The organism is Micromonospora ureilytica, from assembly GCF_015751765.1.
GTDB lineage: Bacteria > Actinomycetota > Actinomycetes > Mycobacteriales > Micromonosporaceae > Micromonospora > Micromonospora ureilytica.
In genome coordinates, this window is the sequence record NZ_JADOTX010000001.1 from 974,557 (window position 1) to 1,435,929 (window position 461,373).

The window sequence follows — 461,373 nt, forward strand, 5'->3', positions numbered from 1 at the left end:
GCGGCAAGGCGCTCCCGGCCCGTCGGCAGGCCTTCCATGGTGGCGCGCACGGAAGCGAGAAGATCCCGCCCGTTCTCCCGAACCACCTCTTGGCCGAGGTCGGGCTTCGTCGGGAAGTGGTGATAGAAGCTGCCCTGCCCGACACCGGAGTCGGCCATTACCTGCTTCGGGCTCGTCGTCGAGTATCCGTGATGCCAGAAGAGCTTCTTGGCCGAGTCGATGATCAGCCGCCTGTTGTCCATGACACAAGACTAGCAACCTCCATACCTGGAGGTAGGGTTGCCGCCATACCTAGAGGTATGTATGGTTCTTCTCGACCGACGTTCACCGAAGGGAGCACCACCATGACCGCCACACCGTTCGTTCCCGTCGTGCAGTACAAGACCGAGGACCTCGACGGGTTCCAGATGTTCTACCGAGAGGCCGGCCCGGCCGATGGCCCGGTCGTCCTGCTCCTGCACGGCTTCCCGACCTCCTCCCACATGTTCCGCAACCTGATCCCGTTCCTCGCGGATCGGTTCCGCGTGATCGCCCCGGACCTGCCCGGCTACGGAAACAGCGCCGCACCCGATCGCGCCGAGTTCTCCTACACCTTCGACAACGCGGCGAAGTACGTGCAGAAGCTGCTGACGAAGCTCGGAGTGACCAGGTACGCCGTCAACGTCTTCGACTACGGCGCACCAACCGCCTGGCGCCTCGCCCTCGCGAACCCCGACGCGATCACGGCGCTCATCGTGCAGAACGGCAACGCCTACGACGAGGGCCTGGACAACGACTTCTGGGTGCCGATCAAGCGCTACTGGGCCGACAGCAGCCCGGAGAACCGGGATGCCCTCCGCGGCCTGGTCACCCTGGACGCCACGAAGTTCCAGTACACCGACGGGATGGCCCACGCCTCGCGCATCGCACCCGACAACTGGATCGTCGACCAGGCCCTGCTCGACCGACCCGGCAACGACGAGATCCAGCTCGACTACTTCCTCGACTACGGCACGAACCCAGCGCTCTACCCGCCGGTGCAGGAGTGGCTGCGCAAGACGCAGCCGCCCACCCTCATCGTGTGGGGCGCGAATGATGTGATCTTCCCTGCCGAGGGCGCGCACCCCTACAAGCGAGACCTGCAGGACATCGAATTCCACCTCTTCGACAGCGGGCACTTCCTGCTCGAGGACCGCGCCGACGAGGTCTTCCCGCTCATCCACGACTTCCTGACCCGCAAGCTCGGCTGACCAAGCTGGTCGTGGCCCGGTCGCGGTGTCCGGACTGGCCTTCGGTTACCGCGTGTTCAAGGAGCGGCCGAGGACGTCGGGCGAACGCGGCAAGGGCCTCGGCCGCGATCGAGGTGTCAGCCTGGTCGGCCCGGCCAGAGCAGCAAGAGGGCTCGTGGCTGAGTGCGTCGTGTCGTTCATGCGGCCACGCTCCAACGTTCACATCAGTGTCAATGCATACGCGATCGTCGTGCCCGGATCACAGCTGCGCGCGACACATGCACGTGTGGTCATCTCGCTATTAGACGATGCTTGGTGAAAACGATTACCGTTCCGGATCTCAGGAATGGAGTGGTTTCGTGAAGCATGGACAACGCACGATCATCGCAGCGGCGACCGCCGCCGCGCTCGTTCTTCTTGGCGGTTGTGGCTCGGGAGACGACGCCGCCGAGGGCGGCAGCAACGCCTCGTCCGGCGCCGGGCTCGCCGTGGTCGCCACCACCCCCGAGGTGGCCGACTTCGTCCGCACCGTTGGCGGCAGCGACGTCACCGTCACCCAGATCATCAAGCCGAACGTCGACCCGCACGACTACGAGCCCACCCCGGCCGACATCCAGGCGATCGGAAAGGCCGCCATCGTCGTCAAGAACGGTGTCGGCCTCGAGGAGTGGCTCGACCAGACCATCGAGTCGGCCGGCTTCAAGGGCACCGTCGTCGACTCCAGCCAGGGTGTCACCCTGCGCGAGGGTGGCCACGAGGAGGGCGAGGAAGGCCACGAGGAGGGCGAGGAAGGCCACGAGGAGGGCGAGGAGGCGCACGAGGGCGAGGAGCACGACCCGCACATCTGGCACAACCCGCTGAACGCCAAGACGATGGTCGCCAACATCGAGAAGGGCCTCGCTGCGGCCGACCCCGCGCACGCCACGGCCTTCGCCGAAAATCTGAAGAACTACACGGCCGAACTCGACAAGCTCGACGCCGACAACGAGGCCGCCTTCGCCCGGATCCCTGCCGATCAGCGCAAGCTCGTGACCAACCACGACGCCTTCGGCTACTACGTCGACCGGTACAAGCTGCAGTTCGTCGGCTCGGTCATCCCCAGCCTCGACACCTCCGCCGAGCTGAGCGCGAAGCAGCTCAACGAGCTGGTCGCGAAGATCAAGGCGACGGGTACGAAGGCCATCTTCGCGGAGACGTCGCTGCCGCCCAAGAGCGCCGAGGCGATCGCGAACCAGGCCGGCGTCAAGGTCATCGGCGGTGAGGACGCCCTCTACGGCGACAGCATCGGCGCCGAGGGCACGCCCCAGGGCACCTACCTCGGTGCTGAGCGGCACAACACCCAGGTCATCGTCTCGGCTCTGGGCGGCTGACATGGGCGATGTCGCGGTGGCCGACGCCGCCCTTCGCTATGCCGAGGTGAGCGTCGGCTACCACGGCACGCCCGTGCTCACCGATGTCAACCTCGACCTGGTCCCCGGGCAGCGCCTGGCCCTGATCGGGCCCAACGGCGCCGGCAAGTCCACGTTGATCAAGTCGATCCTCGGCCTGGTGCCGGTCCTCGCCGGCACGTCCACCGTGCTCGGGCGCACGCCGGCCCAGGCCCGGGCCCGCACAGGATATGTTCCGCAGACCGACTCCCTCGACGCCGACTTCCCGGTGACCGCTGGCCAGGTCGTCATGATGGGCCGCTACCGACGCATCGGCTGGTGGCGTCCCACCCGCAACGACGACCGACGGCGCGTCCACGAGGCGCTCGACCGCCTCGGCCTCGCCGACCACGCGAAGACACACTTCGGCGTGCTCTCCGGTGGCCAACGCCAGCGGGTGCTGCTCGCCCGCGCCATCGCCGCCGAGCCACGGCTGCTGCTGCTCGACGAGCCGTTCAACGGTGTCGACGCGGTGAGCCAGGAAGCCATCCTGTCCGTCCTGCGCGAACTCAGCGCGGCCGGGACCACCCTGGTGCTGAGCACCCACGACCTGACGGTCGCGCATGAGCTCGCCGACACGGTCTGCGTGCTCAACGGCCGGCAGTGGGCGGTCGGCCCGCCCGATGAGACGTTGACCGCCGATACGCTGCGCCGCGCGTACGGCGGACACGCCATCGAGTTGAGAGACGGCCGGACAGTGCTGGTGGAGCCGTGATCGAGCCGTTCACCGTACCGTTCATGGGGCGCGCCCTGGCCGAACTCGCGCTGCTCGCCCTCATCTGCGGACCGGTGAGTGTCTTCGTCTTCGCCCGCCGCCTGTCGTTCGTCTCCGACGCGTTGACGCACACCGTGTTTCCCGGCGTCGTCATCGGGTTCCTGGCCGGTGGAATCGAGGGCATCGTCGTCGGGGCGCTGGTCGCCGGCGTCGTGACCGCAGTGGTGCTGACCCTGCTCAGCCGAGGCGGGGCGCTGTCCGACGACGCGTCCACCGCCGTGGTGCTCACCGCCATGTTCTCGATCGGCGTGGTGCTCGTGTCGCGGCGCTCCTCGTACACCTCGGATCTGACGTCGTTCCTCTTCGGGCGCATCCTGACGGTGACGCCGCGCCAGATCGCGGAGACCGCCGTGCTGGCGGTCGTCATCCTCGGCCTGCTGCTGATCAGCGCCCGCGCCCTGATCTTCCGGACCCTCGACCCGGCCGGAGCGGCCGCCGCCGGCTTCCGGATCGCCTGGCTCGATCTGCTGCTCAACATCATCGTCGCGCTCGTCGTCGTCGCCGCGGTACGCGCCGTTGGCACCATCCTCGTGGTGGCGCTGCTCATCGTGCCGGCCGCGACTGCCCGCATGCTCACCACACGCCTGCCGCTGATGGCGATGATCGGCACCGGCCTCATCCTCGTCGCCGCATACGGCGGCCTGCTGGCCAGCTGGACCGCATCGGTCGACTACGGCATCTCGCTGACCTCGGCCTCCGCCGTCGTCCTGCTGCTCGTGCTCGCCTACCTGCTGCTGCTCCCACTGGGCGCGCTGCGCTCGAGGCGCAACCACGGGCGGATCGTCTCCGACGCAAGGAGGTCCCCGCATGAACTGGTGGGATGACGCGCTGCACCGGGCCACGGCCGAGGTGCTGCTCGCCGGCGCGCTCGCCGGACTCGTCGGCGTTCACGTCGTGCTCCGCCGGCTGTCCTTCTTCACCATGGCACTGACCCACGCCACGTTCCCCGGGGTGGTGGCCGCCGCCATCATCGGCGTCAACATCGTCGTCGGAGGCGTGGTCGCGGGCGCGATCGTCGCGCTGGGCGTCGCCGCGCTCAGCCGCCACCGAAGCCAGAACACGGCCGCGGCGACCGGCGTCATGCTCTCCGGCGGCTTCGCGCTCGGCGCCGGGCTCGTCGCCACCCAGAACGGCTTCAGCCGAGACCTGACATCGTTCCTCGTCGGATCGATCCTCACCGTCAGCCCGCAGGACCTCGTGACCACCGCGGTCGCGCTCGTCGTCGTCGCGGCCGTCCTGCTGGCCTGCGCCCGTCCACTGCGCTACACCGGCTTCGACCGGATCGGCGCGCAGGCGGCCGGCTTCGCCACCGGAGTCTGGGACGTCGTGCTGCTGCTCGCCATCCAGGTGGCGGTCGTGACGATCGTCCCCGCCATCGGCACGATCCTCGCCCTCGCTCTCATCGTCGCGCCGGCAGCGGCGGCGCGCCAGTGGTCGCACCGGCTGAGCATCATCACCGCCCTGGCCGTCACGTTCGGTGCCCTCAGCGGGCTCGGCGGCCTCTACGCGTCGAGCCGCTGGGACGTCGCCGCCGGCGCGAGCATCACCCTGACCGCCACCGCGATCCTGGCACTGTCGACAGTGCTGTCCCGCCTGATCAGATCTCGGTCCACGGCAGCCGCCCGCCTGCGCGCGTCCCCCGCATGAGCGCCGCACACCTCGACGAGACGGGGCGCGCACTGGACCGCGCAGTCGTCGTGCTGCGCGCCATGGCGTACGAGCACCGGATACAAATCCTGGTCGACAGCAGCCAGGTCCGGCGCGGCAAACCGGGCCCCGAGTGCTATCTGCGCGCCGCGCATCTTCTCAACACCACCGCAGCGAGTTGCCTGGTGATCGAGGACAGTCCCGCTGGCATCGAAGCAGCCCGGGTTGCCGGCATGACGCGCGCACTCGTGGGGCTGAGACCCCGGCATCACCGGAGTGTGCGGCCGACGAACTCGTCTGTGGCGGCGTCGATGGACAATCCGGTGCCGTGATCAGCTCCCAGAAGCGGTGGTCGCGGGCTGGCCCGCCCAGGCGGTCAGTGCGTTGGTGCGTTCGCGCGCCGGCTGGTCGTCGCGGCTGAGCCAGGCAATGTGGCCGTCGGGGCGAACGAGAATCTCGGTGACACCGGCCAGGGCCGGGTGCGCTCCGGCCGAGGCTGCCCCGAGGACGACGCGGTCGGCCCATCTGGCCACCTCACCCGTCGCCGGGCCGGCGCCGGTCAACGTGAGCAGCGCGAACGAGCCGCCGCGCAGTAGCTCGTAGACGCTGGTGTGCGAGGTCAGCGCGATGTCCGGCATGCGAGCGCCGATCAGTGGTTCCGCAGACGTGCCGTACCGGGTGTCGAGTGCCGACACCGCGTCGGCGATTCGCCGGTTGACGACGTCGATGCCGAGCAGATCGTCGATCAACGCGCGCAGAGCGGTCGCCGGCGATGTGTACTGTCCGACGAGCGTCAGTTCGAGCAGCAACGTCTGCACCTCGGTGTTGGCGGTGACGGCCGCACCGACCGGATGCCGCTCATCGTGGTACGTGTCGAGCAGTCCGTCCGGTGCCCACCCGTGCACTGCCGCGGCCAGCTTCCAGCCGAGGTTCGCCGCGTCCTGCAGCCCGGTGTTGAGACCTTGCCCGGCCGCCGGGAAATGGATGTGCGCGGCGTCGCCGGCCACCAGGACCCGGCCGGCCCGGTATCGCGCGGCGAGTCGGGTGGCGTTGCCGAACCGGGACAGCCAGCGGGGCTCGGCGACCCCGAAATCCGTTCCGCAGGACCGCAGCAGCGAGGCCCGGAACTCGTCGAGCGTCACCGGAATTGACGACGGCTCGCGCATCCGTTGCGGGTCGACGGCCACGAAGCGGGTCGTCCCGTCGCCGAGCGGGACGGCCAGCACCCCACCTGATTCGGCCCGGCCCAGGGCGGAGGAGTCGACGACGGCGAAGTCGCCGAGCATCCCGGTAAGGGTTTCATCGGTTCCGGGAAACTCGATCCCGGCTGCTTCCCGGACCACGCTGCGGCCGCCGTCGCAGCCGACGGCATACTTGGCGCGCAGCACGGTGCCGCCGACTGTGACGGCGACACCGCCGGTGTCCTGGGAAACCCCGGTTACCGCTGAACCACGCGAGATCGGCACGCCCAAGCTGAGCACCCACTCGGTCAGCAGCCGCTCGGTCTGCGCCTGGGCGAGGAACAGCGTGAACCCGTGCCGGCTGTCCAGCGCGGCGAAGTTCAGCCGTGTCGGCAGTCCCGCGAAATGCCATCCCGGCACGCGCTTGCCTTGCGACAGGAATGCGGCGGCCAGCCCGCGCTGGTCCAGCACCTCGACGCTACGCGGGTGCAAAGTGAGCGCCCGTGAATGGCGCTGTGGCGCATCGCGCCGCTCCACCACCCGGACGCGGACCCCGGCCAGCGCCAGTTCTCCAGCGAGCATCAGCCCGGTCGGGCCCGCTCCCACCACGATCACATCGGCATCCATCCGACAACCCCATCCCCACAATTAGTGAACGTCGTTCACGTGAACGCTGTTTACTATAGTGCTGACCATGGGCTCCGAGGCAACCCCCGAACCGAGATCAGGTCCGACCCGCGGTCGGCCACCCAGGCTCGACCGTGATCGCACCGTCGACGAGGCGCTGCGCCTGCTGGACGAGGGCGGACTGGAGGCGCTGACCATGCGCCGACTCGCCGATGCGCTGAACGCGCAGGCCGGAGCCCTCTACCGGTACTTCGCCACCAAACAGGACCTGCTCACCGCGATGGCCGACCGGATGCTCACCGGATGCGCAGACGTCGCCGACAGCCCGGACTGGGCGCAGACCGTCACGACTCTCGCCCACCAGCTGCGCGCCTCCCTGCTCTCCCACCGCGACGGCGCCCGCGTCTACGCCGGCACCCGTTCCACCGGGCCGAACACCCTCAGGTTCGCCGAGACCGCCGTCGCCGCGCTCATCAAGGCGGACTTCGCGCCCGACGACGCCGCACGCGCGATGTTCTCGATCGTGCACTTCACCATCGGGCACACCCTTGAGGAACAAGCGGCCGCCAGCGACCCGGCCGACTTCGCCCACCTGCGCAGGGCCCTGGATCCCGGGACCTATCCCGCGTTGACGGCCGCCGGCACGGCGCTGACCGATCCCAGCTTCGCCACCCACTTCGAATTCGGGCTCACGGCCCTGATCGGCGGCCTACGCGTCGGGCTCCGAAAATAGGCCGCGAACTCCTGGCCTGGGCGTGAGCGTGGTCGGCCGAGGCCGAGGTGACGGACCTTCCGGCAGGCTGCGGCTGACTCGGTGTGTCGTCATCGGCGGCTGGCCGCTGCGGCGACCTGATCCACGTCGACGTCAAACAACTCGACGGTCAGCACCATCGAGAGCGCGGCCCGACCCTGATTCACGCCCGACGCCCTGCCCCGGGCCCACCCGTAGCTGGGACACCAGGGCCACCGTGCCGCCTCAGCGATGTTCGCGGAGGCGGCACGGTGGCCGATAGTCGAGCGCGACGCCTACTCCTTCACGCCGATGTTGTCGATCGGGGGAGCGCTGAGCAGCCGTCGGACGGGCCACACAGTGGTTGCCAACGCCAGCAGTGTCGTGCCGCCGAGCACCGCCACCCAACCGAGCGGCGGGACGTACGGGATCGGGCTGCCGGTCAGTCCGTTGACGATCGCGCTCAGGGTCAGCGCCGCGATCGTCGCACCGATCAGCACCGCGGTGCCGAGCAGCCCGGCCTGTTCGGCCTGGACCATCCTCCGAATCTGACGGCGGGTGACCCCGACCAGTTGTAGCAACGCCAACTCGCGTCGGCGGGCCAGCGCGGCCATCACCATCGTGGTGGCCGCCGCCAGCGCCGCATACCCCACCATCACGCCGATCAGCAGCCGGTTCAGCCAGGCGCCGATCGCCAGATCGGTGCTGATCAGGCGCGTACGGGTGGCCGCGTCGAGAACCTGGGTGCCCGGTCGCCCAGCCGACCAGGTGGCCAACGCCGTGTCGGCCTCCGAACCGGCGCTGACCAGGACCTCGTCGTCGGTATCCCCGGCCGTGTGCCCGGCGACCGTGTCGGCGGCCAGCGTGACGTCGCCGAAGCCGAGGCCACGGCCGTAGATCGCGATGACGTCCAACGTGACAGGGGTGCCGTCGCCCAGCCAGAGTTCCGCCCGATCGCCGACGTCCCAGCCGGAAGTGGACGCCTGCATCGTAGACAGGGCGACAGTGCCCGCGCGCAGGTCGGCCAGGTTGCCCTCGCGCACGGCGAGGTCCATCGTCGACGTGATGCCCGCCGTGTCGACCGACTGCGCGCTGACCGGCTCGATTCCGCCGAGCGCCCGCACCAGCACCTGCGTTCGGTGCACACCGGTGGCCGCCCGCACCCCGGCCAACTCGCGGATCTCCCGCGCCGCGCCCGCCGGCAGCCCACCCGGAGCGACAAGCACCCGCTGGGCGAGGGTTCCCGCACTGCTCTGCGTGGTGGTCTGCCGTTCCAGGTTGGTCTGCAGGAACCAGACCGAGCCGCCGAACCCCACGGACAGCACGAGGGCGGTCAGGACGGTCGCCATGCCCTGCGCGTTGGCCCGCAGATTGGCCGCGGCCAGGTAGCCGCTGACCCGCCACATCCGCGGCAACAACGGTGTGAGCAGGCGTGCCGCGTACGCGTTGATCCTCGGTGCGAGCAGCGCCACCGCGATGACGAACAGGTACAGCATGCCGACCGCGCCGGCCAGTGCCCCGGTCGACCCGGCCGCACCGAGCGTGAACGCCCCGGAGGTGCCGGCAGCCGCCAGCGTCAGCACACCGGCGATCAGCCGCACCCGGCCGCTACGCCGAGGCTCGACAGCGATCTCGCCGAGCGCCTCGATCGGCTTGATCCCGGTGACCCGGCGTGCGGCGACCAACGCGGCGAGCACCGCCACGAGGACCGCCGTACCGACCGCGGCCGGCACCGCGAACAGGCCGTCGGCCATCGGGAAGCTGGCCGGCACGAACCCCCGCCCGACCAGCTCGCCGTGCACCCAGCGGGCCGCCAGTAGGCCGGCCGGGCCGCCGATCGCAGAGCCGATCAGGGCGAGCAGCGCGGCCTCGGCGACCAGCATGCGGCGCACCTGCCCCGGCGTGGCCGCGACCGCGCGTAGTAACGCCAGGTCACGCCGACGGTGCCGGACGGACAGCCCGATGGTGCCGGCCACCACGAAGACGATCAGCAGGACGACGTACCCCCCGAAAGCCGATCCGGCCTCGATCAGCAAGGTCTGGGCGGCCTGGTCCTCCGACTGCTCGACGTTGCCACGGTCTTTCCCGGCGTACGTCGTGGCGCCGGCCGCCGACGCGATCTCGCGTACCGCGCCGAGGTCGGCGCCGGGCAGCATCCGCACGCCTATCGCATCCACCCGGCCCGGGTGGGAGGACAACCGGGCGGCCTGCGCGTCGGTGAAGAACACCGCAGTCGAACCGGTCTCGGCGGTTCCGCTGACCCGGTACGACCGGCTGACCCCGCCGACGACCAGGTCGATGCGGTCGCCGGGTGCCACGCCGAACCGGGTGTCGACAAGCACCTCGTCGTCGGCCCGTGGCGCGGCACCCGCGGCGATGGGACGACCGGTGAAGGCGTACGTGTCCCAGCCGTGTCCCACGCCAGCGGGTGAACCGATCAGGACTCCTTCGTCGCCGGTGACAGCCGCGACGCCCGGCACCTGGCGGATCTGCTCCACCAGGGCCGCGTCCACAGTGCCGCCCTCGGGCAGCGCGACGGTGCTCGTGGTGGTGTCGCCGCCGAACTCTTTGAACGTGTGGCTGATCGTGCGGTTGGCGACGACCACGTCGGCCGCGGCCCAGAGCCGTGGCTCCGTGCGGAAACGCAGCCCGGACTCGACGAGGGTGCCCATCGCTACCAGGATCAGCACGCCGGCGATCAGGGCCAGCAGGGTGGCGGCGGCGGGGCCGGCGCGGTGCCGCAGCAGGCGGGCGGCGAGCCCGATCATCGGAGGACCCGCCGATCCAACGACGCCAGGTGCTCGGCGATACCGGTGGCTCCGAGCTGCGGAAGGTCGGCGACGATCGCACCGTCGGCCAACACGAGCACGCGGTCGGCGTACGACGCGGCGATCGGATCGTGGGTCACCATCACCACGGTCAGCCCGTGTTCGTCCACGACCGCGCGAAGCAGCGTCAGCACCTCCGCCGCGGTCCGCGAGTCGAGGGCGCCGGTGGGCTCGTCTGAGAAGATCACCTCGGGGCGGGTGGCCAGCGCCCGGGCGATCGCCACCCGCTGCTGCTGGCCGCCGGACAACGCTGCCGGCCGGTGGTGCAGTCGGTCGGTGAGGCCGACCCGCTCGACCACCTGGGTCAGCCAGGCCCGGTCCGGACGGACGCCGGCCAGGCGCAGGGGCAGCACGATGTTCTCCTCGACGGTGAGCGCGCCGATCAGGTTGAACGCCTGGAAGACGAACCCGATCCGGGTACGACGCAGCTCGGTCAGGCGGGTCTCGGACAGCCCCGACAGGTCGGTGCCTCCGATGACCACCCGACCGGAGGTGGGCCGGTCGAGACCGGCCGCGGTCTGCAGCAGCGTGCTCTTGCCGGAGCCCGAGGGCCCCATCACCGCGGTGAAGGTGCCCCGGTCGAACCCCGCATCGATGGCCGCAAGCGCAGTCACCTGGTTACGGCCGGCGCCGTACACCCGGGTGAGGTGTTCGACGCGTACCGCCGGTTCGATGGTCTGTCCCGGATAATCCGGCATTCTGGTGGCCTCTCTCCGTGTCATCGGCAAGAACTGCGCGCACCAGAAACGCTATTGACGTGGGAGAACGGCGACCATCCCGCGGGCTGCCAGGTCCGGGTACAGCAGGCGCTACCGTCGATCGCCGTTGAGGTAGCGCAGCACCGCGGTGACCCGGCGGTCGGCCTGGTCGTCCGGTGGAAGCTGAAGCTTCGAGAAGATGCTGCGGATGTGCTTGTGCACCGCTCCGTCGGTGACGAACAGCCGTTCGGCGATCGCGCTGTTGCCAAGCCCTTCGGCCATCAGCCCCAGCACCTCACGCTCACGCGGCGACAGCTCGCTCAGCGCCGTGTCCGTCCGGCGGTTGCGGGCGAGCAACTGCGCCACCACCTCCGGGTCGATCACGCTGCCGCCGTCCGCCACGCGGTGCAGCGCGGCGAGAAACTCCTCGACCCGGCCCACCCGCTCCTTCAACAGATACCCGAGCCCGGCGGCGCCGACCGAGAACAGGTCGGTGGCGAACGCCTGCTCCACGTACGCCGACAGGACCAGTACCGCGAGGCCGGGGCGGCGCCGCCGGGCCTCCACCGCGGCCACGATGCCCTCGTCGGTGTGGGTCGGCGGCATCCGTACGTCCACGATCGCGACGTCCGGCGCATGGTTGTCGACGGCGACCAGGAACTCGCCCGGAGTACCGGCCGTGGCGACCACGTCCAGATCCTCCGCCCGCAGCAGCAGAGCCAACCCCTCACGCAGCAGCGGGTCGTCCTCGGCGATCACGATCCGCATGGCAGCTCCACGTCCATTCTCGTCGGCCCTCCCGGAGGGCTCGTCAGTGTCATCCGGCCGTCGTACGCGTCGACACGCCGGCGGATACCGGTGAGCCCAGAGCCACGTGTCTCGTCCGCGTCGCCGTGCCCGTCGTCCTCAATGGACACCAGTAGCCGGCCGCGCTCGCGGCGCACCGCCACGTCCACCTGGCTCGCGCCGCTGTGCCGGACGACGTTGGTCAGCGCCTCGGCCACCACGAAGTACGCGGTGGCCTCGACCGAGGCCGCGCACCGCACCGCCACGTCCACCTCGAGTCGGCAGGGCACCACGCAGCTGCCGGCCAGGCCCGCCAGCGCGCCGGCGAGACCCCGGTCGTCCAGCACGGGCGGCAGGATCCCGCGCACCACCGTACGCAGCTCGCCGAGCGCCTGTTCCGCAGCGTCCTGTGCCTGCCCGAGGATCTCGTCGGCGCGGTCCGGATTGCGGCGCACGGCCCGCCGCGCGGCACCCAGCAACACGTTGACGGCGACCAACCGGTTCTGGGTGCCGTCGTGCAGCGACCGCTCGATCCGGCGCAGTTCGACAGCGTGGGCGTCCAGCGCCGCAGCGCGGGTGGCGGTCAGCTCGGCCACCCGCAGCGACAGGTCGACACCCGGCGGCGGAGGCAGCAGCAACCGGCCCGGCCATGCCTGGAGACGGGCCAGGACCGGGCTGAACCAGATCGCGGCGGCCAGCCAGCCCACCCCGAGCAACCCGACCGCGAGTGCCTCGGACAATCCGTCGACGCGCCACCAGATGATCCCCGGTGCGCCGGCGTCGGCAGGGATCAGCCGGTAATACAGCGGGAACGTGACGTACTGCACGGCAGAGAGTGGCAGCACGAGGCCGAGCAGCCCGGTCACCAGGCCGATGAACGAGTACAGCGCGACCCAGCCGAGCTCCCGGCGTACGAAGGGATCGCGCGTCGCCGTCCGCAACCCGGCCGGCACCGGCCCCGGCGTGGGGATCGGCGCGCCCCAGCGGGACAGCCGGGCACGCTCGCGGTCGGCTACCGAGCGCACCGCCCGCAACGCACCGGGCGCCGCCAGCAGCCCCACCCCGGCCAGGCAGGTCACCGCCACGGTCGCCGCCCAGAGCAGCGCGCCCAGCGCCAGCGTGGCGGTGCCCAGCCCTCCGACGAGGTGCTCCAAAGCGTCGACCACGGCGCGAACCCGGCCCCGCACGTACGCCATCGACCCACCTCCCCCGCCAACATAGGCCACCGTCGGCCCCGTCCGGCAACGCCCGGCGCGGAAGGTACAGCCTGCTGTACCACTGTCGTCGAGCTGGCGGGATCGTCCCCGCCGCACCGCCCGCCTAGCGTTGACGGAGTCGAGGAACGTTCGCCGAAGGAGGTAGTCATGACCGATCCGTACCGCATCGCCGAGGCCACGGTCGACGCACCGAAGAAGCCGGGCGGCGGCCTGCTACGCCCGCTGCTGTGGCTGGTGCTCTTCGTCAGCGCCGCGGCCAACGTGGTGCTGTCGACCGCGGCGGACAACCAGTGGATCAGCTCGGCCTTCGGCCTGGTGGCGGTGCTCAGCGCGGTCGCGCTGATCGTCCACCACCGCCGTAACCGCGCGCGAGAGTCGTAGGGACACGAACTCACCCCCGTCGCGCTCGATCACCCTCGCGGGGCCGGCGCCACGAGCGCCGGCCCCGCTGTGGTCGACCTGCTCAGGCGCGGTAGAAGGAGCACTGGAAGGCCATGTCGTCCACCCGCACGGCACCGCTGCCACCGAGCAGGGAGACCCGGACGAACACCTGGCTCGGACCGTTCGCGTAGCTGGCCACGTCATGCCGCCGCCAGACGGTGTCGGTGATCCGGACGGTGCGCAGCGCGAGGTAGGTCCAGCTCGCCGGATCGATCACCTCGACGTTGAGCACGGCCGGCCCGCTGACCGCCCGGACGAAGAACCCGCCGCCGCAGGTGGTGGAGTGCCCGGCGGTACGTGGCCCCACGGTGAGCAGCTTGCCCACCCCGGACCAGCCACCTGTCGAGGTCGTGAGAATGGCGTTGTTCCAACCGGACCGGGCCGTTCCGGTACCCAGCTCGTAGGCTCCGCTTCCGGCCCCGGAGCGGTGGAACTCCCACACCGCTGCCGGATTCCCCTCGAACCCGTCGGTGTGCGTCCAGAGGTCCGCCTGGGCGGGGCCGACGGCCACGGTCAGGGCCACCGCCGTCGCCGTGACGGCCGCGGCGGTGAGGCGTGCGGCTCTGGTGAATGCGGTTCTCATCCCTGTCTCCTTCGCTCGTCGCCGCTCGTCACGGCGCGCCGTAGATGACGACCTGGTACGCGTTGATCGCCTCACCCACCGGCTGATGCCAGGTGCGCGGCGTGGAGTTGCACTGGCTGCCGTTCCGATTGGCGTGCGAGTTCAGCCCGTACGCCGTGTTGGTGGCGAAGAGCGGCCCACCGCTGTCGCCGCCGAGGGTGCAGATGTTGGTCTCGACCATCTGGCGTACGGTGCCGCCCGTGCCATTGACCGTCACGTTGGTCCTGAGCACGGAGCCGCACCTGAACCCGGTGGTCCTGCCCGAGTTGCAGACCGACAGCCCGCTCACGGCCGTCGCCCAACCGTGGATGCTGCGGCTCGTGTTGTTCCACAGGTTGATGGTGCCGGTCGCCCAGACCGACGAACCGTTCATCCAGATGAGGCCGTAGTCGTTCTCCGGATAGTTGCTCTCCAGCGACGGTCCGACGTCCTGGCCGTTGGGCAGTGTCCAGTGCGGGTAGCCCTGCGTGCAGTGGCCGGCCGTGATGATGTAGTTGAAGGTGTAGTCGGTGGCGGTGAAGCCGACCGAGCAGCCGCCCAACGAGTCCCCGCTGGAGATCCCGACGTTCGGCTGGATCTGGCCGGCGCTGGTCTCGAAACGGACCGCCGCGCCGAACTTGCGCGCCGCCGAGCTTTGCACGGCGTTCTTCGCCCCCGACGCCGGCAGGCTCACCACCACCTGGTTGGTCTTCGGGTCCACCCCCCAGGTCGTGTTGGGTTCACTCGGCGTGGCCTCCAACGCCCGCTGGATTTTCTGGAGTTGCCGTTCGCCGCGAGCGACGAGGCGGGCCTTCGCGCCAGTGGCGGTCACCTTCGCGGCAGCCGCGGCGTCGGTGACCGTGACGACGAGGCTGCCGTCGGACAGGTACGCGCCGCCCGAGCTGGCACCCAGCTCGGTGGTCAACCGGTTGCCGAGTCGCACATTGGCGTTCTCGGCACTGATCAGCTTCTCGGCGGCATCGCGGCTGATGCCCCGCTGCTCGGCGATCGCCTCGGCCATGTCCGCCGCCCCGTCCGCCTGGGCCCTTCCGGCGACGCCGCCGGCGGGAGCCAGGGCTGCCCGGCCATCGGTGCGGGCCGGATCCGCCGCGCCTCCGGGCCGGGCCGGTTGATCGACGGGCCCAGCCGCTGCGGCCGCCGGGACGAAGGCCACCGACGCCACGACGGCGAGTGCCATTGCGAGCAGGGACCTGCGGCTTGGTCTTGTCGTACGCGGGTGGCTGACAACACGTTCTGACATTCACCGCTCCGATCACGAGGGGACTGGTCGGCCAGGTCAGGAACCGGACGGCCCGGACCAGACGGCAATCCTCGCAATCGGGAGGGGGCCGCGAGTGAGATGTTGGACGCGGCTGGACACGGCTGGACACCTGGCTCCGGAGGCGCTGGGCGATCCAGGGGGCAGTCACATCGGGGCTGAGGTCGGTAGGGTGCCGGCCATCCCTTGATGTCGTCCTCGGCATGCCCCACGTGAGATCCAACGATTCGAAGGAAGGTCGGCATGAGCAGCCCACGCGAGACTTTCCTCCGACTGGTGAACGGTGTCTGCGACGGTCCGTACGAAGACTTGGCCGACCTGTACGCCGAACAAACCCACGTCACGCATCCGTTCCATCCGCTCAACCCGCCGCCGCTGCGTAGCCGCAGCGAACTGCACGAGCACTTCACCGCGTCGCCTCCGGTTGCCCGGACGCTGAACCGTAAGCCGGTCGACGTGCGGATTCATGAGACCGCGGACCCGGAGGTGATTGTCGCCGAGTTTGCCTATCAGGGGCGGGTCGCCGAGACCGGTGAGGCATTCACGGTGCCCTGCGTCTTCGTGATGCGTATCCGCGATGGGCTCATCATTGAGTCCCGGGACTACGTCGACCACGTCGCCAGCGCGCGGGCCTGGGGTCAACTCGACAGCCTCTTGACAGCACTCCGTCCGCAGGAAAGCACCACCATCGAGGGCGCAGCCCGACCCTGATTCACGCCCGGCGCCTGCGCACCCTGCCTGCGGCTCCACGTTCCCGCAGGTCAGGGGCGGTGCGGCGGCCTCAGTGAATTCCTTCGCTGAGGCCGGGAGCATTCCGACACCCACGGGTGGGGCTCGTCGTCAGATGAAGGGCCGGTCACTATCTGGTCGGAGTCGGGACGCGTCGGATCCGGTCTCCGGTCCAGGCCGCTTCGAGGATCGCGGTCAGGCTGGCGGTGTCGGTCGGGCCTGGATGGTTCTGGATCAAGCGGGTGACGCCACTGGCCATCTCCGCGAAGCGCGGGAGGTCGGCGCGTGCCACGCCGATGTCCGCCAAGGTGCGGGGGATGCCGATGTCGGTAAGGAGCCCGTCGAGCCAGGCGAGGAACGTGTCTGCGGCCTCGGCATCCGAGGCGTCGGCCACGTCGAGCCCGCACACCTTGGCGAGGATGGCCAACCGGTCGCTGATGGCATCCCTGGCCGCGTCCAGGGCGTAGGGCAGTAGCAGCCCGACGCCCAGGCCGTGCGGTGTGTGCGTGGCTGCGCCGATGGGGTACTGGAGAGCGTGCGGGGCCGCATTGCCCGCGTGGGAAAACGCGAGCCCGGCGAGCATGGACCCATAGGACATGTCCGCCCGCGCAATCGTGTCGCCTCCGTCCCTGACAGCACGACGCAAGCTACGGGCGATCCGCTCCGCGGCCAGGAGCGCGTAGTGGTCGGTGATCGGGTTGCGGCCGAGGAACACCTGCTCCACCGGGTCGCGCGGTCCGTGGGCCCGGGGTCGCGCGGTGTAGCTCTCCACAGCGTGACATAACGCGTCGATGCCGGAGTGGGCGGTGACGGTCGGAGGGCAGGTGTAGGTGAGTTCGGGGTCGACGATGGCGAAGTCGGGCACGATGTGGACGCTGGAAACCCCCACCTTCAGCTCGCGGTCCGGGTCGGTCAGCACCGAGACGGGTGTGAGTTCGGAGCCGGTGCCTGACGTCGTCGGGACCGCGACGAGAGGAATCGTCGGCCCCGGCACCTTCGACTCGCCGTAGTAGTCGCGCGGCGTCCCACCGTGGCGCCGGATGACGCCGACGATTTTGGCGAGGTCGATCACCGTGCCACCCCCGATGGCGAGGATCACGTTGGCGTCCACCTCGGCGGCGACCGAGACGGCCAGGGCGACATCGGTGAGTGGCACGTCGGGAGTCGCGTCGGAGAACACCGCGACGACCTCGACCTTTTCCCGTACGGCGGCAACGATGTCGGCCACGCCCGGCTGCCCCAGAAGAACCTGGTCGGTCACGATGAGGACTCGGGAGCCACTCTCGGCCACCACTCGTGGGATGTTCTGCGCGACCCCTTCGCCCACGATCAGCTGGCGTGGTCCGCGGACGGTCTCAAGCATGTCAGTGCCTCTCCGGAACGTCGGCGGCGATGTGCTGGGCGGACGTCCAGGTCACCTGCGAGACCGGGACGGCGTCGGCAGGGTTGGCGGCCCGGGTGGCGCGGGCGCGCGCGGCGGGCGCCCGGCGCAGCAGGCCGGTCACGGTAGGTCGATCGCCACGTAGGTGAGGTCGAGGTACTCAAGGATGCCCTCGTGCGACCCCTCCTTGCCGATCCCGGACTGCTTCACGCCTCCGAACGGAGCTGACGGGTCCGATATCAAACCACGGTTGATGCCGAGCATCCCGGTATCCAGCCCCTCGGCGAACCGGAGCGCCCGCTGGAGGTCACGGGTGAAGACGTATCCGGCCAGGCCGTGCTCGGTGTCATTGGCCTTCGCCATCACCTCGTCGTCGGACGTGAACGAGATGATCGGCGCCACCGGGCCGAAGATCTCCGCCTCCAGCATCCGTGCGTCGTCGGGCACGTCGACGATGACAGTGGGCGGGTAGAAGTGGCCCGGCCCATCCGGACGCTCGCCGCCCACCACGACCCGGGCGCCGCGATCGACCGCGTCGGCGACGAGCTCGTCGATCTTGGCGACCGAGGCCTCGTCGATCAGCGCTCCGACGTTCACGCCGTCGTCGAGACCATGGCCCACCGACAGTGCGCCCATCCGCTCGGCGAAGCGTGCCGTGAACTCCTCGCGCACCGGCTCCTCGACGTAGATCCGGTTGGCCGCGATGCAGGACTCGCCGATGTTGCGCATCTTGGCCACCATGGCACCGTCGAGCGCGACGTCCAGGTCAGCGTCGGCACACACGATCAAGGCCGCGTTGCCGCCCAGTTCCATGGAGGTGCGCAGCACGTTGTCCGCGGCCTGTCGTAGCAGCACGCGCCCGACCTCGGTCGACCCGGTGAACGAGAGCTTGCGGGTCCTACCGTCGGCCAGCAGCGCGGAGACCACCTTCCCGGAACGCTTGGTGGTCACCACGTTGACGACGCCCGGGGGAACGCCGACCTCCTCCATGATGCGGGCCAGCAACAGCATGGTGAGTGGCGTCTGGCCTGCCGGCTTGGTGATCGTCGTGCAGCCCGCGGCCAGTGCAGGAGCGATCTTGCGGGCACCCATGGCCAACGGAAAGTTCCAGGGCGTCACGAAGACGCACGGTCCGACCGGCTTCGGCACGGTGAGGATGCGATATCCACCTGCGGGAGCGATGCTGAAGCGACCCTCGACGCGCACCGCCTCCTCGGCGAACCAACGGAAGAACTCGGCGCCGTACGCCACTTCCCCCCGAGCCTCGGCGAGCGGCTTGCCCATCTCGAGCGTTATCAGCCGGGCGATGTCCTCGGATCGCTCGGTAAGCGCCCGGTACGTCGCGGTCAACAACTCCGACCGTTTCCGCGGCGGGGTCGCCGCCCACTCCGCCATTGCCCTGTTCGCCGCGTCCAGAGCGGCGAGCCCGTCAGCGGCGTCGGCGTCCGCCACCTCGGCGATGGTCTTGCCGGTGGCCGGGTCCTCGACGGCGAAGGTGGCTCCGCTCGCGGCGTCGCGCCAGGCGTCGCCGATCCGGAGTCGCCGGTGCTCGGGGGCCAGGACGTTCATCGGGTCACTCATTGCGTCGCCTCCTGTGATCTTCCTGGTGATGTCCGGCGTGCCTCAGCGATCGCGCCATGCGTGTCGACGGACGGGTCACCCGGCGCGGTTATCGCCCAGCCTCGGACAGCGACAGCCCGGTGCCCGCATCGAACAGGTGCGCACGGTCCAGGTCGACAGTGACAAGCAGCCGTTCGCCCGGCGTACCGGTGACTGTGGGTCGTGCCTTGACCTTGAGGATCTCCGTTCCCACTCGGACGTCGACCACCGTGCGGTCACCCAGCGGCTCAAGTCCGTAGAGTTCCCCCGACAACGACGCGTCCCCACGCTGCTCGACCGACAGGTCCTCCGCGCGCAGGCCCAGCAGCAACGCACGACCGTCCTCGGCCGTGGTCCAGCGGGGCCGCGGCAGCGTCCAGCCCTCCGCACCCACCAGACGATCGCCCTCGGCGCGGCAGGCGAGCAGGCTGATCGGCGGGCTCCCGACGAAGCCGGCGACCCACTGGTTGGCGGGACGCTCGTACACCTCGGTCGGCGTTCCGACCTGTTGCACCTTCCCCTCCTTGAGGACCGCGACCTGGTCGGCCATGGACAGGGCCTCGACCTGGTCGTTGGTCACGTAGACGAAGGTTGCTCCGAGGCTCCGGTGGATGCGGGTGAGCTCGGTGCGCATCTCGACGCGGAGCTTGAGGTCGAGGTTCGTCAGCGGCTCGTCCATGAGAAACGCGCGTGGACGACGGACCAGCGCCCGGGCCAGGGCGACACGCTGCATCTCACCGCCCGACAACTGCGCGGGACGACGCTGCAGCAGACGTTCGATGTGCAGCAGGCTCGACATCTGCTCGACGGCAGCGGCGATCTCGCTCGAAGAACAGTGGCGTGCCCGCAGCGGCGAAGCGATGTTGTCGTACACCGTGTGTCGCGGGTAGAGGGCGTAGCTCTGGAAGACCATGGCCAGGTCGCGCGCGGCCGGGGTGTCAGCTGTCGCGTCCCTCCCGTCCAGATGCACCGACCCGGCGTCAAGCTTGTCAAGGCCGGCGATCGCTCGCAGGGTCGTCGTCTTGCCTGCCCCGGAGGGCCCGAGCACGACGAAGAACGAGCCGTCCGGCACGTCCAGCGTCACCCCGTCCAGGGCCTGAACCTTGCCGAAGGACTTGCACAGCCCACGCACTGCCACGGTTCCCATCAGGCCACCAGCTCTTCCGTGCTCACGTCGTAGACCGCCGGGGTCGCGCCGGTGTGCCGTAGCCCGACCTTTGCGTCAGTGGCGAAGCGGACAGTCGGTGGCATCCGAACCCGTACGTCGCGCTGGCCGCTGTGGTCAACCACGTAGATGATTTCGTCCCCCAGCCACTCCGCCGAGACCACGCGGGCCGGTACCGAACGATCCGCGCCTGGTTCGGTGACTTCCAGCGCCTCCGGCCGGACGCCTGCGACCAGGCTGCGGTCGCGCGGCAGGCCCGGCGGTGGCGTGAGGACCAGTCCGCCCTGACCGCGCAGCTTCCCGTCGGCCACCTCCACCTCGATCAGGTTCATCGGCGGGGAGCCGATGAACGCTGCGCAGAAGAGACTCGCCGGACGGTCGTAGACCTCCAGCGGCGTGCCGATCTGCTCGACGCGGCCCTTGTTGAGGATGGCGATCCTGTGGCCGAGCGACATCGCCTCGACCTGGTCGTGGGTGACGTAGACCATCGTCGCCCCCAGCTCTCCCTGCAGGTGCTTGATCTCCGTGCGCATGTCCGCCCTCAGCTCCGCGTCCAGATTGGTGAGAGGCTCGTCCATGAGGAATGCGCGCGGTCGTCGCACCAGGGCGCGAGCAAGCGCGACGCGCTGCTGCTCCCCGCCGGACAGCTGGCGCGGTCGCCGGTCCAGGAGCGGACCGAGTCGCATCAGCCGGGCGGCCTCCTCGACCCGCTCGTGCACCTCCGGCTTGGGCAGACCCTCGGCCCGCAGCGGGAACGCCAGGTTGTCGCGGGTCTTCAGATGCGGGTAGAGAGCGTAGAACTGGAACACCATGGCGATGTCGCGTTCGGCGGGCGGCAGGTCGTTGACCAGCGTGTCGCCGATGCGGATGTCGCCAGTCGTCTGCCTCTCCAGGCCGGCTATGGCCCGTAGCGTGGTCGTCTTGCCGCAGCCCGAAGGGCCGAGCATCACGAACAACTCGCCGTCGCCGATGGACAGGTCCACGTGATCAACCGCGACCGTCCCGTCCGGGTAGCGCTTGTGCAGGGCTGTCACCTCGATGCCCGCCATCAGCGTCGCACCGCCCCGAGCGTCACACCGGCGACGAGGTGCTTGCGTACCAGGTAGGCGAAGACGAGCACCGGTAGGGCGAACACCACGGAGGCGGCGGCCACGAGACCCCAGTCCACTGTCGTACCGCCGATGAGGCCGGCGATGGCGGGTGGTGCCGTCCGCACGTTGTCACTGGAGGTAAGGAAGATGGCGAACACGAACTCGTTCCACGAGAAGATGAGTGCGAAGACCGCCGTCGCGGCGATACCGGGCACGAGCAGGGGAAGGGTGAATTTCCAGAACGCCTGCAAACGGGTGTAGCCGTCGAGCATGGCGGCGTCCTCATACTCGGAGGGCACCTCGTCGACGAACCCCTTCATCATCCAGATCGTGAACGGGACGTTGAACGCGGCGTAGATGAGAATCAGCCCGAGCTTGGAGTCGATGAGTCCGACTTGGCGGTACATGAGGAAGATCGGGACCACGACCACCACGGGCGGCATGAAGCGGGTGGACAGGATGAAGAACAGTTGGTCCTTCCTGGCCTTCACCGCGAAGCGTGAGTAGGCCCAGGCCGCCGGGACCCCCAGCACGGTGGCCAGCACCGTGGAGACCCCGGCGACCACGACGGAGTTGAGGAACGCGACGGACAGGGCCGAGCGACCGCCGTCGGGGGAGACGAACACGTCCTTGTAATGGTCCAGAGTGACAGTGAAGCCGAAGAACTCGGCCGGGATGGCGTAGACGTCGCGGTTCTCCTTGATGGACGTCTCGATCATCCACAGCACCGGGAAGAGCATCACGACGGCCAGCACGGTCAGCAGCGCGACCTCCAGCACCGAGCGGCCCCGGCCGCCAAGGCGGCGCGTGGGGGGCGTGTGATCCGGGGCAGGACCCGTGGACACGGCCTCGTCGACGGAGACGGCCATCAGCCCTCCTTGAGCTTGTTCAAGTAGCGCAGGTAGAACTGCGTGAGCACGATGACGACGAGGACCATGAGAATCCCGTACGCCGAGGCGGTTCCGGTGTTGAAGCCCAGGAACGCGACCTTGTAGACGTGGAACGACAAGGTCTCGGTGGAGACACCCGGACCACCGCTGGTGAGGATGTAGACGAGGTCGAACAGGCGGAAGGCCTCGATGGCCCTGAACAACACGGCGATGAGGAGCAGCGGCCACACCAGCGGAAGGGTGATGTTGCGGAACCGGAACCACTCGGACGCCCGGTCGATCGAGGCGGCCTCGTACAGGTACTTCGGAACCGCGGTAAGGCCCGCGAGTGCGATGAGCATGATGAACGGCGTCCATTGCCAGGTGTCGACCACGATCAGGGAAACCAGTGCCGTTCGCTGCCGGGTGAGCCACTCCACCTGCCCCAGGCCGAGCGAGCCGAGCATGCTGTTGATCACGCCGAACTGCGCGTCGAGCATGAATCGCCAGAACAGCCCGACCACTACCGGCGACAGCATCATCGGAACCAGGAACAGAGTGGTCAGCAGTCCTCGCCCGTGTGTGCGCCGCGAGATCAGGTAGGCGATGGCGAAGCCGAGCACGGTCTGCAGGCCGACCGCGCCGATCACGTAGATCAACGTCGTCAGGGCCCTCTGGTGGACCTGCGCCGACGTCAGGATGGCGGTGTAGTTGCCGAACCAGAGGAAATGGGCGGGCCCCCCGCGGGTGGCCGAGTAGTCGGTGAAAGACAGGTACAACGCCCACAGCAACGGGAACACCGACATCGCGAGCAACAGCAGCAGCGCGGGGGAGATGAAGGCGACGGCGAGACCGCGGTCGCTCAGCCCGCGGGACCGGCCCCGGGCAGGCGGCGTCGCGGACGCCACCTGCCCGGGGTCGTCGGTCGTCAGAGGGGCGGGGTCACTCACAGTCCGCCGCCGCCCTTGCGGCCGCTGGAGTCGAGTACGCTCTGCTGCTCCTTGGCGATGTCGTCGAGCGCATCCTTCGGCTTCTTCGCGCCGTTGAGAGCCGCGTTCACGTTGGTGTTCTCAATGTTGACGAGGCGCGCGTACTCGGGCACGTTCCACATGTCCCGCATCCGTGGAACCGAGTCGGTGTAGACCTGGTTGAACGGCCCGGCATTGAGGAACTCGGGCGACTCCAGGGCGTCCGTACGCGATGGCACGCCACCTGCCGCGGCCCACTTCTTCTGGACATCAGCCCGCTCGAACCACTCCATGAAGTTCAGGGCCTCGGCCTGGTTCGCCGTGGAGGAGTAGGCCGACACGTGCATCCCCATACCGCCGAGGGGGACCAGGTTCGTCTTCTGGCTCGGCAGGGTGGCGAAACCCAGCTTGTCGAGAATCTGCTCCCGCGTGGTGCCGAGCGTTGACTCCTTCGGATCAAGCAGGCCGCCGCTGGCGGCGATCCAGTTGAACGCGATGCATGCCTTGCCCTGCGCGACCGCCGCGTTCACCTCGTCGATGAACCAGTTGCCGGAGCCCTTGGCGGTCAGCGGCTTCATCTTGTTGACCAGGACGTCCATCGCTTCCTGGCCCGCTGCGTCGTTGAGGACGCCATCGATCTTGCGGGTCTTGGAGTCCCAGAGGTTGCCGCCGTAGACGCCGTTGACCGTGTTGTAGGTGACGGCCGCGGCGTCGGAGCCATTGGCCTGGTGGAAAGCCAGCCCGCTGACGCCAGGGTTGTCCGCCTGGCACTTCTCGGCGGCTGAGATCATCTCGTCCCAGGTCTGCGGTGGCTTGTCGCCGATCAGGTCCTTGCGGTAGATCATCGTCCAGGTGTCGCCGAGCAGCGGCAGTCCGTACAGGCTGGCGTTCTCGTCGCGCTTGCCGGTCTCCGCCTGGGGGTACTGGCCGTAGGCCGCCAGGAGGTACGGGTTGTAGGCCGTGACGTCGATGTTCTTCTTGACGAAGTCGGTGATGTCGAGGATGTTGCCGTTCGTCACGGCCTCGCCGATGTGTTGCGAGTCCAGGATCGCGATGTCGAAGTCGGTCTTGTGCGCGGCGAACTGGGTGAACATCGCGTCGTGCCAGTTCGCGTTCGGCACGGTGTTGACCTTGATGGTCGCGTTCGGCCGTTCCTTCTTGTACTCCGCGTTCGCGAAGGCTTCGAGTGCTTTGGCGGGCGGCCACTCGAACCAGATGAAGCTGAGGGTCAGCGGGTCCTTGGTGAGCTCCGGGATGGTCGCCGGCGCCTTGGGGGCGCTCGCCTTCGCGTCGTCGTCCTTGCCATCGCCGCAAGCCGTCGCGGTCGTGGCCACCAGCAGCATGGCCGCCGTCGCCAGCTGAACCCTTCGACCGGGAGCGGACATTCGTCCTGTTCGCTTTGGATACCGCATCTTCTTGCCTGCCTTCTGGGTTGGGGACTTCTAGAGCCTCGCTATGTGCTTCGCCGAGCAGTTGCTGGGTCGTTCAGGTGCGGTGCCGGGCAGTCGCGGGGCCGAACCGCGGACCGGTGTCACGAGATCGAAGTAGAGCGATGGCGGGCGGTCCCGCGATGGTGCAGGATGACGAGCATCCGGCACTTTTCCTATACGATCGAGTAGGGGCGTCAGCATCCCGCAGCGTTGTGACTGATGTCAACAGGTTCCCGAAGACGCAAGAAAGGACCTCACGTCACGATGGACGAGGAAGCGATGACCGCACCGGGCCGCAGGGCCGTGACGGGTGGAATGCCGCCGGGAAGATCTGGCGGCCGGCTTGCCGACGAGGTGTACGACACCCTGCTCGGACAGCTGATGTCGCTACGGATCGAGCCTGGGTCCCGCGTCACGATCGACGTCCTGGCACGAGAGCTCGGGGTCTCGCAGACGCCGATCCGAGACGCTCTGAACCGCATGGAGGCCGAGGGCCTGGTCGTGCGGGTGCCCCATGCTGGCTACCGCATTCCGCCGCAAATCACCCGTCATCGATTCGAGGACATGCTCGAGATCCGCCTGCTCCTCGAGCCGGCGGCGGCACGCAGATCCGCCGAACGCGCGTCCTCCGCGCAGGTGGCCGGTCTGCGACGAATGCTGGAGGAGATGGCGGAACTGGAGGGGGGCAACGGGCCCACGGCCTATGGCGCCTTCGGGCTACGCGACGCCGCTTTTCACGATCTCGTCGCCCTGAGCGCGGAGAACCAGGTCATCCGTGAAGCGCTCGCTCGCCTGCACAGCCACGTGCACCTCTTCCGGCTTCACCACGACACCCAGGTCACCCACCTGGCCATGGCCGAGCACGAGGAAGTGGTGGCCGCGATCGCCGCGCGTGACTCCGATGCCGCCGCCTACGCGATGCGTCGGCACATCCTGCGATCCGGCGAGCGTTTCCGACGATTGTTCGACGAGGTCAAGGGCGCGGACGGAATGGCGGTAGAGGCTTGACGGGCGGGCTGGGCCGAGGAATGCTAACAATCGATCGGATCGGATTGGATCGACCCCACCCGCCCCCAGACGCGAGGAGAAGCAGGTGCCCAGAGCGCTGCTCCTGACCGGCGACGCCGCCGAGGAGCTCGACACCATGTATCCCTACTATCGCGTGCAGGAGGGCGGCTGGGACGTCGACGTCTCGTCACGGACGCTGCGTGACGTGCAACTGGTCATCCACGAGTTCGACCCCAACTCCGACGCCTACGTGGAGAAGAACGGCCGGAAGCTGCCGGTCGACGTGCCCTGGGCCGAGGTCGACGTCGAGCGCTATGACGCCCTCATCATCCCCGGGGGACGTGCCCCCGAGTGGATCCGGGTGGACGCCGACGTCAGGCGCATCACCGAGCACTTCTTCGCGCGCAACCTCCCCATCGCGCTGGTGTGCCACGGCGCGCAGGTGCCAGCGGTGTACGGGCTGCTGAAGGGTCGAAAGACTGCCTGCTTCCCGCCCATCACCGGTGACATGGAGAACGCGGGCGCGACAGTCATCGACGCTCCCGACGTCGTGGACGGCAACCTCGTCTCCTGCCGGGGATGGCCCGACATGCCGCAGTTCGGCAGGGCGATGATGGAGCTCTTCTCGAAGTCCGTCAACTCCGCATCGGCATGAGCACAGCTGACCTGCCCCGGTGACGACACTTCGGACCGTCGCAGTCGACGGCTCCCCGGTCCACGTCCTGGAGAGCGGCGCCGGGCGCGCGGTGCTGATGCTGCACGGCTCCGGACCCGGCACTACCGGGTCCGGAGCCTGGGCGACGACGGCGCAGGCGCTGGGCACGTCCTGGCACGTGGTGGCGCCTGACCAGGCGGGGTTCGGCCGTACACCTGTCCCGGCGGGCTCCAGGGGCGGGCTTCGGCTGTGGACGGAGCAGGCCGCGGGCCTGATGGATGCCCTCGGTATCGAGCACTACGCCGTGGTGGGTCACTCCATGGGCGGTGCGGTGGCGCTGGCGTTGGCGGCCGCGCGCCCCCAGCAGGTCACCAGTGTCGTGGCGGTCTCGACGATGGGCACCCCCGGGGCGCCGCTGTCCGCCGACCTCGACGCAATCTGGGCCGCCCCCGCCGGTCCGCTCGGGGCACGAGACATGCTGAGTCGCCTCGTCCTCGACCAGGCGCTCGTAACCGATTCGGCCGTCGAGGCCCGTGCAGCTGCGATGCGAGCGGGGGCGGGGGCATTCGCGTCGTTGTTCCCTCCACCCAGGGCGCGATGGGTCGACGATCTCACCCTCTCGGCGCGAACGCTGGCAACGGTCCGCGCGCCGGTGCTGCTCGTTCACGGCGCCGACGACCGAGTGACCCCGCTCGGGACGGCAGCTCAGCCCCTGCTCGAACACCTGGCCGATGTCCGTCTGCACGTGCTCGGCCGATGCGGGCACGTGCCGGCGATCGAGCACCCGCACGAGTTCAGGCAACTGCTGTCGTGCTTCCTCCGCGGGGACCGAAGTCACTAATAGGCGGGTCGCCGAAAGATTTGGAGAATTTCTCTGGTTGGCGGCAACCTGCGGGCCGTGGATCGCATGTACCCGGATGTAAGCGACGATCGCCACGATCCATAGGGGCCCGGAAATGTCTGCACGTCACCTCCTGCTGCTGCCCGCTGTCGCCGTCCTGATCGGACTGTCGGCCTGCGACTCCGCGGCGCCAGCTGGTCCCAGTCCAACCGCATCTGCTCCGACGTCGGCTGCTGCGGCCACCGGTACCCCCGGTGCGTCGCCCGCTGTGGACACCACGGCAACCGGGGTTGTCGAGTGTCCCTCGGTGACGACCCTCCAGACGCTGGTTCAGCTGCCGAAGGGCATGTCTCTCACGAACGTGAAGTGTGTCAAGGGCTGGGCGGCGGCCGATCCGCAGGGCCCGACCGCCGGTGACGGCGTCTACCTGTTCCGCCACGTGGACAGCACGGGCTGGAAGTACTACGACCAGGGCAGCGGATGGGACTGCAAGGATCTCGGCCTCACCGAGCCGGCGCCGTTCTGCATCTCGGATCCGGTGACGACGACCACGTCGGCGAACAGCGCGGTCACGAGTGCGAAGTGCCCCTCGGCGAAGACTCTCGAGACCCTTGTCGAGCTTCCGAAGGGCTGGACGTTCGGCGCTGTCCAGTGCGTCAAGGACTGGGCGGGAGCCGATCCGCAGGGCGCGAAGGCAGGTGACGGCGTCTACCTGTTCCACTTCGTGACCGGCACGGGCTGGAAGTACTACGGCGACGGCAGCGGGTATGACTGCAAGGACCTCGGCCTCACCGAGCCGGCGCCGTTCTGCATCTCCTGACCGGGGTGACCGCGGTCGCTTGCTGTGGCGCACACCAGTTAAGGTGTGCGCCACAGTCACCCGGCCGCATCGACGCCGCCGCTGCCTGAAGGACTTTGGGGTACGTGGGGGGACGAGCGGGGCATGGCGGACTCCATAGACGATCTTTTCTGTGAGTTCGTTCGGACCCGCTCGCCGGCGTTGCTACGGACGGCGTACCTGCTGACCGGCGACCGGCACCTCGCCGAGGACCTGGTGCAGGATGCGCTGGCCCGCACGCATCGGGGTCGGCGCCGGCTGGATGATCCCGGGCACTTCGAGGCGTACACCCGCACGGCCATGTACCACCAGCACGTGAGCTGGTGGCGGCGCCGCAAGGTAGCCGAGTCCCTGCCCGGCGAACTGGCAGACGTGGTCCAGCCCGGCAGCGACCATGCTCGCCGCACCGATCTCAAGCTTGCCCTGCACCAGGCCCTCGCCCAACTCACCCAGCGGCAACGGGCCGTACTGGTGGCACGGTTCTTCGAGGACCGCAGCGAGGCCGAGGCCGCGGATCTGTTGCACTGCTCGGTTGGCACGATCAAGAGTCAGACCAGCAAGGCGCTGGCTCGCATGCGGGAGATAGCGCCCGAGCTGCTCTCGGCCGTGATGGAGGAGGCCTGATGACCGACGACCTCGGGCCCCTGCGTCAGGCCATGTCCGATCTGAGCGAGCACGGCGGCACCGCGGACATGTACGAGCGCGCCCTGCGCAGGTCGCGGCAGTCGCAGCGGCGGGTAGCGGTCACCACCGGCGCCGCGGCCGCAGCGGTGGTGTTCGCCGTCGGCGGTACGGTCGCCTTCGCCACCCGCCAGCGGCCCGACCCTCCGACGCCACCCGCATCCGCCCCCACCAGTGCGGGACCCCAGAACCCCAACTGTCCCTCGACGCAGACCCTCGGGACCCTGGTCGAGCTGCCGGCGGGCTGGTCCTTTGCTTCCAGGGAAGTGGAGTGCGTCGAGACGTGGGCGGCGGCCGACGTGCAGCGTCCGGACGCCAACGCCGTCATCTACCTGTTCCATTACACGGCCGGCACGGGCTGGCGATTCCAGGACCAGGGCACCGGATGGGACTGCAAGGACCTCGGCCTGACCGAGCCGGCGTCCTTCTGCACCTCCTGACCGCCTGAAGTAGTCCGTGCCGAGCCACTGCTGCCCGCTGTGGGCCGCGCTCCATGGCGATCATCGACACCTCCCGCTACGATCCGATATCGACGAGTCACCGAGCGTCGATGTGTGCTGTCCGCGAGCCCTGGACGCTGGCAATCCGGCGCCGCTACGAACGTGGTGCCGGCCTGAGGATCACGCCGTCTCGACGAAGGGAATCCGGATGACGGAGAGCGCGCAGACCACCGATCGTCGATCCGTTCCGCCCGCGCGGGCGTACCCGTTCAGCGTGCCCGACCGCCTCGTCGTCGATCCGACCTATGGCGAACTGCGCGAGAACGAGCCGATGACCCGGGTCCAGCTCCCCTACGGCGAGGAGGCGTGGCTCGCCACCCGGTACGAGGACGTCCGTACGGTCCTCGGCGACGTGCGGTTCGGCCGCGCCCCGGCCGTTCAGCGCGACGAGCCCAGGCTCACCCCGCGCCAGCAGTACAGCGGCATGCTCACCATGGACCCGCCCGATCACACTCGATTGCGACGGTTGGTGGCGAAGGCGTTCACGGCACGTCGGGTGGAGGCGCTGCGACCCCGAACCCAGGAGATCGCCGACACGCTGGTCGACAACATGGTCCGGCTCGGTCCTCCGGCCGACCTGGTGGAGCATGTCGCCACGCCGCTGCCGATCCAGGTGATCTGCGAGCTGCTCGGGGTTCCGTACGCCGACCGTGACCGCTTCCACATCTGGTCCGAGGCGATCGTCTCGACCACCTCCCTGCCCCTGGAAACGATCCAGGAGTACCTGAACAGTCTCTGGGGCTACATCGGTGATCTGGTCGCCGAGCGCCGCCGCGAGCCGGGGATCGACGACCTGCTCGGCGCGTTGGTGCGGGCCCGCGACGAGAATCAGGATCGGCTCAGCGAGACCGAGCTGGTGGAGCTGGCCGGCGGGCTGCTCGCGGCCGGCCACGAGACCACGGTGACCCAGATTCCCAACTTCGTCTACGTCCTGCTGCACAATCCGGACCAGCTCGCTCGGCTGCGGGCCGACCCGTCGCTGGTGCCGGCCGCGGTCGAGGAACTGTTGCGGTACGTGCCGCTCGGCGTCGGCTCCTCCTTCGCCAGGTACGCCAAGGAGGACGTCGAGGTCGGCGGGGTGCTGGTCCGGGCAGGTGAGCCGGTTCTCGGTTCACTGTCGTCGGCGAATCGGGACGCTACGGTCTTCGCCGACCCGGACCGGCTGGATCTCAACCGCGAGCAGAACCCGCACCTGGGCTTCGGGCACGGCGTACACCACTGCGTCGGCGCGCAGCTGGCCCGCATGGAGTTGCAGGTCGCCGTCGCCACCCTCGTGACTCGCCTACCCGGATTGCGGCTCGCCGTACCGGAAGCCGAGCTGGAGTGGAAGCGGGGCATGTTGGTGCGGGGCCTGCTCGGCATGCCGGTGGCCTGGTGAGTACCGCGTGGCGGATCGGGGTGGACTCGCGCCGCTGCATCGGCGCGAGCATCTGCGCCGGCACCGCGCCCGAGCACTTCCGCCTGGTCGGCAGCCTGTCCGCGCCGCTGGCCGACGTCGTCGCCCCGGCCGAGGTCATCCTCGACGCCGCCGACTCGTGCCCGGTGGAGGCGATCACTGTCCGCGACGCCACCGATGACCGGCTGATCGCGCCGCAGGATTGACCCGAGATCGAGCCCGGCTCCGACGAATTGTCGTGTCCGTCTGTTCAGCCGCGTGCCCCTGGGTGAGGATTTTCCAGATGACCCGAGGCGCGACGCCGAGGTCGCCGATGGCCAAGACCGAGGCGGCCCGCTCGACCGGCCCCGGGTCAACTCGCCTCAGGCGAGAGGTGCCACCCCACCGCAGGCACCGATCGTGCGGGCGGCTGCGGCCTGGACCTGCGGGGACGGATCGGACATCGCCGCGGTCGCCGTGGCCAGCAGCGCCGGCACGATCTGCCGGCAGCCGAGCACGGCCCGGACGTAGAGGGCGCTCTGCAGCCGCTCGTCCTCCCAGATCCCGTCCTCGTCGCCATCGTCGAGCGCTTGGGCCAGAGCCGCGTCCACGTCGAAGTCTGGCTCGGGCAGGTCCCTGCCCGTGATGCTGCCCGCCTCGGCCACCGCGGCCAGGAAGTTGAGCAATTCGGCACGCAAACCGGGATCGGACACTCGCGGGTCGGCGAGCAGCGCGGCCACATCGAGGGCGGCCGCCGGGGTCGCGGTCCACGGCGTTCCCTGGTGGATGATCGCCGACCACAGATGCTTGAGCGCCCTCGCGTGGGCCGCCGGGTCGTCGTCGGCGAGCGCCGCCAGGTGGCCGGGGGTGTCCACGGCGAGGCCGTAGGCATGCAGCAGAGCGGCGTAATCGGTCAAGCCTGGAAAATTCCCGGTCGGCACCGACGCGAGCCCCACGGAGCTGTCCTCGGTCGGCAGTTCGGGTGCGACCACCGGCGACGCGGGTGTCCGTGCTTCGTCGCGCCGAGGCAGCCGGTCAGGCTCAGGCGGGGAAGAGAGCAGCGCCGGCAGGGCGGCAAACACGAGGGGAAGGCCGCCCAGCTCGCTGATCCCGACCCATGCGATGTCGTCATGCTCCTCAGGTGCACGATTGGTGGGAGAGCCGACCCACTCGCTGATGTGCCAGACACCTACGTGGACGGCGCTCTCGCCACTGCCAGCATGCAGGTCACCCAACCGTGACGAGGACTCCGCCACAATGTGAACCCCAAGCTCCTCGTGCATCTCCCGCGCGAGAGCCTGTAGTTCGGACTCACCCGCCTCGACGTGCCCCCCGGGCAGATCCCAGAGATCTGGGTATGCGTGGCGGGTCGGGCTGCGGTGCACCAGTAGGACCGCGCCGTGCTCCACGAGTGCGCCGCAGACGACGACATGCATGGCGGGATTAGAGCACAGGGATAGGACAGCTCGAGCCGACTGGGCGGGCCGCCGACGGTACGCGGACAATGGGCGGATGAAGCGAGAGGTACGCCTGATGCGGTTGACCGGGACACGCGCCAACGGTGCGGTCGCGACGGGTGCGGCGGCTACCGGCGCGCGGGCTGCGGGGGCTACCTCGGTCGGCGCCCTCGCCGTGGGGGCGCTGGCCGTCGGGGCCGTTGCCGTCGGGGCGCTGGTGATCGGGCGGCTGGCGATCCGCCGGGCGGTCGTGCGGGAGCTGCGCGTCGGCCGGTTGGAGATCGGTGAGCTGGTGGTGCACAGCCGACCACCTGCTGACGGATAGCCCACTCCGGCGGCCACCGATCGCTGAAGGCCAGCGGGTTTGGTGCCATGTCCTCCAGCAAGGTGAAACCTGAGCGATTTTCCCCTTCTGTCCGAGACTTCCGCTGCGCGTCAGTACGGTGAGGTTTGGGCGATCAGGCGGGTCATCGCGGCACCGGAGCCCGGCCGCTGACGGTGCGTGCGCCGCTCGGCGGTGCTTCCGACGGTTTGCGGCTCCGGCGGGGTCGCGTTGGCGCCACGCACATCTGCCCGCGTTCGGAAACCACTGACCAACGAGGGGGAAGAGACATGCTCGGTATCTCGCTACGTCGGCCGAAGACCATCGCCGCAACGCTCGCCGCCGCAACGCTGGTGACGGTGCTCGGCTCAGCCGCCCCAGGCGTGTCCGCGGACGGCGGTGCGCGACCGACCCCTGACGAGGGGCATCGCACCAAGCCGACCATCGTCCTGGTGCATGGCGCCTGGGCCGACGGTTCGAGCTGGAGTGGGGAGGTCCGCAGACTCCAGGCACGCGGTTTCGAGGTCCAGGTTGCGCCGCAACCCAACCGGGGGCCGACGATCGACAGCGGCTACCTGAAGGACTTCCTGTCCACCATCGAAGGTCCGGTCGTGCTCGCGGCCCACTCGTACGGCGGCTTCGTGGCAAGCGACGCCGCGACCGGCAACAAGAACGTCAAGGCGCTCGTGTTCGTCGACGCCTTCGCCCCGGACAAGGGGGAGACGGTGGAAGAACTCACCGCCGGCTCCGGCTCGGTGCTGGAGCCGGCCCTGACCGACCCCACGAGCGTGTTCAAGCTCGTGCCGTTCCCGGGCGCCCCGGAAGGTGCGGTCGACGCGTACGTCCTGCCGAAGGTGTTCATCCCCGGCTTCGCCAACGGTCTGCCCCGGCGGCAGGCGGAGGTGCTCGCCGTATCCCAGGTCGCACTGGCCACGAACGCCCTGGCGGTGCCGGCCACCGAGCCGGCGTGGAAGACGATCCCGGTTTGGGCGGTGATCGGCACCGAGGACCGGGTCATCCCGCCGGCCAGCCAGGAGGAGATGATGAAGCGGGCGGGCGCCGACATCACCCGGATCGACGCCGGTCACCTGGGCCTTATCTCGCATCCCGGCGAGGTCACCGAGGTCATCCTGGAAGCAGCCCGGACGACCGCCTGAAAGGGCTCGCTGACAGCGGCAGCAACCGGAACGGGCCGGCCGTGGCATCGCGGTGAGCGATGCCACGGCCGGTTGTCGTGTCAGTTGGTCGCCTTGGCGGCGGCCTCGATCTGGTTGGTGACCGCACCCGCGTCCGTGACCATGGACAGGTGGGGGGCGTTGATCTCGACGGTGTGTGCCTTGGCCCGCTTGGACATGGCGATCTGCTGAGCGGCGGGGATGACGGCGTCCTGCTTGCCGATCACGGACCAGGAGGGAATGGTGCGCCAGGCCGGCGGGCCGGCCTCCTCGACCAGGGCGCTGTAGGCCAGGGGGCGTTGCCGGGCTGCGAGTACCGCGACGTCCTTGGCGGGGATGCTCTTGTCGGCGAACGCCTTGCCGAAGACCGACGGCTTGACGTAGAGGTTGGGGTAGTGCGGGTCGCCGCCGGGGATCGCGACCTGGTCGAAGACGGTGGACGCTTCGGCGGCGAAGACCGAGCCCGGCACGGCCGAGGTCAGCGAGTAGACGGTGTCGTGCTGGTCCGGGATGTACGCGTCGACGTACACCAGGGCCTTGACCTGCTTGTCACCCAGGGCGGCGTTCGTGATGACCATGCCGCCGTAGGAGTGACCGACGAGGACGACCGGTCCGGTGATGGTGTCCAGGTACGCGCGCAGACTCGCGGCGTCGTTGGCCACGCCCGACAGCAGGTTCGGCGGTGTGACCACCCGGTAGCCGTCATGCTGGAGTTTGGCCGCCACCTTGTCCCAGCTGGACCCGTCAGCCCACGCGCCGTGCACGAGCACGACTGTCGGCTTGACCGATGCGGGGCGCGAATGCTGGGCCGTCGAGGCCTGCGCGGTGCCGATACCGGCACCAACCAGGGTCAGGGCGCCGATGGCTACGCCTACGGAAATGAGGCGCCGCCGGAAGGACAATTTCACGGTGTTTGTGTTTCCTTTCACTTCTGCAGAAAGTCGAGCAGGGCGGCGTTGACCTGATCGCTGTGGGTCCAGGCAATGGCGTGCGGACCGCCCTCGATAACGAGCAATCGCGTGTCCCCGATGAAGGCGGACAGTCGCTGGCCGGTCACCCCGATGGGTAGGACCCGGTCCTGGTCGCCCTGGATCACGAGTACCGGTACGTCAACCTTGGCCAGGTCGTCCCGGAAGTCGGTGAGCCAGGTCGGGATACAGGCCACCGCGGCGACGGGAGATCCGGCCACGGCCACGTTCAGACTGGCCTGGAACGCCTCGTCGCTGACCAGCGAGCCGCCGTAGACGTCGAGGTTGTAGAAGTTCTCCAGGAACTGCTTGAGCCACGCGTTCCGGTCCGCCCGCGCCGCCTGGATGAACCCATCGAACAACGACTGCGGTGCGCCTTCGGGGTTGTCGTCAGTGCGCAGGAGGAACGGCGGGATCGGCGACATCAGCACGGCCTTCGCGACCCGCTCGGTGCCGTAACGACCCAGGTACCGGGCAACGTCGCCGGTTCCCATCGAGTGACCCACGAGGATGGCGTCGCGTACGTCCAGGTCCGTGAGCAGCACGTTCACATCGCTGGCGAACGTGTCGTAGTCGTATCCACTGGCGGGCTGGCTGGAATTGCCCCAACCCCGCCGGTCATACGTGATGACCCGGTATCCGGCTGCGAGCAGTGCGGAGACCTGCTTTTCCCAGGCTTGCCCGCTCAGCGGATAGCCGTGACTGAGTACCACTGGCGTACCGGTGCCGTGATCCTCGTAATAGATCTCGATCGGGTTGGCTCCCTCTGAGCCAACTGTGACACGGGGCATGCGCACTCCTTGGGCTTGCGTTCCGCGCTGGGAACCTTGCCAAAGATATGGTTGTGGAGCGTTTCGTGAATCACCCGAATCACGTAGTCCCCGTGTGTGGCGACCGACTCGACGGACAACGAGATATGGGGGATGCGGGGGACCGGGGCACACCGCAGGCTGGGCCGAAAAGCGAAGCCGCTGCCCTTCCATCTCTAGGATGTCAATCGTGACGACGCCCGACCGCAGGCTCCCGGACGCGCCGCAGTCCCACTGCGAGTTCAAGGTCTTTGGCGGTCTTGGCTGCCGGCGGGACGGCTCGGACGTCGATCTCGGCCCGGTACGCCAGCGGATCATCCTGGCCAAGCTCCTCGCCGCCGGGGGTGACGCGGTCAGCCTCGACAACATCATCGACAGCCTGTGGGACGAACGACCGCCGGCCAGCGCCGCCAACCAGATCCACAGGCACGTCGGCAACCTCCGGCGGATTCTCGAACCGGACCTGGACGTCCGCGAAACCGGTCGATACCTCCTACCGGCCGGTACGGGTTATCGGCTACTCCTCGCGACCGAGGCCTCCGATCTGGCCATGTATCGCGAGTTGGTCCGGCGGGCCCGTGAGGCGCTCACCGGCGGGGACGTCGTGGCCGGCGTGCGGGCGTACCTCACCGCTCTGGAACTTGGCCGCAGCCCCGCGTTCACCGACCTTCCGACAAGCGCGTCGAGTTCGCCGGAGTTCGTCGCCATCGAACGGGAACGCATCGCGGTGGCGCTCGCGGCCAGCGAGGCAGCGATCGATCACGGCATGGCCGGCGCCGTGTTGACCCCACTCCTGAGCGTTGCCGCCGCGGCGCCGCTGGACGAGGCGCTACAGGCGTGCCTGATGCGCGCGTACGTGGCCACCGGTCACCGGGCGGAAGGGGTACGCGTCTTCGAACGGAGCCGTCAACGTCTGGCCGAGGACCTGGGGGTGGACCCGGGGCCGGAACTGCGCGAGGCGTATCGGGAACTGCTCGCCAGCGGCTGGACCCTGCAGGAGGAACTGCACCCGCCGGAGGCTCCCCGGCCCGCACAGCTGCCGCCGCAGGTCGCGGGCTTCGTCCGCCGAAACGACGTGGCCAACGTGCTCGACGACCAACTGTCCGGCGCATTCAACGACGCCACCATCGTGATCACCGTGCTCGGCGGCATGGGTGGCATCGGCAAGACCGCGCTCGCCGTGCACTGGGCCCACCAGATCGCCACCGAGTTTCCCGATGGCCAACTGTTCCTGAGCCTGAGGGGCCTCGATCCGGACGGACGCGTCATGTCGTCGGAGGAGGCCCTCGCCACGTTGCTCGCGTCCCTGGGCGAGCCGGCGGTCTCGTCACCGCAGGAGAACGTCGACGCGCAGGCAGCTCGTTACCGCAGTCGCCTTTTCGGTCGACGACTCCTGATTCTCCTGGACAACGCGCACGACTCCGATCAGGTCCGCCCGCTGCTGCCAGCCTCCCGGGGCTGCCTGGTCATCGTGACGAGCCGCAACCGGATGACGAGCCTGGTCACCCGGGAGGGCGCACGTTACCTGCAGGTCGATCGGCTGACCGGGGCCGAGTCCCGCCAGCTTCTGATCAACCGCCTCGGTGTTCGTCGCGTCACCACGAACCCGGACGCGTTGGACAAGGTCATCGCGCTCTGCGCCGGGCTGCCGCTCGCACTGGCGATCGTCGCGGCCCGCGTGGCCCTCAATCCGGCCCTGCCACTGAGCGCGGTCCTCAGCGACGTCTCGGCGCCGTCCGCCAGACTCGACGCGTTGTCCAGCGCGGACTCGTCCGACGACGTCCGGTCGGTGTTCTCGTGGTCGTATCGCGCCCTCGGCCCGTCAACGGCGCAGGTGTTTCGCGCCCTTGCCGTCCATTCGGGTCCAGGGATCTCGCTGGAGTCGGTGGCCAGTGTCGCCGGAGTCGGTCGCGCACAGGCGCGCGAACTGCTCATGGAATTGGTGACCGCGAATCTGCTAAACGAGTCGCAGCCAGGACGATACGTTCTGCACGACCTGTTGCGGGCCTACGCGGGTGAGCTTCTCGACGAGGATCAAGAGCGACCGGAGTACGAGCGGCGTCTCATCCTGCACTACCTGCACTCGGCCCGTGCCGCGTACGCGAGGCACCACCGGCAGCCGGTCGGCACCGTCAGCGAACCGCCGTCGGATGTGACGCCTGAATCGTTCGACAGCGTGCCACAGGCTGCCGCCTGGTACGCACGGGAACGGTCCGCCTTGTGGGCGACGATCGATCTGGCCCTCGCACACAGCCTCGGGCGCGACGCGGCGGCCATGGTCCTCGCCGCCTCAGCACCGGGCAGCAACTCCATACCCGCGGGTCGAACGCAGACGGTACTCGCGATCCTCGATCTGGTCAGCGTGCTCGGCGAGCCGCTGATGGAGGCCGAACTTCTTCGTACCATCGGCGAGGTCTCCGCGCCGCTGCCACCGGCCGACGAATATCTACGTCGAGCCCTGTCCATCTTCGAAGGCGCCGGAGAACTCGCCGGACAAGCCGACGTCCTGCGAAACCTTGCCGTGCTGTCGTTGTCGCGTGGCGACCACGACGCCGCAAACGGCTACGGTGAACGCTCCGTTGGTCTGGCCCGGCAGACGGGGCGCCAGGAGCTGCTCGCCGTCTCGCTGCTGACGTTCACGAGAGCGCTCCTGGGATCCGATCGGTTCGAGGCCGGCACACGGTTCGCGGACGAAGGGCTGGCCATCGCAGTGGCGGAGCACCTGGATCACTTGAAGATCTATTACGCACAGCTCATTGCGGAGTCCTCCTGGAAACTCGGCCGGCTCGAACGAGCGGCGGAGGTGTCGGAGTGGGGATTGACGGAGGGCGTCTGTGAGTCGAACGGCCCCCGGTGTGCCGTCGCGGCGATCCTCGCGCGGGCCGCATTCGATCTGGGCGACCTGGCGCACGCGGAACGGGGGTGCCAGCAGTTCGAGAACCTGATCGCCGACAACGGCTTCCGGGAACTCATCGAGTTCTCCGGCATGGAGGAGGCCGAGACATACCGGACCATGGTCGCGTATGTGCGGGCCCGGCTGAGCTTGATGGGCGGCGCGTCCTGAGCGGGTAGGGCGAGCACTCAGTCTGCACTCGTCGTGCACAGCGGTGCGTTCGGATGGTCGTCGAGACCCCGAACCCTCGCCCGAGGAGCACCATGCACTGCGCTGTAGCCGAGCCTCCCCGAATCCTTCCCCGTGCGGTGTTGACCCCACGACAGGAACAGATCGCCCTGCTGGTGGCGGCAGGCTCCACAAACGTAGAGGTCGCGACGCACCTGGTCATCAGCACCCATACCGTCAAACATCACCTACGCGGGGTGTTCCACCGGCTGGGCGTCGCATCTCGCCGCGAACTACGCAGCAGGCTGGCCTGCCACGACACGACCAACCACCTCGCCCAGAGCTGCTGCCTGACCAGCCAGGAGCGGGACATCGCACGTCTGGTCTCGAACGGCGCCTCCAACCGCGAGGTGGCGGCACAACTGTTCATCAGCCCCAGCACCGTGGACTACCACCTACGCAAGATTTTCCGCAAGCTCGACATCACCTCGCGCAGAGAACTGGCGCGACGAGACGCACGTGTCGCGCCTCGACCGGACAGCGCATCGTCGGCCGCGAGGTCTGGGCCTGGTCGGTCTGTCGGCCTCAGTATTTTGGATTTGAGCACTCACAACCAACGGGTACGAGCCCGCCAGGGGTGAAGTTCTGCGAGGACGACGACGCGCAGCCCGTCGCGTTCGGACTGCGCGTCATGTTCGTCGACGTCAACTGTTGATCAAGCCGGTGATGGCGGCGTTCGTCCCGCCCCTCTCCGCCCGGTCCGCAGCCTTGCGAGCCTCTTCCGGTGTAGCTCCTCCTGCGGTTGCGCGCAGGTACGCCTCCTGGCGCCGCTGCTGGATCTGCTTCTTTCGCCGGTCCTTGAGCCTGCTCCAAATGGTCATGACAAGATCCTTTCCGAATTGAGGCGGCGGCAAACCGCGAGGAGAAGCGCCCTTACGAGCCGGCTGGCCGACCCTCCAGCAGACGGTGGGGCATTCGGGAGTGGTCGTGCTGGCCTACGCTTCGACCGCGGACAAGCTCGCCGGGTGGGGTCAGGAGCCCGGGGTCCCAAGCAGTGAAGGGTGAGAGCGCAGCGGCACACCGCCCTCATCCACCAGGCGCGCCACAGGCACCTGCCTTCCAGTGCTTCATGAAGGGGAACACCGTGAACGACGACGTCACCCAGTACATCAACAAGACGCAGCCGTGGCAGATCGACGTATGCGAAAAACTGCGTGCGATGATCGACGAAACTGTTCCAGGTGTCGAGGAGCGGCTTCAGTACGGCAAACCGCACTACCTCAAGAACGGCCACTACGCCGCCGTCATCGCGGTAGCCAAGTCCAAGGTCTCGTTCATGATCTTCAACGCAACGGACCTCCCCGAGGTCAAGGGATTCCTGCGGTCGATGGGAAACGGTGAACGCAAGACCGTCGACATCACGGAGGGGCAGGACGTCGACTACGGCACCCTCTCCAGTTTCCTGGGCAAGACCACGGCGGCCCTGTAGGCGCAGCGCGAGAACGAACCTCACCACGCGGCGCTGGAGCGGAAACTGTCCGCTGCCTCGGCCAGGAGGGTCTCGACCTCCGCACCGTTGCTGGCGCCGCCTGTTGCTTCACAGTGGACGATCAGGCTGTGGGCCAGGGCCAGGTTGAACCCGCGCTCGCGCAGGATGTCAGCGGACTCCAGGGCCAGCCGCGCCGCGCCCGCCCGGTCGTCGGCCCGGGCGGCGATCGCCGCGAGGACGCCGAGCGCCATCCCCTCGAAGCCCCGGTAACCGGCCTCGCGGGCCAACTCCAGCGCCTGTGTGGCCCGGGCGCCAGCCAGATCGAGCTCGCACCGGCGCAGGTGGCCGTGGGCCAGACCGACGAGTGCCTCCGCGTAGGGCTGCGCGGAGGTCGCCGCGAGGGACAACCGCAGGGCCCGCAGGCCGCTCACCGCGATCTGGCGGGCGACGGTCGCGTCGCCTTGGAAGAGGCGTACGACCGCGAGGTATCCGGACGCGGCGGCCCGCCCCTCCACGTCGCCGAGCTGCTCGTAGAGGTCGACCGCGCAAATCGAATTGATTCGATATAGCATCGCGGCAGGGCAGTCTTACTCCGCATGGGCGTACGGCGCGGAGTGCTCACCCACCACCGGGCGGACCGGGCAGCCGGCGGTGGCCACCGATTCGGGCGCGGCTGGGTTGACGCCGGCTCGGCGTCACCTGCGGCGTGCTGGTCCAGAGGCGAGCGCGGTGCTCCGTTCGTCGGCCGTGCAGCGACCTTCGCTTCCGTGTCTCTCATCGGCAATGGACCAGACGAACACCGAGGAGAAAGCACAGATGAACGACGTACCCGCTCGACCGAAACGCCGAACCAGGGGTGCCGCGAGGCTGCTTCTGGGTGGGGCCTGCGCCCTGGCGATCACCGTGTCCTCGATGGCTCTGGCGACGTTCGCCCGCGCTGATCTCAGCGGACCGCCCGGGACCACCCTGAAAGCCGCCGCCGAGCGTAGCGGCCGGTACTTCGGCGCCGCCATGGGAGGGGACCGTCTCAGCGACTCGGGCTTCCTGACCATCGCGAACCGCGAGTTCGACATGATGACGGCCGTCAACGAGATGAAACCCGACGCGACCCAGCCCAACCCCGGCCAGTTCGACTTCCGTCGCGGTGATGCTATCTACAACTGGGCCACCCAGCGCGGCATGCGGTTCCGTGGTCACACCCTGGCCTGGCACGCGCAGCAGCCGAGGTTCTGGGGGAGTCTCAGTGGCAGCGCCCTGCGGACCGCGATGATCGACCACATCAACGGTGTGATGGCCCACTACAAGGGCAAGCTCTACGCCTGGGACGTGGTGAACGAGGCATTCGCCGAGAACGGCAGCCGGCGGTCGTCGAACCTGCAGTCCACCGGGAACGACTGGATCGAGGTGGCGTTCCGGACCGCGCGCGCCGCCGACCCGAGCGTGAAGCTGTGCTACAACGACTACAACATCGAGAACTGGACGTACGCCAAGACGCAGGGCGTCTACAACATGATCAGGGACTTCAAGGCCCGCGGCGTCCCGGTCGACTGTGTTGGCCTACAGACCCACTTCACCGGTGGCAGCTCGCTGCCGGGCAACTTCCAGCAGACGCTGTCCAGCTTCGCCGCCCTCGGGGTTGACGTGGCGTTGACCGAGGCCGACGTCACGAACGCCTCGACCAGCCAGTACCAGGGCCTGACCCAGGCATGCATGAACGTCCCCCGATGCGTCGGCATCACGACGTGGGGCATTCGGGACAGCGACTCCTGGCGCGGCAACGAGAACCCGCTGCTCTTCGACCGCAACAGCAACCCCAAGGCGGCGTACACCGCTGTCCTCAACGCTCTCAACGCCGCCTCCACCACCGTGCCGGGAACGACCCCGCCGACCACCGATCCACCGACCACGCCGCCGACCACCGATCCACCGACCACGCCGCCGACCACCGATCCACCGACCACGCCGCCCGGGGCCTGCACCGCGACGTACCGCATGGTCAACAGCTGGAACGGTGGCTTCCAGGGCGAGGTCACCGTGGCCAACAACGGCTCCGCCACCCTCAGCGGCTGGACCGTACGGCTGACACTGGCCGGTGGGCAGGCCATCGCCAACGTCTGGAACGGCATCAACACCGGCACCAGCGGCACGGTCAGCGTGAGTAACGCCGAATACAACAAATCTCTCGGCGCGAACGCCTCCACCACCTTCGGCTTCCTGGCCAACGGCAGCAGCAACGCCGCGCCCGGCGGCCTCTCCTGCACCAGCCCCTGACCGGCCACACGTACCGGCCCTCCGCGTCAGGACGCTGACCGGGCCCGGAGCCACCGGCTCCGGGCCCGGTGCCCGTCGTGGTCGGTCGAACCCTGTTCACGACTGTCGACCGGCTGCTGGCCGACCGATGCCAACCCCCTCGCACGCCCCTGTGCTGGGGGGACCAGCCCTCATGAAGGATGACCATGCGCAAACTTCTCGCGGCGTTCAGCGCCGCCCTGATCCTCGGCGCCGCAGTCGGCAGCGTCCCGGCCGGCGCGTCGGGGGCCTCCCCGTCCTCGTGCCCCCGTGGCCTGCTCTTCTGCGAGGACTTCGAGCGACTGCCTCCCGGGGGGCCCAGCACGTTGAAATGGGGCGTCGACACCCGCCACGGCACGCTCACCGTCGAACGTGCCCGCCGTGGCAACCAGGTGCTGCATATCCACACGGTTGACAACGGACGCGCCTTCCTGCGCGTCGACGACTTCGCCGCGCCGGGCAACCGCTTCTACGGCCGGATGCGTCTACGCGTCGATGCCTTCCCCACGGCCCCGGACTGGGCGCACTTCACGCTTGTGGAAGCGACAGGCACCGGCAGCACGGAGGTCGTCCGTCCGGTCGGTGGCCAGTACGCGCCCACGGTCCCCGGAACCTTCTGGGGGATCGGCGCCGACGGAGGTCCGACCGGCGACTGGACCAACTGGCGGGAGTCCGCCCCGGTCGTCGAGGACACCTGGCAGTGCTTCGAGTGGAAGATCGACGCGGCGGACAACCGCGTCGCCGTGTGGATCGACGGCGTGGCGAACCCGGAGCTGACCGCCTCCACGAGCGACCACGGTGGCAACGATGTTCCGTTCGTCCTGCCGACGGTCGACACGGTGAAGATCGGCTGGCAGCTTTACCAGGGCGGCACGACACCTGGCGAGTTCGACCTCTGGATCGACGACATCGCCCTTTCGAGTAAGCGGCTCGGCTGCTGACCTGGAACCCCGGGTGGCTCGGGGGCTCTCGGCACATGTCGTCGTGATGTCGGCCCCGACCGGCGTCTCTGCCGGGGTGCGGTTTGTTACCGCACCCCGGCACCGACCCGCGCTCACTGAGGAACGATGCTCCGGCTCATTTGTCGAACCGGATTTCGACACGTCGATTGCTGGATCTGCCCTTCGGGTTGTCCTTGCCGTCCACGGTGTTCGGCGCGACGGGTCGGCTCTCTCCGAAGCCGTTGATCTCGTAGGTGATCCCGCTGTCGGCGAGTGCTGCGCTCAGCGCGTCGCGCACCGCCTGGGCCCGTCGGCGGGACAGCGTCAGGTTCTGCGCGTCGTCACCGACCGAGTCGGTGTGCCCGTCGATCTGAACCTTGCCCTTGGCCTGGGTACGCAGCCGTTCGGCTATCTCGGCCAGCCGGGCACGGGCAGCCGGGGACAGATCGGCCCTACCGAAGGCGAAGAGCACATCCGCCGCGAGTGTCAGCTCGATCCGCCTGCTGGACTCGGCCTGCAGGCTGGCGCCGTCGGGGTCCCCGGTGAGCAGGAAGATGTCCTGCACCGGCCCCTGGATGTCCACGATAGGCGCGCTCACCTGCTCGCCGGAGGCGACCTGTGGTCCAGGCACGATGGTGGTCGATGGCGCTGGCGTCGGTATCGGCGCGGACCAGGCTACCGCCGGTTCGCTGACCAGTAGGCAGATGGCCAGCGTGACGGCCAGCGCTGTCCGCCGGCTAGGCGAGCGGTACATTCTCGAAGACCGGTACGCGGGGGATGACCACATCAACGGCGGTGACGTCATCAGGTGGGGCTCCGAACATGGCGTACAGGTCGACCGACTGGCCGGCCTGGACGAACACCGAGGCGAGGCCCGACGAGGCGAGATACTCCACCTGGCTGGGCTTCGCGTCCTGGTCCCCGCTCCGGGCGACCAGGTGTCGCTTTCGGTTCTTCCGGTCGATCAACGTCACGCCCGAGAAGGCCAGGGCGATCGTGTCACCTTGGAATGCGCTCGCGATCTGCCAACGGTCCCGGTTGTCGGTGGCATCCGTGCGGGTCAGGCGGACGTTGACGGTGACAAAACCCTGGTCGCGTCGGAGTGGGTACAGCTCGACCCTGACCAGGAAGAGCTTGCCGCTGTCGCTGATCTGAATGTCTTGGCTTCCGATCGGCGCCCCGAGTTTCTCGGGCGTGCCCGCCGTGGCGCCAACTGTCTCTTTCAACTCCTTGCTGCCGCCTCCGGGGTCGGGCGATCTGTCGAGGCTGCCGCACGCCGTGAGGGCCATTGTCACCGCGATCGCGAGTGAACCGGCGGTGATCGTGATGCGTGAACCCACGATTTTCTCCGTTACTGGTAGCGGTCTGTCGAGCACTTCGCACCGCCTGGCGGCCACAGTCCACTTCGATAGATCGGTCATCGGTTCCGGGTCAGAGCGGCTGGCCGGCCGCCCAGCGGAGACCGACCGACAGATTGTCGGCGGGACGGCTTGCAACTCGCCCGCAGAATGCTTGCAGTGGACCGTTCACCACAGGGCGCGCGGCGGGTCCACCAGCCGGGCGGTGTCGCCGTACAGCCACGGGTCGTGTTCCCCCGCGGTGATGAAGTCTGCGGGATAGCCGGCGGTGAAGTCGGTGGCTGCGGTGAGCCGGGTGATCGCCTCCTCGGGCAGCCGCACGGCGGTCGAGCCGAGGCTTTCGGCGAGTTGGTTCGCACTCGTTGCGGCGACGATGGGGTGGATGGCGCCTGAGCGGGCGAGGATCCAGGCGACTGCTACCTGCGCCGGGGTGGCGTTCAGTTCGACGGCGACGTCCTGAACTGTGCTGACGATCGTTTGCTCGCGAGGGCTGAGCGGGCGGGTCGCCAGGCCGGCCAGGGCCCCTTGTGCCATCGGGCGCCAAGCCGCGACGGAGAGGCCGAGGGCGTGTGCCATCGGCAGTAGTTCCCGCTCGATGTCGCGGTCCAACAGGTTGTAGGGCACCTGGATGCCGGCGAACGGGGTCCAGCCGCGCCAGTCGCTGAGTGTGTTGGCTCGGGCGACGAGCCAGGCCGGGGCGTTGGAGAATCCGGTGTAGAGGATCTTGCCGGCGTGCACGGCGTCGTCGAGGGCGCGCATGGTCTCCTCGATGGGCGTGTGACGGTCCCAGACCTGCACCCAGTACAGGTCGATGTGGTCGGTGCGCAGCCGTCGTAGGCTCGTCTCGAGAGACAGCCGCAGGTTCTTGCGGTGGTTGCCGGACGCGTTGGGGTCGGCGGGGTCCCGTGTCGCCGTGTACTTGGTGGCCAGGACGAAGCGATCGCGTTGGCCTGTCAGCAGGGCGCCCACGACCTCTTCGCTTTCCTCGTACGCCAGGGCGGTGTCGATGACGTTGCCCCCGGCGTCGGCGTAGGTGCCGAGCATGCGCTGGTACTCGTCGGGATCGCCCGGTCCCCAGCGGGCGGTGAAAGACGTGGCGCCCAGGAACAGCTCCGATACTCGGAGTCCGGTGGGGCCTAACCTTCGGTATCGCATGACATGCTCCTCCTCGTCGCGGGTGTGTGTGGTTCAGACAGTGGCGATGGCGAGGCAGGGAGCGGCGGCGCCGATGAGTGCCAACACGGCCGGGCCGAGCGCACCCCTGGCATCCTTCACGCGCAGGTGGGCCAGGACGGCACCGGCGAAGAAGAGCACGACGCCGATTCCGGCCGCGAGGCCGAGCGGGCGGTAGGCGATGCCGGCGAGCAGGCCCAACGCTCCCGCGATCTTGGGCAGGGCCAGGACCGGGATCAGCGTCGGCTTCACTCCGACACGGGTCAGGGTGGCGACCACGTCTGGATCGCGGACCAGGATGCCGCGCGCGGAGAAGGTGAGGACAGCTGCCGTGACGATCGCTGCGACGGCGTACGCGATGGACATCATTCCTCCTCGGATGCCGAGGGGTGGATCTCCCCGGACTCAGGTAAAGTACAACGTGCATTGTAAAAAGTAAAACGAGCGTTGCACTTTTGATGGAGGTTGGCGATGACCAGCAGAGATTCCGGCAGGGAGCAGCCGCGCGGCGGAGGCAGCGGCAAGCGGGAGGCGATCCTCGCTGGTGCGCTCAGCGTCTTCGCCCGCGACGGGTACGCGGGTGCGAGCATCGACGCGATCTCCGCCGAGGCGGGCGTCTCCACCCGCACCATCTACAACCACTTCACCGACAAGGCGGGCCTCTTCCAGCAGGTGCTGGAGCACAGCTCGACAAGCGCCGCCGAGGCGCAGATCAGGATCATCGATCGGCATCTGCGCAAGGTCACCGATCTCGAGGCCGACCTGGTCGACTTCGGCCGCGCCTGGGTCACCCCAATGCCCACGCACGCCGACCATTTCAGGCTGGTCCAGCGGCTGGGGGCCGAGTCCGGGTCCGCAGTGGAGACCGCGACCAGCACCTGGCGGCAAGCCGGACCGGTACGCGTCCGCGCGGAACTCTCCGCCCGCCTCGGCGAGCTGGCCAGCCAGAGAGTCCTGATCGTCGATGATCCTGACCGCGCGGCCCTGCACCTCATGCTGCTCGTGTCGGCCGGGTTACCCACACAGCCCGGTGCGGCGCCCACTCCGCACGAGATCACCGAGGCGGTCACTGCGGGCGTCCGCGCCTTTCTGCACGGCTACGGCACCTGACGGCTCGTTTCAAGGTTCGATGGTTCGGTTTTCAGGCGGTGCGGTGGGTTCGGGCGAGGGCCAGTCCGCCGAGGAGAGTGGCGAGCAGGCCGAGGACCAGGGCCGCGTAGCCGCCGACGATGCCGTTGCCGGTGCCGGGTCCTCCGTCGGCGGTGACCACTACCAGCACGCCGACGAGCACACCGGTCACTCCCGCGATCAGGGCCACGGCCGATCTGCGCCTCCTGCTGCGGCTGGTGGGGTGGCCCAGCGCCAGTCCGCCGATGATCGCGCCGGCCAGCGCCACCACGACCGCCGCGGTGGCCAGGATGCGGTCGCCGGTCAGGGTGGACGCGTCGACGGTGGACGCGGCGAGCAGGTCGCTGATGGGCATGAGGTGCTCCTTCGTCTGGCCCGAACTAGCTGTCGCCTGATCCTGTCCGGTGGTTCGCCGCCTGGCGTCGTGCCGTCGTGGTCATGTCATGCTGCTGCGGTCGTGGGCACCGGCTACTGCGGATGCGGGCGCGAGCCGGGAAGGTACTGCGTACGCGGTAGGGGCGGGTCCTTCGCTCGCACGACTCGCCCCGGGCGGGTGTCCGGTTAGGGTGCGCGCATGAGCAGCGCACGGATCGGTGTCCGGGACTGGCTGATAGCGGCCGGGGTAGCGGCGATCCTGCTGATCAGCGGGCTGTCTGGGGAGCGCCCCGCCGCCGGCCTTGATCCGCTCGGCGTCGTCCTGCTGGGCGCCGGCGGTCTGGCGCTGGTCGCGCGGCGGCGGGCTCCGGTCGTTGTCCTGGTCGTGGCCGGGGTGTGCGCGGCGGGCTATCAGGCGGCCGGGTTTGACGTGTTCGCGGTCGCGTATCTGGTCGCGGTCTACGCGGCGGTGCGGGCCGGGCACCGGACCGTGACCGTGGTGACGAGCGTGCTCATGCTGGCCGCCCTCCCGGTGGCGGCGATGACCTCGGGTCTCCCCGCGGGGGAGGCGTTCGCGCAGGCCAGGGGTGTCCTTGAGCTGGCCTGGCTGATCGCCGCGGGTGCGGCGGGCGAGGCACTGCGCCAAGCCGAGCGACGCGCGGACGAGGCCGAACGCACCCGCGAGGAGATCGCGCTGCGCCGCGCCGACGAAGAACGGCTACACATCGCGCGGGAGCTGCACGACACGCTCACCCACCAGATCTCGGTGATCAAAGTGCAGGCCGAAGCCGTCGTGCACCTGGCCCAGAAGCGGGGCGAATCGGTGCCGGACGCGCTGCTGGCGATCCGGGACGCCGGTCGTGAGGCGTCCCGGGAACTACGCGCGACCCTGGAAGCGCTGCGCGAGGACGGCAGCACCGCGTCGTACGGGCTCGACCAGATCTCGGACCTGGTGCAGCGGGCGCGGACGACCGGTCTGGCCGCGTCATTGACGATCGAGGGCCGCCGCAGCGGTGTCCCGGTCACCGTGGACCGGACTGCGTACCGGATCGTGCAGGAGTCACTGACCAACATCACCCGGCACGCCGCAGCCGTCACCGCGTCGGTCCGTGTCGAGTATCGCCCCGACGCGGTCGTCGTCCAGGTCGATGACGACGGCACGGCCACGGCGGAGTCCGGGCTGGTGCCCGGGGTCGGGCTGCTCGGGATGCGGGAGCGGGTGACCGCTCTGGGCGGACGGCTCCGCGCCGGAGCGCGCAGCGAGGGCGGCTTCAGGGTGCACGCCGAACTACCCGTGGAACGGGCGTCGTGATCCGGGTCCTGCTGGTCGACGACCAGCCGCTCATCCGCAGCGGGTTCCGCGCCCTGCTCGACGCCGAGGACGACATCACTGTGGTGGCCGAGGCCGCCGACGGCCGTGAGGGGGTGGCGCTGGCCAGGCAGCACCTGCCCGACGTCGCACTCGTCGACGTCCAGATGCCCATCCTCGACGGCATCGAGGTGACCCGCCGGATCGCGGCGGACCCGGCCCTGGCCGCGGTCCACGTCGTCATCCTGACCAACTACGGCCTGGACGAATATGTCTTCAACGCCCTGCGGGCCGGCGCGGCCGGCTTCCTCGTCAAGGACATCCTGCCGGAAGACTTCCTGCCCGCCGTCCGCGTCGCCGCACGCGGCGACGCCCTGCTTGCACCATCGATCACCCGCAAACTGATCGATCGGTACGTCACCCAGCCGCCACCCTCCAACAACGCTGCGCTGGCACACCTGACCACCCGCGAACGCGAAGCCGTCGCCCTGGCCGCGCACGGAATGTCCAACGACGAGATCGCGGGACGGATGGGAATCAGCCCGGTGACCGCCAAGACCCACCTCAACCGCGCCATGACCAAAATGCACGCCCGCGACCGCGCCCAACTTGTGGTGCTCGCCTACGAGTCCGGCCTGGTGATTCCCCGCGGACGCCTCAATTCAGAAGCTTCTCCGTGAGGTCCATCAACCGCTCGGCGTCGCGGGGGTCGAGGGTCGGGAAACTGGGCGGAAGTCGCTTCTCCCGGTCGACGGCGGTCACCGGCGCGGCTGGCGGCGCGTCCAGGAACTGGTGAATCGGCGCTACCGCGTCTGCGACGGGTCGGGCTGCCACCGCCGCCACCGCCAGTAGCCCGCGGACCACCAGCGGGAGCGGGCTGCGGTCGCCGCTCTTGGTGAATCCGGGGTGGTAGAGCACGTATCGGGCGCGGCTGCCGGACCGTTGGGCGAAGCCCACGCCGAGCAGATCGTTGGCTCGACCGGCCTGCAGCTGTGCGGCGATGGCTGAGTAGCCCGACGCCAGCTGCGGGTCGGCCCAGTGCACCTTGCCTTTGGTGACCCCGACACCTGCGACGTTCACGATCACCGGTGCGACAGCCCGGTCCAGGGCCGGCCGCAGGCCGAAGCTGAGCAGATATCGACTGAGGTAGTAGAGCGCGAATGTGCGCTCCATGCCCTCGACTGTCACGATGCGACGCGGCGCCACAGCGTTGGCGAACAGCGCCAGCGCGTCCACGGCCTCGTACTCGCTGAGGATGTGCTCGATGACCTGCCGCGTCTCGGCCACGCTGGACAGGTCGACGCGAAGGAAGGCGATCGAGCCTCCGGCCAGCGCCTCGCCGCGTTCACGGCTGCGGCCGAGCACCAGGACGCGGTCGCCGCGTTCGGCCCGCCCCAGGGCCAACGCGCGTCCCATCCCGTTCGTGCCGCCACTGATTACCACGACGCCCATGCCGACCCCCATTATCGTTGCTCATTGACGTGCTGATTCTGGGCAGCCGACCGGCGGAGGCGAAAGAAGGCATTTTCATGTCCACAAGTAACATCGGTGTGAGTGCCTCACTGCACGACCATCGCCTGCCGATGCCCGTTCCGGTGGGGGAGTACGAGCGTTGTCCGGTCACCGACGTGCTGCGCCAGGTGAGCGACAAATGGACGCTGTTGCTGCTCACCCTGCTCGGCCGGCGTCCGTACCGGTTCAACGAGTTGCATCGGGCCGTGGAGGGCATCAGCCCGCGCATGCTCAGCCGAACGTTGCGCACGCTGGAGAGCGACGGCCTGGTCGATCGTGAGGTGTTTCCGACGTTGCCGCCGAGCGTCGAGTACCGGCTGACGCCGCTCGGCGTCAGCCTTCTAGAACCGCTCTCCGCGCTGGCCGACTGGGCGGTCGACCACCACGCCGAGATCGCCGCGGTACGACAGCGACCTAGCTGAGGCGCCGCGCCCGACACGCTCATCTGCCGCCGAAGCAGATGGAAGCGGTATTGGCCGATCTCGCGCCGGTCTACCGCCGCCGCGAACTGTTGCGCGCGCCCGCGAGCTCGTTCCCGTCCAGCCTCGCCCGAATCTCGGCGAGTGTGCGCAGTGCGCGGGCCTCGACGAGCCGGTACCCGGCCCGGTGAGCGAGGTCGATGGCGAGCGTGGCTCGGGCCCGGGCTTCGTCGAGGTCGTCGAGGTTCAGCAGCGCCGCGGCCGAGCCCCGTAACGCATCGGCTTCACACCAACGGAAGCTGGTCGAGCGCGCGATCTGCAGGGCTCGGTCGTGGTGGTCCGCGGCTTCGGCGGGCAGGCTCAACCGCAGGCAGACGTCCCCGAGCGCGTTGAGTGTCCACGCCTCGGTACCGCGGTCACTGATCTTCCTGGTCAGCTCGACTGCCGACCGGGCGTCGTCGAGGGTCTGCTCCGAAGGACCTGTCTGGCAGTGCAGCAGCGCGCGGCCGGACAGCGCGGTCGCTTCGCCGTAGTGATACCCGAGTTCACGGTTCGCGGCCAGCGCCCGGGCGTAGAACTCCTCGGCCGTGTCGGGGTTGCCGAGGTCTCGGTGCACGTTCCCGAGATCCACGAGCAGGACGGCGACGCTGAAACGGGCGCCCTGTTGTTCCCCCAGTTCCAGAGCCCGGCCGAAGTGCTCGAGCGCTTGGTCCAGCAGGCCCAACTGCCAATAGGCGAAGCCGAGATTCGCCAGTGGCATGGCGATCCCGGCGGTTTTCCCCGACTTATGTTGAAGGTCCAGTGATTCCAGCCCGCAGTCGATCGACGCGTGGGGGTTGCCGAGGCGCTGGTGGACCGCGCTGAGATTGTTCAGCACGGCGGCGCGGCCTTCGTGCCAGCCGTCGGACGTGTTCCGCCGTAGTGCACTGTCGAGATGGTCTTTCGCTTCTGCGTAGCGGCCCATGTTGACGTAGGCGAGCGCGATGCTCTGGTGCATGGCAGCTTGCGCCCGTTCGTCGCCCTCGCCGTGCGCGGCTTCCAGCGCCATCGAGGCCACGTTCACCCATTCCGCGCGGTGACCGCGCTGGTGGAAGTAGGCCCGGAGGGCGTCGGCGATGTGCCACGCCAGCGGTCGTGGGCCTCGCGCTGCTGCCTGGCCGACCGCGGCGGCAAGGGTCGGCCACTCGGCGTCGAGCCAGGCGAGCGCGCTGCTGTTGTCCGGGAAGCCGATGTCGTTCTCCACCTTCCTCGGTAGCCGGAGGAAGTGAGGGATGAGCTGCCTGCCCGCCGCGTCGGCTGTACGCAGGTAATGGTCCAAGACCAGTCCGCGGGCGTGTTCGCGCTCGACGGCCGTGTCTTCGACCAGCGCCCGGTCGACCGCATACCGTCGGAGCAGATCGTGCAACCGGAAGCGCCCACGTGTGTATTGCTCGACCAGGTGTGCCGCGGCCAACGCCCTCATCAGTCGGTCAGTCCGAGCCGGCGGTAGCCCGGCGGCCACGCTCGCCGGCAGCGCGGTGAATGTCGGTCCGGGCAGCAGTCCGAGGCGACGGAAGAGCAGCCGATGCTCCGCTGGAAGCGCTCTGTAGGACGAGGCGAAGGCCCTCGTGACGGCACTCTCCTCGGCACCGTCCACGGTGAACCCGGCCAACCGGTCACCATCGGAGAGTTCCTGCACCAGCCCGGTGATCTCCGAATTCGGGACGGCGAGGATGTTGGCCACCGCGATCCGCAGTGCGAGCGGCAGGTGACCGCAGAGATCCGCCAGTTTCCCGGCTGCGGCTGCTTCGGTGGCGACCTGGTCGACGCCGAGCGCGGCCTCCAGCAGCCGGCGTGAGTCTGCGACGGTGAGCACGGACAGCGACAGTGTTTGCGCGCCGGTGCGGGCGATCAGGTCCCCGAGCCGCTGCCTACTGGTGAGGATGACCGTGCCCGCCGACGGGATCAGCGCGTTCACCTGGGCCGCGTCGCGCACGTTGTCCAGCACCAACAGGACGCGTTCGCCGGCCAGCAGCGAGCGGAACAGAGCCGCCCGGCCCGCCACATCCGCCGGGATCAGCCGGGGATCGACACCGAGGCCGCTGAGCAGCTGGAGGAGTCCGGCGGACTCGCTGAGCGGGTCGTGCTCGGCGTCGAAGCCACGGAGGTCGAGGTAGAGCTGCCCACCCGGGAACCTCTCCCGGTGGCGGTGGGCCCAGTGGAGGGCGAGGGCGGTCTTGCCGACGCCGGCGGTGCCACTGATGACCCAGATCTTCGTGCCCGACGTGGACTCCAGTCCGGCGTCGAGCCGGGCGAGTTCTTCTGCGCGTCCAGCAAATCCGTGGGCGTCGTGGGGCAACTGCGCCGGCCGTACCGGCTCGGGTGGTGATGTGTCCATGGGTCTCGCGGCCGGATCCAGAGCCGGGTCCGCGCGCAGAATCGCGGACTCCAACCACACCAGTTCCGGTGCCGGATCGAGGCCGAGGTCACCGGCCAGTCGCGTACGCAGGGTGCGATAGACGTTGAGCGCGGCGGCGGTGCGGCCATCGCGGTGCAGCGCCAGCATGAGTTGGCCCACGAGCCGCTGCCGCAGCGGGTGGTCGGTCACGAGCCTGGTCAGCTCGGCGAGCAGCCGCCGGCCCTCGCCCAGCCGCAGTTGGGCGTCCAGGCGGTCTTCCAGCGCGGTCCATCGAGCTTCATCGAGGTGACCGCACAGGCGTTCCGCGACTTCCGTGGACGCCACACCCGCGAGGGCCTCGCCGTGCCAGAGCGCCAGCGCCTGGTCGAACAGCTCGACCGCGCGCTCGTCATCCGACGAGCCGGCCTTGAGGACCAGGTCCGTGAACCGATGCGCGTCGACCATGAGCGGATCCACGTGTACGACGTAGCCGGCTCCCCGGCCGACGATTGCGGGCCCGTCGCCGGCCTGCCGAAGTGCCGTGCGTAGACGGGATACGAGTGTCTGGATCGAGGCTCGTGCGGACGCCGGCACATCCTCGCCCCAGACGAGATCGACCAACCGGTCCAGCGGCACCATTCGGTTGGGCTCCAGCAGCAACACCGCGAGCACCAGGCGCTGCTTGCGCGAACCGAGGTCGACCCGTTTCCCGCCCGCCCATGCCTCGACGGTGCCCAGGATCCGGAATTCCACCACCGCAACCCCCCGATTGTCCGCCGTTCACCATTATGCCGCAATCGATCAGTCACGGTCGATTCGCGGGCCGAGACGGGCGAGTGCAGGACTTTTGCAAGCGCGTCACGTGACGGTGGCCGGACCCGCCAAGCACCAGACAGGAGTCGATACGTGCGAAAGATCCTCAGCGTGGTCGTGACCGCTCTGTCGGTCGTCATGTCCGCAGCGACCGTCGTGCATGCCGACGACGGACCCGTGACCCGCGTGACGCTGACCAGCGCGAACAGTTTTCACTCGCGGGTCGAGGAGCGTCTGTTGAGCAGGACGGTCACCCTCGCGGCCGGGGAATCCCGGCATGTGCGTGGACGCCTCCAGGCGACCAGCAGCGTCCCGCAGATCGTGTCGATGAACAACACCCTGAAGTGTGTGAACCCAGCCGGCGCAGTCGTCGGCACCACATCGACGTCCTCGCGGAACCACGAAGGCTCGGACACCACCTATTACGCCAGGCCCGGGCACCTGCCGATCTACGCCGACCTGCTCTTCACCGCGCCATCGGCGGGCACCTACACCTGCGGCATGTACGGGTACACGGCCTCCACCTCGCTCGACGGCTACTACCTGACCGCCGTCGCGACTGACACGTGGCTGGAGGTGAGCAACACCAACCAGGTGGGTGCGCGGTGGTGGCAGAATCCGGCCTGCAGCAGCACCGGCACGTCGAGCACCTGCACCTATGTCGGCGCCGGCACGTCCACGGCCTGGGTGTTCTACAACGACGGCACCCCCGTGCACAAGTGGACCGCCGCCGCCGGCGCGACCTCGGTGCAGGCTCTGGCCAACCTGGAGCTGACCACCTGCTACACGGGCACCGCGTCATGCAAGAGCGCCATCGACGCGTACGAGCAGCCACGCGGAACGAACGCGGTGGTCGACGTGCGTTTCGAGTTCATCCAACTCGATCCGACCTCCCACACGTGCCGGACCACGAGCACCGCGACCTCGCGCAAGACGATCCGCGACGACGCCCACCACTACGTCGCGAACTTCGCCCTCACGGGCGTGCCGATCGATCCGACCTGCGGAACCCGGACCTTCATCATGCGGATCTTCGTGAAGCACGTCTCCGGCAACCCGATCAAGATCGACGGGGTACAGAGCACGACCTCGTTGACGAACGGCATCGCCATGAACATCTTCTGACCACGACTCGGCTCCGCATGGAGGCTGCAAGCGCCTTGCAAGCGCGTGACGCGACGGTATTTACGTTCGCTTATTCGTTCGGATCATCAACCAGGGAGCCTCATGCGTAGACGTACCGTGCTCGTCAGTTGCGTACTCGTAGCCGTAGTGGGAACCTCGTCAGCCGCTCAGGCAGACTCGCCCACACCCGAGAGCGAAAATCTCACCACCGTCGGCTTCGCCGCGGGCATCGACTCCGAGGCGGTGAATCGGCAGTTCCACCGTCTCAAGGCGATGGCGGCCACCTACCCGGAGGGTTCGGGGAGCACGTACTTCGACGAGGCCACCGGGCAACTGGTCGTCAGATACGTGGAGAACCAGGAAGGTGCCCGGTGGCGGGCAACTGGCAGGTCGTTGCGCGCCCTCGCCGGTGACGTGCCGATCCGGTACGAGGCGACCGCCATCTCCTTGGCTCGCCTGGAGGAGGCGACCAAGAGCTTGAACGACTCCCGCACCTGGGCAGGGGAGTTGGCCGGGATGGTGCATCAGGTACGTCTCGACGAACTCGCCGACCAGATCGTCATCGAGGCTGCCGGTGAGGCGGAGGAGCTTGCCACGGCGGCGATCCGGGCCACCGGAATCAAGCCCCGCGTCATCGTTTCGCAGGCCGGCCCGGCACCGCAGAGCCGCCGATCGGATACGGCACCGTTCTACGGCGGTCTCGCAATCTGGGCGGGCAGCACCGGCAGCCCGTCCACGGCGGACGCGTCCTGCACGACCGGATTCCGGATGACTCGCGGCGGAACCAACAGCAACTGGGTGACCACCGCAGGGCACTGCGGCACCAACGGAGACGAGTTCTGGCACCCGGGTGGCTGGGCGGTCCGCATCAGCTCGGACTACGAGAGTCTGGGCACGGACATTGCGATGCTCGCACCTCTCGGTGACAGGTACTTCAGCCGCTACTCGTGGTTCGGCGAAAGGAACACCTCGACCGCGAATCCGGTTTCCGGGAAGAACACCGGCTGGCCTGCTGTCGGCTCGGCGGTCTACGTCTCCGGGGCAAACGGTGGGCTGGTCTACGGCCGGGTGACGTCCATCAACGGCAGCTGCGGCGGTGAACGAATGGTCGTCGTCGACACCGACACCGGTCATGCCCAGGACGGCGCCACCCTGGGCGGTGACTCCGGAGCCCCGGTGACCCGGTGGAACACCGCCACCTCGGCCACCAATGATCTGGCGGCGGTGGGCAGCCATAGCTGCGGCAACTCCGTCAACGCGTCGTGGTTCGTGCCGATCCACCGCGTCGAGGCGGCGACCGACGCCGTCGTGGTGGTCGGCGGCAACTGACAGCACCCGGCACGCGGGCGACCACAGGCCGCTCGCGTGCCGGATGCCTGCCGAAGCGACGTGGACACGCTCACGTCGGGACACTGGGCGCGCCCAGGGTTCCGTCATGCGTCGGGAACCCAACTGCCGTGGAAACCGAGCGGCACCCGTGCCGGCAGGTGGACCCGGGCGACCGGCTTGCCGGTGAAGTCCTGCGCGGCCAGGATCACCAGGTCGGAGGCATTGCGCTCCGGATTGTGCACGTAGGCCATCGCGTAACCGTCGTCCTCGGCGATCGAGGGATCCGAGGCTTCCGCTGGGACGAACACGGCCTCGCTGGCGGCGGCGTGCCGGGGGAAGCGGTGTACCTCTGACGTGCCGCGCTTCAGGTCGTGCTTGATCAGCGCATTGGTGAACGTCCGGTCGGGTGGGACGCCGTCGACGGTCTCGTAGGCCTGGAACATCTCGGCGGCGGCCGCCGAATATCCGTACCGGTGCCGCCGGGACACCAGCGCGTCGTTCACCCGGGGGTACTCCTGCGGGCGGTCGTCCAGCCGGCTCGTGCGGACCCGGCCGCGCGTCAGGTCGATCGTCCAGCGGTCCAGCGACGGGCTGCCGACGGATCCCGGACCGCCGGTGCCCCGACCAGCCGCGTAGAACGGAGCCGGGAACGTGGTGAGGTCCACCACCACCGACCCGCCGTCGTCATAGGCGTTGAGGGTGTGGGAGTAGAGGATCCGCGGCACCTCGAACCAGCGGGCCGCTCCGCCCGCCCGGGGCAGCACCCCGACCCGGGCCGGGTGCTGGTCGTTCCAGATGTACGGCACCGGATGCCCCGCCGCTGCCGCCTCCGGGTCGAACGTGACCGGGACGTCGAAGAGGACGACGTACCGCTTGGTCAACGCGAAGTCGTGCATCATCGGGCTGCCGGCCAATGGGACCTGCGTCGTCCGGACGATCCGGCCAGCCGGGTCCACGACGAGATGGCGGACGTGGTCCCACATCGGGCTGTAGGTGACGGCGTGCAACTCGCCGGCCTCGACGTCGAGCTTGGTGTGCGCGGTGAAGGCGCCGCTGAACGTTCCGTTGAAGTCGTACGGGCCGACGGTGTTCAGCTCGCCGTCGAGTTCGTACGGCATGGGTCCGCTCTCCAGCAGTGTCAGGATCCGGCCGTTGTGCGCGATGACGTGGGTGTTGCAGGCGTAGTCCCCCTCCGGCACCGGCCCGGGGTACGGCTCGCCCAGCTTCTCGGCCACCGCGGCCGACCGGACCCAGCGGTTGCGGTACCACTCGGCGCGCCCGTCCCGAAGTCGAACTCCGTGCACCATTCCCTCACCGCGCATCCAGGCATGGGCCTGCGGGTCCTCCAACCCGAGCACGTTGGGGCCGATCCGCAGATAGCGCCCGACCAACTCCCTGGGGATGCGGCCGGTGACCGGCAGGTCGAACGCTGTCACCTCCTTCCGGACCGGGGCGAACGCGCCCTCGAGGAACGGGTACCTGCCGAGCCGACCGTCCGAAGCGGCTAGCGTCGTCTCACCGCGTCCGCCGGCCAGTGACAGTCCGCCGAAACCGGCGGCGGCGACACCTCCTGCCATCGCCGAACGCAGCACCTGTCGTCGACTGAAACTGGTCATGTCTGGACTCCCTGTCCTGATTGGTGTGCACCTGTCGGTTCGTCGGCGAACACGATCGACGGCCTGGACGCCAGCGCCCGGGCGATCGCGACGCGCTGGTGTTGACCGCCGGACGGTTCGGTGGGCCGTCGGTCCGCCTAGCCAGCGAGCCCGACCTGGTCGAGGAGGGCGAGACGCCGCTTGCGATTGACCTTCCTGCCGGCGGGCCTGTGTCCATCCGATCGGTCTGTGCGGCGGGTCACCCAAGCCTCGGCGCGTGGGGCCGAACGCGACACCTCCCCAGGCAGGGCGGACTTGCCAGACCAAAGCAGGGTATGAACGCCCGACCAAAGAGGGTGAGGAGGAACGCTGCCAGTTCGTTAGGGTGCGATGACATGACAGCTCCCGGAGCCGCACATCCGATGCGACCGCGTCGCCGTTGGCATGCGCTCATCTATGCCTCCGCCCCGGGTTCGGGGAGGCGTCCAGGGGTGATCAGCCGCCAGGGCGTGGTCGACGTCGGTCTCGTCGTTGTCGCGGTCGGGTTCGGCCTGTTCATCCTGGTCCCGACCATCGATATGCACAGTCGCGTCGCCCTGGTCCTCGATCTCGCGCTCGGTACGGCTGCGTGTGGGGCGCTGGCGGGCCGCAAGAGATTCCCCGTGGCGGTCGCGGCGTTTGCCGTCGCCGCGTCAGCCGTGTCCGCGTTTGCCGCCGGTGCCTCGCTGGTCGCCCTGTTCACCGCGGCGATCCGGGTTCGCACTCCCGTGATCGCCGCACTGACCGCGGCGGAGCTGATCGCGACGTTCTGCTTTCCGTTGGTGTATCCCGAGCCGGCGGGCTTCAGCTACCGCACGCAGATCATCATGGGCAGCTTGATGAACCTGGCCGTGGCGGGCTGGGGCCTGATGGTCCGTGCCCAGCGCAACTACCTTCGGGCGGTCCTGGACCATGCACACGATCTCGAGGTCGGCCAGGAACTCCTTGCGGCGACCACCCGGGACCAGGAACGTCGCCGGATAGCCCGGGAGATGCACGACGCGCTCGCCCACCGCCTGTCCCTTTTGAGCGTCCACGCCGGTGCGCTTGAGTTCCGCTCCGACCTGTCGCCGGAGCAGACCCGCACCATGGCCGCTGTCATCCGGCAAACCAGCCACGACGCGCTGGCTGACCTCCAGGATGTGATCGGAATCCTGCGCGACGGATCGACCAGCGCGGGAAGTCTGCTTGAGCCCCGGGTCGGGCTGGACGACCTGCCCGCGCTTATCGACGAATCCCGGCTGAGCGGCACGGAGGTGAACGTGGACCAGTGCGTCGACCAGGCCAGCGGCAGCGCATCGAGGAATGCCGCCGCCGCGGCGACCGCCTACCGCATCGTCCAGGAGAGCCTCACCAACGCGCGCAAGCACGCACCCGGTTCGCCTGTTCGGATCGTGGTCCGATCCCAGGAGGCGGGGGAAATCGCCGTGACAGTCAGCACCTTCCTCGACCGACGGCCCGGCCCGACGTCGATCATCCCCGGCAGTGGGACAGGGTTGAGTGGGCTCAGCGAGCGAGTGTCCCTTCTGGGCGGCACCTTCAGTTCCGGAAGGGCCGCTAATCAGTTCGTCGTCACCGCGAGGCTCCCATGGGGGACCTAGAAGAGACGACACGCGTTGCCCTGGTCGACGACGACGCGCTGGTACGGATGGGATTGAGGGCGATGCTCGACGGAGTCCAAGGGATCCATGTGGTCGCAGAAGCAACAGACGGCGCCGACGTGCCGGCCATCGTCGACGCACACCATCCCCAGGTCGTCCTGATGGACCTGCGGATGAAGAAGATCGACGGAATCACCGCGACGCAGCGACTCCACGACCGCGGAGACGGCCCCGCGGTGATCGTCCTGACCACGTTCGACGACCATGACCTGGTCGTCAGAGCGATCCGGGCAGGAGCCGTCGGCTTCCTCCTCAAACATGCCCCACCGGAGGACATCGTCCGCGCCATCCGGTCAGCACGCCAAGGGGACAGCGTTCTGTCGCCGGAGATCGCCCGACGGCTCATCACGATGGTCGCCAACAGCACCAGCCACGACATCGACCGACTGGCGGCACGAGAACGCCTCCACCATCTCAGCGCTCGTGAGATCCAGGTCGCCACGGCCGTCGCCGACGGCAAGTCAAACGCCGAAATCGCGGCGGCCCTCACCCTCACTGTCGCGACCGTCAAGGGTTACATCAGTGCCATCCTCAGCAAGACCGCATCCAACAATCGGGTCCAACTAGCCCTGATCGTCCAGGCGGCAGATCTCTAACACAGCAGCGTCAGCGTCGCGAGGCCGGAACGAGGCCGCACCGCCGGTCCACACGGCGAGGAACGTCTCCTGCACCACGTCGTCGATGAGGTCATCGTCGGCAGCGGTGGCACAGGCGCAGCCACGGCGGGTGCCGGCGGTAGAACGCCTCGAACGCGTTCCGATCGCCGCCTGCGATCAGGGCCAGGAGTTCGGCGCCGGCCTGGTGACGGCCGCCAACCCTGGTCGAGTCAGGGCTTCTCGGAGCCGGTCAAGTCACCCAGTTCGCTGAGGAGCGTCGCGTCAGTGTCCTCCTCGACAGGCTCACCGGGGTCGAACTGCGCGAAGGTCGGTGCGGCCGCCAGTCGGCCCAAAATCGCCGAACGACTCGCTGCGAGGTCGGTGGTGAGCGACGCCCGTAGCACCGCCTCGGTCGCCGCCGCGATCACCTCCGAGGCTCGCAGGCTCGCGGTGAGGATTCCCTGACAGTCGGCACCCCGAAACACGCTGGTGTGGCCCCCCTGCCATTCCAGCGGATGGCCGACCACCATCAGGTCTACCGGCAGCTCCAGAAGACTGCGGATGCTGGCCCGGTACTGGCGACCGGAGCCGTAGTAGACCGGGAGTTTCCGGGCGGATCCCGTACCCTGCACGCTGTCGCCGACGATCAGCAGTCGTCGGATCGGTTCGTAGAAACAGACGCTGCCGGCAGTGTGCCCCGGCGTCTCGACCACGTCGAGGGTGACGTCCCCCCGGCTGATTCGGTCACCCCCGGACACCGGCACGTCGGGTGCGAAACCGGCGAGGTCGATGTCGTGCGGGGAGAAGTAGGAACGCGCACCACTGACCTCGCGGATCGCCGGGATGCCGCCCGTGTGGTCACGATGGCCGTGTGTGCTGCACACCGCGGTCACGTCCCGGACGCCTCTGCCGAGCAGGGTGAGCGCCGGGCTCAGTGCCGCCGGCATGTAGTCGGACATCCCGCTGTCCACGAGGAGCACGCCCCCTGCTCCCGCGTCGATTGCCACCATCGTCACCATGCCGGTGTGGCTCTGGGGTTTGGGACAACGGGCCAGGACCACACCTGGCGCGATCGGGATCGCCGCTTCAGACTCAGACACTGTTTCGTTTCTCGTCGAGTGGCAGGCCCCAGCCACGTGCCAGGGCGGCGAACTCCTCGTGAAACTGCGGGAAGGTCTTGTCGACGCAGGACGGTTCGTCAAACTCGATTGCCGGCGTCCGAAGGCCCGTCACGCTCATGCTCATCGCGATGCGGTGATCTGAGCGGGTCCGCACCAGCGCTCCAGTCGGGATTCCCGGGTCGACTTCGAGCCAGTCAGGACCTGAGCGGGTGGACACGCCGCAGGCGGTGAGCGCGGTGGTGATCGCGTCGATGCGATCCGACTCCTTCAGCCGGCAGTTCGCCACATCGGTGATCCGGGTCGGCGCATCGGCGAACGGCGCGATGGCCGCCAGGGTCATCATGGTGTCGCTGATGTCGCGCATGGCGACCGTGCCTGGTGAACGCAGTCGGGTCGGGCCGGTGACGGTGACGCTGTTGTCACCGACCTCCACCCGGCAACCCATCGTCGGTAGAACCTCCGTGGCGAACCGGAGATCGCCCTGGCTCGACAGTCGGCCGAGACCCGGCACCGTCACCGTGTTTCCCGTGACGGCGGCAGCGGCGAAGAAGTACGACGCCGTCGACGCATCCGGCTCGATCTGATACTCCTGAGCCTGGTAGGTGCCCGGCGGGACAGTGATCGTGGAATCCTGCCAACTGGACTCGACCCCGAACTGCCGCATCATCGTCAACGTGAGATGGACGTACGGCGCCGAGACGGGGTTGGGTGCCCGCACCGTGAGGCCGTGTCGCATCGCCGGTGCCGACAGGCACAGTGCCGAGAGGTACTGACTGGAGGCGCCCGCATCCACCTCGACGGCTCCGCCGGCGACGCGTGAGCCGTGCACGACCCACGGCAGGCCGCCCCCGACCGCAGCGTCGACCCGAACATCGAGGCCCCGCATCGCCGTCAACAATGACCCCATTGGGCGGGCCCGCATCTGCGCGCTGGCATCGATCACATATCGCCCCGAACCCAACGCTGCCAGGGCCGGCACGAACCTCGCCGCAGTGCCCGAATCGTGGCACCACACCGTCGCCTCCGTGGCGGGCGGGCCGGCCGGATCACCTGTCACGCTCCACACGTCGGGCTCGCGGATCACCGGGAACCCGAGGCTGCGCAGACCCTCCGCGAAAGCAACGGTGTCGGCCGCGACCAGAGGGGCCACCAGGCGGGTCGTCCCCTCGGCCAGAGCCGCGATGACCAACGCTCTGGCCATGACCGACTTAGAACCGGGAACACGCGCAACTACCGTACGGGGTGCAGAAGTCATGCAAGCCTCTCGTGGCTAGCCGGCCGGGCATCACCAGACTAATCAGACGTGTCAGTGCGTCAGCCCCCGCCCGATGGTGTGGCGTCGGCGATACTGTGGGCGTGGAGTACGTGTCCAGAGTGCCGCGGCCGCCGCTGGACGGGCTGATCGACGACCTTTACTACCTGGAGGGTGCGCCGCCGTACTCCCGGCTGACGCTGCCGCCGCCGTCGGCGTTGCTCATCGTCAACCTCGGGGCGCCGTTCCGCATCCGCGCCGGCGCCGACATCGAGGCGGCCGAGTACGCCGACGGCTGCGTGGTCACCATGCCCACCCGCGCATGGGAGTTCGGCTATCCACTCCGAACCCGGTCCGTCGGCGTGCACTTCAAGCCGTGGGGGCTGGCGCCGTTCCTGCCGATGCCGGCGGCCGAACTACGTGACCGGCCGGTGACGTTAGAGCACATCTGGGGCCGGCCCGCCACCGCTGAGCTGCGGGATCGGCTGGCCACGGCGGCCGGGCCGTCCGAAATGCTGACGCTGCTCGAGGAGGAGTTGATGCGACGGCTGTGCGAGACCCCCAGTCTGGGACTGGTCCGGCATACGAGCAGCGTCATCGTGGCGACCAGGGGGGTGGTGGCGATCGGCGACGTGACGGCGGCAGCCGGTGTCAGCAGCACTCACCTGGCGCAGCGGTTCAAGGAGCTCGTCGGCGTCACGCCCAAGCGGCTGGCCCGCACCTACCGCTTCGCCGCCACAGTGCTCTCGATCGACCCCGCCGGACCGATCGACTGGAGCGACCTCGCCGCTGGGGCAGGCTATTTCGACCAGGCGCACTTCGGCCACGAGTTCCGGGCGTTCACCGGGCTCACACCGACCCGATATGTCGAGGTCCGGCGGCGGTTCCTGCGCGAACATCCCGGCCACGTGCTGGACAGTTGGCCGCTGCCGGCCGATTGATTTCGTACAAGAGCGACAGCCCACGGGACTCTAATCTGAGGGCATCCCCCAAGCAGAGGAGCGCCAGTGGGCAAGGTGGTCATGTACGGCTCGGTGTCGGTGGACGGCTTCGTCGCGGACGAGAACGACCAGCCCGGACCACTGTTCGACTGGTTGCTCGGCGGTGACGTCCCGTTGGACGAGAGCGGCGCGTTGAAGGTGTCGCAGTCCTCCTACGACTACACCCGGCCGTACTGGGACCAGATCGGAGTCACGATCGCCGGCCGCCACGTCTTCGACATGACGGACGGCTGGGACGGGAAACCCCCGGGCGGGGTCGACCACGTGGTCGTCGTGACGCACCGGCCGAAGCCCGAGGGCTGGGACCCCGAGGCGCCGTTTCACTTCGTCGACGGCGTCCAGGCAGCCATGGCCAAGGCGCAGGAGCTCGCGGGTGACCGCGTCGTCGAGGTCGCCGCCGGCGACGTCGGTGGCCAGGTGCTTGCCGCGGGCCTGGTCGACGAGGTGCGCATGGACGTCGTACCCGTCGTGTTCGGGTCCGGCAAGCGGTACTTCGGATCCGTCCACGCGCAGCACCTGTTGGAGGATCCGGACGTGGTGATTCAGGGCAATCGGGTGCTTCACCTGCGCTATCGGGTACGCCGTCGAACGATCTGAGCGGGTCCGCGAAGAAGTCATGCGGTCAGTCGAGGCCGGTGCGGCCCTCGGCCCAATATGCCTTGCCCATGACCTGCCGGGGTTTCCGCTTCCACCCACGACTGTCGCGCCGCACGGCATGCACAGTCGCCGCGTCGCCGGTGACGATGAGGGTGTACGGCGCCTGGATGGCCGCTGCGCGGCCGTGCTGGAGAAGCTCGACCCGGTCGGCGTCCTTCGCGACGACCGCCACTCGTTCGCTGATCCCCAGTTGGGCGAGTACGTCCGTGAGCGCAATGGGATCGCGTGCCTCGAAGACATACGACGTCTCGGCGGGAATGGTGAGCAGTGCGCGGGCGAGCGCCACGCTGGTCTCGTCCCCGACGAAGAGCACGGGACCGGCGGCCTTGCGCAGGTCGATCGAGCGCCGCGGCCCGAAGACCTCACTGGTCTGGCCTTCCGTCGCCCGCTCGAACCACTGCGCCGCCGGACCGTTTCCGTGCGTGTACACGACCAGCTCCGTCACACCGTCGGTGGCGTCCCACATCGTCGGTGTGTAGGTGCGCAGGCTCATCGAGCCGCGCCGCGGCCGGAGCTGGAGTTTCGCCCCGGGCACCCAGGTCGCCTTGCGGAATGCCTCGGCCGACAGCGTCATCCGAATGAACTCGGGGGAGAGGTGGCTGAGGCCGGTGACGTGGGCGCTGTCCAGCATCGCGCCACTGGCGACGTCGGCCAGGCGTTCGGCGAGTCCGGTCATTGTTCCTCACTTCAAGCTCTGTTGTTGGGCGGCAGGGTGTGCGAACTGGGGGGATATGGTGAGCGCATGCCGGAAAGTCGCCAGGTCGAGCTTGACCCGGTCGTGGGGCGGGGTTGGTACGACGGCGAGGCGCAGATCATGCACCGGCACAGTCAGGGCCAACTCGTCTATCCCACCGCAGGGGTGCTCGCGGTGACTACGGGACGTGGGACATGGGTGGCTGCGGCGAACGGGGTGGCGTGGACGCCGGCCGGCTTCGATCATGCCCATCGGGCGCCGGCACGTACCGAGGTTGTGGCGCTGATGATCCCGAGCGAGCTGTGCACCAGTCTGCCGGATCATCCTGCGGTGCTTGGCGTCTCGGGTTTGTTGCGGGAGGCGATGCTCGCTCTGGTCGCCGAGCGCACGATGCGCCCGCAGGCACGGGACCGCCTGCTGGGAGTCGTGGTCGACGAGCTGACGGATGCTCCGGAGCAGTCGCTCTACCTTCCGGAACCGCGCGACGGCCGGCTCCGCACGGTCACCGAGCTGCTCCGGTCGGACCTGGCCGACGCGCGCACCCTGACGGAGCTCGGCCGCGAGGCCGGGGCCAGCGCCCGCACACTCAGCCGGTTGTTCCGCGCGGAACTCGGCATGAGCTTCCACCAGTGGCGTACCCAGCTTCGTATCCAGCACGCGCTGGTCTTCCTGTGGCAGGGCCGTTCCGTGACGCAGACCGCCACGCTGTGCGGCTGGTCCAACCCGAGTAGTTTCGTCGACGCGTTCTCCGCCATCGTCGGGCAGACCCCCGGCCGCTACCAGGCGCCGCAGCCTCAGTCGGCCGATCAACCCGTCACCGCCAGGTAATCCTTCAACGCCAGGTCCTCGACCAGTTCCCCGAAGTCCGTGAACCCGCCCGGCCCTTCCTCGGTCTCCTCGTCGTTGAGCTTCCGTGCGGCTGCCTGGCTCCGCAGCACGTAGTCGCGCACCTCCTGCTCGTAGCGGATCGCGCCCGCGGCGAGATCGTTCGCCGCCGAGGCGAGTTCACCAGCCAGGACATACGCGCAGGTCATCGCGATTGACGTGCCCTGGCCGGTGGTCAGCGAGACCGCATATCCGGCGTCGCCGACCAGCGTTACCCGACCATGGGTCCAGCGCTCCATGACGACCTGACTGCGAGAGTCGAAGTGGAAGCTCGAGGCGTCCCGCATGAGCTCCACGATCTGCGGCACCACCCAGCCCATTCCCTTCACCCGATCAGTCAACAGCTGCTTTTGCGATGAGGCATCTCGAAAGTCGTACTCGATCGGTTCGTCGCTCTGAAACCCGAGGTAGGCTCTCGCCTCCTCGTCCCTGCCCAACCCGATGATTCCGGCGCCGACGTTCTCGTCGATGTGGAACGTCTGCCAGCGGTCCAGGCCGGTGAAGTTCGGGATGGTCATCACCGCCACGTAACCACCCAGGTAACGCAAGAACTGCTGTTCTGGGCCAAAGGCCAGCCGACGCACCCCGGAGTGCATGCCGTCTGCGCCGACCACGAAATCGAACCGGGCCGGAGCGGCGCTCTCGAAGGTCACCTCGACGCCAAGCTCATCCTGGCGCAGGGCGGTGATTCGGTCACCGAAGACGTATCGAACGTGCTCGCCGGCCGCCGCGTGTAGCACGCCAACAAGATCATCCCGCAGGATCTCGACGTCGGGAGCGTCGAACCGGCCACCCGTCAGCGTGCGTTCCGTGGTCTGGAAGATCTCCTCTCCGGTCCTGTCGACCACTGACATCCCACGCAGCCTCGTGCTCCGCTCGCGGATCTCATCCAGAATGCCCATGCCTTCCGCGACCCGGAGCGCCGGGCCTCGCACGTCCAACGCCTGCCCACCCGGGCGCAACCCCGCCGAGACCTCGACCACTGTCACCTGGAAACCCAGACGGTTCAGCCAGTACGCCACCGTCAGCCCCGCCACACTCGCGCCAGAGACAAGGATCCGCCGCCCACTTGCATCGCTCATGTGCCGACCGTACGAACACCGCAGGCCCGGACCCCACCGGCAAACGCCCAACCTCTACCGAAAACTCGCCACGCGAGTGATGTTCCGCTCCGCCACGTAACTCGAACGTCAGCAGCGTCCGTCGGATCAACTCGCCGGGCAATCCCCGGTCCTGACGACTGGTCGCTGTGCCCCGCTTCCCGAGCGGGGCTCCGCTCACGCCTCCACGATGCGGAGCATGCCGCCGACGCCGAGGACGCTGTCGAGGCTGCGCAGTTCCGCCACGGCCTGCCTCATGGCGCCTTCCTCGGCACGGTGCGTGATGAAAACGACGCGCGCCTTCGAGGCGCGGTCCTCCTGGGTGATGGAGCGGATGGACACCTGGTGGCGGCCCAACACACCCGACACCTCGGACAGGACGCCCGGCGCGTCGGTGACCTCCAACTTGAGGTAGTGGGGGTGCGCCAGCCGTTCGGTGGGTCGCAGCACTGCGGAGCTGCCGAGCGGCACCCTGCGGTGGGTGCCGCGTCGCAGGTGGTCCGCGGCGGTGACCAGGTCGCCGAGCAGGGCGGACGCGGAGGGCAGCCGCCCCGCTCCGTGACCGTAGAACATCTGGTCGCCGGCCGCGCAACCCTTGAGGAACACCGCGTTGTACGTGTGGCGGACGTTGGCGAGGGGGTGGCTCTTGTCCACCAGGGCCGGGAAGACCTGGACCCCGATCTCGCGCTCGCCGGAGCCGGCCGCCCCGAAGACCTCGGCCTTGGCGATCGACTTGATCACGTAGCCGAAACGCGCCGCGATGTCGAAGTCGTCGCGTTCGAGCTTGTCGATCCCCTCGCGCTCGACGTCGTCGACGGCGATCGCGCGTTTGAAGGCGAGCGAGGCGAGGATGGCCAGCTTGGACGCGGAGTCCGCGCCCGTCACGTCGTTGGTGGGGTCGGGCTCGGCGTAGCCCTCCTCCTGTGCTTGGCGCAGGGCCTCGGAGTAGCCGAGCCCCTCTTCGGACATGCGCGTCAGCATGTAGTTGGACGTGCCGTTGACGATGCCGAGGACGCTGGTGATGTCCTCGCCGAGGAACGATTCCCGGAGCACGCGCAGGATCGGCACGGACGCGACGGCGGCAGTCTCGAAGAAGAGGTCGACGCCGCTGGCGTCGGCCGCCTCGTACAGCTCCGGGCCGTGTTTGGCGATCAGTTCCTTGTTGGCGGTGACGACCGACTTGCCGGCGCGGAGCGCGGCGAGCACGTACGCGTGGGCGGGCTCGATGCCGCTCATCACCTCGACCACCACGTCGATGTCGTCGGCGTCGGTGATCGCCCGCACGTCGTCGGTGATGAGCGGGGCCAGCAGGCCCGAGCGCTTCTTCCCCGCGTCCCGTACGGCGATGCGCTTGAGTGTCAGATCGATACCGCTGATCTCCTGGATATCGGGGGCCCGGTCCAAGAGGAATTCGGCAAAAGCCGCTCCGACGTTGCCGCAACCGAGCATGCCCACGTTCACGGGACGATCCATGGCGGGAGCATATACACCCGCATCGTTCGGCCAACGACGCTCGGCTGCGTCGTCTTGGATGCTGAAACCGTCCTGAAAGAGAAAATTTCCCGCGCGGCTGCTCGACGGCTGCCGAGGGTCGGTCGGGGTTGCCGAAATCATCTTAGTCATTAAGATAATCGCATGGGCGTATCGACTGACTTCTCCGTGGCAATCGCGGGTGCCGGCCTCTCCGGCCTCTGCCTCGCCCAGTACCTGATGCGCGCCGGCATCGACGTGCACGTCTACGAGCGGGATCCGGGCCCCTTCGTCCGGCGGCAGGGCTACCGGATCATTCTCGACCGGTACGGGCTGGAGGCGCTGCGCGAGAGCCTGCCCCGCTCGCTGTACAACCTGGCGCTGGCCACCGGCGACGAGCCCGGCGGGCACCTGCGCTTCACCGACAGCCGGCTGCGGGACGCATTCACCATCACCTTCAAGGACGAGCCACACGCGACCCGTCAGGTCGACCGGCTGACCCTGCGGTCGATCCTGCAGTCCGGGCTGGACGGGCGCGTCCACTACGGCAAGGACGCCGTCGCGGTGGACAGCGGCGACCCGGCACGGCCGCGGCTGCTGTTCTCCGACGGCGGGGCCGCCGCGGCAAGCGTCGTCGTGGGCGCGGACGGCGTCGGCTCGGCGCTGCGCGCGCAGCTCATGCCGGACGCCGACCCGGCGAACACCCCGATGGCGGGCATCTACGGTCGGTCGCCCCTCCTGCGGAACGGCGAGAGTGTCATCCCGGACGCGCTGCGTACCAGCGGGGTCCTGGCCATCGCCGACCGGCCGGGCCGCGCCTTCTTCTTCACCTCCATGCGGTTCGGCGAGAGCCCGCGGGAGGCGTTCACGCGCCTGGCCCCGGGCAGCTACGCGCCCACCGGCGACGACTACGTCATGTGGGGACTGCTGCTCCGGCAGGAGGAGGTGCCCATCGGCGTCCGGGGCGACCTGCTGGCGCTGTGGAGACTGGCATCCGGGATGAGCATGGACTTCCACCCGGTCATCCGGCGGCTGGTCGGCACGGCCGAGTTGGACGCCACGGTGCTCAACCTCTTCGCCACCGGCCGGCGCCCGCGCCGGTGGGCGGTACCCCGGGCCACGATGATGGGCGACGCCGTACACGTCATGCCGCCGTTCGGCGCTCACGGCGGCAACACCGCGCTCCGCGACGCCGCAGTGCTCGGCCACCGGCTGGTCGAGGCCCGGGCCGGCGGCACGTCGGTGGAGGAGGCGATCGCCGGCTACCAGGACGAGATGGTGCCCTACGCCTTCCGCGCCGTCGACACCGCCGCCGGGCTGATGCGCCGCCTCACCGGGAGTGCGGCCGCACCGCACTGGGTGCTGACCCGCGTGTTACCTCGACTGCACCGGGTGACCGTGCCGGAGGCATGATTGCGGGCATGTCCGACGAGCCGGCCCGTGCGTCCGCGATCGCCGACCTCATGCGCGCCGGGCGGGAGACGTCGCGGCTGTCAGTGGTGTTCCGGTACGCCATCGCGGAGCGGCTGGGCCTCACCGTGAGCGACCTGGAGTGCCTGGACTACCTGGCGGACGTCGGCTCCGCCACCGCGGGGCAGGTCGCCGAGCGGACCAACCTCACCACCGGGGCGGTGACCAGCATGCTCCGCCGGCTCCAGCAGGCGGGCTACGTGACGGCCGAGCGCGATCCGGCGGACCGGCGGCGGGTGATCGTCACCCTGCGGCCGGAGCGGGTCGCCGAGTTGAGGCGACCGTACGAGCGGTTCGCCGAGCGGGCGGGGCGGCTCATCGAGGGCTACCGCGTCGAGGAGGTCATGCTGCTGGTCCGGCACTTTGACCGCATGCAGGCGATGTACCTCGCCGAGTTGGACCACCTCCGCGGCGGCGACGCCGCGCCACGGTCTGCCTGAGGGCCCACTGCCGGCCCCCGGGCGGGGAACTGTCCTGTCAGGTCCAGTTCCCCGCGCGGATCGTCAGGAAGCGGACCTCTGCACCGCCGTGGCCGGGTTGCCGTCCATCGCCGCGGTCAGCTGCGGGACGAGCTTCTCCAGCAGGAACGGCAGGCTCAGCGGGGTGATGAACGAGGTCGCGGCGCCGACCAGTTCCTCGTTCTCCAGGTAGATGTCGCGACCCTCGGTCTTGACCTTGAGCTTGCTGTAGAGCGGGTCGGCCTGGACCTTCGCCTTGTCGGTGTCGTAGCTGTCGACCAGCCAGATCAGCACACCGGTGTCGAGCATGTCGGTGCGCTCCCGGCTCAGGTTCGCGCCGAACTCCTTGCCGGTCACCTCGGCCAGTCCGGCCGGCAACGTGAAGCCCAGGTCGGTGAGGAACCGGCCGCGCGAGTCCTGCGGGCCGTACACGTAGTAGCCCTCGTAGGTGGTGGCCATCAGGCCGGTCGCGCCGGCGAAGGTCGGGTTCGCCGTGCGTACCGCCGCGAACTTGGCCTCGACATCCGTGACGACCTTGTCCGCCTGAGACTTGCGGCCGACGGCGGTGCCGACCGTACGGGTCACATCCTGCCAGGACACCCCATAGTCGACGGAGTCCTTCGGCTGTGCCACCGTCGGTGCGATCTTCGCCAGCTTCGAGTAGTCCTCGCTCGTCAGCCCCGAGTAGACGCCGAGGATGAGGTCGGGCCGCAGGGCGGCCACCTTCTCGAACTGGATGCCATCGGTGTTGGTGAGCACCTGCGGCTTGGCCCCGCCGCCCAGCGCGGCCTCGGCCCAGGGCCAGATGGCGCCCGGCTTCTCGCCGAACCACTCGGTGGTTGCCACCGGCACGACGCCCAGCGACAGCAGAGCGTCCTGCTCGACCAGGCCGACCACGGCGATCCGCTTGGGCTCGGCCGGGATGGTGGCGGTGCCGAACTTGTGCTCGATCGAGACCGGGAAGGCGTTGGAGGTGGCGGCACTGGATGACGGGGCCGACGGCTCCGACCCACCACCGCAGGCCGCGAGGAGAAGCAGGAGCGCGGTCGAAGCGACAGTCGCGCCCCGGCGGATTGAGGGAAGCCGCACGGCTGTTCCTTTCTGCCAACGAGGCCCCAGGGTGGTGACCTCGAACGGGAGTGTAGGTTAGCCTCACCTAATTGAGTAATGCGAACGGGTGGACGGATGGAGCACGTGTTGACCCCAGGCACCGGCACCCGCCCGGAGCCCGGGACCGTTTCACCCCAGAAGGTGCCGCGCGAGTCGTTGTCGCGCACCGGTCGCCGCTGGACCGGCCTCGTCGTCGGCATCGTCGCCCTCGCCGCCGCGGTGGCGCTGAGCATCGCGGTCGGCAGCCGCTCGCTCGGCCTCGGCACGGTCTGGCAGGTGCTCTGGCACGACGACGGCTCCGCCGCCTCGGAGATCGTGCACCAGCTACGGGTGCCCCGCACGATCCTCGGGTTCGGCGTGGGCGCGGCGTTGGGTCTGGCCGGCACGGTGATGCAGGCGCTCACCCGCAACCCGCTGGCCGAACCCGGGTTGCTCGGGGTCAGCCTGGGCGCGTCCACCGGCGTGGTGCTCGCCATCGCGCTGCTCGGAGTGACAAGTGCGAACGGGTACGTCTGGTTCGCCATCGCCGGCGCCGGGCTCACCTCGGCGGCCGTCTTCGCACTCGGCGGCGCCGGCCGGGCGCCCACCCCGGAACGGCAGGTGCTTGCCGGGGTGTCCCTCACCTCGGTGCTCGGCGCCGGAATCTGGGCGATCCTGGTGACCCATCGGGAGGCGTTCGACAGGTACCGGCACTGGGACGTCGGATCGCTCGCCGACCGGGAGTCCAGCACGATCACGCAGTTGGCGCCCTTTCTGGTGGTCGGTGTCCTGCTCGCGCTGCTACTGGGCCGCCAACTCAACGCGCTGAGCATGGGCGACGACACGGCGACCTCGGTCGGCGCACACCCGGGGCGGATCCGGGTGCTGGGCATGATCACGATCACGCTGTTGTGCGGCGCGGCCACCGCCGCCTGCGGGCCGATCTGGTTCGTCGGCCTGGCCGTCCCCTACGCGGCCCGGATGTTCACCGGCTCGGACCACCGCTGGATCCTGGCCTACTCGCTGGTCCTCGGACCCACCCTGCTGCTCGTCTCGGACGTGCTCGGGCGGGTCCTGGTGGCCCCGGCCGAGTTGCCGGTCGGGGTGGTCACCGCGTTCCTGGGCGCACCACTGTTCATCGCGCTGTGCCGCCGACGCCGGTTGAGCACCCTGTGAGCGGGCCGGTTCTCCAGCTACGTCCGTCCGGACGGACCACCCGGCTGGTGATCCGCAGCCGCGGTGGTCGGCTCTCGCTGCGGGTGCACCTGCGGTCGCTGATCGCCGGCGCCGCGCTGCTGCTCACGGCGCTGGGCGTCGCGGTGGTCAACCTCTCCAGCGGCGACTTCCCGATCCCCGTGCCCGACGTGCTCCGCAGCCTCGTCGGCCAGGGCGACCCGGGCACCGACTTCATCGTGCACGAGCTGCGGCTGCCCCGCGTGCTGATCACGCTGCTGGTCGGTACGGCGCTGGGCGCGAGCGGGACGATCTTCCAGGGGTTGACCCGCAACCCACTGGGCAGCCCCGACTTCGTCGGCCTGACGGTGGGCGCGGCAACCGGCGCGCTGATCGTCCTGCTGCTGTTCAACGGCGGGGGCTTCCAGGTCGCGGCCGGTGCGATCGTCGGCTGCCTGGCCACCTCGGTCGCCATCTACCTGCTCGCGTTCCGCCGTGGGGTGCAGCCGTTCCGGCTGGTGCTGATGGGCGTCGGAGTGTCCGCGCTCCTCGACTCGTTCAACTCGTACCTGATCTACCGCAGCCGACTCGACGAGGCGATCGCCGCCCAGGTCTGGTTGATCGGCAGCGTCAACGGCCCCGGCTGGACCGAGGTGACGCTCGTCGCCGTCGCCGTCGCGGTGCTGCTGCCGGTCGCGCTCTACCACGGCCGGCACCTCGACATGTTGGCCCTGGGCGACGAGCCCGCGATGCTGCACGGCGTACCCGTCGAACGCAGCAGGGTGGTGCTCGCGCTGGCCGGCGTCGGACTCGCGGCCGGTGCCACCGCCGCGGCCGGGCCGATCGCGTTCGTCGCTCTCGCCGCGCCACCGTTGGCCGCCCGGCTGACCCGGTCGCCGAACGCCGGGATCCTGCCGGCCGCGTTGATGGGCGCCGCCCTGTTGACGGCCAGTGACTGGGTGGCGCAGCGCATCCTGCCGGACGATGACGTCCCGGTCGGTCTCGTCACCGCCGCCCTGGGCGGCATCTACCTGACCTGGTTGCTCTTCCACGAGCGACGTAACCGCGGACAAGGAGCACAGTGATGACCGAGTCGCGGCTGCGGGCCGACGCGCTGACCCTGGCGTACGACAAGAGGGTGGTCGTCCGGGACCTCGACGTCCAGATCACCGACGGTTCGTTCACCGTCATCGTCGGGCCCAACGCCTGCGGCAAGTCGACGTTGCTGCGGTCACTGGCCCGGGTGCTGAAGCCGCAGTCCGGCGCCGTCTACCTCGACGGCCAGACCATCGCGTCGCAGCCGTCCAAGCAGGTGGCCCGACAGCTCGGCATGCTGCCGCAGTCGTCGGTCGCACCCGGCGGGATCGTGGTCGAGGAGCTGGTCGCCCGGGGCCGCTTCGCCCACCAGCGTGTGCTGCGGCAGTGGTCGCCGGAGGACGAGGCGGCGGTCGCCGACGCGATGCGCCAGACCGAGGTGACCGAGCTGGCCGACCGGTTCGTCGACGAACTCTCCGGTGGCCAGCGTCAGCGGGTCTGGCTGGCGATGGCGCTGGCCCAGCAGACGCCGATCCTGCTGCTCGACGAACCGACCACGTTCCTCGACCTGTCGCACCAGTTCGAGGTCCTGGACCTCTGCGCCGACCTGCACGAGCAGGGCCGGACTGTCGTCGCCGTCCTGCACGACCTCAACCATGCCTGCCGGTACGCCACCGAGCTGATCGTGATGCGGGAGGGCCGGGTCCTCGCTCAGGGTCCGCCCGCCGAGGTGATGACGGCCGAGCTGGTGGAGACGGTCTTCGGGATGCCCTGCCGGGTGATGACCGACCCGGAGACGGACACACCGATGGTGGTCCCGGCCGGGCGGCAGCGGCGTCGACTGGCCCGCGCCGGCGTCGTCGCGGCGCCTGTCGACCGGGTTCCCGCGTGACCGGCGGACGCAGACTGCTCACCGACACGCTCGGCAGGCAGCGGCGGCTCATCTCGCTGAGCACGCTTCTGATCACCGGCCACCAGGCCGGCGAGGCCGCCGTGCCGTTCCTGATCGGTGTGATCATCGACCGGGCCGTGGACGGCGGCGTCGGCAGCCTGGCCCTCTGGCTGGGTGTGCTGGCCGCCGTCTACGTCGGCCTGAGCTACAGCTACCGCTACGGCGAGCGTACCGGTGAACGTGCCGCCGAACAGGCGGCGCACGACCTGCGGCTACGGGTGACCGGGCGGGTGTTGCACGAGCGCGGCGGCGCGGAGGCCGACCGGCTACCCGGCGCCCTGGTGTCGATCGCGACGAGCGACGCGGCCCGGGTCGGGGCCGTCGCCATCGCTGTCGTCTCCGGCGTGGCCGCCGTCGTCGGCCTGATCCTCGCGGCGGTCCTGCTGCTGTCCATCTCCCTTCCACTCGGGCTTGTGGTGCTCCTGGGCACCCCGCCGCTGCTGCTGCTCACCCGCCTGTTCGGCAAACCGCTGGAGGAGCGCAGCGAAACGGAGCAGGAGCACAGCGCGCACGCCTCCGGCATCGCCGCCGACCTCGTGATCGGCCTTCGCGTGGTCAAGGGCCTGCGGGCCGAGACGGCGGCGGTTGAGAGGTACGCGCAGCGCAGTCGCAGCGCGCTCGCCGCGACCGTACGAGCAGCGCGCGCCGAGGCCGCGTACCAGGGACTGGTGCTCACGCTCAGCGGGGCGTTCCTGGCGGTCATCGCGGTCATCGGCGGGGTCCTCGCACTCCACGGCCAGATCACCGTCGGTCAGCTCATCTCCTCGCTCGGCCTGGCGCAGTTCCTGGTCGGTCCGATGTCCACGTTCGGCTGGGTGGGCGCCGACCTCGCTCAGGGCCGCGCGTCCGCCCGCCGCGTCGCCGCCGTCCTGGACACCCCCGTCGCGGTGCCCGACGGCACGGCGAACCCGGTCACGCCGGCCCGGGGTGGGCTCGCGCTGCGCGGGGTGGACAGCCCGCCCCTGCGCGGAATCGACCTGGAGATCGCCCCCGGCGAGCTTGTCGGAATCGTGGCCACCGACCCGGCCGAGGCGGCCGAGTTCGTGCGGCTGCTCGGGCGGGTGCGTGATCCGGTCGCCGGGGTGATCGAGCTGGATGGCATACCGCTCGCCGACCTCGCACCGAACGACCTGCGGGCCGTGGTGCTGGCCGTCGAACATCAAACCGACCTGTTCGACGACACCGTCCGAGCGGCCGTCTCGCTCGCCGGACGGGCCCTCCCGGCACGCGTCGACGCAGCGGTGACCGCGGCAGACGCCGACGAGGTGGCCCGCGGCCTCCCGGATGGACTGGACACGGTGCTGGACGATCGGGCCCGTTCGCTCTCCGGCGGCCAGCGGCAGCGCATCGCGCTCGCCCGGGCACTGGCCGGCGAACCGCCGGTGCTGGTCGTGCACGACCCGACCACAGCTGTCGACGCGGCGACCGAGTCCCGCATCGCCGGGCGACTGCGCGCGATGCGGGACGGACGTACCACGATCCTGATCACCGCCAGCCCGGCGCTGCTCGCGGTGACCGACCGGGTGATCGTCGTACACGACGGCACCGTCCGCACCGACGGCGCGCACGGCGACCTGGTCGCCGAGGACGACACCTACCGGGAGACCGTGCTCGCATGACCACCGACTCGACGACGTTGCTGCCGATCGCGACCGGACGTCGCACCCTGGCGCAGTTGCGGACGCTTGTGCGCCCGCACCGGTCCCGGCTGGCCGGGGCACTCGCCCTGCTGGTCGCCGGCACCGCGGCCGGGCTGGTAGGCCCGCCGCTGCTCGGGCGCATCGTCGACCTGGCCACCGGCGGCGGCAGCACCGGTGACGTGGTCCTCGCCGGCGCGGGGCTGGTGGCCGCCGCGGTCGTCGAGGCGGTGTTGGCCGGGTTCGGTGTCGCCCTGCTCGCGCAGGTCGGCGAGGGTGTGCTGGCCCGACTACGGGAACGGTTCGTCTCCTCGGCGCTGCACCTTCCGCTGGAACAGGTCGAGCGAGCCGGGACCGGTGACCTCACCTCCCGGGTGACCAACGACGTCGCCGTGATCGCCGAGGCGGCCCGCAGCGCGGTCCCCGAGTTCACCCGCGCCCTGCTGACCATCGTGCTCACCCTGGCCGGGATGGCCGTGCTCGACTGGCGTTTCCTCGTTGCGGCGCTGATCGCGGTGCCCGTGCAGGCGCACACCGTGCGCTGGTACGCCCGCCGCGCCGTCCCGCTCTACGCCCGGCAGCGGGTCGCCGTCGCCACGCAACAGCACCACCTGCTCGCGACGATCGACGGCGCGTCGACCATCCGCGCGTTCCGGATCGCCGACGAGCACCGGGAGCGGGTCGCCACGAGGTCCCAGCAGGCGGTGGACCTGCTGCTGCGGGGCGTCGCGTTGCAGACCCGGTTCTACGCCCGGCTGCACGTCGCCGAGTTCCTCGGGCTCGCCGCCGTCCTCGGCACCGGCTTCTTCCTCGTCCGCGGGGATTCGGTGAGCATCGGCACGGCGACCGCGGCGGCGCTGTACTTCCACGGCCTGTTCGGCCCGATCAACGTCGCTCTCGCCCTGGTCGACGATGCCCAGGCCGCCGCCTCGGGGCTGGATCGGCTGGTCGGGGTCGCCGACCTGACCCCGCCCGTACGGCAGCGGGCCAGCGCCGGCGACGGCCCGGACGCGGTGGTGGTAGGTGGGCTGGACTTCGCCTACCGCCCGGACCGGCCGGTGCTGCACGCCGTCGATCTGACGATCGCCCGCGGCGAGCGGGTCGCCCTGGTCGGCGGCAGCGGCGCCGGTAAGACAACTCTGGCCAAGGTGATCGCCGGCGTGCACCAGCCGACCCGCGGGAACGTCGCGGTCCCGGCCGGCGAGGTCGCACTGATCACCCAGGAGGTGCACGTCTTCGCCGGACCCCTCGTCGACGACCTGCGACTGGCCCGTCCGGACGCCACGGACGACGAGGTGAGCGCCGCGCTGGACCGGGTGCAGGCGCTGGGGTGGGTGCGGCAACTGCCCGACGGCCTGCACACCGAGGTCGGTGCGGGCGGGCACGTCCTCACCGCGGCGCAGGCCCAGCAGTTGGCGTTCGCCCGGCTCATCCTGGCCGATCCGCCGGTGGCGATCCTGGACGAGGCCACCGCGGAGGCCGGGAGCGCCGGAGCGCGCCTGCTCGAACGGGTGGCCGACGCCGCGCTGGCGGGGCGTACCGCGCTGATCGTGGCGCACCGACTCACCCAGGCGGTGGCCGCGGACCGGGTCGTGGTGATGGAGGCCGGCCGAATCGTCGAGGCGGGCACCCACAGCGACCTGATCGAGCGGGACGGCCCGTACTCCACGCTGTGGCGGGCCTGGTCGGACCAGCGCGCTCGGCACTGAGCGCACTGGTCCGGGCCGCCGGTCAGCGGTCGGCGTCGATCAGGCTCTGCGGACGCATGTCGGTCCAGTTCGCGTTGACGTAGTCGACGCAGTCCTGCCGACCGGCCGGGCCGTGCACGGCCCGCCAGCCCGCCGGCACCTCGGCGAAGACCGGCCACAGGCTGTGCTGGTTCTCGCCGTTGACCAGCACCAGGAACGTGCCATCGGCGTTGTCGAACGGGTTCGTGCTCATCGGATACTCCTCGTGCGGGTGTGCGTTACCAGGGTTTGCAGGGCGTCGAACCAGAGGTGGGCGAGATCGTCCACCGATCCCTCGGGGAACACGCCGTCCGGCCAGCTCCAGGTGGCAACCAGTTGTGGTCCGGTCGCGCGGTCCTCGGTCTGGGCGTTCAGCACCAGTTCGTACGTCTCGGGCATGGCGTCGTCGGCGCCGTTCTCGGCGGCCTCCGCCTCGGGGGCGAACTCCCAGTCGGCGGCCTCCGGGAAGTCGAACCGTCCCATGTAATTGAACTGGATCGGCGGATGCGGCAACGCGGCCAGGGTGGGGGCGGTCACCGGGTTGAGGTAGCGGAGCATGCCGTAGCCCATGCCGTTGTCCGGCAACTGGGCCAGGTCCTCGCGGACCCGCGCCACTGCCTCGGCCACCGCCGCACCGCCGACCGACACATCGATCCCTGCGGTGTCCAGGCAGACCGGGAAGATGTTGGTGAACCAGCCGACGGTGCCGGACAGATCCGCCCCGTCCACCAGGTGCTCCTCCCGTCCGTGGCCCTCCAGCGCGACGAGCACCGCGTCGCCTTCGTCGCCCTGCGCGGCCCGCCACCGGGTGACTGCCACACCCAACGCGCCCAACAGGACGTCGTTGACACCGGCGCCGAGCCCCGCCGGAACGCGGGTGAGCAGGGCCTCGCTGACGTCGGTGGGCAGGGTCAGTGTGATGTCGCGCAGGGTGCCGGCCACGTCGACCGCGGCATCGAGCGGGCGGCGTACCGGCAACGGGTCGCCCCGCCGCACGATCTGCGCCCACCTCGGCAGTTCCGCCACCCGTGCCGGATCCAACGCCCGCTCGGCCAGGCCGGTCGCCCAGCGGCGGAACGACGTGCCTGTCGCTGCGGTCAGCGGTGCACGACCGGCGACCGCGTCCCTCCAGGCCGCGCCGATCTCGGGCAGCAGCACCCGCCACGAGACACCATCCACGACCAGGTGGTGGACCAGCAGCAGCAGGCGGCCCGGCCGGTGCGGGCCGGCGTCCAGCCAGGCGGCCCGGATCATCGCCCCGCTGTCCGGGTCGAGTCCGGCCTGCGCGACGGTCGCCTGCTCGACGACCGCGTCCCACAGGCCACGATCGTCGAGGCCGCTCACGTCGACGCGTACGGTCCAGTCGGCGGCCCGCGACGAGCCCGGCGGCGGCACGGTCACCGACCAGTCGCCGGTGCGGTCCAGCCGGGCCCGCAGCAGGTCGTGCCGGTCGGCGACGGCCTGCAACGCGGCCAGCAACGGCTCCCAACCGAGGCCCGCCGGGACCTGCACGACAGCGGACTGGTTGAACCCGTCGATCGGGCCGTCCACCTCCCGCAGCCACCGCATGACCGGGGTCAGCGGGAACGACCCGACCCCGTCGTCGACCCGGCCACCGGTCCGGTCGAGCACTGTCGCGACCACTGCCAGCCCGGCCACCGTACGCTCCGCGAAGACCTGCCGAGGGGTGAGCCGCAGGCCGGCCGCACGGGCCCGACCGACGAGCTGCATCGCGACGATGCTGTCGCCGCCCAACGTGAAGAAGTCCGCCTCGACATCCACCGAGGGCAGACCCAGCACGGCCGCGACCACCTCGCCCAGGACCCGTTCCCGCTCCGTACGGGGTGCCCGGCCGGCACCCGTCGCGCCGAGGTCGGGCGCGGGCAGCACGGCTCGGTTCAGCTTGCCGTTGGCCAGGGTGGGCAACCGGTCGAGGCGGACCAGGGCGGACGGCACCATGTAGTCGGGTAGTTCGACGGCGACCGCGGCACGCAACGCGGCCAGGTCGAGGCCGTCGGCACCGACCACGTAGCCGGCCAGGAGGCGTACGCCGGGGCGGTCCTCCCGGGCGATCACCACGGCCTCGGTGACGCCGGGCTGCGCGGCGAGCACCGACTCGATCTCGCCCAGCTCCACCCGGAAGCCGCGGATCTTCACCTGTTCGTCGACCCGGCCGAGGTACTCCACCCGGCCGTCCTCGGTCCACCGCACCAGGTCACCGGTGCGGTACATCCGCTCGCCCGCCGCGCCGTACGGGTCGGCGAGGAAACGCTCCGCGGTCTGGTCCGGCCGGCCCAGATAACCACGCGCCAGGCCGGCGCCGCCGACGTACAGCTCGCCGGCCACACCGGTCGGGGTGTGCCGCAGGGCGCGGTCCAGCACGTACGCGCGGGCGCCCGCGACGGCCCGGCCGATCACGGGGGTGGCGGTGTCGCCGATCCGGGCGGCGAGAGCGTCAACTGTCGCCTCGGTCGGACCGTACAGGTTGAACGCCTCGGTGCCGGGCAGCCCGCCCAGGCGCTGCCAGAGCGCGGGCGGCACCGCCTCGCCGCCGACACCGACCACGGCGAGGGGGCAGCGCCCGTCGCGGATCAGGCCGGCGTCGGCGAGTTGCGCGAAGTGCGAGGGGGTCAGCTCGATGAAGTCGATCCCCTCGGCCCGGATCAGCTCGGCCAGCTGCTCCGGGTCGCGTTGCAGTTCCTCGCTGACGATGTGCAGGGCATGCCCGTCGAGCAGCCACAGTTGCGGTTGCCAGGAGGCGTCGAACGCGAACGACCAGGCGTGCCCGACCCGCAGGTGACGGCGGCCGGTGGCGGCGCGGGCGGGCAGGTGCAGCTGCGCGCGGTGGCTCCGGAACAGGTTGACCAGGTTGCGATGGGTGACCACCACGCCCTTCGGGCGTCCGGTGGAGCCGGAGGTGTAGATGACGTACGCCGGGTGCTGGGGGAGGGCCGGACGTACCCGCTCGCCGTCGGTCAGGTCGTGGCCGGCGAGGGTGTCCAACGCCGGGTCGTCGACCAGGACGCGGTCGAGCCCGTCCGCGGTGACACCGACCCCGGAGGCGGTGACCAGCAGGGCGGGCCGCGCGTCGGCGAGCATCGCGGTGACCCGGGCCGGTGGGTAGGCCGGGTCCAGCGGCAGGTAGGCGGCACCGCACTTGAGCACCGCGAGGATCGCGGTGATCGCGTCGGCGGTGCGCGGCAGGGCCAGTCCGACCACGTCCTCGGCGCCGACTCCACGGGCGGCCAGCAGCCGGGCCAGCCGGTTGGCGCGACCGTTGAGTTCGGCGAACGTCAGGCGAACCGTGCCGCAGACGACTGCGGGCGCGTCCGGCGACTCGGCCACCTGCCGTTCGAACAGGACCGCCACGGTCGGGTCGTCGCCGTCGGCGGGCGGTGGTGGGTTCCAGCCGGTGCGGTCCTCGTCCGACACCAGGTCGAGGCGGCCCACCGCGCGGTCCGGATCGGTGGTGAACGCGGTCAGGACGGCGGTGAGCGCGCCGACCAGGCGTCGGGCGACCGGCGGGGCGAACAGGTCGGGACGGAACTCCAGGCCCACCCGCAGCCGCTGCCCCGGGTCGACGACCCAGGTGAGCGGATAGTGGGTGGCGTCCCGCCCACCCGCGTCGACGGCGGCGAGCAGGCTCTCCGGCCCGTCGCCGGTCCGCTCCGGGTAGTTCTCGACGATCAGCAGCGTGTCGAACAGCTCCCCGACCCCGGCCAGGCGTTGGATGTCGGCCAGCCCGAGGTACTGGTGATCGAGCAGCGCCGACTGCTCGTCCTGGAGCCGGGCCAGCAGCCCCGCCACCGGTTCGGCCGGGTCGATGCGCACCCGCACCGGCACGGTGTTGATGAACAGCCCGATCATCGACTCCACGCCTGGCAACTGCGCCGGTCGTCCGGAGACGGTCGCGCCGAAGATCACGTCGTCACGGCCGGTGAGCCGGCCCAGCACGATGCTCCAGGCGGCCTGGACCAGCGTGTTCAGCGTCAGCCCCCGGGAACGGGCCAGGCTGGTCAGGCGCGCGGTCACGGCCTCGGCCAGCTCCTGCTCGACAAGCTCGGGCACCGCCGGTTCCCGTTGCGGGTCGGCCGGGGCGAGCCGGGTGGCGTCGGCGACTCCGTCCAGTGCGGCACGCCACGCCTGCTCGGCGGCGGACCGGTCCTGCCCGACCAGCCAGGCGAGGAAGTCGCGGTACGGCGCCGGGGCGGTGCCGCCGTCGGCGCCCTCGTACAACTCGGAGAGCTGGTCCATCAGCGGCCCTCGGGACCAGCCGTCGAGCAGCATGTGCTGGTGGGTGAGGACCAGCCGGTACGCGTCACCGGTGCGTACCAGCATCATCCGCAGCAGCGGGGCGACCGCCGGATCGAATCGGCGGCCCTCCTCGGCGAGGCAGCGTTGCCAAGCCTCCTCCTGCCGTGCGGCCTCCAGATCGGACAGATCCGCCTCGGCCCAGGGCAGCGTGACACCACGGTTCACCACGGCGACCGGTCGGCCGGAGTCGAGCTGGTGAAACGACGTCCGCAGGTTGGCGTGCCTCTGCAACAGCGCCTGCCCGGCGGCGCGCAGCCGGGCCGGGTCGACGCTGCCGGGCAGGTCGAAGACCATCTGCACGGTGTAGAGGTCGAGGCCGTCGGCGTCGAACGCGGCGTGGAAGAGCAGCCCGGTCTGCAGCGGTGAGAGCGGCAGCACCTCGGCCACGTCCAGGCCCCGCCCAGCAATCTCGGCGATCTCGGCGTCGGTGAGCGTGACCAGCGCACCGCTGCCGCTGGTCACGGTGAACGCCGACCCGGCGGCGGCGGCCAACGCGGCAGGCGTACGCAGTTGGAACACCTGCCGCAGGGTCAGCGACAGACCGGCGGCGCGGGCCCGGCCGACCAACTGGATCGAGATGATGCTGTCGCCGCCGAGGCTGAAGAAGTCGTCCTCGACACCCACAGTGGGCACCGCCAGCACCTGTGCGAACAGGTCGACGAGCACCTGTTCACGCGGGTTGCGCGCGGCCGTGCCGGTGCCCGCAGCGGCGAAGTCGGGCGCGGGGAGGGCGGCCCGGTCCAGTTTGCCGTTGACCGAGACCGGCAACGCGTCGAGGACGACGAACGCGGACGGCACCATGTGCTCGGGCAGCAGCGCCGCGAGCCGGGCCCGCAACAGGGCCTCGTCCAGGTCGCCGGCCACGGTGAGGTACGCGACCAGGTGTGCGACACCCGGCCGGTCCTCGCGCAGCAGCACCACTGCCGAATCCACGTCGGGCTGTCCGGTGAGCGCGGCCTCGATCTCGCCCAGTTCGACGCGCAGCCCACGGATCTTCACCTGGCCGTCGCCGCGACCGAGGAACTCGAGCACCCCGGGCGCGCTCCAGCGCACCTGGTCGCCGGTGCGATACATGCGCGCGCCGGCCGGACCGTACGGGTCGGCGACGAACCGGCCGGCGGTCAGGTCGGGCCGGCCCCGGTAGCCGCGGGCCAACTGCACACCGGCGAGGTAGAGCTCTCCCGGCACCCCCACCGGCACCTGGCGCAGCCCGGCGTCGAGGACTGTCACCCGGGTGTTCCACACCGGCGCGCCGATCGGGACCGTGCCCGTGCCGGTGCCACGCTCGGCGGGCCACGCCGTCACGTCCACCGACGCCTCGGTCGGGCCGTACAGGTTGTGCAGGGCGGCGCCGGGCAGCAGTTCCCGGCACCGATCGGCGAGGACGCTGGGCAGCGCCTCGCCGCTGCACAGGACGCGGCGCACAGCTGTGCAACCGGCCGCGCGGGGCTCGGCGAGGAACGCGGCGAGCATCGACGGCACGAAGTGCACGGTGCTGACCCGTTCCCGTTGGATCAGTTCGGCGAGGTAGACCGGGTCGCGGTGGCCGTCCGGTCGCGCGAGGACGAGGGTGGCGCCGGTGATCAGCGGCCAGAAGAACTCCCAGACCGAGACGTCGAAGCCGGCCGGTGTCTTCTGCAGCACCCGGTCGCCCACCGTGAGGCCGTACTCGTGCTGCATCCAGCGCAGCCGGTTGACGATGCCGGCGTGCTCGATCTCGACACCCTTGGGCACGCCGGTGGAGCCGGAGGTGTAGATGACGTACGCCGGATGCCGGGGACCGGGCGGGGTGAGCCGCACCTCCGGGTCGTCCAGCGGTCCGTCGAGCACGATGGGCGCGTCCGCGTGCGGCAGCCCGGCGACGCGCGACGCGGTGACGCCGACGGTGAGTACCGCGGCGGGCCGCGCGTCGGCGAGCATCGTCGCCAGTCGCGCGTCCGGGTGGTCGAGGTCGAGCGGCAGGTACGCGGCGCCGGCCCGCCCGGCCGCGAGGATCGCCACGACCAGCTCGACCGAACGCGGAAGGGCCAGCGCGACAACGGTCTCCGGTCCGGCGCCGACGGAGGCGAGCACCCGGGCCAGCCGCTCGGTGCGCGCGTCCAGTTCGCGGTAGGTCATCTCGACACCGTCCGGGTCGACGAGCGCCACCGCGTCGGGGGTCGCCGCGACCTGCGCGGCCACCAACTCCGGCAGGGTCGCCTCGGGCAGTTCCCGGATCTCGCCGGTCCCGGCGGCGAGGATCGCCGCGCGCCCGGCCCGGTCGAGCAGGCCGACCCGACCGACCGGGGCGTCCAGCCCGCTGACGAGTTCGTCCACGACTGTGACCAGCGCCGTGGCGAGCCGGCTGGCGTACGCGGAGTCGAACAGATCGGGCCGGTACTCGACGGCGAGGTGCAGGGTCGGGCCGGGCTCGGCGATCAGCGTGAGCGGATAGTGGGTGGCGTCGTGCCCGTCGGTGCCGGTGACCGGCAACCCGTCGTCGTCGGCGTCGCCGTCCGGGTAGTTCTCGAAGACCAGCAGCGTGTCGAACAACTCGCCGTGCCCGGCGATGCGCTGGATGTCGCTGAGGCTGAGGTACTGGTGTTCCATCAGCGCGGACTGCTCGTCCTGGAGGCGGTCGAGCAGCGCGTGGGCGGGCTCGGCCCTGTCGATGCGGACCCGCACCGGCACGGTGTTGATGAACAGCCCGATCATCGACTCGACGCCTGGCAGCTGCGGGGGCCGCCCGGAGACGGTGGCGCCGAAGACCACGTCGTCGCGGCCGGTGAGCCGGGCCAGCAACAGCGCCCACGCGGCCTGCACGATGGTGTTCACGGTGAGACCACGGGCGCGGGCGCTCGCGGTCAACGCCGCCGTCCGGTCCTCGGGCAACTCCACCTCGGCCACTTCGGGAGCCAGCGCGGCACGACGCCCGTCGACGGGCGCGACACGGGTGGGCTCGGCCAGGCCGCCGAGCGCGGCGGCCCAGGCGTCCTCGGCGGTCCGCCGATCCTGCCCGGCCAGCCAGGCGAGGTAGTCCCGGAACGGCCGGCCGGTCACCGGCGCGGTGTCGCCGTCGCGGTACAGGGCGGACAGCTCGGCCAGCAGTGGTCCTCGGGACCAGCCGTCGAGCAGTAGGTGGTGGTGGGTGAGCACGAGCCGGTGGGAGTCCGGGCCGGTACGCGCCAGGGCGAGGCGCAGCAACGGCGCGACTGTCGGATCGAAGCGGCGGCCCTGCTCGGCGAGGAGCCGCTGCCAAGCGTCCTCCCTCGCGTCGCCGTCTAACTCGGACAGGTCGACAGCGGTCCACGGCACGGTGACGGTGGCCGGGACGACGCTGACCGCCGTGCCGGACGTGAGGTGGTGGAACGAGGCGCGCAGGCTGGCCTGCCGGTCGAGCAGGGCCTGACCGGCGGCGCGCAGGCGGGTGGCGTCGATCGGCCCGGTCAGGTCGACCACCATGCGGACGGTGTAGACGTCCGGGCCGGCGTCGTCGAGCAGGCTGTGGAACAGCAGGCCGGTCTGCAACGGCGAGAGCGGCAGCACCTCGCGTACGTCGACGCCGAGGCCGGCCAGTTCACGCCTGTCGGTCTCGGTGAGGGTGACCAGGGACAGGCTCGACGGAACCGCGTCGGCGCCGGTCACGGTGCCGGCGACGGCCACCAGCCGGGCCGGGGTGCGGTGGTGGAACACCTGGCGTGGGGTGATCACCAGGCCGGCGACCCGGGCCCGGCCGACCAGCTGCATCGACATGATGCTGTCCCCGCCGAGGGCGAAGAAGTCATCGTCGATGCCGACCGTGGGCACCTCCAGGACCTCGGCGAACACGTCGCAGAGCAGCTTCTCGCGGGGAGTGCGTGGTGTGCGGCCGCCGCCGTCGGCGGTGAACTCCGGGGCCGGCAGGGCGGCCCGATCCAGCTTGCCGTTGACCGACACCGGCAGCGCGTCCAGGGCGACGAACGCGCCGGGGACCATGTAGTCGGGCAGCGTGGCCGCGACGCCCGCCCGCAGCCGGCCGAGGTCGGTGCCGCCGACGACGTACGCGACGATCCGTTTGACGCCACCGTCGGTACGCAGCACCACGGCGGCCTGCCGGACGCCCTCCTGGCGGGCGACGACAGCCTCGATCTCGCCGAGTTCCACCCGGAACCCGCGGATCTTGACCTGGTGGTCGACGCGACCGACGAACTCCAACGCCCCGTCCGGGGACCAGCGCACCAGGTCGCCGGTGCGGTACATCCGGGCGCCGGGCGCGGCGAACGGGTCCGGCAGGAAACGCTCGGCGGTCAGACCAGGTCGGTTGTGGTAGCCACGGGCCAGGCCGAGGCCGCCCAGGTACAGCTCACCGACGATCCCGGGCGGGACCGGGTTCAGGCCGCTGTCCAGCACGTACGCCAACTGCCCGGGATCGGGGTAGCCGATCGGCACGGTGCCGGTGGAGACCGGCGCGCACTCCCACAGGGTCGCGTTGACGCTTGCCTCGGTGGGCCCGTACGCGTTGAACATGCGCCGGCCGGCGGCGAACCGCTCGGCCAGCCGGGCGGGCACCTCCTCGGTACCGACAAGCATGGACACCCCGAGCGGCAGTCGGCAGTCGGCGGGCAGCGCGCTGAGCACCGACGGCGGCAGAGCCAACTGGGTGACCTCGTGCTTGGTGAGGTAGTCGACGAGCGGCGCGCCGGGAACGCGCAGTTCGGCCGGGACCACCACGAGCGCGCCGCCGGACAGCAGCGCCTGGCACAGCTCCCAGTAGGCGAGGTCGAAGCTGGGCGACGCGAAGAGCAGCACCCGACTGGCCTGCGTGACACCGAGCCGGCGCTGCTGGGTGGCGAGCAGCTTCGCGACGCCCTCGTGGGTGACGACGACGCCCTTGGGCTGGCCTGTCGAACCGGACGTGTAGATGACGTACGCGGCGTCCGAGACGGCGGGCTCGACAAGCGTCACGTCCGGCCCGGACGCGGCCACGTCCACCACGGGAACGTCGTCGGGCAGCGCGTCGGTCAGCTCGGCGCGGGTGATGACGCAGGCCGGCGCGGCGTCCTCCACCATGTAGCGCAGCCGATCGGCCGGGTAGTCCAGGTCGAGCGCGAGGTAGGCGGCGCCGCAGCGCAGTACGCCGACAAGCGCGGTGACCAGGTCGACCGAGCGGGGGAGTGCCACCGCGACGACCTGGCCGGGGCCGACCCCACGGGCGGCCAGCGCCCGGGCCAGCCGGTCCGACCGGACGGCCAACTCGGCGTAGCTGATCTGCTCGTCCTCGCAGATCACGGCGATGTTCTCCGGATACGCCGCGAGCATGTCGGCGAACCGCCGGGGGAAGGTGGTGGCGACGATGCCGTCCGTGCTGCCGTTCCACTCGGTGAGGACGACAGCGCGCTCAGCCGGGTCGAGGATGTCGATCCGGCCGACCGGGGCGCCCGGGTCGGCGGCCATCGTGCTGACGATGCGGATCAGCCGGTCGAGGATGGCGCGGGCGGCGTCGGCGTCGAACACGTCGGCGCGGTGCCGGATCTCCAGATTGATCCGGGGGCCCGGCTCGGCGACCAGCACCAGCGGATAGTGGGTGGCGTCCTCGTCCTGCGCCTCGGTGACCCGCAGTCCGGGCACCGGCTCGGCGGCGTCCGGATCGTCGGGGTAGCTCTCGAAGACGGTGAGCGTGTCGAACAGCTCGCCGTGCCCGGCCAGCCGTTGGATGTCGGCCAGCCCGAGGTACTGGTGTTCCATCAGCGCGGCCTGCTCGTCCTGCAGGCGTACGAGCAGGGCGTCGGCGGGCTCGGCCGGATCGATGCGGACCCGCACCGGCACGGTGTTGATGAACAGCCCGATCATCGACTCGACACCTGGCAACTGCGGTGGCCGCCCGGAGACGGTGGCGCCGAAGACCACGTCGTCGCGACCGGTGAGCCGGGCCAGCAGCAGACCCCAGGCCGCCTGCACCACAGTGTTGACCGTGACGCCGAGGGTACGCGCGAGATCGGTGAGCCGGCCGCTCAGCTCGGCTGGCAGCGCGGTCTCCACCGAGCCGGGGACGACCGGCTCGGGCCTGGTGCCGGCGGGTGCCATCCGGGTCGGTTCGTCCAGCCCGGCGAGCGCGTGCCGCCAGGCAGCGGTAGCCGCGTCCCGGTCCCAGCGGGCCAGCCACGCCAGGTACGCCTTGTACGGGGTGACCGGCGGCAACGAGCCGGGCTTGGCGTACAGGTCGAGCAGTTCCCGCACGAGCAGCGGCGCGGACCAGCCGTCGAGCAGGATGTGGTGGTGCGTGATGGTGAGGCGGTGCGCCGCGTTCCCGAGTCGGGTCAGGGTCATCCGCAGCAACGGCGGCCGGGCCATGTCGAAGCGTTGTTGCTGGTCGGCGGCGCCGAGTCGGTCGAGTTCGGCGTCGCGTTCGGCCTCGGACAGGCCGCTGAGGTCGTGCTCGGCCCAGGGCAGGCGTGCCCGGGTGGGGATCGCGGCGACAGTGGTGCCCTTGGCCGTACGCCGGAACCCGGCCCGCAGGTTGGCGTGCCGGTCGAGCAGCGCCTGCCCGGCGTCGCGAAGCCGGACGCTGTCCAGCGGCCCGGTCAGGTCCAGCGCTGTCGACACGGTGTAGACGTCAGGGGCGTCGGTGTCGTAGAGCGCGTGGAAGAGCAGCCCTTCCTGCAACGGCGACAGTGGCAGGACGTCCTCGAGCCCGGTCTTCTTGGTCACTGCGTCTCCCACTCGGACTCGAGGTCGGCGAATTCGGCCTCAAGGCTGTCGATGTCGGCCTGGCTCAACTCGACCAGGCTCAGGTCGGACGGGGTGTAACCCCCGGATCCCGGATCGGCGGCGAGCGCCCGTAGCGCCGCCTGCCAGCGGCCGGCCAGGTCGCGGACCTGCTCCTCGGTGAGCAGGTCCCGCGGCCAGGTGAAGGTCGCGGCGAGCCGTGGCCCGTCGGCGTGGTCCTCGGTGGTCGCGTTGATCTCCAGCGGGTAGTCGGCGGGCATGCCGTCGTCGGCGCCGCCGCCCCAGCCCTCCCCGGCCGGTTCCCACGGCCCCTCGTCGGCGTTCCCGGCGGCGAACCGGCCGAGGTAGTTGAAGCTGATCAGGGGCTTGTCGTATCCGGCGAGCACGGTGGCCGTCTCGGGGTTGAGGTACCGCAGCAGGCCGTAGCCGACGCCGTTGTCCGGTGCCGCCCGCAACCGCTCCTTGATCGTCTTCAGGGCGTCACCGGGGTGCTCCGTGCCGAGGTCCAGTCGTACCGGGTACTCGCTGGTGAACCAGCCGACCGTGCGGGACAGGTCGGCGCCGGCCACCAGGTGCTCCTCGCGGCCGTGCCCTTCGAGCATGACCAGCCAGCCGGCGCCGCCGGCCCAGTCGCGTAGCGCCAACGCGAGCCCGGTCAGCAGCACGTCGCCGACGCCGGCGTGGAAGCCGGTGGGCACCGTGGTGAGCAGCGGCTGGGTCTCCTCCGGTGGCAGTTCGATGGTGATCTCGTCGCAGGTGCCGGTGCGGTCGCGGGTCCGGTCGAGGGGTCGGCTGCCCAGCGGGGCGCGCGGCCCGGCCAGAACCTCGGCCCAGTACGGCAGTTGCGCCACGGTCTTCGCGTCGCGGGAGAGGCCGTCGAGTTCCCGGGCCCAGCGGCGGAACGAGGTGCCGGTGGGCGGGAGGGTGATCGGGGTTGCCGCCTGCCGGGCCGCCCAGGCGGCAACGAGGTCGGGCAGCAGGACCCGCCAGGACACTCCGTCCACGGCGTAGTGGTGCACGACGAGCAGCACGTGCCCGGGTTCGAGCAGCACCGCCTGGAGCATGACGCCGCGGGCGGGGTCGAGCCGGTCGCGGGCAGCGGCGGCGATCGCGGGCAGGTCCTTTTCGTCGTACGAGGCCACCCGCACGACGTCGACAGGCGCGCCGGGCTCGGGGATTCGCACAGCGTCCTCGGTCACCCGGGCGCGCAGCAGGTCGTGGCGATCCACAAGCGCCTGTAGCACCTCGGCCAGCCCGGCCGCGGTGAGCCCGGCCGGGGCGTGCAGCAGCATCGACTGGCTGTATCCGGTGGTCGGGCCATCCACCTCGGCGAGCCAGCGCATCACCGGGGTGAGCGGCGCGCTCCCGTACGCCTCGCGTGGGTCCTCGGTCACCGCGACCTCGACGGTGGCGGCCTGGGCGAGGCCGGCCGGGGTCTTGTGCCGGAACACGTCCCGTGGGCTGATGCCGAGGCCGGCCGCACGGGCGCGGCTGACCAGTTGGATCGAGACGATGCTGTCCCCACCCATTGCGAAGAAGTCGTCGTCGATGCCGACCGACGGCAGGCCCAGCACCTCGGCGAACAGGTCACACAGGTGTTGTTCGCGGTTGTTGCGGGCGGCCGTGCCGCCGACCAGTTGGGAGAAGTCCGGGGTGGGCAGCGCGGCTACGTCGAGTTTGCCGGCGATGGTGCGGGGCAGCGCGTCGACCTGGACGAACGCCGACGGGATCATGTAGTCGGGCAGCGTGGCCCGCAGCCGGTCGGTGTCGACCGGTCCGCCGACCACGTAGGCGACGAGTCGGCCGTCGCGGACCACCACGGCGGCTTGGCCGAGGGCGGCCTCGATCTCGCCCACCTCGATCCGGTAGCCGCGGACCTTTACCTGCCCGTCGGCGCGGCCGGCGAACTCCAGCACCCCGTCCCGGTCGAACCGGGCGAGGTCTCCGGTGCGGTACATGCGCGCGCCGGCGGGACCGAACGGGTCGGCCACGAACCGCTCGGCGGTGAGCCCGGCCCGGTTCAGGTAGCCGTGTGCCAACCCGGCCCCGGCGACGTACACCTCGCCGAGCACCCCCGGCGCCACCGGCTGCAATCCGGCGTCGAGCAGATAGGTCCGCACGTTGGCCAACCGGTACGCCGACCGGTCCGGACCGTGCCATCCGTAGGCGTCCACCGATGCCTCGGTCGGCCCGTACAGGTCGTGACAGGTCAACCCGGGTGTGGCACAGACCCGCTGCCACAACTGCCCGTCGATGGCCTCACCACCGACGAGCAGCACGCTCAGACCGGCGTCCAACACACCTGCCGGAATCAACTCCCGCAGATAGGTGGGCGTCACGTCCAACACGTCGACGTGGTGGCGGCGGACGTAGCCGACCAGGGCGGCGTCGTCGCGGTACTCGTCGTCGTCCAGGACGTGCAGGGTGTGCCCGTCGAGCAGCCAGATCAGCGGTTCCCACGACCCGTCGAACGTGAACGACGCGACGTGCGCCACCCGTCGCCGCGGCCCGGCCATCAGCCGCTCACGATGCGAGCCGAACAGGTTCACGATCCCCCGGTGGGGCACCACCACACCCTTTGGCCGCCCCGTCGACCCCGACGTGAAAATCACATATGCGGGGTCGTCCGCCCGAGGGCGGGTGGTGCCGCCGATCGGACCCTCGAAGACTGTGGGGTCGTCTAGCAGCAGGCGGGCGGTGCCGGGCGGTAGGGACGTGTCGCCGGTGGTGAGCACAAGCGTCGGCGCGGCGTCGTCGAGCATCGCGGCGATCCGGTCGGTCGGCTGGTACGCGTCGAGCGGCAGGTACACCGCACCCGCCTTGAGCACGCCCAGGATCGCCGGAACGGTGAGCGGGCGGGGGACCGCGAGCGCGACCAGGTGCCCTCGGCCCACGTCGCGTCCGGCCAGCACCCCGGCCAGCCGGGACGACCACCCGTCCAGCTCGGCGAACGTCCAGGACCGGCCACCGGAGACCAGCGCCACGGCCGTGGGCGTGGTTGATACCTGTGTCTCGAAGAGGTCCACGATGGACCCCGGCGGGATGGTCGCGCTGACGTCCGCGTCGAAGAGCCGATCCCGTTCGTCAGGGCTCAGGACGTCGATTCGGCTGACCACCGCCGACGGGTCGGCGGCGACAGTGGCGAGGACCCGCTGCAACCGCTCGACCAGGGTGTGGGCGGTCGTGCGGTCGTACCGGTCGGTGGCGAATTCGAGGCTTCCCTCGATGCCGCCGTCCGGGGCGTCGGCGAAGTCGAAGGAGAGGTCGAACATCGCCGTACGGTGTCCGACGGGTTCGGGCCGTCCGGTCAGCTCGCCGAGCGTCCAGGTGTCACCCCCGCCGGGCAGGTAGGAGACCATCGTCTGGAACAGGGGGTGCCGGCTCAGGGACCGGACCGGGTTCAGTGCTTCGACCAGGTGCTCGAACGGTACGTCCTGCCTGTCGAACGCGGCGAGGTCGGTCTCCCGTACCCGGGCCAGCAGTTCCTGGAACGACGGGTTACCCGAGGTGTCGGTGCGGAGCACGAGTGTGTTCACGAAGAAGCCGACGAGGTCGTCCAGTGCGGCGTCCGGGCGGCCCGCCACCGGCGCGCCCAGCGGCACGTCAGTACCTGCGCCCAACCGCGACAGCAGGACCGCCACCGCCGCCTGCACCACCATGAAGAGGCTGGTGCCTGTCGATCGGGCCAGGTGGCGGAGGTCGCGGGCCACCGCGTCGGGCAGGACGAAGTCGACGAGGTCGCCGCGGTGGCTGGCCTCGGCGGGGCGGGGCCGGTCGGCCGGCAGGTCCACCTCGTCGGGCAGCCCGGCCAGGGCCTCCCGCCACGCTCGCACCTGTTCGGTCAGGTCCGCGGACTGCTCGCGCTGCCAGAGGGCGAAGTCGGCGTACTGCACGGGGAGCGGTCGGAACGCCGGGGCGCGTCCGGCGCGGCGCGCCTCGTACGCCGCGGTGAGGTCGGCGCGCAACGGTTCGTCGGACCACTCGTCGCCGGCGATGTGGTGCAACAGCAGGAGCAACACGTGCTCGTCCGGTGCCACCCGGAACACGTCGACCCGCAGCGGCGGCTCCCGATCGAGCGCGAACGCGTGCTCGGCGGCGGCGTCGACGTCGCCGCCCTCGTGGAACGCGACAGGGACGGCGTCCGGTTGGAGGATGTGTTGGTAGGGGGCCCCGTCGACGTCCGGGAAGATGGTGCGGAGGGTTTCGTGTCGGGCCACCACGTCGCCGACGGCGGCGATCAACGCGTCGGTGTCGAGACGGCCCCGCAGTCGCCAGGCGATCGGGATGTTGTACGTCGGGTTCGGTCCTTCGAGGCGGTAGAGGAACCACAGCCGTTGTTGGGCGTACGACAGCGGCACCCGGTGCGGGCGCGGCCGTGCCACCAGCGGTGCTCGACTCGATCCGACCAGCCTCGGCAGCAGAGCCGCCACTGTCGGTGCGTCGAACACCGCTCGGACCGGCAGTTCCACGCCCATGACGGCCCGCACCCGGCCGGCGAGGCGCATCACCAGCAGCGAGTGACCGCCCAACGCGAAGAAGTCGTCGTGGATGCCGACCGACGGCAGGCCCAGCACCTCGGCGAACAGGTCGCACAGGTGTTGCTCGCGGCTGTTGCGGGCGGCCGTGCCGCCGACCAGTTGGGAGAAGTCCGGGGTGGGCAGCGCGGCTACGTCGAGTTTGCCGGCGATGGTCCGGGGCAACGCGTCGACCTGGACGAACGCCGACGGGATCATGTAGTCGGGCAGCGTGGCCCGCAAGCGGTCCAGGTCGACCCCGCCGACCACGTAGGCGACGAGTCGGCCGTCGCGGACGACGACTGCGGCTTGGCCGAGGGCGGCCTCGATCTCGCCCACCTCGATCCGGTAGCCGCGGACCTTGACCTGTCCGTCGGCGCGGCCGGCGAACTCCAGCACCCCGTCCCGGTCGAACCGGGCCAGGTCCCCGGTGCGGTACATGCGCGCGCCGGCGGGGCCGAACGGGTCGGCCACGAACCGTTCTGCGGTGAGCCCGGCCCGGTTCAGGTAGCCGTGCGCCAACCCGGCCCCGGCGACATACACCTCGCCGAGCACCCCCGGCGCCACCGGCTGCAATCCGGCGTCGAGCAGATAGGTCCGCACGTTGGCCAACCGGTACGCCGACCGGTCCGGACCCTCCCACCCGTAGGCGTCCACCGATGCCTCGGTCGGCCCGTACAGGTCGTGACAGGTCAACCCCGGTGTGGCAGAGACCCGTTGCCACAACTGCCCGTCGATGGCCTCACCACCGACGAGCAGCACACTCAGACCCGCGTCCAACACACCTGCCGGCACCAACTCCCGCAGATAGGTGGGCGTCACGTCCAGCACATCGATGTGCTGTTCACTCAACCGCGACACGAGAACACCCGGATCGCGGTACTCGTCATCATCGAAAACGTGCAGGGTGTGTCCGTCGAGCAGCCAGATCAGCGGTTCCCACGACCCGTCGAACGTGAACGACGCGACGTGCGCCACCCGTCGCCGCGGACCGGCCATCAGCCGCTCACGATGCGAGCCGAACAGGTTCACGATCCCCCGGTGGGGCACCACCACACCCTTCGGCCGCCCCGTCGACCCCGACGTGAAAATCACATACGCCGCGTCGTCCGCCGACGGCGCACCCACGAACGGCGTCGCCTCCGGTACCGCCGAACCCACCACCAGTCGAGGGCCCGACCAGGGCACGTCGGTGTCCCCGGTGGTGACCAGGATCGCCGGCTGGGCGTCGTCGAGCATCGCAGTGATCCGGTCGGTCGGCTGGTACGCGTCGAGCGGCAGGTACGCCGCACCCGCCTTGAGCACGCCGAGGATCGCCGGGACGGTGAGCGGGCGGGACGTGGCCAGCGCGACGAGGCCGCCCGCGTACGCGGCGAGCGCACCGGCGAGCCGCGACGACCAGTGGTCCAGCTCGGCGAACGTCCAGGCGCGTCCGCCGGAGACCAGGGCCACCGCGTCGGGCCTGGCGGCCGCCTGCGCGACGAACAGGTCCACGATGGAGTTCGTGGGGATCGGCGTGGCGGCCTCCACGGCCAGCAGCCGCGAACGCTCGGCCGGGGCGAGCACGTCGATCCTGCTCACCACCGCCGCCGGGTCGGCGGCGACCGTGGCGAGGACCCGCTGCAACCGCTCGACCAGGGTCCGGGCGGAGGAACTGTCGTACCTGTCGGTCGCGTACTCCAGTTCGGCACGTATGCCGCCGCGGGTCTCGAAGAAGTCGAATGACAGATCGAACATCGCGACGTGCTGGCGCACCCGCTCGGTCTCGACGCGCAGCGACCCGAGGTGCCAGGCGCCGTCGGCCTCGCCGAGGTAGGAGACCATCGTCTGGAACAGGGGGTGCCTGCTCAGGGACCGGACCGGGTTCAGCGCTTCGACCAGGTGCTCGAACGGCACGTCCTGCCTGTCGAACGCGGCGAGGTCGGTCTCCCGTACCCGGGCCAGCAGTTCTTGGAACGACGGGTTACCCGATGTGTCGGTGCGGAGCACGAGTGTGTTCACGAAGAAGCCGACGAGGCCGTCCAGTGCGGCGTCCGGGCGGCCCGCCACGGGCGCGCCCAGCGGCACGTCAGTACCCGCGCCCAACCGCGACAGCAGCACCGCCACCGCCGCCTGCACCACCATGAACATGGAGGTGCCGGTCGACCGGGCCAGCGCACGCAGCCGTTCGGTCACCTCGGCGGGCAGCGTGAAGTCGACAACGTCGCCGCGGTGGCTGGCCTCGGCGGGGCGGGGCCGGTCGGCCGGCAGGTCCACCTCGTCGGGCAGCCCGGCCAGCGCCTCCCGCCATCCGTCGACCTGCGCGGTGAGCGCGCTCGACTCCTCGCGCTGCCACAGCGCGAAGTCGGCGTACTGCACGGGCAGGGGCGGGAACGCCGGCGCCAGTCCGGCGCAGCGGGCCGTGTAGGCGGCCACGATGTCCCGGCGCAGCGGCACGTCCGACCATTCGTCGCCGGCGATGTGATGCAACAGCAGAAGCAGCACATGCTCGTCCGGTGCGATCCGGAAGAGCCAGGCGCGCAGTGGCGGCTCGTGGTCGAGACGGAATCCGTACGCCCCGATCTCCGCGAGCCGTTCGGGGAGGTCCGCCTCGGCGATGTCCGCCACCGGCACCGCGACCGATTCGGCGGGCAGGACGCATTGGTACGGCTCACCGCCGTCCTGGTCGCCGAAGATGGTGCGGAGGGTTTCGTGTCGGGCCACCACGTCGCCGACGGCGGCGATCAACGCGTCGGTGTCGAGACGGCCACGCAGTCGCCACGCGATCGGGATGTTGTACGTCGGGTTCGGTCCTTCGAGGCGGTAGAGGAACCACAACCGTTGTTGGGCGTACGACAGCGGCACCCGGTCCGGGCGCGGCCGTGCCACCAGCGGCGCTCGACTCGATCCGACCAGCCTCGGCAGCAGACCCGCCACTGTCGGTGCGTCGAACACCGCTCGGACCGGCAACTCCACACCCATGACGGCCCGCACCCGACCGGCGAGGCGCATCACCGACAACGAGTGACCGCCCAACGCGAAGAAGTCGTCGTCGATGCCCACCGACGGCACGCCCAGCACCTCGGCGAACAGGTCGCACAGGTGTTGCTCACGGGTGTTGCGGGCGGTGCGACCCACGCTTGACCCGGCGAAGTCCGGAGCCGGCAACGCGGCCACGTCAAGCTTCCCGGCCACCGTCCGGGGCAGTGCGTCCATCTCGACGAACGCCGACGGGATCATGTAATCCGGCAACGTCTCCCGCAGCCGGTCGGTGTCGACCGGCCCGCCCACCACGTACGCGACGAGTCGGCCGTCGCGGAGCACCACGGCGGCCTGGCCGAGGGCGGCCTCGATCTCGCCCACCTCGATCCGGTAACCGCGGATCTTTACCTGTCCGTCGGCGCGGCCGGCGAACTCCAACACCCCGTCCCGGTCGAACCGGGCCAGGTCCCCGGTGCGGTACATCCGCGCACCCGCCGGACCGAAGGGGTCGGCCACGAACCGCTCCGCCGTCAGCCCGGCCCGGTTCAGGTACCCGTGCGCCAACCCGGCCCCGGCGACGTACACCTCGCCGAGCACCCCCGGCGCCACCGGCCGCAACCCGCCGTCGAGGACGTACGTGCGCACGTTCGCCAGTCGATACGCCGACCGGTCCGGACCCTCCCACCCGTAGGCGTCCACCGATGCCTCGGTCGGCCCGTACAGGTCATGACAGGTCAGCCCCGGAGTGGCCGACACCCGCTGCCACAGCTGCCCGTCGATCGCCTCACCACCGACCAGCAACACACTCAGACCCGCGTCCAACACACCCGCCGGAACCAACTCCCGCAGAAACGTGGGCGTCACGTCCAGCACGTCGATCCGCTGCTCACGCAGCTGGCCGACCAGCGCGGCGGCGTCGTGGTAGACGTCGGAGTCGATGACGTGCAGGGTGTGTCCGTCGAGCAGCCAGATCAGCGGTTCCCACGACCCGTCGAACGTGAACGACGCGACGTGCGCCACCCGTCGCCGCGGACCGGCCATCAGCCGCTCACGATGCGAGCCGAACAGGTTCACGATCCCCCGGTGGGGCACCACCACACCCTTCGGCCGCCCCGTCGACCCCGACGTGAAAATCACGTACGCCGCGTCGTCCGCCGACGGCGCACCCACGAACGGCGTCGCCTCCGGTACCGCCGAACCCACCACCAGCCGAGGGCCGGTCCACTGCGGGGCCGGGTCGTCGCCGGCCGCTACCACCAGCACCGCCGGGGCCGCGTCGTCGAGCATCGCCGTGATCCGGGCTGTCGGCTGGTTCAGGTCGATCGGCAGGTAGGCCGCCCCGCTGTCGAGCACGCCGAACACCGCCGGCACGGTGAGCGCCCGTGGCAGCGCGAGCGCGACCCGGTCGGTTCGCGTGACGCCGTGCTCGCGCAACGCCCCGGCCAGTCCGGCAGCCCAGCGCTCCACGTCGGCGAAGGTCCACTCGCGTCCGTCCGCGACGAGAGCGACAGCTGTGGGCGTCCGGGTCGCCTGCTCGTGGAACAGCGCGCTGACCGTGGTGTCGGGCACCGGCCTGGCGGTGTCGTTCCAGCCCCGCAGGACGCGGTCCCGTTCCGCCGAGGTCAGCACGTCGACCGCGGCTAGGGGCGCGTCCGGGGCGTCGCAGATCCGGGTCAGCACCAGGGTCAGCCGGTCCAGCAGCGTCCCGGCGGCGTCCCGGCCGATCAGGTCGGCGCGGTACTCCAGGTCGAGGTGCAGCCGGTGGCCGGGACGCGCGGTCAGTGTCAGGGGATAGTGCGCGCAGTCGCGGACGTCCGCGCCGGTGACGCGTACGCCGTCGACCGGCTCCGGTAGCGACTCGCCCAGCGGGTAGTTCTCGAAGACCGTCAGGGTGTCGAACAGCTCGCCGTGCCCGGCCAGCCGCTGGATCTCGGCCAACCCGAGGTGCTGGTGCTCCATCAGCCGCACCTGCCCGTCCTGCAGGCGGCGCAGCACTGTCGCCACCGGCGCGGCCGGATCCAGGGTGATGCGTACCGGAATGGTGTTGATGAACAGACCGATCATGGTGTCGGCACCGGGGAGGTCCGGCGGACGACCGGCGACTGTCGCGCCGACCACCACGTCGTCGCGTCCGGTCAGCGCCCCGGCCACGACCCCCCAGGCACCCTGGACGATGGTGTTCATGGTGAGCCCACGGGCACGACCGAGTGCGGTGAGCCGCGCGGTCAGTTCGACCGAGAGGTCACGCACGAGGCGTTCCGGCACCACCGCCTCGGCCGGGGGACGCCCGGCGAGCACTGTCGGCCCGTCCAGCCCGGCCAGTGCCTCGCGCCACGCGGCCTCGGCCGCCGGACGGTCCTGAGCGGCGGTCCAGGCGAGGTAGTCGCGGAAGTCGGCGGGCTCCGGCAACAGGTCGCCCCGGTACAGGGCGATCAGCTCGTCCAGCAACAGCGGCACCGACCAACCGTCGAGCAGCAGGTGGTGGTGGGTGATCACGAGCCGGTGCCGGTGCGGACCGAGGCGGACCAGTGTCATCCGCAGCAGTGGCGCGGTCGCCGGGTCGAGCCGGGTCGCGAGGTCCGTGTCGAGGAATCCGGGGAGTTCGTCCTCGGCCAGGGTCAGGGCGGACCAGGGCAGTGGCACGTGCCGCGGCACCACGGCCACGGACTGCCCGTTCTTCCGGCGGCGGAAGGCCACCCGCAGGTTGGGCCGACGGTCGAGCACTGACTGCCCGGCGGCCCGCAGCCGCTCGGCGTCCAGTGGCCCGTCCAGGGCGACTGTCAACTGCCCGGTGTAGACGTCCGGGCCGTCCGCGGCGAGATGCGCGTGGAACAGCAGCCCCTCCTGCAGCGGGGTCAGCGACAGGATGTCGGCGATCCCGGAGGCCTGCCCGGGAGTGGCGGTCGCGGTCACGAAAGCTCCCATTCGGCCTCGAACTCGTCGATCTCGTCCTGGCTGAGCGTCAGCGTCAGGTCGGACGGGGTGAGCCCGCCGGCGGCCGGGCCGCGGGCATGCACGACGAGCGCCTCCAGCGCGGCGAACCAGGCCGCGGCGAGGTCGGCGACCGCCGCGTCGTCCAGCAGGTCACGCGGGTACGCCCAGGTCACACCCAACTCCGGGCCGGCCGTGGTGTCCTGCACGTACGCGTTGATCTCCAACGTGTACGGCGCGACAGGCATGCCGAGGTCGAACCCGCCGGCCAGGATGCCGTGCCCCGCCACCGGCGTCCAGCTCTCGCCGTCGCCGGACGAGGCGGTGAACCGACCGAGGTAGTTGAAGCTGACCTGCGGCGCGGGGCGGCCGGCCAGCTCAGGCTCGGTATCCGGATTGAGGTAGCGCAGCATCCCGTACCCGATGCCGTGGTCCGGGATGGCCCGCAGCTGCTCCTTGAGCCGCTTCAGCGCGATGCCGGCGCTCGGTCCACCGGCCAGCGCGTCGGCGACATCGATGTCACCGGGGTCGAGGCGGACCGGGAAGACTGTGGTGAACCAGCCGAGCCCCGGAGTGAGGTCGGCGTTCGCGACGACCTGCTCCTCCCGGCCGTGCCCCTCCAACGCGATGAGCACCGAGCGCTCGGTGCCCTTCCCGTGTCGGGTCCGCCAGTCGATCATCGCCAGAGCGAGCGCGGTGAGCAGCACGTCATTGATGCCGGCGTGGAAGGCTGCGGCAACCGTGGTGATCACCGGTTCGGTGGTCGCGGCGGGCAGCCGTACGGTGTGCCGGGCGACAGTGGCGAGGTCGTCCACCGGCCGCAGCGGGCGCCGCGTCAACGCCGGGTCCGCGCCGGTCAGGATGCGCTGCCACAGCGCCAGTTCCGCTGTGCGTTCCGGGCGCCGGGCCGCCTCGGTGAGTTCCGTGGCCCACCGCCGGAAGGACGTGCCGGTGCGTTCCAGGACCGGGGTACGACCAGCCAACCGCCGCTCCCAGGCGGTGGCGAGGTCGGCCGGCAGGATCCGCCACGAGACGCCGTCCACGATGCTGTGGTGGATGACCAGCAACAGCCGGCCCGGCGCGGAGTCCCCCCTGTCGAACCAGACGGCCTGGGCCAGCACACCCCGCTCGGGGTCGAGCCGGCCGGCGGCGGCCTGCTCCTCGACCTCGATCACCGCTGCGGGTTCGGCCCGCCGCAGCCACGACCGGCCGGTGCCGCGCGGCGCGACGTGCAGCCGGCCCGGTGCCGTGGGGGTGGCGCGGACGAACCGCGAGCGCAGCAGGTCGTGCCTGTCGGTGAGCGCGTTCAGCACGGCGGCCAGGTCAGCCTCGGTGGCTCCCGCCGGGGTCGCGAGCACGATCGACTGGCTGAACGCGTCGATCGGGCCGCCGGTCTCGTCGAGCCACCGCAGGATCGGCGTGAACGGAATGTCGCCCACACCGTCGTCGGGCTGGTCCTGGGTGCCGGCGTCGAGGTCGGTGACGACCTCGGCCAACGCGGCCACCGTCCGAAGCTCGAACACCTGGCGTGAGGTGCAGACCAGCCCCGTCGCGCGGGCGCGCAGCACGAACTGGATGGAGACGATGCTGTCCCCGCCCAGGCTGAAGAAATCGTCCTCGATGCCGACGCCGGGGACGCCCAGGACGTCCGCGTACAGCTCGCAGAGCACCCTCTCCCGTGGCGTGCGGGGGGCGGTGCCGGTGGCCTGGGCGGCGTAGTCCGGTGCTGGCAACGCGGCCCGGTCGAGCTTGCCGCTGGTCAGCACCGGCAGTCGGTCCAGCAGCACGAAGCCGGTCGGCACCATGTAGCTGGGCAGCCAGGACTCGGCGTGCAGGCGCAGCGCCTTCACCAGCGCCGTCGGATCGGCGACCGCGGTCAGGGTGTTGGCGTGCGCGACCACGCCACCGCGACGGTAGGCGTGGCGGGGCTCGGCGCCGCGTTGGAAGACGACGTCCAGATCCCCGCTGATCGAGGAGCCGTCCCAGGTCACCACGGCGCGGTAGCCGAATGCGTCGGCCAGCGCGTGGAAGTCCTCGACGGACGGGGCGAATTTTCCACCCAGGCGGGCGTTCGGCACACCTGTGATCCGCAGCCGCTGCGGGCCGACCGCCAGCTGGTCCCGGACGTCGTCCAAGCGCCCGGTCCAGGCGTACGTCGCCTCGGCTGTGGGCGCGGGCGTGGGCGCGGTGGTCAGCACGACGTCGTAGCGGTAGCGGCTCAGCTCGTTGTCGTAGCCGCCCCGCTTGACCCACACCTCGGCGCCCCGGATCGATCCGCTCGGCAGCGCGGCGAAGTAGTCCGGGTCGAGCAGTAGCTCGCGTTCGGCTCGGACCGCCGCCTCGACCGCGGCGTCCAACTCGGCGGGGGCGACGCCACGGCTGGCCTGGATCGCCTCGTGCAGCATCCGGTGCAGGCGCAGGTTACGGACGTCCCCGACGAAGATCACACCGCCGGGGGCGAGTCGCTCGGCTGCGGCACGCAGCACGCCGGTCAGGTAGTCGGCGCTCGGGAAGTACTGCACCACCGAGTTGATGACGACAGTGTCGAACCAGCCGGTCGGCACCCCGGTCAGGTCGTGGGCCGGTTGGGCGCGAAGCGTGACCCGTTCGTCGAGCCCCGGGATCGTCGTCACTGCGGCACGCAACGTGTCGATGGCCTGCTCGGAGAGGTCCAGCCCCCAGTAGCTCTCACACTCCGGGGCCAGTCGCGACAGCAGCAACCCGCTGCCGACGCCGATCTCCAGGACGCGTCGGGGCCGCAGCGACCGGATCCGGTCGACTGTGGTGTCCCGCCACTCGCGCATCTGCTCCAACCCAATGGGCGAGCCGTCGAAGCTGCTGTTCCATCCGGTGAAGTTCTCGTCGAAGCGCTCGACCCGGCCGGCCTGGTAGAGCAGTTCGTGCAACTCCTTCCACTCGGCGACCTGACTGTCGGCCCGGTCCTCCGGTGCGTCGTCCTCGCTCGGTACGACGTAGGCGGCCAGCCGCACGTCACCCGGGCGGTCCTCGCGGGCCAGCACGGTGACCTGGCCGACGTTCGGGTGGCGGGCCAGCACCGACTCGATCTCGCCCAGCTCGATGCGGTATCCACGCACCTTCACCTGGTCGTCGACCCGCCCGAGGAAGTCCAGCCGTCCGTCGGCACGCCAGGTCGCCACGTCGCCGGTGCGGTACATCCGTCGGCCGGGTGGCCCGTACGGGTCGGCGAGGAACCGCTCGGCGGTCAGGTCCGGCCGGTTGACGTAGCAGCGGGCCAGGCCCGGACCGGCGAGGTAGAGCTCGCCGGGCACACCGGGCTCGACCGGCCGCAGCGCGTCGTCGAGCACGTAGGCGTCGGTGCCCGGGTCGGGACGTCCGATCGGGACGGAGGAGCCGTCGATCCGCTCCGGGTCACACTCGCCAAGCGTGGAGTTGACGGTGGCCTCCGTCGGGCCGTACGCGTTGAACATGCGGCGGCCTCGCGCCCAGCGGGCGACCAGTTCCGGCGACACCCGTTCGGTGCCGGCCAACAGGATGCCCGGTGGCAGTTCACACTCCGGGGGCAGCGCGGCCAGCAGCGCCGGTGGCAGGATCATGAAGTTGACCCGGTGCCGGATCGCGTACTCGGTGAGCGCCGGTCCGGCGACGCGGCGGTCGGCGGGGACGATGACCAGCCGCCCACCGGAGAGCAGGGCCAGGCAGAGATCCCAGAACGCCACGTCGAAGCTCGGCGAGGCGAAGTGCAGGACCCGGACGTCGGGGGTGAGCCCGAACCGCTCGAACTGGGTGGAGAGCAGCTTGGCCACGCCGGTGTGGGTGAGCAGCACCCCCTTGGGCCGGCCGGTCGAGCCCGAGGTGTAGATGACGTAGGCGGCGTGGTCGACCCGCAGGCCGGGGCGTTCGGGGTCGTCGGTCGACGCGTTCGCCAGTTCAGCCGCCACTTCTGGGGTATCGAGCAGCAGCCGGGGCACACCATCGACCCGGGGGAGCCGGTCGGCCACCTCGGAGGTGGTGACCAGGCAGACCGGCCGCGCGTCGCCGACCAGGTAGGCGAGCCGCTCGGCCGGGTCGGCCGGGTCCAGCGGAAGGTAGGCGCCGCCGGCCTTCAGCACGGCCAGCTCCGCCACGATCATGTCGACCGAGCGCGGCACGGCGAGCCCGGCCACCCGATCCGGGCCCAGCCCTCGGGCGACGAGCAGGTGCGCCAGCCGGTTGGCCCTGGCGTCCAGCTCGGCGTAACTGACCTCGATGTCCTCGAAAACGACAGCTACCGCGTCGGGGTTGCGTCGAGCCATCGTCGCGAAGGCGTCCGGGAGTGTGGTCGGCGCGACGGTCAGCGGGCCGCCAGTGGAGTGTGACTCCCGGTCCGCCACGGTGCCGCCGGTGCTGCCACCGATGATCTGCATACAGTCGCTCCTGAGGGCCGGGGCGGTTGAAGTCAGTAAGGCAAGCCTGCCCTAAATGTGTGGATCCGGGGCGCGACGGATCCGGGGCCCGGCCCATCGGCGCGAACCCCGGAGGCCCGAACGAATCAGCGCCCGCGCGTCACGGGTGGCTGGTGAGATAGCCGCCCATGGTGCGGAAGTACTCCGCCGCGGTCAGCTCCGTGCCGTCGTCCAAGCGGACCCGCTCGATCGCGAGACCGCGGCTCTTGCCGCGGCGGGCCTCGGCGCCAGCCACGATGACGACGGCGTCACCCTCGCGGATGAAGATGCGACCAGGCGTACCGCCGTAGTTGCCCTGCGAGACGGACGCGGCGGTGATGCGCAGTCGCTGTCCCTTGTGGAACGCGTACGCGTTCGGGTACGGGTCGGACTGCGCCCGGACCAGCCGGTCCAGCTCCTCCGCCGACCAGGTCCAGTCGATGCGGTTGTCCTCGTCGGACCGCTTGTGGAAGAAGCTGGCCTTCGAACGGTCCTGCGGCGTCCAATCGGTCTTGCCGGAGGCGATCAGCGCGAGACCGTCGACGGTGATCGGCCCGAACAGCTCCAGCGTCTTGTGGAAGAGGTCGGTAGTGGTGTCGCGTGGGCCGACCGGGACCGACCGCTGCAACACGACGTTTCCGGCATCCAGCTCGGCATCCATCATGTGCGCGGTCACCCCGACCTCCTTCTCGCCGTTGATCAGAGCCCAGATCAACGGCGAGAAGCCCGCGTACGCGGGAAGTAACGAGTCGTGCACGTTGAGCGTGCCCCGGCGGGGCAACTCGAAGATCTGCGGTGGGATCCAGGTACGCCAGTTGGTCGCCACGATGACGTCCGGATCGGCCTTCTCCAGCGGGACCAGCAGGTCGTCGTCGGGTCGGTCACGGACCTCGACCGGAACGCCGTGGGCCGCCGCGAGGTCGGCGACCGAGTCGCTCCAGATCCGCTCGTACGCGTGGTCACTCGGCGGATGCGTGACCACGAGAGCGACCTCGTGCTCCGAGTCCAGCAGCGCTTGCAGGGTGCGATGCCCCCACGTCTGGTACCCGAACATGACTACCCGCACGGTTCCTCCTGGCCCATCCAACTCAGCAAAAGTTAGGTTAGTCTAACCTAGCTTCGCGCCGTCCCTGGGGGCGGCTCGTTCACGTGCAGGGTGTCGACCCGCTCGACCTGACGATGAGGACTGCCGATGTCACAGGCCGCTCCGTACGGCGCAATTCCGGTCATCGACCTGCTGGGAATCGGCTTCGGTCCGTCCAATCTGGCCTTGGCGGTCGCTGTTCACGAGCACAACCGCGGCGGCGCGACGGACCCGGTGACCGCCGTGTTCCTGGAGCGCCAAGCCCGTTTCGGCTGGCACCGCGGCATGCTTCTGTCGGACGCGACAATGCAGGTGTCCTTCCTCAAGGACCTGGTCACGCTGCGTAACCCCACCAGTGAGTTCAGCTTCCTGTGCTACCTGCAGGACCAGGGACGACTCATCGACTTCGTCAACCACAAGAGCTTCTTCCCGCTGCGCGTCGAGTTCCACGACTACCTCGAGTGGGCCGCGGCCAAGGTCGGCGACATGGTGCACTACGGCCAGGAAGTCACAAAGGTCGTCCCGGTGCTCCGCGACGGCGTCGTCGAGGCGTTCGACGTGCTGGTCTGCCACAGCGGCGGCGCCACCTCGTACCGCGCCCGCAATCTCGTCATCGCGACCGGGCTGCAACCGCAGACCCCGGCCGGCGTGGAGATCTCCGACCAGATCTGGCACAGCCGCGACCTCCTGACCAACATCGACCGGCTCGACGGCACCGACCCGTCCCGGGTCGTCGTGGTGGGCGCCGGCCAGAGTGCCGCCGAGGTCACCGCGTTCCTGCACGAGCGGTTCCCCAACACCGAGGTCTGCGGCGTGTTCTCCCGCTACGGCTACAGCCCGGCCGACGACAGCTCGTTCGCCAACCGCATCTTCGACCCGGCCGCCGTGGACGATTACTTCACCGCGCCGTCCGAGGTCAAGACGATGCTGATGAACTACCACCGCAACACGAACTACGCGGTCGTCGACGCCGACCTCATCGAGGACCTCTATCGACGCTCCTACCAGGAGAAGGTAAACGGCGTCCAGCGGCTGCGCCTGCTCAACATGTCCCGCCTGACCGGAGCCCGGCAACACGACGGCAGGGTGGCGGTGAGCGTCGAGACGTTGACCACCGGCGAGGTGTCGGTCCTCGACGCCGACGTGCTGATCTGCGCCACCGGCTACCAGCCGGTCGATCCGTTCCCGCTGCTCGACGACGCCGCCCGGTACTACCACCGGGACGAATTCGGCCGGGCCGTGGTGCAACGCGACTACCGCATCCGCGCGGACGCGTCCGTGTTGGCCAACGTCTACCTGCAGGGAGGCACCGAACACTCCCACGGCATCACTGCCTCCCTGCTGTCCAACGCTGCCGTACGCGCCGGCGAGATTCTCGGCTCCATCGTCGGCCACCTCGGCGACGCGCGCCCGATGGCCAACCGCGTCGCGGTGAGCGCGGGCGTTCCGGACTGACGGCCCAGTCCCCGTCGATCGCCCGGCAACTGCGCCGGCCGACGTGGCGTCGCTGCTATTCGGCGTCAGTGACGATGACGACGTTGGCCATGTCGACGACCGGCCGGTAGCCGAGGGCGGCGTAGATCTTGTTCGAGGTCGGGTTGGCCTGGTCGGTGAACAGGCAGACCCGCGCAGCCTCGGCCTGGATTCGCCGGGAAACCTCGGCGACCGCGTTGCTCGCCCAACCACGCCCGCGCTGGGCCGGCGGCGTGTACACCGGGCCCACGCGGGCCACCCCGAACGCCGGTGGGTTGGCGCCGGTGAGGTGCACCGGCTCGCCGGTCTCGTCGACCCAGAACCACAGCCGTCCGGTGTGGAGTCGGCGCAGCATCTCCGCGTGGTCGGGCACTTCGTGCGCGCTGGCACCGCGCGGGCGGCCCGCCTGTTCGTCGGCGTCGCCCATGAACGCGGCGAACCACTCCGTGACCAGTCCCACGTCGTCCTCGCTCGCGGCCACCAGGCCGCCAGGGACAGGTGGCGGCCAGGCCAGCTCGCCGAGCTCGTGCAGTCGTGTGTGCTGGGTGACCTGGACTCGACCCCCGCCGAGCCGGGTCAGCTCGGCGGCGCACAGCTCAACGGCGGGCAGGGCCCCGTTGACCGCGAGGACCTCCTCCCCGCGCTCATGCAACGCGTGGGCCAGCGCAACGGCCGCCTCGTCGGGCATGGGCAGCAGGAAGGGCGGGTAGGGGGCATACGGCGCCGAGCGCATCCCCGCGCCGACCACGGCGCCCGAGTCGTCGCTGACCACCAGCCACCAGTTGCGGTCGGGCTGCGAGATTCCCTCGGACCGCTGCGACAACACCCGGTGCGCGATGGTGGTCACCACAGTGCTGACGACCGGATCGGCGCCCAGGTAGTCACCCGCAGCGGCCAGGAACTCTTCCGGATCGGTGTAGAACCGCAGCCGCAGTCCGGCCATCGGGACAATGCTCATCTGCGTACGCTAGCCACCGTCGACCACGTCGACACCCGAATTGTGCACGGCCGAGAACCTGCGGAACCCTGAGCCAGCCGGCGCGCGCGGCCGCGCGGAGACGCGCCGGGCCCGGCCTTCACCATCGTCCTGAGGCTCGGGTACGAGACCTCGACGCCGTTGAAGGCCGGGCGCCGTCGTACGTCAGCGGCCCTGCAGGCGCTTCACGTTGTCGCCGAAGGTCCATCCCTTCGACCCGTCCCAGTTCGCCGACCAGGTCATCAGGCCCTTGAGGCCGGGCACAGAGTTCCAGGCCTGCGTGACCAACGACGTCGACAGGTAGCCGCCGCCCGCCCCGATCTGCGCCGGCAGGCCCGGGACCTGCCTGTCGTACGGCACGCGGATGGTGGTGCCCTGGATGGTGAGGCCGTTGTTCAGGCACTGCGTCTGCACCGTGAAGCCCTGCACGGTGCCCGCCGGGTACGAGTCGCCGGCGCAGCCGTACATGCTGCCGTTGTAGTACTGCATGTTCAGCCACCAGAGCCGGCCGTTGTCCACGTACTTCTTGATGATCGGCAGGTACGAGCCCCAGATCGAGCCGTAGACCACGCTGCCGCCGGTGACGTAGGCCGTCTCCGGGGCCATGGTCAGGCCGAAGTTCGACGGCATCCGGGCCAATACACCGTCGATGATCCGGATCAGGTTGGCCTGCGACGTGGACAGGGTGTTGATGTTGCCGCTGCCGGTCAGGCCGGTCTCGATGTCGATGTCGATGCCGTCGAAGTGGTAGGCCGTCAGGATCGGCACGATCGTCGCGATGAACCGGTCGGCGACCGCGGCGGAACTCAGGTCGATGCCCGCGGCGGCCCCGCCGATCGACATCAGGATGGTGGCGCCGGCCGCTTTGGCCTGGCACATCTCGGCCGGGGTCGCCACCTTCACGCCAGCGTCCATGCCGTTCTCCCAGAGGACGGTGCCGTCCGAGCGGATCACCGGGAACGCCGCGTTGATCACGTTGTAGCCGTGCTGGGTGAGCCGGCTGTCGGTGATCGGGATCCAGCCGAGGCCGGGGTGCACGCCGTTGGAGGCGCCGTCCCAGTTCTCCCAGTAGCCCTGCAACACCTTGCCGGTGGGCCGCGACTTCACCGCGCAGGCCCCACCCGTCGGCGGTGGCGTGGTGGGGGGAGGTGTGGTCGGTGGCGGCGTGGTGGGCGGCGGGGTCGTCGGTGGTGGGGTGGTGGGCGGCGGAGTGCTTCCCGAGCACGCGCCCAGGTCACGCCACAGCGACGGGGTCGCGGCGGGGTTCCAGCCGGCGCCGGGGTGCGCGGTGTGGGTGACCAGTGCCTGGTACTGCCTGCCGCTGTAGGTGACCTGGGCGCCCGCCTGGTAGGTGGGGCCCTCGGACCAGCCCGGGGCGGTGCAGGCGACCATCGGGGCGGCATTGGCCGAGGACACGGCCGCCATGCTGCTGGGGACGAAGGCGACGGCGGCCGCGACGGTCATCGCCGCCCCGGCTACCACTGCGAAAATCCGACGGCTTCTCATTGCTCACTCCCCAGGCTTCGGCGACCCGCGACCTCCACATATTGACGTTCGTGAAGTCTAATATCAAGGGTTGTTTACAGATCCCGGGAAGTTGGGGGTGCCGAGGCCGGGGCGCCTCCCTGGGTCTTCCGAACTGGAGCGTGGGCCTCGTCTATCTGGTGCCGCACCTCATGAACCGACGCAGTGCATCGAGTGTCGCCGAGGCGAGCACGTCGGGGTTCGCGGGGTCGGTCAGATCGTGAGCCACGTCCGGTAGCACGATTCGGCCGGGCCCGCTGGTGTGCGCCCGCTCCAGCGCTGCCGCCAGCTCCGTGGTCGTGTGGCACGGGACCTGCTGGTCGATGGTTCCGCAGGTGAGCAGGGCAGGGATCCGAGGCGGTAGCTGGTGTGCGACCGAGGCGGGGTTGATGGCGTCGATGGTTTCCACGTACCGCCGACTGGGACCGGCAAGGGCCCGGAAGAGTTCGGCGAGCGCGGGCGGCATGGCGCTGGTGTCGGGCGGGCGGTGCGCCCGGAGATCGGCAACGGCCTGGTCGACGGCGCGGCCGATGGTGAGTTGCTCCTGCCGGCTCAGCTGGCCTGCGGCGACGGCGGCGGCGAGCTGGTCGTGCAGTTGCTGGGCGAGCACGTCGAGGAACCGTCTCGCCAGGGGTTGCAACAATCCGACTCCGGCCGCGCGGGGTGCGGCGGTGACGGCGACCCGCAGTGCCGTCAGTGCGCCTTCGCTGTGACCGATCAGGCGTACCGCTCGCCGGTTGACCTCGGGCTGGCCGGCGAGTAGCCGGTACGCGGCATCGGCTTGGCGGACGAAGGCGGGGTAGTCGAGCGTCTCGGGCCGTCCGGCGTAGGCGCCCAGCCCGGTCCGGCCCGTGCCGTACTTGTCGAAGCGCAGGCTGACGACTCCGTCACCCGCCAGCGCCCCGGCGAGTTTGGCCAGGGTGTGCGGGGTGAGCGCGGGCGGCTGGTCGCCGTTGCGGTCGGTGGGGCCGCTGCCGGGCAGCAACAACACGGCGGGCATCTTCTGCCCCGGGCGGTGGGCGGGGATGTGCAGGGTGCCGTACGTGATGGTCCCGTCCACGGTGAAGGTGATCTCACGGTCCGCGGCCGGCGTGGCTGGCCTGGCCTGCGCGGCGGTGGCGGGAAGGGACCCTGCGGCGATGCTGCCGACCATGACGGTACCGACCGCGACTCTGCGTGCGATCCGGCGGGCGGTCCGCGGCATCCCGCCGATCGAGATCATCGAGGGACCGCCTGCTCGATCAGGGCGACCGTGGCGGCCGGGTCGGCGACCTCCACGACCAGGCGGGCGTAGTGCTCGTCCGCGAGTTCGATGACGACGGCGCGGGCACCGTCACGAATGTTCCAGAAGATGCGTTCACCGTCCTGGTGGAAGGTGCCGGCCGTGATCACACCGGGCAGGCTCGTTCCCGGTGCGCGCAGGCCCTTGGGTTCGGCGGCGATGCCCGGGTCGGCGGTGGCGCCGCGGACGTTGGCCAACGGGATCACCATGCGGCTCTTGAGCGACCACAACCTGTCCATACCTTCGATCTGCACGACGAGGTCGTCGCCATCGATGAGGACATTGGCCATGAACACGGTCCTTTCGTCAGCCCGGCGGCACCGGCTGCGGGGCATGGTGGGGCACCGGCGCGAGCAGCGCCGGGCGGGCTGGTCGGTGAGCGGGGGGCTACCAAGGGTCGGCCGATGCCGGAGCGGCACGGATCCGCAGCCGCTCGCCCAGCAACGCGTCCAACGCAGTCGAGCGAGGGTCGTCGGCGGGGGTCGCCGACGCCCGCTGCAGGGCCTGATCAAGCGCCTGCCACGCCTTGGCCACGAGGGTGGCTACCTCGACGTCGTTGGGGGCGCGCTCGACAGCGGCCAGCAACAGCAGATCGAGCGCGGAGCCGTCGGCGACTGCCGCGCCGGCGGCGAGCTGCTCGGTCAGCGACGGTAGCCGGTGCTCGAGGTGCCACCGCAGGGCGGCGAGATACAGACCTCGCTTGCTGCCGAAGGTCTTGTACAGACTGTTGCGGTGCACGCCCAGCTGCTGGACGAGGTCGTCGACGGACACCCCGTCGTAGGCCCGGCCGGCGAACAGCTCCGCTGCCGCGGCCGTCACAGCCTGTTCGTCGAAACCCCTCGGGCGTCCCATGTCGAGAACCCTAAATTATTTGGGAACGACCAGTCAAGAACAATCGTTCCTAATCTGCGCGCGTGCTCCGGCGCTGGAACGAGGAGGGTGAGATCGTCGCGCCGGATGGCGTCGACTGACCTGGGCAATCGGGCGACGTACGCTCGGGCGATGAGCAAGCTGTCCGTCGAGTCGGCGTCGGCCGTCCCGGTCTATCGCCAGATCGTCGAGCAGATCCGGTTCCTGGTCGAGAGCGGCGGGCTGCGGCCGGGCGAGCGCCTACCACCGGTCCGGCAGCTGGCAGAAAACCTCGGCGTCAACCGGAACACCGTGGTGAAGGCGTACGCCACGTTGCGCGAGATGGGGATGATCGAAACCCGCGGCGCGTCCGGGACGGTGATCGCCACGCCGCCGGTCGCCGTGCAGCAGGCGCCGGCGTTGCGGGACGCCGTGCTGGCGGCGGTGCGCGGCGGGATGTCCCCGGAGCAGGTGCGCGACGCTGCGTACGCGATCGCCCGCCAGGGCGCGAGCGGGGTGCGGGCGGTGTTCGTGGAGTGCAACGAGGAACGCGCGCAGGCGTTCTCGAAGGAGCTGTCCGTCCGGCTGCGCATCGACGTGCGGCCGGGGCTGCTCACCGAACTGGACACCAGCACGAACGACGTGGGCCTGGTCATCACCACGTTCTTCCACCTGGCGGAGGTCCGTCGGTGGGCGCGGACCAGGCAACGCGACATCGAGACGGCCGCCATCGTGGTGGCCCCGCACATCCGCACGCTGATGAAGGTCGCCGAGTTGCCCGCCGGCGCCCGGGTCGGCGTCCGCTACTCCACCGAGCACCAGAGCGCGCAGGTCCGCGACTGGCTGGCCACCGCCGGAAGCGCGGAAGTCGTGCTCATCGCGTCCGCCGCGCCGGTCCCCGCGGACCTGGCGGTGCTGGTCGTGCCGAGTGAGGATCCGCGGCTCGGCGAGGGCGCGGGTCCGGGCACCGAGGTGGTCGAGTTCGGCAACGTCCTCGACGAGGGGTCGATCCGCATGGTCGCGACGGTTGTCGATGAGATTCGGTTCAGGCGGTGGGTTTGACCTAGGACGAGAACGGTCAAGGGGTGTTTGGCATAGGCCAAGATGCACTCTTGAAGGAGCCGCTCATGTCGACTACCGACGTCCTGGAGAGAAGCGAGACGCGCCGCTCGATCACACCGGGCTGGCCGGAGATCGTGGTCGGCCTGGTCGTGCTGGTGGCCGTCGCGTTCGGCTTTCCGGCGCTGCTCAAGGCCACCGGGGTCGCCGAGCACCTCTCATCGCTGGCTTCCGGTCTGATCCTCGCCGCGCTGTCCGGTGTGGCCGGACTCATCGCCTTCTTCGCCGCCAACCAGGTGCGCATCCATGACTGGTCCGCTTTCGGCGTACGCCGTACCTCCGTACGGTGGCTGCTGATCGGCGTCGCCGGCGGAATCGTCGCGGCGATCGTGTGGCGGCTGGTGGCCGGAATCGTCCTCGTCCTGGTCGGACCGACTGAGAACATTCAGGAGCCGTATCGCGACGCGGCCCAGGGCAGCGTGTTCCTCATCGTGCTGTCCATTCTGTTCCTGGCCGTGCTCACCCCGCTCGGCGAGGAGTTCCTGTTCCGCGGTGTCATCACCACAGCGTTGCTGCGTTACGGCGCACTGATCGGCGTCATCGGCAGCACGTTGATCTTCGCCTTGGCCCACTGGAACCTCGCGATCTCCATCATCGCGCTTGTCGTCGGCCTGATCGCCGCCGAGCTGCGTCGGCGCAGCGGTTCGGTGTGGCCCGGCTTTGTCGTCCACCTGGTCAACAACCTGATCGGCCAACTGATCATCGTGGTGTGGCTGTGAAGCTGACTGCGAAGGGCCGGGGATTGTTCAAGAACGACTACGAGTTGAGCGCCGACGGGAAGCCGCTGACCTCCTGGGACGCGAACAGCCTGCGCAGCGGCGGATCGTTCTCGCTCGACGGCCGGACCTACGAGGTGAAGGCCAACATGCTGGCCACCCAGTGGGAGCTGACCGACGAGACCGGGATGCCGGTCGCGGTTACGGAACGCGTAGGGCGTAAGAACTGGACGATCACCTCGGGTGGACGAACGTACGCCTTCGAGCGCGCCTCGATCTTCCGGCTGGAGGAACGGCTCATCGTCGACGGCAGAGCGGCCGGTTCCATCCGCCGCAAATACCTGCACAGCGATGTCTCCCATGCCGACCTGCCGGGGCTGCCGGCGCCGATCCAGGTGTTCGCGTTCATGGTGTCGTTGAGCGGGTGGGACCTCGCCGCCGACGCCGGGTAGGGCGCAGAGTGCGGGTTTGCTTCAGTGAAGAAGATCGCCCGGTTAACCGGCCTGCCGGTTGGCCGGGCGAGACGGATCGCGTAGCGGCCGACCGTACCGGGTGTTGCCCCGGGGGCGGCCGGCATTGAGCGCTTGCCTTCGGTGACCGAGGCGAGGTTGTTGGTTTCGAGGGGTACCTCGTTCTTGCGCTGCTTTGTCCTCTGCGTGTCTGCCGGCTCGGCGAGGGCAACGTTCTCGACGCGGCAGTAGCCCTGCGCACCCACCGTCTCCGCGCGATGCCTGCTGGGCGCTTGACGGTAGGGACCGCGCCGATATAATTCATCAAACCGGGATGTCACCAGATGAGGAAAGCCCTTCGTTCGGCACGAGCACACCCGTCGAGCCGGCCCGCCGTTCGAGCAGCGTGGAGGCTACGTGTCCACTATAGATTCGCCGCTGGCGGCCGGGAGGCATGATTTGCCCGCGCACGGCACCGGTTGGGTCGACGACGTCCTGCTGGCCGGGCCGGGCAGCGAAACCTGCCTCGTCCTCGGCGCACCGATCACCAGGGCGCAGCTGCGCGCCGAGGTGACCTCCCGGCAGGCCCGGCTCACCGACGCCGGCCTGCGCCCGGGCGGCGCGATTGCGCTGCGACTGCCCTCCTCGCTGGCATACGTGGCCAACCTTCTCGCCGCCTGGCGGATCGGCGCCCAGGTGACGCTGCTGGACCACAGACTGTCACGCGGCGAGGTGGAGCGGGCGCTCGAGCGCGTCGGCGCGCAGTTCCTCGTGCAACCCGCCGCGGCGGTGGTCGCTCCGCTGCGCGGCTTCGTCACAGTCGACGAGACTGTCGTCGCACTCCCGGCCGGGCGGCCGGCGCCGACATCGCACGCGCTCATCCAGCTGAGTTCCGGGTCCACCGGCCCGTCGAAGGTCATCGGCCGCACCGTCGACGACCTCGTCGCCGAGATCGAGCGCTACACACGCATCGACGGGGTGCCCCGGCCCGGCGAGCGGCTCGTGCTGCTCGCGTCGATGGCGCACGTGCTCGGCCTGGTCGGCGGCCTGCTCTACGCGCTGCACGCCCATGTCAGGCTCACGCTGCCCGAGCGGATGACCGTGGGCGGGGTGCTGGGCGCCATCACTGCGGAATCGACGCCGACCACCGTGATCGGTGTTCCGGTCCACCTCGAGATGCTGATGGCCGGCCGCCCCGACGGGCCGCTGTCGCAGTTCGTGCGGATGACCACGGCGGGCGAGCTGGTCCGGCCCGGGGTCCGGGAGCGTTTCGCGACCTGCTACGACACCGTGCTGGCCAACATGTACGGGATGACCGAGGTCGGCGTCATCGCCACCGACCTGTTCGGCGCACACCGGCCCGGGGTCCGCCCGGCGCCCGGGATCGACGTACGGGTCGTCGACGGTGAGCTTCAGGTGCGCCGGCCCGTCACACCGTACGTGGGGCTCGTCGACGAGAGCCGCTGGTCCGACGGCTGGCTGCGCACGCGTGACGCTGCCTCGCTCGACCCCGTGACGGGCCTGGTCACGATCCGCGGTCGCCTCGACTCGCAGGTCTCCATCGGGGGCCTCAAGGTCGACCTGACCGAGGTCGAACAAGCCATCCTCGACCTGCCCGGCGTCACCGAGGTGGTGGTGACGTTCGACGGCGGTGCCATCGAGGCCTACACGGCGGTGGAGAAGCCGTGGACCGGGCCGGAGCTCGACGCCGCGCTGGAGGACGTGCTGGCCCCGTACAAGCGACCGCTGCGGTGGCAACTCCTGGAGCGTCTGCCGCGTACGTCCAGCGGCAAGGTGGTGCGTGACGTGGCGGTGCTGCGCCGTGCGTCGGCCGGGCCGACGCCGTCATGATGCCCCTGCGCCTGACGCGTGCGGCGCGGCTGCCGACCGGCCCCGGCCGTCATGGCGCGGTCGCCTCCCGGGGGTCGGTGATCAGCCGGATGCCGTCGGCAGCGCCGTCGTGGAGCAGCCTGTCCTGCCCGGCCACCGCCAGCACCAGGCCGCCGGAGAGCACACCGCAGGCCACACCGGCCGTGCTGCCGGGCACGGGGCGTAACGGCAGTGAGCCCAGCGGGTCCGGCCAGACGGGCGGCAGCACCAGCGGCTGCCGTAGACCGCCGCCGCGCAGGCCGGTGCCGCGTGCCTTGCCGATGGCCTCCTTCTGCGTCCACAGCCACAGGAACGCGCTGGTGTGCAGCGCCGCCGGCCGGTCGGTCAGCCAGTCGGCGTCGGCCGCCGTCATCCAGCGCCGGGCCAACGCCTCACCCGGCAGGGCGCGTTCGCGCTCGATGTCCACACCGACCTCCGTGACCGCAGACACGGCCACCGCGACCACGCCACGTCCGTGGCTGATGCTCGCGTGCAACTCTCGCGCCGCGCCGGTGAGCCTCGGCCGGCCGGTCTGGTCCCGTGCCACGGCGACCTCGCCTGCCGGCACGCCGAGCACGTCGGCGGCGGTGTCGACCAGATATCCCGACGCCCGATCCCTGGGGTCGCCGGTGACCCTCGCAATCCGCACCACGACCCATTCCATGGGAGGAGTCAAGCAATGTCAGATGAGGTTCGCCAGTCCATCATTGATGCGCTGGCCCAGATGAACTACGACGTCGACGACGTCAACGGGACCACGGTGCTCGGCCCCGCCGGGCTCGACCTGGAGTCGCTGGCCGTCGCCGAACTCGCCGTCCGGGTGGAGGACACCTTCGGAGTCAAGTTCACTGATGAGGAGTTGGAGAAGCTGGCCGACCTGACGCTCGATCGGTTCGCCGCCGAGGTGGCCGGGCGTGCGGAGCCGGCGTTGAGCGCACCTGCCGCGCCGGCTGCTACGGCGGAGTGACGGTGGGCGGCAGCGATCGCCGCGACGAGATCCTGTCGATCCTCGCCGCCGTGGGTTACCGGACAGTCGACGCCTCGCGCGAGCGCATCGACTCGCTGGAGCTCGCCCGGCTGGTCCACGAGCTTGAGCGGCGCTACGGCATCGACCTGGACCTGGACGACGACGAGTTGGCGGCCATGTCCACGGTGTCCGGTGCGGCGGAGCTCCTCGGCCGCCTTACCCTGACGGCGGCGGAGCCCGAGTGACCTGCTCACCTGTTCTGGTCACCGGGCTGGGCCTGCTGACGGCCCATGGCCGTGGCCCCGCGCGGCTGCTGGCGGCGGTGTTGGCCGGGGAGCCCGCGTTCAGCGAGGTTCGCCGCTTCGACCCCGGTCGCAGCCGGGTGCGGGCGGCGGCGACGCTGGCCGACGCGGGCGACCTGACCGCCGAATTGGTCGCCGTGGTGGCGGATGCCTGCGACGACGCCGGGTTGGCGCACCGTCGAGCGGAGTGCCAGTTGTTCTTCGCCACCGGCACGGGCACCACAGTGGTCCGTTCCGGCGGGCAGGGCAACGGGCCGGCCGAGCTGGCGGCCGCCGTGGCTCGGCGGTCGGGGCTTTCCGGCGTCGCGCGGGTCTACACGTCGGCATGCGTGGCGGGCAGCACGGCGCTGGCCGAGGCCGCCTCGATGATTGCCCGGGGCCGCTGCGAACGCGCCGTGGTCGCCGGGGGCTTCCTCGTCGACGCCGACCACCAGGCCCTGTTCGACGCTGGCCGGGCGCTGGCCGACGACGGCGCAGTGCGGCCGTTCAGTAAGGACCGGCGGGGGATGCTGCTGGGCGACGGGATCGTCGCCGTGGTGCTGGAGTCGGCGGCCGGCACCCGGGGTCGGGGCGATCGGGTGCGGTCCCGGCTGGCCGGCTGGGCCCGGGCTGGCGACGCGTACCACGTCTGCCAGCCCGACCCGGGCGGCGCAGGGTTGGCGTCGGCCATCCGGGCCGGCCTGGCCCGGGCCGGGGTGACGCCGGCGGAGCTGGCCTACGTCAACGCCAACGGCACCGGCACGATGCGCGCCGATGCCGCCGAGAGCAGCGCGCTGCGCACCGGCCTCGGTGCCGTGGCGGGGTCGGTCGCGGTGAGCTCGACCAAGTCCGTTCACGGGCACGCCCTGGAGGCGTCCGGTCTGCTGGAGTTCGCGGTCACCGCACTGGCCCTCGACGCGGGACAGTTGCCGGTCAACGCCGGTTTCCGGGCGGCGGATCCGCAATGCCCGGTACAGGTGGTCCGCGAGCCCAGCCCGATGGTGGGCCGGTACGCCCTGAGCTGCAACCTCGCCTTCGGCGGTGCGAACACCGCGCTGGTGCTGGGGGCGGTGTGACCGGCCTCGACACCGACCGCGGTGCGCTTCACGAGCTGGCCCGCGCGGCGTGGCCCGAGCCCGGCGACGCTGGCCCACCGCCGCCGATCCGCGGCTTTGTCGCCTCGCCGTTCGCCCCGCTCGTCGCGGCCGTCGCCGGTCGCTGCCTGCACCGGCGCACCGGAGTCGGGCCCACCGGGCAGACCGCTGTCGTGCTGGTCAGCGCGTACGCCGACCAGGCGACGGCGGCGGCGGTCGTCGCGGAGGTGGACGGTGGCCGCCGGGTGTCGCCGATGTACTTCTTCCAATCCGTGCCGAACTCGATCCTCGGCCACGTCGCCACCGAATGGGCGTTGACCGGACCGGTCGTGTGCCTCAGCCCGGCCGGCGATCCACACGGCGAGGGCCGGGCGGTGGCCGAGGGCCTGTTCGCCGATGGAGACGCGGCCGAGGCGCTGGTGATCATCGTCGAGCACGGCGCCGACCCGGCCAAGCCCTCCGGCGCTACCGCCGTGCTGCTGAGGCCGGACAACCAGACGACCAGGCCGCCGACCGGCGGCGGACAGGGCGGTTGACATGACCGGATCGACCAGAGTCTCGGCCACCATCACCGGCATCGGGCTGGTGACACCCGTCGGTCGGGGCGTGGCGGACTTCTTCGGGGCGATCTGCACCGGACGCTCCGGGCTGGTGCGCCCACCCGACGGGCACGGCGCGGCCGGTGCCACGGAGGCGGTCGGGATCGCCCCGGACATCGACCCCACCACCGTGCTGCCGCGCAACGAGGTGCTGGGCGCCGACCGATTCCTGATCATGGCGTTGGCCGCCGCCGACGACGCGATGCGGGACGCCGCGCTGGAGGTCGGCCGCGATGTCGACCCGCTGCGGATCGCCGTTGTCGTCTCCAGCGGAGCGGGCGGCCTCACCACCTATGAGGCGCAGGCCAAGGCCCGGGAGGAGCGCGGCCGTACCGCAGTGAGCGCGTACCTCTACCCAGGCTTCCTCCCCAACATGGCGGCCGCCCGTATCGCCATCAGGTACGGCATTCAGGGCTACAGCTCCTGCATCGCCACCGCCTGCGCGGCCGGCGCCCACGCGGTGGCGGAGGCGCTGCGGCTCATCCGGGCCGGCGACGCGGACGTGGTCGTGTGCGGCGGTGCCGAGTCACCACTCGGGCCGACCGGCACCGCCGGTTTCGCCAATGCCCGGGCGCTGGCCACCGGCTGGTCCGACCCGACGCAGGCGAGCCGCCCGTTCGACCGACGACGCAACGGCTTCGTGCTCGGCGAGGGTGCCGGGATCATGGTCGTCGAGCGCGCCGGACACGCGGACGCGCGGGGGGTGGCCGGCTATGCCGACATCATCGGGTGGGGAGCCACCACCGACGCCTTCCACCCCACGTCGCCGCGGGCGGACGGCGCCGGCGCCGCGCAGAGCATGCGTCGGGCGGTCGCCGACGCCGGCGTCGAGGCTACCGACGTCGGTTACATCAACGCCCATGGCACGAGCACCAAGCGGGGCGACGTGGCCGAGACCCGGGCCGTCCACACCGCATTCGGTACGCACGCCCCCGCAGTCAGCTCCACCAAGGGCGTGACCGGCCACCTGCTGGGTGGCGCCGGAGCCGTGGAAGCGGCAGCCACTGCCCTGACGATGACCTACGGGCTGCTGCCGCCGACCCACAACCTCGACGAGCCGGACCCGGCCTGCGACCTCGACCACGTGCGGGGTCACGCGCGCCCGGCTCGGCCCCGCGCGGCCCTGTCCAACTCCTTCGCGTTCGGCGGACACAACGTCAGCCTGATGTTCGGCCCGCCGTCCACTGCGCGGGCCCGGGAGGCGGAGGCGGCGCCGGTGGTCACCACAACGGATCAACGATGAGAGGAGCGCGATGACAACGACGGAATTCACGCTGACCGACGCGGAACGGGCCGCGCTGCCCACCGACGAAGACGTGCGGTCGTACGCGGAGCGGGGCTGGTACCTGAGCCAGAAGCTCCTCACCGACGACGAGGTCGACACGCTCGTCGAGGCCAGCGAACGGTTCTACGCGGGTCACCGCGCCCGGCGGCTGCCCAGCCGGCCGGCGAAGCTGGCCTACTGGGAGCCGGAGCACGGCGACGTGCAGCGGCACAACGACTACGTGCACTACGAGAGCGACGAGATCGCCGCGATCCTGCGTAAGCCGATCATCGGCGCGGTCGCGGCTCGGCTGGCGGAAGCGGCCGAGATCCGGGTGTTCCAGAGCACGCTCATCCTCAAGCCGCCGAGCCCTGGCGAGCCGAGCAACATCGTGCCCTGGCACTTCGACCGCCACTACTGGCAGACCTGCACCTCCGAGCGGATGCTCACCGCCTTCATCCCGATGCACGAGTGCACCGAGGAGATGGGCACCATCACGATGGTCGACGGCAGCCACGCCTGGAAGGAGATCGGCGGAGACGACAAGACGACGAGGCACTTCGCCGAGCGGAATCGTTCCGAGCTGGAGGACCTGCTCGTCCGCAACGCGGAGTTCAACGGCGCGCAGGTGAACAAGATCCCCATGCACATCCCCAAGGGGCACATGAGCTTCCACCACTGCCGCACGTACCACGGCAGTGGGGCCAACCGCAGCCCGCGCCCCCGGCGCGCCATCTCGTTGCACCTGCAGGACGGCGACAACCGGTACCGGCAATTCCACCGCTCGGACGGTGACCTCGTCGTCTACAACCACGATTCCCTGGTGCGCCGTGACGAGGCGGGTCTGGCCGACTACAGCGATCCGCAGTTCTGCCCGGTGCTGTGGCAGTCCCAAACCGCCTCGGACGAGACGGCATGACGATCGGCACGCCCCGGCTCGCGGCGGTTGCGCGGGACCGGGGCGACGGCCGGCGCGACCCGTTGCTGTGGCCGGAGGAGTGCCTGTTCGCGGTGGCCCTCACGCTCGTCGCCGGGCTGGCCGTGGCCACCGGCGCGTTCTCGTGGGCGCTGGGTGGCGCGTTGGCCGTGGTGGTCGCCGGGCTCCTGGCCGCGTTCACGCTGTCGCGCCGCCGACGTACACAGTCGTTGGGGTCGGCGGCGCTCGACGGGCCGGCGCGGTCGGGCGGCCCGGCGAGGTTGGCCAGGCTCGTCGGCGGGGCGGCCAGGACGGGGGTGCCGTTCCTGGCCTGCGTGGTGATCTACACGAGCCTGCGCACCATCACCCCGCAGCTCGACTTTCCGCTTGTCGATCCGGCGTTGATCGAGTTCGACCGGGCCGTCTTCGGCGGTGACGTCAGCCGTTGGGTCAACGACACCCTCGGCTCACCCGCACTGACGCTGTTCATGGTGATCTGTTACCTGAGCTACGGCGTGTCCCAGGGGGCGTACGCCCTGACCACGTACCTGCGGGGCCGGGTGAGGGAGTATCACGACTTCGCACTCGCGATATCCATCACCGCGGTCGTCGGCTACTCCGGCTACGTGCTGGTGCCGGGGGTCGGTCCGCACATCTACCAGACCGACACGTACGCCGACCCGCTCCCTGGCCAGGAGGGGTCGATCGGCGGCGCGCTGGACGCCATCACCGCGGTCCAAGGCCCGGCGCGGGACCTCTTTCCCAGCCTGCACACCGCAATGACTGTGGTGTTGATGGTGTACCTGTGGCGCGACGCCCGTCGGTTGTTCTGGTGGTATCTGCCGGTCGGCCTGGGACTGCTGCTGTCCACGCTGTACCTGCGTAAGCACTACGCCGTCGACCTGCTGGCCGGGATAGCGCTCGCGGCACTGGCGGTGGTGGTGTCCGGGCGGGTCAACCGCTGGTGGTACCGGCCTCGGGTCGACGGCCCGGCCGAAGCAGCTCGGTCATTCGCGCCGTCAGCGTCGCGATGACCTGCGGATGGTCGAGAAGGAAGTGCCCGGCATCGGCAACGGTCAGGTCGAAGCGGTCGGCCGTCTCCTGCTGCCAGGTCAGCGAGCCCGCGGCGTCGGCCATCCGGTCGTGGCGGCCCACGACGGCGGCGATCGGGCATGGCAACGCCGGCCGGGGCGGGCGGGCGTAGGTCTCTGCCAGCCGCAGGTCGGTGCGCAGCACGGGCAGGGCGAGCCGCATCAGCGCCGGTTCGGCGAGGACTTCGGCCGGGGTGCCGCCGAGGCGCCGCAACGACTCGATGAGCCGGTCGTCGTCCAGCATGTGCAGGGGGCGGTGCGCGAGACCGGCGGCGGGTCCGTTGCGTCCCGCGACGATCAGCAGCGCCGGGCCCGGGACGGTGCGTGGCAGCGTCGCCGCCACCTCGTACGCCAGGAGGGCGCCGAAGCTGTGCCCGACCAGCGCGTAGGGACCGGACACGCGACCGTGCAGCGTTTCGCACGCCGTGGCCACCAGCTGGGGCCAGTCGTCGATCGCCGGCTCCTGTCGGCGGGTGCCGTGCCCGGGCAGGTCCACCGGCTCGACAGTCACTCCGGCCGGAAGCCATCGCCTCCACCTGGTGAAATGCGAGGCCGACCCGCCGGCGGCCGGGAAGCCGAACACGGTCAGGGACGGCAGCCCGGCGGGGCCCTTGTGCAGGGCGCCATCCCCAGCCGAGGCGTGATCTATCAGCATTGACATCTCGCTTCTCGTCCGATGTACTTCAACATACAGGGAAATCATCAGGCGGGGAATCGCCGTTGCAGTTCGCCAGACGGATGAGCGTGGGGGGTGCCGTGGGGATGCGCCGCGACCGTCGCTCGGCCTCCCGGGTGGGCGGGACCGACATCGCCGTTGTGGGCGTCGGTTGCCGGTTCCCCGGCGACGTGGACGACCTCGACTCGCTCTGGCGCGTTCTGCAGGAGGGGCGCGACGTCACCGGTCGGGTCCCGGCCGGGCGGCCCGGCGCCGCCTCGCTCGACACGGTCGGCGTCGGCGGATTCCTGCCCGACATCGACAGGTTCGACGCCGAGTTCTTCGGCGTCTCGCCACGTGAAGCCCGCGAGATAGACCCGCAACAGCGTCTCCTCCTGACGCTCGCCTGGCAGGCCATGGAGCACAGCGGCGTGCCGCTGACGACCTGGTCCGGCAGCAACACCGGGGTCTACTTCGGCATTCTGGCGATGGACTACGCGGTCCTGCACGCCCGCACCCTCGGCGTCGACCAGGTTGGCGCGCACTACGCCAGCGGCAAGGAGTTCAGCTTCGGCTCCGGGCGGGTGTCGTACACGTTCGGCCTGAACGGGCCGTGCATGACCCTGACCGCCGCCTGCGCGTCCTCGCTGTTGGCGGTGCACCTCGCCGCCCGCGCCCTGGTGGCCGGCGACTGTGACACCGCGCTGGCCGGCGGGGTGAACCTGATGGTCGGGCCGGAGCTCACCCTCTACATGCGACAGATTCAGGCCCTGTCGCCGCAGGGGCTCTGCCGACCATTCGACGCGGCGGCCGACGGCGTGGTGCGCGGCGAGGGCGGCGCCGTGGTCGTCCTCAAGCGGTACGCGGACGCGGTCGCCGACGGCGACCAGATCTGGGGTGTGATCAAGGGAAGCGCGACGAACCACGACGGCCGCAGCGCCGGCCTGACCGCGCCCAGTGCCGTCGCCCAGGAGCAGTTGCTGCGCAACGCGCTCCGCGATGCCGGCGTGGCGCCCGCGGAGGTCGGCTACGTCGAGGCCCACAGCACCGGCACACCGCTGGGCGACCCGATCGAGCTCAGCGCGCTGGCGGCGGTCTTCGGCCCGGAGCGTCCACCGGAGCGCCCGCTGCTCATCGGCTCGCACAAGGCCAACTTCGGCCACCTCGACTCCGCCGCCGGCATCCTCGGGTTGCTCAAGGGCCTCCTGGTCGCGCGCACTGGCATGGTGCCGCCGCAGATCAAGCTGGTCCAGCAGACGCCCCGGTTCGGCTGGTCCGGCTCCGGCCTGGCCGTCCCCACCACCCGTACGGCGCTGCCCCATGCCCCCCAACACCTGACCGGCGTCAGCGCGTTCGGCCTGTCCGGCAGCAACGTCCACGTCGTGCTCGCCGCGCCCGACCAGGACCGGCCGACGCCGGCGCCGGAGCCCGTCCGGTGGCCGGTTCTGGTGTTGTCCGGTCCCACCGAAGCGGCCCTGGCGGACCAGGTCACGCGGCACGCGGAGCTGCTCGACGACAGTTCGGTGGCCGAGCCCGACCAGCTCGGCGACCTGCTGTTCAGCGCTGGCGCCCGGCGCAGCCACCACACGCACCGGCTCGCGGTGACCGGCGCGACGGCCGCGGACCTGCGCGCCACGTTGGCCCGGCGCCAGGACGGCGAGGCGTCCCCCAAGACGGTCGCCGCGGAGCTGCTCCACGACGGGCCGGCGTACGTGGTGCACGTGTTCTCCGGCCAAGGCTCGCAATACCCGGGCATGGGGCTCGACCTCTACCGAGCCGACCCGACCATGCGCGCCACGCTTGACGAGTGCGATGCGCTGATGCGGCGGATCGCCCGGTGGTCGCTCCTGGAGGAGCTGGGCCGCCGCACCGGCAGCCGGCTGGCCGATACCCGGTTCGCTCAGCCGGCGATCTTCGCGCTCCAGGTCGGGCTGTCCCGGCTCTGGGCGCGGTGGGGTGTCCCGCCGGATTCGGTCGTCGGTCACAGCATGGGCGAGGTCGCCGCGGCCTGCGCCGCCGGCGCGTTGCCGCTGGAGGACGCGCTGCGCGTCATCGTGCTACGCGGTGAGCTGCTGCAGCAGGCCGCCGGCAGCGGGCGGATGGCAGCCATCGCGCTGTCCGCCGACGAGGTCACCGCAGCCACCGAACGGCACGCCGACGAGGTCGTGATCGCGGCTGTCAACGGGCCGCGCTCGGTAGTGGTCGCCGGCCCGGCGGCCGCCCTGGACCGGCTGCTCGCCGAGCTGACCGCCGCCGGGGTACGGTGCGTGCCGCTGGCCGGTGACTACGCGTTTCACAGCCCGGCGGTTGCGGCGTACGGCGACGAGCTGGAGCGCCAGCTCGACGGTCTGACACCGGCCAAGCCGCAGGTGCCGATCCTGTCCAGCGTGGACCCGGCCGCCGGCGCGCCCGTGCCCGACCCGGCCTACTGGGGCCGCAACGTGCGCGAACCCGTGCTGTTCTGGTCGGCGGTCGACCGGCTGCTGGCCCGGCGTCCGGCGGTCTTCCTGGAGCTGGGCCCGCACCCGGTGCTGACCGGGCCACTGAGCGCCGCACTCGCGGCCCGCTCCCGTCCGGGCGCCGCGGTCGGCACGCTGACCCGGGGCCGGCCGCCGGCGGAGAGCATGACGCGCGCCCTCGCTGAGGCGTACGCGGCCGGTGTCGCGGTCGACTGGGCGGCTGTGCACGGCGAGGGCCGGCGGTACGTGCCGCTGCCGCCGGTGCGGCTGGCCGGCGAAAAGTACTGGCTACCAAGCCCGCCGATCCAGAACGGGGCATCCGTCGCCCAGGCGTCACCGGATGCGGTGCGGGTGGGCTCCCAGGGGCCCGCCGACCCCGGGCCTGGTGCCCGTGGGCTGGCCGGCCTGACGCTCGGCGAGCTGCGGGCCGAGGTGCGCCTCATCGCGCCGGACGGCACCGTCGTGCAGACGCTGGCCGGGGTCGGTGCGCCCGTGGCTGCCACGCGCAACGGCGGCGGCAACGGTAGCGGCAACGGTAGCCGGGACAGCAGAGCCGTCGGCGACGGGCACGTCGCCGCCGCGGACGCCAACCGCACGGGTGCGACAAGCGGCGAAGCCGGTGGCGGTGTCGGCAACGGCGGCCGTGCGGCCACCAACGGAAACCGCCCCCGCGCTGGCACGCCGTCGGAGCGGGAACGGATCGCCGCCCTGGTCAACGACGCGGCCGCCGAGGCCCTGGGGCACGAGCCCGGCCGGCGCCTGGCGCGCGGGCGTGGGTTCTTCGAGCTGGGCATGGACTCGCTCGCCCTGGTCGCTCTCGTCAGCCGGCTCGAACGCGACCTGGGGGCGGTCCTCGGCGCCGCCGTCGGCATCGAGCACCCGACCATCGACGCCCTCACCGACCATCTCCTCGCCGAGGTGCTCCCGGCTGCGCCGCCGCTCCAGCCTGGACCGCCGCTTCGGCCCGAGTCACCGCCGACCCGCGATGCGGTCGTCGCGCCGGCGGCTGGAGCACTCGTCGCCCTCGCCACGTCGGGGACGCCTGGTCCGACCGTGGCCGTCGCACGTGGATCGGCCGAGCCGGTGGCCATCGTGGGCATCGGTTGCCGACTGCCGCAGGCCGACGGCCCCGAGCAGTTCTGGCAGCTGCTCTCCGACGGCGTCGACGCCACCGGCGACGTGCCGGCGGACCGGTGGGACGCCGAGGCGCTGCTCGGCGCCGGGCCCGGGGCACCCGGCACGGTGGTCACCCGTCGCGGCGGCTTCCTGGACCGGATCGACCTGTTCGACAACGCGTTCTTCCGAATCTCGGCCCGCGAGGCCCGCGCCATGGACCCGCAACAGCGCCTCTTCCTGGAGGTGGCGTGGGAGGCACTCGAGGACGCGGGGATCACGCTGGAGCACCGGCGCGCCGCCCGCGTCGGCGTGTTCGTCGGCATGAACACCACCGACTATCAGCAACTGCTCACCCGGCGCGCCCGGGACGTCGACCTCTACTACGGCACGGGCAACTCCTTCAGCGGAACGGCCGGCCGGCTGTCGTACTTCCTGGACGTACGCGGCCCGAGCCTGGCGATCGACACGGCGTGCTCGTCCTCGCTGGTCGCGGTGCACCTGGCCGTGCAGAGCCTGCGCGCCGGCGAGGCCGACGTCGCGCTCGCCGGCGGCGTCAACGTGATGGTCGGGCCCACCGTCCACCTGGCCATGTCGGCCGCGGGCGCGCTGTCGCCCGACGGTCGCTGCAAGACCTTTGACGCCGGCGCCGACGGTTACGGGCGCGGTGAGGGTGCCGGCGTGGTGGTGCTCAAGCCGCTCGCCCGGGCCGAGCGCGACGGCGACCGGATCTACGCCGTGATACGCGGCAGCGCGGTCAACCACAACGGCGCCAGCGGCGGCCTGACCGTGCCCGGTGGCGAGGCTCAGGAGGAGCTGATCCGGTCGGCGCTTGCCGTGGGCGGCGTCGCCGCGTCGGACGTGGACTACCTGGAGGCGCACGGCACCGGCACGGTGCTCGGCGACGCCGTGGAGGTGCGGGCGATCGCCCGCGCGCTCGGCGGTGGCCGCCAGCCGGACCGGCCGCTGCTGGTCGGGTCCGTGAAGACGAACATCGGCCACCTGGAGGCGGCCGCCGGCATCGCCGGGCTGATCAAGACCGCGTTGGCGCTGCGGCACGGTGAGCTGCCCGCGCACCTGCACGTCTCCCAGCCCACGAACCAGGTGGACTGGGCGCGGCTGCCGGTCCGGATCACCACGTCGACGACGCCGTGGCCGGCCACCGGCGGGCGACCCCGGGTCGCCGGGGTGAGCGCGTTCGGGTTCACCGGGACCAACGCCCACGTGGTTCTCAGCGGGCCGTCGGCCCCGGCGTCGTCGTCGGCGAACGGTGCCGGGCGTCCGACGCCGGGTGTCGGCCCGGCGTCGAGGGCCGGCGCGATCATCTCCGGCCGGGCCCACCTACTGGTGCTGTCGGCCGCCGGGGGCGGCGCCCTGGCCGCCGCGCGGGACGGCTTCGCTCGAGCGCTGTCCGCGCCGGCCGACGCCGACATCGGCGACATCTGCTACGCCGCGGCGGCCCGCCGCGCTCACCTGGAGCACCGGTTGGCGGTGGTCGGCCACGGGGCCGCCGAACTCGTCGCGGGGCTGTCCGGTGGCCCGACCGCGCACCAGGGCGTGGCCCCGGGCGACGCCGCGCGCCTGATGATCGTGTATGGCGACCGGGTGGCCGTGGACTGGCGTGCTCTGGAGCGGGACGAGCCGGCATTCCGCGGCGCGTTGGACGCGCTCGACGACGGCGGTGTGGTGCGCGCGGCGCTGGCCGCCAACGGCGCGGAGCGGGGCGAGCCCGTCGCCGTGCTGGCGATCCAACTCGCTCTCGCTGCCGTCTGGGAGGCGTACGGGCTGCGGCCCGACGCGGTTGCCGGCCGCGGCGTCGGCGAGTTGGCGGCAGCCTGCGCGGCTGGTGCGCTGGACCAGGCGCAGGCGATCCGAGCGACGCTCGGCGGCGCGACGGTCACCGTGGCGCCGCCAGTGGACAGTCCGGCGGCGCCTGTGTTGTGGCTGGCCTCGGTGGGCGGGCCGCTGTCCGGTCCGCACCCGCTGACGGCGCGGACACCGGTGTTCGATTGGGATGCGCTGTCCGCGTCACTCGCGGCGGCGGGGGAGTACGAGCTGCTCGCGATCGCCGGTGGGCCGGACGCTGCGGCCGTCACCGCGAAGCGGCAGCCGGGCCTCGCTGCCGTCGGGGTGGACCTGAACCGCCCCGAGGGATTTCTGGACGCCGTCGCCGGGCTGCACGTGCGCGGGGTCGGCATCCACTGGGAGACGCTGTTCGGCCGCCGCCCGTACCGGGCGGTGCTGCCGCGCTACCCGTGGCAGCGTCGCCGGCACTGGGCGGACGCGCCGGGCCAGGCGGCGTCGCCGGCACCCGCCGGGACACCTGCGGCCGTGGTGCGGACCGCATCCGTGACCACTGCCCCGGCCGCCACCACCGCTGCGGCTGTCCCCGCTGTGTCGGCCGTCGCTGTCTCGGCTGTCACTGTGTCGGCTGTCGCGCGCGAGGCTGTCGAGGTCACATCCGGCGGTCCCGTCGGCGCGGTCCTGCCCGACGACGTCCGGGGCCGCTGTGCGGCGCGGATGTTCACCGTCCGGTGGCGCCACGTCTCGCCGCCCGCCGCAGACCCGGTCGGGAGGTGGCTCGTCGTCCCGCTCACGGGCGCGTCCGTCGAGGCGGGTCGCCGGGTGGCCGACGCTCTGCTGCTCGGTGGTGCCGAGGTGACCTGGCAGCCATCGTCCGCCGGCTCCGACCGCGACCGGGTCGCCGGCGCGTCGGCCGCCGCCGTGCCTGAGGCCGACGCGCCGTGGGACAAGGTTCCGCCGGACCACGGGATCGTGCTGGTCGCGGCAGCGGTACCCGGCAGCGTGCCGGGCGACGTCCTGGCCGCGCGTGTGTTGCGGGCGGCCCGTCAGCTGCGCACCGGGCTGGACGTGGCACCCGGGCGGCTGCGCGTCGTCACCGCCGGGGCGCACCAGCCGACCGGCTCCGGGGAGGTCGACCCGGCGCAGGCGGCGGTGTGGGCCGCCGGGCGGGTGCTCGCGATGGAGGCGGCGCCCGGGTGGGGCGGTCTGGTCGACATCGACCCGCACGCACTCGGCACCGCCCCGGGCCAGGCAGGTGCCGTGCCGGGCCAGGCAGGTGCCGAACCCGGCTGGGCCGCCGGCGACGCGGCCGAACTGGCCGGGGCCCTGACGGCGCCGCGTGCGCCCGGCATTGAGCCGGCCGAGGACGAGCTGTGCCTGCGCGACGGCACCTGGTACGCCCCCCGGCTGTCCTCGGCGGACCCGCTGCCCGCCGCGCTACCCGAGATCGACTGCGACCCGGACGCCTGGTATCTGGTGACCGACGCGTTGCACCCCGCCAGCCGGCCGTTCGTCGACGTGCTCGTGCGCCGTGGCCTGCGCCGGCTGATCGTCGGAGAGACCGCGCCAGCCGACACCGCGCCAGCCGACACCGCGCCAGCCGACACCGCGCCAGCCGACACCGCGTCGCTCGACGCCGTGCCCTCCCACGATGCCCGGCTCGGCGAGCTGGCGGCGGCCGGCGTGGCGGTACGACGAATCGACCTCACGGCGGCAGACCTCACGGCGGCAGACCTCACCGCCGAACTGACGCCGGACGCGTTGGGCGCCCCGCTCGGTGGCGTGCTGCTGATCGGCTTGCCCGTGCCGGCGGCCCCGCTGGACACCGTCGACGCGGCTGCGGTGTCGGCGGCCATGCGCTGGGCTGACCTCGTACACCGGCTGGACCTGGCGACCCGCGAACTCGCGCCGCGGCTGTTCTGCGTGACCGGGGCGGCGGCCGCGATCTGGGGGGCCACCGGGATGGCCGCGCGGGCCGCGGCCGAGGGCGCGGTCGACGCGGTGACCGCCGCCCGGGAGCGGGCTGGCCAGCCCGTCCAGGTGGTCCGGTTCATGCCCGGCGACGACCCCGCCCAGCTGTCCCGCCGGGACCGGATGGTGATGGTCGACAGTGGTCTGCGGCCGCTGGCCGGGGCGGACGTCGGCGAGGCCTTCGAGGTCGCTCTCCGGGCGGGCCTGACCCAGGTCACGGTCGCGGACGTCGACGGTCCGCGGTACGCGCGGGTGTGCCGAGAGCGGGCCTACCGCGCGTTCCTGGCCGAGGTCGGCACCGGATCTCCGGTGACCGGCGACCGAGCGGAGGAGGCCGCACCGACTGTCGCGCCGCTGGCCGCCGTCGTGCTGGCGCTGCCGACCGAGCAACGCGTCGAGCACCTGTTGGAAACGGTGCTCGACGCGGTGGCCGAGGTGCTGGGCGAGACGTCCGGGGTGGATGTCATGGCCAACCAGGGCTTCTTCGATCTCGGCATGGATTCGGTGATGTCGCTGAGCCTGCGCGGATGGCTCGAGCGGGCGCTGGGGGTCGCCCTGCCGGCGACGCTGACCTTCGAGTTCCCCAACGCGGCGGCGCTCACCGATCACCTCCTGACGCTGCTCGACCCGACGGCCGCTCCGGTTGGTGGCCCGCCGCCCACCACGGCCCCGGGCGTGCTGGACGGGGCCGGCGACGACCTGGCGGCGATGCCCGAGGACGAGCTGATCGCGCGGTTGTCGGCCGCGATAGCGGAGGGAGGCTGAGATGTCGACGCAGACTTCGCGTACCCCGGACAGCCGACGGCTGATGGTCGAGGCGCTGCGCACCATCGAGGACCTGCGCGGCCGTCTGGCCAGCAGCCGTGACGGGTGGCTGGACGAGCCGATCGCCATCGTCGGGATGGCCTGCCGGTTTCCCGGCGGCGCGCAGTCGCCGGAGGAGTTCTGGACGCTGCTGCGCAACGGGGTGGACACCACCTCGGAGTTCCCGCAGGAGCGCGCCGACGCCCAGTCCTACCACCACCCGGACCCGGAGGAGCCGGGCAAGGCGTACACGATTCGGGGAGCCTTCCTCGACCAGGTCGACCGGTTCGAGCCGGAGGCGTTCGGCATCTCCCCGCGCGAGGCGCTGGGCATGGACCCGCAGCACCGCATCGCGCTGGAGATCTGTTGGGAAGGGTTGGAGCGGGCCGGCTACGCCCCCGACCGGCTCGACGGTTCGCGCACCGGCGTCTACTTCGGGCTGAGCACGACCGACTACGTACGCGGTCGGCAGGCCGTCGGCGACATCAACGACGTGGATTTCTACCAGCTCACCGGCGAGCCCAGCTTCCTGGCCGGTCGCATCTCGTACCTGCTCGGGTTGCGGGGGCCGAGCAAGGTCGTCGACACGTCCTGCTCGTCGTCGCTCGTCGCCCTGCACGAGGCGTGCCAGGCGCTGCGGCTGAGGGAGTGCGATCTGGCGCTGGCGGGCGGGGTGAACCTGCTGCTGTCGCCGTACGGCTTCGTGATGATGAGCAAGTTCCGCGGTCTGTCCGCCGACGGGCGGTGCAAGACCTTCGACGCGTCGGCCGACGGATACGCCCGCGGGGAGGGCGCCGGCGTCGTGGTGCTCAAGCGGCTGTCCGCCGCGCAGGCGGACAACGACCCGATCATTGCCGTCATCCGCGGCTCGGCGATCAACCACGACGGTCGCTCCAGCGGCCTCACCGTGCCGAACCCCGTCGCGCAGCAGGACGTGATCGGGGCGGCCATGGCCCAGGCCGGCGTCGGGCCGGACGGGGTGGACTACGTCGAGGCGCACGGAACGGGCACCTCCCTCGGCGACCCCATCGAGCTGCGCTCGCTGGAAGCCGTCATCGGCCGGCACCGTCGGTCGGACGACCCGCTGCTGGTGGGCTCGGTCAAGACGAACATCGGGCACCTGGAGCCGGCCGCCGGCATCGCCGGCCTGTTCAAGGTCGTCCTGGCGATGTCGCACGGGGAGATCCCACCGCACCTGCACCTGACCCAGCCGAACCCGAATCTGGACTGGTCGGGTCTGCACGTGCGGGTTCCCGTGGCGTGCACGCCGTGGCCGGAGCGGGGTCACCCGCGCACCGGCGGGGTGAGCAGCTTCGGAGCCAGTGGAACCAACGCGCACGTCGTGGTCGCCGCGCCGCCGGCCGGCGACGCCCGCACCGGCTCGCACCTGTCGCACGGGCTGTTCCTGGCCTCCGCACGTACCGAGGAGGCACTGCGCGAGCTGGCCGACCGGCACGCGCGGTGGCTGCGTGGTCCCCAGGCGCCGTCCCTCGGCGATGCCTGTTACACCACACACGTCGGCCGCGCGGTGCAGGCCCACGGCCTCGCGGCCACCGCGGCGGACACCGAGGAACTCGCGGACGTGCTGTCGGCGTACGCCCAGGGACGCCACCCGCGCGGGCTGACCGTCGCCGCGTTGCCGCGGCGCCGTGAGCGCAAGGTCGCCTGGCTGTTCACCGGCCAGGGCGCGCAGTACCCGGGCATGGCCCGCGGGCTGCTCGGGAACGCCGCCTTCCGCGCCGCGTTCGAGGAAGCCGCAGCCCTCTTCGATCCCGAGTTGCTGCGCCCGGTGGCGGACGTGCTGTGGGCCGACGGCCCGACGCCGCTCGACGACACCCGGTACACGCAGCCGGCGCTGTTCGCGGTGGAGTACGCGCTAGCTCAGATGTGGCTCTCCTGGGGCATGCGGCCGGCCGCGGTGGCCGGCCACAGCGTCGGTGAGCTGGTCGCCGCCTGCGTCGCCGGCGTGCTGGACCTGCCCGCCGCCGCGACGCTGGTGGCCGCGCGGTCGCGACTGATGGCCGAGCTGCCGCCGGGCGGCGCGATGGCCGCCGCGAGTTGCGCCGAGGAGGTCGCCGTCGCGGCGATCGACGGGTACGCGGACACGGTCGCCCTCGCGGCGGTCAACGGGCCGGCCGACGTCACGATCTCGGGGGCCACAGCACATGTGGACGCCGTCCTGGAACGGCTGGCCGCCGACGGCGTACGCACCCGGCGGTTGGCCGTGTCGCACGCGTTCCACTCGCCGCTGATCCGGCCCATGCTGGAGCCGTTCCGGGCGGTGTTGGCCGGGCTGTCCTTCCGGCCGCCGCGCATCCCGTTGGCGTCCAACGTCACCGGTCGGCTGTGGGGCGACGACGAGGTCGGCCCGGACTACTGGCTGCGGCACGCGGCCGGCGCGGTCCGCTTCCGCGAGGGGGTGCGCGCGTTGCACGACGCGGGCGCACGCACCTTCGTGGAGCTCGGGCCCGCCCCGGTGCTGACGACCCTGGCGACGCGCTCCCTCGCGGGCGAGGCGGACTGCGCGTTCGTGCCGACCCTGCGGCGGGGCGGTGCGGACCTGCGGGACGTGCTCAGCGCGGTCGGCACCGTCAGCCTGCGGGGTTCCCGGCCGGACTGGCGGGCCTTCCACGAGGGCGAGGACGTGCGCGCGGTACCGCTGCCGACGACGCCGTGGCGCGGGGCGCACTACTGGTTCCGCGAGGTCGGGCGGGCGGCCGCGCCGGTGTCTGCGGCGTCGCCGAATGTCGGCGAGGAGACCGGGGCCGCCGTCGTGACCGGCGAGGTCCCGGGCGTCGGCCGCCGCCTGTCGGGGCCGGTGCCGGCGTACGAGGTGACACCCGAGGCGTTGCCCGGTGAGCTCAGTCTGGGTGTGGTGTTGGACCTGGCTGCCCGCGCCGCCGCGGACTGCCTGGGTGGCGTGTGGCGTTGCGTCGAGGGTCTGACCGCCCACGCCGCGGTTCCGACCGGCGACCGGGGCCAGTTGCGGCTCACCGTCACGGCGCAGGACGACGGTTCGGCCGCCTGGGAGCTGACCGGGGCCACGGCCGCACGGGAGGCGTTGGCCGCCCCGTGGATCCGCTACGCCAGCGGGCTGCTGCGTCGCCGGTGGCCGGCGGATCGTCAGTACCCGGACGTTGACGCGACGACTGCGGCGTCCATGACGGAGGTTCCCGTGCCGGACGGCGCGGGCTGGCACGAGGTGCTCGAGGCCGCCGGCGTCGCGGTGACGGCGGCGGGCGGGGCGGCACCGCCGGGTCCGGCGCACCTGTCGACGGTGGCCGGCTGTGGCGCGCTTGGCCTAGCGCGCGTGGATGGCACCGCTGTCGGAAGTGGCACGGTGCCACCGGGCGGCGTACGGGCGGTGCGGGTCCGCGCCGGGTCCGTCCGGCTGGTCGACGACGCGGTGACCGGCTCCGTCGACCTGCTCGACGGATCGGGCGTCCAGATCGGATACGCGCAGGACGTGACAGTGGCGCCGGTGCCGGCTGCGACGCCGTGGGAGGAACCGGCCGACCTGCTCTACGACCAGACCTGGGTGCCGCTGACCGGGCCGTCCCCGCAGCCCACGGCCGACCTGGCCGGACGGAGCTACCTGCTGGTGGCCGACCCGGCGGGCCAGGATGCCGCGCTGACGACCCGGCTGACCGCGCTGCTGCGGCAGCAGGGCGCCGTGGTGACCGTGGCGGCGCCGCCGGTGGTGGGGGAGGGGCCGGACTGCCGGCCCGACTCCGACGGCGTACGGGACCTGGTGACCACCTGGTCCACCGGCCCCGGCCGGCCCTGGCTCGCGGTGGTCATGACCGGGCTCGACGCACCGGCGTCCGCCCACTGCGACGCCTGGAGCCTGGAGGAGTACGCCGGGCGCGCCGACCTGATGACACTTGCCCTTCTCCGCGAGCTGCTCGACCACTCGGAGTGCGCGGACGCCCGGCTCACAGTGGTCACCCGGGCGGCGATGCGAGTGCCGACGACACCGGCCACCGACACCACCGACCGGGCCGCTGGCAGCTCGGACGCCGCAGCTCCGGTCGCCGGCACGTTGTGGGGCCTGGGCCGGGTGCTGGCACTGGAACACCCCGACCGGTGGGGCGGCGCGATCGACCTCGACCCGGACCGGCCGACCGGTGAGGAGCACCAGCTGCTCGCCGCGCTGACCACGGGCGGGCTGACCACGGACGGGTCGCCCGGCGGGGAGGACGGATACGAGGATCAGCAGGCGCTGCGCGCCGACCGCCGGTACGCGCTGCGCCTGGTGCCCGCACCGCTGCCGCCCGAGGCTCTGCGCCGTCGGCCGCCGGTCCACGGCGACGCCACGTACCTGATCACCGGGGCTTTCGGTGGGATCGGCCTGACCGTCGCGGAGTGGCTGGCCCGCGCCGGCGCCGGCCGTCTGGTGCTGCTCGCCCGCACGCCGCTGCCGGAGCGGGACGGTTGGGCCGACTCGACCGGCGAGGCGGCGCGGCGGGTGTCCGCGGTGCGGCGACTGGAGCAGCTGGGCGCGGCGGTCGACGTGGTGGCCGCGGACGTCGTCGACGAGGCGGCGATGACCGCCGTGTTCGCCGCGTTGGATGCGGCTCCTCTGCCGCTGCGCGGGGTCGTCCACGCCGCCGGGGTGTCCGAGCCCGAGTTCGCCCGCGAGGCCACCGGCGCGGCGTACCGGCGGGTTTGGCGGCCCAAGGTGATCGGCGGCTGGCTGCTGCACCGGCTCACCCGCGGCGCGGAGCTGGACTTCTTCGTCGGGTTCTCGTCGATCGCCGCGACCTGGGGTTCGCAGCACCTGGCCAGCTATGCGGCCGGCAATGCGTTCCTCGACGCGCTGGCCGGGCACCGCAACGCGGCCGGCCTGCCGGCTCTGTCCGTCGCGTGGGGCCCATGGGACCTGCCCTCCGCGCTGTTCGGCGACGAGGTCATGGCGTTCCTGCGGGCCACCGGGCTGCGGCCGCTGCCGGCCGAACAGAGCATGCGGCTGCTCACTGCGCTCGCGGCTGGCGACGCCCCGCAGCGGGTGGTCTGCGCGGTGGACTGGTCGGTGTTCAAGCCGGTCATGCAGGCCCGCACGGAGCGGCCGATGCTGCGCGGGATCACCGTCGACGAGACGGCGACTGACGACTCCGGAGCGGCGCCCCTGTTGGCCGGCCTGCGCGCCGAGCGCGACCCGCGCCGGGTGCGCGCGACGCTCGGCTCGTACGCGGTCGAGCTGGCGACGGACGTCCTGGGCGCCGGTGCGGGCGCCCTCGACGAGGAGAGCGACGTGCTGGCCAGCGGCATGGACTCGCTGATGGTCATGGACGCGGTCCGGCGCTGCCGGCGCGACCTCGGCCTGACCGTGCGGGCCGGTGACCTGCTCACGCTGGCCACCCCGGCGCAGTGGGCCGACCTGTTCGCCGGGCTGCTGGCCGACCGGCTCGGTGACCCGGCCGCCGACGCCGTCGGTGAGCCCGCCGACGATCAGGCCGGCGACGATCCAGCGGGTGACCTGGCCAGCGACCCGGCGTGGATCGCGGGTGACGTCACCCTCGCGCCGGATGTCCGGGTGATCGGCGCGGCGCCGGCCCGGGTACGCGACCCCCGGCACGTCCTGCTGACCGGTGCCACCGGCTTCGTCGGCGGCTATCTGCTGCACACCCTGCTCGAGTCGACCGCGGCTCACGTGTCGTGCCTGGTCCGGTGCGCCGACGAGGCGGTCGGGCTGCGGCGGGTGCTGGACAACATGGAGCGCTACCTTCCCCGGCCAGCCATGGCAGCCGACCGGATCACCGTGCTGCCGGGTGACCTGGGGCAGCCCAGGCTGGGCCTGTCTGCGGACCGGTACGACGAACTCGCCGAGCAGCTGGACGGGATCTACCACTGTGGCGCCCGGGTGCACTTCGGCTACAGCTACCAGCAGCTCCGGCCGGACAACATCGCGGGCACGGCGGAGATTCTGCGGCTGGCCGCGCGAGGCCGCCCGACCGCTGTGCACCACGTCTCCACGTACGGCATCTGGGGCCTGCCGGCCCCCGGCCGGGATGTCGTCGGTGAGGACGACGACATCGCCACGGCCGGCCGGCTGGTGACCGGCTACGTGCAGACCAAGTGGGCGGCGGAGCGGCTGGTCGAGTTGGCCCGCGCACGCGGGGTCCCGGTCGACATCTACCGACCCGGTCGGGTGCTCGGCGACTCCCGTACCGGCGCCAGCCTGACCACCCACTTCACGACGCGGGTGATGAAGGGCTGCGTGCAGCTGGGGATGGCGCCGGACATCGACATCAAGGTGGAGATGACGCCTGTCGACTACGTGGCGAGCGCGCTTGTGCACATTTCCCGGCATGGCCCGGCCCTCGGAGGCACGTACCACCTGGTGAGCCCGCACAAGCTGCTGTTCGCGGACGTGGTGCGCGCGCTGCGCCGGCACGGCTTCGGGGTCGAGGTCGTGCCGGTAGAGGAGTGGTGGCAGGCGCTCAAGGCGTCCTATGCCGTCGGCACGAACGAGCTGCACCCCGTCATGCCGGTGGTGGAGGAGTTCGTGGTCGGTGGCGAGGAGGCCGTCCACTACGCCGTCGACAACACCGAGGAACAGCTGCGCGGCACCGACGTCCGATGCCCGCCGTTGGACGACGACCTGCTCGACACCTACCTGCGCTGGATGGTGCGGACCGGCTACCTGCCCGCGCCCAGAGCGGCCGATAAAGGAGCTCGAACGACATGACTGATCATCCGCGGAGCACGCCGGATTACGACGTGGCGATCATCGGGTCCGGCCTGTCCGGCACGATGCTGGCCGCGTGCCTGGCCCGCAACGGCGCGAAGGTGCTGATCGTCGACGGCGCAACCCATCCCCGTTTCGCCATCGGCGAGTCGACCATCCCGGCCACGTCGATGATGATGCGGCTGGTCAGCGAGCGGTACGGGGTTCCCGAGATCAAGTGGCTGTCCACCTTCGAGGGCGTCCAATCGAAGATCAACACCACGTCGGGTGTCAAGCGCAACTTCGGGTTCGTCTACCACCGGCCCGGGGAGCGCCAGGACCCGCGCGAGACGCACATGTTCCCGATCCCGAAGGTCACCCACACCGAGAGCCACTTCTACCGCCAGGACATCGACAACTGGATGCTCACGGTAGCGGCGAAGTACGGCACCACGGTCCGCCAGCAGGTGCGGATCACCGGTGTGGAGGTGGATGACGACGGGGTGACGCTCGCGCACACCGGCGGGCACTTCCGGGCCAAGTTCGTGGTGGACGCCAGCGGCTACCGCTCGGTCCTGGCCGAGCAGTTCGGCCTACGGGAGGAACCGTCCCGGTTCCGACACCAGTCGCGATCGCTGTTCACCCACATGGTCGGTATCCGCCCGTACGACGAGATCGCCCCCAAGTCCCGCTACGGGCATCCCAGTCCATGGCACGACGGCACGCTGCACCACCTGTTCCCCGGCGGCTGGATGTGGGTCATCCCGTTCGACAACCACCTACGGGGCACCAACGACCTGTGCAGTGTCGGCCTGCAGCTCGACCCGCGGGTGCACCCGGTGCCGGACTGCTCCCCGGAGGAGGAGTTCCGTCGCTTCATCGCGCGGTTCCCGGACATCGAACCGCAGTTCGCCGAGGCTCGGTCGGTACGCGACTGGACGCGTACCGGCCGGCTGCAGTATTCGTCGCGGCAGACGGTCGGCTACCGGTGGTGCCTCACCTCGCACGCGGCCGGGTTCCTGGACCCACTGTTCTCCCGGGGGCTGTCGAACTCCCTGGAGACGATGCACGCGCTTGTGCACCGCCTGCTGTCCGCGATCGCCGACGACGACTTCTCGGTCGAGCGGTTCGAGTACATGCAGGAGTTCGAGCAGGGTCTGCTGGACTTCAACGACGACCTGGTCGCCAACGCCTACACGTCGTTCGGCGACTGGCGGCTGTGGGACGCCTGGTTCCGCATCTGGTCGCTCGGGCAGTTCATCGCCACCTTCGAGGTGAACCGGGCGTACGCCCGGTTCCTCGACACCCGCGACCCGGCGGTGCTGGCCCCGCTGGAGCGGCCGTGGTGGCGGGGTCGGGTCATTCCGCAGGACTCGCCGTACGGGGCGGTGATGGAACTGCTGCAGCAGGTCAACGACATGACCCGCGCGGTGCAGGAGGGCCGGGCGGAGTCCGGGGCGACCGCCGAGGAGCTGCTCCGGCTGTTGCGCGAGGCGGACTTCGTGCCACCCGCGTGGGGGCTGGCGGACCCGAACAACCAGTGGACCGACGCCAGCTTCCTCGAAATCGGTCGGACCCTGCGCTGGGCTCGCAAGACGGCACCGAAAGCCGTCGGCGACCTCACCTACGACGGTCTCACCCTGTTCATGAAGAAGCGCTTCTCGCGCGGCGAGTTCGCCGTCGGCGAAGAGCTCAAGCACCTTCTCGCGCGCTGGCCCGTGATCGGTAAGCGGCTACGCGTTCCGACGCCGAAGTGAAGCCGATGAATAAGGAGCCCATGATGGAAGGTGCGGCCGCGCACAACGGGTCGTTCGACGTGGTGGTGATCGGCTCCGGGCTGGCAGGCTCCACCCTGGCGGCGTGCCTGGCCCGCAACGGCGCGCGCACGCTCGTGCTGGACGCCGGCACACACCCGCGATTCGCCGTCGGCGAGTCGACCATCCCGTACACCTCCATGGCGATGCGCCTGATCAGCGAGCGGTACGGGGTGCCGGAGATCAAGTACCTGAGCACCTTCGAGTCGGTGTACGCGCACATCAACACGACAGGCGGGGTGAAGCGGAACTTCGGCTTCGTCTATCAGCGGCCGGGCGAGCAACAGCGGCCCGAAGAATCCAACATGTTCCAGATTCCGAAGATCCTGAACACCGAGAATCACTTCTTCCGGCAGGACATCGACAACTTCATGCTCACCGTCGCGGCGAAGCACGGCGCCGTGATCCGGCAGCAGGTGCGTGTCGCGAACGTGCAGGTCGACGACGACGGTGTGACGCTCGACGTCGGCCCCGGCGCGCCGGTTCGGGCCCGCTACGTGGTGGACGCCAGCGGTTTCCGCTCGGCGCTGGCCGAGCAGTTCGATCTGCGTGAGGAGCCGACCCGGCTGGAACACCACTCGCGGTCGCTGTTCACCCACATGGTCGGCGTGCGGCCGTACGACGACTTCGCCCCGCGAAGCGAGTACGGCAATCCGACCCGGTGGCACGAGGGCACGCTGCACCACATCTTCGAGGGCGGTTGGATGTGGGTGATCCCGTTCGACAACCACCCCCGGTCCACCAACGACCTGTGCAGCGTCGGTGTGCAGTTCGACCCGCGGACGCACCCGGTGCCGGACTGCTCGCCGGAGGAGGAGTTCCGCCGGTTCCTCGAGCGGTTCCCGGGCATCGCCCAGCAGTTCACGAACGCCACGCCGGTGCGCGAGTGGGTGCGTACCGGCCGCCTGCAGTACTCGCCGAAGAAGACGGTCGGCTATCGCTGGTGTCTGATGTCGCACGCCGCGGGCTTCGTCGACGCGCTGTTCTCCCGCGGCCTGTCCAACACCATGGAGATCATCAACGCGTTGACCCAGCGGCTGCTGGACGCGCTGAAGGACGACGACTTCGCCGTCGAGCGGTTCGAGTACGTGCAGGAGCTCGAACAGGGCCAGCTCGACTTCAACGACGATCTGGTCAACAACGCGTACATCGCGTTCCGGGACTGGGACCTGTGGGACGCCTGGTTCCGGGTCTGGGCGCTGACCCAGATCCTCTCCACGTTCGAGATCAGCAGGGGCTACTCGCTCTACTCCAAGACCCGTGATCCGGCCGTGTTGCGGCGGATGGAACGGCCGTGGTGGCGGGTGGACCTGCGCGAGTTCGACAGGTCCAAGGTCGACGACCCGGACCACGCCGCGGTGCTCGAGTTCCTGGCCGACGTCAGCCGGATGATGCGCGCCGTCGACGCGGGGCAGGCCCAGCCCAAGGACGTCGCCAACCAGATCCGCGACCGGCTCGCACGCGCGCCGTTCGTGCCGCCGGCGTTCGGGCTGGCCGACCCGTCCGTCCGGATCACTGGCGCCTCCGCCGCCAAGGTGCTCGGCACCCTGCGCTGGGCAAAGCGGGACGCGCCGCCGGCGATCGGCGAGCTCACCTACGAGGGCCTGACCCTCTTCATGCGCAAGCGCTTCGCCCGGGGCGAGTTCGAGCCGGTCGAGGAGATCAAGCAGAAGCTCGCCGGCTGGCCCGTGCTCGGCTCCCGGCTGCGCGTTCCCGAGCCGAAGTAAACCGAGAAAATTGGAGTGCACGGTGAGTGAATTGATAGAGGCCGAGAAGGTCACGTACGACGTCGCGATTCTCGGAGCGGGGTTCGCCGGCTCGATGCTCGGCGCGATCCTGGCGCGCAACGGCGCGAAGGTGTTGCTGGTCGACGCCAAGGCGCACCCGAAGTTCGCCATCGGCGAGTCCACCATCCCCAACATGCTGGTGTCGTTGCGCACCATGTCCGAGCGCTACAAGGTGCCGGAGCTGATGACCCTGGCGACGCTGACCGCCTGCCAGAAGATCATCTCGCCCTGGCACGGCAAGAAGGACCACTTCGCCTTCCTGAACCACCAGGAGGGCAAGCAGCAGGATCCGAAGCAGGTCACCATGTTCAACTTCCCGAGCCTGCTGCACGAGACGCCGCACATGTACCGGCAGGACACCGACGCGTACCTGTTCCACGCGGCGATCAAGTACGGGTGCACGGCGCGGGTGAACTTCACGATCGCCGACGTCGACTTCGACGACTCCGGTGTGACTGTCAGCTCCACCCGGGGCGAGCAGTTCCGCAGCCGGTACGTGGTGGACGCCAGTGGTTACCGTTCGCCGCTGGCCGAGAAGTTCGCCCTGCGTGAGGACCCGTGCCGCTACAAGCACCACTCGCGCGCCATCTGGAACCACATGATCGACCTCAAGACCACCGACGAGGTGTTCAAGCGCACCGGCGCGGACAAGCCTCCGGTGCCGTTCTACGAGGGCACCGTGCACCACCTGTTCCCGCGGGGCTGGTCGTGGGTGATCGCGTTCAACAACCACAAGGACTCCAAGAACCCGCTGTGCAGCGTCGGCCTGACGATGGACCCACGTATGTACCCGAAGACGCCCGGCATGTCGCCGGAGGAGGACTTCTGGAAGCACATGCAGCGGTTCCCGGGCATGGCCGCGCAGTTCGAGGGCGCCCGGCCGATGCGGGAGTGGGTGGGCACCGACCGGGTGCAGTACTCGTCCAAGACCACCGTCGGCGACCGCTGGGTGCTGCTGGCCCACGCCGCGGCGTTCATCGACCCGCTGTTCTCCCGCGGCCTGTCCAACACCTGCGAGGCGGTCAACGTGCTGGCCTGGCGGATCCTGCGGGCGGTCGGCGACGACGACTTCTCGGCCGACCGGTTCGAAGGGGTGAACACCCGCCAGCAGGCGCTGTTCGACGGCAACGACAAGTTGGTGAACGCCGCATACGCCTCGTTCGAGAACTACGGGCTGTGGACGGCCGTCTTCCGGATCTGGGCGTGGGGCTCGAACGCCGGCACCTTCCGGGCCCACGAGGCGTACCGCCGCTGGCGCTCCACCGGCGACGAGCGGCATCTGAACGAGCTGGAGGAGGTGAAGAACCCCGGCCTGCACTGGTCCGACCACGAGGGCTATGGCGAGCTGTTTGAGGACATGGTCAAGCAGTGCGGTGACTTCGAGGCGGGGACGATCACCGGCGAGCAGGCGACGGACGCCCTCTACGACCACCTCAACCGCGCGCCCTTCGTGCCGGACCACTGGGGCTGGAAGGACCGCAACCTGCGGTTCATCAACCCGACCCCAGTCAAGATCGCCCGAACCATGCTGTGGGCCGCGACCAAGGCGCCGCCGGACGTGCGACGGCTGATGCTCGGCTTCCTCCGCGAGGCCGGCAAGGAGCAGCTGCTGGGCCGGAAGATCTTCTAGGAGAGCGAATGACTACCACCGAACCCGGTGCCACGGTGTCGTACGACGTCGTGATCCTGGGCAACCATCTGGCGACTGGCCTGCTCGCCACGGTGCTGGCCAAGCAGGACCTGCGGGTCCTGCTCGTCGGCTCGCCCGACGACACGGTGTTGCCGTCGGGCGACAGCACCGTGCCGTACACGACAGCTGTGCTGCACCTCCTGGCCGAGCGGTTCGACGTGCCGGAGATCGCCTCCTTCGCCCACTTCGAGGACCTACCGGAGCAGGTACGCAGGAACAGCGGGATCAAGAAGAGCCTCGCGTTCCTGCACCACACCGCGGGCCGTGGGCACGATCCGGCGCACGCCGTGCAGTTCCACGTGCCGGGGGAGCACAGCGAGTGGCACCTCTACCGGCCGGTCGTCGACGAGTACGCCCGGGAGTTGGCCGTCAGCTACGGCGCGTCGGTCCTACCGGACCGGGCGTCCGCCACCGAGGTTCGGCTGGCGTCCGACGCCGTACACCTGACCTTCGGTGGTGGGCAGACGGCGACCGCGCGGTTCGTGGTGGACGCGTGCGGAGCGGACTCACCCCTGCGGGCGGTGACCGGCGACGGCGATCCGGGCACGCTGACGTTGCGGTCCCGGATGATGCACGCCTACCTGCGCGACGTCCGGAAGTTCGAGGAGTGCAGCCGGCTCACCGACTACCACCGGGCGACCGCCTGGTCGCGGGGGACAGTGCATCACCTCTTCGACGGCGGCTGGATCCAGGTGGTGGACTTCCGCAACCACCACGACGCGGTCAACGACCTGTGCAGCGTCACAGTGGGGCTGGACCCCGACCGGTTCGACGACCTGCCGGCCGGCCCGGAGGAGGCGTTCCGGGCGCTGGTCGCGCGGTTCCCGAGCCTGGCGGAGCAGTTCGCGTCCGCCGCGGTGCAGGGTGACTGGACCACCTCACCCAGCTGGCAGCGTCGGGCGGCGGTGACCCACGGGCCGCGGTGGTTCGCGATGGAGCGGTCGGCATGCCGCACGGACGAGTTCCTGTCCCGCGACGTGACGATGACGGCGGAGGTGGTCCACGCGCTCGGCGCGGCGCTGCCGCGCGCGGTGCGCGACGAGCAGGCGGCGGGCGCCGCGTTGGCCGAGGTGGCGGCCTTCCAGGACGCCCTGATCGAGTTCAACGACCAGATGCTGGCCGCGGCGCGTACGGCCTGCGGCAGCTTCGCGCTGTGGAACGCGTACAGCCGGGTCTGGCTGCTCTGGCAGATCCTGGCCCACCTGTCGCTGAAGCGGGCGACAAACGATGCCGTCGCGGCCGGGACGTGGGATCCGGTCGAGCAGTTCGCCGACGGCGGGCTGTGGTTCCGCACCCCGGACGGCCTGCGCCAGATGTTGGACTGGTTCTTCGGGGTGTTCGCCCGGGTACGCGACGGTGGGCTGGGGCAGACCGAGGCGGCTGACATGATCTTCCGGGAGCTGCGCCGGGCGCGGTTCGTGCCGCCGCTGTACCGCTTCGGCGACCCGGACGCGCGGTACTACCACTTCACCAAGGCCCGTCGCCTCCTGATGGTGGCGTGGGTCATGACGGTGGCGCCCGCGGACTTCAAGCGGCTGCTGACCAAGGACAACGTGACCGGCCGGCGAGATGACGCGCCGGTGCCGACCCCCGCTCGGGGGCCGGTCCCGGCCGGCGACGGGCGGGTGGAAACCAACGGTGACGGGCGCGCGGACGGCTCGGCCGCCGGCGCGCCCGGCGTCACTCAGCCAGGTCGGCGGTGAGGTAGTGCTGGATCGTGCGACCCATCAGCCGGGCCAGATCGTCGCGGTCGTGCCGGGACAGCTCGGTGCCGTCGATCAGGTAGCGGCACAGGGCCAGGCCAATCACCTGGGAGGCGGCGAGCGCGGCCCGCAGTTCGTGCCGGTCGGGGCTGACGCCCTCGGCCAACGTGCCGAAGAACGTCCGCACGAACTCGTCGCGCATGAGACCCGCGATCTCGTCGCTGGTCAGCGAGGCGGACAGCCGGGCCCGGTACGTGATCGTCGTGCGGGGGCTGTCCCAATGGGTGAGCAGGGCGGTCGCGGTGGCCCGGCCCAACCGGCGGCGGCTGCCGCTGAGCAGATGCTCGGCCAGTTCCACGGGGTTGCCCTCGACCTGCACCGCCTGGCGCAGGAGCTGCTCCTTGGAGCCGTAGTAATGCCGCACGAGCCGCGGGTCGACGCCCACGCGTCGGGCGACACTGCGGATGCTGACCCCGGTCAGGCCGCATTCGGAGATCTCCCGACGGGTGACGTCGAGGATCGCCTGCCGGATGCCGGTCCCACCGTCGAAGCCCTGTTGCGTCGTCAAGGAAACCTCTTACGAGTTCTCGTGCACCCGCGCGCACAGCCCGATGAAGTGCCTAAGTCTAGACCTTTGAGGATATGTCAGTACCGACCCAGTTGCTCCTGCAACCCGGTCGTTTTACCGCGCCGGCTATCCGTACGGCCGAGGGGGCACCGTGGACTTCGCCTGGACGCCTGAACAGCGGGCCGCGTACGACGAGCTACGCGCGAGCGTCGAGCAGACGTTCGCGCCCACCGCCGACGCCGGTCGGCTGCACGACCGCGATGTCTGGCGGCAACTCGGCCAGTTGGGGCTGCTCGGCCTCTGCATTCCCGCAGAGTACGGCGGCGGTGGGCTGGGCGCCTTGGACACCGCGCTGCGTGTCGAGGCGTTCGGTCGGGGGTGCGCGGACACCGGTCTGGTGTTCGCCGCCGGCGCACACCAGTTCGCGTGCGCGGTGCCGGTCGCGGGATTCGGCACGCCGGAGCTGAAGAAGGGACTCCTCCCACGGATCTGCTCCGGTGAGGTGGTGGCCGGCAACGCGATGACCGAGGCGGGCGCCGGTTCCGACGTGTCGCGGCTCGCCGTGACCGCGACGGCGACGGCGGACGGCTACCTGCTCAACGGCGAGAAGACGTTCGTCACCAACGGGCCGGTGGCCGACGTACTGGTGACCTACGCGACCACCGATCCGGCGGCCGGCCACCTCGGTGTCACAGCGTTCGTGCTGGACCGCGACACGCCTGGCCTGACGGTCGGCGCGCCGCTGGACAAGATGGGGCTCGTGTCGGCGCCGGCCGGGCGGGTGTCCTTCGAGGACTGCCCGGTGCCGGCGCACCGGGTGCTCGGCGAGCCGGGCCAGGGCGCCGCCATCTTCCAGCACTCGATGCGGTGGGAACGCGCCTGCCTGTTCGCGGGCTACGTCGGCCTGCTGGACCGCCTGGTGGAGCGCTGCGTCGGCCACGCGACCTCGCGCCGACAGTTCGGCCGGCGTATCGGCGACTTCCAGGCGGTGGCGAACCGGATCGTGGAGATGAAGCTGCGCACGGAGTCGGCGCGGCTGCTGCTCTATCGCTGCTGCTGGGAGATGGACAACAACGCCGGATCGGAGCTCAACGTGGCGCTGTCCAAGCTGGCCGTCTCCGAGGCGGCCGTCGCCGGCGCACTGGATGCGGTGCGCCTGTTCGGCGGCCTTGGATACCTGCGCGAGGCCGGCATCGAGACAGTTCTTCGCGACGCCGTGCCCAGCACCATCTTCTCCGGTACGTCCGACGTGCAACGGCTGTTGATCGCCCACGAGCTGGGCCTGTGAGGGCTGCGGCCTTGAGGAGGAAGGAGGTGCCGACCGTGCGGGACGTGGACCAGTCCGACGCCCCGGGTGGAGCGGGAATCCACGGCTACGTGGCCGCGTGGGCCCGGCGTACCCCTGACGCACCGGCCGTGACAGCGGAGGGTGAGCAGCTCACGTACGCGGAGTTGGCGGCGGCCGCCCGGCGTCTGGCGGCGGGGCTGGCCCGCGCAGGTGTGTCAGTGGGCGACCGGGTGGTGCTGTGGTCCGACAAGCGGCCCGCCGCGGTGGCCGTCATGCAGGCGGCGCTGTCGCTCGGCGCGCCGTACGTCCCGGTGTCCGCCGCGAACCCACCCGCCCGGGTGTGGCGCATCGCGGCCGACTGCGCGGCGACAGTGGTCGTCGCCGACGCGCCGGCCGCGGAACGGGTCGCGAGGGGGGGCGGTGTCCCTGGCGGGCCGCCGTTGGTGACGCTCGACGAGCTGGAGCGGCTGGGTGCCGACAGCGACCCGCCGCCAGTGCACCTACCCGACCTGGACGATCCCGCGTACATCCTCTACACCTCCGGGTCGACGGGGGCCCCGAAGGGCGTCAGCCTGAGCCACCGCAACGCGACAGCGTTCGTCGAGTGGGCCGGCGACCTGCTCGCGGTGTCGTCGCGGGATCGGCTGGCCAACCACGCCCCGTTCAACTTCGACCTGTCGGTGTTCGACCTCTACGCGGCGTTCCGGGCGGGCGCGTCGGTGCACCTGGTCCCCGCCGAACTGGCGTACGCGCCGGTGCAGTTGGCGCGGTTCGTCCGCGAGGCGGGCATCACCATCTGGTATTCGGTGCCGTCCGCGCTGACCCTGATGATCCGGGACGGCGGGTTGCTGGATGGTCCGCCGCCACCGGCCCTGCGGGCCTGCGTCTTCGCCGGCGAGGTGATGCCGATCCGGTACGTGCACGACCTCCGTGCCGCCTGGCCGGCAGTGCGACTGCTGAACTGGTACGGGCCCACCGAGACCAACGTGTGCGCCTCCTACGAGGTGACCGACGCCGATGCGGGGCGCGACCGCCCGCTGCCCATCGGCCGATCGGCAAGCGGCGCGGTCTTGCACCTGGACCCGCCGACCTCGAATGGCACGGGCGGTGACAGCGTCGGCGACCACCCGGAGGGCGAGATCGTGGTCGACGGGCCCACTGTCATGCTCGGCTACTGGGGCCGAGAGCCGCAGCGCGGACCGTACCGGACCGGCGATCTCGGCCGGCTGGCATCCGACGGTTGTCTGGAGTACCTGGGCCGCCATGACGACATGGCCAAGGTCCGCGGCAACCGGGTGGAGCCCGGGGAGATCGAGGCTGTCCTCGCCGCCCATCCGGACGTCGCGGCGGCGGCGGTGGTCGTCGCCGGCGCGGGGCTCGCCGCGCGGCTGCACGCGGTCGTGGTGCCGGCCGGCGACCGCAGACCCGGCCTGCTGGAGATCAAGCGCTGGTGCGCCGGGCAGCTGCCGACCTACATGATCGTCGACTCAGTTCAGGCGGCCACGAGCCTGCCGCTCACCCCGAACGGAAAGACCGATCGAGCCGCGCTGCTGGCGGCGATCGAAGGAGGTGGACCATTACTGGCACCGAACTAGTCAACGTAGAGCCAGGTGCGTTCCTGGCGATCATGGGCTCGCTGGCCAGCGGCGTCAGCGTGGTGACCGCACTGGACGCGTCTGGGCGGCCGCACGGCCTGACCTCGTCGTCGGTGTGCAGCGTCTCCAAGGACCCACCGCTGCTGCTGTTCTGCGTGCGGCAGGTGAGTGCGACCTTGGACGCCATCCGGGAGACCGGCGGATTCGCCGTCAACTTCCTCGATGCCGACGGCCACGAGATTTCCGAACTGTTCGCCAGCTACAACGACGACAAGTTCGCGAGCGTGGCGTGGCGTCCCGGCGACGTCGCCGGCATGCCCCGCCTGGAACCCACCGTCGCCTTCACCGAATGCGCGCTACATGACGTGATCGCCGCTGGTGATCACGTCATCGTGCTCGGCCGCCTCGTCGGCGGTGCGACGGTGCCGGACCGATTCCCGCTGGGTTATTGGCGCGGAACATATGTCCGGGTCTCTCCCCCCCAATACCGACGAGAGGAGCGCAACGGGCATCGCCCCAGCGATCCTTCCCAGTCATTCCATCTCGAGTAGGGAAACAGAGTGGACAAGAACCAACCAGCGACCCACAGCACCGCCTGGACTTGGACCGCGGCCCTGGTCGCTGTGTTCATGGTCGCGATCGACACCCTCGTCGTCACGACGACGCTACCGGTCATTCGCACCGAACTCGGTGCGACTCTTGAAGATCTTGAATGGATCGTCAACGCCTACACGCTCACCTTCGCCGTCTTCCTGCTGACCGGCGCCGCGCTCGGCGACCGATTCGGCCGGCGGAAGGTCTTCACCATCGCGCTTGTGGTCTTCACCCTCGCGTCCGGGCTGGCGGGCCTCGCCGAGGACATCAACTACCTGATCGCGGCACGCGCGGTGCAGGGCCTGGGTGCCGCTGTCATCCTCCCGCTGACCCTCACCCTGTTGGCCAGCGTGGTGCCGGCACGCCAGCGCGGCCACGCGTTCGGGCTGTGGGGCGCGATGGTGGGTCTCGGTATCGCCCTCGGGCCGGTCATCGGCGGCGCCGTGACCGAAGCCTGGTCCTGGCAGTGGATCTTCTGGGTCAACGTGCCCATCGGCCTGTTGCTGTTGCCGGTGATGGCGCGCGTCCGTGAGAGCCGCGGCGGCTACGGCAAACTGGATCCGCTGGGCGTCGTCCTGATCACCGCTGGCATGCTCGGCATCGTGTCCAGCCTCGTGCGGGGCAACTCCGCCGGCTGGGGCAGTGCCTCCGTGCTGGCCGGATTCATCGTCGGCGGTCTTCTCGTGCTGGTGTTCGTCTTCTGGCAGTCGCGGGCGCAGACGCCGATGGTGCCGCTGCGGTTGTTCCGCAGCCGAGGCTTCAGCCTCACCATGGTGGCGACGATCCTCATGCCGTTCGGCGTCTTCGGCGCCGTCTTCCTCGGCACCCAGTTCCTCCAGAGCGTCCTTGGCTACTCGCCGCTGGAGGCCGGCCTTCGCACGCTGCCGTGGACTGCCATGCCGATGATCGCGGCGCCGATCTCCGGCATCCTGACCGACAAGATCGGCGGCAAGCCGCTGGTGATCCTGGGCCTGACGATGCAGGCGATCGGCGTGGGCTGGATCGGTGCGGTCGCCGACGATCTGACGTACTCGAAGCTCGTCGTGCCGTTCGTGATCACCGGGCTCGGGCTGGGCATCTTCCTCGCGCCGATCGGTCGGTTGGCCTTCGGGTTCGCGCCCGCCGAGTTGGAGGGTGTCGCCTCCGGTGTGTCCAACGCCATCCGGCAGACCGGCACCGTACTGGGTGTGTCCGTCGGCGGCGCGATCCTCGGCGTCCACGGCGGCTACGAGTCCACGGCCACGTTCGTCGAAGGTCTGCAGAACGCGCACCTGGTGGCCGCCATCGCACTCGGCGCCGGCGCGGTGATCGCGCTGTTCATTCCACACCTGCGGACGCAGGGTCACGGCCACGCGGTTGACGACGAGGAGGAGAGCGTCCCGGCGGGCGCCGCGGCCTGAGCGGTCCACCGGTTCGGTTCGAGGCCCCGACCGCACGGTCGGGGCCTCGAACGCGCCCGACACGGGTGTTGCCCGCGAAGGAATTGTCCAATGAGTGAGTGGTAGGACCCGGTTCGGTGCTGCCGGCAGCTGGTGTCAGATTGGCGGCAGGCTCTGCGACGGGGGGCGCCAGCCGTCACCGCGGGAGGCCCGGGCGCCGGCTCGGCGTCTGGGCCGCGAGGTCGCTGACGCCGTCGTGCGACATTCGTTGCCGGCCGGGCGGCTCATCGCGTTGTCCCACGTCAACCGGGTTGTTCCGGTGCCGTCGAGCACCAGCGGATTGCCGCGCCCGTATTTGTGTCCGACACCCTCAGGCCGACACGTCATGCCCGACCCGACCTATTCGGGGCGCGACGGTCCGCATCCTGAGGACCTTGCCGCGCCATGGCGTACCCATTTAGGGGGGGACAGGAGGCTGCCCGACAGGATAACATCCATCGATGAACTGGCGGTACGCTAATGGGGGATGGGGCCACCAGGGATATGAAAGCATCAGCTCTAGCGGCTACGGATGTCCAGATACTCTTCTACGAGCCCGAAGGCCTGTTGTTGACGGCGGGACTATTGCCGGCAGACGTAGGTGGGCGTGAGTATCGCGTAATGTTTCAACTAAGTTACTTGGGTAGTGGGGGGATTACAGCGCACGTTGGCTTCCAGCAGTGCGATGGCACTGACAAGACGGCACCAGAGTTCGTCACGGTTGAATTGCTGGGGGCAGCACGGAATCGTATGCCCATCATTTGGACCGCCTCGGCGTCGGTGCGCGCGGAGCAGGTGAACTGTCGGCTCATCATTTGGGGGGAGCCCGACGGTGAGGACCTGTTGCGTGGCGAGTTGATCGCCGAGGTGTCGGGTCGACTGCCGGTGCTGACGGCCAGTTGCCAGGCATCGGTGACGCAGGCGGAGCTGCCTACTCGGGAACGGGTGGCCTAGACGGCTGGCGGCCCTCCGTCGGACGGCGGGGGGCCATCAGCCCTCGTAAGCGAGCGGCATAGCAGTCCCTTCGCGGGTCGGTGGCTCGGTCGACCGCCCGGGTGCGCGGTCACGCCTGCGGTGATGAGCTGGCGCCCTGCCACGGACGCAGCCGGGGGATCCACGCCGGCACCGCGGCACGGTAGGTGTCGTAGGTCGAGCCGTACCGCCGACGCAGGCCGGGCTCCTCGTAGAAGCGCACGAACGCGGCCTGGATGAGGGCGATGGCCAACGCGTACCACAGCAGCGCGCCCTGACCGAACAACAGCGCCTGGCCGAGGATGGCCGTCACCACCGCGACGTACATCGGGTTGCGGACGTATCGGTACGGCCCGCCGATCACCAGGTGCTCGGTCGGTGCCACCGGGGCCGGAGTGCCCAGGCCCTCCACGACGAACCGCACGAACGACTGGAGAAGAAAGGCCACCGCGGCAACCAGCATCAGTACGCCGAGGACTCGAACCGGCTGGTAGAAGGCGAACGGTGTCGCGATCTCCCAGTCGGAAATCCACCACGGGCCGAGGCCGGCGACCACGCCCGGCGCGGCGCAAAAGAAGACAAGACTCCCGACAACCGCCCGTGTTCGTAGCACTGCGCCATGCTACGGCTCGTGCGGGGCACCGTGTCAAGGCATCGTTACGTACTGTTGTTGTTGCCGCGCCGCAGAACCTGCCTAATTCCGCACGTAGGAAGGCGATACTATGGCGTTTGCCCCCATACGATGAATAGGGCACGCGATGAACTGGGAAAGGTGAACTTGTGGGCGCGGAGGTGTCCCCGAACGGTGCTCCACGACGGCGGACGGGGCGACGCGTCGGGCCGACGGTGAGCCATCAGCTCATCCTCGAGATCGCTCGTGGCCAGTTCGCCGAGCGGGGCTACGAGGGCACCACTGTGCGCACCATCGCCCAGGAGGCGGGGGTCGACAGCGCGCTCGTGCACCACTTCTTCCTCACCAAGGAGGGCCTGTTCGAGGCGGCGGTACGTGGCGCCCTGCAGCCGCCGGATCTGGTGGAGCGGGCGATGAAGGGCCCGCGCGGCCAGGTCGGCCGGCGCACCGTCGAGCTGTTCTTCAGCCACTGGGACGAGCCCGGCTCGGCGGCGCGGCTCGGCGGCATCCTGCGATCGATGACGGCCAACGACATGGCGGCGGACGCCGTCCGCAACTTCCTCGGCGACCAGGTGATCCTCCCACTGGCCCAGGCGCTGGGCCACTCCCAGCCTGAGCTGCGCGCCGCCATGGTGGGCTCGCACCTGATCGGTCTCGCCACCACCCGGTACGTCTACCGCGTGCCGGCGATCGCAGAGCTCACCGCCGCCGGGCTGGCCGCGGGCACGGGCAAGGCCATCCAGACCTACCTCACCGGCGTCCTGGCCTGATTCGTCCGCACTCAGCGGGCGTCGCCGTCGTCGCGCCAATGGCCGACGTCGATCCTTCCTCGACATCCCCTTGACGAACCCACATTGGCTCCTAGAATTCATCGGGTAGGGATGTCATCAGAGGGGGAAGCGCCGACGGCGTCTCGGCCTCCTGGATGACGACCCACAGGGGAGATCGTGTCCGGCAACCTGGGAGGGGTTTGTGCCGACAGACCAACGCGACGAGATACTCGGCCAACTGATGGTGTACGTCCGCCACGAGCTGCTCGGTGACCAGGGCGAGGCGGTCAGCGGAGTCGATCTGCGTCCCGACTCGCCACTGCTGGAGTGGGGCGTCCTGAACTCGCTGAACACGGCTCGGCTCATCGCGTACGTCCGGGCGGAGCTCGACGTCGACGTGCCGCCCTCGCACATCACGGGACGGCACTTCCGCAGTCTCGACACCATCACCGACCTGATCCTGTCGTTGCCCCGCGCCTGACAGGCATGCCGAGGAGGCGCCATGAACACCAAGCCAGCAGAGTGGGACATCGGCATCATCGGGGGCGGGCCCGGCGGGTCCACAGCCGCCGCCTACCTGGCCAAGGCGGGGCTGTCCGTCGTGGTCTTCGAAAGCGCACACTTCCCCCGCGAACACGTGGGCGAATCATTGGTCCCGGCCACCACGCCGGTGCTGTTGGAGACCGGGGCGATGGCCGCCGTCGAGGCAGCCGGCTTCCCGCGCAAGTTCGGCGCGGCGTGGACGTCGGCCGAGACACGGCCGGTGAGCCACCTCGGCTTCTCCAACCTCACCCACGACTTCCGGCTCGCCGAGGTCATGTTCAACGAGCGGGATCAGGCCGGCGTCGACCGGGATTACACCTTCCACGTCGACCGGGGCAAGTTCGACCAGATCCTGCTGGAGAACGCGGCGAGTCTCGGCGCGCAGGTGCACCAGGGTGTACGGGTCAACCGCGTCGACTTCGACGGCGAGCACCCCGTCATGCACACCCGGTCCGCCGACGGGAACCGCGAGGTGCCGGTGCGGATGGTGATCGACGCCAGTGGCCGGAACACCACGCTGGGCAGTCAGCTCAAGGTGAAGGTGGCCGACTCGGTCTTCAACCAGTATGCGATCCACACCTGGTTCGACGGCTTCGACCGGCAGGCGCTGTCGGCGGAGCAGTCGAAGTCGGACTTCATCTTCATCCACTTCCTGCCACTGACCGACACCTGGGTGTGGCAGATCCCCATCACCGACACGGTCACCTCGATCGGCGTGGTCACTCAGAAGCGCCGGTTCGCCGACGCGGCCCGGGAGGATCTCGAGGCCTTCTTCTGGGAGTGCGTGGGCAGCCGCCCAGAGCTCGAGGCGGCCCTGCGGAGCGCGGAGCAGGTGCGGCCCTTCAAGTCCGAGGGCGACTACAGCTACGCGATGAAGCAGATCTGCGGGGACAACTTCGTCATGGTCGGCGACGCCGCCCGCTTCGTGGATCCCATCTTCTCCACCGGTGTCAGCATCGCCCTCAACAGCGCCCGGCTGGCCTGTCAGGACATCATCGCCGCCGCCGAGGCGGGCGACTTCAAGCGCGAGCGGTTCAAAACGTACGAGATGCTGCTGCGGCGCGGCGTGCGCAACTGGTACGAGTTCATCTCGGTCTACTACCGGCTCAACATCCTGTTCACCGCGTTCGTCCAGGACCCGCGGTATCGCCTCGACGTGCTGAAAATGTTGCAGGGCAACATGTATGACGAGGCCGAGCCCAAGGCGCTCGTCGAGATGCGGAACGTCATCCGGGCCGTTGAGCAGGACCCCGAGCATCTCTGGCATCCGTATCTCGGTGAGCTGTCGGCTCCGACCGCGGCTCCCATCTTCTGATCACAAGGGGGCCGTGCGGCCCCGGTAGGGGGACATCAGTGAGCGTGGGCAGCAGTGTGTTCAGTGACCTGGCCGTGCACCACGTCGAGTTTCACGTGACCGACGCCGTCTGGGCGGCCCGCGAGCTCGCCGGACAGTACGGCTTCGCCGTCGTCGGCTCGCGCCAGGCCGAGGACCACCTGTCGGTGGCGCTGCGGCAGGGTTCGACAATTCTCGTGGTCACCGAGGGGCTCACCGACGGGCACCCGGCGAGCCTGTACGTGCAGCAGCACGGCGATGGCGTCGCCGACCTGGCGCTGCGTACCGCGGACGCGAGGGCCGCGTTCGAGGTCGCGGTGTCCCGGGGCGCGCGGGCGGTGATCGAACCGGCCGCCCGCGACGGGTTCGTCACGGCTACCGTCGGCGGCTTCGGCGACGTGACGCACACGTTCGTCCAGCCGCCCGAGGGGTCGGCCGGTCCGGTGCTGCCCGGCCTGACCCCCGGCCTGCCCGACGGGCAGGTGCCGGAGGCAGGTCCGGCGCCGGGGCTGGGCGTGGTCGACCACCTCGCCGTCTGCCTGGAGTCGGGCACGCTTGATCCGACGGTGGATTTCTACCGCACGGTGCTGGATTTCGATGTGACCTTCGTGGAGCACATCCTGGTCGGCAAGCAGGCGATGTTCTCCAAGGTGGTGCAGAGCCCGTCCCGGTTGGTCACGCTGACGCTCATCGAGCCGGACGCGTCCGCCGCCGCTGGGCAGATCGACGACTTCCTCAAGGGACACGGTGGTCCCGGCGTGCAGCACCTGGCGCTGTGCTCCACCGACATCGTGTCCGCGATCTCGGCGTTGACCGATCGCGGCGTGGAGTTCCTGCGGACGCCGGACACCTACTACGACCGGCTCGGCCAGCGACTCGACCTCGCCCGGTACGACGTGGGCCAGCTGCAGTCCCGCAACATCCTCGTCGACGAGGACCACGACGGGCAGCTGTTCCAGATCTTCGCCAGGTCCACGCATCCGCGTCGGACGTTCTTCTTCGAGGTCATCGAGCGGCTGGGCGCGCGAACCTTCGGCAGCGGAAACATCCGGGCGCTCTACGAGGCGGTCGAGGCGGAGCGGACCCAGACCCACGACGTCCTGTGACCACCACCGCGGATCAGGGAACCGACCTGGCCGCCCTGCTCAGCCTCGACGACGTGGCACTGGCGGCGCGGCGGGTGCTGGCCGAGCCGGTCTGGGACTACGTCGCCGGCGGCAGCGGCACGGAGTCGACGTTGCGGGACAACCGGGACGCGTTCGACCGGGTCCACCTGGTCCCGCGGGTGCTGGTGGGGGCGGCGACGTACGACCTCGGCACGGAGCTGCTGGGCACGCCGATGGGGTTGCCCGTCGGGGTGGCCCCGATGGCCTACCAGCGGCTCCTGCATCCGGACGGCGAGGTGGCGCTCGCCGAGGCCGCCCGGGACGAGGGCGCGGTGTTCGTGGCCAGCATGCTCAGCAGCGAGCCGGTCGAGCGGATCGCCGCCACCGGCGCGGCGGTCTGGTTGCAGCTCTACTGGCTGCGCGACCGCAGGGTGATCGCGGACCTGGTTACCCGTGCCGAGGACGCTGGCTGTCGAGCTCTCATGCTGACTGTCGACGTGCCGAGGATGGGCCGCCGGCTGCGGGACATGCGGTCCGGGTTCACGCTGCCGGGCGACGTCGTGGCCGCCAACCTGCCGCCGGAGGTCCGCGCGCCCGCACACGAGAGCGGTGCCAACAGTTCGGCGCTGATGGTGCACACCGGTCTCGCGTTCGACCCGAAGCTGTCCTGGCGGGACCTGGACTGGCTGCGTGGACGGACGCGTCTGCCGATCGTCGTGAAGGGCATTCTGCACCCGGACGACGCGGTGCGGGCGGTGGACCGGGGAGTGGACGCGGTCGTGGTGTCCAACCATGGTGGCCGCCAGCTCGACGGCGTGGTGCCCAGCATCGCGGCGCTGGAGCCGGTGGTCGCGGCCGTGGACGGCCGGTGCGCGGTGCTGTTGGACAGCGGCGTCCGTGGCGGCGTGGACGTGGCGCGGGCACTGGCCCTCGGCGCCTCCGCGGTGCTGGTGGGCCGGCCCGCCCTCTGGGGGCTGGCGGTGGGTGGCCGGGCCGGCGCCCGCCGGGTGCTGTCGTTGCTACGGGCCGAGTTGGAGGATGCGATGGCCATGATGGGCTGTGCCGATCTGCGGGCGCTGGGCCACGGTGCCACAGTGCCCGTCGGCGGGTCGGTGCCGACGATGCGGGGTCGAGCGTCCGATGACGCCCCGGCGCGGTCGGCTGGATGGTCCCCGTGACCGGCGGGTCGGGGACGACCGCTGTCGGCGCTCGCGCGCCGATCGCGCTCGCCGACCTGCACGATTCGCTGGCCGACCCGGTGCTCGACTCGATGACCTTCCTCAACGAGATCGCCGGTCGCTTCCCGGACGCGGTGTCGTTCGCGGCCGGTCGGCCGTACGAGGAGTTCTTCGAGGTGGAGGCGGTGCACCGGTATCTGCGCCGCTACTGCGACCACCTGCGCGACGAGCACGGGTTGAGCGAGGGTCAGGTCAATCGCACCCTGTTGCAGTACGGGCGGACGAAGGGCATCGTGCACCATCTGGTGGCCACCAACCTGTCGGTCGACGAAGGGATCGATGTCGACCCGGAGGCCATCGTGGTGACCGTGGGCGCGCAGGAGGCGATGTTCCTCGTGTTGCGGGCGTTGCGGAGCGACCCGCGCGACGTGCTGCTGGCGGTCTCGCCCAACTACGTGGGGATTCGCGGCGCCGCGTCGCTCGTCGACATGACCACGCTGCCGGTGCGGGACGGCTCGCGGGGCATCGACCTGGTCGATCTCGCCCGGGTGGTGCGCTCCGCCCGGGCGGCGGGCCAGCGTCCCCGCGCGCTGTACCTGGTGCCCGACTTCGCCAACCCGGCCGGGGCGAGCCTGGACCGGGACACCCGGTTGGCGCTGTTGCGCGCGGCCTCCGAGCACGACCTGCTGATCCTGGAGGACAACCCGTACGGGCTGTTCCACGCGGGCGGCGACCGCCCGGCCACCCTGAAGGCCATGGACGACGAGGGTCGCGTCGTCTATCTCGGCTCGTTCGCCAAGACCGGGATGCCCGGCGCCCGGGTGGGTTATGTGGTCGCCGACCAGCCGGTGGCCGGGCCTGCGGGCATCGGCCTGCTGGCGGACGAGCTATCCAAGATCAAGAGTATGGTGACAGTCAACACCTCACCGCTGGCGCAGGCGGTCATCGCCGGCAAGTTGCTGGAGCACGGGTGCAGTCTGGTGCGCGCCAACGAGCGCGAGGCCGGGGCGTACCGGCGCAATCTGCGGCACGTGCTGGACGGCCTGGCCGCGCGTTTCCCGAAGACCGGCCCGGAGGGTGACCGGGTGTCCTGGAACACGCCGGCCGGCGGCTTCTTCGTCGTGGTGACGGTGCCGTTCGTGGTCGACGACGCGCTGTTGGAGCGCTCCGCCCGCGACTTCGGTGTGTTGTGGACGCCGATGCATCACTTCTACGCCGACGAGGGCGGGAGTCACCAGCTCCGACTGTCGGTCAGTCTGCTGCAGCCCCCGCAGATCGAGCAGGGGCTCGATCGATTGGCGGCCCTGATCAGGGAGATGAGGCCGGTATGAGCGCCCCCGTCATGCCGTTGGCCGGCGGGCAGGTAGCGATCCTGCTCGTCCAGCTCGCGGCCCTGCTCCTGCTGGGCCTGAGCCTGGGCCGGTTGGCGGCGCGGTTCGGGTTGCCCCCGATCGTCGGTGAGCTGATGGCCGGCGTGCTGCTCGGGCCGTCGCTGCTCGGCCACGCCGCTCCGGCGATCCATGACTGGCTGTTCCCCGCCGACGCGGCGCAGATGCACCTGCTGGACGCCGTCGCCCAGGTCGGCGTGCTGCTGCTGGTGGGGGTGGCCGGCATCGAGCTGGACACCCGGACCATCCGCCGACGCGGCACGTCGGCCCTCCGGATCAGCGTCGGCGGTCTGCTCATCCCGATCGGGTTCGGGATCCTGATCGGTTACCTGGCCCCGGCCGTCCTGGTGCCGGACACCACCGAACGCCCGGTGTTCGCGCTGTTCCTCGCCGTCGCCATGTGCGTGACGGCGATCCCCGTGATCGCCAAGACGCTGGCGGACATGAAGCTCATCCACCGCGACGTCGGCCAGCTGATCATGACCTCCGGCATGGTCGACGACGCCGTGGGCTGGTTCCTGCTGTCGATCGTGTCGGCCATGGCGACCGTCGGCGTGCGCGTCGGCCAGGTCGCGCTGTCGCTGCTGCTGCTGGTGGCGTTCGTGGTCGCCGCCATCTTCGTCGGCCGGCCGCTGGTGCGCGGCGCCATACGGCTGGCCGGCCGGTCCGCCGAGACGGGACCCACAATCGTCACAGCCGTGGTGATCGTTCTCGTCGGCGCGGCGATCACCCAGTCGATGCACATGGAGGCGGTGTTCGGCGCGTTCACCGCCGGCATCCTCATCGGGCAGGCGGTCCGGGAGCGACGGGCGGTGCTGGCCCCGTTGCGGACCATCGTGCTCACCGTGCTGGCACCGATCTTCCTGGCCTCCGCCGGCCTGCGGATGGACCTCGGCGTGCTGCTCGACGGCGACGTCGCGCTGGCCGCCGTCGTGGTGCTCGCGGCGGCGATCCTCGGCAAGTTCGCCGGCGCCTACCTCGGTGCGCGATCCAGTCGGCTCGGCCACTGGGAGTCCATGGCCGTCGGCGCCGGCATGAACGCCCGCGGCGTGGTCGAGATCGTCGTCGCGATGGTGGGGTTGCGGCTCGGCGTCCTGGACATCGCCACCTTCACGATCATCGCGCTCGTCGCGATCGTCACGTCGATGATGGCGCCGCCACTGCTGCGCATGGCCATGTCCCGGGTGGCGCACAGCGCCGACGAACTCCTTCGGAAAGCCGACCACGAGGAACAGTGGTCGACCGGGCCCGTCGTACGGCCGGCGGAGACCGGCGCCCCGCCAGCGGCGTAGCCGATCATCCGACGCCGGCGGGGCCGATGCTGTCGGCCCCGTCGGCGTCGTGCACCGCGAGGATGGCCTCGGCCGCGTTCGCGGGCCCGTCGGTGGCCGCGTACCAGCGCTGGACCCGCTGGGCCGCCTCGCGGTAGGACGGGTCGGCCAGCATCTCCGTGACGAGCGCGGCCAGCCGCGCGCCCACGTGCCTCGGCGCCAGCAGGCGCGCCGCGCCGATCCGCTCCAGCAGCGCGAGGTTCAGATCCTGCTCCGGTTGGAGCGGAAAGCCGAGCACCGGAGTGCCACCGGCCATCGCGGTCTGCACGCTGCCCTGCCCGCCGGCGGTGACCGCCAGGTCCACCGCCGGCATGATCAGATGGCTGGGCAGCACGCCGCCCACCATGACCCTGTCGTCGGCCATGTCGTGCAGGTCGTGATGGGTGCCGGCGACCAGCACGCGCACCGGCAACGCGGCGATGGTCGTCACGACCCGCCGCACGAATCCGACCTCCGTCGAGTTGACCGCCACGTAGACGACCGGGCCGGGCTCGGCGAGGAAACGGGCGACCCGGTCCGGCAGAGGCAGGTCCAGCCGGGCGTAGAGCGGCCCGACGCAGCGCAGCCGCGTCCCCGCGCGGTAGCCGGACCGGCCGTTCGGCCGCCAGTCGGCCACCTCCGTGGCGGGCACGCCCAGCACCTCCGGCACCTCCGGTATGAGGGCCAGGTCGCCGAGGACCAGCGAGGCGAGGCTGGGCACGGGCGGAACGCCCAACTCGGCGGCCAGTCGGTTGAACCCACCGCAGTAGAAGCCGACCCGGGGTGGCAGGGCGTTCGACAGCCGGCGCAGCAGGCGCGCCGGCAGCAGGCCGAAGTGGGCTTGGCTCGGGGCCGGCAGCAGTCCGCGCTCGAACACCGGCGGCACCCAGCTGCCGGCGTGCTCGGTGACCAGCGCGGCGCCAGCCAGCCTGGTGGACAGCAGGGTGGTCAGGGTGAAACCGGTGACCACCGTACGAATGTCGTGCCGGCGGAAGTACTCGGTCTCGGCGGCGACGTACTCGCGCATCTCCCGATCGGTGTACATGCTCTGCCCGACGTACCCCATGCCGATCTCGTCGCGGATGAACCTGGCGCACCTCTCCGGCGTCATCCGTGGGCCGACGATGTCGTACGGCACGCCGACGTCGCGGAGAACGTGCTCGTAGGTGCCGCCGTGCGTGGCGATTCTGGCGGCCACTCCGCGCTGGCGTAGCGCGCGGTAGATCTCCAACATGCGTGAGGTGGCGGACAGGAAGCCGCAGTGCGGCATGAGGCAGATCATGCGGTCGTCGCTTCCGAGAGCGGCCCGGCCTCCGGCGGGGCGCCGGCGCCGCGGGCGACCGCCCGTACCTCGTCCAGCACCCTGGCGACCGGCACGTCCGCGCGCTGGGCGACGGCCAGGGCGTCGTCGTACTCCGGCTGCACGCTGACCAGACGGTCACCCAGGTAACCGCGCTTGACCCGCACGGCCGCGTCGCCGTACGGCATGGCTATCTGGTCGCGGCGCAGCCGGCGACGCTGCACGGTGGACACCCGAACGCCGAGCGTGCCGGTGTAGGTGAACACCAGCCGGCAGACCAGGTCGAGCTGCGCCGGCGCGGTCAGCACGCTGAGCAGTTGCCCCGGTCGACCCTTTCGCATCAGGACGGGAGTGCACCAGGCGTCCGCCGCGCCGACCGCCCGCAACTGCTCCAGCAGGTCTGGCCAGACCCGCGGGTCCACATCGTCGATGGTGGTGTCGACCCGGTGCAGCGGCTCGCCCAGCCATGGTGTGCCGTCGGCGTCGCGGTCGGCGGACGTGCCCACGAGCACCCGCAGGATGTTGGGATGGCCGGGCGGGTCCTTGGTGCCGGCGCCGACGCCGACCGAATGGGGCACCAACGCCGGTGGGGGCCCCCAGCTGGTGGCGATGGTGGCGAGCAGGGCCGCGCCCGACGGCGTGCACAGCTCCATCGCGGCCGGATGGGCGGCGATCGGGGCGCCGGCGCCGCTGAGGATCTCCAGGACGGCGGGCACGGGCACCGGCATCGGGCCGTGCCCGGTGCGGACCGTGCCGGAGCCCACCGCGACCGGACCGACCACCCGGGCGGGCGCGTCGAGCAGGCCCAGATCAGCCAGCGCGAGGGCGCAACCGACCAGGTCGACCACCGCGTCGAGGGCACCGACCTCGTGGAAGTGAATGTCCGCCAGCGGCACGCCGTGGACTCGCGCCTCGGCCCGCGCCAGCGTGTTGAAGGCGGAAACCGCGAACGCGTGCACCGCCGGCGGGAGGGCGGCGCGGGTGATGATCGCGGTCACCGCCGCCAGGTCGCGGTGGGTGCCGGAGTCGGGTGCCGTGACGATCAGCCGAGCAGCGCGCAGGCCGTGCCGGCGTACGGCTTCCAGCTCCAGTGCGACCGGCTCGACCGCGAGTCGCGCCACGCCCTGCCGCACGGCGGCCAGGCTCGCGCCCGCGTCGAGCAGCGCGGCCAGCAGCATGTCGCCGGCGGCGCCGTTGCTGGGGTCGACCCACAGGGCGGCCGGTCCGGTCGCCGCGCCCGCCTCCGCCGCCTCGGCCGGCTCGGCCGTCGTGAGCAGCTCAGTCATTTCGCGGCCGCGCAGCTCGACATGCGGCGGGCGATCCGGGCGGCGGCGACGCCGGCGCCGAAGCCGTTGTCCACATTGACCGTCAACACGCCCGGCGCACACGAGTTCAGTGTGGCCAGCCACGCGGTCAGACCGTCCAGGTGCCAGCCGTAGCCGACGCTGGTGGGCACCGCGATCAGCGGGCTGCCGATCAGTCCGCCGAGGACGGACGGCAGTGCGGCCTCCATCCCGGCGATCGCCACGACGACGTCGGCGCGGGCGATGCGGTCACGCTCGGCCAGTAGTCGGTGCAGGCCGGCCACACCCACGTCCACCACGAGGTCCGGTCTGGCGCCGAAGACGGCCACAGTGGCCGCGCACTCGCGGGCTACCGGTAGGTCGCTCGTGCCGCCGCAGGCGATGGCGACCGTGCCCACGGGCGTCCGGGCGGGGCCGACCACCGCGACCCGGCACACGGGGTCCACCACATCGGCGCCGAACTCGTCGGCGCAGCGGGCCATGGCCTCGTCGCTGAGCCGGGTGGCGAGGATCGGCGTGTCGGGGTGGGCGACGCGCAACGCGCGCATCGCGCCGGTCACCTGCTCGGGGGTTTTGCCCGCGCCGTAAACCACCTCGGGGTCGCCGGTGCGCGACAGACGGTCCACGTCCATCCGTGCGAATCCTAGGTCGATGAATTCCGGTGCGGACACCTCACGCTCCTTCCAGTACTGTCGAACTGTGAGACCTGATGATTGGGCCTGCGGGGCGGCGGATCAGCTCGTCGCGGAATTCACACGATACGGCAAAACGCTCGTGGCATTCTCCGGTGGCGTGGACTCCAGCGTCGCCCTCGCGGCGGCGGTGCGGGCTCTGGACCCGGCCGATGTCGCGGCGGTGACGGCGGTCTCGGCCGCGGTTCCCGCCGCTGAGGTGGCCGCGGCCCGCGACTTCTGCGCCGGGCTCGGCGTGGCGCACCACGTGCTCGGCACCCGCGAGATGGAGGTCGAGGGCTACCGCGAGAACGGCCCGCGCCGGTGCTACTTCTGCAAGAGCACGCTCATCGACGCGGTGCGTGAGCTGGCCGACCGGCTCGGCTTCCAGACCGTGGTGACCGGCACGAACGCCTCGGACGTGGTGGCCGGCTTCCGACCCGGGATCGCGGCCGCCGCCGAGCGTGCCGCCCGTACACCGTTGGCCGACCTGGCGATGGACAAGCCGACGGTGCGCGCGGTGGCCCGGCTCTGGGGGCTGGACACGGCCGCCAAGCCGGCCGCCGCGTGCCTGGCCAGCCGCATCGCGTACGGCGTGGCCATCTCGCCGGCCCGGCTGGCCCGGGTGGAGTTGGCCGAGTCGGCCGCGCGCCGCCTGCTGGACCCGCACGGGGTGGTCGACCTGCGGGTCCGTGACCTGGGCGACGGCGTGCGCCTGGAGGTCGACGCGCCCGCCGTGGAGCGGGCCCGAGGCGACCAGCGACTCGTGGCGGCCATCCGCGCGGCCGGGTTCCCCGACGAGCCGATCACCGTCGAGGCGTTCCGCTCCGGATCGATGAACGAGCTGCTCCACGACCCGGACCACTGGCGCTGAGCGACGGCGCGGTTTTTTCGCGCATCGGTGGGCTGACGCGAGGCTCGATTGACGCTATCCTCGGCTGGTGAATTACAACCCGGGCGACCAACCCGTCACGCCGAACTGGTCTCTCGACGGTGCGCACGTGCTCCTCACCGGGGTGACCGGGTTCCTGGGGCAGGCATCGCTGGAGCGGCTGCTCGCCGACCACCCCAACACCCGGGTGACGGTGCTGGTGCGCGGTCGGGGCGCGACATCGGGCGCCGACCGTGTCGCCGGGTTGACGCGCAAGCCGGTGTTCCGCACGCTGCGCCGCCGCATTGGCGGGCCGGCGCTCGCGGAGCTGCTGGCCGAGCGCGTCACGGTCATCGAGGGCGACCTCACCGACGCCGTGCCGGCGCTGCCCGAGGACCTGACCACTGTCATCCACTGTGCGTCCACGGTGTCCTTCGACCCGCCGATCGACGACGCGTTCCAGGTCAACGTCGGCGGTCTGGTCAACCTCTACGACGCGATCGTCGCGCTGCCACGGCGTCCGCACGTGCTGCACGTCTCCACGGCCTACGTCGCCGGCGCCCGCAAGGGTGTCGTGGCGGAGGCGCCACTTGACCATGACGTCGACTGGGACGCCGAGCTCACCGCCGCGCTGGCCGCCCGCGCCGAGGTGGAGCGCGCCTCCCGCCGTCCGGAGGCACTGCGCACGCTGTTGGCCGAGGCCCGCGCCGAGCACGGCAAGGCCGGCCCGCAGGCGACGGCGCGGGCCGCGGAGGAGGCGCGGCGCCGACGGGTGACCGAGCGGCTTGTCGACTACGGCAGACTGCGGGCGCACAGCGTCGGCTGGCCGGATGTCTACACGTTCACCAAGGCGCTGGGGGAGCGGGTCGCCGAGCAGTACGCCCGCGACGAAGGGCTGCGCGTCTCCGTCGTGCGCCCGGCGATCGTGCAGAGCGCCCTGCGTCACCCGTTCCCCGGCTGGTTCGACTCCTTCAAGATGGTGGATCCGATCATCCTGTCGTACGGGCGCGGCACGCTGCCGGACTTCCCGGGCCTGCCCGACGCGGTGGTGGACATCGTCCCCATCGACCTGGTCACCAACGCTCTCCTCGCGGTCGCGGCCGTCGAGCCGGAACCCGGCACGCCGGTCTACTACCACGTCGGCACCGGCGCGCGGAATCCGCTCACCCAACGCCAGCTGGACGAGAACATCCGCAACTACTTCCGCCGTCATCCGCTGCCCGAGGCGGGTCGGGGCCACATCGCGGTGCCGACCTGGCGGTTTCCCGGTGCCAGCCAGATCGAGCGGAGACTGCGCGCCGGTGAGCGCGCCGTCTCGTTCGCCGAACGGGCGCTGCTGCGGCTACCGGCCTCGCCGCGCACGCGGGACTGGATGACGAAGGTGCACAAGGAGACCAAGCGGATCGAGTCGCTGCGCCGGCTGTCCACCCTCTACGGCGTCTACACCGAGGTAGAGGCCATCTATACCGACGGCAACGTGCTGGCGCTGCACCGCCGATTGCCCGATGAGGTGGTCAGCCGGGGCAGCTTCGACGCCGCCGAGGTGGACTGGCCGCACTACCTACAGGAGGTGCACTGCCCGAGCATCACCGCGCTGTTGAGGCAGTCGGTGACCCGGCGTCCCCGCTCCAACAGGCGCGGGCAGCTGCCGGAGGGCCGCGACACCGTGGCGGTCTTCGACCTGGAGGGCACGGTGGTGGCGTCCAACCTCATCGAGGCTTTCCTGTGGGCCCGCCTGGCCGACCGGCCGAAGGGCACCTGGGCCAGGGAACTCGCCGCGCTCGCCGGCGCCGCGCCGCGCTATCTGCGCGCCGAGCAGCGCAGCCGCGGCGAGTTCATCCGAACCTTCATGCGACGGTACGCCGGCGCCTCGGAGGATGCCCTGCGTGAACTGATCAGGGACCGGCTGGGTGACGCGCTGCTGCGGCGGTCGCTGCCGGAGGCGATCCGGCAGGTTCGCGCGCATCGTGCGGCCGGCCACCGCACGATCCTGATCACCGGCACCGCGGACATCCTCATCGAATCGCTGCGGCCGCTGTTCGACGACGTGGTCGCGAGCCGGCTGCACGTGCGCGACGGCGTGCTGACCGGCTTCCTGGCCGCTCCACCACTTGTGGGCGAGGCCCGACTGGCCTGGCTCCGCCAGCACGCCGAGGACATCGGCGCCGACCTGAGCAGCTCGTACGCGTACGGCGACAGCTTCTCCGACCGATCACTTCTTGAGGGGGTGGGCAATCCGGTGGCCGTCAACCCCGATCCCAAGCTGTTCCGGCACGCCAAGCGCCACAACTGGCGCATCGAGGAGTGGGGTGGTCACACGGTCGGTCCGGTCGAGACGATGGTGGAGCTGACCACGTCGGCTGCCGGCCCCGGCGCGCGGGGAGCGGCCCGATGATGCCGGCCCTGGAATACCGCCAGTCCACCCCCCGCTTCCTCGCCGCCCGTGGCGCCAGCTCCACCCGGCTCGGCGGTCGGATGTCCGGCGTGCTGGCCAGCAACGTGGCGCCGCTTCGTCTGGTGCACCGCGCCGAGCCCAGCCTGCCCGCCGGCGAGTGGGTTCGGCTGCGGCCGTTGCTGTCCGGCATCTGCGGCTCGGACGTCAGCCTGTTGACGGGCCGCTCGTCGCCATACTTCGGCGCTGTCGTGTCGATGCCGTTCGTGCCCGGGCACGAGGTGGTCGCGGAGACCCTGGACGACCTGCCCGGCCTGGCCAAGGGCAGCCGCGTGGTGGTCGACCCGGTGCTGTCCTGCGCGGTGCGTGGCGGCACGCCCTGCCGCTGGTGCGTCGCGGGGCAGCACAGCCGGTGCGACCGGGTGACCGCCGGTCGCGTCTCCGCCGGCCTGCAGACCGGCTACTGCACCGACACCGGCGGCGGCTGGGGTCGACAGATGGTCGCCCACGCCGCCCAGTTGCACCAGGTGCCGGACACGTTGGACGACCGCCGGGCGGTGCTCGTCGAGCCGCTGGCCTGCGCGGTGCATTCGGTCCGCCGGGCGAACGTGCCGGCGGGCGCGGCCGTGTTGATCGTCGGCGCCGGCACGGTGGGACTGCTGACCCTGCTGGCGTTGCGCGCCCTGACCAAGGCCGGCCCCATCTACGTGGTCGCCAAGCACGCGCACCAGCACGCCCGGGCCCGCGAGCTCGGGGCGACCGAGGTGTTCCAGCCGTCCCGCGCTGCCCGTGCGGTGCGCCGCGCCTGCGGTGGCACGCTGGAGCAGCCCATGATCGGCGGTGACTTCCTGCTCGGCGGTGCGGATGTGGCGTTCGAGTGCACAGGCGCCGGGTCCGGTCTGGACATGGCGCTGCGGCTGGTCCGCGCCGGCGGCACGGTGCTGCTGTCCGGGATGCCCTCCGGCGGCGTGGACCTGACACCGGTGTGGTTCCGGGAGTTGAACCTCGTCGGGTCGTACGCCTCCAGCGGCAGCGCGACGAGCCCGGCCGCCGGGCCCGAGACCGATGAGCAGGGGACCGCCGAGCCCGCTGGTGGCGCGTTCGCCGAGGCCATGGCGCTGGCCGCCGAGGCTCCTCTGGACGGCTACGTCGACGCGATCTACCCGCTGTCGCGCTGGCGGGAGGCGCTCGGTCACGCCGCCAAGGCTGGGCAGTTGGGCGCCGTCAAGGTCGCCTTCGACCCCAGCCGGAACTGATCCAGCAATCCGACGCACAAGCACGAGCCGGAACGACGAGAGGACATTTCATGAGCAGACCTGGCTTCGTGCTCGAGGTCGATGAGCGTACGCCGCCGCTGCTCGTACACCAGGGGGAGGGTTTCCTCCTCGAGCGGTTCCCGCTCGGCACGCGGGTGGTGTACCCGCCGGACTCACTGCCGCCCGTCGCCAACGTCGACGCCGCCATCCAACGCGCGCTGATGCAGCCGGTGGATTCTCCGCCGCTGCCCGACCTGCTGCGCTCCGGGATGCGACTGACGATCGTCTTCGACGACATCTCGCTCCCGTTGCCGCAGATGCGCCCGCCGGACATCCGGCAGCGGGTGATCGAGCACGTGCTGGAGCTCGCCGCCGAGGCAGGCGTGGACGACGTCGAGCTGATCGCGGCGAACTCGTTGCACCGCCGGATGACGCCGGCCGAGCTGAAGCGGATCGTCGGGGAGCGGGTGTTCCGGGCGTTCTTCCCCAAGCACCTGCGTAACCACGATGCCGAGGACCCGGATGGGCTGGTCCACCTGGGCACCACAGCGCACGGCGAGGACGTGGAGATCAACCGGCGGGCCGCCGAGAGCGACCTGATTGTGTACGCCAACATCAACCTCACCGCGATGAGCGGCGGCAGCAAGTCGGTCACCGTGGGGCTCGGCTCCTACCGGAGCCTGCGCCACCACCACAACGTCCACACGCTGCGCCACTCGCGCTCCTTCAACGACCCGCCGAATTCGGCCATGCACCACTCGTACGACCGGATGGCCGAGGTGCTGGGCGAGGCTGTCAAGGTCTTCACGATCGAGACCACGCTGAACCTGGACTCCTTCCCCAACCACGTCGGCTTCCTCAACCGCCGGGAGTGGGAGTGGGGGATCGGCGACCAGCTCTCCTATCTGGCGGCCAAGCGGGCCAACGACCTGGCGCCGCCCAAGCTGCGTCGGCGTCTCTGGCAGAGCAACGACGCGCCGTACGGGGTGACAGGTGTCAACGCCGGCCGGCCGGACTCGGTGCACCCGCTCACCCTCGCCAACGTGCACCGCCAGCAGCTCACCGAGGTGCAGGGCCAGAGTGACATCGGCGTGTGGGGTCTGCCCTTCATCTGCCCGTACAACGTCAACTCGATCATGAACCCGATCCTGGTGATGTCGCTGGGCCTGGGCTATTTCTTCAACCTCTACCGCAATCAGCCGATCGTGCGGCGCGGCGGGGTGGGCATCTTCTACCACCCGATGCCGAAGGAGTTCCACCCCGTGCACCACCCCAGCTACATCGACTTCTTCGAGGAGGTCCTGCCGCAGACCACCGACCCGGCGGCGATCGAGGCGAAGTACGAGCAGCAGTTCGCCACCGACCCGTGGTACACCCACCTGTACCGGACCAGCTACGCCTACCACGGCGTGCACCCGTTCTACATGTGGTACTGGGGGGCCCACGCGATGGAGCACCTCGGTGACGTGATCTTCGTCGGCGCCGACCGTAAGACGGCGGCGGTGATGGGCTTCCGGGCGGCCTCCTCGCTCGCCGACGCGCTGGAGATGGCGCGTGACACCGTCGGGTCGAGCCCGAGCATCACCTACCTGCACGCCCCGCCGGTGACGCTGGCGGACGTCCGATGACGGGGGAGGCGACGTGCGCCTGATCGACGAGGTGAGGCTGCTGCGCGGCCGTCGCGACTGGCGTGGCCGGGCTACCACGCCTCGCTCCGCCGAGCCGTACGAGATCCGCCGGGAGCGCTCCGAGTTCCCGACTGACTGGGCCCGGACGCGGGCGGCGAGGGCGGTCCGCTTCGGCCTGCAGCGGGGGGTGCTCAAGTCGGTGGCCTGGACCCAGACCCACCCGGTCGTGCGCGGCACGGAGTACCTCGACGGGTTGCAGGGTCCGGCCGTCTTCGTCTCCAACCACGCGAGTCACCTGGATACGCCGCTGATCCTCGGCTCGGTGCCCCGTCGGTTCGCGCGGCGGCTGGCCGTCGGTGCGGCCGCCGACTACTTCTTCGACGCACGCTGGCGCGCCGTCGTGACGTCGCTGGTGTTCAACGCCTTCCCGATCGAGCGGCAGGGCGATCAGCGGCTGCGCAGCCGCGCCACCAAGCTGCTCGCCGACGGGTGGAGCCTGCTGCTCTTCCCGGAGGGCAGCAGGTCCGCCGACGGCTGGATGACCGGGATGCGGCTGGGCGCGGCCCATCTGTGCTGCACGCACGGGGTGCCGGCGGTGCCGGTCGCGCTGCGCGGCACGTTCGGTGCCATGCCGCGCGGACGGAACTGGCCGATGCCTGGGCGCCGCACCGTCGTGGTTCGCTACGGCCGGCCACTGTGGCCGCGCGAAGGCGAGGGGGCACGGGCGTTCCACGAGCGGATGTCGGCTGCTGTCGGCCGGCTGTGGGTGGAGGAGGAGGTCGGCTGGTACCGCTCTCTGCGTACCCCGCCGGCGGTTGCGGTAGCCTCCACCGCCGGGCCGCAGGCCGCCGATTGGCGGCGGATGTGGGAGTCGACGCGTCCGCTGCCGGCGGCCGACGGCCGGCCGGCCCGGCGGATCTGGCCGACCAGTCGGTCGTGACCGGCAGGCGCTACGCCCGCTCGCGCGGGAGATCGACGCCTTGCTGGGCTGTGCTGGCGACACCGCCGGTCGGGATCCGGTAGGCGCCGAAGAAGACCGCCAGCCCCACCACGACGGTGAACGCCAGCAAGGCGTTCTCCGCGACGCTGTCGACGATCGGCAACGCCTCCGCGTGGGCCAGGTGGAACAGCAGATGTGGCGTGTTCGCGACGACCGCTGCGGCCGCTGCGGCGAGGCACAACTCCCGCACCGGCCGCACGGCCGCCCACCCGAGGACCACCGCCAACGCCAGGTATGCGTAGCCCAGATCGGACAGCAGGTGCCCGTTGTACGGGCCGCCGGCGGCCACCCACCCCGCGCCGAACGGGAACCAGTCGAAGAACCACAGTGGTGCCACGGACGCTGGCACGCCGAGGGCGAGCATCTGGGCGGCCAGTACCGCCGAGCCGATTCGAACCCACCGCATTGGACGTTTCCTGTGCGCATCTGCTTCGTGTGTCGGCATCTTGCCTCTGTTCTGAGGTTCGTTGACACCCTTCAACCCGGGCATCTATGGTTCGACCACTCCTCGCTTAATGAATTACTAGCACAGAGTCGCTCACGGGAAGGCTGAGACGTTGCGATCGTACGGGTCCTACATCGCAGGTCAGGACGTTCCGGCGGACAAGTGGGTGCATTGCCTGCGCGCCTCGGCCGTGCTCGACGACATGCTGCCGCAGCTCTCCCTGAAGCGTGACCTGGACCGCGGCCGGCGCCACGACGGCGACGAGCACGCGAGCGTGCTGGCCCGATGCGCGGTGGCCGACGACACAGTTGTGGAGCGGGCCATCCAGGCCGCTGCGGCGGCTGCCCCGGCCTGGGGCGCGACGCCGCTCGAGGTGCGGCTCCGGGTGGTGCACCGGCTCCACGAGGAACTGCGCCGGCGCCACGACGAGGTGGTGGAGGTCCTCGTTCAGGAGGGCCACCCACGCGCGCTCGCCGAGTGGGAGCTGGCCGGCTGCCTGCACGGCACCAGTCCCGAGACCGTTGGTCTCTGCGCCGAGCAGATGCACCGGGAGTACGAGGACCCGCACCGACGCCTGCTGGTGGTGCGCAAGCCGGACGGCGTGGTCGCGCTGAGTCCGCCGCAGAACGCGGCGGCGGTCAATTCACTGCTCGGGGTACCCGCGCTCGCGGCTGGCAACGCGCTCGTCGTCAAGGCGCCACGCGGAAGCCCGTACGGCGTGATGTTCGTGCTCCGAGAGATCGTGGCACCGATCCTCGACGAGGTCGGCGCCCCACCCGGCACCCTGAACATCGTCTGTGGCCCGCCCAAGAGGATCCTCGACCAGTTCTTGGCCAGCCCGCTCGTCAACGACATCTTCTACTTCGGCAGCAGCGAGCTCGGCATCCCGCTCGGTGAGGAGGCGGTGCGCCGGGGCAAGAAGCCGATTCTGGAGTTGGCCGGCAACGACGGCTGCGTGGTGTGGCACGACGCCGACCTCGACCGCGCCGCCGAGGCGCTCACCGAGAGCTTCTTCGGATCCGGGCAGATCTGCATGGTGCCCAACTACGTGGTGGCCCATCCGGACATCGCCGACCGCCTCCTGGCCCGCCTGATCAGCCACGCCCGCAAGATCCGCCCCGGCTATCCCGAGGACCCCGACGTCCTGCTGTCGCCGGTCCTCAAGAGCGACCAGTTCGCTCGGTACGTCGAGCAGGCCACCGAGTGCGGCGCCGAGGTGCTCGCCGGCGGTAACCGGATGGAGCTGGACGGCTCGATATCGTCCACCGGGCTGTTCGTCGAGCCGACCATTCTGCGGGTCGACGGCCTGGCCCGCGCCCGGACGGTGTGGGCGGTGGCCCGGGAGACCTTCTTTCCGCTACTGCCGGTCGTGGTGCCCGAGACGGATCGCGGCGACGGCCTGCTCGACGACGTGATCGATTTCCTCAACGCCAACGAGTACAGCCTGCGCAACTCCGTCTGGGCCGGCGACGAGTCGACGGTGGACCAGTTCGTCGCCCGGGTGCACAACGGCGGCCTCCTCAAGATCAACGATTCGCACATCGGCTTCGTGCCGTACCTGTCCACCCACGGTGGTGCCGGATTGACCGGCGGACCTCTGGGCGAGAGCAACTATCCGATGCTGCGCACGTCGCATCTGCAGGGCATCAGCATCGGCCGTGACGTCCAACCCCGGCGGGCGGCGCTCGCCTCCCCGCTACGTGCCGAGCGGGAGGGTCTGGCCGCATGAGCTTTCTCGATACCGAGCGGGACACCTGCGAGGTGCTGCTCCCGGGCCTGCTCAAGAAGCTCGGCGAGTTTCCGCTGATGGAGCTGGAACGCCGGGGCGGCCCGGGCATCGGGCTCTTCCGCGAGGCCGGTGGCCCCGGCCTGGTGGTTCCCAAGACGTACCACGGGCTCGGCGCCTCCGCGCTTCAGGCGGTGCGGGTCACCCGCGCCATGGCCGCGCAGGCGCCGTCGCTTGCGGTGGCCACCACGATGCACCAGTTCTCGGTGGCCGGCCTGGTGGCCCTGGCCCGGGCGAACGTGGGGTTCGAATGGATGCTGCTGGAGGCGGTCGCGACCGACCGCCGGCTGGTGGCGTCCGGCTTCGCCGAAGGCCATGCCGGCCGCGGCATCCTGACTCCCACCATGACCGCCCGACGGGACGGCGCCAACTGGCGGGTCACCGGCGCGAAGCGCCCGTGCAGCCTTTCCGCCTCGATGGACCTGTTGACCGCGAGCGTTGCCGTGCCCACCGAGGACGGCGGCACCAGACTCGGCGTGGTGCTCATCCCGGCGGGGTCGCCGGGCATCACGATCGAGCCATTCTGGGCGTCGTCGGTGCTCACCGGCGCCGAGTCCGACGCGGTGCTGCTCGACGACGTGGAGGTGCATCCGGACCTGTTCGTCTACCCGGAGATCGCGCTCGACGGCCAGCTCGACGACCTGCAGACGGTCGGGTTCGTGTGGTTTCAACTCCTGGTGACCGCGTGTTACCTGGGGGTGGCATCGGCGTTGGTGGAGCGCGCGATCACGCGCGGCCGGGGGCCGGCCACCGACCGGGCGGACGTGGCGACCGCCGTGCAGGGCGCCGCGATCATGCTGGACGGCGCGGCACGGAGCCTCGACGACGGCGACGGCGGCAACGACGCGCTCGGCCGAGCCCTGGTGGTGCGGTTCGCCGCCGCCAACGCGATCGCCACCGCGGTACGAGGTGCTGTGGATCTGCTCGGGGGGATGGCCTTCATCTCCTCGCCCGACGTGGCCTATCTCGCCGCTGCGTCGCACGCGGTCGCCTTCCACCCACCGTCACGCGCGAGCGTCGCCAACGAGCTGACGAACTGGCTCGCCGGCCAGCCGCTCGTGCTGAGCTAGGGGGAGCGGTGACCACCAGCAGGCTAGAGGCGGATTCGCAGGTACGGGACAAGGTACGGGACAACTACCGCCGGTACCTGTCCCGGGGCCGCGCGAAGCTCGGCGACATGTTCGGTGGGCACGTCGAGGTCGGTTCCGAGGGCGCCTGGGTCCACACCTCGGACGGTGGCCGCTTCCTCAACGCCGGTGGCTACGGCGTGTTCCTCCACGGTGCCCGGCACCCGGCCGTGGTCGCCGCGGTCATCGCGCAGATTCAGAGCCACCCGATAGCGACCCGCCTGCTGCTGGAGCCGTCGGTGGGCGACGCCGCGGCGGCGCTCGTAGCGGTGGCGCCACCCGGCCTGACCCGGGTGCACTTCGCGGGCTCCGGCGCGGAGGCCGTGGAGGCGGCCATCAAGATGGCCCGCGCCCATGGCCGGCGCAGACTCGTCTCGGCCGTCGGCGGCTACCACGGTAAGACCATGGGCGCCCTGTCCGTCACCGGGCAGAATCTCTACCAGCAACCCTTCCGCCCGCTGTTGCCGGACGTCACGCACGTGCCGTACGGCGACGCCGAGGCGTTGGGTGCGGCGCTGGCCGGCGGGCCGCCGGCCTGCGTGATCCTGGAGCCGGTGCAGGGCGAGGGCGGAGTGGTGATTCCCCCGCCCGGTTACCTGCGCGAAGCGTCCCGGCTGTGCCGGCAGCACGGCGCATTCCTGGTGCTCGACGAGATCCTCACCGGCGTCGGCCGACTCGGTCACTGGTGGGGCGCCGACCGGGAGGACGTCAGACCGGATGTGCTGCTGGCCGGGAAGAGCCTGTCCGGCGGCATCGTGCCGGTCTCCGCCGTGATCGCCACGGCCGACGCGTTCCAGGCCTTCGACAAGGACCCGTTCCTGCACACGTCGACATTCTCCGGCGCGCCGATCGCGATGGCGGCCACCCGAGCGGCGATCGCCGCCGTCACGAACGAAGGATTGGTCGACCGGGCGGCGAAGCTCGGCGCCGAGCTGTTGAGCCGCCTGCAGGCGGTGGCCGCCCCCTACCCGCACCTGGTCCGCGAGGTACGCGGGGTCGGGCTGCTGATCGGCGTGGAGTTCGCCGGCCCGGGGCTGGCCGGCGAGGCGATCCTCGAACTCCTCAGTGCTCGGGTGATCGTGAACCATTCGATGATCGCCAGCACCGTGCTGCGCCTGACCCCACCCGCGGTGTTGTCCGGCGACGAGGTCGCCCTCCTGGTCGAGGCGTTCGACAGCGCGCTGCGCACGCTCGGCCAGCGCTATCCGACAGCACACCGGCTGGGGGTCCACTGACATGCGACGGGTCGAGATTCAGGCTTTTCTGCCCAGCGGCGACGGCGGTACGGTCTTCGACCAACTTGTCGACTTCGAACGCTATCCGCATCTGGTCGACGTGGTTAAGACGGTCACCGTGCAGAAGCCGACCGACGCGCGGCGGATCGTCAGCTCGTGGGAGGTCCTGTTCCGCAACGGAATCCTCGCCTGGACCGAGGCCGACGAACTGGACCGCGATCGTCTCTCCATCGAGTTCGCGCAGATCGACGGCGACTTCGACGAGTTCTCCGGCGCCTGGACGCTGCGCCAGGCCCCGGACGGCGTGGCGATCACGTTCGTGGCGAATTTCGACTTCGGCGTGCCCAGCCTCGCCAGCATCATCGACCCGGTCGCCGAGCGGGTGCTCACCGAGACGATCCACCACGTCCTTCGTGGGTTGTTCCCGGCGGTCGACATCCCGGACGGCGTCCTGGTGACCGTGCCGACCGGCGTCAGCGGGAAGGATTGAGCATGGATCAGCAGAACACGTTCGACACGCCGACGATCGCACGACTGCATCGTGCGGAGTACCTCGCCGGGCTTGCGCTGGCCAGCGGACTGTTGCTCGCACACTGGGACGAGGTCCGTTGGCTCCCGGCCATCGGGCTGTTCCTCTACATCGACCTGATCGGCTACATCCCCGGGGCCATCGCCTACCGGCGCAGCCCCGACGGGCAGATTCCGAAGGCGTACTACGTTCTCTACAACAGCATGCACAGCCTGCTCAGCGCCGGGCTGGTGGTGGCGCTGTGGGCCTGGTTGGTCGGCCCCGAGTGGGCGCTGTTGGCCGTGCCGATCCACCTGTTCGGTGACCGCTCGCTCTTCGGCAACCAGCTCAAGCCGTTCGGTGTGCCGTTCGAGCCCAAGCGTCTGCCGGCCTTCGATGCGCTGCTGCGTGAGGTCGCCGGCCGCCCGTGGGCGGGGCCGGCCGGGCGAGCCGACGACTCGCCATCCGGCGGCCCGACTGTCACTGCCACGTCCACGCCGAGACCCACCTCGGTGGTCTGATGAGCTGGCCGGGCTCCGCGGCGAGCGGTTGGCAGCGCGACGACCCACGAGCCGCCCGACAACCCGCGCTGTCCGGCGACGACGAGGCGACCGTCGCGATCGTCGGTGGCGGGCTGGCTGGGCTGGCGCTGGCGTACCAGCTGACGAACCACCTGCCCGGGAGCGACATCCTGGTCCTGGAGGCCACCGAGGTCGGTTCCGGAGCCAGCGGGCACAGCACGGGCATCGTCGGCCCCGGGGTCGGCGGCCCGATCACCACACTGGTCAAGCGGTACGGGGCCGACCGCGCCCGGACCATGTTCGGCGCCACGCTCGACGGGATCGCCGCGCTGCGGCGGCTGGCCCGGGCACTGCCCGACGGCTGCGAGCTGACCGATGGCTTCCAACTGGTGGCCGCGTCGGCACCGGCGCACAGCGGCTCGCTTCGGCGGCAGGCGCAGATCCTGCGCGAGCTTGGCTTCGACGCCTCTTATCTGGGCCACGACGGCACCGCCGAACGGCTGGGCACCGCCCGCTACCACGGCGCGTTGTGCTATCCCGACATCGCGCTGATCAACCCCTGGCTGCTGGTCCAGTCACTCAGGGCGGCTCTGCTCGCGGCCGGGGTGCGCATCGCCGAGAACACGCCGGTCACCGGCCTCACCGGCGGTGACCCGGTCACATTGACCGCCGGTGGGCACCGGGTACGCGCCCGGCGGGTGGCCCTGACCACTGACGGCTTCACCACCGGGCTGGGGCTGTTCACCCGGAACGTCGCGGTGATCCGTACCCATGTGCTGCGCACCGCATCGGTGCCGCCGCACCTGCTCGCGGAGAGCGGTTGGGACGGTCGCGGCGCCGCCATCGACAGCCGTTCGTTCTTCAACTACCTACGGCTGACCGCGCGCGGCCAGTTGCTGTTCGGCGGTGGTCCCGCCCTGCTGGAGCCTCGCGTCGACGAGCGCGGCGTAGCCGCGGTGCGGGCCCGGCTGGTACGCGAACTCGCCGCGACCTTCCCGGCGCTGGCGGACGTGCCGGTGACCGACTTCTGGTCCGGGGTCACGGCATCCACCTTCGACCGACTGCCCATCGTCGGCCCGGTGCCGGGCCAGGCGGGCGTGTGGTTCGCGGGCGCGTGGTGTGGGCACGGCCTGGCCCTCTCCGCGTTGACTGCCGAGCTGCTCGCTCCCCGGCTGGCCGGGGTTGTCGGTGGCGTGGGCCCGGCGCCGATGCCGGACCTGCCCTGGATGCGCAGCACCGCGAGCCTCATGCCGACGGGCCGGATCGGCAACCTGTTGTTGGCCGGGTACCTGCGCGGGCTGGACGCGGTGGACAGGCTCGCCCCTGCCCGCCGGTCGGCACGGTCGACCCCACCCGCCCTCGCGGCTCCCGCCGAGCCGACACCGGTCGCGCCGGCGGCCCAATTGCCGGCGGCCGCGGCGACGGAGCTGCCGACGGCCCCGGCGACCGGTGCGGCGGTGGCCGGGAGCCGCCCGGTGGAACAGCAGGTCGACATCGTGATCGTCGGGGCCAGGGTGGCCGGCTCGGCGCTGGCGGCTCGGCTCGCCGCGGCCGGCCTGTCGGTGGCGCTCTTCGACCGCGGTGACCTGCCGACACCGACCCTGTCCACGCACATCCTGCACGGCACCGAGGACCTGCGGATCGAGGGCGTGTACGACACCGTCGTCGCGCTCGGCGTACCGCCGCTGCACGACGTGCGGGTTCGACTGGACGACGTGGAGCTGCACTTCCGCCATCCCGACAACCCAGGGTTGTGTCCGCGGCGGGAGGTTCTCGATCAGGTCCTGCTGGACCGGGCGTCCGCCGCCGGCGCCAAGACGTCCACCGGCACCGCCGTGGTCGGTCTGCGGCGCGGTTCCGACGGCACGGTGAGCGGCGTGACCGTGCAGCACGCCGACGGATCGGTCCGGGATGTGTCGGCACAGCTGGTGATCGGCGCGGACGGCCGCAACTCGTCGGTGGCCCGCTGGGTGGGCGCCCGGCAGTACCTCACCACGCGCAGCGAACGGGCTCTGCTCTGGCGGTACTTCACAGGCGTCCGGATCCCGCCGGCACTGCTGTGGCACCGCATCGGGGTGCACATCGTCTCGATCCTGCCGACCGGGCCCGAGGACTTCGTGCTCATCGCGCAACCTCCGGAGCATCTGCAGGGCGAGCTGGCCGGCCGTGACGTGGCCGGGTTCCTGCGTCACGTCGAGTCGGTCAGCCCGGCGGTGGCCGAGCTGGCCGCTGCCGCCCGGCCGGTCGGGAGCCTCAACCGCGTCGTGCGCTACCCCTGCTTCTTCCGGCAGCCGTTCGGGCCGGGCTGGGTTCTGGTGGGCGACGCGGGGCACGCCAAGGACGCGACCCTGGGCCACGGGATCAACGACGCGCTGCGTAGCGCCCGCGGACTCGCGGCAGTGCTCACGGCGCACTGGGGACAGCCGGCGGCGCTGTCGTCGGGACTGGCCCGGTGGGCCCGCGACCGGGACAAGACCGAGCTGGCGAACTACTGGTACGGCCAGGACATCGGCCGGGGCGGTGCGGTCACCACGATGGAGCGCGCGATCCTCGCCGGAATCCAGCGCGACTCCCGGGCGGTGGGCCGGCTCGACGACGTGATGGGCGACCGGCTCGACGCCGACCGGCTGCTCACCCTGCCCCGGCTGGTGGGTGCCGTCGCCCACCGGGTGACCAGCGGAGAACCCGCCTCGGTCGTCGGACGCGAGGCCGTCGACCTTGTCCAGCTCGCGTGGGCGCGCCGGCGCGCGGCGACTCGCCACGCTCCGTCCGCTCCCTGATGAGGTGGAGGTCGCTGCTGTGGAACCAATGAGCGCCCTGGCCGTCCTGCGTCGGCACGCGCAGCATTCCAGCGCCGCGCTGGCGTTGAACAAGGACACGCGGCACTTCACAGTGCCCGGCCTCGACGGGTTCATCGCGTACCGGCCGGCCGGCCGGCGTCACGCCGTGCAGCTGGGCAGTGTCTACGCGGACCCGGACGACTGTAAGCGGCTGCTCGGCGCTTTCCATGGCTGGGCCCAGCAGGAGGGCCGGCGGCTCTGCGCGATACAGCTGACCCCGGACGACATCGACCTGTACGCCGAGTTCGGTTACCGGCTCAGTCAACTTGGCGCCGCGTACTCGATCGACCTGGATGGTTTCCGCCTGAGCGGGCGGAAGTTCGAGAAGGTCCGCAACAAGTTGGCCCGCTCCCGACGCGCCGGAGTCACAGTCGTGGAGGCCGGCCGGGACGTGCCGTACGACGCGCGGCTCGCCGCGAAACTCGACGCGATGGATGCCCGTTGGCTGGCCGACAAGGGCCGGCACGTCAAGCAGATCGAGTTCCTGGTTGGTGAGCGCAGCCGCCACGACGATCGGGTGCGGCGGCTGTTCCTTGCGTTGTCCGACGGTGAGCCGGTGGCGTATGTGTCATATTCTCCGGCGTTCGGCCGGGAAGGCGGATGGCTGTACGACATCACCCGCCGTGAGCCCGACGCGCCGCCGGGTGCGGTTGACCTGGCATTCGTCGTCGCGTTGCAGCGCTTCCAGGAGGAGAGCGTGCGGTGGTTGCACCTGGGCCTCACACCCTTCCGGGAGTTGTCGGCCCTGCATCAGCCGGTCTCCGGCAGCCACCGGGGCACCGAGCGCCTGATCAGGTTCATCGCCGAGCACGGGGACTGGATCTACCCGGCCCGCAGCCAGGCCGAGTTCAAGGAGAAGTGGCAGCCGAGGGTGACGCCCGAGTACGTCGGTTTCTATCCGAACGTGTCACTGCGGACGGTGTGGCGGTTGCTGCGGCTGACCCGGGCGGTGTGACAGCTCAGGGCCGGTCGCGGGCCGGCGGGGTGTGGTGAATGTGGCAGGGAAACACCCCAATTGCAGCGTTATGCCGGGTAATGTCCTGATAGTCCAGCTTTGGTGGATCAATCCAGGCGCTGAGGCGGACCAGGCAGTGCCGAAGACCTGCATCCCACCCGGCGGAGAACACACATGTCCAAGATCATCATTTTGACCGACTACCGCGACACCTTCTACTCCACCGCTCGGACGCAGCACGGCCTGTGCACGATGGACGTTGCCCGCGTAGTCCGGTCGTTCGACGATGCTGGACTTCGTCCGCAGGTCATGCGATACGCGGATCTGGACCTGAGTGCCGACCTGCACGGCGTCCCCGTGCTCTATACCTCGTCAGAGGACCGCGGTCTGCAGTACAAGAGCTGGATCGAAGATCTCGTCCTGGCGATGGAGGCTGCCGGCGCCCGCACCATCCCCAGCTTCCGGTTCCTGCGCGCCCACCACAACAAAGTCATGATGGAAGCCCTGCGGACGCAGTTGTTTCCCAAGGAAGCGGCGCGGCTGCACACCTACAGCTTTGGCACGTACGAGGAACTGGAGGCCGCCGACCTGGTCGGCTCGTGGCCGAAGGTGATAAAGCCGGCCTCCGGTGCCGGGTCAACCGGAGTTGCCAGCGCTATGAATCGCGGCGAACTGTTGAGAGCCGCTCGCGGGCTCAGCTGGTCGGGGAGCCTGGACGAGGCAGCTCGTGAGTATGGCCGCCGCCTGCTGCGACGTCGCCGTCACCATCCACGATCTCTGCACCGCCAGAAGTTCGTCGTTCAGGACCTGATACCCGGAATGGCCGGTGACTTCAAGGTGCTACGAATGGGCAGCCGCTACTACACCCTGTACCGCCGCAACCGCCCCGGCGACTTCAGGGCCAGCGGCAGCGGAGACTTCAACTTCCACGACACAGCCGGCGTCGACCAGGAGGCGCTGCTCGACTACGCCGAATACGTGTCCGACAGACTCGCCACCCCTCTCGCATCACTTGACATCGGATTCGACGGCACCGACTTTCACCTGTTCGAGTTTCAGTGCCTCCATTTCGGTACCGTCACGGCCGAGAAGTCGACGCACTACTACGCCCGGAGTCATGGGACGTGGCAGCGAGTGCCGGAGGATTGCGACATCGAAGCTGTCTTCTGTCAAGCCATCGTCGACTACCTGCGTGCCTGACGCGCCCCCGGAGATAGAACCGGTCGCTCCGCACACCGAAACTGCATGAAGCGGTACCGCGACGTGATCTGCTCTGTACTGGGACCAGTCCGAGGAGGTCAGGGGCGATGGCGGACCAGAATGAGTATGACGTGGTGGTTCTGGGCGCGGGCCCGGTCGGTCAGACAGTGGCCGACCGGAGCCGAGCCGCAGGCCTCACGGTCGCGTTGGTGGAGCGGGAACTGGTGGGCGGTGAATGCTCCTACTGGGCGTGCATACCGAGCAAGGCGATGCTTCGGCCGGTAGCCGCTCTCGGTGATGCCCAGCGGGTGGACGGCGCCCGGCAGGCGGTGACCGGGCAGTTGGATCCAGCCGGCGTCTTCGGTCGACGCGACCACTACACGACCGACTGGAACGACAGCACCCAGGCAGCGTGGGTCGCCGGCATCGGCGCCGACCTCATTCGCGGTCACGGGCGGCTGGAAGGGCCCCGCCGGGTCGCGGTGGAGACACCTGACAACCAGATCGTGGTGCTGGACGCCCGGCAGGCGGTCGTCCTCTGCACCGGCAGCCGAGCGTTGCTGCCGGACATTCCCGGTATCGCCGAGGCTCGGCCCTGGACCAACCGGTCGGCCACCGACAGCCACACGGTGCCGCGTCGCCTGGCCGTGGTCGGCGGCGGAGCGGTCGGCGTGGAGATGGCCACCGCCTGGAGAAGCCTGGGCGCCGACGTCACGTTGATCAGCCGAACCCCGTCGCTGCTGCCGATGATGGAGCCATTCGTCGGCCCGATGGTCGAAAAAGGGCTCAAGGACGCCGGAATCGATGTTCGTAACGGGGTGTCGGTGAGCGAGATGCGTCGACCGGACGACGACGACCCGGTGACCGTACGCATGGACGACGGCTCGACGGTCACCGCCGACGAGGTTCTGGTCGCAATCGGTCGGCAGCCGCTCACCGACGACATCGGACTGGAGACTGTCGGTCTGCTTCCTGGCTCGTGGTTGGACGTGGACGACTCGTGCACGGTCCGCGAGATCGACGGCGACTGGCTGTACGCGATCGGCGATGTCAACCGCCGCGCGCTGCTCACCCATGAGGGCAAGTACCAGGCCCGCGTCGTCGGCAACGTGATCTCCGCCCGGGCCGCGGAGCGCCCGTTGGACACCAACGCGTGGGGGCCGCATCAGGCCACCGCCGACAGGTATGCCGTACCCCAGGTCATTTTCACCGGGCCGGAGGTGGGATCGGTGGGATTGACGGCGGAGCAGGCCGAACGCTCCGGCCGCCGCATCCGTGTGGTGGACGTCGACATGGCTCGGGTGCCAGGGGCCCTGCTCTGGGCCGACGGGTACGAGGGCCAGGCCCGTATGGTCGTCGATCTGGACGGCGAATACCTGCTCGGCGTGACGTTCGTCGGCCCCGGTATCGCCGAACTGTTGCACTCGGCCACGGTGGCGGTCGCCGCCCGGGTCCCGATCGAACGGCTGTGGCACGCGGTTCCCTCGTTCCCGACGATCAGCGAGGTGTGGCTGCGACTGCTCGAGGCTTATCGGGGCTGAGGCCTGGGTCGGTGCCAAGCCGGTCAACGCGAAGGGTCAACGGTTTGTCCCGGCCGGGCGGGGTACACCGCCGCGAGTGGCGCGGGGGCTGGGCTCACCCGGTTTGGCCACCGAAGGTGCTTCGGAGGGGCCGATGTCGGGTGCGTCAGCGCGGTCGAGCGGGCCGCCGATGTCCGATGACGTGGTGGAGCTGCGGGTGCACGGGGCCGCCAGTGCAAGCGCCGCTCAGGTCCTGGACGTGGCAGAGGTCGAGCAGGTAGCCGGCGACCGCAGCGGGGGATTCTACCGACCCCGCCGCCAATGTCCGTGCGGCAGCGGCGAACGGGTGACGCTGGAGGCGTACCGCTGGGGTGACCTGCCCTCCGGAACCGTGGTCCGCACACTGTCGCTGGTGTTCCTGCTGCCGTTCATGCTGGCCAACCTGGCGATCTGGATGCGACCGGCGAACCGTGGCTCCGATGCCACAGTCAGATCCCTGTGCCGGCTGCTGGCGCTCACTCTCACCGCGCTGTACGTGCTGGCCTTCGCCGGCGTCACGCTGGACCTGGTCGCGTGGAAGTGCATGGGTTCGTCACACTGCCTGGCCGGGCGCATCTGGTTGTCCTGGTTGGGTGGGCAACCGGTGGGCCTGCGCCTGGCGGTGCTCGCTGTGGTTCCGGCCGCCGCCATCGGCCTGCTCTGGCGGGCCAGTGCGCGACCAGGGAAGGTGTTCGACGCGTTCCGCGCTCCGGCGGACGAGGTCTCCGGGCATCGACTCAGCGAGATTGGTCAGTGGGACGCTGGGCCACTTGTGGGTCGGCTGCGCTCCATTCACGTCGCGGCGGCGTTCGCGACACTGGACGTCGTTCTGCTCGCCGCCCGAGCCGCGACCGGCGCCTCGGCCAGCACGATCGCGCTGGCCGTGATCACCGGGACGGTGCTGGCCACCTGCGTGATCCTGCTCTGCCTGCCCCCGGTGATCGACCGGGCCGCCCTGGATCAGCGACTGGACCGAATCACCCGCACGGTGCGGACGGTCGCCGTCGTCCTGACCATCGTGGTGACGGCCCACGTCCTGGCCAGCCCAGCGCCGTGGCACGAGGGGAGCGGCCTACCCGGTTATGGCGCAATCCTCACCTCGCTGTTCGTCGCCCAGACGACCCTGCTGATCGCCCTCGGAGCTGTGCTGCTCCGGGCCCGGGACCGGCGGCGGGGTGCCGTCCCACTGCTCGGGCTGGGCGCGTTGGTGATCGCGGCCAGCGCGGTCAGTCTGGCGGTGGCGGTGTCCGCCGAGTTGGTCTACCGGGTGGCGGATCTTTTGGACCGCGACGCACCGACCGGAGAGGGCCTGGCCTCCGGTCTGCCGCCGGCGCTGACCTGGGCGATCTTCGGCTTCTTCCGGGCAGTGCTGTTCACGCTTGTGGTGGCGGTTCCGGTCATCCTGATCTCCCGACGCCGCCGTCGCCGTGCTGCGGCGGCGATTGTCGCCTGCGACTACCCGGATCGCCCGCCCGGAGCAGCGACCCGACTGCGGCAGGTGCGCAATGCGATAGCCAGGGCTCGCTTCACGGAAAGACTCATCCCATTGGCCGTGGTTTACGCCTGCCTGGCCGGGATCGGCACGGCCACCACCACCGTCGGTCTGCTGGATCTGCTCCCGAGCGAATCCGTGCAGCGGTACGCACGGCTGCCCGGTGACCTGATCACCTTCTCCATCGCGTTCGGGAGCTGGGGGATCGCCGCGATCATCCTCGGCCTGGCCGTCGGCGGAATCTTCGCCTACCGGACAGTCGAATTCAGGCGCCACGTTGGTGTGCTGTGGGACCTGGGGACGTTCTGGCCCCGGGCCGCCCACCCGTTCGCGCCACCCTGCTACGCCGAACGAGCCGTGCCGGAGCTGACCCGACGAATCACGTACCTGGTCGGACGCGGCAACCCCGTGCTGCTCACCGCCCACAGCCACGGTTCGGTCCTGGCCGCCGCGACAATGCTCCAGTTGCCGCCCCAGGTCAGCAGCCGAGTCGCTCTCCTGACCCATGGGTCACCACTTCGTCGACTCTACGCGCGACTGTTCCCCGCCTTCGTCGACGACGAGGTGCTGCACGAGATCGGCGCGAGAGTCGGGTGGCGGTGGGTGAACCTGTGGCGCGACACCGATTCGATGGGCGGCTGGATATTCTCCGCCCACCGCACCGGCGGGCCGGTCACCGTCGGCCGGCCGGCGGCAACTGTGGACCGCCGGCTACGAGATCCCGCCGATGTGGTGGCGCCACCTGGCGACAGCGTGCCGCCACCGATCCAGGGACACCGGCCCTGCGGATCGGACCGGCGGTACGCCGAAACGGCCCGCGAGTTGATCGAGCGCCTTCGCCAGCCGATGGACTCGGGACCGCCTCCGGGCGACCCGTCGACCGGGCGATGACACGGTTCACAGGGTAGTGAATCCCTTCCGCCAGGAGGGATAGGTCGGGATCCAGCCGAGCTGTGTGCGGGCGTGGTGGTTGCTCGCTCCCCGCGCCCAGCCATGCCGCTCGCCCCCGGTCACCGCTGGCGCCGGCACACCGGCCGCCGCGCAGAACGCGGGCACCCACTGCGACGCGGCGGCGGGCTCGTCGTCGCAGACGTTGACGACGCCGGCAGGCCACTCCAGAGCGGCGAGCGCGGCGGCGACGGCGTCGTCGATGTGCAGCAGGCTACTCACGTCCGCGTCGGCGGGGACTTTGCCGGCGGCGGCGAACTGGGCCATCATGCCGTCGCGGGCGTACCAGGTGTCCGGGCCGTAGAGGGTGCCGTACCTCAGCACGACCCACTCGGGCGCCTCCTGGACGGCGGATTCGAGCGCGGCGGCACCACCCACGCTCGTCTGGCGCGGCTCTGCGGCGCCGAGGTCGAGCGGGGTCTGTTCGGTGGCGGGTTCGTCGCCCGGCTCGTACGCCCAGGCGATGCTCTGTGCCACGATCCGGCGTACCCCGGCGGCGAGCGCCGCGTCGACCAGGTTGCGGGTCCCGGTCCGACGCAGCCGCGAATTGGCGGCGAAGTCGCCGGTGCTCAGGTTGGTGAGCTGGTGCATCACCACGTCGGGCCGGGCGTCGCGCACGGCGGCCGCCACGGCGTCGCGGTCGAGCACGTCGACGGCGACCGGGCCGTTGCGGGCCAACCCGATGACCTCATGCCCCTGGGCGGTCAGGAGTGGCTCGAGCCGGCGGCCAATGACGCCTGTCGAACCGGCGAGAACGATACGCATGACTGTGCTTCTCCGTCAGTTCGGCCGGGGTGAGCGGCGGTCCCTACGCTGTTCGAGTTCCTCGGGGCTCACCAGCACCAGCATTTCCCGGTCGGGTGCACACACCATGACGACCAGGAATGTGGTCACCCGATCGGGCAGGTTGTTGGCGGCCTGGTAGTGGATGACGTCGCCGCCGGGCTCCCAGAACGCCTCACCGGCCTTGATCACCCGTTCGGGCTCGCCCTCCAGCTCGAAGATCATCTCGCCCTCGAGGAGGTAGCCGAAGACCGGGCCGGAGTGCCGGTGCGGTGGCGTGCCCGGATCGCCCGGGGGTAGTTCGATCGTCGCTGTCATCACGTGCGAGCCCTCCGGCAGTTCCGGCGGCGTGGCCGTGCCCAGCAGCACGATCTCGTTGTTTCCGATCTTCATGGTCTGCATGAATCGAACGTATCCCCGACCGGACCAACGGGATGGACCAGTTAGCGTCCGGCCTGATGGACCAGTTGGCAGAGCCCGGACAGTGCCTCCGTCCAGGCATGAGCCGGTGGCGCCGCGTACCCGAGGACCAGGGCCGCCGCCTGCCGCTCGTCGACCGGATCGTGCCAGTAGCCGTTACCGTGCAGGCCGATCAGCCGAAGCCCCTGGCGGCGTCCGGCCTGGATCAGCCGGCGCTCCTCCGCCACGGACGCCAACGGCAGCAGCGCGTGCATGCCGGCCGCGATGCCCTCCAGTGGGGTCGCCGTCACCTCGGCCAGGCGGTCGGCCAGCTCGGTCCGCCGACGCCGGTAGGTCAGGCGCATGCGGCGGATGTGCCTGTCGTAGTCGCCGTGCGTGAGCAGGTCGGCCATGGCGAGCTGGTCGATCGCGGAGACTGCCGCGCCGGCCTCCATGATCGTCGTGGTCAGGTCACGACGCAGTGCCTCGGGTACGACGAACCACCCCAGGCGTACGCCCGGCGCCAGCGACTTGCTCGTGCTGCCGGCGTACACGATCCGCTCTGGCGCCAGCGCCTGCATCGCGCCCACCGGCCGCTGGTCGTAGCGGAACTCGCCGTCGTAGTCGTCCTCGATCAGGAACGCGTCCTGCTCCCGCGCCCAGGCGATGAACCGGTAGCGGTGGCCCGGGGCGAGAACCACTCCGCTCGGATGCTGGTGCGCCGGGGTGAGCAGCGCGGCCTGACCCGCCGCGTCGTCCGGGTTGGCCCCGCCCGCGCCGACCCTGAGCGGGGTGACCGCCAGGCCCGCGGCACGCAGCACCACGCGGTGCTGGGCCAAGCCGGGGTTCTCGGTGGCGATGGCACGTACGCCGCGCCGGTGCAGCGTCCGCGCCAGCAGGGAGAGCCCCTGGGTGAAGCCCGCCGTGATCACCACCGCGTTCGGGTCGCAGCGCACTCCACGAGTGCGCGCGAGATAACCGGCCACCGCCGTCCGCAACCCGGGCAGCCCTGTCGGCTCGGGGTAATCCAACGTGCCACGCGAAGCCGTTGCCAGCGCCCGACGGACACTGTCGGCCCACGCGGTTCGAGGGAACGAACCGAGATCGGGAATCCCCGGCCGCAACTCGATCACCGGCCCGGCCGGGAGCGACGGCCGCGGTTGCCCGCGCGAGCCGGGCGGATCGTGGAGCACGTCCGCGACCCGGGTGCCCGAGCCGGGTGCCGCCACCAGCCACCCTTCGGCCACCAGCTGCGCGTACGCCTGCACCACCGTGCCCCGGGCCAGGCCCAGGTCGGCGGCCAGGCTCCGGCTGCCAGGTAGGCGAGACCCGGCCCGCAGCCGGCCGGTCCGAATGCTCTCCCGTAACGCGCTCTCCAGCGAGCGACCCGGGAAACCCGCACTCCGGTCGAGCTCCAGATGCAGGTCGAGCGACTTCGTCACTCGGCAACGATCCCATCCGTGCGAGCAGCGCCGGCAGGTTCGGCTGTCTCGCAGGGCAATATGAGCAGTTAGCGCCCTATTGAGAAGTCTCGGAGAGGTAGAACCGACAGTGACATCACACATCCCCGCCACACCGCAGGCGGCCTCGACGGACGGACGGGGCACCGCACTGACCGCGCTGATCCGGATCGCCCTGGCCGTCCTCTTCCTCGACGAACTCGTTGTCGGGTTCTGGAACCAGGTCTTCCCCGTGAGCTTCTACAACAACTTTCCGACAGTCACCCTGACCCCGCCGCTCAGCGAGCACTACGCGCGAGACTTCGGCGGAGCTACCCTCGGCCTGGCCGTCGTCCTCGGCATAGCGCTCGTCGCCCCCCGAGCCGTATTCGTCATCCCCGCGGCGGCGGGATTCTCCACCTTCGCCATACCGCACTTCTTCTTCCACCTGACCCACCTCCACCACGCCACCCCTGGCGAGGCGGTGTTCCTCACGACCGCCAATGCCGTCGTCGCACTGCTCGGCCTCCTCGTCATCGCGCTGACGCTCATCCGAGACTCCAGACGCCGCCGCCAGGGCGGCGCCGCCAACGGATGACCGGCGGGCAGCAGAGCCGTGCAGTCGTGGTGGCCAGCCAGACCACCGCCGCGACCACGAGGCACCCTCGCGCGGGCTGCGTGCGGCCGATCCGGGCCGTTCGGCGGTCGCGGGGCTCGCCTAGACTCCGCCGGGTGATCGTGCGGAGGGCCGGTGAGGCAGACGTGGCGACGCTCGCGGAGCTACGCGGCGTTGACGGGCACAAGCTCAGCGCGTACGCCGACTGGGTGGCCGCCCACGCGGAGACGCACCTGCCGTTCGTCGCGGAGGTGGACGGGCACGTGGTCGGCGCGGCCTGGCTCCACGTCGCGCAACGAGTGCCCAGTAGCGAGTCGCTGGACCGGTGGTACGGCGACATCCAGTCGGTCAAGGTCCGAGAGGAGTACCGCAACCGCGGTATCGGCGGTGCGCTGATGGCCGCGATCCTGGCCGAGGCCCGCGTGCGGGGGCTGCTGCACGTGACCGTCCACTCCGGCCGCCGCGCGGTCGACTTCTATCTACGCAACGGCTTCAGACACCACCGCCAGATCCTGCTCTGGGAGCCGACCGCCTCCTGACAGTTGGCGGCGACGGCTCGGGCTCCGTCTGGCGGCCGACCGCGGCGCTACCGCTTGGAGCGGCCTATTCCGATGCTGGTCGACGGCGGATGACCAACAGGGCGATGTCGTCGTTGGGGTGCTGCTCCGCGGTGGTGGCCATGATGTGGTCACACAACGCCTCGGCTGGCCCGGACCGCACGGCGTTGGCGAGGCGTTCGATCCCGGTGTCGATCAGTTCGCTGCGGCGTTCGACAAGCCCGTCGGTGTAGAAGACGAGCGCCGCACCCGGCGGTAGGTCCAGGACGGTGGTGCGGCGAGTGGCCAATGGTCGGCCCACACCGAGTGGCCGGTCCACCGTCAGGTTGACCAGCTGGGTGGGATGGCCGGGGACAGCCAGCAGCGGTGGCAGATGGCCGGCGGAGGAAAGGTACACAGTCGTGCGGTCAGGTGCGATGAGGGCGTAGACGGCGGTGGTGAGGGTGCCCGCTTCGAAGTGGTGGATCTTGCGGTCGAGGGAGGTCAGCGCCTGGGCGGGATCGTCGGAATCGAGGGCGTAGGCGCGTAGCGCGCTGCGGATGCGTCCCATGACGACGGCGGACGGCAGCCCGTGGCCGGAGACGTCGCCGATGACGGCGCCGAGCCAGCCCGACGGCAACGTGAACACGTCGTACCAGTCGCCGCCGATGCCCAGGTCGTGGCCGGGTATGTACCGGGCGGCCAGGTCAAGGCCGGGGATGTCGGGTAGCCGGCCCGGTAGCAGGCTGTGTTGCAGGGCCAGCGCTGCCTGGCGGTCGAGGACCTGCGCTCGGGCCTGGCCTGCGAGGCTGGCACGATCGGCGACGAGCTGCAGCAGCTGCACGTCGTCGGGACCGAACCGCCGCAGGGCCAGGGAGCCGACGTGTAGTACGCCGACGAGGTTGCCGTTGGCGAGCATGGGCACGCCCAACAGGGCACGTATACCCGTGGCGATCAGGACGGGATTGACGACGTCGTCGGGCGTGACGTTGTGGATCGTGACCGGCGCGCGTGTCGCCGCCACCCGCCCGGCGAACCCGCGACCGATCCGGATGCGGAAACCGCGGCGTACCTCCTCCTCCAGGCCCTTGGCCGCGGTCGCGACGAGCTCGCCGGTGTGTTCGTCCAGCAGCAGGATGGTGGCGGTATCGACCTTGAGCAGGTCCCGGACCCGTTCCAGTAGCTCGTCGAGCAACTCGGCGACGTTCAGCCCCGACAGGGCGGCATCGGTGATCGCCCCGATGCGACGCAGCCGCTCCTCGTTCGTCACCACCTCGGAATCGGCCACGCAGGAAGCCTAGACGCCGGCACGCCGCAGACAGCACGCCGGGAACGTGCGGTTACCCGAAAATCCCGACCTGCCCTGGCTAATCTGGAGCCGACGCGCCCCAGGTCGCGAAGCTCTACGTCGACCGGCTCGCGATCTGGCGGTTGTGGGCCGACGACGTACGCGGCGAGCCGGTCCCGGTCGGGCACTTCATCCCGGGGGAGGCCGCCGACGGAACCACCCGCGGCCGGCCTGAGCCATGAACGTACCTCAGCTCAGGTCGTACACCAGAGAGGGAGAGCAATGCCAATCACGCGTATCGCGATCCGCGCGGGTAAGCCCGAGACATACAAGAAGGCGCTCCTCGACCAGATCTACGAGGCCATGCGGGAAACCGTCCAGATCAAGGACGGCGACCGTTTCATGACCATCACGGAGCACGACGAGAGCGCTTTCGCCCACGGCGACTTCCTCGGTATCCAGCGGTCGGACGACCTGGTGCAGATCCAGGTCTTCTGGACATCGGGCAAGTCCGCCGAGGCCAAGCTGGCGATGTATCGGGCGATCGTCGAGCGACTCGGCCGCGAACCGGGTGTGCGTCCCGAGGACGTGCTGATCTCAGTGGTCGAGACCGGCGCGGAGAACTGGTCCTTTGGTAATGGGGAAGCCCAACTCGCCAAGTAGGCGAGCGGACCCGGCGTGACGCCGAGCCCGCCCGTCTCAGATGTTTCGGATCTCGCTCCGCAGCCGGTAGACCTGCACGTCCTCGAACAGGTTGGGCACGGAGCCGGCGGTGATCATTGTGCGAGGGCGGCGAGCCGGAATTGCTGGTTGGTTTGTCCGTGGCAGTCGTAGAGCTGGATCTGGGCTCCGTTGGCGGTGCTCCAGGCGTCCAGGCATCGTCCGGACTGGACGTTGCTGATGGTGCCGTTGGCGTTGACGTTCCATTGTTGGTTGGTTTGGGTGTGGCAGGTGTAGATCTGTACTGCGGCGCCGTTGGCGGTGCCTGCTGCGTCGAGGCACATGGTGCCGTACACCTGTAGTTGTTTGTTCGAGGTGTAGGTCCATGCCTGGTTCGTTTGTTTGTTGCAGCCGTAGAGCTGTACCCGGGTGCCGTTGTTACGTGAGGCGTTGGGTACGTCGACGCACCGGCTCGACTGGGTGCCGACGATCTCGCTGGCGGAGCCGGGCGGGACGGTCGGCGTTGGGGTGGGGGTCGGCGGATCGGTGGGGGGTGGCGTCGAGGTGGGCGGCGTCGTGCGGTCCAGGCCGAAGAACTGGATGGCGACGCGCGCCATGCCGCTGGACGGCAGGCTGTGCCCTGCGCCCTGGATGGCGTACGCCTCGACCTGGGTGCCGAAGCGGCGGCGGTTCCAGTTGGGCTGCGGGGTGTCGGTGGACGTCGGAGTCTGGCTCAGCCCGTGCACGTTGGTCCACTGCTCGACCGACTCCTGCAGTAGCGAGTAGGGCACGAGGGTGTCGTTGGTGCCGTGCCAGAGCTGGATCGGCGGGCGCGGGCCGGTGTAGCCGGGGTACGCCGCTCGGACCATGTCGCCCCATTGCTGTGGGGTCCGGTTCATGCTGCCGTTGGTGCACGATCCGCCGGGTGGGTAGGCGGCCGCGTTCGCGAAGCAGTTGAAGGGCACGCCCATGAACGACGCGCCCGCTTTGAACAGGTCGGGGTAGACCGCGAGCATGTGCTGGGTCATCATTCCGCCAGAGGAACTGCCGGTGGCGTAGACCCGGTTGATGTCACCGGCGTGCTGCTGCCGGGCGTAGTTCACCATCGATTCGATGGAGACCGGGTCGCTGCCACCACCACGGCGCTTGGACGCGTCCGACCAGGTGTCGAAGCACTTGCCGAAGCCAGCCTCCTGCATGGCGCTCGGGTAGATGACGATGAAGCCGTACTGGTTCGCCAGCGAGGCGAACTCGCTGCCCGAGTAGAAGCCCGGGCCGGAGCCGCCGCAGCCGTGCATGGCGACCACGATGGCCGGGTTGGCCGGACGGACGTCGGGCACATAGATGTGCATCCGCATCCCGCCCGGGTTGCTGCCGAAGTTGGTCACCTCGGTCAACGAGGCCGCAGAGGCCGGTCTCGTCAGACCGGGTATCACCAGTGCCAGGCCAGCCGCCGCGAGGAACACGGCGAAGCCGACCAGCAGCCGTCGATGAGGTTTCACGCGCTTCACTCCCTTGACGCTTGATTGGACACGGTGAGTCGCGCCAGCCGGGTCAGGGGAGGCGGCACATCACCGTGGTTGGACGCGACGCGCCGGACCGGCCTCACCGTCAACCTGTCCTTGGTGAAGTCGGCCGAGGCAGGTTCATGCCGGTCGGCTCGCCAGGTGACCTCCGCCCGGGGAGGTCGATCAGCTGCCCGCTGGCTTTGCTAGCTCCCGCAACGCCAGACGCATTACAAAAATTGTCTCCCTGGTCGGCAAAACTGTCAATCGACGTATCGACATGGACGCGGCGGGGTGGGCGGAAATCAGCTCCGGATGACGGGGTGCGGACGAACCTGGCCGGGCACCTGCCACAATCGGATCTACTAAGCGGTCTTCCCCGATCTGCGCCGGAGCGTCGTGTGGTCAGCCCGTTCAACATCGACGAGATCTTCCCGGACAGCGCAGACGGCTCCACCCAACTGCCCCGTAGACAGTCAGGCAGCTCGCCCCAAGGCTTGGCCGTGACGCTGCTGGCCGACTACACAATTCAAGGCCGCACCTGGCTACCCTCCGCCGCTCTCGTGGCGCTGCTCGCCGAATCGGGCGTCAACACGGCCGGGGCGCGGACCGCCATCAGCCGCCTGGCTCGCCGCGGAGTGCTTGAGATCAGCCGGCAGGGACGGCACAGCTTCTACCGCTTGACCCAGCCCGCCGCCGACAACCTCGCACGGGGTGCACGTCGGATCGCAGCCTTCGTCGGGCAGGCCGAGTCGTGGGACGGCTGGTGGACACTGGTCGCCTTCTCCCTACCGCAGGAGGCAAGCGCCGAGCGACGCGCCCTCCGCGGACAGCTTCGATGGCTCGGGTACGCGCCCCTGTACGACGGACTGTGGCTATCACCGCACAATCTCGGCCGCACGCCCAGAGCTAAGCTCTCCGCGATCGCGCTCGGCGCCACGACGGTGTTCCGCGCACGGCACGTGGAGATCGAGGCGGTCACCAATCGGGTACCGATCGACGCCTGGGACACCGCCGCGGTCGTTCGCCAGTACGACTCCTTCATCCGACGCTGGGATGCCCTGTTGCCGGGTGTTCAGTCGGGAGACGTCACGGCGGTGGCGGCGGTACGGGCGCGTACCGAGGTGATGGATGCCTACCGGCGCTTCCCCATTGTGGATCCGCTGCTGCCGATCGAGCTGATGCCTGCGGGATGGCCCAGGAGGGACGCGCGAGCGGTGTTCGTCGCGGTGTACGACGGGCTCGCCGAACCCGCGGAGGAGCACGTGCGTGCTGTCGCTCACCGGTACGCCACCGGGCCGCAACCCGACATCCGGGCACACCGCGTCGACCAGCTTGGCGACCTCTGGGCCGATTGCGGCAACCCCCACCGTGCTGCGGCGTTGGAGGAGATGAATCAATAGGTGATGCTGGCGGGCTCGGCGTGGTGCCGAGCCCGCCCCGTTTGCAGTCTGGCCTGTTCAAGTGTGGTGGGTCTGGCCCTGCGGGTGGTGGATCTGCACACCTTCGAACAGGTTTTGAGTGGGTGTCGGTCGTGGTTATCGTGCGAGGGCGGCGAGCCGGAATTGCTGGTTGGTTTGTCCGTGGCAGTCGTAGAGCTGGATCTGGGCTCCGTTGGCGGTGCTCCAGGCGTCCAGGCATCGTCCGGACTGGACGTTGCTGATGGTGCCGTTGGCGTTGACGTTCCATTGTTGGTTGGTTTGGGTGTGGCAGGTGTAGATCTGTACTGCGGCGCCGTTGGCGGTGCCTGCTGCGTCGAGGCACATGGTGTCGTACACCTGTAGTTGTTTGTTCGAGGTGTAGGTCCATGCCTGGTTCGTTTGTTTGTTGCAGCCGTAGAGCTGTACCCGGGTGCCGTTGTTACGTGAGGCGTTGGGTACGTCGACGCACCGGCTCGACTGGGTGCCGACGATCTCGCTGGCGGAGCCGGGCGGGACGGTCGGCGGATCGGTGGGGGTCGGCGGGTCGGTGGGGGTCGGCGGGTCGGTCGGGGTCGAGGGCAGCAACGGGCAGGTGCTGCGGTAGGTGACGACGCCACTGGAGTCCAGCAGCGGGCAGAGGAACTGGCTGTACCGGGCGTCGTTGTCGATGAACATCTTGACGAACGGCAGCATGGTCCGGACCATCACCGGGTTCGACCGTCCGACCATGAAGCCATGATCCGCGCCGGCGACCTCCAGGTAGACGCTCTCCGTCGTGGTCGGGAGGCTGTTGTAGAGGCCGGTGGCGTAGGACGGGGTGACCACCGTGTCCGCCTGTCCGGCGAAGATCATGGTGGGCACCCGGTCATTGGCCAGGTTCGACGACGGCGAGTACGGCGCGATGCCGACCACAGCCTTCAACGACGAGCGCCGGGTGGCTGCGCTCAGCGCGCCACCGCCGCCCATGGAGTGACCGGCGACCGCCAACCGGTTGGGGTCGACCCGGTCGCGAACCGGGCTCTGCTGTGTGAGGTAGTCCAGTGCGGCGAGCAACTGGGTGCCTCGGGCCGTGTCGAAGTCGTTGCGGCTGTTGGTCTCGATACCGATCACGACGAAGCCGTGGGAGGCCAGCCACGGTCCCATCCAGGCCAGCTCGGCGGAGAACAACGCGGTGTAGCCCGGCGAGATCGCGATGGCCCCGAAGGTGCCCTGGCTGGTGTCGGTCGGGTAGTAGATCCTGCCGCCGTTGAAGCCGTACCCGGTCGGGACGCTTACCGACGTGTTGGCGAAGGGCCCGTTCACGGCGGTGACGCTGGTCCGGGTGGGGTCCGGGCCGCGCTGGTACGGGTTGTCGGCGGCCGACGCCGAACCGGTCGCCACGGTGATGGTCAACAACCCGACTGCGGCGGCGATCCCGGCCGCGGCGAGCTTGAACAGCCGTCCCCGAAAGCGGGGGGACACCCGGTCAGCCTGGGTGTTCCCCGAGGGCGGGGGGTGGTATCCGTGTCCTCGCACTGGTGGTACCTCCTGGTGGTGGGTGGGTGCGGGGCGGGCGGGCTCGGTGTCGTGCCGAGCCTGCCCGCCCCGGCGATGTCCGGTCGTCAGCGTTGCAGGGTCAGCAGACCCGGCCGGTACGGCAGCAGGCCGTAGTCGCCGCCGGAGCTGGGGGAGCGCCCCTGGTAGAGCAGTTGCAGGTTGCAGGCGTCAACGGTCATGGTCTGATCGGCATTGCTGCGCAGCAGCTCGCCGTGGCTGATGTCGTTGGTCCAGGTGACACCACTGTTGGCCTTGCCGGCGAAGGGGTTGCTCTCGGACGTCGCTTGCGGAGTCCACGTACCACCCAGGCTGGTGGCCGTGAACGAGCGGAAGTAGCGTCCCTGCGAGCCGATCGCCTCGACGATCATGAGGTACTTGTTCAGACCCTGGAGCTTGTAGACCTGAACGGCCTCGAATAGGTTGTTCGTCGAGTCGGTCATGATCGTCGTGTAGTTCGACCCGAAGCTGCCCGGGAAGTTCCCGATGGGCATGCTGGCCCGGTAGATCCTGCCGTTGTCGCCGGCGAAGAACAGGTACATGTTCTGGTCGTCACCGATGAGTGCCTGGTCGATCGGGCCGGTGCTGGAGTTGGAGATGCTTCCGGTGAACAGCGTCTGCGCCGACGACCACCCGTTCGGGTTGGTCGGGTCACTGGAGGTCCGGTACGAGAAGGCCGTGCCGCCCCACTGGTAGGCCAGCACCCAGATGTTGCGCGGCGCGAAGTAGAACAGCGACGGTGCGACTGTCGCGTTGTTCATCGCGTTCTGGCTGGCCGAGCCCATCTGCGAGTAGTTGCTGAAGAGGCCGAAGTTCATCGAGCCCCACGTGGTGCCCGTGTCGTGGGTGGTGGCGTAGACCAACTGCTGGCCGTTGTACGGCGCGACGGTGAAGTCCTTCAGCGACACCCACCCGGACCTCGGCTGCGCCAGCGCGCCCGTCGACGACCAGCGGTACGACGAGGGAAGATCACACGTGCCGCCGGTCGGCGGCGGCGTCGTCGGCGTCGGTGTCGGGGTCTGGGTGGGGCCGCCGACGGAGGCGATTCGGAACTGCTGGTTGGTTTGTCCGTGGCAGTCGTAGAGCTGGACCTGGGCTCCGTTGGCGGTGCTCCAGGCGTCCAGGCATCGTCCAGACTGGACGTTGCTGATGGTGCCGCTGGAGTTGACGTTCCATTGTTGGTTGGTCTGGCTGTGGCAGCTGTAGATCTGCACCGCCGCACCGTTGCCGGTCCCGGCGGCGTCGAGGCACATGTTCCCGTACACCTGTAGCTGTTTGTTCGAGGTGTAGGTCCACGCCTGGTTGGTCTGCTTGTTGCAGTCGTAGAGCTGCACCCGCGTGCCGTTGCTGGTCGAGGCGTTGGGTACGTCGACGCACCGGCCGGACTGCGTGCCGACGATCTCACCGGCGGAGCCGGGCGGGTCGGTGGGCGGGGTGGTGGGCGGGTCGGTGGGTGGGTCGGTGGGCGGGTTGGTGGGGCCCGCGCTGTTCAGCGCCTCCAGGGTGGAGGTGTAGGCGGCCTTCTTGGTGCCGTTGCAGTCGAAGAGCAGCGGAGTGCCGCTGGAGCGCCACGAGTCGCAGTCGCGCACCCCCCACACGGTGAGGCCGTTGCAGCGAGCCACGGCCAGGCAGTCGTTGACCACACTGCGGTAGGTGTTTGCCTGCGTCGTTCCGGAGCCCTCGATGTCCAACTCGGTGATCTGCACGTCCACCCCGAGGGCGGCGAAGCTGGACAGCGTGGTGCGGTAGTTGCTGTTGTACGGCGAGTTGGCGTTGAAGTGCGACTGGAACCCGACGCAGTCGATCGGTACCCCACGGGACTTGAAGTCGCGCACCATGTTGTACACGGCCTGGGTCTTGGCCCAGGTCCAGTTGTCGGTGTTGTAGTCGTTGTAGCAGAGCTTCGCGTTCGGGTCCGCCGCGTCGGCGGCGCGGAACGCCGCCTCGATCCAGTCGTTGCCGGTGCGCTGCAGGTTCGAGTTGCGACGGGCGCCGCTGTTGCCGTCGTCGAACGCCTCGTTCACCACGTCCCACGAGTAGATTTTGCCCCGGTAGTAGGTGGCCACTCGGGTGACGTGGTTCAGCATCGCGTTGCGCAGCGCGGTGCCCTCCATGCTCTGCATCCAGCCCGGCTGCTGCGAGTACCACGCCAGGGTGTGGCCCCGGACCTTCCAACCCCGGGAGATGGCGTGGTTCACGATCCGGTCCGCGTTGCTGAAGGTGAAGTTGTTCTGCTGCGGCTCGGTCGCGTCGATCTTCATTTCGTTCTCGGGAGTGATGCTGTTGAACTCGCGGTTCAGGATCGTCGTGTAGGCGCTGTCGTTGAGCTTGTTGGCGGCGACGGCGGCACCGAAGTACCGGCCGGACTGGGCCGCGGCGGCGCCGAGGGTCGTCTCGGCGGCCTGGGCGAGGTTGGGCAGCAACGACACGGCCAAGGCCAGAATTATCGCGGCTGTTCCGGAAAATGTGAGCGCTCGCAGTCGGGTGCGCCCGATGGGACGGGTCCGGGAGACCATGCTGATCCTCCAGTGGTGGGGTAGGAAATTCCTGTCGCTGTTCGGTGGGGCGGCCCCGCTCGGGTGGCGGCGGCCACGATGCTGAGTCCGTCCGAGAGCGGGCCGGAACTCAGGTCAGGCGTCCGTCCGGGAGCGAATCCTTGGGCTGTTTGACCAGCGGGTGGAGGGTTGCGATGAGTGGGGCCGGCCGCCCGCCGTGAAGCCGCTGCGGGCGCTGGTCTCGCTAGGTGGTGGACGTGATCACCTGGTGGGTGGGTGGGCCTGACGGTCGCGTGAGGCGCCTCCGGTCTTGAAGGATCTTGTTAACGTTCACAGCGATCGATGGCTCTCAGGCTGGCAGAAGATTCCAGAGTTTTCAACCGGTAGTTTCGGGCTTGTTACGGATCAAGGGCGGTAGGGCTCGAGTCAGGGTCGGCGCCAGGGATCGGGGCGTTGAGGCTGCCGCGCCTCGCTCTCCTGGGGGAGTGGAGGGCACCCAGGGAGGGAGGCGTCATGGTGCTGGCGTGGCGAGGATGCTGGTATGCCAGCTTGCACAGGTCGTCGCTGGGCGTACGGCGCCTTCGCTTGGTTGATCTTCTTTGTGGTGTCCCACGTGATCCTGGTGTTCTTTCCCGGAGACGATCCGACCGGTGATGGACCCTGGGACATGAGGGCCTACGTCATCTTCAACGTTGTGCTCATCTCGATGTCGGCCATCGGAGCAGCCGTCGTTCTCGCCACAGTCCGCCCGCGGGCTCGACACCTTCCCCGGTGGTTACTCCTGACGCCACTGTTGTCTGGCAGCATGCTGCTCGTCGTCCGGGGTGTTCCAGGAATGGTGGAGAACCTCCTGATGGTCACAGGTGTCCGTCGCGGCGGCTTCGTGGGAGCAGCGGACATCTCCACGGGCGAGTTCTGGGCCGGCATCGGAATCAACACCTACTTCTTCGCCGGAGCGGTGTTGCTGGTTGGGACGACCGTTTCCTACGGCTGCCGATCAGCGGGAAGCGCACCGAGGACATCAACGGACCCGCCGCGCTGAGGCGGACCGCTACAGTGCCGCCTCGTCGTCGCGGTCGCACAGCAGCACCACCTTGAACTCTGGCTGGCCGAACGGGCTCTCCCAGTGATGAACGGCCTGCGCCAGGATCTGGAACGGCGTGTGTCGATCCCCGGCACTGCTCGGCAACAACCGGGTCGCGTTCGGTGACACCGCCGCCAGTCGGGCAGCTTTGTCCACAACGGCTAGACGATCACGCGGTGGCCGCACCTCGTCCACCCGGCCCCACCAGCAACATCTCAAACGGCGGCGGCCGTACTAGGGTAGGGGTAACTCCCAACCCGACTGGGGAGGTAGCAGGATCGAGCAAGATCCAGAAACCGTGGAAGCTCATTTCCATGACCACGCAGAAGATCTCCCGGTTCCATCGGGCCGCCCTGGCCCTTGTCCTTCCCGTCGCCGTGATAGCGGCAGTCGCCGGGTGTGATGACTCGGCGGCGCCGAAGGCCGCGCCTGCGGCCAGTTCGGTAGCCGCGCTTCCCTCGACCTCGACAAGCGCGGCCGGCCCGGCAAGTGCGGCCCCCGCAGCGGGCCTGCATATGATCGCCAACAACGGGCATCAGCTTGCCTTCCACGTCACGCCCGGAAGTTCTCCCACCATCGTGCTGGACGCCGGCGGTGGCGAGGACTCCTCGTACTGGGATGCCCTGGTGCCGCAGCTGTCGCAGGCCACCGGATCGCAGATCATCACGTACGACCGGGCCGGTCTGGGCGCCAGCGAGGAGGTGAAGGGCCCATGGGACCCCAAGGCCGCCGCCTCCGACCTGCAGGCCGGTCTGCGTGAACTCGGCGTCACGAAGAACGTGGTCCTCGCGGGCCACTCGCAGGCAGGAGAGGTGGCCCACTACTTCGTCCTCGCGAACCCCGGCGTTGTCTCCGGGGCGGTGCTCATCGATGCCAACGTGCCGCAATTCTTCACCGACACCCAGACCCAACGCCTCGTCGCGCTAACCGCGCCGCAGATCGAAGAGCTCAAGAAGGCGCCGTCGACGAAGGCGAACCGCCAGCTCATCGCCACGGCCGACAACTTCGGTCCCACGCACGAGGCGTACCACAAGGTCTCCTGGCCCGACGGCGTTCGCGTCATCTATATCGTGTCGGACAAGACGCCCTTCGATGGGTCTCCGCAGGACGCTCAGGCCTGGCGCGACGCGGCAGCGGCGTTCACCAAGGCGGGGCCCGACCGCACACTCGTCATCGCCGAGGGAAGCTCGCACGACGTTCCCCAGGACAAGCCCGCCCTGGTGCTCAAGGAAATCGAACAGATGACCGCCACCGTCAAGTAGAGGCCATCGGGCCGACGGCTGACAGGACCGGCGAGCCTGGTTGACCGGCGCTGCCCCGGCGTGCTCGGTCAACCAGTCTGCGGATCGATGCGAGCCTCCGTGGACCACGGACGGACACCATGGTCGCTGGATCCCACGCGACGTGGGGGGACACCGACCGTGGGGAAATGCGGATCACCGGCCAACATGAATCACCAGCCCGGCGCTCGGCACGATGCGCAATGATGGAGTGAGATGACCGATGACAGCGGAGCCGCCCTGTCCGGCGGCTCCTCGCCCTCGCGGGAGGGCTCCGGGCCGGGTCGCGTCGCTCGCAGCGGTCCGATTCCGCGCTCCGCGCTGGCCCAGCGGATGAGCCTGCTGGGCTGGTCGCTGGTGCTGCTGCCGGGCACGGTCCTAGGTGCCGTGCTGGCCACACTCTGGATCACCTCGATATCGATCGCCGCGCTTGGCGTCGGAATCCCACTGACCCTACTCGCGACCGTACTGGTGCGCTGGTTTGCCGACCTGCATCGCCAGTGGGCCGCCGACCGGCTCGGCGAACCGGTGCCTGCCCGGCCCTATCAGCCGACGCCGGACGCCGGGTGGCCGGTGCGGCTCTGGACGATCCTGCGCGACCCGACGACGTGGCGGGACTGGATCTGGTTGGTGGTCAACTCGATCACCATTTGGTTGAGTTGCGGACTGTCGCTGCTGTTCTTCCTCTTCGGAGTCGTATACCTGACCTATCCGCTCATCTATCAGCTGACGCCTTCTCAGGTGTTCCGCACTCCGATGGGGGAGGGCTTCCGGCTGCACAGCGTCGCGCAGTCGTTCTGGCTGGTACCGCTCGGTCCGGTTTTCCTTCTGCTCTGGTACGTCACTGCGGTGCGCCTCGCGAACCTCAACGCTCGGGTGATCCGCGCTCTGCTCGGCCCCACCGAACAGGCGCGCCTGCGGGCCCGCGTCCAACAGTTGGCGACCTCGCGAGCTGAGACCGTCGACACCCAGGCCGGTGAACTGCGCCGAATCGAACGCGACCTGCACGACGGCGCGCAGGCCCGGCTGGTGTCGCTGGGTATGAGCCTGGGCTTGGCCGAACAGTTACTGCCCAACGATCCGCAGGCCGTCCAGCAGTTGCTGGCCGAGGCCCGCGAGTCGACCTCCCGCGCCCTCACCGAGCTGCGCGACCTGGTACGGGGCATCCATCCGCCGGTACTGGCCGACCGTGGCCTGGACGGCGCACTCAAGGCCTTGGCCCTGGTCAATCCGATCCCGACCACGGTGGTGACCCGCCTACCCGGACGGCTGCCGGCCCCGATCGAATCCGCGGCCTACTTCGCCGTCGCCGAGGCCTTGTCGAACGCCATCAAGCACGCCCAGGCCCAGCAGATCCGGATCACCGTGGAGTTCGCACCCCACCGGGGCGGCGCTGCCGGGGAACTGACGATGCTGGTGTCCGACGACGGCCGTGGAGGTGCGTCGATCGATTCCGGCACGGGCCTGCGTGGCATCGTCCGTCGCCTGGCGGCCTTCGACGGCACGCTGACCGTTGACAGCCCGCCGGGCGGACCTACCGAGGTGAGGATGTCGCTGCCGTGCGTGTCGTGATAGCCGAGGACCTCGCCCTGCTCCGCGAGGGCCTGATCAGGATCCTGCGGGCCAATTCATTCGAGGTAGTGGAAGCCGTTGACAACGGCCCCGCGCTGATCCGGTCGCTGACGACGCACCGCCCCGACGTCGCCATCGTCGACGTGCGGTTGCCGCCGACCTTCACCGACGAGGGGTTGCGTTCCGCGATCGAGGCCCGCCGCCAGATTCCAGGGCTGCCCATCATGGTGCTGTCGCAGTATGTCGAGCAGATCTACGCCAGGGAGCTGATGTCAGATCGCGCGGGCGCGGTGGGCTACCTGTTGAAGGACCGGGTTACGGACGTCGACCAGTTCGTCGCCAGTGTCCGGCAGGTCGCTACCGGCAGCACCGTTATGGACCCCGACGTGGTGAGTGCGCTACTCACCCACCGCTCCACCGACCCCAAGCTCCTGGAGCTGAGCCCACGCGAGCATGAGGTCCTCACCCTGATGGCCGAGGGCCGCTCGAACGCTGCGATCGCCGCCCGGATGTTCGTCACCGAGAAAACCGTCAGCAACCACAGCAACAGCATCTTCACCAAGCTCGGTCTCAAACCCTCCGAGGACGACAACCGCCGCATCCTGGCGGTACTCGCCTACCTGGAAGGCTGAGTCCTTGGCCTCCTCCCCACCATGAGTGCGACCGAGAACTGCCGAGCAACCAGGGCCGGTGGGGCGACGACGAAGAACTGGGCACCCCGAATCTGATCACGGATGAGGAACGCCACGGGCGGCGTCATGTACGGGCCGACCGCAGCGAACGCCTCCATCCGCACGATGAGGCGGGGACATTCGACGACCTAACCTCCTAGGACGCTCTACGGGTTGTGCCTCAACCGACCGTGGCACCCGCGCGACCGCCACCGCTGACGCTCCTGGCAGGTAAAACGTGACGCTGGGCAGGCGGCCGGACACGTACTGGAAGGCCGCGTCCCGCCGACACGGGTGGCTGAAAATTCGCGTCGAATTGCGGTAACCAAATCGGTTGGCCAACCCGTCAGGTCAGTGATGGATCGCCACTGCGGGCGGTCGGCCGAGGGGAGTACGGGACATGGGCGACGTCCGTGGGCGTTTCAGGGACGATCTGGCCCGACACCCCGCCCCGCCGTTGGGTGACCTGGTGCAGCAGGCGGTGGTGCAGGGGCGCCGATTGCGCCGCCAGCGCCGCCTGGCGCAGTTCGGCGCCGGCGGATCGGCGTTGGCGATGCTGCTCGTGGTCGGCCTGATCGCCGGGCCGCTCGGCTTCGGTGCGGATGATGCCGGTCAGCCCGGCGGGATGACCGTCGGTGTGCCGGGTGGGCCGGTCGACACCGCCACGCCATCCCCGACTGACTCCCCAGGTGGCGAGCCGAGCGGGTTCGAGGAGGGCGCCGGCGCGGAGCAGGGAGGAGCGCCGCCCCATCGGTTCGTGCCGCCGACTCCCTCGACCACTGTGATCGACACCGTGCGGATAGGGGCGGGGCCGGACGGTGAGTTGCTGACCACCACACCGCAGGGAGCCCTGGAACTGCTGACCCGGCTTCTACCCAAGGGGGGAACCAGCGGTTATGCGAGCCTGGCGAGCAGCGGGGCGGGCCCCGGCATGCCGTACGTCCAGGTCTACCTGGATCGAGGCGACGGACCGGGGATGCTGCGGCTCGTCATCTACCAGGACAACCTCCGCGGCGGCCCGGCCCCGGGGACGGTGGAACTGACCGAAGTGCCCGACAACTGCGTCCAGAACAAGATGGTCACCGTGCACCACGGTGGCGGCCTCAGGGTCGATCTGATGATCTCCACCTGTCTGACCTGGGAGGGCAAGGGGACCTCGCCGGCACTGCCCGTCCTCTCCGTCAAAGAGGCGATCGAGATTGCCGCCAACCCGATCTGGGGGACGAAACTGCCGGCCGAGTTCGTCATCAACGGTGCCAAGAGGTTCTCGACGCTGACCCGGTCGAATGGCTGACGAAGACTTCGTGGAGTTCGCGCAGGCGGCCGCCGGCCGCCTGCGCGACGCCGCGTTCCTGATGTGCCGCGACTGGCATCTCGCCCAGGACCTCACCCAGACGACGCTCGCCAAGGTGTACGCCAACTGGCGGCGGGTCCGCCGGGCCGACGACCCCCACGCGTACGCCCGCAAGATACTGCTGCGCTGCATGATCGACCAGCAGCGGCGCCGCTCCAGCCGCGAGTTGGCAATGTCGGCGCCGCCGGATCGGGGCGAGGAACATCCGGCCGAGCTGCGCATGACGTTGCTGGACGCGGTCGCCACCCTGCCGTTGCGGGAGAGAGCGATCATCGTCCTGCGCTACTGGGACGACCTGAGCGTGGAGGCGACCGCCGAGGTTGTGGGTGTCTCCACCGCGGTCGTCAAGAGCCAGAGCATGCGTTCCCTCAGTCGTCTGCGCGAGTTGCTCGGCGAGTCCCGTTCCGAGTTGTTCGCCGAGGAACGCCATTGACCGGTCCCGTCCACGGCCGGGGTGCGGCGGATCTCGGCGGTGTCGGGCCGTCGGCCGGCGATCGCCGCGCCCGTAGTGCGGTGACGAGGAACGTGCCACCACGCATCGTCGCCTTGAACGCGACCCGCGGTGGCGCATATCTGCGTTGGGGAGGTTTTCCGTGTCCGCATCGAGCAGCAAGACGTGCCGAGGCCGGGTTCGCGGCAGAGGCCGAGGCGCGGTCGTTGTCGTGCCGGCTGTCCTGTGGGCGTTGGTGATGATGGCCGCGGGGTGTCATCGGTCAGAGGCCGGCGTCGGCCCCGATGAGCGACGCACCGCGAACGCGGAACGGGGCGATCCGAGCGTGCTGCTGGTTGCGGGCGATCTGGGTTCGGACTGGCGTGAGGACGACGCTCGAACCGGTATGCCGGCCTGGCCGTGGGAGCAGGGCAACTGTCCCAACTATCGGAGCGGCGACTACCCGGCCAAGTCGCATCGGCGCGCTGCCGTGGAGCGCTACTACCGGCCGTTCGACGGCTCGTCGCCGGCCCACCACGTCGTGGAGACGTACGAACCCGGGTGGGCCGAGCGGAATGTCGATGACGTCCGTCGGGTCCTACTGCGGTGCGCGAGCTACCTGGTCCTCGGATCGCAGGTCTCGTTCGACGTCGTCGATCCCCATTATCTGAACGGCGCCGGCATGCTCATCCGAGGTCGCATCGAGCATGCCGACATTCCGAACACCGTCACGTACTTCGTGATGCTGAGACGAGGCGAGACGGTCTCGACTGTCAGCCTGCCCGACTCGGGCAGCCAGGCTGCGGTGGACCTGATCGCGGCGAAGGCGGTGGCCCGTCTTGGCTGAGCGGGAAGGTCGGCAGCTGTCGCGCCGCTGGGTCGTCTCGGCGGCCACCGTATCTCTCGCCGGCGTCGCGACGGCCGCCTTCGGTGCCACGCGCGGTGGCCACGGCGACGGAGCCGGCCCATCGCGGAGTTCTTCCCCGGTCAGTCCGATTCCCACGACGCCGGCCATCGACCGCGTCGCCCAGGCGAGAACGCGCATCACTGCGTACGTGGAGCGGTACGGCGGCCATCTGGCGGTCGCGGCAGTGGATCGACAGGGAACGGCTGCGGTGACTGTCGGGGCCAAACGGTTCGAGACCGCCAGCATCGTCAAGGTCAACATCCTCGCGGCCCTTCTGCTGCGCCAGAATCCGCCGGGCAAGGCCCTGAGTTCTGACATCCGACGGATGGCCGAAGCCATGATCGTGTCCAGCGACAATGATGCGGCGGTGTCCCTGTGGCAGAGGATCGGGGGCTCGCGTGGCCTCGCCGCCGCGAACCGCGCACTCGGTCTGCGGGAGACCAAGCCGAACAAGCACTGGGGACTCACCACGACCACGGCTGCCGATCAGCTCCGTCTGCTGACCGCGATGACATCGCCGACGGGACCACTGACCCCACCGGATCGAACGTTCGTCATGGGCCTCATGAACAAGGTGGTCCCCGAGCAACGATGGGGGGTCACCGCCGCACGGGAGCCGGGCAATCGTTCGATCTACGTCAAGAACGGCTGGGACACCGTCGACGTCGACGACGGCCGTTGGCTGGTCAACAGCATCGGACGGATCGTCGAGGCGCGTCATGACTGGCTGATCGCCGTGCTCTCCGACCATCACGTGAGCCAGAAAGAAGGCATCCGCGTCGTCGAGAAGACCGCCACGTACGTGCTCAAGGAGATGCGCGTCGCCACTGCCGGCGACGGTCCTGCACAGGGGTAGGGCCGGCGTCCGGGTGGGACGCGTCGGAACGCTACGGACCGTGCGAGAGCACCTACGCCGGTGGCGGCGCTGTCGACTCCCGGATCCGCAGTGATGGGCTGATGACGATGCGGTGGGTGGGCAGGTCAGGGTCGGCGAGCCGGTCGGCGACGAGACGCACGGCGGCCCGTCCGATCGAACGTCGCGGCGGTCGCACCGCGGTCAGCGGTGGGCTGAAGAGCCCGGCGACCTCGTCGTCGTACGCCACGATGGAGAGGTCGCCGGGAACGGACAGGTGCCGCTCCTCGCAGTGCTGCACCAGCGCGATCGCCTCCGCGTCGGCGTGCACCAGCAGCGCCGTCGTCCCGGTCGCCTGGCACTGGTCGAGGACGTCGTTGAGCACCGTGTCTCGCTCAGGTGACCGTGCGTCGGGTGCCACGGCCACCACTGTCGCGTCCGGGTCGAGGCCGCACTCGGTCGTGGCGTCGAGCCATCCTCGCCGTACGTGCTGGCTGGTGGGGCTGTTGGCGTCGAGCACCAAGCCGACCTTGCGGTGTCCGAGTGAGGTGAGGTGGCGTACCGCCATGGCGGCGCCGAGCGCGTGGTCGGTGACTACCGACTCCATGACAGCGTGGTGGCTGCCGACCGTCGCGGTGCGTTCCAGCAGGACGACCGGGATGCCGGCCTGGTCGAGCCACTCGATGGTGCGCTCGGCGGTCGGTGTGTCCATGCTCGGCGCGATGATCAGCGCGTCGACGCCCATCCGCTCCACCAGCCGGGCCAGTTGCGGCTGGTCGTCCTCGGTGTCGTAGGAGGAGCCGCGCAGAACCACACGCATGTCAAGCTCGCGGGCGGCGCTCTCGACGCCCCGAGCCACGTCCGGCCAGTAGTAGTCCAGGGAGGGCACGAGCATGCCGAGGGCGCGCCCGGCCAGCGGGGCCCGGTCTGCGGCGGGTGTCTCGTCGGCTGCGGGGCCGTCGTCGGGCAGGATCAGGGCGACGCCGCCGTGGACCCGGCGAACCAGGCCTTCGGCGGCGAGTTCCGCGATGTCGCGCCGGATGGTGACCGGCGCGGCGCCGAGCACGTGGGACAGGTCGGAGACGCGCATCGAGCCGTCGCGTTGCAGGGCGGTCAGCAGTTGCTGGCGGCGGGTGACCTGAAGCGGCCCGCGGGAGGACTCCGCCGCGGCGACGACAGGACTGTCCTTGGTCATGGGGGACCTCCGAGGAACGCTTCGTGCGGCGAAAGCTCTTGCAGTGCGATGCGGTCGGCGCGGGTCATGGCTCCTCGGACGGATAGACCGTCTGTGAGCGAATCTGATCGTATCAGAGCGCTTATGGCGGCGGCATCGTGCGTTGTTCTGATCGGATGTGCTCACATCGGTTTGGGAGGGGCATTGACTTGCTCGGTTGTGAGCGTTTTACTTCGGAAACCCAGTGGATGCCTGCGCGTCACATTCATGGGCAACGCCCCGCTCGCCACCTTCCACGGAGACGGATCGATGCGACAGGACCTCGGATGACGTTCGGGGCGACCGGCCGGATGGCGCCGGGGACGGGCTCGGACGCCGCTGCCGGCGCGACCTGGAACCGGGATGACTGGCTGACCCTCGCCGACCGGATGCTCGCTGCCGTCCGTCCGTTCGCGTCGCCCGGGCACGCCCTCGTCACCCTTCCCGGCCCGGCGGGCGGTTACGGCCGGGCCATCGATGGCCTGGAAGGCTTCGCTCGCACCTTCCTGCTGGCCGGTTTCCGCATCGCGGGTGCCCGGGGCGTAGGCGTGGACGAGCTCGTGGACCGGTACGCGGCCGGTGTCGCCGCCGGGACCGATCCGCGCTCTCCGGACCGCTGGGTGCGCTTGGACGAGCATCCCCAGGCGAAGGTGGAGGCAGCCTCCATCGCGCTGGTCCTGGACCTGACCCGTCCGTGGATCTGGGATCGGCTGCCGTCCGTGGTGCGCGAGCGGGTGGTGGACTATCTGCGCCCGGCGGTCGGCGACGACACGTACCCACGGATCAACTGGGTCTGGTTCCGGCTGGTCGTGCAGACGTTCCTGCGTTCGGTGGGCGGGCCGCACTCGCTCGACGAGATGAACGAGGACCTGACCACCCACGACGGCTTCGCCCGCGGGGGCGGCTGGATGTCCGACGGGCCGGAGCGCGCCTACGACCACTATGTGGGCTGGGCCCTGCACGTGTACCCGACGCTGTGGTCCCGGATGGCCGGCGCCGCCGACCTGGCCGAGCAGCGCCGCGAACGGGACCTGGCCGGTCTCGACCGCTTCCTGAGCGACGCGGTCGCGCTCGTGGGCGCCGACGGATCACCGTTGATCCAGGGACGAAGCCTGATCTACCGCTTCGCCGCGGCGGCGCCGTTCTGGGTCGGCGCGGTCGCCGGCGTGCCCTCGGTCAGCCTCGGCCAGTTGCGCGGTGCGGCCACCCGCATCGTGCGCCACTTCGTCGCCAACGACGCCTTCGACGAGCGCGGTCTACTCACCCTCGGCTGGCACGGGCCGTGGCCGAGACTGGCGCAGTCGTACTCCGGGCCGGCCTCGCCGTACTGGGCCAGCAAGGGCCTGCTCGGCATCGCGCTACCCGCCGACCATCCGGTGTGGATGACGCCCGAGGAGCCGCTGCCGGTGCAGGAGCGGGACACGGTGCGGGCGATTCACGCGCCGGGCTGGCTGGTCTCGGGCACCCGCGCCGACGGCATCGTCCGCGTCGTCAACCACGGCACCGACCACGCCGTCGAGGGTGCCACCGTGTCGGACTCCCCGCTCTACGCCCGTCTGGGTTACTCCACCGCGACCAGCCCCGTCCTGGACGACAGCGGCTGGGCCAACCCGCTCGACCAGTCCGTCACTCTCGTCGACGACGCGGGTCGGGTCACCCACCGCGCCGGCATGCGCCTGCTGACCGTGCGCGTCGACACCGACGGCGTGGGTGTGGCCGGGTCCCGTGCGCTCGCCCACTGGGTCGACCCGGACCCGGGTCAGCGCGATCACGGCGGCGGCCGCGTGGGCCAGTCCCGACCGGCCGGACACCTCACCGTGTACTCGCTGGTCCGCGGCCCCTGGGAGCTCCGTCTGACCCGCGTCGACAGCCTCGTCGCAGGTGTCGAGGCCGCTGCGCTGCGGCTACGGATCGGCGGCTGGGCCGTTGCCGGAGATGCGACGGCCACCGTCGGCGCCACTGTGACGACGGTGGCCGGGGGTGGCCTCACCAGCTGGCTCGAAAGCGTGCACGGCGGCGGAACGGCCGGCGCCACCGCCGTTCCGCACGGCGGGCCCCTGGCCGGAGGGCTGGTCGTGCCCTGGCTGGACTACCCCGTCCGGCCGGGCACATGGACCGCCACGTTCAGCGAACTGTCCACAGTGCCGGTGGCAACGGGCGGGCGGGCAGGCCAGGCCGTCATCGACGAGGACGTCCGCGGCCTCCACCTCGCGGTCGACTGGCCCGACGGGGTCAGCACGTCGACCCGTCTGGAAACGGAGCATGCCAGGCCCACCCAGGTGTCCTGGTAGCAGTGCGGGCCCGTCCGGGCCCCTGAGTTAAGGAGAAAGGGATGAAGCGTGCGATACCGGCCGTCATCAGCGCTGCGACGGCCCTGACGCTTGTTCTCGCCGGCTGCGGGGGTGGAGACGAGCCAGTCGACCCCAACGCCCCTGTGACGATCACCCTGGCCGGCTGGAGCCTGGCGTCCACGCCGGAGTTCAAGACGCTCGCCGACGGCTTCAAGGCGACCCACCCGAACGTGACGGTGGAGCTCAAGGAGTACGCCCCGGGCAACGACTACGACACCCAGATGATCACGGACCTGGCCGCCGGCACCGCCCCTGACGTCTACGTCATGAAGAACCTCAAGAACTTCTACACGTACCAGAGCGGTGGTCAGCTGCTCGACGTCTCCGACGCCGCCTCCGGTCTCGGCTCGGCCCCGGGGCTCGCGTCGTACCAGGTGGACGGCAAGGCGTACGCGGTGCCGTACCGGCAGGATTCGTGGGTGTTGTTCTACAACAAGGACCTGTTCGCCAAGGCGAAGGTGACGCCGCCGGACGGCAGCTGGACCTGGGACGACTACACCGACGCGGCGAAGCGACTGCACACCGGGCTGAAGGGGGCCGGCTCGAACGCGACAGGCGCCTACCAGCACACCTTCCAGTCGACAGTGCAGGGATTCGCGCTCGCCCAGACCCCCAACGCGGACCTGCTCTCCGGGGACTTCGGCTTCCTGAAGCCGTACTACGAGCGGTCACTGGACCTGCAGGCGGCCGGCGCGCAGCCGACCTTCGGCACGGCGAAGACCAACAAGCTCACCTACCAGGCGCAGTTCGGCAAGCAGCAGTCGGCGATGCTGCTGATGGGCACCTGGTACGTGGCCACGCTGCTCAACCAGCGAACGAGCGGTGACGCCGACAAGTTCCAGTGGGGTATCGCCCCGGCGCCGCAGTTCGACAAGTCCACCACCGGCACCTCCGCCACGCCTGTCACCTTCGGTGACCCGACCGGCCTGGGGATCAACCCGAAGATCAGCAAGTCCAAGACCGCCGCGGCCAAGGACTTCCTCAAGTACGCGGCCGGCCCGGAGGCCGGCAAGGCGCTTGCCGGGATCGGCATCACCCCGGCCCAGGTCACCGACGCGGTCACCACGTCGCTGTTCGGGCTGGACGGCGTACCGCAGGACGAGCTGTCGAAGTTCGCCTACTCGAAGCACACCATCAAGCCGGAGAACCCGGTGTCGAAGCACACCGCCGGCCTGCAGAACCTCCTCAACGAGACGCACTCGGCGATCCTCTCCGACAGCAAGGGCGTCGACGAGGAGCTGAGCAAGGCGCAGACCCGCGCCAAGAACGAAGTCCTCAACCAGTGAGCTGATGGCGGGCCCGGCGCGCCTGAGCCGCACGCCGGTCCCGCCGCCATGCTGAACGCTTCCGGAGACTCCCTATGGCAACATTGCCGCGCACGAGACCCAGGAACCGGCGGCTGGTGTCGCGCAACACGGTCGCCGGCTGGTCGTTCATCCTTCCCAACTTCCTCGGCTTCGCCCTGCTCACCCTGCTACCCGTCGTCGTGCTGTTCTACGTGGCGTTCACCAACTGGAACGTCTTCGGGGTGGCCGAGTGGACCGGCACCGCGAACTTCCGGCGGATGTGGGACGACTCGAGCTTCTGGACCGCACTGCGCAACACCGTCTACTACGCCGTCTTCCACATCCCGCTGACCCTCGCGGCGGCACTCGGGCTGGCGCTGCTGCTCAACCGAAAACTGCGCGGCGTACGGTTCTTCCGCACCATCGCCTTCTTCCCCTACATCACCTCGATCGTGGCGATCGCCGTCGTCTGGAACCAGCTGTTCAGCCCGGAGTACGGCCCGATCAACGCTCTCCTCGGTGCCGTCGGGGTGGACAATCCGCCGGGCTGGACCGCGTCGGCGACCTGGTCGATGCCGGCGGTCATCATCGTCGGCACCTGGCGGTACATGGGCTACTACATGCTGCTGTTCCTGGCCGGCCTGCAGACCATCCCGGCCCAGCTCTACGAGGCGGCCGAGACCGACGGCGCCTCACCGTGGCAGCGGTTCGTGCACGTGACCCTGCCCGGGTTGCGAACCACGACCTTCTTCGTCACGGTGCTGCTCACCATCGAAAGCTTCAAGGTCTTCGACCTCATCCTCGTGATGACCGGCGGTGGACCGGGCCAGTCGACACTTGTGCTCTCGCAGTACATCTACCAGAAGGGCTTCGAGGAGAACCAGTTCGGCTACGCCTCGGCGGTCTCCATCGTCCTGTTCGGCATCTGCTTCGGCATCACGGTCATCCAGTTCATGGTCAACAAGCGGAGGAACAGCTGATGACCGCGACCGACCTCTCCCTGCCCACCGCGGCCGTCGCCGCGCCCGGCAACCGCGGAACGTCCGCCCGACGTGTCAGGTCCCGGGCCTGGCGGCTCCTCGGGTACGCCGCTCTCGTGCTCGCGGCGGCCGGGCTGCTGCTGCCGTTCTTCTGGATGGTGGTGGCGTCGTTGAAGACGAACAACGACGTCTTCACCATCCCGATCACCTGGCTCCCCGATCCGGTGGTGTGGCGAAACTACGTCGACATCTGGCAGCGCTCGGACATGACGACGTGGCTGTGGAACACCCTGCTGCTGTCGGTGATCGTCACCTTCCTGCAGGTGCTCACCGGCAGCTTCGCGGCCTACGGCTTCGCCCGCGTCCGCTTCCCCGGCCGCAACCTGCTCTTCCTGGCGTACGTCGGGACGATCGCGGTGCCCTGGCAGTCGTACATGATCCCGCAGTTCATCCTCATGTCGAAGCTGCACCTGTCGAACACGCTGTGGTCGATCGTCGCGATCCAGGCGTTCGGCGCGATCGGCGTGTTCCTGATGAAGCAGTTCTACGAGACGATCCCCGAGGAACTCAGCGAAGCGGCGCGGGTCGACGGGCTCAGCGAGTACGGCATCTACCGACGGATCATTCTGCCGCTGTCCCGGCCGGCGCTCGCCAGTCTGGCCCTGCTGATGTTCACGACCACCTGGAACGACTACCTCGGCCCGCTCGTCTACCTGCGCAGTCCGGAACTGCGCACCGTCCAGTTGGGGCTGAACACCTTCATCTCCCAGTACAACGCCGAGTATGCGCTGATCATGACGGGTTCGGTGCTGTCCGTGCTGCCCGTCGCTGTCATCTTCCTGCTCGGCCAGCGCTACTTCATCGAGGGCGTTGCCTCGACCGGACTGAAGGGTTGAGGCCCATGCGTTCGCGCCACCACACCATCACCGCCGTCTTCGACGGGTTCTACGTCGCGCTCGTCACCAACCTGCTGCTGGTGCTCGGTTGCCTGCCACTGGTGACGCTCGCGTTCACCACCGACGCGGCGCGCTCCTGGCCGCTCTACGCGCTGACCGCACCGCTCTGCGCGCCCGGGCTCTGTGCGGCCTTCGCCGTCATGTCCGCCTACTCGGCCGGCGACACCGGCGGCGTCCTGCGCACCTACGGCCGCGCCTGGCGAGCCACCGCCCGGCCAGCGATGCTCTGGACGGCAGCGGCCATGACCGCCCTGGTGGTGCTCGCCGTCGACGCCCGCGCCGCATGGGGCCACCGGGTCGGAGCACTCGCCCTGCCGGTGCTGGCGACCCTGATCGTCCTCACCGTCGCGACCACGCTGCTCGGGTTGGTGACCCTCGCCGACCAACCCACCGCGCGGTTGCGTGAGCTGGCCCGTACCTGCGTGTATCTGGCGGTGCGCCGGTGGTACCTCACCGCCGTGTCCCTGCTCGTGCTCGTGCTGCTCGTCCAGCTCCTGGCGGCCCGCCCCGCGATCGCGCTCGGCCTCGCCGCCGCGCCGTTGCTCTACGTCGTCTGGGCCAACAGCCGCTTCACAGTGCGCGCCGCCCTCGACCCACCGACGGCCGCACCCCAGCGCACCTGACCACCACGTCCCGGCCACCGAGCCGGGACGCCGATGACACACCTGCCCGGCACCGGACCGGACCCACGAGGGAGAACAGCATCCATGACGGCGACCGACGTCCGTCCCAGCTCCGACGCAGAGGCCACGGCGGCCGCGGTGGCCGCCGCGATACGTACCGTCGACGCGAACATCGCCACCTTCGGCGACCGGTACCCCGCGGACACCACCGACGCCAACCGCTACCCGCTGCGACCACCGACCGCCGGCCAACCCGAGGGCGGCAACGTCGGCTGGACCACGAGCTTCTGGCCCGGTCAGCTCTGGTTGGCGCACGACCTGACCGGTGACGACCGCCACCTGCGGGCAGCACTGTCCCATGTGGGCAGCTTCGCGGATCGGGTGGACAGCGGCATCGACCTGGACACCCACGACCTCGGATTCCTCTACACCCTCTCCTGCGTCACCCCGGCCCGCCGTACCGGCGATCCGCGGGCCCGAGGCGCGGCTCTCGCCGCCGCAGACCACCTGATGACGCGCGTCCTCGAACCCGCCGGCATCATCCAGGCCTGGGGCGACCTGAACGACCCCCGCCAACGGGGCCGCACCATCATCGACAGCCTCATGAACACGCCGCTGCTCTTCTGGGCCAGCCAGACCACCGGCGACGACCGCTACGCCGCCGCGGCCCGCCGGCACACCGAGCAACTGCGCCAGCACATCCTGCGCCCGGACGGCACCACCTTCCACACCTTCTACTGGGATCCGGGCAGCGGTGTGCCACTGCGTGGCGAGACCGAACAGGGCCACGCCGACAACTCCTGCTGGGCCCGCGGACAGGCCTGGGGCATCTACGGTTTCAGCCTCAACCACCGGCACATCGGCGACCCCGCGCTGCTCGCCGCCGCGAAGACCTGCGCCGACCGTTTCCTCGCCCACCTGCCCGAGGACCACGTCGCGTACTGGGACCTGGAGTTCGGCGACGGCAGCGGCCAGGAGCGGGACAGCTCGGCCGCGGCCATCGCCGTCTGCGGCCTGCACGAACTCGCCGACAGCCTCACCGACCCGGCCAGCGCCGATCGGTACCGGACAGCCGCCGCCGAGATCCTGCGCTCGCTCATCGAGCGCTACTCCACCGGCGGCCATTCGGCCTCGAACGCGCTGCTCCTGCACGGCGTCTACGACAAACCCAAGGACGTCGGCGTCGACGAGGGAACCCTGTGGGGCGACTACTTCTACCTGGAAGCCCTCACCCGTGCCACGATCTCTGGCTGGACCAGCCCCTGGTAACAGCCAGGACCGACCCGCACCGCCCCGCATCCTCCGAAAGGTGACCATGGACTACCGCTACCACTGCGCCATTCCCGCCGCCGACGGCCGGAACACGCTGCCCTTCAACCCCTGCCGACTGCTGGACTTCACCCTGCTGCGGCTCTCGGCCGGCGAGTCCTGGACCGGCGTGTCCGGTGACCGGGAGATCCTGGCCGTCATCCTCGGCGGCACCGCCAACTTCACCGTCGCCGATCACCATTTCCCGCAGGTCGGCCAGCGTCCGGACGTCTTCTCCGGCAAGCCGCACTCCGTCTACATCCCGGCCGGCTCCTCGGTGACCGTCGAGGCCGTGACCGCCGTGGAGATAGCGCTACCGAGCGCGCCCAGCGACCTGGCCACCGACCCCTATGTCATCGCGCCGGAGCAGGTCGCGACCGGCAACTGGGGAGCGGCCAACTTCGGCCGCACCTACCACCAGATCCTCACCGAGGTCGCCCAACCGGAGCTGCCCGCCCGCCGGCTCATCGTCGGGGAGACCTACACGCCCTCGGGCAACTGGAGCACCTACCCGCCGCACCGGCACAAGGTCGATGACCTGCCCGCCGAGGCCGCACACGAGGAGATGTACTACTACCGCGTCAACCCGGCGGACGGGTTCGGCATCAGCCGGGTCTACACCGACGAGGGGTACGAGGAGAACGTCACCATCCGCGATCATGTGATGCAGATGATGCCCGAGGGGTACCACACGGTGGTCAGCGCACCCGGCTACACCACCTACTTCCTGTGGTTCCTGGCCGGTACACAACGTACCCAGGGCGCCCGCGAGGACGCCGACCTCGCCTGGGTGGGCCAGACCGTGCCGACCCTGCGCAGCCTGGGCCTCTAGGGCCTGTGTCAAAGCCCCGGACTCCGCCTCGGCTCGACCGAGGACCTCGACACAGGCCCTAGCGCAGCGACCCCGGTCGGGTAACCCGGTGGGAGGTGGCCCGTCGCGGCGGGCGCTTCCTACGGGCCGACCGGCGTCGTCGGCGTCGCGGTCCTCGCCTCAGTTGTCCTCGACGAACAGGTTGGCGTACCGGGCAAGGTAGAGCGGCCAGCCTTCGTCGTGGGCGACGCCGTCGCGGACCGCGGGCCAGCCGGGGCCGTGCCGGTCGAGGTTGCGGTGCTCCAACTCGACCCGAGTGCGCTCCGGGGTTTCGGCGATGAAGGTGACCTCGACCTCGCTGGTGTTGGCCAGGTCGCTCTCGACCTGCCAGGTCGGGCTGATGTCCCAGCTGAACACGACGCGTTTCGGGGGTTCGTAGGCCAGCACCCGGGCCCACCGGCACTCTTCGCCGTCGGCGCTGCGATCGTAGATGTGGCCGCCGACCTTCGGTTCGAAGACGGTCTCGGCGGTCCCGGCGCTGAGCAGGGTGTGCTCGCGCGGTTTGAAGTCGCCGAACCGTTCGGTGAACACGGTGAAGGCTCGCTCGATGGGTGCCTGCACGATGACGTGCCGGCGCACGACGACCTCGGCGGTTTCGGTCATGACTCCTCCTCGGTGGGTCTTTCGGCCGCGTCCTGAAAGCCTGTGAGGGCGCGGTTCCAGTACGTGTCGAGCTGGTCTCGAAGGGCGGCGACACCTGCCGGGTTGAGCCGGTAGACCCTGCGGGTGCCGGCGGCGCGGTCGGTGACGAGGCCGGCGTCTTTGAGCACTCTGAGGTGTTGGGAAACCGCTGGCCTGCTGATCGGCAGGACTTCGGCGAGTTCGCCGACGGCGCGGGGTCGTTCGGCCAGGCACGCGATGATGGCGCGCCTCGTGGGATCGCCGAGCGCGTCCCACCCATCATCAGCTTGGTAAGTCCCCACGAACGGTAAGCTACTACTTACCAAAGGCGGGGTCAACGTGCCCTGACCCGGCGCCCGTCATTGTCGCCGGCAAAGAATTCCGATCTTGTGCCCATCCGTCTGTGGGTCGGCCTCGAATGCCTCATGACAGCAGCAATCGAGTACAAGCATCTGAGGAGTTCGTATGAAGCGGCGCCTGTTTGCCACCGTCGGCGTGATCGCCGTGCTGGCCCTGTCCGCCTGCGGCGGTACCGACAGCGAGGACACCGCCAGCGGCATGCCGAGCACGTCCGCCAGCGCACCGATGGCCTCGGCCTCGCCGTCGATGATGATGTCGGGTCAGTTCGGCCCGGGATGTGCGGCCGTGCCGACCGATCCGTCCAACCCAGGAAGTTTCGACGCGATGACGAAGGTGCCGGTGGCCACCGCCGCGTCCGGCAATCCGCTGCTGTCGACGCTGGTGACGGCGGTGAAGAAGGCCAACCTGGTGGACTCGCTCAACGGCGCGCAGGGCGTGACGGTGTTCGCGCCGACCAACGACGCGTTTGCCAAGCTTCCGAAGGCGGACCTGGACAAGGTCCTGGCCGACGACGCCATGCTGAAGAAGATCCTGACCTACCACGTGGTGACGACCCAGTTGTCCCCGGACACCCTGGCCGGCACCCACAAGACGTTGCAGGGTGACGACGTCACGGTGACCGGCGGTGGTACCTCGTTCACCGTCAACGGCAGCTCCATGGTGGTCTGTGGGAACGTCTCGACGGCCAACGCCACCGTGTACATCGTTGACAGCGTCCTGATGCCCAAGAGCTGATGGTGTCCACCACCAACGAGCCCCGGCCGGCGACTCGCCGGCCGGGGCCGTCCCGGAGCGCGACCGCCGCCCGCGGCCTCCTCGTCGGCGTGCTGACCGCCGGGGTTGCCCTCGGCGTGGCGCATCTCGTCGCGGCGCTTGTCGATCCGGCCGCCGGCCCGGTGCTGGCAGTCGGTAGTGTCGCCGTCGACCTGGCGCCGCAACCGGTCAAGGCCTTCGCCATCCGCACCTTCGGCGCCAGCGACAAGATCGCCCTCCTCGCCGGCGTCTACGCCCTGCTGGCCCTGAGCGCGGTGGTGCTCGGCGCGCTAGCGATACGACGACGCCGCTACGGTCTCGCCGGCCTCGCGGTGTTCGCTGCTGTCGGTGTCGCCGCCGTCCTGTCCCGCCCGACCGCGACGCCGGTGGACGTCCTGCCGGTACTGGCGGGTGTCGGTGTGGGGATCGCCGCGATGCTGCTGTTGGTACGCGCGGCTCGGACGGTCACGGCCACGGAGTCGAGCCGGTCTCGGCTTCTCAACCGCCGCCAGTTCCTGGTCACGGCGGCGGGGACAGCGCTCGCCGCCGGCGCCACGGCAACCATCGGCCAGACTGTCGGTCGCCGCAGCGCGGTAGGCGCCCGTTCCCGCGCCGGCGTCCGCATACCGCCGCCGGCGCAACCCGCGCCGCCGCTACCCGGTGGCGTCACCGCCGGCGTGGACGGGGTCTCGCCGTTTCTCACAGCCAACCGGGACTTCTACCGGGTCGACACCGCCCTCACCGTCCCGCAGGTCGACGTGAAAACCTGGCGGCTGACCCTGGACGGAGCGGTTGACCGGCCCCGCACCTGGACATTCGACGACCTCCTCGCCCGCGGCGTGGTGGAGCGCGACATCACCCTCAACTGCGTCTCCAACGAGGTCGGCGGTCCCTACATCGGCACCGCCCGCTGGACAGGGGTCCCGCTGGCGCCGCTGCTACGCGAGGCGGGCATCCGCGCCGGGCAGAACCAGCTCGTCAGCCGTTCCGTGGAGGGCATGACCATCGGCACCCCGCTGGACGCGATCCTCGACGGCCGCGACGCGCTCCTGGCCGTGGCCATGAACGGCGAACCCCTGCCCCTGGAACACGGCTTCCCCGTTCGCATGCTCGTCCCCGGCCTCTACGGCTACGTCGGCGCCTGCAAGTGGCTCACCTCCCTGCAGGTGAGCACCTTCGACGCGTTCGATCCCTACTGGGTGCAGCGTGGGTGGGCCGCTGACGCACCGGTCAAGACCGCGTCCCGCATCGACACCCCGAAACCCTTCGCCCAACGGCGCGCCGGCCCTGTCATGATCGCCGGTGTCGCCTGGGCGCAACGTCGCGGGATCACCGCCGCCGAGGTGCAGATCGACGATGGGCCGTGGCGGCCGGCCCGCCTCGCCGATGGGCCCTCACCGGACCTGTGGCGGCAGTGGACCTACCGCTGGGACGCCACCCCCGGCAGCCACACCCTGCGCGTACGGGCCACCGACGCCACCGGCGCCACCCAGAACGGCCAACGCGCAGCGCCCTTCCCCGACGGCGCGACCGGCTGGCACAGCACCACAGTCACCATCACCTGACCTGCTGTGGTCCGACGGGTCACCGTCTGGGCCGAAAAAAAATCCGGGCCGGGACCAATCCGCTGGCCGGGAGGCGACGAATCCCTCACGACAACAGCTGAGCATCAACGCCGTACCCAGGCGGAGACGGAGATTCGTTGTGAAATTGTCCCGAGCCCTGCTTGCCGTGCCCGCGGCCGCGCTGATCCTCGCGTTCCCGGGCGTCGCCCACGCCGACGAGAGCGTGCAGGTCCAGTTGCAGGACCTCAACGAGACCGGCGCGACAGGCACCGCGACGTTGACCGCGACGAGCGGCGGTGACCTCAAGGTCATGATCCGGTCGAAGGGCATGACGCCGAACTCGCCGCACGCCCAGCACGTGCACGGCGCGGCCAACGGTATGGACTTCCACTGCCCGGACAAGTCCGCCGACGCGAACGGCAACGGTTACGTCAGCACCGAAGAGGGCCTCAAGATGTACGGGGACATCTTCATCTCGTTGACCACCACCGGAGACACCACAAAGGCCAGCGGCCTGGCGGTGGACCGGATGCCGACGGCCGACGCGAAGGGCAACCTCAGTTACGAGCGCACCATCCCCGCCGCTGACCTGCCCAAGGGCACGATCGAGCACCTGAAGGACCTGCACCTCGTGCAGCACGGCATCGACGCCAACAAGAACGGCAAGTACGACATGGAAGCGCTCGGGGAGTCGACGTTCGCCAAGTCCGTCGGCGTCAACGACATCCCCGCCGAGGCCACCGACCCCGCGACGTGCGGCATGGTCAGCGGCGCGGCCGCCGGCTCCGTACCCGCAGGGGGTGTCGCCACCGGCGACGGCAGCACCTCCGGCGGATCGCCGATGATGATGTACGCCGTGGGTGGCCTCGCGCTGCTCGGCGCAGCCGGTGCGGTCGTCGCGCGCCGCCGGCTCGCCGGCGAGCGCTGAGCCGGAGGCAGTCGTGCTGGACACCGGCGACGCACCAGTGCCGGCCGACCGTCGCCGGGGGCGCCACGCGCTCCCGGCGGCGGCCGGCATCCTCACCGTGACGGCGGCCCTGACGATCGGTCTCGCCGTCGCCGGTCGCGGGGGAGACCCACCCCGACCCGACGCGTCCGCTGCGGCATCGGCCGCGAACGCGTCTGCTGTCCCGGCGACCGGGCCGGGCGAATTGACCTCGGGACCGCTGATGGCCGGCTCGCCGCCGACGCGGGTGTCGATCCCGTCGCTGAAGGCCACCGCCGCGATCGTCGCCCTCGGCCTAGAGGCGGACGGTGCGATGCAGGTTCCGGACAGCGCCACCGACGTGGGCTGGTTCACCAAGGCGCCGACGCCCGGCGCTCTCGGCCCGGCCGTGCTCGCCGGGCACGTCAACTGGAAGGGCCGCCGCGGGACGTTCTTCGACCTGGGCACGCTGCCCGTCGGCGCCGGGATCACCGTCGACCGGCAGGACGGCAGCACCGCGATGTTCACCGTCAGCAAGGTCGAGCAGTATCCCAAGGACCGCTTTCCCACAGCTGAGGTGTACGGGGCGACCGACCACGCGGCGCTACGCCTGATCACCTGCGGCGGCGAGTTCGACGACACCACCCAGCACTACCGCGACAATGTCATCGTCTACGCGCGCCTTGCCCACGCTCATCCCGCCTGAGCACCGAGTACACCGCGGCACACCGAACCGTCGCCAGCACAGGAGAGGACAGGCCGAGAATGAGCGGTGACCCGGAACAGGCACGGCGGTTGCGTTCGGTGCCGCCGGACACGGCGACCCCACCGAACGCCGACGAGTTGCTGCCGCGAGTGGCGCGCGGTGACGAGGCGGCGTTCGCCACGCTGTACGACGCCATGGCGGGCAGGGTCCTCGGGCTGGCCCGGCGGGTCGTACGCGATCCGGCGCAGGCGGAGGAGGTGACGCAGGAGGTGATGGTCGAGGTGTGGCGCACCGCCGGCCGCTTCGACGCCGGCCGCGGCTCCGCCTCGGCGTGGATCCTCACCATGGCGCACCGCCGCGCCGTGGACCGGGTGCGCTCCGAACAGGCCCACACCAACCGGGTCCTGCAGGTCGCCGCGACCGAGCAACACGTTCCCTACGACGAGGTGGTCGAGGATGTCACCGCCCGCCTGGAGCGGGAACAGGTCCGCCGGTGCCTGGACCGGTTGACCCCGGTGCAGCGAGAGTCGGTGACCCTGGCCTACTACGGCGGTCACACCTACCGAGAGGTCGCCGAAAAGTTGCAGACACCGCTGCCGACGGTGAAGACGCGGATGCGCGACGGATTGATCCGGATGCGCGACTGCCTGGGCATCGAAATGGGGGGACGGGCATGAGTGCCGATGTGCACACCCTCGCTGGCGCCTACGTCCTGGACGCGGTTGACGACGTCGAGAGGGCCGCGTTCGAGCGGCACCTGGCCGAGTGCGAGCCGTGTCGCGACGAGGTGGCCGAGTTGCGGGAGACCGTCGCGCGGCTCGCCGACGAGACCGACGTCGAGGCGACCCCGGCGGCGTTGCGGGAGCGGACCCTCGCCCAGGTGGCCCGGACTCCCCAGTTGCGCGTCAGCGCTGCGGGCGCCGGTGGCGGACGGCGGGCAGGCAGGTGGCGACAGCTCACCGTGGCTGCCGCCGCGGCCGTGCTCCTGGCCGGCGGCGCGAGCGCGGTGACCTGGACCGTCAGCAACGATCGGATCAGCGACGAGCAGGCCAGCAGCGCTCAGGCTCGGCAGATCGCCGCCGTTCTGGACGCCCCGGACGCCCGGGTGTTCGAGCGGCCGTTGCAGCCCGGCGGCGCCGCCACAGTGGTGGTCTCCCGTGACCGCGATCGCGGTGTGGTGCTGCTGCGCGACCTGCCCGCGCCCGGTGCCGGGCGGATCTACGAGCTCTGGCTCATCCGTGGCAGCGAGCCCCGCAAGGTGGGACAGCTCGCCGAGGGGGACCGGGCGTCGACCATGGTCATCGGCCCGGTCGCCGACGCGGGCACGTTCGGGGTGTCCAACGAGCCCGTCGGTGGCTCCGTCACCCCCACTCAGATCCTGGGTACCGTCAAGCTGAGCTGAGCACAGCCGGGCCGGCACACCCGCGGCCGGCCCGGTCCGTCACCTCCACCCATCCGGACGGCGGACCGCTCCGAATCACTCACATGGATGACGAGTTGCTCGCCGGCCGGTACCGCAGGCTCCTGCTGATGGGGGACACCGCGACCCCGGGACGCGTCTGGCTGGCCCGCGACGAGGTGCTCGACCGGCACGTCGCGCTCAGGCAGATCGCCCTGCCGGGGTGGGTGAGCGACGCCGAGCGGTCCCGGCTACGGGACAGAACGCTCGGGGAGGTACGCGGCCTGGCCGGCCTGGATCATTCGGGCGTGGTCGGGGTGTGGGACGTGCTGAGCACCAACGGATACCTGTGGCTCGTCATGGAGCACGTACCCTCCCGGTCCCTGTCCGAAGTGGTTGCCACCGACGGTCCGCTGGCACCGGCCGAGGTGGCGCGGGTCGGGCTGCACCTGATTGCCGCACTGAGTGCCGCCCACGCGGTGGGAGTGATGCATCGGGAGGTCCGGCCGCACAACGTACTGCTCGCCGACGATGGGCGGGTCATGCTGGGCGGATTCGGTCTGTCGATCTTCGACGCCCGGGATCCGGCGACCGTCACGACGGCGACCCTGTCGGCGATCCAGTACGTCGCACCGGAGTGTGCACGCGACGGGAGGTCCACCCCCGCCACCGACCTGTGGGCCCTCGGCGCGACGCTCTACCTGGCCGCGGAGGGCCGCCCGCCGTGGGATCGGCCCTCGACCCTGGCCATGCTTGCCGCCCTGGCCACCGAGGCGCCGGACCGGATGACCGTCCGGCCGCTCGAACCCGTGATCACCGGGCTCCTGCTGCGCAACCCCCGCCAACGGCTGACCGCCCAGGAGGCCCGCGACCAGTTGGAGCAGATGGCCGCGGCGACCATACCCATCCAGCCCGTGCCGACGCCCCGTGCGCGCCGCTGGCGGGCTGTGCGCGCCACGTCCCGCCGTCGGCCGCGGACCGTGCCGCCGACGGCCCCGATCGCCGCGGACGCGGCCAACACCATGGTCATTCCGGTTCTGGCGCCAACCGCCCGCGATCGGACGACCGGCTGGGTGTTCGCCGGCGCCGTGACGGGCCTGCTGGCGGTCGTGGTCGTCGTCGGCACGGCAACCGGCGCCGTCATCGGCGGCCTGCGCGGCCAGGACAGCCCTCCGGCGGCCGAACCGGGCGGCGCGGCGGCCGGCGCGGTGGAGTCGACGGCGGCGACGCCGGCCCACCCTTGCCTGGACGATGCCGCCTCCGGTACGGCCGAGCCGCTGCATGAGCCCGGTGTGCGGCCGCCGTACGCCCTACCGAACGGGTGGGCGTGGCACCAGGACCCCGCCGGCTTTCTGGTGGCGGTGCCCGACGGATGGACCCGGCACACCGAGGGCGCACTGGTGTGCTTCCGCGACCCCGCCGAGGTGCGGGCCATCGCCGTCGACCCCGCCGCCACAGCCTCCTCCGTACCGTCGCAGCGGTGGGAGGCCGCGGAGCGCGACGCGCTGAACACCGGGGCGCTGGCCGGCTACCAGAAGGTCAGCATCGGGCCGGTCATCCGCCCGGGCGGCGCCGCGGAGTGGGAGTACACCTGCGACCAGGCCGGCGGTGAGCGGCTGCACGTCCGCCGGCTGTTGGTCAACGAGGACAAGATCCGCGCTTACAGCCTGTCCTGGATCACCCAGGACAGCCAGTGGAACGAGACCGAGACTTTCCAACGACTAGCCCTGGCAAGCTTCCGCCGAGACTGACGCTCTCCCGTTCAGATCGCGTCACCAGGCCCAGGTGCCGGGGCTGGTGTTGGTTACCAGAACGCCGATGCCGTAGTCGCTGATAATCACGGCGGCGTAGCGGTCTTTGTCGTACACGTTGAGCTTGTACTGCTCGCCCTTTTCCGACCATTGCCAGTAGTCGTTCTTGCCGGACTGCGGCGAGAAGGACTGCAACTGCGACATGGTGGCGGGCGCCAAGCCGTCGACGTCCAGGCTCTCGGACCTGCTGCCGCCGGTCCAGGTGACGTTTCCGGTCAGTGTCTCGCTGGAAATGTTGACAACAAAGAAGTCGAACGACCCGCCGCCTGGCATGGAGCCTTTGTCCGCACCCTCAGATTCTTTCAAGGTCTCAATCCCCCGACTCGGACCCGGCGTCGACCGGCCGGGATGAGGTCAGAATAAGGCGGCAAAAGTGTCCTCGGGGCGAAATCGGATGCGCCGCAGGGCCGCTGGCCGTCAGCGGTTGTTTGCCATCTTCGCCGCCCATCACCAAGTGGGATGGCACCCTGGGCACGTGGACTGGGCAGGGAGCCCGGGGAAGCTGGCGTCGGGATTACGGTGAGCGGCCTCTGATGCGTACCGCGTTGATCGTAGTAGCCACGCTGGCGGCGGCGGTGGTCGTGGACCTGATCTCCGGCGTGCTGGTCCGCCGCGTAGCCCGTGGCCGTTACCAGTGGCTACTGGAGCCGATGCGGCGCGCCTGCCGCCGCCCGGCGGCGGCGGTCCTGCTGGTCGGGGCGCTGAACTACGCGCTGCCGTTGAGACCGACCGGATGGCAGGGTCATCTGCGGCACGCGGTCCTGGTGGCCCTGGTCGTGTCCGGGGCATGGTTGGTGATCAAGGCGTTGCACGTCGCCGAGGCTGTCGCGTTCAGCCGACTGCGGGATGACGCGGTCGCCAGTCGGCGGGTCCGGCGGGCTCGCACCCAGATCCGCCCCGTGCGGCGGCTCACCGTCGCCGTGGTCACGATCGTCGCCATCGGCCTGATCCTGATCACCTTCCGGCCGGTACGCCTCTTCGGCGTCTCCGTGTTGACGTCGGCGGGAGTGGTCGGCGCGTTGATCGGCCTGTCCGCCCGTACCGCGCTCGGCAACGCGTTCGCCGGTGTCCAAGTCGCCTTCGCCGACGGTCTGCATGTCGGCGACGTGCTGGTGGTCGACGGCGAATGGGGCCGGGTCGAGGAGGTGAAGCTGACAAACGTGGTGATCCGGCTCTGGGACGAGCGGATGCTCATCCTGCCGACCACGTACTTCACCGAGCGGCCGTTTCAGAACTGGACCCGGAACGAGTCCCGGGTCGTCGGTAAAGTCCAGATTCATGTCGACCACACCGCCGACCTGGACGACCTGCGCCGGGAGGCACGCCGGATAGTCGAGTCCTCGCCGCTGTGGGATCGCGACCAGTGGGTGCTCCAGATGGTCGACTCCACCCCGCAGACGGTGGTCATCGAGGTGCAGGCCTCGGCCGCCGACGGCGCCAGCGCCTGGGACCTGCGCTGCGACCTGCGCGAGGGGCTGGTGGGGTACCTGCGCGACCACCATCCCCAGTGGCTGCCCCGCACCCGCGGTCAGTATCAGCCCTGAACCGGCGGGTCCGTTGGGAGTCCAGCGGGTTCTCGCCAGGATATTCACGACCTGATCCGGTAATCGCTTCGGGTATTCCCTACATGATCCGTTCGAACTGGAACGCTGATCAAGTGGAGCAGCATTCGGGACGGCCGGCGCGGGGACGACTGCTGTCGGTCAGGCGTGCCCTGTGGTCGTTAGCCGTCGGTGTCGTCGCAGGGGCCGCCACCGCGCTGATCGGTGCGCCGGAGTTGACGCCGCTGGTGATCTGGACGTTCGCGGCGGGGGCGATCCTCGTCTGGGTGTGGCGGGCCTGCTGGTCGGCGAGCCCAAGGCGTACCGAGCAGCTTGCCGAGGCGGAGCAGCAATCCAGTTCCACCGATGCGGCGATCCTGATCGCGTCCGCCATCAGCCTCGCCGCCGTGGCCGAGGCGCTCGTCCGCGCCTCGAACCAGCAGGACATGGTGGCTGTCACGCTGGTGATCCTCAGCGTCGTCGCGGTGGTCCTGGCGTGGGCGCTGGTGAATACGGTCTTCGCGTTCAAGTACGCCCGGCTGTACTACCGCGACGATGGCGGCATCGACTTCAAGCGGGAAGAGCCGCCGGCGTACTCCGACTTCGCGTACATAGCCTTCACGGTCGGCATGTCCTACGCCCCGGGCGAGAACGAACCGACAAGCAACCGCGTGCGCCGGGTCGCGCTCGGGCACGCGCTGCTCTCCTACACCTTCGGAACTGGCATTCTGGCCGTCGCCGTCAACCTGGTCACCAACCTGGGCCAATCGTGACCCCGCCGAGGATGCAGTGGCGTGACGTGGCCAGCTGCTATGCCACCACCAACGGCAGACGTCGGTCAGCCCTGCGGCTGCTGCCCCTGCGGCCCTGCTAGCCGCGTCGTGACCTGCCTCAGCGGCCGATTGCTGTGGACTGTCTTCTTCATCCGTTGCCACGCCGCTCGGGCCGGAGACCCGCCCAGCGCGGTGCCGAGACCCTCCACAGCGCCGCCAGCCGCCGTCCCTTTGTTCTGGGCCAGTTGCTGGGTGGTCTGCCCGAGCTGCTGCGTCGCCTGTCCGAGTTGTTGACCGAGCTGCTGGGTGGCCTGCTGCAGCGTCTGCGACAGCGGCCCATTGGGTCCCAGCGCTTCCTGCGCTGTCTGCCCGACCTGGTTCACCGCCGTGTCCACCGTCTTCACCAACGACTCGATGATCTGAGGGTTGCGCTCGATTGTGCGGAGGGCGCTGTCGAGAATGCCCCGGAGCTCGTCGAGTCGCACCTCGAGCATCGCCTCTGCCTCGACGCCCCTGATGTCGATCTTCACCGTGCCCAGATGCGCCTGTACGCCCACGTCGAGCTGGAGCAGGCTGCCCAGCCGGGCTCGCAGGGAAACAGAGGCGTCCAGATTGTCGACCTCGACATTGATCTGTTCGACCTTGATCTGCGGAATCTGGAGGACGACGTCCGGGTCCGACATCGTCTTGCTGCTGTGCCCGCCAGCCGGCTGAGGAAGACCGCGCTCACCACTCTTCGGGACGACAGGGCGTCCGCCGGGCTTGGCACCGGTTGGCCCGCCAGCTGCACCGCCGTTCTGGCCCCGGCGGGCGGATTCCGCGCCTTCCTCGGCGTCGCGCTGCTGATCAACCTGCTCACGCGGTTGCGCGGGCGACTCCCGTGCGCCCGGGTCCCGGCTCTCCGGTTCGGTCATACCGCACTCCTCGGGCCTCGCCTGGCCCATCCTGGTGATCAGCCTGAGCGCCACCGCGGCGACTGTTGGTGTGGCCTAGGTGCCGATCCGGCGGGGCTGGAGCTGTCCGGACCCGGGCCCGGTCAACTGCCAGAACTCCTGCGGCAACTGGTCGACAAAGTCCCCGTACTCCTTCGCGCTGGCAGCCTCACGCAGGGTATCCAGCACGGCCCGCGCTCCGTCGGTGGCCGTCTGGCGATCCACCCCTGCCCGGGACTGCACTCGTTCGAGGAATTCGGTGTACCCGAACCGTTCCGGATCTTCGGTGGGCCTGGATACCAAGCTCCGTAGCTCCTCGGGGAGCTGGGAGGCAAGGTCCCTTGCCTGGCCACCAGTGATCCGTTCTGCCATGGTCTCGAGCGTGGCGCGGGTGATCGGTTCCGCTTGCCCCGGCGGAACCTTGGGTCGCGCTGCCACAGACTGAATGAACTCGCTGTAGTTCACCTCGGGTCCCCTCTCGAACCGGATTGCGGCGGGTACCCGCCCCGACCGGGGTGAAACGGCGGTTCGCCCGCCCTCACGGTGGCGGGGGACGGCGGTGGGTGATCCGTCGGGTCACCCGCAGCTGGTACAGGCCGGCGCTGGTGATCGCGTAGAAGATGGGCAGGAGAACGAAAATGACCAGGCCGATCAAGGGGGCCACCAGGTAGCCGACTATCCCCGCGAGGATGTAAAGGGCGACTCCGGCGATGGCCCGGACCCGCTCCACGGCAAAGAAGTCGTCCTTGGCCTGGTCCTTCAGCAGATCGGGGTTCCGGGCCAGGTAATGGTAAAACGCCAGCCACGTCACGCACAGCAACGCGCCGATCGCTGCGTAGAAGGCGATGGCCACACGCTGGTCCGTGTTGTTGTGTTCCTGCAGCGCGTGCGAGACGACGCTTGTCGGAAACGGCAGCAGCGCCGTGCTGAACAGCACGAACAGGTTCATCCAGTGCAGGCCGCGATCGACCTGCTGAATGCGGTTGAACGCCGCCTTGTGGTTGAGCCAGACGACGGCCACATAGGAGTAGGACGCGAGATACGCGACGTACGAGGGCCACTGGTTGAGTAGGCCAGACAGAATGCGGCCGGGAGGAACGTCCGGCACCCGGAGGTCCAGGACCAGCAACGTGATGATGATGGCGAAGATGGCGTCGCTGAACGCCACGGCGCGGCTGGTGTCCGACCGGGTGCCCAACTCTGCGTCTGGCGGGCTCACCGACTGCGCCTACCCAGGGTCGTGCGTGGCAAACAGCCGAGCACCCCGGTTGCGATTGCTTGACGCCCTGCGGACCGTCGCCTCAGGACAGAAGTGGGAGAGCCGCCGACACGGGCTCAGGACCGGCCTGATGCTCCCGGCCCTGAGCCCCCAGCGGTCAGGCCGTCGCCATCTGGCGGACGTCCTCGCCCTGGGCGAACACCTCGACCATCTTCGCGCAGAAGGCCGGAAGGTCGCTGGGACTGCGGCTGGTGACAAGGCCGTTGTCGACCTGCACCTGTTGGTCCACCCAGTTCCCGCCGGCGTTGCGGATGTCGGTGCGCAGACTGGGGAACGACGTGAGGGTCCGGCCATTGACCATGCCGGTCTCGACGAGAGACCACGGGCCGTGGCAGATCGCCGCCACCGGCTTCTGTTGCTGGAAGAACGCCCGCACGAAGTCCATCGCCTGCGGGTTCATCCGGAGCCGGTCGGGGTTGACCGTCCCGCCCGGCAGCAACAGGGCGTCGTAGTCGGCCGCGTCGACGTCGTTCACGGTCCGGTCGACTCGATAGTGATTGGCAGGGTTGATGTCCTGGTTCATCGACTGGATCTCGCCGGATTGCAACGAGATCAGGTGGACCTCAGCGCCCGCCTGCTCCGCGGCGGCTCGGGACTGCGTGTATTCCACGTCCTCCACTCCGTCGGCGGCGAGGCAAGCGACTCGCTTGCCGGTCAGTGGCTGCTGGCTCTGCGCCATTTCTGTGGCCTCCCCTTCGTGGCGCCGCCAAGTTGGCGGCGCGTCGCTAGATCGCGGTCGCCTTCCCGGTGGGGGAACCGGGAAACTGGGCAGCGCAGCCCGACCGAGGGCGGACAATCCGGGAAACCGCCGGCTGCACACCGACTGCCTGCGGGGAGAGAGCCGCGCTACGCGCGTGTGCAGCCCAGCGCGGCGGGTAACCCAGACCACCTACCGTTAACCGGAGAGGTCGACATGACCCTGCCTGCCGACGCCATCGAGCTACCGTCCGGCCAGACCATGCCCCTACTCGGTCAGGGCACCTGGTATCTCGGCGAGCGCCCCGCGCGGCGACGAGACGAGATGACCGCCCTGCGCACGGGGCTCGACCTGGGCATGACGATGATCGACACTGCCGAGATGTACGGTGACGGCGCCTCCGAGGAACTCGTCGGCGAGGCGATCGTCGGACGACGCGCCGACGTCTTTCTTGTCGACAAGGTGCTGCCGTCCAACGCCAGCCGACGGGGAACCGTAGAGGCTTGCCGCCGCAGCCTGCAACGACTCGGCGTCGACCACATCGACCTCTACCTGCTGCACTGGCGCGGCACGCATCCACTCGCGGAGACGATCGAGGCGTTCGCCGAACTCATCGACGCCGGTGACATCGGACAGTGGGGCGTGAGCAACTTCGATCTTGGGGACATGACTGACCTTCTTGAGGCCGGCGGAAGCGCCTGCGCGACCAATCAGATCCTGTACAACCTCACCCGCCGCGGTCCCGAGTACGACCTCCTACCGTGGCTACGTGAACACCGGATCCCGGTGATGGCGTACTCGCCGATCGAGCAGGGTCGACTGCTCGGCCACCCCCAGGTCGCGGAGGCCGCCGCCCGGCACGAGGCCACGCCCGCTCAGGTCGCGCTGGCCTGGCTGCTACGGCAGCAGATGGTCGCGGCCATCCCCCGATCGTCCAAGCCAGAACACACCCGGGAGAACGCCGAAGCGCGCGACGTGCAGCTGACCGAGGAGGACGTGGCGGCACTCGACACGGCGTTCCCGCCACCGACCGGCCCGCAACCGCTGGAAATGCTGTAGGGCCTGCGACAGTTTCGGCGGGAGCCACCCGACCAGCGGAAGCTCACTCACTGCCAGAATCGCCCCGGCGCCGTCGCCCTTTATGAAAGGGTTTGCACAGAAGGTTGCCAATTATCGACGGCACCCACACGAGCAGATGACGCGACAGGGGCGGACATGAGGTGGCTGATCGGGGGAGCGGTCGTGGTTGCCGGCGGGATGGTCGCGCGGCGCCTGCTCGGCAAGACTGACCAGGGTGACGGCCACTGGCAACGGGGCCAGACGACTCGGCGCCGGCCGCGGTGGCACGTGGCGACGGTGAACCGACCAGCCGACGCCGTCGCTCCCGGCGGACAGCTCCCCGAGCCGCTGGCGGGCCTTGGCGACGCCGTCGAGGTCCAGCTCCGGCCCGCCCCCGGCGATCGGGGGACAGAGATCGCGGTACGGCTGCGCGATGGTTCCCGACTGCCTGTTGCCGCCGCTGCTCGACGAGCCACCGGCCGAGATCCGGAGCAAGCGATCCGGGCTGCCCTGCGAGAGTCGAAGCAGCTCATCGAGACCGCCGAGGTCCTCCACCCCGACTATCCACCCACCACTGAGCCGACTCCGATGAACAAACCACTGCGGATGGCCACCCAAGAGGGCCGGCGGGAGGGACGACTGTGAAGGCGCTGGTCTGGGAGGGAGCCAACGAGCTCGCGGTGCGGCAGGTTCCGGACCCGCAACTCCGCAACGAACAGGACATCATTGTCCGCGTCCGTCGGACGGTGACCTGTGGTTCGGACCTGCACCTGCTCGGCGGGTACATCCCGTTCATGGAACGTGGCGATGTCCTCGGGCACGAGTTCCTTGGCGACGTCGTCGAGGTCGGTCCGCAGGTACGCAACCACAAGGTAGGCGACCGGGTCGTCGTCTGTTCGTTCGTCTCCTGCGGCAAGTGCTGGTACTGCCAGCAAAAACAGTTCTCGCTGTGCGACAACGGAAACACGAACCCGATGATCACCGAGAACGTCTGGGGCGCGGCGCCCGGCGGCTGCTACGGCTACTCTCACGCACTCGGCGGCTTCGCCGGCAGCCACGCCGAATACATCCGCGTTCCCTACGCCGACCAGGGCGCCTTCACCGTCCCGGACGAGGTGAGCGACGAACGCGCCCTGTTCGCCTCCGACGCCGCGCCGACCGGCTGGATGGGCGCCGACCTCGCCGGGGTCAAACCGGGCGATGTCGTGGCGGTCTGGGGCGCTGGTGGGGTAGGGCAGATGGCGGCCCGCGCCGCCGTGCTGCTCGGTGCCGATCGGGTGATCGTGATCGACCGACTCGACAACCGGCTCCAGATGGCCCAGACGCATCTCGGCGTCGAGACGCTGAACTACGAACAGCAGGACGTCAGCGGCGAGTTGCTGGAACGTAGTGGCGGTCGAGGCCCGGACGTGTGCATCGAGGCGGTCGGCATGGAATCGCACAGCAGCGGTCCGCAATTCCTGTACGACCAGGTCAAGCAGCAGCTTCGCATCGAGTCCGACCGTCCGATCGCTGCCCGGGAGGCGATCTACAACTGCCGCAAGGGCGGCAGTGTGTTCATCTTGGGCGTGTTCGCCGGCCTGGTGGACAAGTTCCCGCTCGGAGCAGTGATGAACAAGGGGCTGACTCTGCGCGGCGCACAGCAGCACGGACAGCGCTACATTCCCATGCTGCTGGAGCGGATGGCCCGCGGCGAGTTGGTCACCGAACATCTCGCGACGCACACCATGTCACTGGACGAAGCGCCGCGCGGCTACGAGATGTTCAAGCAGAAAATCGACGGCTGCGTTCGGGCGGTCTTCCAGCCCACCAGCTGACCACGGTCACCGCGCGTTCTTCTCGTCCCGCCAGCCGCCGGGTTCGGGATGGTAGCCGTAGGCGGCAGCCCGGACGGTCTCCTCGTTCTCCAGCCCGGAGCCGATCGCGCCGCCCACGGTGGCCAGCGAGCTGGTGATCCAGGCGAGCGTCAGATAGTCGGTGAAGCTGACCGGTCGCTGCAGGGTCTGTTCAAGCACCGATGTGTCGATCAGCAGTGCTCCGACGAGCACCGTTCCCACGAACAGCACCACGTAGGACACCGCCGTGGCCAGCGTGAGGGTGAGGACCGTACCCAGGTTGAACAGCCGAGCCAGCTCAGCCGGCGTGTCATGGTCTGGTTCCTCCCATAGGTCATGCGCGACGATCAACCAGGCCACCAACGCGGTCAGCCCGAGCAGCATGATCACGGCGAGCCGGAGTCCGCCGAGCGCATCGCCCATCTGCCAGATGGTGTCCGTGGTGAGCGCGAACGCGGCCGTGCCGAACGCACCGACCAGCAGCTTGGACAGACCCAGCAGGGCGCGCCCCGGGCGGTTGGCTCGGACCATGCCGGTCAACAGCCGTACCCGGCCGATCAGCCCCGAGGCGACGTAGCGCCGCTCACCGGGGTCGGCCTCGCCGACCTCTCGCTGGACGGCGGGCATCCGGCTTGCCATCTCGGCTGATGCCCGCTCGATCGGCGGCACCCGCTGGTCGGAAGCGTCGGTCAGCAGTCGGCTCACCAGATCCGGCACGGCCGCACGGGCTGCTCGCAGCTGGTGCAGTCCCAATGCGGGCAGCGACACCATCGCGACTTGGCGCCGGGCGGAGGTCTGCGCGACCAACGGCACCCGCTCGGCGTGCAGGGGCAGGTCGGTCAGGCAGATCGCGATGTCCCACTTGTCGCTCATGCGCCGTCGAGCGACATCGTCGAGCAGCGCCTCAACGCCGCCGTCGCGGCGCGGCGCCACCTCACCCCAGCCTTCCCGAACGGTCCACCGCACATCCGCGCTCACCTGCTCAGCGAGCCGGCCGGCCAGCTCGGTGGTGAGCCGCGCGGCCACCCGGGCGGGGTGGTCCGGTGGGGTCGCCACGAGTCCGACGACGATCTCCGGGAGGTGCTGCCCACTGTGCGACACCGGTGCTCCTCTAGCCGGGCTCGATGCGTCCGTCGTGCTTCCTCGTGACGAATCCGCTCACTGCTGAGCCATGGCCTTGCTGGTGTCCACATCCTCGCAGACCGATCCGACCCTCAAGGCCGGTTTGTGCCGCGGGCCGAGTGCTACCGGAAGAACACTCCGGCCCAGGACGCGAACGCCCTGAGCCGAAGTAGTGCTGCAGCTGTCAGTCCTGCCGATCAGGTGACGTTGATGTCGCTGCACCACATGTAGGTCTGGTCCAGGTGCGACGCCCTCCAGAGCACGAACAGGATGTGGTTTCCGCTGCGGGACGGGAGCGAGACGTTGAACGAGATGTTCTGCGCCGGCGCGTAGCGCCCGGTCGTCGTGATCAGGTCGAGGTTCCCCCACCCGAGCTTCTGGGTGGCTGGGTTGAACCCCTGCTTGGTCACGTAGACCTGGAAGTAGTCAGCGCCGTGGCTGGCCTGGTCGTACAGCTGGACCGTGAGGTTGCGGCTGACGGTGGTGGTCTTCCACGCCCCGGGCTGGTTCACGCTGTCGTTCCTGGACAGGGCGTTGCTGCACAGTTGACCGTCCGGGGTGCGAGCCTGGTACTGGCCGCCGAGGCCGTCCCGCAGCTGGCTCATCCAGTTCCACATGGTGTCGGGGTTGGCCTGGAAGGCCCGCCAACACATGGGGTCCTGCTGCTGCATGGCTGGGTTCATGTGCTGGTTGCCCCAGGCCTTCCAGCACTGGTAGGCGCGACTCATCGGGTTGATGATCGTGCCGTGCGCCTGGGCTGCCCCGGTGAAGGGCAGCATGCCGGCCACGATGGCGAACACCATGACGAACGCTTGCAGGGACCGACGGACGGGTGATCGGGATCGTCCGCCGGATCGATCGGACTTGAGTGAACGCACTGTTCATCCTCCGCTCTTCGAGACTACAGATCAGTTTGGGAACGCTCCCAAACCAACTGTTGCATCTATCAGCTTAAATATCAACGTTTATCGATCTATGCTATCTATGGTCGGATGTGGATCGAGCTGACCGGGGTGTCCGCAGCCGCCCGGTTCGGATCCGGGTATGGGTACGGGTAACGACCACACCACCGGCCGCCGGGCATGGTCAGAGGCCGGCTGCGGCGTCGTACCGGCGGCGCTGGTCGGCCATCTCCGACTGGGTCAGCGCCTCCTTGAGCGCCAGTTCCGCGTACTTGGGCGGGAGCATCTGCCGCACCCGGTCGGTGAACATGACCTCCTCGGTCGCCTCGACCACCTGGATGCCCGGAGGCTCGGTGGACATGTCCATGATCACGGGACCGGCCAGTTTGACCGCCACGTCCCAGGGGCGCTTCTGTTCGGCGACCCCGCAGAGGTGGAAGCCGTAGACCGTCTGCACGTCGGCGAGCACGGTGGCCTCGCTCGGCTCGTAGCCGTAGACCTGGACCCCGCAGATCACTGCCGGCTTCTCCGTGGTGGCCGCCTGCTGCGCACCGTGTCCGGCGTGGTTGTGCTGCCCCGGGTCCGCCTGTTCGAGGGTGGTGCGCATCCGGGCCGTAATCTGCGTTCGCAGGTCCTCCGGCTTCGCCTCCGGGTCGGCCCGATTGACCAGTACGAGCGCGCCGGCCGACACCACCAGGAGGATCACCGCCACCCACACGAAACGGTTTCGGTGCCACCCCGCGAGACTCTCTCGGGAAATCATTATTGCTTCTCACCTCGTCGCCGGTTCTGGTGCTGGCAGGCCGAATCGGACGCCCCGGCGGGTCAGGCGTCGAGCGCGTCAGCCGTTGGGGGACACGTGCCGGGGATCACCGACGGCGGGCGAGGATGACTGCCCGGCAAGGCACCCGTCGTCGTAGAGATGGCCCGGCGATCCGGCAGGCGAGCGTCCGCCAAGGCGGCGCGCTGCCGGCGCTGCGATGCTCCCGTGCTGGCCGTTCCCAGCGCGGTTGCCCCCGCGCTGCGGCGATATCAGCCATTCCAACACGTCTGGGCCGGCTCTGGCAACATCGACGCGTATCAGCGTGGATTTGACCCGGCCACCCGCGCCTTCGTCGCGCACCAGTGCTCATCGCCGCACCGTCGCCGGTCTTCCCCGAGTGGATCCGCAGCGAGCGCAACCGGGATCGGATATGGTCCGTGGCACCCGATTTGCCGCTTCTAAGGGGAAACATGAGTCGCTTGCCAGGTGTGAACCCGGCCGAGGCCCCGGCGCCGGTCCGCGAGGCGCTGCAGGCCGCGCTTCCCCTGAGCTTCTTCCGCGTCATGGCCCACGCCGAGACGGCGTTTCCGGACTGGATGCGCTGGGGCGGCACGCTGCTCAAGGACCTGGCCCTCGACCCACTGCTGCGGGAAATCGCGATCCTGCGAGTCGCCCAGTTGAGCGACATCAAATATGAGTGGGTTCAGCACGAGCCCATCGCCCGCTCCGTCGGCGCCACGGACGAGATGATCCACGCGCTCGGGCGTAACGAGATCGGGGACGACTGTTTCACGTCAGACCAGCGGATCGTCCTGCGTTTCACCACCGATGTCGTCCGCGACGTCCGCCCGCCCGACGACACCACCGCCGCACTGACCGGGCTGCTCCCCCCGCGCGAGGTGGTCGAACTCCTGATGGTGATCGGGCAGTACATGATGATCGCCCGGGTCGCCGCGGTAGCGGACCTGGACGTCGACGAGCCCATGGGCGCCGGCGTCTACGGTGCGCGACCCTGACTAATGTCATGAGTACCTGTGCGCCCCGCATCGAAGGTCGTGACTAAGCGCACTGGAGCCCGCCGCGTCCTGTGGATGAGACTCGATTCGACGCCGGAACAAGAGCCGGCCGAGTTCGAGGGGCGGCGGGACGGTGGACGAACGTTACGACAGCTACTGCGCCGCGGACCGGCTGTTCTACGACTCGCTCGGCAGCGCCGTCGCGCAGCCCGTCTTCCCGGCCGCCGAGCGGCCGATGCCGACCGGCTGGCGTCGCGAGCCGCTCGACGACTGGCTGATCTACGCGCCCGACGGCGGCTCACTGCCCCAGCAGGGCTGGAAGATTCATGTGTCGGCGGGTCTGGAGAACGCCGAGCGGGTGCTGGACGCGGTCTGGAACTACTGCGTCCCCCGCGGCCTGTCCTTCAAGTTTCTGCGCGGGCCGCGTACGCTGCTGCTCCGTAACTCCAAGTACGCCACCCGGGCCGCCAGCGGCAAGTTCATCACTGTCTATCCCCGCGACGACGCGGAGCTGGAGCTGGCCTGCAAGGAACTCGACGAACTGCTCACCGGCGAGCCCGGGCCGTACATCCTCAGTGATCTCCGCTACGGCGGCGGCCCGATCTACGTGCGCTACGGCGGCTTCGCCGCCCGCTACTGCCACTCGCCCGACGGCCAGGTGGTGCCGGCGATCGAGGACGACTCCGGCACGCTGGTGCCGGACCGCCGTGAGCCCGTCTTCCACGTACCGTCCTGGGTCACAGTGCCCGACTTCCTCGGCCCGCACCTGGCCGCCCGAAGCGACACCAGCACCGACCAGGTGCCGTACCGGATCGAGCGGGTCATCCACTTTTCGAACGGCGGCGGGCTGTACGTGGGCAGAGACCTGCGCACCGACACCGCTGTGGTGCTGAAGGAGGCCCGACCGCACGCCGGCCTGGACGCCGACGGCACCGACGCCGTCGCCCGGCTGGCCCGCGAGGCGCAGGCCCTGCGGCAACTCGCCGACCTGCCGCAGGTGCCTCGGGTGCACGACGAGTTCGCACTCGGCGAACACCGGTTCCTCGCGCTCGAGTTCATCGAGGGCCGACCGCTGAACAAGGTGCTGGTCGACAGGTACCCGCTGATCGACGCCGACGCGACGGACGGCGACCGGGCGGCGTACGCCAGGTGGGCCCGTCAGATCTACGAGCAGGTCGAATCCGTCGTGGCGGCGATCCACGAGCGCGGTCTGGTCTACGGGGACCTGCACCTGTTCAACATCATGATCCGGCCGGACGACCGGGTCGCCCTTGTCGACTTCGAGGTGGCCGCCCCGATCGCCGGGCACCGCCGACCCGGGCTGCGCAACCAGGGCTTCGCGGCACCGAGGGACCGGACCGGCCCGGCGGTCGACAGGTACGCCCTGGCGTGCCTGCGATTGGCGCTGTTCCTGCCACTGACCCAGCTGGTCCGACTCGCCCCGGCGAAGGTGACTCACCTCGCCGACATCATCGCCGCGAACTTCCCGGTGCCGAGGTCCTTCCTCGATCCGGCGGTCGAGGAGATCACCGGTGCCCCGCGGGTCACCGTCGACCCAGCAGAGGCTCCTGGCGCGGATGACTGGCGCACCATGCGGGAGCGGCTGACGACGGCGATCGTGGCCAGCGCCACCCCGGAACGCGACGACCGGCTGTTCCCCGGCGACATCGAGCAGTTCCGCAGCGGCGGCCTCAACCTCGCCCACGGGGCGGCGGGAGTGCTGTACGCGCTCGACAAGAGCGATGCCGGGCGGTGGCCCGAGCACGAAGACTGGCTGGTGCGGCGTGCGACAACGCCCCCGTCCGGCACCCGCTGCGGCTTCTACGACGGGCTGCACGGTGTCGCCTACGCGCTCGAGCACCTCGGACGCCGGCAGGATGCGCTGGACGTTCTCGACATCTGCCTGCGCGAACCCCTGGACGGGCTCGACCACAGCCTGGCGAGCGGACTGTCCGGGATCGCGCTCAACCTGGCCGAGATGGCCGCGCGTACCGGGGAGGCATCGTTGCGCGACGCCGCGTGGCGGGCCGCCGAGCAGGTGATCGGCCAGTTGGCCGACGACCCGGGCCCGGACATCAGCGGCGGACGCAATCCGTACGCCGGGTTGCTGCGCGGCCGGACCGGACCGGCGCTGATGCTGTTGCGCCTCTACGAGCTCGGCGGCGACGACGAGCTGTTGGAGCACGCCGCCACGGCGTTGCGTCAGGACCTGCGCCGGTGTGTGGTGCGCCCGGACGGCGCCCTGGAGGTCAATGAGGGCTGGCGCACCATGCCCTACCTGGCGCACGGCAGTGTGGGTATCGGCCTGGTCCTCGACCAGTACCTGCGTCACCGGGCCGACGACCGGTTCGCCGAGGCGAGCGCGGGGGTTCGCCGAGCGGCCCGCTCACCGTTCTACGCCCAGTCCGGGCTCTTCGCCGGCCGGGCCGGCATCATCGCCTACCTCGCCGCCTCGACCGACGACGCCGACCGCCGCGAACTCCGCGCCCAACTGGATCGGCTGGCCTGGCACGCGCTGCCGTACCGGGACGGGACCGCATTCCCCGGCGAGCAGCTGCTGCGGCTCTCCATGGACTTCGGCACCGGCACCGCCGGCGTGCTGTACGCGCTGGCCAGCGCGCAGCACGACCAGCCGCCGGCGCTGCCCTTTCTCGCGCCCCTGCCGGGCGCGACCAGACTCCCTCGCGACAGCGGGGGCGACCCGATCGGCGAACGGATGGAAGGGAGGTGAACGACATGGCACTTCTGGACCTCCAGGGCCTGGAGATGGCTCCGGCCGACCGCACCGGTGGCGGTAGCCGGGCGAGCCTGCTGCTCTGCGGCGACAGCTCGCTCTCCGTCACGACCTGCAACTGATCCACGCACACGTGGGGCCCTGGGTGGGTAGACGTGCCCACCCAGGGCAACCGCGTACCAACGGGAGGACCGATGCCGACGTTCGCCGTGGGGGACAGGCTGCTGCGGCAGACGGTCCTGGCGGGCGGCGGCTGGACCGCCGCACTCGCGGCGGTCGCGCTGCTCGGCGCGGCCGCTGAACTGTTGCTACCCGCGGCCCTCGGCCGCGCCGTCGACGCCGCCCTCGCCGGCGGCTCCGGCTGGTGGGCGGTGTCCGCCTGCGCGCTGGTCGTCGTCCTCATCGGCGTCGACACCCTGACGGATTTGGCCAGCGGCTTCGGTGCGGCGCGCGCCACCGCCGGGCTGCGTCGGCGCCTACTGCGTCACCTGTTCGCCTTGGACGTCCGCGCCACCCGCCGGCACCCGGTGGGTGATCTCGTCGGCCGGATGGTCGGCCAGGCCGCCGACGCCGGCCAGGCCGGCAACGCAGTGGTCCTGGCCATCGTGGCGGTGCTTCCGCCGCTCGGCAGCGTCGTCGCGCTCGCCATCATCGAACCGGTCCTCGGGATGACCCTGCTCGCCGGTCTCGGCCTGCTCGCCGTCCTCATGCGCGCCTTCGTGGCCGACGCCTCGACCGCGACCGCCGGGTACCAACGGGTGCTCGGCACCATCGCCGGCCGGCTGCTGGAGTCGCTGACCGGAGCCCGGACCATCGCCGCCGCCGGCACCACCCAGCGCGAGGAGGACCGGGTGCTGGCGGCCCTGCCGGAGCTGGACCGGCACGGTCGGCGCGCCTGGGAACTGCTGGCCCGGGCGAGTGCGCGCACCTCGGCCGTGGCGCCACTGCTGAACCTGAGCGTCATCGCGGTCGGCGGGTACGCCCTGACCACGGGCTGGCTCACGCCGGGCGAACTGGTCGCCGCGGTCCGGTACGCGGCCATGGGCGCCGGGCTCGGTGCAGTGCTCGCCACCCTGAACCACCTGGTCCGCAGCCGCGCGGGAGCACACCGGGTCGCCGAGTTGCTGACCCAGCCCGCCACGCCGGCCGGCGATCGGCCCCTTCCACCCGGCGGCGGCGCCCTGCGACTGCGCGGGGTGTGCGTACACGCCGACGACGGCCGGCCCATCCTGGACGGCGTCGACCTGGACGTGCCGGCCGGCGCCACAGTGGCCATCGTCGGAGCGTCCGGCGCCGGCAAGTCGACCCTGGCTGCCGTGGCGGGTCGGCTGTACGACCCCGACGGCGGTGAGGTGCGACTCGACGGCGTGCCGCTGCGGGACCTCGACGCGGCGGTGCTGCGCCGAGCCGTCGGCTACGCCTTCGACCAGCCGGTGCTGATCGGCGCGACAGTCCACGACGCGATCGGCTTGGCGCTGCCGGTCGACGCGGCGGCGCCGCCGGCCGATCGGAGCCCGGCCACGCCGGCGGTCCTCCGGGCGAGCCGGATGGCGGCGGTCGCCGACGTGATCGATCGTCTGCCCGGCGGCTACCGCACCCCGCTGGTGGACACACCGCTGTCCGGGGGCGAGACCCAACGCCTCGGCCTGGCCCGCGCGTTCGCCGCCGAGCGGCTGCTCATCCTGGACGACGCGACGTCCAGCCTCGACACCGCTACCGAACACCGGATCACCGAGGCGGTGGTCGGGCGGGCCGGGGAGCGTACCCGCCTGGTGGTCACCCACCGGACCGCGGCGGCCGCGGCGGCCGACCTCGTCGCCTGGCTGGACGGCGGTCGACTGCGCGGCCTGGCGCCGCACCGGCAACTCTGGGCCGACCCGGACTACCGTGCCGTCTTCCAGCCGGCCGGCGGTGGGTCGTGAGCCGACCCGGCGTACGCCTGGTGACCTGGCGGGCGCTGCGGGCCCGCCGGCGAGAGCTCGCCGCGCTCGGGGGCTGGTCGCTTGTCGAGTCGCTGCCCGCGCTGCTCTCCGGTTACCTGGTCGCCCGCGCCGTCGACGAGGGTTTCCTGGCCGGACGTCCTGTCAACGGCCTGGCCTGGTTGGGGGTCCTCGCCGTGGCCGTGCTGCTCGGCGCGGCGGCCACCGGTCGGACGTACCGGAGCCTCGGCGCCGTGGTCGAGCCGTTCCGCGACGAGGTGGCCGCTCAGGTGGTCCGGGGTGCGCTGCGCGACGCCACCCGGGCGGGCGGCCGCCCGGACAGCGCCGCCGTGACCCGGCTGACCCACCAGATGGAGATCGTCCGCGACACCTTCGCCGGTCTGCTGATGGTGACTCGCGGGTTCCTCTTCTCCGCCGGCGCGGCCCTGCTCGGCCTGCTCGCCCTGGCACCGGTGGTGGCGGCGCTGGCCGCCGCGCCGCTGGTCGCCGGCCTGGTCGTGTTTCTCGCCGCGCTGCCGGCGATGGTCACGCACCAGCGCGCGTACGTCCGTGCCGGTGAGCGGCTCGGCCAGTCCGCGGCGGCCGCGCTGGCCGGTCACCGCGACGTGCTGGCCTGCGGGGCCCAGACACGCGTGACGACCGACGTGGCCCGCTGGGTGTCGGCGCAGGCCACCGCCGAACGCATGCTCGCGCGGATGGCGGCGATCCGCAGCCTCAGCCTCGGCATCGGCGGCTGGCTGCCACTGCTGGTGCTGATGGTGACCGCCCCGTGGCTGGTCGAGCGTGGTCTCACCGCCGGCGCGGTGCTGGGCGCGCTGATCTACGTCTCCACTGGGCTGCAACCCGCCCTGCACACCCTGGTGCAGGGCCTCGGCGGCGGCGGGCTCCGCTACGCGGTCACCCTGGAGAACATCCTGCGCACCTATCCGGTGTCCGACGACAAGCGCCCGTCGGCCCCCGCCGCCCGGTCACCCCACTGCCGGCCGCCCACCGGTCCTGCCGGCTGCTCGCCAGCCGTCGAGGTCCGGGGACTGACCTTCGGCTACGGCCCGCGCGCCCGGCCCATCCTGCAGAACTTCTCGCTGACACTGGCCGACCGGGACCATCTCGCCGTGGTCGGCCCGAGCGGTGCGGGCAAGTCCACACTGGCCGCCCTGCTGGCCGGTCTGGTGCCGCCGCAGGCAGGCACGGTCCACCTGGCCGGCGCGACGGTCGCCGCGGTCGAACCGGCCGAACTCGCCCGGATGCGAGTGCTGGTGCCCCAGGAGGCGTACGTCTTCACCGGAAGTCTCGCCGACAACCTCCGCTACCTCCGGCCGGACGCTGACGATCACACGCTGGAGGTCGCCCTCGACGCGCTCGGCGCGCGTCCCCTGGCTACCCGCCTGGGCGGCCTGGGCGCGTCGGTCGCGCCGGCCCTGCTCTCCGCCGGCGAGCGGCAGCTCATCGCGGCGGTCCGGGCCTGGCTGGCACCCGCCCCGCTGGTGGTCCTCGACGAGGCGACCTGTCACCTGGACCCCGCGCTGGAAGCGACGGTCGAAGCCGCCTTCGCCCGGCGGCCCGGCAGCCTCGTGGTGATCGCACACCGGATCAGTTCCGCGCTACGCGCCGATCGGGTGCTGGTCCTCGACGGCGACGAACCCGTGGTGGGGACGCACGAACAGCTGTTGATCCGCTCGGCCACCTACCGGGTGCTCGTCGGCTGCTGGGACGAGTCCGTGCCGCCGCACGTGGCGTCGGCGCGGCAGGGCTGAACCCGGCGTCGGTCAGATCCAGCCCGCCTCGCCTGCCATCCGCACGGCCTCCACCCGGGTACGCGCGCCCACCTTGCGCGCGATGCGACCGAGATGGTTGCGGACGGTGCCACGGGTGAGCCCGAGCGACACCGCCACCTCCGCCACCGGCGCCCCCGCGGCCGTCAGCCGCAACACCTCCGTCTCGCGGCTGGTCAGTGGGCCGTCCGAGCGCAGCGCCGCGACGACGAGATCCGCGTCGAGCACGGGCTCCCGGCGGGCGAGCCGGCGGATCCCGTCGATGACCCGCTGGGGGCCGGCGTCGCTGCGCAGGATGCCGACCGCCCTGGTCGGGCAGAGTAGGCCGCGCAGCCGCCGGGCCCGATGCGGGTGGGCCAGCACCAGGACGGGGCACAGGCCGAGGCGGCCGGGATCGACTCCCTCGACGAAATCGAGGTCGGCCACCATCACGTCGGGGCGCTGGGCGCGAACGGCCGCGGAGACCGCGTCGCCGCGATCCACCTCCGCCACGACACGGATGTCATCCTCGGCGGCGAGGACGAACGACAGCGCGCCCAACACCAGGGCACCGTCCAGGGCGAGCAGGGTACGGATCACGATGAACCTTCCCGCACTCCGATAGCGATCACTCAACGTCAACATTCAAACACGCATCCTGCGGGTCCGCACGGTGACGAGGGGCGGGTCCGGACATCTCCGACCGGACCCGCCCCAACGACTACAGCCAGCCGTTACGCCGCGCGCGCGACACCGCCTCCAACCGGTTGCGAGCCCCGGTCTTGCGCAGAATCACCGACAGGTGATTGCGCACCGTCCCGTGTGCCAGGTAGAGGCGGACGGCGATCTCCTTCAGCGGCAGACCCTCGGCCGCCATCCGCAGCACGTCCATCTCCCGAGGCGTCAACGGCATCTCCGGGGGACTCAGCACCGCGACCGCCGCAGCCGGGTCGATCGCTCGCTCCCCGGCCGCGAGCGCGCGGATCGCCCGCACCAACTCGGCCAGCGAGCTGTCCTTCCCGACCAGACCGCGCGCACCGGCCGCCAGCGCCGCCTCCACCAGCGCCGGACTCCACCGAGGGCTCATCGCCAGCACGGCGGCGTGCGGCGCCTCGACGTCGATGCGGGCGACCACCTCGACCGGGTCGGGCAGCTCCGGTGTCAGCGCCAGCACCACCACCTGCGGTCGGCACCGCCGGACCACAGTCAACAGCTCGCCGACACCCTCGACGTCGGCGACCACCTCCATGTCCTCCTCGCGTGACAGCGCGGCGCAGAGCGCCCCGCGGAGCAAACCCATGTCCTCGGCGATGACAACGTGGATCACCACGTTTTCTCCGATCTCCGGTACGCGTCACGACGGCCACCGATCCCGGAACGTCCACGGGTTGGTCCGGGCGGTCGTGCGCTACAGACGGGTGGGCATCGGCCCGCGGCACCGCCACGGCGGACGGGCGCGGGCACTGATCGACCGACCAGCGGGTGGAGCGGGCCGCGCGGGCCAGCCACCGGGTCGGTCGACCCGCCTCAGCCGGGGCGGGCGATCGCAGACGGAGTTCGGCTCTCGACCAGAAGCGGCACGAGATCGCAGGGCTGCCCGGCACCGAAATGCGCCTGCCGGTCGAGCGGCCGGAGCAGCCCCGACCCGGGCGTCGATCCGTTATCGACGCCAGCGGCATCCTGGTCGGCGGGCGTGACGGGCTGACCAGGGAACACAGCCCCCGCGTCCAGCGGTCCCGGGTGTGCGGCGAGGCGCCCCGTCGGGGCCGTGGCACGCGCGGGGCCGACGACGGACAGCGGCGGTGGCGCGGCCGGGGTCTGCGGCACTGCGGCGCGTACGGGGGCCAGTGCCGGTTCCGCAGGTGATGTCGGAACTGTCGGTGGAGGAGTCGGGTCGGTCACCGGCCCGGCCGCCGGCCCGAGCACTGGGGGCACGGGCAGTGGAGGTGTCGCCGCCGGAACGGTCACCGGGCCGAGAACGGGTGGCAGAACGGCATCGGCGACACGGAGGAGCGCCACGAGGACGGGCCGAATCGGCACTGTGCTCACGATGTCGACGACGTACGGCAGTGGGGCGGTGATCAGGCCCATCACGGTTGAACCGGCCGGCGCGTGCAGCGCGGGCGGATTGGGGGCGGCGGTGGCTGGCTTTCGCGGTGGATCAGTGGCCGGCCGCGACAGGTCGACACGGTGTGCCGAACGATGAGCCGCGCGAGCTACGGAAGCCGGCCGAAGCCCTTCGCGCTCTGCCGCACCGGCTGGAACGGACGCGTCGGCCCGGGGCAGCGGTGGGTTGACGGGCGACGACGCAGCGGTCAACCGTCGAGGCTCCGTCGAGGGTGCCCTCTCGCGGGGGGCGACGACGCCACCGATGGGCTCCGCCAGCGGGGCACGGAGCTTGTCGCGGCGGCGGTCGCCGGCACCCGCGGCTCTTTGGCGGTCGTGGCTGGGGCGGTCGGCAACCGTGAGCCGTGCGACCGGCTCGATCAGGCCGCCGATCTCGCGATGAAGCGCCGCATCGGACCCGCCGCGCACGCCGTCGGCGGCGGCCGGCCCCTGAAACAGGGCGGCCACGACGAAACCGGCCCCGACGGCGGCCGCGATCAGCACCAGCCGCCGGGCGAGCCCGCGCAGCCGGCCGGCCACAAATGGCGCGGATCGGCCCGGCGCGGACGTCGGCACGGTTTCGATGGCGGGACTTCGCACGCGGGTACGACCCCTTCCCTCTGGATAGCTGACCCATAGTAGCGATGCGCTCACGTAGTCGCATCCTGTGCTGTGTGCGCTCGGCAGCAGCGTGCGGTCAGGTGTTCTGCCCAGAGAGGCTGAAACATCGGCTTTCGGGTGACTCTTGGGGCGGTTCCGGATCGGTCCGGGCTGGCGCCGTGACAACAATCTGACTGATTGCTCAGGGCGGCCTGTACCCCGAGTTGCCGATAGTGTCACTCGCGGCATCGAGCTGAACTCACGCTGTCACCACAGCGATCGCCTTGGGGGGTCGATGGCATCGAGTAGACGTTGGGCAGTCCTGATCGGAGTCGACCAGTGCGGCCGCGACGTTCAACTGCCACCGCTTCGGTACGCCGAGAGTGACGCTCTCGCCCTGCGGGACGTGTTGTTGGACCAGGACATCGGCACCTTCGACGACGGTGCGGTGCAGATGTTCGTCGGTCCCGACGCCACCTGGCGCGAGATCAAACTGTTCCTGCGTGACGTGGCTCTGCGCTCCGCGCCGTCGGATGTTCTGTTCGTCTACTTCGCCGGCCATACGCTTGTCCCACAATGGAGCGACCAGCTCGACGCCTATCTGGTCACGGCTGACCTTGATCCGGGGATGCTCGCTCGCGAACCCGACAACGGGTTGCGGATGTCCTTCCTCAAGCGGGACATCTTCGACGCCTTCGCGGGTGCCTCGTTCCTGGTGCTCGACTGCTGCCACGCGGGTGTCTACGCCGATGCCGACCGGCGCAACATCAAGGTTCTGCAGTCCTACGCGGAGGCGGTGGACCGACCCCGGCACAACGCGTTGCTCGCCTGTCCCAGCGAATCGGTGACCCGGGAGAGCGCCGAGTATGAGCACGGAACACTGACCCACCATGTCTTGCGGGCGCTGCGGGGCGGGGCGGGCGACGAGGCGGGGCGGGTGTCGTTCGCGCAGATGGCGACGTTCGTCGCCGAGCAGGGCATGGATCTGCCGCCGGTACACACGGCGCACGTCTACGGGGCCACCACCGTGCTGACCCAACCGCCCATGTCCCGCCACGACCGCCAAGCGCTCAGCAGCCCGGCGAACCCGGGCATCTCGCGTCCCTGCCTCAACCCACTCGAGGACCAGACAAGTTCGATCCGGCAGCTGCTGGATCGGATCTTCCGGGCGGACGTCCGTTCACCCCACCAGTCTCAGCAGAGCGAACCCGACGGGCGCGTCGAACTCATTCGGCAGGCGCTCGATGCGGAATCGGCCGCAGTCGTCGAGTTCACGGGGAGCAGCTTCGGTGTGGTGAACCGAACGGCACGCTTCGACAAGGACAGCCTGTCGCCGATGCTGGAGACCGCGGCCGTCGACAGGGTGAAGCATCCGCGGGCTACACCAGGCTTTGTCGTCTCGCACGGGGTCGGTCGTCGGATGCTCTGCGTACCTCTCTCGTTCGCCAGCGACCGCACTCTCACCCTTGCCGTGGTCGACCCGGCACTTGCCCAGCTGGACATGGGTGAACCACTGGCCGTCATGCTCCGCGCGGTCTGGGAGTCCGATCCGGTGGCCGATCCGCTGCAGTCGGAGATGACCGTCCTGACCGCTCTGCGTACCTCCTTCGGTCGACTACCGCTCAAGCTGTACGACGACGCCTTCGGCCTCTACCAACAGCTGGTCGGGTCGATGATCATGGTGTTTCAGCCGGTAGTTGAACTGGACCAACGCGCGACAGGTGTCAGCGTGCAGAGTTTCGAGGCCCTGGCCCGCCGCAACGACCGCGAGCTGCGCGCTCCCTGGTCGGCGCTGCGCATGGCTCACGACTGGGGCGACCGTTTCGTCGTCGAACGTGATGCGATCCTCCTGGCCAAGGCGATCCACTCCTACGCCGAGGCCGACGCCGCGTCGGGATGGCAGGGAACCAAGCCGTTGTCGGTCAACGTGGCGGTCCGCTCACTGCTCAGCGACGCGTACCTCAACCAGGTGAGCAAAGCGCTCACTGAGGCGGGGTTGCATCCCCGAACCTTGACATTGGAGATCTCCGAGCAGGATCCGATCACACCGGAGCCGGGCGAGCGGTGGCCGCAGGAGCCCCTGGTCTACTTCCACAACCGGCTGACCACGCTCGCGCGAGAGCTTCGGATCAGCTTCGCGGTCGACGACTTCGGAGTTGGCTACGCATCGCTGGCGCGGATGGCCGAGCTCCCACTCACCCAGATCAAGGTCGACCGCGCGATCCTGCACCACCCCATGGCGTTGGAGGAACTCGCGCTCGTGGCGCGTGTCGCTCGCTATGCCAGCGACCAGGGACAGACCGGGCAGCCGAGGACGGTCATTGTCGAGGGCTTCGATGATGACGCTCCAGTCAGTCTGTACGAGATCTTCCGTTTGGGGATCCATCACGTGCAGGGCTACTTCAGCGGTGCGGTCGCCTCGACCACGCTCCACGAGCTGGATCCAGCCGTGCAGGAACGGATCGCATCACTCGTGAGAGGGGAGACGTGACGAGCGTCAAGCTCCTGCTACCGGCCGAGGTGATCGAGGAACTCGATCTGCCCTACGAGGGGGTTCGCGACAGCGGTGCGATCACCGTGGCGATCGAGGGGATCGCCGTGTTGGCGAATCTGGCCACCCTGGCCACGCTGCAGCCACAGGCGGAGGCACTGGTCGCCGCAATCCGTAACTGGCGCCTGCGCAACCATCAGAAGCCGGCGGTGTTGACGGTCGAGGGGGCGACCATCAGCCTGCGGATCGAGCTGCCGCCCAACGTCAGCCGAGCGGCCCTGCTTCGGCAACTTGAACCACTGCTCGATGAGGAGAGATCCCATGGCGCGAGGTGACGTCATTCTGTAGCGCGCGGACCACCCGCGGCCCTATTGTGCTAGGTAACTAGTGGAATGGGGTGGCGAGGTGATCGAGTTTCACCTGGACTCACGGTCCGGGGTTGCGCCGTACATGCAGCTCATCCGACAGGTACGGCACGCACTCCGGCTCGGGGTCCTGAACGAAGGCGACAAGCTGCCCACCGTCAAGGAGGTGGTGGCCCGGGTCGCCATCAACCCGAACACGGTGTCCAAGGCATACCGCGAACTGGAGTACGAGGGTCTGGTCACGGCACGGCCGGGACTGGGCACGTTCGTCACCCGCACGCTGGGCGGCGACTCGCTGAGCAAGCACGAGCCGCTGCGGCAGGACCTGGCGCGCTGGCTGACCGAGGCTCGGGAGGCGGGCCTGGACGACGAGAGCATCGAGGCGCTCTTCCTCAGCAGCTTTCGGGCTTTTTCGGAGGCCCGAGCATGACTAGCGCCCTGATCGCGGACGGTCTGACCAAACGGTACGGGCGGCGTTCCGCACTGAAGGACTGCACTCTGGACATCCCGGCCGGCCACGTCGTGGGCCTGGTCGGGCCGAACGGCGCCGGCAAGTCCACGTTGCTGCAACTGGCCTGTGGGCTGCTCGATCCGACCGCGGGGCGGATCGAGGTGCTCGGCGCGCGGCCGGTCAGCGGGTCGCCGCAGGTCGGGTTCGTCGCGCAGGACACCCCGGTCTACGCCGGCCTGACCGTCGCGGACCACCTGCGGATGGGCGCGCACCTCAACCCGTCCTGGGACGGTGCGCTCGCCGAGCGGCGGATCGCCCAGGTCGGCCTGGACCCGGCACAGAAGGCGGGCAAGCTCTCCGGCGGCCAGCGCGCCCAGCTGGCCCTGACCGTCGCCGCGGCGAAGCGGCCCAATCTGCTGCTGCTCGACGAGCCGGTGGCGGCACTCGACCCGCTCGCCCGGCGCAATTTCCTGCAGGGGCTGATGGAGTTGACGGCCGAGCAGGGCATGAGTGTCGTGATGTCCTCGCACCTGGTGGCCGACCTGGAGCGGGTCTGCGACCACCTGATCGTGCTGGTCGCCTCGCGGGTGCGGGTGGCCGGTGACGTGGACGATCTGCTGGCCACCCACCACCGCCTGGTCGGGCAGCGGCGCGACACCGCCGACCTGGGCGCCGGGCGGGCCTTGGTCGAGCAGAGCCACACCGACGTGCAGTCGACCCTGGTGGTGCGCAGCACCGCGCCGATCGTCGACCCGTCCTGGCAGGTCGACCGGCTGGACCTGGAGGACATTGTGCTGGCGTACATGAGCGGAGCCACCGGCGACGGGCCGGAACGGGTTCTGGAGGGACAGCGATGATCTGGATGACCTGGCGGCAGTTCCGCACCCCGACCCTGGCCACCGGTGGCCTGCTGCTGGTGGTCCTGGGTGGTCTGGCGCTGACCTGGGCGGAGGTGACCGAGCTGGCCACGCAGACCGGATACACCGGCTGCCAGGGCGATGCCTGCCTCGCCGCCGGCGAAGCGTTCCTCCAAGCGCTGCAACCAAAATGGGCGAACGAGTTCCACATCGCCGCCATCGCGGCCCTGTACCTGCTGCCCGCCCTGGTGGGCATCTTCTGGGGCGCGCCGCTGGTGGCCCGGGAGCTCGAGTCCGGCACGTACCGCATGGTCTTCAGCCAGTCCGTCAGCCGTGTCCGCTGGCTGCTGGTCAAGCTGGCGGTCGGCGCTGGGGCCGCAGCGCTCGGCGCCGGCCTGCTCAGCCTGATGCTCACCAGATGGGCGCAATCGATCGACGGGGCCTCGGCGGACCGGATGAACCCGCTGGTGTTCGCGGCCCGGGGGATCGTCCCGATTGGCTACGCGACGCTGGCCTTCGTGGTGGGTGTCTTCACCGGGCTGGTGCTGCGGCGGACCCTCGCCGCGATGGCGGTGACCCTGCTGGTGGTGGTCGGCCTCCAGATCGCCGCGCCGTTCGTGGTGCGCCCCTGGCTGGCTCAGCCGGTCACCACCGTCACCCCTCTGACGTTCGACGGCGACTTCGGGATCTCGATGAACCCCGACACCGGGCACATGACGGTCCACGTCGAGCCCGAGCGCAGGGGTGACTGGGTCGTGTCGAGCACCACGATCACCTCGACCGGAGCGGAGTTCAGTGGTCCGGCCGATATGACCCAGTGCGGTCCGCGGGCGTCCGGTGGGCGCGAGGCGTGCCAGAGATGGCTGGGGCAGCAGAACCTCAGCCTGAAGGTGAGCTACGTGTCCGGCTCGAAGTTCTGGGGCCTGCAGTGGCGGGAGTTCGGCGTGCTGTTCGCAGTGGCCGTCGTGCTGTCCCTGCTCTCCCTCTGGTGGGTCCGCCGCCGACTGGTCTGATGGCACAGCCGGTGGGGGCGGGCAGAGCGCCTGCCCCCACCGGCAGGACGACGGGCCGCGGCAGGCGTCAGATTGCGGCGAGTGCCTTGCTGATGTTCCACTCGGCCAGGTCGAGCATCCATCGTCGATTCGGGAAGTCGGTGTCCGCGATGCGCAGCGGACCCTCGATCAGCGACAGCACCTGCGCGTACCGGTAGAGCTCCAACCGGTTCGGGTCCAGATCGACCGGACGCAGCGCCGGATACGCCTCGCCGAAGCGCATCTGCAACCAGGCGTGCTCCCATTCGACGTCGAAGTACGTCAAGCCCTCGATGTCGATCATTACCGGCTCGCCGGACGGCGCGACGAGCACGTGATCCGGTCCAAGCTCACCGTGCACCAGTGCGTACTCCTGGCGTGGCGCCACCCGGTCACGGAGATGATGAAGGTGGGCGGCGATCCGGTGATGCGCATAAGCCAGGCGCGGGGCGCGGGCCGCTGCTGCGTCAAGGTGGCCGAGCGCCCGGTCCATGATGATGTCCTCGGTGCGTCGAGTCTGGGACGCCTCACCCTGGGCTACCGCCGCGAGCTTGCCATAGTTCGGGCCGAAGGTGGTGTGCATGCGGCGCAGGGCGTCGCCGAGCGCCGACAGTGGCGCGGCGGACGCGGCGGGATCGCGTTCCATCAGCGCCTCCAGCCGTAGCGCGCCGGCGTCTTCCAGCAGCGCGATGTCGGCGTCGAGGTAGCGACCGTCGCGGTCGAGCATGAGCAGACGCGGTACGCGCACACCGGCGGCGGTGAGCGCCGCGTGGTTGGCCGCGAACAGTTCCGCGCCCGACGCGTCAGTGAACGGGTCGTCCGGGACCGTCGGCGACGGCGGCCAGTAATTTTCGCCTGCCGCCCATACATACAGAATCACGGGCTTCTGGCCGTCGAGCCCAAGCCGGTAGACGCCCTTTTTGCTGCCGCCGGTGAGCCGGTGCAGGCCGATGAGTCGGCTGTTGGAGCCGAACTGCTCCGCCACCAGGTCGTGCAACTCATCCGACTGCAGGAACGTCCGCGTCACGGGTGCCTCTCCTCAGCTCGACCGGCCATAGCCGCTCCGGTCCGATGCCGGCCAGGGGAGAGCGTCAGAAGCTGCTGACCAGCTTCACGAACGCGTCGTCGATCTTGGCGGGATCGGTGGCGTCGAAGGCCTTGCCCGACGATGCCTTGGCGATCCGGTCCAGGGTGGCGAAGTCTGAGTCCCGGTCGAAGGCGATGCAGAACACCTTCACCGGACGCTTCGGGTCCAGGGCGACCTCGGCGAGCAGCCGGGCGAGGTCGTTGTCCTTGCTGTACTCGTTCTTGCCGTCGGTCAGCACGACGATCGCATTGATCCGCTGCGGGTCGTACCGGTCGAGCAGTTCTCGGTGTGCGGCCCGGACCGTCGCGTAGAGCGCGGTGTCGCCAACGACCTGCAGGCCGGCGATCTTGTTCTTGATCCGCGTCTGGTCGAACCCGCCGAGCGGGACCTCCTCCCGGTAGGGGCTCTTCGGCTGCTGCTTGGTCTCCGAGGAGAACGACCAGAGACCCACCTGGTCTTCGGCGTTGAGCAACGCGAGACCCTTGCCCGCCGCCGCCGCGGCGACCTGGAAACGGGTACTGGTGCCGACCTTCGCCTGCATCGACCCCGAGGTGTCCAGGGTGATCAGGATGTTGGCCTTCTTGCGGAGCGTGCGCCAACCGTCCAACATCGCGCTGACCACCTCCGGGGCCGGCGGCTCGAAGTAGCTGAGCCCGCCGCTGGGCTCGGCGCCGACGCTGGCAAGCAGCTCCGCCGAGGCCCGACGCTCGTGGTCCCGGAAGCCGAGGCGGGCGAAGCTCTCCTGCTGGGCGCCCTCGGTCAGGAATTTCTGGAAGTCGGCCGCCGCCGCGCGCTGCCGCTTGTCGGCGGTGGGCAGCACCACGAACGGATGGTCCAGGTTGAACGTGCCCTCCTTGGGATGGACGGCGACCAGCGGGACGTTCGGTCGGCGGCCCCGCTCCTGCCCGTCCAGCCGAGGGCTCAACGCACCCGTGTTGTAGAGGTCCACCAGCTCCTCCTGCAGAACGATGGCACTCATGTCGTCCGTGCTGCCCGCGCTGCCGGCCAGGTCCGCCTCGGCGAGGCTGCGCAGCAGGTCCACCGAGTCGTCGCTGTAGTGCGACACGTTGGCCTCGATCCGGCGGACGAACTGGGTGACCGCGGGGTCGGCCAGATCGGAGCGGGTCAGGTCGCTGGCCCGTTTCACCGCCGCGTAGTAGGTGGCGATGGTCGCCGCCAACCCGGAGGTGGACAGGTTCGGGTTGTCCTTGCCGAAGGTGAAACGGCCCCACTCCGGCTTGCCGAAGCCCGCCCATCCGTCCCGCCCGGAGAGGCCCAGGATCTCCTCCCAGCCCAGCGCCCCGTGCTGGCGTACCAGCTCGGCCTTGGGCTGTGGCATCGCGATGACCAGCGGGCTGTTGGCGATCGACGGGTAGTGGTCCGGAGTCTGCAACTCCCGCCCGGCGGCTTCGTCGAGCAGCCGGAGCTGGCCGGTCCACAGGCTCGACGTCGGTAGCCAGACCTGCGGTTGCGGCAGGCCGGTGCGAGTCCAGTCGGTAGCCAGCGCCTCGGTGGCCTTGCCCGAGTTCAAGGCGCTGACGTGCACCTGGGCGCAGCCGCCGCCGTCGATCGACCTGTCGCCGCGGTTGTAGCGCTCGGCCAGGTCGGCCAGTAGCGCCGCCTTCTCGGTGGAGGAGTTGACCTGGAGGGTGATGGCGCAGCCGGCTTCACGCTGCCGGACGAACACGAACGCCCCGGCGATGACCACCAGGCCGGCGGTGACGGCGGCGGCGTACGGCAACCACTGCCGCGTACGCGTAGCGGTTGGGGCCATCGGGGCGTCCTCCTCGGCGGGCGGCTGGTGGCAGTCAACCTATCGATGCGGCGCCAGCCGGCGACCTCGACCCCGGTGCACCTGTCACCCGCGGTCGGACCGTCCCCCGACCGCCGTCGCGACCAGCAGCCGGACCAGGTAGACCACGACGAAGGCGACCGCCCCGACCGCGGTGGCCGGGCCGACCGCGCTCGACGCGACGTATCCGGCGGCGGCGCCAACCGACCCGAGGAAGAGCGCGGTCGAGATGCCCCAGGCGTCTGCGGCCTCACGACGCAGCCGCCGCGTCGCGCCGTCGCCGCCAGCACCAGCCTCGGGCTCCGTCACCGGCAGGTGTGCCGGCTGGGTCGTCACCGGCAGGTGTGCTGGCGGGGTTGGCCGGGCCTGGGTCGGCACCGTCGGCTGGGTCGGTATCCGCGGCTGCGTCGGGCCCGGCTGCGGTGCCGTCGGCGTCACCTGGGGGAGCGGGTGGTTCGGCGTCGGCGCGCCCGCGGTCTCGTTGCCGGCCTCGAGCAGGTTCTCCCGACGTAGCGGCTCGGTGACCCTGCCGTCCTGTCGGAGCAGCCGCACCAGCACGCGCTCGGCAGCCGGTCGGTCCGCGGGATCCTTGGCCAGGCACTCCCGGATCAGCTCGTCGAGGACGGGAGGCAACGCCGGCAGGTCGGGCTGGTCGTGCAGCACCCGGTGCATCACGGCGAAGAGCGAATCATTGCCGAAGGGCGGCCGACCACCGGCGGCGAAGGCGATCGTGGCCGCCCAGGCGAACACGTCGCAGGGCGGACCGATAGCGTCGTTGCGGAACCGCTCGGGGGCCATGTACGCGGTGGTCCCCATGACCCGGCTGGACGCTGTGTCGGTGACGCCCAAAGCGCGGGCGATGCCGAAGTCGATCACCCGAGGACCGTCCTCGCCCAGCACCACGTTGTCCGGTTTCAGATCGCAGTGCACCACGCCGGCGCTGTGGATCGCGGCGAGCGCGGTGACGGTGCCGACCGCGAGCCGGTGCAGGGCGTTACCGGTCACCGGGCCGCGCTCGCGAACGTGTCGGTGCAAAGTCAGGCCCTCGATGAACTCACTGACCACGTAGGGCCGCTCGCCGTCCACCTCGGCGAAGAGCACCTGCGCGGTGCAGAACGGAGCCACCCGGCGGGCGGCGGCGATCTCCTTGACGAACTGCGAGCGCGCCCGTGGATCACTCAGATCGACGTTGACCATCTTGACCGCGACCCGGTCACCGGCGTCGTCCTCACCGAGAAAGACGACCCCCTGCCCACCCGCGCCCAGCCGGCCGACCAGCCGATACGCGCCGGCGGTGACCGGATCGTGCGTCCAGAGCTTCGCCAACCCTGGCACCGGCGTGCCGGCCAGTCCTGACATCCCGACTCCATCAGTGTCGTGCCCGGCCACCGGCGGCGCAGGACACGGCCATCGTGCCATGTCCGCCGCCGGCGACCGAGGACGTTCGACAACGGGTCGGGGGTCGACGAAGACCCGTGCTCGCGTTTCGGGGCCGGTGGATTGTCGCCGGATCTCGGCCTTGCGATACCGTCAAGGGGCCCACACCGGTGTCGAGTAGGCCCCGTCCATCGGCTGCCGATGGTTCATAGGGCGCCCCACGAATCCAGGGAGATACCGATGCCGGAGCCTGAGCCCGTCCAAGCCGCCGACGCGGAGGATGCCGACACCCCGACCACGGCCGAGACCGACGAACCTTCCGTCCCCGCCAACCGGGCTGCCCGGCGTGCGAAGGGCAAGGTCGCCTCGCCTCAGCCGCACGGGAAGGGGCAGCACCTCGGCGGTCGGGGTTCGGTCCAGAGCCCGCGTCAGTACGGTAATCGGCGGAGCGGCTGACCCTCCGGCGGCGTGTACCGTCGCCGCATGACGGTGCTGCAGGAGTTTGTCGCCGCTCTTTCCAGCGGCCGAATCCAGGTTGTCGACCTCACCGCTCCGCTCTCGGACCAGACCCCGATCCTGGGTCTGCCCGAGCAGTTCGGTCAGACCTGGCCGTTCCGGCTCAGCGAGATCAGCCGGTACGACGACCGCGGTCCGGCCTGGTACTGGAACAACTTCTCCACCGGTGAGCACACCGGCACCCACTTCGACGCCCCGGTGCACTGGGTCTCCGGACAGCAGGGCGCCGACGTGTCGCAGGTCCCGGTGAGCCAGTTGATCGCCCCGGCGGTGGTGATCGACCACGCCGCCGACGCGGCCGCCGACCCGGACTTCCTGCTCGAGGTCGAGCACGTCAAGGCGTGGGAGGCCGAACACGGAGCCTTGCCCACCGGTGGCTGGCTGCTCTACCGCACCGGCTGGGACGCGTACGGCGACGACCCGGAGCGGTACGCCAACGCCGGCCGTACCCCGGGCATTTCCGTCGAGTGCGCCCGCTGGCTGGCTGAGGAGTCTCCGATCCAGGGCGTCGGGGTGGAGACGGTCGGAACCGACGCGGGCGCCGCGCATTCGTTCGACCCGCCGTTCCCGTGTCACTCGTTCCTGCTCGGCCAGGACAAGTACGGGCTGACCCAGCTCCGTAACCTGGCGCAGTTGCCGGCGACCGGCGCGGTGGTGATCGCCGGACCACTGCCGATCGTCTCCGGGTCCGGCAGCCCGTGCCGGGTCCTCGCGCTTGTCGAACGATAGGACCGGGCCACCGATGCGGGTAGCCGAGGTGGTCGGGCGGGTTCTGTACGGACACGGCGCACGGCACGTCTTCGGGGTGGTCGGCAGTGGCAACTTCCATGTCACGAACGCGCTCGTGGCGGCCGGCGCCCGGTTCGTGGCGGCGGCCCACGAGGGCGGCGCGGCGAGCATGGCCGACGGGTACGCCCGCACCTCCGGGACGGTGGGCCTGCTCTCGGTGCACCAGGGTCCGGGCGTCACCAACGCGCTGACCGGCCTCACCGAGGCCGCGAAGAGCCGTACCCCGATGGTGGTCCTGGCCCCGGAGGCGACCGCGCCGCTGTCGAACTTCTTCATCGACCTGCCGGCCCTCGCCGCCGCGGTCGGGGCCGACTTCCATCGGGTACGCGCGACGCACGCGGCCGACGACGCGGGCGCGGCGTACCGCACCGCCGCCCGGGGCGCAACGGTGGTGCTGGGCCTCCCGTTGGAGGTGCAGCGCAGCGTGACCGAACCGTGGTCCGGCCCGGTCAGCGCGGTCGCCCCGAGCCCGGGCGCCGCCCCTGAGGTCGAGCCGTTGCTGGCCGCGCTCCAGGCCGCACGTCGACCGGTCTTCATCGCGGGTCGGGGCGCCCGCGCGGCCCGGGAACCGCTGACCCGGCTCGCCGACGCGTGCGGCGCGCTGGTCGCGGTGTCGGCCGCGGCGAAGGGACTGTTCGCCGGAAACCCGTGGAACATCGACGTGGCCGGCGGCTTCGCCACCCCGCTCGCCGCCGAACTGGTCGGCGCGGCGGACCTGGTCGTCGCCTGGGGCAGCACGCTGAACATGTGGACCACCCGGCACGGCGAACTGATCCCACCCTCCGCGGTCGTCGTCCAGGTGGACCACGACCCGGCCGCGTTCGGGGTGAACCGGCCGGTTGACCTGACGGTGGCCGGCGAGGTGACGGCGGTCGCCGAGGCGGTGCTCGGTCGGCTGGGCGTCGGCCCCACAGGGCCCGTGGGCGCCGTAACCGACGGCTGGCGTACGCCGGAGCTGGCACAACGGATTCGCGAGCACGGCCGGTGGCGGACGGTCCCGTACCGGGACGAGGGCGCGTCGGCGCGGCCCGGCGCACCGGCGACGATCGACCCGAGGACGCTCTCGGCGGCCTTGGACGACCTGCTGCCGCCCGACCGGACGGTGGTGGTCGACTCGGGCAACTTCATGGGCTACCCGTCGATGTGGCTCGACGTGCCGGACGTGGCCGGATTCTGTTTCACCCAGGCGTTCCAGTCGATCGGGCTCGGTCTGGCCAGTGCGCTCGGCGCGGCGGTCGCCCGGCCGGACCGGCTCACCGTCGCCGCGGTCGGCGACGGTGGCTTCGTCATGTCCGCGACCGAACTGGTCACCGCCGTCCGGCTGGCGCTACCCCTGCTCGTGGTGATCTACGACGACGCGGCGTACGGCGCCGAGGTGCACCACTTCGGCCCGGACGGGCACCCGTTGGAGACTGTCACCTTCCCCGAGACCGACCTGGCCGCGATAGCCCGCGGTTACGGCTGCGACGGGCTGACCGTCCGGACCGTCGACGATCTCGGACCGGTACGCCGCTGGCTCGCCGGCCCCCGCACCCGGCCGCTGGTGATCGACGCCAAGGTCTGCGCGGAGCGAGGCTCATGGTGGTTGGAGGAGGCGTTCCGCGGTCACTGAGCCGAGGTCGGTGACAGGTCGTCATAGCTCGCGTACGGTGGCGCGGTGGCCACTGTTTGGACCCTGGGATGCGATGCCGCCGATCCCCAGCGGATCGCTGCTTTCTGGGCGTTGGCCCTCGGCTACGTCAAGGAAACCGGCTTTGACGAGCCCGACAACGCGTCCATCGTTGACCCGGACGGCCGGGGCCCTGCCATTGCCTTCCTCAAGGTCCCCGAGGGCAAGTCAGCCAAGAACCGTATGCACGTCGACATTCGAGTGGCAGGTCCGGGCTCTGCGGACATGGCCGAGCGCGCCCTGCTGATCCGGCAGAAAGTGCCCGACCTGGTTGCGGCCGGTGCGACGGTGGTCCGCGAGGAATGGTACGGGGACGTCCTCGGGCACGTCGTCATGCTCGACCCCGAGGGCAACGAGTTCTGCGTCGCTTGATGCCCTGATCGGAGCAGCACCGGCGGGCCCGTTTGCTGGTGGAGCCGGAGGGTAGGTGAAATCCATGACTACGCCCGAGCAGAGCCAGCAGGAGAGAGCCCTCGAGACCGGCGCTGTGTATCAGGACGCCGAGGGGCGCCGTACGACTGATCCAGGCTCCGGGGCTGCGAACGCCGACAGCGAGGCCGACCGCAACGCGGAACACCTGAGGCAGGGCGAGGTCGGCCCGCGCGTCCCAGAGGAGTAGCGGCCCGGGGTGTGTGTGGAAACCACCTCGGGGTAGCGGTAGGGAGCGAGCCGGAACCCCCAAGGAGGACGAGATGACGGATCCCAGGTACGTACCGATCGGACTGGCCGACGCCGGACGGCTGGTCGACGACGACGGCGCGGGCGCCGATCCGGCCGGGGAGATCGTCGGCGCGGACGACGCGAGGGCGGACGCCGCCCGGACCGGTGCCGATGTGGACCTGTCCCGCGCGGCCCGTGACGGCGACGGCACCCCGATCGGCGCGGCGGACGCCCAGGCCGACCGTGACCGTGCCGCCGGCGACGGGTAGCCAGGCCGAGCGCTGCCCCCGCGGTCGGTGCCGGCACCTCTCGGGTCGCCGGCACCGCCCCGCCCGGTTCCTGGTGCCCTACCCGAAGATCCACGGGACACACCGGGCAGTGGCGGCCGGCCGGAGCCCAGCGGGCATTCGCGGCCGCCCGGCCCTGGTCAGCGCTGAGCTTTTCCGGCTGCCCGGTCCACCAGGGCCTGAGCCACGTCGCGGAGCTTGCGATTGGAGTCCTGCGACACCTTCGCCAGGATGTTGAACGCTTCGGTGGCGGTGCACCGGCGCTCGGCCATGATGATGCCCTTCGCCTGTTCGATGACCGCGCGGCTGGCCATGGCATCCTGCATCTGGCGGGCGAGGTTCGCGGTGCTCTCGTAGAGCTGGGCGTTGGCCAGGGCGACGGCGGCGTACGCGGCGAAGGTCTCCAGCACGGCGACTGTGTCGTCGTCGAAGGCGTGCGGGGTGCGGGCATAGACGTTGAGCGCGCCGACGACCGCCTCCTGGATCGGCATGCCGACCGACAAGGAGCTGCCAACTCCCGCCTTGCGGCCGCGTTCGGCCCAGTCGGGCCAGCGATCTTCGGCGGTGAGGTCGGGCACGGAAAGGATGTCGCCGGCGGTGGCGGCGGCCAGACACGGGCCGCTTCCCTGGGCGTACTGCCGCTCGTCCATGTCGAGGGCCAGCTCGTCGGTGAACGCCGCGGTGTGCCCGATCCCGCCGCGAACCAGCGTGACCGACACCTCGACCGGCACCGTTAGCACCCGTTTGGCCAGTTCCGCGACGCGCTGCAGAACGTCGTCGAGACTGGTCTCACCGAGCTTGATCCGGCCGAGTTCGGCGAAGGCGTCGGCGGGGTCCGTCGGCGAGTGGGTCATGCCACAGGGTCCTCACGGCCGGCGCGCCCGTCGAAGAACCAGAGATCGGGATGGCGGGCGTGCGGTTGGCAGCCCGCGTGTCGCGGACCGCTGCACGGACCCCCATCGGGGCGGAGCCGGGACCAACGCCGGTTGCTCGACGCCGATTCGCCACATCCGGTACGCGGATGTGGGCTACAGGACCGCCAGAATACCCGGGCTGTCAGTCGGCGACGACGAGCGCCTGGGGTGCAGCGGCCTTCATCCGGGTACGCAGCCACTTGAGCTGGATCGCCGTTTCGCCTTCGCAGCGTCGCACGACTGAGAGCAGCTCCTCGTCGCGGACACCGTAGGCGGCCTGGCCGACGACGGTCCAGGTGATGTCGCACTCGGCGGCCATCAGGTACAGGTCCTGGAGGTCACGCAGGAGGCCGATGCCGCCGGTGCGGGTCCCGGTGAACAGTTCCGAGTGCAACCGGTCGGGTTCGTCGGGGGCGTCCTCGGAGTAGCGGACCACGAACGGGTGCAGCTGTTCGGCGTACGCGTCGCAGCGCTTCGCCTGCTGCTGGCAGAGGTGCTCGATGTCGGGTTCCTCGGCGTGCGCGTCGGCGACCTGTCGGAACGCGTCGGCCAGGTTGACCTGCGCGCGGTGCAGGAGACCGAGGTAGTGGGCGAGGTGCACGGCTCACTCCCTCCCGCTGGTGGCCTCGGCTGCCGGCCCACCAACTGTGGGCGGCACGTCAGCGTCCGCTGGTGGTGCGCTGCCGCCGACGGTCGGCGCCGGCGAGGGTACGCCCCGCCCGTCGGCGAGTTTCGTCACGGCGACGGCGGCGACCTTGAAGAGGGGCTGCTTGGACACCGGGTCCCAGGCGGTGATCGTCAACTCGTTCGCCGCTCGCGGACTGCGGTCGGTCGGATCCTGGTCGAAGTAGCCGTAGTGGAACGGCAGGAAGACCACGCCGGGGCGGATGCCGCAGAGCCGGGCGCGGGCCTGGATGGCGCCGCGGGCTGAGGAGACGCCGACCAGGTCGCCCTCGACGATGCCGAACCGGGCCGCGTCGGCGGGGTTGAGCTCCACCCACACGTCCGGTGCCGCCTGGTTGAGTTGCGGGGCGCGGCCGGTCTTGGTGCGGGTGTGGAACTGGTAGACGGTACGGCCGGTGGTGAGCAGCAGCGGGTGCTCCTCGTCGGGCACCTCGGCTGAGGGCTGGTAGTCGACGGTGTGCAGGAACGCCCGCCCGTTCGGTTCCTTGGCCCGGTACTCCGCCTCGGTGAACTCCGCGCCGGTGGCCAGGTCCTGGCCGTACGTCTCGCAGTAGTCGGGGTCGGTGGGGAAGTGTCCGTCGGTGTAGAGGCGCTCGGTGCCGTCGGGATGCTCCTCGGTGCAGGGCCACTGGATGCCGGAGCCGCCGCGCAACCTGTCGTAGGTGATGCCGGAGTAGTCGCACGGCCGACCCCGCGAACACTCCTTCCACGCCTCGAACACCTCCTCCGGCCCGCTCCAGTCGATCAGCGGCTGACCGTCGCGGTCGCGGAAGTCCATCCGGCGGGCGTAGTCGAGGAAGATGTCCAGGTCCGGGCGGGCCTCCCCGGGCGGGTCGACGGCCTTGTCGGAGATGTGGACGGTCCGGTCGACGCTGGTGAACGTGCCGGTCTTCTCGCCCCAGGTGGCGGCGGGCAGCACGACGTCGGCGAACTCAGCGGTCTCGGTGAGGAAGAGGTCCTGGACCACCACGAACAGCTCCGGCCGGGTCAGGATCTGCCGGATCCGGTGCAGCTCCGGCAGCGAGACGGCCGGATTGGTGGCGGAGATCCAGAGCAGTTTGATCGAGCCTTGCTCGGCGTACCGGAAAATCTGCATGGCGTGCGTCGGCGGCGCCCAGTGCGGGATGGTGTCCACGTCCACGTTCCACAGCCGGGCCAGCTCCTCGATGTGCCGCTCGTTGTCCCAGTTGCGCAGGCCGGGCAGGTCGCCGTCAGCGCCGGTCTCCCGGGTGTTCTGGGCGGTGGGCTGGCCGTTCATCTGGTAGATCCCGGCGCCCGGCCGGCCGATCATCCCCCGAACGAGGTGCAGGTTGTTGACGGCGCAGGCAGCGGCGGTGGCCTGGTTCGACTGGTAGAAGCCCTGCAGCACCGTCGACAGCAACCGCTGTGAGCCGCCGAGCAGTTCGGCGGCGCGCTCCACGTCGGCGGCCGGCACGTCGCAGATCTCAGCGACCCGCTGCGGCGGGTAGCCGTCGACGATCCGGCACAGCTCGTCGAAACCCACTGTGTGCGCGTCGACGTAGTCGTGGTCGTACCAGCCGCGCCGGACGATCTCCCGGAGCAGGCCGTTCAGCAGGGCCACGTTGGTGCCGTTACGCACTGCGAGGTGCACGTCGGCCTCCCGGGCGACCGGGGTGGCGCGCGGGTCCACCGCCAGCATCGCCGGCGGGTTGGGGCCACGGCGTCGGTCCAGCATCCGCATCCACAGCACCGTCTGCGTCTCGGCGACGTTGTGACCCCACAACGCGATCGCGTCGCAGTGGTCCACGTCGGTGTACGAGCCGGGCTGCCCGTCGGTGCCGAAGCTCGCCTTCAGCGCCGCCGCCGCGGTTGCCGTGCACAGCCGGGTGTTGCCGTCCATGTGTGGCGTGCCCAGGCCCGCCTTACCGATCACACCGAGCGTGTAGTACTCCTCCAGGAACAGTTGCCCGGTGGTGTAGAAGCCGAAGTGCCCCCACCCACCCGGCCCGTCGAGGAGTTCTCTCGACCGGGCCACGATCCGGCCCATCGCGGTGTCCCAGTCCGACTCGACCAGGCGATCGCCGTCGCGGACCAGCGGTCGGGTCAACCGGTCCGGGCTGTGGTTGGCCTGCCAGCCGTACAGGTCCTTCGGGTCGACCCGACCCCGGTTGATCCGGTCCACGGCCCGCCCGCGTACCCCGACGATCCGCCCGTCGGCGACCCCGATGTCCAGCGCGTCGCCGTTGGAGTGCAGTACCGACGCCGACTGCACCCACCGGTCCACGTCGGCATCGGTCCGGCCGTCGGCCAGGTACCGGTCCACCCGCACCGGCCACTGCTGTCCCGGCCCGTACGGGGTCCGCTCACCCCACGGGTCGGCGATCCGGTCCACCATGACGTCCTCCTTCCGGCGCCGGCGGGGGCGCCGCCCACAGCGGCATCGGCCGGCCCGACAACCGTCCGTACAGCCAGTCGACGACCGTGACCAGCACCACCGCGCCGGCCGCGACGAGCAGCTGGGTCGGGGTACGCAGCAGGCCCAGGCTCACGATCAGTGTGGTTGCACCCGCCGGGGCGTGTGACGCCTTCAGCAGCACCAGCACCGATGCGGTCACCGCCAGCGACCCGGCCACCGCCACGATCCTCATCCCGGTCACCCCCTCCTGGAGCGACGAGGGTTCGTCGGCAAGCCCGCAGGCCACCAGGAACAGGTACCCGGCCAGCAGGGCCACCCCGTGGCCGATGAACGTGTTGCGCGGCGAAGACTCGGGCGATCCCGGCTTCTCCACGTGCAACATCACCGCCGGCCCCAGACTGGGGAACAGCCACGGCTGGTGCGTGACGAGTGCGACCAGCCCGGCGAGCGCCACCGCCAGCGCACCGCCCGCGAAGGCGTGCGCGGAGCGCCCCGCTCGGCCCATCACGTTCTCCCTGTCGCTCGTGCCGCTCCGCGTCTGCTCGGGGACGTTCCTCCCGAGAACCATTCGTCATGCCCGTTCGGGCCTGCACGAACTCCGGCCCTACCCCAGGCCGGCGGGCCGAACCGGACAGACAGCACCAACCGGGCGAGGTCAGAGGATTGGCTTGCCTCCGGTGACCGGAATGATCGCCCCGGAGATGTAGCTCGCCTCGTCGGAGGCGAGGAGTACGTATGCGGGGGCGACCTCTTTCGGCTGGCCAGGGCGTCCCAGCGGGGTGTTCTTGCCGAACTGTTCGACCTGCTCCGGTGGCATGGTGGATGGGATCAACGGCGTCCAGATCGGCCCCGGGGCGACGCTGTTGACCCTGATCCCGCGTTCGCCGAGCATCTGCGCCAGCCCTGCCGTGAAGTTCGCGATCGCGCCCTTGGTGGTCGCGTAGGGCAGGAGGGTCGGGCGTGGCTGGTCGGAGTTGATGGAGGCGGTGTTGATGATCGACGCCCCCTCACCGAGGTGGGGGAGGGCGGCGCGGACGAGCCGGAACATCGCCGTGATGTTGACATCGAAGGTGTGCTGCCACTCCTCGTCGGTGACCTCCTCAATGGTCTCGTGGGTCATCTGGTAGGCCGCGTTGTTGACGAGGATGTCGATGCCGCCGAGGTCCGCGACGGCTCGATCCACCACGGCCTGACACTGCGAGACGTCGCGGAGGTCGCCCCCGACGAGGACCGCCCGGCGACCTGCCTCCTGGACGAGCTTCGCGGTCTGCTGGGCGTCCTCGTGCTCGCTCAGGTAGGAGATGAGCACATCGGCGCCCTCGCGGGCGAACGCGATGGCCACCGCTCGGCCGATGCCGCTGTCACCGCCGGTGATGATGGCCCTCTTGCCGGCCAGACGCCCCGAGCCCCGGTACGACTCCTCGCCGTGATCCGGTTTGTGGCGCATGGCGCCCAAGGTGCCGGGTGGGCGCTGTTGCGGCTCCGACTGCTGGTCATCACTCACGTGCTGCTCCTCGGGGAGGGGTGCGAGGCAGGTCCCAGTGGGGGATGCCCTCCGCCGGCGGCTCGAAACACGCGTGGAGACGTTTGGCCGGTGTCGTACGCGCGCACCCCGGTGGTCCGGGGGCAGATGGCAGACTCACGGCGTGGACGACGTGGCCGCATCGACGGTGGATGGTGAGCTGGAGAGTGTCAGCCTGGTGGACCTCGCCGTCTCTCGGCTGACCCGGGAAATCCTCAGCGGCAAGAGCGACCCGGGCGAGCGCCTGGTGGAGGAGCAGTTGACCCGGCGGCTGGGGATCAGCCGGGCCCCGTTGCGGGAGGCGCTGCGGTTGCTGGCCCAGCAGGGGCTGGTCGAGCACGTGCCCCGGCGTGGGGTCCGGGTAGCCACCCTGTCGGACCGCGACGTGCGGGAGCTGTACGAGCTGCGTGACGTGTTGGAACGCTTCTCGGTGCGGGCGGGGATCCCGGTCGGTCGGGAGAGCGACCTCGCCGGGCTGCGAGCGACACTGGACCAGTTGCGGGAGGCGACCCGGGTCGGTGACCGGATGGCGGTCGCCGAGTCACACCGGGAGTTCCACGTCGCGCTGGTGGCGCTCGCCGGTAACCGGCAGCTCTCTGCCGTGTACGGCTCGATTCTGGTGAAGCTCCAGCTCTACATGGCGATCAACCTGCGCCGGGAGGCGGAGCTGGCGCAGCCGCTGGACGGGGTCCACCGGCACGAGCGGTTGTTCGAGGCGGTCGCCGGGGGAGACCCGGAGGAGGTGCTGACCGTGCTCTCCGGGCACGGCGCGCGCTCGTACCTCGGCTAGCTCGGGTCAGCCGTGGGCTGGCGGGCCGAGGCCACGCGCCGTCATGTCGTCGTTACGTCGCGCGCAGTTTCCCGTAACAGAACAGTCGACAATCGACTGTATGCCAGAGCGAGTAGGGTCCATTGCGGAGCTTCGGTCGGCGTACCGCGAGGGCGGCCTGACCCCGACGGACCAAGCCGAACGCATCCTGGACGGGTTCGCCGGGCACGACGACGGGCCGGTCTGGATCAGCACCGTCCCGGCCGACCGCCTGCGTGAGCGCGCCGAATCGCTGACCCGCCACGGTGATCCCACACTGCCGCTGTACGGGATCCCGTTCGCGGTCAAGGACAACATCGACGTGGCCGGCATGGTCACCACGGCGGGCTGCCCCGACTTCGGGTACGAGGCCGCCGAGGATGCTCCGGTGGTGCGCCGGCTCCTCGACGCCGGCGCGCTGCTGGTCGGCAAGACCAACCTCGACCAGTTCGCCACCGGCCTGACCGGTGCCCGCTCGCCGTACGGCAGTTGCCAGAGCGTGTTCGGCGGCGGCCTCATCTCCGGGGGTTCCAGCTCCGGCTCGGCGGTCGCGGTCGCCGCGGGCCAGGTCAGCTTCGCCCTGGGTACGGACACCGCGGGCTCCGGCCGGGTGCCGGCGGCGCTCAACGGGATTGTCGGCCTCAAGCCCACCCGGGGTCTGCTCAGCACGGCCGGCGTGGTGCCCGCCTGCCGCTCACTGGACTGCGTGTCGGTCTTCGCCCCCGACGTGGCCGGCGCCCTCGACGTGCTGCACGCCGCCCGTGCCGTCACCCCGGCCGACCCCTGGGGACGTCCGTTCCCGGCCGAGCGGGTCGTGCCCCGCCCGCCGGGGACACTCCGCCTCGGGGTGCCCCGGGCCGAAGACCTGGAGTTCTTCGGCGACACCGGTCAGGAAACCCGCTTCGCCGCGGGCGTGGAACGGCTGCGCACCTTCGTCGGGTCCTCCCGGTCGGTGCCGCTCGGTGCCTTCTTCGAGGCGGGCGACCTGCTCTACCGGGGGCCGTGGGTGGCCGAGCGGCTCGTCGCCCTGGGTGACTTCCTGGGCTCGCACCCCGAGTCGGTCCTCGCGGTGACCCGGGCCGTACTGGAGACCGGGCGGCGCTACGACGCGATCGACGCCTTCAGGGGTCAGCACCGCCTGCGCGAACTACGAGCGCAGGTCGACCAGCTCTGGCAGGACATCGACGTGCTTGTGGTCCCCACCGTCGGCACCACCTTCACCCTCGACGAGATCGCCGAGGACCCGATCGGGCGGAACGCCATGCTCGGCCGCTACACCCAGTTCGCGAACCTGCTCGACCTGGCCGCGGTGACCGTACCCAACGGGTTCACCAGCTCTGGGCGTCCGGCGAGCCTGACCCTGGTCGGCCCGGCGTTCAGCGACACCACCCTGGGCCGGCTGGCCGCCACCCTCACTGAAGGCGGTGCGCCGACCGGGGCGATCGAGGCCGACTCACCGCCGCCCCAGCGCTCGGCGGAACTGCTGATCGCCGTGGTCGGCCGGCACCTGACCGGTGAGTCCCGCAACGCCGAGTTGCTCGGGCACGGCGCGGTCCTCGCCGGCGCCGCCCGCACCGCGCCGCTCTACCGGCTGTACCGGATGGACACCCCCGATGGCGAGGGACTGCCGGGCCTGGTCCGGGCCGGCCCGGACGGGTCGGCGGGCCACCCGATCGAAGTGGAGCTGTGGCGGCTGCCCAGCACCGCGCTCGGCGGGCTGCTGGCCGGCGTGCCGGCCCCGCTCTCGCTCGGCTGGGTTCAGCTGCACGACGGTCGGGACGTGCTCGGTTTCCTCTGCGAAGCGTATGCGGCGGGCCCGCCGGCCGAGGACATCAGCGCCAGCGGCGGGTGGCGGGCGTACCGCCGTTCAGCGGCCCGACGCTGACACGGAAGCACCAGCGATCACGACAGGAGGCGAGAGGATGGGCAGCATCGGGCCGGTAACGGCCAACCCCTACCCGTGGCCCTACGACGGCGCGGCGGACACCGCGCGTACCGCACTGCTCTGCATCGACTGGCAGACCGACTTCTGCGGGCCGGGCGGCTACGTCGACGCGATGGGTTACGACATCGGCCTCACCCGGGCCGGCCTGCCGGCCACTGCCCGGCTGCTGGAGCACGCACGATCGCTCGGGATGCTTGTCGTACACACCCGGGAGGGACACGACCCGCAGCTGTCGGACCTGCCGGCGAACAAGCGGTGGCGTTCGGCGCGCATCGGCGCCGAGATCGGCGCCGCCGGCCCGGCCGGCCGGATTCTGGTCAGGGGCGAACCGGGCTGGGAGATCGTGCCCGAGGTGGCCCCGGTGGCCGGTGAGGTGATCATCGACAAGCCCGGCAAGGGCGCCTTCTACGCCACCAACCTCGACCTGGTCCTCCGCACCCGGGGCATCACCCACCTGATCCTCACCGGCATCACCACCGACGTCTGCGTGCACACCACCATGCGCGAGGCGAACGACCGGGGGTACGAGTGCCTGATCCTCTCCGACTGCACCGGCGCCACCGACAAGGCCAACCACGACGCCGCACTGCACATGGTCACCATGCAGGGGGGCGTCTTCGGCTGCGTCACCACCTCCGACGACGTCATCGCCGCCACGGCCAAGTGAGGTGCGCCCATGTTGACCATCGCCGCCGCGAGGCCCGGCCCCTACTCCTTCGACCTCTCGACCACCGCGCTGCTCGTCATCGACATGCAGCGCGACTTCCTGGAACCCGGCGGGTTCGGTGAGAGCCTGGGCAACGACGTCGGCCAGCTGCGCTCTACCATCGCGCCGCTCGCGGCACTGTTGGCCGCCGCCCGCGCCGTCGGAATGAGCATCCTGCACACCCGCGAGGGGCACCGGCCCGACCTGTCGGACTGCCCGCCGGCCAAGCTCAGCCGAGGCGAGCCGAGCAAACGGATCGGTGACCCCGGACCCAAGGGGCGCATCCTGGTCCGTGGCGAGTACGGCCACGACATCATCGACGAGCTGACGCCGCTGCCCGACGAGCCGGTCATCGACAAGCCCGGCAAGGGCGCCTTCCACGCCACCAACCTGGACGTCCTGCTCACCGAGCGGGGCATCCGCAGCCTTCTGGTCACCGGGGTCACCACCGAAGTGTGCGTGCACACCACAGTCCGGGAGGCCAACGATCGCGGGTACGAGTGCCTCGTGCTCGCCGACTGCGTCGGTTCCTACTTCCCCGAGTTCCACCGGGTCGGACTCGACATGATTGCCGCCCAGGGCGGCATCTTCGGCTGGGTCGCCGACTCGGCGCAGGTACGCGCCGCGCTGCCCACCATCCCGTTGCAGCCCTCCTCCTGACCGGGAGCAGCCATGACCTCGACCAAACCCACAGTCGTCCCGCTGCCGTACTGGGTCCGCGGCGACACCAACGCGTTCTTCGGTTTCGGCGTCAACGTCCTGGTCAACGTGCTCACCCTGACCGGGCTCTGCCTCGCCGTGGTGAACCTTCCCGAGGGGGAGGTGTTCGGCACCATCCTGCCGGCGCTCGGCATCGCCCTGGTCGCCGGGAACATCTACTACACCTACCTTGCCCGCCGGTTGGCTCGGCGGGAGAACCGCACCGACGTGACGGCCCTGCCGTACGGGCCGAGCGTGCCGCACATGTTCATCGTCATCTTCGTCATCATGCTCCCCATCTACCTGCGCACCCAGGATCCCGTGCGGGCCTGGGAGGCCGGGCTGGCGTGGGCCTTCATCATCGGCGTGATCGTGTTGATCGGCGCGTTCGTCGGGCCCTACATCCGCCGGTACGCGCCCCGGGCCGCGCTGCTCGGCACCCTCGCCGGAATCTCCATCACGTTCATCTCGATGAACCCGGCCGGGCAGATGTGGCGGATGGCCTGGGTCGCGCTGCCGGTCTTCGCGTTGCTGCTGATCGGCCTACTGACCGACGTGAAGCTGCCGTTCAACTTCCCGATCGGGCTCGCCGCGCTGCTGCTCGGCACCGCGATCGGCTGGGCCGGTGGGGCGATGTCGGTGCCGGACGTCACGGCCGCGGCCCGGGACATCGCCATCGCCGTCCCCTCGTTCAAGCTGGACCTGCTCTTCACCGGGCTGGCCGACATGGCGCCCCTGCTGGCGACTGCGATCCCGCTCGGCGTCTACAACTTCACCGAAGGCATGACGAACGTGGAGAGCGCGGCCACCGCGGGGGACAACTACAACCTGCGCAGCGTGCTGCTGGCCGACGGCGCGGGCGCGGTGATCGGGGCCGCGCTCGGCTCGCCGTTCCCACCGGCCGTCTATGTCGGGCACCCGGGTTGGAAGGCCGCCGGTGGACGCAGTGGCTATTCGATGGCGACCGGTGTGGTGATCGCGTTGCTCTGTTTCCTCGGCATGTTCGGGCTGCTCGGCGCGATCTTCCCGACCGCGGCGATCGTGCCGATCCTGCTCTACATCGGATTGCTGATCGGGGCGCAGGCGTTCCAGGCGACCCCCAGGGCGCACGCCGCGGCCGTGGTCGCCGCGCTGATCCCGAACATCGCGGCCTGGGCCACCGGGCAGATCGACAACACCCTGGCGGCGGCCGGTACCACCGCCGCGGCGGTCGGTGACGATGCGCTCAACGGCGCCGGGGTGATCTACGACGGGCTGCTGGTGCTGGGTCAGGGCGCGATCCTCGCCGGCCTGGTGCTCGGCGCGGTGGTGGTCTTCATCATCGACAAGCGGTTCGGTCGGGCCGCGATCTTCGCCGGCTCCGGCGCGCTGCTGTCGTTCATCGGGCTGATCCACGGCGAGCGGATCGAGTGGAACGCCAACGGTCAGGTGGCACTCGGCTACCTCTTCGTCGCGGTGATCTGTGTGGTCTTCGCGCTGGGCCGCCCCACGCCCCGCGAACCGGACCCGGAGGAGGTCGGACCAGATGGAGAGCCTCGCCGGGGGGTGTCACGGCTCCCGGCCGCGCCGGTGAGTTCCTGACCGAACGGACCGAAGGGACGTACCGCATGGAGATCGACCGGACGGACGTGGTCGCCGAGGTGGCGACGGCCTTCGCCGACTACGAGGGGGCGCTGGCCGACGGCGACGCTGACGGGATCTGCGGGTACTTCTGGGATTCCGAGCGGACCGTGCGGTTCGGCCTCGCCGACCATCAGTACGGGCTGGACGAGCAGCGCAAGTGGCGCGCCGTGCAGCCACCGCTGCCGCCCGGTCGCCGGCTGGTCGACCCGATCATCACCACGTTCGGCCCGGACCTGGCGGTCGTGACAACCCGATTCGGGTACGACGGCAGCGCCGCCACCGGTCGGCAGACCCAGACCTGGGTACGCCTGCCTGTCGGCTGGCGGATCGTCACCGCGCACGTGTCGATCTCTGCCGCACCCACCGCCTGACGGCGACGCGCCGCCCGGGACAGGACCCGAGCGGCGCGTCTCCGACCTGGCGGGCGGTGCTAGCTGCGCGTGCTCCACTGCTGGTTGGCGCCGCCGTGGCAGGCCCAGAGGTGAAGCTGCGTCCCGTTGGCCGTGCCGGAGGCGACGGCGTCCAGGCACAGCCCCGACTGGGCGCTGGTGATGGTGCCGTTGGAGTTCAGGTTCCACTGCTGGTTGGCTTGGCCGTTGCAGTCCCAGATGAGGACCGCGGTGCCGTTGCTGCTGCCCGCGCCGCTGGCGTCCAGACACTTGTTGCCGTAGACGGTCAGGGTGCGGTTGGTGGTGTGGGTCCAACGCTGGTTGGTGCCACCGTGACAGTCCCACAGCTGCGGCCGGGCGCCGTTGCTGGTGCTGGAGTTGGGAATGTCGATGCACCGGCCGGACTGGTTACCCGCGATCAGCACGTTCTGCTGGCCGGGGGGCGGGGTCGTCGGCGGGGGAGTGGTGGGCGGCACGTCCGACCCGAACTGGGTGAAGAACCGCCACACCTCCTGCTTGACCCAGCTCCGCGCGCCGCTCTCACACCCGGCACACCCGTCCACCGGGCCTTGCTGGTGGCCGCCGTCGAAGGCGGCCCAGACCACCGGGTAGCCGGCCCGGCAGGAGTACGCGGTGGTGATGTGGGTCAGGCTGCCGGCCCTCGGCTCGGGCGGGCTCTGCGCGGCGCATCCGTTGTTCCGGACGAACCTGTCGCGCAGCGACCGTCCGCTGCCGATGTTGTCGTTGATACCGTGAATGCCCAGGTACGCCACCGGCTGGGTGCCGCCGCTGCATCCGCTGATGGCCCCCGGAGCCGCGATTGCCGCGACCGCACGGAACACCGTCGGCCGGGAACACGCCAACGAGTAGCTCATCGCGCCGCCGTAGCTGAACCCGACGGAGAAGAGTTGCGTGGTGTCGACGCAGAGGGCGTTCGAGATCACGCGGACCATGTCGTCGGTGAAGGTCACGTCCTCACCGTTGGAGTTGCCCCAGCCGTTGTTGAGGCCCTGCGGGGCAACGAAGATCGTGCTGTTGTTCGACTGCGAGAGCATGCCGTAGTAGGCCCACGAGGCTCCGTCGCTGCCGCCGCCCGCGACCTGGCTGGCGGTGCCGCCCAACCAGTGGAACCCGAAGGCCAGTCGGTGGGCATAGGTGTTGTTGTAGCTGTCGGGCAGCCGAAGGATGAAGCTGCGGTTCTTCCCGCTGCTCTGGATGGTGTGGGTGCCGCTGTTCAGTCCGGGCGCCTTGCCGCAGCCGGCAGTGGTGGCCGCGGCAGCCGGTGCGACGGTCGTGACGACGTACGTTCCGATGGCGAACAGAAGCATGATCGCCATGGCTGCCCCCAGCCAGGGGGCGGAGAGTTTACGAAGTGGCACAGTTGAGCCTCCTTGTGTGTGAATGGTCAGCCGGAGCGGCTGTTGCTCTGCCGGGGACCTCGCGGCGCTCAGCTTCGGCTCCACCGTTGGTTGGCCGCGCCGGTGCAGTCCCAGATCTGGACGCGCGTGCCGTTGGCCGTGCCGCCGCCGACCATGTCCAGGCACCGGCCCGAACCAACTCCGGTGATCGAGCCGTCGGTGTTGAGCCGCCACTTCTGGTTGGACTGGCCGTTGCAGTCCCAGATGATCACCGAGCTGCCGTTCGCGGTGCCGGCGCCGTTGACGTCGAGGCACTTGCCGCCGAAGACGCGTAGCTCCTGGGCGGCGGTCGAGTTCCAGCTCTGGTTGCTCTGGCCGTGGCAGTCCCAGATGATCGCCGCCGCGCCGTTGGTCTGCGAGCCGCCGTTGACGTCGAGGCACCGTCCGGAGGACGTGCTGCGCAGGGCCGAGGTGTCACTCGGTGGCGGGGTGGTCGGTGGCGGGGTGGTCGGTGGCGTCGTGGGCTCGGTGCTACCGAACTGGGTGAAGAACCTCCATACCTCACCCTTGGTCCAGGTCCTGGCTCCGCTGTCCCCGCCGCCGTCCACCGGGCCGGGGCCGTGCCCGCCGTCGAAGGCGGCCCAGACCACCGGATAGCCGGACTGGCAGCCGGAGTAGGTGGTGGTGATGTGGGTCAGGCTGCCTGCCCTCGGCTCGGGCGGGTTCTGTGCGGTGCAGCCGTTGTTCCGGACGAACCTGTCGCGCAGGGACCGTCCGGCGGAGACGTTGAGCACCGCGTCCCCGATGCCATGGATTCCCATGTAAGCGACTGGCTGGGTGCCGCCGCTGCACCCGCTGAGCTGCCCACCGGAGTAGACCGCGACAGCGCGGAAGACAGTTGGCCGGGAACAGGCCAGCGAATAGCTCATGCCGCCGCCGTAGCTGAAGCCGAGCGCGAAGCGTTGCGTGGTGTCGACACAGAGGTCGGCCTCGATGACCCTGATCATGTCGTCGACGAATGTGACGTCCTGGCCGCCGGGGTTGGCCCAGCCGTTGCCGTTGCCCTGGGGGGCGACGAAAATGGTGCTGTTGTTCGCCTGCTGCCGCAGCCCGTAGTAGGACCAGGCCGCCCCGTCGGACCCACCGCCGTCGACGTCGTTGGCGGTGCCGCCGTTCCAGTGGAATCCGAAGATCAACCGGTAGGCGTGGGTCCTGTCGTAGTTGTCAGGAATTCTCAGGATGAAGCTACGGTTCTGGCCGCTGCTCTGGATGGACCGTTGGCCACTGGTCAACGTGGGCGCCTTGCCGCACCCGGCGGTCGCTGCGGCCGCTCCGATGTTCGCGGCCGACGCGGTGGTGCTCAGGCCACCGGCCAGTGCCGCCGCGCTCACGGTCACGACGACGGCCGCAGCCGTCGCCAGCAATCCAAGGATGGGTCTACGTCTTGTCATGAAGGGGCTCCCGCCACTCGGCACGAACTGATTGAAAGGTCCACGGCGACCCGCACGCCGTCACGACGCGTCACCGCAGGTCACCCCCGTCGAACCACGTTCGTCGCGAGCGAACCCGAGGAGACGCGATGTGCCCACGGCGCCCGGCCGGCTCATTGACACAGGTTCCCGCCAGTGGTCTCGCCGCCCACGCAGGACCAGTCGAACGTCGAATCGATGGTGGCCGCATCGTGTGCCCGAACACCACGCGACCGTTCGCCGGACGGTGCTGGAGCAGCCAACTCGGCGTCGAATCGATTCGCCTCGACGCTAGATCGCGCAGTGAAAGATGTCAATGCCGTGTCCGGCAGGTTGCGACCCCGGGTGGCCCGGTCAGGCGCTCGTGAGGTCGGCCGCGCCGAAGGAGACCGCGAATCGCTTGCACCAGATGGAGACGCTCCGGAAGTCGTCCGGGTCCACCGACGCCGGCAGCTCGTACACCTGGTTGCCCTTGTTGCCCTTGAGCTTCGCCAGCTCGACCCATTCGCCGTCGTCGAACACACGCCAGCCGGCCGTGCCTCGGATGACCGGTTGGTCGGTCAGCCACACCCGCAGGTCCGGACCGTTCGACGTGTTCAGGTTCCGAATGACGAGCTGGTGGCGGCCATCGGCGAGCCGGTGGATCTCGGCACTGCCGGTCGTCCGGTGCTCATGGGTGACGAACTCGCCGACGGTCAGGATCTCGTTCGCCGCGGGCGTGGGCGTCGAGGCCGCGGGGGTGGCCGCCGGGCCCGCGGGGGCGGGGCTCGCGGACGCCGGGACCGGGGCGGCCGAGGTCGTCGCCACGCGGGGAACCGCCTCGTCGACGTAGGTGTCGGTGAACAGCTTCCACGGCTGGAACCAGTAGAGGGCCAGCATCACCACGACGACCGCGCAGGCGAGGCCGGCTCGGGCCACCGGCGACCGAAAGATCCGTTTTCCCATCACCGCAGCGTACGGTCGCGGCGGCCGTCGAACTGTTCGCGAACCCTTTCGGAACTCTTACGACGGTCGCCGCTCCGTACCTGCCAGCGCCTGTCCACACGGGCATGCCCCCTGGTCCTCCGGCAACGTCTTCACCGCGTCGCCGAGCAGGAGGCGCAGACGATCGATGTTCCGCGCGAAGACCGTGAACACCTCCTGCTGGGTGACCCCGTGACCGACCTCGACGCCCGAGTCGAGGTCGGTCACCAGGGACAACGCGGTGTAACACAGCGCCAGTTCGCGTGCCAGCACCGCTTCCGGGTGACCGGTCATACCGACGACCGACCAGCCCTCCCGGCCGTACCACTGTGATTCGGCGCGGGTGGAGAACCGGGGCCCTCCGATGACGACCATGGTTCCGCCGTCGACCGGCTGCCAACCGGCGGAGCGGGCGGCGTCGAGGACCGCGGCCCGTCCGACCGGGCAGTAGGGGTCGGCGAAGGGCACATGGACGACCTGGGGGAGTTGCCCGTCCGCGCCTGGCTGTCCGTCGTAGTAGGTCTGCTCGCGGCCGCTGGTCCGATCGACGAGTTGGTCAGGTACGACGAGGGTGCCGGGGCCCAGATCCGGTTGCAGGCCGCCCACGGCGCCCGGTGCGAGCACCTGGCGGACGCCGAGTGCTCGCAGCGCCCACAGGTTGGCCCGGTAGTTGATGCGGTGTGGGGGGAGTGTGTGCCGGCGTCCGTGGCGGGGCAGGAACGCCACCGGCCGCCCGGCGAGATTACCGATGGACAGCGAGTCGCTCGGCGGTCCGTACGGTGTGTCGACGCTGACCTCGGCGACGTCGTCGAGAAACTCGTAGAAGCCCGATCCGCCGATCACGCCGATCGGCGCTTGCTCGGTCGTGCTGATTTCTCCTGCTGACATGTGATGCCCTCCTGGGGCGAAGAGTGGAGAACGCGCGGGCAGGCTCAGGGACGGTCGGTACGTCGGCCCGTGACGCGCCTGTCGACAGTGGTGGCGACGACCAGGACGATCACGATCGCGGCCCAGATGACGGCCAGCCCGACAGCGAGCCCCAGCGGGTAGTTGCGGTCCGGTAGGCCAGGGTTCGGAGGCGCCGAGGGCGGTCGCCACAGCAGGGGCACCGCGAGCAGCAGCAGCGTGGCGCTGGCCAGCAGACCCGCGGCGATCCAGGCCAGACGTAACCGGTTTGTCACCAGTCGGCCCAGCACCAGCCCGACCAGTCCGACCAGCGGCGCCACCAGGACGTCGTGCAGCACCGGGCCGCCGATCAGCCACGGCAGTGTGGTGCCGAGCTGGGGAAGGAGCAGCCAACCGCCGTACGCTGTGGCCGCCGCGCCGAGCACGAGCAGGAACAGTCGGACGGCTCTCACCGCAACACCTCCAGCCGGGCCACCCACTTGGTCTGCAGGACGCCCGGCCGACTCGGCGCGATGAGCCGGCAGGGGTATCCGTGGTCGGGAGACAGTTGCTCGCCATTGATCCGCAGGGCGAGCAGGGTCAGTGGGTCGCGGGCATGGGCCGCGGGGAGTGTGCTGGCCGCGTACAGGCCGTCGGTTTCCAGTGAGGTGATCCGAACCGGTCGGCCGGTCGGTGCGCCGGCCCATCGGAGCAGCTGGACGACGGGCACGCCGGTCCAGTGGGCCGACGCGCTCCAGCCCTCGACGCAGGCGATCGGCAGTTCCGCCGTGCGTTGTGGCAGGGCCGCCAGTTCGGCCAGGGACAGGGTCTTCCGCCCGCCCGGCCAGACGATCTCCAGTCGCCAGTCCGGTGGAACGGCGATGCGCGCGGCAGCCGCCGTACGGTTGATCGGTACACCCTGCGGTCCGGCGGCGGAACGCCACGCCAGCGGCGACACCCGACGTAGCCACGGCACGGTGACCCCGGCGGTGGCCAGCACGGCGATTCCGGCGACGCCCGCCGACGTCCGCAGGAACGCGCGGCGTTGCGCCGAGTCCCGATCGTCGGGCCCCGGTGCTGCGGCCCGCGCCGCTCTCCTGCGCCGCAGTGGCGTGCTCAGCGCCGCGCGGGCGACCGGGAGCTTCACCGCGACGTGCAGCAGTATCGCGCCCGCCACGATCCAGGCGACCGCGTAGTGCGCCGTCGGGAAGAAGAACCCCCACGGGTACGACTGGGCGGCGTTGAACAGGCCCGTGACCAGTTGGAAGAACGCGGCGCAGACCAGTACCAGGACGGAGATCCGTTCGAGGGCGTGGGCGGACAACCGGATCGGGTGGCGCAGCGGCGGACGGACGAACAGTCGGGGGTAGACGCTCCACAGCTTGGCCAGCAGCAACGGGATCGCCGCGACGCCGGAGAGCACGTGGATGCCCTGGGTGATTCGGTAGAGGTTGATCGGTCGGGTCGGCCAGGTGAACCAGCCCGGGGGGTGCTGGATGTAGTGGCTGAGCAGTCCGGTGCCGAAACACAGCCCGAACGCCACCCCGAGCCAGAGGCCGAGCCGGGCGGCGACCAGCGGTGAGTGCGTCGGCGCGGGGAAGTCCTCGGGGGCTGGGACGCGTGGCCGGCGGATCATGAGTGCGCCAACTCGGCGAACCAGCGTGAACCGAGCCGGAAACGGTCGGCGACCCGCAGGCCGGCATCGGCGGCGGTACGGGCCACCGCGTCCGTCCCGACCCGCGCCCAACGAAACGCCGGTCCCCGCACTTCCGGTTCGCCGGACGATCCGGACAGGACGTACGCCTGCCCCCGCCACAGCCCCGTCCCCGGGGGTTCCACCTCGACCACGAGCGTTCCGTCGGCCGCGATCAGGGCGCCGCACCGGCGCAGCAGTCCGACCGGGTCGCCACCGATGCCGATGTTGCCGTCGATGAGCAGGGCGTGTGCCCATCGGCCCTCGCCGGGAAGTGGTTCGAAGATGTCGCGTCGCAGGGCCACCACACCCCGGCCCTGGGTCAGACGTACCGCCTCGGCCGAGATGTCCACCCCCAGGGCGACGAGACCCCGCTGGGCCAGTGCCCTGGTCAGCCGGCCGGGGCCGCAGCCGAGATCGATCGTGGGCCCGGTGCAGCGAGCGGCGATCGACTCGATCGCCGGTTCGGGCGGGCCGTGCCAACGCCGCACCGGCAACAGGTCACGTCGCCCGTCGGTGTGCACCAGCCAGTGGTCGGGTCGGGCCGGAGGCATCGGGGCGACCGGCGTACCGCACGCGTCCTGGTCGGCGGCCCACCGGCCGAGTCTGCCCAGCACCACGTCGAAGCCGTCGAGACTGATCGCCGAGGTCACCGGGGGCGTCCGCTCACCAACTGGCCGCCCACCGACATGACGGCATCCGCGAACCGGGTGCCGGGTAGGTCGGCCGCGACGGCCAGCGCCGACGGCCAGTCGTCGACATCCCGCTGAACGGGCAGGATGGCTGGGTGTAGGCCGTGCCCGCGCAGAGCGGCGAGGGTGCGGCGACCGGTGTCGTCGGTCGACATGGGCACATCACGTAACGCGCTCGCGTACGTCGGTTCGTGCAGCCCGAGTGCCCACCAGCCGCCGTCGAGCGCCGGTCCGAACACGGCCCCGTGCTCGGCGAGCAACTCCAGCGCGGTGGTGAGTAGGGCCGGCCGGATCTGCGGCGTGTCCATGCCGATCTGCAGGACCGGTCGGCCGGGAAACGCCGCGGCGGTGTCGGCGTGGGCGTTCGCGAGGCGGTCGGCGAAGGTGCCGCCGCGCTGCGGAAGCAGGTGCCAACCCGCCAACGCGGCGGTCAGTTCCGCGCCGTACTCGGCATCGGCGAACCGACCCGTGTGGGCCAGCACGGGAATGGTCGACGTGGTGGCGCGTACCGCCGCGAGGGTGTCCAACAGCGACGCCGCCGCGACCCGGGCCGCCTGGGTGGGATCGGCGGGCGGGCAGAGGCGCGTCTTGGCCAGCCCGGGCACCGGTGCCTTCGCGACCAGGAGCAGGACGTTCACCGGCCACCACCGACGTCGGCGCGCAGCACTCCGGCGAAGTCCCGGGTCGCCCGCAGCGTGCCCCGGACCGACCCGGAGACCTTCGAGGTGGTGCCGGCGGCCCGGGGCGCGTACGCGACGTCCAGTTCGAGAATCCGCCAGCCCGCCCTCGCCGCGCGGAGCAGCAGCTCCAGGGGGTAGCCGAACGCGCGGTCGTTGACACCGAGTCCCAGCAGCGCCGCCCGGCGAGCCACGCGGATCGGGCTGATGTCGTACACCGGCACACCACGACGCCGTAGCAGGGCGGCGACCAGCGCGTTCCCGGCGCGGGCATGCCACGGCCAGACATCCGCCGAGACCGGCCGACGCCGCCCGACGGCGAGATCAGCCCGGCCGTCCAGCACCGCCGCGACGAGCCTGGGCAGCTCGGCCGGATTGAACGATCCGTCCGCGTCGAGCACGCAGACCAGGTCCGCGTCGGCCGCCAGCAGTCCGGCGTGGACGGCCGCGCCGTACCCCCTTCGCGGTTCGTGGACGACCCGGGCCCCGTACTCGGCCGCGATGTCCGGTGAGCCGTCGGTGGAGCCGTTGTCGACCACGATGGCGCGGTAGCCGGGCGGCAGCCCGCTCAGTACGACAGGCAGTGCGGCCGCCTCGTCCAGACACGGCAGCACCACGTCGATCGTTGTGTGCATACGGCGACGCTAGGCCCGCCACGGGCCGTCCGGGCCGCGGTTCCTCCTTACGAATCGCTTACGCGCCAGCGGATCTTACGACTCCCTGACGTATCCATATCTGGCTGTCGGATGCCTGGTCAGAGGTCGTATCGTCGGCCGTCACCATGACCATGATGACCCGGCCGGGACGACCCCGGTCCGCCGACCTGATCGTCCTCGGCGCCGAGGTGGCCCTGCTCGCCGTCGCCGTCGCCGTCGGCGCGCTGCTCAACCATCAGGGCGTCCGGCTGCATGCCGACGCCGCGCCGCTCTACGCCTCCTGGCAACCCCATCTGGGCCCCGGCACCCCGGCCGCGCTTCTCGTCGCGGCGCTGTTCGTCTGGCGTGGCACGCGCTGGGGAACCGAGACGCCGTGGCCGCGGCTGCTGGGGGTCGGCTATCTCGCCGCGGTGCTCTGGACGCTCTCGCTGGCCCTGGTGGACGGCTGGTCCGCCGGGTTGACCGAGCGGCTAACCGTGCAGGCCGAGTACCTGCACGAGGTGCCCCGGGTGACGGATGTCGGCATCATGCTGTCCGGCTTCGCCGACCGGATCCTCGACTTCCAACCCGACTCGTGGTCCACCCACGCCGCCGCTCACCCACCGGGAGCGTTGCTGTTCTTCGTCTGGTTGGAGCGGATCGGCCTGGGCGGCGGGACCGCCGCCGGGCTCGCCTGTGTGTTGCTCGGTGCCACGGTCTGCGTGTCGGTCCCGGTGACGTTGCGGGCGCTCGGCGCCGAGGACGCGGCCCGGGCGGTGTGGCCGTTCCTGGTTCTCCTCCCGGGGGCGGTCTGGGTGGGCGCGTCCGCGGACGGGATCTTCGCCGCGGTGGTCGCGGCCGGGCTGGCGCTGCTGGCGGTGGGCGGCCGACCCGGGGCCGCACTTGGCGGGTTGCTGCTCGGCTTCGCGCTCTACCTGTCGTACGGGTTCGTCCTGGTCGGGTTGCTCGCGTTGACAGTGGTGCTGCTCCGGGCGCGGGACCGTCTCGGCGTGCTCCTGGTCGCGGCGACGGCGGTCGCGGCCGTGGTCGCCGCGTTCACCCTCGCCGGCTTCTGGTGGCTGGACGGCTACCACCTGGTGGCACGTCGCTACTACCAGGGCTGGGCGGCGGAGCGTCCATACGGGTACTGGGTCTGGGCGAATCTCGCCGCTCTGCTGCTCTCCGCCGGCCCGGTGGTCGGGCCGGCGCTGCGGCGGGCGGTGGCCGCCGTGCCGATCCGACCACCACACCCACCGCGCGTGACGGCCCTCCGACAGCGGATCGCCAGCGCCGGACCCACCGTGTGGTTGCCCGTCGCGGCGACGGCGGCGGTGCTCGCGGCGGACCTGTCCGGGCTCAGCAAGGCCGAGGTCGAGCGGATCTGGCTACCGTTCGCCGTCTGGCTGCTGGTCGCCACCGCGCACCTGCCCAACGGTCACCGACGGTGGTGGTTGGCCGCCCAGGCGGCCACGGCCCTCGCCGTCAACCACCTACTGCTGACGGTGTCGTGAGGGACGCCGGATCCCGCATCACAGCGGTGGTGAAGTCGGCGATGCCGGCGGCGAAGCCGACCTGGGCGGTGAAACCAAGCAGCCGGGCGGCACGGGCCGGGTCGGCCACGACGTGCCGTACGTCCGCCGTCCGCCCGCCCCCGACCGTTACCGGCGACGGCCCGCCCATCGCCGACGCCAGCTCGTGGGCCAACTCGCCGACGGTGTGCGGTTCACCCGAGCAGACGTTCACCGGGGTCAGGGGATCCGGAGCCGGTGTCGTGAGGGCCAGCAGGTTCGCCGCCGCCACGTCGGTCACGTGCACGAAGTCGCGCCGTTGCCGACCATCCTCCAAGACCCGGGGCGGTCGCCCGGCGGCCAGGGCCGACCGGAAGATCGACGCGACCCCTGAATACGGGGTGTCACGAGGCATTCGCGGACCGTAGACGTTGTGATACCGCAGGGCCCACACCGCTCCGCCAATCTGCCGGGCCCAGGCGCCGGCGAGGTGTTCCTGGGCCAGCTTGGTGGCGGCGTACGTGCTGTGCGGCTCCAACGGCGCGTCCTCGGGCACGAGACCGGGGGAGAGCGCCTGATCGCAACGCGGGCAGGTCGGCTCGTACTGACCCGCGGCCAGATCGGCGGCCCGTCGGCCGGCAGGCCGGACGATTCCGTGGGCGGGGCAGTGGTAGCGGCCCTCGCCGTAGACCACCATCGAGCTGGCCAGCACCAACCGGCGTACGCCGGCGGCGTGCATCGCCGCGAGGACGGTGGCCGTGCCGAGGTCGTTGTGCGCGGCGTACCGGGGGGCGTCGGCCGGGTCGAGGCCGTGGCCGACCATGGCTGCCTGATGGCAGACCGCGTCGACCCCGGCCAGGAGCCGGGTCAGCAGCTCGCCGTCGCGTACGTCGCCGACCACGAGGTCGTGCCGCTCGGTCCAGGGCGGTGCTGTCGCACCGTGCGCCTCGGGCAGGAGCGCGTCCACGGCCACCACCTCGTGCCCGTGTTCGGTGAGCAGGTCGGCGACGTGTGAGCCGATGAATCCGGCCGCACCGGTGACAAGTATCCGCATTCCGGTCACCGTATGACCTCGGGTACGCCCACGCGGGTCCCTGCACGCAGCCGTAAGAACCTCGCAAGGTTTGCTGGTGCGGGCGGATGCCGGTGCGTGGCTACGCTGGGTCGATGGACAACTGGGGGAGACGTTGACGGGGCCGGACGGGGAAGGTTCGTGACGCAGCGCGTGCTGGTGGTCGACGACGATCAGACCGTGAGCGACGTCATCCGTCGTTACCTCGAGAACGACGGCTTCCAGGTGAGCCTCGCGGCGGACGGCGCGGCGGCACTCGCCGCCGTGGAGCGGCAGGCACCACACCTTGTCGTACTCGACCTCATGCTGCCTCGGATCAGCGGCCTGGAGGTGTGCCGTGCGCTGCGGGTACGGCCCGACGGCGTACCGATCGTCATGCTCACCGCGCGCGGTGACGAGTCTGACCGGATCCTCGGGCTGCAGCTCGGCGCTGACGACTACCTGACCAAGCCCTTCTCCCCCCGGGAGTTGGTGCTGCGGGTCCGTTCGGTGCTCCGTCGCGCCGGCGCTGGGGCGCCACCCGAGCGGCCGGAGGCGCTCACCGACGGCAATCTGGTGGTGCACACGACCTCCCGAACCGCCCGCCTCGCCGGCACCGATCTGGCTCTGACGCTGCGCGAATTCGACCTGCTCGTCCACCTCATGCGGCATCCGTCCCGGGTGTTTCGCCGGGCCGAACTTCTCGAGCAGGTCTGGGGCTGGAACTTCGGGGACCATTCGACCGTGACCGTGCACGTACGCCGGCTACGGGAGAAGATCGAGACCAACCCGGCCGATCCGCAGCGGATCGTGACCGTCTGGGGCGTCGGCTACCGCTACGAGCCGGCCCATGCGTGACGTACTCCTGATCTTCGCGATCGCCCTCGGCGCGGCGCTCGGCATCGGACTCGCCGGCGCGGTGCTGCTTCGCGTGCTTCGACGCAGCTCGATCACCGTGCACCTCAGCGTGCTGCTCACCACCACGGTGATCGCCGTCGCGGTCGGGGTGATGGCGGTCGCGGAGGCGATGTTCCTCTCCGCACACGACCTTGAGGTGGTCCTGATCACCGTCGCGGCGGCAGCGGTGGTCAGCCTCGCCGTCGGCGGGCACTTCGGCGGTCGACTGGCCCGCGCCGCGGTCTGGCGCGACCAGGCCCGGGAGCGGGAACGGCAACTGGAGAAGGGCCGGCGCGACCTGGTCGCCTGGGTCTCCCACGACCTGCGTACCCCGCTCGCCGGGCTGCGGGCCATGGCCGAGGCGCTGGAGGACCGGGTGGTTCGTGATCCGGACACGGTCGACGAGTACCACCGACGCATCCGGCTGGAGACCGACCGGATGACCCGACTCGTCGACGACCTGTTCGAGCTGTCCCGGATCAACGCGGGAGCGCTGCGGTTGTCGTTGACGGCGGTGCCGCTCGGGGAGGTGGTCTCGGACGCGCTGGCCAGCACCACCCCGTTGGCCGACGCGCGCCGGATCAAGCTGATCGCCAGCGAGTCGGGGTGGCCGACGGTCGCCGCGAGCGAACCGGAGCTGGCTCGGGTCGTGGCGAACCTGCTGCTCAACGCGGTCCGCTACACCCCGGCCGACGGCACCGTACGCATCGAAGCCGGCCGCGAGGACGACCACGCCTGGCTGTCGGTCGCCGACACCTGCGGCGGCATCCCCCCGGCCGACCTTCCCCGGCTGTTCGACATCGCGTTCCGTGGTGAGCCGGCCCGCACGCCCGGCCCCGGTGACGGTGGGGCGTCCGGAGGGCTCGGCCTGGCCATCGTCCATGGCCTGGTGGAGGCGCATGGGGGTCGGGTCGAGGTGCGCAACACCCCGGACGGCTGCCAGTTCATGGTCCGGCTGGCCACCGCCTGAGGAAACGAACGTCCGGGGTGGCGGGATGAGGCGGGTTAACCCTACCGGCAGTCCACCGACTAGCCGGATCGTTGGGGCACTGGGGACCTCGTAGCGTCGTGATCATCAATGCGACGACGAGATGAGCACACCATGGCCAAGTTGCACCAACGGCAGCGTGGCCATCGCCGTCCGGTCACCCGGGCCGCGGTGGCGGACGAATTCGCCCTGACGCGCCATCTGCCCGCCGAACGCGGCTCGGTCCGCCGGCGGCTGCTGGAGTTCTGGGCTGTGTGTCTGTTGCTGACCTGGATCCCGTTTGCACTGCTGGCAGTGCTGGGTGTGAGCATCGACGAGGGCCCCGGACTGCTGGTGTTCGCGCTCGCGGCGAGCGGCCCGTCCCTGGCCGCGCTGATCCTGTGGTTGCGGCGCCGCGGGGAAAGGCGTCCGGGCCCCCGCACGCGATGGTCGCTCGGCACGTCAGTGGTGGCGGTACTGCTGGGCGGGGTCGCCCCTGTGGGTGCGGCGGTCCTGGTGAACCTGAACGACCTGTCGGCGATCCCGCAGCACGCGGGTTCGGTAGTCGCCGGTGTGGGCGGACCGCTCATCGCGCTGGCCTACACGCTGCTCGCAGGGCCAGTGGCGGAGGAGTTCGGCTGGCGGGGGTACGTACAGCCACGCCTGAGGCAGTCCTACAGCCGGATGGCGACCACCCTGGTGCTGGGAGCCGCCTGGGGCCTGTGGCACGTGCCGCTGTACTTCCTGCCTGGCACCGGGCAACACGACGGAGGCTTGTTCACCCAGCAGGGAGTGGTGTTCTTCCTGCTGCTCTTTCCATTCACCTACCTCATTCTCTTCGTCACCGAACGCTTGCGCGGTGGTGTCCCGGCGGCGATCCTGATGCACGCGGCATGGAACCTCGCCGACGAGACGATGCCGCAGCTGGGCAACGGCGGCCCGTGGCTGAAGCTTGTTCTCCTGTCGGCCACAGCGGCAGTGGTGGGCCTGCTGTGGCGCCGTTCAATAGTGCCAGCCGGGCCTACCCCGATGGCAGGTCCTTCGACGGACCGCAGTCATCGAAGAGCGTCGACGTAGCGTTGCCTCGCGGGTCCACACTGTTTGCCGGATCTGACTACGCTTTCCACTGTGTCGGACGCGATCGATGGAGGGCGCATGTCGGTGAATGAGCCGGCGAGCGGGGAGTTCGCTCGCATGCTGGACGCGACGGTTGGCGCGTTGCGCGCCACCAACACCGCGCCGGAGGACGAGGAGGCCGCGCGTCTGCGTCGGGTGGGTGAGTCCGCCGAGGGGCAGGTCCGTGCCGAGTTTGGCGCCGATGGCCGGCTGGAGTCGCTGACGCTGGACCCGCGGATGATGCGCCTCGGCTCGGCCGAGGTCTGCGACCACGTGATCGCTGCAGTGAACGCGGCGATCGACTCGATGCGCGGCGGTGGCCCGGCGGTGGCCTCCGGCGACCTCTCGCAGCTCACCGAGCAGCTGGAACAGGTTCGGGACACGGCCGTGCCGCGGCTCGGCGCGTTCCTGCAGGCGCTCACGGACGCGCAGGAGCGGATGGCCCGAGGAGGTTCCCGATGAACGGCTTCGAGGTCGAGCCCGCGCTGTTGCGTTCCGGCGGCGATGAGGTCATCGGCGCCGCCGAACGCTTCATCGGGCAGCTGGAGAGCTTCGAGGCACAGATGCAGGGGTACGGCGAGCCGTGGGGCGCCGACGACATCGGCTCGCTGATCGGCATCGCGTACACGGAGGCGTCCGCCTGGGTTCTGGACTGCATCGGCGTGGCCGCCGAGGAGATCGGCTCGGCGGGTAGCGACCTGACGCAGATGGCCGACAACTTCGATTTGGTCGAGGAAGCCTCCGCGGGCGCGTTGCGGGACATCCAGGGAATGCTGGGGTGACGAGATGGGACTCCAACTGCCGGGTGAGCTGATCACGGCACTCGGCTGGATCGGCTACACCTGGCCCGAGGCCGACGAGGAAAAGCTGTTCGAGATGGGCCAGGCCTGGCTGGACTTCTCCGGCACGGTCGCGAACGCCTCGGGGGAGGCAGGTTCGGCCGCGGCGGCGGTCTGGTCGCAGCACCAGGGCGAGTCGATGCAGGCGTTCCAGAAATGGTGGTCCAACCCGGAGAATGGTCCCGGAACGCTGCCGGACTACTCCCAGGCCGCCATGCTGATCGGCACCGGGATGATCATCGCCGCCGCGATCGTGCTCGCGCTGAAGATCCAAGTGATAGTGCAGTTGGCGATCCTCGCGTTCGCGGTGGCTCAGGCGATCGCCACCGCCGTCGTCACGTTCGGCGCGTCGCTGGCCGAGATCCCGATCTTCCAGATGATCACCCGGGAGATCGTCGGCCTGCTGATCGACCAGGTGATCCAGGAGCTCCTCGATGCCTAGCAGGGCGCCGAAGAGCTCGAAGAAACGCGGAGACTCGGGCAAGCCGAGGGTTGGCAACGGCGTCCGCGCGGCGGTGAAGAAGGCCGCCGCCAAGCCGGTCGTGCGCAACAACGACCTGCCCGTGGTCACGATCAAGGTGCAGCGCAAGCCGACCTACGCGCGCGCCCAGTTCGACCGGAAGATGAACGCGCTGAAGAAGCTCAGCGACGAGGGCAAGCTGTTCAAGCAGGCGAACCCGGTTGCCCGGGACGAATCGATCACGAAAGCCTACAAGGCTCGGATCCGGCAGAAGATCTTCGACAAGTACTGGCCCCACGACAAGAAGTTGGCGAACAGACTCTCCGAGCGGCTCACCGACCAGCATCCCGACCATGTGTGGGAGCTGCAACTCGGCGGCCCCGACGACGTTAGTAATCTGAAGCTCTTGCACGGTGATACAAACGAGGATGTCGGCCGGCAGATCCGTCAACAGATCATGAAATTGCCCGACGGCACCCCGATCCGGATAGAGGTAGTGGATTGAACCCCGAGCTGCGGGAGCTCATCGCGGAGCTGCGCACCGACCTGGAGGCGGATCAGCCGGCGACGCTGGTGTGGGCCCAGCTCAACGAGGGCGCTCCGGCCGACCAGATTCCCGCCGGTCTGCCACAGTCGGTCCGGGAGCTGCTGGAGACCACCAACGGCCTCCGGGCCGGCGGGTTCGACCTGCGCTCAGCTGCGCGACTCGACCGCGTCCAGTACTACCTCGACCTGATGCCCGAGTTCACCGGCGTCGCCGACGAACCCGCCGAGTGGCTGGTCTTCGGCACGCTGAACGACGAGCCGCTGCTGATCCGACGCGACACCGGCGCGGTCTGGTACTTCCCGGCAGAGACCACCGACGAGTGGTTCATGCGTGAGCTGTTCCTCGACGTCGCGCCGGACCTCGACTCGTTCCTCGCCTACTACGTCTTCGGCGCCGGGTACGGCGAGGTCGACAGCGACGACGACGAGTGGTGGGGCTTCCTCGACGAGCAGGGCCTGACCACGCCGGGCGACGAGGACGAGGAGACGGACGATTGACCGCGACACATGAGGAGCTCACGGCGCTCTGGGGCGCCGACGGGATGATCTACTTTCCGCTCGACCGGTTCGACGACGTCCTCGGCCCGCTGCCGCCAGAGGTCTTCCCACCGTTCGGAGCGATCCCTGTCGACGTGCCGATCCTGTTCACGGTCGACGTCAACGTTCCCGGCATGGAGTTGTTCTCCAAGCTGAAGATCGAGATCGGCGAGGCCGGCCCGCGCATCCACATCGTCCTCGGCAGCTCGCCCGAGGACCCGCAGCTGCTCTTCTGCCTCGACACTCTGACCGGAGCCGTCGTATTGCTGGACCTGGAGACCCCCAACTTCGAGGCGGTGAACGCGACCTTCGCCGCGTTCGTCGAGTTCCTCTACCGGCTCGGGCAGCTCATCGCGACGGACCCGGGCGGTCGGGCTCGCGCCGCCCGCGCCGCCGCGATCCGCGAGGAGCTGATGGCCGTCGACTCGTCCGCGTTCGCCGACCCGAAGTCCTGGTGGAGCGTGGCCTTCGATCAGCTGGAGTCCACCGGCGGATAGCGACGTCAGCGGGCGGTCAGAACCCGCTGGGCCAGTACCTGCCCCGGCCAGGATCCAGCCAGGAAGGTTTCGGTGGGAGTGAACCCGTGGCGCTCGTAGTACGCCACCAACTCGCCACCGCCGCCCGCCCAGCAGTCGACCCGTAGCAACCGCACGCCGGCCCGCCGGGTTTCCTGCACGGCGTGTGTCAACAGGGCCGACCCGAGGTTCCGGCCGGCGAGTCGTCGGTCGGAGACCAGGAGGCGGACGTACCGCTCGGGCTCGTCCGCAGGCGCGATCGGTGCCCGCGGATCGGGCCCGGAGTCCAACACCAGGGCTGCGGCCGGCGTCCCGTCCACCTCGGCGATGTACGGGAGGTTCTCGGTCAGGTAGCGGTCGACCAGGTCGGCCCCTCCCGGCTTCTCGGAGAACGGGGTGGTGCCCCACTGCTCGGTGTTGCCGCGATCATTCATCCAGGCAACCGCGGCGTCGAGCATGGCCAGCACGGCGGGTGCGTCGGCCAGGCCACCGCGTCGGATACGTACGCCGCGGGTGGTGTCGTCCATGACGAAATGATAGTTCGTGGCTGGCCGACCACGGCCCGGGTGATCATCCGGCCTGACCCCCGCCCCAAGGACCAGAATCTCGGGAGTCCAGGGTCCGATTCATCGCCGCGAGTAGGCGCTCGAGCGTTCTGCGGTCGCTGTCGCCGAGGCCACGAAGGATGGCCGCCTCGTTGGCGAGATGTTCTTCGATGAGACGATCGGTCAACGCCACTCCGGCGGAAGTCAGCCCGACCACTCTGCCGCGCGCGTCGGCTGCGGAGACCGAGCGCGACACGAGGCCACGGGCGATCAGCCGGTCCACCCGCTTGGTCACCGCTCCGGTGGTCACCAGCATCCGTTGGCTCAACTCGCCCGCCGTGAGCGTGTACGGCGGGCCCTCGCGGCGCAACGCGGCGAGCACGTCGAAGTCGCCGTTGCCGAGGTCCGCCGCGGCGAACGGCGGTCGCAGTGCGGTGTCGAGTGCGGCGGCCATCTGTTGGATGCGACCGATGATCAGCAACGGGGTGGGGTCGAGGTCCGGTCGCTCCCGGGCCCACTGGCCGACGATCTCGGCAATCCGGTCCTCATTCACTGTTGCATCTTACCTTCCGGGGAAGATAAATTGCCTTCCGTGGAAGACAACTCGACGCGAACGTCAGCTCCGGTGGTCACGGCGTACGTGGACCCCTCCTGCCCGTTCGCCTGGCTCACCTCCCGCTGGCTCATGGAGGTCGCGAAGATGCGGCCGCTCACTCTGCGGTTCGAGGTGATGAGCCTCGCGGTGATCAACGAGCATCGTGACCTGGAGCCCTGGTACCGCGAGTTCAACGACCGAGCGTGGGGGCCGGCCAGGGTGTGCGTGGCGGCAGCCGCACAACACGGCCCCGCCGCCCTCGCACGGCTGTACCCGGCGCTCGGTCGCCGGATCCACGACGCCGGCGACAAGGACTTCGACACCGTCGTCCCGCTGGCCCTGGCCGAGGCCGGTCTCCCCGCCGACCTGGCCGACGTCGCCCATCGGAGCGACGTCGACCCGCGGATGCGGGCGAGCACCGCCCGCGCGCAGCAACTGGTGGGCGAGGACCTCGGCACCCCGACGGTCGTCGTCGACGACGTGGCCTTCTTCGGCCCCGTGCTGACCTCGATCCCTCGTGGGGAGGAGGCCGTCCGCGTCTTCGACGGCGCCCGGCTGCTCGCCGGCTGCCGGGCCTTCTCCGAGCTCAAACGCGCCCGGTCCGACGGCCTCACCTTCGCGTAGCTCCACCACTGCCACTGGGAGAGCTGGTCACCCCCCGCACCGGTCGACCCGGGACTGTCCATGCTTCGTCACCGGATGTTCGGCGTCGCGTCGACTCGAATCGATAGTGTGCGTTGGCCGCCACCCACGGCGGTTCGTGCGGAGGGACATCGATGCGCAGGACAACGGACTGGTCGGCCCGGGCGCTGGGCGCTCTCGCGGGCGCGGTCGCGCTGGTGGCGGCCCTGCTGCCGGCGGCCCCGGCGGCTGCCGCGAGCGTGGGTTTCAAGACGGCGACGCTGAACATCTACTACGGGCTGAGCCAGGCCGACTTCGCGCACGACCTGAATCTGATCGCGTCCAAGGCGGACCTCGTCGGTCTCAACGAGGTCGGTGCCCGCAAGGCGTTCCTGGAGAACTGGGCCGCCAACAACGGCTGGTGGCTGTACGCGCCGGGCGGCACCAACCAGGCTGGCGAAGCGTTGATCGCCAAGAAGAGCATGTTCGACGTACTCGACAAGGGCTCGATTTTCGTCTGTGACACCAACGGTCCGGGCGAGGTCCCGCCCGCGCGCTACAACAACTGGGTCAAGTACCGGCACAAGGCCACCGGCCGCAACGTGACACACGTCAACGCCCATGCGGTGGCCAGCATCGAAACCGCCGGCCGGCCCGAGGACCTGCCGCGCACCAGGTGTGCCGAGGCGCAGTTCCAGGGCCTCAAGGAACTGGCGGTCGACAAGCAGGACGAGGGTCAGGTCATCGTCAGCGGTGACCTCAACGTCGACTTCAGCGCCGACCGGAGCTACGGGTACGCGAAGTTCCCGTGGCAGGTCTTCGAGGCCAACGAGCTGCCAAATCTGCGCTCCAACTACAACCTCTACGGCGAGAGGGGCACCGGAACGCACGGCAACCGGCACATCGACTACGTCTACTTCTGGAAACGGCTGCCCGAGTACCAGCTGATGTGGATGACCGGCTACGACATCGTCGGTGGCACCAAGTCCGACCACAGCGGTGTCGTCGCGACCTTCTCCATCCAGGATTGACGCCTTCGGTTTTCGCCGGCTACGCGTCTCGGCGCTCGGGTTGCCCCCGGTGCGCCGCCCACTCGGGCGCGAGGATCGACATCACCACGGCGTCAACCCAGTCGTCGCCGTCGTGCAGGACCTGCCGCAGCACACCCTCGACGATGAAGCCGACCTTCTCGTACGTCCGCCGAGCCCGGGGGTTGAAGGCGAACACCTCCAGCGAGATGCGGTGCAGACCGAGCCCCTCGAAACCGTGGCCGACGATCAGGCGCACCGCCTCGGTGCCCAGGCCACGGTCGCGGCCGCTCGCGGTGAGCAGCGTGCGGAAGTTGCAGCTGCGGTCGACGGGGTCCCAGTCGTTGAGGACCACCTCGCCGACGCACACCCCGGTGGCGCGGTCCACGGTTCGGGCGTGACGGGGTTGCGGGGGAGCGTCCACGGTCGATCCCTTGACACTGATAGATGCGATCGCTAACACTTGTCCGCAACGCGAACTTAACGAGCAGAACACATTGTGCCTGTAGCGGCGTGACGCACCACAAGTGTGTCCGCGCGGGTATGGCAGCCGTCGTCAGAGTCCCAAAGCCCGAGCCGATCACAGCTCCTTGTTGTTAACGCTAACATAGATGATCTTTTTGAAAGGGGTCGAGACGTGGTTCCACGGCGTATGACAGCGGCATCGCCGTCGGGAGCATCGACCATGCGTTTACGTTCCCTCCTCGTGCTCTCCGCCGTGGCCGCCGCGGCGTTCGTGGTGGTGGCCGACGGACCGGCGCAGGCCGCCACGCTGCCGACCGGCGCTGTTTCGCTGGAGGCGACCAACCAGGCCGGACGGTACGTACGGCACATCGACTATCTCGGTCAGCTCGATCCGGTGACCTCCAGCAGCGCCAACCAGACCAAGCTCGATGCCACCTTCACCGTGGTCAACGGCCTGGCGTCGCCGACCTGCTACTCGTTCCAGACCAAGACCGGCATGTTCCTGCGGCACCGCGACTACCGGATCCGGGTCGACCCGAACACCGGCGACGCGACGTTCCGGGCCGACGCCACCTTCTGCGCGGTGGACGGCTCGGTCAGCGGTTCGGTGGCGCTCGCCTCGTACAACTATCCGAATCGGCGGATCCGGCACCGCGACTACGCACTCTGGATCGACGCCTACCAGGACACGGCCGCGTTCCGGGCAGACAGCTCCTTCCGCCTCGTCGCGCCCTGGGCGCCCAGGACCACCAAGGGCCCGGTGATCCCGGGCCTCTTCGCCGACCCGCACATCGCCGTCTTCAACGGCCGCTACTACCTGTACCCGACCACCGACGGCTACGCGAGCTGGGCCGGCACCTACTACAAGGCGTTCTCCTCCACCGACCTGGTCAACTGGACCGACCACGGCGTGATCCTGGACCACGGCCCCGACGTGTCCTGGGCGGACAACTCGGCCTGGGCGCCCGCCGTGGCCAGCGCCAACGGCCGCTACTACCTGTACTTCAGCGGCGGCGCGGCCAGCGGCAACACGGCCAAGCAACTGGGCGTGGCGGTGGCCGACAGCCCCACCGGGCCGTTCCGTGACGCGCTGGGCCGACCGCTCATCCGCAGCGACCAGTTCTCCGGCGGGCAGGCGATCGACCCCATGGTGTTCACCGACGACGACGGGCAGTCCTACCTGTACTGGGGCCAGGGCGTCGCACGGGCGGTACGGCTGAACGCCGACATGACCTCCTTCGACGCGGCACAGGTACGGGTGGTCACGCCATCCGGTTACAACGAGGCGCCGTTCGTGTTCAAGCGCAACGGTCAGTACTACTTCATGTGGTCGGAGAACGACACGCGTAGCGAGGACTACCGGGTCGCCTACGCCACCGGCCCATCGCCCCTCGGTCCGTGGACCAGGCGCGGCGTGGTGCTGCAGAAGCGGCTCGAGGTGGGCATCAAGGGCACCGGTCACCATTCGGTGGTCCGGGCACCCGGCAGCGACACCTGGCACATCGCCTACCACCGCTTCGCCGTGCCGGCCGGCAACGGCACCAACCGCGAGACCGCCATCGACCAGATGGAATTCAACACCGACGGCACCATCCGCCCCGTCGTACCGACCCTCTAGCTGACTCGTACGCCCCTGCGCGAAGGAGAGAGACACATGTCGAGAGTCCTCGCCCGGCTCGGCGCGGTTGCGGTCGCCGCGTGCCTGCTGTTCACCACCTGGTCGGCGGCGACACCGAAGGAGGCGGCCGCGCTCGACCCGACCGTCGGCTACCTGATGGCGCACTTCACCGGCGAGTCGTCGACCGACCAACAGATCTACCTCGCCCACAGCACCGACGGCCTCCGCTGGACCGACCTCAACAACGGTGGGCTCGTCCTGCGTTCCACAGTCGGCACCCGCGGCGTCCGCGACCCCGCCCTGGTCCGCTCGCCCGGCGGCGACAGGTACTGGATCATCGCCACGGACCTGTGCATCGGCTGCGGCCAGGACTGGTCGACCGCCATCAACAACGGCAGCCGCAACCTCGTCGTGTGGGAGTCCACCGACCTGGTCAACTGGTCCGCGCCGTGGCTGCTGAACGTGGCCGGCGCGATCCCGGACGGACGCAACGCCTGGGCGCCGGAGGCGATCTGGAACCCGGATACCAACGACTACGTCCTCTACTGGGCGACGAACGTCCCGCTCAACGGGGCGACCAAGCACCGCATCTACTCCGCGCGCACGGCGAACTTCCGCAGCATCACCACGCCGCAGGTCTACATCAACCGACCCGGTAACCAGGAGATCATCGACACCCAGATCGTCGAGGTGCCGGCCGGCGTCGGTGCTTACCGCTACGTTCGGGCCTCCCGGGACGGGCAGATCGCCATCGAGGGCAGCAACTCCATCCTCGGCACCTGGACGAGCCTCGGAAACCTGTCCGGCATCGGGCTTACCGGTGCCCAGGTCGAGGGCCCGATGTGGATGAAGTACAACAACCGTAACGAGTGGGTGCTCTACCTCGACCAGTACGCCAGCGGGCGCGGCTACCTGCCGGTGCTGACCACCAACCCGTCGAGCGCGAGCAGTTACCGGCTGCCGGCGTCCGGCTCGTACGCCATGGGTGGCACCAAGAAGCGGCACGGAACGATCCTCAACCTGACCGCCGCCGAACAGGACCGCGTGCTCGCCCGCTGGCCCGTCACCGCGGTCAACCGGATCCAGTCGTACAACTTCCAGGACCGGTACGTGCGGCACTACGACTACGACGTCCGCATCGACCCGAACGTCAGCCCGGCCCAGGACGGCCAGTGGCGCGTGGTCCCCGGCCTGGTCGGCTCCGGCACGGTCTCCATCCAGTCGGTCAACTACCCGGGCTACTACCTGCGCCACTACGGATTCGACTTCCGGCTGGAAGCCAACGACGGGACCGCCACGTTCGCCGCCGACTCCACCTTCCGGCAGGTCGCCGGCCTCGCCAACTCCTCGTGGACGTCATTTCAGTCCTACAGCCACCCGGACCGCTACATCCGGCACTACGGCTACCTGCTCCGGCTCGACCCGATCCCCGATACGCAGAGCCGTGCCGACGCCACATTCCGCGTGACCAGCTGAACCCCGACCTCCACGACGTTCCCGGAGAGGCAAGATCTAGTGATTGGACATTCCATGGAACGAATCAGCCGGTCGATGCGCCGGACAGTGATTGCCCTGGTGGCCGCGATAACGGCGATGGTTGGCGTCGTCGTCGTCGTTTCGTCGCCGGCCACTGCCGCCACCAACCAGTTCCGAGGCATGAACTGGGCCATGTTGGGTGACAACTTCAAGACCAGCCCCCTTATCGTGCAGGGCCTGAGCTCGTCCGACAGCAACGCGACGGTGCGGGCGAAGGCCAACGCCCTCTACGACGACATGGCGTCCACCATGGGTGTCAACACGATCCGGCTGCCCATCAACACCCACACGGTGGGGACGGCCTGGTGGGAGGCGTACCGAGGCGCCATCGACGCTGCCACCGCCCGTGGCTTCAAGGTCATCCTCGCCTACTGGGAGGACGGCGCCGCCTCCGGCGGCAGAATCACGAATCTCGCCGCGTGGAACACGATGTGGTCCACCGTGACCAACACGTACGGCTCGAACGCCAACGTCTACTTCGAGCCGATGAACGAGCCGCACGGTTACAGCTCGACGGAGTGGCGCAACGTCGCCGCGAACTGGCTCAGCTACCACACCTCGGCGGTGCCCGGCCGGGTGCTGATCGGCGGCACCGGCTTCAGCCAGGACCTGCGCGACATCTGCAACGACAGCCGCTTCAACTCGACGCTGCTGTCCTTCCACTACTACGCGTTCTTCTACGGCGCGATGACCTACGACGCCTTCCGCAGCCACATCCAGACTCGCCTCGGCAACTGCGCCTCCCGCGCGGTCGCGACCGAGTTCGGCGGGCCCATGAACGACGGTCGTAACTACGCCGACGCGGGCAGCACCGACAACTTCGTGCGCTACATCCGGGCCATGGCCCAGGTCATGCGGGACAACCAGATGGGCGGCACCTACTGGCCCGCCCTCGGCGGCAAGACCGGCACCATCGGCTACGACTGGTACTCGATGTTCGCCCTCACCGGCAGCGGCACCGACCTCAACCTGACCGTCCGCAACACCTCCGGCGCCGACCGGATCCGGTACGCGTGGGGCGACACCATCGGCGGCGGCGACCCGACGACGCCGCCGCCGACGGGGACGTTCTACCGGATCACCGTGCGGCATAGTGGCAAGGCCATGGACGTCCAGTCGCCGAACACCGACAACGGCGCGCGTGTCGGCCAGTACACGTACGGCGGCAATGCCTGGCAGCAGTGGCAGTTCCAGGACGCCGGCAGCGGCTACTGGCGCATCGTCAGCCGAAACAGCGGAAAGTGCCTCGACGTGGTGAGCGCGTCGACCGCCGACGGCGCCGAGCTCGTCCAGTACACCTGCGGCAGCGGCACCAACCAGCAGTTCCAGATGGTCACCAACGGCAGCTACTTCCAGCTCCGGGCGCGACACAGCAACAAGTGCGTGGACGTACCGGCCGCGTCGACAGCGGACGGGGTGGTCCTCAAGCAGTATTCGTGCAACACCGGCGCCAACCAGCAGTGGTCCCGCACGGCCGTCTGACAGTCGTCGCGACCTAACCACGGATCCACGGCGCGGCCCGCACGCCCCACGTAGGGCACGGGTACGGTTTCGGTGCTCGACACGTACGGGTATCGGCGGTACGTCGCCGGGGCGGGAGCGACCAGCCCGGTGGTGACGGACCGTGGGAGGGAGCGAGGGTGGCGCAGCGCAGAGCATTGGTGGTCCGGGGCGGTTGGGAGGGACACCAGCCGGTCAAGGCGACGGAGTTGTTCCTCCCCTTCCTCGAACGTAACGGCTACGCCGTACGGGTCGAGGAGTCGACGGAGATCTACGCCGATGCCGCCGAGATGGCCGAGACCGACCTGGTCGTGCAGTGCATGACGATGTCGCAGATCACCGCCGACCAGGTGGCGGGCCTCAGCGCGGCGGTCATCGCCGGCACGGGCTTCACCGGCTGGCACGGCGGCATCGTTGACTCGTTCCGCGCGTCCTCCGAATACCTGCATCTGGTGGGCGGCCAGTTCGCGACCCATCCGGGCCGGGAGCCGTGTGAGCGGCACGGTGGCCCGGAGGACAACTTCCTGCCGCACACGGTGCGCATCACCGACCTCGGCCGGGAGCACCCGATCACCGCGGGGATCGAGGACTTCGACCTGGTCACCGAACAGTACTGGGTGCTGCACGACGACCTGATCGACGTGCTGGCCGTGACCACCCACCCGACGCAGACGTGGCATCCGTGGCACCGGCCGGTCACCTCGCCGGCGATCTGGACCCGACTGTGGGGTGCCGGGCGCATCGTCGTGACGACCCCGGGCCACAGCCTGGACGTGCTGGAGCACGCGGGCGTTCGTACCGTCATCGAGAGGGGGATGGTGTGGGCGACCCGCACCGCGTCGGCGTCGTAGGTCTCGGGGTCATTTCCCGTGCGTACCTGGACACGCTCGCGGACCACCCCGAGGTGAGCATCGCCGCGGTGGCCGACCTCGACGCCTCCCGGTCGGCCGCGGTCGCCGCCACGATTCCCGGAGCCGAGGCGATGAGCGTCGAGCGCCTGCTCGCCCACCCGGACGTGCGGACGGTGCTCAACCTCACGATCCCCGCAGCGCACGCCGACATCTCGCTGGGCGCGATCGACGCGGGCAAGAGCGTGTACGTCGAGAAGCCGCTCGCCGTGACGTTCGCGGACGGCCGCTCCATCATCGAACGGGCCACGTCGGCCGGCGTCCGCGTCGGCTGCGCGCCGGACACCGTCCTGGGCACGGGTACGCAGACGGCGCGGGCGGCGATCGACGGCGGGCTCATCGGACGCCCGATGTCCGCGTCGGCGGTCATGGTCACTCCGGGGCACGAGCGCTGGCATCCCCACCCCGACTTCTACTACGCCCCGGGCGGCGGCCCGATGCTGGACATGGGGCCGTACTACATCTCGGCGCTCATCCACCTGCTCGGCCCGGTCCGCGCGGTGATCGGAGCCGCAAGCCGCCTACGCGCCGAACGCGTCATCGGCTCGGGCCCACGCGCCGGCCAGCGCATTCCGGTGGGGGTGGACACCCACCTGAGCGGCGTACTGGAGCACGCCAACGGTGCTCTCTCCACCATCACGACGAGCTTCGACGGCGTCCGGACGACGGCCGCCCCGATCGAGGTGCACGGGGAGACCGGCACGCTCGCCGTACCCGACCCGAACTACTTCGACGGCGAGGTCCGCCTCTTCGCGCTCGGCGACACCGAATGGCGCGCTCTCGAACCGCGGGCCGGTTACGCCAAGGGTTCCCGGGGCATCGGTCTGATCGACCTGGTCCGGGCCGACGATCAGCGTCCGCCGCGCGCCGACGGCGACGTAGCGCTGCACGTACTCGAAACGATGACCAGCCTGATCCGGTCGGCGGCGGAAGGTCAGCGGATCGAGCTGACGACTGTGGCGCAGCGGCCCGCGCCGGTTCCGCTCACTCCGGTCGAGGACTGGAGGGCGTACCAGGCTTGGTGAGGTGGTCGCGTTGACGGGCGGAAGGGCCGACAGATGCCGACAATGGGAAGGGTGGCACCCTCCTTCGTCCTGCACCACCACCGCAAACCACGGCCGCACTACGACCTGCGGCTCGAGGAGGATGGTGTGCTGCGGTCGTGGGCGGTGCCTCGCGGTCTGCCGGACAGCCCCAGCGACAACCGGCTCGCGATCGCCGTACCCGACCACGACCTCGATCACCTCACCTACGAGGACGTCGACAAGTCGATAGCCGACATCGGCACCTGGGAGGAGCACGATCGCACCGACCGGCGAATGCTGTTCACCCTGCACGGCCGCACCGGCCGTCGGCGGTACGCGCTCATCCGCACCGGCGAGGGGTGGCTGCTGCACCTGACGAAGGAGCAGCCCTCGGACGAGCGCGGACGGTAGCGCGGCTGGGCGGCGATCACGGTCAGCGAGACGTCGACAGAGGCCCTAGCATCGCCGCCATGGCAACACGGCTTGTTCAGATCAACATGAAGGCTCGGGACGACTCCGCGCTGGGCGGCTTCTGGGCGCAGGCGCTCGGCTGGGGAGTCTCCAGTGAGGGTCCCGGCGTGACCAACCTCGAACCCGAGGGCTTCGTCTACCCCGACCCCGTCGCCGTCTGCGTCGACCTCGTCGTCTCCGCGGAGCCCAAGACGGTGAAGAACCGCGTCCACGTGGACCTCGCCACCACCTCGGCGGCCCACCAGGCGCAGGTGGTCGCGCGCCTGAAGGACCTCGGCGCGACAGCTGCCGACGTGGGCCAGGGCGACGTGCCATGGACGGTCCTGGCCGACCCGGAGGGCAACGAGTTCTGCGTGCTGGAGCCCCGACCGCTCTACCGGGACACCGGGCCGATCGCGGCAGTGGTGGTCGACTGCGCGGATCCGCGGGCCATGGCCCGGTTCTGGAGTGAGGCGATGGACTGGACCCTGCACGAGGTGACCGATCGGGGTGCGAGACTGCGCTCCGCCAAGGGCGTCGGCCCCTATCTGGAGTTCGTCCGGACCCCGGAGGTGAAGAGCGGGTGGAACCGGGTCCACCTCGACGTACGCCCGTACCCCGGTGACGACCCGGAGGTTGAGGCGGCCAGGCTGCGGGGTCTCGGCGCGACCGGCGTCGACCTGGGCCAAGACGTCCCGTGGAGGGTGTTCACCGACCCGGAGGGCAACGAGTTCTGTCTCCTCACCCCGGGCTGACTCAAGCTTGAGCGCCGCGGCTCAGGCCGAGGAACCGGGTGGCGACGGGGAGGCCTCGACAGTCAGACGAGCGCCGTGGACGGCGACCCCGGTCAGCCGGATGTTCCCCAGCGCCTCGGGGACGTGCGGATCGCTGGCGAGGATCCCGTCGTCGACATCGAGCCCGAGGATCGAGCGCAGGAACAGCAGGGGTGCTCCGCTGGCCCAGGCCTGGGGATTGCATGCCGTGGGGTACGGCACGGGTCGTCGGCCGAGCGAGCGGTCGTACCCGGAGATGGCCTCGGGCAGGCGGTAATCGAAGTGGGCGGCGGCCTCCAGCATCGCCATCGCGATGCGGTTCGCCGCGTCGCGGTGGCCATACCGGGCGAGCCCGGCGGCGATGATCGAGTTGTCGTGTGGCCACACGGTCCCGACGTGGTAGCCGATGGGGTTGTATCCCACGTCCTCGGTGGACAGGGTCCGGACACCCCAGCCGGAGAACATCTGGTCGGACATCAACTGTCGGGCCACCATGGCGGCGCGGTCCGGCGGGACGATGCCGCTCCAGAGCAGGTGACCCATGTTCGAGGTCATCGAGTCGATGGGGCGCTTGTCGGCGTCGAGGCCGATCGCGTAGTAGCCGCCGCGCGCGGGCAGCCAGTAGTCACGGTTGAACCGTTCGCGCAGATCGGCGGCTTCGGTGCGCAGACGTCGCGCCAACGCGCTGTCGGCCCAGGGCCCATCGGCGAGCTGTGCGGCGCGGAGCTTCGCGTCGTAGGTGTAGCCCTGGATCTCACAGGTGGCGACCGGCAGGGAGGGGAGCGTGCTGTCGGCGAACTGGACCCCGTCGGGTGAGTCGCGCCAGCAGTGGTTGCGCATGCCTTCGGGGGAGCGCGTGGCGTACTCGACGTAGCCGTCGCCGTCGCGGTCTCCGAAGTCGTCGATCCACCGCAGGGCCGCGTCGGCGTTGGGACGTAACCGCTGCACGAGTGCGTCGTCACCCGTCCACCGCCAGTACTCGGAGAGCAGGATGAGCCACAGCTGGGTGGTGTCGGACGCGCCGAAGCACGGGCCGTACGGCATGATGCCGAGCTGCGTCAGCTCGCCGGAGCGGTACTCGTGAAGTATCTTTCCCGGTTCCTCGTCGCTGAAGTCGTCGATGGCGTTGCCCTGGTGTGCGGCAAGGGTGACCAGCGCCCCCCGCGCTACGTCGGGTCCGCAGCTGACGCTCTGGTAGGCGGTGATCAGGGTGTCCCGCCCGAACACCGCCAGGAACCAGGGCATGCCAGCGGCCAGCAGAACGACCTGCTCGCCGTGGATCTCCTTCGCGATCCGCATGGACACCAGGTCGCTGGCCGACTTGTGGTAGACGCTGCGCAGCAGGTCTGATTCGGCGCTCAGGTCTGGCTTGTTCTCCCTCCACCGCCAGGCTGCGTCGTCGGCGCCGGGGTCCTGCTCCTCGCCGAAGGTGCGGCTGGTCGGCTGGTAGTCCTTGCCCCGACAGTTCAGCAACACCCGCAGCTCGCAACCCCAGGTCTGGCCTCGCCCCAGGTGCACGTCCCAGACCAGTGCGTCGCCCTCCACCCGGTCGGCACGCGGCTCGGCCTCGACTGTCGTGACGGCCGACCAGTGCGAATTCCGGTAGGAGAAGGACAGCGCAGAGCCGTCCGACCGGTGGGCCCGCCGGATGTCGGCCAGCCTGCTCCGTCCCGCCCCCTTGATCTCGAAGAGGTCAGCGAAGTCCGCGCCGACGTCCAACCGCAGACGTACGGAGACCGGCTCGGCGCCGAAATACTGCACAGTGATCCGCTCGTACATGCCGTCGCCGACGAATCGTTCCCGTCGCACGCCGACCCGGTTCGCCGCCAGGCCCTCGATCTCGGGATTCGCGAGGAAGAAGGCCGCCGAGTACGGATCGACGGGGTTCGCGCTGAGGACGAGCGGGGCGTTCCCGTCGAGGGTCAGCTCCCAACGGCTGATGTAGCGGGTGTCGTCGTGTACCAGACCGGCGATGGAGTCCGCCGGTACGTCCCCGGCTGGATTGGACAGCATGAAGGTCCGGCCTTCGAATATGCCGACAGCATCCGAACCCAATTCCGGTGGCATGTCGCGGTTGGCGCCGCCGTGAGTTTTGTCGGCTTGGGTTGTCGACGGGGATCCGGACGGCGTCGACCGAGATTGCATGGCGTTCTCTCCCCCCGGTTGGCAGGGTAAAGAACCCGCCATGCACCGCAGTCTAGGACTCGAAAAGATGACCCCGCTGCGATATCGAAGGGCGCCCACCGGGTTCGGGCAACGGCCCTGTTACGGCGAAAATCGGCAGTTCGCGGTCGGAATGAGATCCCACCGCGGACGTTGGCTTTGGGGCGACACCGCTCTATGGTGGGGGCATGTCGCCGGTGACCTTCCGCTCGCCCGCCGCCATCGAGGTGGCGGTGGGCGGTGCTGTCCGCGTGCCGACGGCGACACGCCTCAAGGCCGACATGCGGGTACCGGTTGTCCGCGCGCCGCACGTCGCGCTCACACACGAAATGTCGAGCCCGACGCGAACCGGCCGAGGCCCACCTGCGGAATCGTTGCATACCCAGAACGACCGCCAGGGCGAAGCTATCCAGCTTCGGCCCTTTTTGTTTTTCCCGCCCGATCCCCTTGAAAGGCAGACCATGAGCGTCGATCATCGTCGTACTCTCGACCAGAGTTGGCTCGCTGACATGCGAGCGTCCCTGGCGGACGACTTCGCCACCCAAACCGCTCGACTGCGGGAGTTGACCGAGCTCAACGCGGACACCGGCGACCCCGGCGAGGCCCACAACCAGGCCGCGCTGCTGATGGCCACCCGCCAGAACATCGAGCAGATCACCGGTGCGCTGAGCCGGATCAGCGACGGCATCTACGGTGCCTGCCAGAAGTGCAGCCGGAGCATCCCGGCCGAGCGGCTCGAGATTCTCCCGCACGCGCGCTTCTGCGTGCCGTGCCAGGAGAAGCAGAACAGGTGACGCCCCGGTGTGGCTGCCGTGCCCGTCGGCACGGCAGCCACACCGTCACGTGCGAGAGGGTTCAGCCTTTCATTCAGTGAAAGCTCCGGTTCCCCAACGGGGACACCGCACGGGACGATCCGGCTCCATCGACGTCCGTCGGCATGGAGGTCCGGTCGCATGGCATTCGCGCGTAACCAGTGGTATGTGGCGGCCTACGGCAGTGAGGTGGGGCGGGACCTGCTCGCCCGCACTGTGCTCGGTGAGCCGCTGGTGCTGTACCGCACCGGTGCCGGGAAGCCGGTGGCGCTCGCCGACCGATGCGTGCACAGGCGCTTCCCGCTGTCGGAGAGCCGGCTCGACGGCGACACGATCGTCTGCGGCTACCACGGCTTCACCTACGATCCGACCGGCGCGTGCGTCTTCGTACCCGGGCAGCAGCGCATCCCACGAACCGCGCGGGTGGTCTCCTTCCCCGTGGTGGAACAGGACTCCTTCATCTGGGTCTGGATAGGCGACCTGGATCGGGCCGACCCGGCCGCGATTCCGCGCGCACCGTGGCTCGCCGACCCGCGTTACGCGGTGGTGCGGGGCATGGCGCCACTGAACGCGCGGTACGGCCTGCTGGTGGACAACCTCCTGGACCTGTCGCATGAGACCTACCTGCACGGCGGCTACATCGGAACGCCGGAGGTGGCGAACACCCCGATCACCACCGAGGTGGACGAGGACCGGGGGATCGTCTACGTCAGTCGGCACATGGACGACGCCGAGTGCCCACCGTTCTACGCGCGTTCGACCGGGATCCAGGGCCGGATCACCCGGTGGCAGGACATCGAATACCACACGCCCTGCCTCTACCTCCTGCACAGCCGGATCGCGCCGCAGGGTGTCTATCCGCCCGCCGAGGGCGAGGACAGCGAAGCGTTCCACGCCGAGATCGTGTACGCCATCACCCCGTCGACCGAGCACACCACCTATGACTTCTGGGCGGTGGCACGCGACTTCGCGATCGACGACGAGTCGGTGAGCGAGTACCTCCACCACAGCAATCACACAGTGGTCATGCAGGACGTGACCGCGCTCAACATCCTGGAGCAGGTGATCACGACCGAGCCGGACAGGTATCAGGAGTTGAGCATCAACATCGACACCGGTGGCCTGGCCGCCCGGCGGCTGCTGGCCCGGATGATCGGGTCGGGGACGGTGGGAGCGGCGCGGTGAGTTCCCGAACAGGCGCCCGCACGGGGGACCGGGTCTACCGGATTCACTGGGTGCCGGGCACCGACACCCTGCGCGGGATCTGCCACTGTGGGGCCGAGCGCCTCGCCGAGGACCCGGTCGAGTTGTGGGAGTGGCTGCTCGCCCACCCGCAGGGGCACCGGGGCGTGGCCGTGCCGGTGCCCGGACCGCCGAGGCGGCTGGCGATGCGCGAGTGACGGTGGACGTGCTGACGGGTGTGGAGCTGGTGGTTGCCGGCCGGGACCAGGTGGCGGCCGAGGTCGTGGCGATCAGCCTGTGTCGCGCGGACGGCGGCGACCTGCCCGAGTGGACGCCGGGCGCGCACATCGACCTGGAGTTGAGCGCCGGGCTGGCCCGGCAGTACTCCCTCTGCGGCGACCCGGCGGAGCGGTCCGTCCTGCGGATCGCGGTGCAGCGCGAACCGAACGGACGCGGCGGCTCCCGACTGGCGCATGAGCGGCTCACCGTCGGCGCGACCGTCCGGGTGAGCGGACCCCGCAACACCTTCCCGCTGGTCGCGGCACCGCGTTACCTCTTCGTCGCCGGTGGCATAGGTATCACTCCCATCGCACCGATGGTCGCCGCCGCCGACGCCGCGGGCGCGGACTGGCGACTGGTGTACGGGGGACGCAGCCGCGCCACCATGGCCTTCGCCGCCGCCCTGCGGGAGAAGCACGGCGACCGGGTGAGCCTGCACCCGCAGGACGAGACCGGTTTGCTCGACCTGGCCGGGTTGCTGGGCCGGCCCGGCACGGGGCTCATCTACTGCTGTGGCCCGGAACCACTGATCGCAGCGGTGGAGGAACACTGCCGCGGCTGGCCACCCGGCTGCCTGCAGGTCGAGCGGTTCACCGCCCGAGGCGACACCGGCGCGCCGGAGACGACGATCGAGGTCGAGCTCGCGCTCTCCGGGCGGACGGTGACCGTGCCGCCGGGCACGCCGATCCTTCAGGCGGTGGAGGAGGCCGGCGTGCAGGTCCTCTCGTCCTGCCGGGAGGGCACCTGCGGCACCTGCGAGACCCCGGTGCTCGCCGGCGTGCCGGAGCACCGCGACAGCCTGCTCACCGAGCAGGAGCGGGCCGCCGGGGACACGATGATGATCTGCGTCTCCCGGGCCCGTACGCCCCGACTCGTGCTGGAGCTGTGAGCGCGCGGCGCCGGCGGGGATGATGACGGGGTGCGCGCAGAACCGGGGCGGTCGGTGACGAGCAAGGTCCTGGCGCTGCTCGACGCGTTCAGCCCGGCCACCCCGGCGCTGACCCTGAGCGAGTTGGCGCGTCGCGCCGGGCTGCCCCTGCCCACCGTGTACCGGCGGGCCGCGGAACTGGTCGCGTGGGGAGCGCTGGAGCGCGGCGACGACGGACGGTACCGGATCGGTCTGCGGCTGTGGGAGGTGGGCTCGCTCGCCCCGAGGGGCCTGGGGCTGCGGGAGTTGGCCCTGCCGGTCATGGAGGACCTGTACGAGGTGACCCACGAGAACGTCCAGCTCGCCGTCCGGCAGGACCTCGAACTCGTCTTCATCGAACGGATCGCCGGGCGGCACGCGGTGCCCGTGCTCACCCGGGTGGGGGGCCGCTTCGCGCTGCACGCCACAGGCGTCGGGTTGGTCCTGCTCGCCCACGCGCCCGCCGAGGTGCAGGAGCAGGTGCTGGCCGCCCCGCTGGAGCGGTACACCGAACTGACCATCACCGACCCGAGGCGGTTGCGTAGCTGCCTCGCCGAGGTTCGCCGGGTCGGGTACGCGGTCAGCGACCGCCAGGTCACGATGGACGCCCTCTCGGTGGCGGCACCGATCCGCGTACCGGAGGGCGTGGTGGCGGCGATCTCGTTGGTGGTCGCCCACGACCGGGCGGACCCGGTGGCGTTGGCCCCGCTGGTCCAGGCCGCGGGCCGGGTGGTCTCCAGGGCGCTGAACAGCTCCACACGACCTGCCGTCTGATGTAGACAGACTGCAAATCGTTGACGCCCGATCAAATTCTGCATTACGTTGCCCGTGCGCGTGTTACTCCCCACCCTCGTGCGCAGATCGGCATCGACGAAAGGGAGCACTCATGTCTCTGGACGGCAAGGTCGCCATCGTCACCGGGGCCGGGCGGGGTCTCGGCCTCGCCTATGCGCAGGAGTTGGCGCGGCGGGGCGCCTCGGTCGTGGTCAACGACGTGGACGCCGAGGCCACGGCCGACGCCGTGGCGGCGCTCGAGTCGTCCGGCGGCCGGGCCGTCGCTGTGGTCGCGCCGGTCGGCCCGACCGAGACCGCGAAGGAACTCGTCAGCACTGCGGTCGAGCACTTCGGGCGGCTGGACATCCTCGTCACCAACGCCGGCTTCCTGCGTGACACGGTGCTGTGGAAGATGAGCGACGACGACTTCGACACCGTCATCAACGTGCACCTGCGCGGCACATTCACCACAGTGCGCGAGGCGGTGCAGCACATGCGGCAGGCCGGCGAGGGCGGGCGGATCATCTGCGTCGGGTCACCCACCGGGCAGCGGGGCAACTTCGGCCAGACCAACTACGCTGCCGCCAAGGCGGGCATCGTCGGCATGGTCCGTACCTGGGCGCTCGAACTCAAGCGGGCCGGCATCACCGCCAACGCCGTCGTTCCGGTCGCCGCGACCGCGATGACCGCCACCGTCCCCTACTTCGCCGCGGCGGTGCGGGCCGAGGCGAACGGCGAGCCGATGCCCGCGTTCTTCCGACACGACCTGGGGTTCGGCACGGCGGACGACGTGGCCGGACTTGTCGCGTTCCTCGGCTCCGACGCGGCGGCCTCGGTGACCGGCCAGGTGATAGGTGTCGGCGGGGACCGCCTCCAGATCTGGACCCACCCCGAGGCGGCGCTGACCGCGCACCGCGATGGCGGCTGGACGTACGACGCGCTCGTGGACGCCTGGCCGACGACGTTCGCCGGTGCCGCACAGAGCGTCGGCGAACGCTTCCCGAAACTCCCCGAGGAGTTCGAGCCGCCGACGTCCTGACCCGCCCGCACCGACGCGCCCGACGAAGGTTGGCCCCATGTACCAGCCCGCGATCAACCTCGACGACGTCACGGCGATCGACATGCACGTGCACATCGAGGTCGACGACCACGGTCACACCTCACTGCCCGAACCGCTCGTGACGGCGGCGTCGGCGTACTTCAAGACGGACGGCCCACGGCCCGCTGTCGACACGGTGGCGCGGTACTACCGCGAGCGGCGCATGGTGGCCGTCGTCTTCACCGTGGACGCGCGTACCCAACTGAAGCATCAGCCCCTGTCGAGCACCGACATCGCCCGTGCGGCGGCCGACCACGCAGACGTGCTCATTCCGTTCGGGTCGGTCGACCCGCGCACCGGGGGAGCGGCAGTCGAACTCGCCGAGCGGTTGATCCAGGAGGAGGGTGTACGCGGCTTCAAGTTCCACCCCACCGTGCAGGGCTTCGACCCCAGCCACGACGAGTACGCGCCGCTGTGGGGGCTGTTGGAGCGGGCGGGTGTCCCGGCGCTCTTCCATACCGGGCAGACAGGCATCGGCGCGGGTACGCCGGGCGGCTACGGTCTGCGGCTCGGTCTGTCGAATCCGATCCTGCTCGACCCGATCGCGGCCGACTTCCCCGACCTGCAGCTCATCATGGCCCACCCGTCGGTGCCCTGGCAGGACGAGGCGTTGTCGGTGGCCACGCACAAGCACAACACCTGGATCGACCTGTCCGGCTGGAGCCCGAAGTACTTCCCAGCCGAGTTGGTGCGCTACGCGAACTCGGTGCTGAAGCGACGGGTGCTCTTCGGCACCGACTACCCGATGCTCACCCCCGATCGGTGGCTGCGCGACGTGCAGGCGACCGACCTCAAGCCGGACGTGCTCCCGGGCATCCTGAAGGACAACGCGGCCCGACTGCTGGGCCTCGCCCGGTGACGACGAGAGGAAACGCCATGACGACGACCATCACCTACGACCGGCTCGGCGACCTGGCCGGCACCGATCTCGGTCACACCGGGTACCGCACGGTCACCCAGGACCAGGTGGACCTCTTCGCGGACGCAACGGACGACCACCAGTGGATCCACGTCGACCCCGAACGGGCCAGGACCGGTCCGTTCGGCGCGCCGATCGCGCACGGCTTCCTCACCCTCTCCCTGGCGGTTCCCTTCTGGACCGAACTGCTCGAGGTCAAGGGCGTGACCACGAAGGTGAACTACGGCCTCGACAAGGTGCGTTTCCCCGCACCTGTCGTGGTCGGGGCGCGGGTGCGCATGCGGGCCACAGTCGTCGAGGTCGTCGAGGTGCGCGGCGGCTACCAGATCGCTGTCGACCAGACGATCGAGATCGAGGGCGGGACCAAGCCGGCGGTCGTCGCGCGAGGGCTGTACCGCTTCTACGCCTGAGCCCGGGGGCATCCGTCGAGCCGGGCGAGCACACCACCTCCACCCCCGGGAGAATGATGATGCAGCAGCACGGAATCGGCGCCTGGGTGGCCAAGCGCCGGCTCAAGTCCCCGGACCAGATCGCGATCATCCACGGCGACCGGTCGCCCATGACGTACGGACAGTTCGCCGAAGCCGCCGACCGGATCTCGGCGGTGCTGCGGGAGCGGGGCGTCGGCAAGGGCGACCCCGTCGCCTACCTGGGTGAGAACAGCCCCGAATTCCTCCAGGTGATGTTCGGGGCAGCGCAGGTCGGGGCCGTCTTCGTGCCGGTCAACACCAGGCTCGCCGCACCCGAGATCGCCTACGTCCTCGCCGACAGCGGCGCGCGGGTGCTGATCCACGACCCGGACTTCGCGGTGTCGGTGGCCTCCGCCGCGCCGGCCGCCCGGACCCCGTACGTCATCGTCAACGGCGAGGGCACCGCGGACCGGCCCGGGCTGGCCCGCCTGGCACGGGCCGCCGGCACCCCGTTCACCGACCAGGCCGACACCGCCCACGAGGATCCCGCGGCGATCGTCTACACCTCGGGCACGACCGGCCGGGCCAAGGGCGCCGTGCTCACCCACGGCAACCTCACCTGGGTGGCGCTCAACTGTGTTGTCGACTACGACGTCGTCTCCACCGACGTTGCGCTCATGATCTCGCCGCTGTTCCACGTCGCCTCGCTCGGGATGGGTGCCCTGCCCGTCATCCTCAAGGGCGCCACCATGGTCATCGAGAAGGGCTTCGAGCCGGGCCGCGCGCTCGCGCAGATCGAGCGGCACGGGATCACCATGCTCAGCGGCGTGCCGACCACCTACCAGCTGATGGCCGACCACCCCGCCTGGGCGTCGACCGACCTGTCGACGCTGACGAAGCTCACCTGCGGAGGTTCGGCGGTGCCGACCCGCATCCTCGACGCGTACGAGGCGCGGGGGCTGTCGTTCTCGCAGGGTTACGGCATGACCGAGGCCGCGCCGGGCGCGACCGCGCTGCCGGCGGCGATGACACGCGTCAAGCAGGGCAGTGTCGGTCTGCCGCACTTCTTCACCGACGTGCGGATCACCGATGCGGCCGGTGCCGTGCTGCCCACCGGCGCTGTCGGTGAGATCGAGGTGGCCGGGCCCAACGTCTTCCCCGGCTACCACGGGCTCCCGGAGGCGACCGCCGAGGCGTTCACGGCCGACGGGTGGTTCCGCTCCGGCGATCTCGGCCACCTGGACGCCGACGGCTACCTCTACATCTCCGGCCGCCTGAAGGACATGATCATCTCGGGGGGCGAGAACATCTACCCGCTCGAACTCGAGCAACTGATCACCGAGGTCGACGGGGTGACCTCGGCGGCGGTGATCGGCGTACCGGACGAGCGCTGGGGGGAGGTGCCGTGGGCGATCGTGACCGTCCGGGAGGGGGTGTCCGTGGACACCGCCACCGTCCGGGCGTGCCTCGACGGCAGGATCGCGCGCTACAAGCTTCCGAAGAACGTCGTCATCGTGGACGAGCTGCCGCGGACGGCGTCGGGGAAGGTGCGGAAGGCCGATCTGCGGACCCGATTCGGCGCCTAGCGGCGGGCCGGGCGGCGACGAGTGCGGCGAACTCCGCCGCGGACGCCCCGGCCAGCTTCTCGTGCATCCGACGGTAGGTCTCCACCGATCTCGTGGCGGGCCACTCCGCGTCCATGAACTCGGCCGGCAGCCTCGGGTCGGCGCGCAGCAGCGCGAGCCAGTCCGCCACGAGCATCGTCCGTACGGTGAGGGCACTCGGCGCCATCGTCGCCGCCGACGGGTCGTCCCACACGTCGATGAAGGCGAGGTGCGCGCGTCGGATCGCCTCGATGTCCCACGCCGCGCGTACGCTCTCGGCGATCGGGAACCCGGCGAGTTCGCGGGCGTGGAAGGCGACCACGGTGTTGGGCGCGAGGTCCTGCCGCAGCGGCGCCAACGACCCGGCGAGGTCGACCTCGCCGGGCGCGAGCCAGAGCCCGTCCCGGATCGGCGCGAAGCCCTCCCAGGTGAGGGTTGAGCGCAGTCGGTGCCGCAGCATCCGCTGGCCCTCCGGGATCGAGAAGGTGACAAGGGTCCAGCCGCTGCCCTGTGGGTCAAACGGCCGCGGCCCGCGCACGCGGTACTTCGCCTCGCGCAGCACCGCGACGCCGTGGTCGGTCAGCGAGAACAGCGTTTCCCGGCCACTCCTGCTGCGGGCGAGGATGCCGCTGTGCACGAGACGGTCGAGGGTCGCGCGGGTGGCCGGCGCGGCGACGTCCGCGCCCTCCAGCACGTTGATCAGGACGCTCGCCCGGATCGGCCCCGTGGTGCCGTCGACGACATGCTCGCCGAAGAAGGCGAGCAACAACTGCTTCGGCTGACGACTACCCACAGCCCTTCCCTTCGGCGAACTCGTTGGCCTGGCCGCCGATCACCGCGCGGGTCGCGGGGCCACAGCCTGCCCGCGCTTGGCCCGCTGGATCTGGTCGTAGACGTGCGTCCGCAGCTCCGTGAAACGGGGTAGGGCGCGGGTCGTGATCTGATCGCGCTCCGGCGGCAGGTCGATCGCGAGGTCCTCCTGGACCCAGGTCGGCGACGTGGACAATACTAGAACCCGCTGACCGAGATACACCGACTCGTCGATGTCGTGAGTGACGAAGACAACCGAGATGGTGCGGCTTGCGTGCAGCTCGCGGACCAGGTCCTCCAGGTCGGCTCGGGTCTGCGCGTCCACCGCGGCGAACGGTTCGTCCATGATCAGGACGTCGGGTTGGTAGGCGATCGCCCGCGCGATCGCCACGCGCTGTTGCATCCCCCCGGAGAGCTGCCACGGGTGGCTTCGCGCGGCGTGCGTGAGGCCCACCGCCTCGAGAGCGTCGACGACAAGCGTGGTCCGGGCCGCCCGGGAGAGTTTCTTGTGCCGCAGCGGAAGCTCGACGTTTCCGCGCACGGTGAGCCACGGGTAGAGGCTGCGACCGTACTCCTGGAACACGACGGCCATGGCTGGGCTGGGCCCGGTAACCGGCGAGCCGTCCATCTCGACCACGCCACTGGTGGGCCGCAGCAGGCCGGCGAGGCACTTCAGGAGGGTGGTCTTGCCGCACCCGGACGGCCCGACGACGCAGACGAGCTCGCCGGCGTCCATCGTGAAGCTGATGTCCCCGATCGCCTCGACGTCGCCCGTGGCGGACTCGTAGACCTTCCGCAGGTGCTCCACCCGCAACAGGGTGCGCCGATCAGGCACGGTTGACCTCCCTGATTCCGTGGTACCAGCGCAGAACGCGCCGTTCGACGAGACCGAAAGCGACGGCGAGGAAGACGCCGACGAGACCGAGAAGGACGATGCCGCTCCACATCTCGGCGATCAGGTAGTTGCGCTGGAAGTAGGCGATCCGGTAGCCGAGGCCGGAGGAGGAGGCGAACATCTCCGAGATGACCATCAGGATCAGCGCGACCGAGAGGGCCTGACGAACCCCGGCCATGATCCGTGGGCTGGCGGCCGGGAGCACGAGGAACCAGAGCCGCTCCCACCAGGAGACCTGGAACGACTCCGCGGTCTCCTTCATGACGCTGTCCGTCCCTCGGACCCCCTCGATGGTGTTCAACAGGATCGGCCAGACCGCGCCGGAGACGATCACGACCACCTTCATGGTGTCCGTGATCCCGAGCAGGAGCATCACCACCGGAATCAGCACCGGTGGCGGGATGGCCCGGAGGAACTCCAGCAGTGGTTCGAGGAGGTCACGCAACCACCGGGTCAGGCCGATGACGGTGCCGGCGGCGATGCCGAGCACGATCGACGCGGCGACGCCGAGGCCGAGGCGGGCGAGGCTCGGCAGCACGTCCTCGACGAACGCCGGCCCGACCCAGGTGTCCCGGAAGGCTTCGGCGATCGTCAACGGGTCCGGGAAGAACCGACTCGTCGTCCTCGTCGCCGCCAGACCCCAGAGCACCAGCAGCAGCGTCGGCAGCCCCAGCGGGTAGAGAAGGCTCGCCGCGATCCGGGATCCGACCGTCCGGCGGCTGCGTGGCCTGGTGGCGATCCGCCCGGTGTACGCGGTCACAGCGGCTCCTCGCCTCGTACGGACTGGTGCCACGACAGCACCCGACGCTCGATGAACCGGAAGACGACGTTCACCATGAGCCCGAGCAGGCCGGTGACCACGACCAGCGCGTACAGGCCGGCGGCGTCCCCGGCGGACCGGGACAACTCGATCATGCGCCCGAGGCCGGGGTTGCCGATCACCATCTCCGCGGTGATGGCGAGGATGAGCGCGACCGCCGCGGCGAGCCGCAGACCCGTCATGAGGTACGGCAGGGTGGTCGGCAGGACGAGGTGCGACAGCTGCTCCCGCCGGGTCAGACCGAAGCTGCGGGCGGTGTCGCGAGCCACCGAGTCGACGTCGGCGACACCGTAGATCACCTGCACGAACACCTGCCAGAACGACGCGTAGATGATGATGACGAGGGCCGCCTGCCGCTGGATGCCGAACATCAGCACGGCGAGCGGGATGAGGGCGACCGACGGGATCGGTCGCAGGAACTCGACAGTCGTGTGGGTCGCGCGTCGTAGGAACGGCACCAACCCGACGACCGTGCCGAGGGCGACGGCGGCGATTGTCGCCACCGTCAGGCCGATCGCCCAGGATGTCATTGTGCTGCCCAGCCGCCGCCAGAACGCGAGGTCGACGAGCTGCTCGAACAGCCGCGCCAGCACGTCCGTCACGTACGGCAGATACAGCGGGTTGATCAGGCCCAGCGTCGGGATCAGCTGCCAGACGACGAGGAACCCGGTCAGGCCGACGACACCCAGCATCGCCTTGCGTAACGCGCGCAGGCGTCGGGTGGTGAACACGCGCATGTCACTCCCGTCGTCACGCCGGCTACTGCTGCTGGATGAGACGGTCGAAGTTGGGTTGCTTGTCGAGCACCTTGTACTTCTGCGCGAGCTCGGCGAGGGTCTGCAGGCTCGACCGGTCGACCTCCCAACCGAAGGCCGGGAGCCGCACCGACTCGGCCACCGCCGGGGGCAGCTGCAGATTGTCCTTGATGGCCTGCCGGAGCGCCGAATCGTTGACGGGGTCCTTGGCCCACTCCAGCGTCTTCTTCATCGCCGCCGTGAAGTCCTCGACCAGCTTGGCGTCCTTTTCGGTGCGTTCCTTGGTGGTGATGGTGGTGAGCGTGGCCAGGCCGGGCACCACCGCCTGGTAGGGCGCGACTATGGAGGTGTCGCCACGGGCCTTCAGCTGCGTGACAAAGGGCTCCGGCACCCAGGCGGCGTCGATGTTGCCGGATTCGAGTTGCGCCGGGGCGTCCGGGAAGGCGACCTCGACGAACTTGATTTTCGACGGGTCACCGCCGTCCTTCTCGACCGCTGCCATGATCGTCACGTCGCCGGCGGCGCCCAGGCTGTTGACCGCGACCCGTTTGCCCGCGAGGTCGGCCGGCCGCTTGATGCCGGACTTCGCCGAGGCCACCACGGCGTTGATGTCGTCGCCGTCGGCGTACGAGGAGGCGTAGTTGCCGATGATGACGACGCCGAGATCCCGTAGGTCGGCCCGGAACGGGCCGAAGGGCTGGCCGATCGCGAAGTCGATGTCGCCGTTCAGGAGCGCGGGAATGGCCTGCGCGCCGCCTTGGGCGGGCAGCACCTCGACCTGGAGGCCGCGCTCGGTGAAGAGGCCTGCCTTGATGCCGCCCCACAGCGCGGCCGTCTCGGTGATGGGGAGCGCCGCGACCCGCACCTTGCGCAGGTCGCCCGAGGTCTGTTCGGACGGGTTGGACGCGTCGGAGTCGGTACATCCGGTGAGGGCGATCGCGGTGGCGGCGATCAGCCCGAGAGCCATGACCTTCTTCATTGACGAGGCCCTTCCTGGGCGGGGGTGGTGGGTGCGTCGGAAGTCGGCGGATGCCTCGGATCTGCGGGTGAACTACCGCTGCGTGGGGGCGCACGCCGCTGTGGTGGCCATGGTCAGTCACCCCGGCATCGAAAGTCAAGAATTTCTGACGCCCGTCATGAATAAGTTGAACAACGCTCTGCTGTGGCGATGTCGCGCTGGCTCGTGCTCAGACCTCGGGTAGGCCCACGTAGTTCTCGGACAGGCTCCTGGCGTACGCCTCGGACGTCGCGACGTACCTCAGCGTGGCGGTCTGCAGCTTCGACTCGTACGGGTCGTCGCGCTCCAGCCGGTGCAACATGGAGGTCATCCACCAGGAGAAGTGCTGGGCCCGCCAGACCCGGCGCAACGCCTTGGCCGAGTAGGTCTCCAGCAGATCCGTGCGGCCCCCGTCGTACCACGCGGCGAAGGCGTCGCCGAGCAACGCGACGTCGGCGAGGGCCAGGTTCATGCCCTTCGCGCCGGTGGGCGGGACGATGTGCACGGCGTCCCCGGCCAGGAACAGCCGCTCCCACCGCATCGGCTCGACCACGAAGCTGCGCATCGGGGTGATTGACTTCTCCAGGATCGGTCCCTCGTTGAGCGACCAGCCCGGCACCGTCTCCAACCGTGCCCGCAGCTCCGCCCAGATCCGCTCGTCCGGCCACGCGGCGATGTCCTCGTCGGGCGCGACCTGTAGATACAGCCGGGAGATCTCGGGGGAGCGCATGCTGTAGAGGGCGAAGCCGCGTTCGTGGTTGGCGTAGATGAGCTCCTCCACCGCCGGCGGTGCGGCGGCGAGGACCCCCAACCAGGCAAAGGGGTACGTCCGCTCGTAGGTGGTCAGCACCCCGTCGGGCACCGCGCCGCGGCTCACCCCGTGGAACCCGTCGCAGCCGGCGACGAAGTCGCAGTGCAACTCCTCGTCCCGCCCATCCCGTCGGAAGTGGACGATCGGCGAGTCCGAGTCGAGACCGTCCAGGCGCACCGCGTCGGCCTCGAAGAGGATCGAGCCGCCGGCCGCGAGCCGGGCGGCGATCAGGTCCTTGACCACCTCCTGCTGCCCGTAGACGGTGATCGCCCGCCCGGTCAGATCTGCCATCGGCACCCGGTGCGACTCACCGGCGAAGCGCAGCTCGATGCCCTCGTGGCGCAGCCCCTCCCGCTGCAGCCGCTCGCCGACGCCGCTGCGGCAGAGCAGGTCGACCGAACCCTGTTCGAGGACGCCCGCCCGCAGCCGGTGCTCGACGTGGTCGCGGCTGCGGCTCTCCAGCACCACGGACTCGATTCCGCGCAGGTGCAGCAGGTGCGACAGCATGAGTCCCGCCGGCCCGGCGCCGACGATGCCGACCTGGGTACGCATTCCCGGCACGCTTCACTCCTCCCGGTCTCAGAACGGGTACCGCGTGATGGCGCCCCGCACGGTGAGCCACTGGGTCTCGGTGAACGCGTCGACGTTCGCCGCGGGCCCGCCGAACCGGGAGCCGGTGCCGGACGCTCCCACCCCACCGAACGGCGCCACCGCCTCGTCGCTCACCGTCTGATCGTTGATGTGCACGATCCCGCTCGGTATCCGGTCGGCGAGGGCCATCGCCCTCATCACGTCGCCGCTCAGGATGCCCAGCGACAGGCCGTACTCGGTCTGCCTCGCCAACTCAACGGCCTCGTCCTGGTCGGCGAAGGTGATCACCGGTGCGACCGGGCCGAAGACCTCCTGGGCGTACGCCGGGGTCGCGGGGGTGACGTCGGTCAGCACCGTCGGCCGGTAGAACAACCCCTCGTAGGTGCCCCCGGCCGCCAGCCGGGCGCCCGCATCGACGCTCGCCGTGACCAGCGCATGGATCTTGTCGCGCTGGCGCTCGTCGATGATCGGCCCGAGCGCCACCTGCTCCTTCGCCGGGTCGCCGACCGGCAGGTGGTCCGCCTTCTCGGCCAGCCGCTCGACGTACCGCTCGGACAGACTCTCGTGCACCAGGTGCCGGCCGGTGGTCATGCAGATCTGGCCCTGGTGCAGGAACGACCCCCAGGCGCCGGCGGAGACCGCGAGGTCCAGGTCGGCGTCGTCCAGCACGATCAGCGCCGAGTTGCCACCGAGTTCGAGGTGCGCGCGTTTGAGGTGGCGTGCCGCCGCCTCGCCGACTTTGCGGCCGGCGGCGGTCGAGCCGGTGAAGCTGATCACCCGTACGTTCGGGTCGGCCACCAGCGCCTCGCCGACCTCGACCCCGCCGGGAAGGACGTGCAGCAACCCATCGGGCAGGCCGGCCTCCTCGAAGACCCGGGCGACAGTGACACCACCACAGACGGCAGTGCGCGGATCGGGCTTGAGCACCACGGCGTTGCCCAGCGCCAGGGCCGGGGCGACGGAACGGGTGGCCAGGATGAGCGGGAAGTTGAACGGCGCGATGACCCCGACGACGCCGACGGGCAACCGGCGAGCCAGGCTGAGCCGCGGTTGCGCGCTCGGGATGATCTCGCCGAGCGGGTGCGAGGCCAGCGCCGCCGCCTCGTAGCACTCCTGCGCCGCGGTGTCGGTCTCGACAACGGCCTTGGGCGGGATGGACCCGGACTCCCGCACGATCCAGTCGCCGATCTCGGCGGCGTGCCGTTCGAACAGGTGCCCGGCCCGGCGCAGCACCGCGGCCCGCTCGGCGTAGCCAGTGGCGGCCCAGGCGCGCTGGGCGGTGACGGCGCGTTCGCAGGCGCGCGTCACATCCTCGGCGTTCGCCACGCCGACCTGGCCGATCTCCTCCCCGGTGGCGGGGGATCGCACGGGCGCCGTCCCGCCCGCCGGCTCCACCCAGCCGTTGCTGTGCAGGGTGCCCTGCCAGGTCGTGGCGTCCAGCAGTGTCATGGCGGTCCTCCTCGGAGGTGTTCGCTTACCGAACGGCCGTTCTCTCCATGAACGTTGGCACGTGGTCCGGCTCGCGTCAACGCATCGCCCGACGTCAGTACGGAACACTGTGGACGCTGAGCCAACCTGTCGTTGACGGATGTCATCCACAGTCGTACGTTCGAGATGAGTACGGCAGTCCGCATAGCGAACGGCTGGCGGCAGCACGGTTTTCGCAGGAGGCGGGGAGGCCCATGGCGAAGCTCGTCTCGCTGGCCGAGGGCGTGGCGGACCTGGTCCGCGACGGTGACGTGGTGGCCCTGGAGGGGTTCACCCACCTCATCCCGTTCGCCGCCGGTCACGAGATCATCCGCCAGGGACGGCAGGACCTGACCCTCGTGCGGATGACCCCCGACGTCATCTACGACCAGCTCATCGGTGCGGGGTGCGCACGCCGCCTGGTCTTCTCCTGGGGCGGCAACCCGGGCGTCGGGTCGCTGCACCGCTTCCGGGACGCCGTGCAGCACGCCTGGCCCCGTCCGCTCGAGTTGGAGGAGCACAGTCACGCCGGCATGGCGAACCGCTACGTCGCCGGGGCGTCCGGGCTGCCGTTCGCCGTCCTGCGCGGCTACACCGGCACCGACCTGCCCGGGCACACGACCAACATCCGGCCCATCACCTGCCCCTTCACCGGCGAGACGCTCACCGCGGTCCCCGCCCTGCGCCCCGACGTCACTGTGGTGCACGCCCAGCGCGCCGACCGGAACGGCACAGTGCAGATGTGGGGCATCACCGGGGTGCAGAAGGAGGCGGTCCTCGCCGCCCACCGGTCACTGGTCACCGTCGAGGAGATCGTGGACGAGTTGGAACCCGTACCCGGGCAGGTCGTCCTGCCCGGCTGGGCGGTCACCGCGGTGGCCGAGGTGCCCGGAGGCGCGCACCCCTCCTACGCCCATGGCTACTCGGTGCGCGACAACGACTTCTACCGGGCCTGGGATGCCGTCAGCCGGCACCGCGACACCTTTCGCGCCTGGCTGGACGAGCACGTGCACGGGGCCGGGGCGATGGCATGAGTCAGCGCGGCGAGCGAGGGGACGCGATGGCGGACTGGACCGCGGACGAGATGATGACCGTCGCCGCCGCGCGGCAACTGCGCGACGACACCGCCTGCTTCGTCGGGATCGGGTTGCCCAGCACCGCCGCGAATCTCGCCCGGGCGACCCACGCCCCGAACCTCGTGCTCATCTACGAATCGGGGTGCCTCGGCGCGAAGCCGGACCGGCTTCCGCTCTCCATCGGAGACGGAATCCTCGCCGACACGGCGGACGCGGTCGTCTCGGTGCCCGAGGTGTTCAACTACTGGCTCCAGCCCGGTCGGATCGACGTGGGCTTCCTCGGCGCCGCGCAGCTCGACCGCTACGGCAACATCAACACCACGGTCGTCGGGGGCGACTACGACGCCCCGACGGTCCGGCTGCCCGGCGCCGGTGGCGCCCCGGAGATCGCCGCCTCCTGTGGTGAGGTCGTGGTGATCGTCCGGCAGGACCTCCGGACCTTCACCGAACGGGTCGACTTCGTCACCTCGGTCGGGTATGGGACGGGCCCGGGAGACCGGGAACGACTCGGCCTGCGCGGCGGAGGTCCCCGAGTGGTGATCACCGATCTCGGCGTCCTCGAACCCGATCCGATCACCTGCGAACTCACGCTGACCCGCCTGCACCCGGGCGTGACGCGGGAGCAGGCGCGGGCGGCCACCGGCTGGGACCTCGCTGTCGCCGAAGGGCTGGCCACGGGCGAGCCGCCGACGGCGCGGGAACTCACTGTGCTGCGGGCACTGGAGGCGACGAAGTCAGACGGGAGACGACCATGACCACTCAGGACGCGCGCGGCCTGGTGTTACCGCGGTACCGGCGCGACGACGTCGACGCCCACCCACCCCTGCTCAGTCCCGGCTACAAGTCGACAGTGGCGCGGGCGCCGAGGCACCCACTGATCTACCTGCCGCAGCGGCTGACCGAGGTCACCGGGCCGTTGTTGGGGGAGGGGCGGCTCGGTGCGCTCGACCACGACCTGACCCGGCAGCACGACGGTGAGCCGCAGGGCCAGCGGATCATCGTGCACGGGCGGGTCCGCGACGGTGACGGCCGACCGGTACCCCGCACGCTTGTCGAGATCTGGCAGGCCAACGCCGCCGGCCGCTACCGCGACGCACGCGACACCTGGCCGGCGCCGCTCGACCCCCACTTCGAAGGGGTGGGTCGGGCGCTCACCGACGATCAGGGGCGGTACCAATTCATCACCGTGCAGCCCGGCGCCTACCCCTGGCGTAACCACGACAACGCCTGGCGGCCGGCGCACATCCACTTCTCCCTCTTCGGCCGCGCGTTCACCCAGCGGCTGGTCACGCAGATGTACTTCCCGGGCGACCCGCTCTTCTTCCAGGACCCGATCTTCAACTCGGTCCGCGACCCGAAGGCCCGGGAACGGATGATCGCCCGGTACGACCACGCCACCACTGCACCGGAGTGGGCGCTGGCGTACGAGTTCGACATCGTGCTGCGTGGTCGGGAGAGCACCCCCTTCGAGGACGAGGACGACGATGAGTGAGCAGTTGGGCGTCATGCCCGCGCAGACCGTCGGGCCGTACCTGCACATCGGCCTGCGCTGGCCGGACGGCCCGTACGTCGTACCCGAGGGCACGCCGGGCGCGTTCTGGATCAGGGGTCGGATCGTCGACGGCACCGGGACGCCGGTGGTCGACGCGATGGTGGAGAGCTGGCAGGCCGACCCGGACGGCCGGTTCGACCATCCGGACGACCCTCGGGGGGCCCGGCAACCCGCGCTCGCCGGCTTTCGCGGATTCGGGCGCAGCGAGACCGACGGGCAGGGGTGGTATCGGCTGTTGACCGTCAAGCCGGGTTCGCTGCCCGAGCCGGATGGCGGCACCGAAGCACCCCACCTGGCGCTGTCGGTCTTCGGGCGAGGTCTGCTGCACCGCCTCGTCACCCGGCTCTACTTCCCCGACGAGCAGGCCGCGAACGCCGCCGACCCCGTGCTGGGCAGCGTCGACGCCGACCGCCGTGGCACCCTGCTGGCGAGTCCCGCCTCGGACGGATTCCGGTTCGACATCCACCTGCAGGGCGACCATGAGACCGTCTTCTTCGCCGTCTGACGGCCTGCTCGGCGGTCTCTCCGGCGCCCCGGACGTCGACGCGGAACTCAGCGACCCGTCAGTGCTCCAGGCGATGCTCGACGTGGAGGCCGCGCTCGCCCGCGCCGCGGCGGACGCCGGCATCCTGCCCGCACCGGCGGCCGAGGCGATCGTCGAGCAGTGCCGCGCAGAGCGGTACGACCCGGGGGCGCTCGGCCGGGCGGCCGACGCCACGGGCAACCCGGTGGTCCCGCTGGTGGGCGAGCTGACCGCCGCCGTGCCGGAGGACGCCCGAGCCTGGGTGCACCTCGGGGCGACCAGCCAGGATGTCCTGGACACCGCGCTGGTCCTGGTGGCCGTGCGGGCGCTCGGGCCGCTGCTGGGTCACCTCGACGCCGCCGTGGACGCGGCCGCCCGGCTGGCCGACGCCCACCGGGACACCGTGATGGTCGCTCGGACACTCGGGCAGCAGGCGGCACCCACCACGTTCGGGCTCAAGGCCGCCGGCTGGTTGACCGGTCTGGTCGAGGCCCGGGACCGGCTGCGTCAGGTCCGCGTCGCACAGCCCGCGCAACTCGGTGGCGCCGTCGGCACCCTGGCCGCGTTCGGCCCGGCCGGTGCCGAGGTCACCGAGCGGTTCGCCGCGCACCTGGGTCTCCCGGCGAGCCCGCTGCCCTGGCACACCCGCCGTCAGCCCTGGCTCGATCTGGCCACCGCCCTCGGTGGGTTGCTCGTGGCCGCCGGCAAGGTCGCGCTCGACGTCGGGTCGCTCGCCCAGAACGAGATAGGCGAGGTCGCCGAGGGCGGCACCGGCCGCGGCGGGTCCTCGGCCATGCCGCACAAGCGCAACCCGGTGGACTCGATCCTCGTCACCGCCGCGGCGCGACGGGGTCCGGGTCTCGTCGCCACCCTGTTCGCCACGGCGGTGCAGGAGCACGAGCGGGCCGCCGGCGCCTGGCACGCAGAGTGGGAGCCGCTGCTCGATCTGCTGCACGTGGCCGGTGGCGCCGCCGCCCGCTGCGCCCGGATGCTGGTCGGGATACAGGTCCACCCGGAGCGGATGCGGGAGAACCTCGATGCGACAGGCGGTCTCCTGCTCGCCGAGGCCGTCGCCGCGCGACTGGCGCCCGCTGTCGGTCGCGGCGTCGCACACGACCTGGTGACCCGCGCCGCCACCGAACCGTCGTTCCGCGCCGCGCTACTCGCCGACCCCGAGGTCCGCGCCCACCTGTCCGACACGGAGCTAGCCGAGGCGCTCGACCCGTACCGCTGGCTCGGCTCGGCCGGCCGGTTCGTCGACCGAGCCCTGGTCGCCGTTCGGGAGGCCGACGGATGACCTCCCGGTTGCATCTCACCGTCGACGGCCCGGCCGCCGCTCCGGTGCTGCTGCTCGGCAGCTCCCTCGGCACCGCCGCCGCGATGTGGGAACCCCAGGTCCCGGCGCTCGCCGAACAGTTCCGGGTCATCCGGTACGACCACCTGGGCCACGGCCGCTCGGCGGTGCCGTCCGGGCCGTACACGGTGGACCTGCTGGGTCGGGAACTGCTGCGGACGCTGGACGACCTCGACGTGGCGTGGGTCCACTACGCGGGGCTGTCCCTCGGGGGCATGGTGGGCATGTGGCTCGCCACGCACGCGCCCGAGCGGGTGCGGCGGCTGGCGCTGCTCTGCACGTCGGCGTCGCTCGGCCCACCCGAGCAGTGGCGGGAACGAGCCGCGACGGTACGCGCTGACGGTCTGCCGGCGATCGCCGACGCGGTGGTGGCCCGCTGGTTCACCCCAGCCTTCGCCGCGGCCCATCCGGAGGTGGTCGCCGCCCACCGCGCCATGCTGACCGCGACGTCGTCGGCCGGATACGCCGCCTGCTGCGAGGCGATAGCCGCGATGGACCTCAGACCCGACCTCGACCGCGTCACCGCGCCGACGCTCGTCATCGCGGGAGCGGACGACCCGGCCACCCCGGTGGAGCACGCCCACGAGATCGTCGGGCGCATCCCATGGGCCCGGCTGGCCGTGGTCGACGCGGCGGCGCACCTGGCCAACGTCGAGCAACCCGAGCAGGTGTGCCGACTCCTGTTGGAACACTTTCACGAGGAACGTGGTGACAGATGAACGACCGCGAGCGGCACGAGGCGGGCATGACGGTACGTCGACAGGTGCTCGGTGACGCGCACGTGGACCGCGCGATCGCCGGCACTGACGAGCTCACCGCCGACTTCCAGGACTTCATCACCCGCTACGCCTGGGGGGAGGTGTGGAGCAGGCCGGGCCTCGACCGGCGTACCCGCAGTTGCATCACCCTCGCCGTGCTCGCCACCCTGCACCACGACGAGGAGTTGGCGATGCACGTCCGAGCCGCGCTGCGCAACGGGTTGAGCCCGGCGGAGGTGGCGGAGGTCCTGCTCCAGGTCGGCGTCTACGCTGGTGTACCGGCGGCGAACCGGGCGTTCAAGGTGGCCCGGGAGACCCTGCGGCAGGAGGCCGGGTGAGCGTGAGCGAGGTCGCGGCGAGGTCGCCGGAGTTCGTCCAGTCGCTGGAGCGCGGCCTCGCGGTGATCCGGGCGTTCGACGGCGAACATCCGCAGCTCACGCTCAGCGAGGTGGCCAGACGGACCGGCCTGACCCGGGCCGCCGCGCGCCGGTTCCTGCTCACCCTTGTCGAGTTGGGTTACGTGCACACCGACGGCCGGCTCTTCTCGCTGCGGGCACGGATCCTCGAACTCGGCTACGCGTACCTGTCCAGCCTGAGCCTGCCCGAGGTCGCGCAGCGGCACATGGAGGCGCTCGTCGCGCGGGTGCACGAGTCCTGCTCGGTGTCCGTCCTCGACGGCGACGAGGTGGTCTACGTGGCCCGCGTGCCCACCAAGCGGATCATGACGGTGGGGATCAGCGTCGGCACCCGGTTCCCCGCGTACGCCACCTCCATGGGCCGGGTGCTGCTCGCGGCGCAACCGGTGGACTGGCTGGACGACTACCTCGCCACGGCGCAGCTGCGGCCGCTGACCCGGCGCACCGTCACCGACCCGGCCAAGCTGCGCGCCGTCCTGACGAAGATCGCCACCCAGGGGTACGCCATCGTGGACCAGGAGCTGGAGGAGGGGCTGCGCTCCGTGGCCGCGCCGATCCACGGCGAGAACGGGTCGGTGATCGCGGCGGTGAACGTCTCCGCGCACGCCACCCGCGGGTCCTTCGAGATGATCCGTCGGGAGCTGCTCCCGCCCCTGCTGGCCGCCGCGAAGCGGATCGAGGAGGACATCCGGGGCGGCCCGCGCCGACTGGCCGACGCCGACCCGTCTTGATTCAGCGCAGGGCCGCCGCCGTGACGACCGGCGCCGGACGCCGCAGGTAGCACTCGGCCACCGCCAGGTTGATCACCCAGCCGGCGACCACCAGGCCGGCCCGGACGTTCCCGTCGGGCTGTCCGCCGGTCGCGATGAGGTACGGCGCATGGGTGAACGCCTGGGTGCCGGCTCCGAGACCGATCGCGTAGCCGCGAACCATCCACCTGCGGTGCTGTGCGATGTCCCGGCGTAACACGGCGGCGAGACCGAGCAGGATCGAGCCGGCCATTGCCGAGCCGAAGACGAGCCGCATGCCGGCGAGCACGTCGTTGTCGTGGGCCGGCAGGTCGTACGCGACGGCCATCCACAGGCCGGTGGACGCGACCGTCAGCCCACAGGGGACGAGCAACCGACCGACACGGCGGTGCCAAGAATGGCGGCGCAGACGGGGTACGAACTGGAACGCGCCGAGGATCGTGTAGGCCACAGCGCCGACGATGTGCAGCACCACCGGCAGCGGATCGGCGACGAAGCGCGCGTTCGCCGGGGTGACCTCCGGTCCGGTGCCCAGCTCGGTGAGCCGGCCCGCACCGGCGAGCATCGGTATCAGGCCCAGCAGGATCAACGCGGCCGGTAGCCGCCACTCGCGGATCGTCATGCCACCGATGGTGGACGCCGTACCCGCCCCGGCTCATCGGCACATGGGCCGCGATCGGGTCGGCCCATGGTCGGACGCCGTCGTCGTACTTTCGCCGCTCACCAGTGCCTCCGGCTGCGGTTGGTCTCGTACGCCCACATCGCCACCTCGACCCGGTTACGCACACCCAGCTTGGTCATCAGGCTGGTGACGTGCGACTTGACCGTGCTCAACGTGATGTAGAGCTCTTCGGCGATCTCCTGGTTGGTGCGTCCCCGCGCAACGGCGACCAGGACCTGCTCCTCCCGGTCGGTGAGCGCCTCGATGGGCTGCTGGCGCGGCGTGCCCGGATCCGCGTCGGCGAACGCCTTCAGCAGCCGGGTGGTGACGCTCGGCGCGATCAGCGCGTCCCCGATGGCGGCCGCGTGCACGGCCTGGCTGAGCAGGTCGGGACCGGCCTCCTTGAGCAGGAAGCCGCGGGCGCCGGCCCGCAGTGCCGCGTACACGTACTCGTCGAGGTCGAAGGTCGTGATGACGACCACCGCGAGCGGCTCCGGGACCGTTGGCCCGGCGAGCGCCCGGGTGGCCTCGATGCCATCCATGACCGGCATGCGAATGTCGAACAGACACACGTCCGGGCGGAGCCGCCGGGCGAGTTCGACAGCCTGCCGACCGTCGCCAGCCCCACCGACGACCTCGATGCCGGGCCGCGTGTTCAGGATGATGGTGAGGCCGGTGCGGACGATCTCCTGGTCGTCCGCCACGAGCACACGAACCGTCACGCGCCGGCCCCCTCGCGCGGGAGAACGGCCGTGACAGTCCATCCACGGTCGGGATTGGGGCCGGCCTCGCACGTGCCGCCGAGCAGGTCGGCGCGTTCCATCATGCCCACCAGGCCGAAACCGGGCGAGCCGGTCGCGCGGGCCGCGCCGGCCTCACCATCGTCGCTGACCCGCAGGCGCACGGACATGTCGTCGGCCGCGACGCTGACCTCGATGCGGGTGGCGTGGCGGGCGTGGCGACGGGCGTTGGTGACCGACTCCTGGGCCAGGCGGTAGAGCGCGGAGCCGACCGTGGGCGGAAGGTCGCCGAGGTCGCCGCGCAGATCCACGTCGACGGTCGGCCCGGTGCGGAAGTGGTCGGCGAGCCGCTCGATGTCGGCGACCTGCGGGTTGGGCCCCAGGTCGGCGGGCTGGTCGCGGCGCAGGACGCGGACCATCGCGCGCATCTCGGCAAGCGCACGGGACGCCTCGGCCTCGATGGTGCGCAGCGCCTCGACGGCGGCGTCCGGTTGGCTCGCCGATGCGGCGATGCCGGCCTGGGCGCGGATCGCCATCGCCGACACGTGGTGGGCCACCGTGTCGTGCAGGTCACGGGCGAGCCGTTCACGTTCCAACAGCTTCGCCTGATCGAGCTCGCGCAGCCGGGCGGCGGCGCGGAAGCGGATCGCGACACCGAGCGTGGCGGCGGCGAACATCACCGCGAAGCCGGCGACCAGTTCGCCGCCGTCGACCGAGCCGACCAGACCGGCGGCGGTCACCTTGGCCACCACGAACAACGAACCGAGCACGGCATCCCGGCCGGCGCCCCAGCGGAACAGCGCGTAGACCAGGACGACCAGGAAGCTCGCCGTGAACAGCTGGCAGGGATCACCGGGCAGCACGAACGGGGCGACAGTCGTGCAGCCGAACGCGATCACCACCATCGCGAGCGGCCGAGTGCGCCGCCACCGCAGCGTGGGCAGCAGCGCGAGCGCGACGACGACACAACCGACCCGCCACGGCAGATCGGGCCGGGAGATCCCCTCCACCACGATCGCCGGCGCGAGGACTGCGATCACCGCCCAGTCGCGCCACACCCGCGACGGGGTGGGTGAGACACGAGGCTCGGCCAACACCGCGTGCAGTCGAGGGTGCATGGAACCCATCGTACGAACGGTGGTTCGACTTCAGATCGTCCCAAAGTACGACCGGGGCTGTTCGCTGGTCGATGGTTCGATTACGCGAGCTGGAGCTTGGTGCCGACGGCGGCGGCGTCCGGGTGGTCGAGGGCCGTGAGGATGTCCAGTGCCCGCTGCCAGTCGGCCCGGCCGGAGGTGGGGTCGCCGAGGGCGTGGCGGGTGTCGCCGAGCCGGCTGAGGGTGTCCGCCTCGCCCCAGAGGTCGCCGAGGTCGCGGGTCAGCTCGAGCGTGCGCTCGTAGCACTCCACGGCCCGGCCGTACTGGCCGAGGTGGTGGTGTGCGAAGCCGAGGCTGTCCCAGGTGGCGGCTTCGCCGGCGCGGTCGTCCAGCTGTTGGAGGAGTTCGAGTGCCTGCTCGCAGTACGCCAACGCGCCGAGGTGCTCGCCGAGCTGGGCGTGGCACCAGCCGACCGCGTTGAGCGCGTCGGCCTGGGCCCGACGGTGGCCGGCGGCCTGGGCCAGGACGAGGGTCCGCTGCGAGTGCTCGAGGGCCTTCCGCGGCTCGCCCTGCCGGTCCCACAGCGAGGCGAGGTTCTGGTGCGTACGCGCCTCGCCCTCCGCGTCTCCGGCACTGACGTACAGGTCGAGGGCCCTCTCGAGGTGGCCCAGCGCGTCGGCGTACTGGTTGACCACTGTGTGGGCGCCGGCGAGGAAGCGGTGCGCGACCGCCTGCGCGACCGGGTCGCCGAGACGCTCGGAGGCCAGCAGCGCCGCCCGACAGGTCTCGACGCGGTCCTGCCAGTGCCCCTGCCGGTCCAGGAACGTGTCGAGGGCCCGCCCCAGCCGCCAGGTGTGCGCGTCGAACCCGGTGCCGGCGGCCTGCCGGAGCGCGGCGAGCAGGACCGGATGCTCGGCGGTCAACCAGGCCATCGCCTCCGCGTGGGTGGTGGGCCGCTCCGGACGCACACCGGCCACGGGCGGGGTCATGAGGTGGTCGACCGGGTCGCTGTGCGGGCGCAGCAGGGCGTCGGCGGCGTGGGTGGTGTGGGTGTAGTGGTCGAGAAGCCGAGTCGTGGCGGCCCTGCGGTCCGGCTCGGGATCGGTGTCGTCGCTGAGTTCGGCGGCGTACGCCCGCAACAGGTCGTGCGCGGTGAACCGGCCGGGCCGGTACTCGGCGAGCAGGTTCGCCCGGGTCAGCTCGGTCAGCGACCGGCGGGTTCCATCCGCCGGAAGACCGGCCAGGCTCGCCGCCGCTGCCACCGTGATGTCCGGGCCGGGGTGCAGGCCCAGCAGCCGGAACAGGCCGGCCGCCGCCGTGGTGAGCGCCGTGTACGACCAGGAGAACACCGCTCGCACCTCGCCGACCGCGTCACCCGCGTCCAGTGCGCCGAACCGCCGACCGGCCGTTCCCAGCTCGGTCGCGAGGGTGGCCAGCGGGAAGCCGGACTGCTGGGCTCTGGCGGCGGCGATGCTCAACGCCAGCGGTAGGCGGGCGCAGGCGACGATGATCGCCTCGGCGGCCTCCGGTTCGGCGGCCACCCGTTCGGCGCCGAGCCGATGGGTGAGCAGGTGACCGGCCGCGTCGCGGCTGAGCAGGCCGAGCGGGATCGGGTGCGCGCTGTCGAGGCCGACCAGCGAGGTGAGCTGATTGCGGCTCGTCACCAGCACCATCGTGGTGGGTGTGCCGGGCAGTAGCGGACGGACCTGTTCGGCGTCCCGGGCGTTGTCCAGCACGATGAGGATCCGCTTGCCGGCCAGCGCGCTGCGGTACAGGGCGGCCTGGGCGTCGAGGTCGGCGGGCACCCGGGCGGCCGGCACCCCGAGCGCGTCCAGGAAACCGTGCAGCGCCTTCGCCGCGCTCAGCGCCTGCACCCGGGGGTCGTAGCCGCGCAGGTTGACGTAGAGCTGACCGTCGTCGAACCGGTCGGCGACGCGATGCGCCCAGTGCACGGCCAGGGCGGTCTTGCCCACCCCGGCGGTGCCGGAGATCGCGGCGACCACGACGGCGGTGGGCGCGGCGACGAGCTTGTCCAGAAGGGCCAGCTCGTCGTCACGCCCGGCGAGGCTGGCCACGTCGGCGGGCAACTGTCGGGGCACCATCCGGTCGGGTGCGCGCGGCGCACGGCGGCGGCTCTCCTCGATCCGGTCCCGGGCGGTGGCCAGCGAGCCCTGCTCGGCCGGCGTGGCACCGAGGAGCCGAACCAGGGCGTCGAGCCGGTCGGTAGGCGGCAGCGTCTTCCCGGTGAGGTATTCCGCGATGGCGGTGTGCGACCAGCCGGTGCGGGCGGCCAGCTCGCGGTAGGTCAGCTCACCGTCGCTCTGTTGGCGTGCGTGTCTGCGTCGCAACGCCCGCAACAACCCGGCAAGGTCGTCAGGCGTCTGCGCCCCCGCAGCATTCAGCGTCCTGCCTCCCGCCGCCGACAATCGACGTTCGTCAGTGTACGGCGGTGTACGGAATCGCGGCAGAGGCCCGCCCCGATCGGCGATCCTGCTCCGGTGCAGAGCGCACTGATCGAACCATTGGAGGTCATGTGTCCGTACATCTCAAGCCTCTGGTCCTGGCCCTGACCGTGCTCGCGGCGACGCTCACCGTCCCGGCGGCGGCCGCGTCGGCGGCACCCGGCGCGGCCATCTGCAAGACGAAGGCGGCCTGCGCCGACGGCGGCCTGCGCGCGACCTCGTCGGGCGGCTCGGCCCGCACCACAGGTGACATCGCCACCAACGCGATCCCGGTGCCCACGCCGCCCGCGTTCCCGCCGGGGACCCCCTGCTACCGCGAGGAGGTCTCCGAGGAGGTCTACGAGACAGCCACCTACACCACCATCTACGAGCTGTACTTCCAGGCGAGCGTCTGCCTGTTCCCCAACGAGATCGTGCTGTACGGCCTGGACACGTCCCTCTCCTTTCCCAACGACGTACAGGACCCCCGACTGACCTCGATGCAGTTCGTCGTCCGGGACCAGATCGTCAACTACAGCCCGACCGAGAAGGACGGCTACTCCGAGCTGTGGGTGACCTTCTGCCCCGACCCGGCGCAGCCGAGCGCCTGCCAGCGGTACCTGCACCGGCTGGGCCTCATCTTCAACCCCGCCTGGGTATACCCGTTCTCGGTGTTCCAGCGCCTGAGCTGACTGTGCGGGCGGTCCTCCTCCCGTGACCGATCAGGGCGTCTTCCACGTGGCTCCACCGACGTGGGGCGCCCTGATCGCCCGCGCCGGCACCGGTTGCCAGCGGATCTCGGCGGCGTTACGTTGAGATGTCATCGACGAACATCTACCTCGCAAGGTACGGGGGCCCGCATGTCCACGCCTGTCACTCGTCGCACCGTCCTGGCCGGTGGGGCCGGCGCCGCCATCGGCCTGGCCCTGCCCGGCCTCGCCGCCCACGCCGGCGGTCGCCATCCCACCAGCGTGAGCTTCACCCTCGACGCGACAACGCTCGACGGCGGTGAGCAGGTCACCTCGGTCACCCTGGACACCGGCCGGCTCGGGCCGATCGACCCGGCCGGGCTGACCCCCGGCACGTTCACCGTGCACGCCAAGGCCACCAGCCCGATCCCGATCGCTCCCGGCGACCAGATCTTCAGCGAGTACGACCTGGACCGCACGGTGACAGCGGCCCGGCTCGACCGACACGGGAACATCGTGCTGGAGCTGGGTCACGCCGAAGGTCAACCCGGCGGTGGCACCCTCGGCTACATCCTGAGCAGGGGCCGCAACGTCCGACTGGACCTCGTCTACACCATCACGCAGAACACCCCCATCGTCAGGCGTCACGGCTCGCCGGTCACCATCACCCGCTTCGTGCAGACAGGGCTGTCGAACCCCGAGGTGGACGCCTTCAGCTACCACGTCTCAGGCTCGGGTCTGAAGTACCGGCTGTACTCTCCCGACCACTCGCCCCGGGGTCGGCGTCCGCTGATCGTCTGGCTGCACGGCGGGGGCGAGGGTGCCGCACTGCCCGACGGCTACTACGACAACGAGACCACGCTGCGCGCCAACCGCGGCGCGCTCGGCTTCGCCACTCCGCAGGCACAGCGGATCTTCTCCGGCGCGTACGTCGTCGCTCCCCAGAGCACCTCCTACTGGATGGAGGACGGCCCCCGGTTCGCCCCGCTGATCCGCGAGATCGTTCGAGACCTCGTACGCCGCGAGCGGGTCGACCCCGACCGGATCTACGTGGTCGGCTGCAGCAACGGTGGCTACATGTCCCTGGAGATGACCTCGACCTATCCCGACCTGTTCGCCGCGTCGGTGCCGATCTGCGGCGTCGTCGAGCCGCTCAGCGGGGAGGGTCCGCCGCTGATCACCGACGCGGAGCTGGCGAAGATCCGGACGCCGACCTGGCTGGTCACCTCGCGCGACGACGACACCGTGCCACCCGAGACCAACACGATCCACGCCCACGACCTCATCCCGGGTTCGCTGCTCAGCCTCTACGACCACGTCGTCTGGAACGGCTACCAGTTCCCCGGCCACTGGTCCTGGATCTACGTGGCCCGCAACGACCCGAGCCTCGACGGCACCCGCATCTGGCAGTGGATGGCCCGCCGTCGTCGGTGATGCGCCGACCGGTGACGCGGGAGTTCGGCTCCGGGTCGGCCAGGTGAGGTCGACCCGGAGCCGGTGACGTTCAGCTGACCTGGGTCAGGCGCCAGTTGTTCCTGGTGCTGCCGTTGTCGGCGTACTGGACGGCCTGGGTGCCCCAGGTGCTGGATCCGTTGAGGATGGCGAGCACCTTGCCGCTGTTGACGTTGCGGATCCGGTAGGAGCCGTCGCTGTTGGCCACCAGTGTCCAGCGGTGGTCGGCGGTGCCGTTGTCGCTCCACTGCATGACGCGGGCGTTGTCGGCGGTCGACATGTTCTCGACGCCGAGGACCTTGCCGCTGTTGACGTTGCGGAACCGGAACGCGTTGCCGTCGGTGACCCGGACCCAGTTGTGGTCGGCGGTGCCGCTGTCACCCCAGACCACGGCCAGACCACCGTCGGCGGTGGACATGTTCTGTACGCCGAGAACCAGGCCGGTGTCGACGTTGACCAGCTTGTAGGTGCCCCCGGGGCTGCTGGTGCCGCTCACGTTGGTCACGAACGTCATCACGCTTCGAGCGGGAAGGGTGACGGTGAGCGAGCCGTTCGACATGCTCAGCGCGCCCTGGGGCGCCACGGTCCTGCTCCCGTCGGTCAGCCAGTTCGAGACACTGCCGGACGCGGTGGCGTTGGACAGTGTGAACTGCTGGCTCACCGACGAGGTGTTCTTGTTGACGGCGACGATGACGACGGTGTCGCCACCCCGGTACGCCGAGACGTAGACGTTCGACGCGGGGTTCGCCGTTGCGTCGATCCGCACGTATCCGGGGCGAACGAACCTGGCGAAGTGCGCCATCATGGCACCGCGCTTGCTGATCTGGCCGTCCTCACGCATGGGGCCGTAGCTGCGCCGGAGGTACCACCAGACGTACGCCTGGAACTCGGCGTCCACCATGGCGCGGTGGATGTGTTCGCCCACGTCGAGCGCCTCGGGCCAGGCGTCACCCGAATTGGTGTTGCTGTTGGGGTAGTAGACCTCGGTCATCCAGAGTTCCTTGCCCGCGCCCTTCTGCTTGAAGAGGGGGTAGGCGAAGTTCGAGTACGACGTGCCGTAGAGATGCGCACCGATGATGTCCACGTTGGCGAGCGCCGTGGAGTCGTTGAGGATCGGGTCCGACACGGACTTCACGTACTGGAAGGACTCCGGCGCGATGACCCTGGTGCTGATCGAGCCGGCGTTCTCCCGCAGGAAGCGGAGCATCTCCGTGTTCGTCCACCATGTCCACTCCGCCGCGTAGTCCGGCTCGTTCTGCACTGATATGGCGTGCAGGTTCACCCCGTTGTTGCGCATGTACGTGGTGAAGTCGTTCAGGTGTGTGGCATAGGCGCCGTACGAGCTGTAGCGGAGCCGCTTCGCGTTGGTCTGGTTGCCGCGGGTGAAGGTCTCGATCATGCTGGCCGGCGGGTTCCACGGTGAGGCGAAGACGGTGACGCCGAGCGCGACCGCGCGTTGCGCCGTCGCCAGATCACGGCTCCAGTCGGCCTGGTTCTCGTTGACGGGGATTCTCAGCAGGGAGAACCCCAGTCGGCCCTCGCCGGTGCCGAACGCCGTGTCCCGCTGGGCTGCTGTCAGGTCGCCGATCCAGGCCGCGTGGGCCATGGCGCCGAAGCCTCGGATCGTCTGCCGCGTCGCGGACGGGTCGATGCTCGCGGGTGCGGCAACGGCTTCGGTGGCCCCTACGACCGTCGCGACCGCTGCGACCGGTACGGCCCCCATCGTCGTCAGGATGGTTCGCCGGGTCAGCCGTTTCCGTTCGCCGGTCACTGGCTCATTCTGATCGTGCGTCATTGTCGTGTCCTCCTGGGTGGTGGTGCGCGCCTTCGCGGTCCCGTTGGCCCGGTCGACACCGGTCTGCTGCGCTTGTCACGGGGTTCACCGTGGTTCGACGACCACTCCGGCTCCGATTGATCGTCACAACTGTTAACGCTAACAGAATTGTTACGCGCCTGGCATCGACTGGCGTGGATCACTGCTTGCGGCGCAGCTCGCGCAACACGCCGTGCCGGCGCACCGCCCACGTGAGGCGTCGGACGCGCGGGTGCCACACGAACAGCACCGCCGCCCGGCGGATCAGGCCGAGTCGGTTGTCGCTCATCTGGTTCTCGATCGCCTGCCAGATCAGCTCGCGTACCTTGGCGCTGGCCAGCACCGCCCGCACCTCACGCCGCACGGCAGGGTCCTCGGCCGCCGACGTGATGGCGGCAGCCTGACCCGGGCGGTCCGCGAGCGGCTCCACCGCCGCCGCGACGAGCGGTCTGCGTACCTCGTCCTGCTCCAACAGCAGCAACACCGCTTCCCGGATCTCGACCGTCTCCAGGGCGGACCGCAGCAGGCTCAGCAGGCTGCGCTCCACCTCATGGTCATGATCGGGGACGGACAGCGTCGCCAGCAGCCCCGCGATCTCCTCGAGATCGACGACGTGTCGCACCCCGGTACGGAACTCCGGCAGCTCCCACGCGACCTGCAGGGCCTTGACGAGATTGCGGTTCATGGGCCATCCGCTACCCGCAAGCGCCAGCCGGTGAAACCCCGCGACCGCTCCGGGCGGCAGCACCAGCCACGATCCGGCGAGGAGCGGCCGCCCGGGTTCGGGCGGCCGCTCCTCATCGGGTCAACACCACGTCAGCGTCGAATTGATCCGCGTGACGTTGCTGATCGTGTTGTTCGCTCCACCGCAGGGGCTCTGGGTGATGTTGGTGCCGCTGACTGTCAGATTCTGGAACCGGATGCCGGAGGAGATCGGAAACTCGGTGCGCGCCGCGATCCGCACCTCACCACCGCCCGTCACCGTCCCGGACACCCCGGCGATGACGACGTTGTAGCAGTTCTCCACCAGGATCGCGTTGTTCCCCGTGTTCGAGATCGTCACCCGGTCGATGACCGCGCCGCCGGACTCGGACACGCAGAAGATCCCCCGGCCACCGCCGGACGCGAGCACGGTTCCGACCCGGATGTTTGTCGGGTACGAGTTGCCCACCCGGCCGTTGCGGTTGGCCATCCGGAACGCCGCGTACCCGGTGCCGGCCCCGGCGCCCTGCGCGTCGACAGTGCCGACCGTGGCGTTGATCGTGTCGTTGAGCAGCAGGCCGGAGTCCCGGGTGTTCCGCGCCGTGACAGTGCCGATCGTCAGACCGTCCACGCCGTACGTCTCCACCCCGTGCGTACCGGTCCCCGACACGTACACGTTGTCGATGCGGATGTTGCGTACCTTGACCGCTCGATCCCCGCCGTGGTTGTCGATGCGGACGCCCAGACCCGCGGAGAGCCGCATGTCGATCTGCCCGAGGGTCAGGTTGTTCACGTTGCGCATGAAGATCCCGTACAACGGTGAACCGGTCAGCGTGAGGTTCTGCACCTCGACGTCAGTGGTTCCCCGCGAGTACACCGGCGCCTGGTCGCCCGAGCCCGACCCGGTCACGTTGATCGTGCCGCACACGGCCAGGGTCGTGTACGACGGCAGCGACAACCGCGAGCCCGCGCTCATCGAGCCGGAGCCGCGAACCACCACCCGCTGCTTCGACGTCCGACCCACCGACAGCGAGTTGACCGCCGCCTGCATCGCCGACAACATGTCCGAACCCGAGTAGACAGTTGACGAGCCGTTGCGGGACGTCCAGGTGCTCCCGCTCAGTACGGCCTCGGCGTTGGTCGACCCGCTGCCACAGCCGGTGGCCGGTGGCGTGCTGCCACCGCCTACCGCGACCAGCTGCCACTGTTGGTTCGTTCCGTTGAGGTCGGCGTACTGACTGATCCGGCCGCCGTCGACGGTGGACCGTTCCCAGACCTCGAGTGCCTTGGCGGAGTGGCGGTTGATCAGCCGGACATGGCCGCCGTCGGAGTCGAGGACCTGGAACTGCTGGTTGGTGCCGTTCTGATCGGCATACTGGCGGTACTCGGCGCCGTCGGCGGTGTTCCACTCCCAGAGGTCGACGACCTTGCCGCTGTGCCGGGCCTTGAGGCGGTAGTAGCCGCTTCCGGAGGCGACGAACTGGAACTGTTGCCACGCGCCGTCGTTACGGGACCACTGCTGGATCACGGCGCCGTCCGCCGTCGAGGTGTCCCGGACGTCGAGGACCTTGCCGCTGTTTCGGTTGACCAGGACGTAGTAGGCGTTGGTGTCGATGCTCGCCGCAGTTGCCGGCGGTGCGCCGACTAGCACGGCAGCGGCAGCGCCGACCAGTGTGGCGATCATGGCGAGCGTCAGGCCGGTACGCCGGCCGCGCCGGGCCGATCCGCCGTCGGACGGTCTTCTCGTGCTGGTGAAGCGCATCGCTCCTCCTACTCCAGATGGAAGGTGGCCGAGGCGCGGTCGGCGCTCGAACTGACCGCCTCGATGTAGAGCAGTCCGTCGCGGTGACGCACGTGTCGGCCCGGGAAGTTCTGCGACTCCAGGGAGATCCCGGCGCTGTCGGCGAGGCCAGCCTGACGACGGAAGCTCGCGTCGCCGCCGAACAGCGCCGAACCGTCGTTCTTCTCGACGTAGAGGGCGTAGCCACGGTGGCGCAGGTAGTACCCGGGGAAGTTTGTCGACTCCAGCGACACCGATCCGCCGCCGGCGAGGCCGGTGACGATGCGGAACTGCGAGTCGGCCAGGTTTGTCACGTTCGGCTCGATCCGGGCCCGGTAGTCGTAGTGCCGGATGTAGCTGCTGGCCTGGTCATGGGACCGCAGCCGAACCGGCGTGGCCCCGTCGGGCACCGGGATGCCGAAGTTCGGGGTGCCGTCGGCGTTCCAGTACACCTTCTGCAGTCGGGTGCGTCGGTTCGGGTCGTTGAGCGGATCGCCGCTGATGTCGCGGTAGTTCCGGTCGTGGTAGACGAGGATGTCGCTCTGCCCGTCCTCGGAGACGGTGAACGAGTTGTGGCCGGGGCCGTACTGGCTGGTGGCCGCGTTGCTGGCGAACACCGGGCTGGGGCTCTTGCTCCACGAGGCGGCATCGAGCAGGTTCGCGGACGCCGAGGCGCTCAACATCCCGAGGCAGTAGTTGGCGTCCGTGGCGCTTGCCGAGTAGGTCAGGAAGATCCGACCGTTGCGTTGGATCACCGCCGGCCCTTCGGCAACCCGGTAGCCGCGGGTCTCCCAGTCGTACGTCGGCACGACGAGCCGGGTCACCGTGCCCGTGATCTGCCACGGGTTGGCACCCATCCGGGCGAGGTAGACGTTGGAGTTGTTGGGCGTGCTCGGCTCCTGCTGCGCCCAGGTCAGGTAGCGGACCCCATTGGCGACGAAGGTCGAGGCGTCCAGGCTGAAGGTGTCCCAGGGTGTCGTGATCCGGCCGCGCTCGGTCCACGAACCGGTCAGCGGGTTGGCGTTGGCGTTCTCCAGCACGTACATCCGGATCCGCCACACGTCATCGGTCCGGCCCGCGGCGAAGTAGACGTACCACCTGTTGTTGATGAAATGGATCTCCGGCGCCCAGATGTGGGCGCCCATCTCTCCGCTGGTGTGGCGGCTCCAGATCGTCGTCTCCGTCGCCGTTGCCAACCCCTGCAGGGTGGTGGCCCGTCGCAGCACGATCCGGTCGTACTGCGGCACCGTCGCGGTCAGGTAGTAGTAGCCGTCGGTGTGCCGGAAGATGTGCGGGTCGGCCCGCTGGTTCACCAACGGGTTCGTGTAGTTGACGGCCGGCGCGGCGTGCGCCGGCCCGGCCACGGGCAGACCGGCCGACACGGCGAGCACGACCAACACCGCGGCCAGCACCGACCGCAGACGCCGAGGGCCACCGCGGCTGGCAGACCCTCGGCGGGTGATCGGATCGGTAGGAGCGAGTGTCAGCGGCATCTGTCCTCCGCGAGATTCGGAACGGCCATTGACCAGCACAGGGAACACCGCCGCGATGCCGTAGCCGATCCGGTCGACGCCACGCGGTGACGTCGGGCAGGACCGGGGGGAGACGCACGAGGGGCTGGGAATGTGACGGTGGCGTTTCATTCAGGTGGCGGACTTATGTTGGCGTTAACATCGATACATGTCAAGGCGTGACACCCGCCCACCCGGTCGGAGCGGCGACCGTCGGCGTACCTGCGAGTAGTGTCCTCGGCGTGCTGCGACGGTGGATGCTGGCGATCCTGATGGTGACGTGCGGCGTGCTGGTGGCGGCGTCGCAACTGACCGCCGGCCTGCCCGTCGTCGGCGGCGTCGAGTTGTTGGTCTTCCTGGTGTTGGCCCTGCTGCTGTCGCCGTGGGCCTTTCCCCGCTCGGTGGGCGCCGCCGAGGCGCAGCGGGCCAGCGCGGTGGACGGCCGGCCGATCGTGTACTGGCGTCCCGGCTGCCGCTACTGCCTTCAGCTCCGGTTCTCCCTCGGCCGGCTCGCCCGACGCGCGCACTGGGTGGACATCTGGCGCGACCCGGCCGCTGCTGCCGCCGTCCGGGCGGTGGCCGGCGGCAACGAGACCGTTCCCACCGTCGTGCTCGGCGATCAGGCTGTCGTGAACCCCGACCGGTCCTGGGTCCGCGAGCAACTCCGCTCGTCCTGACCCGGCGACACACCTAGGTCACCAGGTCGCCGGCGCGATACACGGCGAGCGGGCGGCGCAGCGCCGTGATGTCGCTCGTCGGGTCGCCGTCCACGATCAGCAGGTCGGCCTCGAACCCGGGGCGCACGCGGCCCTTGCGTCGCCCCAGGCCACACACCTCGGCGCCGACCGAGGTGGCCGAGGCGAGGGCGGCGGTGGCGGGGATGCCGCAGGCCACGTACTCGACGAGCGTCTCAGGCAGGATCCCGTGCGGCTTCGCGGGGCCGAGGCCCGCGTCCGAACCGGCCACCAGGCGGACCCCGGCCCGCCGCAGGGTGGCGGCGCCGTCCCGCAGCGCGGCCTCACTGAGCCCGGCCCGCGCCGCCATCTCCACCACCTCCGGTGGCGTGACCACTGCCGGGTCGGTGCCGAGCGTGGCGCAGACCGCCACCCCGGACGCGGCCAGGCGGTCCGCGAGCTCGCCCGGGACGCTTGCGCCGGCGGCTGTCACGCAGGTGCAGTGCTCGATGCCGTCCACACCGACGCGCAGCGCCTGCTCGACCGCGCTGAGCGCGTGCGCGTGCGCGGTCACCGGCAGACCCAGATCGTGAGCCTCGGTCAGGGCGGCGGTCAGCTCCTCGTCGGTGAACTGCGGCCTCGTGGTGTCGGTGCCGGGGGTGAACACCCCGCCGCTCGCCATGACCTTCACCAGATCGGCGCCGCCCGCCGCCCGCAGGCGTACGGCCTCGCGGACCCCGTCGATGCCGCTCGCCTCGCCCCCCAACGACCAGCAGTGCCCGCCGACGCTGGTGAGCGGTGCACCCGCCCCCAGCACCGTTGGCAGGTCGCTGCGCACCTCTCGACCCCGCCACCGGAGCACCGCGCCGCGCCGGTCGCCCAGGTCCCGGACCGTCGTGACCCCGGCCGCCAGGTGCAGGCGCAGTGAAGCCTCGACGACCGCGTCGAGGTCCGACTCGGGACGCTCGGCGAGCCGGCCGAGCGCGTCGGGACCGGCGTCGGCGCACAGGTGCACGTGCGCGTCGATCAAGCCGGGCAGCAGAGTGCCGTTCGGCTCCTCGCGCACCAGCCAGCCCTCCGGCGCCTCGGCCCTACCCCGGTGCACGTCGACGATGCGTCCGTCGTCGAGCAGGACCAGCACCCCGCCGTCCACGAGCCGCTCGCCGTCGAACATCCGGGCCACCCGGACAGCATGCTTCGTCATCGTCATCGTCACCCCAACCCGCCCCGCTCGGTCACCGTCGCCACCGCCGACGCGCCGCGACATCCTCGTCAGCTGGCGGCACCGGTCAGGACCTGACCATCGCACCGCCACTGGCGCACAGCCTCCCTCGCCGGAGCGAGATCTCTTCCCCCTGCCGGGTTAGCGGCCTGCCCGTGCGTCCCTGCGGGTTCGGGCGTCCGAAGGGCGAGTCGGGACATCACCCGCCGCGGTGGCGTTTTCGTCGACGTCTGCGGGGGATACCGACGCCGCCCGAATGTCCGCGCTACTCGGCTGACGACAGGAGGACGGTCATGGCGTTGGCCAACCCGGCACCCGACTACTTCGAGCCCGAGGACGGCATGTTCCTCGCGACATTGCTGATCGTTCGCGATCTGGAGCGGTCCCGGGAGTACTACGAGCGGGTGTTCGGGGCGACCTGCGTCCACGAGAGCAGCCCGCTGATCATGAGGTTCTTCAACAGCTACATCATCATCAACGTCGAGGGCGGCCCGACCGACGACAAGCCGACGGTGCAGGCCAAGGCGCCGGCCGACTCCAACACCCTCAGCTGCGCGATGAACGTGCGGGTCCGCGACATTCGGAAACTCTACGAGGAGTGGAAGTCCCGGGGCGCGGACTTCCTCACCGAGCCGAAGGACCACGGAACGGAGATCCGCTGCTACCTGCGCGACCCGGACGGATACCTGGTCGAGATCGGACAGGGTCTCTGACGGTACGGCCGTGATGCCCGCCTTCCTGGCATGATGCCGGGCCATGGATTATCAGGGGAAGTTTGGTCGTGCCGCGCTCGGCTTGGGCATCCCGGACGACGAGATCAGCAGGTTCACCGAGCACCTGCGTCTGTCGATCCGGTTGAGCGGCGGTGCCGGCGGCGCTCCGGTCGGGCAGTTCGGTGGGTTGCCCCGACTGCCGGTGGGCACGGACTGGCCGACCGCCGAGGCCAGAGCGTTGCCGTTCATCTTCTCCGTCGACTGTGCGGCGCTGCCGCGAGTCGACGGCTTCGGCCTGCCGGCGGACGGCTCCCTACTCTTCTTCCTGAACCACGAGGAGGACCATCTGGCCGCTGGCAACGGGGAACGCGGGTACGCCCGAGTCGTGTACGTACCGGCCGACGTCGATACCCAGGTGGCGGAGAAGCCCGCCAATTCCGAGCACGTCGGCGAGCAGTACGACGTCTGCGCCACGCTCGGCGCGGGGCTGCCTCCGTGGATCGTGACAGACGACGACGAGGATGAGGACGAGGACGACCTGTCGCCCTTCCAACAGCAGTTGGCCCGTGACCTGCAGCGTGACCTGCCGCATCTGGATGAGCTCTGCGCGCTGGCCTACGACCTCTGGCCGCCCGACGACGGGCTCGCCAGCGCCGATATCGGCGGGTATGCCGACGACGAGGTGATCAGGAGTATCGCGGAGCAGACCCTCGCCGGCCGCGAGAAGGCCGGCGAGATTGTCATCCCGGTGGCGCAGTGGTATTCCCAGCTGGAGCGGGAGCAGCACCGGCTCACGAGCGAGTGGGTGTCGCTCGCCCGTTTCTCCCTGACCGACGAGTACTACTACGGCACTTTCGTGATCCGCCACGACGACCTGGCCGCCGGTCGGCTGGACACGGCGCTCTCGGTGACCGAGTTCAGTGAGTAGAACACCGGCGGCAGCGCATCCGCGCTGCCTGCGGTCGTCCGTCGATCAAGCGGCGGGATACCCTGACCTGCGGTGCCTCGAAACCGCGTGACCAGAGGAGTCGATGCTGACATGACGGCAGGGCGAGCGATGCCGACCCAGGACGACGTGCTCGGGTACTTCGACACGCTGTCGAACTGGGGGCGGTGGGGCGACGACGACGAACTCGGGACCCTGAACCACATCACCGACGACGTGCGACTGGCGGCAGCGCAGGCTGTGCGTCACGGCAGGAGCGTGTCCTGCGCCTGGGAGGTTGCCGCACCGGGAGACATGGAGCGGACGACGACGGCCTGCCCCTGCACCGCCGACATGCCGGGTGCCGAGAACATGCCGCCGGCCTTCCACGCCGACCGGCGCTGGGGCTTCTCGTCCGAGCGGCTCGGCATCTCGTACCACGGCAACACCATCACCCACCTCGACTCGCCGTGCCACATCTTCTGGGACGGCAAGATGTACAACGGGCGCTCCCACTCGTTGGTCGATCCCGCGACGGGCTCGGCGTGGGCGGCCGTAACGGCTGCCGCGAGCGGGATCGTCACGCGTGGTGTCCTGCTGGACGTTGCGGGGGCCCGCGAGGTGCCGTGGTTGGAGCCTGGCCAGGGTGTGGTCCCCGACGACCTCGAGGAGGCCGAGCGTCGCCAGGGTGTGCGGGTGCGACCCGGTGACGCGGTACTCCTGCGGACCGGCTACGGCCGCTTCCGGCACGAGAACGGTGCGGCCAGCGGTTTCACGCAGGCCGGCTGGCACGCGTCCTGCCTGCCGTGGCTGCAGGAGCGGGGGGTGGCGCTGATCGGGGCCGACTCTCCCCAGGACGTTCAGCCGTCGGGGTACGACGACGTGTTGATGCCGGTGCACGCCGTGAGCCTCGTCGCGATGGGTCTGTGGATGCTCGACAACTGCGACCTGGAGGCGTGCGCCACGACGGCCACCGAGCTCGGCCAGTGGGACTTTCACCTGGCAGTAGCGCCGGTCCGCTTCGCCGGCACGTCCGGCAGCCCGGTCAACCCGATCGCCACTTTCTGACCGTCAGCCCTCCCGTCATGGTGCGGGCCGCGGTCCGACCCCGTTACGGCGTAGTCTCAACAGATCGAAACTCATAGATCATTGGCAGGACTCTCGGCCATGGTACTGAGGGGGCTACCAATGACCGTGCCACGTCGGGGACGCGTACCCGCCCGGGTTCGTCCGTTCCTCTCCGCCGCCGTGTCCGTCCTCGTCGTGGGGGTGCTCGCCGCCGCCGGTCCGGCCAACGCGACCGATCCGCCGCACCGGCTGGCCAACCCCTACGTCGGAGCCCAGGTCTACGTCAATCCCGAGTGGGTCGACCGTGCCGTCGTGGAGCCCGGTGGCGACGCGGTCGCCGGCGAGCCGACCGCGGTCTGGCTGGACCGGATCGCCAGGATCGAGGGAGCCGACGGGACGATGGGCCTGCGTGCGCACCTGGACGCAGCCGTGGAACAGCGCGCCGACCTCGTCCAGTTGACCCTGTACAACCTGCCGGCCCGCGACTGCGGCCGGCGGGCCCCGCAGGGTGAGCTGTCGATCGGGGACCTGGCCCGGTACCGGGCGGAGTTCATCGATCCTATTGTCGAGATCCTCGCTGCACCTCAGTACGCTGACCTGCGGATCGTCGCCTTCGTCGAGCCGAACTCGCTGCCCGACCTCGTCGTCAACACCGGCAACCGGTACGCGGCCACCCCGGCCTGTGACGAGGCGCTGGCGCGCGGCACCTATCAGCACGGGATCGGGTACGCCCTGGCCCGGCTCGGCGCCCTGTCCAACGTCTACTCGTACCTCGACATCAGTCACCACGCCGAAGTCGGCTGGCCGGAGGACTCCGGTCCGCTGACTGCGCTGCTGTCGCAGGCCGCGACCACCGCCGGTAGCACTGTGGCCGACGTCCATGGCTTCGTGGCCAACACCGCGAACTACTCGGTGCTGCACGAGGAGTACTTCCGCGTCGACGATGTCATCAACGGCCAACCGGTGTACCAGTCGAAGTGGGTCGACTGGAACCCGTTCATCGACGAGGTGCCCTACGCGCGACACCTGCGAGGGCTGTTGACGCAGGCGGGCTTCTCGCCGGACGCGGGTGTCGTCGTCGACACCTCGCGCAACGGCTGGGGTGGTCCGAACCGACCCGCCGGCCCGGCGTCCTCGGGCAATCTGAACAGTTACGTCGACGGCAGCCGGATCGACAGGCGAGCAGCGATCGGGAACTGGTGCAACCAGAGGGGCGCGGGCCTCGGGCAGCGTCCAGTCGCCGAGCCGGAACTAGGCATCGATGCCTACGTCTGGGTCAAGCCGCCCGGCGAGTCCGATGGCACCAGTGGCAGCCCGAATGCCGGCCAGCCGTACGAGCCGATGTGCGATCCGTACTACCTGCCGCCTCGCGGTTCCACGTACGACACCGGCGCGATGCCGGGTGCCCCGCCGCTGGGGGAGTGGTTCCCGGCGCACTTCCGTCAGTTGCTGGCCAACGCCTGGCCGCCCCTGTGACAGTGGTTCCACACCGACGCCGGCACGGCCCCGGCGAGCATGGCGACAAGTAACCTGCGGATTCTCATGGCTTCTCCAGTCTCCGAATGATGGTTGCGCGCCGGCGGTAGTCGGCGGCCACGGCTATGACGAGCGGGCCCCACGCGAGCATGGGGGCGTAGTAGCGGAACACCTCCCAACCGGGAGTCGGGTGCACCGGTTCGTCGTCGCCGATGCCTACCCATCCGCTCTGCACGAGGTGGAACCTGTGGTTCAGGAGGAAGTAGACACAGATGGCGACGAGCGACCAGCCGCCGATCAGCGCGACGCGCACGACCGGACGCGCCGGGATGGGACGGCCCCCGAGGCGGGGCACCCAGTGTGGAAGTCGTTGTCCCCACCGGTGCACCAGCCCGAGTGTCAACAGGGCCAGCGCCATCGACACGGCGGAGAGGAAGATCATGTACCAGCGCGTGGTGGTGTCGTCGGTGAACACCAACGACAGTCGCCACAGTGCGGACGGCAGGACGCAGAGCGGGACGGCGTAGGCGGCCCAGATCGCCCAGGGCGGCGGGGCGGTGGTCGAGACGCGGGTCGAGTCGGTGGGGCTCATGGACGCCCCGATCCTGCGAGGTCGGTCATCGAGGTGTCGGCCGAGGTGGCGAGGGCGTAGCCGGTGGTGGTGACGGCCAACGACACTCCCCAACCGAGGAACACCAGCAGCGTCGCGGTGACGGCCCATCCGTCCCACACGTCGGACCAGCGCGTGTCACCCGCGAGCAGGTGGCCGACGAGCACCGCGACGCTCAGCACGCCGTAGGTGACAAGCGTCAGCGCCACCACGCCGGCTGGGATCACCGCCAGCCGCCTTGGCACCTGTCGACCGCGTAGACCCGGCACCCAGAGCGGAAACTCCTGCCCCCACCGCTGCACCAGCCCGAGAACGAGCAGGCCGGCGAGCGGCGGGACGAGCGTGATCGCCAACCCCGTCGCCGTGGAGAGGTTCTGCTCGATGTCGTTCAGTTCCCGCGCGGAGATGCCGACCGGAACGCCGAGCACCCACAGCCCATGGGGCACGGCCCAGCCGACCACGGGCAGCGTGACCGCGACGTACGCCCAGCGGCGCGTCCACCGCGGCACCGGCCGGTAGCCGACGGCGGCCGGTCCGCGCCGCGGGCCGGACGCGTTCGCGAGCCCGGCGAACAGGGCGCCACCGACCACCAACGCGAGCCGGGCTCCGAGGTCACGCCAGTCCGAGGGCCGTCCCGCCAACGCCGCCGGGACCTCGAAGACCAGGTGCAGCGGGAACGCGACCACCAGGAGCAGCGCGGCGGCGGCCCAGCTGCCGGCGGTCGCCCAGCGGCCGGGTAACCGGACCGTGCACACGAGCACCACCACGAGGGCGACGCCGACCCCCACCGCTCCCCACCCCGACCAGAACGGCAACGCCACGACCTGGTCCGCGCCGCACCCGCCCGCCGGATCGACCAGATCGGTGCGGTCGCAGGCGGTGTACCCCCACCGGCCGCCCGCGATCCAGTAGAGCCGCTGAGCCACCGCAGCGACGACGAACACGGCACACGCCAGCGCCCACGCTCTGGCGCGGGTCGGTACTTCAACGACATCCATGGACCTACGATTGCCGGCTGCGGCTCAGCTCTCCTCCCCGACAGAAGGGGAGGTGCTCCCTCTGCCGGGGGACCGGCGGCCCAGGGCTCAAGGAATGCTCAAATTCGATCGACGTGAAGCACTGAATCCGCGAACGCGCATACGCTCACCGGACCGGTCCGCCGGCAATCACCCGTCGTAGGCAGAAGGAGGGGGAATGCGGCGATCACAACGGCGCATCGCGCTGCTCGCGCTGTCCACCCTGGTGGGCAGCATCCTCGTGACGACCGGCCCTGCGGGCGCGGATCCCACGGGGCCGCCAGCCGCCGCCAGCCAATCCCAGCCCGAGGATCGTGAGTCGGTACGCCTCGTACACCTCAGGCTGACCGGCGCCGACATGCTGGACCGGGTGGCCGCGGCCGGCTTCGACCTCGAACACGGCCTCCGGCGCGTGCCGAACGGCATCGAGGGCGAGGCGGTGGTGACCGCCGAGCAGGTCACCGAACTCAGGGCGATGGGCGTCGAGGTGCTCGACGACGACGCCGGCTTCGCCTGGAGCGACGAGGCCGACGGCGGCATCGGCGCGGCCAGCGCGCGGGCGGCCCAGCCGGCGAACCACGAGGCGACGGTACGCGTCGTGCGCGCCGACTGGTTCACCACAAAGGGGCAGGGCTTCCTCTACGTCGAGGCGCGGACCACCGAGGGGCAGCAGGCGGACCCGATCGTCGGGATGCAGTTGGAGAACGACTCGGGCAGGGGCACGCCGTTCGGCTTCGCCCGGACGATGAGCCGGTTCGTCGACTCCGGGCAGTACATGTTCCACCGGAACCTGTTCAAGCTCGACGTACGCCCGAACAAGATCAGGCTGACGAGTTCCACAGGTGGCGTCGCGACAGGTGTCGTCTCCAACTGGTTGGAGGACGCCCCGCCGCCGCTGACGGCGAACCCGTCCTACAAGTCGGACTTCGTGGACGGCTACCGGCACCCGCAGCAGCTCTACAGCCGCGCCAAGGAGATCGCCCGCCAGTACCCGGACATCGCCGAGATCGTCTACCTGCCGAACCAGACGAACGGGTACCAACGCAAGGCGCAGGCCCAGATCGGCGGCACGGGGCAGGCGGCGGTCGTCGTCACCTCGACGGCATGGGGTCACGAGGGCGGCAACGACATCACTGTGGACTTTGTGGGCCGCACCGACCCGGACCTTCCGTTGGAGGTGGAGGTCAGTGGCAAGGCGGTCCGTGTCCTGCTCGGCACCGATGCCTCCGGCGCGCCGGCGAGTACGGCTGCCGAGGTGGCCGAGGCGTTGCGGACCCGCTCCGCGGGGCTCATCGAGAGGTCGCACCCGTACCGCACCAATGCGGGCACCGGGGTCGTCGCGCCGACGGCTGGGCCTGTCGCGCTGACCGACTTCCTCGACCAGAAGCGTGTCGGGGCGCCGGCGGGGGAGGTGCCGCGAGGCCCGGTGACGATCCCGGTCCTGCGGATCGGCAAGCACCGTGACGGGAAGAAACCCGGTGTCCTCATCCAGGCGCAGGACCACGCCCGGGAGTGGGTGCCGGCGACGACGAGTCTGGAGTCCGCCGAACGTCTGGTGCACAACTACCGGTCCGATCGGGAGACGAAGAAGATCGTCGAGAACACCGACGTCTTCTTCATCCTGTCGAACAATCCCGACGGGGCGAACTACAGCTTCTACAACTTCGCCTCCCAGCGCCGGAACCTGACCAACCACTGCCCGGACGCGAACGCCGATCCGGGTCGACGCAACTCCTGGGGCGTGGACCTGAACCGGAACTACCGGGTCGGGTCGGGGCACGACGGCTACGCGGGAGCGTCGACCAGTTGCGTCAGCGACACCTACCAGGGGCCGGAGGAGCTGTCCGAGCCCGAGTCGAAGAACATCATCTGGCTGGTCGAGAAGTACAAGAACATCAAGTTCATGATGTCGGTGCACTCCAACGGTGGTCAGCTCTTCTGGCAGCCGGGCGCCTACATCGCGGACGGCCGGATCACCACGCCGCGTCCGCCGCTGGGTGACGAGGCGTTCTACTGGCAGTCCGCGGCCCGGATCCTGTCGCAGGTCAAGGCGCACCGGGAAACCGTCGTCACGCCGGAGAACGTCGGCGGCTCGTCCGACGTCCTCTACTCCTCGGCGGGCAACGTACGCGAGGACCTCTACCACACCTACGGGATCTACGCGTTCGGCTGGGAGGTCGGCGGCTCCGTCTACAACCCGGCCACTGGCGACTGGCAGGGCGGTTCGTTCCAGCCGGAGTGGGACGGAAACCCCGAGCTCGTCAGTGGTCACGCGGAGACGATGGAGTACGCCAACGGGATCATGGAGATGTTCCGGGTCGCGGCGGACTGGGGCAGGGACAACAAGAACCCGACGTCCCAGTTGGTCCCCGGAGCGGGGCGCTACTCCGGGCCCGTCGACGTGCGCTTCGAGACCAGCGAGCCGGCGACCATCTACTACACGACCGACGGTAGCCGGCCCACCCTCGAGTCGCCCCGCTACGCGGCGACCGAGTTCCGCGAGCCGGGGCAGGTGTTCCACGTGACCGAGACGACGACGTTCAACTGGTTCTCGGTCGACAGCGCCGGCAACATCGAGAAGAACTACGATCCGACGAAGAGCGACAGGCGCAACAACTACCGCAGCGCGACGATCAGGATCGCCAAGAGGTAGCGCCACAGTCGTTGCCCCGTCGGTGTGGACCACCCGCGCCGACGGGGCAACTTCTGCACGAACAGGTCGGGCCGGTCAGCCGCGTCGGCCAGCCCACAACGGGCTGTCAACGTAGTGGTTGTCATAGCGGTCCTGGGTCTCGCCGACTTCCTGCCAGGTGGCTTCGCCCTGGTGCACCTTGTCGAGCAGTCGGTAGTAGTCGAACCGGGGCTTGCCGGGGGTGATCACGACGAGGAAGTCGGCGTTCCGGCCGTCGGCGGGGGCGAAGGCGTGCGGGGTGTTCTCCGGGACGAAGACCACGTCTCCCTTGTGGAGGGTGTGCAGTTCGTCGCCGACGAGCATCTCGAGGGCGCCGTCGAGCACGAAGAACAGCTCACCGGAGTGGGTGTGCAGGTGTGGCGGCGCACCGTCGGTGCCGTGCTTGAGCAGGGTGCGGTTGCTGGTCAGGGCGCCGCCGGTGTGCTCGGGGTCGAGGAGCAGCGTGATCACGCTGGCCGGGTCGCTGTCGAGAACCTCTGCCTGGGCTGCGCGTACCAAAGTCATTGTCGGCTCCTTGATCGTGCGTCGATATCTAGACACTAGATGTCCAGGATCCGTCGGCGCTAGCGATCGTGTCCGATGTCCCAGATTCTGGACAGGTAGAGTCCAGGACCATGCGGATGAGCCAGGGCGTCGAATGGGCCCTCCACACGTGCCTCAACCTGAGCTGGCTGGATGCCCCGGTGCCGACCAGCACCCTCGCCGCGTTCTACGAGCTGCCGCCGGCGTACCTGAACAAGCAGCTCCAGACCCTGGTTCGGGCCGGAATCCTGACGTCGACCTCGGGGCCGCGCGGCGGCTTCCGACTGGCCCGGGCCCCGGCGGCGATCTCTCTCCTGGACATCGTGGCCGCGATCGAGGGCCCGGAGGAACTGTTCCAGTGCGACCAGATCCTCAGCAGGGGGCCGGGCGAGCACGCGGGCGTCGACTATCGACAGTCCTGCGCGTTCGCCCACGCCATGCGGGGCGCCGACCTGGCCTGGCGGCGGGAGCTGGCCGGCAAGACCGTCGCCGACGTCCGGGCCGACGTCGAGCGCGGTCACCCCGATGCGCCAGCCAACACCCGGGCCAGGATCGTGGAACTGCGCTAAGGCGTGTTTCAGAAGGTTCAGCGACGGCTCGCTCGGCGGCCACGTTCCGGGATCGGCAGGGGCAGTGGTGGCGCCGTCGAGGCGCGGACGACGAGCTCGACCGGTTGGTCGGCCGCCGGTGGAAGCTCGACGCCCGGCTTCTCGATGACCTGTACCAGCAGCGCGAGGCCCTGCCGCGCGACCTCGTCGAACGGCTGCCGCACGGTGGTGAGCGGGGGAGTGACGTAGGCGGCGACCGGGATGTCGTCGAACCCGACGACGCTGATGTCCTCGGGCACCCGGCGTCCGGCCTCGAGCTGCGCGCGGATGAGACCGATCGCCATGTCGTCGTTCGCGGCGAACACCGCGGTCACGGTGCCGTCGCCGGCCAGTTCCCGGCCCGCCGCGTAGCCGGACGCGGCCGACCAGTCGCCCTCGACGACCGGCGGCTCGTCCGCGCCGTGGGCTCGCAGCGCCTCGCGCCAGCCGGCGAGACGGTCCCGTGCCGAATACCACCGCTGCGGGCCGGCCAGGTGATGGACGGTCGCGTGCCCCAGCTCCAGCAGGTGCTCGGTCGCGGCCCGCGCGAGCCGGCCCGCGCCGACCCTGGCGGTCACCACCTGCGGCGCGGCGAAGGTGGGCGGCGCGCCGAGGACCAGGACCGGCACGTCGACGCTGATGAGGCCGACGCCCTCGTCGATCGGCTCGGAGATGACGACGGCGTCCACGCCCTGGTCCAGCAGCGACGCCAGGGCGCTCGCGATGCCGCCCGGGTCACCCTCGATCGTGGTGGCCACCCGCAGCGTGTAGCCCACCTTTTGGACCGCCCGCTCGATGCCCATGAGCCACGACGCCGGCCCGTACAAGGCGCTGCCGAGCGTCACCACGCCGATCGACCGGGTCCGCCCGGAGGCCAGCGCCCGGGCCGCCTGGTTGCGCCGGTAGCCGAGCTCCGCGGCGGCGTCCAGGACCCGCCGGCGCACGTCGGCCGAGACATACGGCTCGTCGTTGAGGACCCTGGACACCGTCTTCTGGGAGACGCCGGCCAGCCGCGCGACGTCCACGCTGCGCGGCGTCGGAGGGCTTCCACCCGGCCTCGCCAGTCGCGTCACGGCACCTCCCATCGCCGGCCATAGTCTTGTATGATTGCGCAGTCATGTCTACGCAATCAGGCACGCGCCATCAAGAGCCGTAACCCGCCCGTGACGCTGGTGAAGCACGTCCCTTAGCAGCACCCTAACTCCATTTTGGAACCGGACAAGTCAGGTCGGGCCGCCCGCCGACTTCACCGAGGACCACAGTGCTGTCCACGCCTTCAGCGTGTCACGCTGCCGGGCGCCGCGCGGAGGCGAATCGGTTCGCTACTCGATCGGTGCCGCGTCGGTGGGCCGGGGACACGAATGCCTGAGCGTGATTTCCTAGCACTCCGGAACTGTCGTACTCATCGGCGGCCACTCGAAGCCTGCGAGGCGTCCGGAGCAGGAAGTAACCGTCTCGAAACCTTGACTTCACGCTCGATACACCTATATATACATATATCTATGTATTTGGGCCGCAGCCATCCTTCCCGGGTGGTCGGCGACGCCGGCACATTCGTCGAATCGATTCGAGTCTCGGCCTTGAGGCTGTGCCCTGAACCGGTGTTGCGGAGCTGGCGGACGAGTCACAGGAGGTAACCGTGCATCGTACGAACGTCCGCTGGGGTGGCCGATTGTCGGCGTTGGCCAGAGGGCTGGCCGCGACCGTGGCGCTCGCCCTGCCCCTGACGCTGGGTGGCCTGACCCTGGCGCCCCCCGGGTCGGCCCTGGCCGCGACGCAGAGTGTCGCGGCCGCCGGACTTGACGGTGTGGCGGCCGGTAACGCCGCGATCACCTCGGTCGACCTGGCCGGGACGTGGAACTTCACGCCCGCGGGTCGGGCGGCGACCACGATCGCGGTACCTGGTGGCGGCTGGTACAAGCAGGGCTTCACCGACGTGAACGAGGCGGTGTACTCGCGCAGCATCACCGTGCCGGACTCGGGGCAGCCGCAGTCGACCTGGATCGAGTTCGGCGCCGTCAACCACCAGGCGACACTGTCGGTCGACGGCCGCGTGGTCGCCACCCAGACGACGGCGTTCACCCCGTCGAACTTCGACATCAGCGCGTACACGGCGCCCGGCACCACCCACACGATCAGCGTGAACGTGAAGGGCCGCGGCGCGTTGAAGGCATCCAACGGCCGGTACCTGGTGCCCGACGCCGCCACGTGGTCCGAGGCGATACCGCAGGGGATCTTCGGGTCAGCGTTCCTGCGGGTGTACCCGGCGGTGTACGTCAGCGACACATTCGTTCGTACGTCGGTGGCGAACAAGACAATGACCTACGACGTGACGGTGCGGAACACGTCGGGCAGTTCCCGGTCGGTGACGTTGACCGGGTCGCTGTCGTCGAACAACGGAACGGCTTTCAGCTACCCGGCACTGCCCAGCCGCACGGTCACCGTGGCGGCCCGCTCGACCGTGACCGTGACCGTCGGGCCGGTCGCGTGGAACCTCGACAGCACCTCGTACTGGTGGCCCAACGTGCCGTACCGGTCGGGGTACCGGGCGCAGCTGCACGGGCTGACGGTGCATGCCGTCACCGACGACGGCCGGACGAGCGACGCCGAGTACCGGTTCGGGTTCCGGGAGGCCACCCAGAACGGTGACTACTACTACCTCAACGGTGTGCGCGTGAACTTCCGCGGCGACAACCTCCAGGGTGCCGACTACGACCGGATCAACAACGGCGGCAAGGGCGACGCGTACCACACCCTGCCCGGCTTCCTGCCCCCGTCGTCCGGCAACGGCGGCTGGCCGCAGGCGGTGGACAACTACCAGCGGCTGAACTACAACGTGGTGCGCATCCACCAGGAGCCCGGCAGCCCGTACATGTTGGATGTCGCCGACGAGATGGGCCTGATGATCATCGACGAGGTCGCGATTCGCGGCTCCCAGTCCTCGCAGGAGTGGCAGAACTCCGTCGGGCGCGACAACATGATCAACCACGCCCGTGCGCTGGTCCTGCGCGACCGCAACCACCCCGCGATCATCCGCTGGAGTCAGAACAACGAGCCGAACCAGAGCGGCCAGGATTCCGAGCAGTTCGAGAAGGACCTGTACGCGGCGATGAACGGCGCCGACGGCACCCGGCCGATCATTGTCGAGGTGGGCGTCGGCGGGAATGTCAGCCTGTATCCCGGGATGACGTACGCCAACTTCGCGGTGATCCCGCACTACGTCGACGGCTTCGGCAGGTACGGCGAGGGCCTGATCACCGTGAATGGGCGGCCCGACGGCGAGGGCGAGTACATCTGGCCGGCATGCAACAACAAGCAGGGCTTCGAGTGGTTCGCCACGGCAACCCTGGCCAAGCGCGGCAAGGGCGCCACCGACCTGCGTCCGTACACGCTGCTGTCGGCCTGGGCCAGCGTCGTGCCCGGCGTGCGGAGCACCGACTTCACCCCGGAGGAGGGTGGTCACCCCATCTACGGCGTCGACAACCTGCCCGACCCGTGGAGCAACCCGCAGATCCAGCGCGTGCAGGCGGCGTTCAACCCGGTGGCCGCGGTCGACCTCCCGTACTGGTCCGCCTCCGGCAATTCGGACTCGAACGGCAGCTTCCCGCTGGCGCAGGCGGTACCCACCTACGCCCGCAACGCCACGGTGACCCGCAACATCACCGTGTTCAACGACGACTTCACCAACACCTCGGTGAACTTCGCCTGGACCGCCCGGCTCGACAGCCCGACCGGCGCGGTCGTCGCGTCCGGCAGCAGCAACCTGACCATCCCACTCGGCTCACGGGTCACCCAACCGGTGTCCTTCACCGCCCCCGCCACCGGTAGCCGCGTGTACCTGCAACTGTCGACCACGAAGTCCGGCAGCACCGTCTTCACCGACGCGGTCGAGTACCTCAACCTCGGCGGAAGTGGCGGAACCGGGCCCGCAGCAGGCACCTACCGCATCGTCAACCGCAACAGCGGCAAGCCCCTCGCCATCGCCGGCAACTCCACCGCCGACGGGGCCAAGGCGGTCCAGCAGAGCGGCACCCCCACCTGGACGATCAGCACCACCCAGGACGCCTACACCCTGCGCTACACCGCCTCCGGAAAGATGCTCGACGTCAACGCCGGCAGCACCACGACGGGCCTGCAACTGCAGCAGTGGTCGGCCAATGGCGGCACCAACCAGATGTGGTACCTGCGGCCCACCGGTAACGGCTACTACACCATCGTCGCCCGCAGTAGCGGACTGGTAGCCGACGTCTCGGCCGCCTCGACCAGTGACGGGGCGCAGGTCGTGCAGTGGACCGCCAACGGCGGGACCAACCAGCAGTGGCAGTTCGTACCCGCCTGACCAGTAGTAGAGGTGAGCGTCAAGTCCGGCCGCCGGTAGCGGGCTGCCGATTGTCGCGCCGACTCGGGGGCACGGTTTGTGCCCCCGAGTCGGCCGCGATCCATCAAGGTGGGACACGAGCTAACGATCCGAACAGACACGGGCCCGGTCCGCTCGCTACTTGTACGTGAGCCAGGGCTCGCGCTCAGCTGCCGTGCACCTCCAGCTCCCACAGCGAGTAGCCGTACGCGGGCAGGGCCCGCTGGGTGCCCTGGACGCGCAGGTAGCGGCCGGTGGCCGAGATGGCGATGTCGTCCACGCCGCCGTCGCCAGTGGTCGTGGTGTGCACGGGCGACCAGGTGACGTTGTCCGGGGAGACCTGGATCTGGTACGAGCGCGCGTACGCCGCCTCCCAGGTCAGCCGTACCCGGTCGAGGGTGCGGGACGCCCCGAGGTCCACCGAGATCCACTGCGGGTCGGCGTACGCGCTGCCCCAGCGGGTGGTGGCGTTGCCGTCCACGGCGTTGCCCGCCACGTGCGCGCTGCCCGGCTCCACGCTGGACGTGGTGACCGGCCGACCACGGGAGAGCAGGCTGCCGCCGGCGGCGGTGCCGTAGACGTTGAGGTCCCACAGCGAGTAACCCCACTGGGTGGCGCGTTGGGTGCCGTACACCCGCAGGTAGCGGCCGGTGCCGGTGACAGTGAGGTCGTCGACGCCGCCGTCACCGGCGGTCGTGCTGTGCAGCGGCGACCAGGTCACGTTGTCCGGCGACACCTGGACCTGGTACGCCCGCGCGTGCGCCGTCTCCCAGGCCAGCCGCACCCGGTTGATCGCGTACGAGGCCCCCAGGTCGACGGTGATCCACTGCGGGTCGGCGTACGCGCTGCCCCAGCGGGTGGTCGTGTTGCCGTCCACGGCGTTGGCCGCCGCGTGCGCGCTGCCCGGCTCGACGCTGGAGGCCGTGACCGGCCGGCCCTGGGCCAGGTCGGTGGCGGGCGGCTCGCTCGGACCGTCGGTCTTGATCCGCACGTTGCGGTAGTTGATGTCCATCCCGGCGCCGTCGTTCTGCAACCCGATGTAGCCGTTGGTGATGGACCGGCCGCTGACGTAATCGTTGATCTTGACGCCGTTGAGCCAGATCTCGACCCGCTGGCCGTGCACCCCGATCTCGTAGGTGTTCCACGAGCCGGGCGCGTTGAGCGCCGCCGCGCGGGTGGCCTGGTTGGGTGCCTGGAAGCTGTAGACGCTGCCGGTGGTGCGTGTCGGGTCGCCGTCGGTGGCGTCGATCTGGATCTCGTGACCGGCGGCGACCGGGCCCCACGGGTCGCCCTGCGGATCGGGGAACCCGATGAAGACCCCGCCGTTGTCGTCGCCCGGCATCATCCAGTCGACCTTCAATGAGTAGTTGGCGAAGGTGCGCACCGGGTACCAGAGCAACCCCATGCCACCGTTCGACGTGAGGGTGCCGTCGGCCACTGTGAAGCCGCCCGGACCCGCCTGCCGCCACTGCCCGAGGCTGGCCTGGCTGCCGTCGAACAGCGGGGTGTAGCCGGGCTCCGACCGGCAGTCGGCCGCCACCGCCCCGGCCGCCACCTGGATGCCGCCGAGCAGCATCCGGGTGAAGTTCGGGTCGGCGTAGCTCTGCTCGGTGTGGCCGAGGCCGGTGTACCAGGAGCGTCCGCCGCCGTAGCTGTGGCACCAGGTGATCGGGTGGTCACCACCCATCGACCCACCGGTGTACGACGACTCGTCGAGGTTGGCCAGCACCTTCACCGCGGAGCGGGGGTTGGTCCGGTAGTTGTACCACTCGTCGGTGCGGGTCCAGGTCGACGGCAGGTGCGCGGTGGAGGCGTTGGAGCGGTCCTCGACGCGTACGGTCGCCTGCTGGGTGGCCGGGTGCGAGGCGAAGTACCCGCCGACCAGCCCGCCGTACCACTGCCAGTCGTATTCGGTGTCGGCGGCGGCGTGCACTCCGACGAAGCCGCCACCTGCGGCCACGTACGCCTCGAACGCGCCCTGCTGGCCGGCGTCGAGCACGTCACCTGTGGTGCTGAGGAAGACCACCGCCTGGTACTGGGCGAGGTTGGCAGTGGTGAAGGTGGCCGCGTCCTCGGTGGCGGTGACGGTGAAGCCGTTCGCCGCGCCGAGTTGTTGGATGGCGGCGATGCCGTTCGGGATGGAGGAGTGCCGGAAGCCGGCGGTCTTGGAGAAGACCAGGACCTTGCCCAGCGGTGCGGCCTCGGCCGGGGTCGAGGCCACCGTCACCGCCCCGGCGGCGAGGGTGAGTCCGGTGGCGACGGCGACGGCGAGCGTGCTGATGGCGCGTCTGCGCATGCAGGGCTCCTTGTGAGGAAGTGCCCGGTGTGCCCACGTCCGCCGAAACGAGGGCGATGTCGAGACGACGCGGAGTGATGCCACCAGGCTGGCTTGACACCAACCGGATGAACATCGATCCACATCGTTGATATGCAGTTAACATCGGCCGTCGGTAAGGGTCAATCCCTCGGGATTGTCCGGATCGCCTCAGGAGCGGTGCGCCGCCACGTTGATGACGTTGCCGTCCGGGTCGCGGACGAAGAACCGTCGCACGCCCCACGGCTCGGTGGTGAGCGGGTGCACGATCTCGTAGCCGAGCCGCTGTGCCTCGGCATAGGCGGCGTCCACGTCGTCGACCTGCACGCTGATCACCGAGTCCTCGGGTGCGGTCGCGTCGCCGGAGACGAGCTGCACTGCCACGTCGGGGTCGGACGAGGTGTAGCGGGCCACCCAGCCCAGGCTGAACGCCTCGGTGCTCAAACCGAGAAAGTCGGTGTAGAAGCCCTTCGCGGCGCTGACGTCAGCCACCGGAAGGTTGGGCAGAATGCGGATGACGCGCATGCACACCTCCAACTCGGATGATCGGGACTCCGTGATTATCCGCCTGACACCGCAGTCGCCATGGTGGATCGTCAAGGAGTGGCCGCCACCGATGACCTGAGAGATCCCGAGAACTGGACTGGCGGGTTCTACGAGCTGATCCTGATCCTCGGTGCAGCCGATGACGCCCGACTCGATCGGGCCGTGGCTTCCCTGTGGCGGGCCGCCGACGTCGACGAGTGCCGCGTCGGGGCTGACCTGGTCGAGGTGACCCCCGGCGCGGACGCGTTCGCAGTGGACGGGCACCTGCGCGGGACGCTCACTCTGCCGTCGGGTGGGCGGGTGGTGTGTGGCAGCTACACCACCAGGTGCGAGGGCATCGACAGCCTGGAGCTGTACCTTCCGCTCGGTGCGCTCGCCCGGGCGGACGAGAGGACCGGCGGCTTCCCCTTCGATCACCGTAGCGGCGTCGAGTCGCTGACCTGGCGCGCCCCACTCGACAGGTGGCTGGCCGACATCGCCGTCACGGTGTACGTCGACGTGCCATTCACACGCGCCGTCATCGGCTTCGAGGTCGACGAGGACGCCGACATGAGCTACCGCGCTGGCCTGTTTCCGGGCACCAACGGCATGGACTTCCGCCCGGCGACCGCCTGAGTCGGTGACGCGAGTGCGACTCGTTCTGTCGCCGCTCTGCTCTCTGCGCTGACTGTCACGGCCGTACGACTTCGGCCCGCCCGCCCGGAGGTTGCAAGCAGCCCTGGAAACATGTCCCTGCGCTGCGATCTTGCACTTGCTGTCCCGACGCAAGGGGCATCCAGCCTATGCCGAAAACTGGACGTGCAAGATCGATGCCGCAGGGGAGTGTCGCCCGCGCTTGATTCAATAGGCATTCGTCAATAGATTGAGGGTGGGCGCCGCCGGGGTCCGGGGGACCGGGCCGTCGGCGACTGACAGGTCCACCCCGAGCCGGGCATTTCGGTCGTACGCGCGACCGGTCGCTGTGGCGCACCGCCGCGCCGCATCCAGGGCACGTTGCCGCACCGCGTCCGTCCAGGACGCGCCGCCGCACCGCCTCCGCTCAGCTTGATGGCAGAAGGACCCTTCATGACGATTTTCCGTGCCCGCCCCGCCGCGACCCTGCTGGTCGTCGCCGCGCTGGCCACCGCCGCGACCACCACCGGAGCGGCAGTGCTCACCGGCCCGGCCACAGCCGCCCAGGGTTGCCGGGTCGACTACACGCCGAACCAGTGGCCCGGCGGATTCACCGCCACCGTCAAGGTCTCCCCGGGGGACACCGCCGTCTCCAGTTGGACCGTCACCTGGACGTACGCCGGGGACCAGCGTGTCACCAGCGGCTGGAACGCCACGGTCAGCCAGTCCGGATCGACGGTGACCGCCCGCAACGCGTCGTACAACGGCAGTATCCCGGCCGGCGGCTCCACCGAGTTCGGGTTGCAGGGCACGTACGCCTCCAGTGCTGGCGCGCCGACCGGGTTCAGCCTGAACGGCGTCCCGTGCAACGGCGCCACCCCACCGCCGACGACCCCGCCGCCGACCGACCCCCCGCCGACCGACCCCCCGCCGACCGACCCCCCGCCGACCGACCCGCCGCCGACCGACCCGCCGCCTACCACCGAGCCGCCGACCGGGTGCGCCGGCGCGGTGCTCTGCGACGGCTTCGAGAGCCAGAGCGGTTCGACGCCGTCCGGTGACTGGGCCGTGGTGAGCCCGGACTGTTCCGGCGCCGGTACCGCCACCATCGACACGGCCACCACGCACAGCGGCAGCCGGTCGGTCCGGATCAACGGTGCCGCCGGGTACTGCAACCACGTCTTCATCAGGTCCACCAAGAACCTCAGCGGTGTGGGCAACGTCCGCTACGGCCGGATCTGGGTCCGGCACACCACCGCCCAGCCCACCGAACACACCACGATGATGGCGATGGCCGACGCCGCCGACAGCAACAAGGACCTGCGGTTGGGTGGCCAGAACGGCGCGTTGCAGTGGAACCGCGCCTCCGACGACGCGACCCTGCCCGAGCAGAGCCCGGCCGGGGTGGCGCAGAGCCTGCCGCTACCCACCAACCGGTGGACCTGCGTCGAGTTCATGGTGGACGGTGCCGCCGGTCAGCTGCGTACCTGGGTGGACGGCGCCGCCATTGCCGGGCTGACCGCTGACGGCTCGCCGACGCACGACATCGACGGCCAGTGGTACAACCGCACCTGGCGGCCGCAGCTCACCGACCTGAAGCTGGGCTGGGAGAGCTACGGCGGCGGAGCCGACACCCTCTGGTACGACGACGTCGCCGTGGGGTCCAGCCGGGTCGGCTGCTGACCCTAGGTCGGGGGCGGCGACCGTCAGCGGTGCGCCGTCCGGCCGGTGGGTGCGTCAAGGGTGTGACCCGGAAGCTGGGTCACACCCTTGACTGCGTCGGCGTCGACCTGGCCGGGCTGTGGCCGGAACGCCCGGCGGAGTCCGCGCAGGTTGGCGCACCGCACCCCCGCCTGCCAGGCCGCCGAGGCGCTGTTGATATGTTCCCGCTTATGAAAACCGTTTCCGTTAAGGTTGGCCTGTGTCTGGTGCTGGCCGCCGCCGGGTGCTCCGACGGTGGAGCCGCCACACCGGCCGCGCAGGGCCACCTGGCCGCCCCGGTCCACCTGACCAACTGCGGACTGTCCGTCGGCATCACCGCGCCACCCCAGCGGGCGATCGCGCTGGAACAGAACGCCACCGAGATCATGCTCAGCCTCGGTCTCGCCGACCGGATGGTCGGCACCAGCTACCAGACCGACCCGGTGCTGCCCGAGCTGCGCCCGGCGTACGAGAAGGTGCCGGTGCTGGCCAAGCTCTACCCGTCGCGGGAGGCGGTCCGGGCCGCGAACCCGGACTTCGTCTACTCGACCTACACCTCCGCGTACGCTCCGGACGCCGCAGGCCCGCGCGCTGACCTGGCCACGCTCGGCGTACCGGCGTACCTGTCCGAGTTCGCCTGCGAGAAGCCGGCGGACACCACCCAGACGGTCACCTTCGACGGGATCTTCGATGAGATCCGCGACATCGCCGGTGTCTTCGGCGTCCCGGAGCGGGCCGACAAGCTGATCCACGACCAGCAGGGTCGGTTGGACGCCGCGCGGGGTTCGGTACCGACGGCCACGCCGAGCGCCGGCCCGTCACTCCTCTGGTACTACTCGGGAACGCACACCCCATACGTGGCCGGGCACGGTGGGGTTCCGGACGCGATCAGCTCGCTGCTGGGCGTCCGCAACGCGTTCACCGACGCCAGCCAGAAGTGGCCCGCCGGCAACTGGGAGGAGATCGCCAAGCGCAACCCGGACGTCATCGTGTTGGCCGATCTGACCAGGGGCGGCGACGGCGACAGCGCCCAGTCGAAGATCGACTTCCTGCGTCGCAACCCGGTGACGTCGAAGCTGGACGCGGTGGTCGCCGGACGGTTCGTCACCGTCCCCGGCTCGTCGATGGATCCGTCGATCCGCAGCGTCCAGGCGGCGGAACTGGTCGGCGCCAACCTGCACGGGACCGCACGATGACCCCGCCGGCCGGCACCTCGGTCGCGGCACTGGATCAGTCGGCCGCCCGGCGCCTGCTCGAACTGTGGAACGACCAGCAGTCCGCGTACGTGGCCCACCGCGACCTGCGGTTCGACGCGATGGCCGACGTGCTGCGGCTGCACTGTCCGGACGACCCGACCATCCTGGATCTGGCCTGCGGTCCCGGCGCGATCAGCGACCGGATGCTTGCCGAGTTCCCACGTGCCACCGCCATCGCGGTCGACTACGACCCGATCCTGTTACAGGTAGCGCGGCGTGCCCTGGACCGGTACACCGCACGGGTCGAGGTGCACGACGTCGACCTGGTGGCCGACGGTTGGGAGGACGCGCTGGCCGGACGGCGAGTCGACGCCGTGCTCACCTCGACGGCACTGCACTGGCTCGCGCCGGAGCAACTGCTGCGGGTCTACACCACCGCGGCGCGGCTGCTGCCCGCCGGTGGTGTGCTGCTCAACGCCGACCACCTCCGCTACGACGAGTCGGCGCCCGCCCTGCGCGACATCGCCGGTCGGCACGACGCGCAGGTGCAGCAGGAGACATTCGCCGCCGGAGCGCTCACCTATTCCGCCTGGTACGCCGAGGCGGCCCGACACCCGGAGCTGGCCGGGCTGGCCGCCCAGCGGGAACAGCGGTTCGCCGACCGACCGCCGCAGGCCCCGGCCTCACTGGAATTCCACCTGGCGGCCCTTCGCACGGCCGGCTTCGCCGAGGTCGGCACGGTCTGGCAGTACCTCGACGACTACGTGGTGTTCGCCCGCCGATGAACCTGCGAGCCGCACGATCCCTCGCCTCGGCGGGCGGTCCGCCCGCGCCGACGGGACGGGAGTCACCACCCGCTACCGGCATTCCGAGAACCGGTCGGTACCTCCTGCCGTTGACCCTGCTCCTGCTGCTGGTCACCATCGCGGCGGCGGTCAGCGTGGGTTCGGCCGATCTGCCGATCGACAGCGTCCTGCGCGCGGTGGCCAGCCACGTGGGCCTGCCGGTCCACCCGCTACCGGCCCTGCCGGACAGCATCGTGTGGGATCTCCGGCTGCCCCGGGTGCTGTTGGCCGGGTTGGTCGGCGCCGGTCTGGCGGTGTGCGGAGCGGTGCTCCAGGCGCTCACGCGTAACCCGCTGGCCGACCCGTTCCTGCTCGGTGTCTCGTCCGGCGCCTCGACCGGCGCGGTGGCGGTGCTGGTACTCGGAGTCCAGATCGGCGCCGGCCCGGTCGACCTGACCACCGGCGCGTTCGTCGGCAGCATGGCCGCGTTCGGCGCAGTGCTGCTGCTGGCCGGCCGGCGGGCCGGCGAGCCGACCCGGATCGTTCTCGCCGGGGTGGCCGTCTCGCAGCTCTTCAGCGCGGTGACCAGCCTGATCGTGATCTCCGACGCCCACACCCAGGACACCCGCAGCGTGACGTTCTGGCTGCTCGGCTCGCTGACGGCGGCCTCCTGGCCGTCGGTGGCGCTCAGCGCCGTGGTTGTCGGCGTCGGCCTGCTGGTCTGCTGGGCCAGTGCGACGGCGCTTGACGCGTTCGCGTTCGGCACCGATACGGCTCGCTCGCTCGGCTTCTCTCCCGGGCGTACCCGGCTGCTGCTGTTCAGCGTCACCGCCCTGGTGGCGGCTGCGCTGGTCGCGGCGAGCGGCGCCATCGGTTTCGTCGGGTTGACCGTGCCGCACGCCGTACGGTTCCTGTTCGGCTCCCGGCATCGGACGTTGCTGCCCACCTGCGCGGTGATCGGGGCGATCTTCCTGATCTGGGCGGACACCGTGGCGAGGACCGTCTTCGCGCCACAGGAACTGCCGGTGGGTGTGCTCACCGCGTTGCTCGGGGTGCCGGTGTTCGCGCTGGTCATGCGACGCCGGACCGGTACGCCATGATCGGGCCGGACACCGCCGGCCGGCGCGGGGGAGGCAGCGGTCGGGCGACAGGCGATCCGGACCCGGCGCGGCTGCACGCGGACGGGGTCGGGTGGGGCGTGGCAGGCGTACGGATCCTGGCCGGGGTGGCGCTCACCGCCGAACCGGGCGCCACGGTTGGGCTGCTCGGGCCGAACGGCTCCGGCAAGTCGAGCCTGCTGCGGCTGCTGTCCGGGCTGGCCCGTCCCGATTCCGGGCGGGTGCTGCTCGACGACGTCGCGTTGGGCGCGATACCCCGGCGGGCGCTGGCTCGGCGGATCGCGGTGGTCACCCAACAGGTGGCCACCGATGTGGAGATGTCCGCACTGGAGGTGGTTCTGCTGGGCCGGACCCCGTACCGGCCACGCCTCGCCGGGGTCGGCGCCGCCGATCTGGACCTGGCGCGGCGCGCGCTCGCAGAGGCCGGCCTGGCCGGCTTCGAGCAGCGGCGCTGGTCCAGCCTCTCCGGCGGTGAGCGGCAGCGGGTGGACCTGGCTCGCGCTCTGGTGCAGGAACCGGACCTGCTGCTGCTCGACGAGCCGACCAACCATCTGGACATCCGGCATCAACTGGAGTTGCTGCGGTTTCTCGCCGAGTCGGCCAGCACGGTCGTGGTGACCCTGCACGACCTCAATCTGGCCGCCCAGTACTGCGACCGTCTGGTGCTTCTGTACGGCGGCCGGGTGGTCGCGGCGGGCACGCCCGTCGAGGTTCTCACCACGAGCCGGATCGAGCAGGTCTACCAGGTGCGTACGGACGTCGACATCGCCGCCGACGGCCGACCCCGGATCTGGTACCGCAGCCACGCGATTCAGGCGCCGACGGGCTGACGAAGCGCGGGCTGGGACACCGCGGCGCCCAGCGCCGTACCCCACGCGGGAGGATGTCCGAACACTGTTTGGTCCGCGCGGGTGGCAAGGGGGCGTCCCCCTCGGCAGCCGTGCGGTCGGGGACCGAGGAGAGGGCGACAATGGACCACACGTTGGCCGACATCCTGGACGCGGCGGCGCACGGGCACTTCCCGCCGCCGGACGGCGGGACCACAGTGGTTCCGCAGCCCAGCCGCCGTGACGCCGGGGTCATCGCCTTCACCGGGCACTCGGTGGTGTTCACCGACGAGGACCCCCAGTGGGTACGTCGCACGCTGGCGACTGTCGACTGCGACCCTCTGGCGGCCACGATGAATCCGCGTTTCCTGGGCGCGCTGCTCGACCGCACCCGGCGCTCCATGGACACGATCGACCTGCTGACCGTGGCGAGCAGCCTTGCCGGGCCTCCGCCAGTGCAACTGGGTGAGCTGGCCGACGCCGATCATCCCCGCGAGGTCAGGGCACGTCGACGCCGTGACGACGTCCGCGTCTGGGCCGCCGAGGGCGGGGTGGTCGTTCTCGGGCGAGGGGTGGCCGGCCGTTGGGAGGCGGCGATCGAGGTCGACGACGAGCGTCGTCACCGGGGCCTGGGGCGGGCGCTGGCGACGGCCGCCCGACATCTGGTGCCCGACGGGCAGCCGGTCTGGTCCCAGCAGGCCGCCGGCAACGCGCGCAGCGTGCGCGCTTTCCAGGCGGCGGGCTTTCGACCGGTGGGCGCGGAAGCGGTTCTCCTTCAGACCTAGGAACCGCGCTGCGAGCCGCACGTACCACTGTGGGCCAAACCGTGATCAGCAGGAGGTTTCCGAGATCACGCCCGGGGGCATCTCGGCGGATGAAGGCAGCCGCCCTCTACCCCTGATCGAGGAGAGCACCATGTCGGTCCAGGCATTTCTCTACGTTGTCGCCGTCATCCTGATCGTGCTCGCTGCCCTGCCGCTGCCCACGAGGGGTGTCTCGCTCGCGCTTCTGGGTGCCGCCTGCGCCCTGCTCGCCTACGCCTGGCCGGTGATCACCGACTGACGTCTCCGTAAGTCGTCGTTGGTCCGGCCGCTGGCCGGCAGCCTGAGCACGCCCGGGCTGCCGGCCAGCGGCCGTGAGGGCGGATCTAGGGCCGTGGCGTCATCCCCGCGAGCAGAGCCACGAGTACGCGCTCGACGTACTCGTGGGTCAGTGGCTCCTGCGTGATGAGGAACTGGAAGTAGAGCGGGCCGGACAGGATCGCCATGGCCACGTCCAGGTCGAAGTCGGGTGAGAGCTGCCCCTGCTGCTGGGCGCTGCGCAGCCGGGCGACGGTCCGGTCCGCCTGGGGGCGGATGAAGCGTTCGTTGAGCGCGGCGGCGACCATCGGATCGTGCTGGGCCTCGCCCACCAGGGCCCGGTAGAGAGGGCCCAGTGGCGGCTGGCCCAGGAGGTCGACGGCCGCGTGGATCTGTTGGCGCAGGTCAGCCACGATGTCGCCGGTGTCGGGGTAGTCGAGTGCGGGTTCGCCGGAGGTGAGCACCGCGTCGAGGAACAGGGCGCCCTTGGAGGGCCAGCGACGGTAGATCGTGTGCTTGCCGACGCCCGAGCGGGCCGCGACACCCTCGATGCTGAGTTTGGCGTAGCCGACCTCCTGCGCCAGCTCCAGCGTCGTACGCATGATCGCTTGGGTCCGGTCGGCGGCCCTGGTGCGGCGGTCGTCGCTCATGCCGCCACTGTAGCGGCACGGCACGTGCCGTTGACAATCCCCCGCGTGCGTGACCAGACTGAGCGCACTCAGGGAACGACACGGCACGTGCCGTGCCGCTCCGCTGTTCTCTGACGCCGACGCCACCGCCCACGAAGGGAAGCACCATGACCGAGACACTGAGCTGGAACGCCGACAGCGACCTGCACCCCCCGCTCGCACGGAGGTCGCCTGACCGACGGTTCGACGTCGACCGCTGGCAGCGGCGGCTCGACGAGCTGTGCCACCACCACCACGTCCCCGGCGCGAGCCTGGCCGTGCTGCTCGACGGGCAGGTCCACGAGCTGGCCAGCGGGGTGTTGCACCGCGGCACCGGCGTGGCGGTCACGCCGGACTCGGTGTTCCTGTCCGGCTCGATCGCCAAGGTCTACACCGCGACACTCATCATGCGGCTCGCCGACGAGGGAAAGCTGGACCTGAACGCGCCGGTCGTGGACGTGCTGCCGGAGTTCGCCACCCCCGACGCCGAGGCGACCAGGACGATCACCATCCGGCAGTTGCTGTCCCACACCGGCGGCGTGACAAACGACTTCAACTTCGACGGCGGCCGGGGTGACGACTGCCTCGCCAGGTACGTCAGCGCCGCCCGACGGGTGGCGCTGGACTGCCCGCCCGGCACGGCCATCTCGTACGGCGGGCTCGGCTACATCGTCCTGGGCCGGGTCATCGAAAAGCTCACCGGCCTCACCTGGGACCAGGCCCTCAAGAGCCTCCTGTTCGAGCCGCTCGGCCTGGAACGCTCGATGACGCTGCCGGAGGAGGCCCTGCGCTTCCCCGTCGCCATGAGCCACCTCGGCGAATCCGGCGACTATCCCGACCCGGCCCCGTCCTGGGACCTGATGCCCCGCTCCATGGGTCCGGCGGGACGGGTCATCGTCTCCGCCGGCGACATGGCCCGCTTCGCCCGGATGCATCTCGACGGCGGCCTCGCGCCCGACGGCACCCGGGTGCTGTCCACCGATGCGGTCGCCGCCATGCGACACCGCGCGGTCGACGTGCCCGACAAGTGGACGGTGAGCGCCGACGGGTGGGGTCTGGGTTGGACGCTCTACGACTGGGACGGCATCTCCGGCTACGGTCACGACGGTGCGGCCATCGGCCAGTACGCGTACCTGCGTGTCGTTCCGCACGCGAACCTCGCCCTGGCCCTGATGACCAACGGCGGCGCCGCCCGGCTGCTCTACGCCGACCTGTTCCGCGACCTGCTCACCGAACTCGCCGACGTGACAATGCCCGCGCCGTTCGCCCCGGCCCCGGTGCCACCCCCGATCGACCTCGAACCGTTGCTCGGCACGTACCGGCGCGAGGGTGTCGTCCTCACCGTCTCCCGCACGGACGACGGCTCGCCGCATCTGCGCTACGAGTTTGTCGACGACATGGTGGACATGTCCCCGCCTCTGGAGATGGACCTGGAACCGGTCACCGCAACGGTCTTCGCCGCCTCCGGCGCGGGGCCGTCGTTCAGCGAGGACTACATGCCTGTGGTCTTTTCCACCCTCACCAACGGCACGCAGGTCTGTTACGTGGGTATGCGCGCCACTCCCAAGGTCGCCTGAGAGCGGAGCGTCGGGGCGCTGGCACAGCCACCGTCAGCCCCGGTGTCGCCGATGCACCACATTGATGACGGCCGTGCCCGTTCGGTACCCTCTGACACGCTCTGACAACGCCTGACGACGTCGTCTGACATGGGGGAGTGATGAAGGACCAGCGTGCTGCCGCCCAGTCGACTCAGGACCGACAGGCCGCCGAGAGGTTCGCCGAACAGCTACGGACCCTGCGGACCGCCGCGGGCGACCCGTCGTTCCGGAAGATGGCCGGGCGGTCGGGCCGGATCTCGCACACCACGCTGCACGAGGCCGCCGCCGGGACCAGGTTTCCCTCCTGGGAGACGGTCCGGGAGTTCGTCCGAGCATGCGAGGCGGACGAGGTGCAATGGCGGCGTCGCTGGGAGGAAGCACACCGCCCCGGGACGCTCCACGGCATTGGGAACGACGATGCCGCACCGGTCAGCACCGATGCCCCGACCGGCGCCGAAACCTCGACCACCACGGCGGAGAGCAAGCCCGACACCGGGACCGACGCCCCGCAGGCCCACGGGTCCGGCGTGCCCGCGACGTCACCCGGCGAGCCGGGCGCGCTGCGGGCCACCGTGTACCCGCCGACCGACGAGGAGGCGGGTGCACGGCGGCACCGGCTGCCGTGGCTCGCCGCCGCCGCGGTGGTCCTTGTGGTGGCGATGGTCGCCGTCCTGGGCGTCATCGTCCGCGAGCGGTCGTCCCGGGACAACTCCGGCGCGGCGGCGGCGTCGTCCGCACCGTCGGCGTCGGCCTCGCCGTCAGCGTCAGCGTTCTCGGACGCGTTGATCGCTGGCGACTCGAGCAAGTTCATCTCCGACGTCACCATCCCCGACGGCACGCGGGTGCGGGTGAACTCCCAGTTCGTCAAGGTGTGGGCCCTCAAGAACGTGGGCAAGGTCGCCTGGCACAACCGTTTCCTCGCGCGGACCAACCCAACCGCCGACGCCGACGGTTGCCAGGTGCCGGAGCGGGTGGCGATCGGTGACACACCGCCCGACGAGCAGGTCATGATCAGTGTTGAGGTCACCGCGCCGAGCCGCCCCGGAAAGTGCTGGGTCAGCTGGAAGATGGTCGACGAGAACGGGCAGGAGTACTTTCCCACCCGCCGGCCGGTGTACTTCATGGTCACCGTCACCGCCTGAGTGCGCTCCCCGGTCGCCCCGACCGGTGTCAGAGCGCGAACCGTCGATGTCAGTCCCGGGTGCCACCAAAGCTGACAACACCACATTCATCGAGGTCGGTGACGGCCTGACGGATCTGACAGGACGGCAGGGGTACCGAACAGCAGGCCGGTTCTCGCAAGGTGATGTCCGTTCGAACGACTCACCAACTGCGAGGAGGATCGGCAGTGCGCCGTACCTGGTTATCCGTCGGGCTCGCCGCGCTCTGCGTGACCGTCGGCGTCCCGGCCCAGGCGTGGGCCGCGACATCCGGCGCCACAGCGCAGCGAACCGTCACCACGGCGGCGCGGCCCGTCGTGGACATGGAGGCCACCGTCCTGGCCGCCCAGATCGACCCCCGCCGCGCCGACAACACACTGACCCCGGGCGCGAAGAACTCCGTGCTCGCCGTCGAACAGGCGCTCCAGGCGCAGAAGCTGCTGAACGCGCAGTGGGTCGACGGCTACTTCGGCACCCAGACCGTCTCGGCGTACGCGGCGTACCAACGCTCACTCGGCTACACGGGGCTGGCCGCGAACGGGCTGCCCGGCACCACGTCGCTGACGAAGCTCGGGCAGAACCGCTACACCGTCGCCAAGACGATCGGTCCGGGCGCGAAGGTCCCGCGTGACGGGTACGTCGTCAACGCCCGTACGCAGGCCATGTTGGCGGCGGCCCAGCGTCTGCTCGGCTACACCCTGGTGCTCGACCAGGGCTCGTACAACCCCGGGGGCGATCCCACCTCGGCCGGTACGCACGACGGCGGGGGTGTGGTGGACATCGCGGTCACCGGCATGACCGCGGCCACGCGCACCGCCGTCGCCCGGGCCCTGCGCCAGGTCGGCTTCGCCGCCTGGGTCCGCAACCCGAATCAGGGCGACTGGCCGTGGCACATCCACGCCACGGCGATCAACGACACCGACCTGTCCAACCAGGCACAGCACCAGGTCGGCGACTACTACCTCGGCATGAACGGCCTGGCCAACCAGGGGCCGGACGACGGCCCCCAGGTCCCGATCAAGACCTGGGAGCAGTACCAGCGCGGGCAGTGACCCGCACCCCTCACCGTTTCCGAAAGGACACCATGAACATCCGTAAGAGCCTTGCCGCCGCCGGCATCGCGCTGGCCGCGACGACCTCGATCCTCAGTGTCGGATCGCCCGCGTCGGCGGCGGCCCGTGACGGGGTCTGCGACAGCGGCGAGTTCTGCTACTACTACAACAGCGACAACGCGGGATCGATCTCGGACTTCACCGGTTCGCTCGACGACTACGGCACCGAGCAGCCCTCGTGCTACGACTTCAAGGGCACTGGCGCTGGCAAGGGCCTGTGCATCAAGAACGAGGCCGCCTCGGTCTGGAACCGCAGCACCAAGACCGTACGCGTCTACTTCAACAGCGGCTACGCCGGTTCTTACCAGGACTTCGCGGCCGGTGCGAAGGCAAACCTCAACGCCACGCTGAAGAACAACAACGCCTCGCACCAGTTCTCGCCGTCGACGCGCACGAACCTGTCGTACGCCCTTTACCAGGCCAGCGGCGGCACTGTCACGTGCGGCTTCGACGGTTACACCACCACGCCCGGCCGGCACGAGGGCATCGACATCGCCCGCAGCGTCGGCTCGGACGTGCGCGCCCTGGTCTCCGGAACTGTCATCTACGTCGCGCGGGGCAATACCGGCAGCGGCGGCCTGTCCACGATCTCGGTCTACAACTCCTCGCTCAACAAGTCGGTGATCTACCTGCACACCGCGCCGAAGTCCGCGGTGAGCGTGGGCGACGCCATCAGCAAGGGCGAGATCATCGCCGATGAGTCGTGGCACGGAGTGTCCTCCAGCTCGGGAGCGCACACCCACGTCGAGGTCCGGGCCGGCCGGCAGACCCATGCGGCCGTCAGCGTCGGCGACTCCACCCTGGACAACGCCGACCCGACCGCGTTCTGGAACTCCCAGGGCTACAACGAGAAGTAGGACGCCATGAATATCCGCAAGGGCCTCGCCGTCGTCGGCGCCGTCCTCGCCATGTCCACCTCCATCCTCACTGTTTCGTCGCCGGCAGCGGCGGCCGAACGGGACGGAACCTGCGACAGCGGCGAGTTCTGCTACTACTACAACAGCAATCAGGCGGGCTCGGTCTCCGACTTCACCGACTCACTGGACGACTACGGTACGACCCAGCCGACCTGCTACGACTTCAAGGGCGCGGGCAGCGGCAAGGGCCTGTGCGTGAAGAACAACGCCGCGTCGGTCTGGAACCGCACCAGCAAGAGCGTGCGGGTCTGGTTCAACAGCAACTTCGCCGGTGCGAGCCAGGTCTTCGCGGCCGGGGCGATGGCAAACCTCAACGCCACGCTGAAGAACAACAACGCCTCGCACGAGTTGGTGAGCGGGCCGACGGGTTGTACCACCGACGGCACCAACAGCAAGCTGCCGAGCACCATCCTCGTCTACCGGGTCAGTCTCGGGCGTGTCGACCGGGTCGATTTCAAGACGTACGTCAAGAACGTCCTCCCGAACGAGTGGGTGACGAGCTGGCCGGCCGCCTCGCTGGATGCCGGTGCGATGGCCGTCAAGAGTTACGGCTGGTACTGGGCGTTGCACTCGACCCGGAAGACGTCCGGCGGACAGTGCTACGACGTCCGGGACGACACCGGCGACCAGGTCTACCGGCCATCGTCGGCAGTCTCGTCCACGTCCGCCGCGGTGGACCGGACGTGGTCGGCCCGGATGACCCGCAGCGGCAACATCCTGCGAGCGCACTACTGCGCGACGACGACCGCGTGCGGTGGTTGGGTGGACGGGGACTGGCTGTCGCAGTACGGCTCGCGTGATCTCGCGAACGAGGGCAAGAACTACCAGGCGATCCTGCGCTACTACTACGGCGACATCGCGCTCTCCTGAGGTCGATCACCAAACCGCACCAACCGCGCCGCCAGCCGCAGATCCGCGGCGGGCGGCGCGCTCGTGACTACGGCACCGGCTACGCGGGCGGCTCGATCGCCTCGACGAGCACCTCGAGTACATGCCGGTATGGCTGGCCGGTGGCCCGGCTCATGCCCATCTCGCAGGTGCGGTTGCAGGAGGCGTACGCGTCGTGGTCACGCTGATTGATCTCAGCGGCCTGCGCCGCGGTGGCGCCGGCGGTGACCTCGGGATGCAGCAGCCCCCGGTCACCGGCGAAGGCGCAGCACCCCCAGCTGTCCGGCACGGTGACCGTGTCGGCGACCGCCTGGGCCACCGTGCGCAGGTCGTCGATGCCGCCCAGGTGCACTGTGGAGCAGGTCGGGTGCAGGGCCAGCGAGCCCAGTCGCTGGGGCTGCGGCAGCGCCGGCAGGAGGTGTTCGGCGGTGAAGGTCACGCTGTCGACGAAGCGCAACGCGGCGTACCGTGCCCGGTCCTCCTCGGCCAGCGCGGCGGTGAGCTGCGTCAGCCCGTGCGTGCACGATGACGCGTCGCACACGACGGGCAGGCGACCCTCGTCGCTGGCCGCCCAAAGCACGGCAAGGGTCCGCTCGGCCATCTCGCGGTGGCCGGCGGGGTAGCCCTTGGACTGCCACGGCGTTCCGCAGCACAGCCCGGCCGTGCCGGTCGGTACGACGAGCGGCACCCCCGCCAGTTCGCAGAGACGCAGGAACGCCGCCGCCGAACCGCCGGACGAGCCGTCCTCCGGTGCGAAGAGGCTGCCGACGCAGGCCGCGAAGAACACCGCCTGGGCGTCCGGCGTGTTGCGGGGTGCGGGGCGGGGCGCGCCGGCGCGCGGCATGTCGTCGCTCCACGCCGGCACGAGTTCGGTGGCGCCGAGCCCACGGATCATCCCGGTGGCGGCGCGGGTCACCGGCGTCGGTACGGCGTGCGCGGCGGTCAGTCCCATCCGGACGCCCGTCACGGCGGCCTGCCAGTGGCGCGCGGCGGTGCGGGCGGTGCGCTGGGCGCGAGGGGGGTGCCGCTCGGCGCGTAGCCGCTTCATCGCCGCTCCGGTGTCGATGCCGACCGGGCAGGCGGTGACGCAGAGGCTGTCCGCGGCGCAGCTGTCCACCGCGGCGTACTCGTAGTCGGCGGTCAGCTCCCGGCGGCGCTCCTCGTCGCCGGCGGCGGTGGCGAGGGCGATCTGCCGTTGCAGGACGATGCGCTGGCGGGGGGTGGTGGTGACGTCGGCGGTGGGGCAGACCGGCTCGCAGTAGCCACACTCGACGCAGGCGTCCAACTCGGGGTCGACAGTCGGGACGGCCTTGAGCTGCCGCAGGTGCACTGTCGGGTCGTCGTTGAGCAGCACACCGGGGTTGAGCAGGCCGCTCGGGTCGCACAACCGCTTGAGTTCGCGCATCACGTCGTACAACTCGTCGCCGTACTGTCGGCGGACGAAGGGCGCCATGGCCCGGCCGGTGCCGTGCTCCGCCTTGAGTGTTCCCCCTTCCGCCAGCACCAGGTCGACCATGTCGTCGGTGAATCGGGCGTAGCGGTCGATCTCGGCCGGGGTGTCGAAGGACTGGGTCAGCATGAAGTGCAGGTTGCCGTCCCGGGCGTGGCCGAAGATCACCGCGTCCGGGTAGCCGTGTCTGTCGAACAGGCGGATCAGCCCGTCGCAGGTGCCGGTCAGGCGTGGCATCGGCACCGCGACGTCCTCCAGCAGGGCCGTGGTGCCGGGCGGGCGGGCCCCGGCGACGGCGGTGTAGAGGCCCTTGCGCAGGTGCCAGAGGTTGGCCCGTTCGCGCGGGTCGCGGGTCAGCTCGGTGCCGGCGACGGCCGGCAGCCGATCGAGCACGGGCCGGGCGTCGGCAAGCGTCGCGGCCAGCCGCTCCGCGCTGTCCTCGGCGAACTCCACAAGCAGCGCGGCGTGGCCGGTGACCGTCAAACCGCGCAGGGCCGGGCTCGCACCCGGGTCACGCTGGCTGACCCGCAGCGCGGCCGCGTCGAGCAGTTCGGCGGTACGGGCGCCGACGGCGAGCAGGGCCGGCAGCGCGTCGGTGGCGTCGGTGAGACCGGGCAGGATCAGCAGGCCGGTGGCGGCGTGGTCGTGGATCTCGACGGTACGGAAGACGGCCTCGGCCACGAAGCCGAGCGTGCCCTCGCTGCCGATCATCAGGTGGGCGAGCATCTCGACCGGGGTGCTGTGGTCGAGCAGCGAGTTCAGCCCGTACCCCATGGTGTTCTTCATCGCGAACAGTCGCTCGATGGTGGCGCGTGACCCCGGCGCCGAGCGCACCCGGTCGCGCAGCCGCAGCAGCCCGGCGTGCAGCTCGGGCTCGTCGGCCCGCAGCCGGGCGTCGGCGTCGCGGGCGCCGGAGTCGACGACGGTGCCGGACGGCAGCACGAAGCGCAGCGACTCCATGGTGCGGTACGCGTTGTCGGTGGTGCCGCAGGTCATCCCGCTGGAGTTGTTGGCCACCATGCCACCGACCGTGCAGGCGGCCTCGCTGGCCGGATCCGGGCCGAGCCGGCGTCGGTAGCGGGCCAGCCGAGCGTTGGCCTGCCGGATCGTCAGGCCCGGCTGGAGCCGGATGCGGCGGCCATCGTCGAGGACCTCGGCGTGCCGCCAGTCGGTGCGGACGTCGACAAGCACTCCCGCGCCGCCGGCCTGCCCGGCGAGGCTGGTGCCGCCGCCGCGCAGGGTCAGCGGCACGCCGGCCTCCCGGGCGCCCGCCATCAACGCCCCCACCTCGGCCGCCGAGGCGGCGCGAACCACTGCCTGCGGCTCGAACAGGTACGGCGAGGCGTCGTGCGCCGCCGCCAGCCTCCGGGGCAGCTCGGCGCTGGCCCGGCTCGGATCATCGAGGCGCGAGCGCAGCAGCTCGGCGACCTCGCGGGCGCGAGCGCCGGCCGCGGTCGGTGTGGGTACGACTGTACTCATTGGGCGGATCCTCCTGGGAGGGGTGATCAGTCGGCCACCGGGGACGCGACGACCAGCAACCGGGCAGGAGCGGTGCTGACCGGGGCGGGCAGCCGCAGCGGCTGCCGACCGGGGGTGATGCTGCCGAGCACGGAGGCGTGCCGCGCGCCGGTGCCCGACGGCAGCGCGCCGGGCAGTCCGTGCACGGTCAGGTAACCCAGCAGCGCGAAGGCCAGCGCCTCCTTGGCGTCCGACGCGATGCCCAGGTCGTCGCTGGACGACAGGTGGACGCCGGGCAGCTCGTCGGCGATCATGCGCATCAGCGTCGGGTTGCGCGCCCCGCCGCCGGAGACGACGAGCCGGGTGACGCCGTGGTTGCGGCAGGCCCCGGCCACCGTGACCGCCGTCAGCCGGGTGAGCGTGGCCAACACGTCCTGCGGGTCCGGCGTGGGCGCGTCGGCGAGAGCGGCGAGCAGGTAGGGAAGATGGAACAGCTCCTTCCCGGTGCTCTTCGGGCCGGGCAGCCGGTAGTACGGCTCGTCGAGCAGCCGCCGCAGCAGGTCGGGGTTCACCTGCCCGGCGGCCGCCCCGCGCCCGTCCCGGTCGTACTCCTCGGTGCCTCCGCTGAAGTGGCGCGCGGCGGCGTCGAGGAGCGCGTTGGCCGGGCCGGTGTCGAACGCGAGCGGGTCCGCGTCCGGCGCGACGACTGTGATGTTGGCGATGCCACCCAGGTTCAGGGCGGCCGGGACGCCGGGCAGGCCACCCAGCAGCAGTGCGTCGAAGAGGGCGACCAGGGGAGCGCCCTGACCGCCGGCGGCGACGTCGCGGCTGCGCAGGTCGGACACGACCGGAAGGCCGGTGGCCTCCGCGATCCAGGCGGGCTGGCCCAGCTGGAGAGTGCCCCGAACCGTGCCAGCCTCGACCCAGTGGTGCATGGTCTGCCCGTGCGAGACGACCAGGTCGGCGTTGCCGTCGCACAGCTCAGCGAGGGCCCGCACGCCGGCCTCGGCGAAGGCCTGGCCGATGCCGGTGTCCAGCACGCAGATCGCCTCGGTGGTGGTCGGCGCGGGCGGCAGGGCGGCGGCGATCTGCGTGCGCAGCTCGTCGGAGTACGGGTGGCTGAGCCGCCCCAGCGGTCGCAGCCGCACTGTGTCGCCGCTCAGGTCGAGCTCGGCGGCGGCGGCTTCGATGCCGTCGTAGGAGGTTCCGGACATCAGGCCGATCACGCGCATCAGGTCCTCCTTCAGGCCCGGCCGGCGGGCGCCGCCGCGTCGTCGACCTCGTCGGTGCGTCCATGGTCGTACGGCGTCTCCGGGGCCGGGTGGAACCGGCTGGACACCGCGCCGACGACCAGGGTGATCAGGACGCCGATCGGGACCAGCCACTGCGCGGCGATGGCGGTGGCGGTGGTGGTCCCGGCCGTCGTCACGTCGATCTTGACGTACCGGACGATGTAGGTCATCACCGCCACGGTGACGAGGAAGGCGATCACCGCGTCGACCTGGTTGGCCCGCTTGACGAGACGGCCGAGCAGGAAGGCCCCGAGCAGCGCCCCGTAGGTGTAGCCGGCAATGGTCAAACCGGTCAGGTAGACGTTTCCGGTGCTGGAGCTGAACGCGCAGGCGAAGACCGCCATCAGCACCGCCCAGACCAGGGTCATCACCCGGGCGAGCCGGAGCATCGCGTCGTCGGACGGGACCTTGCGGAAGAAGCTGTGGATGAAGTCGGCGACCGTGGAGTTCGACATCGAGTTCAGCGCCGAGGACAGCGAACCCATCGCGGCGCCGAGGATGCCGGCCACGAGCAGACCCGAGATGCCCACCGGCAGGGCGTGCAGGATGAAGCTCGGGTAGAGGTTGTCGCTACTGGCCAGGCCGAGTTCCTTGAAGGTCTGACCCTTGTTGTACGACCACAGCAGCGCGCCGACCAGGGAGAACGCCGCGAACTGGATCACCACGAAGATGCCCGAGGAGATCATCGCCTTCTGCCCCTCGCGCAGCGTGCGGGTGGACAGGATGCGCTGGACGATCAGCTGGTCCGACCCGTGGCTGGCCATCGCGAAGATCGCGCCACCGATGATCGCGGTCGGCAGGGCGAACGGGCTGGTGAGCACGTGCGCGAGCGCGAAGTTGGTGTCGAAGAGCTGGAACTTGCCGGCGTCGAGCGCCTGCGAGTAGCCGTCGAAGCCGACGGCGTGGCTGAGCACCGCGATGGCCAGGATCGCCCCGCCCAGGTACAGCCCCATCTGGATGGCGTCGGTCCAGATGACCGCCTTGATGCCACCGAGGTAGGTGTAGACCACAGTGATGAGCGTCAGAACGATGATGATCGCCTGGTAGCCGACCTGAAGCCCGAACTCGTCGAGGAGAAGCTTGATGGGGATGGCCGAGGCGAACAGCCGTACGCCCTCGGCGAGTAGGCGGGTGAAGACGAACGTCACCGACGCCAGACCCTGCAGTTTCAGGCCAAACCGCTCACCGAGGTACTGGTAGGCGCTGACGAACCCGCCCCGCTTGTAGAGCGGGATGAGCACCGCGGCCACGACGACCCGACCGATGACGTAGCCCAGGGCCAGCTCGACGTTGCCGAAGCCCTGGCCGCTGTAGGCGCCGCCGGGCACGCTGATCACGGTCAGGACGCTGGTTTCGGTGGCGACCACCGAGAACGAGACGGTCCACCAGGGCAGTCGCCCCTCGCCCACGAAGTAGTCCTTGGCGGACTTCTGTTTGCCGGACAGGCGTAGTCCGACGAAGGCGATCACCACGAGGTACAGCACGATCACGACGAGGTCGAGTTGACGCACGGCTCGCTCCCTACCAGGGGTTGTCAATAAGTGACGTTAGCCGAGAGTAACGCGAAACTTTTTGCCACCGCCCCTCCGGGCTGGTTACGCTGTGGTTTCAGCCTGCTGATACGGGGACTGTTCGCAGCTGCGCCTCGGCCTGGCTGCGGCTGCGGGCCGCGAGGACGCGCTCGACGGCGAGCCGCCGCCGGGCGACCGGAGCATCTCTCCCCGTTGGCCGGCGACTGCACACCAGCGAGAGGAACGAGCACCCCGTGGACCTCAGCACCCTCGGCACCGAGACCCGCAACGACAAGACCAGCGACCTCGACCGGATGTCTCCCACCGAGTTGCTTCTCGCGATGAACGACGAGGACCAGACAGTCGCCGCCGCCGTCCGCCGGGCCGTGCCGGACATCGCCGCCGCCGTCGACGTCATCGTGGCGTCGCTCCGCCAGGGCGGACGGCTGATCTACCTGGGCGCCGGCACCAGCGGACGGATCGGCATGCTCGACGCCGTCGAGATCCCACCCACCTTCGGTACGACGCCCGACCGGGTCGTCGGTCTGCTCGCCGGCGGGGCACGAGCCTTCGGCGTCGCCGTCGAGGGCGCGGAGGACGACCCGACCCGCGCCGTCGCCGACCTCGACGAGGTCGGCCTGACCGCCCGCGACACGGTGGTCGGGCTCGCTGCCAGCGGCCGTACCCCGTACGTGGTCGGTGGGTTGGATCACGCCCGCGCGCGCGGCGCGGCGACCGTCTCCGTGGCCTGCAACACCAACGCGGTGACCAGTCGCCACGCCGACGTCGCCATCGAGGTGCCCACCGGCCCCGAGGTGCTCACCGGCTCCACCCGGCTCAAGGCCGGCACCGCCGAGAAGCTGGTCTGCAACATGCTCTCCACCGCAGCGATGGCCCGGCTCGGCAAGGTCTACGGCAACCTGATGGTGGACATGAACGCCACAAACGAGAAGCTCGTCGACCGGGCGCGTCGGATCGTCGCCGAGGCCGCCGACACCGACCTCGACACGGCCGCGCGGGCTCTCGCGGCGGCCCACGGGCACGCCAAGACGGCCATCGTGCTGCTCCTGGCGAACTGCACCGCCGAGGAGGCCGCGGCCCGGCTGCGCGCCGCCGCCGACGACGTCCGGGCGGCCGTCGCGGCCTGACCCACCATGGCAGGCCTCGGCCGGGTGATCTTCCGCCTGGCGACGGTGCGACCAGATTGACGAAGCGCCCCCTCCGTTGCGGACGGGGCGCTTCGTGGTGTCAGTCGAGCTGTGTGTCCGGAACCGTTCGGTCCTCGTCCGCGTCGCCGTCGGGGGAGCTGGCCAGCTCGATCCGGGGGGACCGATCCGGCGGGAGGTGTGCGAAGTCGGCGATGACGACGACATCCACCTCTCCGTCGATCATCGTCTGCTCGACGGTCTCCCACGGTGCCCGCATGATTCCGGAGAATCGGTAGGAGTGTTCGCGAAGGTGGCTGAGGCACCTCGCGACGGCGGGCTCCGACGGCTCGATGTGGGCGGGAATCCAGATAACGGCGATTTCCATGAACCTCTCCTGATCAACGTCGTGGACGCGAGTGGGTGATCAGGAGTTGTCGGGGCGGGGGAGGACCCCGCTCGACGGGACGGCTGGTCGCGCGCATGTCGACGGCGGTGACGGTGAGCCCTGGCCGCAGCAACGTGGTGGGCGGCGAAACTTCGGCTGTTGACGTCTGTGGATCAGCTCCGCCGGCGTTGGTTCCCACGGGTGCCGACGCGAGTGCCAGCACGAACGCTGGTGGCCCCGGCGCGGGACGGGCGGGCGGGTTGGGCCGCTGTCCGGTGACGGCGGTCATTGTCGCCCGCGCCTGCTCCGACGCCCGGCTGCCGGACGTGCCGTGGGCGCCGCTCCGGGACACCGTCGCCGACACGGGCGTCGACGGTGCCAGCGATGGCCGCGAGGTGAGCCGCACGTCCGGGGATGCCGAGGCGGATGGTGCCGGTGTGGCCTGCGGCGACGACGACGGGGTACCGGCCGGCCGACTTGTCCGGGCGGTGGTGGGCTCGGCCGACGGCGTCGGCAGCGGGACTGCCGACGGCAGGGGGTCCGTCGACGGTAGGGGCAGCGGGTCCGCCGACGGCAGTGGCACGGGCAGGGAGACGACCGAGGTCGGCAGGGGCAGGGGGACGCTCAGCTGCACCTCGACCACGTCGGCCACCGACACCTTGATGCCCTCCGGCGAGGTGGCGACCTCCACCAGCGGGAGACGCGACGGCGACGGGGTGTCGGCGTGGGCGGGGTTGGCGCCCAGAGCCGCGCCGAGGGCCACCGCGCCGAGGGCCACCGCGCCGAGCGCCACCGGGGGGAGGCTGTGCCTCAGCCGCATCAGACGGAGGCCGCCGACAGCGCGGACGCCAGGCCTGCCCGGTCCGGCTCACCAGTACGGTGCCGCCGGCCGAGCTGTTGCCCCTCGCACCCTGCCGTTCCCTCCATGTGCGACTTCTTGCCCCGCGAAACCGCGGGCTACACCTTCTGTCGATGTCTCGGTTGAGCGATGTGGACCGACCAAAAGCGCGACTGGCCGGTCTACACCCGCGCGACGGCGGGTGTCAGCGGGGCGTCGAGCGGCAGGTCACGCATCCGGCGGATCGGCGTCGACAGGTAGATGATCGGGGACAGCACGGTGAGCGCCCCGAAGATCAGCAGGGTGGTGCGGGCACCGAGCGGCCCGGCCAGGATCCCGGCAAGCAGGCCGCCGGCGTCGACCCGCCGAACGGGATGGACCGAGAGCCCGCTGCCTATCCCGCTCGGCGCACCATTTCGCTGATCCAGGTGGGCGCGAACGGAGACGTGCAGCCGGGGGAGGTGGGGTAGTCCTTGAGCACCTCGAGGCGTTCGCCGATGTCGATCGCCCGTTCGCGGTGCTCGGCGTGCTCGATGCCGATCTGCGCCAGGCAGTGGTTCATCGCCCACTGCAGGCGATCCGGCGCGTCCTTCATCTCGGCCTCGATCACCTCAAGCAGCCCCGGGAGGTCAAGACCCTCGGGCTTCTTCGTCACGCGTTCGGTGGTCAGCGCCCAGCCGGCACTCGCGACCACGGGATCCGGGTCGGCGAACCAGGCCAGCCGTAACTCTTCGGAGTGCGGGCTCTTCTTCACCACGTAGTTCACGAGCCAGTCGTGCACCTTCGGGGTGCGCGCCTCGCGCACCATGACGTCCAACTCGTCCCGCTCGAACGCCCTGGGACGGCAGATCAGGACTGCCAGCAGCCGCGCCGAGGCATCGCCCGTCGACCAGAGCTGGCGCGCGAGGTCCTGCTGCGTCTTGAGCCGCTTGGCGAGCGCCCGAAGCGCACCGAGGTGCACACCATGATCGTCACCGTGTCGGGCGTTCACCTCCCGTGCCTTCGGGTCCTCCAGCGCGGCCAGTTCGGCCGTCACCTCGGCCAGCGTCGTCGTAGCCATCGCAACCTCCTGCTCATCGGGTCGGACGTTTCACACTCGCGTAACGGGTATCCAGGCGTACCAGTGCGACCGGCGGTGAACAGCTTCACGGAGTGAGGGGGCACCTGTCATGCCTGATCCACAGCCCACCATCGTGCTCGTGCACGGCGCGTTCGCCGAGTCGGCGAGCTGGAACGGTGTGCTTGAGCGGCTGGGCGCCGCGTACGACTCGGTGGCCGTCGCGAACCCGCTGCGGAGCCTCGCCGGCGACGCCGCGTACGTGCAGGACGTCGTCCGTGGGATCGGCGGTCCGGTCGTTCTCGTCGGCCACTCCTACGGCGGCATGGTGATCACGCAGGCCGCAGCCGGCGACACCTCGGTGCGGGCCCTCGTGTACGTGAACGCCTTCGCCCCGGACACGGGCGAGTCGGCGATGACGCTGTCCGCGAAGTTCCCCGGCAGCACCCTCGCCGACACGCTTGTGCAGTACCCGGTGTCGACCGGTGGGAACGAGGTGGCGATCGGCCAGAACCAGTACCACGCGCAGTTCTGCGCGGACGTGTCTGGAAACCTGGCCGCGCTGATGGCCCGGACCCAGCGGCCGATCACCGAACAGGGTCTGGCGGACAAGCTCACCGGCGACCCCGCCTGGCGATCGCTGGCCAGTTGGTTCGTGTTCGGGGACGCTGACAAGAACATCCCTCCCGACGCGCACCGCTTCATGGCCGAGCGGGCCAACCCCCGGGGGCAGCGCGAGCTCGTCGGCGGCTCGCACGCGATGGTGGTGGCCCGGCCGGGCGAGGTCGCCGAGACGATCATCGAGGCGGTCCGGGGCGTGAGCTGACGGTCCGGACGGACAGCTGGCGGTGGGCCGACGACGAGAGGTCGCCGGCCCACCCCTTGCCTGTTGCCTACCGAACCCGTAGCTGCTGGTGGACCGCTGCGGTGGGGGCGTGGACCCTGTCACCCGAGTAGGCGACGTGCACCGGGTACACCCCTGCGGACAGCCCGTTGGTCGGCAGCTTGACGACGGCAGCGCCACCACGGAGCGCAACCACCTGGGTGGCGCCCCCGAAGGTGACGGCGACCTCGCCGGCCACCTTCGGAGCCTTGCGGTGCGGAGATTGCGCCCGCACGTCGACGGTCAGCGTGAACGTGCCACCGCGGACGACCGAGGCGGGCGCGGCCTTCGCCTTCACCGCGACTCGTGCCGGGCCCGGAGGCGTCACTGTGACCTGAGCCGAGCGTGACCTGGTCGGATCGACCACCGACGCCGCCACGACGGTGAGCGACGACGCGGTCTCCGCGGCGGCGACCGAGAGCAGGCCGTCGGCGGAGATGGTGGTCCCCGAAGAGGTCGCGCCCTGGACCGACCACGTCACCGCCGGGCTCACACCCTCGTTGGTCGTCACCTGAGCGCGGAACTGCCTGGTCCAGTTCCAGCCCTTCGTCAGGTTCACCGTCGCGGGCGTCACCGACACGGAGTCGACCCCCGACCACAGGTGGTCCCGGGCGAAGATCGTGAACAGCTGACCCGCCGTCATCCCGTCGTGCGCGCCGGGGACCTGGGTCGTCGCGGCCGCGTACCCCCGGGCCCGGAAGTTGTCAGCGATGGCGTTCTGGGCGTTGAGGTTGCCCTCGAAGACGCCATTGCCGAGGAAAACGGAGAGGTCGTCGTCCCCGACAGCGTTCGCGATGGTGTCGTAGTCCTGGGTGGTCAGGGACGGGTTGCCGGAGAAGTGCCCGTAGAACGCGAACGTGGTCGGGTAGTTCTTGATGACGACGCCGCCCGTCATGCCGCCGTACGAGAAGCCGGCGTAAGCGCGGCCCGCGCGCTCGGTCGAGACGTTGTAGCTGCGCTCGATGAGAGGAAGGATCGTCTGGACCAGGTTGTTGGCCGCGTTGGTCTGGTTGTAGGAGGCGAAGCCGAGGCTGGTGCCCGTGAAGTGGTTGCCCATGGTGACGACCACCGTGGGCTCGATCTCGCCCCTGGCCGTCATGTTGTCCAGGATGTTCGGGACGTTCGCGGGGATCATGAAGTCGGTCTCGTCGCCGAAGATGCCGTGGGCCAGATAGGCGACCTTGTACGGCTCCGCGCGGTTGGCGTCGTAGTTGGCCGGCAGGTAGACGCCGAGGTAGTGGCCGCTGTCGCCCAGGATCGTGGTGTACGGGACGTACCTGACGGTTCCCCGCTTCGCGCGGTCGGCCATCGGCAACTCGTAGTCCGCACGCGCCTTCAGCACCGGGTCGTTCTGCTTCTTGGCGTACGGCACGTGCACGGCATCGAGAACGTCGTTGTTCCTGACCCGGAACGAGGACTCGCCCGGGGGTCGAGGTTTCGTCGAGGCGGGATCCCAGATGCGCTTGTTCTCCCAGCCCTGGGTCGGGTCCCAGACTCTGTACCAGTAGCTGAGACCTCCGGCGTGCAGCGGGAGTGAGACCGACCAGTTTCCCTTCGGGTCCCTGGTCATGTCCCGGAGGAACTCGGTGCCTCCGGCGTGGTAGCGCCCCGGCTGCCACTCTTCCGGCTGATAGCGCGTGGTGCCGGTGTCGACGTCGAGCAGGGTCAGGTCCCCGGCCAGGCGGACCTGGGTGGCGTGCGGATTGCGGTAGGTGAACGTGACTGTGTACCCGGTCGGTGAGTGGCGGTCCGCCTTGACGGTCGCGCCCTGCACGATCGGGGGCCTGCCGGCGGCGGCAGCCGGCGCGGGGACGACCCCCGCACCGAGCGCTGTGAACGCGAGAATCGAGATCGCAAGCCGGAGCCTGCGTCTTCCGGTCGTTTCCCTCATGCGCGAAGACTCCTTAGTGGTGGTAGCTCGTCGCGGGTCTGGTTCGGTGCGGGGAGGTGAGGGCTTCGATGGCGGCTAAATCGAATTAGCATCGGGAGTGTGGCTGGCCACAGGTTTCGATGTCAAGGGTGTCCGGAGCCGAGGCCGGCAAACGCCGCGCTGGGTGTGCCACCCGCGGCCTGCGGGTTTTCCCAGCTGGCCGCCGCTCGGATGGCAAGGTGAGGGCCATGGACAGGAAGCACGTCGAGGAGTGGCTCGCCACCTACGAGCGGCTCTGGCGGACCCCGGGCACTGACGCGCTGGTCACGCTCTTCACCGAGGACGCGAGCTACCAGCAGGGGCCGTACTGGACGCCTGTCGTCGGCCTGCCGGCCATCGCCCGGATGTGGGAGAAGCAGCGCAAGGGTCCGGACGAGGTGTTCCAGCTGACCACGGAGATCGTCGCGGTCGAGGGCGACACCGCAGTGTCGCGCCAGGAGGTCCGCTACGGCGACCCGGTCGACCAGGAGTACCGCGACCTGTGGGTCATGCGCTTCGCCGACGACGGACGGTGCCGGTCATTCGAGGAGTGGCCGTTCTGGCCGGGACAGCAGCCGGCCGATTCGCCCGACGGATCGTGACCCGAGGAACCCGCCGACGACCCCGCATCGCTCCGGATGACCCACCAAGGAGAACCCATGGCCGAGAAGAAGGAACCATCCAACGCGCAGAAGATGTTCGGCGACTTCGCGCCCACTCTCGTCGACTACACCGACAACGTGTTGTTCGGGCAGATCTGGGAGCGCGCCGAGCTGGCGAAGCGGGACCGAAGCCTGGTCACCGTCGCCGCCCTGGTGAGCAGCGGCAACACCGAACAGCTCGCCTTCCACCTCGCCTTCGCCAAGCGCAACGGCCTCACCGAGGCGGAGCTGATCGAGGTGATCACCCACCTGGCCTTCTACAGCGGCTGGCCCAGGGCGGTGTCCGCGATGACTGTGGCCAAGCAGGTCTTCGCCAACCAGGAGGACTGACCCACCGGTGCACTGCCGAGCGAGCGGCGACGCCCCAGCCACCGGGGTAGGAGACCTGACCGACCGCCGTCGGACCTGTCGCTCTACCTACCGTCAGCTGGGGCGTCACAGTGCCGACGTCGCCCCGTCAGACCGGCGCGGCAGGGCAGCTCGCGCCGATCGGCGGTGTGGTTCTGGTGATGAGGTACCGCTCCACCTGACGACGGGTGCACTCGGTCCGTGGGTAGCTGGCGTGACCCGACCCCTCGTAGGTGACGAGGTGGCCCCGACTGCCGAGCTGGCGCACCACCCGCTGGGCCCCGTCGTACGGGGTGGCCGGGTCGTACCGCCCGTTGAGCACCAGCAGCGGCGCGCTCGTCCGGACCCGCAGCTGATGTTGTGGGTTGGTCGCCGTCCAGCCCAGGCAGATCGCGCCGAAGCGGACGGCCAACGGGGAGGCCCGCAGGTGCGGTGCCACGGCGCGGGACAGGTCGAGATACCGGTTCCAGTCGGCGAACCCGTCGACCGGCAGTGACCAGTCCTGACAGAACGCCGGTAGCGCGTACTCGGTCAGGTCCTCGTCGGTGTCGACCGGCACCCTCAGCGACGCGAGCGGCGCGGCTTCGCCCCGCTCCAGCGCGAGAAGCATGGTCGCGAGGTCGGCCCAGGTCGCGTCGAAAAAGTTGATCACTGTCGCGAACCCAAGGTCGAACCAGGTCAGCTTCGCGCCGGTCGCCGGGTCGACAAGCGTGCCTGCGTCGGCACGGCGCATCAGTCGGTCGAACAGTGCCGGCACGTCGCGGCCGTGCAGTGCGCAGCCAGGGGTCCGCTCGCACCAGGCCACGAACTCGTGGAACAGTGCCTCGTTACTGGCCGCCCCGCTGCGGAAGTACTCCCTGACCCCCTGGCTGTGGTCCATCACGCTGTCCATGACCAGTGCGCGGACACGGTCGGGGAACAGCTCGGCGTAGGCCTGCCCGATCAGTGTGCCGTAGGACCACTGGTAGAAGCTCAGCTGTCGCTCACCGAGTGCGGCCCGGATGGCGTCCGTGTCACGCGCGACGCTCACGCTGTCGAGGTGGTCGAACAGGGGGCCACTCTGAGCGCGGCAGTCGTCGCGCAGCTGGCGGTTGTAGGTACGGAGTCGCTCGAACTCCGCCGCGTTGCCGGGCGTCAGGGAAGGCTGCTGGGCCAGCAGCGCCGAGGAGCAGCGCACCGGTGCGCTACGGACCGTGCCGCGGGGATCGAAGCCGATGACGTCGAAGCGGCGCAGCACGTCCGGCCCGAGCTGGCTGTCGGCAGTCAGCGCCACGTCCACCCCGGACAGGCCGGGACCGCCGGGGTTGAAGACCAGGACACCGATGCGGGCGGCCGGGTCGGTGGCGGTACGCCGGGCCAGGGCCAGTGGGAAGGTTTCCCCGCCCGGACGGGCCCAGTCGACAGGCAGGCGCAGGGTGCCGCACCGGGTGCCGGGATCGTCGGGGCGTTCCGGGCACGCCCGCCAGTCGATCCGACCGCTCCAACCGCCAGCGGTGAGTACGGTGACCGGCCCGGTGCCGCCGGCTTCGGCTGGCGTGGTGCCCGCGAGCGACGGTGGGGCGTTGAGCGACAGGGCGACGAGGACCGCGACGGCGGCCGAGAGGCTGCCGAGGAGCCGCCGTCGTCGACGGTCAGGCCCGCGGGAATGCCGGAAGGTGGGTCTCTTCGTGGTCAACATTCGTCCAGCCTGCCGACGCCCGGTCCACGTCGGATCCACGCCGGAACGGTGGGCACGGGGATTTCATCGGCACGCCGCCAGCCGCTCGGACAGCACCGCGGCCTGTGGATGACCGACCCGGTCGAGGATGGTCAGCGCCTGCCGCCACAGGTCGACCGAGATGTCGTGGTCGCCCACCGCCTGATGGGTGTCGCCGAGGCGGACGAGTGTGTCCGCCTTCCCGCACGGGTCCTGGACGTCCGAGTAGAGCGCCAGGGCGCGCCGGTAGCAGTCGGCCGCGGTCGGGTGTTTCCCGAGGCCGTGGTAGGCGAATCCGAGACTGTCCCAGGTGTGGGCCGCGCCGAGCCGGTCCTCGGCCTCCTCGTAGAGCGCGAGCGCCCGCTCGCAGTAGGTGATGGCGCGGGCGTGCTCGTCCAGCTGCGCGTGGCTCCAGCCGAGCGCGTTGAGCGCGGCCGCCTCGCCGAGCCGGTCGTCGGTGCTGCTGGCCAGCGCCAGCGCGTCCCTGGCGTGCCGCAGTGCCGCGCCGGCGTCGCCCTCGATGTCGGACAGCCAGGCGAGGTGCAGATGGACGCTGGCCTGCCCCGGGCGGTCCCCGGCCTGGTCGTACCGCGCCATCGCCCGCCGAAGGTGATGGTGAGCCGCACCGAACCGGCGGTGCTGGATGTGGGCCAGCGCGAGGTCCCGGTGGGCCAGCGCCTCGGCCCGTGGGTCACCGTGGCGGTGCGCGACCGTGACCGCGATGGCCTGTACGGCGGCCAGGTCGTGCCACTGCGAGAGCCGGCCGAGCAGGGGAGTGAGGGCCTGGGCGAGCTGCCCGGCGTGGGCGTCGAAGCGGTGCGTGACCGCGTCGTCGACGGCGGCCAGCAGCACAGGCTGTTCGATGGTGAACCAGGCCAGCGCGGCCCGGTGGTCGGCGAACGCCGGCGGCGACGCGTCGGCGTGCAGGGGCGTCGGATCGAGCGGCTGCCAACCGGTGTCGACAAGCCTGGCCGCGGCGCGAGCGATACACAGGTAGTGGTCGAGTACGCGCCCCCGGACGGCTCGACGGTCGGCCGGACGGTCGAGCGCGTGCGTCAGCTCCTCGCCGTAGGCGCGGAGCAGATCGTGACAGCGGAAGCGGTTGGGGGACTCCTCGGCCAGCAGGTTCGCGCGGGTCAACTCGTCGAGCGCCGGCCGGATCAGGTGCGGCGGCGCCCCGGCGAGGCTGGCCGCCGCCGCCGCGCTGACGTCCGCGGCGGGGTGCAGGCTGATCTGCCGGAACAGCCGGGCCGCGTCCGCGCCGAGCAGTCGGTACGACCAGGAGAGCACGGTCCGCACGTCGGTGGCGGCGTCGTCGGTGGCCAGGGCGGCGAGCCCGCCCCGACTCGCCGCCAGGTCGTCGGCGATGGCCTGGAGCGGAAACGTGGGTCTGGCGGCGGCCCGCGCGGCCACGATGGACAGGGCCAGAGGCAATCGCGCGGTACGTCTGATCAGTTCGTCGACCGCTGCCGGCTGGGCGGCGGCCCGCTGCGCACCCAGCCGGCGTACGAGCAGCTGGCGCGCTTCGTCGTCGCTGGGCAGGTCCAGCGCGAGGGGCTGGGCGCCATCGGCGGCGACCAGGCCGGGCAGGGTGTGGCGACTCGTCACGAGCACACCGCAGCCTGTCGACCCCGGAAGCAGCGGCCGTACCTGTTCCGCGTCGCGGGCGTTGTCGAGCAGCACGAGCAGCCGACGATCCGCGGTCAGGCTGCGGTACAGGGCGAACTGGGCCGCCGGCTCGGCGGGGATCTCGAGGGTCTTCACACCCAGGGCGGGCAGGAGCGAGCGTACGACGACTGCCGACGGTGACGCCTCCTGCGTCGCGGTGCCGAATCCACCCAGGTCGACGTGGAGCTGTCCGTCCGGAAAGTGGCGCAGGTTGTCGTGCGCCCAGCGCAACGCCAGCCAACTCTTTCCGACGCCGCCGGTGCCGGTGATGACGACGGTGTCGGCCGAGCCGGGGTCACCGAGCAGCAGCGTGGTGAGCCGGGCCAGCTCCCCGGCCCGGCCGGTGAACAACGCCGGTGCGGCCGGCAGCTGCCGGGGGATGACCCGCGGCGGGCATCTTTCCGGTGGCCGCGGATCGGATGTGAACACCTCCCGATCCGCGCGCAGGATGCGGGTGTGCAGGTGTTGGAGATCGGGGCCGGGCTCGACTCCCAGCTCCTCGGCGAGGAGCTGGCGGAGCTGCCGGTACGTCGCCAGCGCGTCGGCGCGTCGGCCCGCCCGCGCCAGGGCCACCATCAGTTGCCCCCATGGGCGCTCGCGCAGCGGATCGGCGTCGACCTGGCTCCGCAGCGGTTCGATCAGCTCGTGATGCCGTCCGGCGCGCAGCTGGAGGTCTGCTACCTCCTCCACCAGGCTTGAGCGCTGCTCCTGGAGCCGCGTTCGGACGGAGAGCAACACCCCCCAGCCGGGGAGGCCCGCGAACGGCTCCCCACGCCAGAGCGCCAACGCCGCCTCGAACGACTCCTGGGCGGCTGCCAAGTGACCCTGCCGCAGCGCGGAATACCCGCGCTGGGCCAGGTCGTCGAAGGCCACGCTGTCCACCGTCTGCCCGTCGAGGGCGAGGTGGTAGCCGGTGGGCCCGGCGAGGATGGCGGGGTCGGGGAGGCCCGGGGAGCGCAGCGCCCGGCGCAACGCCCAGACGTAGGTCTTCACGTTGCCGGCTGCCGTCTTCGGTGGGCGCCCCTGCCACAGCTCGTCGACGAGTTGGTCGATGGACCACCCGGTGCCGGGCTGCGACATCAGGACTGCCAGGAGGCGCACCTGCATCGGCGTGCCGAGAGCCAGCCGTTCGCCGCAGGCCGACCGTACCTCGACCGGTCCGAGCAGGTGGTACCGCGTCGCCGGCGGCGGCCCAGCGGGGTCCATCGCCTCATCGTAGGGGCCCACGCCATCCCGGCTCATCGGCTGGACGGCCGCAGCCGCGCGCCCGTCTCCTGGTGTGCGCCGTCACGCGGGTGGGCATGGTCAGGATGTTGGGGTGCCGCGAGGTGGCTGCTACTGTCGAGATTGTTGCGGCCGCAAATTTATCAGCGGCAACTACTTTGGGAAGGACCCTCCGATGACCAAGCTCTCCGTCATCTACTACTCGTCCACCGGAACCCTCCACGCCATGGCCAAGCGCCTCGCCGAGGCTGGCGAGAAGGCCGGCGCCGAGGTGCGGCTGCGTCAGGTTCCGGAGCTCGCCCCGGCGGAGGCCATCGCCTCCAACGCCGCCTGGAGTCAGCACTTCGACGCCACGAAGAACGAGCCGAAGGCGACCGCCGACGACGTCGTCTGGGCGGACGCTGTGCTGTTCGGCACGCCCACCCGGTACGGCAACGTCGCCAGCCAGCTCAAGCAGTTCATCGACACGCTCGGCCCGCAGTGGGCGCAGGGGCTGCTCGCCGACAAGGTGTACGCCGGCTTCACCGCATCCATGACCGCGCACGGCGGCCAGGAGTCGACTCTTCTGGCGCTCTACAACACCGTCCACCACTTCGGCGGTCTGGTCGTCGCCCCGGGCTACACCGACCCGCTGAAGTTCGCCGACGGCAACCCGTACGGCGTCTCGCACGTGACCGGCGGAGGCAACGACGCCCCGCTGGGTGACGCCCAGTTCGCCGCCCTCGACCACATGGCCGAGCGGGTCGTCAAGATCGCCGGCAAGCTCAGCGCCTGAGCGCGCTGCCGCCGTAGCGGACGCCCGCGTCGACGCGGGCGTTCAGGTGGGCGAGGGCCGGCCTCCCGTCGTGGGAGGCCGGCCCTCGGCGTCCTCACACCGCGATCGCCGCGATGGCGGCAAGCAGCCGATGCTCGTCGGTGCCGGGCCGCCGCAGGCGTTCGACCTCCCGGAAGCCGGCGCGGCCGAGCCGTTCGGAGATCTCGTCGGGCGGCCAGCGGTAGGCGGTCAGGACCTTGTGGTCGAAGGCGCCGACCTCCTCGGCGTCGAAGACGCCCAGGACCAGCCGCCCGGCTGGGACCAGCACTCGCCGGAACTCCTTGAGCATGCCGTCGAGCTCCGGCGGCGGAAGATGGATCAACGAGTACCAGGCCAGGATGCCGTCGATGGAGTCCTCGGCGACGTCGAGGTGTTCCATCGAACCGAGGTGGAACTCGACGCCCGGGTGGGACGCCCGCGCGTGCGCGATGAACTCGGGGACCAGGTCGATCCCCACGGCGTCGACACCCAGCTCACGAAGGTAGCCGGTGAGGTGGCCGGGCCCGCACCCCAGATCGAGCACCCGGCCGGGCCGGCTGCCCAGGTGTCGTCTGATGAGGGCGAGGTCGTCGGGGTCCACCTGCTGGCTGGTGCCGAACAGCTCGATGTAGAGCTCCGCGACGGAAGTGTAAGCCTGTCGCACCCTGTCCGTTTCCATCGCGGCACTATACGGCCGTCAGGCCATGCCGAGGCGACAGCCGCTTGCCCTCCACGGCTAATGCCGTTAGCCTTTAGCTAATCACGTTAGCTTCAGTGGAGGACGTCATGACCGAACACCTGCGCATTGCCGGCAACACCATCGCCTACGAGGTCACCGGGCAGGGCCCGCTGGTCGTCCTGGCGCACGGCATGGGCGACAGCCGGCACTCCTACCGGTTCGTCGCTCCGGCCCTGGTAGCTGCCGGATACCGGGTCGCCAACGTCGACATCCGCGGCTGCGGCGACTCCAGCCTCGGCTGGGACGGCTACAGCCGCACCGACATCGCGGGCGACCTCGTCGCCGTCGTGCGCCACCTCGGCGGCCCGGCCGTGATCATCGGCCAGTCGATCAGCGGCGGTGCCGCGACCGTCGCGGCGGCCACCGCACCCGAGCTGATCGCCGGCGTCATCGAGCTGGCGCCGTTCACCCGAGTACAGTCCTTCGACCTGGGTGGGCTGGTGCGGGTGAAGCGCTTCCGGGCCGGCTATCTCCAACTGGCCCAGGTGCTCATGCGGGGCAGCCTGGCGAACTGGCGCAAGTACCTCGACGTGGCGATCCCCACCAAGCCCGCCGACTGGGACAGCGAGCTGGCCCGCATCGAGGCCAAGATGAGTGAGCCCGGCCGAATGAAGGTTCTCCAGGCCATGGCCAAGACCAGCCCGGCCGACGCCGGTCGGCAACTGCCCAACGTCACCCGCCCGGTCCTGGTGATCCAGGGCAGCGCCGACCCCGACTGGGCCGACCCGCGGGCCGAGGGCGAACGCGTCATCGCCGACCTGCCGCGAGGGCTCGGCGAGCTGGCTGTCATCGAGGGCGCGGGCCACTACCCGCACGTCCAGACGCCCGACGAGGTCGTCGCCCTGGCCCTGCCGTTCCTCGCCCGGACGCTGACCAGTGCCTAAGGCCCGGCTCACCCCGGCATCGGTCACCGAAGCCGCAGCCGCGCTCGTCGACGAGGTCGGCTTCGACAACCTCAGCATGGGCCTGCTCGCCGAACGGCTCGGGATCAAGACCCCCTCGCTCTACAAGCACGTCACCAGCCAGGCCGACCTGGCGCACCGGATCGCCATACAGGGCATGACCGAGGCCGGCGATGCCATCCGCGACGCCATCCAGGGCCGGTCCGGCAGCGATGCCCTCGCCGCCGGCGCCCAGGCGATGCGGACCTACGTGCGGGAACACCCCGGCCGGTACGCCGCAGCCAACACCGCCCGTCCGACCGGCCCCGACGACCCGTTCATCCCGGCCAGCGAGCGAGTGCTCGCCTCCTGGGCGGCCATGCTGCGCGGATACGGGCTGGAACCCGACCAGGAGATCCACGCCATGCGAACGCTGCGCAGCGTTCTGCACGGGTTCGCGACCCTGGAGGCGGCCGGCGGGTTCCAGATCGACGCGTCCGTCGACGAGAGCTTCACCTGGCTGATCAACTTCGTCGACCATGGCCTTCGCGCCGGCGCCATCACGGGCAGCGCCGCCGCCCTCTGACGCCGGGTCGCCTCGCGTACGGGCTGCCTCGGCATGCGGTGCCTACTCCTGGCAGGGAGTGGTTGGGGCGGGCCGGGCTCGCAATACTTCGAGTCATGAACGCGAGAGGACAGCTCGGCGATTTCCTCCAGGCCCGGCGCTCCCAGCTGCGGCCGGAGGACACCGGCGTGGCGACATACGGTGAGCGGCGCCGGGTTCGAGGGCTGCGCCGGGAGGAGTTGGCCCTGCTGGCCGGGGTGAGCGTGTCGTACTACTCGCGGCTGGAGCAGGGGCAGGCCGTGAACGCCTCACCCGAGGTGCTCGACGCGCTTGCCCGAGCGCTGCGGCTCGACGACGCGGAGCGCCGCCATCTGGGCGAGCTGGCGGCCGGGACCCGCCGTCGGCCCGCCGTACGTCGCCCTTCCCCGGAGCGGGTGAGCCCGGCGGTACGCCAGCTCGTCGCGACGCTTGGTGACGTACCCGTGGTGGTGCTCGGTCGCCGCGCCGACGTGCTGGCCTGGAACACCGCCGGTCATGCCCTGTTCGCCGGCCACCTGACTCCGGAGATCCCGGAGCGGCCGAACCAGCAGCCGAACATGGCACGGCTGGTGTTTCTGGACACACACACCCGCGACCTGTACGCGGACTGGCCCACAAAGGCCCGCGCGGTGGTGGCGACACTGCGGATGGCTTCCGGGCAGCACCCGGACGATCCGCTGATGGCCGCGCTGGTTGGTGAGCTGACGGTGCGGAGTCCGGAGTTCGCCGCCATGTGGGCCGACCACCGGGTGAAGGCCGGCGGCGACACGGTCTACCAGATGCGTCATCCGCTGGTCGGCGCGATGGACGTGACACAGCAGACCCTGCGTACCGAGGACGGCCAGACCGTCGTGGTCGCCACCACCGAACCCGGCTCGGCATCTCACGCCGCGATGACGTTGCTCGTGCACGGCGCGGTCACCACCCGTGCCGGCGCTCCGCAGCCCCTCGTCAGGCGCGAGTAGCAACCTTCCCATCGGCTCGACACGAGGTGCTCCGCGAGGAGCGCCGGACCCGTCGCGCCCTTTTCAAGCCCATCGACAACACCGTGAGTAGGGACAGAAATGCGTAAGAGAACGATGACCCTCGCAGTCGCTGTCGCAGCAGCGGGAATCGGCGTCGTGACGGTCGTACCGTCGAGCGCCGCACCTGCCGCGACCGCAGCGGCCCGCACCGTCGAGCAACCCTGGGCGTCGGCCGCGCCGGTGTCGTCGCGGATCGCTGTCCACTTCGACCTGACGAAGGGGCAGATGCCGGAGAACGTCGCGGTCGGCCCGGACGGCACCGCCTACGTCACCTTCGCGGCCGCCCGACAGGTCGCCGCGGTCACCCCGTCCGGCGGGACGCGGATCCTGGCGACCCTGCCGGCCCCCGCCGATGGCGGCGTCAACACGCCGGTGCTCGCGTTCGCGCTGACCACGGGCATCGTCCGCATGAGTGACGGCACCCTCTACTTCCTCTACGCGAGCGGCGATGCCACCAGCACGGGTCTGTACCGGCTGCGCCCCGGCCGGGCGCCGCACCGCATCGCGGCTCTGCCAGCCGATGGGCTCCCCAATGGCCTGGCCTTCGACGCCGAGGCGAAGAGGTTCTTCCTCACGGACTCCGTGCTCGGCACGATCTCGACAGTTCCGCTGGAAGGCGGCCGTGCCGAGGTCTGGTCCTCGGCACCCGAGCTCGCCGCGGCCGGCTTCCTGGGCGCCAACGGCATCAAGGTACGCGCCGATGCGGTCTGGGCGACCAACCTCGACCACGGCACGCTGCTGCGCATTCCGCTGCGGCACGGCCGACCCGGGCCGGTCCGGGTGGCGGCGACCGGCCTGGTCGGCATCGACGACTTCGCGTTCGTCGGTGCCGGTGACCGACAGGTCATCGCCACACTGAACGGACCGAACACTGTGGTGAGCATCGACGCGGCCGGCCGTTCCCGAACGCTGATGACGGCCGCCGACGGGTTGCAGAACCCGACAGCGGTGGCCGTGCGCGGCCGTACCGTCTACGTGCTCAGTGCCGCGTACACCACCGGCGTCGACCCCAACCTGGCGCTGGCCACCCTGCCGCTCGGCTGACCCGTCGTCCTCCAGGAGGTCTGCCCGCAAGCAGTGGGGCCCGTTCCCTCGATAGTGAACGCTCGGATCGCCCGCCACCGTCGGATGACGGCGACGGGCGATCCGACGCGCCTGCCCGCGCGGGGGAGCAGCGGCTCGGTCACGGCGCGGCCGGGAAGTCCGACCGCTCGCTCGACGACCCGCCGGTCGTGCTCGGGCGTCGGCGGCCGAGGTGGAAGGCCGTGGCCGCGGCCAGCGCGGCGACGACGATCAGTGCGGCGAAGGCCGGGTGCATGTCCTTGGACAGGCTCGGGGCGCGTTCGGGCCCAATGGCCCAGAGGATCAGCGGTGTGGCGTAGGCGGCGGCGAGAGCGACAGTCCAGCGGCGTAGTCCGCGGAGGTGGGCGTGCCGCAGGCTGACGATCAGCGCGAGGGTGACCGGGACGATGGCCAGCATGGCGAGCTGGCCGATGACCAGGACCGGGACCGACCAGATCGAGATGATGGTGGTCCGGTCCGCGCGCCGGGTGGCGCGGTCCTCCTGGGTGCGGGGATGCGAGGTTGAGGGCATTGTCGTCTCCGTCATCGGGTCGGGTTGGTGGTCGCGGGACGCCAGGCCAACCAGCCGCGGCACAGCACGTAGGCCGCCGCGACGACGGCGACGAGTCCGAAGTCGATGATGGCCGACAGGCGTGCCTCCGGGACGTCTCCGATCAGCGCGCCGAACACCACGAGAGCGGCCTTGCCGGCGAGCACGATCTCCCAGACGCCGGCCGCTTGACGCGGCCTGACCGCGAGCAGGGCGAAGAGAGCGGCGAAGATGCCGAAGCTGGAAACTCGCCAGCCTTCGATGAACAGGCGGTCGTCGCTGGCGTTGACGGTCAGCAGCACGCCGTTGACGAATGCGACGCCGGTGGCGAGGGCGGCGAGGGCCGCCAGTCCACGGCCGACGAGGTCGGCGCGATTGGTGGGGGCGGCGATGTCGATTCGGGTAGCGGTCGCGGCGGTCATGGGGGTCTCCATCTCTAGGAAACGGATGTGAACTTACAGCCGTTAACTTACGCGCTGACCTAACGTCTGTAAAGTCAAGGGGTGACCACACCGAGAACGAGGGCCCGCAACAAGCGCGGCGAGGGCGCCCAACTGCGCGACGAGATCGTCGACGCCGCGATGACGCTCCTGGAGGACGGCACGCCACAGAACGTGACCCTGCGGGGGGTCGCCCGCCAGGCCGGCATCTCCGCGCCGTCGATCTATCCGCACTTTCCGGACCTGGACTCGATCCTCCTGGCGGTCGCGCAACGCGCGTTCGGCATCCTGGAGCAGGAACTGGGCGCACCGGATGACGCGGATCCGGTCGAGCGGCTGCGCGCGATCTGCGCGGCCTACCTGACCTTCGCCGAACGCCGTCCGCATCAGTACCGGGTGATGTTCGGCGCTGTCTGGGATGCCGGACAGGCCCTTGAGCGGGCGCCGGCCATGGCGGACGAACTCGCCGTGCTCGGCATGGGAGCCTTCGAGATCTTCCGGCGTACGCTCGCCGACTGCGTCGCGGCGGGACGATCGGCCAGCGCGGACCCCTTCGGCGACGCGACGGCGCTCTGGGTCGGGCTGCACGGGTTCGCCGAGCTCCAGGTGGCCACGCCGTTGTTCCCGTGGCCACCGGGGCTGCGCGAGTCCATCATCGACCGGATGGCGCTGCTGCGCTGAGCGTGCGTGGATGTTCGCCCGATCAGGTCGCCACCGTGCGACGATTTCCGGCGTGGAAGAGACTGCGGCGACGTTGGCCGAGATCCGCTCTCGGATCGACGAACTGGACCGTGAACTGGTCGGGCTGCTCGCCCGGCGGGAGGCGCTGGTCCGGCAGGCGGCCCCGCTCAAGAGTGACGCCCAGGCGGTCCGTGCGCCGGACCGGGTGGCGCAGGTGGTGGCCCGGGTCCGCAGCTTGGCCAGCGAGGCCGGCGCCGACCCGGATCTGGTCGAGCGGATCTACCGGGGCATGATCGAGGCATTCATCGGCATGGAGACCGACGAGCACCACCGCGTCACCGGCGGGTCGGCGCCGAGAACGCGGTGATCGCCCGGGACGTGCGCGGTCAGGTCGTGGAGCGGCTCTCACCGTCCGGGCTCGCCAGGGCGGGCGACGCGTAGCCGAGCTCGTACGAGATCTTGTTGGCGGTGTCCAGGAGCAGCGGAAGGTTGCTCTTCAGCTGGTCGAGGTTGGCGATGACCTCGATTGCCGTTATCGAGACTGCGGCGATGACCTGTCCTCGGGAATCCCTGATCGGCGCGGCCACGCACATCACGTAGGCGTCGTGCTCGCCGTTGTCCATGGCCCAGCCGCAGTCGTGGATGCGGGCGAGTTCGGCTTCCAGGACGTCGTGGTCGGTGAAGGTGGTGTCGGTGAATTTCTCGAAGACGACGTGGGAGAGCAGGCGGTCGCGTTCCTGGCGGGGAAGGTAGGCCAGGATCGTCTTGCCCACGGCGCTCGCGTAGATGGACACCGCGCGTCCCACCCGGGACGGCAGCTTGACGGCGTCGAAGGCCGGACTGTCCACCTTGTCGATATAGATGATCTCGTCGCCGGTCAGTTGCGCCAGGTGTACGGTGTGGCCGGTCTCGCGTTGCAGCGCACGCAGGTGGGCGGCGGCGGGCTGGCGGAGGTCCATCGAGCCGAGCGCGAGCTCGGACAACTCGATCAGGCCGCTGCCGAGCACGTAGGTGCCCGCGCCGGTCCGGCGGACGAAGCGCGCGGACTCCAGTGTCTGCAGGATGCGCAGGGCTGTGGACTTGTGGACGCCGAGCACGTCCGCAGCCTCCGTAAGGGACAGCGGGTGCTCCGCGGATCGACGGATGAGGTCGATCGCGCGGCGAATCGATTGCGCCAAGGCTGTTTCTCCCCTCGCGCGACGGGCAGCGCCGTCGCTGTCATTGCACATTATGCAATATAGATGACGCGATACGCAATCGCCACTTGACACCGTTGCACATGGCGCTACGATCGTTGCAATTTCATCCGCTCGACGCCAACTTGTAACAGTGGAGTAACGATGGGTAATCAGCGCGCTCGTTTCGGCATCGCCAGGGCGACATGTGCCCTCGGCCTGGTCGCCACTCTCTTGACCGGTTGCGGTTCCGACGGCGACTCCGGCGACGGCGTCACCAAACTGACCTTCGCCGCCTCGACCTTCGGCGACCCGGGCCGCGGGCCCCTGTTGACGAAGTGGCTCGACGAGTTCAATCAGAGCCAGACCAAGGTCCAGGTGTCCGCCGCCGCGGTGCCGTACCCGACCTTCGGCCAGACCGTGCTCACCCAGATGGGCAGCGGCAAGGGCCCCGACCTCGTCCGGTTCGACATGCCCGAGTTCGAGGCGGCCTCGGACGCCGGCCTCGTCGCGCCGCTGGACAAGGTGATCGACGCCGGCAAGTACGACCTGCTCAAGCAGCCGGACCAGTTCATGGTCCACGACGGTGTCCGGCACGGCGTCATCTTCGAGGCGTCGAACTACGCGATGTTCTACAACGCCGACCTGATCCCGACGCCGCCGACCACCTACGAGCAGTTCACCTCCACGGCGAAGTCGCTGACCAAGGGTGACGTCTTCGGCCTGGCGTTCCGCCAGACGGAGGCCGAGGAGGCCGGCGTCTGGCAGGACATCTTCAACTACGTCTACGGCTTCGGCGGCGCGTGGTCCGACGGTAAGAACCTGACGATCAACTCGCCCGAGAACCTCAAGGGCCTGCAGGCGTTCAAGGACCTGTACGACGCGAACGTGATCCCGCGCGGCGCCGACGCGGCGACGTTCCGGCGGATGTTCGCCGAGGGCAAGGTCGGGATGGAACTCAACAACGGCGGCTACGTGACCGCCACGCGCGGCCAGAACGCGAAGCTCAACTTCACCGTCGCGCCCATCCCGTTCCCGGTCCGCAAGCAGGGCGCGATCCTCGCACCGATCGTGATCAACGAGGCGAGCGAGGGCAAGGACGAGGCCGGCACCTTCATCAAGTGGGCGCTGGAGCCGCAGAACCAGGTCAAGCTGCAGGAGATCCTCGGCGCGAGCAGCGTCGCCACCACCACGCAGCGCAGCGCGGAGTCCCTCAAGGCGACCCCGTTCCTCCCCGTCTTCGACGGACTCACCGAGACCAGCCTGCCGCAGATCGTGCTGGGATTCGAGGCCAAGACGCCGGACATCCGCAAGGTGGTCGTGCAGAACGTGGTCGCGGCACTGCAGGGCAAGGCCGACCTCAAGTCGGCGCTGGATCGTGCCCAGCAGCAGGCGACCGAACTGGTCCGCTGACAGCTCGACACGGCGACGCTGCCGGCGCGACGGTTCGTGCGCCGGCAGCGTCCTTCCCCCCGAAGGATCAAACCCGATGACTGTGGTCGAGCAGACCGGAGTACCGAAGACAACACCCCCGGGCCGGCCCCGGCGTCGGCCCAGCCCGTTGGGCAGCAAGTGGACGCCGTACCTGTTCCTGGCACCCGCCGCCCTGTTCATCCTCGTCTTCCAGGCGGTACCCCTCGTTCAGGAGGTGTACCTCAGCTTCACCAGGACGAGACTGCTCAACCCCACCCGCAGCGAGTGGGTCGGGCTCGACAACTTCAACCGGATCTTCAGCGACCCGGAATTCCATCGCACCCTGCTGATCACCGTCGTCTACGTGATCACCTGTGTGGTCGTCGCGATCGGCGCCGGGCTCGGCGTCGCGCTCCTGCTCAACAAGAAGTTTCGGGGCCGTGGCGTGGCTCGGGCGCTGGTGACCGTCCCCTGGGCCGCTCCGGGCATCGCGGTCGCGCTCATCGCCACCTGGATGCTCAACGCGCAGTACGGCATCGTGAACCGCTTCCTCGACGCCGTGGGACTCGGTGTGCCCGGCGGCGCCATCCTGGACAGCTCGCGCTACGCGCTTCCGGCGGTGCTCGCGACGACCATCTGGCAGCTGTTCCCGTTCACCTCAGTGGTGCTGCTCTCCGCGCTGCAGTCCGTTCCCCAGGACCTCAACGAGGCCGCGACAGTGGACGGCGCGGGACGATGGGCCACCTTCCGGGCCGTCACCTGGCAGGTCATCAAGCCGACAGTGGGCCTGCTGGCGTTGCTGATGACGATCTGGTCGCTGCGGCGGTTCGAGCTGATCTGGCTGATGACCAAGGGCGGGCCGGTCGGCGCCACCGAGACGCTCGTCATCGACCTCTACTCGCAGGCGTTCGACTCGAAGGAACTCGGATCGGCGGCGGCCATCGGAATGGTCGGCGTCGTCATCTCGCTCATCGTCATCATCGGCAGCCGCCTGGTCGCCCGTGCCGTGGAGAAGGGGGACGTCCGATGAGGCGCTTCCGTTTCGGTGTCACCGCACGGATCGTCGCCGTGCTCGTCGTACTGGGTGTCGCGGTGTTCCCGCTGTACTGGATGTTCGTCACGGCGCTGTCCAGCAACAGCGACCTCTTCGCCGATCAGCCCCGGCTCACGCCGGACCTCGGTCAGTTCGGGGTCTTCGTGGATGCGCTGGCCGAGGGCAAGGCGGCCGGGTGGCTGCTCAACAGCCTGATCATCGCCGTCGGCACGATGGTCCTCTCCGTCGGCCTGGGCATCCCGCTCGGCTACGCGCTGTCCCGGTTCTCGTTCTGGGGCAAGGCCGTGCTGACCGTCGTGCTGCTGTTCACGCAGATGCTCCCCGAGGCGCTCATGGTCGTCCCGCTGTTCGCGCTGTTCCGCCGTTTCGAACTGCTCGACTCGCTGACCGGCCTCATCCTGGTGAACTCCGCGTTCGTCCTGCCGATCGTCGCGCTGATCCTCAAGGGCGCCATCGACGGCATCCCGAAGGAGCTGGAGGAAGCCGCGCGCGCCGACGGTGCCCGGCCCTTCACCACCCTGACCCGCATCAACGTGCCGCTCATCGCGCCGTCGATCGCGGCCACCGCGGTCATCGCCTTCTTCCACGCCTGGAACGAGTACGTGTTCGCTGTGACGTTCATCTTCAACCCCGATCTGCAACCCGCCTCCGTCGGCATCGCGAACTTCATCGGCGAACTGGGTACACCGATCCAGACGGTGATGGCTGTCGCCTTCCTGTTCACACTGCCCGCCGTCGCCTTCTACCTGCTGGTCCAGAAGTACGTGGTGTCCGGCATGACCGCCGGTGCGGTGAAGGGTTGAGCCGAAAGATGAAGATCGTCTCTGTCGACACACTTGTCGTCGACTTCTACCGCACGAACCTCGTGATCGTGCGCGTCCACACCGACGAGGGCATCATCGGGCTCGGTGAGGCCACCCTGGAGGGCAAGGAACGCGCCGTCCAGGGTGCCATCGCCGAGCTGGCCGAGGCAGTGGTGGGGCTGGATCCCACGAGCATCTCGAAGATCCTCTACGAGACCGCGCGGGACTGGTACTGGCGCGGTGGGCCGGTCATCATGACCGCGTTGAGCTCGCTGGAGATGGCCCTGTGGGACATCTCGGCCCGTGAGCTCGGCGTACCGGTCTCCCGGCTGCTCGGCGGCACGACCCGGGATCGGGTTCGGGCGTACGCGAATGGTTGGTTCTCCGGCGCCGTCACGCCGGAGGACTACGCGGCCGCCGCGCGCCGGACTGTGGAGTCCGGCTTCCGGGGCCTCAAGTGGGACCCGTTCGAGAACTACGACCTGACCATCACCACCGCACAGTTGGACCGGGTGCTCGCCCAGATCGACGCCGTCCGTCAGGCGGTGGGCCGCGATGTCGAGTTGTTCGTCGAGGGGCACGGCCGCTTCGACGTCCGCCACGCCATCAAGGTCGCCACCGAGATCGCCCAGTTCGACCCGGTGTGGTTCGAGGAGCCCTGCCCACCGGACAACCTCGACGCGCTCGTCGACATCCGCCGCGCGTCGCCGGTGCCGATCGCAGCGGGGGAGCGGTGGTACGGCCGGCAGGGCTTCGCGCCGGCACTGGCCCGCCAGGCCGTCGACTTCGTCCAGCCCGACGTCACGCACGCCGGCGGGATCGCCGAACTGGCTTTCATCTCCACGCTCGCCGCGACCAGCTACGTGGGCTTCGCGCCGCACAACCCGAGCGGTCCACTCAGCACGGCCGCGACGCTGCAACTCGGGGCGACGCTGCCCAACTTCCGGTACCTGGAGATCATGGCGACCGACGTGCCCTGGCGTCCCGAGATCACCAACGAGCGGCTGGTGCTGACGGACGACGGTGACATCCTCATCCCGACCGGGATCGGCCTGGGCATCGAGGTGGATCTCACAGTGATCGAGCAGCACCCGTTCACACCGCACCCGCTGCGGATGTTCCAGGACGCCGTGTACGACATCCGTCCCCGCGACGAGCGGTCCTTCTTCAACCTGGAGAGCGACTCATGACGGTGCCACGGCCCCGGGGGTCGGCCGCGGGTGCGGACTGGGCCGGCACCGCCGCCGAGGCGTTGCCGGACGACCCCGACAGCGTCCTCATCGGCCGGATCTGGGACCCGTCCGGCGACGGCCCCTCGCCGGTGACCGTCCGCGACGGCGAGGTCATCGACCTCAGCCACCGGTTCCCGACCGTCCGCGACATCTGTGAGCTGCCCGATCCCGCAGCGACGGTGGCCGGGTTGGACGGGCCGAGGGTGGGCGACTTCGGGGAGATCCTGGCCAACACGGGGGCCGCCACCCGCGACAGTGGTCGCCCCTGGCTGCTCGCCCCGGTCGACCTCCAGGCGCTCAAGGCCGCCGGCGTGACCTTCCCGGTCTCGATGATCGAACGGGTTATCGAGGAACGGGCGCGGGGAGACCTGGCACTGGCGGCGGACATTCGGCAGCGCATGCTCGCCGACGTCGGTGTCGACCTGCACAGCCTGGAGGCGGGCTCGCCCGAGGCGGATCGGCTCAAGGGTCTGCTGGTCGCCGAGGGTATGTGGAGTCAGTACCTGGAGGTGGGGATCGGCCCGGACGCCGAGATCTTCACCAAGGGACAGATCCTCTCCGCCGTCGGCACCGCCGTTCCGGTCGGTGTGCTCGCCGCGTCGACCTGGAACAACCCGGAACCCGAGGTCACGCTGATCGTCCAGTCCAGCGGCCGGATCGTCGGCGCCACCCTCGGCAACGACGTGAACCTGCGCGACATCGAGGGCCGCTCGGCGCTCCTGCTTCCCCTGGCGAAGGACAACAACGCCTCCTGCGCTCTCGGCCCCCTGATCCGGCTCTTCGACGACCGGTTCGGCATGGATCAGGTACGCGAACTCGAGGTGCGCCTGGAGGTTCGCGGCGTGGACGGCTTCCACCTGGAGGCGGTCTCGGAGATGACCCAGATGTCGCGTGCTCCGGAGGAACTGGTCCGGCAGCTGATCGGGCCGCACCACCGCTATCCCGACGGCGCCGCACTGATGCTCGGCACGATGTTCGCGCCCATCCAGGACCGGGACCGCCCCGGTGAGGGCTTCACCCACAAGGTCGACGACGTGGTACGGATCAGCTGCCCGGCACTTGGCACCCTGGTCAACCGGGTGCGGCACGCGGAGGAGTGCGAGCCCTGGCACTTCGGCGTCCGCGATCTCATGGGCAATCTGGTAAGGAGAGGACTGCTGTGAACGTGGTCATCACTGTCGATCCGCGCGACGGTAAGCGTCGCGAGACGGAGCTTACCGAGACCGACGAATCTCGGCTGGAGGTGATCGCCGGTCAGACGTCCCCGGCGGCGCAGTGGCTGGCCGCCCGCGGGCGGCTCGGCCGTGCGGAGTTGCTGGACGCCATCGCCGCGTCGCTGGAGTCCCGTCGGGTGGACCTGGTCGCTGCCGCCGAGGCGGAGACCGGGCTGAGCCACGCGCGACTCGACGGGGAACTCACCCGGGCGGCGCTCCAGTTCCGGATGTTCGGCGAGGTGCTGCGCGACGGAGCGTACGTCGAGGCGACCATCGACCACGCCGCCGACACACCGCTCGGCCGCGGCCCGGACCTGCGGAGGATGCTCGTCCCCCTCGGGCCGGTCGCCGTCTTCGGGGCCAGCAACTTCCCGTTCGCCTTCTCGGTCGCCGGCGGTGACACGGCCGCGGCGCTCGCCGCCGGGTGTCCGACGATCCTGAAGGCCCACCCGTCCCACCCGTTGACCTCGCACGCCTCCGCCGCCGCGATCGAGTCGGCCGTCCGCGACCTCGGCGGGCCCGAGGGTGTCGTCGCGACCGTGTACGGGGAGCAGGCCGGTCGCTCGCTGGTGCGTCACCCGGCGATCCGCGCGGCCGCCCTGACCGGCTCGGTCAACGCCGCCCGCGCCATCCAGGCGGCCATCGACGAACGGCCCGACCCCATTCCCCTGTACGCCGAACTGAGCAGCGTGAACCCGATCGTCGTCCTGCCCGACGCGGCCGCCGCCCGGGGAGACCAGATCGCCGAGGGGCTGTTCGGCTCCTTCACGAACTCGGGCGGCCAGCTCTGCACCAAGCCCGGCCTGGCGTTCGTTCCGTCGGACCCGGGTGGTGACCGCCTGGTCGAGACCCTGCGGGCGAGAGTCGACGCGTCGGGTGGCACGGTCCTGCTCAACGAGCGCATCCGCGACGCGTACGAGAGCCGGGCCACGGAGTTCGAGCGGGCCGGCGCTCGGGTCTCGGCGCGACCCACCGTCGAGCAGGGAGCGGGCTTCACAGTGGCTCCGGCCCTCCTGGAGGTCGGCCTCGCCGGTCTGACCGCCGAGATCGCCGACGAGTGCTTCGGCCCGCTTCTGATCGTGGTCCGCTACGACGACGCCGCCGACCTCGACGCCGCGCTGGCCACCGTCCCGCCGTCGCTGACCGGTTCGCTGCACCGCGGACCGGGCGACGACGCCGACGTCGTACGCGGGCTTGTCGACGTGCTCGCCGCCCGCGCGGGTCGCATCGTCTTCGACGGCTATCCCACAGGTGTACGGGTGTCGTGGGCCCAGCACCACGGCGGACCGTGGCCGTCGACAAACGCCGTGCACACGTCGGTGGGCGCCACCTCGATCCGCCGGTTCCTCCGCCCGCTGGCGTGGCAGGACGCCCCGGCCTGGGTCCTTCCCGAGGAGTTGCGCGACGAGTACACAGCCATTTCCCGGCGAGTCGATGGGAGGTTGCAGCCAGCGGTCGAATAACCGCGGCTGCCGGTCTCTCCCGGGTGCGTTTCCGGGCCACCTGCGACTGGCGCGCGAATTCCTCGACAAAATTGACCCGACAGAGAATTCGCGCGCCAGTCGTCGTGGTGCCGCTGAAGCGCGCCCGAATTGTTTTCCACGCAATTTTCTGATTCGAATTACGGACCTGTCTTGACCGTCAATGCGATTCGTGGTTTGGTTTTCGACAGGGAACGATGTTAGCGCTCGCATTGCTGCATCGCTCGTTACTGGTATCCCTTCACCTCACCATCGAATGGTCGGTCGGCCGCTCGGTGCGGTCTGACCACACGCCGAAGAGGGAGCAGGAACATGCCCGTCGCACCTCCCCGTCCCCTGCTGCCGGCACGCAGACGCCGGCTGATGCTCGCGCTGCTCGCCGCCATCACCGTCACGGCCGGGACACTCGCCGCGCCGGCGGCCTCGGCCGCACCGCCGGCACCCCTGGGCCCGACAGTGACCCGCACCGACAAGCCGCCGACCGGCTACACCGTCACCTTCCGGTACCGGGCGCCCGAGGATGTCCAACAGGTCCACGTCTACGGCGACTGGTTCTACTCCCGTCCGGAGAACATTCCCTGTCAGGACTGCGGCGACGGCCGGCCGCCCGCCGAGTGGCAGCCCGGCGACGTCGCGGCCACCCCGTGGCACATCCAGGCCATGCGGAAGGGGCCCGACGGCGTCTGGACCTTCACCACTCCGCTGCCGGCGGGCACCTTCCGCTACGCCTTCACCCACGACTGCGCCAACGAGCTCGCGACCGGCTGTGCCCTGCACGACGACCCCGCCAACCGGTGGCAGATCCAGCCGCAATATCCGGGAGCGCCCGGCGCGGTACGCAGCACGATCTACGTCCCGGCCAGCAGGAAGTTCCCGACGTACGACACCGGCTACCAGGCGCCGGTCGCCAGGGTCGGCCGGCTGGAGTCTCGGCGGTACACCTCACCGCTGTCGACGAACCCGGTAGGGGTCCACGACATGGTCGTCTACCTGCCGCATGGCTACGACCCCAACCGGGCCACGCCGTACCCGACCCTCTACCTGAGCCACGGCAGCGGCGACCACTCGACCGCCTGGACGATGCAGGGCGTGGCCCACCTCATCCTGGAGAACGCGATCAAGGATCGGGCGGCGCAGCCCATGGTGATCGTGTCCACCGACTTCAACGGCCTCCCCGGTGGCAACGAGGGCTACGTCGACGAACTGCGGAACAACATCTTCCCGTTCGTCGAGCAGAACTACCACGTCTCGACCCGGGCACAGGACCGCGCGTTCGCCGGCTTCTCCGCCGGCGGCAGCCGGGCGTACACCATCATGTACAACCACACCGACCTGTTCGGCTACCACGCGGCCTGGAGCGCGGGCGGCCCGGCGGCCACCCAGGCGCAGATCGACAGCATGAAGGCCGTGGCCGGCGGCATCACGATCGGTACCGGGCTCCAGGATCGCCTGGGCAACATCGCCGAGAACTCGCAGCTTAACGCCGCCGCCCTGCGGGCCGCCGGCGTCGAGCTGGACGAGTACAACGTGCCGGGCGTGCACACCTGGCACGTGTGGCGTCCGCTGCTGAACCACTACCTGCGCACCCTGACCTTCCGAACCACCACCACCGATCTCGACGTCACCACGTCACCGGTCGGCGGATCGCGCCACACGACTGTCACCGCCACCGCGACGGTTGGCGCGGTCAGCACCAGCACGTCCACGCCCTCCGGCACTGTCGACTTCTACGCGGGTGACACCCGCCTGGGGTCGGCGCCGGTGCACCACGGCGTCGCCCGGCTGAAGAAGACCGTCCTTGGCGAGCTGGACGGGCCGGTGGTCGCCCGCTACCAGGGCGACAAGCTCTTCAACGACTCCGACAGCGCCCCGGTCGACGCCCGGTAACAACGGGCTCGACCCCGTACTCCCTGTGGTGGGGAAGCCCCGGCCGCGCACACCCTGGTGAAAGCCAGGGTGTGCGCGGCCGGGGCGCGTCCGGGACCGTTCGTCAGCCGGTCACGGGGTCGTGTCGGTGGCGTGCAGTCGCAGCATGGTCCAGGACGCGGGCGGAAGAGTCAGCTGGACGGTGGCGTCGGCGCCGCGTGCCGTGTCGTTGGGGCGCGGCGCGGCGTGGTCCGGGCCGTCGGCCGTGTTCTTGGCGTGCAGGTCGGTGCCGCCGACGGTGACGCACTCGACGATGTCGGTCACCAGGGCGCCGGCGACGTCGATTGTCACCTCGGCCGGGGTGTCGAGGACGCGGTTGACGAGGAAGACGGTCATCTCCCCGGTGCTGTCGTCCCAGGTGGAGACCGCGTCGACAGCGTCGATCTCACCGTAGCGGTCGGTGGTCGTCGTGCTGCCGTCGCGCAGCACGTCCAGCACGGTGCCCTGGGCGTGCCGGGCGGTGCGGGCGAAGGGGTGGAAGATGGTCTGGCGCCAGGCCGAGCCGCCCGGCTCGGTCATGATCGGTGCGATGACGTTCACCAGTTGGGCCTGGCAGGCCGCGCTCACCCGGTCGCTGTGCCGCAGCAGGCTGATGAGCAGGCCACCGACGACGACCGCGTCCGCCACGCTGTAGTGGTCCTCCAGCAGTGGCGGCGCGACCGGCCAGTCCTCGCCGCTGGGCGGCGTGGACGGGGCGGCGGACTGGTACCAGACGTTCCACTCGTCGAACGCGATCATGATCTTCTTGGTCGACCGACGGATCGCCCCGACCGAGTCGGCGATGGCGGTGACGGCGTCGATGTACCTGTCCATGTCCTCGGCCGAGGCGAGGAAGCTGGCCAGGTCGTCGTCGGCCGGCTGGTAGTAGGCGTGCAGCGAGATCAGGTCGACGTCGTCGTACGCCTCGGTCAGCACGTCGCGCTCCCAGCTGCCGAAGGTCGGCATACCCAGGTGTGAGGAGCCGCAGGCGACGAGTTCGAGGTCGGGATCGAAGCGGCGCATGGCCTTCGCGGTCTGTGCCGCGAGCCGCCCGTACTCGGTCGCGCTGCGCTGGCCCACCTGCCACGGGCCGTCCATCTCGTTGCCCAGGCACCACAGCTTGATCCCGTACGGGTCGACCGCGCCGTTGTCGCGGCGCTGGTCGGCGAGGTGACTCCCACCGCGGTGATTGGCGTACTCGAGCAGGTCGACTGCCTCGGCGGTGCCACGGGTGCCGAGGTTGACGGCCATGATCGGGTCCACGTCGGCCTTGCCGACCCAGCGCATGAACTCGTCGAGCCCGAACGCGTTGGTCTCCAGGCTGTGCCAGGCGAGGTCGAGCCTCGCCGGCCGTTTGTCGACCGGGCCGACGCCGTCCTCCCAGCGGTAGGAGGAGACGAAGTTGCCGCCCGGATAGCGCACGGTGGTGACGCCCAACTCGCGCACCAGCGCGAGGACGTCGCCCCGGAAGCCGTCGGCGTCGGCAGTCGGGTGCCCCGGCTCGTAGATTCCGGTGTAGACGCAGCGACCCAGGTGTTCGACGAACGAGCCGAAGATCCGGCGGGGCACCGGTGCGACGCGTCGGCGGGGGTCCAGGGTCAAGCGGGCCGTGTTCACGACGTTCTCCGGCGCGCTGTCGAGGTCGGTGTTCAGGGCTGGCTCCCTTCGTGCGAGGTCCGACGCGGGATCTCTGCCCGAGCGCCGGGACCGAGGGGTGGTGGAGGCAGTGTGAGCTCTGGACAAGGTGATCGTCTTCGATTACGTTCTCGATCTATGTAAACGTTACCGATTACGTTTACGTAAGGGAACACGGCACCTGGATCGATGTTCTGGCCGGCCAGCTTGTCGCGGTGATTGGGGTGACCGGGTGACCACTGTTGAGCCGGCGATCGAGGCGACCTACGCCGATGCGACAGCGCCCGTCGACGAACGGGTGTCGGATCTGCTGGCCCGGATGACCCGCGAGGAGAAACTCGCGCAACTGGGCAGCACCTGGGCGTTCACACTGCTGGAGGGCGGACGGTTCACGGCCGACCGGGCCCGGCCGATCCTTCGACACGGCCTGGGGCACGTGACCCGCGTCGCGGGCGCGACCAGCCTGAAGGCCGCGCAGGTGGCGCGGGCGGCCAATGCCATCCAGCGCTTCCTGGTCACCGAGACCCGGCTGGGGATCCCGGCCATCGTGCACGAGGAGGTCTGCTCGGGGGTGATGGCCCGCGAGGCGACCATCTTCCCGCAGGCGATCGGTGTCGCGAGCACCTGGGCGCCGGAACTCAACAGGCAGCTGGCCGACGCCGTTCGCGCACAGATGCGCGCCATGGGAAGCCACCAGGGGCTGTCGCCGGTGCTCGACGTGGTGCGTGACCCACGGTGGGGCCGGACGGAGGAGACCTACGGCGAGGATCCGTACCTGGTGTCCCGGATGGGGGTGGCGTTCGTCCGAGGGCTGCAGGGCGTCGACCTGGCCGACGGCGTCCTCGCCACCGCCAAGCACTTCGTCGGCTACGGGGCGTCCGAGGGTGGGCTGAACTGGGCGCCGGCCCATCTGCCGCCACGTCTGCTGCGCGAGGTGTACCTGTATCCGTTCGAGGCGGCGGTCCGAGAGGGCGGGCTCCAGTCGGTGATGGCCGGCTACCACGAGCTCGACGGCGTCCCCTGCCACGCCAACCAGGAACTCCTCGCCGACGTCCTCCGTGGGCAGTGGGGCTTCACCGGCAGCGTGGTGTCGGACTACTTCGCCGTCAACGACCTCCACTCGTACCACCACTTCGCGCAGGACAAGCAGCAGGCCGCGACGGTGGGCCTCGGCGCGGGCGTGGACGTCGAGCTTCCGGCGACGGACGCGTACGCCGACGCACTCACCCGCGCCCTGGACGCCGGTGAGGTCAGCGAGGCCCAGCTCGACGAGGCGGTCTCGCGGGTCCTTCGGCACAAGGTCGAACTCGGGCTCTTCGAGAACCCGTACGTCGACGAGGACGCGGCCGCGACGGCGGCGGCGGCGAACGCCGAGCGGCACCGGGACGTGGCGCTGGAGATCGCCCGTCGCAGCCTCGTCCTGCTCAAGAACGACGGGGTTCTGCCGCTGCTCGGGGGAGCCGGAACTGTCGCTCTCATCGGCCCGAACGCCGACGACGCCCGACACCTCCTCGGTGACTACTCGTTCGCGGCCCACATCGAGGCGTTGGTCGAGGCGCGCAAGCGCCGTGGTCTGCTCGGCGAGATGATGACGATCCCGGACGATCTGGAGATCGACGAGAGCACCGACGGTGTGCCCACGGTGCGTGACGAACTGGCGGCGCGGCTGGGCGACCGGCTGCGCTTCGCCCAGGGCTGCGACGTGCTCGATCCGTCGACGGACGGGTTCGCCGACGCGGTCGCGGCCGCTGCGGCGGCCGACGTCGCGGTGCTGGTCCTGGGGGACCGCTCGGGGTTGACGCCCGGGGCCACCACTGGCGAGTCCCGGGACCGGTCCAGTCTGGACCTGCCGGGAGTGCAGGAAGAGCTGGTCCGTGCCGTCGTCGCCACCGGCACGCCCGTCGTGGCGGTGCTCGTCGCCGGCCGACCGGTGGGCAGCGACTTCCTGCACGAGGAGTGCGCAGCGGTGCTGATGGCCTGGTTGCCGGGGGAGACCGGGGGGCAGGCGATCGCCGAGGTGCTCCTCGGTGAGGTGAACCCGAGCGGCAGGCTGCCGATCTCGTACCCCCGTGGCGTGGGCCAGATCCCCGTCTTCTACGGCCACAAGGTGTCCGGCGGACGGTCACACTGGCACGGCGACTACGTGGACTCGCCGGTCGCCCCGCGATACGTCTTCGGTCACGGCCTCGGGTACACCTCATTCGCCATCGACGACGCCGCGGTGGACAGCGCCGAGGTCAGCGCCGGGGACAGCGTCGGTGTCGAGGTCACGGTCACCAACACCGGAGACCGGGCGGGGGAGCAGGTCGTGCAGCTCTACGTCCGCGACCCGCAGGCCACGATCACCCGGCCGGTGCTGGAGTTGAAGGCCTTCGCCCGCGTCGCGGCGGCCGCCGGTCAGCGGGTGGCGGTGCGGTTCGCGCTCCCCACGGGCCAGCTCGGTTTCTACGACCGGAGCATGGCCTACGCGGTGGAGGCAGGGCAGATCGAGGTGTACGTCGGCTTCTCGGCTGCCGACCGTACCCACGCCGGCACCTTTGTGATCACCGCGGACCCGGACCGGCCGACGCCGAAGGTCTTTTCCGGGACCGCCGAAGTTCGGCAGCTGTGATCGTTTACCCGGGTCGCGGAATGGTTCTTGACGGAGTGTGCCGTCCTGTTGTCAACGGGTAGAACCGGCGCGAAAAACGGGGCTCCACTTCGACCGCCGGAAGAGGCCGCCGATTGCGTTATCCGCAACGGCATCCGAGGATCAGCCGCGCCCTTGCGAGCATCCGGTTAGGACCCTCTTCCTGGCAGTTGACTAAGGGTGAAGAGGTCTTGTGTTCGTAATCGTTCTCGGTTACGTTGGCAACATCCTGGAAACGTAACCGATAACGATTGCAGTCCAGAGAGAGCCGCATGATTGAAGTCAATGCGCCGGTAACAATGAGTGATGTCGCCCGAGCTGCCGGCGTTTCCACAGCCACCGTCTCGCGTGTCGTCAACGGGCATTACGGCGTCAGCGCTCGCACTGTCGCTCAGGTGCGCTCCGCCATCGAGCAGCTCGGCTACGAGTCGAGCCTGGTGGCCACCAGCCTTCGGCGCAGCCGCACCAACGTTCTGGGCCTCGTTGCGCACAGCTTCCAGTCGTACACGGCTGAGGTGCTCAAGGGCGTGATGAAGGCGCTGAGCCGCTCGGGCTTCGATCTGATCATCTACGCCAACAGCGACCTCTACGGGTCGTACTCGGAGGGTTGGGAACAGCGGCACCTGACCCGGCTGTCGGGCACCCTCACCGACGGCTGCATCGTCGTCACGCCCTGGGGTGATTTCCGGACCCGGACGCCGGTCGTGGCCATCGACCCGGTGCGGGGCTCGACGGCACCCTCGGTGATCTCCGACAACCTCGCTGGCGCCACCACCGCCGTCGAGCACCTGCTCGGCCTGGGCCACCGGCGCATCGGGTTCATCGCCGGCCGCGACAGCCTGGCCTCGGCCTGGTCGCGGGAGGAGGGCTACCGGGCCGCGCTGACCACCGCCGGCATCCCGGTCGACCCGACGCTGATCGGCCGAGGGGATTTCAACCCCGAGTCGGCGACTCCGCTGGCGCGCGTCCTGCTGCAACGACCGGACCCGCCGTCGGCGATCTTCGCGGCGAGCGACGGGATGGCCCTCAAGGTTCTGGAGGTCGCCAGGGAGTTGGGGTTCTCCGTGCCGGGAGACCTGTCCGTCGTCGGGTTCGACAACATCCCCGAGTCGGCGTTGACCCAGCCGGGTCTGACCACAGTGGACCAGTCGATGTATCAGCTCGGGTACGAGGCCGCGCGGATGCTGAAGTCACTGGTGACCGGCGAGTGGGACGAGCCGAGCCAGATCGTGCTTCCGACCAGCCTCGTCGTGCGCAGCTCGACCGCACCACCGACGAGCGGGGCAGCAGCCTGAAGGAGGTGTACGCAGCACACACGGCCAGATCCACAGTTGAGCTGAGCCGGTCAGTCGGGTCGTATCCGCTGCCGGCACATTGAAAGGAGTGGAGTGTGACTACCGAACAGTATCATGGGCGCTTACGCCGTCTGGGCGTACGCCGCCGGCTCTCGGCGGCGTTCACCGCCGGCGTCATCGCCACCGCGGCGGTTCTCCTCGCGCCGCAACCGGCAGCGGCGGACACGCCGTGGCTGGACGTCTCCCCAGACCGCTACGCCACGTTCACCGTCCCGGCGGCGTACGTCCAGGAGAAGCTGGGCACCGTCTCGCAGGTCATCGTCGAGGGAAACTTCGGCCCGTCCGCCACCTGGGCGGAGTTCGGGCTGACCCGTCGAGGTGACGCCTGGTCGGGTGTTCTCGGCGCGCTGGAGCCCGGTCTGTACAACTACCAGCTCACCGCCGACGACACCAAGACCATCAAGGACCCGACGAACAGCACGAGCGTCGCGTCCAACCCGCTCCTGAGCACCTTCCTCGTTGCGGGTGACTCGGCGCGGTGGCTCGTCGACGCGCCGTCGGGCACCGGCGGAAAGATCGAGACGTTGACCTATCGGACCAGGAACGCGCAGCGCTCGGCCCTGGTCTGGACGCCACCTGGTTACGCGGCCAAGGGCCCGAAGGGTTACCCGGCGCTCTTCCTGCAGTCGGGTGCCGGTGTTGCCGCCACCGACTGGCTCGACCTCGGTCGATCCAAGCAGATCCTCGACAACCTGTCGGCCGCGCGCGCCATGAGCCCGATGGTGGTGGTGCTCAACAACGCCAACGCCTCGGACGACAAGGAGTTGAGGGACCTCCGCAAGGCGGTTGCCGACAACTACCGGGTCCTTCGCGACCCGGCGCACCAGGCGATCGCGGGTGTGGCCGACGGTGGCACGCAGGCAGTGCGGGCCGCGCTCACCAAGCCGGGCCAGTTCGGTTACGTCGGTTCGTTCTCGGGCACGTCGGCTCCGGCGATCGACCGGAAGGACGCCAAGGCGATCAACCGCGGCGTCAAGCTGCTGCGCCTGTACACGGGCAACGTCACCGATCCCGCGTACAACACCACCTACCGGCTGACGAAGGCGTTGGACCGAGCCGACGTCCGGTTCGAGTTCGACGGGGTCAACCCGGACGGCGGCGCGAACTGGACCACCTGGCAGGAGAACCTGGTCGACTTCCTGCCGCGACTGTTCGGTCACGTGCGGGACCACGGGCCGAGCCCCGGTCACCAGCCGCTGAAGCGGGAGTTCACCCCGCCGCCGGCCGGCACCACCCCGACGCCCTTCGTCACCGAGGACGGCTTCGTCACCTTCGAGACCACCACCGACTTCAAGAACGCTCAGCACGTCACGGTCTGGGCGAACGTCGCTCCGGGCGGCAGTTGGCTGCGACTGCCACTGACCCGCGACGGCGACCGGTGGCGGGCGACCGTGGGCCCGCTGAAGCCCTGGTTCTACTACTACCGGCTGATCGTGGACCGGGTCGCCGTCAAGGACGCCTCGAACCCGACGACAGTCACCACCGAGCCGATGTGGAGCACCTTCTTCATCCCGGGGCCGGGTGCCCGACTGCTGTCGGACGTACCCGCCGGTCGTGGCGGGAAGGTCGAGAACATGACCTACACCAGCACGGTGGCCGGCCAGGACCGCACCGCACTGGTGTGGACCCCGCCGGGGTACGACCCGAACCGGGCGCAGCCGTACCCCGTCCTCTATCTCCAGCACGGCGGCGGCCAGAACTACACGGACTGGGTCGAGATGGGCCGCGCCAAGCAGATCCTCGACAATCAGTTCCTCGACGGCGACCTCACGCCGATGGTCGTCGTGATGGGCAACGGCAACTCGTCGAACTTCAACAGCGAGTTGCGGGAGAACATCGTTCCGACGGCCCGTGCCCGCTACCACATCTCCAGCGATCCGTCACAGCAGGCCCTCGCTGGCCTGTCGATGGGCGGCGGGCAGGCGTTCGGGGTGCTGAAGGCCTACCCGGGCGAGTTCGCCTACGTCGCCGCGTTCTCGGCCGGGTTCGGCAGCGGCACCGGCGTCGACGTGCAGGCGATCAACAACGGCACCAAGATGCTGCGCCTGTACGTCGGTGACCAGACCGACTTCGTGTACCCGAGCTTCATGGCATCGCTGACCACGTTGGACAACCTCGGAATCCGCTACGAGTTCGACGGGGTCACCCCCGGGCCGCACGGCTGGGACGTGTGGCAGAAGAACCTCATCGACCTGGCGCCGCGCCTGTTCAAGCGCTAGGAGCCTTCGCCGGCGACGCCACCGGGAGCAGGTCTTCCTGCCCCGGTGGCGCCCGCCAGCGGATGGATGCTGTGCACCGCCATCGCCGAAGGGAACCATCTCAATGAAGAGAAGACGGATACTCGCCACGGTAGCCATGCTCGCGGCGGGGAGCGGCCTCGTCGCCTGCTCCTCGGACGACGGCGGCAGTGACGCGAGCAATTGCACGAACACCATCACCAAGCAGAACGTGCCGGTCGTGACGATGTGGGGCTGGTACCCCAACACCCAGCTCGTGGTCGACAACTTCAACAAGCAGCACGACGACGTGCAGGTCTGCTGGACCAACGTCGGCCAGGGCGGCGACGAGTACGACAAGTTCCAGACCGCCATCTCGGCGGGCACCGGCGCGCCTGACGTGATCATGGTCGAGGCGGACCGGATCCCGACCTTCCAGATCCAGGGCGCGCTGGTCGACATCAAGCAGTACGGCTTCGACGCGGTCAAGGCCAACTACAGCGAGGGCGCCTGGAAGGACGTGTCGGTCGGCGACCAGGTCTACGGCGTACCTGTCGACGGCGGCCCGGTGGCGATGATCTACCGGAAGGACATCTTCGACAAGTACAAGATCACGCCGCCGAAGACCTGGGCCGAGTACGAGCAGGCCGCGCAGAAGGTGAAGGACGCCGGCGGCCCGCTGTTCGGGGACCTCGGCGCGAACGTCCCGGCGCTCACCATGGCATTGCAGATCCAGAAGGGCGCCTCGCCCTTCACCCATGACCCGGCGCAGCCGAAGGCGATCGGCGTGAAGCTCAACGACCAGGCGTCCAAGGACGTCCTGGACTACTGGGGCGGCCTCGCCAAGAAGGGCCTGGTCGGTACGCAGAACCAGTTCACCCCGGAGTACATCTCCGGCGTGATCAACGGCAACTACGCGACGTACATCTCGGCGGCGTGGGCGCCCGGCTACCTCACCGGCGCGGGTGTCGGTAAGGGTCAGGACACCGGCAAGTTCGCGGTCGCGCCGCTGCCGCAGTGGGATCCGGCCAACCCGGTGCAGGTGAACTGGGGTGGGTCGGCCTTCTCGGTGACCAAGCAGGCGAAGAAGCCGGAACTGGCCGCGAAGGTCGCCTACGGGCTCTACGCCGACAAGGAGTCGCTCACCGACGGCTGGACCAACCAGATCATCTTCCCGCTGAACCTCACGGCGCTCAAGGACCCGGCGCTCGTCGACCTGAAGGTGGCGTTCTTCAACGGTCAGCAGGCGAACAAGGAGGTCTACCTTCCCGCCGCCGACGCCTACAAGGGCGTCGCGTACGCCCCGTTCGGCCAGTACTACCTCGACGCCATGGAGAAGCAGGTCAGCGAGATCATCAAGGGCTCCGTCACCGGTTCGCAGGCTGCCGACCGGCTCCAGGAGGACGTGGCGAAGTACGCCAAGGAACAAGGTTTCACAGTTCAGTGACCGGATGGGTGGGCCGCGCCGGCACTGGGCGGCCGGCCCACCCTCCACCCCTCAGCGTCCACGTCCCGGAGACCAAAGATGACATCCCTGACCGAGAAGCGCGCACCGCGTACTCAGCCTGAGACGCGCAAGATCCGTGGCAAGGTGCACCTCCGCGAACACCTGATGGGGTGGCTCTTCGTCGGGCCATTCGGGGTGGTGTTCCTGGCGTTCCTCATCGCGCCGCTGGCGTACGCGTTGTACCTCAGTCTCTTCCAGAAGAAGCTGATCGGCGGCACCAGCTTCGTTCTCTTCGACAACTACGTGAAGGCGTTCACCGACCCGAGCTTCCTGTCCGGTGCGTGGTTCGTCATCCGCTTCTCACTCGTCTCGATCCCGCTGCAGATCATCATCGCGCTCGCGTTGGCCCTCATCCTGGACTCGGTCACCACAGTGTTCGCCCGCTTCTCCCGCCTCATGATCTTTCTTCCGTACGCGATCCCGACCGTCATCGGGGCCGTGATGTGGGGGTTCCTCTACAGCAGGGGCTTCGGCCCGCTCACCGACATCTTCGGGCTGTTCGGCGCCACCGCACCCGACTTCCTGGGCAGCGACCTGATCTTCTACGGGCTGCTCAACGTCGTCACCTGGCAGTGGGCCGGCTACTACATGATCATCCTGTACGCGGCGTTGCAGGGCGTCGACCCGACGCTCTACGAGGCGGCCCGGATGGACGGCGCCGGGCGTTGGCAGATCGCGACGCGGATCAAGATCCCGCTGATCGCGCCCGCCCTGATCCTGATCCTGGTCTTCTCGCTCATCGGCACCCTGCAGTTCTTCAACGAACCGCAGATTTTGCGATACCTCGCCGCGGGCACCATCGGCTCGGACTTCACCCCGAACATGTACGCGTACCAGCAGGCGTTTTCGCTGGCCAACTTCAACTACGGGTCCGCGATCTCCTTCGCCCTCGGCGGGATCGTGTTCATCTGCGTGTACGCCTTCCTGTTCTTCACCCGCAAGCGGAGGAGCTTCCTCTGATGACCGACCACAGCAGCGTCCGCGCAGGCGCCCGCCGACCGCAGCGCTATCTCCCTCTGCAGATCCTCCTCGGCTTCCTGGTGATCTATTTCCTCGTACCGTTCTGGTGGGTCATCGTCAACAGCTCCAAGGACGCGCCGGGCCTGTTCGGCGGCGGCAACACCCTCTGGTTCACCGACCAGATCGACTACCTCGGTAACCTCCGGCAGCTCTTCACCTACGACGGTGGCATCTACCTCCGGTGGATCCTCAACTCCACGTTGTACGCCATCGCCGGCGGAATCGGCGCCACGATCCTGGCGGTCATGGCCGGCTACGGGTTCGCCAAGTACCGGTTCGCCGCCCGACGCTTCAGCTTCGCCGTCGTGCTCGGCGCGCTGATGGTGCCCGCCACCGCCCTGGTCATCCCGACCTTCATCATGTTCTCCCGGCTCGGCCTGACGAACACGGTCTGGGCGGTGATCCTCCCGTCGCTGCTCAACCCGTTCGGCGTCTACCTGATGCACGTGTACGCGCGCGACGCGGTGCCCGACGAACTCCTGGACGCGGCGCGGGTCGACGGCGCGGGAGAGATACGGACGTTCATCCAGATCGCCCTTCCGCTGATGCGTCCCGCGGTGGTCACCGTGCTGCTGCTGTCGGCCGTGGCGTCCTGGAACAACTACTTCCTGCCGCTGGCCATGCTCTCCGACAACCGGCTCTTCCCCGTCACCGTCGGCCTCGGCCTCTGGCAGGGGATCGCGTCCGCGAACAACTCGGGCGGCACGTCGCTGTGGAGCCTCATCATCCTGGGCTCCCTGGTGTCCGTGATCCCACTGATCATCGCGTTCTTCAGCCTCCAACGACACTGGCGCGGCGGCCTGTCCGTCGGAGGTCTCCGGTAGGCCGCACCGGCGCTACCAGCCGATTCACCAGACGGGCATTGATCGCTGCCGCGCAGGACGCGGCCGGACGGATGACAGAGAGGTGTGCTGATGTCGACGACGAATCGACCGTTGCGCAGCGGGCAGTGGTTCGGTGCGGAAGGCCGCAACGGGTTCATCCATCGATCCTGGATGCGCAACCAGGGGTTCGCGGACGACGTCTTCGACGGTCGCCCGGTGATCGGCATCGCCACCACCTGGTCGGAGCTGACACCCTGCAACGCCCACCTGCGCGACCTGGCCGAGTCGGTGAAGCGGGGCGTGTGGGAGAGCGGGGGCCTGCCGCTGGAGTTCCCGGCGATGAGCCTGGGTGAGCCGCTGATGCGACCCACGACCATGCTCTACCGCAACCTGCTGGCGATGGAGCTGGAGGAGTCCGTCCGCGCCAATCCGCTGGACGGGGTGGTCCTGCTCTCCGGCTGTGACAAGACGACGCCCGGCCTGCTGATGGGAGCGGCGAGCGTCGACCTGCCGACCCTGATGATGACCGGTGGCCCGATGCTCAACGGCAAGTTCCGCGGGCAGGACATCGGCTCGGGCACTGTCGTCTGGCGTTTCACCGAGGAGATGCGGGCCGGTCGGATGACCGCCGCCGACTGCTCCGAGGCGGAGGTCGGCATGTCCCGCAGCCGGGGTCACTGCATGACAATGGGTACGGCATCCACGATGGCCTGCGTCACCGAGGCCCTGGGCGTGCAGCTGCCGGGGGCGGCCGCCGTGCCGGCTGTCGACTCCCGGCGGTACGCGCTGGCGCACGCCGCCGGACGTCGGATCGTCGCCATGGTCGAACAGGACCAACGGTTGTCCTCGGTGCTCACCAGGCAGGCGTTCGAGAACGCCGTCCGGGTGAACGCCGCGATCGGCGGTTCCACAAACGCTGTCGTACACCTGCTCGCGATCGCGGGCCGCCTCGGCGTCCCCCTGTCGCTGGAGGACTTCGACATCCTCACCGCCGACGTGCCCATGCTCGTCAACCTCATGCCGTCGGGGAAGTACCTGATGGAGGACTTCGCCTACGCGGGCGGTCTTCCGGCGGTGATGAAGGAACTCGCCCCGCTGCTGCACATGGACCACGTCACGGTCAGCGGCAGGAGCGTGGCGGACAACGTCGACGGCGCCCAGTGCTGGAACCGGGACGTCATCGGCACCATGGAGGAGCCGTTCCAGCCCGCCGGCTCGGGCACCGTGGTGCTGCGCGGGTCGCTCGCGCCGTCCGGGGCGGTGTTGAAGGTCTCCGCTGCCTCCGCCCACCTCCTCGCGCACACCGGCCCGGCGCTCGTCTTCGACCGCATCGAGGACTACGTCGTCGCCGCCGACGACCCGGACCTCGACGTCACCCCCGAAACGGTGATCGTCGTGCGCAACGCCGGACCACGGGGCTACCCCGGCTTCCCGGAGGTGGGCAACGTGCCCATGCCACAGCGGCTGCTCGCCGACGGCATCACGGACATGGTGCGGATCTCCGACGCTCGGATGAGCGGCACCGGCTACGGCACCTGCATCCTGCACGTGGCGCCGGAGGCTTCCGTGGGCGGCCCGCTCGCGCTGGTCCGCACCGGTGACCTGGTCACCGTCGATGTCCCGACGCGCCGCCTGGATCTCCTGGTCGACGACGCGGAACTCGCCCAACGCCGCGCCGCCTGGCAGCCTCCGAAGCCGGTGGCCGACCGTGGTTGGGTACGGCTGTACAGCGAGCACGTCCTGCAGGCCGACAGCGGCGCGGACCTCGACTTCCTCGTCGGTGGCAGCGGCAGCGCGGTGCCCCGTCACTCACACTGACGGTCACGTTCGGACGACGCCCACGAGGAACTGATCCCATGGAAGAACGGACGGCCCGCCAGTGCGAGTTCACGCAAAGGTCGCTGTGACAGCGGCCGACCGGCCACCGGTCATGGCCGACGTCGCTCGCCTGGCGGGCGTGTCACACCAGACGGTGTCCCGGGTCATCAACGGGGCGCCCAGCATCAGGCGCGAGACGCGGGAGCGGGTCCTCGAGGCCATCCGACGACTCGACTACCGCCCCAACACGGCCGCCCGCGCGTTGGTCCGCGGGCGGTCCGGGATGATCGGCATCATCGGCACGGCCAGGACGCTGTTCGGTCCGACGAGCATCCATCGCAGCGTCGAGGACGCCGCCCGCGCGGCCGGCTACTTCGCCACGTCGGTGAGCCTCTCCGAGGTGACGGTACGGGCGCTCAGCGACGCCACCGAACACCTCATGCGCGTCGGCGTGGAGGGCGTCGTGATGATCGCCGGTAACGACGAGGCTCTCGAGGTGGTGCGGATGACGCGCTCGGGTGTCCCCTTCGTCGTCGTGGAGGGCGACCTGTCCAGGGCCAGCGTGACCGTCGGCGTCGACCAGGTGCTCGGCGCCCGGATGGCCACCGAGCACCTCCTCGACCTCGGACATCGGGAGATCGTGCATGTGAGCGGCCCGCTCAACTGGGCGGAGGCCCGTGCTCGTCTGGAGGGTTGGCGTCAGGCGATGAGTGCGGCGGGCCTACGCCCGCCGGAGCCGGTCGAGGGCGACTGGAGGGCGCACAGCGGCTACGTCGCCGGGCTGCGGGTCGGTGCGATGCACAGGGCCACAGCGGTGTTCGCCGCCAACGACCAGATGGCCATCGGCGTGCTGCGCGCGCTGCACGAACGCGGGCGGCGGGTGCCACAGGACGTCTCGGTCGTCGGATTCGACGACGTCCCCGAGGCGCCCTACCTCATTCCGCCGTTGACGACGATCCAGCAGGATTTCGACGCGGTCGGTCGACGGGCCATCACGGCCGTCACCCAGGCCATCGACGACACGGTGCCGCAGCGCCTGCCACTTGTCATCCCCAAGCTCGTGGTGCGGCAGAGCACGGCGCCGCCGACGTCAACCAGCGACGTCTTCTCCGGCGCCGGCTGATCCCGCACCCGCCGGGCGAATGGCCTATAAGTCCTTTCACCGAAATTCGACTAGCTGTCAGGTTCTGTCCGATGCGTGCTTCTCTTCGCTCGCAACGCTCAGGACATGACTGTTTCCACTCCTGGCCTGTCCGGATTACGCCGCGCCGGTGCGCTAGCTGCCGCCACGCTGGCCGCGGTGGCGCTCGGTGTCGTTCCGGGTGCCCGCGCCGACGCCGCCAGTGGCACCCTGCCGATCGGCGACGCCGACCTGACGGAGATCACCACCAGCCGGGTCCTGGCCGACGGCGTGACACTGACGCACATCGTGCGCGGAACCGAGCCCGCGCAGCCCGACCAGATCAACACCACCAGCCGCGGCCCGTGGGTGGTCAACGTGCTCACCATCGACCCGCGTCGGGCCCGCGGGCACCTGAAGGCGACGTACGGCACGAACCTCGGCCAGGTCGAGAAGACCACCGATCTCGTTCGCGACTCCGGTGCCCTGGCGGGCGTCAACGCCTCGTTCTTCACCTTCACCGCCAGCCCGCTCTACCCCGGTGACCCGGTGGGCCTGGGCCTGTACGGCGGGAAACTGCTCAGTGAGCCCACCATCGAGCCCGGCGAGGTCAACTTCGTCGTCGACGCCAACAACAATCGCGCACTCACCGGCAAGCTCACCTGGTCGGGCAGCGCACGGAACCGGCGGACCCATACCGTCCTGCCGCTGGAGTTCATCAACCACCCACCGGTCGTCCCGGCCGGCTGTACCGCAGTGGTCGACCAGAGCGTGTGCACCGAGCCGGGCGACGTTGTCCAGTTCACCCCCGAGTTCGACTCGGCCACTCCGGCGGGCGTCGGCGTGGAGGTCGTCCTCAATCGCCTCGGCTGCGTGGTGCGGACCGCGACGACCCGCGGCACCACCCTCGCCGTGGGCCAGACCTCGCTGCAGGCCACCGGACGGGACGCCGGCGCTCTGCTCGCGGTGGCCGGCCGGGGATGCCTGGACCTGACCTCGACGTTGACCGACCAGCGGGGGCGCAAGCTCGGTCTGCGGCCCGGACTGTTCGGCGTGAACGGCCGGTACCCGTTGACGGCGAACGGCCGGATCGTCGTGCCCGACGGCGGCTCCGACAGCTTCTTCGCCCGCAACCCTCGGACCATCGCCGGCACCACTCGGGACGGGAAGGTCGTGCTCGCGACCATCGACGGTCGCCAGACCACAAGCGTCGGCACCACCCTGGACGAGACTGCCGCCGTCGCCCAGGCACTCGGCATGTCCGACGCGGTCAACCTCGACGGCGGCGGCTCCACCGCCATGGCCGCTCAGGGCGCGCTCGTCAACCACCCCAGCGGGGCCGAGCGGGCTGTCGGCGACGCGCTCGTCTACGTCGAAGGCCGCTACCACGGCGGGAACTGACAGCGCTGGCAAGCGGGTGCCCCAGCGCGTGGCTGGGGCACCCGCGACGTCGGCCGTGCCTGAGTCCGAGCAGGGTTCTCAGAGGGTGAACACGAGGGTGGAGATGCTGCGTGCGCCGACGTTGATGGTGGCCTGACCGCCGTTCACGCTTGTCGGCTGGCTTGCCGCGTTGGCGTTCTGCGAAGTGAGGTAGTGCTCGGCCCGGCTGACGTTCTGCGGGGCCTGGATCACGGCGTTGTTGACCGCGCTGTTCGAGCGATTGAGGATCACCAGGGTGATCTTCCCGTCCCCCTGGTAGGCGGTCACCTCCAGCGGTGAGGCCTTCGAGCTCTTGGTCAGGGCGACCCGCTGATAACCGGGGCGGACGTACTTCGCGTACTGCGAGAAGGCGTACCCGCGCTTGAGCGGGGCGCCTGCCACGGTGCCGAACGCCGACTCGCCGTCACCGATGAAGGAGTAGTAACGCTTGCCGTACCACCAGATGTAGGCGTTCCAGTTGGCCTCCATCGACTTGTGCACGGTGCGCATGATGTCGTCGAGGGTCTCGTTCCAGACCGCCGCGTTTGCGGGGTTGCCCCAGATGTTGGAGCCGCCGCCGTCGGCGGCGTGCAGGTTCCATTCAGTCATCCACACCGGCTTGTTGTACTGCTGGGCAAGGGAGTACGGGCGCAGCCGGCCCGACTCCTCGGTGCCGTACAGGTGCCCGCCGATGTAGCCGATGTTGTTGCGGGCGGTCGAGTCGTTGAGGGTCGGATCGGTGAAGTTGTAGTTGAGGTTCACCGCCTCGGCGACCATCAGCTTGGTGTTCTGCACCTTGGTGCCCTGGTCGCGGACGAAGGTGCGTAGCTCGGTGCCGCTCCAGTCCATCGAGTCGTAGTCCGGGTGCCAGTCGGGCTCGTTCTGCACCGAGGTGACGTCGATGGGTACGCCCTGGCCACGCATGTACTGCACGTAGCTGTTCAGGTGGTTGGCGTAGTCGTCGTAGTAGTCGGTCTTCAGCTTGCCGCCGTTGACCCGGCTGTTGTTGGTCTTCCACGCCGCCGGCGCGGTCCACGGCGAGGCGAGGATCTTCACGTTAGACCCGTACGACTTCGCCGTCTTCAGCGAGTTCACGTGCGTCGCCCACTCGCTGGACTCCGGCGAGAGGCCGGTCCGCACGATGGACAGCCCCAACTGGTTGGCACCCATCCCGACCAGCGTCTGGGTGTCCGTCGTCGACCAGGCGCTACCCCAGATGGACTGCGCTGCCCCGAACCCGTCGACGGTCTGGTATTTGGTCGCGCTGTTCACCGTGATGTCCGCCGGCCCGGTCGATGGCGGGTCCGTTGGCGGGTCGGTTGGCGGATCCGTCGGCTCGGTGCCACCGGTGCAGCTCACCCCGTTCAGAACGAAGGTGGTCGGAGCGGGGTTGCTGCCGGTCCACGAGCCGTTGAAACCGAACGAGACCGTCCCGTTGGTCGGGATGGCCCCGTTGTAGCTGACGTTCTTGGCGGTGACGGCGGTGCCGCTCTGGGTCAGCGTGGTGTTCCAGGCCTGCGTGACGGTCTGTCCGGCGCTGTAGTTCCAAGCCAATGTCCAACTCGTCACCGCGTCACCGAGATTGGTGATGGTGACGCTGGCGCCGAAGCCTCCCTGCCACTGCGACGACACGCTGTAGTTCACCCCGCAGCCGGCGGCCGCGGCCCCCGCCGGCATCGCCATGGCGACCGCCGCAGATGCCAGCAGGACGGTGCCGGCCGACACCAGGGCGGTGTTCGTCACTCTTCTTCGTCTCATGAAACTCCTCCTGAACTGGTGGTGGTGGTGTCCACGGCTCGGGAGGGCTCGTCTGCGGCGAGTTTCAGTGATGGTGTGGGAGGTGGATAAATTGGGAGCGCTCCCAGGTGCCCGGTTCCAGAAAGCTAATTCGTATAACGAATCCTGTCAATGCGTTCGGCCCGTAGCCAGTGCTGCCGTCACCGGCCGCAGGTGCCGCACTGTCGGCGAGTGCGCAGGTGGTAGTCGGTGGACCCGACGAGCAGACCCAACCCCATGACGAGGTACGCCGACATCGCCACCCACAGGAACGCGTCGGAGAACTCGCTGTGCGAGCCCGACGACACCTGCACCATCCCCATGCCGAAGTAGGCCACGATGCCCGCGCCGAGTCCGAAGCCGGGCACCAGCAGCAGCGGACGAGGAATCATGCGGCCGGCGAGCAGCGGCACCCACCCCGGCCAGACCACACCCCAGTGGTGCACCAGCGCCAACGGCAACAGCACTCCGGCCAGCACCAGGCCGATCTCCAACCCGAGCAGGGTGGCGCTCTGGTCGACGCGGTCGAACCCCACCACGAACTGGGCCGCGAAGCGGGTCACGAGACCGCCCACCGCTGCCCACGCGGCCCAGCGTGCCCACCGCGCGGGCGCCGCGCGTCGCGCACCCGGTCGGACCGTCCGGCAGCAGTCCGGGCAGTCGCCGCGGGTGCGCCGCTGATAGCGGGCGGTGGCCAGAGCGAGCAGGACCGCTCCGGTGACACAACCGAGCCGGCTCGCGAACGCCAGTGGGTCGAAGAACGGGCCGACGGTGAGCAGCAGGAAACCCACCAGCTCCGGCAGCAGGATCGCCGCCGCCGCGACGAGGGCCCCGGCGACCGTCCAGGCGATCCCCGCGAGCGCCGGCCGCCAGGTCGCCACCCGGTCCAGGGCAACCGCCAGCACGCCGCTGGCCGCGCACAACGCCACCGACCACCAGCCGGTGAAGCCGAGCAGGTCCAGCCCGAGCCGCCCGAACTGCGGAGCCTCGCCGACCGTCCACGCCAGACGCACGCCCCCGTATGCCACGGCCCAGCCGAGCACTGCGTACGTCAGGCCGTGGACGGTCCCACCGACGATCGGTGTCGATGTCGTCATGCACCGATCCTGCCGGCGCCCCCGCGGTGGGCGGACCCCGCTGACAGGGGACGTCACTCCCTCGCGGGAGGGACGTGACCGGTGTGGTGCGGATCCTCGGCCTTCTATACCGTGGCACGGTCACGGGCGGTCACTTCCTCGACTGGGCCGTCCCGCGACGACGTCGCGTACGCGTTCGACATGGGGGGTCCGTTGTGACCATGGAATCGCCGACGACCGGCCAACCCGAGGCCGGCGTGCAGCAGAAGATCGACACGTCGGTGCCGCATTCGGCGCGGATCTGGAACTACTGGCTCGGTGGCAAGGACAACTTCGCTGTCGACCGCGAGGCCGGGGACCAGTACCGGCAGGTCTTCCCCGGCGTCGTCGACGTGGCCCGGGCCTCCCGGCAGTTCCTGGTCCGCTCGATCATGTTCCTCGCTGCCGAGGCGGGCATCCGGCAGTTCCTCGACGTCGGCACCGGGCTGCCGACCGCCAACAACACCCACGAGGTGGCGCAGCGGATCGCGCCGGACGCCCGGATCGTCTACGTCGACAGCGACCCGCTGGTGCTGGTGCACGCTCGGGCGTTGCTGGTCGGCACTGCCGAGGGCAGGACCGCCTACATCGACGGCGATCTGCACGACCCGGCTGCGGTGATCGCCGAGGCCGGCAAGACGCTCGACTTCGCGCAGCCGATCGGTCTCATCCTCAGTGGCGTCATGGGCCACGTGCCCGACTACGAGACGGCCCGTTCGATCACGCGGCAGCTGGTGGCGGCGCTGCCGAACGGCAGTTACCTCGCACTGAACGACGGCACGAGCCTGATCAGCGCCGAGATTCAGCAGGCACAGGACGACTACAACGACAGCGGGGCTACTCCGTACACTCTGCGCTCGCCCGACGAGATCGCCGGCTTCTTCGACGGCCTGGAGCTGGTCGAGCCCGGGGTTGTGCCGTGCCCGCAGTGGCGACCCGACGGGGCGGTCGACACGCCTGTCGACATCGACGCCTTCGGCGGGGTGGGCCGCAAGCGCTGACGCTGTCAGTCGGACGGCGGAAGGACGCTCTGCACCGCCACGCAGGGGTCTGTGGCGGGGGCGGCGGCGTGGATCGCCTCGGCGGCGCGGTCGGCGAGGTCGCGAAAGACCTCGCGCTGCTCCTCGGGTAGCCCGCCCAGCACGTGGTCCTCGGCGTGGGCGACCCGCCGCTCGGCCTCGGCGAGTGTCTGACGTCCGCGTTCGGTGGCCACGATCCGTCGGGCGCGCCGGTCCTGGGGATCACGCTGACGCTCGATGAGGCCGGCGTTCTCCAGGTCGTCGATGACGTACGTCAGAACGCTGCGGTCGATGGCCAGGCGGGCGGCCAGGGCACCCTGCGTGGGCACCTCCTCATGCACGACGACGGCCAGGATGTGGTAGCCCCGACTGCCGTGCGGCAGGTCCCGCAGTAGCTCCTCGACGTGCTCGTGCCAGCGGCGCAGCACCATGCCCAGAGACCAGCCGAAGTTCGAGCCGCGCTTGCGGTCGGCCGGCAGCTCGCAGGGATCGGTCACGGACATGTCCCGATGCTAGTGGCCGGCGCGTTGATCATCATCCGACATCGCGGCAGCCCAGGAATGATTGGCGGCGAAGATAGGTTGTCCAACAAACGATAGGCACAGAACATGATAGGTTGATCAAACGATTGCGTGGATGGTGAAGCAATGTTGGACTACGGGCACGAACTCCGGTTTGGGTCGTTCCTGACACCCAGCGTGCACGACCCGGATCAGGTGGTGGCGCTCGCCGAGCTGACCGAGGCGGCGGGGCTGGACCTGGTCACCTTCCAGGACCACCCGTACAACCCGGAGTTCCTCGACACCTGGACCCTGCTGAGTTGGGTCGCCGCCCGCACACAGCGACTCCGGATCTCCGGGAACGTCCTCAGCCTGCCGCTGCGACCGCCGGCCGTGCTGGCCCGGGCCGCCGCGAGCCTGGACCGGTTGTCGCACGGCCGGTTCGAACTCGGCCTCGGCGCTGGCGCGTTCTGGGACGGGATCGAGGGCATGGGGGCGCGTCGGCTGACCGCTGGGCAGGGAGTCGCGGCCCTGCGGGAGGCTATCGACGTCCTGCGCGGCGTCTGGGACGACACCGCCGACGGACCGCTGCGGCTGGACGGGGAGTACTACCCCGTACCCGGCATGCAGCGCGGCCCGAAGCCGGCACATGACATCGACATCTGGCTCGGCGCGTACCAGCCGAAGATGCTGGCCCTGACCGGCCAGAAGGCCAACGGCTGGCTGCCGACGCTGGAATACCTGCGATCTCCGGACCGGGTGACCGCCAACCGGCTCATCGACGAGGCGGCCATCGCCGCGGGCCGCGAGCCCCGGGAGATCCGACGGCTGCTCAACCTGTTCACTGTCGACGTCTCGTCGCGTAGCCGCGGCTTCCTCCAGGGGCCTGCCGAGCAGTGGGTCGACCAGCTCCTTCCGCTGGTCCTCGAGGAGGGGTTCAGCACCTTCCTGATCGGGCGCGACGACCCACGCCTCATCCAGACCCTCGGGCAGGAGATCGCCCCCGCGCTGCGGGAGGCGGTCGCCAAGGAGCGCACCGGGGGTGAGGTCGGCACCGGGCCGGTCCGCACGAGCGTCGCGCTGGCCGAGCGGCAGCCGGGCCTCGACTACGACGCGCTGCCCACGTCGCTGGCCACCAGGTCCGTCGAGCCCGGTGATCCGGAGTACGAGCGCGTGCGCCACACCTACAGCTGGCACGGATCGCCGGCAGTGGTGATCCGTCCGCAGAACGCCGCCGAGGTGGTCGACGCCGTGTCGTACGCCCGGACGCAGAACGTCCCGCTGTCGGTGCGCAGCGGCGGGCACGGCATCAGCGGCCGGTCGACGAACAACGGGGGAGTGGTCATCGACATGTCGAGGATGAACAAGGTCGAGCTGCTGGACCGGACGACCCGCCGGGTACGGCTGGAGCCGGGGGCCCGGTGGGGTGCCGTGGCCCAGGCGCTCGCCCCGTACGGCCTGGCCATGAGCTCGGGTGATTACGGGGACGTGGGCGTCGGTGGTCTCGCCACCACCGCCGGCATCGGATATCTGGCGCGCAAGCACGGCCTGACCATCGACCACGTCGTCGCCGCCGAGATCGTCACCGCGGATGGCCGCCTGCTCCGCGTCGACGACGAGCACCACCCCGACCTGTTCTGGGCCATCCGGGGCGCCGGTGGGAACTTCGGTGTGGTCACCGCATTAGAGCTGGAGGCGTACGAGGTCGACAACGTCGTCTACGCCCAGCTCGTCGCGGACGCGACCGACACCGCCCAACTACTGAGCCGGTGGGGCCAGCTCGTCGAGGATGCGCCACGGGAGCTGACGAGCTTCCTCTCCCTCTTTCCCGCTCGCCGTGGCAGCCCACCGGCCGCCCAGGTCACGCTCGTCTACGCCGGCGACGACGTCGAGGCGGCGCAGTCCGCCCTGAGCCCGTTCCTGGAGATCGGGCCGATCCTCGATCAGCAGGCGCAGCTCGTGCCGTACCCGGCGATCGTCGTGCCGGCCGGCAATCAGCATCGGGGGCAGGGGCTGCGCGACACCCGCAGCGGCCTGTTGCACCACGTCACGCCGCATGCCGCCGATCTGATGGAGAACATGATCCATTCTGGCGACGTGATGATCATGCAGTTGCGGTCCGTCGGCGGGGCGGTCAACGACGTCGCCCGCGACGCGACCGCGTACCCGCACCGGGAGCAGAACTTCTCGGTGCTCGCCGCCACGGTCCCGGACCGCAGACCACACCTCGACAAGCTCTGGGCCGAGCTGTACGTGCACCTCGACGGCCTGTATCTCAGCTTCGAGAGCGACACCGATCCGGCTCGACTGCTGGATGCCTGGCCCGAGCCCACCCTTGGCCGACTGCGCGCCATCAAGGCCACGTACGACCCGGACAACGTCTTCAACCGGAACTTCCCGATCCCGCCGGCAGAGCCGGTCGTCTAGAGGGCGCCGGACAGGTAGTCGCGGCGACGCTGCGGTTCGAACTTCTCGATCGCGTACCGCAGCATGACCCGTGGCATGACCCGATAGCGGCGGGCGAGGAACTCCTCCTCCGCCGCCCTGTCCCGGTTGCCCACCTCGCGCAGCATCCAGCCCACCGCCTTCCGGACGAGGTCGTGCGGGTCGTGCAGGAGACGGTCGCCGAGTCGGAAGGTCCACTCGAAGTCCCCGGCCTTGACGAAGGCGAAGGTCGCCATGACGGCGATGCGCCGATCCCACACGAGACTCGACTCGGCCAACCGATCGAGGACACTCCGGTCCTTGTCCATCAGCCAGGGGCCGACGATGTACGGCGCGGACGAGTCCACAAGGTCCCAGTTGTTGATGCGGCTGGTGTTGGCCAGGACGGTGTCGAAGATATGAGCCCGTTCCGGCTCGTCGCCCTTGGTGAACTTTCGTACCAGAATGAGCAGCGAGGTCAGCCTCTCCTCGTGCGCGCCGTCGGTGAGCAGCCTCGTCGTCTCGGCGAGCGAGAGGTCGCGCCAGTACCGGGCGGCCACCTTGCGCTGGTCGGGCACGGAGACACCGAGAGCCATGTCGCCCTCGCCGTACCCGCCGGGAACCATCTGCAGGAACCGGCCCGACGCCTCGGCTCGACGTGGATCGGCGAGGCTGGCGAGGTCCCGACGCACGTCAACGCTGGTGGCCATGACGGTCCACGCTACCGATGGTCGAGCAGGGTGTCTTCGTCCGTTCCGGGCTAGTCCCGAGCGGGTGCGGTGCTCGGCTTGCGATTCATATCCTCACCACGCCGGTGATCCTCCATGTGCGCCTTGAGCGCGGCCTGCCAGGCGGCTTGCCCCGCCTCATCGGCCGGACCACCGGACCAGCGGTGCGACCAATCGGAATGGTGTAACCCCTGATCACCGCGGTGGATAGAGCCCACGGTGTACGGTCAGCGCGTCCAGCCGACGAACCGCTCCCACAACTCACCTGCTGTCGAGCCCGACAGTTCAGCGTTTGCCACCGGATACAAGGCACCGCAGTACATGGCCAAGCCGATCCGGTCTCGGCCGTATGCCTCGGCGAGACGCACCCGCGCGGGGTCGCACGGCCAAGCCTGCTCGCAAGTGTCGCAGTCCCACTGAGGCCGGCGTGGCGTGTGCTGACCGCCGAGCCGACGGTCGAGGGCAGCGACTGCCTGCCGACCTCGGTCGCGTTCGGCATCCAGTGCCGCCCGAATGGTGGTCGGGAGCGGAAGCATCATCGGTGGGGCACCCTCCGTCAGTGGCTGAGGGGCGCCCGGTCAGGTCCGGCACGGACGCCCCCGCCCTTCGGCGGAACGGCGGTAGTGGTCGTACACATCGCACGGGTTCGGATGTTCACCACCGCCGTCCCGTGGCTGGGACGTTACGGGTGATCAGCGGTGGTCAGACGGGTGTAGCTGTCCGCCGACTGTCCGTACCTGTCCGCGGACACCCGCCCCGTTAGCCTGTGCCGGTGAGCGACTACGTGCAGGTGTCAACAGCCACGCCGACCCGCGATGCGGCGATGACGCTGGCCGGAGGGGCAACAGCGGCCCGCCTGGCGGCGGGCGCGCAGGTGGCCGGGCCGGTGGCGTCCGTGTTCTGGCACCTCGGCGAGCAGGGCACAAGCGAAGAGTGGCAGCTGCTGCTGTACACCACGACCGACCGGTACCCGCAATTGGAGGCGTATCTGATCGACGCCCACCCGTGGGACAACCCGCAGGTCGCCGCCGTGCCAATCGTTCGCGGCTCGACCGCCTACCTGGCGTGGATCACACGGACAGTCGAGGGCGAGTAGACATCTCGGCGGCCAAGGATCGAAGCTCAGCCACGCATTGCATCCCGGCATGGGGCTCAATCCGGTTGAGGAATGAGTTCAGGCGTTGCGCTGGGCGCACCGACCCAACCCCACCTGCGAGCCGGACTGCGGCAGCAGCGGTGGCGCACGCGTGCTCAACCTCGTTGGCGTCGAGGTAGGCGTCTGCCAGCCACGACAGGTAGAGGGCTTTGTCGCGGGAGTAAGTGTCATCGAACCGGGCGAGGGCGTGTTCCAGCACGGGGATGGCGCGCATCGGCCGGCGCAGGACTGTCCAACACCGCCCGGTCATGATCTCGCCTTCCGCCTGGTCTACCCAGTACACCCAGTCGGGTTCGGGTCGGTCGTCGTGCTCGCTGAGACACGTGGTGCCAAGCGCGAGCTGCTGGTCCGCCGCAGCTGCGTTGCCCCCGACGGCGTACGCCCAGGCGGCCCGCAGGTGCAGCAACGCCCTAACAGTTGGGGTGGCGGCTGCGGCGGCCTCGCACCCGGCCGTGGCGGTATCGGAGGCGGGCTGGCCGAGGGCCAGCTGTTGGTAGGCGAGGAACGCGTACGCGTTACCGGCGAGGGCGTACTCGTTTGCGTCGCGGGCGGCGGAGAGACTAGTCCGGTACAACCGTTCTGCGTCGGCGTGCCGGCCGGCGTCGAATGCCGCCCATCCGGCGAGCTGAGTTTGCTCGGCGAGGACGGTCAGGAGTTGCCGGCCGACGGGTTCGCTGTAAGAGCCGTCGTGGATGAGCCGGGTGGTGGCGTCGGCTTCGGCGGTGTAGAGGTGGTGGGTGTCGGCACCGCCGAGGAAGTTGTCGAGGCGGCGAAGTCGGGCCGTGCGCTCGGCGAGCCGTCTGGCAGTGCCGGTTCCGACGTGCCGGCCGTGGCCGAGCAGTGTGTGCGGTAGGGCGGCGGCGAGTCCGGCGGCGGCCACGAATTCGCGGCGGCGGATGGTGGGCTGAGCGGCGAGGGAGACGAGTTCACCGGCGGCGTTGAGCGCGTCGTCGATGCGCTGCGCGACTTGGGCGGTGGGCGTTTTCATGCCGGTCTCCAACTCGTGCAGGTACGTCTTACCGTGGTAGGTGATCTTGGCGAGGTTGCGCAGGGAGATGTGCTGCGCGTCGCGAAGTTGTCGCATCCGCTCGGCGAACGACGGGTCAGTCACGGCGTGCCTGCCTTCGGGATAGAGGACCCGTTTGGCGGCCTGCTGGCTACCCAGGCGGACCTCCACCTGGCACGCTACTCCGGGCAGTTATGACCGTCACGCTTCGCGAGAAGCCGGCATGGCTGGCATTTGGCCGTGGCGCTGCCTGTGGCGTTGTGCAGCTGCGTACCGAACTGTGGGGTGATTAGCTGCACGGATGATCACACCCGTTCCCCTCGGTACGTGGCCGACGCCGTTGGAGGCCGCGCCCCGGCTTGCCGCCCGGCTGGGGCTGGCCGAGCTCTGGTTCAAGCGTGACGACCTCAACGGCCTCGGGGGAGGCGGCAACAAGATCCGCAAGCTCCAGTACACCTGCGCGCAGGCGATCGCCGACGGCGCCACCACGCTGATCACCTCCGGGGCGCCGCAGAGCAACCACGCACGGCTCACCGCTGCCGCGGCCGCGAGGCTTGGCCTCTCCTGCGTGCTGGTGCTCGCCGGCCCGCCCCCGGAGAGCAGGCGAGGCAACCTGCTGCTCGACGGGCTCGCCGGCACGGAGATCGTCTGGGCCGGAGACGGTCCGCTCGCCGAGGTGGTGGCGGTCGAGGCGGAGCGACGATCGGCGTACATCATCCCGTTCGGCGGCACCTCACCCGCGTCGATCCAGGGTTATGTGGACTGTGGTCGGGAGCTGCGGGCCCAGCTGCCGACCGTCGACGGGGTCGAGGTGGTGGCGGCGCTCGGCTCCGGCGGGACGATGGCCGGTCTGGTGCGGGAGTTGGGTGCGCAGCGGGTGATCGGCGTGGATGTCGGCGCCGTGCCGGACCCCCGGGCGACCGTCGCCGGGCTGCTCGTCGGCGAGGTCGAGCCGGACGCGCTGCGGATCGACGGTACCCAGGTGGGTGCCGGGTACCGCACGCTGACCGACGCCGTGCGGGCGGCGCTGGAGGTGACCGCGCGAACGGAGGGGGTCTTCCTGGACCCGACGTACACCGGTCGGGCGATGGCGGCGCTGTTGGCCGGCAGCTTCCCGCGCGGCGACCGGGTCGTCTTCCTGCACAGCGGGGGACTGCCGGGCCTCTTCGGCCACCCCGCGTTGTAGGGGCGCCAGCCGGCACGCACCGCGGTGCCCTCCGATGGAATCGCTCCGGAGGGCACCGCGCCGAGCTGTCGACGGATCAGACGCTGGCGAAGTGCTCACGGTGATCGCGGGCGAACTCGGCGAAGGTCCGCGGCTGCCGGCCGACGATCCGCTCGACATGGTCGTTGGTGAAGTCGCCCCACCCGGAGCCGTAGGCGACCCGGTACTCGGCGAGGACCTCGGCCGACCACTCGTCGAGGCCGGCCTGGAGCAGACCGTCGCGTGCCTGTTCCGGGCTCTGCGGCACGTAGCGCACCGGCTGGCCGAGCGCGCTGGCGATCTCGTCGGCCGCCTGGTCCAGGGTGATGCTCTCCGGGCCGGTGGGCGTGTAGATCTTGCCCTCGTGCTGCTGTGGCGCGGCGAGGATCGCTGCCCCGGCGGCGGCGATGTCCCGGGCGTCGATCAGGCCGACCTTCGCGGCACCGAAGAGGCCGTAGAGGTGCTCACCGGCCTTGGCGCCGAGCAGGTTCTGCATAAAGTGGCTCGGTCGCAGGATCGTCCAGGGGATGCCCGACGCCTGTAGCTCGGCGTCGGAGAGCGCGTGCAGTCGGCCGTTGCGGGTGGGCGCGTCGTGCGCGGCCCCGATCGCGGAGAGCCGGACGATGTGCCGCACGCCGGCCTGCCGGGCCGCCCACACCGCGTTCATGCTCTGGCTCGGTGCCAGCGGGCCCATCGGCATCAGCAGCCAGAGTGTTGTCACGCCCTCGAACGCCGGGATCAGGGTGGTGGGTCGGTCCAGGTCACCGACGACGTACTCGACCCCGTCGAGCCCCGGCGTGCGCGACGCGTCCCGCACGAGGGCGCGGAGCGGCTGCTTGCCGGCCAGCTCCCGCAGCACCTCCCGCGACACAGTGCCGTTTGCCCCGGTTATCAGAATGGTCATGGTCATCCTCTCGGTCAGGCGGACCGAGGTCGGACCACCGGTCGCCGGCACCGACGATATAGTCCATAAGTTGTACAGTCCAATGATTGGACCAAATTATGAAGCGCAGCACACTGAAGGAACAGGACCCCGACCTCGGGATCCTGGCCGTGCAGCTCTCCGCGCGCGTCCAGCGGGAGATCTTCCGACGCTCCGCCGAGCAGGGGTTTGACGACGTGCGGCCCCGGCACGGCGCGGTCCTCGCGTACCTGGACACCGAGGGCACCCGCCCCGGCGAGCTGGCCCGGCTGGCCGGGCGCAACAAGCAGACGATGGGCGCGATCCTCGACGAGTTGGAGCGACTGGGATACGTCAGGCGTGCGCCCGACCCGGCCGACCGTCGGGCAAAGTTGATCGTGCCGACGGAGCGGGGTCTCAGCTTGATGGCGGCATCCGACGGCTTCGTACACCTGATCGAGCAGCAACTCGCCGACACGCTCGGCCCCGACCGGTACCGCGACTTCAGGGACGCGCTGGCCCGTGGCGTGGCGAGCCTCCCGGCGACCGGCCAGGAGGCCGAGGGCTGAGCTGGCATGTGCCGGAGCCGGGCTGATGCCGGGAAGCCGGCGCCGCGCACTGGCGCAAGCAGTAGCGTGACGATCAGGAAGGGAGGCGGCGATGAGCCCGAAGGTGGCCCAGGGCGACGCGAGTGCGACGTCGCGCATCGAGAGCCTCGACGTCAAGCTTGAGGTGATCGTCATCCCGGTCTCGGATGTCGACCTGTCGAAGACGTTCTACCAACGGCTGGGATGGCGGCTCGACCAGACCCCGCCCGGCATCGTCCAGCTGACGCCGCACGGCTCCGCGTGCTCCGTACAGTTCGGCCCTGGGCTCACGTCGGCAGCGCCCGGCTCGGCCATGGCGTACCTGATCGTGTCCGACATCGAGGCGGCCCGGGACACCCTCGTCGCCGCCGGTGTCGAGGTCGGCGACGTCTTCCATGTCAGCCCGGACGGCCCGGTCGACGGGCCGGACCCGGAGCGGCGCAGCTACGTCTCCCGCGCCACGTTGCGCGACCCGGACGGCAACACCTGGCTGATGCAGGAGATCACGGACAGGCTTCCCGGGCGCATCGAGGGTGGCTTGACGTCGTTCGGCTCCGTGAGCGACCTGGCGAGCGCGCTGCGGCGCGCGGCCGACGCACACGGTGAGCACGAGAAACGTACGGGGGAGCACGACGACAACTGGCCCGACTGGTACGCGGCGTACATGGTGAGCGAGCAGTCGGGGGCGAAGCCGCCCAAGTGAGCCCCGCCCACGGGGTCAGACCCTTACCGATCGGCGTGCTGCCGGTGAGTCATCGTGATGACTCGCTGTACGTGGTGCTCGGCCGCGTGCTGGTCGCCGAGCCGCATGAGCGCGCGGGCGAGCATCCGGCCTGACGCAGCACCCTCGCGTCGAGGCCCAGTTTCCGCGCGAGGTGGTGCCGGGTCCGCCCGGCGGTCGCGATGTCGTTCATGACCGCTCGATTCCGGACGCCTGGGGGTAGCAGGCGCCGTTGACAGTGACCCGCAACATGTACACGCTGGTCCCGGCGGTGATGAAGAGACAGTTGCGCTTCGGACCCCCGAAGGTGAGGTTGGCGACCGATTCGGGCAACAGGAGCTTGCCGATGAGGGTGCCGTCCGTGTCGAAACAGTGCACGCCGTCCCACGCGGCGGCCCAGACCCGGCCAGCCTCATCCAACCGGACGCCGTCGAAACGTCCGTTGTCGCATTCGGCGAAGATCCTTCCGCCTGTCAGGGCGCCCCCGGCGGCGACGTCGAAGACGCGGATGTGGCTGGGTTCCTGCCGAGTGTCCGCAATGTACAGCTGCTGCTCGTCTTGGGAGAAGGCTAGGCCGTTGGGGCGGCAGAAGTCGTCGGCGACCACCCGTAGGTCACCGGTGGCTGGGTCGAGACGGAAGACGTAGCAGGCGCCACCGAACTCGCTGTCGGCCTTGTTGCCCTCGTAGTCGCTGGAGATCCCGTAGCTCGGGTCGGTGAACCAGATCGTGCCGTCGGCGCGCACGACCACATCATTTGGGCTGTTGAACCGCTTGCCCTGGTACCGCTCGGCCAGCACAGTGACGGCACCGTCGTGTTCGGTGCGGGTGACGCGCCGATTGCCCTGCTCGCAGGTGACGAGCCGGCCCTGCCGGTCGATGGTGTTGCCGTTGGCGTAACCGGAGGAGTGGCGGAAGATGCCGACGGCGCCGGTGGTCTCGTCCCAGCGCAGAAGCCGGTCATTGGGGATGTCGCTCCACACCAGGTAGCGCCCGGCCGGGTAGTAGGCCGGGCCTTCGGTCTTGCGTGAGCCGGTGTGTAGGCGTTCGAGGACGAAGTCGCCGTTGATGCACTGGAAGCGTTCGTCGAGCACCTGGAACTGGGCGGGGATGGTCTCAGTCATCGCGGGCTCCTTGTCGTGATCTGATCACCATTCGTCAAGATGCTAACATTTCCGAATCTGATATGGTCAACAGCAGCTTTGCCTAACTCACGTTCTGAAGATGGGGGCTGCGGTGGACGAAATAGACCTGGCGCTGCTGGCGGCGTTGCAGGCCGACGCCACGCAGGCGTATGCGGATCTCGGCAAGAGGGTGGGGTTGTCGGCGGGGTCTGCCCACGAGCGAGTGCGCAAGCTGCGCGAACGGGGGGTCATCCGGCGTACCACCATCGATGTCGACCCAGCCGCCGTCAACTGCGGTGTGCTCGCATTCGTCATGCTTCAGGCCAATGCGTGGATGGGCAATCCGCCGACCCGCGACGCGCTCGCGGCTATCCCCGAGATCCAGGAGGCCCACATCATCGCCGGGTCGGCGTCGCTCCTGGTAAAGGTCCGCACCTCGACCCCCGAGCAGCTACAGGCTGTGCTGCGGCAAGCCTTCGACATCGACGGCGTCACCGGTACCGAGACCATCGTCGTGCTAGAGACCTTCTTCGAACGGCCACTGAACGTTACCGATCCGAACTTGGCCGGGTAGACAAACGGCACTACTCCGCCGCGCGGACATCGATCCGCCTGGTGTTCGCAATATGGCTGGACAAACATTCTTCGGCATGCTCGAAATCGGGTGTCAATAGCATTCAATTCCATCAGTCACCGACTCAACCTGCGGAGGGTATTCGATGGGCAAGTTGCAGTACCAGTGCAGTATGTCGCTCGACGGCTTCATCGCCGGTCCGGACGGAGACATGTCCTGGCTCGCAGACGACTCCGCATCCGAGGACGCCGAAACGGATACGTCCTCGTCCGAGTCGTCCCAGACCAACGAACTTGTGAAACAGGTCGGCGCGGTGCTGAGCGGAAATCGCACTTACCGCGGTGACGACCCCAATGCCGGAACCGAAAAAGAGGGCGGCTACGAAGGGCAGTACACCGGCCCGACCTTCGTGGTCACCCATCACGTACCGAAAGACTCCGAACCCGACGTGACCTTCGTTGACAATCTCGAGAAGGCCATCTCCCTGGCCAAGGAGGCCGCCGGAGACAAACTGGTCAGCGTGCTCGGTGCCAACGTGGCCAAGCAATGCATCGAACTCGGTGTGCTCGACGAAATCCTCGTCTACATCACCCCCGTGCTCCTCGGAGACGGCGTTCGGCTCTTCGACCATCCCGGTGGCTCACTCGTCAAGCTCGAAATCCTGGAAGCGGGCAAGTTGATCGTCCACGGCAAGGTCGTCTACTGACACGAGGCCAGTGGCGCAGGGCGGGGTGTGGGCGACGTCGTTCACCCACACCCCCGCTCTCGAGACCCGAAAGTAGATTCTATTGCGGAACTCACTTCGGGTAATTGTCGGCGGTCTTCAGGTGATGTCGCGGCGAAGCGGGAAGGCGACGGCCAGCGTGGCGGCCAGGAGTGCGTAGCCGGCTAGGACGAGTGCGCCGACCGGGGTGGAAAGGAGTTGCCCGCTTGGCTGTCCTGTTTGCTGGGCCATCGCGTCGGTGAGGTAGCCGAAGTTGGTAAGGGACGCGGTCGCTCCACCTGGGAGAATGGGATACACCGTGCTGACGCCGGGGATGGCGAGGATGGCGAGTTCGATGAAGTAGAGGTAACCGACGACGACGGCGAGTGCGGCGACCTGGTTGCGCAGCAGCGCCCCGATGCCTACTCCCAGCACGGTGTAGATAGCCATGGTCACGACGAGGCGCAGGAGTAGTTCGACAACGGTCGCGGTGCCGAGGCCGATTGGTATGCCTTGGAGGGCAGCGATGCCGTAGAGAGCGAGGCCGGCCGAGATCGCGACGGTGAGTCCGTAGCCCGTGCCCCCGAGGGCGAAGGCGATGAGCTTCGCGGTGAGGATCCGCCATCGTCGCGGCGCGAACAGGAAAGTGGTGCTGATCGTACGGTGTCGATATTCCGAGGTCATGGCGATGGTGCCGAGCACCGCGGGCACCAGCACGGTGACGGTCACGATGCCCAGTACGCTGCGGACGCCGTCCGGGGTCTCCAATCCTGGCATTGGGGGCTGGGCGTTGTGCGGGCCGATGAGAACAATGAGGCCGACCAGCCCGCCGCCGCAGGCCAGCGCGGCAACCAGTGCCCAGAGCCAGAGCCGGGTGGATTGCAGCCGGCGGATCTCGGCCGCGACGAGCGCAATCATGAGAGGGCTCTTTCGGTGTGGGCGGTCAACGTCAGGAAGATTTGTTCCAGACCGGATCGCTCGGGGGTGAGCTCGTGCACGGCCAGGCCATGGGCCGCCGCGAGTTCGGCGATCGCGACGGTGGAGAACCCGGTCACCCGAAGCAGATCCACGCCTTTCCGCTCGATCACCCCGCCGGTGAGGGCGGTCCGCGCGCCTAGGGCGTGTGCGAGCCGCTCGGCCTCGGGCGATCTGACGAGCACGGCGGCGCCGGCCGCGATGGACAGCTCCGCGACGGATGCGGGGGTGACCAGCTGGCCGTCACGAATGACCACGACGTCGGCGGCGATCTGTTCGATCTCGCTGAGGACGTGGCTGGAGACCAGGATGGTGCGGCCCTCGGCGGCGAGCCCCTGCAGCAGGTCTCGTAACCATGCCATCCCCTGGGGATCCAGGCCGTTGCCCGGCTCGTCGAGCAGCAGCACGCGGGGGTCGCCGAGCAGCGCCGTGGCCAGGCTGAGACGTTGTCTCATCCCGGTGGAGTACTCGCCGGCGGGCCGGTCGGCGAACGCGGTCAGCCGCAACTGGTCGAGAACCGCGTCGACCCGGTGGAGTGGCAGGCGGCTCATCGTCGCGTAGATGCGCAGATGATCGCGACCGCTGCACGCCGGGTGGGCGCCGCTGGCGCCGTCGAGCACCGCGCCCACGGTGACCGGCGGCTGCGGCAGGTCACAGTACCGGGTCCCCCCGATGGTCGCGACTCCCGCTGTGGGTTCGACCAGTCCGAGGATCATCCGCATCGTCGTGGTCTTGCCGGCGCCGTTCGGGCCGAGGAAGCCTGTCACCACCCCCGGTGCCACGGAGAACGTGAGATCACTAACCGCGGTTACGGAACCGAAGCGCTTGGTCAACTGTCGCACGTCGATCCGCAGACCGTCCCCGATCACGAGTCGGCCCTCGCGCCGATCTCTTCAGCCACCTTGTCCGCGCTCTTCGTGCTGATCAGCAGTTCTTCGAAGCGTCCGCCCGAGACCTTCCGGTCGAGCGTGACCCGTAGCGCGCCGACGTTGCGCCGGACGGAGACGAGTTGGAGGCTTCCGGTGCCCAGCCCCCAGACACCGACTTTCACCACACCGCTGATCAGGAAGCCCATCCTGCCGCCGCGAACGTGTCCCAGTGGTTTGTCGATGCCCTCGATCCGCCGGACGGCGGCCAGCGGGACGACCAGGCTCGCCCGCCAGACCGCCGGCCGCTCCCATCCGCTGAACCGCACGTGGAGTTCGTTGCCGATGACCTTCATCGTCGCCATGGATCTCCCACCCCTCATCGCTGTGCCATCTGTTCTAGTAAGTGTATATCAGATACCATAGCCAGGTGCTGCTGACTCTTGACCTCGACAGCGAGGTGCCGATCTACCAGCAGATTCGCGACCGGATTGTCGAGGCGATCGCGGACGACGCCCTCACCGAGGGCAGCGCCTTGCCCTCAACCCGGCAGCTCGGCGCAGATCTGGGAATCAACTTCCACACGGTGAGCAAGGCCTACGACCTTCTCCGGGCGCAAGGGATCATCCGCGTCAACCGCAAGAGCGGTGCGGTCGTCCGCCGGGACGTCCGATCCGGACCTCCCGAGCCCGGCTTTGCCGACGAGTGGCAGCAGCGGCTACGCACGCTGCTCGCCGAGGCCCTCGTCCTCGGACTGGACGCCGACGAGGTGATCCGCAGCAGCAACGCGGTCCTCTCCTCGTTCGGCACGAAGGAGGCGACTTCGTCATGACATACCCGACGTTGCTCATCCTGGCCCTGAGCGCGCTAACCACGGCCGCGTTCTGGGCGGCACCGGCGCTCGCTCGGCCCACCTTGCCGTTCGGGGTCCGAATACCAAAGGCACGCGCCGCCGAACCGGTGATCGTGCATGCACGCCGCCGCTACAACCGCGACGTCTTGCTGCTCGGCACAGCGACCTTCGGTGCCCTCCTCGTCGCCGAGCTGGGTCTCGACCGGCATCCCAGACCGGAACTGGTGCTTCCTGTCTCGCTCGCGTGCTACTGCGCGCTGGGCTACCGCGCGCACCGATCGGTCACCGCAGGCAAGCGCGACGGAGACTGGTACGCCGATACCCGTCCGGGAATTACCGCCGACACGTCCCTGCGTACCAACCCGGTACGTCCACCGTGGATACTCCTCACGCCGGCCGTGGCGCTTCTCGGGGTGACCGCCGCTATCGGCGCGTGGCGCTATCGTTATCTGCCCCCGACTCTGCCCACGCCCAACGGGCTGACGGTCGACGCCGGCCGCCGCAGCGCAACAACCGTCAGCTTCGCGTTCGCCACCGTCACCGCGCAGCTGTTGATCATCCTGCTGATCGTGATCCTCACCCTTGCCATCCCACGCGCCCGACCTGAACTCGACGCCGAGCAACCGGTCAGCTCAGCCACCAGGTACCGGGCCTACCTCACCGGCACCCTTCGACTACTGATCATCTCGGCCGGCTGCGCCAACGCGAGCCTGCTCGTGGCTGCCCTGCAGGTCTGGGAGATCCTCGAACCCACACTCGAAGTGACACTCGTCAGCTACCTTCCGCTCGCCGCGGCTATGGCGGCATGGGCGGCCTTCGCCGTCCGCGCCGGCGACGCGGGCCATCGACTGCCCGTCGCCGACGAGCATGACGATGAATCCCGATACGTTCAGCGCGACGACGACGCCTACTGGCACATAGCCGGAATGATCTACCTCAACCGGCGCGACCCCGCCATCCTCGTCCACCGGCGAGCGGGAATGCACTGGACGCTGAACTTCGGTAACCCCCTGAGTTGGGCACTGGTCGCGGTCATCGCCCTCGTCGCACTCCTCGCCAGGCTTGACATCATCGACCTCCCTATCAGCGGGGGCTGACGATGCGCGCCCAGGTCAGCGCAGTCCGCGGATGAGGTTGTCGACAAGGGTGCGGGCGAACTCCTCGGTGAGCGGCAGGTCGGCGATGAGGAGCCGGTGGTAGCAGGCGCCCCACAGTTGGTCGACGACGGATTCGCTGTCGATGTCGGCGCGTAGCTGGCCCCGGGCCATGGCCCGGGTGAGGGTTTCGACGGCGAGGGCCCGACGGGGGCCGGAGTAGCGCTCGCGGTAGGCGGCGGCGAGTTCCGGGTCGGTCTGCGCCTGCCCGATGAGTTGGCTGATGACCCGCCCGGCGGTGGTGTCGCGCACGAGGTGGACGAAGGCGACGAGTTGGTTGGTCAGGTCGGCGACGATGTCGGCGGTGTCGGCGAAGGCCAGGGTGGGCGCGACGACCGTGAAGTAGCCGTCCAGGGCGAGCGCCCCCTTGGAGGGCCACCATTTGTAGATGGTCATCCGGCTGGCTCCGGCGTGGGTCGCGACCTTCTCGATGGTGAAGCCGGCCATGCCCTCGGCCAGCAGGAGTTCACCGGCGGCCGTGAGGATCTCGGCGCGTACCTGATCGGCGGGGCGACGGCCGCGACCACGCCGTGGCGGCGTCTGGGCATCCGGCGTGAGCTCGGCCACTGGTCCTCCCGATTATATGGACACACTGTCTACTTGCTGGTTATATGGACACAGCGTACACAGCGGTGCCCCCCGGATCACGACGCACCGCGACGACGACCGAAGGAGACGAGCGACATGACGGGTCTACGACGGCGACGCTTGGGTACCTCCGGGCCGGAGGTATCGATCATCGGGCTCGGCGCGATGGGCATGTCCGACCTGTACGGGCCGGCCGACGAGGCGGAGAGCATCGCCACGCTGCACGCGGCCATCGACGCTGGTGTGAACCTGATCGACACCGCGGACTTCTACGGGTCGGGTCACAACGAGCTGCTGATCGGCCGGGCGCTGCGGGAGCGTCGCCGGGACGAGGTGGTGCTCAGCGTGAAGTTCGGCGCACGCCGGACACCGGACGGCGGCTTCCAGGCCGCACCGTACGACGTGTCGGCGGCGGCGGTGAAGGACCGGCTGGCGTACTCGCTGCGCCGGTTGGGCACCGACCACATCGACATCTACCGGCCGTCGCGCCTGAACCCGCAGGTGCCGATCGAGGAGACCGTCGGCGCGCTGCTCGAGATGCAGCAGGCCGGTTACATCCGGCACATCGGGCTCTCCGAGGTGGGCGCGGACAGCATCCGCCGGGCCGCGGCGGTGGCGCCGATCAGCGACGTCCAGATCGAGTACTCGCTGCTCTCCCGTGGACCCGAGGCCACGATTCTGCCGACGCTGCGTGAGCTGGGCATCGGGCTGACCGCCTACGGGGTGCTGTCCCGAGGTCTGCTGAGCGGCCACTGGTCGGCGGACCGTGAGCTGCCCGGCACGGACTTCCGAGCGAGAAGCCCACGGTTCCAGAGCGAGCACCTCGCCGCCAACCTGCGGCTCGTGGACGCGCTCGGCCGGGTCGCGCAGCGGCTGGGGGCGACCACGAGCCAGGTGGCGATCGCCTGGGTGGCGGCACAGGGCGAACAGATCGTGCCGTTGGTCGGGGCGCGGCGGCGGGACCGGCTGACCGAGTCGCTGGCCGCTGTCGACCTGGTGCTCGACCAGGACGCGTTGGACGAGATCGAACGCGCCGTGCCGGCCGGTGCCGCCTCCGGCCAGCGGTACGCGACCCCGATGATGGCGTTGCTCGACAGCGAGAGGTGACCCTTAGGCGGTTGCCCGCCAGACCCAGTTGCGGCGTTCGTAGAGCGGCACCAGCCCGGCACGGCGCATGTTGTTCAGCGACGGGTTCTGTTGACCGGGCGCCGGCTTGCCGGTCTCGGCGAACAGCCACCGGCATCCCGCCTCGGCGGCGGCTCGGGCGCGGGCGGCGATCAGCGCCGACTGCGCCCCGAGGCCGCGGTGAGCGGAGGCCGTGGCGGCGGCGTTGAGCGACGCGGCCTCGCGGTGCAGGAACAGGTTGCCGCCCGCCACCAACTCGCCGTCGTTCCAGGCCGCGTACGGTCGCCACGCCGGCTGGCCGACCGTCGCGGCCAGCATCTCGGTGAGCCCACCGCTCGGCATGCCGAACCCGGCGAGCAGCACGTCGGCCCAGCGCCGCGCCTCGTCGGCCGGCACCGGGCCGACGCGCAGGCGGGTCTGCGCCCCGGCGACGTCGCCGGGGCGTCCGGCGAGCTTGACCCAGGTGCTCCCCGGCTCGAGCCCGCGCGCGGCGGCGACCTCGTCGAAGCCCGCGGGCAGCACCGACGGAACGAGCTGGAGGACGGCCTGGTCGACGCCCTGCTCCCGGTAGAAGTCGAGGACGCGATCCAGGATCTGCACGGTGAACGGCTCGGTGGTGCCGAAGCCGAGGGCCTTGCTCCAGTACCCGCCGGAGGGATCGTTGCGCATGGCGAGGGCGACACCGCCGCCGATGCGGGTGGTCGCGATCCCGAGATCGGTGTACGTGGGCCCGGGCGCCTGCGACTCGTAGGAGTGCATGAATTCGCACTCCACGGCTTCGGCGAGCGGGGTCAGGTCGGCTGGTGCGGTCATCGGTTGATTATCGTCTGGTCCGTTCCCAGGCCCGCGCCAACTGCATCCGGTTGTTGATGCCCAGCTTGTGATATATGGAGCGGAGTTGGGTGTCCACGGTGTGGAAGGAGACGAAGAGGCTCCTGGCCGCCTCCTTCTTCGTCGCGCCGGCGGCGAGCATTTCGGCCACCCGCTCCTCGGCGGGGGTGAGCGCGCCGATGCCCCCGCCTGGCGGCCCGTCGATCGACTGCCGGTGGCGCGGGGTGGCGGAGAGGTCGGCGCAGCGCCGGTCGGCAGTTGCCTGGTCGCCCGGGGCGCCGATCCGGGCGTAGAGGGCAGCCGCCTCGTACGCGGCATCGCGCGCCTCCCCGGATCGCAGTCGAGGGTTGTTGGCGAGGTCGAGCAACGCGTCGGCCAGCGCCGGCCGAGCGGCGGTGGTGCGCAGCTTGTCGACTGCCGACCGGAGCGCGTCCGGGTCGCCGTCACGCAACCCCCGGCTCTGGTCCGCCAGCGCCTGCCACAGCGGCACCGGCGTACGGGTGGACACCAGCTCGACCAGTTCGGTGACCCGGCGGGCGGCCTGGGTGTCGCCGGCGGCCACCGCCGCGCGGACCAGTCGGGGGCCGACGTGCGGCACCGGCAGGAGCGGCCGGACCGACCGGTGCAGGTCGGCGACGATCCTGGTGAGGAGGCCGGCGGGCGCACTGAGGGCGGGGTCGCGAACCGCCACGCAGAACGCCAGGCTCCACATCGTCCGGTCGGGCCACCGTTCCTCGGCGAGGCAGGTGCGGAGGATGGCGCGTGCGTCGTCGTGTTCGCCACGGCGGTAGCGGACCTCGCCGATCACCGCGACCAACAGGGCACGCACCCCGCCACTGAGGTCCGCCGAGCCGGAGCTGAGCGCCGTGACGGCCAGTGCGGCCGCCTCGGGCAGCTCTCCCACGGCCACCATGCGCAGGCAGTCCAGCGCGATCAGCCGGGTGCGCGAGACATCGGCCTCGTCGGGCGCCCGGCGGGTGGCGGTCCGCGCGTCCTGATGCCGGCCCAGGCCGAGCTGCACGAGGATCCGTTCGGCCCGGATGGACGAGGCGTCGGCTCGTGCCGCCCAGGAGTCCGGGTCCAGGGCCGCCAGCACGGCCTGGGCGCCCGGCAGATCGCCGTACGCCAGCGAGCGGGCGGCCCGACCGAGGGCGAGGTGGCGAGCGGACGACTGGTCACCCGACGCGGCGTGCGCGGTGCCCGCCTCGCGGAGCAGGGCATCGGTGTCCGGATGTCCCGTGCGGGCCGCGATCGTGGCGACCAGGGCGAGCAGGGTGCTGCGGCTGCGGGCGTCCAGTCGAAGGTTCAGCGCCTCCCGGAGACCGGCGAGAGCGATGGTCGGCTGCTCCAGTGCCACGGTCTGCGCCAGGCGGCCGAGCAGGTGAGCGCGGTGGCGCTCACCGCTGCGACTCGTCGCGATCTCCGCCGCCAGGACGTGGAGGGCCTCCATCCCGCGCCCGGCGAGCCGGAGCTGATCCGCCGTGGCGAACAGCCGGTGCCGTCGTTGCTCGGCGTCGGCGGCGATGTCGTCGGCCGGAAGCGTTCCGGCGGTGAAGGGTGATTCGGACAATGGCGTTCTCCCCGGTTGTTACCAGGCGCGTCAAAATGCCGTCCTACGACCGAGCCTAGCCACGGTGGCAGGTGCCGGCGACCAGATCGACGAACCGGCGCGGTTGCGCCGAATGGCCCTCGCCGTCCGGGATTTGACGTGCGGTAATGGCGCGATCACGTGATGCGACGGTCGGTATTCGGCGCCGATCATCGAACCATGGCCCAGCTCACCGAACTTCCCGGCCTGCATCGGCTCCGGATCGTACTGCTGATGTTCGTCCTCTATGCCGGCACCGGGGCGGGTGGTCACGCTCCGGCGTGGACCCGCCTGGTGCTGATGGCGACCGCGGCGGTGATCCCGGTCGCGATCGCGGTCCAGTACGGCTGGCCCGGAGTGCGTGCCCTGCTGGGGACCTCGTCCCGGCTGCGGGGCGGAGCCGTTGCCGCGTCCCGTCCGATCCAACCCGATTGAGGAGACAGCGATCATGGCGAACAGCGATCCCGAGCCGCGACGCGGCGACCAGGGCGCCGCGCCCTTCGCGGGCCGTAACGTCGAGCTTGAGCGGCAGAACCCGGACCTCCTGGTGCCGCCGACGACCGACAGCCGGCTGGTACCCAACCTCAAGTTCTCGTTCTCGCAGGCGCACACCCGGGTGGAGAAGGGCGGCTGGACCCGGGAGGTCACCAACCGCGACCTCCCGATCGCCAGTCAGTTGTCCGGCGTCCAGTTCGGTCTCGAGCCGGGCGCGTACCGGGAGATCCACTGGCACCAGCAGTCGGAGTGGGCGTACATGCTCAGCGGCAGTTGCCGGATCAGCGCCGTCGACCACGAGGGACGCAACTTCATCGAGGACGTGAAGGCAGGCGATCTGTGGTTCTTTCCGCAGGGTGTGCCACACAACATCCAGGCGTTGGAGAACGGCGCGCAGTTCCTGCTGGTCTTCGACGACGGCGCGTTCTCGGAGAACAACACGTTCCTGCTCAGCGACTTCTTCGCACACACGCCCCGGCACGTCCTGGCCAAGAACTTCGGTTGGACGCTGGACCAGATGGAGAACCTGCCGGAGCGGGAGAAGTACATCTTCCAGGGCGACGTCCCACCGCCCCTGCAACAGGACCGGGTGGTCAGCCCGACCGGTGACATCCCACGAAGCTTCAAGCACCGGATGCTCGCGCAGACCCCGCAGCGCTTCCGTGGTGGAACGGTCCGGATCACCGACTCGACCAACTTCGCCGCCTCCGTGACCACCGCCGCGGCCCTCGTCGAGGTCGAGCCGGGAGGGATGCGCGAGTTGCACTGGCACCCCACCACCGACGAGTGGCAGTACTACATCTCCGGCACCGGGCGGATGGGCGTCTTCGCGTCGCAGGCCGCCGCCCGGACGTTCGACTTCCAGGCCGGTGACGTGGGCTACGTGCCCTTCGCGTACGGCCACTACATCGAGAACACCGGCGACGAGCCGCTGGTGTTCCTGGAGATGTTCCGCCATCCCCGGTTCGAGGACATCTCGGTCATGCAGTGGATGGCCAACACGCCCCACGAGATCATCGCCGACACGATCAACGTGCAGAAGTCGATCGTCGACAGCCTGCCGAACACCAAACAGGTAGTGATCTGAGGCAGGCGTCCGGCCGTCCGTCGTGGAACGGACGGCCGGACCTGTGGATCAGCTCCCGGCGGGTGCCGGGGAGGTGGGAGCCGCGGCAGGTCGTCGGCGTCGAGACACCGCCCCCACCACGACGTCGATGACGAGGAAGGCGAGCAGTGTGAGCCCGAAGAGGGGCAGCGCCCAGCCGATCGCCGCGGTCACCGGTACGCCGATCAGCAGCGCCCAGAGCGGCAGGCCGCGTACGCCGCCGCGGGCCGGCGGGGTCCCGGCGAGGGCGCGGCGGTCGACGCGGGTGGGTCGACGCTGCCACCACATCCGGTAGCCCCAGAAGATGACGCAGAGCAGCCCGAGGGCGAGCGCGGCGAGCAGGATCTGGTTGACCAGGCCGAACAGGATCCCCATGTGGGCCTGGATGCCGAGGCCGCTCAGTTGCGCCAGCAGCGGCCAGTCGGCGAAGTCGCTGCGGGCGGTCACCGTGTTGGAGGACGGGTCGACGGCGATGCGGTCCTTGGCGACCGGCCAGGTGTTGTCGACCTGCGTGACGGTCCAGGCCGAGCCGGGCTCCGGCGCGGGAGTGATCTCGACCGGACCGGCGAGGCCCGCGTCGCGAGCGACCGTCAGGACCCGATCGAAGGCCGCCGACTCGACGACCCCGCCCGCCCCGGCGGCCCCGTGCTCGTGGCCCCCGCCGGTCTCGGCAGGGGCGGTGGGGCCGATGGTGAGGCTGGTGGAGATCTCCGGAGTGCGGGCGCTCAGCGCGTCGAGACCGGCGGCGAAGTTCGCACCGGCGTAGCGGGACCAGGTCAACCCGGTGACCGAGAGGAACAGGAGCCCGACGGTGAGCCAGATGCCGGTGGTGGCGTGCCACCCTCGGGTGCGGCGGACACCCTTGCCGGTGGACAGGTCCGGCACCAGCAGATGCCGGGCGGCGGCTCGGGCGGCGCCGCGCCGACGCCACCAGAGGATGACTCCGCCGAGCGCCATCACCCACAGCCAGCTCGCGGCCAGCTCGGAGTAGTTCTCGCCCACCGGGCCCAGATGCAGGTGGCGGTGCAGGTCGTCCAACCAGGTGGTGGCCGGCGTGGACCCGAACCAGGTGGTGAGCTGCCCCTGCGACTCGGCGGTGTACGGGTTGATGTAGACGGTGTGCTGGTTCTCGCCGAGCTCGGGTAGGGAGAAGACCACCTTGGTGGTCCGGTCGCCGTCGCCGGGTTGCACTGTGGTGATGCTGCCGTCCGGGTGCGCGTTGCGCGCGGCCCCGATCTGCTCGGCCAGCGGCAGCTGACGGTCACCCACCTGGGCGACGGTCAGCTGGTCGCCGTAGAGGATCGTGTCGAGCTGCGGGGTGGTGGTGAAGGCCAGGCCGGTCAGTGCGGCGACCACCAGGAACGGGGCGACGAGGATGCCGGCGTAGAAGTGCAGCCGCAGCAGCAGCGCGCCGAACGGTGTCGTACGCCGGGCGGGTCGGGCCGGTTTCTCGGCGGTCGTGGAAGGTTCCGGCGTCGGCGTGCCGGACAACTCGGTAAGAGACATGGTGATCCGATCGGAAGAGTCGGGAAGCACCCGAAGGCGTTTCCCGTACTGGTCTGGTCGCCCGGTTACGTGCCGCGTCGGCTCTGACTGATAGTCGGGGGAGAGACGCCCGTGGTTCCCGAAGTCAGGACTGGTCCGGCCGGACCGTGCGGCGCGGATCGCCGTCGGTCCGTCCGGCGGCGGCGAGGAACGCGTTGTAGCGGGCCAGGTCGTCCTCCGCGCCGGTGGCGTCGGCGCGGTCGGCAGCCCGGTCGAGGCGGCCCTGTTCCCGCTGGTCGGCGCGAATCCACTGGCGAATCAGGACGATCATGACGACGACGGCGGGCAACTCGCCGAACGCCCAGGCGATGCCGGCGCCGAGCTGCTGATCGGCCAGCAGCGACGACGCCCAGGTGGGGTGCACAGCGATGTACCAGTCGGGCGCGATGACGGTGGTCGTCTGCATGAGGACCAGGCCGAAGAAGCCGTGCGCCATCATCGACGCCAGGTGGATGATCACCAGCAGGGGATGGGGGAGGCGCCGGCGGCCCGGGTCGACACCGATGAGCACCCAGAACAGCAGATAGCCCGCGACCACGAAGTGGGTGAGCATCGCGAGGTGACCGAGGTGGGAGCGCATCAGCACGCCGAGCAGGTCGCTGAAGTACAGGCCGAACAGGCTGGCGGTGTAGATGCCCAGCGCGACGAGCGGGTGCGTGAGCACCCTGGTGGCGCGGCTGTGCACCGCGATCAGCAACCACTCCCGGGCGCCGCGTACCTGCGGGTCGGATGGTCGACGCAGGGCGCGTAGGGCGAGGGTGACCGGTGCGCCGCCGACCAGCAGGATCGGCACCAGCATCGACAACACCATGTGCTGGGCCATGTGCGCGCTGAACAGCACGTACGCGTAGCGGGCCACGCCGAGGTTGGTGACCGCCGCCAACAGGAGCAACCCGGCCAGCCAACTCGCCGTCCGGGCGACCGGCCAGCGGTGCCCGCGCGCGTGCATCCGGCGCACCCCGGCCAGGTACCCGCCGACACCGAGCGCGCAGAGGGTCAGGAAGAACATGTCCGGCAGCGGCTGACCGAGCAGATTGGGTGCGGTGGGTGCGGTGGGCATCGGGAAGCCGAGCAACTCGGTGATCGGGTCGGCGTCGACGCCGGATTCGGCGACGGGGGTGGGGCTGCGCGAGAGCGCCACCGCCAACCCCACGGTGGCCGCGAAGACGATCAGTTCACCGGCGGCCAGTCGGCCGAACGCCCACCGCCTTCCGGCGCGCAACGCCGGCAGGGTGCGGGAGCGGTGTGCCGCGCCGAGCACGCCGAGGATCAGCAGGGCAGCGAGCTTGCCGAGGACCAACCAGCCGTAGCGGGACTGCCAGAGCTGGTCGACAGCACCGAGGCGGACGGCGGCGTTGGCCAGCCCGCTGACCGCCACCGCGACGAAGCAGCCCAGCGCGAGGCGACTGTACCGAGCGGCGGCGTCGGGCAGTAGCCGACTGCGCCGTACCAGCAGCAGGGCGACGAGAGCACCGACCCACACCGCCGCGGCCAGGATGTGCAGGGCCAGGCTGGTGACGGCGATCTGGTGGTTACCGGCACCGGCGGAGTGCCCGGTGAAGGCCGGAGGCAGCACCGCCACCAGGGCCAGGACCGCGACGGTCGCGGCGAGCCCCCGGGACACTCCGAATCGGGCCAGCAGTGCCACGGTCAGGGCCAGTCCGGCCTGCAGGGTGACCGACTGACCCTGCGAGATGGTGGTGGCGAAACTGAGGACCGTCGCGGGTTCGAGCGTCTCCAGCGGTTGGCCGAGCAGGTCCGAAACCGTCAACACCATCAGCGCCAGTGCCGTGACTGCCCACGCCAGCGCCGTGAGGCTCGCTCGCCGCAGGAGCAGGTAGCCGTGCGGCGAGACGCTGCGTCCATCACCGGGCAGCAGGAAGGCGGCGGTCACCAGCATGCCGACGGTGACGGTGGCGAGACCGTCGGACAGCAGCCGGAACACGGGTAGTGCCCGGGCCGTGATCGGGCCCGCGTCGGGGAGACCCGGGATCGCGGCCGTGAGCGCACCCCCGACCCGGAGGCCGAGCACCAACAGGGTGATCCCCGCAGCGACGACGGCGACCGTGACCACCCAGCCGGATCCGTCAGGCCCCTTCGGTCGGACGGCGGACGGGGCTGGGCCGGTCAGGGCTGGATCGGCCGGGGTTTCCGAGGCGGTGGCGAACTGCAGTGGTTCTGTGTGGGACACGTGTTGACCTTGACTGGTGAGGTGATGGTGCGACCCGACCGCACGGGACGGGTCGGATCAGCGTCGGGCCGCCCGCCGCCACAGGAGCCCCGCCGTGGCCAGGACGAGGAGCACCAGCGCGGCACCCGCGACGAGTACACCGGCGTTCGGACCCCCGTCGGGCTCCACTGCGGCGGCGGCGGACGGGGTGGACGCTGACGCGCTGACGTTGGCGACCGGCGCGGCGCTGGACGTGGGATCGGCCACCGTGAACGGGTACGACCCCTGAACCGGGTGACCGTCGGCGGAGACGACCCGGTAGGCGACCGTGTATGTCCCGTTGGGCAGTGTGTCGGTCACCTGGACCGTGCTCTTCGCTCCGGTGACCACCGGTTCGCCGGTGGGCAGCTTCCGCTTGGCGGCGTCGCTGAGCACGATCGTGGTGAACGTGGGGTCGAGCCGCTGCATGAATTCGAGCGTGACCTCGGTCGGTGCGCTCGGCACTGTCGCGTCCCGAGCGGGCGTGGCCGTCTTGAGCGAGTTGTGCGCCCAGGCCGGGCTGGCCGGGATGAGCAGCGCCACGAGGACGGCGAGCGCCGCCGCGCCGAGCCGGACGGCGATAGGGCGGGACGGCGGTACGGTCATGACGAAGCTCCGGTTGGTGTGGTCATCCGAGCACCTGCTCGCCGACCCATCCTCCCGGTTGGCAACCGGGCGGGATGGCGAAGACGGCGGACCCGATCGGGGTGGTCCATTCGTTGAGCAGGTCCCGGTCGGCCAGCCGGCGTTGGATGGGCAGGTACTGCCGGGCGATGTCGGCCTGGTACGAGGTGAAGATCAGACCGCTGTCGGCGTGACCCTCGGCCGTCGGCACACCGTCGTAGTTGTAGGGCCGGCGCAGGATCTTCAACCGGTCGTCGGTGACGTGGGCGCGGGTCATGTGCGAGAAGTCGGGGATGACGGTGAGGCCGTCCGGGCCGGTGGCGGCGAAGTCGGGTTCGTCGTGTTCGGCGCTGCCGGTGAGCGGGGCGCCCGTGTCGAGGCGTCGGCCGACGGCTAGTTCGCGGTCGGTTCGGCCGAGCAGGTCCCAGGTTTCCATGTTCATGCTGATCCGCCGGAGCACCAGTGTGGTGCTGTCACGCAGCCACGCCGGGCCGTCCGGCACCCAGAGGGCGGTGTCCATGGGCGTGCCCGGTCGGGGGTTGGCGGTGCCGTCGAGCTGACCGAACAGGTTGCGTTGGGTGTGGCCGCCCGGTTCGACGCCGGGGCTGCGCCGGAAGCCCTGTTGGACCCACCGCACGGTGGCGAACGGTCGGCTGTCCTTGACCAGGACTCGTTGGGTGTGGGCGACGGTGATCGCGTCGTCCGCGCAGATCTGGAGCAGCAGGTCACCGCCGGACCAGGCCGGCTGGAGCCGGTCGATGCGGAACGCGGGTAGGTCGGTCACCGACGCCGGCTGCCGATCGTCGACGCCGGCCGCCCGGTACAGGCCGGGCCCGAAGCCGAAGGTGACTGTCAGCCGTGCCGGCAGCAGCCCGAGTTCGGCCTCGGTGTCGGCCAGAGCGGGTCGGCCCTGGGTGAGCCGGGAGGCGTCGTCGGTGAGCAACCGCAACATCCGACCCAGCGCGGTCCGGTCGGTGCCGGGCCGCAGGGTGAGCGCCACGAACGACGCGTGCGCCTGCGGTTCGGCGGCCACCCCGGCCTGCCGGGCGCCGTGGAACGGCTCGACCAGGCCGCCGACGCTCGCCACCGGCGTCACGTCGGTGCCGACCGCGTCGGGTCGCCCGGACCCGTCGGCACGCGTCGTGGCGATCGCGGCACCGCCGGCCACGGCACCGCCGACGGCGAGAGCCCCGCCGGTGAGCAGACCGCGCCTGCTCACCGGCCGGGCAGTTGGCGTGTCGGTCACGACTTCGGGCTCATGCTCATCTCCGGCGTGGCGCTCATGCCGGTCATCGGCTCGCCGTGCCCGGGGGCGTAGCTCTCCTGCGCGCCGGTGAACGGCTTGGCCACGGCGCGGAACTGCTGGGTCTTGCCGTCGGCGAAGGTCAGGGTGAAGGTCACCTCGTCGCCGGCCTGAACGGGCTTGGTGAGGTTCATCAGCATGAGGTGGTCGCCGCCGGGCTCCAACGCGTGCGAGCTCTTGGCCTTGATCACGATGCCGCCCTGCTTCGCCCGCATGACCATCTTGCCGTCCTTCATGGCCATCTCGTGCAGCTCCATCGGCGACAGGGAGGTCGTGGCGCTTGTCACCGTGACATCGGCGTCGCCGTCGTTGACCAGGGTCCCGAAGGCGGCCGTCATGCCCTTGTCGGCCGCCTTCACCCACGGGTCACGAATGCCGAGCACACCAGCGTCCGGGTTGGCCGAGGTCGACGCGGACGGGCCCGCCTGCGCTTTCGACGGAGAGTCGGACGAGCCGCAACCGGCGGCGCCCACCGTCAGAATGGCGGCGGCGAGGACGGCGGCCGAACGGCGGCCGGGAGCGAATGGGCTGGTGGTGCGCATGTGTTCTTCCTCCGATGGTTGCTGCTGGGAGGTTGGTCGGTCGCAGCAGGGAGAAAGTTCCGGACTCAGGGCACGTTGATCGTGAACTCGGCGGTGTGCACCTTGCCGGCGATCTGGAAGTCGAAGAAGGCCCGGTACCGGCCCGAACTCGGTGTGGTCAGCCAGAACTTGACAGTCCCGTCGACCAGCTCCTGCTCGGGGTGGACGTGCACGTAGCCGAGGTCGCCCTCACGAACGACGACCAGGTGCCCGTACGCGCCCAGGTACCGCTCCAACTGCGCCGGTACGGTCGGGTCGGCGCTGACCTGGAAGTGGATCGGCGCCGTCACCCCCACCGTCGGGGTGCCGGTCATCGACACCGCGTACGGACCAGCCGTGGCCTGTGCCGCCGCTGGCGGCAGCGCGGTCGGGTTGTGCGCGCCGGGCACTGTGTGGTCGACGCCCAACACGAGGGGGATCTGCGTGCCGTTGGCCGCGGTGACGGAGAAGTCGGCGTAGACGCGGTAGCCGCCGGGGCGGGCCAGCGTCAGGGGGACGCTCCAAGTGCCGTCGGGCGCCATCGTCGGGTGCAGGTGCTGGTAGCCGGACAGGTCGCGGCCGACCACGATCATGTGCAACGGCTTGTCGTGGACGACAGCGAAGGTCGTTGCCGGCTGCCGGTCGGTCCCGACGATGCGGAACCGGTAGTCGGCGCGTACACCAGGGGGTTGGGACCGCTCCAGCGGTTGCAGGGTGTACCCACCGGCGCTGACCGTCGTCCCGGTCGCCAGCGTCGCGCCCGTCGCGTCGTCACCCCGATGCGTGTGCGGCCCCGTACCGGCCGGGTGTTGGTGCCCGTCGGTCGCAGAGCCCACCTGGTCCGAGGCGGGCGGTCCACCGGCTGCCGGTCGCGCGTTGCCGGTCGCCGGACTCTCGTCGGCGGTGCCGATGCGGGCCAACCCGAACCCGGCCAACAGAGCGATCACCAGGCCACCGACGAACAGCGCCAGGTGGGTGTTGCTCAACCGGGACCCAGGCGTCGCGGCGGCGAGGTCCGTGTCGGGCTGCGGTCCGGGGTCGACCGTCGGCTCGCCGTCCGTGCTGGCGAGGGCCTCGGTCACCTGATCGGTAGGCGTCGGATCGACAGCAACGCCCGTACGGGCCGTGACGACCGTGTTGCCCTTGCGCGCCGCCGGCACGGTGGCGGGCCGCCGCCTGTCGCTCGCGGTACGCGCGACGACGCCGACCTTGCCCCCGACGGTCTTGCCAGCGCCGGCCTTGCCGCCGACGGCCTTGTCCCGGGCAGCCTTGTCCCCGGCAGCCTTGCCGCCGACGGTCTTGCCAGTGCCGGTCCTGTTCGTGGCACGGGCGCCGCCGCCGCGTCGGCCGGAGGCCGCCGCCGAGGTACGGCCCCGACCGGTGGGTGTGCCGGCGGATCGGCGACGCCAGACGACGAACCCGGCCACCGCCCCGGCCACCGCGACAGCCGCCGCCCAGCCGGCCCAGGCCAGTGCCCCTGGACCGCTCTTCTCGGTCGACCCGGTCGACGGGGCCGCTGCGGCCGGCGGGCTCGACGGATCGTCCGCTGTGGTCGGCACCGCCGAGGCCTGCCCGGACGTGTTGTGCTGCTCGCTGGCGGCCACCAGCGCCGGGTCCGGTTGGGTCGACGGCGGGCTCCACCCCTTCGGCGCTGCCGTCACCCGCCCGTCGTAGCGGAAGGTCAGGGTGCCCCGCACGGTGTCGCCGTCCGAGGCGACCGACAGGTAGCTCACCGAGTACTGGCCCTTGGCGGGCAGGTGGGCGACCGACACCACCGCGGGGAACCCCGTCGTGTACTCCCGTGGCTCGAACTGCCCGTTGACCAGGAAGTACTCCCGTACCGGCTTCTCCAGCGGCTTCGGCTCCCCCTGCGACCAGCCGTTGTCGACACGGGTGCCGCCCGGGGCGGTGATCGTGAAGAACGCGTTGGCGGCGGCCTTCTCGGTGAAGAACAGCTGCACCGACGTCAACGGCTCGCGCACGGTGGCGCCGCTCGCCGGTGTGGACATGGCGAGCGTCCCGTGAGCTGCGGCGGGTTGGGCGGACGCGAGGAGGGCGACCGCCGAGGCGAGGAGGAACGCGAGGAGGCCCGAGACCACCCGCCCGCAAGTCTGGGGGAGACGACGCATCTGGATATCCTCACCCTCGCGAGACTTTTTTCAATAGGTGAGGATCTTCTTCCTCAGATGACAAAAGTTGACGATCAGGCCATCCGTCGCCGCGGCAGGACGCCCCGGATGGACAGATCCCCTGGCCAGCTATGCTGCCGACGGCGCTGGTTCGCCCCGTCGTGACCGGCGGGGCGTCGTAAGAGGGAACCCGGTGGAAATCCGGGGCTGCCCCGCAGCGGTGAGTGGGAACGACCGCCGTCATCAGCACTGGGCCATGTGGCCTGGGAAGCGACGGCCAGTAGGGGACCGGCACCACCGGTCAGGCCCGCGAGTCCGAAGACCTGCCGGCGCCGCGTACACAACCGTGTGCGCTGCCGTCGGCCTCGCGGGTGGGCTGAGCGGGTGACGGGCCGTGCGTGTGGTGCGCGGCCAGGTCCTCGTCAGCGTGTGTCCGCGACCCGGCGGTGTGGTTTCCCGAGGGACGGACTACCGCTGTGCACGACACCACCACGATCGCCGGCCGAGCGCCGTCGGCGTCGCACCTGACCCTTTCGCAGATCATGGACCAGCACCACACCAACCTGATGGGTACGGTGCACGGCGGCCGGATCCTCAACCTCATCGACTCCGTCGCCGGTGTGGTCGCCGCAAGGCACTCCGACGGGCCGGCGGTGACCGCCGCCATCGACGAGACGGCGTTTCTCCGCGCGGTGCGGGTCGGCGACGTCGTGCACGTCGACGCCCGGATCACCTGGGCCGGCCGCAGCTCGATGGAGGTCGCGGTCAAGGTGACCGCCGACCGGTGGGACCGGGCGGTGCCGCCCACCGACGTGGCCACCGCCCACCTGGTCATGGTCGCCATCGACGACGACGGCCAGCCTCGTACCGTGCCGCCGCTGCTACCGGAGACCGACGGGGACCGGCGACGCTACCGGGAGGCGGAGATCCGCCGGGAGCACCGGCTGGCGCTGCGGCGCGCGCTGCTCGACGGCGCCGACGACGGCTGACCCGTGCGCGGTCCGCCCGTTGCGGCGCTGGCGCGGTCCGAGGAACCCGCCCCGCCGCCTATCCGGTCGGATAGCGTCCACGTGAAACCTCGATCACGGAGAGTGTGGATGGCTATGCGCGCTGCGGTGCTGCGGGAGTTCGACGCTCCGCTGACGGTCGAGGAGATCGATCAACCCACTCCCAAGCGCGGGCAGGTGCTGGTGCGGATCGTCGCCAGCGGTGTCAACCCGCTCGACACGAAGATCCAGGCAGGAAAGGCCGCGCACGCGCGTGTCGAGCTGCCTGCGGTGCTCGGCCTGGACCTTGCCGGCGTCGTCGCGGCGATCGGCACGGAGGTGACCAGCTTCGCGCCGGGAGACGAGGTGTACGGGCTCTGCGGGGGCGTCGGCGACCTCCAGGGTTCACTGGCCGAGTACGCCGCCGTGGACGCTCGACTGCTGGCCCGCAAGCCGAAGGCACTCTCGATGCGGGAGGCCGCCGCGTTGCCCCTGGCGGCGGTCACCTCCTGGGAGGGGCTGGTCGACCGGGCCGGAGTCCACGCCGGGCAGAAGGTGCTGGTGCACGGCGGTGCCGGCGGGGTTGGCTACGTGGGCGTGCAGCTTGCCCAGGCGCGCGGCGCCGATGCGTACGCCACGGGCGGGCCGGCGAGCATGCGGGTGATCGAGAGCCTGGGCGCCGTGCCGATCGACTACACCACGAGCAAGGTCGAAGAGTACGTCGACAGGCACACCGGCGGCGAGGGGTTCGACATCGTCGTGGACACCGTCGGTGGCGCGACGCTCGACGCGTCGTTCGCGGCGGTACGCACCTATCACGGGCACGTCGTCAGCGCACTGGGTTGGGGGTCGCACTCGCTCGCCCCGCTGTCGTTCCGAGGCGCGACCTACTCCGGGGTGTTCACCCTGTTGCCGATGCTCACCGGGCGCGGCCGCGAACACCACGGCGACATCCTGCGCGAGATCGCGGCGCTGGCCGATGCCGGTGCCCTGCGCCCGCGACTGGATCCGCGCGAGTTCACGCTCGACACGGTCATGGACGCCCACCGGCTGGTCGCGGACGGCACCGCCGAGGGCAAGGTCATCGTGGACGTCGCCGGTTGAGCAGAGCCGTTCGTGAAGGCGAAGTGGTCAGGTGGCGTTGTTCCCAGGGTGGCTGATGCCGGCTGGCGTCTCGGGTTGCCTCACGCTGCGCCTGCACGTGCCGTAGATCGATGTGGAGCGTTGCGGGTGAGCTTGCTGGAGTCCGCCGTAGTTCCGTCATCTGAGACACCGATCCCACTCGCGGCGCCATGAGCAGCGCATCCTCTGTGGTGACCTCTTCGGTGGACCCGAAGGCGTCAGCGCTGGCACCCCGCGGAGGCGGTAGGGCGGAGTCGGCTCATGTCGAAGAGAGTGCGTCTGCGTATCGACGTTGAGGCGCGGTTAACCGATGTCCCAGGACGAGCGCGTCCAGGAAATCGTCGAAGGCGCGATCGGCTCGTGGCGTGTCGCCGGTGGCCTCGACGTCCATGATGAGGCCGCGGATGACGGCCAGCACCAGGGTGGCGAGTTCGGGGCGGCCGACGGTACGCATGCCGTCCTCGAGAGGCTGCAGCCAGTCGGTGGTGGCCTCGCGCCGGAAATTCGGCCACAACTGCTGTTCAGCGTCCTGGCGGAGCTTGCCGAACATGCTGAGGTAGGGGCGGCCCTCGGGGCCGGTGATGGCCTGCCACGCGCGCCGCAGCGTGCTCAGGTAAGGCTCGCCCGGCTTGGGGGACAACAGGTCGCCGTAGAACTCGCGTTGAAGCTGCCGCGCCCGGCGCAGGGTCTCGCGCAGCAGCGCGTCGCGCGTCCCGAAGTGGTAGATCAGCATGCGGGTCGAGCAGCCCGTCGCCTTCACCAACGGTTCGAGACGGTCGGGCAGGCCGTGGGCGAGCGCGTGATCGACGCAGGCGTCGAGGATGCGGTCGCGGATCTCGGGTTGTTTGTGACGTCCCACCGCCACACTTTTTCACGTAACTGGCGGTACGTCTAACGTTGATCCCAGCGGAGAAGGAGTCAGAGATGCGAGTGGTATTCGTGCACGGTGCGTGTGTCCGGGACGGCGTCTGGTGGTGGCACCCGACCGCCGAAGCACTGCGCGAGCGGGGCATCAGCAGCGTCGCGCCGGCGTTGCCGAGCTGCGGTGAGGGCGACCGGCCCGCCGGTTCGAACGGTCCCGGCCTGCCGGAGGACGTCGCGGCGGTGCGGGCGGTGCTGGCCGCGGGCGATGAGCCGACGGTGGTCGTGGGACACAGCTATGGCGGGATCGTCGCGGCCGAGGCCGCAGTGGGCGTCGCATCGGTGCGGCACATGGTCTTTGTGTCGAGCTATCTGCCCGAGCCGGGCGAGTCGCTGTCGACCTTTGGCGCTCCGGAACCGCCGCCGTTTCTCGACTTCGACCCTGAGGGCGGCACGTTCGGCGCGGTACCGCAGTTGTTCGCCGAGACCCTCATGCAGGACTGCCCGCCGGACATCGTCCGCGAGGGTGCGGCTCGCCTGATCCGGCAGACGATTGCCGTCACCCAGCAGCCGGTGCGGCAGGTGGCGTGGCGCGACCTGCCGACAACGTATGTGGTGTGCGCCGACGATCGCGGCACCCCAGCATCGGCGCAGCGTGAGTTCTCCCGCCGCGCCGGCAAGGTCGTCGAACTGCCGACGGGCCACCATCCGTTCCTGTCCGACCCGCAGGCCGTCGCCGACATCCTGACCGGGCTCTCATGACCAGGCCGCCGGAGCTGGTGCGGCGCATGTACGCCGCCTACAACCGCCGGGACGCCGACGGCCTGCTCGCCCTGCTGACCAACGACGTCGACTGGCCGGACGGCGATGTCAGGCTGCACGGCAAGGATGCGCTCCGCCGCTACTGGCTTGAGCAGTGGACCCGGGTCCACACCCACGACGAGCCCAGCGAGCCGGTCGAGCTGGGTGATGGGCGTATCGCGGTTCGTGTCGACCAGACGGTCCGCACGCCGGAAGGGTCGCCGTTGTCGACGGCGCGCTTCGTCCACCTCTTCCAGATCCGCGATGGACTGACCGCCCGAATGGACATCGAAACAGCTTAGTACTCCAACGTCACTTGGCCTGTCTGCGCTGGTAGTGGGATCGGCGGGCGCGGGCTTGGGATGTTCGTCGCCAGCGGGACCAGTGCAGGGTGTGCTCTGGCGAGAGCGATGTGGCGAGGACGAAGGCGTTGAGGAGTCGGCGGCTCTCGGCGACGGTCAGCGCGAACCCGACCTGGTCGGGGACGCCGGCGGCGGTGAGACGCTCAGGCCGGTCGCACCAGGTCGACCACAGGAGCGCGTGCAGACTGGCGGCATCTTGTTGCCCCGATCATGGCCGCATGCATCGATCGGCGGTCGAAGCACGTACGTCAGGCGATGATCGGCGGAAGCTGCCATGGGGGACGCCGGCCGGGCCGCTCAGCTCCGCCAGGAGGGCGTCCACCGCGGGCCGCTGCGGCGTGCCGCCGAGGGCGCGGGTGACCGCGAAGATGCGTCGCTCGGTGACCGGCTCGACCAGTGGCTCCACGTGCACCCCGGGTGGCACGTGGCGCAGCGCCAGCTCCGGCACCAGCGCAGCGCCCAGCCCGGCCGCGACGAGGTCCAGCGTGAGCGCGAAGTCGACGGCACGGTGCCGGATGTCCGGCTCGAAGCCCGCGAGCCGGCAAGCGTGCAACGTGGACCGCAGGCACGGCGTGTGTTCGGCGCTGGCGATCCATGGCAGGTCACGTAGCTCGCTCAGCCGTCCGGTGCGACGGCGCCAATCGACTGGAGTGATCAGGTGCATCGGGTCGGTGGTGACCGGATGCCGGTCCAGGTCGTCGACCAGCGGCACGGGCACGTGGTCGTACTCCTGCAGCACCACCACGTCGAGGGAGCCGGAGCGCAGGTCGAGGCGGCTCTGCTGGTCTTCGGCCTCGATCACCCGCACGTCCAGCTCTGGGTGCTTCGCCCGCGCGCGGGCGGCGGCGGGTGCCACTAGCGCGCCGGCCGCGGACGCGAACGCACCGACCCGCACCGTGCCGCTGACCCCGTGGCGGAGCGCGGCGAGCCCGGCCACCGCCTGCTCCACCGCGTCCAGCACGTCCTTCGCGTGGCTGGCCAGGACCTGGCCGGCCGGGGTGAGGACGATCCCGCGCCCGGCCCGCTCGACCAGCTCGTGCCCGGCCTCACGGGACAGCTGGACGAGCTGCTGTGAGACCGCCGACGGAGTCACGTGCAGCGCCGCGGCGGCGGCGGTGACGCTGCCGCGCAGCGCGACCTCGTGCAGCACGCGGAGCCGACGTGCGTCAAGATTCATGTAGCCACGCTACAGCGGCAGTGAAGAACATTGAACTGGTCCTTAAGCATTTCCTCCGGCAGCGTAGCCGGCGTGAAAACATCGCACCGACTTCTCGCCGTGCTCGTCGCCGCCATTTGGGGCGTCAACTTCGTCGTCATCGAGCTCGGCCTGCGCGACCTGCCGCCGCTCGTGCTGACCGCGCTGCGTTTCGTCGCGGCGGCGGTGCCGGTGGTCTTCCTGGTGCCACGCCCCAGCGCCCGCCTCCGCTACGTGATCGCCTACGGGCTGGTGCTCGGCGTCCTGAAGTTCGGCGCACTGTTCACTGCGCTCGCAGCCGGCATGTCCGCCGGTCTGGCCTCGCTGGTGCTGCAGGCGCAGGCGCTGATGTCGGTGCTGCTGGCGGCGGCAGTGCTCGGCGAGCGGCCGGCGCGGGCGCAGGTGGCCGGCGTACTGGTCGGATCGGTCGGGATCGGGGTGCTGGCAATCGGCAGCGGCGGCCACGCCACGGTGATCGGCTTCGCGCTGACGCTGTTCGCGGCGGCCAGCTGGGCCACGGCAAACCTGGTCATGCGGGCTAGCGGCGAGACGCGACCGCTCTCGCTGCTGGTCTGGTCGAGCCTGGTACCACCGTTACCGCTGCTCGGCCTGGCCGGCGTGCTCGACGGCGGACAGGCGGTGCTGGATGCGATCACCGGCCTGTCGTGGCGCGGGCTGCTCGCCGTGGCGTACATCGCGTACGTGTCGACCCTAGTCGGCTTCGGGATCTGGAACCGGCTGATCGCACAGTACTCGGTCGCACGGGTGGCGCCGTTCAGCCTCCTGGTGCCGGTCTTCGGGCTCAGCGCGGCGTGGCTGCTGCTGGATGAGCCCGTCGGCGTGACGGAGCTGGCCGCAGCCGCCATCGTCGTCGCCGGGCTGGCGCTGGTTGTGCGGCGCTCCACAGCGGACCCCAACAACGCCACGGCCGTGAGCGAGGATTGCAACTCCTCCGTGGTGCGCCGCTCGTAGGGTGACGGCTGTGCCTGCGACTGGTGATGCTGCCCTACTACGGCCCGCTCATTGAGGCCCAGGCCGAGAACGGCTCCGCGGGTGAGACAACGGACGTGGAGCGATCGAGCTGAGGACCACCGCGGGAGCGATCAGTTCGGCGTGTCGCATGAACCGCAGCAGCACTCACCTAGCAGCGCGGGCGGCATGCCAGGTGAGTGCCGGCCCCACCCCTAGACCGATCCTCCAAGGACGGTCTAGGGGTGGTGCGGGGGCCTCCGGGTGCCGGCATCGGGCCGGCGCGAAAATCGATGAGCGCGAACCTCGTCGGAGCCGCGAGCCTGACCGATCGTTCAGCACCCGGGACGACCTCAAGGCCGAGGCACGACGGGTCCCACCCGTTCCCGGGTTGGCTACCTTCACGGCCCGCAAGGGTTCGACCATCCGGCAGGCCCGGGGAGCAATCCGTCGACACCATCGTGATCGGTGTGGATGCGCTGCCGGGCTACTGCAACCTGGCCGCCTCCATGCCGGCGCCGCGAGAGTCAATGGGGACAGCGTCCTCCAAGTGGTGCCCAAGCCCTGAGCGTCTCAGCTCGCGTCAGATGGAGAACGAGGTCAACTCCCGGTTGGCGCTCCTACGTCGCGGCGTCGCCCGGCGCCCGCCGCCGAGTTGCTCGCCGCCTTCGGGGCCGGGGTGGAAATCGGCGGTGGCGCGACGGCCTTCAACGGCCCTGGGATACCCAACTCCTCCACCACCCGGATTCTCCTCGCCGGTATCTCTTCCTTGGTCTGGAAGTTGTTCGGGTCGCCGCTGTGGTCGTGTCGCCACGCGTCGTTGCCGTCGAGGGCGCTTTTCGGCATGTCGAAGGCGAGGACGATCCCGCCCTCGTCGGCGACGTCGCGCAGGGTTGGCTCGCCGCGTCTTTTCCCCATGGCCCATTCGGTGTGCTGCCGGGCGTAGGACAGTGCCAGGTTGAAGTCGAGGGTGACGGTGTTCCAGCCCTTGTCCTTGCTCTCGCTGACGACGTCGTGTTTCTCCCAGCGCTTACAACCGATGTCGCTGCCGGCTTTGCCCGGCATCAGCCCCGTGGCCTGGATGCCGTCGCCGTAATAGTTGCACCGGTTGGTGCCGTGGTAGAACCGGTAGACGTCCGCGGACGGCGGCTTAGGAGGCGGATTGGCCAACACCCACAGCTGTTGTTGAACCTCGTTGTGCCTCAGAAGCGCCTCCTCGGTGGATGTGTCCACGCCGAGGTGCTCGAATGCTGTGGCCAATCGGTACAGAATCAGCTTGTCCGCGACGGCGGCGAGCTCCGGCGCGGCGTACTTCGGGGACAGGACGATGGTGTTGGTGCCCGGCACGTGGTCGCTGCCGACGGGCGTGTGGAGAAGACCCACCGTCAGTGGCATGGCGTATCTGGCTTCGATAACTCTCACGACATCGGCGACCACCTGCTCGGCCGCGAGCCAGTGCGCCAGACGCGCGGACAGTGTCTGATCCGGGACCGGTGCTGATAGTTGCGCCCGTGCAGGGTCAGCGGTGGCGTCCCGTGGCGGGCGGGTCGACTCGTCGGGATGGACAGGCCCCGTGGGGGCACCGGATTGGACGGGCACCAGTGGGGGCCGAGGAGTCTGCTCGGTGGGTAAGTGATTCGGCTGCATTCCGTGAAGTTACGCATAGCCACCGCCGCGAGTAATCGTGTAGTCATCAAACGGACCCGGGGATGCCTTGGTTCTGCGGTCTTGGCAGCTCCATGACCGACCGCTGCCATCGTGATAGTGATTTGGAGCGATGAGTACCTCCGAAATGGGGCTAGACCAGCGACAGGCGGACACGACGCGTCGGTGCTCGAGCCCAACCGCTTCCGCGATGACCCCACCCACGTCGATGGATTCGCGGAAGAACGCGATCGTCGCAGACGCGTCGCGGATGGCCGTGACGGTCGGCTCGGTCACGCGGCGAGGCCCAGCTGCTCGCGGGCGTCCGCCGGGTGCCGGCGTCGTCCAGGCGGCGCAGGGCACGCCTTGCTTTGGGGCGGTAACCATCGTGAACTATCTACGGACCGTCAATGCCGCAACCGGCTGGCAGGCCCGAACGCCCGCAATTCAGGGGAGCAGGTTGGGAGCAATGCCCTGCACTGAACGGCGTTGAACTGCGTCCGACGGCATTGAACGGCACTCAGCTGCATCCACCCCTAGCTTCGGTTTCTCGTTCTCGCAGTCAGAGTCGGTGCAGCGTCCTGCTTCCCGCGAAGTGCTCCGCGTTTCCGCGACGTAGTCGACAATGCTCTATGTCTACTGGTGGGGGAGTGTGCGCAGGTCAAGGAGGTAAGGACTCGTTGGTTGGCCTGACCTTGCAACTGGGAGCAGGTTGGGTGCAGGGTGGCGAAGTGGTCACCGCGACCGAAGTGCTCACGAGGCCGGGCGGAGACGAGGGCTCTGACCTGCGGTGATGCGGTCGAGCGGTGCCGCGTGACCTCCCAGTGGAGCCCGAGGTGGTCAGGCGTTGCTGCTCCAGGGATGGCTGGCGCCGGCCGGCGTCTCGGTTCGCCTAAGGCCACGTCTGTAGGCGGGCTGCAGATCGATGTGGAGCGTTGCGGGTGCGCTTGCTGGAGTCCGCCACAGTTTCGTCATTCGAGATACCGATCACACGTGCAACGTCCTGAGCAGGCCATTCAGGCTGGAGACCTCTTCGGCGATCCGAAGGCGTCAGCTTGGCACCCCCAGAGGCAGTAGGGCGGCGTCCGCTCATGCCGAGGTGAGGATGTTTGCGCGGAGCGTTCGTCGCGCGTCGTGCTGGGTTGACGGTCGTGTGGGGCATGGTGGCCCGGACGGGGCGCCATGCCCCACGATGAACGGTCTACCGGAAGTCGGTCGCGTGGTCGGTGGCCCATTGCGCGAATGTCCGCGCGGGTCGGCCGGTCAGGCGCGGGACGATGTCTGCCCACTCCTGGTTCGTCGGGGCGGGGGCATGCGCGGATTCCGCCCACATGGCGAAGATCCAGTCGACGAACGCCTCCGGATAGCCGTTGCTGATCCACTCGGCTCGGGCCTGGGCCGAATCGAGTTCGTCGAATCGCACCGTGGCACCGATCGCAGTGCCGATCGCGTCGACCTGCGAGACGGTGGTGAGCGCCTCGGGGCCGGCAAAGGTGTAGGTCCGGCCGGCGTGGCCGTCCTCGACGAGCACCCTCGCGGCGACCGCGGCGATGTCCGCCTCATGGGTGGGTTGGGTGACCGCAGCCCCGTACGGGCGGCGAACCACCCGACCTTTCTTGATGGCCGGGGCCCAGTCCAGCCAGTTCGCGGCGAACTCCCCGGGCCGGACGTGCGTCCACTCCAGACCGGAATCCTCGACCGCACGCTCGACCGCCAGGTACCCGTCCTCACTGTCATCGGTGTCGGCCAGCGCCCCGGACAGCACGACGATGCGCCGCACGCCGGCCCGCTTCGCATCAGCGACAACGTCACGCGCCATCCGTCCGACCGAGAACAGGTACATCCTCTCGACGCCGTTCAACGACGGCTCCAGGGACGGCGGGTCCGTCAGGTCGCCGCCGACGACCTCCACCCCGTCCGGAAGATTCGCCGCCGACGGCGTCCGCGTCAGTGCGCGGACCCGGTGGCCGGTCCTCACCAGTTCGGCGACGACGTGTCGGCCCACCATGCCGGTGGCACCCGTGACCAGAATCGTCATCGTGTCTCCTCCGGCCGGAAGTCGGCGGCATGGTCGTTGGCCCAACGGGCGAACGTGCGCGGTGGTCGCTCCGTCACCCGCAGATAGGTGTCCGTCGGCGGCAACGCTCCCGTCCCGTCGACCGCGTCGGCGAGCAGCGCAATCATCCAGTCGACGGTCTCCTCATCGAAGCCGTCGCGCAGCCATTGCCTGCGCGCCTCGGCCGGATCGAGCTCCTCGAATCGCACCTGCACGCCGATGGAGGCGCCGATCGCGGTGACCTGCTCCGCCTGCGAGACCTTCACCGGGCCGGTGACGGTGTACGCGGCACCGACATGGTCGTCGGTCAGCAGCGCCGCGACCGCCACATCGGCGACGTCGGCCTCGTGGACCACCGGATAGCCAGCGGACGCGTACGGCCCGCGCACCACCCGTCCGGACCGGATCTGGTCGGCCCACTGCAGAGCGTTGGCGGCCAACAGGCCCGGCCGCACATGGGTCCATTCTGCGCCGGAGGCCTCCACCAGCAGTTCCAACCCGCGGTGCGCTTCCCGCTCTTCGGTCAGGTGCCGCCCGAGGGCGCCGTCGCCTCCGGTTCCGGGTGCGAACCCGGCCGCCGCTGCGGAGTGCACGACGAACCGGGTGACGCCGGCCTTGACCGCCTCATCGACGAACCCATGGTCGGGCGCGGTGTACACGAAGGGGAACAGGTACACCGACTGCACTCCGTCCAGCGCCGCTCGCCAGGTCTCGGGACGTTCGAAGTCTCCCTGGACCACCTCGGCCCCATCCGGCAGCCGACCCGGGTGCGGCTGGCGGGTCATCGCCCGCACCGGTTGCCCGGCCTGGACCAGTTGGGCCACCACCTGGCGACCCACGTTTCCGGTCGCTCCGGTTACTAGGATTGTCACGTTGCTCCTTCTCGAATACCTGGAGTGGGCAATAGACCGCCGCCGCGAATCCACGGCCAATGGCGCGGCGGCGGTCACCACGCAGGCTAGGCGGAGATTTCAAAAGTCGCACATCGTACATGTGTACGACATGCGCGGCCACCGCAGTCCGGTTGCGTCGGTGTTCCGGATAGCGCGGGTAACCCCTACGCACGGCGTTGCTCAGCCGGTGCCCTGCGCGCCGCCAGGGTCGACGCCGCCCGGCTGCTTCACCTCGAGGCCCGGGGATGGGGGGCACGTCAGTCCATGGAACGGCAGTAGCGCCCCCAGCCGTCGGCGCGGGTTCTGCCTGCGCTGTGTGTGGCAACCGCCCCCGCGCCTTCCTGGCGGGGTTGACCTCTTCGGCGAGTCCGAAGGCGTCAGCGTCGGCGCCCTGCGAAGGCGGTAGGGCGGCGTCCGCACATGCCGAGAGAAGTGCGCGCCTTCAGGCTCGTGATCGAGGCGCACCGCGATGCTGCCGAGCGGGCCTCAGTGCGGTGGGACTCTGCAGGGCATACGCGTCCGGACATCTGTGACGGCTGGATGGACAGTTGTGGGCCTGGTCAGAGGGGTTCCCACAGGTGACGGCGTTTCCACCTCCCATCGCCGGCTCGGAATTCCTGCATGAGCCGTAGGGCTGCCTCACGGTCGGTGGTCTGGCAGCGGAAGTGTCGGTCGTTGGAACCTTCCTGATATTCCAGTGCGTATGTCCCGGCGGGTACTCCGGCAGCGTCGCCGTAGCCCACCTGGACGAACCATCCGTCGGCGCGTTCGAGGATCACGTAGCTGTTGTTCTTGCCGACTTTGCCGATGATCCATTCCAGTCGCCGCGCGTCGGGGTCGGGGATCGTCGGCAAGCTCTCCGACGAGAGCGTAAAGAGCGCTGCGTGGCCCGGCGCGTTCGGGTTTATGACGTGGTAGCCCGGTTCGTAACAGATCAGGCCGTGTTTGGCGGCGAGCGTCAGGACGGCGGCACCGACCTCGTCCGCTCGCGACCAGATGCACGAGAGGTTCAGAATCGCGTCGGAACGCTCGGGAGTCATGCTCCACACTCCGAGCCGGTCGATGTCATCATCGCCGAGACTTTCCAGCGGTGGGAAGCGGTCGAGCAGTGCGTCATAGAACCGCCCTACGGCGGGATGCGCGGCGAACACTTCTTGTGCGCCGTCGCCCCAGCGCTCCAGCTTTACTCGCGCCTCGGCCGCAGTGACTGGTTGGTCCTCGTGCCAGACGTACAGGTCAAAACTCACCGCAACCCCAAGTGCCTCAGCCAGACCGGCGACGACAGCCTAGGTCCCGCGACCGTGCCCGAGAACCCGTGCACGGTCTGCCGCGGACCGTGATCGCAACGGACAGCGTGGCCAGCAGTACCGACACCTCCTTGAGTTCGACGAGATGTCGCGATCCGTTGTTGGTGCGGCTTCAGCGGTGCGGCGATGGCATCCATCGGGTGAGTTATACCGACGAGTTTCCTCCTCGGCGGAGGCCCTCACCATCTGGTCAGCGTTGGCCATCAGTTGATGTCAGAGCGCTGCGCGAACGGGTCAGACTGTGTGCGCAGCGGGCGGAAGAACGCTCGCAGCTCCTCGGCGAGCAGCCGCGGCTCCTCGATAGCCGGGAAATGTCCGCCGCGCGGCAGCTCGGTCCAGCGTTCGACCTGGTAGAAACGCTCGGCCAGCTCACGCGGCGGGTTTGGCAGCGGTACGAACTCGTTGGGGAAGAGCGCGAAGCCGGCCGGCACCGGGATTCGCTCGGTCACCGGCGTGGGTTGCCGGCGATGCTCGTAGTACATCCGGATCGACGGCGTAACGGTGCCCGTGGCCCAGTAGAGCGTGAGCGTCGCGAGGAGGTGCGCACGGCCGATCCGTGCGTCGACGTCGCCGTGACTGTCCGACCAGTCGCGGTACTTCTCGACGATCCAGCCGGCCAGCCCGGCGGGGGAGTCGGTCAACCCGTACCCCAAGGTTTGGGGTTTCGTCGCGTGTTGATGTGCATAAGCACCCTCGGCGGCTTGCCAATCGTCCATCCATGCGAGGTACCGCTGCTCCGCGTCGCTCCACGGCGGCTGCGGCCGCGGCATCGCCGTGGCGCTCAGGAGGATGCCGGTGACACTCCTCGGATGCAGCTTGGCGAGCTGCGTGGTGACGCCCGCGCCGAGGTCGCTGCCGTGGGCGGCGAACGTGCGGTAGCCGA

At 70.1% G+C, this 461,373-nt stretch carries 402 protein-coding genes, 1 pseudogene and 1 riboswitch (2 of these 404 cut by a window edge); of the genes and pseudogenes, 242 read left to right on the top strand and 161 right to left on the bottom strand.

The genetic code is table 11. From position 1 onward, the window contains the following. Positions 1-242: the beginning of a TetR/AcrR family transcriptional regulator gene (locus tag IW248_RS04260; RefSeq protein ID WP_196925748.1), read on the bottom strand. Its footprint begins 328 nt before the window's first position; only the first 242 of its 570 coding nucleotides appear in the window; its start codon is at positions 240-242; its stop codon lies off the left edge, out of view. 102 nt (positions 243-344) lie between these two features. Between IW248_RS04260 and IW248_RS04265 the strand changes: the two genes are divergently transcribed. The 6 genes from IW248_RS04265 to IW248_RS33400 all read left to right on the top strand — a co-directional run bounded on the left by IW248_RS04265 (position 345) and on the right by IW248_RS33400 (position 5,389). After that, complete coding sequence (locus IW248_RS04265; protein ID WP_196925749.1) at positions 345-1,229, top strand: alpha/beta fold hydrolase; 885 nt, start codon at positions 345-347, stop codon at positions 1,227-1,229. Between the two features lie 338 nt (positions 1,230-1,567). Beyond that, a complete protein-coding gene (locus IW248_RS04270; protein ID WP_307787717.1) occupies positions 1,568-2,578 on the top strand; it encodes a metal ABC transporter substrate-binding protein in 1,011 nt (336 codons plus the stop codon). A 1-nt stretch (position 2,579) separates the two neighbouring features. Beyond that, the gene (locus tag IW248_RS04275) at positions 2,580-3,350 is read left to right on the top strand and encodes a metal ABC transporter ATP-binding protein (protein ID WP_196925751.1); all 771 of its coding nucleotides are present in this window, start codon (positions 2,580-2,582) and stop codon (positions 3,348-3,350) included. Then, on the top strand, positions 3,347-4,234 hold the full coding sequence (locus tag IW248_RS04280; protein ID WP_196925752.1) for a metal ABC transporter permease: 888 nt from the start codon (positions 3,347-3,349) through the stop codon (positions 4,232-4,234). The genes IW248_RS04275 and IW248_RS04280 overlap by 4 nt, the downstream gene beginning before the upstream one ends. Further along, complete coding sequence (locus IW248_RS04285) at positions 4,218-5,057, top strand: metal ABC transporter permease (RefSeq protein ID WP_196925753.1); 840 nt, start codon at positions 4,218-4,220, stop codon at positions 5,055-5,057. Before IW248_RS04280 ends, IW248_RS04285 begins: the two co-directional genes overlap by 17 nt. Further along, the gene (locus tag IW248_RS33400; protein WP_196925754.1) at positions 5,054-5,389 is read left to right on the top strand and encodes an HAD family hydrolase; all 336 of its coding nucleotides are present in this window, start codon (positions 5,054-5,056) and stop codon (positions 5,387-5,389) included. The genes IW248_RS04285 and IW248_RS33400 overlap by 4 nt, the downstream gene beginning before the upstream one ends. On the opposite strand, the gene IW248_RS04295 is transcribed toward IW248_RS33400, so the two are convergent. Further along, positions 5,390-6,865, bottom strand: a complete 1,476-nt coding sequence (locus tag IW248_RS04295) for an FAD-dependent monooxygenase (protein WP_196925755.1) — start codon at positions 6,863-6,865, stop codon at positions 5,390-5,392. 67 nt (positions 6,866-6,932) lie between these two features. Between IW248_RS04295 and IW248_RS04300 the strand changes: the two genes are divergently transcribed. Further along, positions 6,933-7,598: a TetR/AcrR family transcriptional regulator gene (locus IW248_RS04300; protein WP_196925756.1), complete on the top strand. Its 666-nt coding sequence runs from the start codon at positions 6,933-6,935 to the stop codon at positions 7,596-7,598. 293 nt (positions 7,599-7,891) lie between these two features. On the opposite strand, the gene IW248_RS04305 is transcribed toward IW248_RS04300, so the two are convergent. From IW248_RS04305 to IW248_RS04320, 4 genes are all read right to left on the bottom strand, one after another. After that, complete coding sequence (locus tag IW248_RS04305) at positions 7,892-10,363, bottom strand: ABC transporter permease (protein WP_196925757.1); 2,472 nt, start codon at positions 10,361-10,363, stop codon at positions 7,892-7,894. After that, positions 10,360-11,121: an ABC transporter ATP-binding protein gene (locus IW248_RS04310; protein ID WP_196925758.1), complete on the bottom strand. Its 762-nt coding sequence runs from the start codon at positions 11,119-11,121 to the stop codon at positions 10,360-10,362. Before IW248_RS04310 ends, IW248_RS04305 begins: the two co-directional genes overlap by 4 nt. Before the next feature lie 111 nt (positions 11,122-11,232). Next, entirely contained in the window at positions 11,233-11,889 is a 657-nt protein-coding gene (locus tag IW248_RS04315) for a response regulator transcription factor (protein ID WP_196925759.1), read from the bottom strand. After that, complete coding sequence (locus tag IW248_RS04320; RefSeq protein WP_196925760.1) at positions 11,877-13,103, bottom strand: sensor histidine kinase; 1,227 nt, start codon at positions 13,101-13,103, stop codon at positions 11,877-11,879. The genes IW248_RS04315 and IW248_RS04320 overlap by 13 nt, the downstream gene beginning before the upstream one ends. A gap of 168 nt (positions 13,104-13,271) precedes the next feature. Here IW248_RS04320 and IW248_RS04325 point away from each other — a divergent pair, with 168 nt between their 5' ends. Next, complete coding sequence (locus IW248_RS04325; protein WP_196925761.1) at positions 13,272-13,505, top strand: hypothetical protein; 234 nt, start codon at positions 13,272-13,274, stop codon at positions 13,503-13,505. A gap of 82 nt (positions 13,506-13,587) precedes the next feature. Here the strand turns inward: IW248_RS04325 and IW248_RS04330 are convergent, their stop codons facing one another. Together IW248_RS04330 and IW248_RS04335 are read right to left on the bottom strand one after the other, a co-directional pair. Next, positions 13,588-14,148, bottom strand: coding sequence for a hypothetical protein (locus IW248_RS04330; RefSeq protein ID WP_124820787.1), 561 nt, complete (start codon positions 14,146-14,148; stop codon positions 13,588-13,590). Positions 14,149-14,176: 28 nt separating this feature from the next. Continuing rightward, on the bottom strand, positions 14,177-15,364 hold the full coding sequence (locus IW248_RS04335; protein WP_196925762.1) for a S1 family peptidase: 1,188 nt from the start codon (positions 15,362-15,364) through the stop codon (positions 14,177-14,179). Between the two features lie 324 nt (positions 15,365-15,688). Between IW248_RS04335 and IW248_RS04340 the strand changes: the two genes are divergently transcribed. Next, complete coding sequence (locus IW248_RS04340; protein ID WP_196925763.1) at positions 15,689-16,156, top strand: nuclear transport factor 2 family protein; 468 nt, start codon at positions 15,689-15,691, stop codon at positions 16,154-16,156. A 148-nt stretch (positions 16,157-16,304) separates the two neighbouring features. On the opposite strand, the gene IW248_RS04345 is transcribed toward IW248_RS04340, so the two are convergent. The 8 genes from IW248_RS04345 to IW248_RS04380 all read right to left on the bottom strand — a co-directional run bounded on the left by IW248_RS04345 (position 16,305) and on the right by IW248_RS04380 (position 24,590). Next, positions 16,305-17,537 carry an iron-containing alcohol dehydrogenase gene (locus IW248_RS04345; protein ID WP_196925764.1) on the bottom strand — a complete coding sequence of 411 codons (1,233 nt, stop codon included), beginning with the start codon at positions 17,535-17,537 and terminating at the stop codon, positions 16,305-16,307. A gap of 1 nt (position 17,538) precedes the next feature. Further along, a complete protein-coding gene (locus IW248_RS04350) occupies positions 17,539-17,679 on the bottom strand; it encodes a hypothetical protein (protein WP_167493053.1) in 141 nt (46 codons plus the stop codon). Continuing rightward, the gene (locus IW248_RS04355) at positions 17,676-19,136 is read right to left on the bottom strand and encodes an NAD-dependent succinate-semialdehyde dehydrogenase (protein WP_196925765.1); all 1,461 of its coding nucleotides are present in this window, start codon (positions 19,134-19,136) and stop codon (positions 17,676-17,678) included. The genes IW248_RS04350 and IW248_RS04355 overlap by 4 nt, the downstream gene beginning before the upstream one ends. 88 nt (positions 19,137-19,224) lie before the next feature. Continuing rightward, the gene (locus tag IW248_RS04360) at positions 19,225-20,301 is read right to left on the bottom strand and encodes an ABC transporter ATP-binding protein (RefSeq protein ID WP_196925766.1); all 1,077 of its coding nucleotides are present in this window, start codon (positions 20,299-20,301) and stop codon (positions 19,225-19,227) included. Beyond that, entirely contained in the window at positions 20,301-21,368 is a 1,068-nt protein-coding gene (locus IW248_RS04365; protein WP_124820781.1) for an ABC transporter ATP-binding protein, read from the bottom strand. Before IW248_RS04365 ends, IW248_RS04360 begins: the two co-directional genes overlap by 1 nt. Next, the gene (locus IW248_RS04370) at positions 21,368-22,279 is read right to left on the bottom strand and encodes a carbohydrate ABC transporter permease (protein WP_196925767.1); all 912 of its coding nucleotides are present in this window, start codon (positions 22,277-22,279) and stop codon (positions 21,368-21,370) included. Before IW248_RS04370 ends, IW248_RS04365 begins: the two co-directional genes overlap by 1 nt. Then, a complete protein-coding gene (locus IW248_RS04375) occupies positions 22,279-23,229 on the bottom strand; it encodes a carbohydrate ABC transporter permease (RefSeq protein WP_124820779.1) in 951 nt (316 codons plus the stop codon). Before IW248_RS04375 ends, IW248_RS04370 begins: the two co-directional genes overlap by 1 nt. Then, on the bottom strand, positions 23,226-24,590 hold the full coding sequence (locus IW248_RS04380; RefSeq protein ID WP_231396172.1) for an extracellular solute-binding protein: 1,365 nt from the start codon (positions 24,588-24,590) through the stop codon (positions 23,226-23,228). Before IW248_RS04380 ends, IW248_RS04375 begins: the two co-directional genes overlap by 4 nt. Before the next feature lie 351 nt (positions 24,591-24,941). Here IW248_RS04380 and IW248_RS04385 point away from each other — a divergent pair, with 351 nt between their 5' ends. The 8 genes from IW248_RS04385 to IW248_RS04420 all read left to right on the top strand — a co-directional run bounded on the left by IW248_RS04385 (position 24,942) and on the right by IW248_RS04420 (position 30,802). Then, positions 24,942-25,685: a GntR family transcriptional regulator gene (locus tag IW248_RS04385; RefSeq protein WP_231396173.1), complete on the top strand. Its 744-nt coding sequence runs from the start codon at positions 24,942-24,944 to the stop codon at positions 25,683-25,685. A gap of 85 nt (positions 25,686-25,770) precedes the next feature. After that, positions 25,771-26,340: a DJ-1/PfpI family protein gene (locus IW248_RS04390; protein ID WP_124820776.1), complete on the top strand. Its 570-nt coding sequence runs from the start codon at positions 25,771-25,773 to the stop codon at positions 26,338-26,340. Positions 26,341-26,359: 19 nt separating this feature from the next. Further along, a complete protein-coding gene (locus tag IW248_RS04395) occupies positions 26,360-27,181 on the top strand; it encodes an alpha/beta fold hydrolase (protein ID WP_196925770.1) in 822 nt (273 codons plus the stop codon). Between the two features lie 307 nt (positions 27,182-27,488). After that, positions 27,489-28,001, top strand: coding sequence for a hypothetical protein (locus IW248_RS04400; protein ID WP_196925771.1), 513 nt, complete (start codon positions 27,489-27,491; stop codon positions 27,999-28,001). 123 nt (positions 28,002-28,124) lie between these two features. Further along, the gene (locus tag IW248_RS04405) at positions 28,125-28,643 is read left to right on the top strand and encodes a SigE family RNA polymerase sigma factor (protein WP_196925772.1); all 519 of its coding nucleotides are present in this window, start codon (positions 28,125-28,127) and stop codon (positions 28,641-28,643) included. Then, a complete protein-coding gene (locus tag IW248_RS04410; protein WP_196925773.1) occupies positions 28,643-29,140 on the top strand; it encodes a hypothetical protein in 498 nt (165 codons plus the stop codon). Before IW248_RS04405 ends, IW248_RS04410 begins: the two co-directional genes overlap by 1 nt. A gap of 208 nt (positions 29,141-29,348) precedes the next feature. After that, on the top strand, positions 29,349-30,578 hold the full coding sequence (locus IW248_RS04415; RefSeq protein ID WP_196925774.1) for a cytochrome P450: 1,230 nt from the start codon (positions 29,349-29,351) through the stop codon (positions 30,576-30,578). Continuing rightward, positions 30,575-30,802, top strand: coding sequence for a ferredoxin (locus tag IW248_RS04420; RefSeq protein ID WP_124820771.1), 228 nt, complete (start codon positions 30,575-30,577; stop codon positions 30,800-30,802). The genes IW248_RS04415 and IW248_RS04420 overlap by 4 nt, the downstream gene beginning before the upstream one ends. A gap of 156 nt (positions 30,803-30,958) precedes the next feature. On the opposite strand, the gene IW248_RS32845 is transcribed toward IW248_RS04420, so the two are convergent. Then, positions 30,959-32,011 carry an NUDIX domain-containing protein gene (locus IW248_RS32845; RefSeq protein ID WP_231396174.1) on the bottom strand — a complete coding sequence of 351 codons (1,053 nt, stop codon included), beginning with the start codon at positions 32,009-32,011 and terminating at the stop codon, positions 30,959-30,961. A 76-nt stretch (positions 32,012-32,087) separates the two neighbouring features. Here IW248_RS32845 and IW248_RS04430 point away from each other — a divergent pair, with 76 nt between their 5' ends. Next, a complete protein-coding gene (locus IW248_RS04430; RefSeq protein ID WP_196925775.1) occupies positions 32,088-32,357 on the top strand; it encodes a hypothetical protein in 270 nt (89 codons plus the stop codon). A gap of 287 nt (positions 32,358-32,644) precedes the next feature. Next, positions 32,645-33,511, top strand: a complete 867-nt coding sequence (locus IW248_RS04435) for an alpha/beta fold hydrolase (RefSeq protein WP_196925776.1) — start codon at positions 32,645-32,647, stop codon at positions 33,509-33,511. Positions 33,512-33,591: 80 nt separating this feature from the next. On the opposite strand, the gene IW248_RS04440 is transcribed toward IW248_RS04435, so the two are convergent. Further along, a complete protein-coding gene (locus IW248_RS04440; protein ID WP_196925777.1) occupies positions 33,592-34,437 on the bottom strand; it encodes an alpha/beta fold hydrolase in 846 nt (281 codons plus the stop codon). A 17-nt stretch (positions 34,438-34,454) separates the two neighbouring features. Beyond that, complete coding sequence (locus IW248_RS04445) at positions 34,455-35,288, bottom strand: alpha/beta fold hydrolase (RefSeq protein ID WP_196925778.1); 834 nt, start codon at positions 35,286-35,288, stop codon at positions 34,455-34,457. Positions 35,289-35,382: 94 nt separating this feature from the next. Between IW248_RS04445 and IW248_RS04450 the strand changes: the two genes are divergently transcribed. Both IW248_RS04450 and IW248_RS04455 read left to right on the top strand, forming a co-directional pair. Then, positions 35,383-38,370: an AfsR/SARP family transcriptional regulator gene (locus IW248_RS04450; protein ID WP_196925779.1), complete on the top strand. Its 2,988-nt coding sequence runs from the start codon at positions 35,383-35,385 to the stop codon at positions 38,368-38,370. A 137-nt stretch (positions 38,371-38,507) separates the two neighbouring features. Next, positions 38,508-39,008 carry a response regulator transcription factor gene (locus IW248_RS04455; RefSeq protein WP_307787722.1) on the top strand — a complete coding sequence of 167 codons (501 nt, stop codon included), beginning with the start codon at positions 38,508-38,510 and terminating at the stop codon, positions 39,006-39,008. Positions 39,009-39,071: 63 nt separating this feature from the next. Here the strand turns inward: IW248_RS04455 and IW248_RS04460 are convergent, their stop codons facing one another. Continuing rightward, a complete protein-coding gene (locus IW248_RS04460; RefSeq protein WP_196925780.1) occupies positions 39,072-39,248 on the bottom strand; it encodes a hypothetical protein in 177 nt (58 codons plus the stop codon). 263 nt (positions 39,249-39,511) lie between these two features. Here IW248_RS04460 and IW248_RS04465 point away from each other — a divergent pair, with 263 nt between their 5' ends. Further along, complete coding sequence (locus tag IW248_RS04465; protein WP_196925781.1) at positions 39,512-39,856, top strand: DUF1801 domain-containing protein; 345 nt, start codon at positions 39,512-39,514, stop codon at positions 39,854-39,856. A gap of 20 nt (positions 39,857-39,876) precedes the next feature. On the opposite strand, the gene IW248_RS04470 is transcribed toward IW248_RS04465, so the two are convergent. Then, positions 39,877-40,428, bottom strand: coding sequence for a hypothetical protein (locus tag IW248_RS04470; RefSeq protein ID WP_196925782.1), 552 nt, complete (start codon positions 40,426-40,428; stop codon positions 39,877-39,879). A 244-nt stretch (positions 40,429-40,672) separates the two neighbouring features. On the opposite strand from IW248_RS04470, the gene IW248_RS04475 reads away from it, so the two are divergent. Together IW248_RS04475 and IW248_RS04480 are read left to right on the top strand one after the other, a co-directional pair. Continuing rightward, positions 40,673-42,127 (top strand): endo-1,4-beta-xylanase, encoded by a 1,455-nt coding sequence (locus IW248_RS04475; RefSeq protein WP_196925783.1) that lies wholly within the window; start codon positions 40,673-40,675, stop codon positions 42,125-42,127. Positions 42,128-42,312: 185 nt separating this feature from the next. Then, the gene (locus tag IW248_RS04480; RefSeq protein ID WP_196925784.1) at positions 42,313-43,086 is read left to right on the top strand and encodes a hypothetical protein; all 774 of its coding nucleotides are present in this window, start codon (positions 42,313-42,315) and stop codon (positions 43,084-43,086) included. Positions 43,087-43,222: 136 nt separating this feature from the next. Here the strand turns inward: IW248_RS04480 and IW248_RS04485 are convergent, their stop codons facing one another. The 4 genes from IW248_RS04485 to IW248_RS04500 all read right to left on the bottom strand — a co-directional run bounded on the left by IW248_RS04485 (position 43,223) and on the right by IW248_RS04500 (position 45,983). After that, the gene (locus IW248_RS04485) at positions 43,223-43,717 is read right to left on the bottom strand and encodes an OmpA family protein (RefSeq protein WP_196925785.1); all 495 of its coding nucleotides are present in this window, start codon (positions 43,715-43,717) and stop codon (positions 43,223-43,225) included. Positions 43,718-43,823: 106 nt separating this feature from the next. Continuing rightward, positions 43,824-44,507, bottom strand: coding sequence for a hypothetical protein (locus IW248_RS04490; RefSeq protein ID WP_196925786.1), 684 nt, complete (start codon positions 44,505-44,507; stop codon positions 43,824-43,826). A gap of 105 nt (positions 44,508-44,612) precedes the next feature. Further along, on the bottom strand, positions 44,613-45,599 hold the full coding sequence (locus IW248_RS04495) for an aldo/keto reductase (RefSeq protein ID WP_196925787.1): 987 nt from the start codon (positions 45,597-45,599) through the stop codon (positions 44,613-44,615). Between the two features lie 33 nt (positions 45,600-45,632). Beyond that, a complete protein-coding gene (locus tag IW248_RS04500; RefSeq protein ID WP_196925788.1) occupies positions 45,633-45,983 on the bottom strand; it encodes a DoxX family protein in 351 nt (116 codons plus the stop codon). A 105-nt stretch (positions 45,984-46,088) separates the two neighbouring features. On the opposite strand from IW248_RS04500, the gene IW248_RS04505 reads away from it, so the two are divergent. Further along, on the top strand, positions 46,089-46,727 hold the full coding sequence (locus tag IW248_RS04505; protein ID WP_196925789.1) for a TetR/AcrR family transcriptional regulator: 639 nt from the start codon (positions 46,089-46,091) through the stop codon (positions 46,725-46,727). 31 nt (positions 46,728-46,758) lie between these two features. Here the strand turns inward: IW248_RS04505 and IW248_RS04510 are convergent, their stop codons facing one another. Continuing rightward, positions 46,759-47,100, bottom strand: a complete 342-nt coding sequence (locus IW248_RS04510; protein ID WP_196925790.1) for a DUF6223 family protein — start codon at positions 47,098-47,100, stop codon at positions 46,759-46,761. Positions 47,101-47,319: 219 nt separating this feature from the next. Here IW248_RS04510 and IW248_RS04515 point away from each other — a divergent pair, with 219 nt between their 5' ends. Continuing rightward, on the top strand, positions 47,320-48,432 hold the full coding sequence (locus IW248_RS04515) for an ATP-binding protein (protein WP_196925791.1): 1,113 nt from the start codon (positions 47,320-47,322) through the stop codon (positions 48,430-48,432). Then, positions 48,429-49,109, top strand: coding sequence for a response regulator (locus IW248_RS04520; protein WP_196925792.1), 681 nt, complete (start codon positions 48,429-48,431; stop codon positions 49,107-49,109). The genes IW248_RS04515 and IW248_RS04520 overlap by 4 nt, the downstream gene beginning before the upstream one ends. On the opposite strand, the gene IW248_RS04525 is transcribed toward IW248_RS04520, so the two are convergent. Further along, positions 49,087-49,881, bottom strand: a complete 795-nt coding sequence (locus tag IW248_RS04525) for an SDR family NAD(P)-dependent oxidoreductase (RefSeq protein WP_196925793.1) — start codon at positions 49,879-49,881, stop codon at positions 49,087-49,089. The genes IW248_RS04520 and IW248_RS04525 overlap by 23 nt on opposite strands. Before the next feature lie 77 nt (positions 49,882-49,958). Between IW248_RS04525 and IW248_RS04530 the strand changes: the two genes are divergently transcribed. Then, complete coding sequence (locus IW248_RS04530; RefSeq protein ID WP_196925794.1) at positions 49,959-50,363, top strand: winged helix-turn-helix transcriptional regulator; 405 nt, start codon at positions 49,959-49,961, stop codon at positions 50,361-50,363. A gap of 70 nt (positions 50,364-50,433) precedes the next feature. Here IW248_RS04530 and IW248_RS04535 read toward each other — a convergent pair whose 3' ends face one another. Continuing rightward, entirely contained in the window at positions 50,434-53,493 is a 3,060-nt protein-coding gene (locus tag IW248_RS04535; protein WP_307787723.1) for an AfsR/SARP family transcriptional regulator, read from the bottom strand. Positions 53,494-53,643: 150 nt separating this feature from the next. Here IW248_RS04535 and IW248_RS04540 point away from each other — a divergent pair, with 150 nt between their 5' ends. Continuing rightward, positions 53,644-54,675, top strand: a complete 1,032-nt coding sequence (locus tag IW248_RS04540) for a hypothetical protein (protein WP_196925796.1) — start codon at positions 53,644-53,646, stop codon at positions 54,673-54,675. A 102-nt stretch (positions 54,676-54,777) separates the two neighbouring features. After that, entirely contained in the window at positions 54,778-56,004 is a 1,227-nt protein-coding gene (locus IW248_RS04545; RefSeq protein ID WP_196925797.1) for a chymotrypsin family serine protease, read from the top strand. Between the two features lie 104 nt (positions 56,005-56,108). Here IW248_RS04545 and IW248_RS04550 read toward each other — a convergent pair whose 3' ends face one another. Then, positions 56,109-57,620 carry a carotenoid oxygenase family protein gene (locus tag IW248_RS04550; RefSeq protein ID WP_231396177.1) on the bottom strand — a complete coding sequence of 504 codons (1,512 nt, stop codon included), beginning with the start codon at positions 57,618-57,620 and terminating at the stop codon, positions 56,109-56,111. Positions 57,621-57,628: 8 nt separating this feature from the next. Then, a pseudogene (locus tag IW248_RS33630) lies at positions 57,629-57,757 on the bottom strand (ATP-binding cassette domain-containing protein); the annotation flags it as partial. A gap of 333 nt (positions 57,758-58,090) precedes the next feature. Here IW248_RS33630 and IW248_RS33635 point away from each other — a divergent pair. Next, positions 58,091-59,239, top strand: coding sequence for a sensor histidine kinase (locus IW248_RS33635; protein ID WP_196925798.1), 1,149 nt, complete (start codon positions 58,091-58,093; stop codon positions 59,237-59,239). Then, positions 59,227-59,895 (top strand): response regulator transcription factor, encoded by a 669-nt coding sequence (locus IW248_RS04565; RefSeq protein WP_196925799.1) that lies wholly within the window; start codon positions 59,227-59,229, stop codon positions 59,893-59,895. The genes IW248_RS33635 and IW248_RS04565 overlap by 13 nt, the downstream gene beginning before the upstream one ends. 230 nt (positions 59,896-60,125) lie before the next feature. Here the strand turns inward: IW248_RS04565 and IW248_RS04570 are convergent, their stop codons facing one another. Further along, complete coding sequence (locus tag IW248_RS04570; protein ID WP_196925800.1) at positions 60,126-60,995, bottom strand: MBL fold metallo-hydrolase; 870 nt, start codon at positions 60,993-60,995, stop codon at positions 60,126-60,128. After that, on the bottom strand, positions 60,988-62,271 hold the full coding sequence (gene aroA, locus IW248_RS04575) for a 3-phosphoshikimate 1-carboxyvinyltransferase (protein WP_196925801.1): 1,284 nt from the start codon (positions 62,269-62,271) through the stop codon (positions 60,988-60,990). Before aroA ends, IW248_RS04570 begins: the two co-directional genes overlap by 8 nt. 101 nt (positions 62,272-62,372) lie before the next feature. Here aroA and IW248_RS04580 point away from each other — a divergent pair, with 101 nt between their 5' ends. Next, entirely contained in the window at positions 62,373-63,209 is an 837-nt protein-coding gene (locus IW248_RS04580; protein ID WP_307787726.1) for a helix-turn-helix domain-containing protein, read from the top strand. 66 nt (positions 63,210-63,275) lie between these two features. Then, complete coding sequence (locus tag IW248_RS04585; RefSeq protein WP_196925802.1) at positions 63,276-63,866, top strand: dihydrofolate reductase family protein; 591 nt, start codon at positions 63,276-63,278, stop codon at positions 63,864-63,866. 25 nt (positions 63,867-63,891) lie between these two features. On the opposite strand, the gene IW248_RS04590 is transcribed toward IW248_RS04585, so the two are convergent. Further along, on the bottom strand, positions 63,892-64,602 hold the full coding sequence (locus IW248_RS04590; protein WP_196925803.1) for a siderophore-interacting protein: 711 nt from the start codon (positions 64,600-64,602) through the stop codon (positions 63,892-63,894). A 66-nt stretch (positions 64,603-64,668) separates the two neighbouring features. Here IW248_RS04590 and IW248_RS04595 point away from each other — a divergent pair, with 66 nt between their 5' ends. After that, positions 64,669-65,448 (top strand): helix-turn-helix domain-containing protein, encoded by a 780-nt coding sequence (locus tag IW248_RS04595; RefSeq protein WP_196925804.1) that lies wholly within the window; start codon positions 64,669-64,671, stop codon positions 65,446-65,448. On the opposite strand, the gene IW248_RS04600 is transcribed toward IW248_RS04595, so the two are convergent. Next, complete coding sequence (locus IW248_RS04600) at positions 65,427-66,587, bottom strand: FAD-dependent monooxygenase (protein WP_196930037.1); 1,161 nt, start codon at positions 66,585-66,587, stop codon at positions 65,427-65,429. The two genes, IW248_RS04595 and IW248_RS04600, sit on opposite strands and share 22 nt — an antisense overlap. Positions 66,588-66,782: 195 nt before the next feature. After that, on the bottom strand, positions 66,783-68,228 hold the full coding sequence (locus tag IW248_RS04605) for a homoserine dehydrogenase (RefSeq protein WP_196925805.1): 1,446 nt from the start codon (positions 68,226-68,228) through the stop codon (positions 66,783-66,785). A 12-nt stretch (positions 68,229-68,240) separates the two neighbouring features. Between IW248_RS04605 and IW248_RS04610 the strand changes: the two genes are divergently transcribed. Next, positions 68,241-69,488, top strand: a complete 1,248-nt coding sequence (locus IW248_RS04610; protein ID WP_196925806.1) for an FAD-dependent oxidoreductase — start codon at positions 68,241-68,243, stop codon at positions 69,486-69,488. A gap of 8 nt (positions 69,489-69,496) precedes the next feature. Continuing rightward, positions 69,497-69,985, top strand: coding sequence for a MarR family transcriptional regulator (locus IW248_RS04615; protein ID WP_231396178.1), 489 nt, complete (start codon positions 69,497-69,499; stop codon positions 69,983-69,985). A gap of 63 nt (positions 69,986-70,048) precedes the next feature. Here IW248_RS04615 and IW248_RS04620 read toward each other — a convergent pair whose 3' ends face one another. Further along, positions 70,049-71,092, bottom strand: a complete 1,044-nt coding sequence (locus IW248_RS04620) for an iron-siderophore ABC transporter substrate-binding protein (RefSeq protein WP_196925808.1) — start codon at positions 71,090-71,092, stop codon at positions 70,049-70,051. 96 nt (positions 71,093-71,188) lie between these two features. Between IW248_RS04620 and IW248_RS04625 the strand changes: the two genes are divergently transcribed. The 5 genes from IW248_RS04625 to IW248_RS04645 are packed head-to-tail and all read left to right on the top strand — an operon-like array spanning position 71,189 to position 77,598. Next, entirely contained in the window at positions 71,189-72,268 is a 1,080-nt protein-coding gene (locus IW248_RS04625) for a FecCD family ABC transporter permease (protein ID WP_196925809.1), read from the top strand. Beyond that, positions 72,265-73,350 carry a FecCD family ABC transporter permease gene (locus tag IW248_RS04630; protein ID WP_196925810.1) on the top strand — a complete coding sequence of 362 codons (1,086 nt, stop codon included), beginning with the start codon at positions 72,265-72,267 and terminating at the stop codon, positions 73,348-73,350. The genes IW248_RS04625 and IW248_RS04630 overlap by 4 nt, the downstream gene beginning before the upstream one ends. Next, a complete protein-coding gene (locus IW248_RS04635) occupies positions 73,350-74,192 on the top strand; it encodes an ABC transporter ATP-binding protein (RefSeq protein WP_196925811.1) in 843 nt (280 codons plus the stop codon). The genes IW248_RS04630 and IW248_RS04635 overlap by 1 nt, the downstream gene beginning before the upstream one ends. Continuing rightward, positions 74,189-75,871: an ABC transporter ATP-binding protein gene (locus IW248_RS04640; RefSeq protein WP_196925812.1), complete on the top strand. Its 1,683-nt coding sequence runs from the start codon at positions 74,189-74,191 to the stop codon at positions 75,869-75,871. The genes IW248_RS04635 and IW248_RS04640 overlap by 4 nt, the downstream gene beginning before the upstream one ends. Further along, positions 75,868-77,598 (top strand): ABC transporter ATP-binding protein, encoded by a 1,731-nt coding sequence (locus IW248_RS04645; protein ID WP_196925813.1) that lies wholly within the window; start codon positions 75,868-75,870, stop codon positions 77,596-77,598. Before IW248_RS04640 ends, IW248_RS04645 begins: the two co-directional genes overlap by 4 nt. A gap of 22 nt (positions 77,599-77,620) precedes the next feature. On the opposite strand, the gene IW248_RS04650 is transcribed toward IW248_RS04645, so the two are convergent. From IW248_RS04650 to IW248_RS04670, 5 genes are all read right to left on the bottom strand, one after another. Beyond that, positions 77,621-77,830 (bottom strand): MbtH family protein, encoded by a 210-nt coding sequence (locus tag IW248_RS04650; protein WP_124820737.1) that lies wholly within the window; start codon positions 77,828-77,830, stop codon positions 77,621-77,623. After that, positions 77,827-88,596 (bottom strand): non-ribosomal peptide synthetase, encoded by a 10,770-nt coding sequence (locus tag IW248_RS04655; RefSeq protein WP_196925814.1) that lies wholly within the window; start codon positions 88,594-88,596, stop codon positions 77,827-77,829. Before IW248_RS04655 ends, IW248_RS04650 begins: the two co-directional genes overlap by 4 nt. Next, the gene (locus IW248_RS04660; protein ID WP_196925815.1) at positions 88,593-99,002 is read right to left on the bottom strand and encodes a non-ribosomal peptide synthetase; all 10,410 of its coding nucleotides are present in this window, start codon (positions 99,000-99,002) and stop codon (positions 88,593-88,595) included. The genes IW248_RS04655 and IW248_RS04660 overlap by 4 nt, the downstream gene beginning before the upstream one ends. Then, complete coding sequence (locus tag IW248_RS04665) at positions 98,999-103,405, bottom strand: non-ribosomal peptide synthetase (RefSeq protein WP_196925816.1); 4,407 nt, start codon at positions 103,403-103,405, stop codon at positions 98,999-99,001. Before IW248_RS04665 ends, IW248_RS04660 begins: the two co-directional genes overlap by 4 nt. Before the next feature lie 139 nt (positions 103,406-103,544). Next, on the bottom strand, positions 103,545-104,489 hold the full coding sequence (locus tag IW248_RS04670) for a methionyl-tRNA formyltransferase (RefSeq protein WP_196925817.1): 945 nt from the start codon (positions 104,487-104,489) through the stop codon (positions 103,545-103,547). Between the two features lie 126 nt (positions 104,490-104,615). On the opposite strand from IW248_RS04670, the gene IW248_RS04675 reads away from it, so the two are divergent. Beyond that, positions 104,616-105,962 carry a lysine N(6)-hydroxylase/L-ornithine N(5)-oxygenase family protein gene (locus IW248_RS04675; RefSeq protein ID WP_196925818.1) on the top strand — a complete coding sequence of 449 codons (1,347 nt, stop codon included), beginning with the start codon at positions 104,616-104,618 and terminating at the stop codon, positions 105,960-105,962. A 55-nt stretch (positions 105,963-106,017) separates the two neighbouring features. Here the strand turns inward: IW248_RS04675 and IW248_RS04680 are convergent, their stop codons facing one another. The 5 genes from IW248_RS04680 to IW248_RS04700 all read right to left on the bottom strand — a co-directional run bounded on the left by IW248_RS04680 (position 106,018) and on the right by IW248_RS04700 (position 110,614). Next, positions 106,018-106,938, bottom strand: a complete 921-nt coding sequence (locus IW248_RS04680) for a GNAT family N-acetyltransferase (protein ID WP_231396180.1) — start codon at positions 106,936-106,938, stop codon at positions 106,018-106,020. Positions 106,939-107,121: 183 nt separating this feature from the next. Beyond that, complete coding sequence (locus tag IW248_RS04685; protein ID WP_196925819.1) at positions 107,122-108,462, bottom strand: carbohydrate-binding protein; 1,341 nt, start codon at positions 108,460-108,462, stop codon at positions 107,122-107,124. A 151-nt stretch (positions 108,463-108,613) separates the two neighbouring features. Continuing rightward, positions 108,614-109,702: an alpha/beta fold hydrolase gene (locus IW248_RS04690; RefSeq protein ID WP_196925820.1), complete on the bottom strand. Its 1,089-nt coding sequence runs from the start codon at positions 109,700-109,702 to the stop codon at positions 108,614-108,616. After that, positions 109,699-110,052: a hypothetical protein gene (locus IW248_RS04695; RefSeq protein WP_196925821.1), complete on the bottom strand. Its 354-nt coding sequence runs from the start codon at positions 110,050-110,052 to the stop codon at positions 109,699-109,701. The genes IW248_RS04690 and IW248_RS04695 overlap by 4 nt, the downstream gene beginning before the upstream one ends. A 97-nt stretch (positions 110,053-110,149) precedes the next feature. After that, positions 110,150-110,614, bottom strand: coding sequence for a TetR/AcrR family transcriptional regulator (locus IW248_RS04700; RefSeq protein WP_196925822.1), 465 nt, complete (start codon positions 110,612-110,614; stop codon positions 110,150-110,152). A 150-nt stretch (positions 110,615-110,764) separates the two neighbouring features. On the opposite strand from IW248_RS04700, the gene IW248_RS04705 reads away from it, so the two are divergent. From IW248_RS04705 to IW248_RS04720, 4 genes are all read left to right on the top strand, one after another. Beyond that, positions 110,765-111,673: a GntR family transcriptional regulator gene (locus IW248_RS04705; RefSeq protein ID WP_196925823.1), complete on the top strand. Its 909-nt coding sequence runs from the start codon at positions 110,765-110,767 to the stop codon at positions 111,671-111,673. 65 nt (positions 111,674-111,738) lie between these two features. Continuing rightward, positions 111,739-112,449 (top strand): CPBP family intramembrane glutamic endopeptidase, encoded by a 711-nt coding sequence (locus IW248_RS04710; RefSeq protein WP_196925824.1) that lies wholly within the window; start codon positions 111,739-111,741, stop codon positions 112,447-112,449. Continuing rightward, complete coding sequence (locus tag IW248_RS04715; RefSeq protein ID WP_196925825.1) at positions 112,440-112,898, top strand: hypothetical protein; 459 nt, start codon at positions 112,440-112,442, stop codon at positions 112,896-112,898. Before IW248_RS04710 ends, IW248_RS04715 begins: the two co-directional genes overlap by 10 nt. Before the next feature lie 423 nt (positions 112,899-113,321). Continuing rightward, on the top strand, positions 113,322-114,746 hold the full coding sequence (locus tag IW248_RS04720; protein WP_307788361.1) for a class I adenylate-forming enzyme family protein: 1,425 nt from the start codon (positions 113,322-113,324) through the stop codon (positions 114,744-114,746). A gap of 49 nt (positions 114,747-114,795) precedes the next feature. Here the strand turns inward: IW248_RS04720 and IW248_RS04725 are convergent, their stop codons facing one another. Continuing rightward, the gene (locus tag IW248_RS04725) at positions 114,796-115,428 is read right to left on the bottom strand and encodes a 4'-phosphopantetheinyl transferase family protein (protein WP_196925826.1); all 633 of its coding nucleotides are present in this window, start codon (positions 115,426-115,428) and stop codon (positions 114,796-114,798) included. Positions 115,429-115,443: 15 nt separating this feature from the next. On the opposite strand from IW248_RS04725, the gene IW248_RS04730 reads away from it, so the two are divergent. The 7 genes from IW248_RS04730 to IW248_RS04760 are packed head-to-tail and all read left to right on the top strand — an operon-like array spanning position 115,444 to position 120,919. Continuing rightward, on the top strand, positions 115,444-115,731 hold the full coding sequence (locus IW248_RS04730; protein ID WP_124822735.1) for an acyl carrier protein: 288 nt from the start codon (positions 115,444-115,446) through the stop codon (positions 115,729-115,731). 2 nt (positions 115,732-115,733) lie between these two features. After that, positions 115,734-115,976: a phosphopantetheine-binding protein gene (locus IW248_RS04735; RefSeq protein WP_196925827.1), complete on the top strand. Its 243-nt coding sequence runs from the start codon at positions 115,734-115,736 to the stop codon at positions 115,974-115,976. Further along, positions 115,973-117,088 carry a beta-ketoacyl synthase N-terminal-like domain-containing protein gene (locus tag IW248_RS04740; protein WP_196925828.1) on the top strand — a complete coding sequence of 372 codons (1,116 nt, stop codon included), beginning with the start codon at positions 115,973-115,975 and terminating at the stop codon, positions 117,086-117,088. The genes IW248_RS04735 and IW248_RS04740 overlap by 4 nt, the downstream gene beginning before the upstream one ends. Continuing rightward, positions 117,085-117,642 (top strand): beta-ketoacyl synthase chain length factor, encoded by a 558-nt coding sequence (locus IW248_RS04745; RefSeq protein ID WP_307787734.1) that lies wholly within the window; start codon positions 117,085-117,087, stop codon positions 117,640-117,642. The genes IW248_RS04740 and IW248_RS04745 overlap by 4 nt, the downstream gene beginning before the upstream one ends. Before the next feature lies 1 nt (position 117,643). Further along, on the top strand, positions 117,644-118,948 hold the full coding sequence (locus tag IW248_RS04750) for a beta-ketoacyl-[acyl-carrier-protein] synthase family protein (protein WP_196925829.1): 1,305 nt from the start codon (positions 117,644-117,646) through the stop codon (positions 118,946-118,948). A gap of 10 nt (positions 118,949-118,958) precedes the next feature. Beyond that, on the top strand, positions 118,959-119,888 hold the full coding sequence (locus tag IW248_RS04755) for a phytanoyl-CoA dioxygenase family protein (RefSeq protein WP_196925830.1): 930 nt from the start codon (positions 118,959-118,961) through the stop codon (positions 119,886-119,888). Then, positions 119,885-120,919 (top strand): phosphatase PAP2 family protein, encoded by a 1,035-nt coding sequence (locus IW248_RS04760; protein WP_196925831.1) that lies wholly within the window; start codon positions 119,885-119,887, stop codon positions 120,917-120,919. Before IW248_RS04755 ends, IW248_RS04760 begins: the two co-directional genes overlap by 4 nt. Here the strand turns inward: IW248_RS04760 and IW248_RS04765 are convergent. After that, the gene (locus IW248_RS04765) at positions 120,840-121,637 is read right to left on the bottom strand and encodes a thioesterase II family protein (RefSeq protein WP_196925832.1); all 798 of its coding nucleotides are present in this window, start codon (positions 121,635-121,637) and stop codon (positions 120,840-120,842) included. The genes IW248_RS04760 and IW248_RS04765 overlap by 80 nt on opposite strands. Before the next feature lie 101 nt (positions 121,638-121,738). On the opposite strand from IW248_RS04765, the gene IW248_RS04770 reads away from it, so the two are divergent. The 6 genes from IW248_RS04770 to IW248_RS04795 are packed head-to-tail and all read left to right on the top strand — an operon-like array spanning position 121,739 to position 143,445. Then, entirely contained in the window at positions 121,739-129,742 is an 8,004-nt protein-coding gene (locus IW248_RS04770; protein ID WP_196925833.1) for a type I polyketide synthase, read from the top strand. Position 129,743: 1 nt separating this feature from the next. Continuing rightward, on the top strand, positions 129,744-136,472 hold the full coding sequence (locus tag IW248_RS04775; RefSeq protein ID WP_196925834.1) for a type I polyketide synthase: 6,729 nt from the start codon (positions 129,744-129,746) through the stop codon (positions 136,470-136,472). Beyond that, the gene (locus IW248_RS04780; RefSeq protein WP_196925835.1) at positions 136,469-138,208 is read left to right on the top strand and encodes an NAD(P)/FAD-dependent oxidoreductase; all 1,740 of its coding nucleotides are present in this window, start codon (positions 136,469-136,471) and stop codon (positions 138,206-138,208) included. The genes IW248_RS04775 and IW248_RS04780 overlap by 4 nt, the downstream gene beginning before the upstream one ends. Positions 138,209-138,231: 23 nt before the next feature. After that, positions 138,232-139,992, top strand: a complete 1,761-nt coding sequence (locus tag IW248_RS04785) for an NAD(P)/FAD-dependent oxidoreductase (RefSeq protein WP_196925836.1) — start codon at positions 138,232-138,234, stop codon at positions 139,990-139,992. Between the two features lie 22 nt (positions 139,993-140,014). After that, positions 140,015-141,682, top strand: coding sequence for an NAD(P)/FAD-dependent oxidoreductase (locus IW248_RS04790; protein WP_196925837.1), 1,668 nt, complete (start codon positions 140,015-140,017; stop codon positions 141,680-141,682). 8 nt (positions 141,683-141,690) lie between these two features. Beyond that, positions 141,691-143,445, top strand: coding sequence for an NAD(P)/FAD-dependent oxidoreductase (locus tag IW248_RS04795; RefSeq protein ID WP_196925838.1), 1,755 nt, complete (start codon positions 141,691-141,693; stop codon positions 143,443-143,445). Here the strand turns inward: IW248_RS04795 and IW248_RS04800 are convergent. Further along, positions 143,423-144,013, bottom strand: coding sequence for a TetR/AcrR family transcriptional regulator (locus tag IW248_RS04800; protein WP_124822745.1), 591 nt, complete (start codon positions 144,011-144,013; stop codon positions 143,423-143,425). The two genes, IW248_RS04795 and IW248_RS04800, sit on opposite strands and share 23 nt — an antisense overlap. Positions 144,014-144,164: 151 nt before the next feature. Between IW248_RS04800 and IW248_RS33415 the strand changes: the two genes are divergently transcribed. From IW248_RS33415 to IW248_RS04825, 5 genes are all read left to right on the top strand, one after another. Beyond that, a complete protein-coding gene (locus IW248_RS33415) occupies positions 144,165-145,301 on the top strand; it encodes an acyl-CoA dehydrogenase family protein (protein ID WP_196925839.1) in 1,137 nt (378 codons plus the stop codon). 26 nt (positions 145,302-145,327) lie between these two features. Then, on the top strand, positions 145,328-146,896 hold the full coding sequence (locus IW248_RS04810; protein WP_196925840.1) for an AMP-binding protein: 1,569 nt from the start codon (positions 145,328-145,330) through the stop codon (positions 146,894-146,896). 32 nt (positions 146,897-146,928) lie between these two features. Next, entirely contained in the window at positions 146,929-147,447 is a 519-nt protein-coding gene (locus IW248_RS04815) for a flavin reductase family protein (RefSeq protein WP_124822747.1), read from the top strand. Between the two features lie 9 nt (positions 147,448-147,456). Beyond that, entirely contained in the window at positions 147,457-148,890 is a 1,434-nt protein-coding gene (locus IW248_RS04820) for a DHA2 family efflux MFS transporter permease subunit (protein ID WP_196925841.1), read from the top strand. A gap of 768 nt (positions 148,891-149,658) precedes the next feature. Further along, positions 149,659-149,862: a hypothetical protein gene (locus IW248_RS04825; RefSeq protein ID WP_196925842.1), complete on the top strand. Its 204-nt coding sequence runs from the start codon at positions 149,659-149,661 to the stop codon at positions 149,860-149,862. A gap of 109 nt (positions 149,863-149,971) precedes the next feature. Here the strand turns inward: IW248_RS04825 and IW248_RS04830 are convergent, their stop codons facing one another. Continuing rightward, positions 149,972-150,493 carry a methyltransferase family protein gene (locus IW248_RS04830; protein ID WP_196925843.1) on the bottom strand — a complete coding sequence of 174 codons (522 nt, stop codon included), beginning with the start codon at positions 150,491-150,493 and terminating at the stop codon, positions 149,972-149,974. A 233-nt stretch (positions 150,494-150,726) separates the two neighbouring features. On the opposite strand from IW248_RS04830, the gene IW248_RS33640 reads away from it, so the two are divergent. From IW248_RS33640 to IW248_RS04865, 7 genes are all read left to right on the top strand, one after another. Further along, complete coding sequence (locus tag IW248_RS33640; RefSeq protein WP_196925844.1) at positions 150,727-151,281, top strand: TetR/AcrR family transcriptional regulator; 555 nt, start codon at positions 150,727-150,729, stop codon at positions 151,279-151,281. Between the two features lie 202 nt (positions 151,282-151,483). Then, positions 151,484-151,762, top strand: a complete 279-nt coding sequence (locus tag IW248_RS04840) for an acyl carrier protein (protein WP_196925845.1) — start codon at positions 151,484-151,486, stop codon at positions 151,760-151,762. A gap of 21 nt (positions 151,763-151,783) precedes the next feature. Beyond that, a complete protein-coding gene (locus IW248_RS04845) occupies positions 151,784-153,139 on the top strand; it encodes an NAD(P)/FAD-dependent oxidoreductase (RefSeq protein ID WP_124822751.1) in 1,356 nt (451 codons plus the stop codon). 38 nt (positions 153,140-153,177) lie between these two features. Then, on the top strand, positions 153,178-154,263 hold the full coding sequence (hppD, locus tag IW248_RS04850; RefSeq protein WP_307787737.1) for a 4-hydroxyphenylpyruvate dioxygenase: 1,086 nt from the start codon (positions 153,178-153,180) through the stop codon (positions 154,261-154,263). Next, a complete protein-coding gene (locus IW248_RS04855; RefSeq protein WP_372431854.1) occupies positions 154,260-155,441 on the top strand; it encodes an alpha-hydroxy acid oxidase in 1,182 nt (393 codons plus the stop codon). Before hppD ends, IW248_RS04855 begins: the two co-directional genes overlap by 4 nt. Beyond that, the gene (locus IW248_RS04860) at positions 155,438-156,772 is read left to right on the top strand and encodes an aminotransferase-like domain-containing protein (protein ID WP_372431855.1); all 1,335 of its coding nucleotides are present in this window, start codon (positions 155,438-155,440) and stop codon (positions 156,770-156,772) included. Before IW248_RS04855 ends, IW248_RS04860 begins: the two co-directional genes overlap by 4 nt. Continuing rightward, a complete protein-coding gene (locus IW248_RS04865; RefSeq protein ID WP_124822753.1) occupies positions 156,769-158,121 on the top strand; it encodes a cation:proton antiporter in 1,353 nt (450 codons plus the stop codon). The genes IW248_RS04860 and IW248_RS04865 overlap by 4 nt, the downstream gene beginning before the upstream one ends. A 4-nt stretch (positions 158,122-158,125) precedes the next feature. Here IW248_RS04865 and IW248_RS04870 read toward each other — a convergent pair whose 3' ends face one another. From IW248_RS04870 to larB, 3 genes are read right to left on the bottom strand one after another with little or no spacing between them, the layout of a single operon-like run. Continuing rightward, complete coding sequence (locus tag IW248_RS04870) at positions 158,126-159,409, bottom strand: glycosyltransferase (RefSeq protein ID WP_196925847.1); 1,284 nt, start codon at positions 159,407-159,409, stop codon at positions 158,126-158,128. Between the two features lie 8 nt (positions 159,410-159,417). Continuing rightward, entirely contained in the window at positions 159,418-160,725 is a 1,308-nt protein-coding gene (larC, locus tag IW248_RS04875) for a nickel pincer cofactor biosynthesis protein LarC (protein WP_196925848.1), read from the bottom strand. Further along, complete coding sequence (gene larB, locus IW248_RS04880) at positions 160,722-161,414, bottom strand: nickel pincer cofactor biosynthesis protein LarB (protein ID WP_504739299.1); 693 nt, start codon at positions 161,412-161,414, stop codon at positions 160,722-160,724. The genes larC and larB overlap by 4 nt, the downstream gene beginning before the upstream one ends. Between larB and larE the strand changes: the two genes are divergently transcribed. The 5 genes from larE (at position 161,395) to IW248_RS04905 (ending at position 168,501) form a co-directional block, all read left to right on the top strand. Beyond that, the gene (gene larE / locus IW248_RS04885) at positions 161,395-162,288 is read left to right on the top strand and encodes an ATP-dependent sacrificial sulfur transferase LarE (protein WP_231396182.1); all 894 of its coding nucleotides are present in this window, start codon (positions 161,395-161,397) and stop codon (positions 162,286-162,288) included. The genes larB and larE overlap by 20 nt on opposite strands. 67 nt (positions 162,289-162,355) lie before the next feature. Next, on the top strand, positions 162,356-164,680 hold the full coding sequence (locus IW248_RS04890; protein ID WP_196925851.1) for an HAD-IB family hydrolase: 2,325 nt from the start codon (positions 162,356-162,358) through the stop codon (positions 164,678-164,680). Next, positions 164,677-165,933 carry a zinc-dependent alcohol dehydrogenase gene (locus tag IW248_RS04895; protein WP_196925852.1) on the top strand — a complete coding sequence of 419 codons (1,257 nt, stop codon included), beginning with the start codon at positions 164,677-164,679 and terminating at the stop codon, positions 165,931-165,933. Before IW248_RS04890 ends, IW248_RS04895 begins: the two co-directional genes overlap by 4 nt. 50 nt (positions 165,934-165,983) lie before the next feature. After that, a complete protein-coding gene (gene larAH, locus IW248_RS04900) occupies positions 165,984-167,561 on the top strand; it encodes an NPN-dependent hydroxyacid isomerase, LarAH14/15/16 family (RefSeq protein ID WP_196925853.1) in 1,578 nt (525 codons plus the stop codon). Between the two features lie 13 nt (positions 167,562-167,574). After that, the gene (locus IW248_RS04905) at positions 167,575-168,501 is read left to right on the top strand and encodes a lysophospholipid acyltransferase family protein (protein ID WP_124822760.1); all 927 of its coding nucleotides are present in this window, start codon (positions 167,575-167,577) and stop codon (positions 168,499-168,501) included. Positions 168,502-168,511: 10 nt separating this feature from the next. Here the strand turns inward: IW248_RS04905 and IW248_RS04910 are convergent, their stop codons facing one another. Further along, complete coding sequence (locus IW248_RS04910) at positions 168,512-168,967, bottom strand: hypothetical protein (RefSeq protein ID WP_196925854.1); 456 nt, start codon at positions 168,965-168,967, stop codon at positions 168,512-168,514. 151 nt (positions 168,968-169,118) lie between these two features. Between IW248_RS04910 and IW248_RS04915 the strand changes: the two genes are divergently transcribed. The 10 genes from IW248_RS04915 to IW248_RS04960 all read left to right on the top strand — a co-directional run bounded on the left by IW248_RS04915 (position 169,119) and on the right by IW248_RS04960 (position 183,120). After that, entirely contained in the window at positions 169,119-170,735 is a 1,617-nt protein-coding gene (locus tag IW248_RS04915) for an aldehyde dehydrogenase family protein (protein WP_196925855.1), read from the top strand. Further along, entirely contained in the window at positions 170,732-171,862 is a 1,131-nt protein-coding gene (locus IW248_RS04920) for an acyl-CoA dehydrogenase family protein (RefSeq protein ID WP_196925856.1), read from the top strand. The genes IW248_RS04915 and IW248_RS04920 overlap by 4 nt, the downstream gene beginning before the upstream one ends. Positions 171,863-171,870: 8 nt before the next feature. Then, positions 171,871-173,154: an aspartate aminotransferase family protein gene (locus tag IW248_RS04925; RefSeq protein WP_307787741.1), complete on the top strand. Its 1,284-nt coding sequence runs from the start codon at positions 171,871-171,873 to the stop codon at positions 173,152-173,154. Between the two features lies 1 nt (position 173,155). Continuing rightward, on the top strand, positions 173,156-173,644 hold the full coding sequence (locus IW248_RS04930) for an SRPBCC family protein (RefSeq protein ID WP_196925857.1): 489 nt from the start codon (positions 173,156-173,158) through the stop codon (positions 173,642-173,644). A 2-nt stretch (positions 173,645-173,646) separates the two neighbouring features. Further along, positions 173,647-174,183, top strand: a complete 537-nt coding sequence (locus IW248_RS04935) for a hypothetical protein (RefSeq protein ID WP_196925858.1) — start codon at positions 173,647-173,649, stop codon at positions 174,181-174,183. Then, positions 174,183-176,963 carry an FAD-dependent oxidoreductase gene (locus tag IW248_RS33425; protein ID WP_196925859.1) on the top strand — a complete coding sequence of 927 codons (2,781 nt, stop codon included), beginning with the start codon at positions 174,183-174,185 and terminating at the stop codon, positions 176,961-176,963. The genes IW248_RS04935 and IW248_RS33425 overlap by 1 nt, the downstream gene beginning before the upstream one ends. Positions 176,964-176,991: 28 nt before the next feature. Continuing rightward, a complete protein-coding gene (locus IW248_RS04945) occupies positions 176,992-177,978 on the top strand; it encodes a bifunctional lysylphosphatidylglycerol flippase/synthetase MprF (protein ID WP_231396756.1) in 987 nt (328 codons plus the stop codon). A gap of 174 nt (positions 177,979-178,152) precedes the next feature. After that, positions 178,153-179,178 carry an ATP-grasp domain-containing protein gene (locus tag IW248_RS04950; RefSeq protein WP_196925861.1) on the top strand — a complete coding sequence of 342 codons (1,026 nt, stop codon included), beginning with the start codon at positions 178,153-178,155 and terminating at the stop codon, positions 179,176-179,178. Positions 179,179-179,285: 107 nt separating this feature from the next. Next, positions 179,286-180,719 (top strand): dihydrolipoyl dehydrogenase family protein, encoded by a 1,434-nt coding sequence (locus tag IW248_RS04955; RefSeq protein ID WP_196925862.1) that lies wholly within the window; start codon positions 179,286-179,288, stop codon positions 180,717-180,719. 169 nt (positions 180,720-180,888) lie between these two features. Then, complete coding sequence (locus IW248_RS04960) at positions 180,889-183,120, top strand: hypothetical protein (protein WP_196925863.1); 2,232 nt, start codon at positions 180,889-180,891, stop codon at positions 183,118-183,120. Between the two features lie 6 nt (positions 183,121-183,126). Here the strand turns inward: IW248_RS04960 and IW248_RS04965 are convergent, their stop codons facing one another. Genes IW248_RS04965 through pdxR form a run of 3 tightly spaced genes read right to left on the bottom strand, consistent with a single transcriptional unit; the run spans position 183,127 to position 185,801 of the window. Next, a complete protein-coding gene (locus IW248_RS04965) occupies positions 183,127-183,942 on the bottom strand; it encodes an NAD-dependent epimerase/dehydratase family protein (protein WP_196925864.1) in 816 nt (271 codons plus the stop codon). A 15-nt stretch (positions 183,943-183,957) separates the two neighbouring features. Beyond that, the gene (locus IW248_RS04970; RefSeq protein WP_196925865.1) at positions 183,958-184,362 is read right to left on the bottom strand and encodes a cupin domain-containing protein; all 405 of its coding nucleotides are present in this window, start codon (positions 184,360-184,362) and stop codon (positions 183,958-183,960) included. 41 nt (positions 184,363-184,403) lie between these two features. Beyond that, positions 184,404-185,801 (bottom strand): MocR-like pyridoxine biosynthesis transcription factor PdxR, encoded by a 1,398-nt coding sequence (gene pdxR / locus IW248_RS04975; protein ID WP_196925866.1) that lies wholly within the window; start codon positions 185,799-185,801, stop codon positions 184,404-184,406. A gap of 109 nt (positions 185,802-185,910) precedes the next feature. Here pdxR and IW248_RS04980 point away from each other — a divergent pair, with 109 nt between their 5' ends. Together IW248_RS04980 and IW248_RS04985 are read left to right on the top strand one after the other, a co-directional pair. Then, positions 185,911-186,396: a hypothetical protein gene (locus tag IW248_RS04980; RefSeq protein ID WP_196925867.1), complete on the top strand. Its 486-nt coding sequence runs from the start codon at positions 185,911-185,913 to the stop codon at positions 186,394-186,396. A gap of 134 nt (positions 186,397-186,530) precedes the next feature. Continuing rightward, positions 186,531-186,953, top strand: a complete 423-nt coding sequence (locus IW248_RS04985) for a GNAT family N-acetyltransferase (RefSeq protein WP_307787744.1) — start codon at positions 186,531-186,533, stop codon at positions 186,951-186,953. A 64-nt stretch (positions 186,954-187,017) separates the two neighbouring features. On the opposite strand, the gene IW248_RS04990 is transcribed toward IW248_RS04985, so the two are convergent. Beyond that, positions 187,018-188,238: a PP2C family protein-serine/threonine phosphatase gene (locus IW248_RS04990; RefSeq protein WP_196925869.1), complete on the bottom strand. Its 1,221-nt coding sequence runs from the start codon at positions 188,236-188,238 to the stop codon at positions 187,018-187,020. A gap of 282 nt (positions 188,239-188,520) precedes the next feature. Between IW248_RS04990 and IW248_RS04995 the strand changes: the two genes are divergently transcribed. After that, entirely contained in the window at positions 188,521-188,901 is a 381-nt protein-coding gene (locus IW248_RS04995; RefSeq protein ID WP_196925870.1) for a tautomerase family protein, read from the top strand. Positions 188,902-189,014: 113 nt separating this feature from the next. Here IW248_RS04995 and IW248_RS05000 read toward each other — a convergent pair whose 3' ends face one another. Further along, positions 189,015-190,400: an extracellular catalytic domain type 1 short-chain-length polyhydroxyalkanoate depolymerase gene (locus tag IW248_RS05000; protein ID WP_307787745.1), complete on the bottom strand. Its 1,386-nt coding sequence runs from the start codon at positions 190,398-190,400 to the stop codon at positions 189,015-189,017. Positions 190,401-190,804: 404 nt separating this feature from the next. Between IW248_RS05000 and IW248_RS05005 the strand changes: the two genes are divergently transcribed. Beyond that, positions 190,805-191,806: a PaaX family transcriptional regulator gene (locus IW248_RS05005; protein WP_196925871.1), complete on the top strand. Its 1,002-nt coding sequence runs from the start codon at positions 190,805-190,807 to the stop codon at positions 191,804-191,806. 135 nt (positions 191,807-191,941) lie between these two features. On the opposite strand, the gene IW248_RS05010 is transcribed toward IW248_RS05005, so the two are convergent. Both IW248_RS05010 and IW248_RS05015 read right to left on the bottom strand, forming a co-directional pair. After that, the gene (locus IW248_RS05010; RefSeq protein WP_196925872.1) at positions 191,942-193,285 is read right to left on the bottom strand and encodes a poly(ethylene terephthalate) hydrolase family protein; all 1,344 of its coding nucleotides are present in this window, start codon (positions 193,283-193,285) and stop codon (positions 191,942-191,944) included. Positions 193,286-193,425: 140 nt separating this feature from the next. Continuing rightward, positions 193,426-195,873, bottom strand: coding sequence for a non-reducing end alpha-L-arabinofuranosidase family hydrolase (locus IW248_RS05015; RefSeq protein WP_196925873.1), 2,448 nt, complete (start codon positions 195,871-195,873; stop codon positions 193,426-193,428). A 592-nt stretch (positions 195,874-196,465) separates the two neighbouring features. Here IW248_RS05015 and IW248_RS05020 point away from each other — a divergent pair. Beyond that, positions 196,466-196,894 (top strand): hypothetical protein, encoded by a 429-nt coding sequence (locus IW248_RS05020; protein WP_196925874.1) that lies wholly within the window; start codon positions 196,466-196,468, stop codon positions 196,892-196,894. 9 nt (positions 196,895-196,903) lie between these two features. On the opposite strand, the gene IW248_RS05025 is transcribed toward IW248_RS05020, so the two are convergent. Then, complete coding sequence (locus tag IW248_RS05025; RefSeq protein ID WP_196925875.1) at positions 196,904-197,131, bottom strand: hypothetical protein; 228 nt, start codon at positions 197,129-197,131, stop codon at positions 196,904-196,906. A gap of 119 nt (positions 197,132-197,250) precedes the next feature. On the opposite strand from IW248_RS05025, the gene IW248_RS05030 reads away from it, so the two are divergent. From IW248_RS05030 to IW248_RS05060, 7 genes are all read left to right on the top strand, one after another. Continuing rightward, the gene (locus IW248_RS05030) at positions 197,251-198,198 is read left to right on the top strand and encodes an alpha/beta fold hydrolase (RefSeq protein ID WP_196925876.1); all 948 of its coding nucleotides are present in this window, start codon (positions 197,251-197,253) and stop codon (positions 198,196-198,198) included. Between the two features lie 351 nt (positions 198,199-198,549). Beyond that, entirely contained in the window at positions 198,550-199,788 is a 1,239-nt protein-coding gene (locus IW248_RS05035; RefSeq protein ID WP_196925877.1) for a sensor histidine kinase, read from the top strand. Beyond that, positions 199,776-200,420 (top strand): LuxR C-terminal-related transcriptional regulator, encoded by a 645-nt coding sequence (locus IW248_RS05040; protein WP_196925878.1) that lies wholly within the window; start codon positions 199,776-199,778, stop codon positions 200,418-200,420. The genes IW248_RS05035 and IW248_RS05040 overlap by 13 nt, the downstream gene beginning before the upstream one ends. Positions 200,421-200,859: 439 nt before the next feature. Beyond that, positions 200,860-201,753: a hypothetical protein gene (locus IW248_RS05045; protein ID WP_196925879.1), complete on the top strand. Its 894-nt coding sequence runs from the start codon at positions 200,860-200,862 to the stop codon at positions 201,751-201,753. Beyond that, on the top strand, positions 201,746-202,246 hold the full coding sequence (locus tag IW248_RS05050) for a SigE family RNA polymerase sigma factor (protein WP_124821001.1): 501 nt from the start codon (positions 201,746-201,748) through the stop codon (positions 202,244-202,246). Before IW248_RS05045 ends, IW248_RS05050 begins: the two co-directional genes overlap by 8 nt. 229 nt (positions 202,247-202,475) lie before the next feature. Then, positions 202,476-203,090: a hypothetical protein gene (locus IW248_RS05055; protein WP_196925880.1), complete on the top strand. Its 615-nt coding sequence runs from the start codon at positions 202,476-202,478 to the stop codon at positions 203,088-203,090. Beyond that, the gene (locus tag IW248_RS05060) at positions 203,083-204,006 is read left to right on the top strand and encodes a serine hydrolase (RefSeq protein ID WP_196925881.1); all 924 of its coding nucleotides are present in this window, start codon (positions 203,083-203,085) and stop codon (positions 204,004-204,006) included. Before IW248_RS05055 ends, IW248_RS05060 begins: the two co-directional genes overlap by 8 nt. A gap of 52 nt (positions 204,007-204,058) precedes the next feature. Here IW248_RS05060 and IW248_RS05065 read toward each other — a convergent pair whose 3' ends face one another. Continuing rightward, the gene (locus tag IW248_RS05065; RefSeq protein ID WP_196925882.1) at positions 204,059-205,198 is read right to left on the bottom strand and encodes a substrate-binding domain-containing protein; all 1,140 of its coding nucleotides are present in this window, start codon (positions 205,196-205,198) and stop codon (positions 204,059-204,061) included. Between the two features lie 305 nt (positions 205,199-205,503). Between IW248_RS05065 and IW248_RS05070 the strand changes: the two genes are divergently transcribed. From IW248_RS05070 to iolB, 7 genes are all read left to right on the top strand, one after another. Next, on the top strand, positions 205,504-207,507 hold the full coding sequence (locus IW248_RS05070; RefSeq protein WP_196925883.1) for a DUF2264 domain-containing protein: 2,004 nt from the start codon (positions 205,504-205,506) through the stop codon (positions 207,505-207,507). 41 nt (positions 207,508-207,548) lie between these two features. Continuing rightward, positions 207,549-208,853: an ABC transporter substrate-binding protein gene (locus tag IW248_RS05075; protein ID WP_196925884.1), complete on the top strand. Its 1,305-nt coding sequence runs from the start codon at positions 207,549-207,551 to the stop codon at positions 208,851-208,853. Between the two features lie 116 nt (positions 208,854-208,969). After that, positions 208,970-209,833 (top strand): carbohydrate ABC transporter permease, encoded by an 864-nt coding sequence (locus tag IW248_RS05080; protein ID WP_307787749.1) that lies wholly within the window; start codon positions 208,970-208,972, stop codon positions 209,831-209,833. Continuing rightward, complete coding sequence (locus IW248_RS05085) at positions 209,833-210,729, top strand: carbohydrate ABC transporter permease (protein ID WP_196925886.1); 897 nt, start codon at positions 209,833-209,835, stop codon at positions 210,727-210,729. Before IW248_RS05080 ends, IW248_RS05085 begins: the two co-directional genes overlap by 1 nt. A gap of 5 nt (positions 210,730-210,734) precedes the next feature. Beyond that, positions 210,735-211,412, top strand: a complete 678-nt coding sequence (locus IW248_RS05090) for a hypothetical protein (RefSeq protein ID WP_196925887.1) — start codon at positions 210,735-210,737, stop codon at positions 211,410-211,412. Positions 211,413-211,496: 84 nt separating this feature from the next. Beyond that, positions 211,497-212,681 (top strand): glycoside hydrolase family 88 protein, encoded by a 1,185-nt coding sequence (locus IW248_RS05095; RefSeq protein ID WP_196925888.1) that lies wholly within the window; start codon positions 211,497-211,499, stop codon positions 212,679-212,681. Positions 212,682-212,727: 46 nt separating this feature from the next. Continuing rightward, entirely contained in the window at positions 212,728-213,552 is an 825-nt protein-coding gene (gene iolB / locus IW248_RS05100; RefSeq protein WP_231396762.1) for a 5-deoxy-glucuronate isomerase, read from the top strand. A gap of 159 nt (positions 213,553-213,711) precedes the next feature. Here the strand turns inward: iolB and IW248_RS05105 are convergent, their stop codons facing one another. Continuing rightward, positions 213,712-214,194 carry an SRPBCC family protein gene (locus IW248_RS05105; RefSeq protein WP_196925890.1) on the bottom strand — a complete coding sequence of 161 codons (483 nt, stop codon included), beginning with the start codon at positions 214,192-214,194 and terminating at the stop codon, positions 213,712-213,714. Continuing rightward, positions 214,191-214,538 carry an ArsR/SmtB family transcription factor gene (locus tag IW248_RS05110; protein WP_196930045.1) on the bottom strand — a complete coding sequence of 116 codons (348 nt, stop codon included), beginning with the start codon at positions 214,536-214,538 and terminating at the stop codon, positions 214,191-214,193. Before IW248_RS05110 ends, IW248_RS05105 begins: the two co-directional genes overlap by 4 nt. 139 nt (positions 214,539-214,677) lie before the next feature. Here IW248_RS05110 and IW248_RS05115 point away from each other — a divergent pair, with 139 nt between their 5' ends. From IW248_RS05115 to IW248_RS05145, 7 genes are all read left to right on the top strand, one after another. Next, positions 214,678-215,307, top strand: a complete 630-nt coding sequence (locus IW248_RS05115; protein ID WP_196925891.1) for a fasciclin domain-containing protein — start codon at positions 214,678-214,680, stop codon at positions 215,305-215,307. A 2-nt stretch (positions 215,308-215,309) separates the two neighbouring features. After that, positions 215,310-216,890 carry a molybdopterin-dependent oxidoreductase gene (locus IW248_RS05120; protein WP_443673276.1) on the top strand — a complete coding sequence of 527 codons (1,581 nt, stop codon included), beginning with the start codon at positions 215,310-215,312 and terminating at the stop codon, positions 216,888-216,890. A gap of 139 nt (positions 216,891-217,029) precedes the next feature. Next, on the top strand, positions 217,030-217,818 hold the full coding sequence (locus IW248_RS05125; RefSeq protein WP_196925893.1) for a GVDTG sorting domain-containing protein: 789 nt from the start codon (positions 217,030-217,032) through the stop codon (positions 217,816-217,818). Between the two features lie 13 nt (positions 217,819-217,831). Continuing rightward, positions 217,832-218,521 (top strand): class F sortase, encoded by a 690-nt coding sequence (locus IW248_RS05130; protein WP_196925894.1) that lies wholly within the window; start codon positions 217,832-217,834, stop codon positions 218,519-218,521. A gap of 59 nt (positions 218,522-218,580) precedes the next feature. Next, positions 218,581-219,198, top strand: a complete 618-nt coding sequence (locus IW248_RS05135) for a sigma-70 family RNA polymerase sigma factor (RefSeq protein WP_124820988.1) — start codon at positions 218,581-218,583, stop codon at positions 219,196-219,198. Continuing rightward, positions 219,195-219,923 carry an anti-sigma factor gene (locus IW248_RS05140; RefSeq protein ID WP_196925895.1) on the top strand — a complete coding sequence of 243 codons (729 nt, stop codon included), beginning with the start codon at positions 219,195-219,197 and terminating at the stop codon, positions 219,921-219,923. The genes IW248_RS05135 and IW248_RS05140 overlap by 4 nt, the downstream gene beginning before the upstream one ends. Before the next feature lie 83 nt (positions 219,924-220,006). Then, positions 220,007-221,671, top strand: coding sequence for a serine/threonine-protein kinase (locus tag IW248_RS05145; protein ID WP_196925896.1), 1,665 nt, complete (start codon positions 220,007-220,009; stop codon positions 221,669-221,671). A gap of 21 nt (positions 221,672-221,692) precedes the next feature. On the opposite strand, the gene IW248_RS05150 is transcribed toward IW248_RS05145, so the two are convergent. Then, entirely contained in the window at positions 221,693-222,037 is a 345-nt protein-coding gene (locus IW248_RS05150; RefSeq protein ID WP_196925897.1) for a hypothetical protein, read from the bottom strand. Positions 222,038-222,264: 227 nt separating this feature from the next. Between IW248_RS05150 and IW248_RS05155 the strand changes: the two genes are divergently transcribed. Next, the gene (locus IW248_RS05155; protein ID WP_196925898.1) at positions 222,265-223,275 is read left to right on the top strand and encodes a mechanosensitive ion channel family protein; all 1,011 of its coding nucleotides are present in this window, start codon (positions 222,265-222,267) and stop codon (positions 223,273-223,275) included. A 113-nt stretch (positions 223,276-223,388) separates the two neighbouring features. Continuing rightward, positions 223,389-224,045 carry a DUF1345 domain-containing protein gene (locus IW248_RS05160; protein WP_307787753.1) on the top strand — a complete coding sequence of 219 codons (657 nt, stop codon included), beginning with the start codon at positions 223,389-223,391 and terminating at the stop codon, positions 224,043-224,045. A gap of 65 nt (positions 224,046-224,110) precedes the next feature. Here IW248_RS05160 and IW248_RS05165 read toward each other — a convergent pair whose 3' ends face one another. The 4 genes from IW248_RS05165 to IW248_RS05180 form a co-directional block, all read right to left on the bottom strand. After that, the gene (locus IW248_RS05165; protein WP_196925900.1) at positions 224,111-224,959 is read right to left on the bottom strand and encodes a hypothetical protein; all 849 of its coding nucleotides are present in this window, start codon (positions 224,957-224,959) and stop codon (positions 224,111-224,113) included. A 75-nt stretch (positions 224,960-225,034) separates the two neighbouring features. Further along, complete coding sequence (locus IW248_RS05170; RefSeq protein ID WP_307787755.1) at positions 225,035-225,442, bottom strand: DUF2267 domain-containing protein; 408 nt, start codon at positions 225,440-225,442, stop codon at positions 225,035-225,037. Positions 225,443-225,515: 73 nt separating this feature from the next. Continuing rightward, the gene (locus tag IW248_RS05175; RefSeq protein WP_307787756.1) at positions 225,516-226,145 is read right to left on the bottom strand and encodes a TMEM175 family protein; all 630 of its coding nucleotides are present in this window, start codon (positions 226,143-226,145) and stop codon (positions 225,516-225,518) included. Between the two features lie 208 nt (positions 226,146-226,353). Further along, positions 226,354-226,935 (bottom strand): type 1 glutamine amidotransferase domain-containing protein, encoded by a 582-nt coding sequence (locus tag IW248_RS05180; RefSeq protein WP_196925902.1) that lies wholly within the window; start codon positions 226,933-226,935, stop codon positions 226,354-226,356. 234 nt (positions 226,936-227,169) lie between these two features. Here IW248_RS05180 and IW248_RS05185 point away from each other — a divergent pair, with 234 nt between their 5' ends. The 3 genes from IW248_RS05185 (at position 227,170) to IW248_RS05195 (ending at position 229,829) form a co-directional block, all read left to right on the top strand. Beyond that, a complete protein-coding gene (locus IW248_RS05185) occupies positions 227,170-228,012 on the top strand; it encodes an aldo/keto reductase (protein WP_196925903.1) in 843 nt (280 codons plus the stop codon). A gap of 297 nt (positions 228,013-228,309) precedes the next feature. Beyond that, positions 228,310-228,657 (top strand): SRPBCC family protein, encoded by a 348-nt coding sequence (locus IW248_RS05190; protein ID WP_196925904.1) that lies wholly within the window; start codon positions 228,310-228,312, stop codon positions 228,655-228,657. Then, on the top strand, positions 228,654-229,829 hold the full coding sequence (locus IW248_RS05195) for a zinc-dependent alcohol dehydrogenase (RefSeq protein ID WP_196925905.1): 1,176 nt from the start codon (positions 228,654-228,656) through the stop codon (positions 229,827-229,829). Before IW248_RS05190 ends, IW248_RS05195 begins: the two co-directional genes overlap by 4 nt. 6 nt (positions 229,830-229,835) lie before the next feature. Here IW248_RS05195 and IW248_RS05200 read toward each other — a convergent pair whose 3' ends face one another. The 3 genes from IW248_RS05200 to IW248_RS05210 form a co-directional block, all read right to left on the bottom strand. Continuing rightward, positions 229,836-230,948, bottom strand: coding sequence for a DUF2267 domain-containing protein (locus IW248_RS05200; RefSeq protein WP_196925906.1), 1,113 nt, complete (start codon positions 230,946-230,948; stop codon positions 229,836-229,838). 218 nt (positions 230,949-231,166) lie between these two features. Then, positions 231,167-231,772, bottom strand: a complete 606-nt coding sequence (locus IW248_RS05205; RefSeq protein ID WP_231396184.1) for a lytic polysaccharide monooxygenase auxiliary activity family 9 protein — start codon at positions 231,770-231,772, stop codon at positions 231,167-231,169. Positions 231,773-232,055: 283 nt separating this feature from the next. Next, complete coding sequence (locus IW248_RS05210; protein WP_196925908.1) at positions 232,056-232,634, bottom strand: hypothetical protein; 579 nt, start codon at positions 232,632-232,634, stop codon at positions 232,056-232,058. 470 nt (positions 232,635-233,104) lie between these two features. Here IW248_RS05210 and IW248_RS05215 point away from each other — a divergent pair, with 470 nt between their 5' ends. The 5 genes from IW248_RS05215 (at position 233,105) to IW248_RS05235 (ending at position 240,078) form a co-directional block, all read left to right on the top strand. Beyond that, the gene (locus tag IW248_RS05215; RefSeq protein ID WP_196925909.1) at positions 233,105-233,650 is read left to right on the top strand and encodes a carboxymuconolactone decarboxylase family protein; all 546 of its coding nucleotides are present in this window, start codon (positions 233,105-233,107) and stop codon (positions 233,648-233,650) included. A gap of 133 nt (positions 233,651-233,783) precedes the next feature. Further along, entirely contained in the window at positions 233,784-236,381 is a 2,598-nt protein-coding gene (lanKC, locus tag IW248_RS05220) for a class III lanthionine synthetase LanKC (protein WP_196925910.1), read from the top strand. A gap of 5 nt (positions 236,382-236,386) precedes the next feature. After that, the gene (locus IW248_RS05225; protein WP_013734295.1) at positions 236,387-236,506 is read left to right on the top strand and encodes a SapB/AmfS family lanthipeptide; all 120 of its coding nucleotides are present in this window, start codon (positions 236,387-236,389) and stop codon (positions 236,504-236,506) included. A 72-nt stretch (positions 236,507-236,578) separates the two neighbouring features. After that, positions 236,579-238,306 (top strand): ABC transporter ATP-binding protein, encoded by a 1,728-nt coding sequence (locus tag IW248_RS05230; protein WP_196925911.1) that lies wholly within the window; start codon positions 236,579-236,581, stop codon positions 238,304-238,306. Beyond that, positions 238,303-240,078 carry an ATP-binding cassette domain-containing protein gene (locus IW248_RS05235; protein ID WP_196925912.1) on the top strand — a complete coding sequence of 592 codons (1,776 nt, stop codon included), beginning with the start codon at positions 238,303-238,305 and terminating at the stop codon, positions 240,076-240,078. The genes IW248_RS05230 and IW248_RS05235 overlap by 4 nt, the downstream gene beginning before the upstream one ends. Before the next feature lie 12 nt (positions 240,079-240,090). Here IW248_RS05235 and IW248_RS05240 read toward each other — a convergent pair whose 3' ends face one another. From IW248_RS05240 to IW248_RS05250, 3 genes are all read right to left on the bottom strand, one after another. Beyond that, positions 240,091-240,675 (bottom strand): response regulator transcription factor, encoded by a 585-nt coding sequence (locus tag IW248_RS05240; RefSeq protein ID WP_196925913.1) that lies wholly within the window; start codon positions 240,673-240,675, stop codon positions 240,091-240,093. 121 nt (positions 240,676-240,796) lie between these two features. Further along, a complete protein-coding gene (locus IW248_RS33645) occupies positions 240,797-241,405 on the bottom strand; it encodes a response regulator transcription factor (protein WP_196925914.1) in 609 nt (202 codons plus the stop codon). Between the two features lie 197 nt (positions 241,406-241,602). After that, positions 241,603-242,781 carry a hypothetical protein gene (locus IW248_RS05250; RefSeq protein ID WP_196925915.1) on the bottom strand — a complete coding sequence of 393 codons (1,179 nt, stop codon included), beginning with the start codon at positions 242,779-242,781 and terminating at the stop codon, positions 241,603-241,605. Positions 242,782-242,926: 145 nt separating this feature from the next. Between IW248_RS05250 and IW248_RS05255 the strand changes: the two genes are divergently transcribed. From IW248_RS05255 to IW248_RS05275, 5 genes are all read left to right on the top strand, one after another. Then, a complete protein-coding gene (locus IW248_RS05255) occupies positions 242,927-245,272 on the top strand; it encodes an EAL domain-containing protein (protein WP_231396185.1) in 2,346 nt (781 codons plus the stop codon). Next, the gene (locus IW248_RS05260) at positions 245,269-245,607 is read left to right on the top strand and encodes a hypothetical protein (RefSeq protein WP_196925916.1); all 339 of its coding nucleotides are present in this window, start codon (positions 245,269-245,271) and stop codon (positions 245,605-245,607) included. Before IW248_RS05255 ends, IW248_RS05260 begins: the two co-directional genes overlap by 4 nt. A gap of 70 nt (positions 245,608-245,677) precedes the next feature. Continuing rightward, entirely contained in the window at positions 245,678-246,067 is a 390-nt protein-coding gene (locus IW248_RS05265; protein ID WP_196925917.1) for a GntR family transcriptional regulator, read from the top strand. Beyond that, positions 246,064-246,945 carry an ABC transporter ATP-binding protein gene (locus IW248_RS05270; RefSeq protein WP_196925918.1) on the top strand — a complete coding sequence of 294 codons (882 nt, stop codon included), beginning with the start codon at positions 246,064-246,066 and terminating at the stop codon, positions 246,943-246,945. The genes IW248_RS05265 and IW248_RS05270 overlap by 4 nt, the downstream gene beginning before the upstream one ends. Continuing rightward, positions 246,942-247,958: an ABC-2 membrane transporter-related protein gene (locus IW248_RS05275; RefSeq protein WP_196925919.1), complete on the top strand. Its 1,017-nt coding sequence runs from the start codon at positions 246,942-246,944 to the stop codon at positions 247,956-247,958. Before IW248_RS05270 ends, IW248_RS05275 begins: the two co-directional genes overlap by 4 nt. Before the next feature lie 67 nt (positions 247,959-248,025). On the opposite strand, the gene IW248_RS05280 is transcribed toward IW248_RS05275, so the two are convergent. The 3 genes from IW248_RS05280 to IW248_RS05290 form a co-directional block, all read right to left on the bottom strand. Next, complete coding sequence (locus IW248_RS05280; protein WP_196925920.1) at positions 248,026-249,003, bottom strand: phosphotransferase family protein; 978 nt, start codon at positions 249,001-249,003, stop codon at positions 248,026-248,028. Between the two features lie 64 nt (positions 249,004-249,067). Continuing rightward, entirely contained in the window at positions 249,068-250,837 is a 1,770-nt protein-coding gene (locus IW248_RS05285) for a vWA domain-containing protein (RefSeq protein WP_196925921.1), read from the bottom strand. Between the two features lie 84 nt (positions 250,838-250,921). Then, complete coding sequence (locus tag IW248_RS05290) at positions 250,922-252,214, bottom strand: serine/threonine-protein kinase (protein ID WP_196925922.1); 1,293 nt, start codon at positions 252,212-252,214, stop codon at positions 250,922-250,924. A gap of 501 nt (positions 252,215-252,715) precedes the next feature. On the opposite strand from IW248_RS05290, the gene IW248_RS05295 reads away from it, so the two are divergent. The 4 genes from IW248_RS05295 to IW248_RS05310 all read left to right on the top strand — a co-directional run bounded on the left by IW248_RS05295 (position 252,716) and on the right by IW248_RS05310 (position 256,135). After that, positions 252,716-253,477, top strand: coding sequence for a cyclase family protein (locus IW248_RS05295; RefSeq protein ID WP_196925923.1), 762 nt, complete (start codon positions 252,716-252,718; stop codon positions 253,475-253,477). Between the two features lie 13 nt (positions 253,478-253,490). Continuing rightward, on the top strand, positions 253,491-255,149 hold the full coding sequence (locus tag IW248_RS05300; protein WP_196925924.1) for a thiamine pyrophosphate-binding protein: 1,659 nt from the start codon (positions 253,491-253,493) through the stop codon (positions 255,147-255,149). Between the two features lie 45 nt (positions 255,150-255,194). Further along, complete coding sequence (locus IW248_RS05305; RefSeq protein WP_196925925.1) at positions 255,195-255,578, top strand: VOC family protein; 384 nt, start codon at positions 255,195-255,197, stop codon at positions 255,576-255,578. A 320-nt stretch (positions 255,579-255,898) separates the two neighbouring features. After that, the gene (locus IW248_RS05310) at positions 255,899-256,135 is read left to right on the top strand and encodes a hypothetical protein (RefSeq protein WP_196925926.1); all 237 of its coding nucleotides are present in this window, start codon (positions 255,899-255,901) and stop codon (positions 256,133-256,135) included. A gap of 158 nt (positions 256,136-256,293) precedes the next feature. Here the strand turns inward: IW248_RS05310 and IW248_RS05315 are convergent, their stop codons facing one another. From IW248_RS05315 to IW248_RS05335, 5 genes are all read right to left on the bottom strand, one after another. Beyond that, complete coding sequence (locus IW248_RS05315) at positions 256,294-257,007, bottom strand: GAF and ANTAR domain-containing protein (protein ID WP_196925927.1); 714 nt, start codon at positions 257,005-257,007, stop codon at positions 256,294-256,296. 202 nt (positions 257,008-257,209) lie between these two features. Next, positions 257,210-257,668 (bottom strand): hypothetical protein, encoded by a 459-nt coding sequence (locus IW248_RS05320; RefSeq protein WP_196925928.1) that lies wholly within the window; start codon positions 257,666-257,668, stop codon positions 257,210-257,212. A 3-nt stretch (positions 257,669-257,671) separates the two neighbouring features. Then, the gene (locus IW248_RS05325; protein ID WP_196925929.1) at positions 257,672-260,107 is read right to left on the bottom strand and encodes a molybdopterin oxidoreductase family protein; all 2,436 of its coding nucleotides are present in this window, start codon (positions 260,105-260,107) and stop codon (positions 257,672-257,674) included. Continuing rightward, a complete protein-coding gene (locus IW248_RS05330; protein WP_196925930.1) occupies positions 260,076-260,633 on the bottom strand; it encodes an HPP family protein in 558 nt (185 codons plus the stop codon). The genes IW248_RS05325 and IW248_RS05330 overlap by 32 nt, the downstream gene beginning before the upstream one ends. A 150-nt stretch (positions 260,634-260,783) precedes the next feature. Then, entirely contained in the window at positions 260,784-261,575 is a 792-nt protein-coding gene (locus IW248_RS05335; protein WP_196930048.1) for a glucose 1-dehydrogenase, read from the bottom strand. A gap of 199 nt (positions 261,576-261,774) precedes the next feature. Here IW248_RS05335 and IW248_RS05340 point away from each other — a divergent pair, with 199 nt between their 5' ends. The 6 genes from IW248_RS05340 (at position 261,775) to IW248_RS05365 (ending at position 267,802) form a co-directional block, all read left to right on the top strand. Next, the gene (locus tag IW248_RS05340) at positions 261,775-262,440 is read left to right on the top strand and encodes a GntR family transcriptional regulator (protein WP_196925931.1); all 666 of its coding nucleotides are present in this window, start codon (positions 261,775-261,777) and stop codon (positions 262,438-262,440) included. 100 nt (positions 262,441-262,540) lie between these two features. Beyond that, positions 262,541-264,343 (top strand): allophanate hydrolase, encoded by a 1,803-nt coding sequence (atzF, locus tag IW248_RS05345; RefSeq protein WP_196925932.1) that lies wholly within the window; start codon positions 262,541-262,543, stop codon positions 264,341-264,343. Between the two features lie 37 nt (positions 264,344-264,380). After that, positions 264,381-265,070 carry a biuret amidohydrolase gene (biuH, locus tag IW248_RS05350; protein WP_196925933.1) on the top strand — a complete coding sequence of 230 codons (690 nt, stop codon included), beginning with the start codon at positions 264,381-264,383 and terminating at the stop codon, positions 265,068-265,070. A gap of 9 nt (positions 265,071-265,079) precedes the next feature. Beyond that, positions 265,080-265,769: a cysteine hydrolase family protein gene (locus IW248_RS05355; protein WP_196925934.1), complete on the top strand. Its 690-nt coding sequence runs from the start codon at positions 265,080-265,082 to the stop codon at positions 265,767-265,769. 12 nt (positions 265,770-265,781) lie between these two features. Continuing rightward, positions 265,782-267,389, top strand: coding sequence for a SulP family inorganic anion transporter (locus tag IW248_RS05360; protein WP_231396187.1), 1,608 nt, complete (start codon positions 265,782-265,784; stop codon positions 267,387-267,389). Positions 267,390-267,415: 26 nt separating this feature from the next. Then, complete coding sequence (locus IW248_RS05365; RefSeq protein WP_196925935.1) at positions 267,416-267,802, top strand: AtzH-like domain-containing protein; 387 nt, start codon at positions 267,416-267,418, stop codon at positions 267,800-267,802. Between the two features lie 59 nt (positions 267,803-267,861). Here IW248_RS05365 and IW248_RS05370 read toward each other — a convergent pair whose 3' ends face one another. From IW248_RS05370 to IW248_RS05410, 9 genes are all read right to left on the bottom strand, one after another. After that, positions 267,862-269,148, bottom strand: coding sequence for a ricin-type beta-trefoil lectin domain protein (locus tag IW248_RS05370; RefSeq protein ID WP_231396777.1), 1,287 nt, complete (start codon positions 269,146-269,148; stop codon positions 267,862-267,864). A gap of 119 nt (positions 269,149-269,267) precedes the next feature. Then, on the bottom strand, positions 269,268-270,629 hold the full coding sequence (locus IW248_RS05375) for a lectin (protein ID WP_196925936.1): 1,362 nt from the start codon (positions 270,627-270,629) through the stop codon (positions 269,268-269,270). Positions 270,630-271,001: 372 nt separating this feature from the next. Beyond that, positions 271,002-271,592: a DM13 domain-containing protein gene (locus IW248_RS05380; RefSeq protein ID WP_196925937.1), complete on the bottom strand. Its 591-nt coding sequence runs from the start codon at positions 271,590-271,592 to the stop codon at positions 271,002-271,004. 57 nt (positions 271,593-271,649) lie between these two features. Continuing rightward, positions 271,650-272,498 (bottom strand): S-methyl-5'-thioadenosine phosphorylase, encoded by an 849-nt coding sequence (locus tag IW248_RS05385; protein WP_196925938.1) that lies wholly within the window; start codon positions 272,496-272,498, stop codon positions 271,650-271,652. 44 nt (positions 272,499-272,542) lie between these two features. Beyond that, positions 272,543-272,968, bottom strand: a complete 426-nt coding sequence (locus IW248_RS05390) for a hypothetical protein (protein ID WP_196925939.1) — start codon at positions 272,966-272,968, stop codon at positions 272,543-272,545. Then, positions 272,965-274,131, bottom strand: coding sequence for a molybdopterin-dependent oxidoreductase (locus IW248_RS05395; protein WP_196925940.1), 1,167 nt, complete (start codon positions 274,129-274,131; stop codon positions 272,965-272,967). Before IW248_RS05395 ends, IW248_RS05390 begins: the two co-directional genes overlap by 4 nt. Continuing rightward, positions 274,128-274,841, bottom strand: coding sequence for a class I SAM-dependent methyltransferase (locus tag IW248_RS05400; RefSeq protein WP_372431886.1), 714 nt, complete (start codon positions 274,839-274,841; stop codon positions 274,128-274,130). Before IW248_RS05400 ends, IW248_RS05395 begins: the two co-directional genes overlap by 4 nt. After that, positions 274,838-275,518, bottom strand: a complete 681-nt coding sequence (locus tag IW248_RS05405) for a TIGR04282 family arsenosugar biosynthesis glycosyltransferase (RefSeq protein ID WP_196925941.1) — start codon at positions 275,516-275,518, stop codon at positions 274,838-274,840. The genes IW248_RS05400 and IW248_RS05405 overlap by 4 nt, the downstream gene beginning before the upstream one ends. Continuing rightward, on the bottom strand, positions 275,515-276,192 hold the full coding sequence (locus IW248_RS05410) for a glycosyltransferase family 2 protein (RefSeq protein WP_196925942.1): 678 nt from the start codon (positions 276,190-276,192) through the stop codon (positions 275,515-275,517). The genes IW248_RS05405 and IW248_RS05410 overlap by 4 nt, the downstream gene beginning before the upstream one ends. Positions 276,193-276,338: 146 nt before the next feature. On the opposite strand from IW248_RS05410, the gene IW248_RS05415 reads away from it, so the two are divergent. Further along, positions 276,339-277,703 (top strand): hypothetical protein, encoded by a 1,365-nt coding sequence (locus IW248_RS05415; protein ID WP_196925943.1) that lies wholly within the window; start codon positions 276,339-276,341, stop codon positions 277,701-277,703. Here the strand turns inward: IW248_RS05415 and IW248_RS05420 are convergent. Further along, on the bottom strand, positions 277,675-278,754 hold the full coding sequence (locus IW248_RS05420; protein ID WP_196925944.1) for an NAD-dependent epimerase/dehydratase family protein: 1,080 nt from the start codon (positions 278,752-278,754) through the stop codon (positions 277,675-277,677). The genes IW248_RS05415 and IW248_RS05420 overlap by 29 nt on opposite strands. 159 nt (positions 278,755-278,913) lie before the next feature. Between IW248_RS05420 and IW248_RS05425 the strand changes: the two genes are divergently transcribed. From IW248_RS05425 to IW248_RS05465, 9 genes are all read left to right on the top strand, one after another. Beyond that, positions 278,914-279,609 (top strand): response regulator transcription factor, encoded by a 696-nt coding sequence (locus tag IW248_RS05425; RefSeq protein WP_124820068.1) that lies wholly within the window; start codon positions 278,914-278,916, stop codon positions 279,607-279,609. Then, complete coding sequence (locus IW248_RS05430; RefSeq protein ID WP_124820069.1) at positions 279,602-280,618, top strand: sensor histidine kinase; 1,017 nt, start codon at positions 279,602-279,604, stop codon at positions 280,616-280,618. Before IW248_RS05425 ends, IW248_RS05430 begins: the two co-directional genes overlap by 8 nt. Before the next feature lie 132 nt (positions 280,619-280,750). Then, entirely contained in the window at positions 280,751-281,692 is a 942-nt protein-coding gene (locus IW248_RS05435; protein WP_196925946.1) for a CPBP family intramembrane glutamic endopeptidase, read from the top strand. A gap of 78 nt (positions 281,693-281,770) precedes the next feature. Then, complete coding sequence (locus tag IW248_RS05440; RefSeq protein WP_196925947.1) at positions 281,771-282,193, top strand: YbaB/EbfC family nucleoid-associated protein; 423 nt, start codon at positions 281,771-281,773, stop codon at positions 282,191-282,193. Further along, positions 282,190-282,513, top strand: a complete 324-nt coding sequence (locus tag IW248_RS05445; RefSeq protein WP_196925948.1) for a hypothetical protein — start codon at positions 282,190-282,192, stop codon at positions 282,511-282,513. Before IW248_RS05440 ends, IW248_RS05445 begins: the two co-directional genes overlap by 4 nt. A gap of 4 nt (positions 282,514-282,517) precedes the next feature. Next, entirely contained in the window at positions 282,518-283,012 is a 495-nt protein-coding gene (locus IW248_RS05450) for a WXG100-like domain-containing protein (RefSeq protein ID WP_196925949.1), read from the top strand. Further along, a complete protein-coding gene (locus IW248_RS05455; RefSeq protein WP_196925950.1) occupies positions 283,005-283,535 on the top strand; it encodes an endonuclease in 531 nt (176 codons plus the stop codon). Before IW248_RS05450 ends, IW248_RS05455 begins: the two co-directional genes overlap by 8 nt. Beyond that, complete coding sequence (locus IW248_RS05460) at positions 283,532-284,074, top strand: SUKH-4 family immunity protein (protein ID WP_196925951.1); 543 nt, start codon at positions 283,532-283,534, stop codon at positions 284,072-284,074. The genes IW248_RS05455 and IW248_RS05460 overlap by 4 nt, the downstream gene beginning before the upstream one ends. After that, positions 284,071-284,610 carry an SUKH-4 family immunity protein gene (locus IW248_RS05465; protein ID WP_196925952.1) on the top strand — a complete coding sequence of 180 codons (540 nt, stop codon included), beginning with the start codon at positions 284,071-284,073 and terminating at the stop codon, positions 284,608-284,610. The genes IW248_RS05460 and IW248_RS05465 overlap by 4 nt, the downstream gene beginning before the upstream one ends. A gap of 5 nt (positions 284,611-284,615) precedes the next feature. On the opposite strand, the gene IW248_RS05470 is transcribed toward IW248_RS05465, so the two are convergent. Both IW248_RS05470 and IW248_RS05475 read right to left on the bottom strand, forming a co-directional pair. Next, complete coding sequence (locus IW248_RS05470) at positions 284,616-285,155, bottom strand: GNAT family N-acetyltransferase (RefSeq protein ID WP_196925953.1); 540 nt, start codon at positions 285,153-285,155, stop codon at positions 284,616-284,618. 43 nt (positions 285,156-285,198) lie between these two features. Then, on the bottom strand, positions 285,199-285,726 hold the full coding sequence (locus tag IW248_RS05475; RefSeq protein WP_196925954.1) for a MarR family winged helix-turn-helix transcriptional regulator: 528 nt from the start codon (positions 285,724-285,726) through the stop codon (positions 285,199-285,201). Between the two features lie 39 nt (positions 285,727-285,765). On the opposite strand from IW248_RS05475, the gene IW248_RS05480 reads away from it, so the two are divergent. Then, entirely contained in the window at positions 285,766-286,392 is a 627-nt protein-coding gene (locus tag IW248_RS05480; RefSeq protein WP_196925955.1) for a mycothiol-dependent nitroreductase Rv2466c family protein, read from the top strand. A 152-nt stretch (positions 286,393-286,544) separates the two neighbouring features. After that, positions 286,545-287,420, top strand: a complete 876-nt coding sequence (locus tag IW248_RS05485) for an endonuclease/exonuclease/phosphatase family protein (RefSeq protein ID WP_196925956.1) — start codon at positions 286,545-286,547, stop codon at positions 287,418-287,420. A 19-nt stretch (positions 287,421-287,439) separates the two neighbouring features. On the opposite strand, the gene IW248_RS05490 is transcribed toward IW248_RS05485, so the two are convergent. After that, a complete protein-coding gene (locus IW248_RS05490) occupies positions 287,440-287,841 on the bottom strand; it encodes a GNAT family N-acetyltransferase (protein WP_307787763.1) in 402 nt (133 codons plus the stop codon). A gap of 261 nt (positions 287,842-288,102) precedes the next feature. Between IW248_RS05490 and IW248_RS05495 the strand changes: the two genes are divergently transcribed. The 7 genes from IW248_RS05495 to IW248_RS05525 all read left to right on the top strand — a co-directional run bounded on the left by IW248_RS05495 (position 288,103) and on the right by IW248_RS05525 (position 295,674). Next, positions 288,103-289,500: a family 43 glycosylhydrolase gene (locus IW248_RS05495; protein WP_196925957.1), complete on the top strand. Its 1,398-nt coding sequence runs from the start codon at positions 288,103-288,105 to the stop codon at positions 289,498-289,500. Positions 289,501-289,536: 36 nt separating this feature from the next. Then, positions 289,537-290,976 carry a glycoside hydrolase family 43 protein gene (locus tag IW248_RS05500; RefSeq protein ID WP_196925958.1) on the top strand — a complete coding sequence of 480 codons (1,440 nt, stop codon included), beginning with the start codon at positions 289,537-289,539 and terminating at the stop codon, positions 290,974-290,976. Positions 290,977-291,030: 54 nt separating this feature from the next. After that, positions 291,031-292,518, top strand: coding sequence for an RICIN domain-containing protein (locus tag IW248_RS05505; RefSeq protein WP_196925959.1), 1,488 nt, complete (start codon positions 291,031-291,033; stop codon positions 292,516-292,518). Between the two features lie 158 nt (positions 292,519-292,676). Then, on the top strand, positions 292,677-293,387 hold the full coding sequence (locus tag IW248_RS05510; RefSeq protein ID WP_196925960.1) for a ThuA domain-containing protein: 711 nt from the start codon (positions 292,677-292,679) through the stop codon (positions 293,385-293,387). After that, positions 293,357-294,469, top strand: a complete 1,113-nt coding sequence (locus tag IW248_RS05515; protein ID WP_196925961.1) for a Gfo/Idh/MocA family protein — start codon at positions 293,357-293,359, stop codon at positions 294,467-294,469. Before IW248_RS05510 ends, IW248_RS05515 begins: the two co-directional genes overlap by 31 nt. Positions 294,470-294,511: 42 nt before the next feature. Next, positions 294,512-294,880: a DNA polymerase ligase N-terminal domain-containing protein gene (locus IW248_RS05520; RefSeq protein WP_196925962.1), complete on the top strand. Its 369-nt coding sequence runs from the start codon at positions 294,512-294,514 to the stop codon at positions 294,878-294,880. 59 nt (positions 294,881-294,939) lie between these two features. Continuing rightward, complete coding sequence (locus tag IW248_RS05525) at positions 294,940-295,674, top strand: VOC family protein (protein ID WP_196925963.1); 735 nt, start codon at positions 294,940-294,942, stop codon at positions 295,672-295,674. A gap of 21 nt (positions 295,675-295,695) precedes the next feature. Here the strand turns inward: IW248_RS05525 and IW248_RS05530 are convergent, their stop codons facing one another. Then, the gene (locus tag IW248_RS05530) at positions 295,696-297,879 is read right to left on the bottom strand and encodes an amylo-alpha-1,6-glucosidase (RefSeq protein WP_372431893.1); all 2,184 of its coding nucleotides are present in this window, start codon (positions 297,877-297,879) and stop codon (positions 295,696-295,698) included. Positions 297,880-298,043: 164 nt separating this feature from the next. Between IW248_RS05530 and IW248_RS32885 the strand changes: the two genes are divergently transcribed. The 9 genes from IW248_RS32885 to IW248_RS05575 all read left to right on the top strand — a co-directional run bounded on the left by IW248_RS32885 (position 298,044) and on the right by IW248_RS05575 (position 305,823). Next, positions 298,044-298,649 (top strand): TraR/DksA family transcriptional regulator, encoded by a 606-nt coding sequence (locus IW248_RS32885; protein ID WP_231396190.1) that lies wholly within the window; start codon positions 298,044-298,046, stop codon positions 298,647-298,649. Between the two features lie 159 nt (positions 298,650-298,808). Next, positions 298,809-299,852: an aromatic ring-hydroxylating dioxygenase subunit alpha gene (locus IW248_RS05540; RefSeq protein ID WP_196925965.1), complete on the top strand. Its 1,044-nt coding sequence runs from the start codon at positions 298,809-298,811 to the stop codon at positions 299,850-299,852. Further along, positions 299,849-300,067: a hypothetical protein gene (locus IW248_RS05545; RefSeq protein ID WP_196925966.1), complete on the top strand. Its 219-nt coding sequence runs from the start codon at positions 299,849-299,851 to the stop codon at positions 300,065-300,067. Before IW248_RS05540 ends, IW248_RS05545 begins: the two co-directional genes overlap by 4 nt. After that, complete coding sequence (locus tag IW248_RS05550) at positions 300,064-301,017, top strand: PDR/VanB family oxidoreductase (RefSeq protein WP_307787765.1); 954 nt, start codon at positions 300,064-300,066, stop codon at positions 301,015-301,017. Before IW248_RS05545 ends, IW248_RS05550 begins: the two co-directional genes overlap by 4 nt. A gap of 30 nt (positions 301,018-301,047) precedes the next feature. Continuing rightward, positions 301,048-301,809, top strand: a complete 762-nt coding sequence (locus IW248_RS05555; protein ID WP_196925967.1) for an IclR family transcriptional regulator — start codon at positions 301,048-301,050, stop codon at positions 301,807-301,809. Between the two features lie 112 nt (positions 301,810-301,921). Beyond that, positions 301,922-302,848, top strand: coding sequence for an SDR family oxidoreductase (locus IW248_RS05560; protein WP_196925968.1), 927 nt, complete (start codon positions 301,922-301,924; stop codon positions 302,846-302,848). 37 nt (positions 302,849-302,885) lie between these two features. Beyond that, positions 302,886-303,767 carry an amidohydrolase family protein gene (locus IW248_RS05565; RefSeq protein WP_196925969.1) on the top strand — a complete coding sequence of 294 codons (882 nt, stop codon included), beginning with the start codon at positions 302,886-302,888 and terminating at the stop codon, positions 303,765-303,767. Positions 303,768-303,784: 17 nt separating this feature from the next. Continuing rightward, positions 303,785-304,237 carry a MaoC family dehydratase gene (locus tag IW248_RS05570; RefSeq protein ID WP_124820097.1) on the top strand — a complete coding sequence of 151 codons (453 nt, stop codon included), beginning with the start codon at positions 303,785-303,787 and terminating at the stop codon, positions 304,235-304,237. 59 nt (positions 304,238-304,296) lie between these two features. After that, complete coding sequence (locus IW248_RS05575) at positions 304,297-305,823, top strand: acyl-CoA synthetase (RefSeq protein ID WP_231396191.1); 1,527 nt, start codon at positions 304,297-304,299, stop codon at positions 305,821-305,823. Here the strand turns inward: IW248_RS05575 and IW248_RS05580 are convergent. The 7 genes from IW248_RS05580 to IW248_RS05610 all read right to left on the bottom strand — a co-directional run bounded on the left by IW248_RS05580 (position 305,747) and on the right by IW248_RS05610 (position 312,969). Further along, positions 305,747-306,634 (bottom strand): PaaX family transcriptional regulator, encoded by an 888-nt coding sequence (locus IW248_RS05580; RefSeq protein ID WP_196925971.1) that lies wholly within the window; start codon positions 306,632-306,634, stop codon positions 305,747-305,749. The two genes, IW248_RS05575 and IW248_RS05580, sit on opposite strands and share 77 nt — an antisense overlap. Positions 306,635-306,673: 39 nt before the next feature. Next, positions 306,674-307,486, bottom strand: a complete 813-nt coding sequence (locus tag IW248_RS05585) for an ABC transporter ATP-binding protein (protein WP_196925972.1) — start codon at positions 307,484-307,486, stop codon at positions 306,674-306,676. Further along, a complete protein-coding gene (locus IW248_RS05590; protein WP_307787767.1) occupies positions 307,479-308,306 on the bottom strand; it encodes an ABC transporter permease in 828 nt (275 codons plus the stop codon). The genes IW248_RS05585 and IW248_RS05590 overlap by 8 nt, the downstream gene beginning before the upstream one ends. Next, positions 308,303-309,103, bottom strand: a complete 801-nt coding sequence (locus IW248_RS05595) for an ABC transporter permease (protein WP_124820101.1) — start codon at positions 309,101-309,103, stop codon at positions 308,303-308,305. The genes IW248_RS05590 and IW248_RS05595 overlap by 4 nt, the downstream gene beginning before the upstream one ends. A gap of 22 nt (positions 309,104-309,125) precedes the next feature. Further along, positions 309,126-310,100 (bottom strand): ABC transporter substrate-binding protein, encoded by a 975-nt coding sequence (locus IW248_RS05600; RefSeq protein WP_196925973.1) that lies wholly within the window; start codon positions 310,098-310,100, stop codon positions 309,126-309,128. 208 nt (positions 310,101-310,308) lie between these two features. Further along, positions 310,309-311,481: a 4-hydroxybenzoate 3-monooxygenase gene (pobA, locus tag IW248_RS05605; protein WP_196930054.1), complete on the bottom strand. Its 1,173-nt coding sequence runs from the start codon at positions 311,479-311,481 to the stop codon at positions 310,309-310,311. Positions 311,482-311,508: 27 nt separating this feature from the next. Beyond that, a complete protein-coding gene (locus tag IW248_RS05610) occupies positions 311,509-312,969 on the bottom strand; it encodes a benzaldehyde dehydrogenase (RefSeq protein ID WP_196925974.1) in 1,461 nt (486 codons plus the stop codon). A gap of 233 nt (positions 312,970-313,202) precedes the next feature. Between IW248_RS05610 and IW248_RS05615 the strand changes: the two genes are divergently transcribed. The 8 genes from IW248_RS05615 to IW248_RS05650 are packed head-to-tail and all read left to right on the top strand — an operon-like array spanning position 313,203 to position 319,397. Further along, positions 313,203-314,021, top strand: coding sequence for a CoA transferase subunit A (locus tag IW248_RS05615; RefSeq protein WP_196925975.1), 819 nt, complete (start codon positions 313,203-313,205; stop codon positions 314,019-314,021). A gap of 26 nt (positions 314,022-314,047) precedes the next feature. Further along, positions 314,048-314,818: a CoA-transferase subunit beta gene (locus IW248_RS05620; RefSeq protein ID WP_124820105.1), complete on the top strand. Its 771-nt coding sequence runs from the start codon at positions 314,048-314,050 to the stop codon at positions 314,816-314,818. Next, positions 314,815-315,555, top strand: a complete 741-nt coding sequence (gene pcaH, locus IW248_RS05625) for a protocatechuate 3,4-dioxygenase subunit beta (RefSeq protein ID WP_124820106.1) — start codon at positions 314,815-314,817, stop codon at positions 315,553-315,555. Before IW248_RS05620 ends, pcaH begins: the two co-directional genes overlap by 4 nt. Continuing rightward, positions 315,548-316,120 (top strand): protocatechuate 3,4-dioxygenase subunit alpha, encoded by a 573-nt coding sequence (pcaG, locus tag IW248_RS05630; protein WP_124820107.1) that lies wholly within the window; start codon positions 315,548-315,550, stop codon positions 316,118-316,120. Before pcaH ends, pcaG begins: the two co-directional genes overlap by 8 nt. After that, positions 316,095-317,435: a 3-carboxy-cis,cis-muconate cycloisomerase gene (pcaB, locus tag IW248_RS05635; RefSeq protein ID WP_196925976.1), complete on the top strand. Its 1,341-nt coding sequence runs from the start codon at positions 316,095-316,097 to the stop codon at positions 317,433-317,435. Before pcaG ends, pcaB begins: the two co-directional genes overlap by 26 nt. After that, positions 317,432-318,211 (top strand): 3-oxoadipate enol-lactonase, encoded by a 780-nt coding sequence (gene pcaD, locus IW248_RS05640; protein ID WP_231396192.1) that lies wholly within the window; start codon positions 317,432-317,434, stop codon positions 318,209-318,211. Before pcaB ends, pcaD begins: the two co-directional genes overlap by 4 nt. Further along, entirely contained in the window at positions 318,208-318,588 is a 381-nt protein-coding gene (pcaC, locus tag IW248_RS05645) for a 4-carboxymuconolactone decarboxylase (RefSeq protein WP_196925977.1), read from the top strand. The genes pcaD and pcaC overlap by 4 nt, the downstream gene beginning before the upstream one ends. Beyond that, entirely contained in the window at positions 318,585-319,397 is an 813-nt protein-coding gene (locus tag IW248_RS05650) for an IclR family transcriptional regulator (RefSeq protein WP_307787769.1), read from the top strand. The genes pcaC and IW248_RS05650 overlap by 4 nt, the downstream gene beginning before the upstream one ends. A 1-nt stretch (position 319,398) precedes the next feature. Here IW248_RS05650 and IW248_RS05655 read toward each other — a convergent pair whose 3' ends face one another. The 4 genes from IW248_RS05655 to IW248_RS05670 all read right to left on the bottom strand — a co-directional run bounded on the left by IW248_RS05655 (position 319,399) and on the right by IW248_RS05670 (position 324,339). Continuing rightward, positions 319,399-320,037 (bottom strand): DUF2306 domain-containing protein, encoded by a 639-nt coding sequence (locus IW248_RS05655; protein ID WP_196925978.1) that lies wholly within the window; start codon positions 320,035-320,037, stop codon positions 319,399-319,401. Between the two features lie 98 nt (positions 320,038-320,135). Next, positions 320,136-320,798: a response regulator gene (locus tag IW248_RS05660; protein ID WP_124820112.1), complete on the bottom strand. Its 663-nt coding sequence runs from the start codon at positions 320,796-320,798 to the stop codon at positions 320,136-320,138. After that, positions 320,795-321,934 carry a sensor histidine kinase gene (locus IW248_RS05665; protein WP_196925979.1) on the bottom strand — a complete coding sequence of 380 codons (1,140 nt, stop codon included), beginning with the start codon at positions 321,932-321,934 and terminating at the stop codon, positions 320,795-320,797. The genes IW248_RS05660 and IW248_RS05665 overlap by 4 nt, the downstream gene beginning before the upstream one ends. Positions 321,935-322,014: 80 nt before the next feature. Beyond that, a complete protein-coding gene (locus IW248_RS05670; RefSeq protein ID WP_307787772.1) occupies positions 322,015-324,339 on the bottom strand; it encodes an ATP-binding protein in 2,325 nt (774 codons plus the stop codon). A gap of 107 nt (positions 324,340-324,446) precedes the next feature. Between IW248_RS05670 and IW248_RS05675 the strand changes: the two genes are divergently transcribed. Beyond that, positions 324,447-325,046, top strand: coding sequence for a hypothetical protein (locus IW248_RS05675; protein ID WP_196925981.1), 600 nt, complete (start codon positions 324,447-324,449; stop codon positions 325,044-325,046). A gap of 168 nt (positions 325,047-325,214) precedes the next feature. Further along, entirely contained in the window at positions 325,215-326,477 is a 1,263-nt protein-coding gene (locus tag IW248_RS05680) for a prolyl oligopeptidase family serine peptidase (protein WP_196925982.1), read from the top strand. A gap of 70 nt (positions 326,478-326,547) precedes the next feature. Here IW248_RS05680 and xynC read toward each other — a convergent pair whose 3' ends face one another. From xynC to IW248_RS05700, 4 genes are all read right to left on the bottom strand, one after another. Continuing rightward, complete coding sequence (gene xynC / locus IW248_RS33650; RefSeq protein ID WP_372431902.1) at positions 326,548-328,266, bottom strand: glucuronoarabinoxylan endo-1,4-beta-xylanase XynC; 1,719 nt, start codon at positions 328,264-328,266, stop codon at positions 326,548-326,550. Between the two features lie 202 nt (positions 328,267-328,468). Then, complete coding sequence (locus tag IW248_RS05690) at positions 328,469-328,993, bottom strand: hypothetical protein (protein ID WP_196925984.1); 525 nt, start codon at positions 328,991-328,993, stop codon at positions 328,469-328,471. 120 nt (positions 328,994-329,113) lie between these two features. After that, positions 329,114-330,772: an RICIN domain-containing protein gene (locus IW248_RS05695; RefSeq protein ID WP_196925985.1), complete on the bottom strand. Its 1,659-nt coding sequence runs from the start codon at positions 330,770-330,772 to the stop codon at positions 329,114-329,116. An 8-nt stretch (positions 330,773-330,780) separates the two neighbouring features. Next, a complete protein-coding gene (locus tag IW248_RS05700; RefSeq protein ID WP_231396193.1) occupies positions 330,781-332,283 on the bottom strand; it encodes a family 43 glycosylhydrolase in 1,503 nt (500 codons plus the stop codon). 260 nt (positions 332,284-332,543) lie between these two features. On the opposite strand from IW248_RS05700, the gene IW248_RS05705 reads away from it, so the two are divergent. Next, positions 332,544-332,978: a glutaredoxin domain-containing protein gene (locus IW248_RS05705; RefSeq protein ID WP_196925986.1), complete on the top strand. Its 435-nt coding sequence runs from the start codon at positions 332,544-332,546 to the stop codon at positions 332,976-332,978. A gap of 13 nt (positions 332,979-332,991) precedes the next feature. On the opposite strand, the gene IW248_RS05710 is transcribed toward IW248_RS05705, so the two are convergent. Next, entirely contained in the window at positions 332,992-334,179 is a 1,188-nt protein-coding gene (locus tag IW248_RS05710; protein ID WP_231396194.1) for an amidohydrolase family protein, read from the bottom strand. Between the two features lie 311 nt (positions 334,180-334,490). Between IW248_RS05710 and IW248_RS05715 the strand changes: the two genes are divergently transcribed. From IW248_RS05715 to IW248_RS05730, 4 genes are all read left to right on the top strand, one after another. Next, complete coding sequence (locus IW248_RS05715) at positions 334,491-334,910, top strand: VOC family protein (RefSeq protein WP_196925988.1); 420 nt, start codon at positions 334,491-334,493, stop codon at positions 334,908-334,910. Between the two features lie 43 nt (positions 334,911-334,953). Beyond that, entirely contained in the window at positions 334,954-335,838 is an 885-nt protein-coding gene (locus tag IW248_RS05720) for a DUF1963 domain-containing protein (RefSeq protein WP_196925989.1), read from the top strand. Positions 335,839-335,949: 111 nt separating this feature from the next. Next, positions 335,950-336,903 (top strand): cyclase family protein, encoded by a 954-nt coding sequence (locus IW248_RS05725; RefSeq protein ID WP_231396195.1) that lies wholly within the window; start codon positions 335,950-335,952, stop codon positions 336,901-336,903. Positions 336,904-337,023: 120 nt separating this feature from the next. Continuing rightward, the gene (locus tag IW248_RS05730; protein ID WP_196925990.1) at positions 337,024-338,379 is read left to right on the top strand and encodes a glycoside hydrolase family 6 protein; all 1,356 of its coding nucleotides are present in this window, start codon (positions 337,024-337,026) and stop codon (positions 338,377-338,379) included. A 64-nt stretch (positions 338,380-338,443) separates the two neighbouring features. On the opposite strand, the gene IW248_RS05735 is transcribed toward IW248_RS05730, so the two are convergent. Both IW248_RS05735 and IW248_RS05740 read right to left on the bottom strand, forming a co-directional pair. Beyond that, positions 338,444-338,971 (bottom strand): hypothetical protein, encoded by a 528-nt coding sequence (locus tag IW248_RS05735; RefSeq protein ID WP_196925991.1) that lies wholly within the window; start codon positions 338,969-338,971, stop codon positions 338,444-338,446. Then, positions 338,968-339,987, bottom strand: a complete 1,020-nt coding sequence (locus tag IW248_RS05740) for a hypothetical protein (RefSeq protein WP_196925992.1) — start codon at positions 339,985-339,987, stop codon at positions 338,968-338,970. The genes IW248_RS05735 and IW248_RS05740 overlap by 4 nt, the downstream gene beginning before the upstream one ends. 196 nt (positions 339,988-340,183) lie before the next feature. On the opposite strand from IW248_RS05740, the gene IW248_RS05745 reads away from it, so the two are divergent. After that, a complete protein-coding gene (locus tag IW248_RS05745) occupies positions 340,184-342,658 on the top strand; it encodes a M14 family metallopeptidase (RefSeq protein ID WP_196925993.1) in 2,475 nt (824 codons plus the stop codon). A 75-nt stretch (positions 342,659-342,733) separates the two neighbouring features. Here the strand turns inward: IW248_RS05745 and IW248_RS05750 are convergent, their stop codons facing one another. Continuing rightward, positions 342,734-343,201, bottom strand: coding sequence for a cupin domain-containing protein (locus tag IW248_RS05750; protein WP_196925994.1), 468 nt, complete (start codon positions 343,199-343,201; stop codon positions 342,734-342,736). A 110-nt stretch (positions 343,202-343,311) separates the two neighbouring features. Between IW248_RS05750 and IW248_RS05755 the strand changes: the two genes are divergently transcribed. Next, positions 343,312-343,788 carry an RrF2 family transcriptional regulator gene (locus IW248_RS05755; protein WP_231396196.1) on the top strand — a complete coding sequence of 159 codons (477 nt, stop codon included), beginning with the start codon at positions 343,312-343,314 and terminating at the stop codon, positions 343,786-343,788. Positions 343,789-343,805: 17 nt separating this feature from the next. Here the strand turns inward: IW248_RS05755 and IW248_RS05760 are convergent, their stop codons facing one another. Next, positions 343,806-344,879, bottom strand: a complete 1,074-nt coding sequence (locus IW248_RS05760; RefSeq protein WP_196925995.1) for a LacI family DNA-binding transcriptional regulator — start codon at positions 344,877-344,879, stop codon at positions 343,806-343,808. Positions 344,880-345,445: 566 nt separating this feature from the next. On the opposite strand from IW248_RS05760, the gene IW248_RS05765 reads away from it, so the two are divergent. After that, positions 345,446-348,145, top strand: coding sequence for an RICIN domain-containing protein (locus IW248_RS05765; RefSeq protein ID WP_196925996.1), 2,700 nt, complete (start codon positions 345,446-345,448; stop codon positions 348,143-348,145). Positions 348,146-348,329: 184 nt separating this feature from the next. On the opposite strand, the gene IW248_RS32900 is transcribed toward IW248_RS05765, so the two are convergent. Continuing rightward, a complete protein-coding gene (locus tag IW248_RS32900) occupies positions 348,330-350,459 on the bottom strand; it encodes a ThuA domain-containing protein (RefSeq protein ID WP_196925997.1) in 2,130 nt (709 codons plus the stop codon). A gap of 189 nt (positions 350,460-350,648) precedes the next feature. After that, a complete protein-coding gene (locus tag IW248_RS05775) occupies positions 350,649-351,002 on the bottom strand; it encodes a glyoxalase superfamily protein (RefSeq protein ID WP_196925998.1) in 354 nt (117 codons plus the stop codon). Between the two features lie 78 nt (positions 351,003-351,080). On the opposite strand from IW248_RS05775, the gene IW248_RS05780 reads away from it, so the two are divergent. From IW248_RS05780 to IW248_RS05815, 8 genes are all read left to right on the top strand, one after another. Beyond that, positions 351,081-351,638, top strand: a complete 558-nt coding sequence (locus IW248_RS05780) for a hypothetical protein (RefSeq protein ID WP_196925999.1) — start codon at positions 351,081-351,083, stop codon at positions 351,636-351,638. A 450-nt stretch (positions 351,639-352,088) separates the two neighbouring features. Beyond that, positions 352,089-353,318 carry a cellulose-binding domain-containing protein gene (locus IW248_RS05785; protein WP_196926000.1) on the top strand — a complete coding sequence of 410 codons (1,230 nt, stop codon included), beginning with the start codon at positions 352,089-352,091 and terminating at the stop codon, positions 353,316-353,318. A 209-nt stretch (positions 353,319-353,527) separates the two neighbouring features. Continuing rightward, positions 353,528-354,532, top strand: a complete 1,005-nt coding sequence (locus IW248_RS05790) for an ABC transporter substrate-binding protein (protein WP_196926001.1) — start codon at positions 353,528-353,530, stop codon at positions 354,530-354,532. Further along, positions 354,529-355,317, top strand: coding sequence for a class I SAM-dependent methyltransferase (locus IW248_RS05795; RefSeq protein WP_196926002.1), 789 nt, complete (start codon positions 354,529-354,531; stop codon positions 355,315-355,317). The genes IW248_RS05790 and IW248_RS05795 overlap by 4 nt, the downstream gene beginning before the upstream one ends. A gap of 110 nt (positions 355,318-355,427) precedes the next feature. Continuing rightward, complete coding sequence (locus tag IW248_RS05800) at positions 355,428-356,417, top strand: FecCD family ABC transporter permease (RefSeq protein ID WP_231396197.1); 990 nt, start codon at positions 355,428-355,430, stop codon at positions 356,415-356,417. Next, positions 356,414-357,265 (top strand): ABC transporter ATP-binding protein, encoded by an 852-nt coding sequence (locus tag IW248_RS05805; protein ID WP_196926004.1) that lies wholly within the window; start codon positions 356,414-356,416, stop codon positions 357,263-357,265. Before IW248_RS05800 ends, IW248_RS05805 begins: the two co-directional genes overlap by 4 nt. A 140-nt stretch (positions 357,266-357,405) precedes the next feature. Beyond that, positions 357,406-358,047: a GNAT family N-acetyltransferase gene (locus IW248_RS05810; RefSeq protein ID WP_196926005.1), complete on the top strand. Its 642-nt coding sequence runs from the start codon at positions 357,406-357,408 to the stop codon at positions 358,045-358,047. 130 nt (positions 358,048-358,177) lie between these two features. Beyond that, positions 358,178-358,324, top strand: coding sequence for a hypothetical protein (locus tag IW248_RS05815; RefSeq protein ID WP_167337290.1), 147 nt, complete (start codon positions 358,178-358,180; stop codon positions 358,322-358,324). Between the two features lie 85 nt (positions 358,325-358,409). On the opposite strand, the gene IW248_RS05820 is transcribed toward IW248_RS05815, so the two are convergent. Beyond that, positions 358,410-358,991 carry a TetR/AcrR family transcriptional regulator gene (locus tag IW248_RS05820; RefSeq protein ID WP_196926006.1) on the bottom strand — a complete coding sequence of 194 codons (582 nt, stop codon included), beginning with the start codon at positions 358,989-358,991 and terminating at the stop codon, positions 358,410-358,412. Between the two features lie 146 nt (positions 358,992-359,137). Here IW248_RS05820 and IW248_RS05825 point away from each other — a divergent pair, with 146 nt between their 5' ends. From IW248_RS05825 to IW248_RS05845, 5 genes are all read left to right on the top strand, one after another. Continuing rightward, positions 359,138-360,586, top strand: coding sequence for a serine hydrolase domain-containing protein (locus tag IW248_RS05825; RefSeq protein ID WP_196926007.1), 1,449 nt, complete (start codon positions 359,138-359,140; stop codon positions 360,584-360,586). A gap of 140 nt (positions 360,587-360,726) precedes the next feature. Beyond that, positions 360,727-361,749: an NBR1-Ig-like domain-containing protein gene (locus IW248_RS05830; protein ID WP_196926008.1), complete on the top strand. Its 1,023-nt coding sequence runs from the start codon at positions 360,727-360,729 to the stop codon at positions 361,747-361,749. A gap of 206 nt (positions 361,750-361,955) precedes the next feature. Further along, positions 361,956-362,819 carry a peptidoglycan-binding domain-containing protein gene (locus tag IW248_RS05835; protein WP_196926009.1) on the top strand — a complete coding sequence of 288 codons (864 nt, stop codon included), beginning with the start codon at positions 361,956-361,958 and terminating at the stop codon, positions 362,817-362,819. A gap of 32 nt (positions 362,820-362,851) precedes the next feature. Continuing rightward, entirely contained in the window at positions 362,852-363,736 is an 885-nt protein-coding gene (locus IW248_RS05840; RefSeq protein ID WP_196926010.1) for a peptidase inhibitor family I36 protein, read from the top strand. A gap of 6 nt (positions 363,737-363,742) precedes the next feature. Further along, positions 363,743-364,666 (top strand): peptidase inhibitor family I36 protein, encoded by a 924-nt coding sequence (locus IW248_RS05845; protein WP_196926011.1) that lies wholly within the window; start codon positions 363,743-363,745, stop codon positions 364,664-364,666. Positions 364,667-364,745: 79 nt separating this feature from the next. On the opposite strand, the gene IW248_RS05850 is transcribed toward IW248_RS05845, so the two are convergent. From IW248_RS05850 to IW248_RS05860, 3 genes are read right to left on the bottom strand one after another with little or no spacing between them, the layout of a single operon-like run. Next, positions 364,746-367,613: an FAD-binding and (Fe-S)-binding domain-containing protein gene (locus tag IW248_RS05850; RefSeq protein ID WP_196926012.1), complete on the bottom strand. Its 2,868-nt coding sequence runs from the start codon at positions 367,611-367,613 to the stop codon at positions 364,746-364,748. 26 nt (positions 367,614-367,639) lie between these two features. Beyond that, positions 367,640-368,824, bottom strand: coding sequence for an anhydro-N-acetylmuramic acid kinase (locus tag IW248_RS05855; RefSeq protein ID WP_196926013.1), 1,185 nt, complete (start codon positions 368,822-368,824; stop codon positions 367,640-367,642). Between the two features lie 11 nt (positions 368,825-368,835). Beyond that, on the bottom strand, positions 368,836-370,395 hold the full coding sequence (locus IW248_RS05860) for a sodium:solute symporter (RefSeq protein ID WP_196926014.1): 1,560 nt from the start codon (positions 370,393-370,395) through the stop codon (positions 368,836-368,838). Between the two features lie 254 nt (positions 370,396-370,649). Here IW248_RS05860 and murQ point away from each other — a divergent pair, with 254 nt between their 5' ends. Beyond that, positions 370,650-371,543 carry an N-acetylmuramic acid 6-phosphate etherase gene (murQ, locus tag IW248_RS05865; RefSeq protein ID WP_196926015.1) on the top strand — a complete coding sequence of 298 codons (894 nt, stop codon included), beginning with the start codon at positions 370,650-370,652 and terminating at the stop codon, positions 371,541-371,543. Between the two features lie 100 nt (positions 371,544-371,643). Here murQ and IW248_RS05870 read toward each other — a convergent pair whose 3' ends face one another. From IW248_RS05870 to IW248_RS05880, 3 genes are all read right to left on the bottom strand, one after another. Continuing rightward, a complete protein-coding gene (locus IW248_RS05870) occupies positions 371,644-371,928 on the bottom strand; it encodes a hypothetical protein (protein ID WP_196926016.1) in 285 nt (94 codons plus the stop codon). 13 nt (positions 371,929-371,941) lie between these two features. Next, positions 371,942-372,721, bottom strand: coding sequence for a hypothetical protein (locus IW248_RS05875; protein ID WP_196926017.1), 780 nt, complete (start codon positions 372,719-372,721; stop codon positions 371,942-371,944). Positions 372,722-373,160: 439 nt separating this feature from the next. Further along, the gene (locus tag IW248_RS05880; RefSeq protein WP_196926018.1) at positions 373,161-373,826 is read right to left on the bottom strand and encodes a DNA alkylation repair protein; all 666 of its coding nucleotides are present in this window, start codon (positions 373,824-373,826) and stop codon (positions 373,161-373,163) included. 109 nt (positions 373,827-373,935) lie between these two features. Here IW248_RS05880 and IW248_RS05885 point away from each other — a divergent pair, with 109 nt between their 5' ends. Beyond that, on the top strand, positions 373,936-374,649 hold the full coding sequence (locus tag IW248_RS05885) for an alpha/beta fold hydrolase (RefSeq protein WP_196926019.1): 714 nt from the start codon (positions 373,936-373,938) through the stop codon (positions 374,647-374,649). 67 nt (positions 374,650-374,716) lie between these two features. On the opposite strand, the gene IW248_RS05890 is transcribed toward IW248_RS05885, so the two are convergent. Then, a complete protein-coding gene (locus IW248_RS05890; RefSeq protein ID WP_196926020.1) occupies positions 374,717-376,597 on the bottom strand; it encodes an alpha/beta hydrolase-fold protein in 1,881 nt (626 codons plus the stop codon). Positions 376,598-376,824: 227 nt separating this feature from the next. Here IW248_RS05890 and IW248_RS05895 point away from each other — a divergent pair, with 227 nt between their 5' ends. Together IW248_RS05895 and IW248_RS05900 are read left to right on the top strand one after the other, a co-directional pair. Next, positions 376,825-377,217, top strand: coding sequence for a YybH family protein (locus tag IW248_RS05895; protein WP_124819320.1), 393 nt, complete (start codon positions 376,825-376,827; stop codon positions 377,215-377,217). A 57-nt stretch (positions 377,218-377,274) separates the two neighbouring features. Next, entirely contained in the window at positions 377,275-377,607 is a 333-nt protein-coding gene (locus IW248_RS05900) for a carboxymuconolactone decarboxylase family protein (RefSeq protein WP_196926021.1), read from the top strand. 127 nt (positions 377,608-377,734) lie between these two features. On the opposite strand, the gene IW248_RS05905 is transcribed toward IW248_RS05900, so the two are convergent. Then, the gene (locus IW248_RS05905; RefSeq protein ID WP_196926022.1) at positions 377,735-379,303 is read right to left on the bottom strand and encodes an alpha/beta hydrolase; all 1,569 of its coding nucleotides are present in this window, start codon (positions 379,301-379,303) and stop codon (positions 377,735-377,737) included. Positions 379,304-379,366: 63 nt separating this feature from the next. After that, positions 379,367-382,195, bottom strand: coding sequence for an AfsR/SARP family transcriptional regulator (locus IW248_RS05910; protein ID WP_196926023.1), 2,829 nt, complete (start codon positions 382,193-382,195; stop codon positions 379,367-379,369). Between the two features lie 193 nt (positions 382,196-382,388). Between IW248_RS05910 and wrbA the strand changes: the two genes are divergently transcribed. Further along, positions 382,389-382,988 carry an NAD(P)H:quinone oxidoreductase gene (gene wrbA / locus IW248_RS05915; protein ID WP_196926024.1) on the top strand — a complete coding sequence of 200 codons (600 nt, stop codon included), beginning with the start codon at positions 382,389-382,391 and terminating at the stop codon, positions 382,986-382,988. Between the two features lie 94 nt (positions 382,989-383,082). Here the strand turns inward: wrbA and IW248_RS05920 are convergent, their stop codons facing one another. Beyond that, positions 383,083-383,685: a class I SAM-dependent DNA methyltransferase gene (locus IW248_RS05920; RefSeq protein WP_196926025.1), complete on the bottom strand. Its 603-nt coding sequence runs from the start codon at positions 383,683-383,685 to the stop codon at positions 383,083-383,085. Positions 383,686-383,792: 107 nt separating this feature from the next. Between IW248_RS05920 and IW248_RS05925 the strand changes: the two genes are divergently transcribed. The 4 genes from IW248_RS05925 to IW248_RS05940 all read left to right on the top strand — a co-directional run bounded on the left by IW248_RS05925 (position 383,793) and on the right by IW248_RS05940 (position 387,299). After that, the gene (locus IW248_RS05925) at positions 383,793-384,629 is read left to right on the top strand and encodes an alpha/beta fold hydrolase (RefSeq protein WP_196926026.1); all 837 of its coding nucleotides are present in this window, start codon (positions 383,793-383,795) and stop codon (positions 384,627-384,629) included. Further along, entirely contained in the window at positions 384,622-385,212 is a 591-nt protein-coding gene (locus tag IW248_RS05930) for a TetR/AcrR family transcriptional regulator (RefSeq protein ID WP_196926027.1), read from the top strand. The genes IW248_RS05925 and IW248_RS05930 overlap by 8 nt, the downstream gene beginning before the upstream one ends. A gap of 95 nt (positions 385,213-385,307) precedes the next feature. Then, positions 385,308-386,195: a helix-turn-helix transcriptional regulator gene (locus IW248_RS05935; protein WP_196926028.1), complete on the top strand. Its 888-nt coding sequence runs from the start codon at positions 385,308-385,310 to the stop codon at positions 386,193-386,195. Positions 386,196-386,309: 114 nt separating this feature from the next. After that, positions 386,310-387,299, top strand: coding sequence for an SMP-30/gluconolactonase/LRE family protein (locus IW248_RS05940; protein WP_231396199.1), 990 nt, complete (start codon positions 386,310-386,312; stop codon positions 387,297-387,299). 139 nt (positions 387,300-387,438) lie between these two features. Here the strand turns inward: IW248_RS05940 and IW248_RS05945 are convergent, their stop codons facing one another. Further along, a complete protein-coding gene (locus IW248_RS05945; protein WP_196926030.1) occupies positions 387,439-387,849 on the bottom strand; it encodes a hypothetical protein in 411 nt (136 codons plus the stop codon). An 11-nt stretch (positions 387,850-387,860) separates the two neighbouring features. Next, positions 387,861-388,289: a hypothetical protein gene (locus IW248_RS05950; RefSeq protein ID WP_196926031.1), complete on the bottom strand. Its 429-nt coding sequence runs from the start codon at positions 388,287-388,289 to the stop codon at positions 387,861-387,863. 81 nt (positions 388,290-388,370) lie between these two features. On the opposite strand from IW248_RS05950, the gene IW248_RS05955 reads away from it, so the two are divergent. Both IW248_RS05955 and IW248_RS05960 read left to right on the top strand, forming a co-directional pair. After that, complete coding sequence (locus tag IW248_RS05955) at positions 388,371-388,988, top strand: TetR/AcrR family transcriptional regulator (RefSeq protein WP_240639114.1); 618 nt, start codon at positions 388,371-388,373, stop codon at positions 388,986-388,988. A gap of 52 nt (positions 388,989-389,040) precedes the next feature. Then, positions 389,041-389,355, top strand: coding sequence for a chorismate mutase (locus IW248_RS05960; RefSeq protein WP_196926032.1), 315 nt, complete (start codon positions 389,041-389,043; stop codon positions 389,353-389,355). 19 nt (positions 389,356-389,374) lie between these two features. On the opposite strand, the gene IW248_RS05965 is transcribed toward IW248_RS05960, so the two are convergent. After that, positions 389,375-390,217 (bottom strand): IclR family transcriptional regulator, encoded by an 843-nt coding sequence (locus tag IW248_RS05965; protein WP_196926033.1) that lies wholly within the window; start codon positions 390,215-390,217, stop codon positions 389,375-389,377. A 111-nt stretch (positions 390,218-390,328) separates the two neighbouring features. Between IW248_RS05965 and IW248_RS05970 the strand changes: the two genes are divergently transcribed. The 7 genes from IW248_RS05970 (at position 390,329) to IW248_RS06000 (ending at position 399,247) form a co-directional block, all read left to right on the top strand. Beyond that, on the top strand, positions 390,329-391,576 hold the full coding sequence (locus IW248_RS05970; protein ID WP_196926034.1) for an ABC transporter substrate-binding protein: 1,248 nt from the start codon (positions 390,329-390,331) through the stop codon (positions 391,574-391,576). A 76-nt stretch (positions 391,577-391,652) separates the two neighbouring features. Next, on the top strand, positions 391,653-392,606 hold the full coding sequence (locus IW248_RS05975; RefSeq protein ID WP_196926035.1) for a carbohydrate ABC transporter permease: 954 nt from the start codon (positions 391,653-391,655) through the stop codon (positions 392,604-392,606). Then, positions 392,603-393,433, top strand: a complete 831-nt coding sequence (locus IW248_RS05980) for a carbohydrate ABC transporter permease (RefSeq protein WP_196926036.1) — start codon at positions 392,603-392,605, stop codon at positions 393,431-393,433. The genes IW248_RS05975 and IW248_RS05980 overlap by 4 nt, the downstream gene beginning before the upstream one ends. A gap of 8 nt (positions 393,434-393,441) precedes the next feature. After that, on the top strand, positions 393,442-394,623 hold the full coding sequence (locus IW248_RS05985; protein ID WP_196926037.1) for a mandelate racemase/muconate lactonizing enzyme family protein: 1,182 nt from the start codon (positions 393,442-393,444) through the stop codon (positions 394,621-394,623). Then, the gene (locus IW248_RS05990; protein ID WP_196926038.1) at positions 394,620-395,828 is read left to right on the top strand and encodes a fumarylacetoacetate hydrolase family protein; all 1,209 of its coding nucleotides are present in this window, start codon (positions 394,620-394,622) and stop codon (positions 395,826-395,828) included. Before IW248_RS05985 ends, IW248_RS05990 begins: the two co-directional genes overlap by 4 nt. Beyond that, positions 395,825-397,342 (top strand): aldehyde dehydrogenase family protein, encoded by a 1,518-nt coding sequence (locus IW248_RS05995; RefSeq protein WP_196926039.1) that lies wholly within the window; start codon positions 395,825-395,827, stop codon positions 397,340-397,342. Before IW248_RS05990 ends, IW248_RS05995 begins: the two co-directional genes overlap by 4 nt. A gap of 330 nt (positions 397,343-397,672) precedes the next feature. Then, entirely contained in the window at positions 397,673-399,247 is a 1,575-nt protein-coding gene (locus IW248_RS06000; protein WP_196926040.1) for an alpha/beta hydrolase-fold protein, read from the top strand. 111 nt (positions 399,248-399,358) lie between these two features. Here the strand turns inward: IW248_RS06000 and arfA are convergent, their stop codons facing one another. Next, entirely contained in the window at positions 399,359-400,882 is a 1,524-nt protein-coding gene (gene arfA / locus IW248_RS06005; protein WP_196926041.1) for an arabinosylfuranosidase ArfA, read from the bottom strand. 250 nt (positions 400,883-401,132) lie between these two features. Here arfA and IW248_RS06010 point away from each other — a divergent pair, with 250 nt between their 5' ends. The 9 genes from IW248_RS06010 (at position 401,133) to IW248_RS06050 (ending at position 414,790) form a co-directional block, all read left to right on the top strand. Further along, the gene (locus tag IW248_RS06010) at positions 401,133-403,511 is read left to right on the top strand and encodes a glycoside hydrolase family 3 N-terminal domain-containing protein (protein ID WP_196926042.1); all 2,379 of its coding nucleotides are present in this window, start codon (positions 401,133-401,135) and stop codon (positions 403,509-403,511) included. A gap of 317 nt (positions 403,512-403,828) precedes the next feature. Beyond that, on the top strand, positions 403,829-404,824 hold the full coding sequence (locus IW248_RS06015) for a LacI family DNA-binding transcriptional regulator (RefSeq protein ID WP_231396201.1): 996 nt from the start codon (positions 403,829-403,831) through the stop codon (positions 404,822-404,824). Between the two features lie 95 nt (positions 404,825-404,919). Continuing rightward, the gene (locus IW248_RS06020; RefSeq protein ID WP_196926044.1) at positions 404,920-407,103 is read left to right on the top strand and encodes an alpha/beta hydrolase; all 2,184 of its coding nucleotides are present in this window, start codon (positions 404,920-404,922) and stop codon (positions 407,101-407,103) included. Positions 407,104-407,206: 103 nt separating this feature from the next. After that, positions 407,207-408,547: an ABC transporter substrate-binding protein gene (locus IW248_RS06025; RefSeq protein ID WP_196926045.1), complete on the top strand. Its 1,341-nt coding sequence runs from the start codon at positions 407,207-407,209 to the stop codon at positions 408,545-408,547. Positions 408,548-408,625: 78 nt separating this feature from the next. Continuing rightward, a complete protein-coding gene (locus IW248_RS06030; RefSeq protein ID WP_196926046.1) occupies positions 408,626-409,567 on the top strand; it encodes a carbohydrate ABC transporter permease in 942 nt (313 codons plus the stop codon). Further along, positions 409,567-410,451 carry a carbohydrate ABC transporter permease gene (locus IW248_RS06035; RefSeq protein WP_196926047.1) on the top strand — a complete coding sequence of 295 codons (885 nt, stop codon included), beginning with the start codon at positions 409,567-409,569 and terminating at the stop codon, positions 410,449-410,451. Before IW248_RS06030 ends, IW248_RS06035 begins: the two co-directional genes overlap by 1 nt. A gap of 90 nt (positions 410,452-410,541) precedes the next feature. Next, entirely contained in the window at positions 410,542-412,269 is a 1,728-nt protein-coding gene (locus IW248_RS06040) for an IlvD/Edd family dehydratase (RefSeq protein ID WP_196926048.1), read from the top strand. A 112-nt stretch (positions 412,270-412,381) separates the two neighbouring features. After that, complete coding sequence (locus IW248_RS06045) at positions 412,382-413,392, top strand: LacI family DNA-binding transcriptional regulator (RefSeq protein ID WP_196930060.1); 1,011 nt, start codon at positions 412,382-412,384, stop codon at positions 413,390-413,392. 105 nt (positions 413,393-413,497) lie between these two features. Further along, positions 413,498-414,790 (top strand): phosphodiester glycosidase family protein, encoded by a 1,293-nt coding sequence (locus IW248_RS06050; RefSeq protein ID WP_196926049.1) that lies wholly within the window; start codon positions 413,498-413,500, stop codon positions 414,788-414,790. 78 nt (positions 414,791-414,868) lie between these two features. On the opposite strand, the gene IW248_RS06055 is transcribed toward IW248_RS06050, so the two are convergent. Further along, positions 414,869-416,566, bottom strand: a complete 1,698-nt coding sequence (locus IW248_RS06055) for a cellulose binding domain-containing protein (protein WP_196926050.1) — start codon at positions 416,564-416,566, stop codon at positions 414,869-414,871. Positions 416,567-416,745: 179 nt separating this feature from the next. Next, positions 416,746-417,681 (bottom strand): hypothetical protein, encoded by a 936-nt coding sequence (locus IW248_RS06060; protein ID WP_196926051.1) that lies wholly within the window; start codon positions 417,679-417,681, stop codon positions 416,746-416,748. A 200-nt stretch (positions 417,682-417,881) separates the two neighbouring features. Here IW248_RS06060 and IW248_RS06065 point away from each other — a divergent pair, with 200 nt between their 5' ends. After that, a complete protein-coding gene (locus IW248_RS06065; RefSeq protein ID WP_196926052.1) occupies positions 417,882-418,700 on the top strand; it encodes an SAM-dependent methyltransferase in 819 nt (272 codons plus the stop codon). Positions 418,701-418,705: 5 nt separating this feature from the next. Here IW248_RS06065 and IW248_RS06070 read toward each other — a convergent pair whose 3' ends face one another. Beyond that, a complete protein-coding gene (locus tag IW248_RS06070) occupies positions 418,706-419,221 on the bottom strand; it encodes a MarR family winged helix-turn-helix transcriptional regulator (protein WP_196926053.1) in 516 nt (171 codons plus the stop codon). 144 nt (positions 419,222-419,365) lie between these two features. Between IW248_RS06070 and IW248_RS06075 the strand changes: the two genes are divergently transcribed. Then, entirely contained in the window at positions 419,366-421,645 is a 2,280-nt protein-coding gene (locus IW248_RS06075; protein ID WP_196926054.1) for an LLM class flavin-dependent oxidoreductase, read from the top strand. Here the strand turns inward: IW248_RS06075 and IW248_RS06080 are convergent. Then, on the bottom strand, positions 421,642-422,352 hold the full coding sequence (locus IW248_RS06080; RefSeq protein ID WP_196926055.1) for a DNA alkylation repair protein: 711 nt from the start codon (positions 422,350-422,352) through the stop codon (positions 421,642-421,644). The two genes, IW248_RS06075 and IW248_RS06080, sit on opposite strands and share 4 nt — an antisense overlap. Before the next feature lie 841 nt (positions 422,353-423,193). On the opposite strand from IW248_RS06080, the gene cutA reads away from it, so the two are divergent. Beyond that, positions 423,194-423,466 carry a divalent-cation tolerance protein CutA gene (cutA, locus tag IW248_RS06085; protein WP_231396802.1) on the top strand — a complete coding sequence of 91 codons (273 nt, stop codon included), beginning with the start codon at positions 423,194-423,196 and terminating at the stop codon, positions 423,464-423,466. On the opposite strand, the gene IW248_RS06090 is transcribed toward cutA, so the two are convergent. Beyond that, positions 423,441-424,637, bottom strand: coding sequence for a helix-turn-helix domain-containing protein (locus tag IW248_RS06090; protein WP_504739300.1), 1,197 nt, complete (start codon positions 424,635-424,637; stop codon positions 423,441-423,443). The genes cutA and IW248_RS06090 overlap by 26 nt on opposite strands. Positions 424,638-424,833: 196 nt before the next feature. Between IW248_RS06090 and IW248_RS06095 the strand changes: the two genes are divergently transcribed. Then, on the top strand, positions 424,834-425,718 hold the full coding sequence (locus tag IW248_RS06095) for a pyridoxal-phosphate dependent enzyme (protein ID WP_196926057.1): 885 nt from the start codon (positions 424,834-424,836) through the stop codon (positions 425,716-425,718). A 76-nt stretch (positions 425,719-425,794) separates the two neighbouring features. Here IW248_RS06095 and IW248_RS06100 read toward each other — a convergent pair whose 3' ends face one another. Next, entirely contained in the window at positions 425,795-426,640 is an 846-nt protein-coding gene (locus IW248_RS06100) for an NAD(P)H-binding protein (protein ID WP_196926058.1), read from the bottom strand. A gap of 98 nt (positions 426,641-426,738) precedes the next feature. Between IW248_RS06100 and IW248_RS06105 the strand changes: the two genes are divergently transcribed. Both IW248_RS06105 and IW248_RS06110 read left to right on the top strand, forming a co-directional pair. Continuing rightward, positions 426,739-427,206, top strand: a complete 468-nt coding sequence (locus IW248_RS06105; RefSeq protein WP_196926059.1) for a MarR family winged helix-turn-helix transcriptional regulator — start codon at positions 426,739-426,741, stop codon at positions 427,204-427,206. A gap of 91 nt (positions 427,207-427,297) precedes the next feature. Further along, a complete protein-coding gene (locus IW248_RS06110) occupies positions 427,298-427,927 on the top strand; it encodes a VOC family protein (RefSeq protein WP_196926060.1) in 630 nt (209 codons plus the stop codon). A 207-nt stretch (positions 427,928-428,134) separates the two neighbouring features. On the opposite strand, the gene IW248_RS06115 is transcribed toward IW248_RS06110, so the two are convergent. Beyond that, complete coding sequence (locus IW248_RS06115; RefSeq protein ID WP_196926061.1) at positions 428,135-429,067, bottom strand: SMP-30/gluconolactonase/LRE family protein; 933 nt, start codon at positions 429,065-429,067, stop codon at positions 428,135-428,137. Between the two features lie 100 nt (positions 429,068-429,167). On the opposite strand from IW248_RS06115, the gene IW248_RS06120 reads away from it, so the two are divergent. Then, positions 429,168-429,641 carry an Lrp/AsnC family transcriptional regulator gene (locus IW248_RS06120; RefSeq protein WP_196926062.1) on the top strand — a complete coding sequence of 158 codons (474 nt, stop codon included), beginning with the start codon at positions 429,168-429,170 and terminating at the stop codon, positions 429,639-429,641. 145 nt (positions 429,642-429,786) lie between these two features. Continuing rightward, the gene (locus IW248_RS06125; RefSeq protein ID WP_196926063.1) at positions 429,787-430,347 is read left to right on the top strand and encodes a dihydrofolate reductase family protein; all 561 of its coding nucleotides are present in this window, start codon (positions 429,787-429,789) and stop codon (positions 430,345-430,347) included. A gap of 117 nt (positions 430,348-430,464) precedes the next feature. On the opposite strand, the gene IW248_RS06130 is transcribed toward IW248_RS06125, so the two are convergent. Genes IW248_RS06130 through IW248_RS06140 form a run of 3 tightly spaced genes read right to left on the bottom strand, consistent with a single transcriptional unit; the run spans position 430,465 to position 432,550 of the window. Further along, on the bottom strand, positions 430,465-431,262 hold the full coding sequence (locus IW248_RS06130; RefSeq protein WP_124819236.1) for an ABC transporter permease: 798 nt from the start codon (positions 431,260-431,262) through the stop codon (positions 430,465-430,467). Further along, a complete protein-coding gene (locus IW248_RS06135; RefSeq protein ID WP_196926064.1) occupies positions 431,259-432,188 on the bottom strand; it encodes an ABC transporter ATP-binding protein in 930 nt (309 codons plus the stop codon). Before IW248_RS06135 ends, IW248_RS06130 begins: the two co-directional genes overlap by 4 nt. Next, positions 432,185-432,550 carry a hypothetical protein gene (locus IW248_RS06140; protein ID WP_196926065.1) on the bottom strand — a complete coding sequence of 122 codons (366 nt, stop codon included), beginning with the start codon at positions 432,548-432,550 and terminating at the stop codon, positions 432,185-432,187. Before IW248_RS06140 ends, IW248_RS06135 begins: the two co-directional genes overlap by 4 nt. A 65-nt stretch (positions 432,551-432,615) precedes the next feature. Between IW248_RS06140 and IW248_RS06145 the strand changes: the two genes are divergently transcribed. Next, positions 432,616-433,017 (top strand): GntR family transcriptional regulator, encoded by a 402-nt coding sequence (locus IW248_RS06145; RefSeq protein ID WP_124819230.1) that lies wholly within the window; start codon positions 432,616-432,618, stop codon positions 433,015-433,017. Beyond that, positions 433,014-434,135: a DUF1648 domain-containing protein gene (locus IW248_RS06150; RefSeq protein ID WP_196926066.1), complete on the top strand. Its 1,122-nt coding sequence runs from the start codon at positions 433,014-433,016 to the stop codon at positions 434,133-434,135. Before IW248_RS06145 ends, IW248_RS06150 begins: the two co-directional genes overlap by 4 nt. 15 nt (positions 434,136-434,150) lie before the next feature. Here IW248_RS06150 and IW248_RS06155 read toward each other — a convergent pair whose 3' ends face one another. Beyond that, positions 434,151-434,759, bottom strand: a complete 609-nt coding sequence (locus IW248_RS06155) for a TetR/AcrR family transcriptional regulator (protein WP_307787783.1) — start codon at positions 434,757-434,759, stop codon at positions 434,151-434,153. 117 nt (positions 434,760-434,876) lie between these two features. On the opposite strand from IW248_RS06155, the gene IW248_RS06160 reads away from it, so the two are divergent. Further along, the gene (locus IW248_RS06160) at positions 434,877-435,887 is read left to right on the top strand and encodes an aldo/keto reductase (RefSeq protein ID WP_196926067.1); all 1,011 of its coding nucleotides are present in this window, start codon (positions 434,877-434,879) and stop codon (positions 435,885-435,887) included. A 3-nt stretch (positions 435,888-435,890) separates the two neighbouring features. Here the strand turns inward: IW248_RS06160 and IW248_RS06165 are convergent, their stop codons facing one another. Both IW248_RS06165 and IW248_RS06170 read right to left on the bottom strand, forming a co-directional pair. Then, the gene (locus IW248_RS06165; protein ID WP_196926068.1) at positions 435,891-436,718 is read right to left on the bottom strand and encodes a GNAT family N-acetyltransferase; all 828 of its coding nucleotides are present in this window, start codon (positions 436,716-436,718) and stop codon (positions 435,891-435,893) included. 7 nt (positions 436,719-436,725) lie between these two features. Beyond that, positions 436,726-438,306, bottom strand: coding sequence for a helix-turn-helix transcriptional regulator (locus tag IW248_RS06170; RefSeq protein ID WP_196926069.1), 1,581 nt, complete (start codon positions 438,304-438,306; stop codon positions 436,726-436,728). Positions 438,307-438,504: 198 nt separating this feature from the next. Between IW248_RS06170 and IW248_RS06175 the strand changes: the two genes are divergently transcribed. After that, positions 438,505-438,759 (top strand): hypothetical protein, encoded by a 255-nt coding sequence (locus tag IW248_RS06175; RefSeq protein WP_196926070.1) that lies wholly within the window; start codon positions 438,505-438,507, stop codon positions 438,757-438,759. 13 nt (positions 438,760-438,772) lie between these two features. Beyond that, positions 438,773-439,906: a cupin domain-containing protein gene (locus IW248_RS06180; RefSeq protein WP_196926071.1), complete on the top strand. Its 1,134-nt coding sequence runs from the start codon at positions 438,773-438,775 to the stop codon at positions 439,904-439,906. Between the two features lie 48 nt (positions 439,907-439,954). On the opposite strand, the gene IW248_RS06185 is transcribed toward IW248_RS06180, so the two are convergent. The 6 genes from IW248_RS06185 to IW248_RS06210 all read right to left on the bottom strand — a co-directional run bounded on the left by IW248_RS06185 (position 439,955) and on the right by IW248_RS06210 (position 448,294). After that, the gene (locus tag IW248_RS06185) at positions 439,955-441,430 is read right to left on the bottom strand and encodes a PepSY-associated TM helix domain-containing protein (protein WP_196926072.1); all 1,476 of its coding nucleotides are present in this window, start codon (positions 441,428-441,430) and stop codon (positions 439,955-439,957) included. 124 nt (positions 441,431-441,554) lie between these two features. Further along, positions 441,555-443,660, bottom strand: coding sequence for a bifunctional copper resistance protein CopD/cytochrome c oxidase assembly protein (locus IW248_RS06190; RefSeq protein ID WP_307787786.1), 2,106 nt, complete (start codon positions 443,658-443,660; stop codon positions 441,555-441,557). A 57-nt stretch (positions 443,661-443,717) separates the two neighbouring features. Further along, on the bottom strand, positions 443,718-444,284 hold the full coding sequence (locus tag IW248_RS06195; RefSeq protein WP_196926073.1) for a copper resistance CopC family protein: 567 nt from the start codon (positions 444,282-444,284) through the stop codon (positions 443,718-443,720). A 22-nt stretch (positions 444,285-444,306) separates the two neighbouring features. Further along, the gene (locus IW248_RS06200; protein ID WP_372432755.1) at positions 444,307-445,452 is read right to left on the bottom strand and encodes a Dyp-type peroxidase; all 1,146 of its coding nucleotides are present in this window, start codon (positions 445,450-445,452) and stop codon (positions 444,307-444,309) included. 92 nt (positions 445,453-445,544) lie between these two features. After that, complete coding sequence (locus IW248_RS06205; RefSeq protein ID WP_196926075.1) at positions 445,545-446,147, bottom strand: copper chaperone PCu(A)C; 603 nt, start codon at positions 446,145-446,147, stop codon at positions 445,545-445,547. 65 nt (positions 446,148-446,212) lie between these two features. Further along, positions 446,213-448,294 carry a copper resistance CopC family protein gene (locus IW248_RS06210; RefSeq protein ID WP_196926076.1) on the bottom strand — a complete coding sequence of 694 codons (2,082 nt, stop codon included), beginning with the start codon at positions 448,292-448,294 and terminating at the stop codon, positions 446,213-446,215. A 130-nt stretch (positions 448,295-448,424) separates the two neighbouring features. After that, a riboswitch (cobalamin riboswitch) is annotated at positions 448,425-448,639 on the top strand. Positions 448,640-448,836: 197 nt separating this feature from the next. Here IW248_RS06210 and IW248_RS06215 point away from each other — a divergent pair. Both IW248_RS06215 and IW248_RS06220 read left to right on the top strand, forming a co-directional pair. Beyond that, positions 448,837-449,283 carry an acyl-CoA thioesterase gene (locus IW248_RS06215; RefSeq protein WP_231396807.1) on the top strand — a complete coding sequence of 149 codons (447 nt, stop codon included), beginning with the start codon at positions 448,837-448,839 and terminating at the stop codon, positions 449,281-449,283. Between the two features lie 108 nt (positions 449,284-449,391). After that, a complete protein-coding gene (locus IW248_RS06220) occupies positions 449,392-450,384 on the top strand; it encodes a zinc-dependent alcohol dehydrogenase family protein (RefSeq protein WP_196926078.1) in 993 nt (330 codons plus the stop codon). Positions 450,385-450,661: 277 nt separating this feature from the next. Here IW248_RS06220 and IW248_RS06225 read toward each other — a convergent pair whose 3' ends face one another. Continuing rightward, a complete protein-coding gene (locus IW248_RS06225; RefSeq protein WP_196926079.1) occupies positions 450,662-451,261 on the bottom strand; it encodes a TetR/AcrR family transcriptional regulator in 600 nt (199 codons plus the stop codon). Positions 451,262-451,326: 65 nt separating this feature from the next. Here IW248_RS06225 and IW248_RS06230 point away from each other — a divergent pair, with 65 nt between their 5' ends. Continuing rightward, a complete protein-coding gene (locus IW248_RS06230) occupies positions 451,327-452,025 on the top strand; it encodes an alpha/beta hydrolase (protein ID WP_196930065.1) in 699 nt (232 codons plus the stop codon). After that, positions 452,022-452,366 (top strand): nuclear transport factor 2 family protein, encoded by a 345-nt coding sequence (locus IW248_RS06235; protein ID WP_269155057.1) that lies wholly within the window; start codon positions 452,022-452,024, stop codon positions 452,364-452,366. Before IW248_RS06230 ends, IW248_RS06235 begins: the two co-directional genes overlap by 4 nt. A 268-nt stretch (positions 452,367-452,634) precedes the next feature. On the opposite strand, the gene IW248_RS06240 is transcribed toward IW248_RS06235, so the two are convergent. After that, a complete protein-coding gene (locus IW248_RS06240) occupies positions 452,635-453,603 on the bottom strand; it encodes a LysR family transcriptional regulator (protein ID WP_196926081.1) in 969 nt (322 codons plus the stop codon). A 99-nt stretch (positions 453,604-453,702) separates the two neighbouring features. Between IW248_RS06240 and IW248_RS06245 the strand changes: the two genes are divergently transcribed. Next, entirely contained in the window at positions 453,703-454,593 is an 891-nt protein-coding gene (locus IW248_RS06245; RefSeq protein ID WP_196926082.1) for an EamA family transporter, read from the top strand. 597 nt (positions 454,594-455,190) lie between these two features. Here the strand turns inward: IW248_RS06245 and IW248_RS06250 are convergent. The 5 genes from IW248_RS06250 to IW248_RS06270 form a co-directional block, all read right to left on the bottom strand. Continuing rightward, positions 455,191-456,027, bottom strand: coding sequence for a hypothetical protein (locus IW248_RS06250; protein ID WP_196926083.1), 837 nt, complete (start codon positions 456,025-456,027; stop codon positions 455,191-455,193). 1,408 nt (positions 456,028-457,435) lie between these two features. After that, on the bottom strand, positions 457,436-458,272 hold the full coding sequence (locus IW248_RS06255) for an NAD(P)H-binding protein (protein WP_196926084.1): 837 nt from the start codon (positions 458,270-458,272) through the stop codon (positions 457,436-457,438). After that, positions 458,269-459,162, bottom strand: coding sequence for an NAD(P)H-binding protein (locus IW248_RS06260; protein ID WP_196926085.1), 894 nt, complete (start codon positions 459,160-459,162; stop codon positions 458,269-458,271). Before IW248_RS06260 ends, IW248_RS06255 begins: the two co-directional genes overlap by 4 nt. Before the next feature lie 581 nt (positions 459,163-459,743). Next, a complete protein-coding gene (locus tag IW248_RS06265; protein ID WP_196926086.1) occupies positions 459,744-460,430 on the bottom strand; it encodes a hypothetical protein in 687 nt (228 codons plus the stop codon). 263 nt (positions 460,431-460,693) lie between these two features. Next, a protein-coding gene (locus tag IW248_RS06270) for an epoxide hydrolase family protein (RefSeq protein WP_307787788.1) crosses the window boundary here: on the bottom strand, positions 460,694-461,373 show its 3' portion. 475 nt of this gene lie beyond the right edge of the window; 680 of the gene's 1,155 nt are visible here — the last part of the coding sequence; the start codon falls outside the window, past its right edge; the stop codon is at positions 460,694-460,696.

What these genes read in the sequence shown, in the direction of transcription:
- IW248_RS05035 (WP_196925877.1), top strand. Translation starts at nt 198,550, where the DNA reads ATGAGCCTGCTGGGCTGGTCGCTGGTGCTGCTGCCGGGCACGGTCCTA.
- IW248_RS04780 (WP_196925835.1), top strand. Translation starts at nt 136,469, where the DNA reads ATGACTGATCATCCGCGGAGCACGCCGGATTACGACGTGGCGATCATC.
- IW248_RS05975 (WP_196926035.1), top strand. Translation starts at nt 391,653, where the DNA reads ATGACTGTGGTCGAGCAGACCGGAGTACCGAAGACAACACCCCCGGGC.
- IW248_RS05295 (WP_196925923.1), top strand. Translation starts at nt 252,716, where the DNA reads ATGACGGTGCTGCAGGAGTTTGTCGCCGCTCTTTCCAGCGGCCGAATC.
- IW248_RS05785 (WP_196926000.1), top strand. Translation starts at nt 352,089, where the DNA reads ATGACGATTTTCCGTGCCCGCCCCGCCGCGACCCTGCTGGTCGTCGCC.
- IW248_RS04615 (WP_231396178.1), top strand. Translation starts at nt 69,497, where the DNA reads ATGTCCGACGAGCCGGCCCGTGCGTCCGCGATCGCCGACCTCATGCGC.
- IW248_RS04330 (WP_124820787.1), bottom strand. Translation starts at nt 14,148, where the DNA reads ATGAGAACCGCATTCACCAGAGCCGCACGCCTCACCGCCGCGGCCGTC.
- IW248_RS05895 (WP_124819320.1), top strand. Translation starts at nt 376,825, where the DNA reads ATGGACAGGAAGCACGTCGAGGAGTGGCTCGCCACCTACGAGCGGCTC.
- IW248_RS06030 (WP_196926046.1), top strand. Translation starts at nt 408,626, where the DNA reads ATGACATCCCTGACCGAGAAGCGCGCACCGCGTACTCAGCCTGAGACG.
- IW248_RS06025 (WP_196926045.1), top strand. Translation starts at nt 407,207, where the DNA reads ATGAAGAGAAGACGGATACTCGCCACGGTAGCCATGCTCGCGGCGGGG.
- IW248_RS06140 (WP_196926065.1), bottom strand. Translation starts at nt 432,550, where the DNA reads ATGGCGACGATGAAGGTCATCGGCAACGAACTCCACGTGCGGTTCAGC.
- IW248_RS05720 (WP_196925989.1), top strand. Translation starts at nt 334,954, where the DNA reads ATGGATTATCAGGGGAAGTTTGGTCGTGCCGCGCTCGGCTTGGGCATC.
- IW248_RS05225 (WP_013734295.1), top strand. Translation starts at nt 236,387, where the DNA reads ATGGCACTTCTGGACCTCCAGGGCCTGGAGATGGCTCCGGCCGACCGC.
- IW248_RS05440 (WP_196925947.1), top strand. Translation starts at nt 281,771, where the DNA reads ATGTCGGTGAATGAGCCGGCGAGCGGGGAGTTCGCTCGCATGCTGGAC.
- IW248_RS04565 (WP_196925799.1), top strand. Translation starts at nt 59,227, where the DNA reads ATGGGGGACCTAGAAGAGACGACACGCGTTGCCCTGGTCGACGACGAC.
- IW248_RS05970 (WP_196926034.1), top strand. Translation starts at nt 390,329, where the DNA reads ATGGGTAATCAGCGCGCTCGTTTCGGCATCGCCAGGGCGACATGTGCC.
- IW248_RS04285 (WP_196925753.1), top strand. Translation starts at nt 4,218, where the DNA reads ATGAACTGGTGGGATGACGCGCTGCACCGGGCCACGGCCGAGGTGCTG.
- IW248_RS06165 (WP_196926068.1), bottom strand. Translation starts at nt 436,718, where the DNA reads ATGACCGCACCAGCCGACCTGACCCCGCTCGCCGAAGCCGTGGAGTGC.
- IW248_RS05450 (WP_196925949.1), top strand. Translation starts at nt 282,518, where the DNA reads ATGGGACTCCAACTGCCGGGTGAGCTGATCACGGCACTCGGCTGGATC.
- IW248_RS06195 (WP_196926073.1), bottom strand. Translation starts at nt 444,284, where the DNA reads ATGACCGTACCGCCGTCCCGCCCTATCGCCGTCCGGCTCGGCGCGGCG.
- IW248_RS05285 (WP_196925921.1), bottom strand. Translation starts at nt 250,837, where the DNA reads ATGGCCCCAACCGCTACGCGTACGCGGCAGTGGTTGCCGTACGCCGCC.
- IW248_RS05155 (WP_196925898.1), top strand. Translation starts at nt 222,265, where the DNA reads ATGCGTACCGCGTTGATCGTAGTAGCCACGCTGGCGGCGGCGGTGGTC.
- IW248_RS06055 (WP_196926050.1), bottom strand. Translation starts at nt 416,566, where the DNA reads ATGAGACGAAGAAGAGTGACGAACACCGCCCTGGTGTCGGCCGGCACC.
- IW248_RS06175 (WP_196926070.1), top strand. Translation starts at nt 438,505, where the DNA reads ATGGCCCAGCTCACCGAACTTCCCGGCCTGCATCGGCTCCGGATCGTA.
- IW248_RS05085 (WP_196925886.1), top strand. Translation starts at nt 209,833, where the DNA reads ATGACCGCGACCGACCTCTCCCTGCCCACCGCGGCCGTCGCCGCGCCC.
- IW248_RS06215 (WP_231396807.1), top strand. Translation starts at nt 448,837, where the DNA reads ATGGACCAGCACCACACCAACCTGATGGGTACGGTGCACGGCGGCCGG.
- IW248_RS04685 (WP_196925819.1), bottom strand. Translation starts at nt 108,462, where the DNA reads ATGAGAAGCCGTCGGATTTTCGCAGTGGTAGCCGGGGCGGCGATGACC.
- IW248_RS05365 (WP_196925935.1), top strand. Translation starts at nt 267,416, where the DNA reads ATGGAGATCGACCGGACGGACGTGGTCGCCGAGGTGGCGACGGCCTTC.
- IW248_RS04385 (WP_231396173.1), top strand. Translation starts at nt 24,942, where the DNA reads ATGGACGAGGAAGCGATGACCGCACCGGGCCGCAGGGCCGTGACGGGT.
- IW248_RS05540 (WP_196925965.1), top strand. Translation starts at nt 298,809, where the DNA reads ATGGCATTCGCGCGTAACCAGTGGTATGTGGCGGCCTACGGCAGTGAG.
- IW248_RS04865 (WP_124822753.1), top strand. Translation starts at nt 156,769, where the DNA reads ATGAGCGCCCCCGTCATGCCGTTGGCCGGCGGGCAGGTAGCGATCCTG.
- IW248_RS05950 (WP_196926031.1), bottom strand. Translation starts at nt 388,289, where the DNA reads ATGACCGCCGCGACCGCTACCCGAATCGACATCGCCGCCCCCACCAAT.
- IW248_RS04380 (WP_231396172.1), bottom strand. Translation starts at nt 24,590, where the DNA reads ATGCTGCTGGTGGCCACGACCGCGACGGCTTGCGGCGATGGCAAGGAC.
- IW248_RS04935 (WP_196925858.1), top strand. Translation starts at nt 173,647, where the DNA reads ATGGATCAGCAGAACACGTTCGACACGCCGACGATCGCACGACTGCAT.
- IW248_RS32845 (WP_231396174.1), bottom strand. Translation starts at nt 32,011, where the DNA reads ATGCATGTCGTCGTCTGCGGCGCACTCGTGGAGCACGGCGCGGTCCTA.
- IW248_RS05270 (WP_196925918.1), top strand. Translation starts at nt 246,064, where the DNA reads ATGACTAGCGCCCTGATCGCGGACGGTCTGACCAAACGGTACGGGCGG.
- IW248_RS04705 (WP_196925823.1), top strand. Translation starts at nt 110,765, where the DNA reads ATGAGCAAGCTGTCCGTCGAGTCGGCGTCGGCCGTCCCGGTCTATCGC.
- IW248_RS04825 (WP_196925842.1), top strand. Translation starts at nt 149,659, where the DNA reads ATGCCCATCATTTGGACCGCCTCGGCGTCGGTGCGCGCGGAGCAGGTG.
- IW248_RS06035 (WP_196926047.1), top strand. Translation starts at nt 409,567, where the DNA reads ATGACCGACCACAGCAGCGTCCGCGCAGGCGCCCGCCGACCGCAGCGC.
- IW248_RS04765 (WP_196925832.1), bottom strand. Translation starts at nt 121,637, where the DNA reads ATGTCAATGCTGATAGATCACGCCTCGGCTGGGGATGGCGCCCTGCAC.
- IW248_RS06125 (WP_196926063.1), top strand. Translation starts at nt 429,787, where the DNA reads ATGGGCAAGTTGCAGTACCAGTGCAGTATGTCGCTCGACGGCTTCATC.
- IW248_RS04340 (WP_196925763.1), top strand. Translation starts at nt 15,689, where the DNA reads ATGAGCAGCCCACGCGAGACTTTCCTCCGACTGGTGAACGGTGTCTGC.
- IW248_RS06065 (WP_196926052.1), top strand. Translation starts at nt 417,882, where the DNA reads ATGGAATCGCCGACGACCGGCCAACCCGAGGCCGGCGTGCAGCAGAAG.
- iolB (WP_231396762.1), top strand. Translation starts at nt 212,728, where the DNA reads ATGGACTACCGCTACCACTGCGCCATTCCCGCCGCCGACGGCCGGAAC.
- IW248_RS06060 (WP_196926051.1), bottom strand. Translation starts at nt 417,681, where the DNA reads ATGACGACATCGACACCGATCGTCGGTGGGACCGTCCACGGCCTGACG.
- IW248_RS05505 (WP_196925959.1), top strand. Translation starts at nt 291,031, where the DNA reads ATGGAACGAATCAGCCGGTCGATGCGCCGGACAGTGATTGCCCTGGTG.
- IW248_RS05500 (WP_196925958.1), top strand. Translation starts at nt 289,537, where the DNA reads ATGTCGAGAGTCCTCGCCCGGCTCGGCGCGGTTGCGGTCGCCGCGTGC.
- IW248_RS05815 (WP_167337290.1), top strand. Translation starts at nt 358,178, where the DNA reads ATGTCGGTCCAGGCATTTCTCTACGTTGTCGCCGTCATCCTGATCGTG.
- IW248_RS05395 (WP_196925940.1), bottom strand. Translation starts at nt 274,131, where the DNA reads ATGATCCGCCGGCCACGCGTCCCAGCCCCCGAGGACTTCCCCGCGCCG.
- IW248_RS04965 (WP_196925864.1), bottom strand. Translation starts at nt 183,942, where the DNA reads ATGCGTATCGTTCTCGCCGGTTCGACAGGCGTCATTGGCCGCCGGCTC.
- IW248_RS05045 (WP_196925879.1), top strand. Translation starts at nt 200,860, where the DNA reads ATGGGCGACGTCCGTGGGCGTTTCAGGGACGATCTGGCCCGACACCCC.
- IW248_RS05470 (WP_196925953.1), bottom strand. Translation starts at nt 285,155, where the DNA reads ATGGACGACACCACCCGCGGCGTACGTATCCGACGCGGTGGCCTGGCC.
- IW248_RS06130 (WP_124819236.1), bottom strand. Translation starts at nt 431,262, where the DNA reads ATGATTGCGCTCGTCGCGGCCGAGATCCGCCGGCTGCAATCCACCCGG.
- IW248_RS05735 (WP_196925991.1), bottom strand. Translation starts at nt 338,971, where the DNA reads ATGAGCCCCACCGACTCGACCCGCGTCTCGACCACCGCCCCGCCGCCC.
- IW248_RS05355 (WP_196925934.1), top strand. Translation starts at nt 265,080, where the DNA reads ATGTTGACCATCGCCGCCGCGAGGCCCGGCCCCTACTCCTTCGACCTC.
- IW248_RS04785 (WP_196925836.1), top strand. Translation starts at nt 138,232, where the DNA reads ATGGAAGGTGCGGCCGCGCACAACGGGTCGTTCGACGTGGTGGTGATC.
- IW248_RS04755 (WP_196925830.1), top strand. Translation starts at nt 118,959, where the DNA reads ATGACAACGACGGAATTCACGCTGACCGACGCGGAACGGGCCGCGCTG.
- IW248_RS05595 (WP_124820101.1), bottom strand. Translation starts at nt 309,103, where the DNA reads ATGCGCGTGTTCACCACCCGACGCCTGCGCGCGTTACGCAAGGCGATG.
- IW248_RS05715 (WP_196925988.1), top strand. Translation starts at nt 334,491, where the DNA reads ATGGCGTTGGCCAACCCGGCACCCGACTACTTCGAGCCCGAGGACGGC.
- IW248_RS04345 (WP_196925764.1), bottom strand. Translation starts at nt 17,537, where the DNA reads ATGCTTGAGACCGTCCGCGGACCACGCCAGCTGATCGTGGGCGAAGGG.
- IW248_RS06185 (WP_196926072.1), bottom strand. Translation starts at nt 441,430, where the DNA reads ATGTCTCTTACCGAGTTGTCCGGCACGCCGACGCCGGAACCTTCCACG.
- IW248_RS05230 (WP_196925911.1), top strand. Translation starts at nt 236,579, where the DNA reads ATGCCGACGTTCGCCGTGGGGGACAGGCTGCTGCGGCAGACGGTCCTG.
- IW248_RS05840 (WP_196926010.1), top strand. Translation starts at nt 362,852, where the DNA reads ATGAACATCCGTAAGAGCCTTGCCGCCGCCGGCATCGCGCTGGCCGCG.
- IW248_RS05335 (WP_196930048.1), bottom strand. Translation starts at nt 261,575, where the DNA reads ATGCGCCACAAACCGGATCACGGCGAGGAGTCGTACCGGGGCTCGGGG.
- IW248_RS05740 (WP_196925992.1), bottom strand. Translation starts at nt 339,987, where the DNA reads ATGGATGTCGTTGAAGTACCGACCCGCGCCAGAGCGTGGGCGCTGGCG.
- IW248_RS04525 (WP_196925793.1), bottom strand. Translation starts at nt 49,881, where the DNA reads ATGGGCGTCGTGGTAATCAGTGGCGGCACGAACGGGATGGGACGCGCG.
- IW248_RS04610 (WP_196925806.1), top strand. Translation starts at nt 68,241, where the DNA reads ATGGGCGTATCGACTGACTTCTCCGTGGCAATCGCGGGTGCCGGCCTC.
- IW248_RS04310 (WP_196925758.1), bottom strand. Translation starts at nt 11,121, where the DNA reads ATGCCGGATTATCCGGGACAGACCATCGAACCGGCGGTACGCGTCGAA.
- IW248_RS06115 (WP_196926061.1), bottom strand. Translation starts at nt 429,067, where the DNA reads ATGACTGAGACCATCCCCGCCCAGTTCCAGGTGCTCGACGAACGCTTC.
- IW248_RS06000 (WP_196926040.1), top strand. Translation starts at nt 397,673, where the DNA reads ATGCCCGTCGCACCTCCCCGTCCCCTGCTGCCGGCACGCAGACGCCGG.
- larC (WP_196925848.1), bottom strand. Translation starts at nt 160,725, where the DNA reads ATGACTGAGCTGCTCACGACGGCCGAGCCGGCCGAGGCGGCGGAGGCG.
- IW248_RS05360 (WP_231396187.1), top strand. Translation starts at nt 265,782, where the DNA reads ATGACCTCGACCAAACCCACAGTCGTCCCGCTGCCGTACTGGGTCCGC.
- IW248_RS05855 (WP_196926013.1), bottom strand. Translation starts at nt 368,824, where the DNA reads ATGCGCGTGATCGGCCTGATGTCCGGAACCTCCTACGACGGCATCGAA.
- IW248_RS05925 (WP_196926026.1), top strand. Translation starts at nt 383,793, where the DNA reads ATGACCGAACACCTGCGCATTGCCGGCAACACCATCGCCTACGAGGTC.
- IW248_RS05485 (WP_196925956.1), top strand. Translation starts at nt 286,545, where the DNA reads ATGCGCAGGACAACGGACTGGTCGGCCCGGGCGCTGGGCGCTCTCGCG.
- IW248_RS04510 (WP_196925790.1), bottom strand. Translation starts at nt 47,100, where the DNA reads ATGCCCATCAGCGACCTGCTCGCCGCGTCCACCGTCGACGCGTCCACC.
- IW248_RS05180 (WP_196925902.1), bottom strand. Translation starts at nt 226,935, where the DNA reads ATGGCGCAGAGCCAGCAGCCACTGACCGGCAAGCGAGTCGCTTGCCTC.
- IW248_RS05845 (WP_196926011.1), top strand. Translation starts at nt 363,743, where the DNA reads ATGAATATCCGCAAGGGCCTCGCCGTCGTCGGCGCCGTCCTCGCCATG.
- IW248_RS04490 (WP_196925786.1), bottom strand. Translation starts at nt 44,507, where the DNA reads ATGACCGATCTATCGAAGTGGACTGTGGCCGCCAGGCGGTGCGAAGTG.
- IW248_RS04410 (WP_196925773.1), top strand. Translation starts at nt 28,643, where the DNA reads ATGACCGACGACCTCGGGCCCCTGCGTCAGGCCATGTCCGATCTGAGC.
- IW248_RS04550 (WP_231396177.1), bottom strand. Translation starts at nt 57,620, where the DNA reads ATGACCAGTTTCAGTCGACGACAGGTGCTGCGTTCGGCGATGGCAGGA.
- IW248_RS32900 (WP_196925997.1), bottom strand. Translation starts at nt 350,459, where the DNA reads ATGCGCAGACGCGCCATCAGCACGCTCGCCGTCGCCGTCGCCACCGGA.
- IW248_RS05775 (WP_196925998.1), bottom strand. Translation starts at nt 351,002, where the DNA reads ATGCGCGTCATCCGCATTCTGCCCAACCTTCCGGTGGCTGACGTCAGC.
- IW248_RS06095 (WP_196926057.1), top strand. Translation starts at nt 424,834, where the DNA reads ATGATCACACCCGTTCCCCTCGGTACGTGGCCGACGCCGTTGGAGGCC.
- IW248_RS04475 (WP_196925783.1), top strand. Translation starts at nt 40,673, where the DNA reads ATGAACGACGTACCCGCTCGACCGAAACGCCGAACCAGGGGTGCCGCG.
- pcaB (WP_196925976.1), top strand. Translation starts at nt 316,095, where the DNA reads ATGAGACCGTCTTCTTCGCCGTCTGACGGCCTGCTCGGCGGTCTCTCC.
- IW248_RS05920 (WP_196926025.1), bottom strand. Translation starts at nt 383,685, where the DNA reads ATGGAAACGGACAGGGTGCGACAGGCTTACACTTCCGTCGCGGAGCTC.
- IW248_RS05520 (WP_196925962.1), top strand. Translation starts at nt 294,512, where the DNA reads ATGGGAAGGGTGGCACCCTCCTTCGTCCTGCACCACCACCGCAAACCA.
- IW248_RS05185 (WP_196925903.1), top strand. Translation starts at nt 227,170, where the DNA reads ATGACCCTGCCTGCCGACGCCATCGAGCTACCGTCCGGCCAGACCATG.
- IW248_RS05290 (WP_196925922.1), bottom strand. Translation starts at nt 252,214, where the DNA reads ATGTCAGGACTGGCCGGCACGCCGGTGCCAGGGTTGGCGAAGCTCTGG.
- pcaC (WP_196925977.1), top strand. Translation starts at nt 318,208, where the DNA reads ATGAACGACCGCGAGCGGCACGAGGCGGGCATGACGGTACGTCGACAG.
- IW248_RS05690 (WP_196925984.1), bottom strand. Translation starts at nt 328,993, where the DNA reads ATGAACCGCAATCTCGTCAAGGCCCTGCAGGTCGCGTGGGAGCTGCCG.
- IW248_RS05610 (WP_196925974.1), bottom strand. Translation starts at nt 312,969, where the DNA reads ATGACACTGCTGGACGCCACGACCTGGCAGGGCACCCTGCACAGCAAC.
- IW248_RS05885 (WP_196926019.1), top strand. Translation starts at nt 373,936, where the DNA reads ATGCCTGATCCACAGCCCACCATCGTGCTCGTGCACGGCGCGTTCGCC.
- IW248_RS05825 (WP_196926007.1), top strand. Translation starts at nt 359,138, where the DNA reads ATGACCGAGACACTGAGCTGGAACGCCGACAGCGACCTGCACCCCCCG.
- aroA (WP_196925801.1), bottom strand. Translation starts at nt 62,271, where the DNA reads ATGACTTCTGCACCCCGTACGGTAGTTGCGCGTGTTCCCGGTTCTAAG.
- pcaG (WP_124820107.1), top strand. Translation starts at nt 315,548, where the DNA reads ATGAGTGAGCAGTTGGGCGTCATGCCCGCGCAGACCGTCGGGCCGTAC.
- IW248_RS04910 (WP_196925854.1), bottom strand. Translation starts at nt 168,967, where the DNA reads ATGCGGTGGGTTCGAATCGGCTCGGCGGTACTGGCCGCCCAGATGCTC.
- IW248_RS05725 (WP_231396195.1), top strand. Translation starts at nt 335,950, where the DNA reads ATGACGGCAGGGCGAGCGATGCCGACCCAGGACGACGTGCTCGGGTAC.
- IW248_RS05090 (WP_196925887.1), top strand. Translation starts at nt 210,735, where the DNA reads ATGCGTTCGCGCCACCACACCATCACCGCCGTCTTCGACGGGTTCTAC.
- IW248_RS04650 (WP_124820737.1), bottom strand. Translation starts at nt 77,830, where the DNA reads ATGAGCACGAACCCGTTCGACAACGCCGATGGCACGTTCCTGGTGCTG.
- IW248_RS05910 (WP_196926023.1), bottom strand. Translation starts at nt 382,195, where the DNA reads ATGGACCCCGCTGGGCCGCCGCCGGCGACGCGGTACCACCTGCTCGGA.
- IW248_RS06220 (WP_196926078.1), top strand. Translation starts at nt 449,392, where the DNA reads ATGGCTATGCGCGCTGCGGTGCTGCGGGAGTTCGACGCTCCGCTGACG.
- IW248_RS05730 (WP_196925990.1), top strand. Translation starts at nt 337,024, where the DNA reads ATGACCGTGCCACGTCGGGGACGCGTACCCGCCCGGGTTCGTCCGTTC.
- larAH (WP_196925853.1), top strand. Translation starts at nt 165,984, where the DNA reads ATGAGCAGACCTGGCTTCGTGCTCGAGGTCGATGAGCGTACGCCGCCG.
- IW248_RS04725 (WP_196925826.1), bottom strand. Translation starts at nt 115,428, where the DNA reads ATGGAATGGGTCGTGGTGCGGATTGCGAGGGTCACCGGCGACCCCAGG.
- IW248_RS06040 (WP_196926048.1), top strand. Translation starts at nt 410,542, where the DNA reads ATGTCGACGACGAATCGACCGTTGCGCAGCGGGCAGTGGTTCGGTGCG.
- IW248_RS05015 (WP_196925873.1), bottom strand. Translation starts at nt 195,873, where the DNA reads ATGGTCTCCCGGACCCGTCCCATCGGGCGCACCCGACTGCGAGCGCTC.
- IW248_RS05805 (WP_196926004.1), top strand. Translation starts at nt 356,414, where the DNA reads ATGATCGGGCCGGACACCGCCGGCCGGCGCGGGGGAGGCAGCGGTCGG.
- IW248_RS04445 (WP_196925778.1), bottom strand. Translation starts at nt 35,288, where the DNA reads ATGCCCCGTGTCACAGTTGGCTCAGAGGGAGCCAACCCGATCGAGATC.
- IW248_RS04680 (WP_231396180.1), bottom strand. Translation starts at nt 106,938, where the DNA reads ATGAGCATTGTCCCGATGGCCGGACTGCGGCTGCGGTTCTACACCGAT.
- IW248_RS05810 (WP_196926005.1), top strand. Translation starts at nt 357,406, where the DNA reads ATGGACCACACGTTGGCCGACATCCTGGACGCGGCGGCGCACGGGCAC.
- IW248_RS06070 (WP_196926053.1), bottom strand. Translation starts at nt 419,221, where the DNA reads ATGTCCGTGACCGATCCCTGCGAGCTGCCGGCCGACCGCAAGCGCGGC.
- IW248_RS06210 (WP_196926076.1), bottom strand. Translation starts at nt 448,294, where the DNA reads ATGCGTCGTCTCCCCCAGACTTGCGGGCGGGTGGTCTCGGGCCTCCTC.
- IW248_RS04265 (WP_196925749.1), top strand. Translation starts at nt 345, where the DNA reads ATGACCGCCACACCGTTCGTTCCCGTCGTGCAGTACAAGACCGAGGAC.
- IW248_RS04775 (WP_196925834.1), top strand. Translation starts at nt 129,744, where the DNA reads ATGTCGACGCAGACTTCGCGTACCCCGGACAGCCGACGGCTGATGGTC.
- IW248_RS05905 (WP_196926022.1), bottom strand. Translation starts at nt 379,303, where the DNA reads ATGTTGACCACGAAGAGACCCACCTTCCGGCATTCCCGCGGGCCTGAC.
- IW248_RS05325 (WP_196925929.1), bottom strand. Translation starts at nt 260,107, where the DNA reads ATGGTGGACCGGATCGCCGACCCGTGGGGTGAGCGGACCCCGTACGGG.
- IW248_RS04305 (WP_196925757.1), bottom strand. Translation starts at nt 10,363, where the DNA reads ATGATCGGGCTCGCCGCCCGCCTGCTGCGGCACCGCGCCGGCCCCGCC.
- IW248_RS05900 (WP_196926021.1), top strand. Translation starts at nt 377,275, where the DNA reads ATGGCCGAGAAGAAGGAACCATCCAACGCGCAGAAGATGTTCGGCGAC.
- IW248_RS04665 (WP_196925816.1), bottom strand. Translation starts at nt 103,405, where the DNA reads ATGCAGATCATCGGTGGCAGCACCGGCGGCACCGTGGCGGACCGGGAG.
- IW248_RS05890 (WP_196926020.1), bottom strand. Translation starts at nt 376,597, where the DNA reads ATGAGGGAAACGACCGGAAGACGCAGGCTCCGGCTTGCGATCTCGATT.
- IW248_RS05560 (WP_196925968.1), top strand. Translation starts at nt 301,922, where the DNA reads ATGTCTCTGGACGGCAAGGTCGCCATCGTCACCGGGGCCGGGCGGGGT.
- IW248_RS04845 (WP_124822751.1), top strand. Translation starts at nt 151,784, where the DNA reads ATGAACACCAAGCCAGCAGAGTGGGACATCGGCATCATCGGGGGCGGG.
- IW248_RS04950 (WP_196925861.1), top strand. Translation starts at nt 178,153, where the DNA reads ATGTCCAAGATCATCATTTTGACCGACTACCGCGACACCTTCTACTCC.
- IW248_RS05445 (WP_196925948.1), top strand. Translation starts at nt 282,190, where the DNA reads ATGAACGGCTTCGAGGTCGAGCCCGCGCTGTTGCGTTCCGGCGGCGAT.
- IW248_RS06120 (WP_196926062.1), top strand. Translation starts at nt 429,168, where the DNA reads ATGGGGGCTGCGGTGGACGAAATAGACCTGGCGCTGCTGGCGGCGTTG.
- IW248_RS05830 (WP_196926008.1), top strand. Translation starts at nt 360,727, where the DNA reads ATGAAGGACCAGCGTGCTGCCGCCCAGTCGACTCAGGACCGACAGGCC.
- IW248_RS05030 (WP_196925876.1), top strand. Translation starts at nt 197,251, where the DNA reads ATGACCACGCAGAAGATCTCCCGGTTCCATCGGGCCGCCCTGGCCCTT.
- IW248_RS05300 (WP_196925924.1), top strand. Translation starts at nt 253,491, where the DNA reads ATGCGGGTAGCCGAGGTGGTCGGGCGGGTTCTGTACGGACACGGCGCA.
- wrbA (WP_196926024.1), top strand. Translation starts at nt 382,389, where the DNA reads ATGACCAAGCTCTCCGTCATCTACTACTCGTCCACCGGAACCCTCCAC.
- IW248_RS33400 (WP_196925754.1), top strand. Translation starts at nt 5,054, where the DNA reads ATGAGCGCCGCACACCTCGACGAGACGGGGCGCGCACTGGACCGCGCA.
- IW248_RS04300 (WP_196925756.1), top strand. Translation starts at nt 6,933, where the DNA reads ATGGGCTCCGAGGCAACCCCCGAACCGAGATCAGGTCCGACCCGCGGT.
- IW248_RS04335 (WP_196925762.1), bottom strand. Translation starts at nt 15,364, where the DNA reads ATGGCACTCGCCGTCGTGGCGTCGGTGGCCTTCGTCCCGGCGGCCGCA.
- IW248_RS05665 (WP_196925979.1), bottom strand. Translation starts at nt 321,934, where the DNA reads ATGCACCCTCGACTGCACGCGGTGTTGGCCGAGCCTCGTGTCTCACCC.
- IW248_RS06235 (WP_269155057.1), top strand. Translation starts at nt 452,022, where the DNA reads ATGACCAGGCCGCCGGAGCTGGTGCGGCGCATGTACGCCGCCTACAAC.
- IW248_RS05790 (WP_196926001.1), top strand. Translation starts at nt 353,528, where the DNA reads ATGAAAACCGTTTCCGTTAAGGTTGGCCTGTGTCTGGTGCTGGCCGCC.
- IW248_RS04590 (WP_196925803.1), bottom strand. Translation starts at nt 64,602, where the DNA reads ATGACCGGACTCGCCGAACGCCTGGCCGACGTCGCCAGTGGCGCGATG.
- IW248_RS05750 (WP_196925994.1), bottom strand. Translation starts at nt 343,201, where the DNA reads ATGACTTTGGTACGCGCAGCCCAGGCAGAGGTTCTCGACAGCGACCCG.
- IW248_RS05965 (WP_196926033.1), bottom strand. Translation starts at nt 390,217, where the DNA reads ATGTGCAATGACAGCGACGGCGCTGCCCGTCGCGCGAGGGGAGAAACA.
- IW248_RS04460 (WP_196925780.1), bottom strand. Translation starts at nt 39,248, where the DNA reads ATGACCATTTGGAGCAGGCTCAAGGACCGGCGAAAGAAGCAGATCCAG.
- IW248_RS05745 (WP_196925993.1), top strand. Translation starts at nt 340,184, where the DNA reads ATGCGGCGATCACAACGGCGCATCGCGCTGCTCGCGCTGTCCACCCTG.
- IW248_RS06015 (WP_231396201.1), top strand. Translation starts at nt 403,829, where the DNA reads ATGAGTGATGTCGCCCGAGCTGCCGGCGTTTCCACAGCCACCGTCTCG.
- IW248_RS04480 (WP_196925784.1), top strand. Translation starts at nt 42,313, where the DNA reads ATGCGCAAACTTCTCGCGGCGTTCAGCGCCGCCCTGATCCTCGGCGCC.
- IW248_RS04295 (WP_196925755.1), bottom strand. Translation starts at nt 6,865, where the DNA reads ATGGATGCCGATGTGATCGTGGTGGGAGCGGGCCCGACCGGGCTGATG.
- IW248_RS04795 (WP_196925838.1), top strand. Translation starts at nt 141,691, where the DNA reads ATGACTACCACCGAACCCGGTGCCACGGTGTCGTACGACGTCGTGATC.
- IW248_RS04530 (WP_196925794.1), top strand. Translation starts at nt 49,959, where the DNA reads ATGTCCACAAGTAACATCGGTGTGAGTGCCTCACTGCACGACCATCGC.
- IW248_RS05755 (WP_231396196.1), top strand. Translation starts at nt 343,312, where the DNA reads ATGCGGATGAGCCAGGGCGTCGAATGGGCCCTCCACACGTGCCTCAAC.
- IW248_RS06075 (WP_196926054.1), top strand. Translation starts at nt 419,366, where the DNA reads ATGTTGGACTACGGGCACGAACTCCGGTTTGGGTCGTTCCTGACACCC.
- IW248_RS05600 (WP_196925973.1), bottom strand. Translation starts at nt 310,100, where the DNA reads ATGAAGAAGGTCATGGCTCTCGGGCTGATCGCCGCCACCGCGATCGCC.
- IW248_RS05205 (WP_231396184.1), bottom strand. Translation starts at nt 231,772, where the DNA reads ATGGTGTTCGCCATCGTGGCCGGCATGCTGCCCTTCACCGGGGCAGCC.
- IW248_RS04315 (WP_196925759.1), bottom strand. Translation starts at nt 11,889, where the DNA reads ATGCGGATCGTGATCGCCGAGGACGACCCGCTGCTGCGTGAGGGGTTG.
- IW248_RS06045 (WP_196930060.1), top strand. Translation starts at nt 412,382, where the DNA reads ATGGCCGACGTCGCTCGCCTGGCGGGCGTGTCACACCAGACGGTGTCC.
- pcaD (WP_231396192.1), top strand. Translation starts at nt 317,432, where the DNA reads ATGACCTCCCGGTTGCATCTCACCGTCGACGGCCCGGCCGCCGCTCCG.
- IW248_RS04325 (WP_196925761.1), top strand. Translation starts at nt 13,272, where the DNA reads ATGACCGATCCGTACCGCATCGCCGAGGCCACGGTCGACGCACCGAAG.
- IW248_RS06105 (WP_196926059.1), top strand. Translation starts at nt 426,739, where the DNA reads ATGAAGCGCAGCACACTGAAGGAACAGGACCCCGACCTCGGGATCCTG.
- IW248_RS05700 (WP_231396193.1), bottom strand. Translation starts at nt 332,283, where the DNA reads ATGCCGCTGACACTCGCTCCTACCGATCCGATCACCCGCCGAGGGTCT.
- IW248_RS04365 (WP_124820781.1), bottom strand. Translation starts at nt 21,368, where the DNA reads ATGGCGGGCATCGAGGTGACAGCCCTGCACAAGCGCTACCCGGACGGG.
- IW248_RS04995 (WP_196925870.1), top strand. Translation starts at nt 188,521, where the DNA reads ATGCCAATCACGCGTATCGCGATCCGCGCGGGTAAGCCCGAGACATAC.
- IW248_RS04695 (WP_196925821.1), bottom strand. Translation starts at nt 110,052, where the DNA reads ATGGCCAATGTCCTCATCGATGGCGACGACCTCGTCGTGCAGATCGAA.
- IW248_RS04360 (WP_196925766.1), bottom strand. Translation starts at nt 20,301, where the DNA reads ATGGGAACCGTGGCAGTGCGTGGGCTGTGCAAGTCCTTCGGCAAGGTT.
- IW248_RS04275 (WP_196925751.1), top strand. Translation starts at nt 2,580, where the DNA reads ATGGGCGATGTCGCGGTGGCCGACGCCGCCCTTCGCTATGCCGAGGTG.
- pcaH (WP_124820106.1), top strand. Translation starts at nt 314,815, where the DNA reads ATGACCACTCAGGACGCGCGCGGCCTGGTGTTACCGCGGTACCGGCGC.
- IW248_RS05615 (WP_196925975.1), top strand. Translation starts at nt 313,203, where the DNA reads ATGGCGAAGCTCGTCTCGCTGGCCGAGGGCGTGGCGGACCTGGTCCGC.
- IW248_RS04600 (WP_196930037.1), bottom strand. Translation starts at nt 66,587, where the DNA reads ATGAGCGATGCAAGTGGGCGGCGGATCCTTGTCTCTGGCGCGAGTGTG.
- cutA (WP_231396802.1), top strand. Translation starts at nt 423,194, where the DNA reads ATGACGCTGGCCGGAGGGGCAACAGCGGCCCGCCTGGCGGCGGGCGCG.
- IW248_RS06080 (WP_196926055.1), bottom strand. Translation starts at nt 422,352, where the DNA reads ATGGCCACCAGCGTTGACGTGCGTCGGGACCTCGCCAGCCTCGCCGAT.
- IW248_RS05655 (WP_196925978.1), bottom strand. Translation starts at nt 320,037, where the DNA reads ATGACGATCCGCGAGTGGCGGCTACCGGCCGCGTTGATCCTGCTGGGC.
- IW248_RS04605 (WP_196925805.1), bottom strand. Translation starts at nt 68,228, where the DNA reads ATGACTAAGATGATTTCGGCAACCCCGACCGACCCTCGGCAGCCGTCG.
- IW248_RS05565 (WP_196925969.1), top strand. Translation starts at nt 302,886, where the DNA reads ATGTACCAGCCCGCGATCAACCTCGACGACGTCACGGCGATCGACATG.
- IW248_RS06180 (WP_196926071.1), top strand. Translation starts at nt 438,773, where the DNA reads ATGGCGAACAGCGATCCCGAGCCGCGACGCGGCGACCAGGGCGCCGCG.
- IW248_RS05315 (WP_196925927.1), bottom strand. Translation starts at nt 257,007, where the DNA reads ATGACCCACTCGCCGACGGACCCCGCCGACGCCTTCGCCGAACTCGGC.
- IW248_RS06240 (WP_196926081.1), bottom strand. Translation starts at nt 453,603, where the DNA reads ATGAATCTTGACGCACGTCGGCTCCGCGTGCTGCACGAGGTCGCGCTG.
- IW248_RS04815 (WP_124822747.1), top strand. Translation starts at nt 146,929, where the DNA reads ATGGGCTCGCTGGCCAGCGGCGTCAGCGTGGTGACCGCACTGGACGCG.
- IW248_RS06110 (WP_196926060.1), top strand. Translation starts at nt 427,298, where the DNA reads ATGAGCCCGAAGGTGGCCCAGGGCGACGCGAGTGCGACGTCGCGCATC.
- IW248_RS05075 (WP_196925884.1), top strand. Translation starts at nt 207,549, where the DNA reads ATGAAGCGTGCGATACCGGCCGTCATCAGCGCTGCGACGGCCCTGACG.
- IW248_RS04690 (WP_196925820.1), bottom strand. Translation starts at nt 109,702, where the DNA reads ATGATCTCGATCGGCGGGATGCCGCGGACCGCCCGCCGGATCGCACGC.
- IW248_RS05420 (WP_196925944.1), bottom strand. Translation starts at nt 278,754, where the DNA reads ATGCGGATACTTGTCACCGGTGCGGCCGGATTCATCGGCTCACACGTC.
- IW248_RS05210 (WP_196925908.1), bottom strand. Translation starts at nt 232,634, where the DNA reads ATGATTTCCCGAGAGAGTCTCGCGGGGTGGCACCGAAACCGTTTCGTG.
- IW248_RS06150 (WP_196926066.1), top strand. Translation starts at nt 433,014, where the DNA reads ATGACATACCCGACGTTGCTCATCCTGGCCCTGAGCGCGCTAACCACG.
- IW248_RS05935 (WP_196926028.1), top strand. Translation starts at nt 385,308, where the DNA reads ATGAACGCGAGAGGACAGCTCGGCGATTTCCTCCAGGCCCGGCGCTCC.
- IW248_RS06100 (WP_196926058.1), bottom strand. Translation starts at nt 426,640, where the DNA reads ATGACCATTCTGATAACCGGGGCAAACGGCACTGTGTCGCGGGAGGTG.
- atzF (WP_196925932.1), top strand. Translation starts at nt 262,541, where the DNA reads ATGCCAGAGCGAGTAGGGTCCATTGCGGAGCTTCGGTCGGCGTACCGC.
- IW248_RS05710 (WP_231396194.1), bottom strand. Translation starts at nt 334,179, where the DNA reads ATGACGAAGCATGCTGTCCGGGTGGCCCGGATGTTCGACGGCGAGCGG.
- IW248_RS05070 (WP_196925883.1), top strand. Translation starts at nt 205,504, where the DNA reads ATGACGTTCGGGGCGACCGGCCGGATGGCGCCGGGGACGGGCTCGGAC.
- IW248_RS04895 (WP_196925852.1), top strand. Translation starts at nt 164,677, where the DNA reads ATGATGCCGGCCCTGGAATACCGCCAGTCCACCCCCCGCTTCCTCGCC.
- IW248_RS04405 (WP_196925772.1), top strand. Translation starts at nt 28,125, where the DNA reads ATGGCGGACTCCATAGACGATCTTTTCTGTGAGTTCGTTCGGACCCGC.
- IW248_RS04320 (WP_196925760.1), bottom strand. Translation starts at nt 13,103, where the DNA reads ATGGCGTACGTGCGGGGCCGGGTTCGCGCCGTGGTCGACGCTTTGGAG.
- IW248_RS04500 (WP_196925788.1), bottom strand. Translation starts at nt 45,983, where the DNA reads ATGTCCATCGCGTACGCCGTCGCAGCGATCGTCACGGCAGCTGTCCTC.
- IW248_RS05435 (WP_196925946.1), top strand. Translation starts at nt 280,751, where the DNA reads ATGGCCAAGTTGCACCAACGGCAGCGTGGCCATCGCCGTCCGGTCACC.
- IW248_RS04870 (WP_196925847.1), bottom strand. Translation starts at nt 159,409, where the DNA reads ATGCCGCACTGCGGCTTCCTGTCCGCCACCTCACGCATGTTGGAGATC.
- pobA (WP_196930054.1), bottom strand. Translation starts at nt 311,481, where the DNA reads ATGCGTACCCAGGTCGGCATCGTCGGCGCCGGGCCGGCGGGACTCATG.
- IW248_RS05945 (WP_196926030.1), bottom strand. Translation starts at nt 387,849, where the DNA reads ATGCCCTCAACCTCGCATCCCCGCACCCAGGAGGACCGCGCCACCCGG.
- IW248_RS05165 (WP_196925900.1), bottom strand. Translation starts at nt 224,959, where the DNA reads ATGACCGAACCGGAGAGCCGGGACCCGGGCGCACGGGAGTCGCCCGCG.
- IW248_RS04970 (WP_196925865.1), bottom strand. Translation starts at nt 184,362, where the DNA reads ATGCAGACCATGAAGATCGGAAACAACGAGATCGTGCTGCTGGGCACG.
- IW248_RS05050 (WP_124821001.1), top strand. Translation starts at nt 201,746, where the DNA reads ATGGCTGACGAAGACTTCGTGGAGTTCGCGCAGGCGGCCGCCGGCCGC.
- IW248_RS04595 (WP_196925804.1), top strand. Translation starts at nt 64,669, where the DNA reads ATGCCGGAAAGTCGCCAGGTCGAGCTTGACCCGGTCGTGGGGCGGGGT.
- IW248_RS04920 (WP_196925856.1), top strand. Translation starts at nt 170,732, where the DNA reads ATGAGCTTTCTCGATACCGAGCGGGACACCTGCGAGGTGCTGCTCCCG.
- larE (WP_231396182.1), top strand. Translation starts at nt 161,395, where the DNA reads ATGAATTCCGGTGCGGACACCTCACGCTCCTTCCAGTACTGTCGAACT.
- IW248_RS05880 (WP_196926018.1), bottom strand. Translation starts at nt 373,826, where the DNA reads ATGGCTACGACGACGCTGGCCGAGGTGACGGCCGAACTGGCCGCGCTG.
- IW248_RS04930 (WP_196925857.1), top strand. Translation starts at nt 173,156, where the DNA reads ATGCGACGGGTCGAGATTCAGGCTTTTCTGCCCAGCGGCGACGGCGGT.
- IW248_RS05310 (WP_196925926.1), top strand. Translation starts at nt 255,899, where the DNA reads ATGACGGATCCCAGGTACGTACCGATCGGACTGGCCGACGCCGGACGG.
- IW248_RS05140 (WP_196925895.1), top strand. Translation starts at nt 219,195, where the DNA reads ATGAGTGCCGATGTGCACACCCTCGCTGGCGCCTACGTCCTGGACGCG.
- IW248_RS05525 (WP_196925963.1), top strand. Translation starts at nt 294,940, where the DNA reads ATGGCAACACGGCTTGTTCAGATCAACATGAAGGCTCGGGACGACTCC.
- IW248_RS05495 (WP_196925957.1), top strand. Translation starts at nt 288,103, where the DNA reads ATGCGTTTACGTTCCCTCCTCGTGCTCTCCGCCGTGGCCGCCGCGGCG.
- IW248_RS04370 (WP_196925767.1), bottom strand. Translation starts at nt 22,279, where the DNA reads ATGGCCGTCTCCGTCGACGAGGCCGTGTCCACGGGTCCTGCCCCGGAT.
- IW248_RS05410 (WP_196925942.1), bottom strand. Translation starts at nt 276,192, where the DNA reads ATGCACACAACGATCGACGTGGTGCTGCCGTGTCTGGACGAGGCGGCC.
- IW248_RS05530 (WP_372431893.1), bottom strand. Translation starts at nt 297,879, where the DNA reads ATGGCGGGTTCTTTACCCTGCCAACCGGGGGGAGAGAACGCCATGCAA.
- IW248_RS05275 (WP_196925919.1), top strand. Translation starts at nt 246,942, where the DNA reads ATGATCTGGATGACCTGGCGGCAGTTCCGCACCCCGACCCTGGCCACC.
- IW248_RS04750 (WP_196925829.1), top strand. Translation starts at nt 117,644, where the DNA reads ATGACCGGATCGACCAGAGTCTCGGCCACCATCACCGGCATCGGGCTG.
- IW248_RS04470 (WP_196925782.1), bottom strand. Translation starts at nt 40,428, where the DNA reads ATGCTATATCGAATCAATTCGATTTGCGCGGTCGACCTCTACGAGCAG.
- IW248_RS05215 (WP_196925909.1), top strand. Translation starts at nt 233,105, where the DNA reads ATGAGTCGCTTGCCAGGTGTGAACCCGGCCGAGGCCCCGGCGCCGGTC.
- IW248_RS04675 (WP_196925818.1), top strand. Translation starts at nt 104,616, where the DNA reads ATGTCACAGGCCGCTCCGTACGGCGCAATTCCGGTCATCGACCTGCTG.
- IW248_RS04700 (WP_196925822.1), bottom strand. Translation starts at nt 110,614, where the DNA reads ATGGGACGCCCGAGGGGTTTCGACGAACAGGCTGTGACGGCCGCGGCA.
- IW248_RS05850 (WP_196926012.1), bottom strand. Translation starts at nt 367,613, where the DNA reads ATGAGTACAGTCGTACCCACACCGACCGCGGCCGGCGCTCGCGCCCGC.
- IW248_RS05065 (WP_196925882.1), bottom strand. Translation starts at nt 205,198, where the DNA reads ATGACCAAGGACAGTCCTGTCGTCGCCGCGGCGGAGTCCTCCCGCGGG.
- IW248_RS04625 (WP_196925809.1), top strand. Translation starts at nt 71,189, where the DNA reads ATGGAGCACGTGTTGACCCCAGGCACCGGCACCCGCCCGGAGCCCGGG.
- IW248_RS04505 (WP_196925789.1), top strand. Translation starts at nt 46,089, where the DNA reads ATGACCAGCAGAGATTCCGGCAGGGAGCAGCCGCGCGGCGGAGGCAGC.
- IW248_RS05135 (WP_124820988.1), top strand. Translation starts at nt 218,581, where the DNA reads ATGAGCGGTGACCCGGAACAGGCACGGCGGTTGCGTTCGGTGCCGCCG.
- IW248_RS04955 (WP_196925862.1), top strand. Translation starts at nt 179,286, where the DNA reads ATGGCGGACCAGAATGAGTATGACGTGGTGGTTCTGGGCGCGGGCCCG.
- IW248_RS04960 (WP_196925863.1), top strand. Translation starts at nt 180,889, where the DNA reads ATGTCCGATGACGTGGTGGAGCTGCGGGTGCACGGGGCCGCCAGTGCA.
- IW248_RS05430 (WP_124820069.1), top strand. Translation starts at nt 279,602, where the DNA reads ATGCGTGACGTACTCCTGATCTTCGCGATCGCCCTCGGCGCGGCGCTC.
- IW248_RS06160 (WP_196926067.1), top strand. Translation starts at nt 434,877, where the DNA reads ATGACGGGTCTACGACGGCGACGCTTGGGTACCTCCGGGCCGGAGGTA.
- IW248_RS04415 (WP_196925774.1), top strand. Translation starts at nt 29,349, where the DNA reads ATGACGGAGAGCGCGCAGACCACCGATCGTCGATCCGTTCCGCCCGCG.
- IW248_RS06230 (WP_196930065.1), top strand. Translation starts at nt 451,327, where the DNA reads ATGCGAGTGGTATTCGTGCACGGTGCGTGTGTCCGGGACGGCGTCTGG.
- IW248_RS05415 (WP_196925943.1), top strand. Translation starts at nt 276,339, where the DNA reads ATGACCATGATGACCCGGCCGGGACGACCCCGGTCCGCCGACCTGATC.
- IW248_RS05370 (WP_231396777.1), bottom strand. Translation starts at nt 269,148, where the DNA reads ATGCTTCTGTTCGCCATCGGAACGTACGTCGTCACGACCGTCGCACCG.
- IW248_RS05115 (WP_196925891.1), top strand. Translation starts at nt 214,678, where the DNA reads ATGAAGCGGCGCCTGTTTGCCACCGTCGGCGTGATCGCCGTGCTGGCC.
- IW248_RS04435 (WP_196925776.1), top strand. Translation starts at nt 32,645, where the DNA reads ATGCTCGGTATCTCGCTACGTCGGCCGAAGACCATCGCCGCAACGCTC.
- IW248_RS05680 (WP_196925982.1), top strand. Translation starts at nt 325,215, where the DNA reads ATGTCCACGCCTGTCACTCGTCGCACCGTCCTGGCCGGTGGGGCCGGC.
- IW248_RS04515 (WP_196925791.1), top strand. Translation starts at nt 47,320, where the DNA reads ATGAGCAGCGCACGGATCGGTGTCCGGGACTGGCTGATAGCGGCCGGG.
- IW248_RS05990 (WP_196926038.1), top strand. Translation starts at nt 394,620, where the DNA reads ATGACGGTGCCACGGCCCCGGGGGTCGGCCGCGGGTGCGGACTGGGCC.
- IW248_RS05820 (WP_196926006.1), bottom strand. Translation starts at nt 358,991, where the DNA reads ATGAGCGACGACCGCCGCACCAGGGCCGCCGACCGGACCCAAGCGATC.
- IW248_RS05980 (WP_196926036.1), top strand. Translation starts at nt 392,603, where the DNA reads ATGAGGCGCTTCCGTTTCGGTGTCACCGCACGGATCGTCGCCGTGCTC.
- IW248_RS04710 (WP_196925824.1), top strand. Translation starts at nt 111,739, where the DNA reads ATGTCGACTACCGACGTCCTGGAGAGAAGCGAGACGCGCCGCTCGATC.
- IW248_RS05330 (WP_196925930.1), bottom strand. Translation starts at nt 260,633, where the DNA reads ATGGGCCGAGCGGGGCGCTCCGCGCACGCCTTCGCGGGCGGTGCGCTG.
- IW248_RS05695 (WP_196925985.1), bottom strand. Translation starts at nt 330,772, where the DNA reads ATGCGCTTCACCAGCACGAGAAGACCGTCCGACGGCGGATCGGCCCGG.
- IW248_RS05455 (WP_196925950.1), top strand. Translation starts at nt 283,005, where the DNA reads ATGCCTAGCAGGGCGCCGAAGAGCTCGAAGAAACGCGGAGACTCGGGC.
- IW248_RS04730 (WP_124822735.1), top strand. Translation starts at nt 115,444, where the DNA reads ATGTCAGATGAGGTTCGCCAGTCCATCATTGATGCGCTGGCCCAGATG.
- IW248_RS06050 (WP_196926049.1), top strand. Translation starts at nt 413,498, where the DNA reads ATGACTGTTTCCACTCCTGGCCTGTCCGGATTACGCCGCGCCGGTGCG.
- IW248_RS05575 (WP_231396191.1), top strand. Translation starts at nt 304,297, where the DNA reads ATGCAGCAGCACGGAATCGGCGCCTGGGTGGCCAAGCGCCGGCTCAAG.
- IW248_RS04635 (WP_196925811.1), top strand. Translation starts at nt 73,350, where the DNA reads ATGACCGAGTCGCGGCTGCGGGCCGACGCGCTGACCCTGGCGTACGAC.
- IW248_RS05870 (WP_196926016.1), bottom strand. Translation starts at nt 371,928, where the DNA reads ATGGAAATCGCCGTTATCTGGATTCCCGCCCACATCGAGCCGTCGGAG.
- IW248_RS04495 (WP_196925787.1), bottom strand. Translation starts at nt 45,599, where the DNA reads ATGCGATACCGAAGGTTAGGCCCCACCGGACTCCGAGTATCGGAGCTG.
- IW248_RS05380 (WP_196925937.1), bottom strand. Translation starts at nt 271,592, where the DNA reads ATGGGAAAACGGATCTTTCGGTCGCCGGTGGCCCGAGCCGGCCTCGCC.
- IW248_RS05385 (WP_196925938.1), bottom strand. Translation starts at nt 272,498, where the DNA reads ATGTCAGCAGGAGAAATCAGCACGACCGAGCAAGCGCCGATCGGCGTG.
- IW248_RS04430 (WP_196925775.1), top strand. Translation starts at nt 32,088, where the DNA reads ATGAAGCGAGAGGTACGCCTGATGCGGTTGACCGGGACACGCGCCAAC.
- IW248_RS05105 (WP_196925890.1), bottom strand. Translation starts at nt 214,194, where the DNA reads ATGACCGAAACCGCCGAGGTCGTCGTGCGCCGGCACGTCATCGTGCAG.
- IW248_RS06255 (WP_196926084.1), bottom strand. Translation starts at nt 458,272, where the DNA reads ATGACGATTCTGGTCACGGGTGCCACCGGCATGGTGGGCCGACACGTC.
- IW248_RS05795 (WP_196926002.1), top strand. Translation starts at nt 354,529, where the DNA reads ATGACCCCGCCGGCCGGCACCTCGGTCGCGGCACTGGATCAGTCGGCC.
- IW248_RS05985 (WP_196926037.1), top strand. Translation starts at nt 393,442, where the DNA reads ATGAAGATCGTCTCTGTCGACACACTTGTCGTCGACTTCTACCGCACG.
- IW248_RS04545 (WP_196925797.1), top strand. Translation starts at nt 54,778, where the DNA reads ATGCGTAGACGTACCGTGCTCGTCAGTTGCGTACTCGTAGCCGTAGTG.
- IW248_RS05620 (WP_124820105.1), top strand. Translation starts at nt 314,048, where the DNA reads ATGGCGGACTGGACCGCGGACGAGATGATGACCGTCGCCGCCGCGCGG.
- IW248_RS05375 (WP_196925936.1), bottom strand. Translation starts at nt 270,629, where the DNA reads ATGACAAGACGTAGACCCATCCTTGGATTGCTGGCGACGGCTGCGGCC.
- IW248_RS33425 (WP_196925859.1), top strand. Translation starts at nt 174,183, where the DNA reads ATGAGCTGGCCGGGCTCCGCGGCGAGCGGTTGGCAGCGCGACGACCCA.
- IW248_RS04760 (WP_196925831.1), top strand. Translation starts at nt 119,885, where the DNA reads ATGACGATCGGCACGCCCCGGCTCGCGGCGGTTGCGCGGGACCGGGGC.
- IW248_RS05145 (WP_196925896.1), top strand. Translation starts at nt 220,007, where the DNA reads ATGGATGACGAGTTGCTCGCCGGCCGGTACCGCAGGCTCCTGCTGATG.
- IW248_RS32885 (WP_231396190.1), top strand. Translation starts at nt 298,044, where the DNA reads ATGTCGCCGGTGACCTTCCGCTCGCCCGCCGCCATCGAGGTGGCGGTG.
- IW248_RS06205 (WP_196926075.1), bottom strand. Translation starts at nt 446,147, where the DNA reads ATGCGCACCACCAGCCCATTCGCTCCCGGCCGCCGTTCGGCCGCCGTC.
- IW248_RS04770 (WP_196925833.1), top strand. Translation starts at nt 121,739, where the DNA reads ATGCGCCGCGACCGTCGCTCGGCCTCCCGGGTGGGCGGGACCGACATC.
- biuH (WP_196925933.1), top strand. Translation starts at nt 264,381, where the DNA reads ATGGGCAGCATCGGGCCGGTAACGGCCAACCCCTACCCGTGGCCCTAC.
- IW248_RS05570 (WP_124820097.1), top strand. Translation starts at nt 303,785, where the DNA reads ATGACGACGACCATCACCTACGACCGGCTCGGCGACCTGGCCGGCACC.
- IW248_RS04945 (WP_231396756.1), top strand. Translation starts at nt 176,992, where the DNA reads ATGAGCGCCCTGGCCGTCCTGCGTCGGCACGCGCAGCATTCCAGCGCC.
- IW248_RS05940 (WP_231396199.1), top strand. Translation starts at nt 386,310, where the DNA reads ATGACCCTCGCAGTCGCTGTCGCAGCAGCGGGAATCGGCGTCGTGACG.
- IW248_RS04645 (WP_196925813.1), top strand. Translation starts at nt 75,868, where the DNA reads ATGACCACCGACTCGACGACGTTGCTGCCGATCGCGACCGGACGTCGC.
- IW248_RS05095 (WP_196925888.1), top strand. Translation starts at nt 211,497, where the DNA reads ATGACGGCGACCGACGTCCGTCCCAGCTCCGACGCAGAGGCCACGGCG.
- IW248_RS04355 (WP_196925765.1), bottom strand. Translation starts at nt 19,136, where the DNA reads ATGAGTGACCCGATGAACGTCCTGGCCCCCGAGCACCGGCGACTCCGG.